Origin of the sequence: Streptococcus oralis, assembly GCF_002386345.1 — a bacterium.
Lineage (GTDB): Bacteria > Bacillota > Bacilli > Lactobacillales > Streptococcaceae > Streptococcus > Streptococcus oralis_S.
In genome coordinates this window covers 575,803-1,037,175 of record NZ_CP023507.1, presented here as the reverse complement: position 1 = coordinate 1,037,175, position 461,373 = coordinate 575,803, and the positions used below count along the sequence as shown (strand labels likewise).

Annotated in this window: 452 protein-coding genes, 4 tRNA genes, 9 pseudogenes, 1 riboswitch and 1 other annotated feature (2 of these 467 cut by a window edge); of the genes and pseudogenes, 171 read left to right on the top strand and 294 right to left on the bottom strand. The window is 39.5% G+C overall.

All coding sequences use genetic code 11. The annotated features are described in order from the left end of the window. Nucleotides 1-401: the 3' portion of a thiol-disulfide oxidoreductase-associated membrane protein CcdA2 gene (ccdA2, locus tag CO686_RS05220; RefSeq protein WP_000443809.1), read on the top strand. Its footprint begins 307 nt before the window's first position; the window shows 401 of its 708 coding nt (coding positions 308-708); its start codon lies off the left edge, out of view; the stop codon is at nucleotides 399-401. Between the two features lie 11 nt (nucleotides 402-412). Next, entirely contained in the window at nucleotides 413-958 is a 546-nt protein-coding gene (gene sdbB, locus CO686_RS05215; RefSeq protein ID WP_000755591.1) for a thiol-disulfide oxidoreductase-associated lipoprotein SdbB, read from the top strand. 29 nt (nucleotides 959-987) lie between these two features. Here the strand turns inward: sdbB and pbp3 are convergent, their stop codons facing one another. Then, nucleotides 988-2,229: a D-alanyl-D-alanine carboxypeptidase PBP3 gene (gene pbp3 / locus CO686_RS05210; RefSeq protein ID WP_049501610.1), complete on the bottom strand. Its 1,242-nt coding sequence runs from the start codon at nucleotides 2,227-2,229 to the stop codon at nucleotides 988-990. A 104-nt stretch (nucleotides 2,230-2,333) separates the two neighbouring features. Between pbp3 and CO686_RS05205 the strand changes: the two genes are divergently transcribed. The 4 genes from CO686_RS05205 to ffh all read left to right on the top strand — a co-directional run bounded on the left by CO686_RS05205 (nucleotide 2,334) and on the right by ffh (nucleotide 6,955). Next, nucleotides 2,334-3,467 carry an AI-2E family transporter gene (locus tag CO686_RS05205; RefSeq protein ID WP_049500278.1) on the top strand — a complete coding sequence of 378 codons (1,134 nt, stop codon included), beginning with the start codon at nucleotides 2,334-2,336 and terminating at the stop codon, nucleotides 3,465-3,467. 235 nt (nucleotides 3,468-3,702) lie between these two features. Beyond that, entirely contained in the window at nucleotides 3,703-4,899 is a 1,197-nt protein-coding gene (tuf, locus tag CO686_RS05200) for an elongation factor Tu (RefSeq protein WP_001040720.1), read from the top strand. A gap of 140 nt (nucleotides 4,900-5,039) precedes the next feature. Beyond that, nucleotides 5,040-5,372, top strand: coding sequence for a putative DNA-binding protein (locus tag CO686_RS05195; protein ID WP_000402066.1), 333 nt, complete (start codon nucleotides 5,040-5,042; stop codon nucleotides 5,370-5,372). A gap of 11 nt (nucleotides 5,373-5,383) precedes the next feature. After that, nucleotides 5,384-6,955 (top strand): signal recognition particle protein, encoded by a 1,572-nt coding sequence (gene ffh / locus CO686_RS05190; RefSeq protein WP_049500276.1) that lies wholly within the window; start codon nucleotides 5,384-5,386, stop codon nucleotides 6,953-6,955. Between the two features lie 139 nt (nucleotides 6,956-7,094). Here the strand turns inward: ffh and CO686_RS05185 are convergent, their stop codons facing one another. From CO686_RS05185 to CO686_RS05155, 7 genes are all read right to left on the bottom strand, one after another. After that, on the bottom strand, nucleotides 7,095-8,330 hold the full coding sequence (locus CO686_RS05185; protein WP_049500274.1) for a tyrosine-type recombinase/integrase: 1,236 nt from the start codon (nucleotides 8,328-8,330) through the stop codon (nucleotides 7,095-7,097). 14 nt (nucleotides 8,331-8,344) lie between these two features. After that, nucleotides 8,345-8,548 carry a DUF3173 domain-containing protein gene (locus CO686_RS05180; RefSeq protein ID WP_001086263.1) on the bottom strand — a complete coding sequence of 68 codons (204 nt, stop codon included), beginning with the start codon at nucleotides 8,546-8,548 and terminating at the stop codon, nucleotides 8,345-8,347. After that, nucleotides 8,541-9,137 (bottom strand): replication protein, encoded by a 597-nt coding sequence (locus CO686_RS05175; protein ID WP_049500273.1) that lies wholly within the window; start codon nucleotides 9,135-9,137, stop codon nucleotides 8,541-8,543. The genes CO686_RS05180 and CO686_RS05175 overlap by 8 nt, the downstream gene beginning before the upstream one ends. Nucleotides 9,138-9,267: 130 nt before the next feature. Then, nucleotides 9,268-9,879, bottom strand: coding sequence for a hypothetical protein (locus tag CO686_RS05170; RefSeq protein ID WP_000592630.1), 612 nt, complete (start codon nucleotides 9,877-9,879; stop codon nucleotides 9,268-9,270). Beyond that, entirely contained in the window at nucleotides 9,879-10,964 is a 1,086-nt protein-coding gene (locus tag CO686_RS05165) for an AAA family ATPase (RefSeq protein ID WP_049500271.1), read from the bottom strand. Before CO686_RS05165 ends, CO686_RS05170 begins: the two co-directional genes overlap by 1 nt. Then, nucleotides 10,964-11,284 (bottom strand): hypothetical protein, encoded by a 321-nt coding sequence (locus tag CO686_RS05160; RefSeq protein ID WP_000985761.1) that lies wholly within the window; start codon nucleotides 11,282-11,284, stop codon nucleotides 10,964-10,966. Before CO686_RS05160 ends, CO686_RS05165 begins: the two co-directional genes overlap by 1 nt. 146 nt (nucleotides 11,285-11,430) lie before the next feature. Next, nucleotides 11,431-11,916 carry a helix-turn-helix domain-containing protein gene (locus tag CO686_RS05155; RefSeq protein WP_049500268.1) on the bottom strand — a complete coding sequence of 162 codons (486 nt, stop codon included), beginning with the start codon at nucleotides 11,914-11,916 and terminating at the stop codon, nucleotides 11,431-11,433. A gap of 283 nt (nucleotides 11,917-12,199) precedes the next feature. Between CO686_RS05155 and CO686_RS05150 the strand changes: the two genes are divergently transcribed. The 4 genes and pseudogenes from CO686_RS05150 (at nucleotide 12,200) to CO686_RS10465 (ending at nucleotide 15,114) form a co-directional block, all read left to right on the top strand. Then, entirely contained in the window at nucleotides 12,200-13,540 is a 1,341-nt protein-coding gene (locus CO686_RS05150) for a hypothetical protein (RefSeq protein ID WP_049500267.1), read from the top strand. Between the two features lie 226 nt (nucleotides 13,541-13,766). Further along, nucleotides 13,767-13,991 (top strand): annotated as a pseudogene (locus CO686_RS05145) (type IIL restriction-modification enzyme MmeI); the annotation flags it as partial. A gap of 2 nt (nucleotides 13,992-13,993) precedes the next feature. After that, a complete protein-coding gene (locus CO686_RS10470; RefSeq protein ID WP_049500264.1) occupies nucleotides 13,994-14,638 on the top strand; it encodes a hypothetical protein in 645 nt (214 codons plus the stop codon). Nucleotides 14,639-14,745: 107 nt separating this feature from the next. Beyond that, a complete protein-coding gene (locus CO686_RS10465) occupies nucleotides 14,746-15,114 on the top strand; it encodes a hypothetical protein (RefSeq protein ID WP_049500262.1) in 369 nt (122 codons plus the stop codon). A 200-nt stretch (nucleotides 15,115-15,314) separates the two neighbouring features. Here the strand turns inward: CO686_RS10465 and guaA are convergent, their stop codons facing one another. Next, on the bottom strand, nucleotides 15,315-16,877 hold the full coding sequence (guaA, locus tag CO686_RS05135; RefSeq protein WP_049500259.1) for a glutamine-hydrolyzing GMP synthase: 1,563 nt from the start codon (nucleotides 16,875-16,877) through the stop codon (nucleotides 15,315-15,317). Nucleotides 16,878-17,017: 140 nt separating this feature from the next. Between guaA and CO686_RS05130 the strand changes: the two genes are divergently transcribed. The 11 genes from CO686_RS05130 (at nucleotide 17,018) to CO686_RS05080 (ending at nucleotide 26,137) form a co-directional block, all read left to right on the top strand. Next, nucleotides 17,018-17,716, top strand: a complete 699-nt coding sequence (locus CO686_RS05130) for a GntR family transcriptional regulator (RefSeq protein ID WP_000936178.1) — start codon at nucleotides 17,018-17,020, stop codon at nucleotides 17,714-17,716. A 136-nt stretch (nucleotides 17,717-17,852) separates the two neighbouring features. Further along, a complete protein-coding gene (locus tag CO686_RS05125; RefSeq protein WP_000169095.1) occupies nucleotides 17,853-19,139 on the top strand; it encodes a peptidase U32 family protein in 1,287 nt (428 codons plus the stop codon). Between the two features lie 14 nt (nucleotides 19,140-19,153). Next, nucleotides 19,154-19,465 carry a CHY zinc finger protein gene (locus tag CO686_RS05120; protein WP_080979095.1) on the top strand — a complete coding sequence of 104 codons (312 nt, stop codon included), beginning with the start codon at nucleotides 19,154-19,156 and terminating at the stop codon, nucleotides 19,463-19,465. 231 nt (nucleotides 19,466-19,696) lie between these two features. Continuing rightward, nucleotides 19,697-19,897 (top strand): F0F1 ATP synthase subunit C, encoded by a 201-nt coding sequence (locus CO686_RS05115; RefSeq protein WP_001054551.1) that lies wholly within the window; start codon nucleotides 19,697-19,699, stop codon nucleotides 19,895-19,897. A 32-nt stretch (nucleotides 19,898-19,929) separates the two neighbouring features. Beyond that, on the top strand, nucleotides 19,930-20,646 hold the full coding sequence (gene atpB, locus CO686_RS05110; RefSeq protein ID WP_000392937.1) for a F0F1 ATP synthase subunit A: 717 nt from the start codon (nucleotides 19,930-19,932) through the stop codon (nucleotides 20,644-20,646). A gap of 18 nt (nucleotides 20,647-20,664) precedes the next feature. Further along, nucleotides 20,665-21,159, top strand: coding sequence for a F0F1 ATP synthase subunit B (atpF, locus tag CO686_RS05105; protein WP_000366311.1), 495 nt, complete (start codon nucleotides 20,665-20,667; stop codon nucleotides 21,157-21,159). Further along, complete coding sequence (locus CO686_RS05100; protein WP_000359021.1) at nucleotides 21,159-21,695, top strand: F0F1 ATP synthase subunit delta; 537 nt, start codon at nucleotides 21,159-21,161, stop codon at nucleotides 21,693-21,695. The genes atpF and CO686_RS05100 overlap by 1 nt, the downstream gene beginning before the upstream one ends. A gap of 14 nt (nucleotides 21,696-21,709) precedes the next feature. After that, entirely contained in the window at nucleotides 21,710-23,215 is a 1,506-nt protein-coding gene (atpA, locus tag CO686_RS05095) for a F0F1 ATP synthase subunit alpha (protein ID WP_049500256.1), read from the top strand. Nucleotides 23,216-23,230: 15 nt separating this feature from the next. Next, nucleotides 23,231-24,109 carry a F0F1 ATP synthase subunit gamma gene (locus CO686_RS05090; RefSeq protein ID WP_000301228.1) on the top strand — a complete coding sequence of 293 codons (879 nt, stop codon included), beginning with the start codon at nucleotides 23,231-23,233 and terminating at the stop codon, nucleotides 24,107-24,109. A 191-nt stretch (nucleotides 24,110-24,300) separates the two neighbouring features. After that, nucleotides 24,301-25,707: a F0F1 ATP synthase subunit beta gene (gene atpD, locus CO686_RS05085; protein WP_000094372.1), complete on the top strand. Its 1,407-nt coding sequence runs from the start codon at nucleotides 24,301-24,303 to the stop codon at nucleotides 25,705-25,707. Between the two features lie 10 nt (nucleotides 25,708-25,717). Continuing rightward, nucleotides 25,718-26,137, top strand: a complete 420-nt coding sequence (locus tag CO686_RS05080; protein WP_000940836.1) for a F0F1 ATP synthase subunit epsilon — start codon at nucleotides 25,718-25,720, stop codon at nucleotides 26,135-26,137. Between the two features lie 32 nt (nucleotides 26,138-26,169). On the opposite strand, the gene CO686_RS05075 is transcribed toward CO686_RS05080, so the two are convergent. Further along, nucleotides 26,170-27,183, bottom strand: a complete 1,014-nt coding sequence (locus tag CO686_RS05075; RefSeq protein WP_049501501.1) for a lactonase family protein — start codon at nucleotides 27,181-27,183, stop codon at nucleotides 26,170-26,172. 144 nt (nucleotides 27,184-27,327) lie between these two features. Between CO686_RS05075 and CO686_RS05070 the strand changes: the two genes are divergently transcribed. The 5 genes from CO686_RS05070 to CO686_RS05050 all read left to right on the top strand — a co-directional run bounded on the left by CO686_RS05070 (nucleotide 27,328) and on the right by CO686_RS05050 (nucleotide 31,986). Next, a complete protein-coding gene (locus CO686_RS05070; RefSeq protein ID WP_049550408.1) occupies nucleotides 27,328-28,494 on the top strand; it encodes an AI-2E family transporter in 1,167 nt (388 codons plus the stop codon). Then, a complete protein-coding gene (locus tag CO686_RS05065) occupies nucleotides 28,484-29,713 on the top strand; it encodes a tetratricopeptide repeat protein (RefSeq protein ID WP_049550407.1) in 1,230 nt (409 codons plus the stop codon). Before CO686_RS05070 ends, CO686_RS05065 begins: the two co-directional genes overlap by 11 nt. Nucleotides 29,714-29,849: 136 nt before the next feature. Beyond that, nucleotides 29,850-30,491, top strand: coding sequence for an amino acid ABC transporter permease (locus CO686_RS05060; RefSeq protein ID WP_049550406.1), 642 nt, complete (start codon nucleotides 29,850-29,852; stop codon nucleotides 30,489-30,491). A gap of 10 nt (nucleotides 30,492-30,501) precedes the next feature. Continuing rightward, nucleotides 30,502-31,131, top strand: coding sequence for an amino acid ABC transporter ATP-binding protein (locus tag CO686_RS05055; protein WP_000891744.1), 630 nt, complete (start codon nucleotides 30,502-30,504; stop codon nucleotides 31,129-31,131). A gap of 15 nt (nucleotides 31,132-31,146) precedes the next feature. Continuing rightward, nucleotides 31,147-31,986, top strand: a complete 840-nt coding sequence (locus CO686_RS05050; RefSeq protein ID WP_049550404.1) for an amino acid ABC transporter substrate-binding protein — start codon at nucleotides 31,147-31,149, stop codon at nucleotides 31,984-31,986. Nucleotides 31,987-32,061: 75 nt separating this feature from the next. On the opposite strand, the gene lysS is transcribed toward CO686_RS05050, so the two are convergent. The 5 genes from lysS to CO686_RS05025 form a co-directional block, all read right to left on the bottom strand. Beyond that, nucleotides 32,062-33,552 carry a lysine--tRNA ligase gene (lysS, locus tag CO686_RS05045; protein ID WP_049501497.1) on the bottom strand — a complete coding sequence of 497 codons (1,491 nt, stop codon included), beginning with the start codon at nucleotides 33,550-33,552 and terminating at the stop codon, nucleotides 32,062-32,064. Between the two features lie 138 nt (nucleotides 33,553-33,690). Further along, nucleotides 33,691-34,314: a histidine phosphatase family protein gene (locus CO686_RS05040; RefSeq protein WP_049501496.1), complete on the bottom strand. Its 624-nt coding sequence runs from the start codon at nucleotides 34,312-34,314 to the stop codon at nucleotides 33,691-33,693. Then, a complete protein-coding gene (locus CO686_RS05035) occupies nucleotides 34,314-34,796 on the bottom strand; it encodes an aminoacyl-tRNA deacylase (RefSeq protein WP_049501495.1) in 483 nt (160 codons plus the stop codon). The genes CO686_RS05040 and CO686_RS05035 overlap by 1 nt, the downstream gene beginning before the upstream one ends. Then, complete coding sequence (locus CO686_RS05030) at nucleotides 34,796-35,638, bottom strand: DUF368 domain-containing protein (protein WP_049501503.1); 843 nt, start codon at nucleotides 35,636-35,638, stop codon at nucleotides 34,796-34,798. The genes CO686_RS05035 and CO686_RS05030 overlap by 1 nt, the downstream gene beginning before the upstream one ends. 106 nt (nucleotides 35,639-35,744) lie before the next feature. Next, nucleotides 35,745-36,545, bottom strand: coding sequence for a glycoside hydrolase family 25 protein (locus tag CO686_RS05025; RefSeq protein ID WP_001227574.1), 801 nt, complete (start codon nucleotides 36,543-36,545; stop codon nucleotides 35,745-35,747). A 155-nt stretch (nucleotides 36,546-36,700) separates the two neighbouring features. Here CO686_RS05025 and glmU point away from each other — a divergent pair, with 155 nt between their 5' ends. The 7 genes from glmU (at nucleotide 36,701) to CO686_RS04990 (ending at nucleotide 42,684) form a co-directional block, all read left to right on the top strand. Next, nucleotides 36,701-38,080 carry a bifunctional UDP-N-acetylglucosamine diphosphorylase/glucosamine-1-phosphate N-acetyltransferase GlmU gene (gene glmU / locus CO686_RS05020; protein ID WP_049501494.1) on the top strand — a complete coding sequence of 460 codons (1,380 nt, stop codon included), beginning with the start codon at nucleotides 36,701-36,703 and terminating at the stop codon, nucleotides 38,078-38,080. A gap of 9 nt (nucleotides 38,081-38,089) precedes the next feature. Then, a complete protein-coding gene (locus CO686_RS05015) occupies nucleotides 38,090-38,635 on the top strand; it encodes an NUDIX hydrolase (protein WP_000393795.1) in 546 nt (181 codons plus the stop codon). Nucleotides 38,636-38,646: 11 nt separating this feature from the next. Further along, on the top strand, nucleotides 38,647-38,958 hold the full coding sequence (gene macP / locus CO686_RS05010; RefSeq protein ID WP_049501493.1) for a cell wall synthase accessory phosphoprotein MacP: 312 nt from the start codon (nucleotides 38,647-38,649) through the stop codon (nucleotides 38,956-38,958). Between the two features lie 15 nt (nucleotides 38,959-38,973). Next, complete coding sequence (locus tag CO686_RS05005) at nucleotides 38,974-39,666, top strand: 5'-methylthioadenosine/adenosylhomocysteine nucleosidase (protein WP_049501502.1); 693 nt, start codon at nucleotides 38,974-38,976, stop codon at nucleotides 39,664-39,666. Nucleotides 39,667-39,742: 76 nt separating this feature from the next. Continuing rightward, a complete protein-coding gene (gene rocS, locus CO686_RS05000; RefSeq protein ID WP_000021253.1) occupies nucleotides 39,743-40,237 on the top strand; it encodes a chromosome segregation protein RocS in 495 nt (164 codons plus the stop codon). An 81-nt stretch (nucleotides 40,238-40,318) separates the two neighbouring features. Next, on the top strand, nucleotides 40,319-40,912 hold the full coding sequence (locus CO686_RS04995) for a 3'-5' exonuclease (RefSeq protein ID WP_049550403.1): 594 nt from the start codon (nucleotides 40,319-40,321) through the stop codon (nucleotides 40,910-40,912). An 8-nt stretch (nucleotides 40,913-40,920) separates the two neighbouring features. Then, nucleotides 40,921-42,684: a glycerophosphoryl diester phosphodiesterase membrane domain-containing protein gene (locus tag CO686_RS04990; RefSeq protein ID WP_049550402.1), complete on the top strand. Its 1,764-nt coding sequence runs from the start codon at nucleotides 40,921-40,923 to the stop codon at nucleotides 42,682-42,684. Nucleotides 42,685-42,722: 38 nt separating this feature from the next. Here the strand turns inward: CO686_RS04990 and CO686_RS04985 are convergent, their stop codons facing one another. After that, a complete protein-coding gene (locus tag CO686_RS04985) occupies nucleotides 42,723-43,022 on the bottom strand; it encodes a YbaB/EbfC family nucleoid-associated protein (RefSeq protein WP_049550401.1) in 300 nt (99 codons plus the stop codon). A gap of 494 nt (nucleotides 43,023-43,516) precedes the next feature. On the opposite strand from CO686_RS04985, the gene CO686_RS04980 reads away from it, so the two are divergent. From CO686_RS04980 to lacG, 15 genes and pseudogenes are all read left to right on the top strand, one after another. Beyond that, complete coding sequence (locus CO686_RS04980) at nucleotides 43,517-44,224, top strand: IspD/TarI family cytidylyltransferase (RefSeq protein ID WP_000638514.1); 708 nt, start codon at nucleotides 43,517-43,519, stop codon at nucleotides 44,222-44,224. A gap of 4 nt (nucleotides 44,225-44,228) precedes the next feature. Then, nucleotides 44,229-45,251, top strand: coding sequence for a ribitol-5-phosphate dehydrogenase (locus CO686_RS04975; RefSeq protein WP_049550400.1), 1,023 nt, complete (start codon nucleotides 44,229-44,231; stop codon nucleotides 45,249-45,251). 16 nt (nucleotides 45,252-45,267) lie between these two features. After that, nucleotides 45,268-46,125: a phosphotransferase family protein gene (locus tag CO686_RS04970; RefSeq protein WP_049550399.1), complete on the top strand. Its 858-nt coding sequence runs from the start codon at nucleotides 45,268-45,270 to the stop codon at nucleotides 46,123-46,125. Between the two features lies 1 nt (nucleotide 46,126). After that, on the top strand, nucleotides 46,127-47,005 hold the full coding sequence (locus CO686_RS04965; RefSeq protein WP_049550398.1) for a DMT family transporter: 879 nt from the start codon (nucleotides 46,127-46,129) through the stop codon (nucleotides 47,003-47,005). Nucleotides 47,006-47,016: 11 nt separating this feature from the next. Continuing rightward, nucleotides 47,017-47,706, top strand: coding sequence for a sugar phosphate nucleotidyltransferase (locus CO686_RS04960; protein ID WP_000643950.1), 690 nt, complete (start codon nucleotides 47,017-47,019; stop codon nucleotides 47,704-47,706). 190 nt (nucleotides 47,707-47,896) lie between these two features. Beyond that, the gene (locus tag CO686_RS04955) at nucleotides 47,897-48,373 is read left to right on the top strand and encodes a PTS sugar transporter subunit IIA (RefSeq protein WP_049550397.1); all 477 of its coding nucleotides are present in this window, start codon (nucleotides 47,897-47,899) and stop codon (nucleotides 48,371-48,373) included. A gap of 37 nt (nucleotides 48,374-48,410) precedes the next feature. Continuing rightward, entirely contained in the window at nucleotides 48,411-48,716 is a 306-nt protein-coding gene (locus CO686_RS04950) for a PTS sugar transporter subunit IIB (protein WP_000590551.1), read from the top strand. Nucleotides 48,717-48,770: 54 nt separating this feature from the next. Then, a complete protein-coding gene (locus CO686_RS04945; RefSeq protein WP_049550396.1) occupies nucleotides 48,771-50,246 on the top strand; it encodes a PTS galactitol transporter subunit IIC in 1,476 nt (491 codons plus the stop codon). A 107-nt stretch (nucleotides 50,247-50,353) separates the two neighbouring features. Then, on the top strand, nucleotides 50,354-51,250 hold the full coding sequence (locus CO686_RS04940) for an aldose 1-epimerase family protein (RefSeq protein ID WP_070800296.1): 897 nt from the start codon (nucleotides 50,354-50,356) through the stop codon (nucleotides 51,248-51,250). Nucleotides 51,251-51,536: 286 nt separating this feature from the next. Beyond that, complete coding sequence (gene lacA, locus CO686_RS04935; protein WP_049550395.1) at nucleotides 51,537-51,962, top strand: galactose-6-phosphate isomerase subunit LacA; 426 nt, start codon at nucleotides 51,537-51,539, stop codon at nucleotides 51,960-51,962. Between the two features lie 30 nt (nucleotides 51,963-51,992). Next, nucleotides 51,993-52,508, top strand: a complete 516-nt coding sequence (gene lacB / locus CO686_RS04930; protein WP_001216921.1) for a galactose-6-phosphate isomerase subunit LacB — start codon at nucleotides 51,993-51,995, stop codon at nucleotides 52,506-52,508. A gap of 10 nt (nucleotides 52,509-52,518) precedes the next feature. Further along, on the top strand, nucleotides 52,519-53,448 hold the full coding sequence (locus tag CO686_RS04925; protein ID WP_049550394.1) for a tagatose-6-phosphate kinase: 930 nt from the start codon (nucleotides 52,519-52,521) through the stop codon (nucleotides 53,446-53,448). A gap of 1 nt (nucleotide 53,449) precedes the next feature. Beyond that, entirely contained in the window at nucleotides 53,450-54,430 is a 981-nt protein-coding gene (gene lacD, locus CO686_RS04920; RefSeq protein ID WP_049550393.1) for a tagatose-bisphosphate aldolase, read from the top strand. A 231-nt stretch (nucleotides 54,431-54,661) separates the two neighbouring features. Further along, entirely contained in the window at nucleotides 54,662-55,060 is a 399-nt protein-coding gene (locus CO686_RS10560) for a CAT RNA binding domain-containing protein (protein WP_070800298.1), read from the top strand. Beyond that, a pseudogene (gene lacG, locus CO686_RS04910) lies at nucleotides 55,027-56,280 on the top strand (6-phospho-beta-galactosidase); the annotation flags it as partial. The gene CO686_RS10560 and the pseudogene lacG, both read left to right, overlap by 34 nt. Nucleotides 56,281-56,319: 39 nt before the next feature. Here the strand turns inward: lacG and CO686_RS04905 are convergent. From CO686_RS04905 to nrdH, 4 genes are all read right to left on the bottom strand, one after another. Continuing rightward, entirely contained in the window at nucleotides 56,320-57,087 is a 768-nt protein-coding gene (locus CO686_RS04905; protein WP_000917584.1) for a DeoR/GlpR family DNA-binding transcription regulator, read from the bottom strand. A gap of 139 nt (nucleotides 57,088-57,226) precedes the next feature. Beyond that, on the bottom strand, nucleotides 57,227-58,189 hold the full coding sequence (nrdF, locus tag CO686_RS04900) for a class 1b ribonucleoside-diphosphate reductase subunit beta (RefSeq protein WP_000451378.1): 963 nt from the start codon (nucleotides 58,187-58,189) through the stop codon (nucleotides 57,227-57,229). Nucleotides 58,190-58,383: 194 nt separating this feature from the next. Continuing rightward, a complete protein-coding gene (gene nrdE, locus CO686_RS04895) occupies nucleotides 58,384-60,543 on the bottom strand; it encodes a class 1b ribonucleoside-diphosphate reductase subunit alpha (protein WP_049550392.1) in 2,160 nt (719 codons plus the stop codon). An 80-nt stretch (nucleotides 60,544-60,623) separates the two neighbouring features. Further along, complete coding sequence (nrdH, locus tag CO686_RS04890; RefSeq protein WP_000259240.1) at nucleotides 60,624-60,842, bottom strand: glutaredoxin-like protein NrdH; 219 nt, start codon at nucleotides 60,840-60,842, stop codon at nucleotides 60,624-60,626. Nucleotides 60,843-61,204: 362 nt separating this feature from the next. Here nrdH and CO686_RS04885 point away from each other — a divergent pair, with 362 nt between their 5' ends. The 5 genes from CO686_RS04885 to CO686_RS04865 all read left to right on the top strand — a co-directional run bounded on the left by CO686_RS04885 (nucleotide 61,205) and on the right by CO686_RS04865 (nucleotide 70,183). Beyond that, nucleotides 61,205-61,468: a phosphocarrier protein HPr gene (locus tag CO686_RS04885; RefSeq protein ID WP_000146948.1), complete on the top strand. Its 264-nt coding sequence runs from the start codon at nucleotides 61,205-61,207 to the stop codon at nucleotides 61,466-61,468. A 5-nt stretch (nucleotides 61,469-61,473) separates the two neighbouring features. Then, nucleotides 61,474-63,207, top strand: coding sequence for a phosphoenolpyruvate--protein phosphotransferase (gene ptsP, locus CO686_RS04880; RefSeq protein WP_096753594.1), 1,734 nt, complete (start codon nucleotides 61,474-61,476; stop codon nucleotides 63,205-63,207). A gap of 246 nt (nucleotides 63,208-63,453) precedes the next feature. Continuing rightward, nucleotides 63,454-66,012, top strand: a complete 2,559-nt coding sequence (locus tag CO686_RS04875; protein WP_096753593.1) for a pneumococcal-type histidine triad protein — start codon at nucleotides 63,454-63,456, stop codon at nucleotides 66,010-66,012. A gap of 195 nt (nucleotides 66,013-66,207) precedes the next feature. Then, nucleotides 66,208-67,125 carry a metal ABC transporter solute-binding protein, Zn/Mn family gene (locus tag CO686_RS04870; protein WP_049550390.1) on the top strand — a complete coding sequence of 306 codons (918 nt, stop codon included), beginning with the start codon at nucleotides 66,208-66,210 and terminating at the stop codon, nucleotides 67,123-67,125. A 13-nt stretch (nucleotides 67,126-67,138) separates the two neighbouring features. Continuing rightward, nucleotides 67,139-70,183, top strand: a complete 3,045-nt coding sequence (locus tag CO686_RS04865) for a pneumococcal-type histidine triad protein (protein ID WP_096753592.1) — start codon at nucleotides 67,139-67,141, stop codon at nucleotides 70,181-70,183. A 36-nt stretch (nucleotides 70,184-70,219) separates the two neighbouring features. Here the strand turns inward: CO686_RS04865 and pepT are convergent, their stop codons facing one another. Then, the gene (gene pepT / locus CO686_RS04860; protein ID WP_070535252.1) at nucleotides 70,220-71,443 is read right to left on the bottom strand and encodes a peptidase T; all 1,224 of its coding nucleotides are present in this window, start codon (nucleotides 71,441-71,443) and stop codon (nucleotides 70,220-70,222) included. A 309-nt stretch (nucleotides 71,444-71,752) separates the two neighbouring features. On the opposite strand from pepT, the gene pitA reads away from it, so the two are divergent. The 6 genes from pitA to hemH all read left to right on the top strand — a co-directional run bounded on the left by pitA (nucleotide 71,753) and on the right by hemH (nucleotide 79,301). Continuing rightward, nucleotides 71,753-74,347 carry a PI-2 pilus tip adhesin PitA gene (gene pitA / locus CO686_RS04855; RefSeq protein ID WP_096753591.1) on the top strand — a complete coding sequence of 865 codons (2,595 nt, stop codon included), beginning with the start codon at nucleotides 71,753-71,755 and terminating at the stop codon, nucleotides 74,345-74,347. Further along, nucleotides 74,347-74,898, top strand: coding sequence for a PI-2 pilus system signal peptidase SipA (gene sipA, locus CO686_RS04850; protein WP_096753590.1), 552 nt, complete (start codon nucleotides 74,347-74,349; stop codon nucleotides 74,896-74,898). The genes pitA and sipA overlap by 1 nt, the downstream gene beginning before the upstream one ends. Then, on the top strand, nucleotides 74,898-76,163 hold the full coding sequence (locus tag CO686_RS04845) for a DUF7601 domain-containing protein (protein ID WP_301336038.1): 1,266 nt from the start codon (nucleotides 74,898-74,900) through the stop codon (nucleotides 76,161-76,163). The genes sipA and CO686_RS04845 overlap by 1 nt, the downstream gene beginning before the upstream one ends. A 16-nt stretch (nucleotides 76,164-76,179) precedes the next feature. After that, entirely contained in the window at nucleotides 76,180-77,181 is a 1,002-nt protein-coding gene (srtG1, locus tag CO686_RS04840) for a PI-2 pilus system class B sortase SrtG1 (protein ID WP_096753588.1), read from the top strand. 75 nt (nucleotides 77,182-77,256) lie between these two features. Then, the gene (gene srtG2 / locus CO686_RS04835; protein WP_096753587.1) at nucleotides 77,257-78,129 is read left to right on the top strand and encodes a PI-2 pilus system class B sortase SrtG2; all 873 of its coding nucleotides are present in this window, start codon (nucleotides 77,257-77,259) and stop codon (nucleotides 78,127-78,129) included. Between the two features lie 77 nt (nucleotides 78,130-78,206). Next, complete coding sequence (gene hemH / locus CO686_RS04830; protein WP_096753586.1) at nucleotides 78,207-79,301, top strand: ferrochelatase; 1,095 nt, start codon at nucleotides 78,207-78,209, stop codon at nucleotides 79,299-79,301. Nucleotides 79,302-79,342: 41 nt separating this feature from the next. Here hemH and mscL read toward each other — a convergent pair whose 3' ends face one another. Then, nucleotides 79,343-79,723, bottom strand: a complete 381-nt coding sequence (gene mscL, locus CO686_RS04825; protein ID WP_000910206.1) for a large conductance mechanosensitive channel protein MscL — start codon at nucleotides 79,721-79,723, stop codon at nucleotides 79,343-79,345. Nucleotides 79,724-79,802: 79 nt separating this feature from the next. Further along, nucleotides 79,803-80,240, bottom strand: a complete 438-nt coding sequence (locus tag CO686_RS04820) for a GtrA family protein (protein WP_096753585.1) — start codon at nucleotides 80,238-80,240, stop codon at nucleotides 79,803-79,805. 28 nt (nucleotides 80,241-80,268) lie between these two features. Further along, nucleotides 80,269-80,365: riboswitch (PreQ1 riboswitch) on the top strand. On the opposite strand from CO686_RS04820, the gene CO686_RS04815 reads away from it, so the two are divergent. From CO686_RS04815 to dapA, 4 genes are all read left to right on the top strand, one after another. Beyond that, the gene (locus CO686_RS04815) at nucleotides 80,363-80,875 is read left to right on the top strand and encodes a QueT transporter family protein (RefSeq protein ID WP_096753584.1); all 513 of its coding nucleotides are present in this window, start codon (nucleotides 80,363-80,365) and stop codon (nucleotides 80,873-80,875) included. Its footprint overlaps the riboswitch before it by 3 nt. Before the next feature lie 105 nt (nucleotides 80,876-80,980). After that, nucleotides 80,981-81,053, top strand: a tRNA-Thr gene (locus CO686_RS04810). A gap of 357 nt (nucleotides 81,054-81,410) precedes the next feature. Beyond that, nucleotides 81,411-82,487: an aspartate-semialdehyde dehydrogenase gene (locus CO686_RS04805; RefSeq protein WP_096753583.1), complete on the top strand. Its 1,077-nt coding sequence runs from the start codon at nucleotides 81,411-81,413 to the stop codon at nucleotides 82,485-82,487. A 56-nt stretch (nucleotides 82,488-82,543) separates the two neighbouring features. Then, nucleotides 82,544-83,479 (top strand): 4-hydroxy-tetrahydrodipicolinate synthase, encoded by a 936-nt coding sequence (gene dapA / locus CO686_RS04800; protein ID WP_000121598.1) that lies wholly within the window; start codon nucleotides 82,544-82,546, stop codon nucleotides 83,477-83,479. A 46-nt stretch (nucleotides 83,480-83,525) separates the two neighbouring features. On the opposite strand, the gene mnmE is transcribed toward dapA, so the two are convergent. Next, on the bottom strand, nucleotides 83,526-84,899 hold the full coding sequence (gene mnmE / locus CO686_RS04795) for a tRNA uridine-5-carboxymethylaminomethyl(34) synthesis GTPase MnmE (protein WP_096753582.1): 1,374 nt from the start codon (nucleotides 84,897-84,899) through the stop codon (nucleotides 83,526-83,528). A 134-nt stretch (nucleotides 84,900-85,033) separates the two neighbouring features. Further along, nucleotides 85,034-85,216: a 4-oxalocrotonate tautomerase gene (locus CO686_RS04790; RefSeq protein ID WP_001117401.1), complete on the bottom strand. Its 183-nt coding sequence runs from the start codon at nucleotides 85,214-85,216 to the stop codon at nucleotides 85,034-85,036. Nucleotides 85,217-85,338: 122 nt separating this feature from the next. Here CO686_RS04790 and CO686_RS04785 point away from each other — a divergent pair, with 122 nt between their 5' ends. The 14 genes from CO686_RS04785 (at nucleotide 85,339) to msr(D) (ending at nucleotide 98,612) form a co-directional block, all read left to right on the top strand. Further along, on the top strand, nucleotides 85,339-85,938 hold the full coding sequence (locus CO686_RS04785; protein WP_096753581.1) for a thymidine kinase: 600 nt from the start codon (nucleotides 85,339-85,341) through the stop codon (nucleotides 85,936-85,938). Continuing rightward, the gene (locus CO686_RS04780) at nucleotides 85,928-86,419 is read left to right on the top strand and encodes a GNAT family N-acetyltransferase (RefSeq protein ID WP_070800319.1); all 492 of its coding nucleotides are present in this window, start codon (nucleotides 85,928-85,930) and stop codon (nucleotides 86,417-86,419) included. The genes CO686_RS04785 and CO686_RS04780 overlap by 11 nt, the downstream gene beginning before the upstream one ends. Then, nucleotides 86,416-87,495 (top strand): peptide chain release factor 1, encoded by a 1,080-nt coding sequence (prfA, locus tag CO686_RS04775; protein ID WP_001028815.1) that lies wholly within the window; start codon nucleotides 86,416-86,418, stop codon nucleotides 87,493-87,495. The genes CO686_RS04780 and prfA overlap by 4 nt, the downstream gene beginning before the upstream one ends. Further along, nucleotides 87,495-88,331, top strand: a complete 837-nt coding sequence (gene prmC / locus CO686_RS04770) for a peptide chain release factor N(5)-glutamine methyltransferase (RefSeq protein ID WP_033629807.1) — start codon at nucleotides 87,495-87,497, stop codon at nucleotides 88,329-88,331. Before prfA ends, prmC begins: the two co-directional genes overlap by 1 nt. Beyond that, nucleotides 88,315-88,917, top strand: coding sequence for an L-threonylcarbamoyladenylate synthase (locus CO686_RS04765; RefSeq protein WP_096753580.1), 603 nt, complete (start codon nucleotides 88,315-88,317; stop codon nucleotides 88,915-88,917). The genes prmC and CO686_RS04765 overlap by 17 nt, the downstream gene beginning before the upstream one ends. Before the next feature lies 1 nt (nucleotide 88,918). Continuing rightward, a complete protein-coding gene (locus CO686_RS04760; RefSeq protein WP_070800325.1) occupies nucleotides 88,919-89,350 on the top strand; it encodes a GNAT family N-acetyltransferase in 432 nt (143 codons plus the stop codon). Between the two features lie 60 nt (nucleotides 89,351-89,410). Further along, nucleotides 89,411-90,667: a serine hydroxymethyltransferase gene (gene glyA, locus CO686_RS04755; RefSeq protein ID WP_096753579.1), complete on the top strand. Its 1,257-nt coding sequence runs from the start codon at nucleotides 89,411-89,413 to the stop codon at nucleotides 90,665-90,667. A gap of 7 nt (nucleotides 90,668-90,674) precedes the next feature. Next, complete coding sequence (locus tag CO686_RS04750; protein ID WP_070800329.1) at nucleotides 90,675-91,649, top strand: nucleoid-associated protein; 975 nt, start codon at nucleotides 90,675-90,677, stop codon at nucleotides 91,647-91,649. Then, on the top strand, nucleotides 91,649-92,251 hold the full coding sequence (locus CO686_RS04745) for a lysozyme family protein (protein WP_070800330.1): 603 nt from the start codon (nucleotides 91,649-91,651) through the stop codon (nucleotides 92,249-92,251). The genes CO686_RS04750 and CO686_RS04745 overlap by 1 nt, the downstream gene beginning before the upstream one ends. Nucleotides 92,252-92,337: 86 nt before the next feature. After that, complete coding sequence (locus CO686_RS04740; protein WP_070800331.1) at nucleotides 92,338-93,312, top strand: DUF1002 domain-containing protein; 975 nt, start codon at nucleotides 92,338-92,340, stop codon at nucleotides 93,310-93,312. A 74-nt stretch (nucleotides 93,313-93,386) separates the two neighbouring features. Beyond that, nucleotides 93,387-94,742 (top strand): 23S rRNA (uracil(1939)-C(5))-methyltransferase RlmD, encoded by a 1,356-nt coding sequence (gene rlmD, locus CO686_RS04735; RefSeq protein ID WP_096753577.1) that lies wholly within the window; start codon nucleotides 93,387-93,389, stop codon nucleotides 94,740-94,742. Between the two features lie 513 nt (nucleotides 94,743-95,255). Then, nucleotides 95,256-95,426, top strand: coding sequence for a hypothetical protein (locus CO686_RS04730; RefSeq protein ID WP_000873143.1), 171 nt, complete (start codon nucleotides 95,256-95,258; stop codon nucleotides 95,424-95,426). A 385-nt stretch (nucleotides 95,427-95,811) separates the two neighbouring features. Continuing rightward, on the top strand, nucleotides 95,812-97,029 hold the full coding sequence (gene mef(A), locus CO686_RS04725; protein ID WP_000417519.1) for a macrolide efflux MFS transporter Mef(A): 1,218 nt from the start codon (nucleotides 95,812-95,814) through the stop codon (nucleotides 97,027-97,029). Between the two features lie 119 nt (nucleotides 97,030-97,148). Beyond that, nucleotides 97,149-98,612 carry an ABC-F type ribosomal protection protein Msr(D) gene (gene msr(D) / locus CO686_RS04720; protein ID WP_000420313.1) on the top strand — a complete coding sequence of 488 codons (1,464 nt, stop codon included), beginning with the start codon at nucleotides 97,149-97,151 and terminating at the stop codon, nucleotides 98,610-98,612. Between the two features lie 117 nt (nucleotides 98,613-98,729). Here the strand turns inward: msr(D) and CO686_RS04715 are convergent, their stop codons facing one another. Genes CO686_RS04715 through CO686_RS04700 form a run of 4 tightly spaced genes read right to left on the bottom strand, consistent with a single transcriptional unit; the run spans nucleotide 98,730 to nucleotide 99,974 of the window. Further along, a complete protein-coding gene (locus CO686_RS04715; protein ID WP_001072467.1) occupies nucleotides 98,730-99,029 on the bottom strand; it encodes a DUF5960 family protein in 300 nt (99 codons plus the stop codon). After that, complete coding sequence (locus CO686_RS04710) at nucleotides 99,016-99,384, bottom strand: hypothetical protein (RefSeq protein ID WP_000567222.1); 369 nt, start codon at nucleotides 99,382-99,384, stop codon at nucleotides 99,016-99,018. Before CO686_RS04710 ends, CO686_RS04715 begins: the two co-directional genes overlap by 14 nt. A 12-nt stretch (nucleotides 99,385-99,396) precedes the next feature. After that, the gene (locus tag CO686_RS04705; protein WP_000806926.1) at nucleotides 99,397-99,732 is read right to left on the bottom strand and encodes a DinB/UmuC family translesion DNA polymerase; all 336 of its coding nucleotides are present in this window, start codon (nucleotides 99,730-99,732) and stop codon (nucleotides 99,397-99,399) included. After that, on the bottom strand, nucleotides 99,729-99,974 hold the full coding sequence (locus tag CO686_RS04700) for a hypothetical protein (RefSeq protein ID WP_001813542.1): 246 nt from the start codon (nucleotides 99,972-99,974) through the stop codon (nucleotides 99,729-99,731). The genes CO686_RS04705 and CO686_RS04700 overlap by 4 nt, the downstream gene beginning before the upstream one ends. 433 nt (nucleotides 99,975-100,407) lie before the next feature. Between CO686_RS04700 and CO686_RS04690 the strand changes: the two genes are divergently transcribed. The 28 genes and pseudogenes from CO686_RS04690 to CO686_RS04555 all read left to right on the top strand — a co-directional run bounded on the left by CO686_RS04690 (nucleotide 100,408) and on the right by CO686_RS04555 (nucleotide 124,401). Beyond that, nucleotides 100,408-100,971, top strand: a complete 564-nt coding sequence (locus tag CO686_RS04690) for a TMEM175 family protein (protein ID WP_033630185.1) — start codon at nucleotides 100,408-100,410, stop codon at nucleotides 100,969-100,971. A 263-nt stretch (nucleotides 100,972-101,234) separates the two neighbouring features. After that, entirely contained in the window at nucleotides 101,235-101,843 is a 609-nt protein-coding gene (locus tag CO686_RS04685; RefSeq protein WP_070838604.1) for a Type 1 glutamine amidotransferase-like domain-containing protein, read from the top strand. 178 nt (nucleotides 101,844-102,021) lie between these two features. Next, on the top strand, nucleotides 102,022-102,765 hold the full coding sequence (locus CO686_RS04680; protein ID WP_033629799.1) for a CPBP family intramembrane glutamic endopeptidase: 744 nt from the start codon (nucleotides 102,022-102,024) through the stop codon (nucleotides 102,763-102,765). A gap of 154 nt (nucleotides 102,766-102,919) precedes the next feature. Further along, nucleotides 102,920-103,726: an alpha/beta hydrolase gene (locus tag CO686_RS04675; RefSeq protein WP_084849647.1), complete on the top strand. Its 807-nt coding sequence runs from the start codon at nucleotides 102,920-102,922 to the stop codon at nucleotides 103,724-103,726. Between the two features lie 11 nt (nucleotides 103,727-103,737). Further along, complete coding sequence (locus CO686_RS10555) at nucleotides 103,738-103,866, top strand: ADP-ribosylglycohydrolase (protein WP_084849648.1); 129 nt, start codon at nucleotides 103,738-103,740, stop codon at nucleotides 103,864-103,866. Between the two features lie 74 nt (nucleotides 103,867-103,940). After that, nucleotides 103,941-104,351, top strand: a complete 411-nt coding sequence (locus tag CO686_RS04665) for a DUF7668 domain-containing protein (protein ID WP_000510789.1) — start codon at nucleotides 103,941-103,943, stop codon at nucleotides 104,349-104,351. 334 nt (nucleotides 104,352-104,685) lie between these two features. Further along, a complete protein-coding gene (locus CO686_RS04660) occupies nucleotides 104,686-105,303 on the top strand; it encodes an SAP domain-containing protein (RefSeq protein WP_000573130.1) in 618 nt (205 codons plus the stop codon). A 40-nt stretch (nucleotides 105,304-105,343) separates the two neighbouring features. After that, complete coding sequence (locus CO686_RS04655; protein ID WP_000901527.1) at nucleotides 105,344-105,472, top strand: hypothetical protein; 129 nt, start codon at nucleotides 105,344-105,346, stop codon at nucleotides 105,470-105,472. Nucleotides 105,473-105,661: 189 nt separating this feature from the next. Beyond that, the gene (locus CO686_RS04650; protein WP_000481649.1) at nucleotides 105,662-106,633 is read left to right on the top strand and encodes a DUF6892 domain-containing protein; all 972 of its coding nucleotides are present in this window, start codon (nucleotides 105,662-105,664) and stop codon (nucleotides 106,631-106,633) included. A gap of 71 nt (nucleotides 106,634-106,704) precedes the next feature. Further along, entirely contained in the window at nucleotides 106,705-107,376 is a 672-nt protein-coding gene (locus tag CO686_RS04645) for a hypothetical protein (RefSeq protein WP_000713811.1), read from the top strand. A 59-nt stretch (nucleotides 107,377-107,435) separates the two neighbouring features. Further along, nucleotides 107,436-108,098, top strand: a complete 663-nt coding sequence (locus tag CO686_RS04640) for a DUF443 domain-containing protein (protein WP_096753576.1) — start codon at nucleotides 107,436-107,438, stop codon at nucleotides 108,096-108,098. A gap of 128 nt (nucleotides 108,099-108,226) precedes the next feature. Then, nucleotides 108,227-108,856 (top strand): DUF443 domain-containing protein, encoded by a 630-nt coding sequence (locus CO686_RS04635; protein ID WP_000968448.1) that lies wholly within the window; start codon nucleotides 108,227-108,229, stop codon nucleotides 108,854-108,856. A 120-nt stretch (nucleotides 108,857-108,976) separates the two neighbouring features. Continuing rightward, entirely contained in the window at nucleotides 108,977-109,738 is a 762-nt protein-coding gene (locus CO686_RS04630) for a hypothetical protein (protein ID WP_001108321.1), read from the top strand. Between the two features lie 38 nt (nucleotides 109,739-109,776). After that, entirely contained in the window at nucleotides 109,777-110,139 is a 363-nt protein-coding gene (locus tag CO686_RS04625) for a hypothetical protein (protein WP_000841303.1), read from the top strand. Nucleotides 110,140-110,319: 180 nt separating this feature from the next. Then, a complete protein-coding gene (locus CO686_RS04620; protein ID WP_000757440.1) occupies nucleotides 110,320-111,201 on the top strand; it encodes a diacylglycerol/lipid kinase family protein in 882 nt (293 codons plus the stop codon). A gap of 63 nt (nucleotides 111,202-111,264) precedes the next feature. After that, complete coding sequence (locus tag CO686_RS04615; protein ID WP_049549879.1) at nucleotides 111,265-111,756, top strand: phosphoribosylanthranilate isomerase; 492 nt, start codon at nucleotides 111,265-111,267, stop codon at nucleotides 111,754-111,756. A gap of 175 nt (nucleotides 111,757-111,931) precedes the next feature. Further along, nucleotides 111,932-113,671, top strand: a complete 1,740-nt coding sequence (locus CO686_RS04610; RefSeq protein ID WP_049501040.1) for a glycoside hydrolase family 13 protein — start codon at nucleotides 111,932-111,934, stop codon at nucleotides 113,669-113,671. Nucleotides 113,672-113,827: 156 nt separating this feature from the next. Further along, nucleotides 113,828-114,703 carry a DUF4300 family protein gene (locus tag CO686_RS04605; protein WP_000830951.1) on the top strand — a complete coding sequence of 292 codons (876 nt, stop codon included), beginning with the start codon at nucleotides 113,828-113,830 and terminating at the stop codon, nucleotides 114,701-114,703. A 21-nt stretch (nucleotides 114,704-114,724) separates the two neighbouring features. Continuing rightward, nucleotides 114,725-114,907 carry a hypothetical protein gene (locus CO686_RS04600; protein ID WP_000450744.1) on the top strand — a complete coding sequence of 61 codons (183 nt, stop codon included), beginning with the start codon at nucleotides 114,725-114,727 and terminating at the stop codon, nucleotides 114,905-114,907. A 68-nt stretch (nucleotides 114,908-114,975) separates the two neighbouring features. Then, nucleotides 114,976-115,483: pseudogene (locus CO686_RS10550) on the top strand (YfbM family protein). Nucleotides 115,484-115,661: 178 nt separating this feature from the next. After that, complete coding sequence (locus CO686_RS04590) at nucleotides 115,662-116,216, top strand: hypothetical protein (RefSeq protein ID WP_000411074.1); 555 nt, start codon at nucleotides 115,662-115,664, stop codon at nucleotides 116,214-116,216. 631 nt (nucleotides 116,217-116,847) lie between these two features. Then, nucleotides 116,848-118,308 (top strand): aminotransferase class I/II-fold pyridoxal phosphate-dependent enzyme, encoded by a 1,461-nt coding sequence (locus tag CO686_RS04585; protein WP_049549884.1) that lies wholly within the window; start codon nucleotides 116,848-116,850, stop codon nucleotides 118,306-118,308. Then, nucleotides 118,309-119,169, top strand: coding sequence for a polyamine aminopropyltransferase (gene speE, locus CO686_RS04580; RefSeq protein ID WP_000366713.1), 861 nt, complete (start codon nucleotides 118,309-118,311; stop codon nucleotides 119,167-119,169). After that, a complete protein-coding gene (locus CO686_RS04575) occupies nucleotides 119,166-120,425 on the top strand; it encodes a saccharopine dehydrogenase family protein (protein WP_096753575.1) in 1,260 nt (419 codons plus the stop codon). Before speE ends, CO686_RS04575 begins: the two co-directional genes overlap by 4 nt. Continuing rightward, on the top strand, nucleotides 120,425-121,552 hold the full coding sequence (gene nspC, locus CO686_RS04570) for a carboxynorspermidine decarboxylase (protein WP_033606436.1): 1,128 nt from the start codon (nucleotides 120,425-120,427) through the stop codon (nucleotides 121,550-121,552). Before CO686_RS04575 ends, nspC begins: the two co-directional genes overlap by 1 nt. After that, on the top strand, nucleotides 121,549-122,634 hold the full coding sequence (aguA, locus tag CO686_RS04565; protein WP_000573466.1) for an agmatine deiminase: 1,086 nt from the start codon (nucleotides 121,549-121,551) through the stop codon (nucleotides 122,632-122,634). The genes nspC and aguA overlap by 4 nt, the downstream gene beginning before the upstream one ends. A 9-nt stretch (nucleotides 122,635-122,643) precedes the next feature. Beyond that, on the top strand, nucleotides 122,644-123,519 hold the full coding sequence (gene aguB, locus CO686_RS04560; protein WP_001246741.1) for an N-carbamoylputrescine amidase: 876 nt from the start codon (nucleotides 122,644-122,646) through the stop codon (nucleotides 123,517-123,519). A 144-nt stretch (nucleotides 123,520-123,663) separates the two neighbouring features. Further along, nucleotides 123,664-124,401: a TraX family protein gene (locus tag CO686_RS04555; protein ID WP_000759213.1), complete on the top strand. Its 738-nt coding sequence runs from the start codon at nucleotides 123,664-123,666 to the stop codon at nucleotides 124,399-124,401. Between the two features lie 45 nt (nucleotides 124,402-124,446). Here the strand turns inward: CO686_RS04555 and CO686_RS04550 are convergent, their stop codons facing one another. Next, nucleotides 124,447-125,256, bottom strand: coding sequence for a Cof-type HAD-IIB family hydrolase (locus CO686_RS04550; RefSeq protein ID WP_000593599.1), 810 nt, complete (start codon nucleotides 125,254-125,256; stop codon nucleotides 124,447-124,449). Between the two features lie 146 nt (nucleotides 125,257-125,402). Here CO686_RS04550 and CO686_RS04545 point away from each other — a divergent pair, with 146 nt between their 5' ends. From CO686_RS04545 to CO686_RS04525, 5 genes are all read left to right on the top strand, one after another. Further along, nucleotides 125,403-125,864, top strand: a complete 462-nt coding sequence (locus CO686_RS04545; protein WP_000049664.1) for a MarR family winged helix-turn-helix transcriptional regulator — start codon at nucleotides 125,403-125,405, stop codon at nucleotides 125,862-125,864. Then, nucleotides 125,857-126,276, top strand: a complete 420-nt coding sequence (locus CO686_RS04540) for an EVE domain-containing protein (RefSeq protein ID WP_001138495.1) — start codon at nucleotides 125,857-125,859, stop codon at nucleotides 126,274-126,276. The genes CO686_RS04545 and CO686_RS04540 overlap by 8 nt, the downstream gene beginning before the upstream one ends. Before the next feature lie 106 nt (nucleotides 126,277-126,382). Next, nucleotides 126,383-129,658 (top strand): ATP-dependent nuclease subunit B, encoded by a 3,276-nt coding sequence (gene rexB / locus CO686_RS04535; protein WP_096753574.1) that lies wholly within the window; start codon nucleotides 126,383-126,385, stop codon nucleotides 129,656-129,658. Continuing rightward, entirely contained in the window at nucleotides 129,655-133,308 is a 3,654-nt protein-coding gene (addA, locus tag CO686_RS04530; protein ID WP_096753573.1) for a helicase-exonuclease AddAB subunit AddA, read from the top strand. The genes rexB and addA overlap by 4 nt, the downstream gene beginning before the upstream one ends. 17 nt (nucleotides 133,309-133,325) lie before the next feature. Then, on the top strand, nucleotides 133,326-134,504 hold the full coding sequence (locus tag CO686_RS04525; RefSeq protein WP_096753572.1) for a hypothetical protein: 1,179 nt from the start codon (nucleotides 133,326-133,328) through the stop codon (nucleotides 134,502-134,504). Between the two features lie 33 nt (nucleotides 134,505-134,537). Here CO686_RS04525 and CO686_RS04520 read toward each other — a convergent pair whose 3' ends face one another. Both CO686_RS04520 and mazE read right to left on the bottom strand, forming a co-directional pair. Further along, the gene (locus CO686_RS04520) at nucleotides 134,538-134,894 is read right to left on the bottom strand and encodes a type II toxin-antitoxin system PemK/MazF family toxin (RefSeq protein ID WP_000560803.1); all 357 of its coding nucleotides are present in this window, start codon (nucleotides 134,892-134,894) and stop codon (nucleotides 134,538-134,540) included. After that, nucleotides 134,878-135,093 carry a type II toxin-antitoxin system PemI/MazE family antitoxin gene (mazE, locus tag CO686_RS04515; RefSeq protein WP_001098939.1) on the bottom strand — a complete coding sequence of 72 codons (216 nt, stop codon included), beginning with the start codon at nucleotides 135,091-135,093 and terminating at the stop codon, nucleotides 134,878-134,880. The genes CO686_RS04520 and mazE overlap by 17 nt, the downstream gene beginning before the upstream one ends. Before the next feature lie 215 nt (nucleotides 135,094-135,308). Between mazE and ylqF the strand changes: the two genes are divergently transcribed. From ylqF to xerS, 15 genes and pseudogenes are all read left to right on the top strand, one after another. Further along, nucleotides 135,309-136,160: a ribosome biogenesis GTPase YlqF gene (gene ylqF, locus CO686_RS04510; RefSeq protein WP_000201310.1), complete on the top strand. Its 852-nt coding sequence runs from the start codon at nucleotides 135,309-135,311 to the stop codon at nucleotides 136,158-136,160. Continuing rightward, nucleotides 136,147-136,926: a ribonuclease HII gene (gene rnhB / locus CO686_RS04505; protein WP_000207523.1), complete on the top strand. Its 780-nt coding sequence runs from the start codon at nucleotides 136,147-136,149 to the stop codon at nucleotides 136,924-136,926. Before ylqF ends, rnhB begins: the two co-directional genes overlap by 14 nt. Nucleotides 136,927-136,938: 12 nt before the next feature. Beyond that, entirely contained in the window at nucleotides 136,939-138,489 is a 1,551-nt protein-coding gene (locus CO686_RS04500; protein ID WP_096753571.1) for a ClC family H(+)/Cl(-) exchange transporter, read from the top strand. Nucleotides 138,490-138,655: 166 nt separating this feature from the next. Next, nucleotides 138,656-139,091 (top strand): annotated as a pseudogene (locus tag CO686_RS04495) (hypothetical protein). 99 nt (nucleotides 139,092-139,190) lie between these two features. Continuing rightward, nucleotides 139,191-139,616, top strand: a complete 426-nt coding sequence (locus CO686_RS04490) for a hypothetical protein (protein ID WP_172844172.1) — start codon at nucleotides 139,191-139,193, stop codon at nucleotides 139,614-139,616. Between the two features lie 96 nt (nucleotides 139,617-139,712). Further along, on the top strand, nucleotides 139,713-140,156 hold the full coding sequence (locus tag CO686_RS04485) for a hypothetical protein (protein WP_096753569.1): 444 nt from the start codon (nucleotides 139,713-139,715) through the stop codon (nucleotides 140,154-140,156). Between the two features lie 104 nt (nucleotides 140,157-140,260). After that, on the top strand, nucleotides 140,261-140,698 hold the full coding sequence (locus CO686_RS04480) for a hypothetical protein (protein WP_096753568.1): 438 nt from the start codon (nucleotides 140,261-140,263) through the stop codon (nucleotides 140,696-140,698). A gap of 100 nt (nucleotides 140,699-140,798) precedes the next feature. Then, entirely contained in the window at nucleotides 140,799-141,221 is a 423-nt protein-coding gene (locus CO686_RS04475; RefSeq protein ID WP_096753567.1) for a hypothetical protein, read from the top strand. Nucleotides 141,222-141,316: 95 nt separating this feature from the next. Then, complete coding sequence (locus CO686_RS04470) at nucleotides 141,317-141,754, top strand: hypothetical protein (RefSeq protein WP_406701375.1); 438 nt, start codon at nucleotides 141,317-141,319, stop codon at nucleotides 141,752-141,754. A 141-nt stretch (nucleotides 141,755-141,895) separates the two neighbouring features. Then, a complete protein-coding gene (locus tag CO686_RS04465) occupies nucleotides 141,896-142,276 on the top strand; it encodes a hypothetical protein (RefSeq protein WP_096753566.1) in 381 nt (126 codons plus the stop codon). Between the two features lie 232 nt (nucleotides 142,277-142,508). After that, complete coding sequence (locus CO686_RS04460) at nucleotides 142,509-142,943, top strand: hypothetical protein (protein ID WP_096753565.1); 435 nt, start codon at nucleotides 142,509-142,511, stop codon at nucleotides 142,941-142,943. Continuing rightward, complete coding sequence (locus CO686_RS04455) at nucleotides 142,943-144,223, top strand: hypothetical protein (protein ID WP_096753806.1); 1,281 nt, start codon at nucleotides 142,943-142,945, stop codon at nucleotides 144,221-144,223. Before CO686_RS04460 ends, CO686_RS04455 begins: the two co-directional genes overlap by 1 nt. Further along, nucleotides 144,205-144,597: a hypothetical protein gene (locus CO686_RS04450; protein ID WP_096753564.1), complete on the top strand. Its 393-nt coding sequence runs from the start codon at nucleotides 144,205-144,207 to the stop codon at nucleotides 144,595-144,597. Before CO686_RS04455 ends, CO686_RS04450 begins: the two co-directional genes overlap by 19 nt. After that, entirely contained in the window at nucleotides 144,578-144,868 is a 291-nt protein-coding gene (locus CO686_RS04445; RefSeq protein ID WP_001148766.1) for a hypothetical protein, read from the top strand. Before CO686_RS04450 ends, CO686_RS04445 begins: the two co-directional genes overlap by 20 nt. A gap of 140 nt (nucleotides 144,869-145,008) precedes the next feature. Beyond that, nucleotides 145,009-146,079 carry a tyrosine recombinase XerS gene (gene xerS / locus CO686_RS04440; RefSeq protein WP_096753563.1) on the top strand — a complete coding sequence of 357 codons (1,071 nt, stop codon included), beginning with the start codon at nucleotides 145,009-145,011 and terminating at the stop codon, nucleotides 146,077-146,079. Between the two features lie 80 nt (nucleotides 146,080-146,159). On the opposite strand, the gene lplA is transcribed toward xerS, so the two are convergent. The 18 genes and pseudogenes from lplA to eno all read right to left on the bottom strand — a co-directional run bounded on the left by lplA (nucleotide 146,160) and on the right by eno (nucleotide 163,629). After that, a complete protein-coding gene (lplA, locus tag CO686_RS04435; RefSeq protein ID WP_096753562.1) occupies nucleotides 146,160-147,149 on the bottom strand; it encodes a lipoate--protein ligase in 990 nt (329 codons plus the stop codon). A 195-nt stretch (nucleotides 147,150-147,344) separates the two neighbouring features. Next, nucleotides 147,345-149,048: a dihydrolipoyl dehydrogenase gene (gene lpdA / locus CO686_RS04430; RefSeq protein ID WP_096753561.1), complete on the bottom strand. Its 1,704-nt coding sequence runs from the start codon at nucleotides 149,046-149,048 to the stop codon at nucleotides 147,345-147,347. 41 nt (nucleotides 149,049-149,089) lie between these two features. After that, nucleotides 149,090-150,133 carry a dihydrolipoamide acetyltransferase gene (locus tag CO686_RS04425; protein WP_096753560.1) on the bottom strand — a complete coding sequence of 348 codons (1,044 nt, stop codon included), beginning with the start codon at nucleotides 150,131-150,133 and terminating at the stop codon, nucleotides 149,090-149,092. 327 nt (nucleotides 150,134-150,460) lie between these two features. Continuing rightward, on the bottom strand, nucleotides 150,461-151,453 hold the full coding sequence (locus CO686_RS04420; protein WP_000448708.1) for an alpha-ketoacid dehydrogenase subunit beta: 993 nt from the start codon (nucleotides 151,451-151,453) through the stop codon (nucleotides 150,461-150,463). A 16-nt stretch (nucleotides 151,454-151,469) separates the two neighbouring features. Next, the gene (locus tag CO686_RS04415; protein WP_096753559.1) at nucleotides 151,470-152,438 is read right to left on the bottom strand and encodes a thiamine pyrophosphate-dependent dehydrogenase E1 component subunit alpha; all 969 of its coding nucleotides are present in this window, start codon (nucleotides 152,436-152,438) and stop codon (nucleotides 151,470-151,472) included. 178 nt (nucleotides 152,439-152,616) lie between these two features. Beyond that, on the bottom strand, nucleotides 152,617-153,957 hold the full coding sequence (locus CO686_RS04410) for an MATE family efflux transporter (RefSeq protein WP_070800463.1): 1,341 nt from the start codon (nucleotides 153,955-153,957) through the stop codon (nucleotides 152,617-152,619). A gap of 41 nt (nucleotides 153,958-153,998) precedes the next feature. Then, a complete protein-coding gene (locus CO686_RS04405; RefSeq protein WP_000924511.1) occupies nucleotides 153,999-155,267 on the bottom strand; it encodes a dihydroorotase in 1,269 nt (422 codons plus the stop codon). Between the two features lie 12 nt (nucleotides 155,268-155,279). Further along, nucleotides 155,280-155,744 carry an NUDIX hydrolase gene (locus CO686_RS04400; RefSeq protein WP_001135768.1) on the bottom strand — a complete coding sequence of 155 codons (465 nt, stop codon included), beginning with the start codon at nucleotides 155,742-155,744 and terminating at the stop codon, nucleotides 155,280-155,282. Between the two features lie 9 nt (nucleotides 155,745-155,753). Then, complete coding sequence (locus CO686_RS04395) at nucleotides 155,754-156,407, bottom strand: uracil-DNA glycosylase (protein ID WP_001164853.1); 654 nt, start codon at nucleotides 156,405-156,407, stop codon at nucleotides 155,754-155,756. A gap of 119 nt (nucleotides 156,408-156,526) precedes the next feature. After that, nucleotides 156,527-156,820 carry a hypothetical protein gene (locus CO686_RS04390; RefSeq protein ID WP_000448758.1) on the bottom strand — a complete coding sequence of 98 codons (294 nt, stop codon included), beginning with the start codon at nucleotides 156,818-156,820 and terminating at the stop codon, nucleotides 156,527-156,529. 23 nt (nucleotides 156,821-156,843) lie between these two features. Then, nucleotides 156,844-157,536, bottom strand: coding sequence for a pyrimidine 5'-nucleotidase PynA (pynA, locus tag CO686_RS04385; RefSeq protein ID WP_001146405.1), 693 nt, complete (start codon nucleotides 157,534-157,536; stop codon nucleotides 156,844-156,846). 66 nt (nucleotides 157,537-157,602) lie between these two features. Continuing rightward, nucleotides 157,603-158,019, bottom strand: a complete 417-nt coding sequence (locus tag CO686_RS04380) for an Imm70 family immunity protein (RefSeq protein WP_000110629.1) — start codon at nucleotides 158,017-158,019, stop codon at nucleotides 157,603-157,605. 86 nt (nucleotides 158,020-158,105) lie between these two features. After that, complete coding sequence (locus CO686_RS04375) at nucleotides 158,106-158,609, bottom strand: hypothetical protein (RefSeq protein ID WP_000504321.1); 504 nt, start codon at nucleotides 158,607-158,609, stop codon at nucleotides 158,106-158,108. A gap of 286 nt (nucleotides 158,610-158,895) precedes the next feature. Beyond that, nucleotides 158,896-159,438: a ClbS/DfsB family four-helix bundle protein gene (locus CO686_RS04370; protein WP_002880645.1), complete on the bottom strand. Its 543-nt coding sequence runs from the start codon at nucleotides 159,436-159,438 to the stop codon at nucleotides 158,896-158,898. Between the two features lie 126 nt (nucleotides 159,439-159,564). After that, on the bottom strand, nucleotides 159,565-160,479 hold the full coding sequence (locus CO686_RS04365; protein WP_001178523.1) for a YobF C-terminal domain-containing protein: 915 nt from the start codon (nucleotides 160,477-160,479) through the stop codon (nucleotides 159,565-159,567). A 183-nt stretch (nucleotides 160,480-160,662) separates the two neighbouring features. Continuing rightward, nucleotides 160,663-161,499, bottom strand: a pseudogene (locus tag CO686_RS04360) (AraC family transcriptional regulator). Nucleotides 161,500-161,701: 202 nt separating this feature from the next. Further along, entirely contained in the window at nucleotides 161,702-162,196 is a 495-nt protein-coding gene (locus tag CO686_RS04355) for a YkgJ family cysteine cluster protein (RefSeq protein ID WP_000031464.1), read from the bottom strand. Between the two features lie 128 nt (nucleotides 162,197-162,324). Beyond that, the gene (gene eno / locus CO686_RS04350; protein WP_000022821.1) at nucleotides 162,325-163,629 is read right to left on the bottom strand and encodes a surface-displayed alpha-enolase; all 1,305 of its coding nucleotides are present in this window, start codon (nucleotides 163,627-163,629) and stop codon (nucleotides 162,325-162,327) included. A gap of 162 nt (nucleotides 163,630-163,791) precedes the next feature. Between eno and CO686_RS04345 the strand changes: the two genes are divergently transcribed. After that, nucleotides 163,792-164,238 carry a DUF1694 domain-containing protein gene (locus CO686_RS04345; protein ID WP_000131096.1) on the top strand — a complete coding sequence of 149 codons (447 nt, stop codon included), beginning with the start codon at nucleotides 163,792-163,794 and terminating at the stop codon, nucleotides 164,236-164,238. On the opposite strand, the gene CO686_RS04340 is transcribed toward CO686_RS04345, so the two are convergent. From CO686_RS04340 to CO686_RS04280, 13 genes are all read right to left on the bottom strand, one after another. Next, nucleotides 164,235-165,350 (bottom strand): glycerate kinase, encoded by a 1,116-nt coding sequence (locus CO686_RS04340; protein ID WP_096753558.1) that lies wholly within the window; start codon nucleotides 165,348-165,350, stop codon nucleotides 164,235-164,237. The two genes, CO686_RS04345 and CO686_RS04340, sit on opposite strands and share 4 nt — an antisense overlap. 9 nt (nucleotides 165,351-165,359) lie before the next feature. Beyond that, nucleotides 165,360-166,004, bottom strand: a complete 645-nt coding sequence (gene serB, locus CO686_RS04335; protein ID WP_000084531.1) for a phosphoserine phosphatase SerB — start codon at nucleotides 166,002-166,004, stop codon at nucleotides 165,360-165,362. 58 nt (nucleotides 166,005-166,062) lie between these two features. After that, the gene (glgA, locus tag CO686_RS04330; protein ID WP_000697280.1) at nucleotides 166,063-167,496 is read right to left on the bottom strand and encodes a glycogen synthase GlgA; all 1,434 of its coding nucleotides are present in this window, start codon (nucleotides 167,494-167,496) and stop codon (nucleotides 166,063-166,065) included. Further along, nucleotides 167,493-168,632 (bottom strand): glucose-1-phosphate adenylyltransferase subunit GlgD, encoded by a 1,140-nt coding sequence (gene glgD / locus CO686_RS04325; RefSeq protein WP_096753557.1) that lies wholly within the window; start codon nucleotides 168,630-168,632, stop codon nucleotides 167,493-167,495. Before glgD ends, glgA begins: the two co-directional genes overlap by 4 nt. Next, nucleotides 168,622-169,764 (bottom strand): glucose-1-phosphate adenylyltransferase, encoded by a 1,143-nt coding sequence (locus CO686_RS04320; protein WP_000787250.1) that lies wholly within the window; start codon nucleotides 169,762-169,764, stop codon nucleotides 168,622-168,624. The genes glgD and CO686_RS04320 overlap by 11 nt, the downstream gene beginning before the upstream one ends. A 157-nt stretch (nucleotides 169,765-169,921) precedes the next feature. Continuing rightward, entirely contained in the window at nucleotides 169,922-171,817 is a 1,896-nt protein-coding gene (glgB, locus tag CO686_RS04315; protein WP_096753556.1) for a 1,4-alpha-glucan branching protein GlgB, read from the bottom strand. 272 nt (nucleotides 171,818-172,089) lie between these two features. After that, complete coding sequence (locus tag CO686_RS04310) at nucleotides 172,090-173,514, bottom strand: NADP-dependent glyceraldehyde-3-phosphate dehydrogenase (RefSeq protein WP_002880653.1); 1,425 nt, start codon at nucleotides 173,512-173,514, stop codon at nucleotides 172,090-172,092. Nucleotides 173,515-173,711: 197 nt separating this feature from the next. Further along, nucleotides 173,712-175,997 (bottom strand): type I pullulanase, encoded by a 2,286-nt coding sequence (gene pulA, locus CO686_RS04305; RefSeq protein ID WP_096753555.1) that lies wholly within the window; start codon nucleotides 175,995-175,997, stop codon nucleotides 173,712-173,714. Nucleotides 175,998-176,159: 162 nt separating this feature from the next. Continuing rightward, nucleotides 176,160-178,118 (bottom strand): NAD-dependent DNA ligase LigA, encoded by a 1,959-nt coding sequence (ligA, locus tag CO686_RS04300; protein WP_096753554.1) that lies wholly within the window; start codon nucleotides 178,116-178,118, stop codon nucleotides 176,160-176,162. A gap of 89 nt (nucleotides 178,119-178,207) precedes the next feature. Beyond that, on the bottom strand, nucleotides 178,208-179,386 hold the full coding sequence (locus CO686_RS04295; RefSeq protein WP_070657635.1) for an MFS transporter: 1,179 nt from the start codon (nucleotides 179,384-179,386) through the stop codon (nucleotides 178,208-178,210). Between the two features lie 80 nt (nucleotides 179,387-179,466). Next, the gene (locus tag CO686_RS04290) at nucleotides 179,467-180,330 is read right to left on the bottom strand and encodes an Rgg family transcriptional regulator (RefSeq protein ID WP_084918348.1); all 864 of its coding nucleotides are present in this window, start codon (nucleotides 180,328-180,330) and stop codon (nucleotides 179,467-179,469) included. Between the two features lie 3 nt (nucleotides 180,331-180,333). Continuing rightward, nucleotides 180,334-182,235 (bottom strand): ABC-F family ATP-binding cassette domain-containing protein, encoded by a 1,902-nt coding sequence (locus CO686_RS04285; protein ID WP_096753553.1) that lies wholly within the window; start codon nucleotides 182,233-182,235, stop codon nucleotides 180,334-180,336. A 78-nt stretch (nucleotides 182,236-182,313) separates the two neighbouring features. Then, nucleotides 182,314-183,468 (bottom strand): DUF4352 domain-containing protein, encoded by a 1,155-nt coding sequence (locus CO686_RS04280; protein WP_000722099.1) that lies wholly within the window; start codon nucleotides 183,466-183,468, stop codon nucleotides 182,314-182,316. Between the two features lie 410 nt (nucleotides 183,469-183,878). On the opposite strand from CO686_RS04280, the gene CO686_RS04275 reads away from it, so the two are divergent. Both CO686_RS04275 and CO686_RS04270 read left to right on the top strand, forming a co-directional pair. Next, on the top strand, nucleotides 183,879-185,597 hold the full coding sequence (locus tag CO686_RS04275) for a phospho-sugar mutase (protein ID WP_000222125.1): 1,719 nt from the start codon (nucleotides 183,879-183,881) through the stop codon (nucleotides 185,595-185,597). 111 nt (nucleotides 185,598-185,708) lie between these two features. Next, nucleotides 185,709-186,056: a DUF6568 family protein gene (locus CO686_RS04270; RefSeq protein WP_049518755.1), complete on the top strand. Its 348-nt coding sequence runs from the start codon at nucleotides 185,709-185,711 to the stop codon at nucleotides 186,054-186,056. Nucleotides 186,057-186,090: 34 nt separating this feature from the next. On the opposite strand, the gene CO686_RS04265 is transcribed toward CO686_RS04270, so the two are convergent. From CO686_RS04265 to yjbM, 8 genes are all read right to left on the bottom strand, one after another. Continuing rightward, complete coding sequence (locus CO686_RS04265) at nucleotides 186,091-186,900, bottom strand: MBL fold metallo-hydrolase (protein WP_049518757.1); 810 nt, start codon at nucleotides 186,898-186,900, stop codon at nucleotides 186,091-186,093. 1 nt (nucleotide 186,901) lies between these two features. Further along, the gene (gene vicK / locus CO686_RS04260; RefSeq protein WP_096753552.1) at nucleotides 186,902-188,251 is read right to left on the bottom strand and encodes a cell wall metabolism sensor histidine kinase VicK; all 1,350 of its coding nucleotides are present in this window, start codon (nucleotides 188,249-188,251) and stop codon (nucleotides 186,902-186,904) included. Further along, a complete protein-coding gene (yycF, locus tag CO686_RS04255) occupies nucleotides 188,244-188,951 on the bottom strand; it encodes a response regulator YycF (RefSeq protein ID WP_000722058.1) in 708 nt (235 codons plus the stop codon). Before yycF ends, vicK begins: the two co-directional genes overlap by 8 nt. Nucleotides 188,952-189,008: 57 nt before the next feature. Next, nucleotides 189,009-190,187 (bottom strand): A/G-specific adenine glycosylase, encoded by a 1,179-nt coding sequence (mutY, locus tag CO686_RS04250; protein ID WP_096753551.1) that lies wholly within the window; start codon nucleotides 190,185-190,187, stop codon nucleotides 189,009-189,011. 82 nt (nucleotides 190,188-190,269) lie between these two features. Further along, nucleotides 190,270-191,244, bottom strand: coding sequence for a phosphate acetyltransferase (gene pta, locus CO686_RS04245; protein ID WP_049549926.1), 975 nt, complete (start codon nucleotides 191,242-191,244; stop codon nucleotides 190,270-190,272). A 43-nt stretch (nucleotides 191,245-191,287) separates the two neighbouring features. Then, on the bottom strand, nucleotides 191,288-192,184 hold the full coding sequence (locus CO686_RS04240; RefSeq protein WP_096753550.1) for an RluA family pseudouridine synthase: 897 nt from the start codon (nucleotides 192,182-192,184) through the stop codon (nucleotides 191,288-191,290). Further along, nucleotides 192,181-192,999: an NAD kinase gene (locus tag CO686_RS04235; RefSeq protein ID WP_070535352.1), complete on the bottom strand. Its 819-nt coding sequence runs from the start codon at nucleotides 192,997-192,999 to the stop codon at nucleotides 192,181-192,183. The genes CO686_RS04240 and CO686_RS04235 overlap by 4 nt, the downstream gene beginning before the upstream one ends. Further along, nucleotides 192,983-193,654 (bottom strand): GTP diphosphokinase, encoded by a 672-nt coding sequence (yjbM, locus tag CO686_RS04230; protein WP_070535354.1) that lies wholly within the window; start codon nucleotides 193,652-193,654, stop codon nucleotides 192,983-192,985. The genes CO686_RS04235 and yjbM overlap by 17 nt, the downstream gene beginning before the upstream one ends. A gap of 128 nt (nucleotides 193,655-193,782) precedes the next feature. Here yjbM and CO686_RS04225 point away from each other — a divergent pair, with 128 nt between their 5' ends. From CO686_RS04225 to CO686_RS04190, 8 genes are all read left to right on the top strand, one after another. Then, nucleotides 193,783-194,352 carry a CYTH domain-containing protein gene (locus CO686_RS04225; RefSeq protein ID WP_049549928.1) on the top strand — a complete coding sequence of 190 codons (570 nt, stop codon included), beginning with the start codon at nucleotides 193,783-193,785 and terminating at the stop codon, nucleotides 194,350-194,352. A gap of 111 nt (nucleotides 194,353-194,463) precedes the next feature. Beyond that, complete coding sequence (locus CO686_RS04220) at nucleotides 194,464-195,423, top strand: ribose-phosphate diphosphokinase (protein ID WP_096753549.1); 960 nt, start codon at nucleotides 194,464-194,466, stop codon at nucleotides 195,421-195,423. Between the two features lie 9 nt (nucleotides 195,424-195,432). Next, nucleotides 195,433-196,548: a cysteine desulfurase family protein gene (locus CO686_RS04215; RefSeq protein WP_070800491.1), complete on the top strand. Its 1,116-nt coding sequence runs from the start codon at nucleotides 195,433-195,435 to the stop codon at nucleotides 196,546-196,548. Between the two features lie 4 nt (nucleotides 196,549-196,552). Then, nucleotides 196,553-196,900, top strand: a complete 348-nt coding sequence (locus CO686_RS04210) for a DUF1831 domain-containing protein (RefSeq protein WP_045591263.1) — start codon at nucleotides 196,553-196,555, stop codon at nucleotides 196,898-196,900. A 6-nt stretch (nucleotides 196,901-196,906) separates the two neighbouring features. Beyond that, nucleotides 196,907-197,122: a DUF4649 family protein gene (locus tag CO686_RS04205; protein ID WP_000286091.1), complete on the top strand. Its 216-nt coding sequence runs from the start codon at nucleotides 196,907-196,909 to the stop codon at nucleotides 197,120-197,122. Nucleotides 197,123-197,204: 82 nt separating this feature from the next. Next, the gene (locus tag CO686_RS04200; RefSeq protein ID WP_000653409.1) at nucleotides 197,205-197,846 is read left to right on the top strand and encodes a redox-sensing transcriptional repressor Rex; all 642 of its coding nucleotides are present in this window, start codon (nucleotides 197,205-197,207) and stop codon (nucleotides 197,844-197,846) included. 15 nt (nucleotides 197,847-197,861) lie between these two features. After that, nucleotides 197,862-198,551, top strand: a complete 690-nt coding sequence (locus tag CO686_RS04195; protein WP_000743311.1) for a gamma-glutamyl-gamma-aminobutyrate hydrolase family protein — start codon at nucleotides 197,862-197,864, stop codon at nucleotides 198,549-198,551. Nucleotides 198,552-198,575: 24 nt separating this feature from the next. Next, on the top strand, nucleotides 198,576-199,064 hold the full coding sequence (locus CO686_RS04190) for a hypothetical protein (RefSeq protein ID WP_001002326.1): 489 nt from the start codon (nucleotides 198,576-198,578) through the stop codon (nucleotides 199,062-199,064). 14 nt (nucleotides 199,065-199,078) lie between these two features. Here the strand turns inward: CO686_RS04190 and radC are convergent, their stop codons facing one another. The 5 genes from radC to CO686_RS04165 form a co-directional block, all read right to left on the bottom strand. Beyond that, nucleotides 199,079-199,759 carry a RadC family protein gene (gene radC, locus CO686_RS04185; protein ID WP_065371810.1) on the bottom strand — a complete coding sequence of 227 codons (681 nt, stop codon included), beginning with the start codon at nucleotides 199,757-199,759 and terminating at the stop codon, nucleotides 199,079-199,081. A gap of 42 nt (nucleotides 199,760-199,801) precedes the next feature. After that, the gene (pcrA, locus tag CO686_RS04180; RefSeq protein WP_065371811.1) at nucleotides 199,802-202,093 is read right to left on the bottom strand and encodes a DNA helicase PcrA; all 2,292 of its coding nucleotides are present in this window, start codon (nucleotides 202,091-202,093) and stop codon (nucleotides 199,802-199,804) included. Between the two features lie 185 nt (nucleotides 202,094-202,278). Then, nucleotides 202,279-203,949 carry a formate--tetrahydrofolate ligase gene (locus CO686_RS04175; RefSeq protein WP_049549934.1) on the bottom strand — a complete coding sequence of 557 codons (1,671 nt, stop codon included), beginning with the start codon at nucleotides 203,947-203,949 and terminating at the stop codon, nucleotides 202,279-202,281. Nucleotides 203,950-204,122: 173 nt separating this feature from the next. Beyond that, complete coding sequence (locus tag CO686_RS04170; protein ID WP_049549935.1) at nucleotides 204,123-205,598, bottom strand: hypothetical protein; 1,476 nt, start codon at nucleotides 205,596-205,598, stop codon at nucleotides 204,123-204,125. Then, nucleotides 205,591-206,757, bottom strand: coding sequence for a hypothetical protein (locus CO686_RS04165; RefSeq protein WP_080979112.1), 1,167 nt, complete (start codon nucleotides 206,755-206,757; stop codon nucleotides 205,591-205,593). Before CO686_RS04165 ends, CO686_RS04170 begins: the two co-directional genes overlap by 8 nt. A gap of 126 nt (nucleotides 206,758-206,883) precedes the next feature. Here CO686_RS04165 and coaB point away from each other — a divergent pair, with 126 nt between their 5' ends. From coaB to CO686_RS04150, 3 genes are read left to right on the top strand one after another with little or no spacing between them, the layout of a single operon-like run. Continuing rightward, nucleotides 206,884-207,573 carry a phosphopantothenate--cysteine ligase gene (gene coaB, locus CO686_RS04160; RefSeq protein WP_049549946.1) on the top strand — a complete coding sequence of 230 codons (690 nt, stop codon included), beginning with the start codon at nucleotides 206,884-206,886 and terminating at the stop codon, nucleotides 207,571-207,573. A gap of 11 nt (nucleotides 207,574-207,584) precedes the next feature. Continuing rightward, the gene (gene coaC / locus CO686_RS04155) at nucleotides 207,585-208,136 is read left to right on the top strand and encodes a phosphopantothenoylcysteine decarboxylase (RefSeq protein WP_009730209.1); all 552 of its coding nucleotides are present in this window, start codon (nucleotides 207,585-207,587) and stop codon (nucleotides 208,134-208,136) included. After that, the gene (locus CO686_RS04150; RefSeq protein WP_001042720.1) at nucleotides 208,120-208,683 is read left to right on the top strand and encodes an ECF transporter S component; all 564 of its coding nucleotides are present in this window, start codon (nucleotides 208,120-208,122) and stop codon (nucleotides 208,681-208,683) included. The genes coaC and CO686_RS04150 overlap by 17 nt, the downstream gene beginning before the upstream one ends. 41 nt (nucleotides 208,684-208,724) lie before the next feature. Here the strand turns inward: CO686_RS04150 and CO686_RS04145 are convergent, their stop codons facing one another. Next, complete coding sequence (locus CO686_RS04145; protein ID WP_096753548.1) at nucleotides 208,725-209,084, bottom strand: hypothetical protein; 360 nt, start codon at nucleotides 209,082-209,084, stop codon at nucleotides 208,725-208,727. A gap of 135 nt (nucleotides 209,085-209,219) precedes the next feature. Between CO686_RS04145 and CO686_RS04140 the strand changes: the two genes are divergently transcribed. Then, nucleotides 209,220-209,747: an ECF transporter S component gene (locus tag CO686_RS04140; RefSeq protein ID WP_000354640.1), complete on the top strand. Its 528-nt coding sequence runs from the start codon at nucleotides 209,220-209,222 to the stop codon at nucleotides 209,745-209,747. A gap of 11 nt (nucleotides 209,748-209,758) precedes the next feature. Further along, the gene (locus CO686_RS04135) at nucleotides 209,759-210,274 is read left to right on the top strand and encodes a transcription repressor NadR (protein ID WP_000159158.1); all 516 of its coding nucleotides are present in this window, start codon (nucleotides 209,759-209,761) and stop codon (nucleotides 210,272-210,274) included. Here the strand turns inward: CO686_RS04135 and CO686_RS04130 are convergent. From CO686_RS04130 to uvrB, 9 genes and pseudogenes are all read right to left on the bottom strand, one after another. Further along, nucleotides 210,271-210,738 carry an 8-oxo-dGTP diphosphatase gene (locus CO686_RS04130; protein WP_049549938.1) on the bottom strand — a complete coding sequence of 156 codons (468 nt, stop codon included), beginning with the start codon at nucleotides 210,736-210,738 and terminating at the stop codon, nucleotides 210,271-210,273. The genes CO686_RS04135 and CO686_RS04130 overlap by 4 nt on opposite strands. A 25-nt stretch (nucleotides 210,739-210,763) precedes the next feature. Further along, nucleotides 210,764-211,201 carry a hypothetical protein gene (locus tag CO686_RS04125; RefSeq protein WP_049549939.1) on the bottom strand — a complete coding sequence of 146 codons (438 nt, stop codon included), beginning with the start codon at nucleotides 211,199-211,201 and terminating at the stop codon, nucleotides 210,764-210,766. After that, the gene (locus CO686_RS04120; RefSeq protein ID WP_049549940.1) at nucleotides 211,179-211,736 is read right to left on the bottom strand and encodes a hypothetical protein; all 558 of its coding nucleotides are present in this window, start codon (nucleotides 211,734-211,736) and stop codon (nucleotides 211,179-211,181) included. Before CO686_RS04120 ends, CO686_RS04125 begins: the two co-directional genes overlap by 23 nt. Nucleotides 211,737-212,805: 1,069 nt before the next feature. Further along, a complete protein-coding gene (locus tag CO686_RS04105; protein WP_049549942.1) occupies nucleotides 212,806-213,327 on the bottom strand; it encodes a GNAT family N-acetyltransferase in 522 nt (173 codons plus the stop codon). Beyond that, nucleotides 213,293-213,856, bottom strand: a complete 564-nt coding sequence (locus CO686_RS04100) for a GNAT family N-acetyltransferase (RefSeq protein WP_049549943.1) — start codon at nucleotides 213,854-213,856, stop codon at nucleotides 213,293-213,295. Before CO686_RS04100 ends, CO686_RS04105 begins: the two co-directional genes overlap by 35 nt. An 8-nt stretch (nucleotides 213,857-213,864) precedes the next feature. Next, nucleotides 213,865-214,491 carry an NAD(P)H-dependent oxidoreductase gene (locus tag CO686_RS04095; protein WP_049549944.1) on the bottom strand — a complete coding sequence of 209 codons (627 nt, stop codon included), beginning with the start codon at nucleotides 214,489-214,491 and terminating at the stop codon, nucleotides 213,865-213,867. Between the two features lie 14 nt (nucleotides 214,492-214,505). Beyond that, nucleotides 214,506-214,706, bottom strand: a pseudogene (locus tag CO686_RS04090) (UvrB/UvrC motif-containing protein); the annotation flags it as partial. Nucleotides 214,707-214,785: 79 nt separating this feature from the next. After that, complete coding sequence (locus CO686_RS04085) at nucleotides 214,786-215,823, bottom strand: acyltransferase (RefSeq protein ID WP_000125532.1); 1,038 nt, start codon at nucleotides 215,821-215,823, stop codon at nucleotides 214,786-214,788. A gap of 40 nt (nucleotides 215,824-215,863) precedes the next feature. Continuing rightward, a complete protein-coding gene (gene uvrB, locus CO686_RS04080; RefSeq protein WP_000610417.1) occupies nucleotides 215,864-217,852 on the bottom strand; it encodes an excinuclease ABC subunit UvrB in 1,989 nt (662 codons plus the stop codon). 180 nt (nucleotides 217,853-218,032) lie between these two features. Between uvrB and CO686_RS04075 the strand changes: the two genes are divergently transcribed. From CO686_RS04075 to zwf, 3 genes are all read left to right on the top strand, one after another. Beyond that, nucleotides 218,033-220,198 carry an ABC transporter substrate-binding protein/permease gene (locus CO686_RS04075; RefSeq protein WP_096753547.1) on the top strand — a complete coding sequence of 722 codons (2,166 nt, stop codon included), beginning with the start codon at nucleotides 218,033-218,035 and terminating at the stop codon, nucleotides 220,196-220,198. Further along, nucleotides 220,198-220,938: an amino acid ABC transporter ATP-binding protein gene (locus CO686_RS04070; protein ID WP_001096337.1), complete on the top strand. Its 741-nt coding sequence runs from the start codon at nucleotides 220,198-220,200 to the stop codon at nucleotides 220,936-220,938. The genes CO686_RS04075 and CO686_RS04070 overlap by 1 nt, the downstream gene beginning before the upstream one ends. Before the next feature lie 149 nt (nucleotides 220,939-221,087). Further along, entirely contained in the window at nucleotides 221,088-222,575 is a 1,488-nt protein-coding gene (zwf, locus tag CO686_RS04065) for a glucose-6-phosphate dehydrogenase (RefSeq protein WP_096753546.1), read from the top strand. Nucleotides 222,576-222,619: 44 nt separating this feature from the next. On the opposite strand, the gene ftsY is transcribed toward zwf, so the two are convergent. From ftsY to CO686_RS04050, 3 genes are read right to left on the bottom strand one after another with little or no spacing between them, the layout of a single operon-like run. Further along, entirely contained in the window at nucleotides 222,620-223,930 is a 1,311-nt protein-coding gene (ftsY, locus tag CO686_RS04060; RefSeq protein ID WP_000522275.1) for a signal recognition particle-docking protein FtsY, read from the bottom strand. Between the two features lie 3 nt (nucleotides 223,931-223,933). Beyond that, nucleotides 223,934-224,752 carry a Cof-type HAD-IIB family hydrolase gene (locus CO686_RS04055; RefSeq protein ID WP_000763430.1) on the bottom strand — a complete coding sequence of 273 codons (819 nt, stop codon included), beginning with the start codon at nucleotides 224,750-224,752 and terminating at the stop codon, nucleotides 223,934-223,936. After that, a complete protein-coding gene (locus tag CO686_RS04050) occupies nucleotides 224,752-225,543 on the bottom strand; it encodes a Cof-type HAD-IIB family hydrolase (protein WP_002880674.1) in 792 nt (263 codons plus the stop codon). Before CO686_RS04050 ends, CO686_RS04055 begins: the two co-directional genes overlap by 1 nt. Before the next feature lie 205 nt (nucleotides 225,544-225,748). On the opposite strand from CO686_RS04050, the gene CO686_RS04045 reads away from it, so the two are divergent. Further along, on the top strand, nucleotides 225,749-226,444 hold the full coding sequence (locus CO686_RS04045; protein WP_000136035.1) for a VIT1/CCC1 transporter family protein: 696 nt from the start codon (nucleotides 225,749-225,751) through the stop codon (nucleotides 226,442-226,444). Between the two features lie 39 nt (nucleotides 226,445-226,483). On the opposite strand, the gene CO686_RS04040 is transcribed toward CO686_RS04045, so the two are convergent. The 8 genes from CO686_RS04040 to CO686_RS04005 form a co-directional block, all read right to left on the bottom strand. Beyond that, the gene (locus CO686_RS04040) at nucleotides 226,484-228,472 is read right to left on the bottom strand and encodes an FtsX-like permease family protein (protein WP_096753545.1); all 1,989 of its coding nucleotides are present in this window, start codon (nucleotides 228,470-228,472) and stop codon (nucleotides 226,484-226,486) included. Between the two features lies 1 nt (nucleotide 228,473). Then, nucleotides 228,474-229,232 carry an ABC transporter ATP-binding protein gene (locus CO686_RS04035; RefSeq protein WP_000173369.1) on the bottom strand — a complete coding sequence of 253 codons (759 nt, stop codon included), beginning with the start codon at nucleotides 229,230-229,232 and terminating at the stop codon, nucleotides 228,474-228,476. A 382-nt stretch (nucleotides 229,233-229,614) separates the two neighbouring features. After that, nucleotides 229,615-230,736 (bottom strand): AAA family ATPase, encoded by a 1,122-nt coding sequence (locus CO686_RS04030; RefSeq protein ID WP_096753544.1) that lies wholly within the window; start codon nucleotides 230,734-230,736, stop codon nucleotides 229,615-229,617. A 3-nt stretch (nucleotides 230,737-230,739) separates the two neighbouring features. Continuing rightward, on the bottom strand, nucleotides 230,740-231,462 hold the full coding sequence (locus tag CO686_RS04025; RefSeq protein ID WP_000434516.1) for a hypothetical protein: 723 nt from the start codon (nucleotides 231,460-231,462) through the stop codon (nucleotides 230,740-230,742). A gap of 10 nt (nucleotides 231,463-231,472) precedes the next feature. Then, a complete protein-coding gene (locus CO686_RS04020) occupies nucleotides 231,473-233,161 on the bottom strand; it encodes an AI-2E family transporter (protein WP_049500006.1) in 1,689 nt (562 codons plus the stop codon). Nucleotides 233,162-233,274: 113 nt separating this feature from the next. After that, the gene (locus CO686_RS04015) at nucleotides 233,275-233,547 is read right to left on the bottom strand and encodes a PspC domain-containing protein (RefSeq protein ID WP_049500008.1); all 273 of its coding nucleotides are present in this window, start codon (nucleotides 233,545-233,547) and stop codon (nucleotides 233,275-233,277) included. A 59-nt stretch (nucleotides 233,548-233,606) separates the two neighbouring features. Beyond that, complete coding sequence (locus CO686_RS04010) at nucleotides 233,607-234,056, bottom strand: SprT family protein (RefSeq protein WP_049500010.1); 450 nt, start codon at nucleotides 234,054-234,056, stop codon at nucleotides 233,607-233,609. Then, the gene (locus tag CO686_RS04005; protein ID WP_049500012.1) at nucleotides 234,043-236,172 is read right to left on the bottom strand and encodes a Tex family protein; all 2,130 of its coding nucleotides are present in this window, start codon (nucleotides 236,170-236,172) and stop codon (nucleotides 234,043-234,045) included. Before CO686_RS04005 ends, CO686_RS04010 begins: the two co-directional genes overlap by 14 nt. 130 nt (nucleotides 236,173-236,302) lie before the next feature. Between CO686_RS04005 and CO686_RS10450 the strand changes: the two genes are divergently transcribed. Genes CO686_RS10450 through CO686_RS03990 form a run of 3 tightly spaced genes read left to right on the top strand, consistent with a single transcriptional unit; the run spans nucleotide 236,303 to nucleotide 238,152 of the window. Next, a complete protein-coding gene (locus CO686_RS10450; RefSeq protein WP_049500013.1) occupies nucleotides 236,303-236,434 on the top strand; it encodes an SPJ_0845 family protein in 132 nt (43 codons plus the stop codon). Further along, the gene (locus tag CO686_RS03995) at nucleotides 236,435-237,340 is read left to right on the top strand and encodes a permease (RefSeq protein WP_049500015.1); all 906 of its coding nucleotides are present in this window, start codon (nucleotides 236,435-236,437) and stop codon (nucleotides 237,338-237,340) included. It begins immediately after the preceding gene. Next, nucleotides 237,337-238,152: a TIGR03943 family putative permease subunit gene (locus CO686_RS03990; RefSeq protein WP_049500016.1), complete on the top strand. Its 816-nt coding sequence runs from the start codon at nucleotides 237,337-237,339 to the stop codon at nucleotides 238,150-238,152. The genes CO686_RS03995 and CO686_RS03990 overlap by 4 nt, the downstream gene beginning before the upstream one ends. Before the next feature lie 83 nt (nucleotides 238,153-238,235). Here CO686_RS03990 and CO686_RS03985 read toward each other — a convergent pair whose 3' ends face one another. The 35 genes from CO686_RS03985 to gyrA form a co-directional block, all read right to left on the bottom strand. Next, complete coding sequence (locus CO686_RS03985) at nucleotides 238,236-239,162, bottom strand: bifunctional riboflavin kinase/FAD synthetase (RefSeq protein ID WP_000633645.1); 927 nt, start codon at nucleotides 239,160-239,162, stop codon at nucleotides 238,236-238,238. Nucleotides 239,163-239,305: 143 nt separating this feature from the next. Continuing rightward, nucleotides 239,306-242,845 (bottom strand): chromosome segregation protein SMC, encoded by a 3,540-nt coding sequence (smc, locus tag CO686_RS03980; RefSeq protein WP_096753543.1) that lies wholly within the window; start codon nucleotides 242,843-242,845, stop codon nucleotides 239,306-239,308. Then, nucleotides 242,836-243,534 carry a ribonuclease III gene (gene rnc / locus CO686_RS03975; RefSeq protein WP_000661472.1) on the bottom strand — a complete coding sequence of 233 codons (699 nt, stop codon included), beginning with the start codon at nucleotides 243,532-243,534 and terminating at the stop codon, nucleotides 242,836-242,838. The genes smc and rnc overlap by 10 nt, the downstream gene beginning before the upstream one ends. 182 nt (nucleotides 243,535-243,716) lie before the next feature. Beyond that, nucleotides 243,717-243,788 (bottom strand) — tRNA-Arg (locus tag CO686_RS03970). A gap of 67 nt (nucleotides 243,789-243,855) precedes the next feature. After that, nucleotides 243,856-244,842 (bottom strand): GMP reductase, encoded by a 987-nt coding sequence (locus CO686_RS03965; protein WP_045617255.1) that lies wholly within the window; start codon nucleotides 244,840-244,842, stop codon nucleotides 243,856-243,858. Between the two features lie 169 nt (nucleotides 244,843-245,011). After that, complete coding sequence (locus CO686_RS03960) at nucleotides 245,012-246,316, bottom strand: McrC family protein (RefSeq protein ID WP_045617973.1); 1,305 nt, start codon at nucleotides 246,314-246,316, stop codon at nucleotides 245,012-245,014. Beyond that, on the bottom strand, nucleotides 246,303-247,994 hold the full coding sequence (locus tag CO686_RS03955; RefSeq protein ID WP_045617257.1) for an McrB family protein: 1,692 nt from the start codon (nucleotides 247,992-247,994) through the stop codon (nucleotides 246,303-246,305). Before CO686_RS03955 ends, CO686_RS03960 begins: the two co-directional genes overlap by 14 nt. 153 nt (nucleotides 247,995-248,147) lie before the next feature. Further along, nucleotides 248,148-248,927, bottom strand: coding sequence for an L-threonylcarbamoyladenylate synthase (locus tag CO686_RS03950; RefSeq protein WP_045617259.1), 780 nt, complete (start codon nucleotides 248,925-248,927; stop codon nucleotides 248,148-248,150). Between the two features lie 26 nt (nucleotides 248,928-248,953). Further along, nucleotides 248,954-249,547: a 3-isopropylmalate dehydratase small subunit gene (leuD, locus tag CO686_RS03945; RefSeq protein WP_045617261.1), complete on the bottom strand. Its 594-nt coding sequence runs from the start codon at nucleotides 249,545-249,547 to the stop codon at nucleotides 248,954-248,956. Between the two features lie 9 nt (nucleotides 249,548-249,556). After that, complete coding sequence (gene leuC, locus CO686_RS03940; protein WP_065371822.1) at nucleotides 249,557-250,939, bottom strand: 3-isopropylmalate dehydratase large subunit; 1,383 nt, start codon at nucleotides 250,937-250,939, stop codon at nucleotides 249,557-249,559. A 3-nt stretch (nucleotides 250,940-250,942) separates the two neighbouring features. Next, nucleotides 250,943-251,212, bottom strand: coding sequence for a DUF1294 domain-containing protein (locus tag CO686_RS03935; protein WP_000700084.1), 270 nt, complete (start codon nucleotides 251,210-251,212; stop codon nucleotides 250,943-250,945). Then, complete coding sequence (gene leuB, locus CO686_RS03930) at nucleotides 251,209-252,246, bottom strand: 3-isopropylmalate dehydrogenase (protein WP_045617266.1); 1,038 nt, start codon at nucleotides 252,244-252,246, stop codon at nucleotides 251,209-251,211. Before leuB ends, CO686_RS03935 begins: the two co-directional genes overlap by 4 nt. An 11-nt stretch (nucleotides 252,247-252,257) precedes the next feature. Continuing rightward, nucleotides 252,258-253,820 (bottom strand): 2-isopropylmalate synthase, encoded by a 1,563-nt coding sequence (locus CO686_RS03925; protein ID WP_045617267.1) that lies wholly within the window; start codon nucleotides 253,818-253,820, stop codon nucleotides 252,258-252,260. A 314-nt stretch (nucleotides 253,821-254,134) separates the two neighbouring features. Further along, nucleotides 254,135-254,791, bottom strand: coding sequence for an MmcQ/YjbR family DNA-binding protein (locus CO686_RS03920; protein WP_045617269.1), 657 nt, complete (start codon nucleotides 254,789-254,791; stop codon nucleotides 254,135-254,137). Between the two features lie 43 nt (nucleotides 254,792-254,834). Further along, nucleotides 254,835-255,467, bottom strand: a complete 633-nt coding sequence (locus CO686_RS03915; RefSeq protein ID WP_096753542.1) for a copper homeostasis protein CutC — start codon at nucleotides 255,465-255,467, stop codon at nucleotides 254,835-254,837. A gap of 93 nt (nucleotides 255,468-255,560) precedes the next feature. Beyond that, complete coding sequence (locus tag CO686_RS03910) at nucleotides 255,561-255,920, bottom strand: YbaN family protein (RefSeq protein WP_045617271.1); 360 nt, start codon at nucleotides 255,918-255,920, stop codon at nucleotides 255,561-255,563. Nucleotides 255,921-256,026: 106 nt separating this feature from the next. Then, a complete protein-coding gene (gene topA, locus CO686_RS03905; protein WP_096753541.1) occupies nucleotides 256,027-258,114 on the bottom strand; it encodes a type I DNA topoisomerase in 2,088 nt (695 codons plus the stop codon). A 117-nt stretch (nucleotides 258,115-258,231) separates the two neighbouring features. Further along, nucleotides 258,232-259,080 (bottom strand): DNA-processing protein DprA, encoded by an 849-nt coding sequence (gene dprA, locus CO686_RS03900; RefSeq protein WP_096753540.1) that lies wholly within the window; start codon nucleotides 259,078-259,080, stop codon nucleotides 258,232-258,234. A gap of 81 nt (nucleotides 259,081-259,161) precedes the next feature. Then, the gene (locus tag CO686_RS03895) at nucleotides 259,162-259,785 is read right to left on the bottom strand and encodes a hypothetical protein (RefSeq protein ID WP_096753539.1); all 624 of its coding nucleotides are present in this window, start codon (nucleotides 259,783-259,785) and stop codon (nucleotides 259,162-259,164) included. A gap of 144 nt (nucleotides 259,786-259,929) precedes the next feature. After that, nucleotides 259,930-261,753 (bottom strand): translation elongation factor 4, encoded by a 1,824-nt coding sequence (lepA, locus tag CO686_RS03890; RefSeq protein WP_061427527.1) that lies wholly within the window; start codon nucleotides 261,751-261,753, stop codon nucleotides 259,930-259,932. 78 nt (nucleotides 261,754-261,831) lie between these two features. Continuing rightward, nucleotides 261,832-262,560 carry a metallophosphoesterase family protein gene (locus CO686_RS03885; RefSeq protein WP_061427529.1) on the bottom strand — a complete coding sequence of 243 codons (729 nt, stop codon included), beginning with the start codon at nucleotides 262,558-262,560 and terminating at the stop codon, nucleotides 261,832-261,834. Then, nucleotides 262,561-264,228, bottom strand: a complete 1,668-nt coding sequence (gene recN, locus CO686_RS03880; protein ID WP_096753538.1) for a DNA repair protein RecN — start codon at nucleotides 264,226-264,228, stop codon at nucleotides 262,561-262,563. It abuts the gene before it with no gap. A gap of 6 nt (nucleotides 264,229-264,234) precedes the next feature. Next, a complete protein-coding gene (locus CO686_RS03875) occupies nucleotides 264,235-264,666 on the bottom strand; it encodes an arginine repressor (protein WP_001034390.1) in 432 nt (143 codons plus the stop codon). Then, nucleotides 264,659-265,474 carry a TlyA family RNA methyltransferase gene (locus CO686_RS03870; RefSeq protein WP_084918282.1) on the bottom strand — a complete coding sequence of 272 codons (816 nt, stop codon included), beginning with the start codon at nucleotides 265,472-265,474 and terminating at the stop codon, nucleotides 264,659-264,661. Before CO686_RS03870 ends, CO686_RS03875 begins: the two co-directional genes overlap by 8 nt. Then, entirely contained in the window at nucleotides 265,467-266,342 is an 876-nt protein-coding gene (locus tag CO686_RS03865) for a polyprenyl synthetase family protein (protein WP_084918281.1), read from the bottom strand. The genes CO686_RS03870 and CO686_RS03865 overlap by 8 nt, the downstream gene beginning before the upstream one ends. Beyond that, nucleotides 266,339-266,551, bottom strand: a complete 213-nt coding sequence (locus tag CO686_RS03860) for an exodeoxyribonuclease VII small subunit (RefSeq protein ID WP_084918279.1) — start codon at nucleotides 266,549-266,551, stop codon at nucleotides 266,339-266,341. Before CO686_RS03860 ends, CO686_RS03865 begins: the two co-directional genes overlap by 4 nt. Then, on the bottom strand, nucleotides 266,529-267,869 hold the full coding sequence (gene xseA / locus CO686_RS03855; RefSeq protein ID WP_096753537.1) for an exodeoxyribonuclease VII large subunit: 1,341 nt from the start codon (nucleotides 267,867-267,869) through the stop codon (nucleotides 266,529-266,531). Before xseA ends, CO686_RS03860 begins: the two co-directional genes overlap by 23 nt. 128 nt (nucleotides 267,870-267,997) lie before the next feature. Next, nucleotides 267,998-268,636, bottom strand: coding sequence for a uridine kinase (gene udk / locus CO686_RS03850; RefSeq protein ID WP_001181376.1), 639 nt, complete (start codon nucleotides 268,634-268,636; stop codon nucleotides 267,998-268,000). 111 nt (nucleotides 268,637-268,747) lie between these two features. Continuing rightward, nucleotides 268,748-269,626, bottom strand: a complete 879-nt coding sequence (gene truB / locus CO686_RS03845; RefSeq protein WP_096753536.1) for a tRNA pseudouridine(55) synthase TruB — start codon at nucleotides 269,624-269,626, stop codon at nucleotides 268,748-268,750. A 27-nt stretch (nucleotides 269,627-269,653) separates the two neighbouring features. Continuing rightward, complete coding sequence (locus CO686_RS03840; RefSeq protein ID WP_096753535.1) at nucleotides 269,654-270,901, bottom strand: glutamyl-tRNA amidotransferase; 1,248 nt, start codon at nucleotides 270,899-270,901, stop codon at nucleotides 269,654-269,656. Nucleotides 270,902-270,926: 25 nt separating this feature from the next. Further along, nucleotides 270,927-272,201, bottom strand: coding sequence for a DUF2130 domain-containing protein (locus CO686_RS03835; RefSeq protein WP_001002618.1), 1,275 nt, complete (start codon nucleotides 272,199-272,201; stop codon nucleotides 270,927-270,929). 94 nt (nucleotides 272,202-272,295) lie between these two features. Next, nucleotides 272,296-273,576, bottom strand: coding sequence for an O-acetylhomoserine aminocarboxypropyltransferase/cysteine synthase family protein (locus tag CO686_RS03830; protein WP_000196316.1), 1,281 nt, complete (start codon nucleotides 273,574-273,576; stop codon nucleotides 272,296-272,298). A 150-nt stretch (nucleotides 273,577-273,726) separates the two neighbouring features. Continuing rightward, a complete protein-coding gene (locus CO686_RS03825; RefSeq protein WP_096753534.1) occupies nucleotides 273,727-274,524 on the bottom strand; it encodes a formate/nitrite transporter family protein in 798 nt (265 codons plus the stop codon). Nucleotides 274,525-274,719: 195 nt separating this feature from the next. Continuing rightward, on the bottom strand, nucleotides 274,720-275,466 hold the full coding sequence (locus tag CO686_RS03820) for a class A sortase (protein ID WP_000018505.1): 747 nt from the start codon (nucleotides 275,464-275,466) through the stop codon (nucleotides 274,720-274,722). Then, complete coding sequence (gyrA, locus tag CO686_RS03815; RefSeq protein ID WP_096753533.1) at nucleotides 275,466-277,934, bottom strand: DNA gyrase subunit A; 2,469 nt, start codon at nucleotides 277,932-277,934, stop codon at nucleotides 275,466-275,468. Before gyrA ends, CO686_RS03820 begins: the two co-directional genes overlap by 1 nt. A 194-nt stretch (nucleotides 277,935-278,128) precedes the next feature. Here gyrA and CO686_RS03810 point away from each other — a divergent pair, with 194 nt between their 5' ends. Next, on the top strand, nucleotides 278,129-279,115 hold the full coding sequence (locus CO686_RS03810; RefSeq protein ID WP_000204722.1) for an L-lactate dehydrogenase: 987 nt from the start codon (nucleotides 278,129-278,131) through the stop codon (nucleotides 279,113-279,115). 131 nt (nucleotides 279,116-279,246) lie between these two features. On the opposite strand, the gene CO686_RS03805 is transcribed toward CO686_RS03810, so the two are convergent. Beyond that, on the bottom strand, nucleotides 279,247-279,522 hold the full coding sequence (locus tag CO686_RS03805; protein ID WP_001284636.1) for an HU family DNA-binding protein: 276 nt from the start codon (nucleotides 279,520-279,522) through the stop codon (nucleotides 279,247-279,249). Between the two features lie 107 nt (nucleotides 279,523-279,629). After that, nucleotides 279,630-280,466, bottom strand: a complete 837-nt coding sequence (locus CO686_RS03800; RefSeq protein WP_096753532.1) for a DegV family protein — start codon at nucleotides 280,464-280,466, stop codon at nucleotides 279,630-279,632. A 141-nt stretch (nucleotides 280,467-280,607) separates the two neighbouring features. On the opposite strand from CO686_RS03800, the gene CO686_RS03795 reads away from it, so the two are divergent. Continuing rightward, nucleotides 280,608-281,456 (top strand): YitT family protein, encoded by an 849-nt coding sequence (locus tag CO686_RS03795; RefSeq protein ID WP_000619787.1) that lies wholly within the window; start codon nucleotides 280,608-280,610, stop codon nucleotides 281,454-281,456. Between the two features lie 22 nt (nucleotides 281,457-281,478). Here CO686_RS03795 and CO686_RS03790 read toward each other — a convergent pair whose 3' ends face one another. The 21 genes and pseudogenes from CO686_RS03790 to parE form a co-directional block, all read right to left on the bottom strand. Next, nucleotides 281,479-282,876 (bottom strand): APC family permease, encoded by a 1,398-nt coding sequence (locus CO686_RS03790; RefSeq protein WP_096753531.1) that lies wholly within the window; start codon nucleotides 282,874-282,876, stop codon nucleotides 281,479-281,481. Nucleotides 282,877-283,085: 209 nt separating this feature from the next. Continuing rightward, nucleotides 283,086-283,655, bottom strand: a complete 570-nt coding sequence (locus tag CO686_RS03785) for a hypothetical protein (protein ID WP_049479370.1) — start codon at nucleotides 283,653-283,655, stop codon at nucleotides 283,086-283,088. A gap of 19 nt (nucleotides 283,656-283,674) precedes the next feature. Further along, complete coding sequence (gene sufB, locus CO686_RS03780; protein ID WP_084849775.1) at nucleotides 283,675-285,087, bottom strand: Fe-S cluster assembly protein SufB; 1,413 nt, start codon at nucleotides 285,085-285,087, stop codon at nucleotides 283,675-283,677. Nucleotides 285,088-285,144: 57 nt separating this feature from the next. Next, the gene (gene sufU, locus CO686_RS03775) at nucleotides 285,145-285,585 is read right to left on the bottom strand and encodes a Fe-S cluster assembly sulfur transfer protein SufU (RefSeq protein WP_096753530.1); all 441 of its coding nucleotides are present in this window, start codon (nucleotides 285,583-285,585) and stop codon (nucleotides 285,145-285,147) included. Then, the gene (locus CO686_RS03770) at nucleotides 285,572-286,798 is read right to left on the bottom strand and encodes a cysteine desulfurase (protein WP_096753529.1); all 1,227 of its coding nucleotides are present in this window, start codon (nucleotides 286,796-286,798) and stop codon (nucleotides 285,572-285,574) included. Before CO686_RS03770 ends, sufU begins: the two co-directional genes overlap by 14 nt. A gap of 10 nt (nucleotides 286,799-286,808) precedes the next feature. Next, nucleotides 286,809-288,071 carry a Fe-S cluster assembly protein SufD gene (gene sufD, locus CO686_RS03765; RefSeq protein WP_000159660.1) on the bottom strand — a complete coding sequence of 421 codons (1,263 nt, stop codon included), beginning with the start codon at nucleotides 288,069-288,071 and terminating at the stop codon, nucleotides 286,809-286,811. 27 nt (nucleotides 288,072-288,098) lie between these two features. Further along, nucleotides 288,099-288,869, bottom strand: coding sequence for a Fe-S cluster assembly ATPase SufC (sufC, locus tag CO686_RS03760; protein ID WP_000114489.1), 771 nt, complete (start codon nucleotides 288,867-288,869; stop codon nucleotides 288,099-288,101). 151 nt (nucleotides 288,870-289,020) lie between these two features. Next, complete coding sequence (locus CO686_RS03755) at nucleotides 289,021-289,215, bottom strand: DUF3272 family protein (protein WP_000198268.1); 195 nt, start codon at nucleotides 289,213-289,215, stop codon at nucleotides 289,021-289,023. Between the two features lie 27 nt (nucleotides 289,216-289,242). Further along, complete coding sequence (dnaX, locus tag CO686_RS03750) at nucleotides 289,243-290,901, bottom strand: DNA polymerase III subunit gamma/tau (RefSeq protein ID WP_007522150.1); 1,659 nt, start codon at nucleotides 290,899-290,901, stop codon at nucleotides 289,243-289,245. Beyond that, nucleotides 290,901-291,398, bottom strand: a complete 498-nt coding sequence (locus tag CO686_RS03745) for a GAF domain-containing protein (protein ID WP_007522152.1) — start codon at nucleotides 291,396-291,398, stop codon at nucleotides 290,901-290,903. Before CO686_RS03745 ends, dnaX begins: the two co-directional genes overlap by 1 nt. Before the next feature lie 82 nt (nucleotides 291,399-291,480). Further along, a complete protein-coding gene (gene rpsA, locus CO686_RS03740; protein WP_001001617.1) occupies nucleotides 291,481-292,683 on the bottom strand; it encodes a 30S ribosomal protein S1 in 1,203 nt (400 codons plus the stop codon). Between the two features lie 162 nt (nucleotides 292,684-292,845). Continuing rightward, a tRNA-Gln gene (locus tag CO686_RS03735) sits at nucleotides 292,846-292,917 on the bottom strand. Between the two features lie 8 nt (nucleotides 292,918-292,925). Beyond that, nucleotides 292,926-293,006, bottom strand: a tRNA-Tyr gene (locus tag CO686_RS03730). Between the two features lie 49 nt (nucleotides 293,007-293,055). After that, nucleotides 293,056-293,286 carry a DUF2969 domain-containing protein gene (locus CO686_RS03725; protein ID WP_049490136.1) on the bottom strand — a complete coding sequence of 77 codons (231 nt, stop codon included), beginning with the start codon at nucleotides 293,284-293,286 and terminating at the stop codon, nucleotides 293,056-293,058. A gap of 112 nt (nucleotides 293,287-293,398) precedes the next feature. Further along, a complete protein-coding gene (locus CO686_RS03720) occupies nucleotides 293,399-294,421 on the bottom strand; it encodes a branched-chain amino acid aminotransferase (RefSeq protein ID WP_049499997.1) in 1,023 nt (340 codons plus the stop codon). 130 nt (nucleotides 294,422-294,551) lie between these two features. Then, the gene (parC, locus tag CO686_RS03715; RefSeq protein WP_070800165.1) at nucleotides 294,552-297,032 is read right to left on the bottom strand and encodes a DNA topoisomerase IV subunit A; all 2,481 of its coding nucleotides are present in this window, start codon (nucleotides 297,030-297,032) and stop codon (nucleotides 294,552-294,554) included. A gap of 242 nt (nucleotides 297,033-297,274) precedes the next feature. After that, a complete protein-coding gene (locus tag CO686_RS03710) occupies nucleotides 297,275-298,093 on the bottom strand; it encodes an aminoglycoside 6-adenylyltransferase (protein WP_049500001.1) in 819 nt (272 codons plus the stop codon). A 124-nt stretch (nucleotides 298,094-298,217) separates the two neighbouring features. Next, a complete protein-coding gene (locus CO686_RS03705; RefSeq protein WP_083307428.1) occupies nucleotides 298,218-298,694 on the bottom strand; it encodes a hypothetical protein in 477 nt (158 codons plus the stop codon). 12 nt (nucleotides 298,695-298,706) lie between these two features. Then, nucleotides 298,707-298,919, bottom strand: a pseudogene (locus tag CO686_RS03700) (toprim domain-containing protein); the annotation flags it as partial. Between the two features lie 259 nt (nucleotides 298,920-299,178). Further along, nucleotides 299,179-299,529, bottom strand: coding sequence for a lipoprotein (locus CO686_RS03695; RefSeq protein WP_070657548.1), 351 nt, complete (start codon nucleotides 299,527-299,529; stop codon nucleotides 299,179-299,181). A 28-nt stretch (nucleotides 299,530-299,557) separates the two neighbouring features. After that, nucleotides 299,558-301,501, bottom strand: coding sequence for a DNA topoisomerase IV subunit B (parE, locus tag CO686_RS03690; RefSeq protein ID WP_070657546.1), 1,944 nt, complete (start codon nucleotides 301,499-301,501; stop codon nucleotides 299,558-299,560). 135 nt (nucleotides 301,502-301,636) lie between these two features. Between parE and plsY the strand changes: the two genes are divergently transcribed. Further along, nucleotides 301,637-302,278, top strand: a complete 642-nt coding sequence (gene plsY, locus CO686_RS03685; protein ID WP_007522164.1) for a glycerol-3-phosphate 1-O-acyltransferase PlsY — start codon at nucleotides 301,637-301,639, stop codon at nucleotides 302,276-302,278. Between the two features lie 34 nt (nucleotides 302,279-302,312). Here the strand turns inward: plsY and CO686_RS03680 are convergent, their stop codons facing one another. The 9 genes from CO686_RS03680 to CO686_RS03640 all read right to left on the bottom strand — a co-directional run bounded on the left by CO686_RS03680 (nucleotide 302,313) and on the right by CO686_RS03640 (nucleotide 310,670). Next, nucleotides 302,313-303,269: an ABC transporter permease gene (locus tag CO686_RS03680; protein WP_000029140.1), complete on the bottom strand. Its 957-nt coding sequence runs from the start codon at nucleotides 303,267-303,269 to the stop codon at nucleotides 302,313-302,315. 2 nt (nucleotides 303,270-303,271) lie between these two features. Beyond that, nucleotides 303,272-304,330: an ABC transporter permease gene (locus tag CO686_RS03675; RefSeq protein ID WP_000038681.1), complete on the bottom strand. Its 1,059-nt coding sequence runs from the start codon at nucleotides 304,328-304,330 to the stop codon at nucleotides 303,272-303,274. Then, the gene (locus CO686_RS03670; protein WP_000929834.1) at nucleotides 304,323-305,858 is read right to left on the bottom strand and encodes an ABC transporter ATP-binding protein; all 1,536 of its coding nucleotides are present in this window, start codon (nucleotides 305,856-305,858) and stop codon (nucleotides 304,323-304,325) included. Before CO686_RS03670 ends, CO686_RS03675 begins: the two co-directional genes overlap by 8 nt. A 136-nt stretch (nucleotides 305,859-305,994) precedes the next feature. After that, nucleotides 305,995-307,050: a BMP family lipoprotein gene (locus tag CO686_RS03665; RefSeq protein WP_001036157.1), complete on the bottom strand. Its 1,056-nt coding sequence runs from the start codon at nucleotides 307,048-307,050 to the stop codon at nucleotides 305,995-305,997. Between the two features lie 89 nt (nucleotides 307,051-307,139). Beyond that, complete coding sequence (locus CO686_RS03660; protein WP_000246111.1) at nucleotides 307,140-307,529, bottom strand: cytidine deaminase; 390 nt, start codon at nucleotides 307,527-307,529, stop codon at nucleotides 307,140-307,142. Further along, a complete protein-coding gene (deoC, locus tag CO686_RS03655) occupies nucleotides 307,516-308,178 on the bottom strand; it encodes a deoxyribose-phosphate aldolase (protein ID WP_096753528.1) in 663 nt (220 codons plus the stop codon). Before deoC ends, CO686_RS03660 begins: the two co-directional genes overlap by 14 nt. Nucleotides 308,179-308,197: 19 nt before the next feature. Then, nucleotides 308,198-309,475 carry a pyrimidine-nucleoside phosphorylase gene (locus tag CO686_RS03650; protein ID WP_007522167.1) on the bottom strand — a complete coding sequence of 426 codons (1,278 nt, stop codon included), beginning with the start codon at nucleotides 309,473-309,475 and terminating at the stop codon, nucleotides 308,198-308,200. Beyond that, complete coding sequence (locus tag CO686_RS03645; protein WP_007522168.1) at nucleotides 309,472-310,062, bottom strand: class I SAM-dependent methyltransferase; 591 nt, start codon at nucleotides 310,060-310,062, stop codon at nucleotides 309,472-309,474. Before CO686_RS03645 ends, CO686_RS03650 begins: the two co-directional genes overlap by 4 nt. 203 nt (nucleotides 310,063-310,265) lie before the next feature. Then, a complete protein-coding gene (locus CO686_RS03640; RefSeq protein ID WP_096753527.1) occupies nucleotides 310,266-310,670 on the bottom strand; it encodes a hypothetical protein in 405 nt (134 codons plus the stop codon). Nucleotides 310,671-310,866: 196 nt separating this feature from the next. Between CO686_RS03640 and coaA the strand changes: the two genes are divergently transcribed. The 3 genes from coaA to CO686_RS03625 all read left to right on the top strand — a co-directional run bounded on the left by coaA (nucleotide 310,867) and on the right by CO686_RS03625 (nucleotide 312,677). Further along, a complete protein-coding gene (gene coaA / locus CO686_RS03635) occupies nucleotides 310,867-311,787 on the top strand; it encodes a type I pantothenate kinase (protein ID WP_070535429.1) in 921 nt (306 codons plus the stop codon). A 67-nt stretch (nucleotides 311,788-311,854) separates the two neighbouring features. Then, nucleotides 311,855-312,091, top strand: a complete 237-nt coding sequence (rpsT, locus tag CO686_RS03630) for a 30S ribosomal protein S20 (protein ID WP_002895661.1) — start codon at nucleotides 311,855-311,857, stop codon at nucleotides 312,089-312,091. A 52-nt stretch (nucleotides 312,092-312,143) separates the two neighbouring features. Continuing rightward, the gene (locus CO686_RS03625) at nucleotides 312,144-312,677 is read left to right on the top strand and encodes a DNA topology modulation protein (protein WP_000684209.1); all 534 of its coding nucleotides are present in this window, start codon (nucleotides 312,144-312,146) and stop codon (nucleotides 312,675-312,677) included. A 16-nt stretch (nucleotides 312,678-312,693) separates the two neighbouring features. Here CO686_RS03625 and metG read toward each other — a convergent pair whose 3' ends face one another. The 4 genes from metG to CO686_RS03605 all read right to left on the bottom strand — a co-directional run bounded on the left by metG (nucleotide 312,694) and on the right by CO686_RS03605 (nucleotide 317,953). Then, complete coding sequence (gene metG, locus CO686_RS03620) at nucleotides 312,694-314,691, bottom strand: methionine--tRNA ligase (RefSeq protein ID WP_096753526.1); 1,998 nt, start codon at nucleotides 314,689-314,691, stop codon at nucleotides 312,694-312,696. 131 nt (nucleotides 314,692-314,822) lie between these two features. Further along, nucleotides 314,823-316,082 (bottom strand): ABC transporter permease, encoded by a 1,260-nt coding sequence (locus CO686_RS03615; RefSeq protein ID WP_049550360.1) that lies wholly within the window; start codon nucleotides 316,080-316,082, stop codon nucleotides 314,823-314,825. A gap of 1 nt (nucleotide 316,083) precedes the next feature. Further along, a complete protein-coding gene (locus CO686_RS03610) occupies nucleotides 316,084-316,785 on the bottom strand; it encodes an ABC transporter ATP-binding protein (protein WP_049550361.1) in 702 nt (233 codons plus the stop codon). After that, nucleotides 316,769-317,953 carry an efflux RND transporter periplasmic adaptor subunit gene (locus tag CO686_RS03605; protein ID WP_096753525.1) on the bottom strand — a complete coding sequence of 395 codons (1,185 nt, stop codon included), beginning with the start codon at nucleotides 317,951-317,953 and terminating at the stop codon, nucleotides 316,769-316,771. The genes CO686_RS03610 and CO686_RS03605 overlap by 17 nt, the downstream gene beginning before the upstream one ends. A 266-nt stretch (nucleotides 317,954-318,219) precedes the next feature. On the opposite strand from CO686_RS03605, the gene gor reads away from it, so the two are divergent. The 3 genes from gor to CO686_RS03590 all read left to right on the top strand — a co-directional run bounded on the left by gor (nucleotide 318,220) and on the right by CO686_RS03590 (nucleotide 321,196). Further along, nucleotides 318,220-319,566, top strand: a complete 1,347-nt coding sequence (gor, locus tag CO686_RS03600) for a glutathione-disulfide reductase (protein ID WP_001209551.1) — start codon at nucleotides 318,220-318,222, stop codon at nucleotides 319,564-319,566. A gap of 143 nt (nucleotides 319,567-319,709) precedes the next feature. Next, nucleotides 319,710-320,246 (top strand): biotin transporter BioY, encoded by a 537-nt coding sequence (locus CO686_RS03595; RefSeq protein WP_000709009.1) that lies wholly within the window; start codon nucleotides 319,710-319,712, stop codon nucleotides 320,244-320,246. 392 nt (nucleotides 320,247-320,638) lie between these two features. After that, nucleotides 320,639-321,196 (top strand): TetR/AcrR family transcriptional regulator, encoded by a 558-nt coding sequence (locus CO686_RS03590; RefSeq protein WP_007522198.1) that lies wholly within the window; start codon nucleotides 320,639-320,641, stop codon nucleotides 321,194-321,196. A 32-nt stretch (nucleotides 321,197-321,228) separates the two neighbouring features. On the opposite strand, the gene CO686_RS03585 is transcribed toward CO686_RS03590, so the two are convergent. Continuing rightward, complete coding sequence (locus tag CO686_RS03585; RefSeq protein ID WP_000807421.1) at nucleotides 321,229-321,447, bottom strand: YdbC family protein; 219 nt, start codon at nucleotides 321,445-321,447, stop codon at nucleotides 321,229-321,231. Between the two features lie 103 nt (nucleotides 321,448-321,550). Here CO686_RS03585 and CO686_RS03580 point away from each other — a divergent pair, with 103 nt between their 5' ends. Next, on the top strand, nucleotides 321,551-321,871 hold the full coding sequence (locus CO686_RS03580; protein ID WP_096753524.1) for a eukaryotic translation initiation factor 4 gamma: 321 nt from the start codon (nucleotides 321,551-321,553) through the stop codon (nucleotides 321,869-321,871). Nucleotides 321,872-321,898: 27 nt separating this feature from the next. On the opposite strand, the gene CO686_RS03575 is transcribed toward CO686_RS03580, so the two are convergent. The 7 genes from CO686_RS03575 to rpsP form a co-directional block, all read right to left on the bottom strand. After that, a complete protein-coding gene (locus CO686_RS03575; RefSeq protein WP_001196045.1) occupies nucleotides 321,899-322,237 on the bottom strand; it encodes an ATP cone domain-containing protein in 339 nt (112 codons plus the stop codon). A gap of 11 nt (nucleotides 322,238-322,248) precedes the next feature. Next, complete coding sequence (gene trmD / locus CO686_RS03570; protein ID WP_096753805.1) at nucleotides 322,249-322,968, bottom strand: tRNA (guanosine(37)-N1)-methyltransferase TrmD; 720 nt, start codon at nucleotides 322,966-322,968, stop codon at nucleotides 322,249-322,251. Continuing rightward, nucleotides 322,958-323,476 (bottom strand): ribosome maturation factor RimM, encoded by a 519-nt coding sequence (rimM, locus tag CO686_RS03565; RefSeq protein ID WP_065371847.1) that lies wholly within the window; start codon nucleotides 323,474-323,476, stop codon nucleotides 322,958-322,960. The genes trmD and rimM overlap by 11 nt, the downstream gene beginning before the upstream one ends. A 30-nt stretch (nucleotides 323,477-323,506) precedes the next feature. Next, on the bottom strand, nucleotides 323,507-324,295 hold the full coding sequence (locus CO686_RS03560; protein ID WP_061588262.1) for an alpha/beta hydrolase family protein: 789 nt from the start codon (nucleotides 324,293-324,295) through the stop codon (nucleotides 323,507-323,509). A 97-nt stretch (nucleotides 324,296-324,392) separates the two neighbouring features. Continuing rightward, nucleotides 324,393-324,725 (bottom strand): MazG nucleotide pyrophosphohydrolase domain-containing protein, encoded by a 333-nt coding sequence (locus CO686_RS03555; RefSeq protein WP_061588263.1) that lies wholly within the window; start codon nucleotides 324,723-324,725, stop codon nucleotides 324,393-324,395. A gap of 41 nt (nucleotides 324,726-324,766) precedes the next feature. Next, nucleotides 324,767-325,006: an RNA-binding protein KphA gene (gene kphA, locus CO686_RS03550; RefSeq protein WP_000379617.1), complete on the bottom strand. Its 240-nt coding sequence runs from the start codon at nucleotides 325,004-325,006 to the stop codon at nucleotides 324,767-324,769. A 19-nt stretch (nucleotides 325,007-325,025) separates the two neighbouring features. Continuing rightward, a complete protein-coding gene (gene rpsP / locus CO686_RS03545) occupies nucleotides 325,026-325,298 on the bottom strand; it encodes a 30S ribosomal protein S16 (RefSeq protein WP_049520696.1) in 273 nt (90 codons plus the stop codon). 177 nt (nucleotides 325,299-325,475) lie between these two features. Here rpsP and CO686_RS10545 point away from each other — a divergent pair. From CO686_RS10545 to CO686_RS03515, 6 genes and pseudogenes are all read left to right on the top strand, one after another. Next, a pseudogene (locus CO686_RS10545) lies at nucleotides 325,476-325,707 on the top strand (hypothetical protein). Between the two features lie 576 nt (nucleotides 325,708-326,283). Next, nucleotides 326,284-326,880: a hypothetical protein gene (locus CO686_RS03535; protein WP_065371848.1), complete on the top strand. Its 597-nt coding sequence runs from the start codon at nucleotides 326,284-326,286 to the stop codon at nucleotides 326,878-326,880. 2 nt (nucleotides 326,881-326,882) lie between these two features. Further along, on the top strand, nucleotides 326,883-327,107 hold the full coding sequence (locus tag CO686_RS03530; protein WP_065371849.1) for a helix-turn-helix transcriptional regulator: 225 nt from the start codon (nucleotides 326,883-326,885) through the stop codon (nucleotides 327,105-327,107). Nucleotides 327,108-327,247: 140 nt separating this feature from the next. Beyond that, a complete protein-coding gene (locus tag CO686_RS10445; RefSeq protein ID WP_084437481.1) occupies nucleotides 327,248-327,457 on the top strand; it encodes a hypothetical protein in 210 nt (69 codons plus the stop codon). Nucleotides 327,458-327,565: 108 nt separating this feature from the next. Beyond that, on the top strand, nucleotides 327,566-328,372 hold the full coding sequence (locus tag CO686_RS03520; RefSeq protein WP_096753523.1) for a peptidylprolyl isomerase: 807 nt from the start codon (nucleotides 327,566-327,568) through the stop codon (nucleotides 328,370-328,372). 27 nt (nucleotides 328,373-328,399) lie between these two features. Continuing rightward, nucleotides 328,400-328,639, top strand: a complete 240-nt coding sequence (locus CO686_RS03515; RefSeq protein ID WP_000600214.1) for a zinc-ribbon domain-containing protein — start codon at nucleotides 328,400-328,402, stop codon at nucleotides 328,637-328,639. Nucleotides 328,640-328,681: 42 nt separating this feature from the next. On the opposite strand, the gene CO686_RS03510 is transcribed toward CO686_RS03515, so the two are convergent. The 7 genes from CO686_RS03510 to CO686_RS03480 all read right to left on the bottom strand — a co-directional run bounded on the left by CO686_RS03510 (nucleotide 328,682) and on the right by CO686_RS03480 (nucleotide 335,176). After that, entirely contained in the window at nucleotides 328,682-330,223 is a 1,542-nt protein-coding gene (locus CO686_RS03510) for an ABC-F family ATP-binding cassette domain-containing protein (protein WP_096753522.1), read from the bottom strand. 1 nt (nucleotide 330,224) lies between these two features. Further along, nucleotides 330,225-330,704, bottom strand: a complete 480-nt coding sequence (locus CO686_RS03505; protein ID WP_065371853.1) for a VanZ family protein — start codon at nucleotides 330,702-330,704, stop codon at nucleotides 330,225-330,227. 1 nt (nucleotide 330,705) lies between these two features. Beyond that, nucleotides 330,706-331,791 (bottom strand): dual-specificity RNA methyltransferase RlmN, encoded by a 1,086-nt coding sequence (rlmN, locus tag CO686_RS03500; RefSeq protein WP_096753521.1) that lies wholly within the window; start codon nucleotides 331,789-331,791, stop codon nucleotides 330,706-330,708. Nucleotides 331,792-331,811: 20 nt separating this feature from the next. Further along, a complete protein-coding gene (locus CO686_RS03495; RefSeq protein WP_096753520.1) occupies nucleotides 331,812-332,342 on the bottom strand; it encodes a YutD family protein in 531 nt (176 codons plus the stop codon). Between the two features lie 153 nt (nucleotides 332,343-332,495). After that, on the bottom strand, nucleotides 332,496-333,101 hold the full coding sequence (sodA, locus tag CO686_RS03490) for a superoxide dismutase SodA (RefSeq protein WP_000974728.1): 606 nt from the start codon (nucleotides 333,099-333,101) through the stop codon (nucleotides 332,496-332,498). A 69-nt stretch (nucleotides 333,102-333,170) separates the two neighbouring features. Beyond that, the gene (gene holA / locus CO686_RS03485; protein ID WP_096753519.1) at nucleotides 333,171-334,208 is read right to left on the bottom strand and encodes a DNA polymerase III subunit delta; all 1,038 of its coding nucleotides are present in this window, start codon (nucleotides 334,206-334,208) and stop codon (nucleotides 333,171-333,173) included. Nucleotides 334,209-334,240: 32 nt separating this feature from the next. Continuing rightward, the gene (locus CO686_RS03480) at nucleotides 334,241-335,176 is read right to left on the bottom strand and encodes a dihydroorotate oxidase (RefSeq protein WP_000255166.1); all 936 of its coding nucleotides are present in this window, start codon (nucleotides 335,174-335,176) and stop codon (nucleotides 334,241-334,243) included. Nucleotides 335,177-335,380: 204 nt separating this feature from the next. On the opposite strand from CO686_RS03480, the gene gdhA reads away from it, so the two are divergent. Together gdhA and CO686_RS03470 are read left to right on the top strand one after the other, a co-directional pair. Next, nucleotides 335,381-336,727 carry an NADP-specific glutamate dehydrogenase gene (gdhA, locus tag CO686_RS03475; RefSeq protein WP_049479498.1) on the top strand — a complete coding sequence of 449 codons (1,347 nt, stop codon included), beginning with the start codon at nucleotides 335,381-335,383 and terminating at the stop codon, nucleotides 336,725-336,727. Nucleotides 336,728-336,758: 31 nt separating this feature from the next. Continuing rightward, nucleotides 336,759-337,244: a GNAT family N-acetyltransferase gene (locus CO686_RS03470; protein WP_049479497.1), complete on the top strand. Its 486-nt coding sequence runs from the start codon at nucleotides 336,759-336,761 to the stop codon at nucleotides 337,242-337,244. A gap of 204 nt (nucleotides 337,245-337,448) precedes the next feature. Here the strand turns inward: CO686_RS03470 and CO686_RS03460 are convergent, their stop codons facing one another. From CO686_RS03460 to CO686_RS03295, 33 genes are all read right to left on the bottom strand, one after another. Further along, nucleotides 337,449-338,093: a TetR/AcrR family transcriptional regulator gene (locus CO686_RS03460; RefSeq protein ID WP_000444595.1), complete on the bottom strand. Its 645-nt coding sequence runs from the start codon at nucleotides 338,091-338,093 to the stop codon at nucleotides 337,449-337,451. Between the two features lie 16 nt (nucleotides 338,094-338,109). Then, nucleotides 338,110-339,114: an NADP-dependent oxidoreductase gene (locus tag CO686_RS03455; protein ID WP_000261426.1), complete on the bottom strand. Its 1,005-nt coding sequence runs from the start codon at nucleotides 339,112-339,114 to the stop codon at nucleotides 338,110-338,112. Between the two features lie 212 nt (nucleotides 339,115-339,326). Beyond that, a complete protein-coding gene (locus CO686_RS03450; protein WP_096753804.1) occupies nucleotides 339,327-339,695 on the bottom strand; it encodes an EXLDI protein in 369 nt (122 codons plus the stop codon). Nucleotides 339,696-339,757: 62 nt separating this feature from the next. Next, on the bottom strand, nucleotides 339,758-340,660 hold the full coding sequence (locus tag CO686_RS03445; RefSeq protein WP_096753518.1) for a DUF2268 domain-containing putative Zn-dependent protease: 903 nt from the start codon (nucleotides 340,658-340,660) through the stop codon (nucleotides 339,758-339,760). A 467-nt stretch (nucleotides 340,661-341,127) separates the two neighbouring features. Further along, nucleotides 341,128-342,315: a tyrosine-type recombinase/integrase gene (locus tag CO686_RS03440; RefSeq protein ID WP_023916207.1), complete on the bottom strand. Its 1,188-nt coding sequence runs from the start codon at nucleotides 342,313-342,315 to the stop codon at nucleotides 341,128-341,130. Continuing rightward, complete coding sequence (locus tag CO686_RS03435) at nucleotides 342,287-342,556, bottom strand: DUF3173 family protein (protein ID WP_000450956.1); 270 nt, start codon at nucleotides 342,554-342,556, stop codon at nucleotides 342,287-342,289. Before CO686_RS03435 ends, CO686_RS03440 begins: the two co-directional genes overlap by 29 nt. Before the next feature lie 307 nt (nucleotides 342,557-342,863). After that, nucleotides 342,864-343,085, bottom strand: coding sequence for a helix-turn-helix domain-containing protein (locus CO686_RS03425; protein WP_096753516.1), 222 nt, complete (start codon nucleotides 343,083-343,085; stop codon nucleotides 342,864-342,866). Nucleotides 343,086-343,763: 678 nt separating this feature from the next. Then, a complete protein-coding gene (locus tag CO686_RS03420; RefSeq protein ID WP_096753515.1) occupies nucleotides 343,764-344,972 on the bottom strand; it encodes an MFS transporter in 1,209 nt (402 codons plus the stop codon). A gap of 88 nt (nucleotides 344,973-345,060) precedes the next feature. Next, complete coding sequence (locus CO686_RS03415; RefSeq protein ID WP_096753514.1) at nucleotides 345,061-346,218, bottom strand: nucleotide sugar dehydrogenase; 1,158 nt, start codon at nucleotides 346,216-346,218, stop codon at nucleotides 345,061-345,063. Nucleotides 346,219-346,241: 23 nt separating this feature from the next. Then, nucleotides 346,242-349,226: a non-ribosomal peptide synthetase gene (locus CO686_RS03410; protein WP_096753803.1), complete on the bottom strand. Its 2,985-nt coding sequence runs from the start codon at nucleotides 349,224-349,226 to the stop codon at nucleotides 346,242-346,244. Nucleotides 349,227-349,533: 307 nt separating this feature from the next. Further along, nucleotides 349,534-350,541, bottom strand: a complete 1,008-nt coding sequence (locus CO686_RS03405) for a glycosyltransferase family 2 protein (RefSeq protein WP_096753513.1) — start codon at nucleotides 350,539-350,541, stop codon at nucleotides 349,534-349,536. A 42-nt stretch (nucleotides 350,542-350,583) separates the two neighbouring features. Next, complete coding sequence (locus CO686_RS03400; protein ID WP_037612947.1) at nucleotides 350,584-351,561, bottom strand: phosphoenolpyruvate carboxykinase (ATP); 978 nt, start codon at nucleotides 351,559-351,561, stop codon at nucleotides 350,584-350,586. Further along, nucleotides 351,545-352,744 (bottom strand): methionine adenosyltransferase, encoded by a 1,200-nt coding sequence (locus tag CO686_RS03395; RefSeq protein WP_096753512.1) that lies wholly within the window; start codon nucleotides 352,742-352,744, stop codon nucleotides 351,545-351,547. The genes CO686_RS03400 and CO686_RS03395 overlap by 17 nt, the downstream gene beginning before the upstream one ends. A gap of 11 nt (nucleotides 352,745-352,755) precedes the next feature. Then, nucleotides 352,756-353,742 (bottom strand): dehydrogenase, encoded by a 987-nt coding sequence (locus tag CO686_RS03390; RefSeq protein WP_096753511.1) that lies wholly within the window; start codon nucleotides 353,740-353,742, stop codon nucleotides 352,756-352,758. Further along, nucleotides 353,726-354,469, bottom strand: coding sequence for a coenzyme F420-0:L-glutamate ligase (locus CO686_RS03385; protein ID WP_096753510.1), 744 nt, complete (start codon nucleotides 354,467-354,469; stop codon nucleotides 353,726-353,728). Before CO686_RS03385 ends, CO686_RS03390 begins: the two co-directional genes overlap by 17 nt. A 1-nt stretch (nucleotide 354,470) precedes the next feature. Next, on the bottom strand, nucleotides 354,471-355,307 hold the full coding sequence (locus CO686_RS03380; protein WP_096753509.1) for a sugar phosphate isomerase/epimerase family protein: 837 nt from the start codon (nucleotides 355,305-355,307) through the stop codon (nucleotides 354,471-354,473). After that, nucleotides 355,276-356,178, bottom strand: coding sequence for a shikimate dehydrogenase (locus CO686_RS03375; RefSeq protein WP_096753508.1), 903 nt, complete (start codon nucleotides 356,176-356,178; stop codon nucleotides 355,276-355,278). Before CO686_RS03375 ends, CO686_RS03380 begins: the two co-directional genes overlap by 32 nt. A 685-nt stretch (nucleotides 356,179-356,863) precedes the next feature. Beyond that, the gene (locus CO686_RS10440) at nucleotides 356,864-357,187 is read right to left on the bottom strand and encodes a hypothetical protein (RefSeq protein ID WP_253665848.1); all 324 of its coding nucleotides are present in this window, start codon (nucleotides 357,185-357,187) and stop codon (nucleotides 356,864-356,866) included. Nucleotides 357,188-357,626: 439 nt separating this feature from the next. Next, complete coding sequence (locus CO686_RS10525; protein WP_257960397.1) at nucleotides 357,627-357,761, bottom strand: hypothetical protein; 135 nt, start codon at nucleotides 357,759-357,761, stop codon at nucleotides 357,627-357,629. 282 nt (nucleotides 357,762-358,043) lie between these two features. Beyond that, nucleotides 358,044-358,910: a helix-turn-helix domain-containing protein gene (locus tag CO686_RS03365; protein WP_096753507.1), complete on the bottom strand. Its 867-nt coding sequence runs from the start codon at nucleotides 358,908-358,910 to the stop codon at nucleotides 358,044-358,046. Between the two features lie 114 nt (nucleotides 358,911-359,024). Continuing rightward, the gene (locus tag CO686_RS03360; RefSeq protein ID WP_096753506.1) at nucleotides 359,025-360,848 is read right to left on the bottom strand and encodes an SAG1250 family conjugative relaxase; all 1,824 of its coding nucleotides are present in this window, start codon (nucleotides 360,846-360,848) and stop codon (nucleotides 359,025-359,027) included. Next, nucleotides 360,835-361,200 carry a MobC family plasmid mobilization relaxosome protein gene (locus CO686_RS03355; RefSeq protein WP_000431634.1) on the bottom strand — a complete coding sequence of 122 codons (366 nt, stop codon included), beginning with the start codon at nucleotides 361,198-361,200 and terminating at the stop codon, nucleotides 360,835-360,837. The genes CO686_RS03360 and CO686_RS03355 overlap by 14 nt, the downstream gene beginning before the upstream one ends. Nucleotides 361,201-361,204: 4 nt before the next feature. Then, nucleotides 361,205-361,561 carry an SAG1252 family conjugative relaxosome accessory protein gene (locus CO686_RS03350; RefSeq protein WP_096753505.1) on the bottom strand — a complete coding sequence of 119 codons (357 nt, stop codon included), beginning with the start codon at nucleotides 361,559-361,561 and terminating at the stop codon, nucleotides 361,205-361,207. A gap of 368 nt (nucleotides 361,562-361,929) precedes the next feature. After that, complete coding sequence (locus CO686_RS03340; RefSeq protein ID WP_253665847.1) at nucleotides 361,930-364,566, bottom strand: AAA family ATPase; 2,637 nt, start codon at nucleotides 364,564-364,566, stop codon at nucleotides 361,930-361,932. Next, entirely contained in the window at nucleotides 364,559-365,098 is a 540-nt protein-coding gene (locus CO686_RS03335; RefSeq protein WP_008809290.1) for an ABC-three component system middle component 1, read from the bottom strand. Before CO686_RS03335 ends, CO686_RS03340 begins: the two co-directional genes overlap by 8 nt. Further along, a complete protein-coding gene (locus tag CO686_RS03330) occupies nucleotides 365,085-366,698 on the bottom strand; it encodes a dsDNA nuclease domain-containing protein (RefSeq protein WP_253665846.1) in 1,614 nt (537 codons plus the stop codon). Before CO686_RS03330 ends, CO686_RS03335 begins: the two co-directional genes overlap by 14 nt. Nucleotides 366,699-366,738: 40 nt before the next feature. Next, complete coding sequence (pezT, locus tag CO686_RS03325) at nucleotides 366,739-367,506, bottom strand: type II toxin-antitoxin system toxin PezT (RefSeq protein ID WP_096753501.1); 768 nt, start codon at nucleotides 367,504-367,506, stop codon at nucleotides 366,739-366,741. Next, nucleotides 367,506-367,982, bottom strand: coding sequence for a type II toxin-antitoxin system antitoxin PezA (gene pezA / locus CO686_RS03320; RefSeq protein ID WP_096753500.1), 477 nt, complete (start codon nucleotides 367,980-367,982; stop codon nucleotides 367,506-367,508). Before pezA ends, pezT begins: the two co-directional genes overlap by 1 nt. Nucleotides 367,983-368,049: 67 nt before the next feature. Continuing rightward, a complete protein-coding gene (locus CO686_RS03315) occupies nucleotides 368,050-368,322 on the bottom strand; it encodes a hypothetical protein (RefSeq protein WP_096753499.1) in 273 nt (90 codons plus the stop codon). Between the two features lie 37 nt (nucleotides 368,323-368,359). Then, nucleotides 368,360-368,743 carry a DUF5945 family protein gene (locus tag CO686_RS03310; protein WP_096753498.1) on the bottom strand — a complete coding sequence of 128 codons (384 nt, stop codon included), beginning with the start codon at nucleotides 368,741-368,743 and terminating at the stop codon, nucleotides 368,360-368,362. Next, on the bottom strand, nucleotides 368,740-368,973 hold the full coding sequence (locus CO686_RS03305; protein WP_096753497.1) for a DUF5965 family protein: 234 nt from the start codon (nucleotides 368,971-368,973) through the stop codon (nucleotides 368,740-368,742). Before CO686_RS03305 ends, CO686_RS03310 begins: the two co-directional genes overlap by 4 nt. Nucleotides 368,974-369,023: 50 nt before the next feature. Further along, nucleotides 369,024-370,109 (bottom strand): thioredoxin domain-containing protein, encoded by a 1,086-nt coding sequence (locus tag CO686_RS03300; protein ID WP_096753496.1) that lies wholly within the window; start codon nucleotides 370,107-370,109, stop codon nucleotides 369,024-369,026. A 9-nt stretch (nucleotides 370,110-370,118) separates the two neighbouring features. After that, nucleotides 370,119-370,760 (bottom strand): hypothetical protein, encoded by a 642-nt coding sequence (locus tag CO686_RS03295; RefSeq protein WP_000933084.1) that lies wholly within the window; start codon nucleotides 370,758-370,760, stop codon nucleotides 370,119-370,121. Nucleotides 370,761-370,919: 159 nt separating this feature from the next. Here CO686_RS03295 and CO686_RS03290 point away from each other — a divergent pair, with 159 nt between their 5' ends. Beyond that, nucleotides 370,920-371,117, top strand: a complete 198-nt coding sequence (locus tag CO686_RS03290; protein ID WP_001842085.1) for a hypothetical protein — start codon at nucleotides 370,920-370,922, stop codon at nucleotides 371,115-371,117. A 13-nt stretch (nucleotides 371,118-371,130) separates the two neighbouring features. Here CO686_RS03290 and CO686_RS03285 read toward each other — a convergent pair whose 3' ends face one another. The 5 genes from CO686_RS03285 to CO686_RS03265 form a co-directional block, all read right to left on the bottom strand. Further along, nucleotides 371,131-371,427 (bottom strand): DUF5966 family protein, encoded by a 297-nt coding sequence (locus CO686_RS03285; protein WP_096753495.1) that lies wholly within the window; start codon nucleotides 371,425-371,427, stop codon nucleotides 371,131-371,133. 13 nt (nucleotides 371,428-371,440) lie between these two features. Then, on the bottom strand, nucleotides 371,441-371,725 hold the full coding sequence (locus CO686_RS03280; RefSeq protein ID WP_000969635.1) for a DUF5962 family protein: 285 nt from the start codon (nucleotides 371,723-371,725) through the stop codon (nucleotides 371,441-371,443). Nucleotides 371,726-371,799: 74 nt separating this feature from the next. After that, complete coding sequence (locus tag CO686_RS03275) at nucleotides 371,800-378,033, bottom strand: helicase-like domain-containing protein (protein WP_172844170.1); 6,234 nt, start codon at nucleotides 378,031-378,033, stop codon at nucleotides 371,800-371,802. Nucleotides 378,034-378,080: 47 nt separating this feature from the next. After that, nucleotides 378,081-378,491, bottom strand: coding sequence for a thrombospondin type 3 repeat-containing protein (locus CO686_RS03270; RefSeq protein ID WP_096753493.1), 411 nt, complete (start codon nucleotides 378,489-378,491; stop codon nucleotides 378,081-378,083). 150 nt (nucleotides 378,492-378,641) lie between these two features. Continuing rightward, the gene (locus CO686_RS03265) at nucleotides 378,642-379,208 is read right to left on the bottom strand and encodes a PBECR4 domain-containing protein (protein WP_096753802.1); all 567 of its coding nucleotides are present in this window, start codon (nucleotides 379,206-379,208) and stop codon (nucleotides 378,642-378,644) included. A gap of 18 nt (nucleotides 379,209-379,226) precedes the next feature. On the opposite strand from CO686_RS03265, the gene CO686_RS10335 reads away from it, so the two are divergent. Then, complete coding sequence (locus CO686_RS10335) at nucleotides 379,227-379,415, top strand: hypothetical protein (protein WP_172844169.1); 189 nt, start codon at nucleotides 379,227-379,229, stop codon at nucleotides 379,413-379,415. Nucleotides 379,416-379,445: 30 nt separating this feature from the next. Here CO686_RS10335 and CO686_RS03255 read toward each other — a convergent pair whose 3' ends face one another. The 24 genes from CO686_RS03255 to mecA all read right to left on the bottom strand — a co-directional run bounded on the left by CO686_RS03255 (nucleotide 379,446) and on the right by mecA (nucleotide 403,683). Then, on the bottom strand, nucleotides 379,446-382,259 hold the full coding sequence (locus CO686_RS03255; protein ID WP_096753492.1) for a phage tail tip lysozyme: 2,814 nt from the start codon (nucleotides 382,257-382,259) through the stop codon (nucleotides 379,446-379,448). A gap of 11 nt (nucleotides 382,260-382,270) precedes the next feature. Continuing rightward, nucleotides 382,271-384,628: a VirB4-like conjugal transfer ATPase, CD1110 family gene (locus CO686_RS03250; RefSeq protein WP_172844168.1), complete on the bottom strand. Its 2,358-nt coding sequence runs from the start codon at nucleotides 384,626-384,628 to the stop codon at nucleotides 382,271-382,273. Next, on the bottom strand, nucleotides 384,579-384,938 hold the full coding sequence (locus CO686_RS03245) for a PrgI family protein (RefSeq protein ID WP_001097589.1): 360 nt from the start codon (nucleotides 384,936-384,938) through the stop codon (nucleotides 384,579-384,581). Before CO686_RS03245 ends, CO686_RS03250 begins: the two co-directional genes overlap by 50 nt. Before the next feature lie 53 nt (nucleotides 384,939-384,991). After that, nucleotides 384,992-385,846: a VirB6/TrbL-like conjugal transfer protein, CD1112 family gene (locus CO686_RS03240; RefSeq protein ID WP_001054257.1), complete on the bottom strand. Its 855-nt coding sequence runs from the start codon at nucleotides 385,844-385,846 to the stop codon at nucleotides 384,992-384,994. Between the two features lie 16 nt (nucleotides 385,847-385,862). After that, on the bottom strand, nucleotides 385,863-386,105 hold the full coding sequence (locus tag CO686_RS03235; protein ID WP_000627865.1) for a hypothetical protein: 243 nt from the start codon (nucleotides 386,103-386,105) through the stop codon (nucleotides 385,863-385,865). 20 nt (nucleotides 386,106-386,125) lie between these two features. After that, nucleotides 386,126-388,003 (bottom strand): VirD4-like conjugal transfer protein, CD1115 family, encoded by a 1,878-nt coding sequence (locus CO686_RS03230; RefSeq protein ID WP_096753801.1) that lies wholly within the window; start codon nucleotides 388,001-388,003, stop codon nucleotides 386,126-386,128. Next, the gene (locus CO686_RS03225) at nucleotides 388,003-388,491 is read right to left on the bottom strand and encodes a hypothetical protein (protein ID WP_096753490.1); all 489 of its coding nucleotides are present in this window, start codon (nucleotides 388,489-388,491) and stop codon (nucleotides 388,003-388,005) included. Before CO686_RS03225 ends, CO686_RS03230 begins: the two co-directional genes overlap by 1 nt. Beyond that, nucleotides 388,481-388,780, bottom strand: a complete 300-nt coding sequence (locus CO686_RS03220) for a hypothetical protein (RefSeq protein WP_000869753.1) — start codon at nucleotides 388,778-388,780, stop codon at nucleotides 388,481-388,483. The genes CO686_RS03225 and CO686_RS03220 overlap by 11 nt, the downstream gene beginning before the upstream one ends. A 333-nt stretch (nucleotides 388,781-389,113) precedes the next feature. Beyond that, nucleotides 389,114-389,701: a CPBP family intramembrane glutamic endopeptidase gene (locus tag CO686_RS03215; protein ID WP_096753489.1), complete on the bottom strand. Its 588-nt coding sequence runs from the start codon at nucleotides 389,699-389,701 to the stop codon at nucleotides 389,114-389,116. Nucleotides 389,702-389,703: 2 nt separating this feature from the next. Then, a complete protein-coding gene (locus tag CO686_RS03210; protein ID WP_000840776.1) occupies nucleotides 389,704-389,937 on the bottom strand; it encodes a hypothetical protein in 234 nt (77 codons plus the stop codon). Nucleotides 389,938-389,949: 12 nt separating this feature from the next. Beyond that, nucleotides 389,950-390,330, bottom strand: a complete 381-nt coding sequence (locus CO686_RS03205) for a thioredoxin domain-containing protein (RefSeq protein ID WP_001845485.1) — start codon at nucleotides 390,328-390,330, stop codon at nucleotides 389,950-389,952. Further along, the gene (locus CO686_RS03200) at nucleotides 390,323-390,772 is read right to left on the bottom strand and encodes a hypothetical protein (protein WP_096753488.1); all 450 of its coding nucleotides are present in this window, start codon (nucleotides 390,770-390,772) and stop codon (nucleotides 390,323-390,325) included. Before CO686_RS03200 ends, CO686_RS03205 begins: the two co-directional genes overlap by 8 nt. After that, a complete protein-coding gene (gene dcm / locus CO686_RS03195) occupies nucleotides 390,756-392,114 on the bottom strand; it encodes a DNA (cytosine-5-)-methyltransferase (RefSeq protein ID WP_096753487.1) in 1,359 nt (452 codons plus the stop codon). Before dcm ends, CO686_RS03200 begins: the two co-directional genes overlap by 17 nt. Before the next feature lie 99 nt (nucleotides 392,115-392,213). After that, nucleotides 392,214-392,993 carry a replication initiator protein A gene (locus CO686_RS03190; RefSeq protein ID WP_096753486.1) on the bottom strand — a complete coding sequence of 260 codons (780 nt, stop codon included), beginning with the start codon at nucleotides 392,991-392,993 and terminating at the stop codon, nucleotides 392,214-392,216. Then, on the bottom strand, nucleotides 392,990-393,163 hold the full coding sequence (locus CO686_RS03185; protein ID WP_024057854.1) for a hypothetical protein: 174 nt from the start codon (nucleotides 393,161-393,163) through the stop codon (nucleotides 392,990-392,992). Before CO686_RS03185 ends, CO686_RS03190 begins: the two co-directional genes overlap by 4 nt. A 201-nt stretch (nucleotides 393,164-393,364) precedes the next feature. Next, a complete protein-coding gene (rplL, locus tag CO686_RS03180) occupies nucleotides 393,365-393,733 on the bottom strand; it encodes a 50S ribosomal protein L7/L12 (RefSeq protein WP_001196964.1) in 369 nt (122 codons plus the stop codon). Between the two features lie 74 nt (nucleotides 393,734-393,807). Then, nucleotides 393,808-394,308 (bottom strand): 50S ribosomal protein L10, encoded by a 501-nt coding sequence (rplJ, locus tag CO686_RS03175; protein ID WP_001287274.1) that lies wholly within the window; start codon nucleotides 394,306-394,308, stop codon nucleotides 393,808-393,810. A 38-nt stretch (nucleotides 394,309-394,346) separates the two neighbouring features. Then, nucleotides 394,347-394,482, bottom strand: a sequence feature (ribosomal protein L10 leader region). Between the two features lie 61 nt (nucleotides 394,483-394,543). Continuing rightward, nucleotides 394,544-395,803, bottom strand: a complete 1,260-nt coding sequence (locus tag CO686_RS03165) for a TRZ/ATZ family protein (protein ID WP_000870435.1) — start codon at nucleotides 395,801-395,803, stop codon at nucleotides 394,544-394,546. A 104-nt stretch (nucleotides 395,804-395,907) separates the two neighbouring features. After that, complete coding sequence (locus CO686_RS03160) at nucleotides 395,908-397,656, bottom strand: ABC transporter ATP-binding protein (protein WP_049550371.1); 1,749 nt, start codon at nucleotides 397,654-397,656, stop codon at nucleotides 395,908-395,910. A gap of 1 nt (nucleotide 397,657) precedes the next feature. Next, nucleotides 397,658-399,382, bottom strand: a complete 1,725-nt coding sequence (locus CO686_RS03155) for an ABC transporter ATP-binding protein (RefSeq protein ID WP_096753485.1) — start codon at nucleotides 399,380-399,382, stop codon at nucleotides 397,658-397,660. A gap of 59 nt (nucleotides 399,383-399,441) precedes the next feature. Beyond that, entirely contained in the window at nucleotides 399,442-400,380 is a 939-nt protein-coding gene (gene msrB, locus CO686_RS03150; protein WP_096753484.1) for a peptide-methionine (R)-S-oxide reductase MsrB, read from the bottom strand. A 257-nt stretch (nucleotides 400,381-400,637) separates the two neighbouring features. Next, complete coding sequence (gene thrB, locus CO686_RS03140; protein WP_045617364.1) at nucleotides 400,638-401,507, bottom strand: homoserine kinase; 870 nt, start codon at nucleotides 401,505-401,507, stop codon at nucleotides 400,638-400,640. A gap of 1 nt (nucleotide 401,508) precedes the next feature. Further along, nucleotides 401,509-402,795 carry a homoserine dehydrogenase gene (locus CO686_RS03135; RefSeq protein ID WP_000216365.1) on the bottom strand — a complete coding sequence of 429 codons (1,287 nt, stop codon included), beginning with the start codon at nucleotides 402,793-402,795 and terminating at the stop codon, nucleotides 401,509-401,511. A 147-nt stretch (nucleotides 402,796-402,942) separates the two neighbouring features. Further along, a complete protein-coding gene (mecA, locus tag CO686_RS03130) occupies nucleotides 402,943-403,683 on the bottom strand; it encodes an adaptor protein MecA (RefSeq protein WP_000782705.1) in 741 nt (246 codons plus the stop codon). A 122-nt stretch (nucleotides 403,684-403,805) separates the two neighbouring features. On the opposite strand from mecA, the gene CO686_RS03125 reads away from it, so the two are divergent. Then, nucleotides 403,806-405,284, top strand: coding sequence for an oligosaccharide flippase family protein (locus tag CO686_RS03125; protein WP_049490167.1), 1,479 nt, complete (start codon nucleotides 403,806-403,808; stop codon nucleotides 405,282-405,284). 46 nt (nucleotides 405,285-405,330) lie between these two features. Here the strand turns inward: CO686_RS03125 and CO686_RS03120 are convergent, their stop codons facing one another. From CO686_RS03120 to CO686_RS03045, 16 genes are all read right to left on the bottom strand, one after another. Beyond that, nucleotides 405,331-407,859 carry an MBL fold metallo-hydrolase gene (locus CO686_RS03120; RefSeq protein WP_000792509.1) on the bottom strand — a complete coding sequence of 843 codons (2,529 nt, stop codon included), beginning with the start codon at nucleotides 407,857-407,859 and terminating at the stop codon, nucleotides 405,331-405,333. A 42-nt stretch (nucleotides 407,860-407,901) separates the two neighbouring features. Then, the gene (locus CO686_RS03115) at nucleotides 407,902-408,714 is read right to left on the bottom strand and encodes a LicD family protein (protein WP_000004176.1); all 813 of its coding nucleotides are present in this window, start codon (nucleotides 408,712-408,714) and stop codon (nucleotides 407,902-407,904) included. Nucleotides 408,715-408,771: 57 nt separating this feature from the next. Further along, nucleotides 408,772-410,931 carry an O-antigen ligase family protein gene (locus CO686_RS03110; protein ID WP_049500341.1) on the bottom strand — a complete coding sequence of 720 codons (2,160 nt, stop codon included), beginning with the start codon at nucleotides 410,929-410,931 and terminating at the stop codon, nucleotides 408,772-408,774. 21 nt (nucleotides 410,932-410,952) lie between these two features. After that, nucleotides 410,953-411,921, bottom strand: coding sequence for a glycosyltransferase family 2 protein (locus tag CO686_RS03105; protein ID WP_096753483.1), 969 nt, complete (start codon nucleotides 411,919-411,921; stop codon nucleotides 410,953-410,955). Beyond that, nucleotides 411,918-412,754: a LicD family protein gene (locus tag CO686_RS03100; protein ID WP_049501397.1), complete on the bottom strand. Its 837-nt coding sequence runs from the start codon at nucleotides 412,752-412,754 to the stop codon at nucleotides 411,918-411,920. Before CO686_RS03100 ends, CO686_RS03105 begins: the two co-directional genes overlap by 4 nt. A gap of 143 nt (nucleotides 412,755-412,897) precedes the next feature. Then, nucleotides 412,898-414,193, bottom strand: coding sequence for an LCP family protein (locus tag CO686_RS03095; protein WP_049501396.1), 1,296 nt, complete (start codon nucleotides 414,191-414,193; stop codon nucleotides 412,898-412,900). Next, entirely contained in the window at nucleotides 414,190-415,038 is an 849-nt protein-coding gene (gene pheA, locus CO686_RS03090) for a prephenate dehydratase (protein ID WP_000686426.1), read from the bottom strand. The genes CO686_RS03095 and pheA overlap by 4 nt, the downstream gene beginning before the upstream one ends. Continuing rightward, entirely contained in the window at nucleotides 415,035-415,511 is a 477-nt protein-coding gene (locus CO686_RS03085; RefSeq protein ID WP_049501395.1) for a shikimate kinase, read from the bottom strand. Before CO686_RS03085 ends, pheA begins: the two co-directional genes overlap by 4 nt. Continuing rightward, nucleotides 415,504-416,787, bottom strand: a complete 1,284-nt coding sequence (gene aroA / locus CO686_RS03080; protein WP_049501394.1) for a 3-phosphoshikimate 1-carboxyvinyltransferase — start codon at nucleotides 416,785-416,787, stop codon at nucleotides 415,504-415,506. The genes CO686_RS03085 and aroA overlap by 8 nt, the downstream gene beginning before the upstream one ends. Nucleotides 416,788-416,877: 90 nt before the next feature. Next, nucleotides 416,878-417,216: a YlbF/YmcA family competence regulator gene (locus CO686_RS03075; RefSeq protein ID WP_049501393.1), complete on the bottom strand. Its 339-nt coding sequence runs from the start codon at nucleotides 417,214-417,216 to the stop codon at nucleotides 416,878-416,880. A 10-nt stretch (nucleotides 417,217-417,226) separates the two neighbouring features. Beyond that, the gene (locus CO686_RS03070; protein ID WP_049501392.1) at nucleotides 417,227-418,330 is read right to left on the bottom strand and encodes a prephenate dehydrogenase; all 1,104 of its coding nucleotides are present in this window, start codon (nucleotides 418,328-418,330) and stop codon (nucleotides 417,227-417,229) included. A 9-nt stretch (nucleotides 418,331-418,339) separates the two neighbouring features. Continuing rightward, nucleotides 418,340-419,506 (bottom strand): chorismate synthase, encoded by a 1,167-nt coding sequence (gene aroC, locus CO686_RS03065; RefSeq protein WP_001269852.1) that lies wholly within the window; start codon nucleotides 419,504-419,506, stop codon nucleotides 418,340-418,342. A gap of 9 nt (nucleotides 419,507-419,515) precedes the next feature. Then, nucleotides 419,516-420,583 carry a 3-dehydroquinate synthase gene (gene aroB, locus CO686_RS03060; RefSeq protein ID WP_000702145.1) on the bottom strand — a complete coding sequence of 356 codons (1,068 nt, stop codon included), beginning with the start codon at nucleotides 420,581-420,583 and terminating at the stop codon, nucleotides 419,516-419,518. 18 nt (nucleotides 420,584-420,601) lie between these two features. After that, nucleotides 420,602-421,456, bottom strand: coding sequence for a shikimate dehydrogenase (locus CO686_RS03055; RefSeq protein WP_000762462.1), 855 nt, complete (start codon nucleotides 421,454-421,456; stop codon nucleotides 420,602-420,604). Next, nucleotides 421,446-422,123: a type I 3-dehydroquinate dehydratase gene (aroD, locus tag CO686_RS03050; protein ID WP_096753482.1), complete on the bottom strand. Its 678-nt coding sequence runs from the start codon at nucleotides 422,121-422,123 to the stop codon at nucleotides 421,446-421,448. Before aroD ends, CO686_RS03055 begins: the two co-directional genes overlap by 11 nt. Next, nucleotides 422,120-423,283: a class I SAM-dependent rRNA methyltransferase gene (locus tag CO686_RS03045; RefSeq protein WP_001079976.1), complete on the bottom strand. Its 1,164-nt coding sequence runs from the start codon at nucleotides 423,281-423,283 to the stop codon at nucleotides 422,120-422,122. Before CO686_RS03045 ends, aroD begins: the two co-directional genes overlap by 4 nt. Before the next feature lie 272 nt (nucleotides 423,284-423,555). Here CO686_RS03045 and CO686_RS03040 point away from each other — a divergent pair, with 272 nt between their 5' ends. Continuing rightward, the gene (locus CO686_RS03040) at nucleotides 423,556-425,004 is read left to right on the top strand and encodes an alpha-amylase (RefSeq protein WP_001181085.1); all 1,449 of its coding nucleotides are present in this window, start codon (nucleotides 423,556-423,558) and stop codon (nucleotides 425,002-425,004) included. 86 nt (nucleotides 425,005-425,090) lie between these two features. Here CO686_RS03040 and alaS read toward each other — a convergent pair whose 3' ends face one another. The 9 genes from alaS to budA form a co-directional block, all read right to left on the bottom strand. After that, entirely contained in the window at nucleotides 425,091-427,709 is a 2,619-nt protein-coding gene (gene alaS, locus CO686_RS03035) for an alanine--tRNA ligase (RefSeq protein WP_065371894.1), read from the bottom strand. 21 nt (nucleotides 427,710-427,730) lie between these two features. Continuing rightward, complete coding sequence (locus CO686_RS03030; RefSeq protein WP_096753481.1) at nucleotides 427,731-428,216, bottom strand: LURP-one-related/scramblase family protein; 486 nt, start codon at nucleotides 428,214-428,216, stop codon at nucleotides 427,731-427,733. A gap of 257 nt (nucleotides 428,217-428,473) precedes the next feature. Beyond that, on the bottom strand, nucleotides 428,474-429,544 hold the full coding sequence (locus tag CO686_RS03025; protein ID WP_000737968.1) for an ABC transporter substrate-binding protein: 1,071 nt from the start codon (nucleotides 429,542-429,544) through the stop codon (nucleotides 428,474-428,476). After that, on the bottom strand, nucleotides 429,541-430,314 hold the full coding sequence (locus tag CO686_RS03020; protein ID WP_000712718.1) for an ABC transporter permease: 774 nt from the start codon (nucleotides 430,312-430,314) through the stop codon (nucleotides 429,541-429,543). The genes CO686_RS03025 and CO686_RS03020 overlap by 4 nt, the downstream gene beginning before the upstream one ends. Continuing rightward, on the bottom strand, nucleotides 430,311-431,117 hold the full coding sequence (locus tag CO686_RS03015) for an ABC transporter permease (RefSeq protein ID WP_000754122.1): 807 nt from the start codon (nucleotides 431,115-431,117) through the stop codon (nucleotides 430,311-430,313). The genes CO686_RS03020 and CO686_RS03015 overlap by 4 nt, the downstream gene beginning before the upstream one ends. Next, nucleotides 431,098-432,255, bottom strand: a complete 1,158-nt coding sequence (locus tag CO686_RS03010; RefSeq protein ID WP_000742901.1) for an ABC transporter ATP-binding protein — start codon at nucleotides 432,253-432,255, stop codon at nucleotides 431,098-431,100. The genes CO686_RS03015 and CO686_RS03010 overlap by 20 nt, the downstream gene beginning before the upstream one ends. Nucleotides 432,256-432,416: 161 nt before the next feature. After that, nucleotides 432,417-433,322 (bottom strand): UDP-N-acetylmuramate dehydrogenase, encoded by a 906-nt coding sequence (murB, locus tag CO686_RS03005; RefSeq protein ID WP_000111591.1) that lies wholly within the window; start codon nucleotides 433,320-433,322, stop codon nucleotides 432,417-432,419. Between the two features lie 111 nt (nucleotides 433,323-433,433). Then, nucleotides 433,434-434,186, bottom strand: coding sequence for a YhfC family intramembrane metalloprotease (locus CO686_RS03000; RefSeq protein WP_000215874.1), 753 nt, complete (start codon nucleotides 434,184-434,186; stop codon nucleotides 433,434-433,436). A 9-nt stretch (nucleotides 434,187-434,195) separates the two neighbouring features. Next, a complete protein-coding gene (gene budA, locus CO686_RS02995) occupies nucleotides 434,196-434,927 on the bottom strand; it encodes an acetolactate decarboxylase (protein WP_000375405.1) in 732 nt (243 codons plus the stop codon). Between the two features lie 145 nt (nucleotides 434,928-435,072). Here budA and CO686_RS02990 point away from each other — a divergent pair, with 145 nt between their 5' ends. Continuing rightward, on the top strand, nucleotides 435,073-436,344 hold the full coding sequence (locus CO686_RS02990; protein ID WP_096753480.1) for an aminotransferase-like domain-containing protein: 1,272 nt from the start codon (nucleotides 435,073-435,075) through the stop codon (nucleotides 436,342-436,344). A 19-nt stretch (nucleotides 436,345-436,363) separates the two neighbouring features. Here the strand turns inward: CO686_RS02990 and CO686_RS02985 are convergent, their stop codons facing one another. The 24 genes and pseudogenes from CO686_RS02985 to CO686_RS02870 all read right to left on the bottom strand — a co-directional run. After that, nucleotides 436,364-437,179 (bottom strand): ABC transporter substrate-binding protein, encoded by an 816-nt coding sequence (locus tag CO686_RS02985; RefSeq protein ID WP_049550085.1) that lies wholly within the window; start codon nucleotides 437,177-437,179, stop codon nucleotides 436,364-436,366. Nucleotides 437,180-437,337: 158 nt separating this feature from the next. Next, nucleotides 437,338-437,991 carry a phosphate signaling complex protein PhoU gene (gene phoU, locus CO686_RS02980; protein WP_000946468.1) on the bottom strand — a complete coding sequence of 218 codons (654 nt, stop codon included), beginning with the start codon at nucleotides 437,989-437,991 and terminating at the stop codon, nucleotides 437,338-437,340. Between the two features lie 11 nt (nucleotides 437,992-438,002). After that, complete coding sequence (gene pstB, locus CO686_RS02975; RefSeq protein ID WP_001287328.1) at nucleotides 438,003-438,761, bottom strand: phosphate ABC transporter ATP-binding protein PstB; 759 nt, start codon at nucleotides 438,759-438,761, stop codon at nucleotides 438,003-438,005. A 12-nt stretch (nucleotides 438,762-438,773) separates the two neighbouring features. After that, complete coding sequence (gene pstB, locus CO686_RS02970) at nucleotides 438,774-439,577, bottom strand: phosphate ABC transporter ATP-binding protein PstB (protein ID WP_000049851.1); 804 nt, start codon at nucleotides 439,575-439,577, stop codon at nucleotides 438,774-438,776. 10 nt (nucleotides 439,578-439,587) lie between these two features. After that, a complete protein-coding gene (gene pstA, locus CO686_RS02965; RefSeq protein ID WP_000543050.1) occupies nucleotides 439,588-440,472 on the bottom strand; it encodes a phosphate ABC transporter permease PstA in 885 nt (294 codons plus the stop codon). Beyond that, on the bottom strand, nucleotides 440,462-441,379 hold the full coding sequence (gene pstC / locus CO686_RS02960) for a phosphate ABC transporter permease subunit PstC (protein ID WP_001070951.1): 918 nt from the start codon (nucleotides 441,377-441,379) through the stop codon (nucleotides 440,462-440,464). The genes pstA and pstC overlap by 11 nt, the downstream gene beginning before the upstream one ends. Next, nucleotides 441,379-442,257, bottom strand: a complete 879-nt coding sequence (locus tag CO686_RS02955) for a phosphate ABC transporter substrate-binding protein PstS (protein ID WP_049477692.1) — start codon at nucleotides 442,255-442,257, stop codon at nucleotides 441,379-441,381. Before CO686_RS02955 ends, pstC begins: the two co-directional genes overlap by 1 nt. Nucleotides 442,258-442,467: 210 nt before the next feature. After that, nucleotides 442,468-443,772 carry an RsmF rRNA methyltransferase first C-terminal domain-containing protein gene (locus tag CO686_RS02950; protein WP_049500830.1) on the bottom strand — a complete coding sequence of 435 codons (1,305 nt, stop codon included), beginning with the start codon at nucleotides 443,770-443,772 and terminating at the stop codon, nucleotides 442,468-442,470. Next, nucleotides 443,773-444,546, bottom strand: coding sequence for an inositol monophosphatase family protein (locus CO686_RS02945; RefSeq protein ID WP_049500829.1), 774 nt, complete (start codon nucleotides 444,544-444,546; stop codon nucleotides 443,773-443,775). Beyond that, nucleotides 444,536-444,814, bottom strand: a complete 279-nt coding sequence (locus CO686_RS02940; RefSeq protein ID WP_049500828.1) for a UPF0223 family protein — start codon at nucleotides 444,812-444,814, stop codon at nucleotides 444,536-444,538. Before CO686_RS02940 ends, CO686_RS02945 begins: the two co-directional genes overlap by 11 nt. Then, nucleotides 444,815-445,216, bottom strand: a complete 402-nt coding sequence (locus CO686_RS02935; protein WP_000631261.1) for a Spx/MgsR family RNA polymerase-binding regulatory protein — start codon at nucleotides 445,214-445,216, stop codon at nucleotides 444,815-444,817. It lies immediately after the preceding gene. Nucleotides 445,217-445,436: 220 nt separating this feature from the next. Next, nucleotides 445,437-446,054 carry a TIGR01906 family membrane protein gene (locus tag CO686_RS02925; protein ID WP_049500826.1) on the bottom strand — a complete coding sequence of 206 codons (618 nt, stop codon included), beginning with the start codon at nucleotides 446,052-446,054 and terminating at the stop codon, nucleotides 445,437-445,439. Beyond that, nucleotides 446,044-446,817 (bottom strand): TIGR01457 family HAD-type hydrolase, encoded by a 774-nt coding sequence (locus CO686_RS02920; RefSeq protein WP_049500824.1) that lies wholly within the window; start codon nucleotides 446,815-446,817, stop codon nucleotides 446,044-446,046. The genes CO686_RS02925 and CO686_RS02920 overlap by 11 nt, the downstream gene beginning before the upstream one ends. Nucleotides 446,818-446,827: 10 nt before the next feature. Next, nucleotides 446,828-447,565: an acyl-[acyl-carrier-protein] thioesterase gene (locus CO686_RS02915; protein ID WP_049550086.1), complete on the bottom strand. Its 738-nt coding sequence runs from the start codon at nucleotides 447,563-447,565 to the stop codon at nucleotides 446,828-446,830. A gap of 4 nt (nucleotides 447,566-447,569) precedes the next feature. Then, nucleotides 447,570-448,700 (bottom strand): radical SAM family heme chaperone HemW, encoded by a 1,131-nt coding sequence (gene hemW / locus CO686_RS02910; RefSeq protein WP_049550087.1) that lies wholly within the window; start codon nucleotides 448,698-448,700, stop codon nucleotides 447,570-447,572. A 73-nt stretch (nucleotides 448,701-448,773) separates the two neighbouring features. Then, nucleotides 448,774-449,172: a YtxH domain-containing protein gene (locus CO686_RS02905; protein ID WP_096753478.1), complete on the bottom strand. Its 399-nt coding sequence runs from the start codon at nucleotides 449,170-449,172 to the stop codon at nucleotides 448,774-448,776. 15 nt (nucleotides 449,173-449,187) lie between these two features. Next, nucleotides 449,188-449,571 carry a DUF948 domain-containing protein gene (locus CO686_RS02900; protein ID WP_000895033.1) on the bottom strand — a complete coding sequence of 128 codons (384 nt, stop codon included), beginning with the start codon at nucleotides 449,569-449,571 and terminating at the stop codon, nucleotides 449,188-449,190. Continuing rightward, the gene (gene lgt, locus CO686_RS02895) at nucleotides 449,572-450,360 is read right to left on the bottom strand and encodes a prolipoprotein diacylglyceryl transferase (RefSeq protein ID WP_000609709.1); all 789 of its coding nucleotides are present in this window, start codon (nucleotides 450,358-450,360) and stop codon (nucleotides 449,572-449,574) included. Beyond that, nucleotides 450,353-451,288, bottom strand: coding sequence for an HPr(Ser) kinase/phosphatase (gene hprK / locus CO686_RS02890; RefSeq protein ID WP_000115190.1), 936 nt, complete (start codon nucleotides 451,286-451,288; stop codon nucleotides 450,353-450,355). The genes lgt and hprK overlap by 8 nt, the downstream gene beginning before the upstream one ends. Nucleotides 451,289-451,424: 136 nt before the next feature. Beyond that, the gene (locus tag CO686_RS02885) at nucleotides 451,425-452,387 is read right to left on the bottom strand and encodes a hypothetical protein (RefSeq protein ID WP_000666153.1); all 963 of its coding nucleotides are present in this window, start codon (nucleotides 452,385-452,387) and stop codon (nucleotides 451,425-451,427) included. A gap of 64 nt (nucleotides 452,388-452,451) precedes the next feature. Next, nucleotides 452,452-452,628, bottom strand: a complete 177-nt coding sequence (gene rpsU / locus CO686_RS02880; RefSeq protein ID WP_000048054.1) for a 30S ribosomal protein S21 — start codon at nucleotides 452,626-452,628, stop codon at nucleotides 452,452-452,454. Nucleotides 452,629-452,784: 156 nt separating this feature from the next. Continuing rightward, on the bottom strand, nucleotides 452,785-453,408 hold the full coding sequence (locus CO686_RS02875; RefSeq protein WP_000811174.1) for a Type 1 glutamine amidotransferase-like domain-containing protein: 624 nt from the start codon (nucleotides 453,406-453,408) through the stop codon (nucleotides 452,785-452,787). A 13-nt stretch (nucleotides 453,409-453,421) separates the two neighbouring features. Then, a pseudogene (locus tag CO686_RS10435) lies at nucleotides 453,422-453,676 on the bottom strand (methyltransferase domain-containing protein); the annotation flags it as partial. A 212-nt stretch (nucleotides 453,677-453,888) separates the two neighbouring features. Next, on the bottom strand, nucleotides 453,889-461,373 hold the 3' portion of the coding sequence (locus tag CO686_RS02870; protein WP_096753477.1) for a CshA/CshB family fibrillar adhesin-related protein. 1,203 nt of this gene lie beyond the right edge of the window; 7,485 of the gene's 8,688 nt are visible here — the last part of the coding sequence; its start codon lies off the right edge, out of view; the stop codon is at nucleotides 453,889-453,891.

Below are 461,373 nucleotides of genomic sequence, written 5' to 3'. Positions count from 1 at the left end.
ACCAGATGGAAATCTTGCATTTCAATAAACTGGAGATTCAAAAGACAGTCACCTTCAAACAATCAAAGTCGAATCACTATCTGTCAGCCTTTTTACTTGGGATAACCTTTAGTTTTGGTTGGACCCCTTGTATCGGACCCGTTTTAAGTTCGGTCTTGGCTCTGGCGGCTTCAGGTGGTAATGGTGCTTGGCAAGGAGCCGTGTTAACATTAGTATACACATTGGGAATGGCCCTTCCTTTCATTGTTTTGGCCTTGGCTTCGGGCTGGATTATGCCCTATTTTAGTAAATTAAAACCCCATATGATTCTACTAAAGAAAATCGGCGGAGCTTTGATTATTTTGATGGGATTGTTATTAATGCTAGGGCAGTTAAATGCCTTGTCAGGAATTCTTGGATAAAAGGAGAAAAAATGAAAAAAGTTATTTTTGCTGGATTGAGCCTCATGTCTCTATTTTTGTTGATTGCCTGTGGTGAAAAAGAAACCAAACAGACAAGCAGTCCCAAACAGCCTGCTGTACAACAAATCGCAGTCGGTAAGGATGCGCCAGACTTCACCTTGCAGTCTATGGATGGCAAAGAAGTCAAGTTATCAGACTATAAAGGGAAAAAGGTCTATTTAAAATTCTGGGCTTCTTGGTGTGGACCATGTAAAAAAAGCATGCCTGAGTTGATGGAACTAGCTGCCAAACAAGATCGAGACTTTGAAATCTTGAGTGTCATTGCACCTGGTTTACAAGGTGAAAAAACAGTTCAAGACTTTCCAAAATGGTACCAAGAACAAGGCTACAAGGATATTCCAGTTCTATATGATACGCAAGCAACTACCTTCCAAGCCTACCAAATTCGTAGTATTCCAACAGAATACTTGATTGACAGTCAAGGTAAAATCGGAAAAATCCAATTTGGTGCTATTAGCAACGCTGATGCAGAAGCGGCTTTTAAAGAAATGAAATAAAGAAAAAATCGCGATTGTTCGCGATTTTTTTATAGTTTTTCATTGATAAAGCGGATAAATTGATTCCACCAAACCTTCAAAAAGAAGGCTTTTTCTACTTTCTTTTCAGAAACCATTTCAAAAGATGGTTTGTCGGAAGTAAGATAACCTTGGCCAATCAAATCCTGATCATCATAGGTTAGAGTACCAACAACCTTGCCTTCTTTCAATGGAGCCATTTCTGATGTTGATTTCGGTGTGAATTGGAGGGCTGGTGTAGTACCGCTTCCGATGCGTTGGACGATGGAAATATCTGACTTAGCGACAGCTGTCACATTGTCTTCTTTACCATCAAGAACTGTTACTTTACTATCGTTGTATGCTTCACCTTTCTGAACGACAGTTTTTAAGGCAAAGTTTGCAGAAATATAATCTAAAAGTGCAGAAGTTGCGGTAAAACGTGCATAAGGGTTGGTATCTTGTTGATCTGCATTCAGAACAACCGTAATAATACGCATCCCTTTCTCGACAGTTGTCCCAACGAATGAAGCACCAGCTTTATCAGTAGTACCTGTCTTTAGTCCATCAATACCACCACGATAGGCTGGCATTCCCTCCAACATATAGTTGGTTGAGTGGATTTCAAGTCCTGCAAAGGTAGAAGTTGGTTTTTTGGTGATCTCCAAAACTTGAGGATAATCTCGGATGAGGTTACGAGCGACGATTGAAACATCGTAGGCACTCAACTTGTTTTCATCGTCTTTCTTTGAACCAGGATAGATATTATCGCCAAGGGTCTCATTATTTAAACCAGTAGTGTTTACAATAGTTGCATCTTGAATTCCCCATTCAAGAAGTTTAGCCCTCATCTTGTCTACAAAGTCTTTCTCAGAACCAGCAATCTTTTCTGCTAGTGCAATCGCAGCGCTGTTCGCGCTGGATACCATTGTAGCCTCTAATAGCTGTTCAACAGTATAATTTCGAGCTTCCATAGGGACGTTACTCGCCTCAGAATTAGTTGTAAGTTTGTAAGGATAGTCCGAAATATCAACAGGTGTAGATAGGCTGATAGTTCCTTGTTCCAGAGCTTCATAGACCAGATAAACTGTAACCAGTTTTGTAATAGAAGCAATTTCTACAGGCTGATTTGCATCTTTTTCATAGAGGATTTTTCCAGTTGTAGCCTCTACAGCAATAGCATGTTTAGCAGCAACATCAAACTCCTGAGCAGAAACAGTAGAAGCTGTTCCAAAAACTAAAAGTGTCATAAAAGATAAAATTATTTTTTTCATATTAGCTTTATTTTATCATAAAGAAAAAAAATATTCTCGCTTTTTTACTAAAGCCATCTTATCTTTTTCAGAAATGTGGTAAAATAGAGAGAAGGAGGATACCTATGTTCCGTAGAAACAAATTATTTTTTTGGACAGCTGAAATTTTATTATTAACACTGATTTTCTATCTTTGGAGAGAAATGGGAGCCATCATTACTCCCTTTGTTACGGTTGTGAATACCATCATGATTCCATTTTTGCTTGGTGGATTTTTTTACTACATTACAAATCCAGTCGTTACTTTCTTAGAAAAGAGATGTAAGATCAATCGTCTAATTGGTGTCTTGGTCACTCTTTGTGCCTTGATTGGTGCTATCGTTGTAGGGGTCGTTTATCTCTTGCCGATTTTGATTAATCAGTTGACCAGCTTGATTATTTCTAGTCAAAATATCTATAGTAGACTACAAGATTTGATCATCGATTTGTCCATGAATCCAGTCTTCCAAAATATTGATATTCAACAAACAATTCAACAACTGAATCTCTCCTATGTGGATATCCTCCAGAATATCCTGAATAGCGTCAGCAACAGTTTAGGAAGCGTTCTTTCAGCCTTGTTTAGTACAGTTCTGATTCTCATTATGACCCCTGTATTCTTGATTTATTTCTTGTTGGATGGTCATAAGTTGCTACCAATGTTGGAACGTACCGTCTTAAAACATGACAAATTGAATCTTTCTAGCCTTTTAACCAATCTCAATACAACTATAGCGCGCTATATCAGTGGAATTGCGATTGATGCGGTTATTATTGGATGTTTAGCCTATATTGGCTATAGCGTTATCGGATTAAAGTACGCCCTAGTTTTTGCTATTTTCTCTGGAATCGCAAATTTGATTCCTTATGTTGGTCCAAGTATTGGCTTGATTCCAATGGTGATTGCCAATGTGTTCACGGATCCTCATCGTATGTTGATTGCAGTTGCTTATATGCTTATTATTCAACAGATTGATGGAAATGTTCTCTATCCACGCATCGTTGGAGGGGTTATGAAAGTACACCCGATTACGATTTTGGTGCTCCTTTTACTGTCAAGTAATATCTATGGTGTCATAGGGATGGTCGTAGCAGTACCTACTTACTCCATTTTTAAAGAAATTACTAAGTTCCTAGCGAAATTATATGAAAACCATAAAGAAGCTCATAAAGAAGCTCATAAAGAAGCTAAGGAACTGGAAAAAACAGAATCAAATTAAAATCAGGGAAACCTGATTTTTTTGATGAAAATACTATCTCCCAACAAAAAGAAGTTTGAATTCATATTGCCATAAAGAAGCAGAAGAACAGGATTTGATAAGATTTAGATTAATTCACAAAATATGTGTAAAACACTTGCAATTTAGCAGAAATTTGATAAAATAGTAAGGAAAGTTAGACTGTATTGCCTACTGTCTATCTATAAAATATATTTTATTGGAGGCTTTTACTCAAATGGCAAAAGAAAAATATGATCGTAGTAAACCACACGTTAACATTGGTACTATCGGACACGTTGACCACGGTAAAACTACTTTGACTGCAGCTATCACAACTGTATTGGCACGTCGCTTGCCTTCAGCAGTTAACCAACCAAAAGACTATGCGTCTATCGATGCTGCTCCAGAAGAACGCGAACGCGGTATCACTATCAACACTGCGCACGTTGAGTACGAAACTGAAAAACGTCACTACGCTCACATCGACGCTCCAGGACACGCGGACTACGTTAAAAACATGATCACTGGTGCCGCTCAAATGGACGGAGCTATCCTTGTAGTAGCTTCAACTGACGGACCAATGCCACAAACTCGTGAGCACATCCTTCTTTCACGTCAGGTTGGTGTTAAACACCTTATCGTCTTCATGAACAAAATTGACTTGGTAGACGACGAAGAATTGCTTGAATTGGTTGAAATGGAAATCCGTGACCTCTTGTCAGAATACGACTTCCCAGGTGACGATCTTCCAGTTATCCAAGGTTCAGCTCTTAAAGCTCTTGAAGGTGACTCTAAATACGAAGACATCATCATGGAATTGATGAACACTGTTGATGAGTACATCCCAGAACCAGAACGTGACACTGAAAAACCATTGCTTCTTCCAGTCGAAGACGTATTCTCAATCACTGGACGTGGTACAGTTGCTTCAGGACGTATCGACCGTGGTACTGTTCGTGTCAACGACGAAATCGAAATCGTTGGTATCAAAGAAGAAACTCAAAAAGCAGTTGTTACTGGTGTTGAAATGTTCCGTAAACAACTTGACGAAGGTCTTGCTGGAGATAACGTAGGTGTCCTTCTTCGTGGTGTTCAACGTGATGAAATCGAACGTGGACAAGTTATCGCTAAACCAGGTTCAATCAACCCACACACTAAATTTAAAGGTGAAGTCTACATCCTTACTAAAGAAGAAGGTGGACGTCACACTCCATTCTTCAACAACTACCGTCCACAATTCTACTTCCGTACTACTGACGTTACAGGTTCAATCGAACTTCCTGCAGGTACTGAAATGGTAATGCCTGGTGATAACGTGACTATCGACGTTGAGTTGATCCACCCAATCGCCGTAGAACAAGGTACTACATTCTCTATCCGTGAGGGTGGACGTACTGTTGGTTCAGGTATGGTTACAGAAATCGAAGCTTAATTCGATTAAGTTCCCAGAAGAACAATTATTTAAGTCAGACACTAAAAGAATCTTGCCTTGCAAGGTTCTTTTTTCTTCTTACTCTATTTGAAGTGCTTCTACTCTAGCAGTATAATCGTTTTTTTGGTATAATAAAAGTTATGGAAATCGAAAAAACCAATCGTATGAACGCCCTTTTTGAATTTTATGCGGCGCTTTTGACAGACAAGCAGATGAACTATATAGAACTCTATTATGCTGATGATTATAGTCTTGCTGAGATTGCTGAAGAGTTCGGTGTCAGTCGTCAGGCTGTCTATGATAATATCAAGCGGACGGAAAAGATTCTAGAAGATTATGAGATGAAATTGCACATGTATTCGGACTACATTGTCCGCAGTCAGATTTTTGACCAGATCTTGGAGCGTTATCCCAAGGATGACTTTCTGCAGGAGCAGATAGAAATTTTAACAAGTATTGATAATAGAGAATAAGAGGAAGAAAAATGGCATTTGAAAGTTTAACAGAACGTTTACAGAACGTCTTTAAAAATCTACGTAAAAAAGGAAAAATATCTGAGGCTGATGTCCAGGAAGCGACCAAAGAGATTCGTTTGGCCTTGCTGGAAGCCGACGTTGCTTTGCCTGTTGTAAAGGACTTTATCAAGAAGGTTCGTGAACGTGCAATCGGACATGAGGTCATTGATACCCTCAATCCTGCCCAACAGATTATCAAAATCGTTGATGAGGAACTCACAGCCGTTTTAGGTTCTGATACAGCTGAGATTATCAAGTCACCAAAAATTCCAACCATTATCATGATGGTCGGTTTACAGGGGGCTGGTAAAACAACCTTTGCTGGTAAGCTGGCTAATAAACTCAAGAAGGAAGAAAATGCACGTCCTTTGATGATTGCGGCAGATATTTATCGTCCAGCAGCCATCGATCAGTTGAAAACACTTGGACAACAAATTGATGTTCCTGTCTTTGCACTTGGAACAGAAGTGCCTGCTGTTGAAATTGTTCGCCAAGGTTTGGAGCAAGCGCAAGCCAACCATAACGACTATGTCTTGATTGATACGGCAGGTCGATTGCAGATTGATGAGCTCTTGATGAACGAGCTTCGTGACGTTAAGGCCTTAGCCCAACCAAACGAAATCCTCCTTGTCATTGATGCCATGATCGGTCAGGAAGCGGCTAATGTTGCCCGTGAGTTTAATGCTCAGTTGGAAGTAACTGGTGTCATCCTTACCAAGATTGATGGAGACACACGTGGTGGTGCGGCTCTGTCTGTTCGTCATATCACTGGTAAACCAATCAAGTTCACTGGTACGGGTGAAAAGATTACAGATATCGAAACCTTCCACCCAGACCGTATGTCAAGCCGTATCCTTGGTATGGGGGATATGTTGACCTTGATTGAGAAAGCTTCTCAGGAATACGATGAGCAAAAAGCCCTTGAAATGGCTGAGAAGATGCGTGAAAACACCTTTGATTTCAATGATTTCATCGATCAATTGGATCAGGTGCAAAACATGGGGCCAATGGAAGACTTACTCAAGATGATTCCAGGTATGGCTAACAATCCTGCCCTTCAAAATATGAAGGTGGATGAGCGTCAGATTGCGCGCAAACGTGCCATCGTATCTTCCATGACACCTGAAGAACGTGAAAATCCTGATCTGTTAAATCCAAGTCGTCGCCGTCGTATCGCTGCTGGTTCTGGTAATACCTTTGTCGAAGTCAATAAATTTATCAAGGACTTTAACCAGGCTAAACAGCTCATGCAAGGTGTCATGTCTGGAGATATGAATAAAATGATGAAGCAAATGGGAATCAATCCCAATAACCTTCCTAAAAATATGCCAAATATGGGAGGAATGGATATGTCTGCCCTTGAAGGCATGATGGGACAGGGTGGCATGCCGGATATGTCAGCTCTCGGAGGAGCAGGAATGCCAGATATGAGCCAGATGTTTGGTGGTGGACTAAAAGGTAAAATCGGTGAATTTGCCATGAAACAGTCTATGAAACGCATGGCCAACAAAATGAAAAAAGCGAAGAAAAAACGCAAATAAAAAAGGGAAGCAGAAGTGCTTACCTAAAAAAGAACTCTGAATCCGATTCAGAGTTCTTTTGTGTTTGATTGGTTTATTCCCACTCAACGACTAAATAAGGTCGTCAAATCGTTTATATAACAGTGTTTTTAGCGTGTGTTTATGATTTTGGAGACAGTTTTGGAGACTCTCTCAGTATTGCTTGATTTCCATTGAAATTAACTTTTGTATTTTTAGCGTGTTGTATATTGATTAATCCAGTCATTTCATTAGCCAGTTCCTTATCAACTCCTGACCACATATGAGCATAGTGCTTCAAAATGATCTCTGGACTTGAGTGTCCTAGTCGTTTTGAAACGATCAGCACCGATGCGTTAAGCTCGTTAATAAGGTAGGATGCGTGAGAATGTCGTAAACCTTTTGCTTGAATCAATGGGACATTTGCTAATTTGGCATAACGCTTAATGATTCTTGAAATGGTTGATTTAAGCATAGGGTTACCATCGTAACTTAAAACAAAATTTACTTTTCCAAGTTCAGATTGACGTTCTTTCCATGCTTTCAAGATTTGGATGGTATCATCATCTAAAGTAACGATACGGAGACCAGCATCTGTTTTAGTGTGGTTCTGTCTTTGCCAATTATTCTTATTAGTCATAATCAGCATATGAGCCACTCTGAGCTCTTTTTTCTCAAAATCAATATCGTTCCACCAGATTGCTGTTCCTTCGTTCACACGCACCCCGGTACAGAAGTAGAGCCACAGCATAACAAAGCATAAATGCTCATAGAAATCAGAAATGCAGATATTGCTAATAACTTCTTCAAAGTCGTTTTTTGTCCAATACTCAGCGATACTTTTCCCTTTTGGAATAGATTTTACTTTCATTGAAACATTCTTCTGTAGATATTGCATATCAACAGCAAAATCCAATGACTTTCTAAAAGTTCCAAAAGTAAGACCTGCATAGGCTTGCGAATAATTACCACCATTTTTAGCTAATAGCCATGTTCTAAAGTTCTGAACTTCACGAACAGTTATGTCTTTGAGTTTTTTCTTCCCAAATCGATTGAAAACAATTTTTAAGGACGGCTGACGTGTTGCATAAGTATGTTCGCTTACTTCTGACTGATAGTAAGGTAAATAAACTGTATTCATGAACTGCTCATAAGTCATATCGTAATTAGAGTATCCATCTGACTGAAGATAGTCATTTTTGACCCTAATCGCTTCTGTATAGGCTTCTTTTGCAGTAGTGAATTTTTTACCATTTGAGTCTTTACGAGACTTTTTCTTGATACGTTTACCAGTGATTTTATCGTTACCTAGGCTAACTTCATAGTAGAATTGACCTTTATCATCAATATACACATCTTGGAAGTTTGTTTTAGCCATAAATTACCTACTTTCTATTCGTTCAGTAACTTAAAGCCAAGAATCTCCTCAACAGCTTCGATTGGAACAGTTCCTAATCGTCTATTGTTGTAAATGGTATACCCTTGTTGTACCATATTCAACTTAGTTTGTCTAATAATTTGTTGAGCTGTAGCTTTTGCGTAGCCTAGTTTAACCAAATCATCAGAAGTAATAGTCAACAGATTTTTACTATTCATTTTCTTCCTCCTTCTTGATATTGTTACGCTGAGGATTGCAACGCCGAGAATCAAGATACTTAGCAAAGAAGTAGGTACGTTCAATGATGAGCCCAAGAAGGGGAGTATGATTCGCACGTGCATACCATACTAGCTCTTCAAACTCAGTGAAGTCATTCTGTTCAATGATATCCACCACCTCTTGCATGAAGTCATCTGAGTTCATCTCTACAAGGAACTTATCAAGGTTAAATCCACAGCCTACCTCAATATCATTCAGATCATATTGCGTTTTATCCTTATTCTCAGCGTGGGTAAAGTAGTCAAAGAGTCCTTTTGGAGATTGGACAACTTCCACGTGAGAAGGGCCGTTCAGCTTATCTTTGATTAGTTCAGATACTTGTTTGTAGCTCTTGAGTGAATCGAAGAAGAATGCTCTGTGTTTGTGAGCCTTTTTCAATTCTCCTGTTTGGCGATTGATGTCTTTATCGTGCCACGGGCTCAAGATAAAGGGAATATGCAATTCTTCAAGAATTACAAGATAGTCTGCAGGGGCGCTCTCTTTGTAGAATAAGAATGTCCACTTGCTAGAACGTTGTTCTTTTGCCATTTTTCACCTCATTTCTGTGATTACTGATTATTGGATAAATGGGGGGGCGTAGTAACCCCCATTTATCTTGGTCAATAGAAAAGAAGGGAGCTATTTGGCTACTGCTAAACGCAAGCCATAGCCCCCTCTTTTACCGTTTTTTACCAACTAACCAAAGGTTATTGCGACCCCGATTAGGTGCAGAGAAGTAGTAGTCAGGATGCTGACTAGATACTTCCTCTTTTAGTTGGGAAGTCATATCACTCAAGACTTTTTGCCCCTGCTGGTCTCTTGGGACTTTAATGAATACTCTGACTTCATCTTTTTGGATGTCTACAACACTCTTACGAGCACAACGATTGAAGCTGCCGTTGATTGGGTTGTGGGTTGTAATGGTTTGGTTATCTATTTTTGTGACTTTCTCTGATTTTTCACGTTGTGTCAGGAAATTACGGAGCTTGAAAGTGTGGTAGATGGATTTGAAATAGTTGAAAAGATTATCAAATCGAACACGATTCATGATTTCAAGCGTAACGGATGCAAACAATGCACCTAGTAAGTAGCTCATAACCGTATAAGAGTATTGGCTTCCCATTGTTAGATAGCTACTGACTTGCGAAAGGTCAAGGGCGATAGGAAGCGTTAGGGCAATAGTGCTCGCTAGAAAGTCTAATGACCATCCAAGAAATCCTGTTATAAGTGAAAAGAGAATCAAGTAGATGTTGAGGTTGTAAGTCCTCATGAAGAATGATTTTTTTATCATTAGAGAATACCTTCCGTTGTGTAGTATGTAGGACAAAGTAGTGGGAGTACCTGATAGGGATGCTCATTGTCAATGACCTGTATCAAGCCAGTGCCGTGTCCAGTCGGAATAACAATACCTTCAGGATTTAGGTCAGGGAACAAAAATTGAACAGATTTGCTATTTATATTTCCAATCTGAATTAGAACATTAAGCTGTTCCCGTACTGATACTGGAATCGTGGTGTGGTCAAATCGCTGGCTTACTAAGAGCAAGTGAATTTTTGTAGCCCGTCCAAGTAGAGCAATTTGTGACAAAAGAGAGAAAAAAGATTCCTTGATTGCCTTATTGACTCCCTCTGAAAGAGCCAGTACCTCGTCTATGACAATTGTGAGATGTGCGAATTCATGACGGGGATTGTCATATAGAATTGCTTGACGTTGTTGAATCAGATTTAGGCATTGACTTAAACTCTCATTGACCTCTGAAACGAAATCAGACTTAGAACGGTTCTCCACGGGATGAATGACTGCTATTTTGTGTTCGCGAGCCCAACGACTTGGGGAATCAAACTTAGGGTCTACGATGATGAGGTCGCTCTGATTTTTGAGAACGGAGAGCAGGTAGGTAAGGGCATAACTTTTCCCTGAGCCCGAGTTTCCACAGATAGCCATGTGGTTCACCTTATCAAGATTGAGAGTAAAATTTTCCATAATTGGAATCTGATTCTTTGGTAGGTTGGATGTGTATTTGTCAAGGTCAGGGATGACCAAACGTTTTGAGATACCCACCTTCCAAGGGAAGAAGAGTCCACGCTGAACATGAATGTCATCTGTCTTGAGAGGGATAAAGTAAGTGGCATTCTGTTTCAGAAGTGTATAGTGAAGGTACAAGGAAGCGTTAGCAATCAAGAATATTTTGTTATAGAGTTCATCATCTAGGATGTAGGTACAAGGAAGCCTAGGGATGAAGATGAAGCCACCCTCTTGAATGACAATATTGAAGCTATTGGTGTAGCTTGTTTCCCCCTGCATCAGAGCCCCAAGAGCCATGTTGAGGCTCTGGAGCAAGTAAGATTGCAGGACAGTATCTGCTTTAGTTGCCATTATTTGACCTCCTTGATACCGTCAGCTTTGAAGTAGACATTGTAGCGAACCTCAACGGCTTGGAGATTTTCAAATTCAATCAAGCTTAGAAATTCAGGAAGTTTGACCTTGTCTTCAAATTTTACTTGGAAAGGTTCAAGCCCTTCTTGAACAAAGGTTGCCTTGTAGGCGATAATCTCACCGGTTGGCTTTCCATCTTCAAAGAGTTGTTGGGGTTCAAGCTCAGTGCTTAAACTGTGAATCGGTTTAGTAGGAATGACATATTCCGTTGCAGTTGTGGCTGAGTAGCCATCTTTCTTGTGTTTGGTTTTAATTGCCATGGGTTTTATCCTCCTTTATGGCTTAATTGTTTTGTTAGGGGGACGTGCTCAGTTTGAATCGTGAGCTGGACTGTCTTAGCTAAGTACATATCTATGATAGACGTTTTAGACTTTTCTTGATTTCAAGATTTTTGAAAGTGTAGCACTCAAAGTTGTGCTACGAGTGAGACGAATTCGATTAACCATTCAACTAGGCTATCAGCAATTTGGTAAGATGTTTCTTCCTTTGGAAAATCAGGGAAGAAATCATATAATTCAGTTGCCAAGGTTGAGAGATTTTGTTGAATACCTTTCTTTTTGGATTTGAAAAGATGCTTTGTGGAATCGTGTCCTTCAGAAAGAATAAGTTCTGTCAATTGAGTAATGAGAAACTTGCAAAAGTCAATACTAGGGAAGAAAACACTCTTTACATTAGGAAGATTTAGTGTTTCTTGCAAGGCATCTACAGTGTCTAAGGTAATATTTCGTTTACCTCTTAGGATTTGACTAACGGCAGGAGCAGAGATTTCTATAGGTTCATCAAAATTATAATAAAAGATACTGTTCTGAGCTTTACCTTGCTCAATCAATTCTTGTTTGATAGCTTGACCAAGTAATTCACAATAGAGAGTTTTAACTTTAGCTTTTAGCATAAGTTGTCCTTTCCTGTCCTCAGACGGAAAGAAACAAATGAGCAATTACAGTTACCGAGTAGATGCAAGAATGGCACAAAAAAGAAACGGTGAAACAGTAATATGCAAAACTAAACCTTTACCGCATAGTAATCATATTGTTTCGATCCGTCCTTTGCTGGCCAGCTTTTGGACTTTTTATTTTTTGAGATATAAATATCCCTGATATTATTATAAAGTCAAAAAACGTGGTATAATTTAGACATAAATAATTTATTTTAATGAAAGAAATACCAGGTTTTGTATGAAGTTCAAGAATACTAAGAAATACTTGCTCGATATTGCTTCCCTTCGGTTAGATTGTAAAGTGAGAGAGATAAATAGAGAACGTAAAGAAGTATCTTCTCGGGAATACTATTGGGAACATGGTAAAAAGAAAAAACAGAATCCAAAATATAGCAAGTTGTCAAATGAAGAAATATATTCAAAAAATGCCCCTTTAATTGGACAAATTCGAGGAGGAAAAATAAATAAAAAAAATCCTCATTTATTTACCAATTCAGCAGTTAGGGCAATTTACAATAATTGTAAAATTAGTCCAACCGATACCGGCTTTGGATTAAATGAAGAAGAACAAATCAATTTTAGAAAACGAAATATGATGTTCAAATCATATGACGAAATTTTTTTCGGAAGTGAGTCGGAACAGCGTACAATGGAGACGTTTTTTCCAACAGCATTGATGCTAGATATTTTGTATGAAAAATATGATGAAAACTTATGGAGAATTGTTTTAGGTTATGTCCCATTAAATATTGTGTTTGAGAAAATAAAGCAAAATGTCAAAGATACTAAAAAGGTGTATAGCCTTCTTGTTAAGGATAACTGGGAATTACTTATGACAGGTATTTTTAGAGCCAGTGAAAGATTTGGTACACATGAGAATTCTTTTGAAGATATCTTTACATTGGATATAGAATACTTTGTAAGTTTTTATAATTCATCCTTCCCGAGTAGGCAGGAGGGGGAGAATAGATTGGCAAAGATTGAAAGAGTTTTATCTTTGTTTTATGAGGAGGTGTTGAAAGACAAGTTTGAGCAATTTATAAATGAGAGAGAAGGATTTGAATATCATAGTATTGAATCTATGGTTGCTATTCAAAAAGAAGCTCAGGGATATAAGAAGAGAATTATTGAATTTGAATCTTCGAAATTATTAGGAATTTATAGCTCTTCTTGGGATGATAATTTTTTAGACGAGCTTGAGGCTCTCAATGCAAAAGAAGAACTAATAGATGAATATTCGGATTTGCTCCATGTTACTAGGATATCCAAATTGATTGACAGAGTTTTTGAGGAAATGACTGTTTTACAGAGTAAACATGAAGACAGTAATCACTGGGGTGGTAACTATCTTGGGTATATCAAAAAATATCAAAAAGGGAATGAAATATTAGCTTATTTTTCCTCTGGTGATTCCGCTGAATTAAAGCCATTGATACTAGACAGTGAAAAACAAGCAGACCGATGGAACGAACATCTTAGAAGGAGATTATACATCAAAAAGCATCCTAATAGCTATTTAGCAAAAGAAGAACGAGAGCAAATGGAATGGTTTAGAGATAGGAGAAATAAAAAACTTTGAGTTTTATGTCTCAAAGTTTTTTGGATATGTCTATAAAATTATTGAAGACTGAATTTTTATCCTTAAATGGTATAATAGAGTGAATATGAAAAATTGGTAAAGGAGTACCCTTTAGTGCATTGCTCACACAATATACTAAATAACTATTAAATCCTTTTTGCTGATGAAATATGTGAGGTATGTGATGTTAGATAAGGGGAACAGTGATCAGTCTAACAAGACTGTGATGACACTAAAGGAACAGAAGAATCAAGCAAATGAGTTTGTTGCACGTTGGAAAGATAGAGGGAATGAACGACAAGATTCACAGCCTTTTTGGCTTGACCTTTTGCAGTCAGTTTATGGCATTGAAAAGCCAACTGAGTATATCACTTTTGAAGATAAGGTTATGCTTGACCATACCAGTTTCATTGATGGCTATATTGAAAAGACTAAAGTCTTGATTGAGCAAATATGAAGAACTTATTAAAGAAAAATAATTTCCCTAAGACTGGACATACTGGTTACTGGTTAGGGGTAAGGAGTGTAGCGAGGTGGACAATGTACATAATCAACTGGATTAAAGATAGACTGAATCAGAAAAAAGAAAAACTAGAATCCGTTTCATATACAAATGTAAAGGAACTTGCATTAACTAAAATGTCAGATTCTCCAATATTGTTTGTTGACAATGGAAAAGAAAACATAGGTTACGATTATCAAACGTATGAGAGTATTACTTATTTATTAAAAAATGGCGGTAGTCTCAACTATCTTATAGCTGATAGAGACATAAAAATTTCTTCTCATAAATTTGTACCCATTGAATATAAAGGAAAAAATCTTTACGAATTAGATCTTGGTAAAATAGATGTATTCCTTAAGGATTTGAATTTAGGATATTTTTATGAACAAGACCACTATGGAGGAGCAACTTATACACTTTCATCATACATTTTAATGGCATTATGCTGTGACAATTACAAACATTACGATATTAAACTCAGTATATATCGAGAACGTGATGCAAGAGAAGCGTATAATGCAGGAATTGACATCTATTACTCAGTAATGAAGCAAAAAAAAATGTTAGCCAAATTCTTCCTCGAAACAGCATAATACTAAAAGCTGAGGAGCGTGAAAGTGATATAGTTTATTATAAACAGCTTATTGAAAAATCAGAAAAAAAGTTACTTTCTCTGCCTAGTAATAGAGCTTGGGAATCTATGCCTACACAACCAATATACATTTTTCACTATAAAAAAGATGCCCCAGCATTTGGTAGTTCTATAAGAAAAATTGAAATGAAGGAAATTGATAACTTTTACATTTCTAAGTCTGGAGAATACATTAAACATAGTGTAGTGGAAAGAATTGGACTAGAAGGTGATTGTTTGATTCACATCACATTTTCTAGAGAGTTAAGCAATAAACAAAAAGAAAAATTAGACAACTATTTTTATAACGATTTTTCATTTGAAAAAATTCCTTTAGATGACTATAAGCAAATTGCGACACAAAAAGTAAAAAAATTAAACGAGCAAATCGAACAAGGATTAGATATTTTTGAAATTATCTCGGGGAATAAATACTAATGTTAAAGCTATATAAAAAAACGAGGCAGGTGTAAATACCTGCCTTTTGTATACCTCTATCAAAATGAAATAAAAAAGAAGTTCATAAATCGAACTTCTTTTGGAGACAATTCAAATGAATTCACCCCATTTTTAAGACCAATTAAAACAATTCAAATGCTGTTAAATTAAGGTTTCTTAGCCAAAGTTACTCTTATATTTTACTCCCACTCAACAGTTGCAGGTGGTTTACTTGTAATATCGTAGACGATGCGGTTAACGTGGTCAACTTCATTTACGATACGAACTGAGATTTTTTGGAGAACTTCCCAAGGAATCTTCGCAAAGTCAGCTGTCATTCCGTCGATAGAAGTGATGGCACGGATAGCGATGGTATAGTCGTAAGTACGACCGTCACCCATAACCCCTACTGAACGAACTCCAGTATTAACAGTGAAGTATTGCCAGATATCGCGGTCGAGACCTGCTTTAGCGATTTCTTCACGAAGGATAGCGTCTGATTCGCGGACTGTTTCAAGTTTTTCTTCAGTGATTTCACCCATAACACGGATGGCAAGACCTGGACCTGGGAATGGTTGGCGCCATACGATGTGGTCTGGCATACCAAGCTCTGTACCGAGGGCACGGACTTCGTCTTTATAAAGAGTGTTCAATGGCTCAATCAATTCAAACTGCATGTCTTCTGGAAGACCACCCACGTTGTGGTGTGATTTGATGGTTTGAGCAGTATCTGTACCAGACTCAATCACGTCAGTGTATAGTGTTCCTTGAGCAAGGAATTTCACATCTTTTAGCTTACTTGCTTCGTCATCAAAGACATAAACAAACTCGTTACCGATGATTTTACGCTTTTGCTCAGGATCAGAAACACCAGCAAGTTTGTCAAGGAAGCGTTTTGCAGCGTCTGCTTTGACGATATTCAAACCAAACTTACCACCAAGCATGTCCATAACTTGGTCAGCCTCTCCCTTACGGAGAAGACCGTGGTCTACAAAGATACAGATTAATTGATCACCGATTGCTTTCTGGAGAAGAACGCCAACGACAGAAGAGTCAACACCACCTGATAGGCCGAGAAGAACACGCTTGTCACCTACAGTCTCACGGATTTTCTTGATCTGCATATCGATAAAGTTGTCCATTGACCAGTCGCCTTTAGCCTGACAGATGTTAAGGGCAAAGTTGCGAAGGATATCATTCCCGTATACAGAATGGCGAACTTCTGGGTGAAATTGGATACCATAGATGTGCTTTTCAGGGTTTTCAATAGCTGCATAAGGACAGTCAGCAGAAGTACCAGTACGAACAAAATCAGCTGGAATTTCTGTTACAGCATCGCCATGGCTCATCAAAACAATCTGTTCTTCAGGAGTTCCTTCAAAGAGGGCAGAAGGGGTATGGGTAAGTGGTGATTGGCCATACTCGCGGTTACCAGCATCACCTGCAGGGACAACTTTTCCTCCAAGTTTATGAGTTAAAAGTTGCATACCATAGCAGATTCCCAAAATTGGAATGCCAAGTTCAAAAATTTCTGGGTCAATATCAAATGAACCATCTTCGTATACAGAGTTTGGTCCACCAGAGAGGATGATCCCTACAGGGTTAATCGCACGAACCTCTGCGGCTGAGATTTTATGACTTTTTAGCTCTGAAAAAACACCAATTTCACGAATACGGCGTGAAATCAGCTGGTTGTATTGGCTACCATAGTCCAGCACGATGATTTTTTCGACATCTTGCAAATCAGTTGAAATGTTGCTCATCTTTTTCCTTTCTCAAAAGAAATATCTTTTTCAATATTCTATCACAAATAGGGGCGAATTACCAACTAAACAAGGCAAAGTTTGACTTTTTATTAGCAAATACGGTACAATGGAGAAAATAAAGAAAAGAAGTGAGAATCATGTTACCAGCTTATATGAAAATCCACGATCAGATCAAAAAGGATATAGATGAGCATCATTGGAAAATTGGTGAGAGACTTCCAAGTGAGCGAGATTTAGCTGAACAGTTTCAGGTTAGCCGGATGACATTACGCCAAGCTATCTCTCTCTTGGTTGAGGAAGGAGTTTTGGAGCGTCGTGTAGGAAGTGGGACTTTTGTCTCTAGCACTCGTGTCCAAGAAAAAATGCGGGGTACAACCAGTTTTACGGAGATTGTCAAATCTCAAGGTAAAGTCCCTTCTAGCCAACTCATTTCTTACAGAAGAACCATTCCAAATGAGCAAGAGGTCGCTAAGCTAGGGATTACTCCGACAGAGAATATTATTCGCATGGAACGGGTACGTTACGCTGACCAAGTTCCGCTAGTCTATGAAGTCGCATCCATTCCTGAGAAATTTATTAAGGATTTCAAAAAAGAAGAAATCACCAGTCATTTCTTCCAAACGTTGCAGCAACATGGCTACCGGATTGGCAAATCCCAACAGACCATTTATGCGAGATTGGCTAAGGAAAAAATTGCTCACTATCTAGAAGTTGAAAAGGGGCATGCCATTTTAGCCTTGACTCAGGTCTCTTATCTTGAAGATGGGACGGCTTTCGAGTATGTAAAGAGCCAATACGTTGGTGAACGCTTTGAATTTTATCTTGAAAATAACTAGTCTAGAAAGGCTAGTTTTTTGTTTTAGAAAAGATTAGAATTGTCAAAACAATCTGTCTAGGCTTGATTTTATCTATTATTTACTATAAAATGAGAAGGAAAAACGTCAAACTTTTATATTGCAAATAGGAGAAAAAATGACAAAAACATTAAAACGTCCTGAGGTTTTATCACCTGCAGGGACTTTAGAGAAGCTGAAAGTAGCTGTTCAATATGGTGCGGACGCAGTCTTCATCGGTGGACAGGCCTATGGTCTTCGTAGCCGTGCAGGAAACTTCACCTTTGAACAGATGGAAGAAGGAGTCCAGTTTGCTGCTAAGTACGGTGCAAAGGTCTATGTGGCTGCTAACATGGTTATGCACGAAGGAAATGAAGCTGGTGCTGGAGAATGGTTCCGTAAGTTGCGCGACATCGGGATTGCCGCAGTTATCGTGTCAGATCCGGCCTTGATTATGATTGCAGCAACAGAAGCACCAGGTCTTGAAATCCACCTTTCAACCCAAGCCAGTGCGACCAACTATGAAACTCTTGAGTTCTGGAAAGAACTTGGTCTAACTCGTGTGGTTTTGGCTCGTGAAGTTTCAATGGAAGAATTGGCAGAGATTCGCAAACGTACAGATGTCGAGATTGAAGCATTTGTCCATGGGGCCATGTGTATTTCTTACTCAGGTCGTTGTACGCTTTCAAACCACATGAGTATGCGTGATGCTAACCGTGGTGGTTGTTCTCAATCTTGCCGTTGGAAATACGACCTCTACGACATGCCATTCGGCCAAGAACGTAAGAGCCTTAAAGGTGAAATCCCAGAAGAATTTTCGATGTCTGCCGTAGATATGTCTATGATTGACCATATCCCAGATATGATTGAAAATGGTGTAGACAGTCTTAAGATCGAAGGTCGTATGAAGTCTATTCACTATGTTTCAACAGTAACAAACTGCTACAAGGCGGCTGTGGATGCTTATCTCGAAAGTCCTGAAAAGTTTGAGGCCATCAAACAGGACTTGGTGGACGAGATGTGGAAGGTTGCCCAGCGTGAATTGGCAACTGGATTCTACTATGGTACACCGTCTGAGAATGAGCAGTTATTTGGTGCTCGCCGTAAGATTCCTGAGTACAAGTTTGTCGCTGAAGTGGTTGCGTATGATGATGCGACTCAAACGGCAACCATTCGTCAACGGAATGTCATCAACGAAGGCGATCAAGTCGAGTTTTATGGACCAGGTTTCCGTCATTTTGAGACTTATATCGAAGACCTTCATGATGCCAAGGGCAATAAAATCGACCGTGCTCCAAATCCAATGGAACTTTTGACCATTAAGGTTCCACAACCTGTTCAAGCAGGGGACATGGTCCGCGCGCTCAAGGAAGGTCTTATCAATCTCTATAAGGAAGACGGGACAAGCGTTACAGTTCGTGCCTAGAGAAGGAAAAGTGAATGAATCAAGCACAAGGTTTGTTAGTTGATGATGAAGGCAGATGTGTTCATTATCATGGCGAAAAGGACATCGTTTCTCTTCAGTGCTATGAGTGTAAAAAATATTATGCTTGTTATCGGTGCCACAATGCTATAGAAACGCATGTGTTTTCGCCCTATCCCTTGGCGCTTTCTGAGGATCGACCGATTTTATGTGGGGCTTGTAAGAGGACAATGACTTTCCAAGAATACCAAAAACAGATGGCTTGTCCGTACTGCAGTGCTCCATTTAATCCAGGTTGCAAACTACATCATTCATTTTATTTTAAATAGACAAAAATAGATCCATGCTTTAAGCTTGGGTCTTTCATTATGTTTCAGAAAAATTAGAAAAAATACGGAATTTCTCACCTTAAAAAGAGAACTTTTCCATATAATAGTACTAAAAATAGTAAAATTAGAAATTAATTATCTTAAACGCTTTCAATGTTAGTAAAAAGTTGACAAAAACAAATTTTAGGACTAAACTAAGGAAGTAAATTTAAATAAAAAGGAGAATTCATCATGAATTTAACATTTTTCGGTCTATGTCTTGCCTGTATGGGTGTATCCCTTGCAGAAGGATTTTTGATGAACGGTTTGTTCAAGTCTGCAGCACGCCAACCAGACATCATCCCACAATTGCGTAGTTTGATGATCATGGGGATTGCCTTTATCGAAGGAACATTCTTTGTAACCTTGGCGATGTCATTTGTCATTAAATAGACAACTCTATTTAGAAATGGAGGTGTCAAACCATGGAAGAAAGTTTGAATCCAACCGTTAATATTGGACCAATATCCTTTGATTTGACCCTGCTTGCCATGTCTCTTGTAACTGTTTTGATGGTTTTTGCCTTTGTCTACTGGGCAAGTCGTAAAATGACCATCCGTCCAAAGGGCAAACAAAATGCTCTTGAGATGATTTACGACTTTGTGATTGGTTTTACCAAACCAAACATTGGAGAATCATACATCAAGGATTATTCCTTATTTCTGTTTTCTCTATTTCTGTTTATCTTGGTTGCCAATAATATCGGCTTAATGGCAAAAGTACAAACAACAAACGGTTATAACTTGTGGACTTCCCCAACAGCCAACCTTGGATACGATTTATCCCTATCATTCTTGATCACTTTGATCGCCCATGTAGAAGGAGTTCGTCGTAGAGGCGTTAAAGAATATTTGAGAGCATTTGTTACACCTGGCTTTATGACTCCGATGAACATTTTAGAAGAGTTCACCAATTTTGCTTCCTTGGCGATTCGGATCTACGGAAATATTTTTGCCGGTGAGGTCTTAGCTGGATTGCTATTAGCCTTGTCACAAAATGCTTTGTATTGGTATCCTTTTGCCTTTATCGCAAACATGTTATGGACAGCCTTTTCGATTTTCATTTCATGTATTCAAGCCTATGTCTTTACCATGTTGTCATCGATGTACATTGGTAAGAAGATAAATGCTGGGGAAGAGTAAGTAGAGGAGGATTAGAAGATGGATTTAACTATTAGTACCATTATTGGTGACTTTATTCTTATCGCTGGTTCCTTCCTTTTATTAATTTTTTTAGTGAAAAAATATGCCTGGGGAAATCTTACCAATATTTTAGATGAACGTGCTGAAAAAATTTCTTCAGATATTGACGGAGCAGAAGCTGCCCGTAAGAAGGCCGAAGAACTCGCTAGCAAACGTGAAGCTGAGTTGGCAGGTAGCCGTTCGGAAGCTAAGACAATTATCGAGAATGCAAAGGAAACAGCTGAGAAAAGTAGAGCTGACATCTTGGCTGAGGCGAAACTGGAAGCAGGACGCTTGAAAGAAAAAGCTAACCAAGAAATTGCTCAAAATAAAGCGGAAGCTTTACAAAGCGTTAAGGGTGAGGTAGCAGATTTGACGATTAGTCTCGCTGGTAAAATCATCTCACAAAACCTTGACGGACAAGCCCATAAAGAACTCATTGATCAGTACATCGATCAGCTAGGAGAAGCTTAATGGACAAAAAGACAGTAAAGGTAATTGAAAAATACAGCATGCCTTTTGTCCAATTGGTGATTGAAAAGGGAGAAGAAGACCGTATCTTTTCTGACTTAGCTCAAATCAAGCAAGTCGCAGAAGAAACAGACTTGCCTTCTTTTTTAGGTCAAGTGGCAGTAGGTGAGTCGGATAAGGAAAAAACCGTTCGTTTCTTCCAAGACTCAGTGTCACCATTAATGCAAAACTTTTTTCAGGTGCTGCTATACAATCACAGAGCAAATTTATTTTATGAAGTAATTGTAGATTGTTTGAGTCGACTTGAAAAAGAAACGAATCGATTTGAAGTAACGATTGCCTCCGCTCATCCATTAACAGATGACCAGAAGGCGCGATTGCTTCCTTTGATTGAGAAAAAAATGTCTCTGAAAGTTCGGACTATCAAAGAACAAATCGATGAAAGTCTCATTGGTGGTTTTGTCATTTTTGCCAATCACAAGACAATTGATGTGAGTATTAAACAGCAACTTCGTGTTGTTAAAGAAAATTTGAAATAGAAAGTGGTGTTCTTTTGGCAATTAACGCACAAGAAATCAGCGCTTTAATTAAGCAACAAATTGAAAATTTCAAACCCATTTTTGATGTGACTGAAACTGGTGTTGTAACCTATATCGGGGACGGTATTGCGCGTGCCCACGGCCTTGAAAATGCCATGAGTGGAGAGCTCTTGATTTTTGAAAACGGCTCTTATGGTATGGCGCAAAACTTGGAATCAACAGACGTTGGGATCATCATTCTCGGTGACTTCACGGATATCCGTGAAGGAGACACTATCCGTCGCACGGGTAAAATCATGGAAGTTCCTGTCGGTGATAACTTGATTGGACGTGTTGTGGATCCACTTGGTCGTCCCGTTGATGGTCTCGGAGAAATCCATACTGACAAGACTCGTCCAGTAGAAGCACCAGCTCCTGGTGTTATGGAGCGTAAGTCTGTATCAGAACCATTGCAAACAGGTTTGAAAGCTATTGACGCCCTTGTACCGATTGGTCGTGGTCAGCGTGAGCTGATCATTGGTGACCGTCAGACAGGGAAAACAACCATTGCAATCGATACCATCTTGAACCAAAAAGGGCAAGATATGATATGTATCTATGTAGCGATTGGACAAAAAGAATCAACAGTTCGTACGCAAGTAGAAACACTTCGTCAGTACGGTGCCTTGGACTACACAATCGTTGTGACAGCCTCTGCTTCACAACCATCTCCATTGCTCTTCCTAGCTCCTTATGCCGGAGTTGCTATGGCGGAAGAATTTATGTACCAAGGCAAGCATGTTTTGATCGTTTACGATGATCTTTCAAAACAAGCGGTCGCTTATCGTGAGCTTTCCCTCTTGCTTCGTCGTCCACCAGGTCGTGAAGCCTTCCCAGGGGATGTTTTCTACCTTCACAGCCGTTTGCTTGAGCGCTCAGCTAAAGTTTCTGATGAGCTTGGTGGTGGATCTATTACAGCTCTACCATTTATCGAGACACAAGCGGGAGATATCTCTGCCTATATCGCAACCAACGTGATTTCTATCACTGATGGACAAATCTTCCTTGGTGATGGTCTCTTCAATGCGGGTATTCGTCCAGCCATTGATGCGGGTTCATCTGTATCCCGTGTAGGTGGTTCGGCACAGATTAAAGCCATGAAGAAAGTTGCTGGTACACTTCGTATCGACCTTGCTTCATACCGTGAGTTGGAAGCCTTCACTAAGTTTGGTTCTGACTTGGATGCAGCAACACAGGCTAAGTTAAACCGTGGACGTCGTACTGTGGAAGTATTGAAACAACCTGTCCATAAACCACTACCTGTTGAGAAACAAGTAACCATTCTCTATGCTTTGACACATGGTTTTTTGGATACGATTCCTGTAGATGACATTGTTCGTTTTGAGGAAGAGTTCCATACTTTCTTTGATGCTCATTATCCAGAGATTTTGGAAACCATTCGTGAAACAAAAGACTTGCCAGAAGAAGCGGTCTTGGATGCTGCGATTACAGAGTTTCTCAATCAATCCAGCTTCCAATAAGAATAGAGGTGTCAGATGGCAGTATCTCTAAATGATATTAAAACAAAAATCGCCTCAACCAAAAATACGAGTCAAATCACTAATGCCATGCAAATGGTATCGGCTGCCAAGTTAGGTCGCTCTGAAGAAGCAGCGCGCAACTTTCAAGTTTACGCTCAGAAGGTCCGTAAGCTTTTGACGGATATTCTGCATGGTAACGGATCTGGTGGTTCAACCAATCCGATGCTCATCAGTCGCCCAGTTAAGAAAACAGGCTATATCGTTATCACTTCAGACCGTGGCTTGGTTGGAGGTTATAATGCTTCCATCCTTAAAGCCGTTATGGAGTTGAAAGAAGAATACCATCCAGATGGTAAAGATTTTGAGATAATCTGTATTGGTGGTATGGGAGCTGATTTCTTTAAGGCTCGTGGTATTCAGCCAATCTATGAACTACGTGGCTTGGCGGATCAACCTAGTTTTGATGAAGTTCGTAAAATTATTTCAAAAACGATTGAGATGTACCAAAACGAACTTTTTGATGAATTGTACGTCTGCTATAACCATCATGTCAATACTCTCACAAGTCAAATGCGTGTGGAACAAATGCTTCCGATTGTTGACTTGGATCCAAATGAAGCGGATGAAGAGTATAGCTTAACCTTTGAGTTGGAAACGAGCCGTGATGAGATTCTAGAGCAGTTGTTGCCACAGTATGCTGAAAGTATGATTTACGGGGCTATTATCGATGCCAAGACAGCTGAAAATGCTGCAGGTATGACAGCCATGCAAACGGCGACCGATAATGCCAAAAAGGTCATCAATGATTTGACAATCCAGTATAACCGTGCTAGACAGGCGGCGATTACACAAGAAATTACAGAAATCGTAGCGGGGGCTAGTGCCTTAGAATAAGGCTTTGCCTCCCTCGTATTAAAATGAACTTATACTCAATGAAAATCAAAGAGCAAACTAGGAAGCTAGCCGCAGGCTGTACTTGAGTACGGCAAGGCGACGCTGACGTGGTTTGAATTTGATTTTCGAAGAGTATTAGGACCTAGTTGAACTAGGAACCGACAGTATCTTATATAGAATAGGAGAAGGAGATGAGTTCAGGTAAAATTGCTCAGGTTATCGGCCCCGTTGTAGACGTCTTGTTTGCAGCAGGGGAAACACTTCCTGAGATTAATAATGCACTTGTCGTCTACAAAAATGACGAAAGAAAAACAAAAATCGTCCTTGAAGTAGCCTTGGAGTTGGGTGATGGTATGGTCCGTACGATCGCCATGGAATCAACAGATGGTTTGACTCGTGGAATGGAAGTTTTGGACACAGGCCGTCCAATCTCCGTGCCAGTAGGTAAAGAAACTTTGGGACGTGTCTTCAACGTTTTGGGAGATACCATTGACTTGGATGCTCCTTTCGCTGAAGACGCTGAGCGTCAGCCAATTCATAAGAAAGCTCCAACTTTTGATGAATTGTCTACCTCATCTGAAATCTTGGAAACAGGGATCAAGGTTATCGACCTCCTTGCCCCTTACCTTAAAGGTGGGAAAGTTGGACTCTTCGGTGGTGCCGGAGTTGGTAAAACAGTTTTGATCCAAGAATTGATTCACAACATTGCCCAAGAACACGGTGGTATTTCAGTATTTACCGGTGTTGGGGAACGTACTCGTGAGGGGAACGACCTTTACTGGGAAATGAAAGAATCAGGCGTTATCGAGAAAACAGCCATGGTATTTGGTCAGATGAATGAACCACCTGGAGCACGTATGCGTGTTGCCCTTACTGGTTTGACAATTGCCGAATACTTCCGTGATGTAGAAGGCCAAGATGTGCTTCTCTTTATCGACAATATCTTCCGTTTCACTCAAGCTGGTTCAGAAGTATCTGCCCTTTTGGGTCGTATGCCTTCAGCCGTTGGTTACCAGCCAACACTTGCTACTGAAATGGGTCAATTGCAAGAGCGTATCACGTCAACTAAGAAGGGTTCTGTAACCTCTATCCAAGCCATCTATGTGCCTGCGGATGACTATACTGACCCGGCGCCAGCAACAGCCTTCGCTCACTTGGATTCAACAACAAACTTGGAACGTAAGTTGGTACAGTTGGGTATCTACCCAGCCGTTGATCCGTTGGCTTCAAGCTCTCGTGCCTTGGCACCTGAGATTGTTGGTGAGGAGCACTATGCAGTTGCTGCGGAAGTCAAACGTGTCCTTCAACGTTACCATGAATTGCAAGATATCATTGCTATCCTTGGTATGGATGAACTTTCTGATGAAGAAAAAACCTTGGTTGCACGTGCCCGTCGTATCCAGTTCTTCTTGTCTCAAAACTTTAACGTTGCAGAACAATTTACTGGTCAACCTGGTTCTTATGTACCAGTAGCAGAAACAGTTCGTGGCTTTAAGGAAATTCTTGAAGGAAAACATGACCAGCTACCAGAAGATGCCTTCCGTGGTGTCGGTTCAATCGAAGACGTCATTGCTAAGGCAGAAAAAATGGGATTTTAAGAGGTGATCTATGGCTCATTTAACTGTCCAGATCGTGACACCAGATGGCCTCGTCTATGATCACCATGCCAGCTTTGTATCGGTACGAACTCTGGATGGTGAGATGGGGATCTTGCCACGACATGAAAATATGATTGCGGTTTTAGCGGTTGATGAAGTGAAGGTGAAACGTATCGATGATGATACTCATGTGAACTGGATTGCAGTGAACGGAGGAATTATCGAGATTGCTAATGATATCATTACTATTGTAGCAGACTCAGCAGAGCGTGCTCGTGATATTGATATCAGTCGGGCAGAACGTGCGAAACTTCGAGCTGAACGAGAAATCGAAGAAGCTCATGACAAGCATTTGATTGACCAAGAACGTCGTGCAAAAATCGCATTGCAACGTGCTATCAACCGTATCAATGTCGGAAATAGACTATAAAAAAATGAACTTGAAACTCAAGTTCATTTTTTTTAATGTGGGAAGTTGATGCAGACTCCTTCAGGGACATGGAAGTCGTTAGAAAGCTCTGCAAGACGACCACTTTTAGGATTGCGCTTAAAGACGGTTGCGTTATCAGAATCTTGATGAACAGCAATGAGAAACTCTTGATCAGGACTCAGGTCGAAATCACGTGGATTTTTACCATGGCTTGGTACAATCTCTAATAATTCCAAGCTACCATCAGCGAGGATTGTATAGACTGCAATGGAATCATGACCTCGGTTGGATGCATAGAGGTATTTGCCATCTTTTGAAAGACGAATGGCAGCAGTAGCATTAAAGCCTTCGTATCCATCTGGTAAGGTTGAAATAACTTGCATGCGTTCAAATTCACCAACCCCATCATAAATCAAGACCTCTATCGTACTATTAAGTTCGCAGATGAGATAGGCAATCTTATAGTGATGGTGGAAAACGATGTGGCGAGCACCTGCTCCAGCTTGGCTATGATAAGTATAGAGTTTACTTAGTTTTCCTTCTGGACTGACATCGTAGGTCGTTACTTCATCCGTACCTAGATCACATGTGACGAGATACTGGTCAGGTGTTAGATCTGTAAAGTGGACATGAGGAGAAGTTTGATTTTCATGAGGACCTTGTCCACTATGCTGAACTAGATCCGTTTGGATAAGGCTACCATCCGTTTGACGTTTATAAACCAGAACTTGACCCCTATGATAGTTGGCCCCATAAACGAGACCACGCTTTTCATCCACTGCCACATAACAATGGGGAGCGCCTTCTTCAACCACATGATTTAGCAAAGCGCCATCTGTCTTGTAAGCAGCGATTCCGCCTAAGCCATCCTGACTCCCTACGGTGTATAAGTGTTGCTGTTGGTCAAAGGCAAGGTAGGTTGGACTTGGTTCAGCAGCAAAGAGTTCAAGATTTTCAAGCTGGCCTGTTTCTGTATCAAAATCTGCCTTGTAAATCCCTTTAGATAAGCGACGAGTGTAAGTTCCAAAATAAACAGTTTCTTTCATGTCCATACCTCTTAATAATGATAAGTTCATTATACCACAAAATGGCAGTCATGAAGCACTAGATTCATTCATGTAAGCACTTTAAAAAAGAGTTATTTTAGTCTAAAAATGGTATAATGAGAGAATGACAGAAAGGATGTATTTATGGAACATAAAGAGAAACATTTTAGCCTATCCTGGTTCTTCAAGTGGTTTTTAGATAACAAAGCTATCACCGTATTTTTAGTAACCTTGTTACTGGGGCTGAACATTTTCATTCTAAGTAAGATTAGTTTTATTTTTTTACCCGTTTTAGACTTTTTAGGGGTTGTCATGTTGCCAGTTATTTTATCTGGTTTACTTTATTACCTCCTTAATCCGATTGTGGACTGGATGGAGAAGCACAAGATCAATCGTGTTCTTGCCATTAGTATTGTTTTTGTCATTATCGGACTCTTTATCATTTGGGGATTGGCAGTCGCAATTCCTAATCTGCAACGTCAAGTCTTAAATTTTGCGAAGAATGTGCCGACATACCTGGAAGATGCTGATAAGGTGATCAATGACCTTGTAACCAAACGCTTGCCAGATGATTTTAGACCACAGTTGGAGCAGGTTCTTTCCAATGTTTCTAGTGAGGCGACCATGTGGGCCAGCAAAATCTCTTCTCAAGCTGTTAACTGGGTTAGCGCCTTTATCAGTAGCGTTTCCCAGGTCATTGTTGCGGTTATTATCGTACCCTTCATGCTCTTTTATCTTTTGAGAGATGGGAAAGGCTTGCGAGATTACCTGACTAAATTCATCCCAAACAAGTTAAAAGAACCTGTCGGACAAGTTTTGTCAGATGTTAATAAACAGTTGTCAAACTATGTTAGAGGGCAGGTTACAGTTGCTATTATCGTGGCAATTATGTTTATTATCTTCTTTAAGATTATTGGTCTCAGATATGCTGTGACTCTTGGTATTACGGCTGGTATCCTCAATCTAGCACCTTACTTGGGTAGTTTTCTAGCGATGTTGCCTGCTCTGGTTTTGGGCTTAATAGCGGGGCCTGTCATGCTTTTGAAAGTGATTATTGTCTTTATTGTTGAACAAACGATTGAAGGTCGCTTCGTTTCTCCACTTATTTTAGGTAGTCAGCTAAACATCCATCCCATCAATGTCCTCTTTGTTCTCCTAACTTCAGGATCCATGTTTGGTATTTGGGGAGTCTTGCTGGGAATTCCTGTCTATGCTTCTGCCAAGGTCGTTATCTCAGCTATCTTTAACTGGTATAAAAAAGTCAGCGGTCTGTATGAAGAAGAAGGGGAGGAAATCAAGAGTGAACAATAGTCAACGCATGCTCCAGGCTTTGGATGAACAGGATTTAACCAAAGCGAATCAGTTTTTTCACAAAGCCCTCGAAACAGATTCAAGTGAGGTTCTCTATGAACTAGCAAGCTATCTAGAGGGAATTGGCTTTTATCCTCAAGCGAAAGAAATTTACCAACATATCGTTTCAGAATTTCCAGAAGTGAATCTGAACTTAGCCAGCATTGCTAGCGAGGATGGCAATGTTGAGGAAGCCTTTGCTTACCTTGAGGAAATCACACCCGAAAGTGACTGGTACGTGTCGGCTTTGGCCTTGAAGGCTGACCTCTATCAGTTGGAAGGATTGACAGATGTAGCGCGTGAAAAGTTACTGGAAGCCTTAAATTACTCAGATGATGCCTTATTAGTTTTCGGTTTGGCTGAGTTGGATAGCGAGCTAGGGAATTATCAGGAAGCGATTCAGGGCTATGCTCAATTAGACAATCGCTCTATCTATGAGCAAACGGGTGTCTCAACCTATCAGCGAATTGGCTACGCTTATGCCCAGTTAGGTAAGTTTGAAGCTGCAACTGAATTCTTAGAAAAAGCTTTAGAATTAGAATACGATGACCAAACTGCCTTTGAACTGGCTAGTCTTTACTTTGACCAAGAAGAGTATCAAAAATCTGTTCTTTACTTTAAGCAGATTGATACCATTTCACCTGATTTTGAAGGATATGAATATGGTTATAGTCAAGCTTTGCATAAGGAACATCAGGTGGAAGATGCACTTCGTATCGCTAAACAAGGTTTGGAGAAAAATCCATTTGAAACTCGGCTCTTGCTTGCTGCTTCACAGTTTTCGTATGAATTGCATGATCCTAGTAGTGCAGAGCAGTTTCTCCTTACTGCCAAAGGAGATGCAGAGGATACAGAAGAAATTTTCCTTCGCCTTGCAACCATTTATATGGAACAAGAACGGTTTGAGGACATCATCGCTCTCCAAAGTCAAGAACCTGAAAATCTCTTGACCAAGTGGATGATTGCCCGTTCTTACCAGGAAATCGAGGATTTAGATAAGGCCTATGAACTCTATCAACAACTATCGTCTGATCTCAAGGAGAATCCTGAATTTCTGGAGCAGTATACTTATCTTTTACGTGAATTGGGGTATTTTGAAGAAGCCAAAGTGCAAGCTGAAGCTTATTTAAAACTCGTTCCAGATGATGTTCAAATGCAAGAACTCTTAGAAACACTTTAAAAGTTATCTCTCTAAAAGAACGTATCCGTCAATTTGGCAGATACGTTTTTTTGAAAAATAGAATTTTTTTACAAAAACCCTTGCTAAATTGTTTATTTATGCTATAATAGGAACAATAATTTTTAGGAGGTGCAGTATGTCTTATATGTTTGAGATATTACCAAGTTTATTGAACGGTGCAAGTATGACTCTTCAAGTCTTTGCTCTGGTCTTGATATTTTCAATTCCTTTAGGTATTGTCGTTGCCTTTGCTTTGCAAGTTCGCTGGAAACCCCTCCATTATCTGATTGACCTTTATATTTGGGTGATGCGAGGGACTCCCTTGCTCTTGCAATTAATCTTTATTTACTATGTTCTCCCTAGAATTGGGATACGTTTAGATCGTTTGCCTGCTGCTGTAATCGCTTTTGTATTGAACTATGCAGCCTACTTTGCTGAAATTTTTCGTGGAGGGATTGAAACCATTCCAAAGGGGCAGTATGAGGCTGCTAAGGTCTTGAAGTTTAGTCCATTTGACACAGTGCGCTATATTATTTTGCCTCAGGTTACAAAGATTGTCTTACCGAGCGTCTTTAATGAAATTATGAGTTTGGTCAAGGATACTTCATTGGTTTATGCCCTTGGGATTTCAGATTTGATTTTGGCTAGTCGGACAGCAGCCAATCGGGATGCCAGTCTTGTTCCTATGTTTTTAGCCGGAGCGATTTATTTGATTATGATTGGTCTTGTAACTATTGTTGCGAAAAAACTTGAGAAGAAGTACAGTTATTACAGATAGGAGGATTGCTATGTTAGAATTACGAAACATCAACAAGGCCTTTGGTGGCAAACAAATCTTAACCAACTTCAGCCTATCAATTCCTGAAAAGCAAATCCTTGCAATCGTAGGTCCATCTGGAGGAGGAAAGACTACCTTGTTACGTATGCTAGCTGGACTGGAAACCATCGATTCTGGAGAAATCTACTATAACGGCGAATCGCTAGCTATAGACGAACTAGAAAAGCGCAATCTTCTGGGATTTGTTTTCCAAGATTTTCAACTCTTTCCGCATTTGTCAGTTCTAGATAACTTAACTCTGTCGCCTATAAAAACCATGAGCATGGAGAAGGAAGTTGCTGAGAAGAAGGCGCGTGGTTTGTTAGAACAACTTGGGTTAGCAGGGCATGCAGATGCCTTTCCATTCTCACTTTCAGGTGGGCAAAAACAACGGGTGGCCTTAGCGCGTGCTATGATGATAAACCCAGAAATTATTGGATATGATGAGCCTACATCAGCCTTAGACCCAGAATTGCGATTAGAAGTGGAAAAACTTATCCTTCAAAATAAAGAGCGTGGGATGACTCAGATTGTTGTGACCCACGATCTTCAGTTTGCGGAAAACATTGCTGATCAGATCCTTAAGGTCGATCCAAAGTAGGACTAGGAGGTGCCTATGAAGAGAAAGAAAATTGCCCTTGTACTTGCTCTGTTCTTTAGCTTCTTCCTGACAGCTTGTACTCAGAAGGCAAGTGATCCAAGTCAGGATAATTGGGCCAAATATCAAAAACAGGGTAGCATTACCATTGGCTTTGACAATACCTTTGTTCCCATGGGATTTGAGGAAAAGAATGGCCAGTATGCAGGTTTTGATATTGACCTAGCCCAAGCTGTCTCTGAAAAACTAGGAATTCAGATTAAATTTCAACCCATCGACTGGGATATGAAAGAAACCGAACTACAAAATGGTACCATTGATGCCATCTGGAATGGCTATACAGCAACAAATGAACGGAAAGAGAAGGTTGCTTTTACCATTCCTTACATGGAAAATCAACAAGTTTTGGTCTCTAAAAAGTCTCAAAAAATCCACTCAGTTCAGGATATGACTGACAAAGTTTTAGGGGCCCAGGCTGGATCTTCTGGTTATTTGAATTTTGAAGGACAACCAGAACTACTCAAGAATCGAGTGAAAGACCAGAAGGCTAATCAATACCAAAGTTTCAATGAAGCCTTAATTGATTTGAAAAATGATCGGATTGATGCCTTGTTGATTGACCGGGTATATGCCAATTATTATCTCCAGTCTGAAGGAATATTAAATGACTACAATGTCTTTTCAGCTGGATTTGAAAGTGAAGCTTTTGCAGTGGGTGTTAGACCTGCTGATAAAACTTTGCTAGATGCATTGAACCAAGCCTTTATCTCGCTATACCAAGAAGGAAAATTCCAGGAAATCAGCCAGAAATGGTTTGGGGAAGATGTAGCCACCAGTCAAGTTAAAAATCAAGAATAAGAAAAAGAGATTGAGTTTTTCCTCAGTCTCTTTTTGCATCGAAAAATCCTCTGGCAAGTACCAGAGGATAAGGGGTTATTTCATTGTTGGGAAGAGCAATACATCACGGATAGTAGTTGTATCAGTGAGGAGCATGCAGAGACGGTCGATACCGATTCCCAAACCACCTGTTGGAGGCATACCGTATTCAAGAGCCTCAATGTAGTCGTAGTCGATGCCTGTTGCTTCATCATCACCAAGCTCTTTAGCTTTAGCTTGAGCTTCAAAACGGCTAAGCTGATCAATTGGGTCGTTCAACTCAGTAAAGGCGTTACCGTATTCCTTGGTCATAATGAAGAGCTCAAAGCGGTCAGTAAAGCGGTCGTCTTCAGGGTTCTTCTTAGCAAGTGGAGACACAGCTACTGGATGACCATAGACAAAGGTTGGTTGAATCAAGGTTTCTTCAACGAACTCTTCAAAGAAGGCGTTGATAATGTGACCAACTTCAGTGTAGTGTTTCTCAACTGGAACTTTCTTCTCAGCAGCGATAGCTTTAGCTTCCTCGAAAGTCATGTCTTGCCAGAAGTCTACACCAGTAATTTCCTTGATAGCATCTACCATGTGAACGCGTTTGAATGGTTCGTTGATTTTGATTTCAGTTCCTTGGTAGTTAACTGGACCATCACCCTTAACTGCCTTAGCAGCGTGTTGGATAATACCTTCCGTCAAGTCCATGATATCTTGGAAGTCTGCATAAGCTTGGTAAACCTCGATAGAAGTAAACTCAGGGTTATGAGTAGCGTCCATTCCTTCGTTACGGAAGATACGGCCAATTTCATAGACTCGTTCCATACCACCAACGATAAGACGTTTTAAGTGAAGCTCAGTCGCGATACGAAGGACCATATCAATGTTTTGGGCATTGTGGTGAGTGATAAATGGACGGGCAGCAGCACCACCGGCTTCATTATGAAGAACAGGTGTTTCCACTTCAAGGAAACCTTTTTGGTCTAGATAACGACGGATTTCAGAGATGATTTTTGAACGAGTGACAAAGCGTTCAAAGCTTTCACGATTAGAAATCAAGTCAAGGTAACGTTTACGATAAATTGTTTCAACGTCTGTCAAACCGTGGAATTTCTCAGGAAGCGGGCGAAGTGCTTTAGACAAGTGTGTGATGTGTGTGGCCTTGATAGAGAGCTCTCCCATATCAGTACGCATGACTTCACCTTCGACACCAAGGAAGTCACCAAGGTCTGCTTTTTTGAAGATTTCGTAGTTTTCTTCGCCAACTTCGTCTTTACGAACGTAGATCTGGATTTGACCTTCTCGGTCTTGAAGATGGGCAAAGCCAACTTTTCCTTTTCCACGTTTAGTTACTAAGCGTCCAGCGATAGTAGCAGTTTCATTTAATTCATGTAGTTGTTCTTTATCGAGTTCTGCAAATTTATCTTTTAGTTCTTGTGAGTTAGCAGTACGTTCAAAACGTTTTCCGAAGGGATCGATTCCTTGTTCACGGAGCGCAGCCATTTTTTCACGGCGAACGATCTGCTGGTCATTTAGTTCTTCCATATGTTCTGTAGACATGGGTTCCTCCTAATTTTACTCAAAATTTGATACGATGAGTCATTTTTTGCGATACTCCCATTTTATCATAAATAGCAGAGAAATTCACGGATATTCTTTGAAAACTAAAAAGAACTTGACTATTAAGATCAAGTTCCATTATTTTCTTTGATAGGAAGTGTCATTCCATCTTTCCAGAGTGAAGGTTTCAAAATTCTCGGTCTCTAAAACTGTCAGACTAGCATTGGCCAAGCCTCCATCTTTGCGAAGGTGAGCCTCTTTATAGCCTAAGAGAGTGCGTAGGCTAGCAGTGAGATTTGCCCCATGCCCGACAATCAAAATTCTTTCAGCCGGACTTTCTTTCAGAGATTTGATAAACTGAATGGTTCGCTGAGTCGTAGAGTAGAGAGATTCGGCTTCAAACATCCTCGTATCAAACTGGGCCAGATTAGAGCGAAAGGCCTTGATTTGTTGTGGGTAGATGGCATTGAGCGTAGCGATTTTTAATCCCTCTAGTTTTCCAAGTTGCCATTCACGTAGGTTAGGAATGCTCTTTAAAGGACAAGGGGCTAGGAGTTGACTTTGGATAATCTCAGCAGATTTGACTGCTCTGGGTAAATCACTAGAATAAATCGTATCAAAAGGAATTTCCTTGAGATGTTGACCCAGTTGTTTTAAAACGTCAATGGAATCTGGAAGAAGGGGAGAGTCGCCGCTAGCACCTTGAAAACGTCCTTCAAGATTCCAGACAGTCCGACCATGACGGACAAAATAGAGTTTCATCAGTTGTTTTCCTCCAAGAGATCAGCAAAATTTGCTTTTACAAAGCTGGCTAAGTCTTGAGGTCGAATGATGATACTATGCCCGACTTCTCCAGCAGAGACAATCATTTGGTCTAAATCCAAAGCAGTCTGATCAATAAAAATAGGATAATTGTGTTTTTGGCGAATGCCGACGGGGTTATTAGCCCCATGAATATAGCCTGTCGTTTTTTCCAGATCTTTTTGAGGAATCATGCTCACTTTTTTATTACCAGAAACCTTTGCTAGTTTTTTCTCAGCGAGGTGTTCTGTTATGGGAACGATTCCGATGATTGGCCCCGTCTTATCACCCAGCAGAGCCAAGGTTTTAAAGATATGTGTTCGATCATATTCCGAAGGAAGTTCACCCTCAAGCGCGTTGATATGAATACCAGTATGGTTAATACCCGCCTTGGTCAAGATTTGTTCGACCAAGGTTTTCTTAATCTTAACTTTCTTTGCCATTATTTATACTTATCCTCCAATTGACTCATCCAGATACCAAGCCAAATACCAAGTGCAAAGAAGAAGGCGATGAGAACATAACTCACGATAGAAAGTCCAGTGTATTGGATACTTTCAGCACTTCCAGCATTTGGAATCAAAATCAAGAGGGTGCTTGATAGCACAATCCCAATGATAAAGTGATACACACGCGAGTGGTAGTTGTTCAAGGCATGGTCCATTAATTTTGAAAAAATGATGAGGGTTGCACCTGCACCTATTCCGATAGGAAGGAAAGTACCGAATAAATCAAAGGTCTTAAAACCAGAGAGCATTGGAGCGTACAATCCTAAAATCAAGAGTAGATTTGACGGACTTAAACCAGGCACCAAGACACCAAGCGCTAAAAGAGCACCCGCTAAGATGAAATTAGCGAAACTAGCACTGAGAGAACCAACAACAAAGTTTAGCGCGTAGAGCCCTAGGCCTGAAAGGATAAAGGTAGTCCAGAACCAGACTAGGTCGATCTTGTCACGATCAGATTCTCGAGTAGATTCTTTAAGGAGGCTAGGAACTGTACCGATGATGGCTCCCGCAAAACTCCATAAAACATAGACCTGGTAATTTTCTAGCAGATACTCGATTGGATAAGAAAACAAACCAATGCCTAGCAACATCCCGATTGCTACTGGGATAAAGTATAGGACATTCGCTTTAAAATCCTTAAAAGGATGAGCCAGAAAGCTAATCATTCGCTCGTAGATCCCCAAAATAGCTGCCAAAACACCGCCTGAAATTCCTGGTAAGATAAATCCTAAGGCGATGACGATTCCTTTAATAACTCTTGCAATCCATGAAAACATCATAAAATCCTCAATTTCATAAAATTCTTTCTCTATTCTATCAATTATAACACAGACGAGGAGAAAATGAAAAAACAAGTGAAAAAGAGAGCGATTTTCACTTGTCTTATGGTCTTAAAAATAGTTTTCTGAAGGTTTCTTCTTTTTCCTTCAAGGTAGAAATAAGATTAATATCTAAATGATGTTCAAATCCAGCAATTCTTCCTTTTGAAGTGTATTGATGGAGGTCGTAGTCTAAACTGGTATTGGGTGTTGTTTCAAAGTAACCAGAGTCTGTCCCGTAGGAAGGAATCCAAATAGCAGTAAACTTATCTGTATTGATACTGTGTTCTTGCATGAAGTAAACTCCAATATAGATGCCGATGTTTTTAGCACCTAAAGATTCCAGTTTAGCACGAAAGGCTTCAACCCCTTCATTCATATCAGACATTGTTTTTTCTTCCACGTCCAACCAATAGTAACTAGGGTTGTAAGGAGAAGCAGCATTATAGAAAACTTCAGCGGCTTTTTCCATTTCTTCCTTGCTGGGGCTAGCTAGATAGGCATAGACTCCAACTGGGACATTCCGCTTTTGAAATTCTGTAATATGACTTTTATAGGCTTTATCAATACCATTGGCATAAGCGGCATCATTTTTTTCAGTATGTTGAGCCCCATTGTGGACGCGAACAATAACACCTGAAATATTTTGAGACAAGGTATCGTAGTTGATTTCCTCAGGTCTTTGCCAACCAGAGACATCAATAATAGGTTTGTCAAGATTATGCAAGGCCTGATTTTCAACCTGGACAGCATTTGGTTTTGACTTGACGGGATGGTCTTCATAAGTTGGTCTATTGAGGATCAAAATAGCTATAAATATAGTAAATAAAGTAAAAATAATAGCTGGATGAATCTTTTTTCTCATATTTAAATAGTTTAACGTAAATAGATAAAAAAATCAAAGAAAACATCGGAAAAAGTGAATATATGGGCGTCTTTTCCCTATTTCTCTGTTTGTTTACTCCTAAGAAACTAAATTATGGTATAATATAAGGGAATTTCTAGAGAAAAGAGAAGATTATGTCAAATTATGCCATTATTCTAGCAGCGGGTAAAGGTACTCGCATGAAATCAGATCTTCCAAAGGTACTTCATAAAGTAGCTGGAATTTCGATGTTGGAACATGTTTTTCGTAGTGTTGGTGCGATTCAACCTGAAAAAACAGTTACTGTAGTTGGTCACAAGGCAGAGCTAGTTGAGCAAGTATTAGCCGGTCAGACAGACTTTGTTACCCAATCAGAACAACTAGGAACTGGGCATGCTGTCATGATGGCAGAGCCTATTCTCCAAAATCGTACAGGCCACACATTGGTTATCGCTGGAGATACTCCTCTGATTACAGGTGAAAGCTTGAAAAACCTCTTGGATTTCCATATTAATCACAAAAATGTTGCGACGATTTTAACAGCTGAAGCAGCTGATCCTTTTGGATATGGTCGTATCGTCCGTAACGATAATGCTGAAGTTCTTCGTATTGTTGAGCAGAAAGATGCCACAGACTTTGAAAAGCAAATTAAGGAAATCAATACAGGAACTTATGTATTTGACAATGAGCGTCTTTTTGAAGCCCTTAAAAACATCAACACCAACAATGCCCAAGGTGAGTACTATATTACTGACGTGATTGGTATTTTCCGTAATGCGGGTGAAAAGGTTGGGGCCTATACTCTCAAGGATTTTGATGAAAGTCTTGGCGTAAATGACCGTGTAGCTCTTGCGACTGCGGAAGCAGTGATGCGTCGCCGTATCAATCAAAAGCACATGGTTAATGGTGTTAGTTTTGTTAATCCGGAAGCAACTTACATCGATATTGATGTTGAGATTGCTCCCGAAGTCAAAATCGAAGCCAACGTTACCTTGAAAGGTCAAACGAAGATTGGTGCGGAGACTATTTTAACAAATGGAACTTATATCGTAGATAGTACCGTTGGAGCTGGAGCCGTGATTACCAACTCTATGATTGAGGAAAGTAGTGTTGAGGACGGTGTAACAGTTGGTCCCTATGCTCATATCCGTCCAGGTTCAAGTCTGGCTGCTCAAGTTCACATTGGAAATTTTGTTGAAGTAAAAGGATCTTCAATCGGTGAAAATACCAAGGCTGGTCATTTGACTTATATTGGAAACTGTGAAGTGGGTAGCAACGTTAATTTTGGTGCAGGAACTATTACAGTTAACTACGATGGCAAAAATAAATATAAAACTGTCATTGGCAATAATGTCTTTGTTGGCTCAAACTCAACTATTATTGCTCCTGTAGAACTTGGGGATAATTCTCTGGTTGGAGCGGGTTCAACCATTACCAAGAATGTTCCTGCTGATGCCATTGCTATCGGCCGTGGACGTCAGGTCAACAAAGATGAATATGCGACTCGCCTACCTCATCATCCCAAGAACCAGTAGGAGTTTGTCATGGAATTTGAAGAAAAAACGATTAGTCGGAAGGAAATCTATCAAGGTCCTATCTTTAAATTGGTGCAAGATCAGGTAGAACTGCCAGAAGGCAAAGGTACTGCCCAACGTGATTTGATTTTTCACAATGGAGCTGTTTGTGTACTAGCTGTGACAGCTGAAGACAAAATCGTTCTCGTTAAGCAATACCGAAAAGCTATCGAGGCGGTTTCTTATGAGATTCCTGCTGGTAAACTAGAACTTGGTGAAAATGCTGATCCAATGGCAGCGGCCCTTCGTGAATTGGAAGAAGAGGTTGCCTACACAGCTAAGTTAGAACTGTTGTACGATTTCTATTCTGCGATTGGATTTTGTAATGAAAAACTAAAACTCTACCTTGCTAGTGATTTGGTCAAGGTGGAAAATCCTCGTCCACAAGATGATGATGAAACTTTGGAAGTTCTAGAAGTGAGTCTAGAGGAGGCTAAGAACCTAATCCAGTCAGGTCATATCTGTGATGCCAAGACCATTATGGCGATCCAGTACTGGGAACTACAAAAGAAATAGAGGAGCAACCCATGGGAAAACCTTTATTAACAGACGAAATGATTGAACGTGCCAACCGAGGTGAGAAAATCTCAGGACCACCTCTTCAAGATGATGAGGAAACAAAGATCCTACCAACGTCTTCACAACATTTTAGTTATTCACGCTCTAGAGACCACGGTTTTAGTCAAGATACACTTACAATCGAAGTAGAACCAACAATTCATAAGAGTCGCCGCATTGAGAACACTAAGAGAAATGTTTTTAATTCGAAACTCAATCGCATCTTGTTTGCAGTCATCCTACTTTTGATTTTGTTAATTTTAGCGATGAAACTCTTGTAATTGAAAGGACTTGAAATGAAAATTGGAATCATTGCTGCCATGCCAGAAGAACTCGTATATTTGACTCAGAATTTGGACAAACCTAAAGAAGTCCAAGTCCTTGGAAATACTTACTACACTGGCTCTGTTGGCAATACAGAAGTCGTTCTAGTTCAGAGTGGGATTGGAAAAGTCATGTCGGCTATGAGTGTAGCAGTGTTAGCTAACCACTTCCAAGTAGAAGCTATCATCAATACAGGATCAGCAGGTGCTCTTGCAGATGGGATTGCTGTTGGTGATGTCGTGATTGCAGATAGACTAGCTTACCATGATGTGGATGTGACTGCTTTTGGCTATGCTTATGGCCAAATGGCGCAACAACCGCTTTATTTTGAATCAGACAAAACCTTTGTAGCCAAAATCCAAGAGAGTCTATCTCAGTTAGAACAGACCTGGCACCTAGGCTTGATTGCTACAGGAGATAGCTTTATAGCTGGAGATGATAAGATTGCTAGTATCAAATCCCACTTCCCTGATGTTTTAGCAGTTGAAATGGAAGGGGCTGCCATTGCACAAGCAGCTCAGGCTCTTGGCCTACCTTTCCTAGTCATTCGTGCAATGAGTGACAATGCCAATCACGAAGCCTCTATCTCTTTTGATGAGTTTATTATCGAAGCTGGACGTCGTTCTGCCCAAGTCTTACTAGCCTTTCTAAAAGCTTTAGATTAAGCGGAAATTTGACAGTTTATCTAGCTTATGATAAGATTTAAATAAAGAAAAGCTAGAAAACGTTTCAGAGGATATTATGAGTATTGAAATGACCGTCAGTGAGATTGCAGAGGTCTTAGGACTATCTCGTCAAGCAATCAACAATCGTGTCAAAGAACTTCCAGAAGAGGACACGAAAAAAAATGACAAAGGTGTAACTGTAGTTACTCGAAGTGGCTTGATTAAGCTAGAAGAAATCTATAAAAAAACGATTTTTGAAGATGAACCAGTCAGTGATGATGTCAAACAACGTGAACTGATGGAAATCTTGGTCGATGAGAAAAATGCTGAAATTCTTCGTTTGTACGAGCAGCTCAAGGCAAAAGACCGCCAGTTATCAGAAAAAGATGAACAGATGCGTATCAAAGACCGACAGATTGCTGAAAAGGACAAACAGTTGGACCAACAGCAACAGTTAACTCTTCAAGCGATGAAGGATCAAGAAACCTTGAAACTCGAGTTGGACCAAGCAAAAGAAGAAGTCCAAGCAACCAAAAAAGGCTTTTTTACTCGCCTTTTTGGAGGAAAATAAAGAAGCTGTTTGGGTTACTCACTAACCTAATGGCTTCTTTTATTATTTATAGTTTATTTTGGGTAGTAATTGAGGTAAATAATGGAAAAATTAAGAGATTATATCGCCTTTGATTTGGAATTCAATCAACACGAGGGGGTTACCCATTTAATTCAAGTATCGGCAGTCCGCTTTCAAGATGGACAAGAAAGTGCTGCTTTTGATTCTTATGTTCATACTACAGCACCATTGAAGAGTTTTATCAATGGTTTGACTGGAATCACAGCTGAAACCTTGAAAGATGCGCCAAAAGTAGAACAAGTTTTAAAGGACTTTCAAGAATTCGTTGGCGACATACCTATCGTTGGTTACAATGCAGCTAAGAGTGATTTGCCTATTCTCTTGGAGCATGGTATTGATTATCGTGACCAGTATAAGGTTGATCTATATGAGGAGGCTTTTGAACGCCGTAGTTCTGACCTACACGGCATAGCCAATCTTAAATTACAAACTGTAGCGAATTTTTTAGGCTTTCACGGGAAGTCTCATAACAGTTTAGAAGACGCCCGCATGACGGCGCGTGTTTACGAGGCTTTTTTGGAATCAGATGAAGGAAAGCTATTAATAGAAGACCAGAGTAGTTTTTCTATGAATAATCCTTTCGGTGGCTTAGATTTATCCCAATTTTTAGACTAGGAGTGCTTATGAAACCTGAAAAACCTAAAAAGCTAGGTTTTAGGAAGATATACTATAACCTAGATAAGATTTTATTTCTATTTTTCTTGATATTTATGATGGTTGAGTTTGTCTGGCTACCATTAAATTCATGGATTGCTGGCATCCTTCTGAGACAAACTGGTTATTTGTTTATCTCCTACAATAACTTTTGGGCGATTATACAAGGCTCGCCTTTTATCAGTTTAGCCTTTCTCATCTTAATTGCAATCAATCTCCTGGTCGCCTATTTCCAGATTTGTCTTTTGTTTATCGGGGCGCGGCACCTTCTCTACCATGAAAAGAGAACCTTGATTGAGTATAGTAGAAAAGTCTTTCACCAGAGCTTTCTATTTGTCAAACGATTGAGCTTTTGTAAGATGGCTTTTGTCTTTTTTTACATTGCTATGCTTTTCCCGTTCATCCGTAAGATTTTAAAAATCTATTACCTCAACAAAATTATTATCCCTGATTTTATCGTTACATACCTAGAAGATAAGAACTGGCTGGTAGGGCTGTTGATCATAGCATCCGCTTGGATCTTTCTCTACATTTCTGTTCGCTTCATGTTTGCCCTTCCTAAGATTCTCTTTGAAAGAAAGACAGTAAGAGAAAGTGTGAAATATAGTCTCCAAAAGACGAAGAAAAACGTCCTTTTCTTCTCTTGGCATCTCCTACTCATTATCATTAAAACCTATCTCTTCTTCTTTGTCTTGTTAATCCCCTTGCTCTTTGCTCAGGCAGTAATGGATAATTTTACTCAAAAAGAATCCTTGATTCTTGGTGTGATTAATTTTGTCTTGATTAAAAACCTCCATTACATGACTCTGACTTATTTCCTAGTGAAGTTTGTTTCCTTCCTGACAGGAGAAGAGTTGGAGATCATGCCAAGGCGAAAGAAAGACCATTTGATGAGGTGGGGAGTCATGGGGTGTGCAAGTATCTTCTTTGCTTTAGAAGGTTACATCTATTTGGAGTCTCCGGATACCAATACACCTTTAGTGATTTCGCACAGAGGAGTAAGTAATAAAAATGGTGTTCAAAATACTGTGCAGTCTTTGGAAAAGACAGCTCAACTAAAACCAGATCTCATTGAAATGGATGTTCAGGAAACGAAAGACGGTCAGTTCGTGATGATGCACGATGCTAACCTTAAATCGCTTGCAAGAATTAATGCTACACCGCAAGACTTAACTCTGGATGAATTAACAAATACAGATATTTACGAGAATGGTTATCAAACAAAGATTTCAAGTTTTGATGATTATTTAGAACGTGCAAATACATTAAACCAAAAATTGCTGATTGAGATTAAAACCAGTAAAAAAGATAGCCCACAAATGATGGACCATTTTCTCGAAAAGTATGGAGCTACTATCAAGAAATATGGTCACCAGATGCAGTCACTAGACTATCATGTGATTGATAAGGTCTTGGCTTATGATTCTGAAATTCCAGTGTACTTCATTCTGCCATATAATAGTGTGTTTCCGAGAACCAAGGCGACTGGTTATACCATGGAATATTCAACTTTGGATGAATACTTTGTCAATAAACTCTGGACAACTGATCAGAGACTCTATGTTTGGACAGTAAATGGTTCGGAGGCATTTGATAAAGCCGTTCGCCTCGGCGCAGATGGCATGATTACTGATGATCTTGAAATGGTCCAGTCACAAGTCACAATGGCTCAAGACGATCCGGAATATACGGAATTACTCTTAAAGAAAGCAATGGAATTCTTTGATTTCTAAGAAAAAAAGAGAAACATCTGTTTCTCTTTTTTTGTGGATTAGAAAGGCAATTTTCCAGCGAAAGCTCCTAGTTTCTTCTTAGTCGTTTCATCAATTTGTTCAAGAGCAGCGTTAACTGCTTGAACAGTCATATCTGAAAGTGTTTCGAGATCTTCTGGATCTACAACTGCTGGGTTGAAGTCAATGCTGACAACTTTTTTGTCTCCAGTCAAAGTTGCTTGGACAAGGTCCTGAGCTGATTTTCCAACAAATTCCATGGCAACGAGTTCTGCTTGGCTTTGTTCCATTTGTTTTTGAAGTTTTTGTGCTTGGCGCATCATGTTTTGCATGTTCATCATGGCGGTTTACAGTTTCCTTTTTCTATTATTTTCTTTTTTATTTTATCAATTTTAGGGGCAAAAGTCTATTATTTGTTTAATTCATGAGATATATAACCTTTTATAATGAGTCTCTCAAACAACTTTTTTGTTTAATTCATGAGATATATAACCTTTTATAATGAGTCTCTCAAACAACTTTTAAGAAATTTACTATGCACACCTAGTATTCTTTGATAAACAAATAATTTCATTTAAGCTTTCTTTAAGGTTTCTATTATATCCTAAAGAACTCTATATTAACCGAACGTTGAGAGGAGAATATAGAGGATAACCTATTTTTATTTCTTAATTTGTTATGGTCTTTCCAAATTTAGTAAGGCATTGTTCACTTTTTGCCTTAAATGGTGTGTTGATTAGACTAAATGACACTCTGTCTTTTCTTCATGATGGAGACAGATTGTGATATAATAGATGGTAATGAGTTTTTTAGAATAAACTAAAGGAGAATATAAATGATCTATGCAGGAATCCTAGCCGGAGGAACTGGCACACGCATGGGAATCAGTAATTTACCAAAACAATTTTTGGAGTTGGGTGATCGACCTATTTTGATCCACACAATTGAAAAATTCGTCTTAGAACCAAGTATTGAAAAAATTGTAGTTGGAGTTCATGGAGATTGGGTGTCACACGCTGAGGACCTAGTTGACAAGTATCTTTCTCTCCACAAGGATCGCATCATCATTACCAAAGGTGGGGCTGATCGCAATACCAGTATCGAGAAGATTATTGAAGCTATTGATGCCTATCGTCCAATCACTCCAGAAGATATTGTGATTACCCACGACTCTGTTCGTCCATTTATCACACTTCGCATGATTCAGGACAATATAAAACTGGCTCAAAATCATGATGCGGTTGATACAGTAGTAGAAGCAGTTGATACCATTGTTGAAAGTACTAATGGTCAGTTTATCACTGATATTCCAAATCGTGCTCACCTCTATCAAGGTCAAACGCCTCAGACTTTCCGTTGCAAGGATTTCATGGATTTGTATGGTTCCCTATCTGATCAAGAAAAGGAAATCCTGACGGATGCATGTAAGATTTTTGTTATCAAAGGAAAAGACGTTGCACTAGCTAAAGGGGAATATTCAAATCTTAAAATCACAACTGTGACAGACCTGAAAATCGCGAAAAGTATGATTGAGAAAGACTAAGGCTATGATTAATCAAATTTATCAACTGACCAAACCAAAGTTTATCAATGTAAAATATCAAGAAGAGGACATTGATCAGGAGAATCATATCCTGATTCGTCCAAATTATATGGCGGTTTGTCATGCAGATCAACGTTACTATCAAGGGAAACGCGATCCAAAGATATTGGCTAAAAAGCTTCCTATGGCCATGATTCACGAGTCTTGTGGAACTGTTATCTCAGATCCAACTGGTACTTATGAAGTCGGTCAAAAGGTAGTTATGATTCCCAATCAACCGCCTATGCAGAGTGACAAGGAGTTCTACGAGAACTACATGACAGGGACCTACTTCCTATCTAGTGGCTATGACGGCTTTATGCGAGAATTTGTCTCTCTTCCAAAAGATCGTGTTGTGTCTTATAATGATATTGAGGACACAGTTGCAGCCATAACTGAGTTTGTAAGTGTTGGCATGCATGCTATGGATCGCTTCCTGCATCTTGCTCATAGCAAGAGAGAGCGCATCGCTGTTATCGGAGATGGTAGTTTGGCCTTTGTGGTTGCCAATATTATCAATTACACTCTACCAGAAGCAGAGATTATCGTTATTGGTCGCCATTGGGAAAAATTGGAGCTCTTCTCTTTTGCAAAAGAGTGCTACATCACGGATAATATCCCAGAGGATTTGACCTTTGATCATGGATTTGAGTGTTGCGGTGGTGATGGTACAGGACCAGCTATCAATGACCTGATTCGCTATATTCGTCCACAGGGAACGATTCTCATGATGGGAGTGAGTGAATACAAGATCAATATCAATACGCGAGATGCTTTGGAAAAAGGATTGTTATTAGTAGGCTCATCTCGTTCAGGACGCGTCGATTTTGAGAAGGCTATTCAAATGATGGAAGTCAAAAAGTTTGCGAATCGTCTGAAGAATATCCTTTATGTTGAAGAACCTGTGAGAGAAATCAAGGACATTCACCGTGTCTTTGCTACAGACCTAAATACTGCTTTCAAAACAGTATTTAAGTGGGAAGTGTAGAAGATGGAGGTTAATTGTGGAGAAACTCATCAAAGAAAAAATTTCTTCTTTACTATCTGATGAAGAGGAAGTACTCAGTGTTGAACAGCTGGGAGGCATGACCAATCAAAACTATTTGGTTAAAACAACCAACAAACAGTATATTGTGAAATTTTTTGGTAAAGGGACTGAAAAACTCATCAATCGTCAAAATGAAAAGTACAATCTTGAACTTTTAGAGGATTTAGATTTAGATGTCAAAAAATATCTCTTTGATATTGAGTCAGGGATTAAAGTAAATGAATACATCGAATCAGCAGTAACTCTTGATTCAACATCAATTAAGTCCAAGTTTGAAAAGATTGCACCAATTTTACAAACCATCCACGCTTCAGGGAAAGAATTAAGAGGAGAATTTGCTCCTTTTGAGGAAATCAGCAAATATGAATCCTTGATTGAGGGAGCTATCCCTTATGAAAACTATGAAGCTGTAAGAAAAGATGTATTTTCACTAGAAAAGAGATTGGCTGATTTGGGTGTTGATAGAAAGTCCTGTCACATCGATTTGGTACCAGAAAACTTTATCGAGTCACCACAAGGTCGTTTGTATTTGATTGACTGGGAATACTCTTCTATGAATGACCCAATGTGGGATTTGGCAGCTCTTTTCTTAGAGTCTGAATTTACAAAGCAAGAGGAAGATGCTTTCCTTTCCTACTATGAAAGTGACAAAACGCCTGTATCACGTGAGAAGATTCGTATCTATAAAATCTTGCAAGATACTATCTGGAGTTTGTGGACAGTGTACAAAGAAGCTCAAGGGGCTGATTTTGGAGATTACGGTGTCAATCGTTACCAAAGAGCTGTCGAAGGTTTGACTTATTATGGAGGTTAGGATGAAGAATAAAAATGGTGTTTCCTTTGGTCTGCTCTCTGGTATCTTCTGGGGATTAGGTCTAACGATTAGTGCTTATATCTTTTCAATTTTTACAAATCTTTCGCCTTTTGTTGTGGCTGCCGCTCATGATTTCTTGAGTATCTTTATCTTGTTAGCTTTTCTTTTGGTAAAAGAAAGAAAAGTTCGTCTCTCGATTTTCTTAAATATTCGAAATGTAAGTGTAATTATCGGAGCTTTACTAGCAGGACCAATAGGTATGCAGGCCAATCTTTATGCGGTTAAATATATCGGTAGTTCACTAGCTTCATCTGTATCAGCTATTTACCCAGCAGTTTCAGTTTTGCTCGCCTTCTTCATTTTGAAACACAAGGTTTCAAAGAATACAGTATTCGGTGTTTTCTTGATTATTGCAGCGATCATTGCTCAAACCTACAAGGTTGAACAAGTTAACTCGTTTTACATTGGGATTCTTTGTGCCCTTATCTGTGCCATTGCCTGGGGGAGTGAAAGTGTTCTCAGCTCCTATGCTATGGAAAGTGATTTAAGTGAAATTGAAGCCTTGTTAATTCGACAAGTAACCTCATTCTTGTCCTATCTAGTGATTGTGCTCTTTTCTCACCATTCATTTGCAGAAGTAGCAGATGGGCAATTGCTCGGTTTGATGTTAGTCTTTGCAGCATGTAATATGATTTCATACTTAGCCTACTACATTGCTATCAACCGTTTACAACCTGCAAAAGCAACTGGGTTGAACGTAAGCTATGTCGTATGGACAGTATTGTTCTCAGCAATGCTTTTAGGTACACCACTCGATATGCTGACAATCATCACTTCACTTATTGTTATGGCTGGTGTTTATATTATTATTAAAGAATAAAGGAGATTCGTGTGAAAGCGATTATTTTAGCAGCGGGCCTAGGAACTCGTCTGCGCCCTATGACTGAAAATACCCCAAAAGCTTTGGTTAAGGTTAATCAAAAACCTTTGGTAGAATACCAAATTGAGTTTTTGAAAGAGAGAGGAATTGATGAGATTATCATCGTTGTCGGTTACCTCAAAGAACAATTTGACTACCTAAAAGAAAAATATGGTGTTCGTTTAGTCTTTAACGACAAGTATGCTGATTACAATAACTTTTACTCACTTTATTTAGTAAAAGAAGATTTGGCTAACAGCTACGTCATCGATGCAGATAACTATCTTTTCAAAAATATGTTTCGAAACGATCTTAAACGTTCTACCTATTTTAGCGTTTATCGTGAAGACTGTACGAATGAGTGGTTCTTGGTTTACGGTGATGACTACAAGGTTCAAGACATTATTGTTGACAGCAAGGCTGGTCGTATTCTGAGCGGAGTTTCATTCTGGGATGCACCAACTGCTGAGAAGATTGTTGGCTTTATTGACAAAGCTTACGAGAGTGGTGAATTTGTTGATCTTTACTGGGACAACATGGTTAAGGATAATATCAAAGAATTAGATGTCTATGTCGAAGAATTAGAAGGAAATAGCATCTATGAAATTGATAGTGTAAAAGATTACCATAAGTTAGAAGAGATTTTATCTACTATTGAGTAAGGAAAGAGAAGAAGGCTTGAGCCTTCTTTTTTTGTGTATTTTATAACAAGAATGTTTGATATTGATTGTATTCTTTAAATGAAACAAAAATTACAAAAAAATGAACAAAATAAAACAAAAATTATTGACAACGATTTCATATAGTGTTATACTTATTACATAAAAGATAATTGAAAGAAGGGAAAATGTTATGGGATTAGATCATTTCTTTGACAAAAACCTGGTGTTTTGCTTAGAAGCGGATAATCAAGAACAACTCTTTGATCAGGTAGCAAGCTTGTTGGAAGAACGAGAAATTGTCACTCCAACTTATCGTGAAGCCTTGATCACGCGTGAAAAGTCATTTCCAACTGGTTTAGATATGGATTTTCTAGGAAAGGACTTGCCAAATGTAGCGATTCCTCATACAGATATTGTTCATAATCTAGCTGAGAAAGTGGTGGTTGTTCGATTAGAAAAACCAGTAACTTTTCACAATATGATAGCTCCTGATAAGGAAGTAGAAGTATCCCTACTCTTCTTTATCATTAACAACTCAAGTTCAAGTCAAACAAATATTCTGGCTCAGTTGATGGACTTTTTCACAGGAAATGGACATCTGGAAGATCTATCAAAAATTTCCGAACCAGAAAAACTTTATGCTTACATTTCCGAAGCAACCGCTTAATCTTGTCTATTAAAAAATAAAATCGGAGGAAATCCAAATGATTAAAATTCTTGCTGCCTGCGGTGCAGGTGTTAACTCAAGTCACCAAATTAAAAGTGCTCTAGAAGAAGAACTTTCAAACCGTGGTTATGACGTTCACTGTGATGCAGTCATGGTGAAAGATGTAAACGAAGACCTTATCAAGGGCTACGATATCTTTACACCAATCGCTGCAACTGACCTTGGTTTTGAACCAGGTATTCCAGTAATTGAAGCTGGACCAATCTTGTTCCGTATTCCAGCGATGAGCGCACCAGTATTTGACAATATTGAAGCAGCTATCAAAGAACATGGACTAAGCTAATTTATTCTTTATCTTGTTAACATTCATATAACTAAAAAAACGGGAGGAACTATTATGGATGTCATTATCGAACTAGCCAATAAGATTTTCAAGCCAGTCTTGGAAATGGGTGGTCCTATCATCATGCTGATCATCTTGACAGTATTGGCCTTACTATTTGGAGTGAAATTCTCAAAAGCGCTTGAAGGTGGTATTAAACTTGCCATCGCCCTTACTGGTATCGGTGCCATCATCGGTATGCTCAACGGAGCTTTCTCAGCATCACTTGCGAAATTCGTTGAAAACACAGGTATTCAGTTAAACATCACTGACGTTGGTTGGGCACCACTTGCTACGATTACTTGGGGATCTGCCTGGACACTTTACTTCTTGCTTGTGATGTTGATTGTCAACGTTGTGATGCTTGCAATGAAGAAAACGGACACACTTGACGTTGATATCTTTGATATCTGGCACTTGTCAATCACTGGTCTTTTGATCAAATGGTATGCAGACAACAATGGTGTTAGCCAAGGAGTTTCACTTTTCATCGCAACTGCAGCAGTTGTTCTTGTAGGTGTTTTGAAAATCATTAACTCTGACTTGATGAAACCAACATTCGACGACCTTCTTAATGCACCAAGTTCATCACCAATGACTTCAACTCACATGAACTACATGATGAACCCAGTCATCATGGTTTTGGATAAGATTTTTGAAAAATTCTTCCCAGGTCTTGATAAATATGACTTTGACGCTGCAAAATTGAACAAGAAAATCGGTTTCTGGGGATCTAAATTCTTCATCGGTTTCATTCTTGGTATCGTTATTGGTTTGATGGGTACTCCACACCCAGTTGCAGGTGTAGAAGGAGCTGATAAATGGGAACTTGTTATTAAAGGTTGGTTGAGCCTTGGTTTGACTGCCGGTGTAGCTTTGGAACTCTTCTCACTTATCGGATCTTGGTTCATCGCAGCCGTAGAACCACTTTCACAAGGTATTACAAACGTTGCTACTAAACGTCTTCAAGGACGTAAATTCAACATCGGTCTTGACTGGCCTTTCATCGCTGGTCGTGCTGAAATCTGGGCTTGTGCCAACGTACTTGCTCCAATCATGCTAGTAGAAGCTGTGCTTCTTTCAAACGTCGGTAATGGTATCTTGCCTCTTGCAGGTATCATCGCTATGGGTGTGACTCCAGCTCTCTTGGTTGTTACACGTGGTAAACTGCTCCGTATGATTATCTTCGGAACACTCTTGTTGCCTCTCTTCCTTCTTTCTGGTACTCTTATCGCACCATTTGCAACAGAACTTGCTAAAGGTGTAGGTGCCTTTCCTAAAGGTGTAGATAGTGCTCAATTGATCACTCACTCAACTCTTGAAGGACCAATTGAAAAACTATTTGGTTGGGCAATCGGTAATGCTACAACAGGTGATATCAAAGCAATCCTTGGTGCAGCAGCCTTCCTTGTATTCTATGTAGGTATCTTTGCTTGGTATAGAAAACAAATGATCAAACGTAACGAAGAATACGCAGCAAATGCTAAATAATTCGCTCCTATAAAATGTAAATTGTGAAAACTAGGTTGTTAATTTCCTACATTGGGAGTGACAACCTAGTTTTTCGTATAAAAATCTAAAAATAGTTGGAGAACATTATGGTGATTGAAATCAAATCAGACCAGTTAACAGTCCAGTTTAAAACCTTAGGTGGCGCCTTGTCGTCCATCAAGGATCGAGAGGGCATTGAGTATCTGTGGCAAGGAGATGCCACTTACTGGAGTGGACAAGCGCCTGTACTTTTTCCAATCTGCGGCTCTTTAAGAGAAGATACAGCCTTCTACAGTCATGCAGATGGAACGGAGACGAAAGGAAACATTCCTCGTCATGGTTTGGTCCGTAAAAATGAATTTGACTTAGTTGATCAAACAGAAAACAGTGTTACTTTTGCTATCGAAGATGATGAGAATACTTATCAAAACTATCCTTATCACTTCCGCCTTGAAATCACTTATCTAGTGACTGGCAAGACTGTTCGTACTCAATACAAGATTCTCAATAAAGAAACTAATAAAGTAATGCCATTCTTTATAGGAGGACATCCAGGCTTTAATTGTCCTCTGCTAGATGGCGAAACTTATGAAGATTACTATTTAGTGTTTGAGAAAGAAGAGACTTGCTCTGTTCCACGTCCTTTCCCAGAAACAGGAATGTTAGACTTCCAAGATAGAAGTCCATGGTTGGATGGGCAAAAAGAATTAGACCTTAGCTATGATCTGTTTAGTGTTGATGCAGTGACTTTGGATGAGTTGCAATCCAGAACAATTGTCCTTCGTTCTCGTAAGCATGAGAAGGGATTAAAAGTACACTTCCAGGAGTTCTCAAATCTCATCATTTGGTCAACTTTGAATAAGGGACCATTCATTGCATTTGAACCTTGGTCTGGATTATCTACATCTCTTGAAGAAGGAGATCATTTAGAAGATAAGAAAAACGTTCGTCTCTTGGAACCCGGTCAAGTAGATCAGATTGGCTTTGATATTGAAATATTTTAGATAAAAAACCACAAAAACAAACATTTACTGTTGACTTTTTCTATAAATAGGAGTATATTATGTTTGTAAGCAACAAATGATGTTTGTAACAAACAAATAATCACTTGTTATATTCTCTTTCGAGGAGAAAGTTTGTTTCTAGGAACTTGATTTCCTAGACTTGGATAAGCTATCGAACAGCTTATTCAATCAAATTTGTCAATAAACTGCTAGAAAGTCTTTTGTAGGTAAACTGCTAACTATAAAAGTCTTTACTAGCCTAGAATAATAAAAAGGAGTATACAATATGTCTATTGTTATCGGTGCAGATGCTGCAGGTTTGAGATTGAAAGAAGTTGTGAAAGACTTCTTGGAAAAAGAAAACTTCCACGTCGTGGATGTCACAGCTGAAGGTCAAGATTTTGTTGATGTGACTCTTGCTGTTGCTGCAGAAGTAAACAAAGAAGAACAAAACCTTGGTATCGTGATTGATGCTTATGGTGCTGGTCCATTTATGGTCGCAACAAAGATCAAAGGAATGGTTGCTGCTGAAGTTTCTGATGAACGTTCAGCTTATATGACTCGCGGCCACAACAACTCTCGTATGATTACTATGGGAGCAGAAACAGTTGGTGACGAATTGGCTAAAAACATTGCTAAAGGTTTTGTTAACGGCAAATACGACGGTGGTCGTCACCAAATTCGTGTTGATATGTTGAACAAAATGTGCTAATTAGATTACAGTAAGAAAGGTAAGTTAAAAATGAGAATTGCAATTGGATGTGACCACATCGTAACAGATGAAAAAATGGCGGTTTCAGAATTTTTGAAATCAAAAGGATATGAAGTCATCGACTTTGGTACCTATGACCACACACGTACTCACTACCCAATCTTTGGTAAAAAAGTTGGTGAAGCCGTTACAAGCGGTCAAGCTGATCTTGGGGTATGTATCTGTGGTACTGGTGTTGGTATCAACAACGCTGTAAATAAAGTTCCAGGAGTTCGTTCTGCCTTGGTTCGTGATATGACAACAGCACTTTATGCAAAAGAACAATTGAATGCCAACGTTATTGGTTTTGGTGGTAAAATTACTGGTGAATTGCTCATGTGCGATATCATTGAAGCTTTCATCAATGCTGAATACAAACCATCAGAAGAAAATAAAAAATTGATTGCGAAAATTGAGCACGTTGAAACTCACAATGCTCATCAAGCAGATGCAAACTTCTTTACAGAATTCCTTGAAAAATGGGATCGCGGTGAATACCACGACTAAGAGGTGACGCATGATTTTAACAGTCACAATGAATCCATCCATTGATATTTCTTATCCTTTGGATGAATTAAAAATTGACACTGTCAACCGTGTGGTGGACGTGACCAAGACAGCTGGTGGTAAAGGGCTCAATGTTACACGAGTGCTTTCAGAATTTGGTGATTCTGTTGTTGCTACCGGTTTGGTTGGTGGTAAACTTGGTGAGTTTTTAGTAGAGCATATCGACGATAAAGTAACGAAACGTTTCTTCTCCATTCAAGGAGAGACTCGTAACTGTATTGCTATTCTACACGGAGACAATCAAACAGAAATCCTTGAAAAAGGTCCCGAAGTTCTTGAACAAGAAGGGCAAGATTTCTTGGCTCATTTCGAAAATCTCCTTGACACTGTAGAAGTAGTTGCTATCTCTGGTAGTCTGCCAGCAGGTCTTCCAGTTGACTACTATGCAAGCTTAGTAGAACTTGCTAATCGCAAAGGAAAACCAGTTGTTCTAGATTGCTCAGGTGCAGCACTTCAGGCGGTTCTTGAATCACCACATAAACCAACAGTAATCAAACCAAACAACGAAGAATTGTCTCAGCTTCTTGGGAAAGAAGTTTCTGAGGATTTGGATGAATTAAAAGAAGTTCTTCAAGAGCCTCTATTTGCAGGGATTGAGTGGATAATCGTTTCACTTGGTGCAAATGGTGCTTTTGCAAAACATGGTGATACTTTCTACAAGGTATATATTCCTAGAATTCAAGTTGTCAATCCTGTCGGATCTGGAGATTCTACTGTTGCAGGTATTTCATCAGGACTTCTTCATAAGGAATCGGATGTAGAACTCCTCATCAAGGCCAATGTCCTTGGTATGCTCAATGCTCAAGAAAAAATGACAGGTCATGTCAATATGGCCAACTATCAAGCTTTATATGATCAATTAATAGTAAAAGAGGTATAAAATGGCTTTAACAGAAAACAAACGTGCATGCTTAGAAAAACTTTCAGATGAAAACGGCATTATCTCAGCTCTTGCCTTTGACCAACGTGGTGCTTTGAAACGCCTCATGGCTCAATACCAAACAGAAGAGCCAACAGTCGCTCAAATGGAAGAACTCAAAGTATTGGTAGCAGATGAATTGACTAAATACGCATCCTCTATGCTTCTTGACCCAGAGTATGGACTTCCAGCTACAAAAGCGCTTGATGCCAATGCTGGTCTTCTCCTTGCTTATGAAAAAACAGGATACGACACAACAAGCACCAAACGCTTGCCAGACTGCTTGGATGTTTGGTCTGCCAAACGCATCAAGGAACAAGGTGCAGATGCTGTCAAGTTCTTGCTTTACTACGATGTAGACAGCTCTGACGAACTCAACCAAGAAAAACAAGCCTACATCGAACGCATCGGTTCTGAGTGTGTGGCGGAAGACATTCCATTCTTCCTTGAAATCTTGGCTTACGATGAAAAAATCGCTGACGCAGGTTCTGCAGAATACGCTAAAGTGAAACCACACAAGGTTATCGGTGCCATGAAGGTCTTCTCAGACCCACGCTTCAACATCGATGTCTTGAAAGTGGAAGTTCCAGTCAATGTGAAATACGTTGAAGGCTTTGGTGAAGGTGAAATCGTGCATACTCGTGAAGAAGCAGCAGCCTTCTTCAAAGCTCAAGACGAAGCAACAAATCTTCCATACATCTACTTGAGTGCGGGTGTATCAGCTAAACTCTTCCAAGAAACGCTTGTCTTTGCTCACGAATCAGGCGCAAACTTCAACGGCGTTCTTTGTGGCCGTGCAACTTGGGCTGGATCAGTTGAAGCCTACATCAAAGACGGTGAAGCAGCAGCTCGTGAATGGTTACGCACAACTGGATTTGAGAACATTGATGAACTCAACAAAGTTCTCCAAACCACAGCGACTTCATGGACTGAACGTGTGTAAAATAATAATTGGACCGTTTGATCATTTTCGTCTAAAAATAGAATTTTTGTGATTGAGAGTGTTTACAATCTTTTATCTTGGTGGTATAATTAAACCATAATTTAATAGTAGTGAGTGTTACTAAGTAATATTAGGCATGATCACAGATGAATTAGAAAATAGTGAATTTTCTAAGCTCATTTGTGGTCTTTTTTGTACTCATATACCTTTAAGATATAAAAGGAGGTTGCCATGTATCGAATTCTAAATCCAATGAATCACAATGTCTCGCTTGTCAGAAACGACAAAGGAGAAGAAGTGATTGTGATTGGTAAAGGGATTGCATTTGGAAAGAAGAAAGGGGACTTAATTGCTGAAAATCAGGTTGAGAAAATCTTTCGGATGAACACAGAAGAGTCCAGAGAAAACTTTATGGCTCTTCTCAAAGATGTTCCGCTTGATTTTATCACAGTGACTTATGAAATCATTGATAAGCTATCAAAGAAATATCATTATCCGATTCAAGAGTATCTCTACGTAATCTTGACAGATCATATTTACTGCTCTTACCAAGCTCTAACACAAGAAAGGTACAAGGATAGTAATCTGCCAGATATTTCTACCAAAAATACCCAGTTGAACTCAAACTAGCAGAAGAGTATGGTGTCAATGGTATCCGTATTTCAATCGCTTGGTCACGTATCTTTCCAACTGGTTATGGGAAGGTTAATGACAAGGGGGTTGAGTTCTATCATAATCTATTTGCAGAATGTCACAAACGGCATGTTGAGCCCTTTGTGACCCTCCATCACTTTGATACGCCAGAAGCTCTACATTCAAATGGAGACTTCTTAAACCGTGAAAACATTAAACACTTTGTAGACTACGCAGCCTTCTGTTTTGAAGAATTTCCTGAAGTTAACTTTTGGACAACCTTTAATGAAATTGGGCCGATAGGAGATGGTCAGTATTTGGTTGGAAAATTCCCTCCAGGTATTCAGTACGACCTTGCCAAAGTCTTCCAATCTCATCACAATATGATGGTGTCGCATGCGTGTGCAGTCAAGCTATATAAAGATAAAGGCTATAAAGGTGAAATTGGTGTGGTTCACGCCCGGCCTATTAAGTATCCTCTGGATCCTGAAAATCCTGCAGATGTCCGTGCAGCTGAGTTAGAAGATATTATCCATAACAAGTTTATCCTAGACGCGACTTATCTAGGACGCTATTCTGAAGAAACCATGGAAGGTGTCAACCATATCTTAGCAGTCAATGGTGGAAGCTTAGATTTGCGTGAAGAAGACTTCGTAGTCCTAGAAGCTGCAAAAGACTTGAACGACTTCCTTGGAATTAACTACTACATGAGTGATTGGATGCAAGCCTTTGATGGCGAAACAGAAATCATTCATAACGGTAAGGGTGAAAAAGGAAGCTCTAAGTATCAGATTAAGGGAGTTGGACGTCGAGTAGCGCCTGACTATGTCCCACGTACGGACTGGGATTGGATTATCTATCCTCAAGGTTTGTATGATCAAATCATGCGCGTGAAACAAGATTACCCAAATTACAAAAAAATCTACATCACAGAGAATGGTCTCGGATACAAAGACGAGTTTGTGGATGGGACAGTCTACGATGATGGGCGGATTGATTATGTTAAGAAACATATGGAAGTGATTGCAGATGCAATCTCTGATGGAGCCAACGTCAAAGGCTACTTTATCTGGTCATTGATGGACGTCTTCTCATGGTCAAACGGTTATGAAAAACGTTACGGTCTCTTCTATGTTGATTTTGAAACCCAGGATCGCTATCCAAAGAAATCAGCTCACTGGTACAAGAAACTAGCTGAGACACAACTTATTGAATAAAATTCAACAAAAATTCCCCACCAAAAGGCAGGGGAATTTTTATGGTTTTGATAAAAGAATGGTTGTTTGTTTCGACAGATCTTCAAATGTCTCCTGACTCAGTTTGGCATCTGAAACGATGGTATCAATTTCTGAGATATTGTAGAAAGTATAAAAATCAAACTTATTAAACTTACTGTGGTCTGCCAGTAAGTATTTTTTATTGGCATTGTTCAAGGCGATTCGTTGTACCTCGCCCTCTTCTTCACTGAAAGTAGCAATTGCCTTATCCTTAATACCATTACAGCTTACAAAAGCTTTAGAAAACTGAAGATTGGTCAAATCCTGTAAGGTAAGTGTCCCTACAAAAGCACCCGTGATAGAGCGATAATTTCCACCAATTAAGATTAAATCTGTTAGTTTTCGTTCGTTTAGGATGAGAAAAACAGGAAGACTGTTTGTTACGACACGAATGTTATCAATAGGGAGCTCACGAGCAAAACACTCCAAGGTTGTTCCTGGGCCGATAAAAATGGTTTCACCTTCGTCAATCAAATGACCTGCAAAACGGCTAATTTCTTGTTTTTCAGCAATCTGCAAGCCTTGTTTTTCGACGTTTGAGCGTTCGTTGTTTAAGAGAGAACCTGTACGAAGTTTTTCAGCACCACCATGCACACGAACCAGCAAATCCTTATCTGCCAATTCTTGTAAATAGCGGCGAGCTGTCATATCTGACACATCAAGACTCTCCATAATCTCTTTTACAGTAATAGTGCCTTTTGTGTTTACTGCTTCTAGAATACTATCTAGTTTTTCTTGCTTTAGCATCCTTATCACCTCGATTTCTACTATTATTATCTTACCATAAAACGCTCAATCAATCAAATAGAAAAAAACAAAACAAAACAAAAACAAAAATATCATGGTTGTTTTAAACAAACCATGATATTTTGAATGTTTGGTCAAATTAGTCTAAACCGTAGTTGTAATCCTCGTCTTGCATGGCTTCAACTTCACCAAGGAGGTAACCATTTCCGACTTGAGAGAAGAAGTCGTGGTTAGAAGTTCCTGTTGAAATACCGTTCATGACGATAGGATTGACATCATCAGCTGAATCTGGGAAGAGTGGATCTTGTCCTAGGTTCATAAGGGCCTTATTTGCATTGTAGCGAAGGAAGGTTTTTACTTCCTCAGTCCAGCCAACACCGTCATAGAGGCTTTCTGTATAGCCCTCTTCGTTCTCGTAGAGAGTGTAGAGCAGGTCGTACATCCATTCTTTAAGTTTTTCTTGCTCTTCTTCAGGCAATTCGTTGAAACCAAGTTGGAATTTGTAACCAATATAAGTTCCGTGAACAGACTCATCACGAATGATCAGTTTGATGATTTCCGCAACGTTGGCCAGTTTGTTGTTACCGAGATAGTAGAGGGGCGTAAAGAAACCAGAGTAGAAGAGGAAGGTTTCAAGGAAAACACTGGCAACTTTCTTTTCTAGTGGGCTACCATTGAGATAGATTTCATTGATAATTTCCGCTTTTCTTTGTAGGTAGGGGTTAGTGTTGGTCCATTCAAAGATTTCTTCGATTTCAGCCTTGGTATTCAAGGTTGAAAAGATAGAAGAGTAAGATTTTGCGTGGACAGATTCCATAAATTGGATGTTGTTAAAAACAGCTTCTTCATGCGGTGTACGGATGTCTGAGCGAAGCGCCTGAACCCCTGTTTCAGATTGCATGGTATCCAAAAGGGTCAAACCACCAAAGACTTTTCCAACCAAGTCTTTTTCTTTGTTTGATAGTTTTCTCCAGTCGTCTAGGTCATTTGACAAGGGGATACGCGTATCGAGCCAGAATTGCTCCGTCAGTTTTTCCCAAGTTGATTTGTCGATGACATCTTCGATGGCATTCCAGTTAATGGCTTTGTAGTAAGTTTCCATTTGAAATCTCTTTCTGTATGTAATAATGCGATTGTCAAATCCTCTCTATTTTATCATAGTCTGAGAAGAGTATCGCACAAAAAGTCGGAAGCCCGACTTTTTAGTTTTTCATAGTATTTAAGATACTTATCAAGTTTTTTCTGGTGGGTAACTTAATCAGTAGTCTGAGAAAATGTGGTTGCCTCAGATAAAAATTAAATCACACAACTTTCACATTGGTTAGCACCGACTTCTCCACCGTCGTCTGTAAAGGTACGGACGTAGTAGATAGACTTGATACCCTTGTTAAAGGCATAGTTACGAAGGATTGACAAGTCACGTGTCGTTTGTTTGTTTTCTTTCTTCCATTCGTAAAGACCTTTTGGAATGTCGCTACGCATGAAGAGAGTGAGTGAAAGCCCTTGGTCCACGTGCTCAGTCGCAGCAGCGTAAACATCAATCACTTTACGCATATCCATGTCATAAGCAGAAGTGTAGTAAGGAATGGTATCTGTAGACAAGCCTGCAGCTGGATAGTAGATTTTACCGATTTTCTTCTCTTGACGTTCTTCGATACGTTGTGTAATCGGGTGGATAGAAGCAGAAACGTCGTTGATGTAGCTGATAGAACCATTTGGAGCAACAGCTAGACGGTTTTGATGGTAAAGTCCATCTGCTTGAACCTTTTCGCGAAGTTCAGTCCAATCAGCAGCACTTGGGATAAAGACGTCTTTGAAGAGTTCTTTGACACGGTCTGATTTTGGAACAAACTCGCCTGTCACATACTTGTCAAAGTAGCTTCCGTTAGCATAGTCTGATTTTTCAAAGTTGTGGAAGGTGATACCGCGTTCACGCGCGATGTTATTAGATTCTACCAAGGTCCAGTAGTTCATAAGCATAAAGTAGATGCTTGTAAATTCAATTGACTCAGGTGATCCATATTCGATGAGTTGTTGAGCAAGGTAGCTATGAAGTCCCATAGCACCAAGACCAAAGGTGTGAGCTAAACTGTTTCCGTGGTCAATAGTAGGGACAGCTACGATGTGTGAACTATCTGTAACGAAAGTAAGGGCACGAACCATCGCACGGATAGAACGACCAAAGTCAGGTGACGTCATCATGTTGACCACGTTGGTTGATCCAAGGTTACATGAAACGTCCGTTCCCATTTGAAGGAATTCTTGAGCATCGTTGATCAAGCTTGGTTCTTGAACTTGAAGAATCTCAGAACACAAGTTACTCATGATAATCTTACCATCTACTGGATTAGCACGGTTGGCTGTATCAATGTTGACTACATAAGGGTAACCAGATTCTTGTTGCAATTTAGAGATTTCAGTTTCCAAATCACGCGCCTTGATTTTTGTCTTGCGGATGTTTGGATTTGCGACCAATTCATCATATTTTTCAGTGATGTCGATGTAGTTGAATGGCACACCGTATTCAAGCTCTACAGAGTAAGGGCTAAAGAGATACATTTCTTCATTTTTACGAGCTAATTCGTAGAATTTATCGGGCACCACAACTCCAAGTGAGAGGGTCTTAACACGAACCTTTTCATCGGCATTTTCTTTCTTAGTTGAAAGGAAGGCGATGATATCTGGGTGAAAGACATTGAGGTAGACAACCCCAGCACCTTGACGCTGACCAAGTTGGTTTGAGTAGGAGAAACTGTCTTCGAAGAGTTTCATAACTGGAACGACACCAGAAGCTGCTCCTTCATAACCTTTGATAGGTGCACCCGCTTCACGAAGGTTGCTGAGGGAAATTCCCACACCACCACCGATACGTGAAAGTTGAAGAGCAGAGTTGATGGAACGTCCGATAGAGTTCATGTCATCAGTTACTTGAATCAAGAAACAAGATACCAACTCCCCACGACGAGCCCGACCAGCATTCAAAAAGGAAGGGGTAGCTGGTTGGTAACGTTGGTGGATGATTTCATTGGCAATATCAGTCGCAATTGCTTCATCCCCGTCAGCAAAGTAAAGTGCATTAAAGAAGACACGGTCTTCCATACTTTCAAGGTAATATTCACCGTCATTAGTCTTCAAGGCATACTGGTTGTAAAATTTGTAGGCAGCCATGAATGACTTGAATTGGAAGTTTTGATCCTTGATAAATTGATGCAATTCTTCCAAAAACTCTGGACGGTATTTCTTAAGAAATGCAGTTTCAATGTAGTTGTGTTCAACGAGGTAGTTGATTTTATCAGTAATTGAATCAAAAACCATGGTATTTGGAACCACATTTTCTTTAAAGAAGGCATCCAAGGCTTCCTTATCTTTATGAAGCATGATTTGTCCATTGACAGGACGGTTAATTTCGTTATTGAGACGGAAGTAAGTTACGTCCTCAAGATGTTTTAATCCCATAAAATTTCCTTTATCTAATTACAAAAGAAAGGCCTCTAAGTTAGCCCTAGAAGCAATCTCTTCTGGATGATGTACTAAGATTATGCTAATTGTTTCAGTTTTCCTGGTTGGAAGCCTGAAAAGACTTCAGTTGGTGTTTGGATAACAGGAGCAGCGCTGAAACCGAGCTCTTTAACTTGATCGATGTACTCTGGTTGCTCGTCGAGATTGATCTCACGATAAGCGACATTGTTGCTGTCCAAGAAACGCTTGGTCATCTTACATTGGACACAGTTGTTTTTAGAATAAACGGTTACCATTTTCGTAACTCCTCTTTCAAAATTGATTACTTTCTTAGTATATCAGAAAAAAAAACTTTGTCAAACTTTTTAAACTAAATCTTGTGCTAAAAAGTTACAGTTTCAAAAACAAAGCACAAGATATAGTGTTTTGTCAGAGTGTAAAATTGGGTTTTCATTGAACTATCAAAGTTTATCAAAACAAAAAAACTATATACTGTATATTGGTAAGATAAATAGAAGATTTTCAGCAAGTTATCTGAAAGGAAATAGAAGAAAGTCCATAAAACACTTGAAAAATAATCTAGAAGGTGATATAATACAGTCTTGTAAGGGTTATCACATATAATCCAAAAAAGAAATAACTAAAGGAGAGTCAAACTATGGCTTCTAAAGATTTCCACGTAGTGGCAGAAACAGGTATTCACGCACGTCCAGCAACATTGTTGGTTCAAACAGCTAGCAAATTTGCTTCAGATATCACTCTTGAATACAAAGGTAAATCAGTAAACCTTAAATCTATCATGGGTGTTATGAGTCTTGGTGTTGGCCAAGGTGCTGACGTTACAATTTCAGCTGAAGGTGCAGATGCTGACGATGCAATCGCTGCTATCACTGAAACTATGGAAAAAGAAGGATTGGCATAAGGAAAATGACAGAAATGCTTAAAGGAATCGCAGCATCTGATGGTGTTGCAGTTGCAAAAGCATATCTACTCGTTCAACCGGATTTGTCATTTGAGACTATTACAGTCGAAGATACAAACGCAGAAGAAGCTCGCCTTGATGCCGCTCTACAAGCATCACAAGACGAGCTTTCTGTTATTCGTGAGAAAGCAGTAGGTACGCTCGGTGAAGAAGCAGCTCAAGTTTTTGACGCTCACTTAATGGTTCTTGCTGACCCAGAAATGATCAGCCAAATCAAGGAAACAATCCGTGCGAAGAAAGTGAATGCAGAAGCAGGTCTGAAAGAAGTAACAGACATGTTTATCACTATCTTTGAAGGCATGGAAGACAACCCATACATGCAAGAACGCGCTGCGGATATCCGCGACGTGACAAAACGTGTATTGGCAAACCTACTTGGTAAAAAATTACCAAACCCAGCTTCTATCAATGAAGAAGTGATTGTGATTGCGCATGACTTGACTCCTTCAGATACAGCTCAATTGGACAAAAACTTTGTAAAAGCTTTTGTAACCAACATTGGTGGACGTACAAGCCACTCAGCTATCATGGCGCGTACACTTGAAATTGCAGCAGTATTGGGTACAAACAACATCACTGAAATCGTTAAAGATGGTGATATTCTTGCCGTTAACGGTATCACAGGTGAGGTTATTATCAACCCAACTGATGAGCAAGCAGCAGAATTCAAGGCTGCTGGTGAAGCTTATGCGAAACAAAAAGCTGAATGGGCTCTCTTGAAAGATGCACAAACAGTAACTGCTGATGGTAAACACTTTGAATTGGCTGCCAACATCGGTACTCCAAAAGACGTTGAAGGTGTCAATGACAACGGTGCAGAAGCTGTTGGTCTATACCGTACAGAGTTCTTGTATATGGATTCTCAAGACTTCCCAACAGAAGATGAGCAGTACGAAGCTTACAAGGCTGTACTTGAAGGAATGAACGGTAAACCTGTTGTCGTTCGTACAATGGATATCGGTGGAGATAAGGAACTTCCTTACTTCGATATGCCTCATGAAATGAACCCATTCCTTGGATTCCGTGCCCTTCGTATCTCTATCTCTGAGACTGGAGATGCTATGTTCCGCACACAAATCCGTGCCCTTCTTCGTGCTTCTGTTCACGGTCAATTGCGTATCATGTTCCCAATGGTTGCGCTCTTGAAAGAATTCCGTGCAGCGAAAGCAGTCTTTGACGAAGAAAAAGCAAACCTTCTTGCTGAAGGTGTTGCAGTTGCGGATAATATCCAAGTTGGTATCATGATCGAAATCCCAGCAGCAGCAATGCTTGCAGACAAATTTGCTAAAGAAGTTGACTTCTTCTCAATTGGTACAAACGACTTGATCCAATACACAATGGCAGCAGACCGTATGAACGAACAAGTTTCATACCTTTATCAACCATACAACCCATCAATCCTTCGTTTGATTAACAACGTTATCAAAGCAGCTCACGCTGAAGGTAAATGGGCTGGTATGTGTGGTGAGATGGCTGGTGACCAACAGGCTGTTCCACTTCTTGTCGGAATGGGCTTGGATGAGTTCTCTATGTCAGCAACATCTGTACTTCGTACGCGTAGCTTGATGAAGAAATTGGATACAGCTAAGATGGAAGAGTACGCAAACCGTGCCCTTACAGAATGCTCAACAATGGAAGAAGTTCTTGAACTTCAAAAAGAATACGTTAATTTTGATTAATCGAAAAGTCCTTGCAACTCAGTTGCAGGGACTTTTTTAAAGAATTTTCAAGAAAATCTTTTTTATATAAAGTCCATTTTAGAGAAAGTAGCGGTGAAGAATTAAAAAATACTTAACTGGTTCATAAAATTCTTGACAAGTTGCAAATTTAGGAGTAAACTATTAACCAGTTAATTAATAGAGAGGAGTTTCTGCAATTTAGAAATGAATTGCAAATAGAAATATCAAAAAAGAAAGTGAGTTTCAATGAAAATTAATAAAAAATACCTTGCTGGTTCTGCGACAGCTTTAATTTTAAGTGTCTGTTCTTACGAGTTGGGACTGTATCAAGCTAGAACAGTCAAAGAAAATAATCGTGTTTCCTATATAGATGGAAAACAGGCGGCACAAAAAACGGAGAATCTGACTCCTGATGAGGTTAGCAAGAAAGAAGGCATCAATGCGGAGCAAATCGTCATCAAGATAACAGACCAGGGCTATGTCACTTCGCATGGCGACCACTATCATTACTATAATGGCAAAGTCCCTTATGACGCTATCATCAGTGAAGAGTTGCTGATGAAGGATCCAAACTACCAGCTCAAGGATGAGGATATTGTCAGTGAAATCAAGGGTGGTTATGTGATCAAGGTAGATGGAAAATACTATGTTTACCTTAAGGACGCATCTCATGCGGATAATGTCCGTACAAAAGAAGAAATCAATCGACAAAAACAAGAACATAGTCAGCATCGTGAAGGAGGGACTTCAGCAAATGATGGCGCGGTAGCCTTGGCACGTTCACAGGGACGCTACACCACAGATGATGGTTATATCTTTAATGCCTCTGATATCATAGAAGATACAGGTGATGCCTATATCGTTCCTCATGGCAATCACTTCCATTATATTCCTAAGAGTGATTTGTCTGCCAGCGAATTGGCTGCTGCAGAAGCCTTTCTATCTGGTAGAAGTGGCCAATCAAATACGCCTACTTATCGCCGTAGCAATAACAACAGTGCTAGCAGCGATGTAGATAGATGGACTCCATCCTATAATAATCAAGGCAACAGCTATAACAATCAAAGCAACAGCTATACGAACACGAACACAGCTAACAACAGTAGCGACGATAATCAAGCAAGTCAGAGTGATGGGGATATTGATAGCCTTCTGAAACAACTTTATGGCTTGCCACTCAGCCAACGACACGTAGAATCTGATGGCCTTGTCTTTGATCCGGCACAGATTACGAGTCGAACAGCTAGAGGAGTTGCTGTGCCTCATGGGAATCATTACCATTTCATCCCTTATACACAGATGTCTGAATTGGAAGAACGAATCGCTCGTATTATTCCTCTACAGTACAGTTCGAACCATAGGGTGCCGGATTCAAGACCAGAACAACCAAGTCCACAACCGACTCCGGAACCTAGTCCGAGTCCACAACCTGCACCAAATCCTCAACCAGCTCCAAGCAATCCAATTGATGAAAAATTGGTTAAACAGGTGATTCGAAAAGTAGCTGATGGCTATGTATTTGAGGAGAATGGAACCTCACGTTATATTCCTGCTAAGAAGCTTTCAGCAGAAACAGCAGCAGCCATTGATGGTAAACTAGACAAGCAAGAAAGTTTGTCTCATAAACTCGGAGCTAAGAAAACCAATCTCCCATCTGGTGATCGAGGATTTTACAATAAGGCTTATGATTTACTAGCAGCAGTTCATCAAGACTTACTTGCTAATAAAGGGCGTCAAGCTGATTTTGACACTTTGGATAAACTGTTGGAACGTTTAAATGATGAAAGCAGTGATAAAGTCAAGTTGGTGGATGATATCTTGGCCTTTCTAGCACCGATTCGTCATCCAGAACGTTTAGGAAAACCAAATGCGCAAATTGCCTACACTGATGATGAGATTCAGGTAGCCAAGTTGGCAGGCAAGTATACAACAGAAGATGGCTATATCTTTGATCCTCGTGATATCACCAGTGATGAGGGGGATGCCTATGTAACTCCACATATGACCCATAGCCATTGGATTAAAAAAGATAGTTTGTCTGAAGCCGAAAGAGCGGCAGCCCAGGCTTATGCTAAAGAGAAAGGTTTGACTCCTCCTTCAACAGACCATCAGAATCCAGGAAATACGGAGGCTAAAGGAGCAGAAGCTATCTACAACCGCGTGAAAGCAGCTAAAAAGGTGCCGCTTGATCGTATGCCTTACAATCTCCAACATACCGTGGAAGTTAAAAACGGTAGTTTAATCATTCCTCATTATGATCATTACCATAACATCAAATTTGAGTGGTTTGACGAAGGACTTTATGAGGCACCTAAGGGGTATACTCTTGAGGATCTCTTTGCGACTGTCAAGTACTATGTCGAACATCCAAACGAACGTCCACATTCAGATAGTGGTTGGGGAAATGCAAGTGACCATGTTCAAAGAAACCAAAATGGTCAACCTGATACCGACCAAACGGAAAAACCAAACGAAGAGAAACCTCGGACAGACAAACCTGAGGAAGAAAAGCCACGCGAAGAGAAGCCTCAAAGTGAGAAACCAGAATCTCCAAAACCAACTGAGGAGCCGGAAGAAGAATCACCAGAGGAACCAGAAGAACCTCAGGTCGAGACTGAAAAGGTTGAAGCGAAGTTGAGAGAGGCTGAAGAGCTACTTGCAAAGATCCAAGACCCCATTATCAAGTCCAATGCCAAAGAAACTCTCACTGGCTTAAAAAATAACCTGCTATTTGGTGCTCAGGATAACAATACCATTATGGCTGAAGCTGAAAAGTTGTTGGCTTTATTAAAGGAGAGCAAGTAAAGGTAGCAGTATTTTCTAGCTCCTAAAAACAGGATAGGAGAACTAGAAAAGTTAAAATCGAAAATGAGAATAGAATGTAAGTTCTAGTTCTCATTTTTTTCATGAAAATGTGCAAAATATCTTGACATATAGTGTAAATAAAGATAAACTATTTACTAGTTAATTAAATGGTTAAATACCAGTTAAGGAGTAATGATGAAAAAAAGAACATTTCTATTATTAATGGCAAGTTTGCTGGTTCTTGTCTTAGGAGCATGTAGCCAAAAAGAAAAACAAGAAGCAAAAGGGATGAAGATTGTAACAAGTTTTTACCCAATCTATGCCATGGTCAAAGAGGTATCAGGGGACTTGAATGATGTACGGATGATTCAGTCAAGTAGTGGGATTCACTCCTTTGAACCGTCAGCTAATGACATTGCTGCTATTTATGACGCGGATGTCTTTGTCTACCATTCTCATACGCTCGAATCTTGGGCTGGAAGTCTAGATCCTAACTTGAAAAACTCAAAAGTTAAAGTTTTAGAAGCTTCTGAAGGAATGACCTTGGAACGTGTACCGGGCTTAGAAGATGTAGAAGCTGGTGACGGCATCGATGAAAAAACACTCTATGACCCTCACACTTGGTTAGATCCAGAAAAAGCAGGTGAAGAAGCTCAGATTATCGCTGACAAACTTTCGGAGATTGATAGTGCTAATAAGGAAACGTATCAAAAGAATGCTAAAAACTTTATCGCTAAAGCCCAAGAATTGACTAAGAAGTACCAGCCTATTTTTGAAAAAGCGAGTCAAAAGACCTTTGTTACACAACACACAGCCTTTTCTTATCTCGCTAAACGCTTTGGTTTGAAACAACTTGGTATAGCAGGGATTTCCCCTGAACAAGAGCCAAGTCCGAGACAACTAACAGAAATTCAAGAATTCGTTAAGACCTATAAGGTTAAAACCATCTTTACTGAGAGCAATGCTTCTTCTAAAGTCGCTGAGACTTTGGTCAAATCAACAGGAGTTAGCCTAAAGACCCTCAATCCTTTAGAAGCAGATCCTGAAAATGACAAAACTTACTTAGAAAATCTAGAAGAAAATATGAGTATTTTAGCAGAAGAATTAAAATGAGGAGATGATGAAAATGAAGAAGAAATACCTTGCAGCAGGATCGGCTCTTGTCCTTTCCCTAAGCCTTTGCATCTATGCATTGAACCAACACCAGGTGGAAGAAAACAAAGATAATAACCGTGTGTCTTATGTCGATGGGAAGCAAGACACTAAAAAAACAGAGAATCAGACACCAGATCAAGTTAGCAAAAAAGAAGACATTCAGGCTGAGCAAATTGTTGTGAAAATTACCGATCAAGGTTATGTGACTTCACATGGTGATCATTTCCATTATTACAATGGTAAAGTTCCTTTTGACGCGATTTTCAGCGAAGAACTGTTGATGAAAGATGCCAATTATCAACTGAAAGATGCTGATATTGTCAATGAAATCAAAGGTGGTTACATTATCAAGGTGGATGACAAGTATTATGTCTACCTTAAAGATGTGGCTCATGCTGATAATGTTCGTACGAAGGACGAAATTGAGCGCCAAAAACAAGGTCATACTCATGATGCACCAACTTCTAACAGTGCAGTGGCGCTTGCGCGATCACAAGGTCGTTATACTACAGATGATGGCTACATCTTTAATCCGTCTGATATTATTGAGGATACTGGTGATGCTTATATCGTCCCTCATGGTGGACATTATCACTATATCCCAAAGAGTTCCTTGTCTGCTAGTGAATTGGCTGCTGCCCAAGCCTACCTTTCTGGAACTAGAAAACAACCGAGTGTGACTGACTATCGTCCAAGTCAAAATGGAACCAGTCAAACCACTAATCCTAGTCAACAAACTGAAAGACCAAGCAATCCAGAAGAGAGCTTACAAACTCTATTGCAGCAACTCTATGCTCTTCCAAGTAGTCAACGTTATGCTGAATCAGATGGCTTGATTTTTGACCCTGCTAAGATTTCAAGCAGAACACCGAGTGGTGTGGCGATTCCTCACGGAAATCACTATCATTTCATCCCATATACAAAGCTTTCTGCCTTGGAAGAAAAGATTGCGCGTATGATTCCTTTAAATAGCGACAGTAGGAAGCCAACACCTTTGGAAAATCCAAGTAAACCAGTAGAGCATCCAGCTCAACAAGATCATCATCATGACCAAGACGGTGACCAAGGAAGTCAAGATACCAAACATGAAGATCATGACCATGATGGAGTGGAGCATGACCACCACGGTGAAGAACATGATCATGGTTTTGCAGCTGACCGTGTTATTAGTGAAGATGAGCAAGGGTTTGTAGTTTCTCATGGAGATCACGCTCATTATTTCTTTAAGAAGGACTTGACTGCAGCTCAAATCAAAGCTGCCCAGGATCACTTGAAAGAAAATCATCAGTCGCAGCACGTTCAACCACTTGCAAAGACTGTGGAAAGTTTCTCAAGAGATACTAGCGATGAAGAAAAAATCAAGTATATCTCACAGACATACGGAGTTCCGCTCGAAGCGATTCGTATTTCAAATGGATTCTTTGTCTTTGGAAATCCGGATCAAGCCTATGATCCAACCCATATCCATCCCTATGCTGTTCGAAAAGAACATGTTCGTATTCCTCTCCAAACTGGGAACCCAGAACTGGATTTCCTAAATGAACTGTATACGACTGCCCTACGTGATGGGGTATCTCCTTATAGTTTACAGGTAGAAAGTGGTAGTTTTGTGATTCCTCACGGAGACCACAATCACTACATCAAGGTTCAAACTAAGGGCTATGAAGTAGCTTTGAAAAATAAGATTCCAGCCCTACAATCGACTTATCAACCTGGAGCATTTGATGAACAAACAGTTCTATCTAAGGTGGATCAACTGTTAGCAGATAGCAGAAATCTCTACAAAGACCAGCCAATCATGCAGAGACGGGTTGAACTTGCTTTGGGGCAGTTCACCGAAAATATGAAAAAACTGGCAACAAACTCAACTGCTGGATACCTAGCAGCCTTGGATCTCTTTGATAAACAATACATCCATGTGGATCAAAGTGTGGCACCGGTTGAAACTTCACCTTTAGATAAGAAGTACCAAGCCTTAGTAGATAAGATCAATACACTGGATACGGACACTTATGGCTTGCCTAAGAAAGATCTTTTAGTACATTTGCAGGAAGCAAAACTAGCACAGGATGAGACAGATTTGGCTGCCATTGAAGCGAAACTTCAGGCCTTGCAAGATTTCCGAGATCGGACAGGAGTCACAACAGTAGAGTACATCAAGTACTTCTACGAACATGTGTCTGATGGTCGTTTGAGAGAAGAACTTCGGAACCGTGTTGCTAAATTGACATGGGAACTTTACCAGTCACAATCTTTCCTAAAAGCAACCGACTTGAACAAGCTATTCCCAACTATTTACCAAACTAAGCTAGAAGTAGAAGAGGCTCTCAAAGAAGAACCCGTATCTACAAAAGCTGGTAAGACTATTCTAGATACGGAAAAAGTAGATAGTCAAACTGCTAAGACCGCCATCTATGAATTCCTAAAAGAACTCTACGGTGATTTTATGCCAGAAGAGCGGGTTAGCCATGTTAAGAAGGAAGAAGTAGATGCTCTCCTAACTAAAGCTGCTCAACTCCTAGCACGTGTCAAAGAAGATGGTGTCAAACAATCCCTAGCTGAAGAAGCAGCTAATATCAAGGTGGCTATTGAAAAGGAAAATGCAGACCTTGACGAAGCTAAAACACAACTTGAGGATCTTTTAAATCGTATTGCAGCGACTATCCAACGAGAGAAAAAAGAAGCAGAACAAGATCCGCAAACCGTGATCATCTACCAAAAACTCTATAATGTCATGCTCTCTCTTCACAAGTACTTAGAGGATAACAAAGGAACCGATGCAGACTTTGAACGTGTTGATGCTCTATTTGATCAACTTGCAGCCAAAAGCAGTGATAAAGAAGGTCTCCTCACTCTAGCTAAAGAAATCATTAGCTTGAACCAGGAACTCCGTTCAAAAGCAAGTGAAACTGATAGCCAATCTAAGTCTGAGAAAGACAGTGAAACAGCTGCTTCTCAAGCGACAGAAAAGCAAGCACAAAGTGAGTCTGATACAAGTGCTCAACCAAATGAATAAAAAGAAAGGCGAAGTAGCTGAGCTACCTCGTCTTTTTTAGTCTTTATAAGATACAATGCCAATGATGGTATCCACCGCACGCTCCATAGTCTGAAGGCTGACGTATTCAAAACGTCCATGCATGTTTTCACCACCAGCAAAAATATTTGGAGTTGGGATACCCATAAAGGAAATTTTAGACCCATCTGTTCCACCACGAATTGGTTCAATAATTGGCGCGATTCCTAAATCTTCCATAACAGCTTTAGCAATAGTAATAGGCGTCATGTCTTTCTCAATGACTTCCTTCATATTGTAGTACTGGTCTGTCAGAGTCAAGCTAACGCGATCATTCCCAAGTTCTTGATTCATCTTGTCAGCAATAGACTGCATAGCTACTTTACGAGCTTCAAAGGAATCCTTTTCAAAGTCACGAATGATGTAGCTTGCACGCGCTTCCTCGACACTACCTGTCACATCCATAAGATGATAGAAACCTTGATAACCGTCTGTCAATTCAGGTCGGTCATTCTCTGGAAGTTGATTATGAAAATCAATCGCTAACTGTAAAGCGTTGACCATCTGACCTTTAGCAGTACCAGGATGGACATTGCGCCCTTGGAAATGAAGCTCAGCAGCAGCTGCTGAGAAAGTCTCGTACTGAAGTTCTCCTAGCGGACCACCATCAACAGTATAGGCAAAATCAACATCAAAGTCTTCTGCATCAAATTTATTAGCTCCAACCCCGATTTCTTCATCTGGACCAAAACCAACACGGATTTCACAGTGTTTGATTTCGGGATGAGCAGTCAGATATTCAATAGCAGTCATAATCTCAGCAATTCCTGACTTGTCATCAGCACCCAGCAAGGTCGTGCCATCAGTTGTGATAAGCGTTTGGCCTGGATATTTCTCAAGGCTCTTGAAATCAGCAGGATCGAGTTTAAAACCAGAATCACCCAAGTCGATAGCTCTACCATCGTAATTTTCGATGACTTGCGGATTAACTCCCTCAGCATTAAAATCAGCAGTATCCATGTGGGAGATGAAGCCAATCTTGCGTGACAAGCTTGGATCGTTTGCTGGTAAGGTCCCAATAGCAAAACCATTTGGAAGGTAGTAAACGTTTTGCAGACCGACACGTTTCATTTCAGGAATAAGAACGTTGGTTGCAAAATCTACCTGGCTTTGCGTACTTGGAGTAGTAGTCGAGTGTTCATCAGAACGCGTATTGACCTTAACGTAGGTCAAAAAACGATCTAAAAGGTTCGGATAAGTCATAAAAACTCCTTTAACAATTAAAAATAAAATGCTATCTTCAGAAAAAACTAATTCTGAAGGTTTCATGATTTAATAATAAAATAACTCAAATCCATAATAATCTCAAATAGAAAAACGGTTATTCTATTCTTTTTCATTTTACCATAGAATAGTTTGAAAGACAAAGAAGAATCATGCTATTTTACAATCAATATAATATAAAATAATTATATTGATTGACACTGTTTGGAGTTTAGTGTACAATTGTTTTATAAATTCTATAGATTGATATAGTAATAATATAAAAACATTCTAGTTAAGGAGAATAAAATGAACATTCGCTTTGATTTTAAGAAAGTTCAAATTATTGCGCGCCGTTTAGTTACACTGTTAGCTATTCTCTTTTTGTGTGCTCCGATAGGTATGTTAAATGCTGATTCTAATACAGAACCTCAGACAACTCTTCACAAGACAATTACTCCGATATCCGGACAAGATGACAAGTATGAGTTGTCATTGGATATCACTTCCAAACTGGGAACGGAGACCCAAACGGATCCCTTGGATGTTGTTTTAGTAGCAGACCTCTCAGGAAGTATGAGTAAGAGAGATGTTCCTTCTTCTACCGGCCGAACAATTACAAGATTGGATGCTTTAAAAAATACCCTTAAAGGAACTCGAGATCGTCAGGGCTTAATTGATACCATTTTATCCAATTCAAATAATCGGTTATCCATGGTAGGTTTTGGCGGAAAGATTGATAATAAGTTTGCGGAACAAGCATGGAATTCCTACTACCGAAAATGGGAGTGGGGGTATCGGTATTGGCCGTATGAAGAGAGAACAGCATTTTATGATGGTGTGTCCCCATGGGATGATGCGGAAACAATTTTAAATTGGAATAACGATGCTAGTGGTTCAAAGACTGCAGTCAGTAATATGAGAATTGCTGGTGGCAAATCAATAGGGACTGAATCAGGAATCGGTACAGGAACCAATATTAGCGCAGGTATTCGTATTGCCAATCAATTGATAGATAGTGCAAGGTCTAATGCTAAGAAGGTTGTTATTGTTCTATCAGATGGTTTTGCCAATATGTATTACAATGACAATGGTTATACAGTTTACAACTATAACAATCAGAATGGATCAGAAACGGCGCCTGAATGGTTCTGGAATAATTTAGATGGATCTATCAATAATCTAGCCTATAGTCTCGCTCCAAAACTAGATGGTTTTTATTCCATTAAGTTTCGTTATTCAAATAACGTCGATAGTATTACCAGTTTGCAGTATTATATCAGGTACCACAATTCTTCCATTCCTAATGAAATCCTATCCGCAAACAATGAAGACCAGTTACGAGACAGTTTTAAAGATATCACTGATAAGATTCTGCCACTGGGAATCCACCACGTGACCATCAAGGATGTTCTTTCTAAGTATGTCCAGCTATTACCGAACGGATCGTCAGAGTTTCGTGTAGTGAAAGAAACGGCTGGTAGCAGTGAAACATTAACCGAAGAGCAAGTAACTTTTGATACCAAGACAACCTCTGGTGGATTAGTGGAAGTTACGGCTAAATTTTCTCCGAATTATTCCTTAGAAGATGGAGCTAGATATGTCCTTAAATTTACTGTTACATCTAGTCAAGATGCTCTGGATGCCATTGCTGGTGATAAGAAGATAGAGGCTGGTGATGCTGATGGTTCTGATGTCAATAAACTCTATTCCAATAAGGGTGCCAGTGTCACCTATTCCTATGGAATAGGCACCTCACAAACCAAGACCAAAGAATACTCTGACAACCCAACATTTAAGCCTTCAGATCCATTAACGGTAGCAGTGGAAGTTGAATGGCAAGGTGTGACGGGTGCGAGAACTGTTATTACAGCTGATCAACCGAGTAATATTGAACTGAAACTGGTTCAAAAGAACAATAACGGAGGTTCTGATAATCAAGACTATCGAAAAACCAATGTGAATGTTGGTAAAAACGTATCTAATGAAAAGAGGAACTTTGAAAAAGTTGCCAAAGGATATCAATACGATTTAATTGCACCGGACGTCCCAGCCTTTACCAAAGAAATAAAAAATGTTGGTACAGAATCTAAACCATCCTTTAAGGTAATCTATAAACAATTGCCAAGTCTGACAATCAAAAAAGTGTTGAAATTCGAAAACAACTTGAACAAGGAATTTTGGATTAAGGTAAAACTAACCTCTCCTGATTCTACGCCATTGAATGGAACTTTTGGTGAGATAACTGTTGTGAATGGTGAAGCGAGGATTCGTGTTGACAAACGAAAACGTTGGAAAGGTATTCTAAGCTATCTTCCTCGAGGAAGCCACTACAAGGTTGAAGAAGAAGCCACATCAACAATTGGTTACCACGTTACATATGAGAATCAAGAGGGCGATCTGAATAAAGACGAGACCAGTACTGTCACGAACCACAAGCTTCCAAGTTTATCAGTCACAAAAAAAGTTACAGGTGTATATGCCAACCTATTAAAATCCTTCAAGATTACCATTAACATCAGGGATGCTCAGGATAGACCATTGAATGGTTCCTATAATGTATTGGTGAATAACAAAAGAACGATCTTGCAGTTTACTGACGGTCGAGCGTCTGTTGATCTTAACAAAGACCACACGATAAAAATTTATGGGCTACCACTCGATAGCTCCTATACCGTAGAAGAAGAATCAAACTCTTCGCGTGGATATCAGGTATCTTATGAAAATCAAGAAGGCAAGCTAGATGGGGATAAGTCCGCGACAGTCACGAATAATAAGAATAGCGTGCCTGAAACCGGAGTTGACTTCCTCAGCAGTACACTTGTGTTAGGAATAATCCTTCCTCTAGGGGGAATCTTCTTTACAATCCTACTCGGATTTCTAGTGGTACATAGGAGAAAATAATGCTACTTAAAAAGAAACATAAGAAAACAGTAACACAAGTCAATCGGGATAAGTCTCCGCCTAGTGTATGGGGAGATATCCTCTACTTAGTCAGTAAGCTTTTGATGGTTGGGTTTATACTGGCCACCCTTTACTTTTTTGTCTTTGGACTATTGAGATACAATGACGATGGCATGAAGCCAGCCTTAAAAGATGGCGACTTGGTTGTCTACTATAGGTTGGATAAACGTTATTCGATTGGTGATCTGCTTGTCTATAGTTATAAGGGTAAGGAAAGAGTGGCGCGTGTCATTGCAACCGAAGGAAGTACGATCGATATAAACGAAAATGGTCTCATCATCAACGGTTCTCCTCAACAAGAGCAGGATATCTATAAAGAAACGCTGCTCTATAAGGAAGGGGCTACCTTCCCGATGAAAGTCCCAGCAGGACAACTATTTGTCCTCGGAGACAATCGAACAACGGCTGTAGATAGCCGTGCTTTTGGAACCATTCCTATACAGGATACCCATGGCAAGGTGGTAACAGTCCTAAGGCGACGGGGCTTTTGATGACAATTTATGAAAAAAGAAATTTAAAAATAAAAGGAATAATCATGAAAAAAACATTTTTGAAAAAATTAGTTACTGCAAGTATTGCAGCTGTAACCGCCTTGTCGGTCTTTAGAGGAGTGCCAACATTTGCAGATGATAATGATGTGGCAACTGCCAAAGCAACTGGTGAAACAAGTGCAAAAGTTTCAATTAATAAGGTGTTGAATATTGCGGAAGGAATTACAACACCTGAAGCAACTTTTACATTTACTTTCACCCCAAAAACTGGTACATCATCAAATGGTGCACCTTATGAAACGATTGATTCTTCTAATGGTCAAATTACAGACAAAAATGTATCTTATTCTGGAACAGACGTTTTAGCAACTGGCCAAACTAACATTAAGAAAGAAACCGGCGATATTTTTAGAGAAGTGAACTATACACATGCTGGTGAATATGTCTATACTGTTGCTGAAAAACAAAATGTTGGTTGGAATGTTATTCAAAAAAATGGTTCACCTATTGATTTTATGACATATGATAATCGTAGCTATGAAATGCACGTTATTGTTAAGAACAAAACTACAGGAGGAACATATATTTCTTCTGTGTATTTTAAACAAGTATCCCCAAGTGTGAATGGTAAAGTAAAACCATCTGAAAGTGGAACTACTTACAAATATGATCTTTTCACTAACATTTATCGTAAAAATGCTGGTAAAATTACAGATCCAAATGAACCAAACCCTAATAAACCAAATGTTTCAAAAGTTGACCCAAATGCTAAATCTTTAGTAATTAAAAAAGTTGTATCAGGTGCTACTGCAGATAAATCAAAAGATTTCACTTTCAAGCTTACTTTCACAAAAGCATCTACAGAAACTTCACAATCAATCACTGGTAAAATCGGTGAAACCTCAAAAACATTTGTCTATGGTCAAGAAACGACTATAACACTACGTCACGATCAATCTTTGGTGTTTGACACAATTCCTGCTGGTACCCGTTATAAATTGGTTGAAACTGGATCTCAAGGTTACACAGCTTCAGCTGCATATAAGGAGAACGGAGCATCAAAAAATCAAGCTGGTACAGTTTCTACAAATTTCACTCAAGATAGTATTCTTGTTGGTGAAAAACCAAACGATAACACTATCACAAATAGCTTACCAGATGTTACCCCTACTGGTCTCTTGATTGACAATCTTCCTTTCATCTTGATGATTGGTCTTGGTTTGGCTGGATTTGTTGTTTTGTCTAAAAAACGCAGACAAGCTTAGGCAAGTGGTTTGAATTATGAAAATCAAGCGTGAGAAACCAAAAAGGAGTTTGTCTAGGCGTCTCGTTCTTGCTGTAGATGCATTGATGAATCATATCTTGCTCCTCTTGGCAGCCTTAGTCTTTCTCTTTGGTTTCTACGCCCTTTGGGATGCCAATCAGGTTTATTCTCAGGCTTCATCAAGTGAGTATGAGGCTTATAGACCTGTTAGTGCCAGTGAGAAAGATGAGCTTGCTAGTTTTTCTGGCTTTCACAAGCTACAGCAAGTAAATCCAGAGGTTCTCGGTTGGATCAATGTCTATGGCACCAATATCGACTACCCCTTAGTCCAAGCCAAAGACAATGAAAAATACCTGAACAAAGATTCCAAGGGAGAATTTGCAGCTACAGGAGCTATTTTTCTTGAGGCTCGAAATGAATCTAAGTTCGAAGACTTTAATACCATCATCTACGGACACCATGTAGAAAATGGGGTTATGTTTGGAGATGTAGCAAAGTTTTCTGATAAGGAATTTTTTGACCAGCATCGCTACGGTAGTATTTACTATAATGGCGTTGAAAAAGGTCTTGAGATCTTTGAAATGCTCGAGGTAGACGCCTATGACTTTAACATCTACGATCCAGGTATTAATGGAGATGATCGGCGCCAAGAATATATCGATCACTTACTCTCGGTTGCCATTCACAAACGAGACATTACACTGGGGCCAAATGACCATATCATCCTTCTCAGTACCTGTTTCCTAGACGTAACAAATGGAAGACATATTGTAGTTGCCAAGATTACGGATACAGTTCCAAAGAACACCTTCCATACGAAAAAATCAAAACCATTCCCTTACAGCGTCTTTGATGATTCGTCGCTCGGACGATTTCTCTCATCGATTCCTTTGTGGATATGGTATATCATCTTATTTATCTTGCTCTTGCTATTGATCTTCTTGCTCATCATTCTCTACTTGATCTTGCGTCGTAGAAGAGAAGCAAAGGAAGAAGGAGCAGATACCATTACTGACTAAACTACCAATAAAAGAGAAAGGGACAGCCTCTCTTGCTCTTTTATTTTCAAGGCTAGAAAGGAGAAAGAAGGAAAAATGAAAACAAGTACAAGTCACAAAACCATAAAGGTCATTTTATCCCTCTTTCTAGCTTTTTTCTGTCTTTTTACAGCTGATAGAGTCCTTGCGAGCGACTACGATCATTATAATCCCATTGAAAAGGATGCCAGCAGTACTGGTTTTGAAACCCTGCAGCACCTCAACAAGGAAGTCTGTGGTTGGATTAGCCTTGATGGGACCAAGGTAGACTATCCCCTCTTGCAGAGTCAGGACAATGTCAAATACCTTGACCGCAATGCCTTTGGTGATTATACTGTGTCAGGTTCTATATTCCTAGACTATCGTTTTAACCCCAACTTTACCGACTTTAACACCATCATTTATGGTCACTCCATGGCTTCTGGTGCTATGTTTGGGGAGATTCAAAAATTTGCGGATCAAGATTTTTTTGAAAAGCATCGCTATGGCTCTATCTACTACAATGGTCGAGAACGTGGTCTTGAGATATTTGGGATTTTAGAAGTAGATGCCTATGACACGGAGATTTATCGGACTTTGAGTTCCAACGATGAGGAACACCAGGCCTACTATCAATATCTGCTAAGTAAAGCTAAGTACAAGCGAGATGTTTCGCTGACCTCAACGGACAAGATTGTTTTGTTAAGCACCTGTTTCCTTCATATTACCAACGGAAGACATATCCTCTTAGCTAAAATAACGGATGCACCAGTAAAAGCAGCCCAGGATAAAAGTGGAGAAGCAGTAGGGACGCGGTATTTCGATCAAGGCCTACCAACGCATTGGATTTATATCCTTGCCTTTCTTCTCCTGATTATCATTATTTTACTCCTTGTCGTTATCATCCTAATCATAAGACGAGATAGAAAGACAAAAGAACAAAAGAAATAGTAGACGTCGGAAGCGTTTACTATTTTTTTCTTTCATGATAGAATAGATAGTGAAAATAATAACATAAGGATGATAACATGAAAAAAGCAATATTAATGATGACCTTTGGATCTCCAGAGGAGATTAGTTTTGAAGGAGTAGCAGAATTTTTTACAAACATTCGTCGTGGAGTCAGACCCCAAGATCACGAAATTCAGACCCTCTATGACAACTACGTCCTTATCGGTGGGACGCCCTTGCAGCGGATTACAAGGGAAGAAGTTGCTTTAGTAAGAGAACATTTAGGCGAAGAGTACGGTATCTACTTTGCCAATAAGTTTTCTCGTCCCTTTATCCCAGACGTGATCAATCAGATGGAGTCTGATGGTATTGAAGAATGTATTTGTTTGATTTTGGAACCTCATTATTCTTTTTACTCAGTCATGGGGTATGAAAAGTTTTTGGAAAGCCAGCAGATCCGATTTTTAGTTATTAAGGACTGGTATCAACAAGAGCCTTTGCTGGACTTCTGGACAGATGAGATTAGAAAAATTTTACGAAATCAGGTGGGAGAAGAATCTTTCAAGGTAATCTTTTCAGCTCACAGTGTTCCCATTTTTGCCTTGGACTATGGAGATCCATATATCGATCAGATTTTTGATAATAGCAAGCTAATCGCTGAACAACTCGGCCTAGCAGCCGACCAGTATACCAATACTTGGCAGAGCGAAAGCGATATTGGAATCCCTTGGATTAAGCCAGATGTTTTAGAATATTTACGAGATCAAAAGCAACATCCTGAGCATTATATTTTTGTCCCGATTAGCTTTATCAGTGAACACATTGAAGTCTTGTTTGACAACGATGTAGAATGTTATGAGTTGTGTCAAGAATTAGGTATTACTTATCATCGTCCACCTATGCCCAATACGGATAGCCGTTTAATTGACGCTTTAGTTGCTACTGTACGAGCCAACGAAAACAAGGAATTTAAAGCTTTTCTTCCAGAAGAAGAAACCTTCGATGAGTTAGCACCGTCAGCAACTACAAAGGATATTATGGAGGAGACAGACGACCTTCAGATGCCAGAATTTGTCAAAAAACTCATTGAGAAAAAAGGCCGTGAGAATGTGAAGATGCCTTACTTGATTAAGAAAATGCTCGAAAAGGCTGGGAAGTTACCAAAAGAGTAAGGAAAAAAGGATTTAGCTTTAAGCTAGATCCTTTATCTGTTTTATTTTTTCTCAAGAAGAGCTTTGATTTCTTGAAGAACTTCGAGTTCAGTTGGAGCAGCAGGTGCTTCCTCAACCACTTCCTCTTTCTTACGAAGGTTTTGCGCTTTTTCCATAGCTTTAATAACGAAGAAAAGCACAGTACCTACAACGAGAAAGTTGATAATAGCACTCAAGAATTTACCATATGTAACACCATTCCATGCAAGCTCAGCGATGTTTTGTACTTTCGCAGCTTCCAAAGCTGGGTTCAATAGAAGTGGAGTGATGATATCATTAACAAATGAAGTAACGATAGCACCAAAAGCAGAGGCAATGATTACACCGACAGCAAGGTCAACAACATTACCACGAAGCAAGAATTCTTTTAAATCCTTTAACAATTTCATAATGTCCTTTCCTAAATTTCTAATTTATTATATCCTAAAATGTGACAAAAAGCAACTTGAATGCTCAAAGTGGTCAGTTGCTCCTTTTAAAAATATAGATTTTACTGAAAATGTAGTTTAAAATGATAATCAGAATTTGTGCTAGGATAGTTTCAATCGTATTAACTCTATCTATATTATATTCAACAAACTGGCCAATAATGCCAGGAAAGGTTGTAACAAAGAAATAAGTTAAAAGAATGTCAAGACCAAGAGTAGAGAGACGAGCTAAGAAAAACTTAGCCAGACGGGTTGGCCAATTCCTTCTCTCTTGTTTAAAGACGATTGTATCATTTGTGAGAAAGGCAAAGAGAATCCCAATAATATTAGCTAGGGCAGTTGCGAGGATTTCCTGGTGACTGATATGGTAAATAACCAAACGTGATACAATAGAAACCAGAGTAGTAGCACCACCAAAAAATAGGTAGGAGAGGATTTCGTTATCAAAGAAAGCTTTTATTAGTTTTTTCATGATTTTAGTATAGCATAAAACTGGCTAATGTGCTATACTAGTAAGGTTGATAACCTCAACCCTTGGTGCTTAGCTTCTTTCACCAAGCATATTTTACGCGGGAAACCGCTAAAGGAGAAAACATGAAAAAATTAACTGTTCGTGACATGGCAGATATTGCTATTGTTGCTGCTATCTATGTGGTTTTGACCATTACCCCACCACTGAATGCCATTAGCTACGGTGCTTACCAGTTCCGTATTTCTGAGATGATGAATTTTTTGGCTTTTTACAATCCTAAATACATCATCGGTGTGACGATTGGTTGTATGATTGCTAATTTCTTTAGTAGTTTTGGCATAATTGATGTCTTTGTCGGCGGGGGATCTACTCTAGTTTTCCTTAGTCTAGGTGTTTGGCTCTTTAGCAAGTATAAGGAAGACTATTTGTTCAATGGTTTGATTCGAAAAGATCATTTCTTATTTTCAATCCTATTCTCAATTTCAATGATTACCATTGCAGCAGAACTTCATATCGTTGCTGAAGCTCCATTCTTTTTCACTTGGTTTTCTACAGGAATTGGAGAGTTTGCATCTCTTATCGTTGGTGCAATCCTAATCGGAAAACTAGGACAGCGAATCGATCTAACAAAATAAGAAGTTTATAAGCTAGATTCTTGATAGATCTAGCTTTTTTCATTTCAGAAATTTAAAAGAGAGCGCTTGACAAGAGCATAGAACTATAGTATACTTTTTAGGTAAGCTGATTTAGCTCAGTTGGCAGAGCGCATCCATGGTAAGGATGAGGTCGCCGGTTCAATCCCGGCAATTAGCATGATAGAAACAAAATGACCTTGGGAGACCAAGGTTTTTCTTATACCTCTATGAAAATGAAGCCCAAGAGTTTCGACTGTTGACAAAAGTGACTCTATCTAGTAGAATAGTAGATGCGATGAGTCGATAGGTAGTCTTCGGACTGCTATTGAGCATAAGGAGGTCATAACGCAGGAGCGGACCTTGATGAGTTGTGTGAACCTGCTCATCACATGAAGATGCCTCTTAGTCCCTGGTCAATGACTAGGGATTTTTAGTTTTCAGAAAATATAACCCAAAAATGCTTTTCAATTTCTGGAAAAAGTAGTATAATACATCTATTATAGAAATTTTTAGAAAATTCCGAAAGAGGTTATTTATGGGATATACAGTTGCTGTAGTCGGCGCGACAGGTGCTGTCGGAGCTCAGATGATAAAAATGTTGGAAGAATCAACACTTCCAATCGATAAAATTCGTTACCTTGCTTCTGCACGTTCAGCAGGCAAGACTTTGAAATTTAAAGACCAAGATATTACGATTGAAGAAACGACTGAGACCGCTTTTGAGGGTGTTGATATTGCTCTCTTTTCAGCAGGAGGTTCGACATCTGCTAAGTATGCACCGTACGCCGTTAAAGCTGGTGCGGTAGTAGTGGATAATACATCTTATTTCCGCCAAAATCCAGATGTGCCTTTGGTTGTTCCAGAGGTCAATGCTCATGCACTTGATGCCCACAACGGCATCATTGCCTGCCCTAACTGTTCAACTATCCAAATGATGGTAGCTCTTGAGCCTGTTCGTCAAAAATGGGGCTTGGACCGTATCATTGTTTCAACTTACCAAGCAGTCTCAGGTGCTGGTATGGGAGCGATTCTTGAAACACAACGGGAACTTCGTGAAGTCTTGAATGATGGTGTAAACCCACGTGATTTGCATGCGGAAATCTTACCTTCAGGCGGTGACAAGAAACACTATCCTATCGCCTTTAACGCTCTTCCACAAATCGATGTCTTTACTGACAATGATTACACTTATGAAGAGATGAAGATGACTAAGGAAACTAAGAAAATCATGGAAGATGATAGCATCGCAGTGTCTGCAACATGTGTTCGTATTCCAGTCTTGTCAGCTCACTCTGAGTCAGTTTATATCGAAACAAAAGAAGTGGCTCCAATTGAAGAAGTGAAAGCAGCTATTTCAGCTTTCCCAGGTGCTGTTCTTGAAGATGATGTAGCTCATCAAATCTATCCTCAAGCTATCAACGCTGTTGGCTCACGTGATACCTTTGTCGGTCGTATCCGTAAAGACTTGGATGCTGAAAAAGGAATCCACATGTGGGTTGTTTCAGATAACCTCCTCAAAGGTGCTGCTTGGAACTCAGTTCAAATCGCAGAAACGCTTCACGAACGTGGATTGGTTCGTCCAACAGCTGAATTGAAATTTGAATTAAAATAGTCATATCGTTTAGGAGTTCAGATGAACTCCTTCTTTGAAATAGAGAGGTGTTTCTCATGTCTTATCAAGATTTAAAAGAGTGTAAAATCATCACGGCCTTTATTACCCCTTTCCATGAGGATGGTTCCATCAACTTTGATGCTATTCCAGCCTTGATTGAGCATTTATTGGCCCATCACACAGATGCAATTCTTCTAGCTGGAACGACTGCTGAGAGTCCAACTTTGACCCACGATGAGGAGTTGGAACTCTTTGCGGCTGTACAAAAGATTGTTAATGGACGTGTTCCTTTGATTGCGGGTGTAGGTACCAATGATACGCGTGACTCGATTGAGTTTGTCAAAGAAGTCGCAGAATTTGGCGGTTTCGCTGCTGGACTTGCAATCGTACCATACTACAACAAACCTTCACAAGAAGGCATGTATCAGCACTTTAAAGCTATTGCAGATGCTTCTGACTTGCCTATTATCATCTATAACATTCCAGGGCGTGTGGTAGTGGAATTAACTCCAGAAACCATGCTTCGTTTGGCTGACCATCCAAATATCATTGGTGTCAAAGAATGTACTAGCTTGGCAAATATGGCTTACTTGATTGAGCACAAGCCAGAAGAATTCTTGATTTATACAGGTGAAGATGGAGATGCCTTCCATGCCATGAACCTTGGTGCGGATGGGGTTATTTCTGTTGCCTCCCATACAAATGGAGATGAGATGCACGAGATGTTCACTGCCATTGCAGAAAGCGATATGAAGAAAGCTGCAGCTATTCAGCGTAAATTCATTCCTAAGGTCAATGCCCTCTTCTCTTATCCAAGTCCTGCTCCAGTTAAGGCAGTTTTGAACTACATGGGATTTGAAGCGGGGCCAACTCGTCTACCTCTTGTTCCAGCACCAGAAGAAGATGCCAAACGCATCATCAAAGTTGTCGTAGATGGTGACTACGAAGCAACTAAGGCAACTGTAACAGGTGTCTTAAGACCAGATTACTAATAAAGACAATAAAATCCATGACCGCAAGAACGATCATGGATTTTTCTTATTTTCCTAAACAGAATTGGCTAAAGAGTTGGGTAATGAGTTCATCAGGAGCTGCATCACCTGTGATTTCTCCAAGAATTTCCCAAGTACGAGTCAAGTCAACTTGAAGCAAATCAACTGGCATCCCCAGTTCCAGCCCTTCATTAACAGCTTGTAAGCTTTCAACGGCCTTTTCAATCAAGGAAATATGACGGGCATTTGACAAGTAAGTAGCATCTTGCTCGACCAAGCCAGCATTTTCAAAGAAGAGGTCGTTAATACGCTCTTCGATCTTATCGATATTTTGGTTTTTAAGAACTGAAATACGAATGATATCTTCTGGTAGTTCCGAAGTTTCAATCGCTTCAGGAAGATCAGTTTTATTGAGTAGAATAATGCGGTTGGTATCCTGACTGATTTCTAGGAGTTGACGATCTTGGGCTGTCAGCGGTTCACTGGCATTTAGCACTAGTAGCACTAAGTCAGCTTCTTTAAGGGCTTTTTTCGAACGCTCGACACCGATTTGCTCTACGATGTCATCTGTTTCACGAATTCCAGCTGTATCAATCAATTTGAGAGGGACACCGTTGATATTGACGTATTCTTCGATGACATCTCGTGTCGTACCAGCGATGTCTGTTACGATGGCCTTATCTTCACGCAGGAGATTGTTGAGAAGACTGGATTTCCCAACGTTGGGACGGCCGATGATAGCCGTTGAAATTCCTTCACGGAGGATTTTACCGCGACGGGCTGTCCGAAGGAGATTGGTTAACAATTGCTCAAACTCCATAGTCTTCTCGCGGACGACTGCAGTAGTAGCTTCCTCAACATCATCATACTCAGGATAGTCGATATTGACCTCTACTTGGGCAAGCGTATTGAGGATTTCTTGGCGAGTATTATTAATGAGGTCAGAAAGGGAACCATCTAGTTGTTTGACAGCAATGTTCATAGCCTTGTCTGTCTTGGCACGGATGATGTCCATCACCGCCTCAGCCTGTGTTAAGTCCACGCGACCGTTTAGAAAGGCGCGTTTGGTAAATTCACCAGGTTCTGCCAACCGAGCTCCTTCACGGATAGCTAGTTGGAGAATCTCATTGGTCACCGCAATCCCACCGTGAGTGTTAATCTCGACAATATCCTCACGAGTGAAGGTCTTTGGAGACTTCATAGCTCCAACCATAACCTCGTCCATGACCTTACCAGTTTGAGGGTCAGCGATATGTCCGTAGTTGAGAGTATGGCTTGCAACCTTGCTCAAGTCTTTTCCTTTAAAAATCTTTTGGGCAATAGCAAAACTATCTGTTCCGCTCAGGCGGACAATACCAATGGCTCCTTCACCTAGTGGAGTAGAGATAGCAGCGATGGTATCAAATTCACGTGTAATCATACTAATTCCTTTTGTATTTCTTTTCTTTGGATATGTATCCAAGCATCTCTTCAAATTGTAACAAAATTAGACTATTTCTTCAATGGATGCTACTTGGAGATTGAAAAAGCCTAAGCAATTCTGCTTAAGCTGGTTTATTTGGTGCGCATTTCTCCTTGAGGAAAGTAAGTTCCTTCTGGCATGTCGTTGATGATGACATGAACGGCTGATTGAGGGGCTCCAGTGTTACGGACAACAGCTTCCGTTACTTCCTTAGCAAGAGCTTTCTTTTGCTCGAGCGTGCGACCTTCAAATAAATCGATGCGTACAAATGGCATAATAGCTTCCTCCACTAGTTTTTGATTTCTTCTATTTTACCACATTTTGCCGTTTAAAGCTTCAGAAAATTATGATATACTAGAATGTAGCAAAAATTTAGAAATGGACGTGAAATAGAAGCATGGCACAGTTGTATTATCGTTATGGGACCATGAACTCTGGTAAGACGATTGAGATTCTCAAGGTGGCCTATAACTACGAGGAGCAAGGAAAGGGAGTTGTGATTATGACTTCGGCTCTGGATACACGTGACGGTGTTGGCTATGTATCTAGTCGGATTGGCATGAAACGCCCAGCCATTGCGATTGAGGAAACGACGGATATCTTCGGCTATATCCGAAACTTACCTGAAAAACCTTACTGTGTGTTGGTTGATGAGGCCCAGTTTCTCAAGCGTCACCATGTTTACGACCTAGCTCGTGTTGTTGATGAGTTAGACATACCTGTCATGGCTTTTGGTTTGAAGAATGACTTTCGCAATGAATTGTTCGAAGGCTCCAAATATCTCTTGCTTTTAGCAGATAAAATCGATGAGATAAAGACCATCTGTCAGTATTGTAAGAAAAAGGCGACCATGGTGTTGCGAACTCAAGATGGCGTGCCAGTCTATGATGGCGAACAAATTCAAATCGGTGGCAATGAAACTTATATCTCAGTCTGCCGAAAACATTATTTTGCACCAATGATAGCATCTAACAAGGAGCGCAACTATGACAATTGAACTAAGAGATGTTACAATGGAAAATTATTTTGATGTTTTGAATTTGGATGTCAAGGAACATCAAAAACAATTCATTGCAACCAACGCAATTAGTTTAGCTGAAGCATATGTCTACACTAAAAACGGAGATTTTGTAGCTCCATTGACAGTTTATGATAATGATGCAATTATAGGTTTTGTGATGATAGCTTATGATAAAAAGATCGGAATTAGTAGTGGAAATTATTTACTATTTCGTTTTATGATTGATAAGAATTTTCAAAATCAAGGATATTTTAAACCAATTATGGATAAAGTGCTGGACTATGTTCGGACAGCGCCAGCAGGTTTAGGCAATAAACTTTGGTTGTCTTATGAACCAGAAAATGAACATGCAAGATCTTGTTACCTCAGTTATGGATTTAAAGAAACTGGGGAAATATTTGAGAACGAAGTAGTAGCAATCTATGATTTAACAATTGAGAATAAGGAGAAAAAATGAACATCTATGATCAACTACAAGCTGTAGAAGACCGTTATGAAGAATTAGGAGAGTTGCTCAGTGACCCTGATGTCGTTTCTGACACCAAGCGTTTCATGGAGCTTTCAAAAGAAGAGGCTTCCACTCGTGACACCGTAACAGCCTACCGTGAGTACAAACAAGTCCTTCAAAACATCGTTGACGCCGAAGAGATGATTAAGGAATCAGGTGGAGATGCGGACTTGGAGGAAATGGCCAAGCAAGAACTCAAAGATGCCAAGGCTGAAAAAGAAGAGTATGAAGAAAAATTGAAAATTTTGCTCCTTCCAAAAGATCCTAATGACGACAAGAACATCATCCTTGAAATCCGTGGAGCGGCTGGTGGTGACGAAGCGGCACTTTTCGCCGGAGACCTTCTAACTATGTACCAAAAGTATGCGGAAGCACAAGGCTGGCGTTTTGAAGTCATGGAAGCTTCTATGAATGGTGTCGGTGGTTTCAAAGAAGTGGTTGCCATGGTTTCGGGTCAATCTGTATATTCTAAGCTTAAGTACGAATCAGGTGCCCACCGTGTTCAACGTGTCCCTGTAACAGAGAGCCAAGGGCGTGTACACACTTCGACAGCGACAGTGCTTGTCATGCCTGAAGTGGAAGAAGTAGAATACGATATTGATCCAAAAGATCTTCGTGTGGACATTTACCACGCATCTGGTGCTGGTGGTCAGAACGTCAACAAGGTTGCGACTGCCGTTCGTATCGTTCACTTACCAACTAATATCAAGGTTGAGATGCAGGAAGAACGTACCCAGCAGAAAAACCGTGAGAAGGCCATGAAAATCATCCGTGCGCGTGTTGCTGACCATTTTGCTCAGATTGCACAAGACGAACAAGACGCTGAACGTAAGTCTACTATTGGTACTGGTGACCGTTCAGAACGTATTCGTACTTACAACTTCCCACAAAATCGTGTCACAGACCATCGTATTGGTTTGACACTCCAGAAACTAGATACCATTTTGTCTGGTAAATTGGATGAAGTCGTGGATGCCTTGGTTCTTTATGATCAAACACAGAAATTAGAAGAATTAAACAAATAATGAAACTAGCTCAATTATTTTCAGATTTTGAAGAAGAGTTGATAAGACAAGGAGAGGAAGCTGAAAGCCTCTCTTTTGTCTATCGTAGCTTAAAAAATCTCTCTTTTACGGACTTTGTCTTTGCCCTCCAGCAAGAGGTAACAGAGGCCGAAAAACAATTTGTAGAAGAAATTTTCCAGCAGTTAGCGTCCCATAAACCAGCTCAGTATATCATCGGACAGGCAGATTTCTTTGGAATGCAGTTAAAAGTGGATGAGCGGGTTTTGATTCCTCGTCCAGAAACAGAAGAGTTGGTGGAACTCATCCTAGCTGAAAATCCTAAAGAAAATCTCAAGAACTTGGATATTGGTACTGGAAGTGGTGCCATAGCCCTCGCACTAGCAAAAAACAGACCAGATTGGTCAGTGACAGCAGCAGATATTTCACAAGACGCCTTAGAGCTTGCATCAGAGAATGCTAAAAATCAAAATCTTAATATATTTTTTAAAAAATCTGATTGTTTTGCAGAAATTTCTGAAAAATATGATATAATTGTATCCAATCCACCCTATATCTCTCGTGAAGATGAGTCAGAGGTCGGTTTGAATGTTTTGCATTCGGAGCCTCATTCAGCTCTCTTTGCAGATGAGGATGGCCTAGCTATTTACCGCAGAATTGCGGAAGATGCAAAAGACTATCTCACAGATGGTGGCAAGATTTACCTTGAAATTGGATACAAGCAAGGTCAAAGTGTTCCTGAACTTTTTAGGAAACATTTTCCTGAAAAACGGGTACGAACACTCAAAGACCAATTTGGTCAAGATAGGATGGTTGTAGTTGATGATGGACAGGATTAGACAAGAGTTGGAAAAGGGCGGAGCTGTTGTTCTACCAACCGAGACAGTTTATGGTCTCTTTGCTAAGGCCTTAGATGAAAAAGCTGTCGACCATGTTTACCAACTCAAACGTCGTCCTAGAGATAAGGCGCTCAATCTTAATGTTGCTTCTCTAGAGGACATCTTGCACTTTTCAAAGAAACAGCCAACTTATCTCCAAAAGCTTGTAGAGACCTTTTTACCAGGTCCCTTGACCATTATCCTCGAAGCCAATGACCGAGTTCCCTTTTGGGTCAATTCTGGTCTTGCAACGGTGGGATTTCGGATGCCGAGACACCCCATTACCCTAGATTTGATTCGAGAGACAGGTCCTTTGATTGGGCCGTCTGCCAATATTTCGGGTCAGGCAAGTGGAGTGACCTTTGCTCAAATTCTAGAGGATTTTGACCAAGAGGTTCTGGGTCTGGAAGACGACGCTTTTCTAACTGGACAGGATTCAACTATTTTGGATTTGTCTGGAGACAAGGTGAAAATCTTACGCCAGGGGGCGATTAAGCGAGAAGATATTCTTGCTCGGTTGCCAGAGATTTCTTTTGAGGAGGAATGAGATGTTAAGAGATTTGCAAGAAACAGATGTGAATGCTATATGTGAGATTAACAAAGAGGCTTTGGGTTATTCTTTTAGTCCAGAGGACACAGCTAGTCAACTAGCTAGACTGTCTCAGGATTCTCAGCATTTCCTACTTGGCTATGAGGATGCAGCCAATCATGTCTTACTTGGATATGTCCATGCTGAAGTTTATGAATCTCTCTATTCCAAAGCAGGATTTAATATCTTAGGCTTAGCGGTTTCGCCTCAAGCGCAAGGGCAAGGTATCGGTAAAAGTTTACTGCAAGGGTTGGATCAAGAAGCAAAAAGACGGGGTTATGGGTTTATCCGCTTAAACTCTGCTGATCATCGTCTGGGAGCTCATGCATTTTATGAAAAAGTTGGTTATACTTGTGATAAAGTGCAGAAACGGTTTATTCGCATCTTTTAGTTTATTTTCTTATTGGAAAAACAAACTAAAGGACCAGTCACACTATAAAGGAGAAGACCTATGATTTTTGACAAAGACGATTTTAAAGCATACGATGCTGATCTCTGGAATGCTATTGCCAAAGAAGAAGAACGCCAGCAAAACAATATTGAGTTGATTGCTTCGGAAAACGTGGTTTCCAAGGCTGTTATGGCAGCTCAAGGGTCTATCTTGACGAATAAATATGCTGAAGGTTACCCAGGACGCCGTTATTATGGTGGAACTGATGTAGTAGATGTGGTAGAAACTCTAGCTATTGAACGTGCAAAAGAAATTTTCGGTGCTAAATTCGCCAATGTCCAACCTCACTCAGGAAGCCAAGCTAACTGTGCGGCTTACATGGCCTTGATTGAGCCTGGTGATACCGTTATGGGGATGGATTTGGCAGCAGGTGGACACTTGACCCACGGAGCTCCAGTTAGCTTCTCTGGTCAAACCTACAACTTTGTTTCTTACAGTGTTGATCCTGAAACGGAACTCTTGGACTTTGATGCTATCTTGAAACAAGCCCAAGAAGTAAAACCAAAACTAATCGTAGCGGGTGCTTCAGCCTATTCTCAAATTATCGACTTCTCAAAATTCCGTGAAATCGCAGATGCTGTTGGGGCTAAGCTTATGGTCGATATGGCCCATATCGCTGGTTTGGTGGCAGCCGGACTTCACCCAAGCCCAGTACCATACGCTCATATCACTACAACAACGACCCACAAAACTCTTCGTGGACCGCGTGGTGGTTTGATTTTGACAAATGATGAGGACCTAGCTAAGAAAATCAACTCAGCTATTTTCCCTGGTATTCAGGGTGGTCCTTTGGAGCACGTTGTCGCTGCTAAGGCGGTTTCCTTCAAAGAAGTTTTGGATCCGGCTTTCAAGGAATATGCTGCTAATGTCATCAAAAACAGCAAGGCTATGGTTGAAGTCTTCTTGCAAGACCCTGATTTCCGTATCATTTCTGGAGGAACTGAAAATCACCTCTTCCTAGTGGATGTAACTAAGGTTGTAGAAAACGGAAAAGTTGCTCAAAACTTGCTGGATGAAGTCAATATTACCCTAAATAAAAACTCAATTCCATACGAAACCTTGTCACCATTCAAGACAAGTGGAATTCGTATCGGAGCAGCAGCCATCACTGCACGTGGATTTGGTGAAGAAGAAAGCCGTAAAGTGGCTGAACTCATCATTAAAACCCTTAAGAATGCAGAAAATGAGGATGTCTTAGAAGAAGTGAGAAGTGAAGTCAAAGCGTTGACAGATGCCTTCCCATTATACGAGGACTAAAACTTTTATGGACATTTATATTAAGAAAGCCATTATCCATCAGTTCAGCCCAGACGATACTGAGTTGTTTCTAGCGGATAAGTTTCTCAATATCACTCCAAAAATCGAAGAATACTTGCGCAAAAAAATCGAACGCGTGTATTCAGATGAAGCAAAGACTGGGATTTTCGAAGAAGAAAATCCCTTCTTCAATCACATCACAGACGATTTGTTGGAGACATCAGTAACACTGGCTAATCTCTGGAAAGAGGAGTTCAGCATTTCTGAAAATCTCAAGACCAATGACTTGGTTTTTGTTCAGTTTTCTAAAGAAGGCGTTGAACATTTCGCTTTTTTGCGAATTGCCTTGCGGGAAACCTTGACCCACCTCGGTGGAGAAGTTGATAATCCAATCAAGCTGACTCAGAATAACTTGCCTGGATTTGGAACGGGGGCTGATGAGGCCTTGGTGGTCAATCTTCAAAGTCGCAAGTACCATCTGATTGAAAAACGAATCAAGTACAATGGGACTTTTTTGAACTACTTTTCAGAAAATCTCCTAGCTGTTGCCCCTAAGATTTCGCCAAAAAAATCCATCAAGAAACTGGAAAAAACGGCTCAGAGAATTGCAGAGTCCTTTAACACAGATGATTTTCAATTTCAATCCAAGGTTAAATCAGCGATTTTCAACAATCTTGAAGAAAGCAATGAACTGTCTCCTGAGAAATTGGCTAACGACCTTTTTGACAACAATCTGACAGCTCGTTTGAGCTTTATTGATCAAGTCAAGGAAGCCGTACCAGAACCAGTCCAGTTTGATGAAATTGATGCCAGTCGTCAGCTCAAGAAATTTGAAAACCAAAAACTTTCCTTGTCAAATGGAATTGAGCTCATTGTTCCTAATAACGTCTATCAAGATGCGGAGTCTGTTGAGTTTATCCAAAATGACAATGGAACCTATTCTATCTTAATCAAAAATATCGAGGATATTCAAAGTAAATAATGTTTAAATTTATAAGAAGAGTGCTTGTGCTAGCAGTCTTCCTTTTCGCAGGATATAAAGCTTATCATATCCATCAGGATGTTAAACAAGTCATGACCTACCAACCCATGGTTCGAGAAATCTTGAGTGAAAGAGATACCCCAGCCAATGAAGAGTTGGTGCTCGCCATGATTTATACCGAAACGAAGGGAAAAGAGCGGGATGTCATGCAGTCTAGTGAGTCTGCTAGTGGCGCTACCAATACCATCAAAGACGATGCCTCTAGTATTCGCCAAGGGATACAGACACTAACAGATAACCTCTATTTGGCACAGAGCAAAGGAATAGATGTCTGGACCGCCGTTCAAGCCTATAATTTTGGACCTGCCTATATCGACTTTATCGCTCAAAATGGCAAGGAAAATACTCTGGCATTAGCCAAGCGTTACTCCCGAGAAACGGTCGCTCCAATCCTTGGTAATACTACTGGGAAGACCTACACCTATATCAACCCTATTTCTATCTTTCACGGAGCCGAACTCTATGAAAATGGTGGAAATTATTACTATTCGAGACAGGTTCGCTTTAATCTCTATATCATGAAATTCTTTAATTTCTTTTAAACATCTGGTTTGACCAGGTGTTTTTCACTATAAGTTTTCTTTAAGATTGTTTTATTAACCTAGAAAGGTAAAGGAGGGAATATCCCATGAGAAAGAAATTCTTTCTAACAAGTGCTGCAATATTGTGGGCCGCAACAGCTATGACGAGTGTCCACGCAGCAACTGATGTTCAAAAAGTAATCGATGAAACCTATGTACAACCCGAATATGTTCTAGGTTCTTCTCTATCTGAAGACCAGAAAAATCAAACTCTTAGCAAACTTGGCTATGATGCATCAAAAGACACCAAAGATATCAAAACTATGACACCTGATATCTATTCGAAAATTATGAATGTGGCTAATGATGCTAGTCTACAGCTCTATTCATCAGCTAAGATTCAAAAGCTAGGTGACAAGTCGCCTCTAGAAGTCAAGATTGAAACGCCTGAAAATATCACCAAGGTGACGCAGGATATGTACCGTAACGCAGCGGTGACGCTGGGAGTGGAGCATGCAAAAATCACAGTTGCAGCACCCATTCCAGTTACAGGAGAGAGCGCCCTAGCAGGGATTTACTACTCGTTAGAGGCCAATGGTGCCAAAGTACCGCAAGCCAATAAAGACTTGGCTCAAGAAGAGTTGAAGGCTTTGTCTGATATCAATGCTGAAAACAAGGACAAGTCAGGTTACGATGCCAATAAGCTCAATGCGGCTATGACAGATATCAAGGCAGGAATCGCAAAAGCAAAAGAAGCCAAAGGCAATCTGACAGAAGAAGATGTACGCAAAATCGTTGAAGACACTCTAAAAAACTACAAACTCGATCAGGTTATAACAGGAAACCAGGTCAATATCATCATCAATTTTGCACTCAACCTTTCAAAGAGTGACATTTTGAACAATGCTGATTTCACCAAAACCCTAAATGACCTCAAGGAAAGCATTGTTTCCCAAGCTGGAGATAGCTTTAAAAATATCAACCTCAACTTTGATGCCAATAAAGCGCTAGAAGACGGGGGCAACTTCTTTAGCTCCCTTTGGCAAGCCATTGTCAACTTCTTCAAGAGTTTTGGTGCTTAGGTCATTTCATGATATAATAGATGGTAACAGAAATGTTGCCGTCTTTTTTTGTCGGCCGATAGAAAGTGAAAAATATGTTAAAGAAAAATGATATTGTAGAAGTTGAAATTGTCGATTTGACCCATGAATGTGCTGGAGTTGCTAAGGTAGAAGGTTTGGTTTTCTTTGTAGAAAATGCTCTACCAACTGAGAAAATCCTCATGCGAGTTCTTAAAGTCAATAAAAAGATTGGCTATGGAAAAGTTGAAGAATATCTTACTTACTCTCCACATCGTAACCAAGACCTTGACCTAGCTTATCTACGCTCAGGTATCGCTGATTTGGGGCATCTTGCCTATCCAGAGCAGCTCAAGTTTAAAACCAAGCAAGTCAAAGACAGTCTCTACAAGATTGCTGGTATTACAGATGTAGAGGTCGCTGAAACACTTGGTATGGAGAATCCTGTTAAGTATCGAAATAAGGCGCAGGTTCCCGTTCGTCGAGTGAATGGTATCTTGGAAACTGGTTTTTTCCGTAAGAATTCGCACGACCTCATGCCACTTGAAGATTTCTTTATCCAGGATCCTGTCATTGACCAAGTTGTGGTAGTTCTACGCGATTTGCTTCGTCGTTTTGATTTAAAACCTTATGACGAAAAGGAGCAGTCTGGCTTGATTCGGAACCTTGTGGTGCGTCGTGGTCACTATTCAGGACAAATCATGGTTATATTAGTGACTAAACGTCCTAAAGTTTTTCGAGTGGAGCAATTGATTGAACAAATTATCAAGCAGTTCCCAGAGATTGTGTCTGTCATGCAAAATATCAACGACCGAAATACCAATGCGATTTTTGGTAAGGAGTGGAAGACTCTTTATGGTCAAGACTATATTACGGACCAGATGTTGGGAAATGACTTCCAAATCGCTGGCCCAGCCTTTTATCAGGTCAATACTGAAATGGCAGAGAAACTTTATCAAACAGCTATTGACTTTGCAGAGTTAAAAGAAGACGATGTGGTTATTGATGCCTATTCAGGAATTGGAACGATTGGATTATCCGTCGCCAAGCATGTTAAAGAAGTCTACGGTGTTGAAGTGATTCCAGAAGCAGTAGAGAATAGCCAGAAGAATGCTTCTTTGAACAAGATTACAAATGCCCACTATGTCTGTGACACGGCTGAAAATGCCATGAAGAACTGGCTCAAGGAAGGTATCCAACCAACCGTTATCTTGGTCGACCCACCACGCAAGGGTTTGACCGAAAGTTTTATCAAAGCAAGTGCTCAAACAGGAGCAGACCGCATTGCCTATATCTCTTGCAATGTCGCAACCATGGCACGTGATATCAAACTATATCAAGAATTGGGATATGAATTGAAGAAAGTACAGCCGGTGGATTTGTTTCCGCAGACGCACCATGTTGAGGCGGTAAGTTTGCTAGTCAAGGAGTAAAACGACGAAGATTAGCATTTACTTCCGCCCATGCGATAGCTGTCCGTGATTGACAAGTGCTAGCACGCAGACAGAACGGAGATAGCGAACCGCTGAGTGTGTCGCTCTGCTCGTAAAAGCTTAGAAACCTTTGAACGAAAGGGATAATGAAAGCCTTGATTGCAAGGCTTTTTGCTTTATGGTGGGTAAGTATCAGAGTGAGAAAATTTTTGGAATGAGTAGAAGTGATAGCTAGAAATTATCAGTTTCTATTTCCATTTACCCTGTGGGTACGTGTTTGTTTCCATTGACAAGGAGTTTGTGGGAATAGAAATGTACCCACCTTGTTTGAATCAAGTGAAGTGTAGTTGAAGGAAATCTGTTGAAAGCAATACTTCATTTTACCGAATAAGTAATAATTTAGGCAACTTCAAATCGATTAAAAAAACTATTTTAAAGGTTAAGAGTAGACAAAAATTGTCCACTCTTTTTTGCAAACTCAATTTATCAATAAATGAAATGAGGGAATGTAAAATGAAATATTTTGAGGTTGAGTTAGAAAATCCTGATGAATTTTTAAAACTACAAACAGAAGATTTTGTGAAAGCTAATCGCTTGCTACTAAGGAAGATAATCCAGAGCGTTACAGTCTATGAAGAAAACTTCGTCATATCCTTTAAATCTGGCATCGAATTGGAAGTATGAGTCTCATTCCATAACTTTTATATTGAACATATCATCTTGTTGTGTTATACTATAAATTGATATAAACAAAGATGTAGGAGGAACCGAAACTATGACAGCCTCAATGCGTTTAAGATAAGCTGGCAATAAAAAAAGCAGAATCTATACCCGATGATAGGCTTTTTTGTTGTGCTTATTTATACGATATTGAGCATTCATTAGTTACGGTGAGGATATTGGTTATTTAACTATACCTTTATTTAACTATGTCTTTAATATGAATGTTTCCAAATTGTATGTATGCAGACCAAAAGCCACATTGTGGGGTTTGGCCTGCATTTTTTATTGCCTAGAATGCTATTCAAAATAGAAATTCAAGCAAAATAATATGCAGGAGATAATATAAATGGAAAAATACAACAATTGGAAACGAAAATTTTATGCAATATGGGCAGGGCAAGCAGTATCATTAATCACTAGTGCCATCCTGCAAATGGCGATTATTTTTTACCTTACAGAAAAAACAGGATCTGCGATGGTCTTGTCTATGGCTTCATTAGTAGGTTTTTTACCCTATGCGATTTTGGGACCTGCCATTGGTGTGCTAGTGGATCGTCATGATAGGAAGAAGATAATGATTGGTGCCGATTTAATTATCGCAGCAGCTGGTGCAGTGCTTGCTATTGTTGCATTCTGTATGGAGCTACCTGTCTGGATGATTATGATAGTATTGTTTATCCGTAGCATTGGAACAGCTTTTCATACCCCAGCACTCAATGCGGTTACACCACTTTTAGTACCAGAAGAACAGCTAACGAAATGCGCAGGCTATAGTCAGTCTTTGCAGTCTATAAGCTATATTGTTAGTCCGGCAGTTGCAGCACTCTTATACTCCGTTTGGGATTTAAATGCTATTATTGCCATCGACGTATTGGGTGCTGTGATTGCATCTATTACGGTAGCAATTGTACGTATACCTAAGCTGGGTAATCAAGTGCAAAGTTTAGAACCAAATTTCATAAGGGAGATGAAAGAAGGAGTTGTGGTTCTGAGACAAAACAAAGGATTGTTTGCCTTATTACTCTTAGGAACACTATATACTTTTGTTTATATGCCAATCAATGCACTATTTCCTTTAATAAGCATGGAACACTTTAATGGAACGCCTGTGCATATTTCTATTACGGAAATTTCCTTTGCATTTGGGATGCTAGCAGGAGGCTTATTATTAGGAAGATTAGGGGGCTTCGAAAAGCATGTATTACTAATAACAAGTTCATTTTTTATAATGGGGACCAGTTTAGCCGTTTCGGGAATACTTCCTCCAAATGGATTTGTAATATTCGTAGTTTGCTGTGCAATAATGGGGCTTTCGGTGCCATTTTATAGCGGTGTGCAAACAGCTCTTTTTCAGGAGAAAATTAAGCCTGAATATTTAGGACGTGTATTTTCTTTGATCGGAAGTATCATGTCACTTGCTATGCCAATTGGGTTAATTCTTTCTGGATTCTTTGCTGATAAAATCGGTGTAAATCATTGGTTTTTACTATCAGGTATTTTAATTATTGGCATTGCTATAGTTTGCCAAATGATAACTGAGGTTAGAAAATTAGATTTAAAATAAACAATATTGGAGGAATATTTATGTATCTTATTTTCATGTAACTCTTCCTGCTAAAATCGCAGGGTTTTCCCTGCATACAAGCAAATGAAAGCATGCGATTATAGACAGGAGGAAATGTTATGGAATTAATATTAAAAGCAAAAGACATTCGTGTGGAATTCAAAGGACGCGATGTTTTAGATATAAATGAATTAGAAGTATATGATTATGACCGTATTGGTTTAGTAGGAGCAAATGGTGCTGGAAAAAGCACTTTACTCAGGGTACTTTTAGGAGAATTAACTCCCCCAGGATGTAAAATGAATCGTCTGGGTGAACTTGCCTATATTCCCCAGTTGGACGAAGTAACTCTGCAGGAGGAAAAAGATTTTGCACTTGTAGGCAAGCTAGGTGTTGAGCAATTAAATATACAGACTATGAGCGGTGGTGAAGAAACAAGGCTTAAAATAGCACAGGCCTTATCGGCACAGGTTCATGGTATTTTAGCGGATGAACCTACGAGCCATTTAGACCGTGAAGGAATTGATTTTCTAATAGGACAGCTAAAATATTTTACAGGTGCACTGTTAGTTATTAGCCATGACCGCTATTTTCTTGATGAAATAGTAGATAAAATATGGGAACTGAAAGATGGCAAAATCACTGAGTATTGGGGAAACTATTCTGATTATCTTCGTCAGAAAGAGGAAGAACGTAAGAGCCAAGCTGCAGAATACGAACAATTTATTGCGGAACGTGCCCGATTGGAAAGGGCTGCGGAGGAAAAGCGAAAACAGGCTCGTAAAATAGAACAGAAGGCAAAAGGTTCTTCAAAGAAAAAAAGTACTGAAGACGGAGGGCGTTTAGCTCATCAAAAATCAATAGGAAGTAAGGAAAAAAAGATGTATAATGCTGCTAAAACCCTAGAGCACAGGATTGCGGCCTTAGGAAAAGTAGAAGCTCCGGAAGGCATTCGCAGAATTCGTTTCAGGCAAAGTAAAGCATTGGAGCTCCATAATCCATACCCTATAGTCGGTGCAGAAATTAATAAAGTATTTGGGGATAAGGCTCTGTTTGAAAATGCATCTTTTCAAATTCCGTTAGGAGCAAAAGTGGCGTTAACTGGTGGTAATGGAATCGGAAAAACAACTTTAATCCAAATGATCTTAAACCATGAAGAAGGAATTTCTATTTCGCCTAAGGCAAAAATAGGTTACTTTGCACAGAATGGTTACAAGTACAACAGTAATCAGAATGTTATGGAGTTTATGCAGAAGGATTGTGACTACAATATATCAGAAATTCGTTCAGTGCTAGCATCTATGGGGTTCAAACAGAACGATATTGGAAAAAGTTTATCTGTTTTAAGCGGTGGAGAAATTATAAAATTGTTGCTTGCTAAAATGCTCATGGGTAGATATAACATCCTAATAATGGATGAACCCAGTAACTTCCTTGACATACCAAGTTTAGAGGCTTTGGAAATACTAATGAAGGAGTACACCGGAACTATCGTGTTTATCACCCACGATAAACGATTACTCGAAAATGTAGCAGATGTAGTTTATGAAATTAGAGATAAGAAAATAAATCTGAAACATTAAATTTAAGGTAGTCGCTGGTCAGTATAGTCTGTTCTGGTTGGCGACTCCATTGTTAAAGAGTATAAAGACTTTAGATTTTATGAATATTAAAAATAGGAACAGTCAATTGAACTGCTCCTATTTTTCTGCTAAATATATTGTAGTTTTCTTATATGTATAATGATAGATTAGCGGATTCTCATCTACGGTACTTACTTCAAATATGAAGAAGTGATCGCGGTTATCTCTGGACTTTTCCTTATTGAGGACAAAGTAATTCTTACGTGAAGTCGCCATTGTTTTTAGGATATCATCAGTTAGGAAGGTCAATGGAATATTCATGTTAGAGTAGCGGTAGAAGTCACGTTCAAAATCTTGGTAGCTCTCGCTATAATAGTCCATTTGTAGGTGATTACGCTGAAACTCAAGCTGATTCATAGAGCACCTCCTCGACAAGTTCAATACTAATAATGTCTTTTAATTTCAAATTGATGTGACCTGTTGTAGTTTTTATCAAAATGAAATCTTTGGTCAGACTTGGTATTGTTCCAGTGTAGGAAACACGCTTGTTTTTTTCAATCACTTGAATGCGTGTGCGTAGCTGCCCGGCGTATACTTGACTGAGGAGTAATAATTTCTTCTCTAGTGATAAGTCAGACATGTACGTTACTTTGTTTGTATCATCAGAGAGTGCTGATGCATGTTCAGATAGGAAAAAGCCCATCCATTTTTGCATCTTTGTATCCTGGTACTCTCTTGCTGATTGAAATGGTAAATATGAACGGTCAATCATATCAAATCCTTTCTATGCAGAGGCAAGGGTATTTTTATCAAATTGAATCGTAAAACCTTGAATTCCCCCACCTGTGTAACATTCTTTAAAGCGATTGATTACCTCAGTATAGATTATCACAGATGAGCTTGTTGGCTTAATGCTAAATGTAAATTCCAATGGTAATCGGTTTTCAGATTTAGCATGTACTAGTCGTATCGATATTTCAGTTGTTTTGAGTTTTCTCTGACGAAGTTTTGAAGTTGCTGTTTCAACGATTCCATGTAAAAATCTTTCAAGCATTTCAATATCATTACATCCTTTGCTACGGATTTCTGAAAATTGTACTGTATTTTTTTCTTGTTTCATTTTAATCCCTCCAATCCACCCGCGGAATGACCACCGATAAGTTTACTGCGTTCAATATTTCTGGAACCTTCAGTTAGGACGGTTCCTTTTTGTATGGCTAAAAAACCAAACTGTTCTCTGACAACATCAATAGCTGTCTGAAGTCTATTATCTTTTTCAATTTGTTCTACATCATCAAAGAGTGATAGTAGAGTATAGCTTTCATCTACGAAGCCACTATAAGATACACCAATTTGTCTCACTGCACCAGAGGTGTATTTTTTCGGAATAATACAAGTACATGACTCACCATTGTTTTGGGGAGATTTGCGGGTTCAATTTTATTCTGAGCATTTATAGATTTTTTCATCTCAGTCCTAGAATAGCCAATATGAATAGAAACGACAGTAGTCAATACTAGGGCTACTGTTCCGTTCCACAGTATCATTTAAAAATCATTTTCACACCCTTTCGTCTATTAGTATAGAAGAAAGCTCTCAGCACACGTGGAGTGCGTAAGTTATTTAGAGAAATGTAGTTAATCAACTCGCTTTTTTATTTCAAAGCGAGATGCTTCAAAACTCCACTGGAGCCTTGAACATATATAAAAATAAAGTTATTGTGTGACTGAAATAATCAGGCACTTGGATAGAATAGAATCGAAAGGACTATTTGATGAAAAAACAACCGCAAATAATGGAAAAGGAACGTTTGGGAGCCTTTATTGACGCTGTGTTAGCCATCGTTATGACTATCTTGGTTTTGGAGCTGGAAAAGCCAAAAACCTTTGATTTGCAAGGACTATGGGAGCTTAGAACAAATTTTCTTGCCTACGGTATTTCTTTCTTTTGGCTGGGAGCTATGTGGGTCAATATCCATTCTTCTTCGCATCTCATTAAAAAAGTTAGCCAAAAAACAGTCTGGGCAACCATTATTATGCTCTTTTTCTCCTCCCTTTTTCCCTATACCACTCAGCTCATAGCAACCCATTTCGACAATGGTAGTATGCAAGCATTCTATGGGGTAATCGTTCTACTCATTAGCTTTTCAGTATTATGGTATTACCGTACCTTGGATGAAGTGAATGATATAGCTGAGATGCATGCGTTAAGACGAGGACGAAAGCGTTGGATACGATGGGATATTGGTATTAAAATGTTAGGGCTTATCTTATCTCTGACAATCTTCCCAGCAGGAGTAGGACTGTCAGTCCTAGTAACACTTTTATTTATTGTTATCCCGAGACAATTTAAAGTCTAATCATTTAATCGACTCATCTGTTTTATTCGGGACTTAGTTGACTGCTTCCGATTCTGAGATTTTTGAATTTGTATTGATAAGCATTGCATTCAATACTTTTCTATAGGAATTCACTGAAATAACAGTCAAGACATATGATGTGTGTGACTCAGCTTGTACAAGTTGAGATAGTCAGGAATTTGAATAATTTTTTTGTAACAGTTATAATGACAATTATGAATAAACTTGTTTAAACTTTATGTCTCTTTAGAAAGTGTGTTAACTTGAAAGAACAAATATTTTTGATGGGTGGGAATCCCCCAATAACGAAATATAGCATTGTTGATAAAATTGTGTCATCAAGAAAGATTGAAAGAATTGTCATTTTTACAGTTTTTCGAGATAATTGGCAACCCTATATGAAAAAGTACACGGAAGTTTTCCAAAGTCAATTTCCTAATCTAAACACTGATTACTTACTTTTGGACACTGAGCAGATTGATTTTGATAGCTATTTAGATGCTGATCTAATCATCATTGGTGGAGGAAATACGGAAAAATATATAGCTACTTATGTCAATCAGGAGTTCAAAAATTATATCGATCATATGCTTAATAAAGGGGCAAAAGTTATAGGGTTTTCTGCAGGAGTCCTATTATTAGGAGAAAAAGTCTATGTCTCACCTAATGATAATTCAGATCATCAGATAAAGATAAAAAATGGATTAGGACTCTTTAGTCAGTTTTTAATTAGTGTCCATTATGATTCCTGGAATGATAAAGCTAATAAGGATAGAGCAGAAGAACTCGTCAGTGTTCCCATAATTCCACTAAATGATCATTCCTGTCTTGAATTGGATAGACTTGGAAACATTATTGAGAAAATTGACTAGTTTTAATCATGCGAATCTGAATCTACGAAACTAAAGTATTGACGAAATGAATAGTGAAAAGCCTTGATTGTAAGGCTTTTTTGTGTTTTTATGATAGAATATAGGTAGTTATAATCGATAGCAACTAAGAAGCAGTAAAAATATTATTCATAAAATAATCAAGATTAGGAAGAAAAAAATGACAGAAATTGATAAAAGGAACTTAAAAAATTATCTTTGTTTTACATTTGGAATTACTTATATATCTTGGGGGCTTCTTGCCATATTTACACAATCTTATATTTTGGGATTAGAGACATTTATAGGAAGAATATTACATATAGTTGGTGCACTTGGACCAGCTATTGCAAGTGGCTTTTATTTAAAAAGTAATAATATAAAATTTAAACATTTTTTATTTAATAGGATAGAAAATAGTAGTATTTATTTCATTTATCATATGTTAGCAATTTTGATACTATTTTCTGTATCTTCCTTAGAATTAAACGGAGTATCCATTTATCTGATGCCGTTATTCTTTATACAACTAATTTTTTTGGGTGGTGGACATGAAGAATTAGGATGGAGAGGAATATTACAACCATTACTTGATAAAAAATATACTTATTGGCAATCTAATTTGATTGTAGGATCAATTTGGGGAATATGGCATCTGCCTTTATGGTTTATAGTTGGAGAAAGTCATCAAGGATTTCCTTTTATTTTATTTTTTATATATACATTATTTTTAAGTTTTGTTTTAGGGCTTCTTTACCGTCAAACGAAATCTGTGGGATACTGTGTATTATTTCATGCATTCGCAAATTTGTTAAATCTCTATTTTGTGCTAAAAATTAATCTTATTTTTATTATCATTTTTATTGGTTATTTGATTTATACTATATTGGCGAGTAATAGAATTAGTAAGGAAACAACATTTTAAAATTTAGATCAGGATATCCATTATTGAGAGTAACGTGTGGTCATTCTAGATAATCAATGTTAGAGACTTTTCTATTTGATGAGACATCACTGCTTGTACGAGCTGATTAAACAAGGGTGTAGCTAGTGAAAGTCCTACAGTAAGGAGTTTAAACATGAAATTCCATGAATTTGGTGATAAGAATTTGCCTCCTATTTTACTGATACATGGTGGTGGCAGTTCTTGGTGGAATTATCTTCGTCAAGCACGAATCCTGTCAGAAGAATACCGTATTATTCTACCCACTTTGAATGGCCACGGCGAGGAATATCAACTTGATTATGTTTCTACTGAAGATTCTGCTTTGGAGATTCTAGACTATATCAAAGCAAACTGTGGTGGGAAATTGTTTGCAATCGGTGGTGTTTCACTTGGTGGTCAAATTGCCATGGAGCTTTTATCTTTAGACAGTGAAATTGCTGAGAAGGCCATCATAGATGGAAGCCTTTGTATTCCTCAACCAAGGTTAGCTAAAATCAGCATCTTTCTAGTGTCTCTATTTGGTAAACTGATGTTCAATAAATTCTCTTGCAAACTTCAGTTAAGCATGATGAACAAACTCTATCCTAAACTGGCTTATCCAGAGGAAATAAAAGATTATTATTTGGAGGATTTGCCAAGGACGCCTATCAAAACATTGGTGACCATTTACAAAAACTATATGGGATGTTACAAGCTGAAAGATATGATTTCTGCTAGCAAGGCTCAGGTTCTGTATATCTATGGTGAAAAAGAATTGAACTGTGTGAAAGAATCAGCGAAATTATTTCATCAGCTACATTCAAACACAATTTTGTATGAAGCAAAGGGCTATAACCACGGTTATTTATCAGCTTACCTGCCTTATGAGTGGATTGATTTGGTGGTGCCATTTTTAAAGAGTGACTCATTAGAAATGTGTAACGAATCTGATATGCCATAAGGAGGAATCTTATGCTAGGAGCAATTATTGGAGATATTGTAGGTTCAGTTTACGAATGGAATAATATCAAAACGAAAGACTTTCCATTATTTCGGAAGGATTGTTTTTTCACGGATGATACGGTAAGTCCGAACCACTGAGTGTGTGAGTTTGTTAGTGAAACATTTTTAATATTTATAAGATTTAAAGTTGATTACAAAAAGGAAGTATTATCATGGGAATATTCGATGATTTTGAGTACAAAGAAAACTACCTAGATGAAGAAAAAGTAATTGAAATACTTAAAAAGATTTTAAGAGCAATTCATCTAAATAATTATAGAGATATTTTGGATTGTGTTGATGGTTCAGAAGTTGATGATGTAAGAGAGTTACTTGAATATATTGACGATTCATTACAATTAAATGATTTTGATAAAATTGATGAATATGGTGTAGATTGTAATTTCCATCCGAATTATGAGTACTCCCAACTACAAGTTTATGAATTTAATGATCAAACTGGCTTTGTTGTTGAATATGAGATGACCTCCGATTCTGAATTAGTAGATTTAACCCTACAATTAGAATTTTTATACAATAATGATGGTTACAAAATAACTTCTATAGATGTCGATCCTGGATAAACCAAACTTAATTATCTTCGTTATATGATAAATGCGTATATTAAGGCTAGATAATTTGATTGTAAGTTGCTTAAAATATCGGTTAGTTTTTCAAATATTGGGAAAATGAAATATGTATCTATTGGAATTGTACCAAAATGATTATTCTAAAGATTTAGTCGTGTTTGATTTTTTAGAAGATGGAAAAGACTTTGTATCTCACTGATGATACGGTAAGTCCGAACCGCTGAGTGTGTGAGTTTGTTAGTGAAACATTGCTAATCCTCAAAATAAAGAAACTAAAACTCCATTATTTTGAGATGACAACCTAAACTGTTTTTAAGGAGGTAAAATATTGATAGAGAGTAGACCTGGGTTTGATAAAATCACATCCTTTGATGAATTTAATAAATACTATTGGTATCGTGATGAACTTTCACAGATATGCAAGTCATTAGGGCTTGAATATAGAGGTACAAAACAGGAACTCAATGATATTATTGAGCAGTACTTCAAGGGGAATTTGATTAAAAAATCATCAATAAAAAGCAAGAAGAAACAAGTAGAAGTCGTTACTTTAGATACGCCCTTACTTGAATGTGGATTCGCCTTTAATGCACACTTTAGAGAATATTTCTCAACTCTAACAGGTGTTTCGCCCTTTAAATTTACTGCTGATATGGCCACTGCCTGGAGAAAAGTCAAAAGAGAACATGATTTGAGTTTTACAATCCAAGATATGCTAAAAGTTTATTATGGAGATTCAGATTATGCCAAGTATGACCATTCGGTTTGTCAATGGAATCAATTTTTAAAGGATTTCTGTGCAGACGAAAATAGTGGCAACTACTCGAACAAACTAAAAGTAGCTTCTATTCTTTGGAAAGAAGTTCGAGACTCAAAGAAAGAAAAAGTTTATTCAAAAAAACTTTTGACTAAATATGCAGATAAAATAAAAGAGTATGACAAATAGAAATGTCTGTCTAAACCAATAGTTTATAAGGAGAAATGCCATGCTAGGATCTATTATTGGAGATATTGTAGGTTCAGTTTACGAATGGAACAATATTAAAACAAAAGACTTTCCATTATTTCGTGAGGATTGTTTTTTCACGGATGATACGGTAAATCCGAACCGCTGAATGTGTAAGTTTGTTAGTGAAACGTAGCTAATCCTCTCACCTTTTCATTTTAAGGTAAGAAGGCTTCCTGCTTTTTTAATCCTATGGACGAAAAATACGGCAAAACCTTATTTTATACAGTAAATTTTCTAACGTTAGAAAAATAGATTTGATGCATTTAGATAAACAAATTATAAATAGGAGAATCGAATGTTTAATTTTTTTAAAAAGAAAGATCCTAAAAACCTCGAAATCAATTTTCATGACAATTCAATGGTAATGAACGGAACCAGCTTGTCTTTTCCTTTATCTTTGAAAGATATTGAGGCCGTGTTAGGAAAGCCTGATCAGGTTGTCAAAAAAGAAAGTAAATACATAAAGTACGTTTACGACAATGCTGGTATTGTATTTGAACATTCGTCTTCTATCCGGAATCATTTAAAGAAATGCAGGGTCTATATTGATGATGAGCATCTACTTTCTACAATCAGTTTCTACTATGGTGATGTTGTAAAACCTATGTTTGGAGAAGAAGAATTACCCAAGATGCCTTGTCAAGCCGTAGTATCCACTGATGGGAAGCCTCCCTATTTTCTTTATGATAGACACAGAACTGGGGATTTCAATTTTATTTTATGGACCCCTCATGGAACCAATTTTAATGGAAGACCAGATGTAATGAGATATCCACTCACCATTTCTTACTATCCAGAAATCAAGCATGAACGTCAAAAATCAAATCCAAAAGTTGTTCAAGAAAAATATCTTCATTTTGATAATCTGAATTTTAAACTAGCTATTATCCAAGTATTGATGTATGATTTAGATATTTTAAAGCCAGCTTTTGATATTTTTGATTTTTCAGAGGAATTTAGCGAGTTGGATATTGATACAGAAAGTACAGAACTTGTAGAGCCTGCCTTAGAATACTTTAAAAATCTTCAGATTTCACAGAAGTATGCAAGTCTTGTAAAAGAGATTGATATGGATGGCGGTAATGAAATTTTTATGAATCTGATTCCTCAGTGGGATGGTGAGGATAGTACTTTTGATTTGAATGAGGTTAGTTTGGTTGAATTAAAGCAGTTCCCAAATTTAAAACAAGCGACAATCATGTCAAGTAATTTTGAACAAGTTAAGGAAACTTTTGCTAAAGCTGGAGTCGACGTAGAACTAGTGTAAGTTTAACTAAACATTTATAAATTTTTGAAAAAATCTTACTGTTATGACTCGAAAAAAGGATTAAGTAAAATATGAAAAAGTTTAAATGGTGTTTATGGGTAACTGGGGTTCTTGTTATTCTTATGACAGCATCTTCATTGAATGCTTGTAGTTTGGGTGGTGAAACCATTCCCAAAAACAGAACAAGGGAACAGTACGAGTTTGAAAAAACGTTTGATCCTATGTTTAAATTTTTGGAACAAGAGCAGAAGGATTTTAATGGGCTGGAAGCTTATAAAAGCAGCGTCTATATAAAAAATGGTGACGAAGTCAAAAGATGTGAAATCGACCTAGACATTACCAAGGCAGATGGTAAGGGCGACTATAGAATACAAATCGGAGAAAATAAAAAAACGGTTCCCGTTAGTTATTCTAATGGCAAGTTGCATTACGATTCAGCGATAGATCCTTTATTTGATGAAGAAATTCTTAACTTAGTTGTCAAAAGAGATGTTTTTGACTCCTTGAATGTAAAAAGAACGTTAAGAACTGGAACAACAGAGCTTAGTGAAATTATCTACCAGCCAGAAACTCAGTCTGAACTCTTTCAGAAACTGAAAATCAAATATGATCTACCAGAGGAAACTACATGCCAAATCAGGGTAAATTACTCAGATAAAACAAATTATGGGATCACAATACAGTTAACATCGAAAGAGATGTCTGTCAAAATTGGTTTAACTATTATTAAAAAACGGGGCTAACGATTTAGGAATGTTATTGAAAAGAGTTTTTTAACTCTGAGAAGGATTTAAAGGTGACTATGAAGGTAAAATTTAAAGAAACGAATAAAGTATTTTTCAAAATAGTAGAAGTAGAGGGAGAAAAGTATATTCTAGATTTGACGACTGTTAGACCAAAATCCTATTTCTGGGGTTCTCTTCCCGATGAAATTACTGCAAAAATGCAAAAGTTAGATAAAAGAGATATGCGTTTTGAGAGTGTAGCTCCAACTATGAGTAAATCAATTGGGATTACAATTGGTACAGCAATAGGGGGATCTGGCTATCGGCTTGTGACAAATTTTTTTAGAAACAATGGGATTAGTCATAACCTTCCTTTAAAGATAGGCTTATATGGCCTATTCATTTCCCTAGCTTATCTTGCTTTCTGGTTCATTGCCATAAGAGCTCGTCATAGCGTCCAAAAAAGACTTGAGAATAACGTTACAAATTATAAAATAACCTTTAAACCAGTTGGAAATAAACGTCAATTAAAACATTACAAACTTCTTCCTTTTATCCTTGTTCCGACTCTTGGATGTTTTGCATTTTATCTATATACTGTTAATGGAACAGAGGGAGCCTTACTTGTTATTAATAGTATTCTATTATTGGGATTTTTTACAGTGATTTTAGGCATGTCACCACTCCGAGAAAGTGTCGAAAAGCAAGAGATTATTTTTGATAGAATAGAGAAGTTATAAGTTAAGATGAAAGCTGTTTATGATCCTATTTTGCAGGTCACATTGGGTTATTTTATAAGAAAAAATTAGGGAATTAATTAGAAAGTATTTGAGGAATAGACGTGTAATTAAAATTTAAAAATTCAAGCATGATGTGCTTTCAAATTGTTCAGATAAATCACGAATCGAAGAAGTATGTCATGGATACAAGTACTATAAGCCCAAAGAGCTATTATTGGGGAATAAAAACAGATACGATTACAGTGAACATGGTAGAGATTGAAAAGAATAATAACCAGTTTGCAATTAAACCTAGAAGACCTGTAAATGCGACAATGGTAGCCATTATCGTTCAACCAATTGTCAAGGTTAGCTATGATATCTTAAAGAAACTTTTTATTCAAAACAACCTTAGTGACCAATTGTTAATAAAGTTATTTCTCTTTGCAATTTCTATGCTGATTTCTTATTTTGCCATTCTGATTTCATTAAAGTTATCCCATAATAAAGCAGATAAATGGATTCCTCAAAACAGCAATAAATACACAGTGACCTTTACAACTATTAAAAAAAGTAACGGAGGAGTATATCCTTTGGTTGGAGCAATTGCCCTTTGTTTACTTTTCTTTCTTGGTTTGAATAATGGAACAGAAGGGGCTTTTTTGGTAATCAATGGAATCATATCGTTATTCTTTTTCATGTTTACTCTAGGAAGTTTTCCAATCGCTCATCCATACAAGCATGGTCAAATTGAGGTTGAAAAGATTGAGAAAATATAGAATAAATGATATTGATTCAAGTATTAAACTTATTCGTGAAGCATTTTGTTAGTCAATGACTCATTTAAGGTTCAGAACTTCTCTCGTAATGCCACATTGTAATTTAGAAAAGGAGTAAAAATGAATTATTTAGAAATACGTAAGAAATATGCATTTTATAGAAAAGTCGTGATTGTTTTGGCTGTTCTTCTCAGTCTTTTTGTAGCTTGGATGGTGAAAGATAGGACTACTCAAACCCTTTGTATTTTATTCATAAGTGCACTTTTATTTCTTTTCATTGCACTAATCAGAAGAGGGTATGTAAGGAGTGGTACTAAGTTACTGCATATGGACTTAGATTTACCATCTTGGAAGCAATACATTGAATTGAAGAAAGATGCAAAAAGAGCTATTATAAAAATGGATGTGACACTAACATCTGTTGGGTATTCCTATATGATTGGTGATTTCGATGCTGCCATTAAGGAGGCTTCTGAAGCAATGACTGATCAAAAACTGAAGCCGAAATACAGGGATTTCTTTGAGAGTTACCTCGTTCGTTCGACAGTTCTTGCAAACCCTAATCTGACCAGGGACCAGCTTGATCTTATATTAAATAAAATGTCCATATCAGATCCAACTCTAGCTGAGAAAACAAAAAGCGTAAGTATTGCGCTTTACGATTTAACAATTGCTCATCAATCCAATGATTACTTTGAAGAATTGGAAAACGAATTTAAATATCAACAATTGGAAATCACTTATTATCAAGCTTTGAACTCTAAATTAAAAGGAGATATGACCAGGGCGAATGAGTTGTTTAGAAAACTCGCTCAAGAAGATGAACAGCTCTATATCGTACGGAAGTCTAAAGAATTTTTAAATAGTGAATCTATTAATTAGCGATGAATAAGTACAGAAAAGGATAAAAAGGATTAAGTGTGAAATCAAATAAATTATTGCTAATAAACGGAGTTATTTCTTTAATTGGAGCTTTAACGATTACTTACCTTTCTTCTAAAATGTGGAAATTTGAAATCATTTACTGGGTGATACCTAAGCTTGTTAGACTTTCTAGTTGGGATGGAATCTACTTTTCAACTTGTTTAATATTGCTGTTTTTTGGTTTTGTAGCATTCCTTCTTCATGATGAAGAATCAAAAGTCAATAAGAAGACTTATCAGTTTCTTTTGATTGCATCTATTATTGGTTTTATTCCGATATTAGCTGGATTTTCCAGTGTGTTCGCATTTGTTTCAGCCATTTTATACTTAATGGATTATATAAAATTGTCGAAAAAGTAAAGTAGTGGATTGTTAACAATAAGTATTTATTCTTGTTTAAGTTGAGGTTAGTGCTTGATACATTAACGTATCTATTCTAGTTAGTGGATTCGATTTTTCAAGCATTTGGATGGCGTTTCCATAACTCAAGTGATATAATTAGTTACTAGAATTTTTGTAACTATTAAAGGAGTATTATCAATAAAAAAAGTAATGTTAATTATCAACCCTACCTCTGGTGGGGAAAAGGCTTTGGATTACAAAGAAAAGCTGGAGAATAAAGCAAAAGAATATTTTGAGCATGTGGAAACCAAAATTACCGAAAAAGCGTTAGACGCAACACACTTTGCTGAGGAAGCGTCTCGTGAGCAGTATGATGCAGTGGTTGTGTTTGGAGGGGACGGGACTGTCAATGAAGTTATTTCAGGTATTGCTGAGAGAGACTACATTCCGAAGTTAGGGATTATCCCTGGCGGTACTGGTAACCTCATTACGAAACTGTTGGAAATCAATCAAGACATTGATGACGCGATAGATGAACTCGATTTTAATTTAACCAACAAGATTGATATAGGTAAAGCAAATGATAACTATTTTGGTTATATCTTTAGTATCGGTTCTCTGCCTGAGGCGATTCACAATGTGGAGATTGAGGACAAGACAAAATTCGGTATTTTTGCCTATGCTGTAAATACCATGAAGTCTGTCATGACGGATCAGGTCTTTAATATTAATGTCGAGACAGAAAATGGAAATTATGTTGGTGAAGCTAGTCATGTTTTGGTTCTCTTGACAAATTACTTCGCTGATAAGAAAATCTTTGAAGAAGACAAGGATGGCTATGCCAATATTTTGATTCTAAAAGATGCTTCTATATTCTCTAAATTATCCGTCATTCCTGATTTACTAAAAGGAGATGTTGTCGGCAATGATAATATTGAGTATATCAGAGCGCGTAATATTAAGATCTCTTCAGATAGTGAATTGGAGTCAGATGTTGACGGCGATAAATCGGATAACCTACCTGTTGAAATCAAAGTCCTAGCTCAGCGAGTAGAAGTATTTTCAAAACCGAAAGAGTAGAAGGTAAAAATTAGTTTATCTCTCACAGAGAAATAAAGTTTCATATCAACGATTGGAGGAGGAATGAATTCTCTACTTGATGAATTTCGAACAATTTGTTCTCATTTAAACCAAGTCGGAATCACTCCGACGCTCATGGGGTCTTTGGGTTTTGAATACCGTTCAAATGAAGAATGGCAGCCATCTGACATTGACATTCATGTTCCTGGAGATCCTAGAGGATGGGAAGCACCTGATCATCTCCGGATTTATGACTGGGACAAGATAATGAAAGTGATGAAAGGCTTAGGCTACGTTTTAATAGATATTCATGAGCATGAATTCCAAAAGGATGGTCTGAGTGCTGAGTTTGGAAGTATCAATTCTTTACCTGATTTTGCAGGAGTTTCGGAATCGGATATAGAGTTGATTCATCTCGATGACATCACATTTCGTGTACCAAACCTAGAACAGTTTTTAAGTATTTACAAGGCTTCTTCCCAAGATTCTTATAGAAATGACCACAATAACAATAAGGATTTTAAAAAGATAGAGTGGCTGGAAAAACATTTGTAAATCATCAATCAGAAAGTAGTAGGTATTAAGACTTACTGCTTTTTTATTCTCAAAAACAATCCACTCGAAACTACGAACAAACCTTGCAAATAAAATACGAAAGTAGTATACTAGAATCACAATCATGAAAACGTTTGCGTCGTTAATGCAACCAAGTAAATCAGGAGACAGAACAATGGAATTACCAGCCATTTACCACAAACCAGAGTCGGAGTATGCTTATCTTTATAAAGACAAGACAATGCACATTCGTATCCGGACCAAGAAAGATGATATTGAAAGCATTAGCTTACATTATGGAGATCCTTTTATCTTTATAGAGGACCATTATGAAGCAATCAAGAAGATGCACAAAGTAACTTCCGATGCCTTGTTTGATTACTGGCAAGTGGAGATTACGGTCGGCCATGCTCGACTCCAGTATCTTTTTGAACTCATAGATAACCAAAATCAGAGTATTTTATATGGCGATAAGGGATGTGTTGAAAACACACTAGAAAATCTTCATTATGAAGGAAATGGCTTTAAAATTCCTTATATTCATGAGATTGATGCTTGCCATGTTCCTGACTGGGTGGCCGATACAGTTTGGTATCAGATTTTTCCAGAACGTTTTGCTAATGGGAACCCTGAGATTTCACTTGAAGGTACGCTAGTTTGGGATTCCTCTATCAAACCAAAGACGAGCGATTTCTTTGGTGGTGATTTACAAGGCATTATTGACCATCTGGATTACTTGCAAGACTTAGGGATTACAGGTCTTTATCTCTGTCCGATTTTTGAATCCCCGAGCAATCACAAGTATAATACGACGGATTATTTCGAAATTAACCGTCATTTTGGAGACAAGAAAATCTTCCGTAAACTGGTGGAGGGAGCCCATCAGAGGGGCATGAAAATCATGCTGGATGCTGTTTTCAATCATATCGGGGACCAGTCTCCACAATGGCAGGATGTTCTCAAGCATGGTGAAAAGTCGGAATATAAAGACTGGTTCCATGTTCAAGAATTCCCCGTGACCAAGGATAAGCTGGGAAACCCAAGAAAACTCCCTTACCATACCTTTGCCTTTGCCAGCTATATGCCCAAGCTCAATACGGCCAATCCTCAAGTGAGAGACTATCTGTTAAGCGTTGCGACTTACTGGATTGAAGAGTTTGATATCGATGCATGGCGCCTGGATGTAGCAAATGAAGTAGACCATCAATTTTGGAGAGATTTCCATAAGGCTGTCTTGGCTAAAAAGCCTGACCTTTATATTCTTGGAGAGGTTTGGCACACTTCACAGCCCTGGCTAAATGGAGATGAATTCCACGCAGTCATGAACTATCCTCTCTCTGACAGTATCAAGGATTATTTCTTGCGAGGGACTAAGAAGACACCTCAATTTATCGATGAAATCAATAGCCAGTCTATGTACTATAGACAACAGATTTCGGAAGTGATGTTCAATCTTTTGGATTCGCATGATACGGAGCGCATTTTGACTACTGCCAAGGAAGATGTTCAACTCGTTAAGTCGGCTCTTGCTTTCCTCTTTTTACAAAGAGGGACACCGTGTTTCTACTATGGAACAGAGTTGGAGTTAGGTGGAGGACCAGATCCAGATTGTCGTCGTGTCATGCCTTGGGAACGTGTTTCAGACAGTAATGACATGCTTAATTTTATGAAGAAGTTGATTCAGCTTCGCAAGAGTGTCTCAGATATAATTCAGAACGGGACCTATAGACTGAAAGAAATCAAGCCAGATGTGGTATCTCTGGCATGGGATTATGATGGACAAAAAATCCAAGCTGTTTTTAACCAATCAACTGAAAATTATCTTGTAGATAGTGATGTTGTAGCTCTAGCAAGTCATTGCCAAGTATTGGAGCAGCAACTGGTGATATTGCCTAAAGGTTTTGTGATTCAATAAAAAATAGGATTAAAAAGGCTGTAATGAATGGGTGATTCGTGCAGTCTTTTTTTGACTTATGTAGTATAATAAAGCTAAGTCACGGATTACCGGATGAGGGATTAGTGAAGAGTGTTTAAAGAAAAATAGGGACTTGTGCTTTAGAAAGGAAATTTCATGAAACGATCGAGAAAAGTAGTAGCCTTGGGACTGTGTTTGCCCTTATTTCTTGGTTTGGCTGCTTGTCAGCAAAATAATACGAGCACTGAAGCTACAAATCAGACACAGACCAGTTCAGATAAAGTTCCTTGGACGGCTTCATATACCAATTTAAACAGTCAGGTAAGTTCCGAAGAGGTCAAATCTCTCTTATCAGCTCACTTGGATCCAAATAGTGTTGAGGCATTTTTCAATCTTGTTACAGACTATAATGTGACTGTCGGCTCCACTGGTTTAAGTGGGGATTTTACCTCTTTTACGAAGACAGAATACGACGTAGAGAAAATCAGCAATCTCTGGAATCAAAAAAAGGGTGACTTTGTTGGGACCAACTGTCGCATCAATAGCTATGCGCTCTTAAAAAATTCGGTCACCATTCCAAAACTTGAAAAGAATGATCAGCTGCTTTTTGTGGATAACGATGCTATCGATAAGGGAAAAGTATTTGATGCGAAAGATAAGGAAGAGTTTGATATTCTATTTTCTAGAGTGGAGACGGAAGCAACGACGGATGTAAAAGTTCACGCGCAGAAGATGGAGAAATTCTTCTCTCAGTTTCAATTCAATGATAAAGCTCGAATGTTGTCTGTTGTATTGCATGACAATTTGGATGGAGAGTATCTTTTTGTCGGGCATGTTGGTGTTTTAGTGCCAGCTGAGGAGGGTTTCTTATTTGTAGAGAAACTGACTTTTGAAGAGCCCTATCAAGCTATTAAGTTTGCGAGTAAAGAGGATTGTTACAAGTATTTAGCTACAAAGTATGCGGATTATACAGGTGACGGACTTGCTAAGCCTTTCATCATGGACAATGAAAAATGGGTTGAAGGATATTAAGATAGGCAAAGGAGAAGCAATATGGAGACTGTAATAGCGCTTTTAGTTATTATTCTTATCGGATTCTGGGCTGTAAACATTCTCAAGCCTCGTAAGTCAAATAAAAAAGAAAGATTTTTAGGCTATATGCAGCGCTATGATATAGATGGTGAGGGTTATCAGTCAGAAGTCTGGGAAGTGACAGAAGATGAGAATGAGAAATAAGGAGAAGTATCCAAAAACAGTAGATTTCTTGCCTTTTTCAAGAAAGGGGACTAATAGGAGGAAACATTATGGGAATGATTGCTAATTATCAATATCTATCTGACAATGAATTAAGCCAAATAAAGCGGTATTCTTGTCAAGAAGAGGATTTGCTTGACTTAGTAGAAGATTATCCTGAGGGAAATGATACGTTGATAGATATTGACAAAATGTGGGATGTCTTACTCTTTGTTATGACAGGTTTTAGTAGTTCAGAATTTATGGATGACGACCCCTTGAGAGAAGCTGTCTTGGGAGTAAACTCCTTTAGAAAATGTATCAGAGTATGCAGCCTATACTGAACACTCAAAGATAGCTGAGATTGTTCAAGCTTTAGAGAATTTTGACATGGATAGGGCTCTGGCAGACTTTAGCATGGAAGCATGCAAGAAGGCAGATTTGTATCCCGATATTTGGGATTATCTTGATGAAGAGGAAGAAATCAAGGATGATATTCGAACCTGTTTTGTAAAAATGAAAAACTTTTATAAGAAAATCTTAACACTCAAAGGAAATGTCTTAGTGACTATTTGTTAACTACTTTTACCAACTGTTAGTCAGGTGCGTGATGAATGCACATCTAGAAAATTGTACACCTGATGACTTGTCTGGTGAAGGAAATATTCCACAGTATAGTTGGGCGGAATAGATAGAAATTGGTTATAGAATTTGTAAGCATAATAGATTTTAAGCTTTAAGATGGAGGATTAAAGAGATGGAAAAAATTGAATGGGAAAATGCAAAGACGCGTTTAGATGCCTTGCTTGTCATTGTTGAGTATCGAACAGATCCAAACAAGCCCTGGCTTCGATTGATCAGTAAGACTGAGGAGTGCTATGGGGTCCGTTACCTTATCGACAACGGTTCTGGCGATTCTCTAGATGTGATCTTTACTGATAAAATGATTTTTATAAAGGGCTTTGATCATGAAAGCAGTTTGAGTCAATTTGCTGCGGATGAGTGGAATCAAGATATCATAGACGGATTTTATAAAGGACTGGATGAAAAGTATCAAAACCTTTACTCAGAAGAGCAAAAAGATGAAACAACCTTCTTTATCTGGTATGACGGACAAGAGCATCAAAATACCTACCAAGATCAGGACGGTGGCGAATGGTTATTATCCTATTTCTTTGACAGTTTTGAGAAATTTCATGAGTTTGTAGAGTACTATTATTCAATTACCGTAGATGAGGACTTACTTAGAAAACTTTACAAACAAGGACAGCTTTCAAAAGTAGAATTGGAGCAGTTGATTCACACTTCCTAGCTGGAAATATGTATAAAATCTGATGAAAAGAATTGATTTTCAATATCAAGTCATACTTTAAGATTATTAAAATATCTAATGATTGTAGTTTCTTTTTTCTTACTTCTTTGACGTTTTAAAGCGATTTCTTTTTGTCATTGAATAATATTTCACGAACAAAAAAAGAAATTCTTTAAAAAAGTTTCACAAAATCCTTTACAAGCTCTTATAAACATGATATAGTTATAAGGCTTAGAAAATGAGAAGATGTTTTCTAGCAAATATAAACCCGAGTAAAAAATGCCTACGGACAGGCAGGGTTGAATGCCGAAGCGTGGTTGAAAAGCCACATTATTGATAGGGTTAAAAGCCTACTTTTATAAGTTGATGTTAGGACGCTTGTCCTAATTCATAAATTTTAGTGTGGTGAAAGCACACGTCATCTTGTGAAACGATCAATAAAGTACGTAATATTTGCTACTAGAGAGTTAGGAAACATCGGGAACAGACATACTCAACAGAAACCAAAATAAACACGTCAGAAGATTGCAGAGCAGGTGAAAACCTGCTCTTTTTTCATAAGTCAACCTTAGTCAACCTTTAGTCACCTTTATCTTCTTGAGGTGCTAAAAATATGGTAAAGGAGTATGTCTTGAAGAAGTTAGATCAAAACCAAGCCCCAATTTACGAGGCCTTGGTCAAGCTACGCAAGAAAAGGATTGTTCCCTTTGATGTGCCAGGTCACAAGCGTGGACGAGGAAATCCAGAACTTGTCGAACTGTTAGGGGAAAAATGTGTTGGTATTGATGTCAATTCGATGAAACCCTTGGATAATCTAGGCCATCCCATTTCGATTATTCGGGATGCAGAGGAGTTGGCAGCAGATGCTTTTGGAGCAGCCCACGCCTTTCTCATGATTGGGGGAACAACCTCATCAGTTCAGACCATGATTCTTTCGACCTGTAAGGCAGGAGATAAGATTATTCTGCCACGAAATGTCCACAAATCTGCTATCAATGCGCTGGTTCTATGTGGTGCCATTCCCATCTATATCGAGATGAGTGTAGATCCTAAAATTGGCATTGCTTTAGGTCTTGAAAATGAACGGGTGGCCCAGGCCATTAAGGAACATCCAGATGCTAAAGCTATCCTAATCAACAATCCTACTTACTATGGAATTTGTTCGGACCTCAAGGGTTTAACGGAAATGGCCCATGAAGCGGGCATGCTGGTTTTAGTGGATGAAGCCCATGGAGCGCATTTGCATTTTACAGACAAATTGCCATTGTCAGCTATGGATGCTGGAGCTGATATTGCGGCGGTCTCTATGCATAAGTCTGGTGGGAGTTTGACTCAGAGCTCCATTTTACTTCTTGGGGAGCAGATGAATCCTGAGTACGTTCGTCAGATCATCAACCTGACCCAATCAACATCTGCCTCTTACCTACTTATGTCTAGTTTGGATATTTCTCGACGAAACTTAGCTCTTCGTGGTAAAGAGTCTTTTGAAAAAGTCATTGAGCTCTCCGAGTACGCTCGTCGTGAAATCAATGCTATCGGTGGTTACTATGCCTACTCAAAAGAATTGATAGACGGTGTGTCAGTCTGTGATTTTGACGTGACCAAGCTGTCAGTGTACACTCAGGGGATTGGGTTAACAGGTATCGAGGTTTATGACCTCCTACGAGACGAATACGATATTCAGATCGAGTTTGGGGATATTGGCAATATATTGGCCTATATTTCAATTGGTGACCGCATCCAAGACATTGAGCGTCTGGTTGGTGCTTTAGCTGATATTAAGAGACTTTACTCACGAGATGGAAAGGACTTGATAGCTGGAGAATATATTCAACCCGAGTTGGTCCTGTCTCCTCAGGAAGCCTTTTATTCAGAGAGAAGAAGTTTAACATTGGATGAATCCGTTGGACAGGTCTGTGGGGAATTTGTCATGTGTTATCCTCCAGGAATTCCAATCCTAGCTCCAGGTGAACGCATTACACTAGAAATTGTAGACTATATCCAATTTGCCAAGGAACGTGGTTGCTCCCTCCAAGGGACGGAAGATCCAGAGGTCAATCATATCAACGTCATTAAGAGAAAGGAGAACTAGATGGATTTATGGTTTTCTGAAGTTCATACTCCAGATGTGAAATTGTCCCTGAGAACAGCCAAGCAACTCTACGCTGGTAAGAGTGAATGGCAGGATATCGAAGTATTAGATACGCCAGCTTTTGGGAAAATACTGATTTTAAATGGGCACGTCTTGTTTTCAGATGCGGATGATTTTGTCTACAATGAAATGACCGTCCACGTACCCATGGCTGTCCATCCTAATCCTAAGAAAGTATTGGTTATTGGGGGTGGCGACGGCGGTGTTGCCCAAGTTTTGACACTGTATCCAGAATTGGAACAAATCGATATCGTTGAACCAGATGAAATGCTGGTTGAGGTTTGTCGTGAATATTTCCCAGATTTTGCTGCTGGATTAGATGACCCTCGTGTTACCATTTACTATCAAAATGGACTGAGATTTTTACGAAACTGTGAGGATGATTACGATATCATTATCAACGATGCGACAGATCCATTTGGACATACGGAAGGGCTCTTTACTAAGGAATTTTACGGAAACAGTTACAGAGCCTTGAAAGAGGACGGAATCATGATCTATCAGCATGGGAGTCCCTTCTTTGACGAGGATGAGTCAGCTTGCCGAAGCATGCACCGCAAGGTCAATCAAGCCTTTCCAATCAGTCGGGTCTATCAGGCGCATATCCCAACCAGTCCAGCTGGCTATTGGTTGTTTGGATTTGCATCGAAAAAATACCATCCTGTTAAAGATTTTGACAAGGAAGGCTGGAAAAAACGCCAGCTTTTCACAGAATACTACACTGCAAACTTACACGTGGGAGCCTTTATGTTGCCCAAGTATGTTGAGGACATTTTAGAAGAAGAGGAAGGGAAAAAATGAGTCGTTTATTAGTTATTGGATGTGGGGGCGTTGCCCAAGTTGCTATTTCAAAGATTTGCCAAGATAGCGAAACCTTTACAGAGATTATGATTGCTAGCCGTACCAAGTCAAAATGTGATGACTTGAAGGCTAAACTGGAAGGTAAAACAAGTACAAAGATTGAGACAGCTGCCCTTGACGCTGACAAGGTTGAAGAAGTGATTGCCTTAATTGATAGCTACAAACCAGAAGCTGTTTTGAACGTAGCTTTACCATATCAAGATTTAACAATTATGGATGCTTGCTTGGCAACAGGTATCCACTATATCGATACCGCCAACTATGAGGCTGAGGACACAGAAGACCCAGAATGGCGTGCCATTTATGAGAAACGTTGTGAGGAACTAGGTTTTACAGCCTATTTTGACTACTCATGGCAGTGGGCTTATCAGGAGAAATTCAAAGAAGCAGGCTTGACAGCTATTCTTGGATCTGGATTTGACCCAGGTGTGACCAGCGTCTTTTCTGCCTACGCCCTTAAACACTATTTTGATGAAATCCACTATATCGACATTTTAGACTGTAATGGTGGTGACCACGGTTATCCATTTGCAACAAACTTTAACCCAGAAATCAACCTCCGCGAGGTTTCTGCGCCAGGTTCTTACTGGGAAGATGGAAAATGGGTCGAAGTCGAAGCCATGTCAATCAAGCGTGAGTACGATTTCCCTCAGGTTGGACAAAAAGACATGTATCTCCTTCACCATGAAGAAATCGAATCATTGGCCAAAAACATTCCAGGTGTTAAACGGATTCGTTTCTTTATGACTTTTGGCCAATCTTATCTAACGCACATGAAATGCTTGGAAAACGTTGGTCTCCTTCGTACGGATGCTATTAACTTTAATGGACAGGACATTGTACCGATTCAATTCTTAAAAGCCTTGCTTCCTGATCCAGCCAGCCTTGGCCCACGTACAGTTGGAAAAACCAATATCGGCTGTATCTTTACAGGTGTCAAAGACGGTGTTGAAAAGACTATCTATATCTACAATGTTTGCGACCATCAGGAATGTTACGCAGAAGTTGGTTCACAAGCAATTTCTTACACAACAGGCGTTCCAGCCATGATTGGGACCAAATTAGTGATGAACGGAACTTGGAAACAACCTGGAGTTTACAACCTTGAAGAGTTGGATCCAGATCCATTCATGGAAGCTTTGAATGAGTACGGATTGCCTTGGGTTGTGGTAGAAAATCCGCAAATGGTGGACTAATGAAGTTAGAACAAGTACCCACACCAGCTTACGTCATTGATTTGGCCAAGTTAGAAGCAAACTGTCGCATTCTACAATATGTTCAGGAAGAAGCGGGCTGCAAGGTTTTACTGGCCCAGAAGGCTTATTCTCTCTACAAAACCTATCCCTTGATTAGCCAGTACCTATCTGGTACGACGGCTAGTGGTCTCTATGAGGCTAAGCTAGCTAGAGAAGAGTTTCCGGGGGAAGTCCATGTATTTGCACCTGCTTTCAAGGATGCAGACTTGGAGGAATTGCTGGAGATAACGGACCATATCGTCTTTAACTCAGAGAGACAGTTGCGTAAACATGGTCCTCGTTGCCGAGAGGCTGGTATCAGTGTCGGTTTGCGCCTCAACCCTCAATGTTCTACCCAAGGTGATCACGCGCTCTATGATCCTTGTGTACCTGGATCCCGTTTTGGAGTCACTATAGACAAGATTCCTAGTGATTTGCTGGACTTGGTGGATGGTCTTCATTTTCATACCCTTTGCGAGCAGGGGGCAGATGATTTAGAGACAACCTTGAAAGCAGTCGAAGCGCAGTTTGGTCCTTATTTACATGAGGTCAAATGGCTCAATATGGGTGGTGGACACCACATCACTAGAGAAGACTATGATGTGGATTTGCTAATTTCTGAAATCAAGCGTATCCAAGAAACTTACAATCTTGAAGTCTATATCGAGCCGGGAGAAGCTATTGCTCTCAATGCGGGTTATCTAGCAACTGAAGTATTGGACATTGTCGAAAACGGTATGGATATTTTGGTTTTAGATGCCTCCGCGACCTGCCATATGCCTGATGTACTTGAAATGCCCTATCGTCCACCTTTGAGAAATGGATTTGAACCGCAGGAAAAAGCCCATACCTATAGACTTTCTTCCAATACCTGTCTGACGGGTGATGTGATTGGCGATTATAGCTTTGAAAATCCAATCCAAATCGGTGATAGACTTTATTTTGAAGATATGGCTATTTACTCCTTTGTCAAAAATAATACCTTTAACGGTATTGGCTTGCCAAGTCTCTATCTTATGAACGAGCAGGAGGACTGCAGCTTAGTCAAAGCCTTCGACTATCAAGACTTTAAAGGGAGATTATCATGATAGAAACTCCAAAAAAATTAGGCTTTCGTATGCCAGCAGAATATGAACCCCATCATGGTACCCTCATGATCTGGCCGACTCGACCAGGTTCGTGGCCCTTTCAAGGAAAGGCTGCCAAAAGAGCATTTAGCCAAATTATAAAAAACATAGCCCAAGGGGAAAGAGTCTATCTCTTGGTGGATCAGGCTCATCTATCTGAAGCCCAATCCTATCTAGGAGACAAGGTCGTTTATTTAGATATTCCGACAAATGATGCCTGGGCGCGTGATACTGGTCCGACCATTCTTGTTAATGACAAAAGAGAAAAGTTGGCAGTTGATTGGTCATTCAATGCTTGGGGTGGGGCCGTGGATGGTCTTTATCAAGATTATGAAGAGGATGACCAAGTAGCTAGTCGTTTTGCTGAGATCTTGAAAATACCTGTTTACGATGCTAAACCTTTTGTACTGGAAGGTGGAGCGATCCATAGCGATGGTCAAGGAACCATTCTTGTGACTGAAAGTTGTCTTCTAAGTCCTGGACGCAATCCCCACCTGTCTAAAGAGGAAATCGAAAACACCTTATTGGAGAGCCTTGGCGCTGAAAAAGTTATCTGGCTTCCCTATGGTATTTATCAAGATGAGACAAACGAGCACGTTGATAATGTAGCAGCCTTCGTTGGTCCTGCAGAGCTTGTTCTAGCTTGGACAGACGATAAAAGCGATCCTCAGTATGCTATGTCTGCAGCCGACCTTGAGATTTTAGAAAAGGAAACGGATGCAAAAGGTCGCACTTTCACTATTCATAAGCTTCCTATTCCAGCTATTCGTCAGGTTGTCACTAAGGAGGATTTACCAGGTTATACCTATGAATATGGGGAAGAGGAGCGTTATGAGGGCGAGCGTCTTGCAGCTTCCTATGTCAATTTCTATATTGCCAACAAGGCTGTCTTAGTTCCACAGTTTGAGGATGTTAACGACCAAGTAGCCCTAGATATTCTCAGCAAGTGTTTCCCAGACCGAAAAGTTGTAGGAATACCAGCCAGAGATATTCTTTTAGGTGGTGGCAATATCCACTGTATCACCCAACAAATCCCAGAATAGGAGAAAAAGATGAGAAATGTAAGAGTTGCAGCCATTCAGATGCAATGCGCTAAGGATGTGGCAACGAATATCCAAACAGCGGAACGTTTAGTTCGCCAAGCTGCAAAACAAGGCGCACAAATCATTCTCTTGCCGGAGTTGTTTGAACGTCCTTATTTTTGTCAGGAACGTCAGTATGACTATTATCAGTATGCCCAGTCGGTGACAGAAAATATAGCCATTCAGCATTTTAAATCGATTGCTAAGGAACTAGAAGTTGTTTTACCAATCAGTTTCTATGAAAAAGATGGCAATGTCTTGTATAACTCTATCGCCGTTATTGATGCTGATGGAGAAGTGCTGGGCGTTTATCGGAAGACCCACATACCAGATGATCATTATTATCAAGAAAAGTTTTATTTCACTCCTGGCAACACTGGTTTCAAGATCTGGGATACTCGCTATGCCAAGATTGGTATTGGTATCTGTTGGGATCAATGGTTCCCTGAAACAGCGAGATGTCTTGCATTAAATGGAGCAGAGTTACTCTTTTATCCAACAGCAATCGGTTCAGAACCAATTTTGGATACAGACAGTTGTGGTCACTGGCAACGTACTATGCAAGGGCACGCAGCAGCTAATATTGTCCCAGTCATTGCAGTCAATCGTTACGGTTTGGAAGAAGTCACTCCTAGTGAGGAAAATGGTGGACAAAGTTCCAGTCTTGACTTCTACGGTTCCTCCTTTATGACAGATGAAACAGGAGCTATTCTAGAGCAAGCTGAAAGACAAGGTGAAGCTGTTCTGTTAGCCACTTATGACCTTGATAAGGGAGCAAGCGAACGCCTCAACTGGGGACTGTTTCGTGATAGAAGACCAGAAATGTACAAACGAATTACGGACTAGAAGGTATCTTTCATAATAAATTTTTGATATTCACGCCTGTCTTACAAAAATGTAAGATAGGCTTTTTAAATGTAAGATAGGTGTACGATTATACGTGGAAATGTATGCTATACTCTATGTAGATCAAAAAGAAAGAGGTTTATTATGAAAAAATGGAATGCGACGCAGTTGAAGTACCTGATGGCGGCAGTAATGGTTCTAGACCATATCCCGCATATTACCGGGATCGTTTCTCCTCTGTGGGAAGGTATTTTTCACGCTATGACCCGTTGTGTGGGAGTTTGGTTTGCCTATATGGCTATGGAAGGCTTCATCCATACTCGAAATTTGAAAAACTACCTCATCCGCCTCTGGTCTTGGGCGCTGATCATGTTTGCTGGAAATAGCCTCCTCAATGCCCTATTTGCATCCAAAGGAGTAATGGTCACTAATAATATTTTCTTTACTTTGGCCATCGGTGTTACCATGCTTTGGATTGGTTTTCCCAGAAAAGAGCTGGATAAAAAAGAGAAGTTGTGGCGTCGGATTGGGCTTGCTGGTCTCTTGATTTTCGGTTGTCTTTTTACTGAGGGTGGTATCACCATGCTACCATTTCTCTTGATTAGTTACTCTTGTCGAAATCGCAAGGGCTTGCGAAATCTCCTCTATGCCTTTCTGTGGGCCTTCTTGTTAGTGACTTCCATCCAAATTTACGACACTTGGCACCAAACACTGGAAATGATGCTTTTCAATTCTGACTGGCTCTTTATCACCGTATTTCCTTTTACGGCCTTGTATAATGGACAGCGAGGAAAAGAAACCAGTTGGAGTAAATATTTCTTTTATATTTTCTACCCAGCTCATCTATGGATTATAACCTTGATTGCTTATTTGGTTAAGTAACAAAAAAGCAAATAACAGTAATTTCTGTCTATTTGCTTTTCTTTTTTATAAAATATACTTCTCAATCGCACGCGCAACGCCGTCTTCTTCATTGCTGGTTGTAACGTCATTGGCTAAGGATTTGACATGGTCGCTGGCATTTCCCATAGCAATGCCAAGCCCTGCAAACTGAAGCATTTCGATATCGTTATTGGCATCGCCCATGGCCATAATCTCTGAGGGCTCGATCTTCAAAATCGCTGCTAGTCGAGAAAGAGCAGTAGCCTTTGTTGTTCCAAGTGGCATGGCTTCATAAATGACTGGCTGCGAACGAACACCGCTAAATCGTTGACAGAGTTCCTCAGCAAACCGTTGCTCAAAATCGTCTGTTTGCTCTTTTGTTCCTAAAAACATTCCTTGGAACATCCGATATTTACCACTGGTGGCTTCCTCAAGGGAAATTTCAGTCAGGTCTGAAAAGACTAGCTTGGCATCATTTTGAACGATTTGATTAGGCTTGCCACCGAGGACAAAATAATGCTCCTCATCAAAAAGAGTCAACTGGACGTCGCTTTTTTCTGCTAAGTCATAGAGGTATTCGATGTCAGCTGGACTGAGTTCTTGCCAGTCAACTAGACTCCAGTCACTGGTCTGGTGGGTTGAACAACCATTATTGACAATGACATACTCGTTCTGGAGGTCCAGTCCCAATTTTTTATAGTAAGGAAGGACACCGAAAAGCGGGCGACCTGTACAGAGAACCAGTTTGACACCTTTTTCAATGGCTTGGTGAATGGCAGTAATGTGGGCTTGTGGGATTTCCTTGGCTTCGTTAAGGAGGGTTCCGTCCATATCCAAGGCTAGTAGTTTAATCATAAGACTTCCTTTTCTAGGTGTTTTGCTATTATTATAGCATATAGACTATAAAATGTCCGACAGAATTGTAACATTCGACTTTCCTTTTCTTGAAAAACAAAATAAATTCTTATATAATATGTATACTTAATATTTTAGGAGAAAAAATGTCAAAGTATCACTTTAATTCAATTTACAAAAATGATGAAACAGAGTCTACAGGTCTTCTGTTCATTAAAGTCTACAACAAGTGGGAAAGCAACTTAAAAAGAGTTTTGAAATCAGTTGGTCTTACTCTGCCTCAATTTATCGTTTTGACTTCGCTTTTGTTTCTGTCTAATAGAGAGGAATATATAACGCAAGTTGATATTGCTCGGTTCACTGGTATGGATGTCATGACGGTTTCCCAGATTGTTAGACTACTGGAGAAGAAAGACTACATTAAGCGTGATCAACACCCAAAGGATAGTCGGGCAAAACTTGTCTCAGTGACGAAGTCTGGCGCAGAGAAGGTCAATCAAGCTTTACCTTTAGTAGAAGGGGTTGATGAAGAATTTTTTGATAAACTTTCTGAAGATAGAGAAAGTTTTAATCGCATGTTAGTAGAGTTGGAGGATAAAAATGCCTAGATATTGGGTCGGAGTTGTTTCGAAGAACCATGTTTTAAGAGGAGTTGAAGGAAATTTTTGCCAGGTCTGTCATGGAAAGGGTGGCCCCTTAAATCGTATGAAAAAAGGTGACTATCTTTTATACTATAGTCCAAAATACGATATGAACGGTCAAGATAAGTTACAGGCTTTTGTGGCCGTAGGTAAAATTATAGACGACAAGGCCTATCAAGTAGAGCAGTTCGAAGGATTCTTTCCCTTTAGACGTAATGTCGAGTATTATCAACCAGTCAAAGATTGCTCCATAGAAATAGCTAGACAACATCCTGAATGGAGAGACTATACTTCTCGACTTCGTTATGGACATTTTGAAGTTTCCAAAGACTTTTTCCTCTATATCTTTCAGCATATGAAAATGGATGATGAAGTATGATTGATTTGCTAGTTAAATGATTGTCAACTAGAATTTTGGATTTGGACTGTGAAGCGAACTTTGCTATAATAGAGTAAGAAACTTTGATAAACCAAACGAGGCTGAGATGAAATTACTTTATACTGATATTCGGACTTCTTTGACTGAAATTTTAACGAGAGAGGCAGAAGAGCTAGTTGCTGCAGGCAAGCGGGTTTTCTACATCGCCCCCAACTCTCTTTCATTTGAAAAGGAACGCGCCGTGCTGGAATGCTTGTCCCAGCAGGCTTCTTTTGCGATTACCGTCACGCGCTTTGCTCAAATGGCTCGTTACCTAGTTTTAAATGATTTGCCTGCCAAGACCAGTCTAGATGATATCGGCCTTGGGATGGCCTTTTATAAATGCCTTGCAGAACTGGATCCCAAAGTCTTACGTGTGTATGGTGCAATTAAGCAGGATCCTCAATTTATCCAGCAGTTGATTGAACTTTATCATGAGATGACGACTGCTCAGATGAGCTTTTTGGACTTGGAAAGTTTGACGGATGAGGATAAACGAGCAGATTTACTCTTGATTTTTGAGCAAGTGACTGCCTATCTCAATCAAGGTCAGTTGGCTCAGGGAAGTCAGTTGTCCCATTTGATTGAGGCTATTGAGAATGACAAGGTAAGCAGTGATTTCAGTCAGATTGCCTTGGTTATTGATGGATTTACCCGTTTTTCTGCCGAGGAAGAGCGTGTAGTGGATCTGCTCCATCGAAAAGGTGCCGAGATTGTTATTGGGGCTTATGCAAGCAAGAAGGCTTATAGCAGTCCGTTCACTGAAGGGAATCTCTACCAAGCCAGTGTGGAATTTCTTCAACATTTGGGGGCAAAATACCAAACACCTGCTCAGGATCGTTCTCAGACACATGAGAAAATGGATAGTTTTGACAAGGCCTCTCGTTTGCTGGAGTCTTCTTATGATTTTTCAGAACTTGCTTTAGATGTAGATGAGAAGGACAGTGAAAACCTGCAAATCTGGTCTTGTTTGACGCAAAAAGAGGAGTTGGAGCTGGTGGCTCGCGCTATTCGTCAGAAATTACATGACCATCCAGAACTGAGTTACAAGAATTTTCGCATTCTCTTAGGGGATGTGGCTTCTTACCAGTTATCACTGAAAACCATTTTTGACCAGTATCAGATTCCTTTCTATCTTGGTAGAAGTGAATCCATGGCTCATCATCCTTTGACTCAGTATGTGGAGTCTATTTTACGTTTGAAACGCTACCGTTTTCGTCAGGAGGATTTGATTAATCTCCTCAGAACTGGTCTGTATACCGACCTTAGCCAAGCGGATATTGATGCTTTTGAGCAATATATCCGCTATCTTGGCATCAATGGCTTGCCAGCTTTTCAGCAGAACTTCACAAATTCCCATCATGGAAAATTTGATTTAGAACGCTTGAATGCCCTTCGTCTGCGCGTTTTGGCGCCACTTGAAACCTTATTTGCCAGTCGAAAACAAAAGGCTGAAAATCTCTTGCAAAAGTGGAATACTTTTCTAAAAAATGCTGCTTTAAGCAAGCAGATGCAAGAATTGACAGCTACTATGGAAACACTAGAACAGGAAAGACAAGCCGAAGTTTGGAAAGCCTTCTGCCATGTTTTAGAACAATTTGCGACCGTTTTTTCCGGTTCACAAGTTAGTCTAGAGGACTTCCTGTCCTTGCTTCATTCTGGGATGAGTTTGTCCCAGTATCGCACCATTCCAGCAACTGTTGATACTGTTCTGGTGCAGAGTTACGATCTGATTGCCCCTCTGACCGCTGACTTTGTCTACGCCATTGGGCTGACTCAGGATTATTTACCCAAAATTGCGCAAAACACCAGTCTGTTAACAGACGAAGAAAGACAAAGCCTAAACCAAGCGACTGAAGAGGGAGCGCAATTACTGATTGCAAGTAGTGAAAATCTCAAGAAAAATCGCTATACTATGCTTTCCTTAGTTAATGCTGCCCGCAAGCAGTTGGTGTTATCAGCTCCAAGTCTTCTCAATGAAAATGAGAGTAAGGAATCGGCCTATCTTCAAGAGCTAGTCCATTTTGGATTTAGCCGGATAGAGAAGAAGATTCATCACAAAGGTCTGTCTAAGGATGATATGGGTTCTTATCACAGTCTCTTGTCTAGTCTAGTTGCCTATCATCAACAAGCTACTTCTAGTGAAAATGAGCAAGATGTCACCTTTGTCAAGGTTCTGGCGCGTGTGATGGGTAAAAAACTTGATCAAAAAGGTCTTGCAAATCCTGCTCTCCCAACCAGTCCAAGCAGCAAACCATTAGAGAAAGAGACCTTGCAGGCTCTCTATCCAGCTGACAAGGAGTTTTACCTGTCTACGTCTGGTTTGACAGAGTTTTACCGCAATGAATACAGTTATTTCCTCCGTTATGTCTTAGGTTTGCAGGAAGAATTGCGCCTGCGTCCAGATGCTCGCAGTCACGGGAATTTCTTGCACCGTATTTTTGAACGTGCCTTGAAACTACCTGCTGAAAATTCCTTTGATCAGCGTTTGGAGCAAGCTATCAAGGAAACCAGCCAAGAACGCGAATTTGAAGCTATTTATCAGGAAAGTTTGGAAGCCCAGTTTACCAAGGAAGTTCTACTTGATGTCGCGCGAACTACGGGCCACATCCTTCGTCATAATCCAGCTATCGAAACCATTCAAGAGGAGGCAACATTTGGTGGTAAAGATCAAGCCTTTATTCAATTGGATAATGGTCGCAGTGTCCATGTGCGAGGCAAGGTTGACCGTATTGACCGCCTGAAAGCTGATGGAGCGCTAGGAGTGGTGGACTATAAGTCTAGTTTGACCCAATTCCAGTTTCCTCATTTCTTTAATGGGCTTAATTCCCAACTGCCTACCTATCTTGCTGCCCTAAAAAGAGAAGGGGAGCAGAACTTTTTCGGTGCCATGTACTTGGAAATGACTGAGCCTGTCCAATCTTTATTAGCTGTTAAAAGTCTGGCAGGAGCAGTAGCAGAAGTCAGCAAGTCTATGAAATACCAGGGACTCTTTTTAGAGAAAGAAAGCAGTCACTTGGGAGAGTTTTATAACAAAAACAAGGCCAATCAGCTGACAGACGAGGAATTCCAGCTCCTACTAGACTATAATGCCCATCTGTACAAGAAGGCAGCTGAGAAGATTTTAGAAGGCCAGTTTGCCATCAATCCATATACAGAAAACGGCAGAAGTATTGCTCCATACGTCCAGCAACACCAAGCCATCACAGGTTTTGAAGCAAATTACCACTTGGGACAAGCCCGTTTCCTTGAGAAATTAGAGTTGTCTGACGGCAAACGTCTGGTCGGAGAAAAACTCAAGCAAGCTTGGTTTGAAAAAATAAGAGAGGAGTTGAATCGATGAAGCCCATTTCCTTTTTAACTGAGGAAGAAATTCAAAAACTGCAAAAAGCAGAAGCAAGTTCGAGCAAGGAACAGAAGAAAACAGCCGAGCAAATCGAAGCCATTTATACCGCAGGGCAAAATATCCTTGTTTCAGCGTCTGCTGGTTCAGGGAAGACCTTTGTCATGGCAGAGCGTATTCTGGATCAGTTAGCACGTGGTGTGGAAATCAGCCAACTCTTTATCTCGACCTTTACCGTCAAGGCTGCTACAGAACTCAAGGAACGTTTGGAGAAAAAAATCAGCCAACAAATACAAGAAACCGATGATGTCGATCTCAAACAACACTTGGGACGCCAGTTGGCAGATCTACCAAACGCTGCCATCGGAACCATGGACTCCTTCACGCAAAAATTCCTTGGCAAACATGGCTATCTGATTGATATCGCACCGAACTTCCGTATTTTGCAAAATGAAAGTGAACAGTTACTCTTAAAGAACGAAGTTTTTCATCAGGTTTTTGAAGAGCATTACCAAGGTGAAAATAAAGAGAAATTTAGTCGATTAGTGAAAAACTTTGCTGGACGTGGCAAGGATGAACGAGGTCTGCGCCAGCAAGTCTACAAAATCTATGATTTCCTTCAATCCACCAGCAGTCCCCAAAAATGGCTGAACGAGTCTTTCCTCAAAGGGTTTGAAGAAGCTGACTTTGCAAATGAAAAAGACAAACTAACTGAGCAAATCAAGCAGGCGCTTTGGGACTTGGAAAGTTTCTTCCGTTATCATCTGGATAACGATGCCAAGGAGTTTCCAAAAGCTGCCTATTTAGAAAATGTGCAGCTGGTTCTGGATGAAATTAGCTCCTTAAATCAGGAGTCCGATAGCCAGGCTTATCAAGCAGTGCTTACGCGTGTTGTCGTCATCTCTAAGGAGAAAAATGGTCGAGCTCTGGCTAACTCCAGTCGTAAGGCCGATTTAAAGCCACTTGTTGATGCCTACAACGAAGAGAGAAAGGCCCAGTTTGCTAAACTAGGACAACTGGCGGACCAGATAACGATTCTCGACTACCAAGAACATTATCATGAAGATACTTGGGATCTAGCTAAAACCTTCCAAAACTTTATGAGTGATTTTGTGAATGCTTATCGTGAACGTAAACGCCAGGAAAATGCCTTTGAATTTGCTGATATCAGTCATTACACCATTGAGGTTTTAGAGAATTTCCCACAAGTCCGCGAGGCTTATCAGGAACGATTCCATGAAGTCATGGTCGATGAGTATCAGGATACCAACCACATTCAAGAACGAATGCTGGAATTGCTGTCGAATGGTCACAATCGCTTTATGGTGGGAGATATCAAGCAGTCCATCTACCGGTTCCGTCAGGCAGATCCTCAGATCTTCAATGAAAAATTCCAACGCTATGCGCAAAATCCCCAAGAAGGCAAGTTGATTCTCCTCAAGGAAAATTTCCGTAGTAGTTCAGAAGTTCTGTCAGCAACCAATGATGTTTTTGCACGCCTTATGGACCAAGAAGTCGGAGAAATCAACTACGATAGCATGCACCAGCTTGTTTTTGCCAATACCAAACTGACTCCTAATCCTGAGAACAAGGCAGAGTTTCTCTTATACGACAAGGACGATAGTGGGCAAGAGGAGGAAGAGAGCCAAGCAGAAACGAAACTCACTGGAGAAATGCGTCTGGTCATCAAGGAAATCTTGAAGCTCCATCAAGAGAAAGGTGTAGCCTTTAAAGAAATAGCCCTTTTGACTTCCAGTCGCAGTCGAAATGACCAGATCCTCCTAGCTCTGTCTGAGTACGGAATTCCAGTTAAAACCGACGGTGAGCAAAACAACTACCTCCAATCCCTAGAAGTACAAGTCATGCTGGACACCCTGCGCGTCATTCACAATCCCCTGCAAGACTATGCCTTGGTAGCCCTTATGAAGTCTCCTATGTTTGGTTTTGATGAGGACGAGTTGGCACGTTTATCCCTCCAGAAAGCAGAAGATAAAGTCCAAGAGAATCTTTTTGAGAAACTGATCAATGCTCAAAAACAAGCAGCTAGGCAGAAAGAGTTAATTCATACAGCTCTAGCGGAAAAATTAAATCAATTCATGGATATCTTGGATTCTTGGCGCCTGTATGCCAAAACTCACTCTCTCTATGACTTGATTTGGAAGATTTACAACGACCGTTTTTATTATGACTATGTTGGGGCTTTGCCGAACGGACCTGCTAGACAGGCTAATCTCTATGCCCTAGCTCTACGAGCTGACCAGTTTGAAAAGAGCAATTTCAAGGGCTTGTCGCGTTTTATCCGTATGATTGACCAAGTCCTAGAAGCCCAGCACGATCTCGCAAGCGTAGCCGTCGCACCGCCAAAAGATGCTGTAGAACTTATGACCATTCACAAGAGTAAAGGACTAGAGTTTCCTTATGTCTTTATCCTCAACATGGATCAGGACTTCAACAAACAAGACTCGACGTCAGACGTCATTCTCAGTCGTCAAAATGGGCTTGGTGTCAAATACATTGCCAAGGTGGAAACAGGAGCAGTGGAAGCACACTATCCTAAAACCATTAAACTCTCTATTCCTAGCTTAACTTATACGCAGAATGAGAAAGAACTGCAACTGGCTAGCTATTCAGAGCAGATGCGTCTGCTGTATGTTGCCATGACGAGAGCTGAGAAAAAGCTCTATCTTGTCGGCAAGGGTTCTCGTGAAAAGCTAGAAGCAAAGGAATATCCATCAGCTGAGAGCGGAAAATTAGATAGCAATACCAGACTGCAAGCAAGAAATTTCCAAGATTGGGTCTGGGCTATCAGTAAAGTATTTACCAAGGACAATCTCAACTTTAGCTATCGTTTTGTTGGTGAAGACCTGTTGACTAGAGAAGCTATTGGTCAATTGGAAAACAAGAGCCCTCTCCAAGATAGCTCTCAAGCAGACAATCGCCAGTCAGAAACTATCAAAGAAGCTTTGGAAATGCTGAAAGAGGTGGAAGTTTATAATACTCTTCACCGCGCAGCCATTGAACTACCAAGTGTTCAAACCCCAAGCCAAATCAAGAAATTCTACGAACCGGTTATGGATATGGAAGGGGTAGAAATTACTAACCAAACTCAATCATCGGAAAAGAAAATCAGCTTTGATTTACCAGATTTTTCAACTAAAGAAAAGGTAACTGGAGCTGAGATTGGTAGTGCAACCCACGAACTCATGCAAAGAATTGACCTCATTCAGCAACCAACACTTGCTAGCCTGACAGAAACTCTCAAACAAGTTCAGACTAGTCCAGCTGTTAGAGACAAGATCAATCTTTCTAAAATTCTTGCCTTCTTTGATACAGCACTTGGTCAGGAAATTCTCGCTAATACCAGCCATCTTTACCGCGAGCAACCTTTCTCCATGCTCAAAAAAGATCAAAAGAGTAAGGAAGATTTCGTTGTCCGTGGAATCTTGGATGGCTATCTGCTTTATGAGGATCGCATCGTTCTTTTCGACTACAAAACAGACCGTTACGATGAACCAAGTCAACTCATAGACCGCTATCGTGGTCAGTTAGCCTTATACGGAGAGGCTTTATCTAGAGCCTATTCGATTGAAAACATAGAAAAATACTTGATTTTGCTCGGCAAAGACGAGGTTCAAGTTGTAAAAGTATAACCTAGAAAGGAGACCTCATGACACTTCCAGTTAGAAAATCCCTGCACGATGCGGTTTTACAGGCTTCAAAAGCCGATACTTGGGATCAAGCTACCAAGGAATGGAATGAAGTTTCCTTGATTTTTAATGGCATTGGCCGTAGTAATTGTGTTTGCGGGAATGCCATAAAATACGCCTACGAACTCTTTAATGGTGTCACAGGCCAACGCCTCTTTCCAATCGGTAGTGACTGCGTCCGTCATTTTCATCGTATTATCCTCGATCAGCAACTGGAAGAGGAAGACAAGCTTCTCAGAAAACTTGAAAACCTAACCAGAAAGGCTCAGAAAAAGGAAAAAATCAAGGTCAATAAAAGCGACTTTGACGAACGACTTTTAAAATGGTTTTGGGAAAAAGGTGTTTTCAAAGCCAATCGTGGCAATCATTTTGCGCCTGAGAGAGACTATCAGCTCTTCCTAGAGGTCTTTCAAGGGGGAAATTGGACCAAGGCAGATCCAAAGAAGAAGGCTCGTATGGAAGAAGTGCTGGAAAAGTGTATCAAACCTTTTTTACTTGGTAAGACCGATGACCAACTCTACCTTGTCAAACTAGGCAAGGAGAAAATCGACTACGAGCAGCATCTACGGATTCAAGCAGAGAAAGAACGCAAGAAAAGAGATAAAATCGCCAAGCAATACGCTGACAACCTCATTCTTGCCATGGGACCTGCAGAACGAGTCTATCAAGATTACTTTGGCTTTACAGAAACCTTGACCCAAGAAGAACGAAAATGGGAAAAAATCCTCTTTGGAAAAAATAGAGACGAACGGGCTATCAAGGTTAAACAAAACCAAAAGGAGTTGGAAAAGGATCAGCGAATTGCAAATCAAGATCCTATTGAACGAAAGCAGAAGCAGACTTGGCTTCTTAATTCCTATTTTCGGGATTTGCCTGATGAAAAAGCTAGATTTTCTCGGCTTCTATTAGAATATCGAAAAAGTGGAGAAGTAGCCTTTTCAGATGAATACTTATCTGAGCATCTCATCGATTTTTTCTACAAGATGAAAGCCTTTGAGTTTGAAATTGCACCAGAACAAGTCCGCGATTTTCTAAAAGAATGCCTTCAGGCAAAACATCTATCATCTGCACAAGAAAGTTGGACTAGAGGGATTCTCCTCAATTGTCTTCATCCGTTTTTAGATAGGTTACTCATATAGAAAAAATCCTACCTTGTCTATGCATGGTAGGATTTAAGTATCTCCAAAGATGTACTGGTAAAGTTGGACAACTTTCTGAAAACATTGTGTGTCCATTCTTGTTATTTTTTGAGCATTTCGCATCCGAAAATCAAAGGTATACAGTTGAAATGGATTGACAGCACCATCTACCTTGTCCGACGAGACAGGAACGAGCAAGCCTTTTTCTGCCAAACCTTGTTGGCCATGAGTGATGGGACAGACAGCCACAAAACCAGTTTGCAAGGCATATTCTCTCCTAGAAACTACCAAGGCAGGTCGCCGTTTCTGGATTTCCCGACCGACTGATGGATCAAAGTTCAGCCAAATGATATCCTGCTTTTCAGGAATATAGTCAGATTTCGCTATCAAGTGACCTTACCCCTTCAAAATCGTTTGTCATTCTCAAATCAGCAATCCCATCAAAGGGATCTTTTAATTTTGGAGCTAAGACAATGACTCCGTCAATCCCTTTGTAGACAACCATTTCTTGACCTTCTGTCATACCTAAATTTTTAGGAATGGTTACAGTGAGAGAATTCCCAACCTTCCGAGTCTTTACTGTATTCATTGCTCTACCTCCACGAATTAGTATATACTAAGTATATACCTATTGGCAAAAAAAGTCAAGTAAATTCAGACTGGCATCAAGGATGTGTCGGACCTATACTATTTGTCATTTATTATGGTCAAAGCCTGTGCAAAAGTTCCTCATTTATGATAGAATAGGTAGTAAGAAAGAAAACGTTTTTACTACGTTTTTTTTAGTCGGAAGGGGAAAATATTATGGCTACTATTCAATGGTTTCCGGGCCACATGTCTAAGGCTCGGCGGCAAGTTCAGGAGAATTTAAAGTTTGTTGATTTTGTGACGATTTTGGTGGATGCTCGGCTACCTTTATCTAGTCAAAATCCTATGTTAACCAAGATTGTGGGGGATAAACCAAAGCTTTTGATTTTGAATAAGGCAGATCTTGCTGACCCCGCAATGACCAAAGAATGGCGTCAGTATTTTGAATCACAGGGAATCCAAACTCTGGCTATCAACTCCAAAGAGCAAGTAACTGTAAAAGTTGTGACGGATGCAGCTAAAAAACTCATGGCTGATAAAATTGCACGCCAGAAAGAACGCGGTATCAAGATCGAAACCTTGCGGACCATGATTATCGGAATTCCAAATGCCGGTAAGTCAACTCTCATGAACCGTTTGGCTGGGAAAAAGATTGCAGTTGTCGGCAATAAACCAGGTGTTACTAAGGGGCAACAGTGGCTCAAAACCAATAAAGACCTTGAAATATTAGACACGCCAGGGATTCTCTGGCCTAAGTTCGAAGACGAAACCGTTGCTTTGAAACTAGCCTTGACTGGAGCAATTAAAGATCAACTACTCCCTATGGATGAAGTGACCATTTTTGGTCTCAATTATTTCAAAAAACATTATCCAGAAAAGCTAGCTGAACGCTTCAAACAAATGAAGATAGAAGAAGAAGCACCTGTTATCATCATGGATATGACCCGTGCTCTCGGTTTCCGAGATGATTACGACCGCTTTTACAGCCTCTTCGTCAAGGAAGTCCGTGATGGAAAACTCGGTAACTATACCTTAGATACATTGGACGACATTGATGACGACGATTAAAGAAATCAAAGAACTTCTTGCTACTGTCAAAGAATTAGACAATCCCCTTTTTCTTGAACTGGAAAAGGATAGTCGCTCTGGAGTTCAAAAGGAAATCAGCAAGCGTAAAAAAGCCATTCAGGCTGAACTGGATGAAGACCTTCGCCTAAAAACTATGCTTTCCTATGAAAAAGAACTGTATAAGCAAGGATTGACCTTAGTAGCAGGTGTTGACGAGGTCGGCCGTGGTCCTCTTGCTGGACCTGTAGTCGCTGCAGCCGTTATCTTGCCAAAAAATTGTAAGATTAGAGGCCTCAACGATAGCAAAAAAATCCCTAAAAAGAAACATCTGGAAATTTATCAAGCTGTTCAAGACCAAGCCTTGGCAATCGGGATTGGTATCATGGATAATCAGGTCATCGACCAAGTCAATATCTATGAAGCAACCAAACTTGCCATGAAGGAAGCAATCTCCCAGCTCAGTCTCCAACCCGAGCACCTCTTGATAGATGCCATGAAACTGGAGTTACCAATTTCACAAACCTCCATTATCAAAGGAGATGCTAACTCCCTCTCTATCGCAGCTGCATCTATAGTGGCCAAGGTGACACGGGATGAATTGATGAAGGAATACGATCAGCAATATCCTGGCTATGATTTCACGACTAATGCAGGCTATGGAACAGCTAAACATCTAGAAGGGCTTGAAAAACTAGGTGTCACCCCAATTCACCGAACCAGTTTTGAACCAGTCAAAACACTGGTTTCAACTAAGAAAGACAAGTAAGAGGAAATGATTATGGAGGAACAGTCAGAAACACTTAGTTCCAAGAAAGAATTTGCCTTTGCCTCAAGCACCATATTATCCCAAGTTGGACGAGGAATCATTGTTGGTCTCGTCGTCGGGCTAATCGTCGGATCCTTTCGTTTCTTAATCGAAAAGGGTTTCCATCTGATACAAGGACTCTATCAAGATCAATCGCACTTAGTGCGCAATCTTTTTATCATTGGCCTATTTTATGTAATAGTTTGCTGGCTTAGCGCGAAACTAACTCGGTCAGAAAAAGATATCAAGGGTTCAGGAATTCCTCAAGTCGAAGCCGAACTAAAAGGACTCATGTCTCTTAACTGGTGGAGTGTCCTCTGGAAGAAATATGTATTAGGGATTCTTGCTATTGCCAGTGGCCTTATGCTAGGTCGAGAAGGACCAAGTATTCAACTTGGAGCAGTTGGTGGTAAAGGTATAGCCAAGTGGCTCAAATCTAGCCCAGTAGAGGAACGTTCCCTGATCGCCAGTGGAGCTGCTGCAGGTTTAGCCGCTGCCTTTAATGCACCGATTGCAGGCCTCCTCTTTGTTGTAGAAGAAGTCTATCATCATTTTTCACGCTTTTTCTGGGTCTCAACACTAGCAGCTAGTCTCGTAGCAAACTTTGTTTCTCTGCTCATATTTGGGCTAACACCTGTACTGGATATGCCAGATAACATTCCTCTCATGACCCTAGACCAGTATTGGATATACCTCCTTATGGGAGTTTTTCTCGGGTTTTCTGGTTTTCTCTATGAGAAAGCTGTACTCAATGTTGGTCGAGTTTATGATTGGGTTGGTCAAAAAATCCATTTAGATAGAGCTTATTATCCAATCCTAGCCTTTATCCTTATCATACCAGTCGGGATTTTCTTGCCACAAATTCTTGGTGGTGGAAATCAGCTGGTTCTTTCCTTAACTGAGCAAAATTTTAGTTTCCAAGTTCTATTAGCTTACTTTTTGATCCGCTTTGTTTGGAGTATGATTAGTTATGGAAGTGGCCTCCCAGGAGGAATTTTCCTACCCATTTTGGCGCTCGGTTCCTTACTTGGTGCCCTAGTTGGTGTCATTTGTGTCAATCTTGGGCTTGTCAGTCAGGAACAATTCCCTATATTTGTCATTCTGGGAATGAGTGGCTACTTTGGGGCAATTTCCAAGGCTCCCTTAACTGCCATGATCCTCGTAACTGAGATGGTTGGAGATATTCGCAACCTCATGCCACTTGGATTGGTAACCTTGGTTGCTTACATCGTCATGGATCTACTCAAAGGGGCGCCAGTCTATGAGGCCATGCTAGAAAAAATGCTACCAGAAGAAGCGACAGACGAAGGAGAAGTCACTCTTATTGAAATCCCTGTATCAGATAAGATCGCTGGAAAACAAGTTCACGAACTAAACTTGCCACATAACGTACTCATCACAACCCAAGTCCATAATGGCAAAAGTCAAACCGTTAACGGCTCAACTAGAATGTATCTGGGTGATATGATTCACCTAGTGATTCCAAAAAGTGAAATTGGAAAAGTCAAAGATTTGTTGTTGTAGATCATATTTACATAATTTATATTATGTCTTTTAAATTTTCGATTTCTTAATAAATTACATAAAAAAACCGATTCTCGCGCAGAGATCGGTTTTTGCTTCTTATATCGTTAAAACTAATTAAAATATTGTATAATAAGAAAAAGTAAGAAAAAGGAGGAAAGCTTAAATGAGTAATTCTAGCATCAAAACAAGTCATAAAAGGTTACTAATCGTTTTGTTAGTTGCATTCATCACAGCAGGAGCTATTTTTATGTTTAGTTTGTTAGGAAAATCGCAAGAAGAACATCGGAATAGAGAGTATGAAGTAAGTTTGGTTAATGCCTTAAAGAATTCCTACCAAGGGATTGAAGAGATTAAAATTTCCAATCCAGAATACACAAGCCCTCCTGGTTCGTGGTCTTGTGATGTAGAAATCAAATTTAAACATGAAGTAAAAATTAAGTATGGTGTTGGATATTCTCTAGACACTGAAGAAATAACAGATACTTCATTGGAATGGGAAAATAGAGTAAAAGATCGACAATTTTTAAATGAAAACAAGGGTAAAACTGCTTCGAAAATTAAGGTAACTTAATTCTAATAATGACGAAGGAGAGCAATAATGGCATTTAGTTATACTGATAAACAACTTAATGAATTAAATCACGGGAAGAATGTATATAGTGTCAATGCTGATTATGCTGAGAGGAATGGAAATAACAATGAGTGAAAACAGATTAAGAAAAAGCTATAAACCATTATTCATAGTTTTACTATTAGTATTCATCACATTAGGAGGTGTTTTTATGTTTTCTATGTTTGGAAAATCGCAAGAAGAACATCGGAATAGAGAGTATGAGGTTAGTTTGGTTAATGCCTTAAAGAATTCCTATCAAGGGATTGAGGAGATTAAAATTTCCAATCCAGAGTACACAAGCCCTCCTGGTTCGTGGTCTTGTGTTGTAGAAATTAAATTTAAAGATGAAAGAACTCTTTCATATGGAATTAATCATCATTTAAACTATAAAATCAATTATGGTGGCCGTCAAGAAACAAACGAAGATTGGCAGTATTTAGAAACTCATAGAGGGAAAACTTTAAAGTCAGTGAGAATTACTTATTCTGATAGCGAGCAAGGAGAACTATGATGAATTTCCATTATACTGATGAATAATTTAAACCAAGATTATGCTGTTTATAGTGTGAACGAAAAGTCTTCAAGGAGAAAAAGGAGAAAAGCTTAAATGAATATTTCCAGCAATAAAAAAAGATATATAAGACTACTAATCGTTTTGTTACTCGTAGCCATCACAGCAGGAGCTATTTTTATGTTTAGGTTGTTAGGGAAGTCTCAAGAAGAGCGTCGAAATAGAGAATATGAAGTAAGTCTGGTTAATGCGTTAAAGAATTCCTACCAAGGGATTAAGGAGATTAAGATTATGGATCCTTACTATAATGACAAACCGGGTTCGTGGTCTTGTGATATTTCAGTAGAGTTCAATGATAGTCAAACTATTACTTATGGAATTAATCACAGATTAACCTATAAAGAAAACCATGATGGTCTTATGAAAGGAAAAACTAATGAAGAAATTGATCAACAATGGTCGATACTTCAAAAACACATTGGTAAAACAGAATCTACAATATTAGTACGATATTCAAATGGTGAAACAGGAAAGCAATAATGGTATTTAATTATACTGATAATCAGTTGAATAATTTAACCCAAGATTTTCCTAATTATACTGTAAATGAAGAGTTTTCAAGTAGAAAAAGGAGAAAAGCTTAAATGAACAATTCCAACAAAAAAAAAACTCATAAAAGGCTGCTAATCGTTTTGTTACTCGTAGCCATTACAGCAGGAGGTGTTTCTATATTTAGTATGTTAGGGAAATCTCAAGAAGAACGTCGAAATAGAGAATATGAAGTCAGTTTGGTAAACGCCTTAAAGAATTCCTATGAAGGGATTGAGGAGGTACATATAACCGACCCTTCATATGCATCAATTCCGTCTGATTCTTGGGGCGCAAAAGTTAAAATATTTTTTTCTGATAGCAAACAACTAAGTTATATAATTGCATTTAATAAACAAAATAACGAAATAAGAAGTAGAGATTTTCAAAATAATTCTCGAAAAGATGATAATCAATATTTGATAAACCATCGTGGAATTACAGAAAAAAATGTAAAAGTGATTTATTCAAATGGTGAAACAGGGGAACAGTAATGGTATTTAATTATACTGATAAACAACTCGATGAATTAAAGCATGGGAAGAATGTATACAGTGTCAATGATGAATATGCTGAGATAAAGAGGAAATGATAATGAGTAAAGACAGATTAAGAAAAAGCTATAAACCATTATTTATAGTTTTTCTACTCGCAACTATCACAGCAGGAGGTGTTTTTATGTTTAGGTTGTTAGGAAAATCCCAAGAAGAACGTCGAAATAGAGAGTATGAAGTTAGTTTGGTAAATGCCTTAAAGAATTCATATGAAGGGATAGAAGAGATCAAAATTTCCAATCCAACATATACGAACCCTCCTGGTGACTGGTCTTGTAAGGTTGATATTTTGTTTGAAGATGGGGAAAAAATATTCTATGGAATTCCACATAACCTAGATGTGATAGAAAATTACAATGGTCGTATGACTTATGGACAGCGAGATTTTCTTAACCGAAGAAAAGGAATAACAACTAATACAGTTACGGTTACATACTCTAACAAAGAAAGAGGGAAACAGTAAATGAATTTTAATTATACTGATAAACAACTCAATGAATTAAATCACGGGAAGAATGTATACAGTGTCAATGCTGAATATGCTGAGATAAAGAGGAAATGATAATGAGTAAAGATAGATTAAGAAAAAGCTATAAACCATTATTCATAGTTTTTCTACTCGCAACTATCACAGCAGGAGGTATTTTTATGTTTAGTATGTTAGGGAAATCTCAAGAAGAGCGTCGGAATAGGGAGTATGAAGTTAGTTTGGTTGAAACTTTAAAAGATAGTTATGAGGGTGTTGAAGAAATTAGATTTTCTAATGCAAACTACACAAATCCGCCAGGAAGCTGGACTTGCGTAGTTGAACTATTTTTTAATGAGAGAAGCATAAAATATAAAATTAATTATTCAAAAAATGATAAACGTATTTCTGATGTATCCGTAGAAAGAGAGAATAGAAAAGAGGACCGAGAATTTTTAAATAGTCACTTGGGTAAGACTAGTAAACTCACAAAAATTATTTATTCAGATGGTTCAGAAGGAGAATATTAATGGTATACACTTATACTGATAAACAACTCAATGAATTAAATCACGGAAAAAATGTTTATAGTGTGAATTCTGAATATGCTGAGAGGAGTGGAGATAACAATGAGTAAAGACAGATAAAGAAAAAGCTATAAACCATTATTCATAGTTTTTCTACTCGCAACTATCACAGCAGGAGGTGTTTTTATGTTTAGGTTGTTAGGAAAATCCCAAGAAGAACGTCGAAATAGAGAGTATGAAGTTAGTTTGGTAAACGCTTTAAAAAATTCCTATGAAGGGATTGAGGAGATTAAGATTTCCAATCCAAACTACACAAACCCTCCAGGTTCATGGTCTTGTGATGTAGAAATCAAATTTAATGATGAAAGAAAAACTAAGTATAGGATAGGCCATGGACTCCATGATAAAAAGAATTATCAAGGATCATTGACCAATGAGAAAAGGCAATTCCTTAACAATTACAAAGGAGTGACCGACTTAAAAGTAATTGTTACATATTCAGATAATAGCACGGGAGAACAATGATGACATTTTCCTATACAGATCAAATCTCATTGAAAGTATATCTCCTGATGATTTAGAAAAAAAACCAACACCATAACTACCTCAGATGGTCAAGAATTCCGTGTCGTGGCGACTAAGTCTCACTGAATATCGGGATTTGATGCAGTATCTGTGACAATTGACTTGATTTTCTCTATTCTACTGTTATTTATCTTTAAATTATAGTAGAATAGAGAAAAGGAGAAAAGCTTAAATGAATAATTCTAGTAATAAAAAAAGCCATAAAAGGCTACTAATCGTTTTGTCATTCGTAATTATCACAGCAGGAGGTGTTTTTATGTTTAATATGTTAGGGAAGTCTCAAGAAGAGCGTCGAAATAGAGAGTATGAAGTCAGTTTAGTAAACGCCTTAAAGAATTCCTACCAAGGGATTGAGGAGGTAACGATTACGAATCCATCGTACAGCTCAATTCCTTCAGACGCTTGGGGGGCGGATGTGAAACTAAAATTTTTTGATGGAACATCTAAAGAACATGTTTTAGCATTTGATATAAACTCGAATAAAATTAGGATTGGAGTATATAATAAGGATGATGAAGAATTTCAACATTTTTTAAATTCTAGGCGAGGTTCTACTAAGTCAAAAGTTAAAGTTAAATATTCGAATGGTTCAGAAGGGGAGCTATGATGAATAAATACGTGTATACAGACAAACAACTTAATGAATTGAATCAAGGTCCGAATGTTTACAGTGTTAATACTGAGTTCGCACAGCGTAAAGAAAACCGAACAAACATTGTTACTGCTAAATCAGATAACGAGTTAAAAAAGGGTGAAACCAACACCATAACCACTTCTGACGGACAAGAATTCCGTGTTGTTGCCACTAAGTCTGACATTGAAACAGGATTTGATGGACTGGCAGTTGCACCTATTGTCAACGGCAAACCAGATTATAAAAATGTAGCCGTGATTGCTGCTGGAACGGATCCTGATAGTCCGGTGAATAAAACTATGTTCAGCTCACGCGACGTCAATAGTGCCATAATTGCAAGGCAAACTTATTTATCTCCACAATATAAGGTTGCTGACCAATTCGTAAAAGAGATTATGGACGACCCCCGATACGAAGTCAGCCAACTATCCGGTTATTCACAGGGTTCCTACATGCTGAAGGTAGGAGCTAAATACCACATCCCTACAACCACCTTTAATGCTTGGTTTAAATACGGTGCACTCACACTGGAAGAAAAAGCATTTATTGAAAGTAACCCTTCTATGTTTATAGATTACCGTAGAAAACATGATGATGTAGTACGTTGGAATGACTCTAATCACCCAGAATGGTACACCAGTCCGATTGATATTACAAATTCTATGCCTAGCACGATTCACTGGCTTGATGGGACTAGTCATAAAATTGGTGACTGGGAGTTTGATCCTGTAACTGGTCAAGTTGTAGATGGCAAAGGAGGAAAACCCTTAATCAGTGGCGTTTATCGAGCGTATGCCAACAGTCTCCGAGGAATGGCTCATTACAAGGACTTGAAGTCAAAATGGTCATCAGGTGGCATTAGTAGCTCTGAAGAAATATACTTAGATGCAGCTCAAGGTTCTATCCTATCATCATCAATGGCTACAGCAGCAAGAACAGGAGCTGATGAAGTGAGCGCCTTAGCCAAAAAAGCCAATCAAGAATTACAAGAAATTTGGTTAAAAATCGACTTTACGAGCTACACAGCATTAGCTCCCTATGAGGTTGATGCCCTTTTTGCTAGCCAAGGTATCACTCAAGCACAGTTTATCGATACGTTTCAGACAGAGACAAATCAAACAGCCACTAAGATGAATGCTTCCGCCCAAGCATTTGAAAATATGGATAAACAATTACAGGAAGTCATCGAAAAAACAGTAGCAACAGATAAGCAATTAGCCAAGGAGTTTCGACAATGGAAAGAAAAGATGTAAAATGGGAGGAAATTAGAGAAAAAGAGAGAGAACTGTATACTCTAGAAGAACGATATTATCAAGAAAAGAAGAAACTCGATAACAAAGCCCTTGATCTAGACGAACGAAATGCAAACTTAGAAAAACTAATTTCCGAAGAAGTTGATAAAATGTATCATACTTTGAGAAAATTTTCGTCAACGGCTGATGATGTTAGAGACTATTTTATAGAAATAGAAAATTTGAGACACTTTTCGAATCAAGTATACAGAGATCATAGGATTAAACTCGAAGATGAGAGAGAAAAATACAATAACGAGTTTCGCAAAAAAAGAAATGATTTAGACGAAGAATTTCACAAACTAAGGAGAGATTATGCAAGCACCAATGAATGAATACTACACAGATGAAGAATACCAATATGCACTGAAACAAATGTATCGAATGATGGAAAGAAACCGAATCATTACGGAAGCAAAGTTAGCAATAACAGCAAAGAATAAATTAAAAGATAACTTTAATAAGGCAGCTAAGAAAATTGCTACAGAAACCAAATCAACTATTACAAGCATAAACAGCCAAATGGACACTGCAATTCAAGGTAAAGTTCGCAAGAGTCTTGAAGAAAAGATACCAAATATGTTGCTCAAGTATGATGAAATTTAATAAAGGGTTCAGGATAACTGGGGGAAAGTTAGACTTCAGTTTTAAGTTTCTTATAACATCTTTCCGAAAAACTATAATTTTCTTGAAAAATATAGGAGTCTATGCTATACTACTAGTAGACTTAATTATGGAGAAAATACATGAAACGTGAGATTTTACTGGAACGAATCGACAAACTAAAACAAATCATGCCCTGGTATGTTCTGGAATACTACCAATCCAAGCTTGCTGTTCCCTACAGTTTTACAACCTTGTACGAATACCTCAAGGAATACGATCGATTTTTCAGCTGGGTTTTGGAGTCTGGTATTTCAAATGTTGATAAAATGTCTGACATTCCTTTATCGGTCTTGGAAAACATGTCAAAGAAAGATATGGAATCCTTTATCCTATATCTAAGAGAACGACCTTTGTTGAATGCCAATACAACCAAGCAAGGTGTTTCTCAGACGACTATCAATCGGACCTTGTCAGCACTTTCCAGTCTTTACAAGTATCTGACCGAGGAAGTTGAAAACGACCAAGGAGAGCCCTATTTTTATCGTAATGTAATGAAGAAAGTTTCAACCAAGAAAAAGAAAGAAACTCTTGCTGCCAGAGCTGAAAACATCAAGCAAAAACTCTTTCTAGGTGATGAAACAGAAGGTTTTCTAACCTATATCGACCAGGAGTACCCACAACAGCTCTCAAATCGCGCTCTCTCATCATTTAATAAGAATAAAGAACGTGATTTGGCTATTATTGCCCTTCTCCTAGCATCTGGTGTCCGCTTATCTGAAGCCGTTAATCTGGATCTAAGAGACCTTAATCTCAAAATGATGGTCATTGATGTCACTCGAAAAGGTGGCAAACGTGACTCGGTCAATGTCGCTGCCTTTGCTAAGCCTTACCTAGAGAATTATCTAGCAATTCGAAATCAACGTTATAGGACGGAAAAGACGGATACAGCACTCTTTTTGACACTCTATCGAGGTGTTCCCAATCGTATCGATGCTTCCAGCGTGGAAAAGATGGTTGCTAAGTACTCTGAGGACTTCAAAGTGCGTGTAACTCCCCACAAACTGCGCCATACCCTAGCAACTAGGCTCTATGATGCAACTAAATCGCAAGTTTTGGTTAGCCATCAGCTAGGACACGCCAGCACACAAGTCACTGACCTCTATACCCATATTGTCAATGATGAACAAAAGAATGCCTTAGATAGTTTGTAAATATTACACATTACATATTATAAATTATGTAAATTGTAGTTCAAAAAAGAAGCTGGCCATACAACCAACTTCTTTTCTTTTTACCCCACTACTGCTTCAGCGATTTCTTCACGGCTAATTCCAGAGAAGTAGCGTGTAATGTCAATAGTTTCTATGGCCTTAAGGACATCTTCGCGTTCATATTTCACGCCACGAAGGACATCTTCTACAGCTGCAACGTCCTCGATACCAAAGAAATCACCGTAAATCTTGATATCTTGGATTTTTGATTCAATGACGTTGGCAAAAACTTCAACCTTACCACTGGTGAATTTTGTACCACGACGGACGTTAAATTCAGGTGATTTACCGTAGTTCCAGTCCCAAGTACCGAACTTGGTATCCTTGATACGATTGATTTCGGCCAATTCTTGCTCAGAAAAAACGTATTCAGTCATCTCTGGATACTCTTTTTTCATGTATTCCAATAGCAAATCTCGGAATTCTTCAACTGTGATTTTTTCTGGCAATTCATTGACAATATTGGTTACACGAGCACGGACAGATTTCACACCTTTTGATTCAAATTTGTCTTTTGAAACCTTGAGGGCGTTAGCAAGGACTGACAAATCAACGTCAAAGAGCAAGCAACCGTGGTGCATGATACGCCCATTGATATAAGCTTGGGCATTGCCACAGAATTTCTTGCCATCAATCTCAAGGTCATTACGGCCTGTGAACTCAGCTTTAACGCCTAGTTGAGCCAAGGTATTGATAACTGGAGTTGAGAAGCTCTTGAAGTCAAATGCCTTGTTTTCATCTTCTTTTGAAATGATGGTGTAGTTGAGGTTGTTTAAATCGTGATAAACAGCTCCACCACCACTGATACGGCGGACTACCTCAATGCCATTTTCTCGGACATAATCACGGTTAATTTCTTCGATAGTATTCTGGTGACGCCCAACAATGATAGAAGGTTTATTAATCCAAAGTAGGAAGATTTGATCCTCATCCAAAAGGTGTTTAAAGGCATATTCTTCCAAGGAGATATTAAAAGCAGTGTCGTTTGAATGATTGATAATGTATTTCATAGTATTTCCAAAAATTTAGTTTTTAAATTCTGTTCATAGCAATCAAATTTTCTAAAGTGGTAAAAAGAAATGTAACGTGTTATCGTTACATTTCTCGGAAAAATTGAGACAAGAGGCTCAATTTTTAGGCATGGAACTCTAATAGAGGTCGCTGCCGTCCGTACTACTTTAAGAAAATTTAGTTGAAAATCTTGTTTATTTTTTCTTAGGTGAATGGATGGCCATTCCTAGAACATCCGCAAATGCTTCGTACATCACTTCAGAGTAGGTTGGGTGTCCGTGGATAGTCTTCAGCATTTCTTCAACAGTGATTTCCATTTCGATAATGCTTGATGCCTCGTTAATCAATTCTGCGGCTGCAGGACCAATGATGTGCACACCAAGGATTTCCCCGTATTTCTTATCAGCGATAACTTTTACGAAACCTTGAGCAGCATCAGATGCAATGGCACGACCGTTGGCTGCAAAGTTGAATTTACCGATTGCGACATCGTATTTCTCACGTGCTTGTTCTTCAGTCAGACCTACTGCTGCTACTTCAGGGAGAGTGTAGATAGCTGCTGGAGTCAAGTTCAATTTAGCAACAGCATGGTTTCCTTTGAGGGCATTTTCAGCAGCAACTTCCCCCATACGGAAGGCTGCGTGCGCCAACATTTTAGTACCGTTGATGTCACCTGGTGCGTAGATTCCAGGAACAGAAGTTTCCATGTACTCATTGACCTTAATACCACCACGATCCAATTCAAACTCAACATCGCCAATTCCTTCAAGGTCTGGTACACGACCGATTGAAAGAAGAGCTTTATTTGCAATGATATCGTCTTTTCCTTCAACCTTGATACGAAGTTGGCCATTTTCCTCGATGATTTCTTGCAATTTTGTACCTGTCAAGATGGTCATACCTTTGCGTTCCAAAATCAAGCGAAGATTCTTAGACACTTCCGCATCCATAGCTGGCACGATACGGTCCATCATTTCGATAACAGTTACTTTTGAACCAAATGTCATGAATGCTTGGCCGAGTTCGATACCGACAACCCCACCACCGATGATTACGAGGCTTTCTGGAACTTCGTTCATTTCAAGAATATCATCGCTGGTCATCACAAGTGGAGATTCCATACCAGGGACGTTAATCTTGCTGACTTTTGAACCACCAGCAAGGATAATTTTCTTGGTTTCAAGCAATTCAGAACCATCTACCAAGACATTCTTGTCTTTAGTGATTGTACCAACACCCTTATGAACAGTAACTCCGTAGCTACGAAGAAGACCCGCAACACCACCTACCAAGGTATTGACAACTTTAGATTTAGTTTCTAAAAGTTTATCCATATCTACAGTGAAGTTTGGATTTTCAATGACAATACCACGGTTTGCTGCATGACCGATGTTTTCGATGATTTCAGCGTTGTGAAGGTAGGTCTTAGTTGGGATACAGCCGCGGTTCAAGCAAGTTCCACCGAGTTCAGATTTCTCAACAAGGGCAACCTTACCACCGAGTTGGGCTGCTTTAATGGCTGCTACATATCCAGCAGGACCTCCACCAATCACAACGATATCAAAGGCATCATCGCTCTTGCCGTCGTCGTTTGAAGCACTAGCTGCGGGAGCAGGGCTAGCTTCTGGCGCAGCCACACCAGCTGTTGGGATATTTTCCCCTTCTTCACCAAGGTAACCGATAACTTCAGTTACTGGGACAGTTTCACCATCTCCTTTGAGGATGGCAATCAAGTACCCATCTTCTTCGGCTTCCAATTCCATGCTGACTTTGTCAGTCATGATTTCCAAAAGGATTTCTCCTTCTTTTACAAATTCTCCGACTTTTTTATTCCATTGGACAATTTGTCCTTCTGTCATATCTACGCCGGCTTTTGGCATAATTACTTCTAAGGCCATGTCTTACTTCCTTCTAAATCTCTAAAATAACAATAGCTGACTTAAACCAACATTGAGATCGGATTCTCAATCAAGGCTTTCAAGTCTTTCATAAACTTAGCACCAGCCATACCATCTACGACACGGTGGTCAATGGTTAATCCTAGGCTCATGATAGGACGAATAACAATCTCACCATTGACAACTACAGGTTTTTCTACTGTTGAGCTCACCCCGAGGATTGCTGAGTTGGGTTGGTTAATAATCGGACCAAAGGACTGAACACCAAACATTCCCAAGTTACTAATTGTAAAGGTTGAGTTTTGTAACTCACTTGGAGCCAATTTGCCATCCAAGGTACGACCAATCACGTCTTTAAATGCAACGACCAACTCTGACAAGTTCATCTTCTCAGCATTGTAAACAACTGGTGTCATTAGACCGTTATCCATACCAACCGCCATCGCAAGGTTGACATAGTTATGAGTGATAATGGTCTTGCCGTCTTCTGTCAATGAAGCGTTGATGTATGGGTGTTTCATCAATGTTTTCACAACAGCGAGTGAAAGAAGGTCTGTTACAGTAGTCTTCTTACCAGTCGCTTCCATAATCGGATCAAGAACCTTCTTACGAAGGGCCAGCATTTCAGTCATATCAACTTCATAGTTGAGTGTGAAAGTTGGCGCAGTTAGGTAAGATTCAACCATACGTTGCGCGATAACCTTACGCATTGGTGTCATTGGAATACGCTCAATCTCACCATAAGGAGTGATATTGTCTGGAACTTCTTCCACTTTTTCGATTTGAGCAGGAGACTTGATGGTGTCGTTTTCGATATTTTCAGGAAGCAAGGCCAAAACGTCCTTCTTCATGATCTTACCACGATGACCCGTTCCTTGGATTTCCTGCCAAGCAATGTTATGTTCGAGGGCAATTCGTTTTGCAAGTGGCGAAATGCGAACCACATTTGTGTCTTTATAAGTTTCCACGTCTTCTTTGTGGACACGACCGTTTGCACCTGAGCCAGAAACGTCGTAGAGGTTGATCCCTAGATCATCCGCTAACTTTCTAGCCGCAGGAGTCGCTCTTAGCTTGTCATCAGCCATGACCTCTCCAATTCTATACTAAGATATTTAGGACGAAGAGGGCAATGAAAAAATAGGAGATTGACGATGTGTTCGATGAACACAAGGAAATCTATCTTTTTTTCACAGACCTCCGTCCGAATTCAATTACATGATATAAAGGGCGTCAAAAGCGACTGAAAAATAGGAAATCAATGCTGGCTTCGATGAAGCCAAGGAGATTTATCTTTTTTCCGAGCTTTTAGCCCGTGTTCAACTCTATGATATCAAGGGCGAAAAGAGTTTCGCACCTAAAAGATACAAAGTTTCTCGTCTTTTTTATTTTATTTACATAACTTATATTATGTATCATTCTTTGTTATAAGTCTTACGGATTGCATCTTTGATGCTTTCAACTGTTGGAATCATTGCATTTTCAAGGTTTTGCGCGTAAGGCATTGGCACATCTTCTCCGGCGCAACGGCGGATTGGTGCGTCTAGATAATCAAATGCTTCTGATTCTGAAATAATAGCTGAAATCTCTCCGATATAGCCACTTGTTTTGTGAGCATCGTTGACAAGCACCACCTTACCAGTCTTCTTCACTGAGTTAATGATGATATCCTTATCAAGCGGAACAAGGGTACGTGGGTCCACAATTTCAACTGAAATTCCCTCTTCTGCTAATTCTTCAGCAGCTTGAACTACACGGCGAAGCATTTTGCCATAAGTAACGACTGTTACATCTGTACCTTCGCGTTTGATTTCCCCAACCCCAAGTGGGAGTGTATAGTCTGGATCAACTGGCACTTCCCCTTTTTGGTTAAATTCTGACTTGTACTCAAGAATGATAACAGGGTTATTATCACGGATAGCTGACTTGAGAAGTCCTTTCATATCCGCAGGTGTTCCAGGAGCTACAACCTTAAGTCCAGGAATGTGAGTAAACCAAGACTCTAGAGATTGCGAGTGCTGAGCCGCAGAACCAACTCCGTTACCAGCTGCACAGCGGACAGTCATTGGAACCTGACCTTTACCACCAAACATATAACGTGTTTTAGCAGCTTGGTTAACGATATTGTCCATGGCAATAACCGAGAAGTCCATGAATGTCATATCGACGATTGGACGAAGTCCCGTCATGGCTGCTCCTGCTGCTGCTCCAGAAATGGCAGCTTCAGAAATAGGACAGTCACGGACACGCTCTGGACCAAATTCTTCAAGCATTCCAACAGAAGTTCCGAAGTCTCCTCCGAAGACACCGACGTCTTCTCCCATCAAGAACACATTTTCATCGCGACGCATTTCCTCAGACATAGCAAGGATAATGGTGTCACGGAAGGACATTGTTTTTGTTTCCATTTTTATCTCTTTCTCCTTAGTCCGCGTAAATATCTTCAAATGCTGATTCTAGTGGTGGGAATGGGCTTTCTTCTGCAAATTTAACAGAAGCTTCTACTGCTTCCTTGACTTGTGCTTGAATTTCTTCCAATTCTTCTGCACTTGCAATATTGTTTTCAATGAGGTATTTGCGTAGATTTTCGATTGGGTCTTTTTGTTTCCACAATTCCACTTCTTCACGCGTACGATATTTACCAGGGTCAGATGATGAGTGACCAAGCCAGCGATAAGTGATACTTTCGATCAAAACTGGTCCATTGCCACCACGAACATGGTCTACAGCTTTCTTAAATCCTTCATAAACATCGATGACATTGTTTCCATCTTCGATAAACATTCCAGGAATTCCATATGCCGCACTACGTTGATGGATATGCTCCACATTGGTCATTTTCTTGATATCCGCAGAGATCCCATAACCGTTGTTAATGCAGTAGAAAATCACAGGAAGGTTCCAGATAGAAGCCATGTTTACTGCTTCGTGGAAGACACCTTCGTTGGTCGCACCATCTCCAAAGAAGCAAACGACGATTTTTCCAGTGTTTTGCATTTGCTGACTGAGGGCTGCACCGACAGCGATTCCCATACCACCACCTACGATACCATTGGCACCAAGGTTACCAGCATCCAGGTCAGCGATATGCATAGAACCACCTTTTCCTTTACAGGTTCCAGTGTACTTCCCAAGGATTTCAGCCATCATGCCGTTGAGGTCAATCCCCTTAGCGATAGCTTGACCATGGCCACGGTGATTTGAGGTAATCAGATCATCTGGATTAAGAGCCAGCATCGCTCCGACGTTAGCAGCTTCCTCTCCGACAGAAAAGTGAGTCATACCGGGAACTTTCCCCTTTTTCACTAACTGAGCAATTTTTAAGTCCATGCGACGGATTTCTTCCATCTTACGGAACATCTCTAGCAAAAGATTCTTATCTAAAGTTGACATAATCTTGCCTTTCTAACTTTGTACTTACCTTACTATTTTACCTTTTTTAGTATACACTGTCAAAGTATATGGCTATTAAAATTTCACAATATAAAAAAATAAATCCCTGTTAAAACAGGGATTCTCTCTAGTTAGAGCATTATTTCACAAAGTCGTTTATCAGGATATTTTCTTAAAATTAGCTCAATCTTTTCATTACGGTTTTCAAACGCCATTGATACAAACAACCAGAAACAATCAAGCTGGCAATTAACCCAATCCAGTAGGCAAATGCCCCTAAGTCAGTTACTTGATCTAGTAGATATCCTAGAGGTATCGCTACTCCCCAGTATCCGATTAGACCAAGATAGAAAGGAACGATAGTGTCCTTATACCCTCTTAAAATTCCTTGGAGCGGAGCCGCAAAGGTATCAGCTAGCTGGAAAAAGAGACTGTAGGTTAGAAATACAGCAGTTGTTTCAATGAAGTGAGAGTCATTCCCATATAGACTTGCTACACGATCTCTAAAAATGTAGAGAAAAGATAGGGTAAGACCTGCAAAAATAAGGGCGGTTACTCTCCCCAGACGAGCATAGATTTTTGCATCCTCAAAACGTTTGGCCCCCACCTCGTAAGACACAACAATCGCCATAGCAGAGGAAATACTCATAGGAAAAGCATACATGAGACTCGAAAAATTCATAGCTGACTGGTGACTGGCAATGATGAGCGATGAAAACTTAGCCATGATTAGTCCAACCACGGAGAAAATGGCTACTTCAGCAAATACGGTTCCCCCGATTGGTAGACCTAATCGAACACCTTCCTTGATTTTATCTATATTTAGTGGAATGCGTTTTTCAAGATGTAACGCTTTTAACCTTTCTTGTTTGAATAAAACAAGAATAGAAATCCCCAATAAAACCCAATAGGCTAGTGAAGTTCCTAGTCCTGCTCCTGCGCCACCAAGCTCAGGGAAACCGAAAGCTCCATATATCAAGAGATAGTTAAAACCACTATTGAGCGGAAGTAATAGGAGCATGAGGTACATAGATAGCTTGGTCAATCCAAGAGAATCCAACAAAGAGCGAATGACACTGAACAGCAACAAGGGAATAATTCCAATAGACAGGTACCAAAGATAGGAAACTGCAACTGCCGCCACTTGAGCTTCTAGTCCGATGTTGGTTAAGACAGGTGGCGCTAAGAATACTACCATTCCAAGCAAGACCAAAGACAGTCCGAAAGCCAAGTAGATAAATTGGTAAAAATCAGATGCTACTTCTTCCTTTTTGCCCCGTCCCAGATGATGGCCTATGATGGGAACCATGGCCGAAACAATCCCTGTTAAAAAAGTAAAGAAAGGATTCCATAGACTCGTTGCGGTTGACACCCCCGCCAAGTCCATGGTATTGTACTGCCCAGTCATGGTTGTATCAACAAAAGAGGCAGAATAATTGGCAAATTGATAGATCAGAATAGGGAAAAATATCTTAAGAAATAAGACAAACTTGTCTTTAAATTGATGGGTTGGATACATATACGCTCTCTATTCTTATAGTTTCTAGAGCAGAATCCCATCTAGTTTTGGTAGACAATTTGTCCCTTGCAGATGGTATATTTAACCTGCCCTTTTAAAGTTTCACCGATAAATGGGGAATTAGCTGCTTTTGACGCAAAATGGGAGTCCACAAGGCGGTCAGCCTTAGCGTCAAAGATAGTGATATCCGCTGGACCATTCTCAGCCAAGTAACCTGCTTCAAAGTTGTAAAGCTTGGCTGGATTGACAGTCATTTTTTCTAGCAATTCCATCAAGCTCAACTCACCAGCTTCCACCAAATAAGTCAAACCAAGAGAAAGAGAGGTTTCCAAACCTGTCATACCAGATGGTGCTTTGGTGATATCTTCAACATTTTTCTCATCTGCATGGTGAGGCGCGTGGTCCGTTGCGATAACTGTGATAACACCTGACTTGAGACCTTCGATAACGGCACGACGGTCTGACTCCAAACGAAGTGGAGGATTCATTTTGGCATTGCTTCCTTGAGTTAAAAGAAGAGCTTCTGTCTTAGAGAAATGCTGTGGCGCTACTTCTGCTGTGACCTGCGCACCTAGTCCTTGAGCAAACTCCACCACCTTGACACTTTCTTCCTTAGACAAATGCTGAATGTGAACATGGGCCTTGGTTGCATAGGCAATCATAACATCGCGCGCAATCATAGCGTACTCAGCCACTCCTGTCGCTCCACAGATATGGAAATGTTCTTTAGCGATGTTTTCGTTAAAGCCAAGAATTCCATTCAAACCTGGATCTTCCTCATGAAGGCAGATAAAGGTATTGAGTTTTTTGGCTTCTACCATTGCTTCCTTAACCACTTTACTACTTTCAAGCGGAATTCCATCATCTGAAAAACCAACGGCTCCAGCTTCTAAAAGAGCCTTAAAGTCTGTCAAGTCTTGGCCATTAAAGTTCTTGGTAATAGTCGCAACTGTCTTGACGTTAATCTTTTCCTTGGCAGCAGACTGGAGAACTTCTTTCAAAGTCTCTACGTCCGAAATGGTTGGACTAGTATTAGCCATCATGACAACGGTTGTAAAGCCACCTGCAGCGGCTGCTAGGGCCCCAGTATGAATGTCTTCTTTATGAGTTTGACCAGGTTCACGGAAATGAACATGGATATCGACTAGTCCAGGCGCAACAACAAGGCCCGTAGCATCAATTAGCTCTGCTCCTTCTTCCTTGATTTCGGCAGCTATTTTGACAATTTTCCCATCTTGCACTAAAACATCACACACTTGATCCAAACCAGACTTGGGATCCATTACACGACCATTTTTGATTAGTAGCATCTGCTTTCTCCTTTATTCATAGAAATCAACTTGGGTATCCAACAATTTATCCCCATCATAAACAAACTTTGCTGAAAAGAAAGGTTTATCTTCTAAAAGCCACTCAACAAAGGTGTGATCACCCTCCCAAGTTGGCTTGCTTAAGACTTCATCATAGGGAACCCATTCTAAGGTCCCCTCATTGCAGTCAATCAAGTCACCCTCGAACTCTGTCACCTTAAAAACATAGGTGTACCAGTCTAAATCTGGCGTAAATTCAGGAAAAGTGATAACACCTTTAAGTACTGGCTTGGCTTTGAGCCCTGTTTCTTCGAGGATTTCACGCGCTGCACATTCCTGTGGAGTCTCACCTCGCTCTAGCTTTCCACCCACACCAATCCATTTGCCTTCATGGACATCGTTGGGCTTCTTATTGCGATGGAGCATGAGCAGTTCTTTTCCGTTATCAATGTAGCAAATCGTCGCTAACTGAGGCATATTCTCTCCTTATCTAAACCAATCGATTGGCACTTGTCCTGTCTCTTTTAAGAATGCATTGGCCTTGGAAAAAGGCTTGGAACCCCAAAATCCTCTATAAACCGATAAAGGACTAGGATGGGCTGATTCGATAACCAAGTGGTGAGGATTGGTAACCAAGGCCTTCTTCTTGCGTGCATAAGCACCCCAGAGTACAAAGACTACAGGTCTGTCTAGATTATTGACAACCCGAATCACAGCATCTGTAAATGGCTCCCATATCTGCCCAGCATGACCATTGGCCTGCCCAGCAGGAACCGTCAAGCAAGCATTGAGAAGCAAGACTCCCTGCTCAGCCCAAGACGTCAAATCATGAGATTTCTTAACGCCGATATCATCTGACAATTCTTTTAAAATGTTTTGCAAGGACGGCGGAGCTGGGATTGAGTCAGGTACAGAAAAACTCAAACCCTGCGCTTGACCTGGCCCGTGATAGGGGTCTTGCCCTAGAATCACCACCTTCACTTCTTCAAGCGGTGTAGTCAAGAGAGCCTGAAAAACTTTTTCCTTAGGTGGATAAACAGTTCCCTGAGCATAGACCTGTTCCATAAATTGATTGATTTTCCCAAAATAACCTTCAGGTAATTGCTCCTTAATCAAAGCATGCCATGATGAGTGTTGCATCGCCAACTCCTTCATTTTTACTGCCTCTATTATAGCAAAAAGTGGCTATCTAAACCACTTTTTACAGTTCTTATATATACTGTTATTGACCCTATTATTTGACATTAGTATTTACAGTATCAATCAGCCATTAAAAACTTTTCAATCATATCAATAGCATAGGAAAGTTGATTATTTACAGACTTCATCCGTTCAAAATTAGCGTCCATATAGTAGAGTTCAGATAAACCACCCCTAGGGAGAAAGAGTGAATAGTGGATATTCATCTTCTCTCGAGTACTTAACTCTATATGATTGCTTATGATATACTTTAACTCTTTTAACGAATTTACTTGAGCAACCACACCTTTTAACTGATACTGCTCGATGAGGTTTAGTAAATTGTCAATCTCTTCAATGACTTTAGTTTCCATATCATCCCCTCTTAGGAAAAGCACTACATAGCATCCAAATAATCCAGCAATTCTTGGTAAGAATGAACTTCATAAGTCGGCTGGGCTTGCGTCTTATTTTCCAGATGATGGGGATTGTACCAGATAGTACCAATACCAGCATTATTACCACCTTGAATGTCGGCGGTTAGAGAATCTCCAATCATTAGTGTCATTTCTTTATCAAATCCAGCAATCTCTTGACCGATTTTTTCATAGAATAGTGCATCAGGTTTTTGAGTTTGTAATTGCTCGGAGATGAAAACTTGATTGAAATAGGGAGCCAGACCTGATTGAGCCAAGCGCCCTGTCTGAATGGCAGTAATGCCATTTGTCGCAGCGTATAGCTCATAATCTCTTTCGATAAGGCTGTCCAAGAGTTCATGAGCACCCGAAAGAGTTTGTCCCTGCTGAGCGAGATAAAATTGGTAACGCTGGGCAAGTAACCTACCGTCTTTTTCCTGTCCAAAATGGGCAAATAAACGAGAAAAGCGCGTGTTAACCAGCTCTTGTTTACTGATTTTCTTTTGTTCCAAGTCCTTCCAGAAAGCCTTGTTCATAGGAACGTAGTAGTCTTTATAAGCCTGAATATCCACAACTCCTTCTTCCTTTAGAAGTTGCGTCAAAGCCACATCCTCAGCAGCATCAAAATCAAGCAAGGTGTGATCAAGGTCGAAGAGTAGAAATTTGTAGGGCATTGAGTTTCCTTTCTGAAAATTCATTAAGAATATTATAGCATAAATGAACCTTTGATTTATTGAGTTTCAAATACTTTTTACACTCACATTTTGACCGTGCTCAAGTGCAAATCTAAAACTAGTCAGCAAAACTTCGAATGAATCTTTTCCGGAACTAGTTATGAAATAATGCGATAAATTTGTTATATGCTCTGCGATATTATTTCCCCAAGGAGGAGTGAGTGACAAATCTTCAAAATCCCATATAACATCCTGAGGGAGAAATTTTTTCAACTCCTCTTGGATAGATACCAACTCAGCTATTCCACTCTCAACAGATTCAAAAGGAACATCTCCCCAGTAAAGCTTATTCATTATTACTGGGTATCTACTTCCCCACTGATTATTCTCTAAGCGAACATAAATAGTCGAAAAGAATGAATTAAAAAGACTCCCTTCTCCTATAGTCCACCAATTATAACCAACCATTAACCCTACAGACATAGATATTCTCCTATTCATTTTTAATATTATTTAACGTCAACTAAAGTTTTATACTGATAGTCTCTAAAACATACATTCATTCTCCCCTACCCCAACTCCTTGGCTATTCTGCTTTTTTCAAGTTTTCCCTTAACAATTCGTTTCCATAAAACAAGTAGATTCAAACTATAAGATAAGCGTAGGAGGAAATAATTAATCCATTCGATAAGGGCAAAAAGCTGTATTAGTGTGGCTATAATAGCCACTCGAACACTCTGGGTGTTCCAGACTATAAAAGGAAAGCCTGAAATAAGTAAAACAAGGTCTAGTATTCTGAAACAACCATATAGTTTGGGAACAGTTCCACTTCCGAACTGAGGTTTCGACAGTCTTCTAATCAAAATCGCCCAATAGGTCGAGCCTTGAAGCAATATAAATGTCAGTAAAGATAAAGGATAGAGAATGGTAATTAGACTCATCCAATCACCAAGACGATTTTTCAAAAGGAAAAAACACAACCAAAAGGATAGGATGGCTGTAAGCTCTCCCAAACAGAGGGACACCAACTCTTTTCTAACTTTCTCTTTTTTTATGCTCATCATCTCACCCATCTATCTATCATCCTATATCAGAAAAAAAGCTATTCGAATCATTTTCTAGTCAACATTTCTCAGAATCAAGGCATTCTAAGCGTCGAACTGCTCAATCCCTTTAATATCCGTGTGATTCGAAACTTAGAATTGCATTGATATAAATGTTTTGGTGCTATTCTAAGTTTATGACAAACCTAAATTTTAATTTTAGAAGGATTCTAAAGCTAGAATGGCTCTAAAATCACGAGAAATATGCTATTCGAAACTTAGAAGAACCTTTTTCTAAACTTCATACTCACTTTAACTAGTAGGACTTACAATTCTTCTGATGAGCTTTGAGTTTTTTCAGAGCCCAGTCATAGTGACTGGAGATGGCACTGACAAAGTAGGAACCTAGACTTGTTCCTCCCGTCCACTTATAGACACCTTTTGTGAACAATTCGTCATTGATGAAGCCTTCCATCAACTCTAAAACCTCTTTATGCGATTGATTGAGGAGTTTGGTCGCTTCTTCTAAGGACGTTCTCTGGTGCTTCTTCCAAAAAGCGACATTCATTTCCCCATAAGTTTTCCAATTATAAGGTTCAGGGAGAAAAGGTCTTTCATGACCCTTTTGATTGGAATGTACCCAGGTTAAAAGTAACTGATGCCATTCATAGAGATGGATCAGGACATCCCGTAGATTTTTATCTCTATTCCAGTGAGCTTCTTTTTTCTTTTGGTCTTTTGAAAAATCAAAAGGAGTCTGTAGCTCCTCTTCACTTAGCAGAGAAATTAAGAGATTAAGTTTTTCATAGTTTTCCTTAGAGGCTAACACTAGCTCCTCTTTCGTTCTCGGTCTAGGCATAGGAGTTCTCCCTTCATTTTCAACTAGAATAAGCTATTTTGTTACTTCATTATACCATAATCAAAAAGCAGTTCTTCATTTTACGAACAACTGCTTTTACTAACTATTTTTTTATGCTTATAGTCACTAGTTTACATATAAATCTCTAAAGCGACCATCCACTTCTGCTATCTGATAGAGCAAGTGGGCTAGTTCTTGGTAATCTTCTTTTAAACATGAAAGATGGGCTTGACCAAATAGAGTAGCCAATTCTTCTTTTAATCTTGCCCCTTCTGGATCATGGTCTTTTAAGAATTTACTGAGATAGAGATTTCGAACAGCAGCAAGTTTAAAGCTGAAATACTGATGCAATTGTTTTTGCTCCGTATTTAAGCCGTTTTCAGCAACTGCTTTTGCATAACATTCCAAAACACCGTTTTGGCCATTCAGATATCTGTTCTTCATAATCCTTGCTGTTTCCTGATAGATTTCAGTCTGACTAGGACTCCTGACCTTCTTAAAATTTCCCCACATGGAGTAGGCTCCGCGCTTATAGTCAATAGCCTCTGCCTTCCATGCTTCTAGTATGTCATTAAAAGCAACCTTCATACAGGCAAAACCAGCTGGATCATGCAAATAGAGGTGCTGATGATCAATGCCATACACGGTTACGAAGTGATCCACACCATAAAGGATTGTGTGATTGGGATTGTAAGTCAGATGGCCCATATCAAGAGGTCCCAGAACGACAGGTCCATTTGACAGAAATGTTTCCAACTTTCTTTTAACCTCTTCCAAATCTACTTCCGCGCCATCTTTTAGATAGAAGTCCTCATAGTCAAACCCAAGTATTTTTAAGGAATGAGAGATGGAAAGATCTGGCATTCCATTATCAAAAAATACTAGAGGGTGCTCCTCATCTTCCTTTACGATACTAGCTCCATTTCCCATCACCATAATTGCCTCTAAAAACTCTGCTTTAAAGTCATAGCCATAGCCATCCAGTGCCATTGCCAATGAATAACTATAGCAAAGTGACACATCTCCAAAATACATCTGCATATTCCTACCTCCTTATCTTCTATGGGACTATTATACCGAGAAAACTATTCGCATGCCCCATAAAATCCAAACAAAAAATATGGTTTGTTTGTTTACAGACATGAATGTCAACAATTAAAAACTCTGTAAAAGCTATCTTCTACAGAGTTTGATTTGCATCTTTATAAAAAATCAGAAAATGATCTAGTCCCTGATGACTGGTATCCAGAGTTCCATTTGGTAGTCTGAGGACGACATATCTCCTTTGAAATAAACTTCAAAGTCTGGGGCTCCTGAGTGGCGATAGCCAGTTTCTGGAAAAAAGACCTCTAAGACATATTTCCAAGCATTGTGAATGCTAGCAGGTATAGGGCCTTTGACTGGTACGATAGCATATTCAGCGGCTGGGATATCTTTGATGGACAGACCTAGTTCTTCTGCTTTAGTTTTATCCGTCACATCATAAGCAGCCATATAGTTGATGATTTCGCCTTCTTTGACATCCGAGCAGACGCCAAAAGATTGGCCACTGCCTAGACTCTCTAGGCTTTCAAAGCTGTGATGGGCATAGAGATGCTCCCAAGCAGACGGGCATTTGCTATTGTCAATAGCTTCCAATAGGACGCCTGCCACGGTAAAAGCAGGTTTCTTTTGAATCTTGATATCCATGTTCTTTCCTCCTGTGATTTTTAAGGATAATTGAAGTCTAGGAAAGATCCGATAAGGTTTTCCTTTTCGAACTTCTGAGGGAGTTGCACCATGGAATTTCTTGAAGGCTGTGCTGAAGGCGTCAGCAGACTCATAGCCGTATTTCATTGCTATGTTAATGACTTTCTCAGTGCTTTCCCGCAAGTCCATCACAGCCTCTGACAACCTGCGATTGCGCAAGTATTCTGCTAATGTCATATCTGCCAGGATAGAAAATAGCCTGCTAAAGAGAGAGTAAGAATAGCCCGATAGCTACTGAAATCTTTTCATATCCACTTCTCCAGTCAGTTGCTGCTCCAAATAATCCATGGTTTGATTGAATTGATGCATCATATTCTTCTTTTCTTACCTCCATAAGATACAAAGGTCATTAAAAGCAAAGTGAAAATGGGAAAATTATCGCTGGTTCTTCTGATTCTAGGTAATTTTTTCTTTTTCGCATAGCTTTTAGTCCGTGTTCAATTCTATCTATATTCTAACAAATACAGGATACTTCCACCCTAGAATCTTTGTACAAGATTTAAAGGTGTAAATTCTATAACTTATCTTTTAATTTCTCAACAAAGAGATAGGCTGCAGGGCAGGTCAAGGTATTCTTAATCGTCAAATGATTAATTTGATGGATCTTTTTCCGATCTGTATGGGGGAATTCACGACAGGCCTTGGGACGAACATCATAGATGCAGCAGAGATTGTCTCCTCCTAGAAAGGGGCAAGGCATGGATTTGAAAACTTTATCCCCATCTTCATCCACCTGAAGGAATTCCGCTTCAAAAGCCGGTAATTTCATCTTAAAGTACTTAGCGATACGGGTGATATCTGCTTCTTTAAAGTCGGGCCCCAAAGTCTTGCAACAGTTGGCACAGGCAGTGCAATCAATCTCAGCAAAGACTTCTTGGTGAATCTGCTGCGCAATCTTATCTAAGTTTTTAGGAGGTTTTTTCTTTAGATTAGCTAACACTTTGCGGTGGTCCTTCTGCTTTTGCAAGGCTAGCTGATGGTAATACTCAATATCAATCTCTTTAGACATAATTTCTTCCTAATACAAGTGTTTTTGTCTATTATACCATAAACTCTGCCCCTTTCTTATCCCCTTGAACAGAAAAAAGCCCTTCGGAAAAAATCCGAGGGGCTTCAAACCTTGTTCACTGAACTAGATTATTTTTTAAGGTTGTAGAATGATTTCAATCCACGGTATTCAGCTACTTCACCAAGTTGGTCTTCGATGCGAAGCAATTGGTTGTATTTAGCGATACGGTCTGTACGTGAAAGTGAACCAGTCTTGATTTGTCCTGCGTTTGTTGCAACTGCGATGTCAGCAATTGTTGAATCTTCAGTTTCACCTGAACGGTGTGATACAACTGCAGTGTAACCAGCTTCTTTCGCCATTTCGATAGCATCGAATGTTTCAGTAAGTGTACCGATTTGGTTAACTTTAATAAGGATTGAGTTAGCAGCACCTTCTGCAATACCTTTTTCAAGGTAAGAAGTGTTTGTTACGAAGAAGTCGTCACCAACCAATTGAACTTTACCACCAAGACGTTCAGTAAGAGCTTTCCAACCGTCCCAGTCGTTTTCGTCCATACCATCTTCGATAGTGATGATTGGGTATTTGTTTACCAATTCTTCAAGGTAGTCGATTTGTTCTGCAGCAGTACGTACAGCAGCGCCTTCACCTTCGAATTTAGTGTAGTCGTAAACTTTACGTTCTTTATCGTAGAATTCTGATGAAGCACAGTCAAATCCGATAAATACGTCTTTACCAGGAACATATCCAGCAGCTTCGATCGCAGCAAGGATAGTTTCAACACCGTCTTCAGTTCCTTCGAAACGAGGAGCGAATCCACCTTCGTCACCTACGGCTGTTTCAAGACCACGAGATTTAAGGATTTTCTTAAGAGCGTGGAAGATTTCAGCACCCCAACGAAGAGCTTCTTTGAATGATGGTGCACCAGCAGGTACGATCATGAATTCTTGGAAAGCGATTGGAGCGTCAGAGTGAGAACCACCGTTGATGATGTTCATCATTGGAGTTGGAAGAACTTTAGTGTTGAATCCACCAAGGTAGCTGTAAAGTGGGATTTCAAGGTAGTCAGCAGCAGCACGAGCTACAGCGATAGACACACCAAGAATTGCGTTTGCACCCAATTTACCTTTGTTAGGAGTACCGTCAAGTGCGATCATAGCACGGTCGATAGCTTGTTGGTCACGTACATCGTAGCCGATGATTGCTTCAGCAATGATGTTGTTTACGTTGTCAACAGCTTTTTGTGTACCAAGACCACCGTAACGAGATTTGTCACCGTCGCGAAGTTCAACTGCTTCGTGTTCACCAGTAGAAGCTCCTGATGGAACCATACCACGTCCGAAAGCACCTGATTCAGTATAAACTTCTACTTCAAGTGTTGGGTTACCGCGTGAGTCTAGGACTTCGCGAGCGTAAACATCAGTAATAATTGACATTTTTTACTCTCCTTTGAGTTAAATTTTTTACACCTCTATGATACCTTAAAAATAAGCGTTTTTCAAGAAAAAACGTTATCTTTGTGCAAATTTTCCTTAACTTTATAAAGTAATCGCTTTCTTTTATCTGTTTTCTTGCGATTTTTGTGATATACTGTTTTTATGACAGATTTATCAAAACAACTACTAGAAAAAGCTCATGGTGGGCCGAAATTAAACCCTGACGAACAACGCCGCTATCTCGGCACTTTCGAGGAAAGAGTTCTTGGCTACGCGGATATCAGTACTGCCAATAGTCCTGAATTAGAACATGGATTTTTCTCTATTTTAGAGGGTTTTCAAGAAAAGGTAGAGGCACTTTTTGTGAAGATTTCACCAAATATCGAGTTTGACAAACAGGTCTTTTACTTAAAGCAAGCAAAGGAAAGCAACTGTCAGGCGACTATTGTTTCAGATGATCATATCACCTCTCCTTTCGGTCTTGTCATTCATACAAATGAACCTGTTCAAGTAGAAGAAAAGGACCTTAGACTTGCATTTTCAAGTCTTTGGGAGGAGAAAAAGGCTGAGCCACCTAAAAAATCCATCTGGAAAAAATGGTTTGGTTAATGATTTCTCATGTTTAATAAACGGCCAATATTAGTAGCTGTGTGCTCCAAATAGAGACTTGTATTTTTCAAACTATCTTCCAAAGGTTCACTTTTCTCTAAAATAGAAAAGACAGCTTGTATATTTTCGAATGGTAGGGAAGGTAAATCCTCAGAAAGACTACCACAAATAGCAATAACAGGAACTCCGTTAGGGGTTCTTTTTGCTACTCCCATAGGAGCTTTTCCAACAAAGCTTTGACTGTCCAGTCTGCCTTCTCCAACGATAACCAAGTCTGCCCCTGCAACTTTCTTATCAAAATCAATCAAATCTAAACAAGTGTCAATTCCAGATACGATAGTGGCCTCAGCAAAGGAACAGAGCCCAGCCGCAATCCCACCGCCGGCTCCTGCTCCATTGAGAGACAGGGTTGATGGTGAAAATTTTTCATAGAACTCCTGTATAGCCAGATCTACTGTCTCAAACAAAGCAGGATCCAAGCCCTTTTGTTTTCCAAATGTATAGGTCGCTCCTTGATGACCACATAAAGGGCTCACGACATCTGCTAAAATGCGGATTTTCACATCTTCAGGAATCCTATACAACTCGCTGTCTGAAACTGACTCAAACTCAAGCAAAGTCTGACCGCAAGCTGGCAATTCTTTTCCATTCTTATCATAAAAGTGATAACCCAAAGCAGCTGCAATGCCAATTCCACCATCATTACTAGCCGTACCACCTACACCGATGTAGATTTCTTTCATACCTTGATCAATAAGATGGCGGATCAATTCTCCGATACCGCGAGTTTGGATGTGGAGAGGGTTTCGTTTCTCCTGCGGAATCTTTCCAAGACCAACCAAGTTAGCAACTTCAAAGAGCGCTATTTGATCTTTATAAAAGTAGCGCATGGCTTCTTTTAGCCCAAAAGGTCCTGTCACTTGGAACCATTTTTCTTCGAGGTCAAGCGAATGTCGAAGCGCATCTACAGTTCCTTCCCCACCATCGCCAACAGGGCAAAGCAGACATTCTACATCTGCTATCGATTTTTGGAATCCTCTTTTTATAGCTTGAGCGACCTCTTCTGCCGTCAAACTTTCTTTAAAAGAATCGGGTGCAATTACAATTTTCATAGTTCCCTCTCATTCTAAGAAATCAATCAAAGGTAGAACTTCCAAAAAATCCCTCGTATCTACATGACAAGCTATCTCTGTTTTTACGACCTCTTTGGCACAAAATGCAATACCACGTCCTGCTGACTTTAACATCAAGAGGTCATTGGCACCATCACCGATGGCAATCGTTCTTTCTTTGGGAAGTTCTAATTCCTTTCTCCATCTCTCAAGAGTAGCTTTTTTTACTTGACCTGTCACAATTTCACCAACTGATTTTCCTGTTAAAAAACCGTCTTTGACTTCCAACTGGTTGGCGGAGAAATAGGAAATACCAAGGGATTTTGCTAATCTTTCAACTATTGGTGTAAAGCCACCAGACACTAGACCGACTAGAATGCCCTTCTTTTGAAGTATGGAGATAAATTCTTGAGCATTCTTGGACAGATGAATGGATTTGAAGACAGTATCAAAGACCGAAACCGGAAGGCCTTTTAACAAAGCTACCCTCGCTCGTAAACTTGTTTCAAAGTCCAGTTTGCCTCGCATTGCCTGGCTTGTAATCTGCGATATTTCTTCTTCACAACCTGCTTCTTTTCCTAAAAGGTCAATCACCTCTTCTGCTATCAGGGTGCCGTCAACGTCCATGACACAGAGCCCCATTACTTGAGACATAAACTTTCCTTTCTAAACAGCCCAAAAATCGTATGAAAGAATCATACGATTTTATCTATTAGTTGACTAAACTATGGTACAAGTCAAGGTAAGATTTGCAGGCTGTATCCCATGAGAAATCACATTCCATAGCTTGTTTTTGTAGATTTCTCCAAACTTCCGGCTGGTACTTATAAACATCCAAGGCTGTTTGGAAACTCCAGTTAAGCCAGTATGGTGTTAAATTGTCAAAGCTAAATCCAGTTCCAGTTCCTTCGATTGGATTGAAGGATTGAACAGTGTCACGCAAGCCACCCACTTCATGAACCAATGGTAGAGTTCCATAGCGCATCGCCATCATTTGAGACAAGCCACATGGTTCAAAACGACTTGGCATGAGGAAGAGATCACAAGCTGCGTAGATTTCTTGAGCAAGTTTGACGTCAAAAGTGATATTGGCTGATAGCTTGTCAGGATAGACTTGCGCAAACCATGAGAAGGAATGTTCAAAAGCAGGATCACCTGTTCCTAAAAGAACGATTTGAACGTCCTCTTGCAAGAAACGATGCAAGCTTTCAACAACAACATCAAAGCCTTTTTGGCGTGTCAAACGAGAGACAATCCCAACTAGAGGAACATCTGGTCTCACAGGCAACCCAACTCTCTCTTGCAGTTTTGCTTTGTTTTGAGCTTTTCCAGACAAATCTTCTTTATCAAAATGATAGTCTAAAAGTGGGTCTGTTTGAGGATTATAAAGATCTGCGTCAATACCATTAACTATACCTGAAACCTTACCTGACTCCATGCGAAGAATCTGGTCCAAACCGCAACCAAACTGACTGGTCATAATCTCATGCGCATAGCTAGGAGAAACGGTTGAGACACGATCCGCGTAGAGAATACCTGCTTTCATCCAGTTAAGACAATCATTCCAGCGAAGGGTTCCATCAGCATAGCGTTCAAAGCCAACACCGAATAAATCCCACAACATTCCTTCAGAAAATTGACCTTGAAATTCCAAATTATGAATGGTTAAAACGGTTCTGATTCCTTGATATGCTTGAATCCAATGGTACTTTTCTTTTAACAAGAAGGGAATCATGGCTGTGTGATAGTCATGAACATGGAGAAGGTCAGGGATAAAGCTGATGCGTTCCATGGCTTCAAGAGCGGCCAGTTGGAAAAAGGCAAAGCGTTCACCGTCGTCAAAATCACCGTACACATGACCACGGAAGAAATAATACTGATTATCAATGAAGTAGAAAGTAACCCCATTCAAGACCGTTTTCTTAATACCACAGTACTGTCTACGCCATCCTACACTAACTTCAAAGTGGAGAACATCCTCGATCTGGTCACCGAACTTAGCTTCTACCATATCATAATAAGGCAAGAAAACTGCAACTTCGTGCCCCGCTTTTACAAGTGATTTGGGAAGTGCGCCAATGACATCGCCCAAACCACCTGTTTTTGAAAAGGGTGCTCCTTCTGCCGCTACAAATAAAATTTTCATGAATAAATATCCTCTGTTACTGTTTCACCCTTCTTCACTACAACTGGATGTTCTGCTGTGCCTCGAATGACAACACCGTCCGCAACCTCAACTCCCTTGTCTAGAATGGCAAATTCAACTTGGGCACCTTGCCCAATCACAACACGAGGGAATAAAATGCTGTCCTTCACCACACTATCTTTGTGAACATAAATGTTACGAGATAGGACTGACTGAACTACTTGACCCTCAATGATACTACCAGAAGCAAACTGAGAAGTACTTACTTTTGAAGTATTCGCATAGTAGGTTGGTTCTTCATTCTTAACTTTGGTATAAATCTTTTGATTTGGTGAGAAAAGTGAGTAGAACTTTTTAGATTCAAGCATATCAATATTTGCTTGATAATAAGACTGAACAGAATGAATGTTTGCTAAGTAGCCTGTGTATTCGTATGCAAAAGCACCTTCTTTTACAGCCAAATCGCGAAGAACATAGCGCAACTTTTCAGGATATTCTTTCTGAGCCTCTTCTTCAAGTCGTTCAATCAACCAAGGAGTGTCCACAACAAAGATATCTGTAGACATGTTGAAGAGTTCATCCGTAGATTTATTATCAAAGAGTTTGTGCGAACGAACATGGTCAGTTTCATCGATTTCCAAAATAGCATTCACATCTGAAATGTCTTTCTTTGGAAGTTTCTTATATACAACTGTGATCGGACCTTTTGTTGTATTGTGTAGGTGGAAAACTTGATTCAAGTCAATATTCACCAGCACATCGCAGTTAATCGAAACGGTTTGGTTTGAACCTGAACGTCTCAAGTAGGTGAGAAGCTGTTGGTAATACTCTTTTCCAACTGTACTACTTTCAACACGAGTATTGTAAATTCCTAGATAGTAGTGACTTAGAAGGGTTGACAAGCCCCATTCACGACCTGAACGGATATGGTCGAAAACTGAGCTGATATTATCTTGTTGGAAAATACCAAAGATACTACGAACACCTGCATTTGCAAGACTGGAAAGGGAGAAGTCAATCAAACGGTATTTCCCACCGAAAGGCAAGCTAGCTACCGGACGGTGTTCTGTTAACGTTGACATATCATGAAAACCAACTGTGTTTCCTAAAATGGCTGAATATTTATCAATCTTCATCTGTTGCTACCCCCACTACTTCATTGTATCCTACTACTTGTACTTCGTCAGTTCCGTCAATTTCTACGCCGTCTGCAATAATGGCACCCTCACCAATGATGGCACGAGTAATCTTTGCTCCATGCCCAATAATAGCTCCACTCATGATGACAGAATCAACGACCTCGGCACCTTCACGTACTTGTGCTTCTGTTGAAAGAATCGAACGTTTAACAGTTCCATCTACAAAACAGCCATCCACAACCAATGAATCTTCAACATGTGCATGCGCACCAAAGTAGTTTGGTGGTGAAATCAAGTTTCTTGAGTAAATTTTCCACTGACGATTGCGACTATCCAAGGCGTTTTCTGGCGAAATGTACTCCATATTGGCTTCCCAAAGTGACTCAATCGTACCAACATCTTTCCAATAGCCATTAAATTCATAAGCATAGACACTTTCACCAGACTCGAGATAGTTAGGAATAACGTTCTTACCGAAGTCAGACATATCGACGTTGCTCTTTTCAGCAGCTACAAGCATATTGCGAAGCCGTTTCCAGTCAAAGATATAAATCCCCATAGAAGCCTTTGTAGACTTAGGTTGCGCAGGTTTTTCTTCGAATTCAACGATACGGTTATTGGCATCTGTATTCATGATACCAAAACGGCTAGCTTCTTTGAGAGGTACGTCTAGGACAGCTACTGTCAAACTGGCATTGTTATCCTTGTGGGACTGAAGCATATCATCGTAGTCCATCTTGTAGATGTGGTCACCAGAAAGAATCAAAACATACTCTGGATTAACACTGTCGATGTAGTCAATGTTTTGGTAGATAGCGTGACTAGTCCCTTCAAACCAACGGTTTCCTTCGCTGGCTGAATAAGGTTGTAAAATAGAGACACCTGAATTGATACCATCCAATCCCCAGCTAGAACCATTTCCGATATGGTTATTCAAAGCAAGAGGTTGGTATTGCGTAATCACACCAACATTATGGATTCCAGAGTTTGCACAGTTGGAAAGAGCAAAGTCAATGATACGGTAGCGCCCACCGAATTGCACTGCCGGTTTGGCAATGCTTTGAGTGAGTTTTCCGAGACGTGTTCCTTGCCCACCCGCAAGGATCAAAGCTAGCATTTCATTCTTCATTTTCTACTCCTTTATAAAGACATGTGAACGTTAAAATCGAAAGAAGGTCGGAAGTCAAACTTTTTATAAAAATAATAGGAAATCCATTTCTCTTGTGTTTCAAGTCCAATACAAGTACATCCGTTTTTAAAATCTAAAAAATATCATCAACAGCTCATTATTCTTTTTTCCTAGCTGGTTTCAAACGACGCTTGATCTTCCAGATGCTTGCTCCCATGGCAGGCAAGGTAAAGGTCAAAGTCTGCTCATAATCCTTCCATAAGCCTTCTTGAGTCTGAACTGTTTGATTGTGCTCTTTCCACACACCTCCCCATTCTTCTAATTCTGTATTCCAAACTTCTTCGTAAATACCTGCAACAGGTAAACCAATCGTAAAGTCCTTACGTTCAACTGGTGCCATGTTAAAGACACAGACTAACATTTCGTCTTTCTTGCCCTTACGAATAAAGGAAAGGACACTCTGATCTCTATTATCAGCATCGATAATCTCGATACCATCATAACTAGTATCAATTTCCCACAGACAGCGATTGTCTTTATAGAATTGATTCAGTTGTGAAGTGAAATGCTTCATCTTGGCATTCATCGGATCTTCTAGATTAGACCACTCCAACTGCTCCTCGGACTTCCACTCGAGGAATTGTCCGTACTCACTACCCATGAACAAGAGTTTCTTACCTGGATAACAAATTTGATAGGTGTAGAGGTTGCGCAGACCTGCGAACTGATTGTAGCGATCCCCCCACATCTTGTGCATCATACTCTTTTTGCCATGAACCACTTCATCGTGTGAGAAAGGTAGGAGATAGTTTTCATTGAAAACATACATAAAGCTGAAAGTCACAAGATTAAAGTCATACTTGCGATAAATCGGATCTTCCTCGTAGAAACGGAGAATATCGTTCATCCAGCCCATATTCCATTTATAGTCAAACCCAAGGCCGCCCATTTCTTTCATACCAGTAATCTTTGTTGCTGATGAACTTTCTTCTGCAATCATCATGATATCTGGATGAGCAAGCTTGATAACGGTGTTCAAACGTTGAAGGAAATAATAACCCTCGTAGTTAAGGTTTCCACCGTCTTTGTTTGGAGTCCAAGGAGCATTATCATAATCTAGATACAGCATATTGCTCACTGCATCGACCCGAATACCATCTAAGTGGTAAAAATCAATCCAAAATTTAATACTTGAAATCAGGAAAGACTGGACCTCATTTTTCCCGAGGTCAAAATTCAGCGCACCCCAACCATAGTTATGAGCCTTGTTGTGGTCTTGGTATTCAAAAGTTGGTGTACCGTCATAATATGCCAAGGCATCATCATTAATAGTGAAATGACCTGGAACCCAGTCTACGATAACACCAATGTTATTTATATGACACTCTTCAACGAAATCTTGGAATTCCTCAGGTGTACCATAGGAATGTTCAAAAGCAAAGTAACCCATAAGTTGATAGCCCCAGCTCAATCCAAGTGGGTGAGCCATTAAAGGCATGAACTCAATATGTGTATAGTTCATCTCAACTAAGTATGGAATCAACTCGTCTTTCAGTTGAGAAAACGTATAGGGACTACCATCTGGATTTCTCTTCCAAGACCCTGCATGAGCCTCGTATATATTAACTGGTCTCTCGAAAAATCCCAGACGTTTGCGACGTGCTAACCAAAGGCCATCTTTCCATTTCTTTTCACGGATATTGGTCAGAACTGCTCCTGTACCCGGTCTAGCTTCAAAATAAACTGCCAATGGATCGATCTTCATAATCTGGTGACCATTTGCACGCGTGATATGATATTTATAAATCTGACCCTCATGGGCTTGACTTGTAAAGACTTCCCAAACACCTGCTTCATTACGAACCATGGGAATCTGATTCTCAACCCAATCGGTAAAATCACCAACTAGATGAACTGCTTGTGCATTTGGGGCCCAAACCCTAAAAGTATAGCCTATTTCTCCGTTTTTCTCCTCTCTATGCGCTCCTAAATAATGCTGGAGGTGAAAGTTCTCACCTGTAGTAAAGGTTCTTAATGCTTCTTGATTATTCATTCAATCCCCTTTCTTTTGTAAGCGTTTTCTATAATTCTATTATACACTCTTTTAAGATAACTTTCAAGTAATTTACGAAGGAAATCATATTTTTTTATGAAAGCCTTCAAAAAATTACCTAGCATTTTAAAAAAGATATCCAGAAAATAGAACACGAAACAATTTCCATATATTTTTTTATTATAATACCAGAATATTCGTTTTTTATCAATTTTCTACTGTATTTTTTTAAAAAAAATAAAATCAGGAAGTTATTTTCCTGATTTTATAAATTATTTCACATCAAAAACAATGGATTTAACATTTGTCATCGCTTCGATACTATATTTAATTCCTTGAACTCCTGCACCAGAACCTTTTACACCAAGGAATGGGAAATTATCTGGTCCACGTTGTGTTTTATTATTAATATGAACGGTACCCACTTCAAGTTTTTCAGCAATTTCAAACGCCTTCTTAAAGTCATTTGTAAAGACTGAGGATTGAAGGCCGAACTCCGATTCATTAGCAATTTCAAGTGCTTCATTGGCATCTGCAACTCGAATAATTGGGAGAACAGGTCCAAATGGTTCTTCCCAGGCTAATTTCATATCTCTTGTGACATAATCAAAAAGTCCTGGCCAAATGAGATTGTTCTCACGTTTGATCGGGCTGAGCGCTTTGGCACCCTTTTCTTGAGCGTCCTGAATCAATCCCCAGATGAAATCAGCTGAAGCATTATCAATAACAGGTGTGATATCTGCATTGTCAAATGGATCACCGACTGTTAGCTTAGCAACTTCAGCTTGGAGTAATTCAGCCAATCTGTCTGCGACGCTTTCCACAACCAAAACACGCTTAATAGCAGTACAACGCTGACCAGAGTAGCTAAAGGCTCCACCTACGATTTGCTTGGCTGCATTTTCTAAATCTGCATCTTCTAAGACAATTGCTGCATCTTTCCCACCAAGCTCCAGCATAATTGGGCGCATACCAGCTAAACGACCAATACGCTCCCCAATCGGTGTTGAACCTGTAAAGTTAATGAAGTTCACTTCCTTGTGTTCGATGATGTAGTCTCCGATTTCAGAACCACGTCCAGTGATGGTGTTAAAGACACCTGCTGGGATTCCGGCTTCGTCAAATGCTTTAGCCAACAAGAGACCAGAAATAGATCCTTGTGTTGGTGGTTTAAACATAACGACATTTCCGGCAATCAATGCCGGAGCAATCTTAGATCCAGAAAGGTTTACTGGGTAGTTAAATGGCGCGATAGCTAACACCACTCCAACTGGCTCACGACGAACAACGGCTAGTTTATTTTTACTTGCAGCTTCAAAACCGCCACCTTCCATTGCTTGTCCAGTGATACGGAGTCCTTCCTCAGCAGCAAAACGAATTAAGTCTGCTGTACGTACTACTTCTCCTATGGCTGCTTTAATTCCTTTTGCAACCTCCTTAGCAAGAATTGTACCAATTTTCTCTTTATCACGTTCCAAAATGTCTGCTGTCTTATGCAAATAGGCTGCACGCTCAACTGGTGCTAAATCACGCCATGCTGGGAGAGCTGCACGCGCTGCTTTCATAGCCTCATCTACTTCAGCCTGACTCATAGCTGGTACTGTACCTAGCTTGTCCTGATTGATGGGAGAATAGATGGCAATTACATTCTCTGATGATTTCCATTTTCCATTCACTAAATTCTGATAATGTGTCAAATTCTCTTCCTCCTGAAAATGATTAAAACTTATTTTATCAAATTTTCAGAAAATTACAACCCCTTTTTGGAAAATATTGATATTTTTTTCACAAACTTGATTCTTCAAATTATTTGAAATTTATTCCTATTAGATATTGATTTTTCAATAAAAATCAAAAAAGGTCTAGAATTAACTAAACCTTTTTGTAGTATTTACTATGAAAGTACCTTCAAGACTGCAACGCTGATATCATCAATCACATTAGACTCTTGAGAACGACTGTTGGACACAAGCATTTCAAGATTTCCCGCATTTTCAAAGTAGAAGGAAGTTCCCTTGGCATTGAATACCACCAATAAGTGCTCTGCTCCACCGTGAATTTCGTAAACAATCCACCCACTATTTTCAGCAGCTGTATGGACGAAGACATGACGATAAACTTCTTCGTATGTAGGATAAGAGAAAGCACGTGTTTGTTTTTTTAGGCGAATAATCTGGCGAATAAAGTCAATGCTTTCTTGTCTCTCATTGATTAAATCCCAGTTGACCTGGTTGACACTATCTGGAGCATTGTAACTATTCATGGCCCGTTCTCTATCTGCCGCAGTTAGCTCGCCATTTTCTCCTGTAGCAAGGAGTTTGGTACGACCAAATTCTTGCCCCAGCTCTATAAAGGACATGCCTTGCATAAGAATGCTCATCGCTGTTGCTGTCTCAACCTGTCGCATAATCTTATCTGAACTGTGATCTGGATGAAGGGTTACTAACAAATCATGCAAGTTGTAATTATCATGGGCTTCCACGTAGTTAAGAACTTGGTTGGGACTAAGATATGAACCCAACTCTCGGCTACCAAGAATAGCTTTGGCTACAATCGGTTCTGTAGCTGCACCACTAACAAATCCTGCCTTGATTGAGCCATAAACTTCTCCTCCTTTGATGGCATCACGCTGATCATCATTGAAGAATCCAATATTTGGCATCTGGTAGGCATTGTCCTTCTTGGCCTTGTCGTAAGGTGCAAGACCGGTCCCCATATCCCAACCTTCTCCATAGGTGATAATACGTGGATCAACTTCATCAAGTGCCCAACGAATTGCCTGCATGGTTTTGACATCATGAATTCCCATCAAGTCGAAACGGAAACCGTCAATATTGTATTCTTTCACCCAATAAAGGAGTGAGTCAATCATATACTTGCGGTACATTTCGTGTTCGCTTGCGGTTTCATTTCCAACACCTGTTCCGTTTTGGAAGGTTCCATCTGGATTCATACGATAGTAATAATCAGGAACAGTTGTTTGGAAAGGTGCATCGACCGTTGAGAAGGTATGGTTATAAACAACATCCATAATGACACCGATTCCTGCATCATGATAAGCCTGAATCATGGTTTTGAGGTCTCGAATAACCTGTCCAGGATCATCTGAGTTACTAGAGAAACTTGGTTCTGGCGCATTGTAGTTTTGAGGGTCATAACCCCAGTTATAGGTTACATTTCCGTCTTCATCGTATTCCTTATGACGATCAAAGATTGGTTGGAGCTGAACATAATTACAGCCGAGTTCTTTGATATAGTCAAAGGTTGTTGCTTGCCCATACTGGTTAGCCGTTCCACTCTGGGCAGCCCCAAGGAAGGTCCCTCGAAGATTTTCTGGAACTCCAGATGTCGGTGATTTTGTAAAATCACGAATGTGCATCTCACAGATAACGGCTTTACATGGGTTTTCCAAACGCCAAGGAGCATCTGTCCCATGTTTGACTTTAAATCCTTCTACCTGTCTATCTTGCTGAGATAGGATGACAGAACGTTTCCCGTCAGGACTTGTAGCGATAGTGTAAGGATCTCGTGTCAAAGTCTGGTGGTGCGGAAACTCAATCTGATACTGATAAGCTTTACCTGCAAGATTTTCATCCAGGTCTACACTCCAAACACCAATGGTATTGTACTTATGACTGTATGAATAGCTATTCCCTCGCTTTAGATTAAAGGTTTTCCAAATCGGCGCGTCGTTACTTGTATTTTCATAAACGACCACTTGGACTGCTGTAGCTGTTGGAGCCCAGAGTTTAAAGCTTGTCTGGTAGTCTGAGATACTATAACCCAACTCTCCTTGGTATCCCCAATGATGATCAAAACTTTCACTGTGAAAGGCTTTATCAAAAGAAAACGGGTTTCGATCTTTATAGTAAGGACTTGCAATGGCAGGATTTTCTGAATAATAAACCGTCTCATCACCATCTAAGATCCAAACCTCAGTCAACAGTGGATAATAGTTAAACCGTAGAAGATAGTCTTTTGTCTTTCCATCTATTTCGACAGAAAAGGTCAAAGTATCGAGCCTTTCTGCACTTGTGACTGTAAAGGAGAATTTTGCTCCAAAATAATCATTTTCATAATACAAATTTTCTTTAACATCTGCCTGTTTTCTACTGAATGAACAAGCGGCATAATCCCCATTTTTTCGGTGAAAATGGATGACTACAGGGTAACTATACATTTCTTTTCCTAATTTCTAATTTCAATTTTAATTTTAATTCTTAAAGTCATGCTGAAGAATTTAGCGGGAATTTCAGCACAATAGAGAATAGCTTTAATAGGTATAAAAACACATCAGGAGAGATAGTTCCAGACTATCTGACATCTATTTTTCAACTATTCTTTACAAACTTTCTAGCCAGGCCTCATCTCGAACTTCGATACCAAGTTCTTGCGCTTTTTGGAGCTTGCTTCCTGCATCTGCTCCTGCTACGACAAGATTCGTTTTCTTAGATACACTGCCTGTGACTTTGGCACCTAGACTTTCGAGTTTATTTTTGGCTTCAGAACGTGTGAGACGTTCCAATTTACCAGTTAATACAATTGTCAAACCTGACAAGGCCGCATCTGCCACTAGTGTCTGTCCTTTGTAGTCCAGATTGACTCCAGTTTCTTTCAACTCGTCTAAGAGAATATTCGACCCTTCTGTAGAAAAATAAGTCTGAAGGCTTTGTGCAATCACACTACCCAAGCTCTCGATACTTGCTACTTCCTCAGGATCAGCTTGGGCTAGATTTTCAATAGAGTGGAAATGTTGGAGCAAGAGTTGGCTAGCCTTGCTTCCGACATGACGAATTCCCAGACCAAACAAGAGCTTTTCAGCAGAGTTTTCCTTGGATGCTTGAATGGCCTGATATAGTTTAGAAGCAGACTTTTCCTTGACACCCTCTAAAAGAAGGAAATCATCTTCTTTCAAACGGTAAATATCTGCCACATCCTTAACCAGATTAGCAGCAAAAAGCTTTTCAACAATAGATGGACCAAGCCCTGTAATATTCATGGCGTCTCGAGAAGCAAAGTGAATCAAACCTTCCATGATTTGGGCAGGACATCGTGGATTGATACAACGAAGAGCCACTTCATCTTCAAAGTGCAACAAATCGGAGTCACAACTTGGACAGTTAGTCGGAATATCTAGTTTTTCTTCAGAAACACGCTTGGACTCTACCACACGCAAAACAGCAGGGATGATATCTCCAGCCTTATAAACGATAACCGTATCGTCTTTTCGAATATCCTTTTCAGCAATATAATCTACATTGTGCAGTGTTGCACGGCTAACAGTTGTCCCAGCAAGCTGAACAGGTGTTAGATTGGCAGTTGGGGTCACAACACCCGTACGACCTACTGTCCAGTCAACTGAAAGGAGCTGGGCTTCTTTTTCCTCAGCAGGAAATTTGTAGGCAACTGCCCACTTAGGTGCTTTAACCGTAAAACCAAGTTCTTCTTGACCTGCTAGGTCGTTAACCTTGATGACCACCCCATCGATATCGTAAGGCAGTTTCTCCCGTTCTTGTCCTACTTCTTGGATAAAATCCCATACCTCATCTATACTTTGAGCCAATATTCGTTTAGGATTAACTACAAAACCAAGCTGTTCAAGATGCTCCAAGACCTTTTCTTGACTATCACGAGTTGAAGGGCTGGCTTCTTGATAGAGGAAAGTAGCAAGATTACGCTTGGCCACTACTGCTGTATCCAACTGACGCAAGGTGCCTGCAGCTGCGTTACGAGGATTAGCAAATTCAGGCTCCCCATTTTCTTGGCGGGCTTGGTTGACCTGATCAAAGGAAGCGCGTGGCATGTAACACTCTCCACGAACGGTGATATCTAGTTCTTCGGGCAAGGTCAAAGGAATGTCCTTGACACGCTTGAGGTTTTCGGTGATATTTTCACCAACAGAACCATCCCCACGTGTGGCACCAACAACCAAAATCCCCTTTTCATACGTAAGCGAGATAGACAAACCATCGATTTTCAGCTCACAAATATAGGTCGGTTGGGGTAATTCCTTTCGCACACGCGCATCAAAAGCTTCTAACTCTTCACGTGAAAAAGCATCCTGCAAACTGTATAGAGGATACTGATGACTGTATTTTTCAAAACCATCTAAAACCTTACCACCAACACGATGAGTTGGACTATCCGCTAAAACTTGATCTGGATAGGCGGCTTCCAACTCAACCAACTCTCGGTAGAGACGATCATACTCGCTATCTGAAACCGAGGGATTGTCACTCGTATAGTACTCGGTCGCATAGCGGTTGAGTAAGGCAACTAACTCATTCATTCTTTCATTCATAATCCCATTTTACCACAAAGCAAGCCCTCCTCACAATAGAGAAGGACTGAAAAATGGTTTGTAGTGTAATATTTTCTTAAAAAGAGAAATTATAACTCTTTATCAAAATGACCTCGCACATAAACGAGGGAGAAACAAGACAGGATGATAACACCGCTTCCAATTATCAGAAAAGAAGAGAGATGGACACTTGGTAGCACCGTCATAAAGCCTTTTGCAATCGGCATAAATAGGATGGCTAAGGTAAAAATGGTGCTTAGGACTCTTCCCAAGTATTCCCCCTCAACCTTGGTTTGAACCTGAGTAAAAAAGTGAATATTAAAAATCGTCATAAACAGTTCACAAACTAAATTTCCGGAAAAAGAAAGAAAAGTTGGCAGTGGTAACCCCATCATAAAAACTCCTACTCCAGTCAAAGCCAATAGAATCAAAAGATTATAAACATTTGCCTTTATTTTACTAGCTAGAAGAGCTCCCACAATGGAACCAACTGCGCCCATAGTCAAAATACTTGCATAAGCTCCTTCTACTCCATAAAGCTGATTTGAAAAGGGGAGGAGAAATTCAAAAGCTGCAAAAAAGAGATTGACACTGGAAGCTACTAACAAAAGGAAGAAAATCTCTTGCTGTCGCCAAATATAGCGAATCCCTTCCTTCATATCAGCAAAAATATTTTTCCAGCTGAAAGTCTTTTTCTCTTGTTCCTGAGTCTCTTTTTTGGGGAGAAAAGCTACTAAGGTAAATGCGATGAAAAAGCTAATGGCATCTAAAACAAGCGTTATATGGAGACTGGCAAATTGTAAAACGAGGAAAGAAAGTACAGGGGAGCTAACACCTACAACCTGCAAAACGAGCTCTAAACGAGCATTATAGGTCACAATCTCGTCTTTCTCTACAACCTCAGTTATAATGGCTTTATTGGCTGTACGAGAAAATGCAAAAGCAACCGCCTGAACAATATTGGCAAAAATCAAGGCAGCAATCATCAAGCTATCATCTCTGATGAAAGAAATAGCTAAGCAAAGAACGCCACAAATCAAGTCTGTCGTCATCAAAATTTTGCGACGCGAAAAGCGGTCTGAAATCACTCCACCAAAAGGATTGATCAGAATCGATGTGACGAGTTCAGAAATCTGATAAATCCCAAGAACAGTCTGTCCTATCGTCCCCATTGATGCTAACCAAACACTGTTTCCATAATCATAGAGCATATTTCCTATTTTAATAATAGCACCACGACTAATCAACTGGATTGCATGTCGATTCATATAAAAAGCTCCTCTCAAATTTTGAAACTATTGTATCAAAACCGAAAGGAGTCTCTTTATTTTTCCCTTATTTGGGAAATTTAAGCATTTACAAATTTTTCATAATGTTCCTGATAGTAAGCCACTTGCTCTGGAAGTCCAAGCACATCAAAAATATGCATGGCTTCCTGCATCTGACTACAACCTTCTTCTTTCAAGTCTCTTTGGTAAAAAGCGAAACCTTTGAGATAATGGAAGATATTGCGCTCATAAAGCTTGATACCATTTCCAATCAACTTCTCTACATAGCCCTCAAAATAGTCCGCATCCGTAAAGGAACGGCTTTCCAAACAATGCTGGTAACAGTTAAGAGCTAAAATCAAAACGAGTTTACGATGCCGTCCAATTTCTTTGTAGTACTCTTCCCGCTCCATGACTTCTCTGCCAATCCGAGCTACATAGTCCACATTGTAGAAAGTATAGAGGTTACCGAAAAGAATCAACTCATACATGGTCCATTCTTCTGTTTGAAAAAGATAATCTGCTACTTTTTCCAAATCACTCTGACTCATCGTGTAATGAGCATCTCTTTGACAAATCAGTCCCTGTAACAAAATCCAATTCAGCTCAAAATAGAGGGGATTGGTCGAACTCTTAGCCTTTTCAAGTTGTTCTCTTTGAAGCTTTTGAAAACCTGCAATATCATTTGAGTAGTAAAGCGGAATAATCTGTGCCATCAAGGCAACATGTTCATGATTTTGAAAATCCCTAGCCTTGTCCATGAAATTTTCAATAGTCACATGAATATTGTCCAAAATCTCAAAGAAACGAGAAACTGCCAGATCAGACTCCCCAAGCTCGAAGCGAGATAATTGAGAAGTTGAACATGATTTACCTGCCGCCTCTTTTAAGGAGTATTTCCCACTTGTTCGAAATTCACGAAATACCTTTCCAAGATGTTCCATTTCTTACACCTGCTCTGATAATTCTTCCCACTCAAGCATTGCTTCTTCCTGACGATGGTTAATTTTGTCCAGTTCAGTCTGCAATTCCATGAGCTTTTCAGCATCGTTGGTTTCCAGCATTTGTTCAGAAATGGCTTGACTTTGAGTTTCTAACTCTTCAATTTCAGCTTCCAAACTCTCGATTTGTCGCATGAGTTTGCGAACTTCTTTTTGACTTTCTTTCTGGGCCTGGTAGTCATTAACTGAACTTGCTTCTTTTGCCTGATTGCTAGTTAAAAGTTCCTCAGCTTGACTCACTTCTACTTCTGCTTTCTTATCAACATAGTAGTCATAATCTCCAAGGTAGAGGGTTGAACCACTCTCAGACAATTCCAGTACATGAGTGGCTACACGATTAATAAAGTAACGGTCGTGGCTCACAAAAAGAAGGGTTCCATCAAAGTCAATCAAGGCATTTTCCAAGACTTCCTTGCTATCAATATCCAAGTGGTTGGTCGGCTCGTCCAAAATCAAGAAATTGTTGTTTTCCATTGAAAGTTTGGCAAGCAACAGACGAGCTCGTTCACCACCAGACAGCATTCCGACTGACTTTTTAACATCATCACCAGAGAAGAGGAAGGCACCAAGGCGGTTGCGGATCTCAACTTCTGGTATCAGTTTAAAATCATTCCAAAGTTCATCCAGAACAGTATTACTTGGTGTTAGCTTACTTTGAGTCTGATCATAGTATCCAACCTCAACATTGGCACCAAAACGCTTCTCTCCCTTGATAAAAGGAATCTGGTCCACAATAGACTTGATAAAGGTTGATTTGCCAATACCATTTGGTCCTACGATGGCAACAGCATTCATTTTACGGAGGTCAAGGTTGATAGGTTCTGACAATATTTCCCCATCATAGCCAATAGCCGCATTTTCAACAGTCAGGACAACATTTCCCGATGTTTTTTCCGACTGGAAGGTCATGTTGGCTGATTTCTTGCCAGCTTCAGGCTTGTCCAAACGCTCTATTTTTTCTAGTTGTTTACGGCGAGATTGAGCACGTTTGGTTGTTGAAGCTCGGACTAGATTGCGATTGACAAAGTCTTCTAGAGCAGCGATTTCCTTTTGTTGCTTTTCATAGTTTTTTGCCTCAGTAGCTAGCTTTTGCTCCTTTAACTCAACAAAGCGAGAGTAATTACCTACATAACGATCTAAGGAATGCTTGGTCAAATCCAGTGTAACCGTCGCAACCTTATCCAAAAAGTAACGGTCGTGACTGACAATAATGAGGGCGCCGCTATAGTTCACCAAGTAATTCTCTAGCCAGGCTATGGTTTCAATATCCAAGTGGTTGGTTGGCTCGTCCAAGACTAAGAGATTGGGCTTTTCAAGAAGCATTTTAGCCAGTGCCAGACGGGTATTTTGACCACCCGAAAGCTCGGCAATTTTCATCTGCCACATAGACTCGTCAAACTTGAATCCATTCAAAATCGCTCGAATATCAGCTTCGTAGGTAAAGCCACCAGCCTGGCGGAAATTCTCTGATAAACGATCATAATCCGCCATCAGTTTATCCAGATCTTCACCAGACTTTTCACCCATCTCCAGTTCCATCTGACGAAGTTGCTTCTCAGTCCGACGCAAGTCATCAAAGACGTGAAGCATTTCATCATAAATGGTATTTTCAGACTCAAAACGGCTATCTTGGGCTAGGTAAGACAGAGAAACATCTTTTTTCTTATTGATTTCTCCACTGGTCGGCTCCTCTTCCCCAACCAAAATCTTCAAAAGAGTGGACTTACCTGCCCCATTTTTCCCAACGAGGGCAATCCGGTCTCGTTCATCAACTTGCAGGTTGATATTATCAAAAAGAACCTCTCCTGCAAAAGAACGTTCAATTTTATTAGCTTGTAAAATAATCATACATCTATTTTACTATCTTTTTCTCTTTTGCACAATTGCAATGAAAAAAGTTCGAGTCATAAACTCGAACCTTTCATCTTAGTATCCAATGCCTCCACGGAATGTGCGAGCCATATCTTTCAATTCATAGTTTTTAGAAGAGGTATCGATGGTCCATTTTCCATCTTTCTTGGTCATTTTAATTTCATAACCCTCTTTCTTCATGTTATCACTAGTGTCTAGAGGAGTTGAATCAAATTGACTCGGTGCATTTTCTAAAATGTATTTTTCACCAGCTTTCATAGCTTCAGAGTAGTTGCTATATTTACCTTTGTTTTCTTCGTAGAATTTACGGCTCAATTCATAAACATTCAAGTTATCCAAGTCGATTGTTTCTGGTCTAACATAAACAACAGCATAATCAGGCAAGTATGTCTTCACCTTGTAATCAACTTTTGCTCTCTTAGCATTTGCTTTGATGTAGGCATCTGCGAATGTTCTAAGTTCTGAATCAGATGGTTTGTAGTTATAGAAACCTTTTCCGAATGACTCTGTAAATTTCTTGATAAACTCTTCTTTATCAGCTTTCGCATCGTTTGTGAATTCAGCACTATTATCAGAAGATTTTTTATCATCAGCAAGTGCTACAACTTGCGACTTTTTGTCAGTAGCACTTAGGTTCGTTCCACCACCAGAGCTTTCCCCATTAAGGTAAACAGCATCGACATATTTTTTCATTACATCTTTCGCTTCATCAATATTGTCTTCATACTGACTTGGATCCACCTTGATTGCTACATCGTTATTCTTTTTAGAATTTTCTTTGATGTCATCGTAAAAGCTAGGTGCAAAGTGAAGTTCATACTTAGCATTCTTATCGACTTCATACACTACATAACCAGCAACGCTCTTTCCTTTAGAAAGACTGTCACCATATGACATAAATTTAGTTTTACTGTCGCTTTCATAAACTTGAATTGGTTGTAATTTTTCATCCTTTTCATTGTATAGCGTGATATCTTGGCTAGTAAAACTAAACTGTTTATCACGATTGTTCTTGATTTCGACTTGAAGTGCAAGGTATGTTGATGATGAATCCTCATCTTTAGGCAATACATACATACCGTCTTTTACAGAAACCTCAAAATTAGAGTTTGAAGCTGTACCATTGTCGCTTGCTTTTTTTTGAGCTCCACAGGCAACCAGTGCTAAAGCTGATAAAAGCAAGGCAGAATGCTTAAGAATTTTTTTCATAATGGCTTCTCCTTTAATGATTTACTATATTTTACCATACGCAGAATAAAAATCAAAACAGAAACCAGATATTTTCAAAATATCTTAAATTTATAGAGTTTTAACTTAAATTTTTCTATCTGTTCATTTGATACATTAAAGGATTCTTTATAAAAAGAATAGAATATAACAATATTTTTGATTTTTTTCTTCAACAAACCTACAAAATGAATCATAAACTTTCATGTTATAAAGAATCTAATAATTAATTTTCATCGCTAACTTAGTATAAGTAAGCAAAGTCCCCACCATTTTCCCGCTAAAGTGCATAAGTAAATTTCCTACATTTTAAGTTATGCTAACGTTTTACTAAAATGTCAAATCGTGATATAATGAAAGCGATTAAAGCAAATAAACAAAGGAGACACTCTATGACTTACCAAGAAAATTATCAAAAATGGCTCGATTTTGCTGATCTTCCAGACTACCTTCGTCAAGATTTGGAAAATATGGACGAAAAAACTAAGGAAGACGCCTTTTATACCAATCTTGAATTTGGTACTGCTGGTATGCGTGGTTTGATCGGTGCTGGTACAAATCGTATCAATATCTATGTTGTTCGTCAAGCAACTGAAGGTTTGGCTCGTTTGATTGAGTCAAAAGGTGGAAATGAAAAAGAACGTGGTGTAGCAATTGCCTACGATAGCCGTCACTTCTCACCTGAGTTTGCCTTTGAATCTGCGGCAGTTCTTGCCAAACACGGTATCAAATCTTACGTATTTGAAAGCCTCCGTCCCACTCCAGAACTCTCATTTGCAGTTCGTCACCTCAACTGTTTTGCAGGTATCATGATTACTGCCAGCCATAACCCTGCTCCATTTAACGGTTACAAGGTTTATGGAGAAGACGGTGGACAAATGCCTCCACACGATGCGGACGCTTTAACTACTTATATTCGTGGAATCGAAAATCCATTTGCTGTGGAAGTTGCTGATGTGGAAGCTGAAAAAGCTTCTGGCTTGATTGAAGTCATTGGCGAAGCTGTTGATGCAGAATACCTTAAAGAAGTTAAGGACGTAAACATCAACCCAGCCTTGATTGAAGAATTCGGTAAAGACATGAAGATTGTCTACACACCACTTCATGGTACGGGTGAAATGTTGGCTCGTCGTGCTCTTGCTCAAGCTGGATTTGACTCAGTTCAAGTCGTTGAAGCACAAGCAACTGCAGATCCTGACTTCTCAACTGTGAAATCTCCAAACCCAGAAAGCCAAGCTGCCTTTGCCCTTGCTGAAGAACTTGGTCGTCAAGTTGGCGCTGATGTTCTTGTGGCAACTGACCCTGATGCTGACCGTGTTGGTGTTGAAGTCCTTCAAAAAGATGGAAGCTATCTCAACCTTTCAGGTAACCAAATCGGCGCTATCATGGCTAAATACATCTTGGAAGCACACAAAAATGCTGGAACTCTTCCTGAAAATGCTGCTCTCTGCAAATCAATTGTATCAACTGACTTGGTAACGAAGATTGCTGAAAGCTACGGCGCAACCATGTTCAACGTTTTGACAGGTTTCAAATTTATCGCTGAAAAAATTCAAGAATTTGAAGAAAAACACAATCACACTTACATGATGGGATTTGAAGAAAGCTTCGGTTACTTAATCAAACCATTCGTACGTGATAAAGACGCCATCCAAGCCGTTCTTGTCGTTGCTGAACTTGCTGCCTACTATCGTTCACGTGGTTTGACACTTGCTGACGGTATCGAAGAAATCTACAAAGAGTACGGCTACTACGCTGAAAAGACTATCTCTGTTACCCTTTCTGGTGTTGATGGTGCAGAACAAATCAAAGCCATTATGGCTAAGTTCCGTAACAATGCTCCAAAAGAATGGAACGCAACAGCTATCACTGTCGTAGAAGACTTCAAGGCTCAAACTGCTACTGCTGCTGACGGTACTGTTACAAACTTGACAACTCCTCCAAGTGATGTTTTGAAATATACACTTGCTGACGGTTCATGGATTGCTGTTCGCCCTTCTGGTACTGAACCAAAAATCAAATTCTACATTGCCGTTGTGGGTGAAAGCAATGAAGATTCACAAGCTAAGATTGCCAACATTGAAGCAGAAATCAATGCGTTTGTAAAATAAAAAATTATAAAAGATGAGACCAACCAATCTCATCTTTTTTTCGTATCAAATCTAAGCATTTTTAGAAACTTTATGGCATACTAGACTTATCAATGAAAGCGAGGTAATCTCATGGAACAATTTTTAGAAAACATTAAAGACCTTGAAGTCACTACAGTTGCGCGTGCACAAGAAGCTCTTGATAAAAAAGAAACTGCAACCTTCTTTATCGGTCGCAAAACTTGCCCTTACTGCCGTAAATTCGCAGGTACCTTGTCAGCTGTCGTAGCTGAAACTAAAGCTCACATCTACTTCATCAACAGTGAAGAACCAAGCCAACTCAATGAGTTACAAGAATTCCGTTCACGCTATGGAATCCCAACTGTACCAGGCTTCGTTCACATTGCAGATGGACAAATCAATGTCCGTTGCGACTCTTCCATGTCCGCACAAGAAATCAAGGAATTTGCTGGATTGTAAAAGACATATAAAAAGAAGGCACTCGCCTTCTTTTTTATATATCTGTCAATGGTGTTGCAGTATCTGGTGAGGTATCATAAACTTTAAAGTCTACTCCGACTCCCAGATCCGCTTGGGCTAGCTGGTTGACCATAGTCATATGAGCCAGCTCCTTGATATTGTTCTCTTTGGATAAATGCCCAAGATAGATTTTCTTAGTCCGATTTCCCATTGTACGAATCATGGCCTCAGCACCGTCTTCGTTAGAAAGATGACCGAGATCCGATAGAATTCGCTGTTTGAGACGCCAAGCGTAAGATCCTGCTCGCAAAATCTCTACATCGTGGTTGGACTCGATGAGGTAACCGTCAGCATTTTCGACTATTCCAGCCATACGGTCACTTACATAACCTGTATCGGTCAACATGACAAAACTCTTGTCATCCTTCATAAAGCGGTAAAACTGTGGTGCTGCCGCATCATGGCTAACCCCAAAACTCTCAATGTCGATATCGCCAAAGGTTTTGGTTTTGCCCATTTCAAAGATATGCTTTTGCGAGGAATCAACCTTGCCAAGATACTTACTATTTTCCATAGCCTGCCAGGTCTTTTCATTGGCGTAAAGATCCATGCCATATTTACGAGCCAAGACACCGACCCCATGGATATGGTCTGAATGCTCATGCGTAATCAAAATCGCATCCAGATCTTCAGGTTTGCGATTGATTTCAGCTAGCAGACTTGTAATTTTCTTACCAGACAAGCCTGCATCCACTAGGATTTTCTTTTTTGGCGTTTCCAGATAAAAAGAATTTCCACTGGAACCTGATGCTAAAATACTGTATTTAAAGCCTATTTCACTCATTCTAATCTTCTATTTCGTCCTCCCATATTTCTTCTTTTACGGCATCCTTATCATAAGGGAGCACGATGGTAAAGGTTGATCCCTTACCGTATTCACTTTTGGCCCAAATAAAGCCATTGTGTTGTTTGATGATTTCTTTTGCTATAGCCAGACCTAGACCAGTTCCACCTTGAGCTCGGCTTCTTGCACGATCCACACGGTAGAAGCGGTCAAAAATCTTTGGCAAATCTTGCTTTGGAATACCTAGACCTTGGTCTTTAATAGATAAAATCATCTGGTCATCAGTAGTTTTCATGCTGACAGTGATTTTGCCACCATCTGGTGAGTACTTGATGGCATTGTTAAGAATATTATCAATCACCTGAGTCATCTTATCGGTATCAATCTCGATCCAAACTGAATTAATAGGGTAATCTCTGACAAGCTCATATTTTTTCTCGTCATCCTGACTTCTCATCTTATCAAAGCGGTTGAGAATAAAAGTGATGAATGCAGTAAAATTAATCAATTCCACATCCAACCGAGTGGTCGCATTATCAATACGAGAGAGATGCAAAAGATCTGTCACCATCCGCATCATACGGTTGGTTTCATCGAGTGAAACCTTGATAAAATCAGGGGAAACAGGATCATATAGGGCCCCCTCGTCCAAGGCTTCAAGATAAGATTTAACACTGGTCAAAGGAGTTCGCAACTCGTGACTCACGTTCGAAACAAAGAGTCTTCGCTCACGCTCTTCCTTCTCCTGTTCGGTCGTATCATGTAAAACGGCAACCAAACCAGAGATGAAACCTGACTCACGGCGAACCAGAGCAAAACGTACACGAAGGCTTAGATATTCACCATTCACATCCTGGGAGTCAATCGTCAACTCAGGAATCTGTGTAATCAGGTCACGCAGCTCATACTCATCTTCTATCTTAAGCAATTCGAGGATGCTTTTATTCAGAACATCTTCTTTCTGCACACCGAGCTGTTTCTTGGCCATGTCATTAATCATGGTAATCTGGCCACGACGATTGGTCGCAAGAACGCCATCTGTCATGTAAGAAAGAATACTGTTCAATCGTTTACTCTCTTGTTCCAGATTTTCTTGGGTCAAACGAATAACTTCTGACAAATCGTTCAGATTATTGGTGATATTGGTGATTTCTGTACTTCCTTGCAAGTCCAAAACTTGAGAATAATCACCTGCAATCAAGTCCTTAACCTTTTGATTTATCTCCTTCAGACGGATATTATCCCGACGATTTTCCAGTAACAGCAAGGTCACCACCAGGATAAAGCCAAGTAAAATCAGGATAAAGATAAAATCACTGGTCAGAATAGTTTGTCTAATATCTTCAATCATTATTTCTCATATAGTATCCAACACCACGACGTGTGAGAATGTACTCTGGACGACTTGGAGTATCTTCGATTTTCTCACGTAAGCGTCTAATGGTCACGTCCACTGTACGAACATCACCAAAATAGTCATAACCCCATACAGTCTCAAGCAAGTGTTCACGCGTAATCACTTGACCAATATGAGACGCCAAGTGATACAAGAGTTCAAACTCACGGTGGGTCAAATCTAATTCCTCACCATATTTCTTCGCCACGTAAGCATCTGGAACGATTTCCAAATCACCAATTTGTAAAGGTTGCGTCTTCTTCTCATCAGACTCTTGGCTATCCACAGAAACTAGGTCTGTACGACGAAGCAGGGCCTTGACACGAGCCTGCAATTCACGGTTTGAGAAAGGTTTTGTAACATAATCGTCTGCACCTAACTCTAAACCAATAACCTTGTCAAACTCGCTATCCTTAGCTGATAGCATGATAATCGGCACGCTACTAGTCTTACGAATAGCTTTAGCAACTTCTAAACCATCAATTTCAGGTAGCATTAAGTCGAGGATAATAATATCTGGTTGCTCAGCTTCAAATAGCTCGATTGCCTCACGACCATTGAAGGCTGTTACAACTTCATAACCTTCCTTGGCCATATTAAACTTAATAATATCTGAGATTGGTTTCTCATCATCTACAATTAATATTTTTTTCATAAGATCACCTTTTTCTTTTTCTATTATAACAAAAAAATGGAAAGAAGACACAAATGGCTAATCCCAGTCCCCATCTCCAAGAACTGTTTTATAAGCCTGCCAAATCTTTTGTTGAGGTTTAGCGAGGGGGTAGTCAGCAAACTCTTTAGGGGATAGCCAGCGAATTTCTCTGTCGGAGAACTGTTTTAATCCTGTCACCTGACCTGATAGGATTTGAATATGCCATTTCCGATGACTAAATACATGCTTTACCTGGTCAAATACTTGCTGGGACCAATTCACTTCTAAATCATAATCCTGCTCAAAACTTTCTTGGGGGCTTGGTCCAAATGCACTGCTTACCTCTTTGACTTGAGAAAAAAGATCTAACTGATCATCTTCTCTAGAAAATTCTTCGACTTCAATCAAGGGGAAATGCCAAAATCCAGCTAGCAGTTTTTCGCTTTCATTTTTCTCTAGTAAATATTGACCTCTATCATTGCGCACAACCAAAGCCTTGAGATAAATTGGAAGAGGTTTTTTCTTAGGTTCTTTAATCGGATATCGATCCATGGTTCCCTTCTGATAGGCTGCGCTAAAGTCTCTAATAGGGCTTTCTTCAGGTCGAGGATTAACTGGAGCCTCTATGTCAGAACCTAAATCCATCAGAGCTTGGTTAAAATCACCTGGTCGTTTCGGGTCAATCAAGATTTCCATCATAGCTTGGAAAATCTTTCGATTGCTGGGAACTCCGATATCATGATTAACCTCAAACAAGCGTGCCAAAACTCGCATGACATTGCCATCGACCGCTGGCTCAGGCAAATTAAAAGCGATACTGGAAATAGCTCCCGCAGTGTAAGGGCCAATCCCTTTCAGGCAAGATATTCCTTCATAGGTATTTGGAAATTGCCCCCCAAAGTCAGTCATAATCTGCTGAGCTGCAGCCTGCATATTGCGCACTCGAGAATAATAACCCAAACCTTCCCAAGCCTTCAGCAGACGCTCTTCAGGGGCATTCGCCAGACTTTCAACAGTTGGAAACCAGTCCAAGAATCGTTCATAGTAGGGAATAACCGTATCTACCCTAGTCTGCTGCAGCATGATTTCAGAAACCCAGATGTGATAAGGATTTTTACTTCTTCGCCAGGGTAAATCCCGTTTGTTTTCATCGTACCAGTTGAGGAGTTTCTCACGGAAAGAGGAAATCTTCTCCTCTGGCCACATGTCAACACCGTATTCTTTCAAATCTAACATATATCTAGTATAACATAGAAGCTTCTAACTGTCCTTTTCTTAGCGCTAAAAAGCCTCTTCCTAAAGGAAAGAGGCCTATTTCTTATTGATGAACCGCTTGAGCTGCAGTAATTAGTGTAAGATTATATACATCATCTGAGCTACATCCACGTGAAAGGTCATTAACTGGCTTATTCAAACCTTGTAAAACAGGACCTACAGCCGAGAAACCACCGAGACGTTCTGCAATCTTGTAACCGATATTTCCAGCTTCTATACTTGGGAAGATGAATACAGTTGCTTGTCCAGCTACTTTACTTCCTGGAGCTTTCAAAGCTGCCGTTTCAGGGTGGAAGGCCGCATCAAATTGCAATTCCCCATCTATTTCAAGATCTGGACGTAGTTCGTGCGCAAGTTGTGTAGCTGCTACTACCTTATCAACGTTCTCACCAAAACCAGAACCTTTACTTGAATAGCTCAACATAGCAATTTTGGGTTCGATACCAAACATTTTAGCTGTAATAGCCGAGTTGATAGCAATTTCAGCTAAGTCATCAGCATCAGGATTAATGTTGATCGCACAGTCTCCGAAAAGATAACGTTCTGAACCACGAGTCATCAAGAAGGCACCTGAAGTACGAGTAACATTAGGACGAGTTTTAATGATTTGAAGGGCTGGACGAACTGTTGAAGCAGTTGAGTGAATCGCACCAGATACCATACCGTCAACCAAGCCCAAGTAGACTAGCATCACACCAAAGTAGTTGACGTCTTCAACCAAAACTTTACGCGCTTCTTCTTCAGTCATTTTGCCCTTACGACGCTCTACTAAGGCAGCAACCATTTCATCAAATTGAGGATAGTGTTGGGGATCAATTACTTCATAACCATCCATGATCCCTTCGATTTCAAGATAAATTTTAATTTTTTCAGGTTTACCAAGCAATACTGGGATGACATCTGTTTCTTTAACCAAACGTTTTGTCGCTTGAAGGATACGAGGTTCTTTCCCTTCAGGGAGAACGATGCGTACATTTTTACCAACCAGGTTGGCTTTGAGACTTTCAAAAACTTCCATGAGTTTTCTCCTTTAATAAAATTAATTATACTCAAAATAGATTTTAAAGAGTATTAGTTGATAACTGAGTAATAAGATTGTTAAAATCATCTGGCAAGGGGCTTTCGAGCTCTAGCTGACGCTCCAAGAAGGGATGATAAAATGATAAGAAATGGCAATGCAAGGCCTGTCGTTGAATGCCGTCGTCTAGGCTGCCACCATAGAGATCATCTCCCAACAAGGGGAAACCAATATGAGAGAAATGTACTCGGATCTGATGAGTTCGTCCAGTATGCAGTTGAATATCGACCAAGTGAACATCTCCATAAGACGCTACAACTTTGTAAGACGTATGAGCGTATTTCCCACCTTTGGCAACCCGTCTCGTGATAATAGAATCTTCATCACGCGCAATCGGGGCAATAATCTCCCCCTCTGGCTCCAAGACACCATCTCCTTTAACAAGTGCAAAATATCTTTTTTCGATAAACTTTCGTTGTAGTTGCTTGTCTAAACGTGCATGAGCGTAGCCGTGTTTGGCAAAGAGCATCAAACCAGAAGTATCTCTATCAAGCCTAGTAACGATATGAACCTGCTGGTTTTCATAGTTTTGCTTTACATAATATCCCTTGATAAAATTAGCAATGGTATTGGAATGATTGACACTGGGGATGGAAGCTACTCCATAAGGCTTATTCAAAACCAGAAAATGATCATCTTCATACAAGATATCGAGTGATCGATCAATTGCTTCAAGGCTCTCAAACCCTTCCTCTGCAGGAATGTCAATAGTTACTCTATCTCCAATATCTAAGAGATAAGTCGCATTTTGAGCTTGGCCATTAACCAGAATAGCCCCGCCTCGAAACTTAATCTTAGCCAAAAGTCCCTTGGAAACCTCGTGTTTCTTTAGGAAGGTTTTGACTTTGACGTGCTCATCTGCGATAAATTCGAACCTCATTCATCCACCTCGCCGATGAAGGCATCTTTAACACGATTCCAGAAACTAGTGTGGCTTGGAGTCGCTACGAAGTGAATCTTGTGATGGTCGATTTGATACTCAATCCGTTCGATATTACGGAAGGAATAGACACTGTTATCGACTGATATCGTATGGTAATCATTGCGTGTCGGTAAGAGTTCAATCTTATCTTTTTTTGGAATGATGATTGATGATCCCAAAGTGCGATAGACTCGATTGTTAAGACTCGCTATCTCCGTCAACTGCAAGGCTTCAATGGTCGGATGCAAGACAGCTCCACCCAAGGACTTGTTGTAGGCAGTACTTCCCGTCGGCGTTGAAACAGTCACTCCATCTCCACGAAATCTCTCGAACGGAACATGGTTAATGATGATATCCGCAACCATGGTGCGGTCTGATCGACGGATGCTCGCTTCATTTAAAGCACGGAAGATTTTCACCTCTCCATTTTCAAGCGTTACCTTAACATTCAAGACCGGATAAGAAACTTTGGCACCAGTATCTAGTAAAAGATTGGTCACCAATTGATCCAGCTCAAAATCACGATAATCTGTGTAAAATCCTAAATGCCCTGTATGAACACCTACAAATCGAACCTTGTCTAACTGATTCTCATACTTGTGAAAGGCAGACAAAAGCATTCCATCGCCACCAATGGAAATGACGATATCGGGATTGGTATCGTTCAGTATAAAATGTTGTTTCTTGAGTTTATCCCTCAGCTCATGCAAAACCTTCTGACTTTGTGGCTTTCTATTTGCTATGAGGTCAACTCGTTTACCTGTATTCTTCATCTGTATCGTCACTATTTCCTACACCATCGTTTAGTTTTCTGCTCAATGGATCAAAGAGAGCCTGCGCTTCCTGGATATCATCACGAATCTTACCCATTTCTTCATCCAGTTGATAGGCTATTTTCGCTGTGATTTCCAGTCTTTTCCTGATTTCTTCTGGAAAATCTCCCTGATATTTATAATTGAGCGAGTGTTCAATCGTAGCCCAGAAATTCATGGCTAAAGTCCGTATTTGAATTTCCGCCAAAATCGTCTTAGCCCCGTTGATCGTATCAACTGTGTACTCAACAACCACGTGATAAGAACGATAGCCCGAAGCCTTACGATGAGTGATATAGTCTCGTTCCTGAACGACTCTCATATCTTGGCGTTTACGTAGAATCTCAACTACCTCTTTAACGTCATCAACAAACTGAACCATGACACGTAAACCAGCAATGTCTTGCAGATCATGTTCTAGACTTGCATAGTTAATTCCTCGACGAGCCATCTTTTCTTTGATACTTTCAATCGGTTTTACCCGACCCGTTACAAACTCAATCGGAGAATGCTTGTTTTGCTTACGATACTGTTTGCGAATTCCCCGAAGTTTAATCTTCAATTCACCAACAGCCTGAATGTAAGGATCTAAAAATTCTTCCCATTCTATGGTCATACTTTCTCCCTTGTAATGTTTGATTGCTCTGTCGAAAATCTTTGATTTTTTCAGTACATTCGTATACAATAAATACATTGTCCATTATACCATAAATCGCTTTCAAAGATATAGAAAAGGTTGAAAAAATGAAACATTTAGAAATAGAATTGAAAACACTTCTGAAAAAAGAGGAATATGATCATCTAAAAAAACAGTTTTCCCATATCCAACCCGTCTTTCAGAAAAACTACTACATTGACACACCAGATTTCCAATTGCGTGAAAAGAAGGTTGCCATGCGCATTCGCACCTTTTCAGATTGGGCGGAATTGACCTTAAAAGTACCTCAAACTGTAGGAAATATGGAATACAACCAGAAACTAACTCTTCCAGAAGCTGAATCGTACCTAGAAAAACAAAAACTACCTCAAGGGCTCGTTCTAGAAAAGCTCGCTAAGATTGGTATTGAAAGTCATGACTGGCTTGTTTTAGGCTGCCTTTCGACTCTTCGTTATGAAACGAAAACAGAAATCGGCTTAATGGCGTTAGATGAAAGTCACTACTTTGACCAAACGGACTATGAACTCGAGCTTGAAGTCACAGACCATGAAAAAGGGAAAGCCGATTTTCGGAAATTTTTAGATGAAAATCACATAACTTATCAGAAAGCTCCTTCAAAATTAATTCGTTTTATTAAAAGCATGAAAAAAAGCTGAAATAATCTCCTTTTTTTGGTAGAATAGAAAAGATAAAAATAAAAGAATCTTGCTTTGAAAAACAGAACTTTCTCAAAGGAGATTCGCAAAGTTTACAGAGGACGGTCTATAATGTCAGATAGAAACAACATGAAACTTTTCACCCTAAACTCTAACCATGAAATCGCTCAAAAGATTGCGGATACAGTTGGTGTACCTCTCGGGAAGTTATCCTCTCGACAATTTTCTGACGGCGAAATCCAGGTCAACATTGAAGAAAGTGTCCGTGGTTACGATGTCTACATCATCCAGTCAACCAGCTACCCTGTTAGCAACCACTTGATGGAGTTGTTGATCATGGTTGATGCTTGTGTACGTGCAAGTGCTCATAGTATCAACGTTGTCCTTCCTTACTTTGGTTATGCGCGTCAGGATCGTATCGCTTCTTCTCGTGAACCCCTCACTTCGAAACTGGTTGCCAATATGCTTGTCAAAGCTGGTGTAAGCCGTGTTCTAACGCTGGACCTCCACGCTGTTCAAGTCCAAGGTTTCTTTGATATTCCTGTAGATAATCTTTATACTGTTCCTCTATTTGCTAAGCACTACTGTGATAAAGGACTTCTTGGCTCTGATGTTGTTGTTGTTAGTCCAAAGAACTCTGGTGTTAAACGTGCTCGTAGTTTGGCTGAATACCTTGATGCTCCTATCGCTATCATTGACTACGCCCAAGACGATTCTGATCGTAACGAAGGCTATATCATTGGGGATGTTGAAGGCAAGAAAGCTATCTTGATTGACGACATCCTAAATACTGGTCGTACTTTCTCTGAAGCAGCAAAAATCGTTGAACGCGAAGGGGCAACTGAAATCTATGCGGTATCTAGTCACGGTTTATTTGTTGAAGGTGCAGCAGACCTTCTAGACGCAACTAACATTAAAGAAATCCTTGTAACGGACTCTGTAGCAACCAAAGAAAGAACTCCAGAAAATGTATGTTACATTACTGCTAGCGAATTAATTGGTGATGCTATCGTCCGCATTCACGAAAGAAAACCAGTCAGCCCACTCTTTGCTTACAACAAAAAGAAATAAGGTGATTATTTGATTTATTTGGACAATGCTGCTACGACTCCTATGTCAGCAGTAGCTATTTCTGAAATGACCAAGGTCATGCAAGAAACTCATGGTAATCCTTCTAGTATTCATGGCCATGGTCGGCAGGCTGGCAAACTCTTGCGAGAGGCTCGTCAAGACTTAGCTCACTTACTAGGAACCAAACCTCAACATATCTTTTTTACGTCTGGTGGTACAGAAAGTAACAATACAGCCATTATTGGCTATTGTCTCCGTCATCAAAATCGTGGAAAACATATCATCACGACAGCTATTGAACACCATTCTGTGCTTGAAACTATCGATTATCTGGTTCAACATTTTGGTTTTGAAGCGACCATCATCCAACCAGTAAATCAAGAAATAACTGCTCAGCAAATTCAAGAAGCCTTACGTGACGATACCATTCTCGTTTCCACCATGTATGCTAATAATGAAACAGGAAGTCTCTTACCTATCGCTGAGATTGGACGTATTTTAAAAGATCATCCTTCTGCATATCATGTAGATGCTGTTCAAGCTATTGGGAAAATTCCTATCCATCCAGAGGAGTTAGGAATTGATTTCCTCAGTGCTTCTGCCCACAAATTCCATGGGCCAAAAGGAGTTGGCTTTCTTTATGCCTCTTCCGCGGACTTTGATTCCTACCTTCACGGTGGAGACCAAGAACTAAAGAAACGGGCTGGAACAGAAAATCTCGCTGCTATTGTAGGTATGGTCGTTGCTCTCAAAGAGGATTTAAATGACCAAGTTGAGCATTACCAAAAACTAAGCGCACTCAAAGCTACTTTTTTAGAAGAAATTGCTGATTTAGACTACTATCTCAATGAAAGCAACCACCAACTACCTTATGTTGTCAACATTGGCTTTCCTGGTCAAAAAAATGATTTGCTCTTACTACGGTTAGATCTTGAAGGAATTTCAATTTCTACCGGTTCGGCTTGTACTGCTGGTATTGTGCAAACCAGTCATGTGCTTGAAGCTTTTTATGGGCCCGATTCGCCTCGTTTGAAAGAATCTGTCCGTATCAGTCTCTCTCCTCTTAATACCGAAGAAGAACTGAAACAACTCGCACAAACCTTAAAAAATATTATTGGAGATTAATCTAATGGCATTCGAAAAAACCATTAAACTACAAAACTGCCGCTACGACTATACACTTAGCCCAACTGTCAAAAAGTTCACACTGAAAGATAATACTTTCTTTGAAACAAAAGTTGGAAACTTCGAACTGACTCGTTTGCTTGAGAAAGTGCCTAACAGCGGTGAAGGCTTCAACCTAAAAATCATCATCAATAAAGACCTTACAGGTGCTAAACTCAATATCACTGACAAGTCTGGTCTTCGTTTGGTCAATATCTTTAAATCAGAAGACCACCACATTCATCAAGAAAAATTCTACTTCCTCATGGACAGCCTTGTAGAACGCGGTATCTTCACTAAAGAAAAAAGATAATTGACTATGTATCGACTTACCTATCAAGATAACTATCACGTAGAACGTATACTTGAATATAAGGATTACGAAGAGCTCATGTTATCTCTATCTGGCTGTGTGACCCTACCTGATACTCTCCTAATCAGCTCCTTAACGCTGAATGATAAGGTGATTTATCAAGGATTGGTTGGCGATCTCTACCGTTTTCTATCACAAGCTCATTTTTCAGATAAAAACTAAGAAATTTCTTAGTTTTTTCTTGTTTTTGTTGATTTTTTCACAATGTTTCTATAAAATAGAAGAATAGAAAGGTTGTGATTTTGTGAAAGATAAACAGTCTGCTATTCCAAAAGCAACAGCAAAAAGACTCTCTCTTTACTACCGAATTTTCAAGCGATTTCATGCAGAAAAAATCGAACGTGCCAACTCCAAGCAAATTGCAGAGGCTATCGGTATCGATTCTGCGACCGTTCGTCGGGATTTTTCCTATTTTGGTGAACTAGGTCGTCGAGGTTTTGGTTACGATGTCAAAAAATTGATGAATTTTTTTGCTGACCTCCTAAATGATAACTCCATTACAAATGTTATGTTGGTTGGGATTGGAAATATGGGCCATGCCCTTCTCCACTACCGCTTCCATGAGCGTAACAAGATGAAAATTATCATGGCCTTTGACCTAGATGACCATCCAGAAGTTGGAAGCCAGACGCCTGATGGGATTCCAATCTATGGTATCTCTCAGATTAAAGAAAAAATCAAAGAAGCAGATGTCAAAACTGCTATCCTAACAGTTCCAAGTGTTAAATCACAAGAAGTTGCCAATCTTTTGGTTGATGCTGGTATAAAAGGTATTCTCAGCTTTTCCCCTGTTCACCTTCACCTCCCAAAAGATGTTGTCGTTCAGTATGTTGATTTGACAAGCGAACTCCAAACCCTCCTCTATTTTATGCGTAAAGAGGATTAGAAAGCGAAAGCATTTATGAAAAAACCAGTTATTGGGATTACAGGAAATGAAAAAGCTCATCCAGATGATGACATCATGATGAGCTATGCAGCAAAAGGCTTTGTTGAAGGAGTCAAGGACGCTGGCGGAATTCCAATCATCCTACCGATTGGTGATCAAGAAATGGCTGCCTATTACATCAGTATCATTGATAAGCTCATCCTAACGGGTGGGCAAAATGTTGATCCAAAATACTATGGTGAACCAAAGGCTATTGATAGTGATGACTACCATCTTCAAAGAGATATTTTTGAACTAGCACTTATCAAAGAAGCGATTAAGCAAAAGAAACCAATTTTCTCTGTTTGTCGGGGTACTCAACTTTTCAATGTCGCCATGGGAGGCACGCTACACCAAGATATCGAGGATCATTGGCAGGACTGTTCAGCCGAATACACTACCCAACGCCTCGTAACGGAACCTGATACGATTCTCCGAGAAATCTATGGAGAAATCTCTCATATCAACTCCTTCCACCACCAGAGCATTAAAGATCTAGCCTCAAATCTTAAGGTTGTAGCACATGATCCTAAAGATGGAATCATTGAGGCTGTGACAACTACGGACGGCTTTCCTTATCTTGGTGTCCAATGGCATCCAGAATTTCTATTTGAAAATCGCCCCAAAGATAAAACGCTATTTGACTATGTTGTTAATGAACTCTAGGACTTATAAATAGGTTATTAAATCATGAATGAAATTGAAATACCTTCTACTCATGAGATTTTGAGAGATATAGAAGCTAATGTTTTCATATCTTATAAGAAAAAGGAAGCTAATCTTTTCTTATCAAACAATGAAAAAGAAACAAGGGTTTGCTTTCATCTTTCTAATCTCTATAGACTTTTAACAGCGGAAAGTTACCAATCTTTTTCTAAGAATAAAGAGAATTTCGATAAACTATCTCAAAAAGAAAAAGAAAAACAGCTGAAAGAAATGTCTAAAAAGGCAAAACGATTTTGTAAAAAGGCAGATGCCAAACTAAAAAGTAAATTTCGTTCAAGTCTTTACTTTTACAGAGATATTCTCATTCATAAAAAAAGATATTATAAAATCGAAGATTTCAATTCGATTGTCAACTTTATCGTTCAAGAAAATTTACTTGTACCCACGATAAAACCTCTTCCTGTTATCAATATGGCAGAAGTAGATTCCTATGTTTTAAAAGTGATTGAGTAAGATCATGTGCAATCTTAAATCAAATCAGTCTTTTCACGGTAACTAAAGTAATCAGAGTGCGAGACAATCAAATGGTCCAAGAACACAATTCCCATCAGTTCGCAGGCTTCCTTGACTAGTTTAGTGACATGGTCATCGTTTCGACTAGGAGATACAGCGCCGGATGGATGATTGTGAACGAGAATCACGGAAGTTGCCATATGCTTCAAAGCATAGTGAAGAATTTCCCGTGGTTCAGCAATGCTGCGTGTCGCAGATCCGATAAAAATAGTTTGCTGATGAATGATTTGATTTTGAGTATTGAGATAGAGCGCCACTAGGTGCTCTTGTTTTTTGTCGCCAAGCTCCTGTTGCATTTTCTTGGCTAGCTTTTGACTACTGAGAATACTTTCCATCTCAAGGGTTTCATGTTTGTGAATACGATGCCCCAGTTCAATTACTGCTTGTAGTTCAATGGCCTTAATCCGTCCAATACCAGACAGACTCTGCAATTCCTGCAGGGTCATTTTTTTCAAATCAGTTAGACTGGTCAAACTGTTCAAGACTTTCTGGGAAATTTCAAAAACATTGGCCTGACGCGTTCCCGTTCTGAGCAAAATAGCTAACAACTCTTGATTGCTCAGCGCCTCTACTCCTTCTTTAACTAGTCTTTCTCTAGGCAAGAGTGAATCTTCTTGGAATGAAATACTGTACATAAAAATCCTCCTCACTTTATTATTCGTGAGAAGGATGAAAAATTAGATTTTTTTCTCAATTGGGGCTACACTGGCTAGGAGTTTTTTCAGCCCTACATCTGGGAAATTGATTTTTAGTTCCTGAGTATCACCGCTACCAGAGACTTCCAGAACAGTACCCTTGCCCCATTTCTTGTGAAGTGCAATATCTCCAATAGACCAGTTAGTATCGCTTGAATCTTTTTTATTTCCGGCTGTAAACTGTCCAAATGGAAGGCCACTTGACTGGATAGAGCTTGGTGCAGCCTTGCGTTTTCGTTCTTGAAGGGCCTGAGCTAAGCTCATACCTTGACCGAAAGCAATCCCACCACTGCTATAAGAAGCCTTAAAGCTAGTATTCGCTGGTCGAGCCAAGCCTTGATAGTCAAGTAAGTCTGAACTAATTTCGTTAATGAAACGAGTCGGACGATTGTAGTTGGTACGCCCAAAAAGCAAGCGTGAGTTGGCATTGGTCAGATAGAGGATTTTCTCCGCGCGCGTGATACCTACATAGGCCAAACGGCGTTCCTCTTCCAGTTCATCCGGATCTTCTGCTGCACGACTAAGTGGAAAGACATTTTCCTCCATCCCAATGATAAAGACAACTGGGAATTCAAGTCCCTTAGCTGCATGGAGTGTCATCAAAGTTACCTCAGATGTCTCCTGGCTTCCCGAATCCGTGTCTGCAATCAAAGCCAAGTCATTCAAGAAACGACTGAGTTTATCTAAACCTGTTTCCTCTTCCTGACTATCAGGATTGTCATCAAAGTTCTTGGTAACAGATAGGAACTCTTCAATATTTTCAACCCGCGCCTTGCTTTCCAAGGTCGCTTGGGCATTAAGAATTTCCACATAACCTGTTTTTTCAAGAACCGCTTCAACTAACTCTGTGATGGTTAATTGATCCAGTTGTTCCCGCAAATCCAAAATCATATTGGCAAAATCCCAGATAGACTGGGCTGCCTTACCTTTGATGCCTGACAACATAATATTGGCTGAAGCGTCTAGCATAGACATATCTTGCATATTCGCAAAGTCGCGAATTTTCTCAACGGTTCCTGGGCCGATTCCGCGTTTAGGTTCGTTAATAATGCGCTCAAAACTGATATTGTCACTCAGATTGGCAATGAGATTAAGGTAGGCTATAATATCACGGATTTCCTTACGGCTGTAGAACTTGGTCCCGCCGACCATAGTATAAGGAATATTGGACTTTAGGAGGGCCTCCTCAATAGTACGGGATTGTGCATTAGTCCGATAAAGAACCGCAAAATCCTTGTGGAGGAAGTTTTGAGTTCGACCAAGTTCATCAATGGTTTTGGCTACAAAAACAGCCTCATCCTGTTCGTCATTTGCACGATAGTAAATAATCTGCTCACCATCAGCATTCTGGGTCCAGAGATTTTTGGGGCGGCGATTTTGATTGTTTTTGATGACGTCATTGGCTGCTTGGAGAATGGTTTTTGTTGAACGATAATTTTCTTCTAGCAAAACGACCTTGGCGTTAGGGTAATCTTTCTCAAAATCCAAGATATTCTGCATATCAGCCCCACGCCAACCGTAGATAGACTGGTCCGCATCACCGACAACGCAGATATTTTTAAAGCGTGAAGCCAAGAGTTTGACCAATTGATACTGGGCATGGTTGGTATCTTGGTACTCATCAACATGAATGTACTGGAACTTCTGCTGATAGTAGGTCAAGACGTCAGGATTTTGATCAAAGAGACGGAGGGTCAGCATAATCAAATCATCAAAGTCAACGGACTCAGACTGACGAAGCTCCTTTTGATAAGCTGTATAACACTGAGCTACGATTTGCGTGTACATATCACCAGCCTGGGCAGCATAAGCCACATCATCAATCAAGTCATTCTTAGCATTGGAAATAGTCCCCAAAATTGTTCGTTCATTCCATTTTTTAGGGTCCAAGTTTAATTGCTTGAGGATTCGTTTCATGAGGGTACGCTGTTCACCAGGATCTACAATAGTGAAATTACGATTGTAGCCGATATGATCCGCATCCCGACGCAGAATACGAACACACATGGAGTGAAAAGTCGCAATCAGGCAATCCTGGGTTGCTGGATTAAGACCATAAGCACGCTCCTTCATCTCACGTGCTGCCTTATTGGTAAAGGTAATGGCCAAGATATTCCAAGGATTGACCATCTTTTCATCAATCAAGTAGGCGATTCTGTGAGTTAAAACACGAGTCTTCCCAGAACCAGCCCCCGCCATGATTAACAAGGGGCCTTCTGTCGTTTGCACCGCCTCAGCTTGACGGTCATTCATTCCATTCAATAATGCGTTCATTTTCTCTTCCTTATTCTTGAAGTCAATGTTTCTATTATATCAGAAATCAGAGAAAATATCTTTAGCTAGACTGATTGCGTCTAGAAAGTAACTCTATTATATCAGCTGACGACAAGGCCTCATATCTAGACAAGAAAATGAGCTTGGAAATCTTTTCCAAACTCATTTAAATCAATTGCAATTTACTAGAACAAACCTAGAACGGTCCCGTCACTTTCAACATCCATATTAAGAGCGGCTGGACGTTTTGGAAGTCCTGGCATGGTCATGACATCACCAGTTAGGGCAACGATGAAGCCTGCACCTAATTTTGGTACCAATTCACGAATGGTAATTTCAAAGTTTTCTGGTGCTCCAAGTGCATTTGGATTATCAGAGAAACTGTACTGAGTTTTCGCCATACAGATTGGCAATTTGTCCCAACCGTTTTGAACGATTTGGGCAATTTGCGTTTGAGCTTTCTTCTCAAAGTTCACTTTGCTACCACGGTAGATTTCAGTAACAATCTTTTCAATCTTTTCTTGGACAGAAAGGTCATTGTCATAAAGACGTGTGTAGTTAGCTGGATTTTCTGAGATTGTATTGACAAGTGTTTCGGCAAGTGCTACGCCTCCTTCTGCGCCATCAGCCCAGACACTAGCCAACTCAACTGGCACATTGATAGAAGCACAAAGTTCCTTCAAGGCTGCGATTTCAGCCTCTGTATCAGAAACAAATTCATTAATCGCAACAACTGCTGGAATACCAAACTTACGGATGTTCTCAACGTGGCGTTTCAAGTTATCAAAACCTGAACGAACTGCTTCTACATTTTCCTCTGTCAAAGCGTCCTTAGCTACACCACCATTCATCTTAAGGGCACGAAGGGTTGCGACGATGACTACTGCATCTGGAGAAGTTGGCAAGTTTGGTGTCTTAATGTCAAGGAATTTCTCAGCACCAAGGTCTGCACCAAAACCAGCTTCAGTAACAGTATAATCAGCCAAGCGAAGGGCTGTGCTTGTTGCCAAAACTGAGTTGCATCCATGAGCGATATTGGCAAATGGACCACCATGTACAAAGGCAGGTGTACCGTAAATTGTCTGAACCAAGTTTGGCTTAATAGCATCTTTCAAAATCAATGCTAAAGCACCCTCAACCTGTAAATCACCTACAGAAACAGGTGTACGATCATAGCGATAACCGATAACGATATTCGCCAAACGGCGTTTCAAGTCCTCAATGTCCGTTGCCAAGCAAAGAATGGCCATAATTTCAGAAGCGACGGTAATATCGAAACCATCCTCACGTGGAATACCATTTAGAGGACCACCAAGGCCAACAGTCACATGACGAAGAGCACGGTCATTCAAGTCCACAACACGTTTCCAGAGGATACGACGTTGGTCAATACCCAACTCATTCCCTTGGTGCAAGTGGTTGTCAATCATAGCAGAAAGAGCATTGTTAGCAGTTGTAATGGCATGCATATCCCCGGTAAAGTGAAGGTTGATGTCCTCCATTGGCAACACTTGGGCATAACCACCACCGGCTGCACCACCCTTAATCCCCATGACTGGGCCAAGAGACGGTTCGCGAATAGCAATCATGGTTTTCTTACCAATCTTGTTCAAGGCGTCTGCCAGACCAATGGTAATAGTTGATTTCCCTTCACCTGCTGGTGTTGGATTGATGGCAGTAACCAAGATCAATTTCCCAACTGGATTGCTCTCAACTGCACGAATTTTATCAAAGCTGAGCTTAGCCTTGTACTTCCCGTACAATTCCAAATCGTCGTAAGAAATACCAAGTTTCTCAACAACATCAACGATTGGCTTTAACTCAATGCTCTGTGCGATTTCAATATCTGTTTTCATTCAAAACTCCTCTAACCTCTAATATGATAACTCATTATAACACAAAAAAAGATTTTTAACACCCATCTTGCTTGCTAATGTTCGTAAATATCAATATTTCAAGGGATATAATAGCGATTTTTAAAATTTTATATGCTTTTATAGTTTTAGACTATAAAGAATCTGAAAATAATCTAGTCTAGAAAATAATTATCAATTTCAGACAAATCGTGGAGAATTTTATTATCTTCAATTTCTAAACTTTCTGCCATCTCAATAGAGTACTCAAACCTAAGTTTAGTATTTATTGACAAATCAAACGAATATGCTTGTATTTCACCCAATTTTTTATACTTTTCTATGATTTCGTTGTAAATGACAAGATAATTTTCGTCTAAAGTTTTTATGTAACTATTCAGATTTTCCCTGTAATCTTGAATTATTTTTTGTTCTCTTTCATTTAATATTCCCTTACCTATCTCCCAAATTATTGAAGAGGATATTGAACCTACTACAGAACCTAGAACAGGTATTGGAATCATGATCTGACCAACACAAGCACCAATTGTAGCAAAGGAAGAATCTATTACATTTAATGTCAAGAGATTCATAAATTCATCTTGAGTTATTTCAGAAGATCTGAATCTCAAAACAACATCTATCATCCCATAAGTAGCCATAACTAAAGCACTGGCATTTGGAGCGCTAATACCCAAAATATTTGTTAATCCGTAAATGGAATAACCAGATATTGCCCCCTTTACAACTCCTTCAGCTGTGTCCAATCCACAATCTAACCAATCTGATTGTTCGAATTCAAAGATACTTTTTCCTTCTTTGTATTTTCCATACACAGTCGACATTAATGCTAAACCACCTTGTAAAAAAGCTGCGTTTCTTGCAACCTTGTTAGCTTCTTTTAAATTTGGTAATGCATGTTTTTGGGCCACTAATCTTTTTTTATTTAATTCTTGTTGTTTCAGTTTGACTGTTTTATAAATATTTTTCTGTTCAGAATCCAATAGAGAGTTAATTGAATTCTTTTGAGCGTCTTTATAATCTAGAGCAGAGGATTTCATCCAAGATTTGTATGAAGTAAGTCCCTTGCTTTCAGTGATATCATTAATCATTTGGCGTATATCCGTAATTTGTTTAATGGATAATCTCTTACCATTAAATTCAACTTCTTTTGCTCCAGCCATTATTTTTTCAAATACTTGAACGTGATCTTTTGGAAACATCATTTTCATTTTTGAACTGTAATGAAACGATTGAGCTAGTTCATCACGTAAATTATTATAAAACTTCATTTGAATAGTATTTCTAGCAATTAATAAATCTGCAGGTCCATTATCATTCAATACTTTTACAATAGGATTTAATCCTTCAATAGCTCTCCTCGCATTTACAATCCCTGCTTCTGCAAATTCAGCGATAAAGCCGTGACCACCATAATCTCCTCCACGCTTCTTTAGAATAACGTCTTCAATATTGTCTCTCGTATAGTTTAAAATCCTTGAGGCATTCTCCTTGTTTAATATGACTCTGCGTGCTTCATCCTCTATGATTTTCATAGCATTATGTAAATCTTGAATTCTCAAGTTATTTAAACAATTGACATATGCACCAATACCTTGGTTAAAAGCTTGATTAAAAATCTGGTTACTCATTTATTCTAATTTCCTTATTTACCATAGCAGTCAATGATAGAGTTGAATTCACTAAAGCACCTGCTTGATATTTTTCGTCATCAGTAAATAAGCTATAGTCCATTCCAGTTAAAGATAAATTGGCTAAATAAATTCCTTCTGTTTGTTTTTCAGTTAGTTCTATTAATTCCGTAACTTCTACTACTTTTTCTTTAAGTTGTCTAGCCAACAATTCTACCTTTTTCTGTTCCTCTATAGCCTCTTTTGCAACTTCTTCATTTTTCCTATTAGCTACTACACCAGCGCCAACAGAAGCGGTCAACATAGCGCCTGCAATTCCCCAACCGACAGGACCAGCCAATGCTAAAAATGCATTACCGGCTGCCACTCCACCGCCACCAGCTGCTACACTTCCACCACCTAACCAAGCCAGAGCGGCGCTATTTGCTGCAGCACCTGTCAAACTTGAAATTGCAGTACCTGTTGATGCAACACCAAATGTAGTTGCAACACCCATAGCGGCAGTAGGCCCTAAAGTTGCAACTGTTACTCCTAATGCGCTAAGTGAAGCCGTAGCCGCTGTGCTACCACTTGCTAATTCAGCTTCCTTAATTGACTGTGAAATAGCAATTTGCTTATCTTCAAAATTCTGAATTTCAACATCAATTGCTTCTAATTTTGTTTCAAACTCTTTTGGTTTATTTGCTAGTTTGTTAATTCTTTCTTCAACAATTTTTACAACTTTGATAGCTTTATCCCTAACCTGATAAAGCTCTATTGATTTATTAGCCAAGCTATCAGCTTCCTCATTATAACAACTAATAGCTTCATTATATCCATCAACAGCTTCTTGTCTTAGTTTAGAATTAAAAAGGTCTACCGATTCAATTTGTTCTTTTGTATTATTCGCTATTTTCCCAGCTTCGTTAAATGTTTCAGAAGTCACATTTGTTATCTGATGTGCTACATCTTCGGCAACTCCAACAGCTTTCACTGAGACATCTGAGACAACATTACCAACTTGGCTTGATACTTCACCTATAGTTTTTACAGATTCAGTAATAACTTCTCCAGTAAATTTACTCGCTTCATTTAAGGCTTCGCTAGTAGCAGAACCGACATCGTTCAATACTTTACCAGCTTCTTTTGCAATATTGTCTGCAAATTTAAAAAAATCCATAATAATATCCCTTTTAATTTACTTAGATTCATTATCTTATTTATTACTATGAATGTCAATGATAATATATTTTTCTTTTAAATGCTTTCATTTTACTTACTGTTTATTTTTGTGTACAATAGTGCTATGAAAATTTTAGTCACATCGGGCGGTACCAGTGAAGCTATTGATAGTGTCCGCTCTATTACTAACCATTCTACAGGTCGCTTGGGGAAAATCATCACAGAAACCTTGCTTGCTGCGGGGCATGAAGTTTGTTTGATAACGACAAAACGAGCTTTAAAGCCAGAAGCTCATCCCAACCTAAGCATTCGAGAAATTGATAATACCAACGACCTTCTAATTGTGATGCAAAAACTTGTTAAGGAATATCAGGTCTTAATCCACTCAATGGCTGTGTCTGACTACACTCCTGTTTATATGACGGGACTTGAGGAAGTTCAGGCTAGCTCTAATTTAGAAGAATTTTTAAGCAAGCAGAATCATCAGACTAAGATTTCTTCAACTGATGAAGTTCAGGTTTTGTTCCTTAAAAAGACTCCAAAAATCATCTCTCTAGTCAAAGACTGGAATCCTTCTATCCATCTGATTGGTTTCAAACTGTTGGTTGATGTTACTGAGGATCATCTTATTGAAGTTGCTAGACAGAGTCTTATCAAGAACCAAGCAGACTTGATCATTGCAAATGACCTGACTCAAATTTCAGCAGATCAGCATCGCGCAATCTTTGTTGAGAATGATCATCTTCAAACTGTTCAAACCAAAGAGGAAATTGCAGAACTCCTCCTTGAAAAAATTCAAACCTATCATTCATAGAAAGGAAAGCCATGGCAAATATTCTCATTGCAGTGACAGGTTCCATTGCCTCCTATAAATCAGCTGACCTGGTCAGTTCTTTGAAAAAACAAGGCCATCATGTCACTGTCTTAATGACCGAGGCAGCGAGAGAGTTTATCCAGCCTTTGACACTACAGGTACTCTCACAGAATCCAGTTCACCTTGATGTCATGAAGGAACCCTATCCTGATCAAGTCAATCATATCGAACTAGGTAAAAGAACTGATCTTTTTATCGTTGTCCCTGCTACTGCTAATACCATTGCCAAACTTGCGCACGGTTTTGCGGATAACATGGTGACAAGCACAGCGCTTGCCCTACCAAGTCACATCCCTAAACTCTTAGCGCCAGCCATGAATACAAAAATGTATGACCATCCGGCAACCCAGGCTAATCTAAAAACATTAGAGACCTATGGTTATCAGATTATCTCTCCAAAGGAATCTCTACTAGCCTGTGGCGATCACGGCAAAGGCGCCCTAGCTGACCTGAATACTATATTAGAAAGAATAAAGGAAACCCTCGATGAACAAACGCTCTAACATTGCCCCAATTGCTATCTTTTTTGCAGTTATGCTCGTTATCCACTTTTTGAGCTCTCTCCTATTTAATCTTTTCCCATTTCCAATTAAACCAACTATCGTTCATATTCCAGTAATCATTGCTAGTATCATTTACGGCCCACGAGTTGGTGTTACACTTGGTTTCTTGATGGGACTGCTAAGCTTAACGGTAAACACGATTACCATCCTTCCAACCAGCTACCTCTTCTCACCATTCGTACCGAACGGAAACATCTATTCTGCGATTATTGCTATTGTCCCTCGCATTTTGATCGGTCTGACACCTTACTTGGTATATAAACTGATGAAAAATAAAACTGGGCTAATCCTAGCTGGTGCCCTTGGTTCCCTTACCAACACCGTCTTTGTCCTTGGGGGAATCTTCTTCCTTTTTGGAAATGTCTTCGACGGCAATATCCAAAAACTCCTAGCAACCGTTATTTCTACAAACTCAATTGCCGAGCTTGTCATTTCTGCTGTTCTAACAGTAGCAATTGTCCCACGTTTACAAACCTTGAAGAAATAAAAAATCAACTCCACTTTCATCCTGAAGGTGGAGTTTAGCATTTAAAACATAAGAAACATCAATAGAATATGAAAGCCAAAGCGCAGGAGCTGATACGAAAGAGGGGTAGGTTGCTGGCTTTTCTGGCTATCCAAGTATAGGGTTAGTGATAGAAAAACCAAACCAAATGCAATCACCAATCTGACGAAATAAGCAATTTCGAGTATTGCTGCCATCAAAAGAAAACCTAATAAAGGAAGGCTAAAAAGTGAAACAGCCAGGCCACTTGCTAATAGAGAGAGTAGCGAAAGGACCAATAAACTATAAACTAGGAAACGAGTCCAACCTGAGACTACTTTCCCTTCACTTTTCTGTTTTGACATCATCACGATTACCACGACTAGGTAAACAAAAAGTATCATCACAATTTCTCCTCAGTTCCTATTATTCTTTACCACATTTTAACCAAATTTTCCTGAAAAATCAATAATACTTCTTGACTTGATTGGTGATTTATTGTACTATACTTGTGTATATACAGATAAATGGAGGTTCTTATGGATATACGGAAAAAAACGCAGTTTATGACTATGACTGCCCTACTCACTGCAATAGCGATTTTGATTCCAATCATTATGCCTTTTAAAATCGTTATCCCACCGGCTTCTTACACCTTGGGAAGTCATATCCCCATCTTTATCGCCATGTTTCTTTCGCCTTTGATGGCTGCTTTTGTGATTATTGCTTCTAGTCTCGGTTTCCTGATGGCAGGCTACCCTATGGTTATTGTCCTACGCGCCTTTTCTCACATCGTTTTTGGTACTTTGGGGGCTTTGTACTTAAAGAAATTCCCTGAAACCTTGGATAAACCAAAGGCATCTTGGATTTTTAACTTTGTTTTGGGTGTTGTTCATGCTATCGCTGAAGTAATAGCTTGTATCATCTTTTATGCTACTTCAGGGACAAATGTTGAAAATATGTTTTATGTTCTCTTTGTCCTAGTTGGTTTTGGCACAATCATCCATAGTATGGTAGACTATACATTAGCACTAGCTGTCTATAAAGTGCTTCGAAAACGTCGCTAAAAGGAAAAACTATGACAAAGGATCGCAAACAAGCTCTTCTCAAACTGTTAAAAGAGGCGCCAAAAGCTCTCAATGGTCAAACCTTGGCTGAACACTTTCATGTTACGCGCCAAGTCATTGTACAGGACATCGCTATTCTCCGAGCAGATGGAGCTCCTATCCTATCCACCAATCGTGGCTATATCTACAAAGAAAATGATGCCAGCCCCTACGTGCACAAACTCTTTAAAGTGAAACATGAACTGGAAGAAATCGGTCAGGAACTTCTAGCTATTGTAGATAATGGCGGACGCGTTCAAAATATCTTAATCGATCATCCCGTTTATGGCGAAATTGAAACCCTACTCAAACTCACCTGCCGCCGAGATGTCCAGCACTTTCTGGAACAAGTCGAGAATTCAGACTTTAGACCCCTTTCTGAATTGACAGATGGCATTCATTACCACCTTGTTGAAGCCGAAACGCAACAAGACCTCCACTATATCGAGGAGGCCTTGGATCAGTTAGGTTATTTAGTAAAAGACTAGAAAATTTCTTTCTCCCAGCCGTCCTCTGTGCGGTGGCGATAGAAGAACTCAGACTTGTCAGGTGCTTCCATCATTTCCATCAAAGGCAACATATCATAGGCCAGATCCAAGTTTGGAATCTGGTCTTTTTGCACCCAAGATACTTCTCCTTCTTCTGAAGATTGGAGATTTCCAGTAAACTCTGTCGCTTTATAGCAAACAACGATGTAGCGCCCACCTGTATCTAAGGGCCAGTTTTTAATGCCGACTAGTTGTGGATTCTGAATGGTTAGACCTGTTTCTTCATAAATCTCACGAATGACAGACTCGGCAAAGGCCTCGCCGTTCTCAACATGACCTCCTGGAAAGGCATAGCCAGACCAGCGATTGTTTTCAGGAGAGCGATATTGCATTAGGACTTTACCTCGCGCCTTATCTTCGACAAGGCAGATGTTTGTTAGGATTGTTTTTTGGGAACGTGACATGGATTCACTCACTTTCTATTTGTTATTATTCATCTCGATATTTTACTTCTGACTTCATGATAAAGGGATTGATCAATTCATGATGGTCATAAGTAGTACGGGCCAAAAAACCTCTAGCAATGATGATTTCCTTATCTTCTATGCGATAGTCTATATTGATAGGGACGGCTGGATCCGAGATAACTGATAAAACAAAGAATGCTGCAAACCAAAGGTAAAATGTCACCAATCCACTAAATATTTGAAAAATAAGGTGATACCATTTAGCATCTCTTGTTCTATAAAAGATTCTCCAAGGATGGATTAGGAAGGTCAAACAAAGAATGAAAAACCAACTATTCCACAAAATCGGCGTAAAAGATAGTCCAAAAACCAGCAACACCAAATGAAGAACCACAAAGGTCAGCAAAGCCAAATAAAGTGTCTTAAACGAAATTAACTTAGTTAGATTTTCTTTTGTCATAATTTTTCCTCTTTTTATCATTATATTTCAAAATCACCATCAATATCGCTGGAATGATGAAAAAGATTAGATAGGTAGCAATTGGAAGCCAGATGTACCGATAATCGACAGATAATAGGGAAGGAATTTTTTTAACATTTCTCCCTTTCACCCCAACAAGTAAGTGGAGAAGAAAAATAGGTCCGTTTATGAATAGAAAAGTTTTTAAAAATCCGTTTACTGAAGCCTTATTGCTAAAACCATCTCTAAAAATACCTTGATAGAGTGTGTGCACCAAAAAGACAAAATTCATAATAATTGGCAAGACATAGGATAGTTCTTGATATGGTTTCGGGATAAGTGACGTCCCGAACAACACATACATGATACCAAAAATAGAAAATAATATTATACCACCATCCATAAAAGAAGCAAGCTTTGAATGTCTTTCCAGCCACAATTGGACCTGAGCTATCAAAGAATACTTTTTATGGATTTTTCTCATTTTTCTGTTCTGTTGTTTGACCTTCTTTTGTCTCTTAATCTTTCGTTCCATTTACGTCTCCTTCTTCGTTTTTCTATCCGTATAATCAAAAGCAGAATGCCCAGCCCCAAGAAAAAGAAAAAGAGATAACTTACAATAGGAAACCAGACATAGGCTGGATCCATAGAAATTAGGGGAGGGGAATTCGTTGACTTGCGACGTCCTAGCCAGTTCAGACCTACCAAGAGATGAAAAGGAAAAAGAGAACCATTGAAACCGATAAATATCCATGAAAAGTAACGCCATTTCTGAAGTTTATCACTACTAAAACGAAGGACAAGGATATAAGTTGATACGATCAGAAGGATAAGATTGAAGCTTAAGGGGGAAAGATAATTTAAGTTTGGGAATGGAGAACTAATGAAAGAGACGGCGAGAAATGATACAAACATAGATCCAAATAACACACTCGTATCCAAGAGTTGACCAATCTTTCGATGCCTTTCTAACCAAAGAGAAAACCTCTTAGTCCAAGAAGACTTTTCTTTTGTCTTGTACTTCATTTGTCTACTCATCTTCATTTTCATCTACTCCTTTTTTGAACCTTTAGAGAGAAAGAAGATTGCCAAAGTTAACATCAAGACTAGAAGGTAGACGACAATAGGGAACCAGATATAGGATGACTCCAGTGAAAACAAAGGTGAGAGAACGACTCTTCCTCTTTTTCTCACGCCAATCAGTTGAAAAATGAAGCTAAGGATATTGATATAAATAAAGGGTTCACAAAATCTTTTAAGGGTCCTTTCTTTTTTAGTTTTCACTGACAAAAAGAGAGCATAGAACCTATTCCCCAAGATAAAAAGATTCAATTGCAAGGGAAATAAGAGCTCTCTATACCGAAAATCAGCTGGAATGCTTTTGTTTTGTGATGTTGTAAATTCTATAACTAGGAACAAGATGATGTAAAAGACAATATCAAGCATAAATTTGATAAATCGATGCCCTTGTAACCAAAAACGAACAGAATCTAAGCCTGATGATTTTTTATAATTCTTCTCTTTCAATTTCATAATAACTTCTTTCCATAAAAAATATATTCTAAAACATGATTGTTTGTTCATTGAGTCATCTGAAAACAAAATCACAATTCTACCAGTATTTGACTCTCAGATTTTGATGATTTCTTACGTACCATTCTAATTTCAGTGATAGGTTTTCCAAGGTCAAGTATTTTTTCTTGCCCATCAAAAGTAAAACCCATTTTTTGATAGAAAGCAATCGCTCGCTTATTCTCATTTAATACCCATAAAAATATTTCAGAGAACTGTTCAAGAGTCGTCAGAGCTTCCTTCATTAACTTCTGAGCAATACCTTTTCCATAATAGTCTTTTAAAACATATAAGGCAATGATTTCGCCAGCTTGAATAGTCTCATCACGAAAGTTTCCATAACTGATAAAACCAACTACTTTCATATCATCTATGGCAATCAATGTATTTTCTGGATATTTTTGACTAAAGAATCGACATCTTTCTAATGTCATTGTCTCCTGAAATTCTGCAGGCAAAAGATCGTCATAAGCCTCACGCCATGTCTGCCAATGAACTCGGGATTTCCCTTCTATCTCCTCAGGAGTTTCCATTTGTTTGATAGTTAGGTTCATTTATTTTACCCCATTCTTCTCTCAAAACACCATATTTAATACTATCAAAATATTTGCCTTGGTAATAACGAACTTTTGGAATATGAGCTTCTTTTTTCATTCTTAATTTTTCAGCCAATTTCATCATACCAAAATTTCCTGACCAAGTTGTCAAACCAAGATGCTCCAACTCCAAGTAATCCTGAAATGTCTGATCTATCCACTGTAGCATAGCAGCTTTTCCAATTCCAGAGTTCCAAAATTTCTTGTCATAAATACAAATTCCCAATTCCATCCATCTTGTTTGTTTACATACCCAGTAGCGCGAAACAGTCCCAACTAGTTTATCATCAACAAAAATACCAAGGCGATTTGAGTTGTTTAGAGCGGATTCTGATTTTTGTAGTTTAAATTCTTGAAAATTAGGAAAATGCTGATAATCGTCATAATAGGGAGCATCATACTGCTTCCAAATTGGATCAGATTGTGAATAAGCAATTTCCCACAAAGACAACAGATCTTCTTCTATTAGTTTTCTTAAATAAACCATACTATTTCCTAATCCAACGCCTTGACTTCCTCAGCTACTTTTTGTAGATACTTTTCTCTTGTTGAACTTGTATTCACCTCACGCCCTAACTCACCCAAAATTGAAACTTTCTTTGTTTTAATACCGCAGTGATTTAGGACAGCATTCTTTAATACTGATATTCCATAACTGTCTGGGATACTGATAGGACCTGAGAATGCTTTGTACCACCATGTTGGTGCCATGGATGTTGCGTAAATACTGGCTGATTTTCCTTTTAGTAACTTTTTAAACTGCTGACCTCTTAAGTAATTCCAAATAAAACTTCCTTGATTATTGGCAGAGTACGCAATTCCTGGCGTGAAAACACGATCAATCCAACCCTTCAATAAGCTAGGCATACTACTCCACCAAATTGGATAAACAAAAATGAAATGATCTGCCCACTGGATTAATTCCTGAGAGCGAAGTATGAAAGAGTCCTCTTCCATACGTTTTCGATAACCATAACGTAATACAGGATCAAAATCTATCTCATTTAGGTTAATAGATTCAAGCTCATGATGATTTGAGTCAATATTTTCTACAATCGTTCGAAAAATTTCTTGACAGAAACTTTCCTTGTCAGGATGTCCATTGATGACTAAAATTTTCATTCATTCTCTCCTATCTAATCCAACGCCTTGACTTCCAACATCATATCGCGTATCTGAGCAGCCAACTCGAAATCAAGCACTTCGACGGCTTCTTGTATTTGTTTTTCGAGTTTTTTGACGAGTTCTTTGCGTTCTTGTTTGTTGAGGCTATTGATATCGACTTCCTTGTCCTCTTCCTTAGCTACTGATTTAGTCACGGCAATTAAGTCACGGATAAGTTCAGTAAACCTTAAGTTCTCAGTGAAGTGTATATTTTAATGCCTCTTGCTCCTATTTTAATAAGACAATAAAGTTTTAAGTCTGTTTAAGATTTTTAACACTCTTTATTAAAGTAAGAATATACGCCATTAATTTATTTCTAAAATACTCAATCATAGCGCCAGAAAAGAACAGGGCCAGTGTCATAACTAGAATCATAATGACAAAAATGGGAAATTCTTGTTCTTCAACTAAAGTATGGATGGTTGGTATAATTCTTCTAAAAATAAGAGGATGTACATGAAACAGATAAACCCCCAAAGTTAGTGGAGATATTAAAAGAACTATTCTCTTAAAAGTTAAGGGAATATCTTTAATATTCAAGAAGAGTAAAAATATTGCTATTCCTTGCAGTGTAACCGTAGGAGAAATATAACTTCTCCACTGTTCAAAACCAAGCCAGCACAATATAAAAGTTAAACTAGTTAGAAATAAAATGAATCCACTAACATTACGTATTTGAAAACGACTTTCGTAATTTGATTTTCTAATTATTGCTCCTATAGTGTACAAAAGAATCATCCATAATACACTATATCCACCCCACAAGCCCAGAATATCTTGTTTAAATACTGTAGGTATGACAGAAAAGTATATAAATGCTCCACTAACAATTGGAAGCAATTGTTCTTTTTTCAATGTCAACACTGCTTGATTCAAAAATGGTGCTATTAAGACTAAACCAAAATAGCAACTCATATACCAATACTGTCCATGACTTATTGGAGTTAAAGCTGAAAACCAATCACTTAAGTTAACAGATGTTTTTGAAAAAATAGCAAATACAAAAGTAATTGAAATAGTATAGAAAATAATCTGTACCCAAAAACTAAATATTTTTTTATAACTAAATTGTGAATAAAGACCGACATACCCACTGATTAAAATATAAATATTTACAGCTGAATATGAGAAAGCTTCTAAAAAATTGGCAAAAATATAGTAAAGATCTTTTTGACTATCAACTTTCTCCAAAATTCCTCCCATACCCAAAACATGTAAGTTGCAAATCATCAACATAGCGAAAATTCTACAACATTCAATGCCTATGTGTTTAGTTTTTTTTGCTGTCATATTATGTCTTTCTATATATTTCTATTTCTTTATAATTTTTTCAGTTTAACGCCTTCACTTCCAGCATCATATCGCGGATCTGAGCAGCCAGTTCAAAGTCAAGCACTTCGACGGCTTCTTGCATTTGTTTTTCGAGTTTCTTGACGAGTTCCTTACGTTCTTGTTTGTTGAGGCTATTGATATCGACTTCCTTGTCCTCTTCCTTAGCAACTGCCTTAGTTACAGCAATCAGGTCACGGATTTCTTTCTTGATTGTCTGAGGTACGATACCATGCTCTTCATTATAAGACATCTGGATTTTCCGACGACGAGCCGTTTCATCAATAGCACGTTGCATAGACTGGGTCACCGTGTCTGCATACATGATGACATGCCCTTCGCTATTGCGAGCAGCACGTCCAATGGTCTGAATCAATCCACGTTCGTTACGAAGGAAACCTTCCTTGTCAGCATCTAGAATAGCAACCAAGCTTACCTCAGGAACGTCAATCCCTTCGCGGAGCAGATTGATTCCGACCAAAACATCAAAAACACCCAAACGTAGGTCACGGATAATCTCCGTCCGCTCCAAGGTTTTGATATCCGAGTGCATATACTTGACCTTGATGCCCATTTCTTTGAAGTAGTCGGTCAAGTCTTCTGCCATCTTCTTGGTCAAGGTTGTGATAAAGGTTCGTTCATTCTTTTCAACACGGGCATTGATTTCACCTAGGAGGTCATCAATCTGTCCCATAGTTGGACGGACTTCCACTTCAGGATCCAAGAGCCCTGTTGGACGAATGATTTGCTCGATCACTGTCTCGGTCTGTTCATTTTCATAGTCACCTGGTGTCGCTGAAACGTATACAATCTGATGCACATGACTCTCAAACTCCTCCCGACGGAGAGGACGATTATCTAAGGCAGACGGCAAACGGAAACCATAATTGACCAACATTTCCTTACGAGAACGGTCTCCATTGTACATGCCCTTTATTTGCCCCATAGTCATGTGACTTTCATCAATCATAATCAAGAAATCATCTGGGAAGAAGTCAAGAAGCGTATAAGGAGGCTCTCCTTCGCTACGACCATCCATGTGGCGGGAGTAGTTTTCGACACCGTTGGTATAACCCATCTCACGCAGCATTTCGATATCGTACTCTGTCCGCTGTTTCAAACGCTGAGCTTCTAGCAGTTTGCCTTCCTTTTCAAAGACAGCCAACTGCTCCTCCAACTCTGCCTGAATTTTCACAATCGCAACTTCCATGTGGTCGTCATTGGTCACAAAGTGAGTGGCAGGGAAAATCGCCAAATGATCCACTTCACCCAATACCTGACCTGTCAAAGCCTCAACCTCACGGATACGGTCAATCTCATCACCGAAAAACTCTACTCGAAAAGCGTGTTCATCACGAGAAGCTGGGAAAATCTCCACCACATCCCCGCGAACGCGAAATCTTCCCCGTTGGAAATCAATATCATTGCGTTCAAACTGAATATCAACCAAGTCATTCAAGAGTTTATCACGAGAAATCTCCAGACCTGGACGAAGACTAACAACACTATCAGAATATTCCTTGGGCGAACCCAAACCATAGATACAAGAGACAGAAGCTACGACGATGACATCGTTACGCTCCAGAAGAGCTGAAGTCGCTGAGTGTCGAAGCTTGTCAATCTCATCATTGACCGAGCTATCCTTCTCAATATAGGTATCGCTCGAAGGGACATAGGCCTCTGGTTGATAATAATCATAGTAGGATACGAAGTACTCGACTGCATTTTCAGGGAAAAATTCCTTGAACTCTCCATAGAGCTGCCCAGCTAGCGTTTTGTTATGGGCAATGACCAAAGTTGGTTTATTAACTTTGGAAATGACCTGACTCATGGTATAGGTCTTCCCTGTACCCGTCGCCCCCATCAAAATTTGGGCCTTCTCTCCACCTTCGATATTGTCAACCAACTGCTCAATCGCTTGGGGTTGATCTCCTGAAGGTTGGTATTTTGATACTAGTTTAAATTTATTATCTGTAATTCTATTAATCATGATTGCCTCATCTGCATTTTTCTATCCTTCTATTTTACCATAAATTTACTTTTCAGACTCTACTCTAGGTTGATAAGAGTGAGTATTTCATGTTACATTTCCTTACATAAAATCCATAAAATTTGCCTTTTCATTCATTTTCTGATATAATGGGAAAATATTCGGAAAAGGAGACTAAAAATGAAGAAAAAAATACTAGCATGTTTGCTCATTTTATTTCCCATTTTCTCACTAGGTATGGCAAAAGCTGATACTGTTAAGATTGTGTCTGATACAGCTTACGCACCTTTTGAGTTTAAAGATTCAGATCAAACCTATAAAGGGATTGATGTTGATATTATCAATAAAGTCGCAGAAATCAAAGGATGGAACATCCAAATGTCTTATCCCGGCTTTGACGCAGCTGTAAATGCAGTGCAGTCAGGTCAAGCAGATGCTATTATGGCAGGTATGACAAAAACAAAAGAACGCGAAAATGTCTTTACCATGTCTGATACCTATTATGATACAAAAGTTGTCATTGCTACCACAAAGGCAAATAAAATCACCAAATATGAGGAACTTAGCGGGAAAACAGTTGGAGTTAAGAACGGAACTGCCACTCAACGTTTCCTCGAAAGTATCAAAGATAAATACGGTTTCTCTATCAAAACCTTTGATACAGGTGATTTGATGAATAACAGTCTAAGTGCTGGTGCTGTGAACGCCATCATGGATGATAAACCTGTTATTGAGTATGCGATTAACCAAGGACAAGATCTCAGCATCAATATGGATGGCGAGGCTGTTGGAAGCTTTGCTTTTGGTGTCAAGAAAGGGAGCAAGTATGAACACTTGGTTACCGAGTTTAACGAAGCCCTAGCACAAATGAAGAAGGATGGTAGCTTGGAGCAAATCATCCAAAAGTGGACGGCTTCTAAAACTACGGCAAGCCCAACAATAACTACTGCTGCTGGACAAAAAGCTACTCCTGTGAAAAGCAAGTATATTATTGCCAGCGACTCATCTTTCGCCCCATTCGTCTTTCAAAATTCAAGCAATCAATACACCGGTATTGATATGGATCTTATCAAGGCCATTGCCAAAGATCAAGGTTTTGAAATTGAGATTACCAATCCAGGATTTGATGCAGCCATTAGTGCTGTTCAAGCTGGACAAGCAGATGGTATCATTGCTGGTATGTCTGTAACAGATGCTCGTAAGGAAACCTTCGACTTCTCAGAATCATACTACACAGCAAATACGATTCTCGGTGTGAAAGAATCAAGCACAATTGCTTCTTATGAAGACCTCAAGGATAAAACTGTCGGTGTTAAAAACGGAACTGCTTCTCAAACGTTCCTTACTGAAAATCAAAGCAAATACGGCTATAAGATTAAAACTTTCGCAGATGGCGCTTCTATGTATGACAGTCTGAATACTGGATCTATTGATGCCGTGATGGATGATGAGCCAGTTCTCAAATATTCTATCAGCCAAGGGCAAAAATTGAAAACGCCAATCGCTGGAACTCCAATCGGTGAAACAGCCTTTGCGGTTAAAAAAGGAACAAATCCAGAATTGATCCAGATGTTCAATAATGGACTTGCGAACCTCAAAGCTAACGGTGAATTCCAAAAGATTCTTGACAAGTATCTAGCTAGCGAAACTTCAACTGACTCTACAAGTACAGTTGACGAAACTACTATCTGGGGCTTGCTTCAAAACAACTACAAACAACTCCTTAGTGGACTTGGAATCACTCTTGCTCTAGCTCTTATCTCATTTGCAATTGCCATTGTCATCGGGATTATCTTTGGTATGTTTAGCGTTAGCCCATACAAATCACTTCGTCTGATCTCTGAGATTTTCGTTGACGTTATCCGTGGTATCCCATTGATGATTCTTGCAGCCTTCATCTTCTGGGGTATTCCAAACTTCATCGAGTCCATTACAGGCCAACAAAGTCCAATCAATGACTTTGTAGCTGGTACTATCGCCCTCTCACTCAATGCAGCTGCTTATATCGCTGAAATTGTTCGTGGTGGGATCCAAGCTGTTCCAGTTGGCCAAATGGAGGCCAGCCGCAGTCTTGGTATCTCTTACGGAAAAACCATGCGTAAGATTATCTTGCCACAAGCAACTAAATTGATGTTGCCAAACTTTGTCAACCAATTCGTTATCGCTCTCAAAGATACAACCATCGTGTCTGCTATCGGTTTGGTGGAACTTTTCCAAACTGGTAAGATCATCATCGCCCGTAACTACCAAAGTTTCAAGATGTATGCAATCCTTGCTATCTTCTATCTTGTAATTATCACGCTTTTGACTAGACTAGCGAAACGCTTAGAAAAGAGGATTCGTTAATGGCAAAACTAAAAATTGATGTAAATGATTTGCATAAGTATTATGGAAAAAACGAAGTTTTAAAAGGCATTACTACTAAGTTCTATGAAGGAGATGTTGTCTGTATCATCGGTCCTTCCGGTTCTGGTAAATCCACATTCCTCCGTAGCCTTAACCTTCTTGAGGAGGTAACGAGTGGCCACATCACAGTAAATGGTTATGATCTGACTGAAAAATCAACCAATGTCGACCATGTTCGTGAAAACGTGGGAATGGTCTTCCAACATTTCAACCTCTTCCCTCACATGTCAGTCCTAGAAAATATCACTTTTGCACCTATTGAACACAAACGAATGACCAAAGAAGAAGCTGAGAAATTGGGGATGGAGTTGCTGGAGAAAGTCGGTCTTGCAGACAAAGCTAATGCTAACCCAGATAGCCTATCAGGTGGTCAAAAACAGCGTGTAGCTATCGCTCGTGGACTTGCCATGAATCCTGATATCATGCTCTTTGATGAGCCAACTTCCGCTCTGGACCCTGAAATGGTTGGAGATGTACTGAATGTTATGAAGGAATTGGCGGAACAAGGCATGACCATGATCATCGTAACCCATGAGATGGGATTTGCTCGTCAGGTGGCTAACCGTGTTATCTTTACGGCTGATGGTGAATTTTTAGAAGATGGAACTCCAGATCAAATCTTCGATAACCCGCAACACCCTCGTCTAAAAGAGTTCTTGGACAAGGTCTTAAATGTATAAAACAAAACTGTAAGGTTCTCCTTACAGTTTTTTAATTGCGTATTGGATTTTTTGTTTTTTTTGAAAATTATGATAAAATAAAAACTATGATAATGAGGAAATCTCATCCCTAGTCCAACTAGGAAAAAATATAGAAATTAGGTAGCTAGATGTCATCAAAGGTTATTGTTACAATTTTCGGTGCGAGTGGAGATTTAGCCAAACGCAAACTCTACCCTTCCCTTTTCAGACTCTATAAATCAGGCAATCTCTCTGAGCATTTTGCTGTTATCGGAACAGCTCGTAGACCTTGGAGTAAGGAATATTTTGAATCTGTAGTTGTAGAGTCCATCCTTGATTTGGCAGATAGTACCGAGCAAGCCCAAGAATTTGCCAGCCACTTCTACTATCAAAGCCATGATGTGAATGATACTGAACATTACATTGCTTTGCGCCAATTACAAGCTGAGCTGAATGAAAAATACCAAGCTGAACACAATAAGCTCTTCTTCTTGTCTATGGCGCCTCAGTTCTTTGGAACCATTGCCAAGCACCTCAAATCTGAAAACATTGTTGATGGCAAAGGTTTTGAGCGCTTGATCGTTGAGAAACCATTTGGTACAGACTACGAAACAGCTAGCATACTCAATGAAGATCTCCTTGCGGCCTTTGATGAGGAGCAAATCTACCGTATCGACCATTACCTAGGTAAAGAGATGATTCAGAGTATCTTTGCTGTTCGTTTTGCCAACATGATCTTTGAGAATGTTTGGAATCGCGAACACATCGATAATGTTCAGATTACCTTTGCAGAGCGCTTGGGTGTTGAAGAACGCGGTGGCTACTATGATCAATCTGGTGCCCTTCGTGATATGGTGCAAAACCATACTCTTCAACTCCTCTCTCTTCTAGCCATGGATAAACCAGCTAGCTTTACAAAGGATGAGATTCGTGCTGAAAAGATAAAGGTCTTTAAAAACCTCTATCATCCAACTGAGGAAGAATTGAAAGAACAGTTTATTCGTGGTCAGTATCGCTCTGGTAAAATCGATGGCATGAAATACATTTCCTATCGTAGCGAGCCAAATGTCGATCCTGAATCTACAACAGAAACCTTTGCATCTGGTGCCTTCTTTGTAGACAGCGATCGTTTCCGTGGTGTTCCTTTCTTCTTCCGAACAGGGAAACGTCTGACTGAAAAAGGGACTCATGTCAATATCGTCTTTAAACAAATGGACTCTATCTTTGGAGAACCATTAGCGCCAAATATCTTGACCATCTATATCCAACCAACTGAAGGATTCTCTCTCAGCCTAAATGGGAAGCAAGTCGGTGAAGAATTTAACCTAGTTCCAAGCTCTCTGGATTACCGTACAGATGCTACTGCTACTGGAGCCTCACCAGACCCATACGAGAAATTAATCTACGATGTTTTGAACAACAACTCAACCAATTTTAGCCACTGGGATGAGGTAAGTGCTTCTTGGAAATTGATTGACCGTATCGAAGAGCTCTGGGCAGAAAACGGAGCTCCACTCTACGATTATAAAGCTGGAAGCATGGGGCCACAAGCTAGCTTTGAATTACTTGAGAAGTATGGAGCTAAATGGACCTGGCAACCAGATATCGCCTATCGTGAAGATGGCCGTTTAGAATAGCAAAAATATCCTGCAAGATTGACTTGCAGGATATTTATTTTGTATTAAATCAAGCCTTCTAAGAGACCCTTCATAAAGTTTTCTGAGTTAAATTCCCCTATATCATCGATTTTTTCACCAAAACCAATCAATTTCACTGGGATATTGAGTTCTTCACGGATAGCTAGTACAACACCACCTCGGGCAGTTCCGTCAATTTTTGTCAAAACAATTCCAGTCAATGGTGTTATCTTAGAAAATTCCTTAGCTTGTACTAAGGCATTCTGTCCAGTTGAAGCATCGAGTGCCAGGAAGGTTTCATGAGGTGCTTCAGGAACGACACGTTTGATAATGCGACCAATCTTTTCCAACTCGGCCATGAGGTTATCCTTGTTTTGCAGACGCCCTGCTGTATCAATCATAAGGATATCAATCCCTTCAGCTACAGCACGTTGCATCCCATCAAAGACCACGCTTGCTGGATCAGCCTTTTCAGCTCCCGTCACAACCGGAACATCCACACGTCGACCCCATTCAGCTAGCTGGGCCACAGCACCCGCACGGAAGGTATCTGCCGCAACCAACATGACTTTCTTGCCAGCTTGTTTGTAGCGATGAGCTAATTTCCCGATAGAAGTTGTTTTCCCAACACCATTGACTCCGACAAAGAGCATGACTGTCAAACCATCTTGGAAATGGATTTGTTCATCGTAGTTGCCATCCTTTTCGTAGAGCTCGACCAATTTCTCGATAATGACACGACGGAGCGCATCAGGCTTCTTAGCATTTTCGAGTTTGGCTTCATAACGTAGTTCTTCTGTTAGGTTCGAAGCGACTTGCACACCGACGTCGCTCAAGATGAGCAGTTCTTCCAATTCTTCGAAGAATTCTTCATCGACAGAACGGAAGTTGGCAAAGAAGGCATTCAAACGAGCTCCGAATCCCGTACGGGTTTTCTTTAGACTGCGGTCATATTTTTCCTGCACGGTTTCTTCAACCTGAGGAAGTTCTTCTTCTACGTCTTCATCCCCTAGCTCTTCTCCAGTTTCTAGAGATTCTTGGCTCTCTTCTTCGAAAAATTCTTCAAGCTCTTGGCCTTGCTCTGTCTCATTAGATTCTAACTCAACTTTTTCTTGAGCCATTTCCTCGACTGCTTCTGGTTCAATCACTTCTTCTGTCAAGACCTGAGGAAGTTCTTCTTGAGCAAGAGTTGCTTCCACTTTGTCACTTCCTGTCCCTTCCTGACTTGTTTCTTCGAGAGCCGTTTGATTTTCTTCAACCTCTTCTGACAAATCAATATTTTCCAGAGCTTCTTTTACAATATCTTCGATTTTCGGCTCTTCTTTTTTCCCGAATAAACGATCAAATAATCCCATATTCTAATTCTCCTTTAACACGTATTCTTCGATAGCCCAAGCAACGGCTTCCTCGTCGTTGGTCATTGGGGTAATCACATTGGCAACTGCCTTAACCGCAGGAACTGCATTTTGCATGGCAACTCCCAGACCTGCCCATTCAATCATGGAAAGGTCATTGGCCTCGTCCCCACAAGCCATGACTTGACTTTGATTGATTCCTAAGTGTTTAATTAATTTCGCTAAACCTGTTGCTTTATGAACATTCTTTGGTGACCACTCTAGCAACATTTCACGTGATTTAAAGATTTCATATTGGTCAAATAATTCTGGTGAAATCTTCTGAATGGCTGCATCCAAAGGTTCTTGGGCAAAGGCAGTCACACATTTATTATATGTCATCTGACTAGATAGATCTTCAAAAGCGACAGGTACGAAAGTCAGGGCTGGGTTGAACTTAGCATAGAGACTTTCTTGGTCCGACTGGATTTGATAGACTGTTCCTTCTGAAATGGCATCTAACGGTAATCCTAGTTTTTCAGTTTCCTCGTACAATCGTGCCACATCGTCGATTGAAAAGACGGTTTTATCGAGAATCTCTCCTGTATTTTTCTGTACCAGACCACCATTAAAGGTGATGGTGTACTCGTCCTCCAGACCATCAGTCCCTAGCTCATGGAGAAAGAAATCCATAGCCTTCAAAGGACGACCTGTTGTCAGAACGACCTTGATGCCACGATCACGCGCAGCTTTGAGGACCTCCTTGGTACGTTCTGTTAGCTTTTTATCCGTTGTCAGCAAGGTACCATCCAAGTCCAATGCAATCAATTTAATATCTGCCATTACAAGCCCTCCATATAAGTCATCACTGACTGGTCCTTATGGTGGCCAATCACTGTTTCTGCTAATTCTAAAATCTCTGGTCGCGCATTTTCAGGAGCGACTGGGTGTCCCACAACCTGCATCATGTGAAGGTCATTGAGATTGTCGCCAAAAGCCATGACCTGATCCATGGTTAGAACAAGTTTTTTTGCCAGCTCAACAATAGCCACACCCTTATCAACGTAGTCCAAGACAATATCGATGGATTCAAAACCTGTTGTCATGGCTTTTACACCAGGAACGTTTTTGTTGACCCAGGCCTCTCCAGCTTCTATCGTATCTTCTGTGAAGTTCGTAGTGAATTTAAAAATCTCATCCTTAATAGCTTCCAGACGCGTTACTTTTTGAATGTTTTCATTGTAGTGACGGCTAAACTTGAGATAGGTCTCATCGACTGTATCCAATACATAACAAGCTTTTTTCCCCGTCAGCAACATTTTTCTTTCATCAAAATAGGGTGATTTCTTTAAAGCTTCAAAAGTGCTCAAGTAAAAATCCCGAGACATAGTAGCCTCATACATATCCTCACCATGAAACTCAACATAGCTCCCATTTTCAGCTATAAAAATCACTTCATCACACACATCCGCAAACAACTTTTTCAGGGACAAGATACCGCGACCTGAAGCCACTGCAAAATAAATCCCCTTTTCCTTGTAGGAAACAAGTACGTTTTTAAGGCGTTCCATATCAAACCGACCCTCTCCATCTAGAAAGGTTCCATCCATATCGGTTGCTACAAGTTTAATCATAAAATCCTTCATACTCCAATTGATAAATCTATCTTCTATTATACCATAGATAAGTTTAAAAAGTTCCAGTACAGCAGGAAAGCACTACTTTTTCGGAGAAACTTCAAAGGGCCTAAAAATTAGAATTGTAAAACTTTTTTCAGATAGTTTAAAAAGTTTGTATTCCCCTACCCTTTTCTCTATAATGGAGAGAAAGGAGATGACTATGACAGAAATAAAACATGAAATTGATGCTAACTTTGCAGGACGACTCAATATCCTACGCGCAGGTGTTCTGGGCGCCAATGATGGAATTATTTCCATCGCTGGAGTCGTTATCGGCGTTGCCAGTGCGACAAGCAATATCTGGATTATCTTTTTATCAGGTTTAGCGGCTATCCTCGCTGGTGCTTTCTCTATGGCCGGTGGCGAATATGTCTCTGTATCCACTCAGAAAGACACGGAAGAAGCCGCTGTTGCTAGAGAACAGTTGCTCTTGGATAAGGATATCGAATCTGCAAAACAATCCCTCTATGCTGCCTACCTTCAAAACGGTGAGTGTGAAACGTCAGCCCAACTCTTGACCAACAAGGCCTTTTTAAAAAATCCACTCAAAGCCTTGGTCGAAGAAAAGTATGGAATCGAGTATGAAGAGTTTACCAACCCTTGGCATGCTGCTATCTCTAGCTTTATCGCCTTTGTACTGGGAAGTCTTCCTCCCATGCTGTCGATCATCGTCTTTCCAAGTGACTTTCGGATTCCAGCTACTGTTATTATCGTGGCCCTTTCCCTTCTTATTACGGGCTATACTAGTGCTAAATTAGGCAAGGCTCCTACGAAAACAGCTATGATCCGCAACCTCTGTATCGGACTTCTGACCATGGGCGTAACCTTCCTCTTGGGACAACTCTTTAGCATTTAAGATAAAAGAAATACCTCGATAAACATCGAGGTATCTTTTTTACATTTGCACAATCTTACGATAGCTTCTTGAGGTAATCATAAAGATTAAGACATAGACAATGAGGAATATAGCACAGATGGACAGAGTGACTGTCAACATCATGGTCGCATCTAGCACACCAATGACTTTTAGGATGAGGCTAAGCATATGATAGGCAAATGCAAGGTGTAGGAAGGCAAATAGCAAAGGAAGGAAGAATACAGTTAGCACCTGTTTGTTGATAGTTTGCTTGATTTGCTTTTGATCGAGACCGACTTTTTGCAAAATGATAAAGCGTTCACGATCTTCATAGCCTTCAGAGATTTGTTTGTAGTAGATAACAAGAACTGTTCCCACCATAAAGATGATAGAGAGAAAGATACCGATGAAGAAAACTCCACCAAAGAGAGCACTCATCTGCGCACTACTATCAGCCAGATTGCTTCCGTAAACATAGCTTCCTTCTTTGTTTATTTCTCTATTAAAGTTGTTAACGAATTTTGAATAGTTATCTGCAATTTTAAGTTGCTCGTCCTCATTAGCTGTTACATTCATTCCCCCATAGTATTGATTAAAGATGGAAGAGTTAGGATGCTGTTCAAGAAAGGCTTGTAAGTCAGGAACAACCAAATAGTTATAGTCCGAAGTTAGAATATTGTACTGATTTGGGACATGTTCAAGAATAAAATCTTTTTTGATTTCTTCTTTGATCGTGTAGGTCTGGTTATTCAGAGTCAGTTCTTTCTGCCCTTGAAGTTCCTTGTTTTGAGCAAACAATCCAACTTCCTTACCTGAAAGTCCAAGTTTCTGTCCTGTCATATTCTCATAGTCTTTTTGGTCAAAGACCATAAAAATAGTTTTCGGTTGAACACGATTTTGACCTTTCTCAAAGATTGTCAATTTCGTACCTTCTTGATTTGCCACACCAAAGTTACTGTATGTAAGAACTTCTTTCTTTGTGACAGTCAATCCTTTATCGCTAGCATACTGGTCTAGGAGTTTATTTATGTCTTCTTTTTCAACATTCTGCCCTGTAATTCCAAAATCATGTGGATTCATGACTTTCTTGAAAGTTTCAGAGCCTTTAAAGATACTCGTTGCAGCAGACATAGTCACCAAGACCATGGTTGAGAGAATAGCAATCGTCGCTAGACCAACAGCATTTTTCTTCATACGAAAAATGAGATTGGATACGGAAATCATGTTGTTAGGTTGGTAATAGTAACGCTTGTTTTTCTTCAAGATTTGTAGGAAAACTGTGATTCCTGCATTGAAGAGAAGATAAGTTCCCAAAATTACCAACAAGACTGCTACAAAGAAAATCAGAACAGCAGAAAGTGGATTTTCAACTGTTACTGCTAGGTAGTAGCCAGCTCCCATACTAATCAAACCTAGTATAGTTTGAAGACCTAAGAAACGTCCTTTTTTCTCACCACTGGCTTTTTCACGAGAGAGTTGAAGGGCATTCATGCGTGCGATGCGAAAGGCATTGATAAAAATTAGACCTAGGAAGATAGCTCCAAAGACGATGAGAACTAGGATGAAGACAATTGGTTGGAAAGTCGAAACGAGCTCCACTTTCATTTTCATCAGCTTCAGAAGAAGGGCAAAGATTAGCTTATCAAAGAGAGCTCCTAGACCGAGACCAGCTGTCAAGGTTAAGGAACCAAAAATAAGAAGCTCCTTAAAAACCATACTGATCAAATGGCGCTTTTCAAGCCCCAGCATACCATATACACCCAGCTCCTTGGAGCGGTTCTTCATGACAAAACTATTGGCATAAAGTACAATAATTCCAGAAGCGATGGTAACAACTACCATACCGAGAGCAAGGGTCATAGAGATAGTTTCTCCCCCTCGAATCTTACCAATGTTAGGATTAAGTGACAGTGAGTAAAAGAGATAGGTGATGGTCACAGCTAAGAGAACTGCTAAAGCAAAGGGATAGTAGAGTTTGCGGTTTTTGATTAAGTTCGAAACCGCTAACTTATTGGTCAATCGAAACATACTAATTCACCTCACTTGCCATGACAGTCAAGGTATCAGAGATTTCCTGGAACATCTGACGTTCTGTCTTGTCTCCACGGTAGATTTGATTGTAAAGAATTCCGTCCTTGATAAAGAGAACGCGCTTGGCCCTGCTGGCTGCTGCCGTTGAGTGAGTTACCATGAGAATGGTTTGGCCACGTTCATTGATTTCATCAAAAACATCCAGAAGAGCTGCAGATGACTTGGAGTCAAGAGCTCCTGTTGGCTCATCCGCAAGAAGAATTTCAGGTTCAGTGATGATGGCGCGTGCTACTGCTACCCGCTGTTTTTGACCACCAGAGATCTCGTAAGGGTACTTCTCTTGCAATTGGTTGATGCCCAAATTTTCAGCAGTCACTACCAATTTCTTCATCATCTCTGTGATAGGTTTTCGTGATAACACTAACGGAAGCAATATATTGTCCTTAACAGACAAGGTATCTAGCAAGTTAAAATCTTGGAAGACAAATCCCAACTTCTCACGACGGAAACTCGAAGCTTGTGAATTTTTAATAGTGGCTGTGTCGGTTCCGTTGAGGTAAACCTGCCCGCGAGTTGGTTTATCCAGCATAGCTAGGATGTTGAGCAGGGTTGATTTTCCAGAACCAGACTCACCCATGATGGCAACGTAGTCACCCTTCTCTACGGTAAAGTGAATATCCTTAAGGGCTTCTACTTGGTTGCCTTGGAAACGTGTTTTATAGATTTTTTGAACGTGTTTTACATCTAAAAGTGTCATGATTTTCTCCTTCTTAATATCCCATCAATTGAAACTGTGCTTGCATCATAGCGCATCCCAGTTGAACACGCTCGATATCTTTTTGACTTGGTTTTCTTGTTTTCTTATGTAAGATTCTTTTCATGGTTTTGCTCCTTTGTTCTTTATGAGTCTAGTTTATCTCAAAAAAAGAGGTCTTGCCATAACCTAACCTTACAAAAGAGACTTTAATCTTACATTTTTGTAAGATTAAAAAAAACAAGCAATTTCGCTATCAATATTTTACCATAAAAGAAAGGCAAGAAGAAAACCCTTGCGGATGCAAGGGTTAAAATTCACTATTCAGTCTGAATCAATCAGTAAGAAATGTAGCTACAATTTGATGATGTATTCTTTCAATTAATTATATTTCTATATAAGCAGAACAGTTTTCTTCTAAAGAAAAGTCTTCTTTTATCAACAAGGTTAAATCTTTTGAAGTCAAATTTTCACTTTGATCAATTCGAACTGCTTGATTCATTATTAAATCTTCATAAAGATTTCGAACAAAACGACCGTTAGAAAAATTGGTAAGATTACTTTCTAACTTATCATTAAAATAATTTAATAATATTTCTTTCAACTTATCGTCTATCTGGTAGTCATCTTTTCTTGCTATAGTTTCAAGAATATCTAACAATTCTGTAGAAGAATAATTTTCAAAATTAATAAAATAATTAAAGCGAGACTTCAGACCAGGATTCGATTCAAAAAAATGATTCATTGGATCAGTATATCCTGCAACAATAACAATTAGATCATCTCTTGAATACTCTAGAGCCTTTGTCAATTCTGTTAAACATTCTCGTCCATATGAATCCGTATTGTCATTTTCTGTAATACTATAAGCTTCATCTATGAATAAAACGCCACCTTTTGCTTTTTCAATGACACTTTTTACTTTTAAAGCAGTTTGACCTTGATAACCAGCGATTAAATCTGTTCTGGAGACTTCGGTAAAATGCCCCTTTGAAAGAAGGCCTAATTGATAATACATCCGACCTACAATTCTGGCCACTGTCGTCTTTCCAGTACCAGGATTCCCCATAAACGCCATATGTAAAGTTCTCTTTGGTACTTTTAGCCCAGACTCTTTTCTTTTGGACTGAACCTTTTGATATATAACTAACCTCGAAACTTCCTCTTTAACTTTTTGTAAACCAACTAATTGATTTAATTCCTTCATCAATTCATCCAAAGAAGAGTTGTTACGTTTTCCTAACTCCTTCCCTAGTATTTCAAAAAGATAAGAGTAACCTAAATAACAAGCTAAATTATCAGATAATTCTTTTAGCGTTTGACTTATCTTGCTTATTTTATTCTCTTTTTGAAATAAATATATAGATTTATATAAATCTGCTACTTTATTTGTGTCTGAATGATCAATTATAATCTCATTCACTTTTGTGAGAAAAGTCGACTCATTACCCAGTTGTCGATCCAATTTTTTGGCGCTCTCAATTAGTTTATCACGGGATATAGTCATAATCTACCTCAAAAACATAAAAAGTAAAGCAATAATTAACATTCCAATAGATACTCCAGATATGATAAAAACTGTAAGTAGTCGATTGGAAATAAGTTGAATTTGTTCTTTACTTTCTTTCAACTCTCTTCTGAGTTCTTCAATCTCAGCAGTGTGAGAGACTGGTTCCAAAGGAAGCTGACTAACAGCGCCCTCTAAGTTGACAATTCTATCATCTAGTGTAGAAAGTCGTTCCTCATGTTCGACGATAGAATTTTTACTTTTTTCTTCGTTAAATTTCTCTTTAAACTGCTTAAGAGCTTCTAATGTTAATTTTTGTTTCTCTATGGTTTTATCAATACGAGCCTGCTCTTTCAGAATTTTTTTGTTGTTATGTTCAATGGCAGCTACAGAAGAAAGAATAGCTTGAATATAATCTTTATCCAGCGCTTCTAAAGCTTTATAAACTTGACCAAATTCTTCAATAAGTGTTTGTTGATTATCATAAAATTTTGAAATGTAATTTTGAGTTTGTTCAACTAACGTATTAAACTCGTTTCCTGTCACTCCATGTTCAGCAAACTCAAAACCGAAGAAATCATCGTGAGTTCTAACTTTATCAAAATACAGTTCATCTTGACTTTGTTCAGCAAACTCTTTCAGATGCTCTTTCGCTTCATCGAAATCATGTTTGCTAATGTTTATTTCAAATTTTTCCTGTTCTTGCTCAACTACTTCTTGTTCCATATTTATCTCCTTAATCTAGTAAATCTTGTAATAATGCATCAATCTCATCAAAGTCACTTTTTTCGTCTCTTGTAGATTCTTCAAAAATATCTGATAGCTTTTCTTTCATTATTGAAGCAGCCATATCGTGTCTTTCCTTAATAGTATTGATAACAGAATCTTGTTCTACTTGAAGCTTTATGCTCTTTACATCTAGTAATTGATCTTTGATTACTAACATTTCATTATTTTGATCAATTTTCTTAGAACTTAATTCAGTAATCTGTTTATTGACAATTTGCTGATCAATCATTTTTAATACAAAAGCGCCAATAATTCCAGATAAGGTCGCTCCCATAAAAGTTCCAATAACACTGCCGATTGTTCCTAAAAGTGGTATAGAAACAGCTAGGACTGGAAAACTAGCTGTGAGAGAAGCTCCTAAAGTTTCTCCTAGTACAATTGCCCCAGTAGCCGATAAACCAGCAACAACAATTTTACCGATTTCTAGCATCATTATCTGAACACTTTTTTCTTTGTTATCTGGATTGTTTAGATAATCAATTGCTTCTTTTAATGACTTCCAACCTTGGTGAATAAATGTCCAAGCTTTAAGAAAAGTGTTAATTACAGGTCCAACTATCGCAGAAGCTATCATCGTAACCACTGATTTCCCAACGTTTAATAAGTGGTTTGATAAGTTGTTTACAAATGAAATGATGGCCTCTTTTATCTTTTCAATAAAAGTTGATAAGTTTCTCTCTGTCTCTTTAAGCCAAGAGATAAATTTTGAAATTAACTCTCGCAAAAATTCTGATAGTAACTGTAAAAGAGCTGCTTTAAAAGCTTTTCCTGAAACTTTTAAAGCCTCGTCACGTCGTGATTTTTTACCAGATTTTATAGCTCGCTTCTCAGCTTCATCTCTTACTCTATCGTATTCCTCGCGTGCCTCTTTATCTTTCTCAATTAACTGTTTCTCTTCTTTTGAACTAATATTATGGACTTCTCTAGCGTATTGCCCTTTAGAATTTGGATTATCAAATAATTCAGTTGTAGATTGATCACCCTTCGCTTGATTAACTTCACTCCTAATTTCGTTAAGGTTAACTTTACTATTTGCAAAAGCAATCTGCTCTTCCTTTGTCAAAAAAGCATTTGCCTTTGGATCACGTATAATCTCTCCTGCAGAAACTGTATGATCCATCTGAGTTCCTTTTTCTTTTGAACCTGTTGGTCGTCCTGCGTCAAATGGTTTTCTCGCATCTTTGGTTAAAGTATTTACAATTTTTCCTGAACGAGTTGAGTGTGTTTTAATATTTCCTAAGTCATCTTTAACAAAATTATTTTGCCAAGTATCGTATCTTTCTTGATAATCGACATCTCTATTATGAGTTGCTAGTTTTCCTTTTTCAAAATTTTCAGCAGTTTGTATATGTGCGTCTTTTCGTAAATCTAGAGTTTGACCGTTGTTATCTTTAATAAACTCTTCACCTATTTGGGCAGCAAGTTGAAGTTGTACTTGTTCCCAAACTATATTTTCAATAGATTCTTGAAGGTATTCATTATTTTGTAATTTTTCTCTATCTATATCAACTTGCTCTATGTGTTCAACAACATCCTTAAGGTTATTTTCTAAAGAATTTTCTATTTCAAGTAACTGTTCATAGTCAAAGTCAATTTCAGAACTTTGTAATTCAAACGTTTTATTTTCGTTAGCCATATTAATCTCTCTAAATTATTGTATTCACTGATTTATTATACCATTTCAGGATTTGATTTGACAAGTTTAAAAAAACTTCGTCCTCTTGGACGAAGTTCATGCTTCAACTATTATCACCAAAACCATCCATCATTGTCTTCAATGGCTTGGGCTTCCTTGCGTTTGCGTGGTCCTGTTCCATACATTTCTGCTTCGATTTCTTCCTTAGTTGGCAGGATAGAGGCTAGGATGATGTAGATAATCACGCCAATCCCAAAATTTGATATGGTAAAAATAGCAAAGAGAAAGCGAACTAGAGTCACATCAAAATTCCACTTGTCTGATAGACCAGCTAAAACTCCCGATACCATACTATTTCGTTTCATTTTATAAAATTTATTATTCATGATTTGTTCCTCTTTCGGTATTCTTACAAGTAGTATAGCATGAAACAGGTTCACAAACATCAGTCCTTAGGCCGATTTAAGATGACGAGTTTACCACGGCAGACGCCACAACGATAGCGTTTGGTATCAATCCTTCTCTTACGCTGATAACTTTGCTGGCAAGATTGGCACTGATAGACTAGGTAAGCACTTTGAGATTGTGTTTTCATGGGTGGTACATAGCGCAGTCCATCCACTTCTTTCAAAAGTTCTTTAAAATCTCGGTCCTTATGTCGATATCCTTTTTTCTGAAAATAAAGGTGATAGTGACAGAGTTCATGGCGCACGATTTTGCGAAAGACTTCCAAACCTAGTTCATTATAGACCTTGGGATTAAAGTCCAAATGCCCATCCTTGGGGAAAAATCGCCCACCTGTCGAACGTAGACGAGAATTCCACTGGGCTTGGTGTATAAAAGGTCTACCAAAGTCTTCGAGTGAAACAGACTGAACGTACTCAGTTAGATTCATCTGGAGCGAGGAGCGACAGATTGACTTTTTCACGCTCGGTATCGATTTTCTTAACCCAAACCGTTACCAAATCTCCAACAGACAACACTTGGCTGGGATGTTTGATAAATTTGCGACTCATATGAGAAATATGAATGAGGCCGTCTTCGTGAATCCCGATATCAACGAAGGCACCGAAGTCAACGACATTACGCACCACACCTTCCAGCTTCTGGCCGACTTTTAAGTCTTTGATATCCAAGACATCTTGGCGGAGTACAGGTGCGTCAAAGGAATCACGGAAATCTCGACCTGGTTTGAGAAGGTCGGAAATGATATCTTTAAGCGTTTCTGGTCCAAGATCCAGTTCTTGCGCCATCTCCTTGACTGATAGGGATTTAAGCTTATTTTGTGCTTCTTCATTCAAGTCCTTGATATCCAAGCGTTTGAAGAGCTCCTTAACCGCAGCATAGTTTTCTGGGTGAACTCCTGTATTATCAAGAATATTGCTACTTTCAGGGATACGGAGGAAACCAGCTGCCTGTTCAAAAGCCTTGGCACCCAGACGAGGAACCTTCTTAATCTGATCGCGTGAAGTGATTTTTCCCTCTTCCTCACGGTATTTGACGATATTTTCAGAAATGGTTTTATTGAGTCCAGCTACGTGGGAAAGAAGTGCTGGGCTGGCTGTATTGACATTGACACCGACTTGGTTCACCACGGTATCCACGACAAAGTCCAGACTCTCAGACAGTTTCTTCTGACTAACATCATGCTGGTACTGACCGACACCGATTGACTTGGGATCAATTTTGACCAATTCAGCGAGGGGATCTTGCAAACGACGGGCGATAGAGATAGCAGAGCGTTTTTCAACAGTTAATTCTGGAAACTCCTGACGAGCAAGTTCACTGGCAGAGTAAACGGAAGCGCCACTTTCATTGACGATAACATAGCTGACTTCAGGAAAATCTTTCAGAACTTCCGCCACAAAGGCTTCACTTTCCCGACTGGCCGTCCCATTTCCGATAGCAATAATTTCCACACCGTATTGACCAATCAAGTCCGATAAATCTTTCTTGGCTTCTTCGATTTGACGAGTTGATGCTGGTTTTACTGGATAAATGACTTGGGTCGTCAGCATTTTCCCTGTTGCATCAACAACAGCCAGCTTGGCACCTGTACGAAAGGCGGGGTCAAATCCTAGAACCACGCGCCCTTTCAGCGGAGCAACCAATAGGAGATTGCGCAGATTGTCTGAAAAGAGTTGGATAGCCCCTTCTTCTGCTTTCTCAGTCAATTCTGTCCGTATACGTCGTTCGATAGCAGGCAAGACCTTTTTCTTAACTGACTGTTGAACCACTTCATCTATATAGGTATTTTTCACCTTGAAACGGGCAGCAAAGAAAGCAAGAATACGATCTGTCGCGTGCTCAAAACCGACTTTTAAGACGCCTAGCTTCTCCCCACGGTTGAGAGCCAAGGTGCGATAGCCCTGCATGTTGCCAACTGTCTCTGAGAAATCATAATAAATCTGGAAAACTTGCTTCTCATCAAGACTCTCATCTTTGACTTTCGAAGTGATTTTAGAGTGTCTCAACACTTCCTGATAGGTCAGTGAACGCAAGGTCACATCTTCTGATAAGGCTTCAACTAAGATATCAACTGCTCCAGCCAAGGCTTCTTGAACTGTCGCAAATCCTTCACAGACAAACTTCTCAGCTTCTTTCTCTAAGCTAGTAACATTCTGCAAAATCAAGCGAGCAAGAGGAAAGAGTCCAGCTTCTCGGGCAATAGTTGCCTTGGTCCGACGCTTTTCCTTATAAGGAAGGTAGAGTTCTTCTACATCTGCTAATTTCTCAGCTGTCAGGATAGCATCTTCCAATTCCTTGGTTAGTTTGCCTTGTTCTTGTATCTTAGCTAAGACACCTTCCTTGCGGTCATTAAGATTAGTCAGACTTTTATCCAGGTCGATAATGGCCTTAATCGCCACCTCATCCAAACTACCAGTCATGTCCTTTCGATAACGCGCGATAAAGGGAATTGTCGCCCCCTCAGCCGTCAAACTTAGAACGGTATCGATTTGCTTTAAGGTTACTCCCAAATCTTGGGAGATTTTTTCATATTTTTTATCCATAAATCTATTATACCATAAGGAACTGCTCTTGTTTTGCCTTACCTGTTTTTGCATCTTTGATTATCAAAATAATCCCTTTTCCAAAAAATAATAGTATAATAGAGGTAGAATGTAGAAAAGAGGTAGGCCCATGGCTGTTAAATTTACAAAAACCGATGACTTGGACAAGATGTTTGAAGAATTTGCTAAACTTCCTGACTTAACACAAGTCAGTTTCCCAGATGACAAAGAAAAAAAAGAAAAAGTTGAGAAGAAAAAATAGATGATGATTTTCCAATCTCTTCCTCCTAGTGTATTACAAGCGGGAGCTATTTTTCTCTCCATCATGATTGAAGCCCTTCCCTTTGTCTTGATTGGAAGTCTCATTTCGGGATTGATTGAGGTCTATATCACACCTGATAAAGTTTATGAGTTTCTCCCTCGCAATCGTTGGGGGAGGATCTTTTTTGGTACCTTCATTGGCTTTCTCTTTCCTTCTTGCGAATGTGGAATCATTCCCATCATCAATCGTTTTCTGGAAAAGAAAGTGCCCAGCTACACGGCCGTTCCTTTTCTGGTGACTGCTCCCATTATCAATCCTATCGTTCTTTTCGCTACTTATTCTGCCTTTGGCAATTCCTTAAAAATTACCTTCTTGCGAGCTCTGGGAGCCATTGTAGTTGCTTTGGTATTGGGTATTTTTCTAGGATTTTTCTTGAAGGAATCTATTCAAAAAGAGAATCCTATCACTTGCCATGAACATGACTTTTCACACTTGAGTCCCGCTAGAAAAGTCTTTCAGGTCTTTATACAGGCTATTGATGAGTTTTTCGATATGGGGCGCTATTTGGTCTTTGGTTGTCTCTTTGCAGCTATCGTGCAGGTCTATGTCCCGACTCGGATTCTGACCTCTATCAGTGCTAGCCCACTCCTTGCGATTCTCTTGCTCATGTTTCTTGCCTTTCTCCTCTCGCTTTGTAGCGAGGCGGACGCCTTTATCGGAGCTTCTCTTCTCTCGAGCTTTGGCCTAGCACCAGTCCTTGCTTTTCTAGTCATTGGCCCCATGCTTGATATCAAAAATCTCCTCATGATGAAGCACTATCTCAAAGCGCGCTTCATCTGGCAATTCATGGGCGTCGTGACTCTGCTTGTCTTGCTTTATTCTTACATGATGGGGGTGATGTTATGATCCGTTTTATCATTCTACTGGGTTATTTTTCCCTAACTCTGTATCTGCAACTATCTGGCAAGCTCAGTCACTACATTAACCTCCACTATTCCTATCTAGTCTATATTTCTATGGTTCTTTCTCTTCTGTTGGCTCTGGTCCAATTCTACATCTGGATTAAGAAAATCAACTCTCACAGCCATATGGAAAGTCGTCGAGCTAGACAAATCAGCGTCCTTTTACTGTCTCTACCTCTCTTGATTGGAGTTGCCTTTCCGACAGTAAGTTTGGACTCGAGAACCGTATCTGCCAAAGGCTATCATTTCCCACTCGCTGAGGGAATCGATACAGCCATTCAAGCAAGTGAAGGCACATCCAGTCAATATCTCAAACCCGATACCAGTACCTATTTTTCCAAATCTGCTTATGAAAAGGAAATGAGGAAAACAGCTGATAAATACCTCTCCCAGGAAACCATTCAAGTCACAGACGAAAACTATTTGGAGGTCATGGAAGTTCTCTATGACTATCCTCAAGAGTTTGAAGGAAAGAAAATCGAGTTTACAGGCTTTGTTTATAACGATCCTAGCCATCCAGATAGCCAGTTCCTCTTTCGCTTTGGAATCATCCACTGTATCGCAGACTCTGGTGTATATGGACTCCTAACTAAGGGAAACTCACGCCAGTATCCTGACAATACTTGGATCACCGCTAGAGGAACCCTGACTCTTCACTACCATAAAGAACTCAAACAAAAACTCCCAACACTGGAAGTTGAGAGTTTCACAAAAGTAGACAAACCAGAAAATCCTTATGTCTATCGCGTGTTTTAATAAAAAGTAGCCTTTGTAGGCTACTTTTTTTGTCCATTATATGAATTTCATTCTATCTACTCTTTCGAATTGATAGCAAACTCTTACTCTCCACCCTTCCAGTTCCGAGCAATCTCTTCATCTTTCTGGAGTTGGTCTACGAGCTCGTCGATGGAGTCAAACTTGACCATATCTCGGACACGGTCCAGCCAGTAGACCATAACTGTCTCACCGTAAATATCGTCTGAAAAGTCGAAAATATTGACTTCAAAACGTGGTTCTTCACCATCAAAGGTAACATTTTTTCCAACACTTGCCATGCCACGATATCTCTGACGTTGCACTTCGATATCGACTACGTAAACACCATCTGCTGGCATGTAAGTTCGGTCTCTTAGAACTAGATTGGCTGTTGGATAACCAATAGTCCGCCCACGAGCATTTCCATGAACGACCATTCCACGAGATGGGAGCGGAGTGCCGAGCAGATGATTGACTTCCTTGACATCTCCATCAAGAATAGCTTGGCGAATCCGTGTAGAACTAATCTTGCCCTTTTCATCCTCAACTGGAGGAACAATGATAATCTCTCCATCAAAATAGTCCTTCAGTTCATCCGCAGTTTTCTTATCTGAGCCAAAGGTATAGTCAAATCCTGCTACAATAATCGCTGGTTTTAAAGCTCTAACATATGTATCAAAGAATTCTTGACCCGTTAAACTAGCAAATTTGCTACTAAAGTCTAGCAAGAAAAGAGCCTCTACTCCGTGCCACTTCATCTTGTGCTCCCGCTCCTCATGATTAACGATGTGAAGCATGAGCTCAGGTTGGTAAGGTTGTAAGGCAAGTTTTGGCGATTCTGTAAAGGTCATCACGACAACTGGCAGATAGTCCTTCATCGAAGCCTTACTGGCCACTTCAAAAAGTTTCTGATGACCCTTGTGGATGCCATCAAAATAACCTAGTACAAGGACTGTTTTTCCCGGTACTGCAATATCTTTTTCGTTCTTAATAGGTACTGTTGTAATCATGAAACTATTATATCATAGAGCCAGTCTTTTCGCTAAGAGGAAATCCCAAATGTCGTTTTTTGCGCCTGAACTGACCTTGATAGACAATTCAAGCTATGAGTTTTTAAAAATAGCACCTCCTAAGAGATGCTATCGTTTGGTAACTAGTCTACTGTTTCTTCTAAGTCTTTTAACTTAACCGAGACAATTTTAGACACACCTGATTCTTGCATGGTCACTCCATAGATAGAATCAGCTGCCGCCATGGTCCCCTTACGGTGAGTCACGACGATAAACTGACTATCCTTGTCAAAGCGGTTGAGGTAATCCCCAAAACGTTTGACATTGGCTTCGTCCAGCGCAGCCTCTACCTCATCCAAGATGACGAAAGGAATGGTCTTAACTCGGATGATTGAGAAGAGCAGAGCCAGAGCAGATAGGGCTTTTTCACCACCACTCATGAGGTTGAGAGATTGGATTTTCTTACCTGGTGGTTGAACAGAAATCTCCACACCAGCTGTTAAAAGATCGCCCTCAGTCAATATCAAGTCTGCCTGACCACCGCCAAACATCTGTCTAAAGGTCACTTTAAAGGACTCACGAATAGCCTCAAAGGTTGATTTGAAGCGTTCCTTAACCTCATCATTCATCTCTGTGATGGTCACAAGAAGTAGGTTTTTAGCAGACAAAATATCATCTCGTTGGCTATTTAGAAAGTCTAGACGGTTGTGAACTTCTTCGTACTGTTCAATAGCATCCAAATTGACTGGACCGAGTGAGCGAATAGCTTTCTCTAAATCCTTAACCTCTTGCTCTGCCAGAGTGAGATTTTCCAGTTCATGCGCTTTTTCTAGCGCCTCATTATAGCTGATCTGGTACTGGTCTGTTAGTTGAGCTTGTAGATAGCGCAAGCGTTCGCTGACCTTTTCTTTCTTGGCTTCAGCACGTGTTTGTTTACGAATCCACTCCTCATTCTGCTGACGAGCCTGATCCAAATGGCTGGCAATATCATCCAGTTGACCCTCGATATCATCCAACTCAAACTGCTTGCGAATCAAACCTTGTTGGAGGTTTGTTTTCTGAGTTTTGGCCTCTTCCACCTGCTGACTTAGCAAATCCGTATCCACTTTCTCAAGATTATCAACCTTTTCTTGGAGGAGACGCTGAATCTCCTCTTGCTCGATATCCAGATTATCCAGTTCCTTACCTAGGCGTTCAATATCAGTCACTTCGTACCGCTTTTGTCCTTGCAGTTCGGACTTAAGCAAGCGCGCTTGAGAAATCTGTTCCTGCAAGTTTTGATAACGTTCTTGAATAGCGTTTTTGTTAGACTTAATCTCTTCAATCTCAGCTTCCAGATTTTGCTTTTCACTGGCGATAGTAGCGAGGCGCTCTTGGCATTTTTCCTTGTCCGCTTGCCAATCTCCTTCAGATAGGCGATTTAATTCCTCTTCTTGAAGTTTCCAAAGCGTTTCCAGTTCTTCGACCTGCTGATTGGTTTGTTGATAAGCAAGATACAAGCCTTGCTCCTGAATACGAGCTTGCTCACCCTGAGATTTGATAGCTTCTAATCTTTCAGTCAATACCGCCATCTCATCTTGCAAGGTCTTCAAACTCGCTTCTTCTGACCGCAAGTTAGCTTCTTCCTCAGCAATTTCTTTTTGTAATTGCTCCAGCTCTGGCTTGATGAAAATACTGTTGTTTTGACGATTGGCACCCCCCGCGTAGGAACCACCTGTACGCAACTCTGTCCCATCAAGCGTCACCACACGAACCTGATAGCGAACTTGACGAGCTGCCGTACGCGCGTGTTCTACTGTGTCAAAGATAGCCGTCTTAGCAAGCAAGTTCTTAAAAATGGCTTCTAGTCTCTTATCAAACGACACCAACTCATCTGCCATTCCCAGAAATCCTGGACTTGCAGCGATAGCATCTTGGTTCTGACTAGAAATCGTACGCGCCTTGATAGTCGTCAATGGAAGAAAGGTTGCACGACCAGCTCTGTTACGTTTTAGGAAATCAATCGCCTTTGTTGCCGCGTTTTCATCTTCTACAATGATATGCTGACTGCTAGCTCCAAGCGCAATCTCCAAAGCAGTTTGATAATGCACTTCAAAGGTCAAATGTTCACTGACTGCACCAATGATCCCACCAAGACGGTCTTTTTCTTGGAGAACACTCTTAACACCCGCATAAAAATTACTATGATTTCTAAGGATATTCTCTAAGCTCTGGGCTCGAGCCTGCTTATTTTTGAGACTGTCCAGACGGTCAAAGAGTTGGCTCTGCTGGGCTTGGAAAGAAACTTTCTGCTCCTCTTGCTCCTTGGCACTAGCTTGGTAGTCAGCCAATAATTTCTGAACCTGCTCCTTGGCAGTTTCAAGCTCAGCCTGCTGTTGACTGGCCTTTTCTTTAGCTGTAGCCAGTTGTTCTTTCAGTTTCTCAAGTTGATCAGCTTGTTTTTGAGACAGCTGACGGCTGTTTTCCAACTCATTCTCGATGCGGGTCAGTTGGTTGGAGACATCCGCTTCTTCTTGTAAAAGCGCCACAAAACGTTCACGCAAGAGTTCAATCATTTGGTCAGGATCATCTGAAAATGCCAACAACTCTGCTTCTAGGCGATTGAGTTCCTTGTTGTTTTCAGCTAGACTTTTCTCTAACTGTTCCAAGTTCGCTTCTTTTTCAGCCTTTTCCTTACTTAAAACCTTTCTCTTATCTTCCAAAGTCGCCAAACGGGTTTGTGCCTCTTGTTGATTGAGGGCTACTTGCTCAGATTCCAGTTTGGATAGGGCTAGTTTTCGCTCTAAGTCACTGATCAAACTAGTCAAATCCATCAAACTTCCTTGGTCTTTAGCCATTTCAGCTTGGAGATCTTGGCGTTTCTTTTTAAGAGTTTGATTTTCCTCTTCTAACTCTTCACGCTTTTGGTAATAGCTAGTCAAAAGTTCCTGAACCTGCGTTAGCTCTTCTTCTGTTAGCTCTAGTTCAGCCTTGTTTTCCTTGATTTGAGCAACCAGTACATCCAAGTAAATCGCCTTGCGTTGACCATCCAAGTTAAGAAACTTACGAGCATTTTCAGCTTGTTTTGCAAGGGGCTTGATTTGATTATCCAACTCGAAGATAATGTCTTCTAAGCGGTCGAGATTGTCTTGAGTTTGTTGCAGTTTGCTTTCTGTTTCTTTTCGACGAGTCTTGTATTTTAAAACCCCAGCAGCTTCTTCAAAAATAGCTCGGCGTTCTTCGGGCTTGGAGTTAAAAATTTCCTCAACCTTCCCTTGAGAAATGATAGAGAATGAATCCCGTCCCAAACCTGTATCCAAGAAAAGGTCGTGCACATCACGCAAGCGAACTTTTTTGCCATCAATCCGATACTCGCTATCACCACTACGATAGATATGGCGTTCTACCTTAATAACTTGCCCCGCATCCTTGATAAAGCCATCTTCATTGTCCAAGGTCACGATAACAGAGGCATAATTGAGCGGTTTACGACTTTCAGTCCCAGCAAAGATAACGTCTGGCATCTTGCCACCACGAAGACTCTTGACACTGGACTCTCCCAAGGCCCATCGCAGACTTTCTGTGATGTTTGATTTCCCAGAACCATTGGGCCCAACGACAGCTGTCACACCTTGGTCAAAGACGACCTTGGTCTTGTCAGCAAAGGACTTGAATCCCTGAATCTCAATCTCCTTTAAATACATGAATCCAGCCCTTTCTCAACTGCATTTTTGGCGGCCTCTTGCTCTGCCAATTTTTTAGAACGGCCTTGACCTTTTCCGATACTCTTGCCCTCAACAAGAACTTCTACATCAAAAACTTTATCATGGGCAGGCCCCGTCTCAGAGGTCACCTGGTAGCGAATATCCACATCGCCATTAACCTGGAGCAGCTCTTGCAGGTGTGTCTTGTAATCCTTAATCATTTCAAAGTCACCTGCTTCAACCTTGGGAATCATGACCTGATAGATGAACTCTTTTACCCTAGCAACATCCTTGTCCAAAAGCAAAGCACCCAAAAAGGCTTCAAAGGCATCTCCAAGAATGGTGTCACGATTGCGCCCACCAGACTTTTCTTCCCCTTTCCCCAGCTTGATAAACTGATCAAACTGGCAATCACGCGCAAAACCAGCCAAACTCTCCTCACGAACAATCATGGCACGGAGTTTAGACAAATCTCCCTCTGGTTTCTTAGGATATTTTTTATAAAGATATTCTGAAATCAATAATTGCAGAACAGCGTCTCCTAAAAATTCCAAGCGCTCATTGTGTGAAATTTTTAAGAGGCGGTGCTCATTGGCATAACTCGTATGAGTAAAGGCCGTTTCTAGTAAGTTTTTATCTGCAAATTCGATTGCAAAACGCTTCTTTAGTACAGTTTGTAATTCTTTCATACCAACCTCTTTCTAACTGATAACAGTCTCTTTTATTATATCAAAAAAAGCCCTCCGAGTCACTTTAAAACGGGACTAGAGGGGATTTGAGCATTATTTAGAATAAAATTTTCAATTTTAGGGACAAATTTGAGGCGAGATAAAGAAAAAGCCTTATTTAAGGCTTTCTTAGGCTGTTTACATCCACCCTGAGGGAATCGAACCCCCATCTTAAGAACCGGAATCTTACGTGATATCCATTACACTAAGGGTGGAAACTTGTTTTATTATAACAGAAATTTGCTCTAATAACAAGTTTTTTATGGGTAGACTAAGCGTCCATTAATGGGAAGCATCTCCATTCCAGATAGAGTTTTTCACGATCACATAATCAACGTGTTTAAGGTCAGCAAGCCTGCGTCCACCTGCATAAGAGATAGCACTTTGTAAATCTTGCTCCATCTCAGTAAGGGTGTCTTGCAAATGCCCTTTGGCAGGAAGTAAGATGCGTTTACCTTCCACATTTTTATATGCTCCTTTTTGGTATTGAGAAGCTGAACCATAGTATTCTTTGAACTGTTCGCCATCGACTTCAATCGTCTTTCCTGGGCTTTCGATATGTCCTGCAAATAGGGAACCAATCATGACCATGCTGGCACCGAAACGGATAGACTTAGCAATATCGCCATGAGTACGAATCCCACCATCAGCGATGATCGGTTTACGCGCAGCCTTTGCACACCAGCGTAGGGCAGCCAACTGCCAACCACCTGTACCAAAACCTGTCTTTACCTTTGTGATACAAACCTTACCAGGACCTATTCCAACCTTAGTAGCATCCGCACCGGCATTTTCCAATTCACGAACAGCTTCTGGTGTTCCTACGTTACCAGCAATGACAAAAGTATCTGGCAATTCTTTCTTGATATGTTGAATCATAGAAATCACGCTATCCGCATGACCATGGGCAATGTCAATCGTGATATACTCAGGAACATCAGCCTTGAGTCGGCTAACAAAGTCATACTCGTAATCCTTGACACCGACAGAAATGGAAGCAATGAGCCCTTGATCGTGCATGCGTTTGATAAAAGGAATGCGCCCAGCCTCGTCAAAACGGTGCATAATGTAAAAGTAACCGCCTTTAGCCAGTTGCTCTGCTACATTCTCATCCAAAATCGTCTGCATGTTGGCTGGTACAACAGGTAGTTTGAAAGTGTGATTTCCAAGTGTGACACTGGTATCTGCTTCTGCACGGCTTTTAATGACACATTTATTTGGGATCAACTGAATATCTTCGTAATCAAAAATTGGAAATTCATTTAACATATCGATGTCTCGTTTCTTTTGTAATGACCTACCTATGCTTGCGCATCCCTACGCCTTTTGCGACGTTTCCTTGATTTATTATAAACCAAAGTACAGTTTTTGTCAAATAATTTCAATTATAAAACAATAATGTTCGGTTTTTATAATTTAAATATAAAAAGTGAGGAGATTAGTTTCTCCCCACTTCCTTATCAATATTTCTTTTAAAAATTGCTTCGGAGCTTTCCATCATTTCACAAAATTCATTATAAGATGAAGCATTCTGAGGAATTTGGATAGACCACTTTTTAAGCAAGACTCCGTACCCCACTACTTCTCCTATCTCACTATTTACTGATCGCTCTATACTAGGAAAAATCAATCCAGCTTTCTCAGCTTTTAAAATATAAGAATAGGAAATCAGCTGGAATAAGTCCTCACGGTTGATTCCTTTTTCAGTATCTTCAAGTTTTTTATATTTAGCATCTAGAACTATTTTTAACTCTTTATGATAAAAATCTGGAAATACTTTTCTTTCACGATTAGAAAATACTGAAATTCCGTCCGTCTTATCCTTATTTCGTGGATGTATGAAATCTTTTGGCAACAGGGTGTAAATATACTCTTCCCAGAGCCAGGAAACATCAAAAAGAATACCATGGATTTTTTGTTCATGATACCCTAAACCGTGCTTTTCTTGGCTTAGAATCATCAGACAAAGTTCTTGTAACTTTCTGTACTCGTGAAAGTATGCATGACGTATAGGTTTAGATTGATTCCCCCGAATAATCTTAGCACGATCAGCTAGTTTATAAGATGGGGTTACTCGCACGATTTCTGCCATATTTTCACGATTACTATCGAGTAGTGTTCCAAAACTTTTTTGAGTCTTTATGTACTCAATCGTATGCCGAATCAACTGCATGAGGGGATTATCATAGGTGAACTCTCTTGTTGTATAGGCAATATTTCCCATAAAAGGAACATTTCTTTTAAGATGATTTCCAACATCTATCACTCCCTTCACATGACTATCGTTATGGAAAAATTGCTGATATTCCTTATAAAGACCTTTTCGGAGAGCAGCTTGCAGATATTTGGGAAAGAGGTAAATCAAAAGCTGATAGAGCTTATCTTCGGGAGATATTCCAACATCCAAACTAGTCAGATTGATATGAAGTACCTTTTGTAAAAGATAATGCAAAAAATGGTCGTTACTTTTATCAGAAAAACGAGAGGAAATCGTTAATCTTTCCTGACCATATCCAAGAAAACCAATCACGTTCCCTGTCTTGATTTCCTGATTAACTGTTTCCAAAATCTTTTGGTCCTTGTCTAAATCAGGAGAATTCATCAAATCATTTGGGAAAATAAAAATATTGTCCTCTCGAGATAGGTTATCTAGTGTTCTATCAAGAAGGGCTTGACTTAGGTTGGGAAATTCTGCGACAAAATCTTCTCTAGCAATTCTATGCTGATTATCAGTTATCCGCATTATCATCACCAGTATCTTGCTGAACTGTTTGCTCTTTATTTGTCAGATTAAATGCTTTTTTCAATGTTGCAAGAGTTTCAGATTCTTCATAAGAACCTCGTAAGTAATCTTCCAAAAGAGGTTTGAGGTAATCTGACCAGAGTATTTCATAGTCAAAGTCTACATCCTTCAACTTAAGGAAATAACTTGGACCGATATGATAATGACTGTTTAGCTCCTGAACGTTCTCGATAGCAGCGTTCAAATTTCTTAAACGAAGTTTTGCTTCTTCTGCATGGATATCTAGTTCTTTATCCAACATAGCAACTTGGCTTTCAGCAGTAACTTCAACAAAACGGAAACGACGACGCATAGCAAAATCAAAGGTATCTACTGAACGGTCAATATCATTCATTGTTCCGATGATGTAGACATTCTCAGGAATATAAAACTTGTCATCCGTCTCATGTAAATTAGCATACTGGGTGGAAACACTCCCCCTTTCGCCACGATAACCAGGGTCGATAGAGAAAAAGAGTTCACCAAAAATCTTAGAAATCTCTCCACGATTGATTTCATCAATGATGAAGACGAATTTCTTGTCAGTGTCAATCGTTGGAGATACATAATCGCATAATCCATAACTTTCTTTCATGTGATCCAAAACAATTTTTTGATAAGTTTCGTACTTTAAATTAGTATCTTCACCCTTATACAAAAGATACACTTTTTCTTTGGTAGCAACAGGAGAATCAAACTTCACATTCCCTTGACTATTTAAACTGGCTGGAACAGAACTACGAGGGAAGAGGTATTGTCCTTGCTTTTCATTGATAGCATCCGTTAGCTTACCCCACGCTTCCTCAAAATTATCTTGGCCTCCAGTTTTTTGAGCTTCTTTAGCCTTCTGACAAAATTTCTTAAAAATGCCGTCCTGCAAGCCAAAGTTAATCTGTCCATCATTTACCAGGATTGGTCTCAACCCCTCTACAAAATCCGTATAATCATAGGAAGGGTGAAACTGTACAAATTCGATTTGGTCTTCGTTGCCACCCGTTAATTCTTTGGCAATTTCTTTAGCAAGATAAGTTTTTCCTGTGCCAGGAGCACCGCGGAGGATGAGGTTTTTGGATTTTTTTAATATACCACTATAATTAAATAAAAAATCATTCCTTAACATAGTTTCACTTTCTAATTTTTTATACTTTTTCCAATTAGGATGATTCAAAAAATAGTCATAGTCTTGAATTATGATTTCATCACTTGCAGCAAATTTTATTAACTGGTTAGTCTCTTTAGTTCGATACTTAATATCTGATGGAAACCATATTGTTTCTTGCCCCGTAAAGAAAAACCACTCCCTCTCTATATACTCTTTTTTCCAATCAACAATAATGGTATGCCCATCATCTAAAACCTCTTTAACAGTCGCCATTCCACGAATTTTCATCACAGAAACCTTTAAATCATCTTTCTTTACAAAAGGTACATTCTTCTTTTTGACATATGTGGATTTAGCAAATAAAACGTCACCTGGTTTAATTTTATTAAACAACTTTAACATTCTTTGATACTGTTTATTTTCCTCGTTATTATGCCATCCTAATTCCCACTTTCCTTCTTTCATAAAATATTCAAGATAATCATCATCACCAAATTTTGTACCAACAAAAAAATAGTTATTTTGTTCACTGTTCATTTGAATACTCCTTTTTACTTTCACAAGTAAGTCCTATTAATATATAGTTCATCTCTAGCATATCATATCCTATAAAAAAAGAAAAGAAATTCTAAACAAAAAGCCCAGCGTTAGGAGCTTCAATGTCTCTTAACACTAGACTTCTTTTCAATATTAATAATACTCACCCTGACGGTAGTCCCATGAGTTAAAGGTATCTGACAGGTGCATCATGATTTTATCAATGTCAAGCCCTTTGCGGATAACAACTGGAGCTGGTGAGATTGAACGGTCTCCTCCTTGTTCTGGGATGAGCTTACCATCTTTATCAACCATAGACACCATCACACCTTGCTCGTAGCGCGTTTCAATCGTTTTATCAGGTTGGATAGATGCCACATAGTCGTCTGCCTCGATGACAAGGTCCACTGCTCCTTCTATACGTTCTCCGATACCTTCCACCTTACCGCGGTTTCCTTTTCCAGATGGGTTAGCTGATGAGGCGTAGACCATTTTACCTTCTTCCCAAAGTTTAGCAGCCAGTTGTTCACCAGCTTTACCAAATTTAATGACAAAACAGCTAGTACCACGAACGTCAGTCATAAGTTCTTCACGGCCATCACCATATGCTTTGAGTTTTTCAAAAGCTTCTGGTTTCCATGGAAGGATACAACCAAGTAGAATGTCTTCGTCCCAATGTTTTTGATAGAAGGCTTCAATTTCTGAGTTGAGTTGTGCTAAAGCTCGAAGCTCATCCATGCTACCACAGAGAACGACACCTGGTTTGTTACGGTTACGTTCTTTGGCTGCGAACTTACGCTCAAGTCCTGCCTTGTCGCTCGTCATGATAATGTAACCAACTTTTGTAGGACAAACAATACATCCGCCCTCACCTTTTAAAATGTCATAGCCTTCTTGAGAAAGTGTTCCGTTCCATTGAATGTGTTTTGTCATAGTTCTATATGTCCTTTTCTATTTTTCTAATCCTGCCAGTAGGCTGGACGTTGTTTTTCATAGGCAGCAATCAAATCTTCATACTGCAAAGTAATACTGATATCATCCAAACCATTTAAGAGCTTGTGTTTCCACTCGCTATCTATTTCGAAAGCGAATTCTCCAACTGGTGAAATGATTTTTTGTTGTTCCAAGTCCACAGTTACCCGGTCGCTTGCTTGTAGCTTGGCTAATTTTTCTCTAACCTCTCTAGGCTGAACAATAGGCAACATACCATTATTGAGTTCATTATTATAATGAATGTCCCCGAAAGATCCTGCAATCACGACTTTAAAACCATAGTCAGCTAGAGCCCAAGCTGCGTGTTCTCTGGACGATCCTGCGCCAAAGTTGTCCCCTGAGATGAGAATACTAGCTTTTCGGTATTCTGGTCGGTTAAAGACAAAGTCTGGGTCCTCAGTATACTTGTCGTCCAGATAACGCCAAGCGTACATAAGGTACTTACCAAAGCCTTTCTTATCAATTAACTTGAGAAACTGCTTGGGAAGGATTTGGTCGGTGTCGATATTATCATTCATGAGAGGAACGGTCGTTCCCGTATAAACTGTAAATTTCTCCATATCCTCTCCTTACTGGGCCTCTGGCATTTTCCGAACATCTACGAAGCGCCCTGCGATAGCCGCTGCAGCTGCCATGGCTGGACTGCAGAGATGGGTCTTAGCACCAAATCCCTGTCTATCTTCAAAGTTGCGGTTACTGGTTGAAGCACAATGGACGCCATCAGGTACCTTGTCGGGATTCATCCCTAGACACATGGAGCAACCTGGGTCTCTCCACTCAAAACCAGCATCTAGAAAGACTTTGTCCAAGCCCAACTTCTCAGCAGCTCGTTTCACAGGACGAGAGCCCGGAACTACAATTGCTGTTAGATTGGGAGCAATTTTCTTCCCTTTGACAAATCGCGCAGCCAGTTGCAAGTCACTGAGTCGAGCATTGGTACAAGACCCGATAAAGATATAGCCTAGCTCAATATCCTCTGGCTTTTGACCAGGTTCCAAGTTCATGTAATGATAAGCTCGTTCATCATTCATATCCTTAATTTCTGGGAAGCTACTGTCAAAGTCAACGCCCATAGCAGGATTGGTTCCCCAGGTCACCATAGGAGCCAAGTCTGAGACATCCATCTGGATAACCTTATCATAAACAGCATCCTCATCGCTGACAAGCGTCTTCCAGTCAGCAACAGCCTCCTCGAAAGCTTCGGGAACGCATTCCCGTCCCTTGAGATAGTCATAGGTAGTCTGATCTGGATTCATGATTCCCATCTTCGAACCAAACTCGATGGACATATTGCAGATGGTCATTCGCTCTTCCATGGTCAGAGCATCAATCGCTTGCCCACGATATTCCACCACATAGCCAACACCACAAGCAACGCCATACTTGGCAATTAAGGCGAGAATGTAATCCTTAGAATAAACTCCTTTTTGAGGAACACCAGTGAATTCTACCAGCATTTTCTTGGGTTTAACTTGCCAGAGTGTCTGGGTAGCAAAGACATGCTCAACCTCACTGGTCCCAATCCCAAAGGCGATAGCTCCGAAAGCTCCGTGGGTAGCTGTGTGGCTATCTCCACAGACGATGAATTTTCCTGGTTGCGTCCGTCCTGTTTCTGGACCAACCATGTGAACGATGCCCTGCTTTTCAGAACCGTGGGCAGCATGTTCAATCCCAAACTCCTCAACATTTTCAGCAAGCTTATCAATTTGAGCCTTAGAAATCACATCTCGAATATCGTAGATATTGACCGTTGGTACATTGTGATCAAAGGTTCCAAATGTCAAGTCTGGCCGTCTCAATCTGCGACCTGCATCTCGTAATCCTTGAAAAGCTTGGGGACTGGTCACTTCATGAATATAGTGCTGATCCACATACATGAGTTGGGGCTGCCCTTCTTCTCCTGTGATAACATGACGGTCCCATAATTTATCAAAAATTGATTTTCCTGCCATTCATTACCTCCAAATAAAATATAAGGCTACTAGTGTGGTCACCATCCCGAGAAACCAAACTGTTTTAAAATACCATTTTCTAGTCTTGTGGTGAAAGGTGATTCCTGCCAACCAGGCACCAAAACCACCACAAGTAAAGGCTAAAATGAGTAAGATTTTCTCTGGGACGCGCCAAGCACCTCTTCTTGCCTTGGATTTGTCAATGCCATAAATCAAGAAAATCAGCAAATTCCAAATCAAGAAGGCAAGCGTGATTCCTTCATTTATCTTCATAATCTTTCAATGATGGCTTCTGTCATTTCCTTGGTCGAAGCCGGTCCTCCAATATCTCTTGTTAAAATGCCAGCCGCTAAACTAGCTTCAACAGCATGTTCGATACGCTCTGCATCCTCATAACGTCCGAAACTATCTCTCAACATCATGGCAACTGACAAAATCATAGAAATAGGATTGGCAATTCCTTGACCTGCAATATCAGGAGCTGAACCGTGAATGGGCTCATAGAGACTTGGTCCATTTTCAGAATGACTGGCTGATGGCATGACTCCAAGCGTGCCAGATAGAACGCTTGATTCATCAGATAAGATATCTCCGAAAAGATTCTCTGTCACGATGACATCGAACTTAGCAGGATTGGTAATCATGAGCATGGCAGCTGAGTCCACCAACTGGTGCTCCAAGGTTACATCTGGAAAATCTTGCGCGACTTCCTCAGCTACTCTGCGCCAGAGTTTTGATGTCGCTAGAACATTTTGCTTATCGATACTAGTAACGATTTTTCTCCGACTTCTTGCGATTTCAAATGCCTTGCGAATAATCCGCTCTACTTCCTCATAGCTATAGTCGTTGATATCACGCGCTTTTCGCTCTTCAAGGATATGATCTCCAAAGTAAATTCCACCTGTCAACTCACGCACCACGACAAAGTCTACACCAGCAATTCGTTCAGGTTTGAGAGGTGACAAATGCTTAAGACTGTCAAAGATTTTTACAGGTCGAATATTGGCATAGAGATTGAGTTCCTTACGAAGAGCTAGCAAGCCTTGTTCAGGCCGAATCGCTGCCCTATCATACTGGGGACTACCGATAGCTGCAAGGAGAATAGCATCTGCTTCTCTACTTGCCTTGAGGGTCGCATCAGGTAAGGGATGCCCTGCAGCATCAATACCTGCACCTCCAAAGGGGCGTCTGTCTATCTCATAGTCAAAACCTGTTTTTGAAGCTAGAGCTTCCAGAACCGCTAAACCAGCTTCCATAATTTCTGGACCGATTCCATCCCCTGCTAGAGCTACTATTTTCTTTGTCATAGCCTTCTCCTTTACACACTAGGCATGTCTCGGTAGGAAACGCTGCGCCCCATCTCACCTGCATTCTCTTTTTGAACAAAGGTATTGGCATTGATGTAGGCAATAGCCGAAGCTTTCAGTACATCGAAATCAAGACCTGCTGCGTTAAAGATAGTCTCTGTATCTCTGTTTTCAACAGTGACCAAGACCCGAGCCTGGGCATCAATTCCATCTGTCACCGCGTCAATAGTATAGGACACCAAACGAACAGATTGGTTAAAGAACTTATCGATAGCGTTAAAGATCGCTTCAACAGAGCCTTGCCCTGTTGCATTAAATTCGACTTTCTCACCATCCATATTGGCCAGGCTAACGAGAGCTTCAATGTCATTATCTGCATGAGTTTGAAGTTGTAAATCATCAAAGTGGAAGCCTTCTGGGTTTTCAACCATGGTTCCAGCTACCAGAGCTCGAATATCTGCATCTGTGATTTCTTGTTTCTTGTCCGCTAGTGCCTTGAACTTAGCGAAGAGTGGTTTGATATCCTCTTCTGTAAAATCTAGGGCCAGTTCTCTTAGTTTTTCAACAAAGGCATGGCGACCTGACAATTTTCCAAGCGGAAGACTATTACTCTTGACACCGACCAATTCAGGTGTGATGATCTCATAAGTGAGAGGATTTTTAAGGACTCCATCTTGGTGAATACCAGATTCATGAGAGAAGGCATTGCCACCAACGACAGCCTTGTTTTTAGGAACTGGAATACCAGAAAAGCGAGAAACCATTTCAGACGTATTCATTGTTTCATCCAAAACAATATCACTAGTTGCTTGGAAGAAATCCTCACGAATCTTCAAAGCAACAGCTACTTCTTCAAGAGCAACATTACCTGCGCGTTCACCGATACCATTAATAGTTCCCTGGACACGTCCAGCACCGTGTTTAATTGCTGTCAAAGTATTTGCAGTTGCCATACCGAGATCATCGTGACAGTGAACACCAAAGACAACTTTATGATCTGATTTAATATTTTCAGTCAAGTAATCAAAGATACGTGCAAACTCTTCTGGAGTCGTAAAGCCAACTGTGTCAGGGATATTGATATAAGATGCACCTGCATCGACCGCTGTTTGAACGACTTGCAAGAGGAAATCCAACTCTGTTCTAGTCGCATCTTCAGGAGAGAATTCGACGATTTCAAACTTAGAACGTGCATAAGAAACATGTTTCTTGATAGCTTCTAAAATCTCTTCCTTGCTTTTATTGAGCTTATACTTGCGGTGAATCGGACTGGTAGCGATAAAGACATGAATTTGAGGATATTTGGCATCCTTAAGCGCCTCATAACAAGCATCAATATCAGATTTTACAGAACGAGCTAATCCTGTCACTGCTGTTTTTTTCATGGCTTTAGCAATTTCTTGAACAGCTATAAATGAATCTGGACTAGCAGCCGGAAAACCAGCTTCAATTACAGAAATTCCCCATTTCTCCAGCTGTCTTGCAATGGAAACTTTTTCCTTTATTGAGAAGTTAACACCAGGTGTTTGTTCCCCATCACGAAGGCTTGTATCAAAAAATTCAACTTTACGCATAAGATTTCCCCTTTTCCAAATGTGGTTTTAAAAAAACATCTCGCTCAGAAGCCCAAGCGAGATGTTGATTTACTCCCGCTTGGTAAGCCAAACAGGACTAATGCTTTTGCACTAGCCCGAGTACCTCAACAACAAAGCAAATTGATTAAACTTAGCTGTTTTCATGTTTGACTTTCTCCTTCGTTTGATATCTTGTTTAGTATTTTAGCATAGGCAAAAACACTTGTCAAGAAAAAATCCATTATTTTCTGAAAATTTCTTCAGTAAAGAATATTTTGCTAATTGAAAGTATTTGAAAATAAAAGGGAATTTCTTTATTTTTTCAATGTCAAATTCCAACTGATTTCTAGCAAATCTAGAACGTCATCATCCGATAAAGTATCATCAAGAGCAAGACTAATCCAGTAGCGTTTGTTCATATGAAAGGCAGGATAAATGCCTTTTTGTGAAAGTAAATCAGCTACTTGATCGTGTTTGAGGTTGACTGCTTCGACTAGCCCTTCTCTCCCCTTTTCCAGCTTATCCCATGGGATTCTCATCATAACAGCATACCACTTTTTACTGTCTTCATGACGTAATACTGCTGTATCAGGTGATTTTTCCCATAGATATTCCAACTGATTGCCATATTTTTTCTGAACCTGAGCCATGATACGCTTGGTCTGGGGACAGATAAAATCTTGCACGTCAAAACAGGACTGACGAACCTGATAGAGAATCTCCAAACAAGCTTGACGAACACATCCGACAAAAGTCCCTCTCATGCTTTCCATATGTACTTGAGGATAGAGGTCACCAGTCTCCTGATCAAAAACTTGAAAGCTCACATTATCCGTTGTGATGGACACAGTCATGACAAAGTCTCCATCTAAAATCTGGAAACTGTAGGTCCAGACTCCCTCATTTTCTATAAAACCGTAGACACTGGCTTTTTCTTGATTAAACTGGTAAGATTTAAAAATTTCAAACATAAGTGAAAACTGCTACCAAAAGCTAGCAGTTCCTTTCTATTTTTTAAAAGACAACCTTAGTCCCATGTAATTGTGTCACGCGTAGCTGGTCGATAAAGATTTGGCGGTTGTCCAAGTCAATTCCCCCACCTGGTAGAATTTCAATTTTACCAGCAGCATGTTCTAGAATTCTGTGATAGTGATCAAAACGTTTTTCTAGCGAGTCGCCAGATAGACCAGCACGAGTCAAGATACGAGTGACACCGGCTTGGCTGAGCCAGTCAATGGCTTCCAACTGGTCTTCATCACTCAATTCATCAAAGGCCATGTGAAAGACAATTTCCATTCCTTTAGATGCGGCAATCAACTTCTCAAGATTAGTCTTATCCAACTTCTTATCAGCAGTTAAAGCACCAAATACAACACCTTGGCTTCCAGCTTGCGCAGTCAAACGAATATCTTCTAGCATGATCTCTATTTCAGGATCAGTATAGACAAAGTCGCCACCACGGGGACGAATCATAGTCATGATAGTGGTGTCGTAGTTAGCTGCCAGTTCAACCGCTGCCTTGGTTACTCCATAGCTAGGTGTTGTTCCTCCCACTGCTAGATTGTCACAAAGTTCGATTCGACGAGCTCCAGCCTGCATCGCTTTTTCAAGCAAGGTCACATTTTCAGCACAAAATTCGTAAATCATTTGATTCTCCTTGATGTTTTCTTTAAATTTATTATATCATATTATTTTAAATATACTTTCATTTTTATCAAGGCAAATAACTACTATTTTTATCTATTCTTTGTCAGGAATGACTTTAAAGAGATAGTAGGTGATAAAGACAGTCAAGGCTCCCAGACCAATTTTGACTGGTAAAAGAGGGGCAACATAAATAGAAATCCCCATCAAGATATAGATAGATACGATGATTTTTTTCTTACGTTCTCGCGCGATTGACTTGGTTTCCCGAAAATCAGCTACATAAGTCTGATAAAGCTTTGTATGATAAAGCCAATCTTCAAAACGCTTAGAAGATTTTGAAAAGCAAGCGATAGCTAACAAAAGAAAGGGAGTTGTTGGTAAAAGTGGTAGGACAACTCCAATAACAGCTAAAGCCAGTGAAATAAAGCCAATACTGAGGTAAATGAGACGCATGATTTCTCCTAGATAAATTACTCTTCCTCTAGTTTCGCATACAAGGGGGAAATTTGTCAAGCCTCAACAAAAAAGAGCCTGAAATTCATTTTCAGGGCTCTGCATTTTATTTAATTTTTTCCTCTTCGTAGTCGCCATTACTACATACAACCTGCTTACCACCACCACGGACTTTTTTCTCCACAAGGAAGTGTCCGCATTTTGGACAGTCACGGCCAATTGGTTTGTCCCAGGAAGTAAACTCACATTCTGGGTAACGATTGCAACCATAGAAGATACGATTGCGCTTGGTTTTGCGTTCGATGATTTGTCCTTGATGACAGCTTGGACACTCGACTCCAATCTCTTTGACAATTGCCTGAGTATGACGGCAGTCTGGGAAATTACTACAAGCATAGAATTTACCAAAACGACCGAGCTTAATCACCATTGGACTGCCACAAACTTCACAGTCAAACCCAGCTGGCTCATCCTTGATCTGGATTTTTTCCATTTCGGATTCAGCCTTGGCTACTTCTTTGGAGAATGGTTTATAAAATTCGTCAATAACCCGTTGCCACTGCTCTTTACCAACTTCGACATCATCCAGTTTTCCTTCCATTTCAGCTGTGAAGGTCACGTTTACGATATCTGGGAAATATTCAACGATGAGTTTATTGACAATTTCTCCCAACTCTGTTGGTTCAAAACGTTTGGCTGCCAGACGAACGTAGTAACGTTTTTGGATAGTTTCAATGGTCGGAGCGTAAGTTGAAGGACGTCCAACACCATTTTCTTCCAAGGTCTTGATAAGAGTCGCTTCTGAATAGCGAGCTGGCGGTTGAGTGAAATGTTGTTCTGGCTTGCTATTGACCTGCTTGACCACATCTCCAACAGCCATATCTGGCAACATTTTGTTCTTGTCAGAGTCATTATAAATAGCAAGATACCCATCAAACTTAACTTGACTACCATTTGCCGCAAACTGAACCCCATTTTGAGAAAGCTTAACAGCCATGGTATCAAAGATAGCGCCTGTCATCTGGCTAGCCACAAAACGGTTCCAGATAAGAGTATAGAGCTTGAGCTGGTCTTTGTCCAAGTACTTAGCGATGCTTTCTGGTGTGTTAAAGACACTAGATGGGCGAATGGCTTCGTGGGCATCTTGAGCACCTGAGGCATTCTTGACCTTGCTACCATGCTTGGAATACTTGCTACCAAAACGGTCGTTAATGTAGCTTGCAGCTTCGTTCTGAGCCACAGGACTGATACGAGTCGAGTCAGTACGCATATAGGTAATCAAACCTTGCACGCCCGATCCGATATTGATCCCTTCATAGAGCTGTTGAGCCACCATCATAGTCTTTCGAGTACGGAAATTAATTTTGTTAGCCGCATCCATCTGCATGGTTGAGGTCGTATAAGGTAGGGGCGCATTGCGTTTGCGTTCTTTCTTATCTACCTGGTCTACTGTAAAATCTTTACTAGTCAAATGGGACAAGACTTCTTTGACTTCTTCGTTGGTAGTCAATTTCATCTTTTTGCCATTCATACCATAAAAAGAAGCCTGAAATTGTTTGGTTCCCTTCTTAAAGACACCATCAATTGTCCAGTATTCTTCTGGTTGGAAGGCATTGATTTCATTTTCACGGTCAATGATGAGTTTAAGAGCAACCGACTGCACACGCCCTGCTGATAAGCCCTTCTTGACCTTTTTCCACAAAATAGGCGAAATCGAATACCCTACCAAGCGGTCTAAGACTCGACGAGCTTGTTGGGCGTCGACCAAGTCCATATCAATCTTACGAGGTTCTTTAAAGGCATTTTTTACTGCGTCTTTGGTGATTTCATTAAAGACTACACGGTTGGCATCATTTTCATCCAAGTTGAGAATGTGAGCCAAATGCCAGGAAATTGCTTCTCCTTCACGGTCCGGGTCACTCGCCAGAAAGACTTTATTGGCCTTTTTAGCTTCTTTTTTTAAGTCATTGATGAGAGGACCTTTTCCTCGGATATTGATATACTGTGGTTCATAGTTATTTTTAATGTCGACTGACATACTGGATTTTTTCAAATCACGGATATGCCCGACACTGGCTAAAACTTTGTAATTTCTGCCTAGATATTTCTCAATCGTTTTCGCCTTGGCAGGCGACTCCACGATGACTAGATTTTTTTTAACTGTTGATTTTTTCTTCTTTGTTGCCGTAGCCACACTATCACACCTTTTCAAAGTAATAAACTTTATAAAGTGTAAACCATTTTTCTATAGCTGTCAAGACCTAAGTCCTATATATAGAAGAAAAGTTTATCTGAGTGAACAAATTTCTCCTTAAAATTCAAACTCAGCCAACACATCTTGACCGCTACTAATCAGCTTTGCTCCCTCTTGAATCAGGTGGTGACAGCCATCTGAATGGCCATCTAAAATGTTTCCTGGAATAGCAAAAACATCGCGTCCTTCTTCCATAGCACGTTCACAGGTAATGAGACTTCCTGAACGCATCCTTGCCTCTGCTACAATAACTCCACGACACAATCCTGCAATGATGCGATTACGAGCTGGAAAGTGAAATTTCAAGGGTTCCTCACCAGGTCCGTACTCGCTAAGTACCAAATGGTGATTACCAATGTGTTCCTGCAAACGTTTATTGGCTCGGGGATAAAAAACATCCAAGCCTGTTCCAATGACGGCAATCGTTCTTCCTCCATTCTGGAGTGCAGCCATATGGGCAGCCGTATCAATCCCTTTGGCCAAACCACTGACCACAATTAACTCGTTTTCCAAACCTTGAATGACTTTCTGGACCGACTTTGCTCCCTGACTTGAACATGAACGACTCCCCACAACAGCAACCTTCGGAAACTTCAACAAGTCCAGATTTCCTTTATAAAACAAGAGTGCTGGAGCATCATAAATCTCACTCAGATCCCAAGGATAACAGTCATCAAGAATCGAGAAGGATGGAAATTTCTGAAACTCCTTCTCCAACTGTGCATCATCTATCTGGAAATAGCGTTCCATAAAGACTGCAGGATTACGGCACCCCGATAGTTCCGCAATATCACCTAGCAAGAGCTCCTGATCTACAGTCTCGTCATATTCAAGTACAGTTAAAATTTGTTGATTGCTCAGCCCAGCTTTTCTCAATTTGTAAATCTCATAGTTTGTGATCTTCATATACAACTCCATTTCTTTTTCTACTCATCTATCTATTCGTTAAAAAAAATAAAAAGAAGACCAAGGATCTTCTTTTTTCATTTATTCAGATTTAGTAGTTGACCAGCTACTTTCAACCATCGGTAAGATTGTTTTTAAAGTTTCCCCATCCCCTTCAAGTGAAACATAGCGGATTTTACCATCATTTGATCGGAAAACCCAGGTAACGAGGTATTTCCCTGATTTAGCAATTGCATTGACAACATAGGCTTCATAACCTCCAATGGTCGATTTGGAGCCCCAAACCTTACTGAAATCAGAGCTTTGTTCTTTGGAAGTTAAAATACTAGATGAGACAGTCACAACATCCAGTTTAGCATACTCTTCTTCACTGATATTAAACTGCTCAGCCTTGAAGGTATTTAGCGTAACAATGTTGATATCTGTTCCATCACTATACTGTATATCATTTCCACCTTCTACTTCATGGAATCGAACCCATGATTTGGGTACCTTGACAAATCCATATTCATTCGAGCCGATGATTTGCGTCTCTTCCTTTTTCGCTTCAGAAACAGCAGAGCTAGAGCTACTCGTTTCCTGACTGCTAGAAGAACTAACAACTGCAGACGAACTTTCTTCGGTTGCTGTTTGCGATTTATTAGAGCATGAAGCTAAAAAAGCACTAACAGTAACTATAGTACCTAAAATTAATAATTTTTTCATCCTACCACCTCTCCATCTGCATTATAAGAAAAATATGGACTTCTGTCAAATTCTAACCTGATCTATTCTGTTAGCTTCCGATTTTATAGCTCACATTTAAAGCAAAAACTCTTGAAAAATCTTCAAGAGTTTTATTTTCTATTTCTATTCTTCATCCATGCTCAAGACGCTAAGGAAGGCTTCTTGTGGGACTTCTACTGATCCGATAGCTTTCATACGTTTCTTACCAGCTTTTTGTTTTTCAAGGAGTTTGCGTTTACGAGAAACGTCACCACCATAACATTTGGCAAGTACGTTCTTACGAAGGGCCTTGATATCAGTACGAGCCACGATTTTGTGCCCAATAGCTGCTTGGATTGGTACCTCAAATTGTTGACGAGGGATGATTTTCTTGAGCTTATCCACGATGAGTTTCCCACGTTCGTAGGCAAAATCCTTGTGAACGATAAAGCTTAGGGCGTCCACCTTGTCTCCATTGAGAAGGATATCCATTTTGACCAGTTTAGATGGGCGGTACTCTGACAATTCGTAGTCAAAGCTTGCATAACCACGCGTCGAAGACTTAAGCTTATCAAAGAAGTCAAAGACAATTTCAGCAAGCGGAATTTGATAGATAACATTGACACGATTATCATCAATATAGTCCATGGTCACAAAATCCCCACGCTTGCGCTGAGCTAGTTCCATAACTGCTCCGACAAACTCCTGCGGTACCATGATTTGCGCCTTGACATACGGTTCTTCAATGGTCACAATCTTAGTTGGATCTGGAAATTCAGAGGGGTTAGACACATCCATAGATTCACCATCAGTTTGGTTAACCTTATAGATAACAGACGGAGCTGTCATGATGAGGTCAATATTGAACTCGCGCTCTAAACGCTCTTGGATAACATCCATATGGAGAAGTCCAAGGAATCCACAACGGAAACCAAATCCAAGAGCCTGAGATGTTTCTGGCTCAAACTGCAAGCTGGCATCGTTGAGCTGCAATTTTTCTAGGGCTTCACGTAGGTCATTGTACTTGTTTGACTCGATTGGATAAAGACCTGCAAAGACCATGGGGTTCATTTGCTTGTAGCCGTCTAGTGGTTCTGCTGCAGGATTACTTGCTAGAGTAACTGTATCACCCACACGAGTGTCTTGAACCGTCTTGATAGAAGCCGCAATATAACCAACGTCACCTGTCGCTAGGAAATCACGACCAACTGCTTTCGGTGTAAAAATTCCGACCTCAGTCACATCAAAGGTCTTTCCATTGCTCATGAGTTGAATTTTATCGCCAGGTTTAACCACTCCGTCCATAACACGCACTTGGAGGATGACCCCGCGATAAGCATCATAAACTGAGTCAAAAATTAAGGCTTTTAATGGAGCTGAAACATCACCAGTTGGAGCTGGCACTTTTTCAACAATCTGCTCAAGAATTTCTTCAATACCAATACCAGCTTTGGCTGAAGCCAAGACCGCTTCGCTGGCATCCAGTCCGATGACATCCTCAATCTCTGTACGCACACGCTCTGGATCGGCTGCTGGAAGGTCAATCTTGTTAATGACAGGCAGAATTTCCAAATCATTATCCAAGGCTAAATAAACGTTAGCAAGAGTTTGCGCCTCAATCCCTTGGGCCGCATCAACCACCAAAATTGCTCCTTCACAGGCAGCTAGCGAACGCGACACTTCATAGGTAAAGTCCACGTGCCCTGGCGTGTCAATCAAGTGGAAAATATAGGTCTCACCATCTTTCGCAGTGTAATTAAGCTCAATGGCATTGAGTTTAATGGTAATCCCACGTTCACGCTCAAGATCCATACTATCCAGAAGTTGGGCTTGCATTTCACGACTAGAAACCGTCTCCGTCTTTTCCAAAATGCGGTCTGCTAGGGTTGATTTCCCATGGTCAATATGGGCGATAATAGAGAAGTTCCGAATCTTCTCCTGTCGTTTCTTCAATTCTTCTAAGTTCATGATGCTCTTCCTTTCAGGGTATCTATTAATTATAAATTGTTTTTAACATTTTGACAAGACCATACCCTGCTAGGAGTACTAATCTTCGGCAACAAAACCATCATTTTCGATAAAGTGGTGTTCTGTCATTCCTTGGTCTGTAAAGACGATTCCATGAAGGACACCACCATAGACAGCTCCTCCATCCATGCCAATCTTGCCATCCTCTGTTATCCAAAGCTCAGCTGTACCTCGGTCTTGCTTCAGTAAGCCATAAACTGGTGTATGCCCAAAGACAATGGTTTTCCCAGTATGATTTTCGGCTTCGTGGAATGGTTTTCTGAGCCAGACTTTCTTGTAATCTGTAGTTTCATGCCAATCATCCAAAGTTAAATCAATACCCGCATGAACAAAGATATACTTGTCTGTCTCTACTACAAATGGCATTTGACGAATAAATTCGACCAAGTCTGCTGCTTCTGTCGCAACCCGTTTGGCATCTTCTACGCCATCAACTGGTGCATCCAAGGGACGACCTAAAATTGAGTTAATGGTTGTATCACCACCATTGCGACGATAATGGTCATAGCTTTCTTCTGGGTCATCGAGCCAAGTCAGAAACATATACTCATGATTACCTGATAAACAAATAGCTCCTTGATTGTCGACCAAGTCTTTGACCATCTCTAGAACACGGCGACTGTCTTCACCACGGTCAATCAAATCCCCTAGAAAGAGCAACTGAGTTTGACCATCCCATGTTTTGAGAAGATCTTCCAGCATACCTGCTTTTCCATGGACATCTCCAATTACATAATAGTCTGTCATTTATTTCATCCTCGTTTGCAATAATTCTCTGGCTTGGGTAAGGGCAGCTTCAGTTACATTTTCCCCAGCCAACATCTTAGCTACTTCCTCTACTCGCTCTTCTATAGTCAAGAGACGAACCGTCGACACCGTAGAATGCTCATCACTAATCTTCTCAATAAAGAATTGATAATCCGCGATGGCAATCACTTGTGGAAGGTGAGAGATAGCAAGAACCTGACCATGCTGGCCAATCTTATGAATCTTTTGAGCAATAGCCTGGGCTACACGACCTGAAACTCCCGTATCCACCTCATCAAAGACAATACTGGTCTTACCTTCCTTACGAGAAAAGGCGGATTTAATAGCTAGCATGAGGCGGGATAATTCCCCACCAGATGCAACTTTGACCAAAGGCTTAAAGTCCTCACCTGGGTTGGTGGAAATGTAAAACTCGACCGTTTCATTCCCCTCACGACTAAATTTGCCCTTGCTAAAGCGAACCTGAAATTGTGCCTTCTCCATATAGAGGTCTTGCAGTTCTTGTTTAATCTCTGCCTCAAGCTGCTGAGCCAAATCATGACGAGCAGATGCAAGCTGACCTGCCAAGTCGACAAGATTAACTTCCAATTTCTTGAGCTCTGCTTCCATGTCTTCAGAAGAAAGATTATTTCCAGTCAAGAGATTGTACTCATCCGTAATCTTGGCAAAATAAAGCAGGACATCGTCCACAGTCCCACCGTACTTGCGGGTAATAGTATTTATAAGGTCTAAGCGATTCTCAACCTGCATGAGGCGATTGCCATCAAAATCTAAGTCCTCAATAATATCTTCCAAACGCTTTGTAATATCTTCTAAAACATAGTAGGTCTCAGACAGAGAACTTGAAATTTCACGGTATTCAGGGTCAAATTCTTCGACACTTTCCATGTCATTCATAGCTGAACGGACATTAGCAAGACTGGAGAATTCCTCATTGTCCAACATACTGTAGGCATTGGTTAGCGTATCCGCAATATTCTTATGATTGAGGAGTTTATCTCGTTCTTGGTTGAGAGCCAAGTCTTCACCAGCCTGTAAGTTCGCTGCCTCAATCTCTGCCATTTGAAATTCCAACATCTCAATACGAGCCTTATGTTCCTGCTGGTTTTTCTTGACTTCCAAAACCTGCTTGCGCATTTTGCGATAGGCATCAAAGCTCGTCTGATAGGTCTCCTTCAAGTCCAAGAACACAGTATCACCAAACTCATCCAACATCTGGATGTGCAGTTGAGGACGCATTAACTCCTCTTGGTCATGCTGACCATGGATATCCACAAGGTGTTGCCCAATAGCACGCAAGACAGAAAGATTGACCATCTGGCCATTCACGCGACTAACACTACGACCGTTTTGCAAAATTTCACGCCGGATGATAATTTCATCACCCATTTCCAAACCTTGCTCATCAAAAAGTTCCTGTAAAAGGCGACTATTTTCAACTGAGAAAAGCCCCTCAATCTCTGCTTTTGGCGCACCGTGACGAATAACGTCTGTCGTTGCACGAGCCCCCAACATGAGATTCATAGCGTCGATAATGATAGACTTTCCAGCACCCGTTTCCCCGGTCAAAACAGTCATACCCTTTTCAAAATTGAGTGAAATCGCCTCAATAATGGCAAAGTTTTTTATCGAAATTTCAAGTAACATACTGACCTACCATTTTTTGACTTGTTCAACAATTTCTTCAGCTGCCTCTGCTGTTCTAGCTACAATTAAGATAGAATCATCATCAGCTAGACAGCTAAAAATCTGTTCAGAAAATGCTTCAACCAACTGACTCTTCACAAAAATAGTATTTCCAGGAATGACAGCAAGGTTGATCATATTTCCCATTAACTCAGAACTCACAATATTGTCCTCAGCCAACTGCAAACTTTTGACGATTGATTTTGGCAACTCATAGATATAGGTGTTATTCTTCAAAGGAATTTTAACAATACCAAGCTCTTTGATGTCCCTTGAGACAGTGGCTTGCGTAGCAGAAATACCTGCTTCCTTCAAATGCTCAACGATTTCTTCCTGAGTACCGATTTGATAATCCGTAACAAATCTTCTAATTTTTTCAAGTCTCTCTTTTTTATTCATCTTTAAATTCTCTATGTGCTCTCTCTACAACTTTTTCTATTTCAGGAGCAACTTGGTTACTTGCTCCCTCTTCCTTTTTCAAATATGCCAGAAATTCGATGTTTCCATGTCCACCTTGGATTGGTGAATAGTCTAATCCAAGCACTGAAAAACCTTGCTCAACTGCCATAGCTGTGACAGATTCAAGGACATTCTGATGAACCTTGGCATCACGAATAATCCCATTTTTCCCAATCTGCTCACGACCTGCTTCAAACTGGGGCTTAACCAGAGCTACAATTTGACCTTGATCAGCCAAGACGCGGTGCAAAGCAGGCAAAATCAGACTGAGGGAAATAAAACTCACATCAATACTGGCAAAGCTCGGTTCCTGCTCAAAATCAGTCTTTTCAGCATAACGAAAATTAAACTGCTCCATGCTGACAACCCGAGGGTCTTGGCGCAATTTCCAAGCCAACTGATTGGTGCCAACATCGACTGCAAAGACTAACTCAGCACCATTTTGCAACATGACGTCAGTAAATCCCCCAGTGGAAGCCCCAATATCAATCGTGGTTGCTCCCTCGACTGACAAATCAAAGACCTGCAAGGCCTTCTCTAGTTTTAGACCACCTCGACTGACATACTTGAGTTTTTCACCCTTGAGTTTTAGCTCAGTATCATCTGGAATTTTCTCTCCTGGCTTGTCAAAGCGTTCTCCATTAAGGACTGCTACGACTAGTCCAGCCATGACACCGCGCTTGGCCTGTTCTCGCGTTTCAAACAAGCCCTGTTTATAAGCTAGTACATCCACTCTTTCCTTAGCCATTGATTCTCAAACTTTCTACTACTTTCACAATCGATTCTGTTTCAAAGGGAACTTGCTGGGCAATTTCTTCTAATTTAGCCTCGGCTTGATCCAAAGTTTGGTTACAAAAGGCAGTCGCCTCCTCCAAGCCTAACAAGGCAGGATAGGTTGACTTTTCTGCCTGCAAATCCTTTTGTGGAGTCTTGCCGATTTCCTCAAAACTAGCGGTCACATCCAGCACATCATCACGAACTTGAAAGGCCAGTCCAATCAATTCACCAACCGCTTTCAATTTTGCTTGGATTTCTGGCGCTAATTCTGCTATGATAGCGGCGGCTTGGAAAGGATAGGCTAGTAATTTTCCAGTTTTATTGGCATGAATGGTCTGGAGTTCTTCCAAGGACAAGTGCTGGTGTTCGCCTTCCATATCTAAAACCTGACCTGCTACCATGCCTAGACTTCCTGAAGCAAGGGATAAGTTGGCAATCAGGTCCACCTTGATCTGACTTGGCAAATCCGCCTGCGCTATTAAGGCATAGGGATCTAGGAACAAGGCATCACCTGCCAATATTGCCATCGCTTCGCCAAATTTCTTGTGATTTGTCAAGCGCCCCCGACGGTAATCGTCATCATCCATGGCAGGAAGATCATCGTGAATCAAGCTCCCTGTATGAATCATTTCCAAGGCCGCGGCTACCTGCGCATGAGCTGGTCTAATAGCGACTTGCAAGGCTTCCAGAACTTCTAGCAAGAGAAAAGGTCGAATACGCTTGCCACCAGCATGAATGGAATAGAGAACGGACTCTCGCAAACTAGAGGCAAACTGCTGGTCTCCATAAAAATTTTCCAAAGCAGACTCGACAAGAGCTAATTTTTCTTGCTTCTTCATTCAAAATCACTTTCTGTTCCGTCTTCTTGCATGACCTTGACCAAGGTTTTTTCAGCCTTGTCCAGCGTCGCTTGGAGCTCTTTTGACAAGACCATGCCCTTTTGAAAGGCAGCAATCGCATCTTCTAAAGCAATTTCACCATTTTCTAAACTTTGGACAATGGTCTCCAGTTCTGTTAGATTTTCCTCAAATTTCTTTTGTTTTGACATCTTTCACCTCTAATTCTACTTGACCATCTCGCATCAAAAGCGTCACTTGGTCTTTTTTATTCAACATCTCAACCGAATCGATAACTGACTCTTCTTTTTTGACAATTGCATAACCACGCGCCACGATTCGACTGGTATCCAACATCAGTAAGGCTTCTGAAAGTCTTTTCACCTCAGCAACCTTGGCATCATAAACCAGCGCCATTTGGCTGCGTAGAAGCTTGTCTAACTGACCAAGCCGGTCCTGATAGCGTTGGATTTTGGTCACAGGTGATAATTGTACCAGTTGATGCGTCCTTGCTTGGACTAGCTGTTTATTATCAGAAATCCGTGTTCTCAAACTTTGTTTTAAGCGCAGTTGCAGTTGGTCCAAGCGTTGTAAATAACCATCATACAAGCGCTCTGGCTGTCTAAAGATGACTGACTGACTGCATTTTTTCAGAGCTTCTTTTTTCTTTGACAGTACATTCTGAACTGCTGTCGCCATCCGCTTTTCTTGATTTTGCAAATGAGTCAGAAGATCCAACTTGGTTACAGGTGTTGCCAGTTCAGCTGCAGCTGTTGGTGTCGCCGCCCGACGATCCGCTACAAAATCCGCCAAGGTCACATCTGTCTCATGCCCAACACTAGAAATAACTGGCAAACGAGATTCAAAAATGGCTCGTACCACAATTTCTTCGTTAAAGGCCCAGAGATCCTCGATGGAACCCCCACCACGACCAATAATCAGCAAATCCAAATCGTCCCGTTGATTAGCACGCGCAATATTTCGAGCAATTTCTTCTGCCGCTCCATCACCTTGAACCTTGGTCGGATAGAGAAGAATATCGACACCTGGAAATCGCCTGCTGACGGTCGTGATAATATCTCGAATAACAGCTCCACTGCGACTGGTTACCACACCAATTCGCTTAGAAAATTGGGGAAGAGGTTGCTTGAAACGTTCTTGAAACAGGCCTTCTTCTGTCAGTTTCTTCTTGAGTTGTTCAAACTGAATCGCAAGCGCACCAACTCCATCAGGCTCAGCCTTTTCAATGATGATAGAGTAGCTCCCACTGGGTTCATAAACCTGCACACGCCCAATTACATTGATCTTCATTCCCTCTTCGAGGTCGAAACCTAATTTCTGATAGATCCCTGACCATATGGTCGCTTGAATAACTGCATGGTCATCTTTTAAGGAGAAATATTGGTGAGTAGGTCGTTTACGAAAGTTGGAAACTTGACCAGTTAAATAGACCCGTTCCAAGTAAGGGTCTTTATCGAATTTCATTTTCAGATACTTGGTCAAAGTTGTTACCGATAAATACTTTTCCATCTCCACCTACTATTCATTTTCTTGCTTTTCCATGGGTATTATTATACCAAAAAGATGATTAAAAATCTCCTTTTGCATACTGAAACCAAAGGAAAAATAGAAAAAGGAGGCATTGCCTCCTCATCTGATTATTTGCTGTTTCGTGCTTCTTCCAAAATCTTTGCAATTTTGGTGGTCAAAAGGTCGATAGCAACAGTATTGCTGACCCCTTCAGGAATGACGATATCGGCATAACGCTTGGTCGGCTCAATGAACTGGTGGTACATAGGTTTGACCACACCTAGATATTGGTCAATCACGCTATCCAGACTACGGCCACGCTCTTCCATATCACGCTTGATCCGACGAATAATACGCACATCATCATCTGTATCCACAAAAATCTTGATATCCATCAAATCGCGCAGACGCTTGTCCTCCAAGACCAAAATCCCCTCAACGATAAAGACATCCTGAGGCTCCTGACGATAGGTCTTGCTACTCCGTGTATGTTCTGTATAGTCATAAGTCGGGATGTCCACTGGGCGCCCTGCCAACAATTCCTTAATCTGCTCGATCATCAGGTCTGTATCAAAGGCAAATGGATGGTCGTAATTGGTTTTGACACGCTCTTCAAAGGTCAAGTGAGACTGATCCTTGTAGTATGAATCATGCTCAATCATGGAAATCTTTTCATCAGGAAAGTGCGATAAAATGGCTCTTGAAACACTTGTTTTTCCTCCACCAGAACCACCTGTCACTCCGATAATGATTGGTCTATTTTGCATGCTATCCTCCGTTTTTTTATCCGTCGTCTATTCTATCACATTTTTTGCAAAATTTATAGTCTGATTTGGATAGTCTAGGGGAAACAAATCCATCCCCACACTCCAGTTAGACTAGCCAAAAACCTTTCTTGGCTTGTAGAGATTGCCCCTTTTTTCTAGAATGGCTAGCAATGTATCTCCCTCAAAGGCAGCTAATTCTTGGTCCGTTTGGTCTAGCTTGATAAAACGACCAAAGCGCACTTCTGTAGCCTCTTCAGGACTTAGGAAAACTTTGACAAGATCCCCCGTTCCAATTTCAAGAGGATGGAGAAAGTCCAGTTGACCAGCCTCCACTTTTTCAGCAATTTCGTCCAAGGTAAGAGCATCCTCCAGTTGTAACCCTGCAGCACTAGTCCGTGTCAGATGGGACATATGGGCCACATAACCAAGCTTCTCTCCCAAGTCAACCGATAAGGTACGGATATAAGTTCCCTTACTGCATTTTACACGAAAAGTAAATCGTGCAAGCTGATCTTCATAAGAAATCGAACTAGTCCGCTCAAATTGATAAATAGTCACCTGACGTTCTGGACGCTCCACTTCCTGACCAGCACGCGCATACTCATAGAGCTTGCGACCATTAACCTTGACAGCCGAATACATAGGCGGAATCTGGGTAATAGGTCCGGTCAGACTCGCAATCGCTTCATCGACAATGGTTTCATCCAAGGGAGACAAAACGGGTGTCTCTGCGACCACTTCTCCGCTGGCATCCTCAGTCGTCGTTGAATAACCAAGAGTGATTTCCCCCTCATAGACCTTACCCTCATCCTGCATAAACTCGACCATGCGTGTCGCCTTACCCACCGCAATAGGCAAAACACCCACCACATCTGGATCCAAGGTCCCACCATGACCAATCTTCTTGGTTCCCAAAATCTTGCGCAGCTTAAAAACCGCATCGTGCGAGGTCATCCCCGCTTCTTTTTTTAAGTTGATAATACCGTTCATGTGTTGTTTCTAATTTCCCTTTCACTTCTATTCCTCATTGTTTAAATCAATTTTTTTAATATCATATAAATCCTCAGAGTAAAATGGTTTACCCGACTCAATTGGTAAAATATATTCAAAATTATCATCCTTTTCAAGTTGCTTATATTTTCCATTAACAACCAAAAAGTAGTCAGCATTTATGTTGTAATATCCATCTGGAAAGCTTGAAAAATCAATATCTCCTAGTTCCAATAGGTTGATTTTGCTAAGTGTTAAATGCAAGCAAAGTGCTCCCTCCTTCATAAAGTCTTTAACAGAAAGAGTCGCATATCCTCTAAAAGCTTGTTTTTCTTTACTGAATGAATTTTGATTTTGAAGAGCCTTTTCTTTTATTAAAGGAGTTATCCTATATGAATTTGATATTTTAAAACCAGGGCTAGCTAATGGCTGTTCTTTATCATCAATAACTACTAAATCATATCCTTTCTTTTGTATTGCACTTTCTACAGCTGATTTAAAATCATTCAGAACTGTCTGAGCTTCTTGGCTTGATGCAGAAAGCCTCAAGAATTCTTTAAAACCATAATTCTCATTAATGAAACTGACCTGTGTTAATTTTTGACGAATGTACTTAGCACCTACTTGGATAGTCATTCCATTATCCGATACTTCAAAAATACTAATATCTGAAACATTACTATCTATTTCTACTCTTTTAAGAGCAACATCATAATTCATTCCCCTAGAAGAATAAAACTCTTTTAATTGTTGAACTTTAGCATTATTTCTAAAGTGGGTTTGAATTGTATTTCCTATAAGTGGAGAAAAAATCCCAATCAAAAATAGAATAAGTAACTTACGACTTAATTTTGGATTATAGTCTTCCTTTTGATAAATCCAATCTAAATACGGAAATAAAAATAATGAAAAAATGAAACTCCAAAGGTCAATATCTTTTATAAAGTCAAAGGAAACAATCATTTTAAATCTTAGCAAAAACATCAGAAAAATTGCTAAAAAAATATTTCCAATCAATAGGAAAGCAATGGAGCGTTTCGATTCATTTTTTGCTTTTCGCACATAAGATATCCCCACCAAAAGATTAGCCAAAAAACTAATTCCATAACCGAATATAGTTGGAATAAATCCAAAAATAGCAAAGAATAAATTATATCTTGAGTCAGTATCGCCTACGCCTTCAATATTTAAAAGACCATATAGGAGATTAAGAAAAAATACAACTAATGGTAAATAAGCAATATAAATTTCCAAGAATTTCAAAGATTTTTTCATAGTAACTCCTGTTTTTAAGGTAATCTCACTCGCCCTTCAGCGCTTCAAACTTCGCTTTCATAGTTGGATTTTTTCGGGTCAATTTTTTAACTGAAACATCTTCCAACTTGTTATTAGCGAGGCGGAGTTGGTTTTCGGATGTGGTTAGGAATTTCTTGACCTCTTCCATTCGTTTGATGGCCTTGTCGATTTCATCGATTGCTTTACCAAAGTTGGTCGAAGCAGAGTTGTAGTTTTTGGCAAAAGCTACTTTGAAGGCATCCAAGTCTTCTTCAAAATGTGTAATATCGATATTTTGCTCTCGAACCAAGGCCAATTCTTGTTTGTATTCTAGGGAATTAAGCGCTGCATTACGCAAGAGACCAATCAACTGGATAAAGAACTGGGGACGAACCACATACATCTTTTCATACTCATGACTGACATCCACAATCCCTGTGTTAAAGTAGTCGTTATCAGCTTCAAGCATACTTACTAAAACTGCATACTCACAGTTTTTTTCTCGTCTGTCCTTATCCAACTCTTTGTAGAAATCGGCATTCTTATGTTTACTTTTTGTGCCATCAGCTTCATTTTTCATTTCAAACATGATGGAAATGAATTCTAGACCATTTTCATCAAAATCACGGAAGATAAAGTCCCCCTTAGAACCACGTGCAGAGAGCTTGTTATCCTTCTCAAAATAGGCATTTGGAAAGGCGAAACTACGTACCTTGTTAAACTCACTCTCTGCATACTGTTCCAAACTTTCACCGATAGCTTTTGTGGATTGTTGGGCTTTGAAATTCTTGTAAAATTCGACTTGTTCACTAGCTGCCTTAAGCTGGGCTTCGTAATTTTGCTTAACAGAAGCCAAAGACAACTCATTTTCCTTTTCTTGCAAGAGGAGCTGGTTTTTGACCTGATCGCGTTCTTTTTCTAAGTCTGAAAGGGTCTTTTGCAGTTGATTTTCATGCTCCAAACGCAAGGTGGCCAATTGGCTTTCCAAGGCCTGTACTTCCTTGTCCTTTGCCAATAAAGCCTGATGACTTGTCTGTTCAACTTCTTTCTTGGCCAACTCTTTCTCTGTATCAAAGTTTTGGATTTGACTCTGCAGTTGCGCAATTTCTTGGTCTTTTTGAGCCAGTTTAGTCTGTTGCTCATTCATAGCCTTTTGCTCAGCCAAGGCCAGCTCCTGCTTCATTCGATCATGTAATTCCTTATCAAACTCAGCTGTTCTCACTTGGGATAAAAGTTCTGCATACTGGCTCTCATTTACTGTAAAGACTTCCCCACAATTTGGACATTTGATTTCGTTCATATCTTTCCTCTTTCTAGACTTCTCTAACCATTATATCATGCCTGAGGGAAAATCAAAAACAGTGAGTCGAAACCCACTGTTTATATCTTTTACTTTAAATTTTTTCCAAGGCCAAGCGCAAATCTTCAATCAAATCCTCTACATTTTCAAGACCGATTGACAAGCGGATTTGGTTTGGTGTGACACCTGCTGCTTCTAGATCTTTTTCTGACAACTGACCGTGAGTGGTTGTCGCTGGATGAACAACAAGCGATTTGGCATCTGCAACGTTCGCAAGGTCAGAGAAGATTTCCAAATTATCAATTACTTTACGAGCTTCTGCCTCTCCACCTTTGACATGGAAGGTAAAGATTGAACCAACACCTTTTGGCAAATATTTCTCAGCCAAGGCATGATATGGGCTGTCCGCTAGTTTTGGATAGTTGACTTTTTCTACCTTAGGATGGTTGACAAGGAAATCAACAATTTTCTCTGCATTTTGCACGTGACGTTCAACACGAAGAGAGAGAGTTTCAAGCCCTTGGAGCAAGAGAAAGGCATTAAATGGTGACAAGGCAGCACCTGTATCACGGAGCAATTGAACACGAACAGCGATAATAAAGGCTGCTGCACCCACATCACGAGTATAGCTCAAGTTGTGGTAACTTGGGTCTTCCTCAACAAATTGAGGGAATTTCCCTGAAGCTGCCCAGTCAAAACGACCGCTATCGACAATCACTCCTCCAATAGTCGTACCGTGCCCACCGATAAACTTAGTTGCTGAGTGAATGGAAATATCTACACCGTGAGAGAAGACGTTAATCAAATATGGTGTGGCAAAAGTGTTGTCTGAAATGAGAGGAATATTGTGCTTATGCGCAATCTCAGCCAATTTTTCTAAGTCAGGAATGTTAATCAAGGGATTCCCCAAGGTTTCAATCAAGACAAGTTTGGTATTGTCATTGATAGCTGCTTCTACTTCCTCCAAATTATCCACATCCACAAAGGTTGTTGTAATCCCATAACGAGGAAGGGTTTCCTTCAAGAGGTTGAAGGTCCCACCGTAAATAGTTGATGCAGCCACCACATGATCACCTGCGTGAGCAAGCGCCAAAATAGTGTAGGTTACAGCAGCCATACCTGATGCTGTCGCTAGTGCTCCAACACCACCTTCAAGAGCAGCGATTCTTTCTTCAAATGCCGCTGTTGTAGGATTGGTAATACGAGTATAAATGTTTCCTGGTTTTCTCAAGGCAAACAGATCTGCACCTTCCTGCGTGTCATCAAAAACGAAGGATGTTGTTTGATAAATCGGTACTGCACGAGACTTAGTTGCTGGATCAACTACTTGCCCAGCATGTAATTGTAGAGTTTCAAATTTAAAATCACGAGTCATAAGACGACCTCCAAATAGCTTCATTAGGGATATTGTATCATCTTGGGCTAGTCTTTTCCAATACCGTTTTTCTATATTTTGATATAAGGAACAACTATGACTAGTCTTACACATCAAACAAAAAAGCACGATTCACTCGTGCTCATTTCTTTAATCGACATAAGTATCTTCATTTTTATTGAGGAAGGCGTAAGGTAAGCCCATCAAGAGACCTCCTCCGATAAAGTTCCCGATAAAGGTTACACCCCAGTGACGAAGAATATTAGGAATGTCAAAATTAGCAATTGAATCTGCTGCAACACTAAACTTAACAATCGCAAAAGAAGCAAAGTTGGCTGCGATGTGTTCGTTTGTTAAGAATACAAACATGTAAGTTGCTGATAAGACAAGCCAAAGTTTAGCTCCACCGTCTTTCACCAAAACAAATGAAAGAATGGCAATGTTTACAAAGATATTGGCTAAAATACCTTCAAGTAAGACTAACTCATTGGAACGGCCTAACTTCATCTCTACAACCCCTGAAATGAAGCTATCATGTGTCAGATTTGCATAGGCTGCTGAGTGGGCAAAGCCCCAACCTGCAATCAAAGCTCCGATAAGGTTGAACAAGGTACAGTAAAGTAAAATCTCAGCTGTTTTTCTCCAAGAGATTTTTTTCAAGAAACTACCAGCTGTTAAAAACATCATATTTGAAGTTACCAGCTCAGCATTCAAGAAAACAATGTAGGCCAATCCCCAAGCAAAAACAAATGGGAAGAGGAAACGTCCACTACCTGGAGCAATTTTATTTATCAAGTCAGCCCCAACCGCACCCGCAGCCGTACTAAATGTTAAAAAGGCACCTGCAAACATGGAACGAATCGCATACTTAAACTTACTTTGGCTATAAAGACTTTCTTTCTTCTTGCAAGCAAATTCAATCTTTGAAATAAATTCTGAAGAGACCATAAAAAACTCCTAAAACTTTTATTTGTGATAATTATAACATAATTCTTATTTTCTCGAAAGCGTTTTCTGTAAATTTCTAAAATATTTATCTTAAAAATCTATATCGTAAGGCTTACAAACCTTTTTCATAAGAACTATTTTGATTCTATTTATTCATATAAAAAACCAGTGAAATAGCACTTCACTGGTTCATTCTTAATATCGTTGTCTATACGGTTGATTAAAGGCCTTCAAAATATCCTCAGAAGTCTCAGAATAAGCTTTTGATTCTTTAAAGATACCTTTGACGATTATACGCTCGGTTTCATCATAATCAACACAAGTAACCAAAGTAATTTCCTGCACACCAATACGATCATCGATTTCGTCTACACGGTCTGGTGTAACACGTTTTACTTCTGTAATCTCATAAGTATAAACTTTATCCTTATCCGTCAGATAAATTTTCATACCCGCTTTGGCATTGACCAAAGGTGAGAAAAGCATTTGACTGGCATTTTCAGCAGTAAAGATATGGTGACTTGCTAGAGAATAGTTGCCTTCTCCCATTTTTTGATCTGGTTTCATGGTCCCTGCTCCGTAGAACAGGTTTACATTGTCCAAACCTTTAAAAATCGGTAAGTTTATCTCCACTTCGGGAATAGCAATACCTCCAATAACGGGAAGTTTCTGAGCATCCCATTGTGAAGCCAATACAGCTTCGGATGAAATAGACTTAACAGAGTCAAAATCAAAATTCCCTTCGGTTTTTAGATTTTCATCTATATTTTCCTTAGTGACTTGATTGACTTGGTATTTATTGGTATTCCAGACCAAAAAGATATCGCGAATTTTTGAATTAAAAATTAAAGCTAGCGATAAAAGAATTAAGAAACCTGCTAAAATATTAATAAATAGATTTCTGCGCTTATTCTTCTTATTTTTCGTTTTTTTATGAGACATTATACTTCACCTTCTGTTTCAATTTCAGTCCCAACTTCTTCTTTTTCTGCCGCAGCAACCGTTGTAAAGGTCACAATCTTAGCATCCTGATCTAGACGCATCACCTTAACTCCCATAGTTGAGCGTCCAGTTTGTGAAATATTGGCAACGTTAGTACGGATCATGACACCTGTATCTGTGATAATCATCAGGTCTTCATCTCCTTTAACAGTAAGAAGACCTGCCAGAGGACCATTCTTCTCAGCAACATTGGCTGTCTTCATCCCTTTACCACCACGGCCTTTAGTAGGATATTCAGTAGCAAGTGTACGTTTACCATATCCTTTTTCAGTGATGATAAGAACTTCGTCTTGGTTTGTAATCACGCTAGCACCAACTACTGTGTCACCGTCACGAAGATTGACTCCTCGGACACCTGTCGCGATACGGCTCATGCCACGAACAGCTGATTGATTAAAGCGAACGGCATAACCAAACTTGGTACCAATGATAATATCCGTATCTTCTTCTGTCAGCAAGACATTAATCAGTTCATCTTCATCCTTGAGATTCAAAGCTTTCAGTCCATTTTGACGAATATTAGCGAACTCTTTAACACTGGTTCGTTTCACGATACCGTGACGGGTTGTGAAGAAGAGATAGGCGTCATCACTACGTTCAGACTCAACGTTGATGATGGTCTGAATACTCTCACCTTCGTCCAACTTCAATAGATTGACAACTGGCAAGCCCTTAGCAGTACGACCGTATTCAGGGATTTCATAACCTTTTAGTCGGTATACGCGTCCTTTATTAGTAAAGAAGAGCAAATGATCATGGGTGCTGGTTGAAACCAACTCACGCACAAAGTCATCATCCTTAACTCCCGTACCTTGAACTCCACGGCCACCACGTTTTTGAGCAGTGAACTCACCTTGGTCCAAACGTTTGATATAGCCCTTGTTAGATAGGGTAATCAAGACATCCGTTTCTTCAATCAAATCTTCATCTTCAAGAGTTAAGACTTCTCCGAACATCAACTCCGTACGACGCTTGTCACCAAACTTGCGTTTGACTTCGTCCAATTCCTCTTTGATGATTTGCGCCACGCGCTCAGGTTTGGCAAGAATATCAGCCAAATCTGCAATCAAGGCAATTAATTCATCATATTCAGACTGAATCTTATCACGTTCCAATCCTGTCAAACGACGAAGACGCATATCAAGGATAGCTTGACTTTGACGCTCTGAAAGCTTAAACTTGCTCATCAACTCAGCTTGTGCTTCGGCATCTGTTTCACTTGCACGGATAATACGAATCACTTCGTCGATATGGTCAAGTGCAATTAGAAGACCTTCTAAGATGTGCGCACGCGCTTCTGCTTTTTCCTTGTCAAAACGAGTACGGCGAACAACCACTTCTTTTTGGTGCTCGATATAAGCATCCAAAATTTGACGAAGGGACAAGATTTTTGGCACGCCATTTTGAATCGCCAACATGTTGAAACCAAAGTTGGTTTGCATCTGGGTCATCTTGAAGAGGTTGTTAAGGATAACGTTGGCAGACGCGTCGCGTTTAACCTCGATTACAAAGCGAACTCCTTCATGGTTGGACTCATCACGTACAGCTGTAATTCCCTCAATTCGTTTTTCCTGAACCAAGCGAACAATATGCTCATGTACCTTGGTTTTATTAACCATATAAGGGAATTCCGTTACAACAATCCGCTCACGACCCGTCTTAGTGGTTTCAATCTCTGTACGAGAACGAAGGACAATGGAACCTTTACCAGTCTCATAAGCCTTATGAATCCCTGATTTCCCCATGACAAGAGCACCAGTCGGAAAATCTGGACCAGGCAAGACTTCCATCAAGTCCTTAGTCGTCACTTCAGGATTATCCATAACCAACTTCACTGCATCAATGGTTTCACCCAAGTTGTGAGGTGGAATATTGGTTGCCATCCCAACAGCGATACCCGTTGCTCCATTGACCAAAAGGTTTGGAAAACGAGCTGGCAAAACCAAGGGTTCACGTTCGTTAGCATCGTAGTTGTCTACGAAATCAACGGTGTTTTTATTGATATCACGAAGCATTTCAAGAGCAATCTTGCTCATACGTGCCTCAGTGTACCGCTGCGCGGCAGCACCGTCCCCGTCCATAGAACCAAAGTTTCCATGCCCATCAACAAGCATGTAACGGTAGCTCCACCACTGGGCCATACGAACCATAGCTTCATAGATAGAGGAATCTCCGTGTGGGTGGTATTTACCCATAACATCCCCTGTAATACGGGCTGACTTTTTATGAGGTTTGTCTGGTGTAACACCTAGTTCATTCATTCCGTATAGAATACGACGGTGAACAGGTTTTAAGCCATCTCGAACATCAGGAAGGGCCCGCGCAACGATAACGCTCATGGCGTAGTCGATAAAGCTGGTCTTCATCTCCTTTGTCAGATTGACATTCACTAAATTTCTATCCTGCATTCATAAATGCCTCATTTCACTATTAGTAATTAGATATATTATACCATAATTTGTCCTTCATTTCAGTCTTTGAAAACCACTAAAACGTTTACATCAATAACCGAATAGAATATTCGTGACAAAGCTTTTTAAAAGTGATAGAATGAAAGTGTCTGGGGATTCCCCTAAAAAAAAATGAAGGAGATGTTTAGATAATGACTTCAACTAAACAACACAAAAAAGTGATCCTTGTTGGTGACGGTGCCGTAGGTTCATCTTACGCTTTCGCACTTGTTAACCAAGGAATTGCACAAGAGCTTGGAATTATCGAAATTCCACAATTGCACGAAAAAGCTGTTGGTGATGCGCTTGACCTTAGCCACGCCCTTGCCTTCACTTCACCTAAAAAAATCTATGCTGCTCAATACTCTGACTGTGCAGACGCTGACCTTGTTGTTATCACTGCAGGTGCTCCTCAAAAACCAGGTGAAACTCGTCTTGACCTTGTAGGTAAAAACTTGGCTATCAACAAATCAATCGTAACACAAGTTGTTGAATCAGGTTTCGATGGTATCTTCCTTGTTGCAGCTAACCCAGTTGACGTTTTGACTTACTCAACTTGGAAATTCTCTGGATTCCCTAAAGAACGTGTTATCGGTTCAGGTACTTCACTTGACTCAGCACGTTTCCGTCAAGCACTTGCTGAAAAATTGGATGTTGATGCTCGTTCCGTTCACGCCTACATCATGGGTGAACACGGAGATTCTGAATTTGCGGTTTGGTCACACGCTAACATCGCTGGTGTAAACCTTGAAGAATTCCTTAAAGATACTCAAAACGTTCAAGAAGCTGAATTGATTGAATTGTTCGAAGGTGTTCGTGACGCTGCTTACACAATCATTAACAAAAAAGGAGCTACCTACTACGGTATCGCAGTAGCACTTGCTCGTATCACAAAAGCAATCCTTGATGACGAAAATGCAGTACTTCCACTTTCAGTCTTCCAAGAAGGTCAATACGGTGTTAAAAACGTCTTTATCGGTCAACCAGCTGTTGTTGGTGCACATGGTATCGTTCGTCCAGTAAACATTCCATTGAACGACGCTGAAACTCAAAAAATGCAAGCATCTGCTAAAGAATTGCAAGCTATCATTGATGAAGCATGGAAAAACCCTGAATTCCAAGCAGCTTCTAAAAACTAATGAAAAGAAGGTTCTCAAACATGGGAACCTTTTTCTTTTGCAAAGAATCATAACATCAACTTTTCAAATAAACAAAAAAAGCCTATCGACCAAACAATGAAGCTTGATACAATAGGCTTTTTGAAAATTCATTATTTAACAGCGTCTTTAAGAGCTTTACCAGCTTTGAATGCTGGAACTTTAGAAGCTGCGATTTTGATTTCTTTACCAGTTTGTGGGTTGCGACCTTTACGTGCAGCACGCTCACGAACTTCAAAGTTACCGAAACCGATCAATTGAACTTTTTCACCAGCTGCAAGGTATTCAGTTACTGCTGCAAATACAGCGTCAACTGCTGCTGCTGAATCTTTCTTAGTCAATTCTGTAGCTTCTGCTACTTTAGCGATCAAATCTTGTTTGTTTGCCATGTTAACAAATCCTCCAAATAATTTCTAATTAACAAATATAATCATATCCTAAAATCGGTTATAGGTCAAGTCAAAAACACTATTTTGACCATTTTTTCTCTATTTTTTTAGGAATTGTAGTGAATTAGAATCGCCCAAGCATTCTCTCCAGTATGAGTTTGAATAATAGAGCCAGTTTCCAATACAGAGATTGGCTTCTCAACATAAGGTTGCAATAATGCCTTCATCTCATTCGCCCATTCGTTCGTTCCAGCATAGGAAATTCCAATTTCTGCAACTGATTTTTTGGAAAGAGTCTCGGTTAATTCCTCAAGCCACTTTTTGAAAGTTTTCGCTCCACGTCCTTTGGCGATTGGTTGGAGTTCGTGGTTTTTCATCTGCATTACTACACGAATATTCAAGAGTGAGCTTAGTAATCCTGTCACACGTCCAATACGACCACCCTTAACTAAGTTTTCTAGCGTCGAAACACCAATATAGAGTTCTGTATGATTTTTAACGTCCTCTACATGAGCTAAGATCGTTTCTAAGTCTTTACCTTCTTTAGCAAGTTTTGCGGCTTCAACAACTTGGAACTTCATCGCTTGATCTGTAAAGGAACTATCAATAACCGTTACATCAGCAGTTGAGAGACTTGCCCCTTGGCGAGCAGCTTCAACAGTTCCAGACAAGGCATGGGACATGTGAATAGCGATAATTTGACTGCCATCTTTACCTAGTTCTTCAAAGACCTCAGCAAACACTCCTACAGGTGGCTGGCTTGTTTTAGGCAGATTCTTGCTTTGTTGCATAAGATGAAGGAATTCTCCCTCTTTCAAATCTGCATCCGAATAAAGCACACTATCAATCATAACTGATAGAGGGACAACTGTGATATTTAATTCTTTAACTACTTCTGGTTCGATAGTAACAGAAGAGTCCGTTACAATTTTTACTTGTGTCATAATTCAATCTTTCTATTCTTCTCGATAGGATTGGGATTTTCTCCTTTATTATATCAAAAAAATGATAAAAAATCATAAGTGATCCGATGAAAAGAACTGAATTTTTGGTATAATCTATCTATAGAAAAGTGAGGAACAGCCATGATTCGAAAACTTCAACCGATTATCACCATTATTCTTGGAGCTGCTATCTATGCCTTCGGTCTTACCTACTTTGTTGTTCCTTATCATTTATTTGAGGGAGGGGCGACAGGTATTACCTTGATTACCTACTACCTTTTTAAGATTCCTGTCTCATTGATGAACCTCTTGATTAATATCCCTTTATTTATCCTGGCTTGGAAAATATTTGGACCTAAGACCCTCTACTCCAGCCTTCTTGGATCTATTTCACTTTCCGTTTGGCTAGCAATTTTTGAGCGTATTCCTTTGCACATCGACTTGCAAGGTGATCTCATCATTGTTGCTTTAGTCTCAGGAGTCTTACTGGGGGTTGGTTTAGGGATTATCTTTAATGCTGGTGGAACCACTGGTGGCTCTGATATCGTTGCCCGTATCCTCAACAAATACACCAATATTTCGATTGGTAAATTGCTCTTTGGGATTGACTTTTTTATCCTAATGTTGATTTTGATTATCTTCCAGGATCTTCGTCTAGTTACCTATACCCTCTTGTTTGACTTTATCATCGCTCGTGTTATCGACTTGATAGGCGAAGGAGGTTATGCTGGTAAAGGATTTATGATTATTACCCAATATCCTGATCAATTGGCCAAAGAGATTAACGATGAACTCGGACGTGGCGTTACCTTTATATCTGGTCAAGGATACTACAGCAAAAAGGATCTAAAAATTATCTACTGTATCGTCGGTCGAAACGAAATCGTTAAAATGAAAGATATGATTCACAAAATTGATCCTCAAGCCTTTATCACCATCACTGAGGCTCATGAAATTCTGGGTGAAGGATTTACTTATGTGAAAGATTAAAAAAGCTGGGAATTCCCAGCTTTTATTCTGCTTCTGCGAGGGTTGAATGGCGGAACCCATAAGCAAAGTAAATGACTAGACCAACTAGAAGAGCAATGCCAAAGGCAATCCAGGTATCTAGACTATATTGAAGCATAAAGGAAACACAGATAAGAATGGAAAGAATTGGCAAGAGTGGCACCAAGGGAGTTTTAAACTCTCCCTCTTTTGGCATGCCCTTATCCTTTCTGAGTTTTATTATTCCATAGGCTAGCAAAATGAGATAAGCTAAGGTACAGATATTTAAGAAGGCTGCAATACTGGCTAGAGGAAAGACTCCTGCAGCAATAGCTGAAGCAACTCCTGTTAAGAGAGTCGCATTTTTAGGAACGCGACTAGTCTTGCTTAATTGTTTGAAACTTTGAGGTAAAAGTCCATCACGTGCTAAGCTATAAATCATCCGAGACAAAGCATAAGTCATAGAGATACATACGGTTATCAGGGTTAGAATGGCTACGAGCGAAATATAATTGGCCGCCCAGCCGATACCAATACTCCGTAATGAAAATGCTACTGCATCGTCCACATTGAGCTTACTGTAGTGAACAATCCCTGTCAATACTAAGGTTACCAAAGCATAGAGAATGGTGACGATTGTCAGAGAAAGCACGATTCCGCGGGGAATATTTTTTTGAGGACTTTGAATTTCATCAACTGCCATGGAAATAGACTCAAATCCGAGAAACCCAAAAAACATCAAAGATGCACCTGCCATAATCCCAGTGCTTCCTCCATAAATCTGGCCAAAGCCAAAAGGAGCAAAATTCGACCAATTTTCAGGTTTGATGTACCAAATACCAACTAGGATAAATAAGGCGAGAGCTGAGAATTTCAAGACCACTAAAAGCGAATTAAATCTCAAAGCTGCCTTAGAATTTAATAAAACCAATCCCGTTACCAATGTCAGTACTAAAATAGGCAGAAGATCGATATAGGTTCCCTGTTCAGGATTAAAGGTTCCATTCAAGGCTTGGGGCATGGAAATACCATAATCACTGAGTAAGCCCTTAAAGTAAGCTGCCCAGCCAGACGCCACACCTGAAACAGCCGTCATGAATTCCATGATGGTCAACCAGCCAGCAATCCAGGCTGGCAATTCTCCCAAAATCGCATAGAGATAACTATAAGCACCTCCAGTTGCAGGTACACGAGAGGCAAATTCTGCAAAAAAGAGAGCTGATAGAGAAACACACAGGGCAGAAATCACGATGGAAACCACTAGTGATGGACCGGCAAGTGTTGCTGCTGCAGTTCCTGTAATGGTAAAAATCCCAGTTCCTACCATGGCACCGATTCCCAATAGAATCAAATCCCACAATTTCAAATGACGGTGCATCTCTGTCTGTCTCAGACTAACATCCTTGGTTCTAAAAATATTCATACTTTATCTCCACTAAATGTAATTGTTTTATTTTACCATATAAAAGTATTTTTGTGAATATTTATTAGGTCCTTTTTGAAAAAAATCTGAACAGGAACTCTTCCTGTTCAGATTTTGCATTTTTACCCACTGATTCTTTCAATTTGTTACTAATCAAGCGAGTAGGCTCAGTATACTCCATTGAAAGTTTTTTAGGGATTTGGGATTTTTTAAACTTCAAAGTAAGGGAAGGGACGGTCACTATCTAAAGAACGATTTGGAACTTCTTGTTCCAAAATAGCGCGCCAACCAGATACCAATTCTTCAAAAGTCAATTGGGCTTCTGGAGAAGCTGTTGTCAGCTTCCGACCAAACCAAGCCATGGTTGCAGTTTCAAACTGAAGCATAGCGTACTGGATTACTGGTACATTTGCCTCTTCATAATTTTCATTTACTGCACGCGCTACTTCTGTCGCTTGCGGAAGGAGTTGATTGCTGATTTTATCAACAACAGTCGCATCCATCTCTCTCCATGAAAGAAGTTGACCATTTACCTGATAAAAGAGCTCAAAGGTTTCTTGATTTTCCTTGAAATTAGCAAGAACAAAAGCACGTTCTACTGTCTCAGGACCACCAGCAGCTTTTACAGCGTTTATCAAGAGGTTTTGTTCCATTTGTCTCCAATAATCATCTGCTTCTTCTGCTAAATCAATTGTAAAAGGTGGAACAATTTCCTCGACAGGAATTTCACCTTTATTCGCTTTTTCAACATTACCAAATAATTTTTTTAAGAATCCCATTTGCTTCTCCTTTTTGGATTTATCCGACAGATCCTTCCATTTCATAACTAATCAAGCGGTTAAGCTCAACTGCGTATTCCATTGGAAGTTCTTTTGTGAAGGGTTCGACAAACCCCATAACGATCATCTCTGTTGCCTCAGATTCTGACAAACCACGGCTCATGAGGTAGTATAGTTGTTCTTCTGAAATCTTAGATACTTTGGCTTCGTGTTCCAATGCAACTTGCGAGTTATGAATTTCATTAAATGGAATGGTATCTGAAGCTGATAAGTCATCCATGATAATGGTATCACACTCGATGTGGGAAACAGATTTCTTAGAGTTCTTGTTAAAGGTTACTTGTCCACGGTAGTCCACCTTTCCTCCGCCTTTAGCGATGGATTTAGACACGATAGACGAGCTTGTATGTGGGGCGTTGTGGATCATCTTGGCACCAGTATCCTGATGTTGCCCTGCGTTAGCAAAGGCGATTGAAAGCATGGTACCACGTGCTCCTTCTCCATCTAGGTAAACAGATGGGTATTTCATAGTTGTTTTGGCACCTAAGTTTCCATCGATCCACTCAACAGTTGCATCTTTCAAAGCTTTGGCACGTTTTGTTACCAAGTTATAGACATTATCAGACCAGTTTTGGATGGTTGTATAACGCATATAAGCTCCGTCCAAAGCGAAAATTTCTACAATGGCAGCGTGCAAGCTGTTACTTGAATAAGTTGGCGCTGTACAGCCTTCTACGTAGTGGACGCTTGCTCCCTCATCAACGATAATCAAGGTACGTTCGAACTGACCTGTATTTTCGTTGTTGATACGGAAGTAGGTTTGAAGTGGAATATCTACCTTGACACCTTTTGGCACGTAGATAAAGGTTCCACCCGACCATACTGCTGAGTTGAGGGCCGCCAACTTGTTATCAGTCGGTGGTACCAACTTCGCAAAGTATTGTTTAAACAAGTCTGGGTATTCCTTGAGGGCAGAATCCGTATCTGTAAAGATAATTCCTAACTTCTCAAACTCTTCCTTCATGTTGTGGTATACCACTTCTGACTCGTACTGGGCAGAGGCACCTGCTAGATAAGCACGTTCAGCTTCTGGAATACCGATACGTTCAAAGGTTTCTTTGATTTTTTCAGGAACTTCATCCCAAGAACGGGCTGGTTTATCAGAAGGTTTTTGGTAGTAGATCAAGTCATCAAAGTCAATCTCTGACAAGTCTGCTCCCCAGGTTTGCATAGGCATTTTTTTGAAGGTTTCATAAGACTTCAAACGGAATTCTAACATCCACTCAGGTTCTCCCTTAGCAGCTGATAATTCGCGAATGACTTCTTCGTTCAATCCTTTTCCTGTCGATAAGACAGGCTCTACATCGTCATGGAAACCAAATTTATATTCACCAAGGTCAATTGGTTTTGGTTCTACTCTTTCTTCAGCCATAATATCCTTTCTTTCATTCTATATTACTAATGATTCATAAGACAAAAGAAACTTGTCTTACTGTTTTTCTTGATTTTCAATTGTTTTCTTAAGGGCATTCCAAGCTAGAGTTGCACACTTAATCCGTTGTGGGAATTTGGCAACACCTGATAAGAAAGCCGCGTCTCCAAGTTGGTCTTGGCGGTCATCCTTTTGACCTTGAACCATTTCAGAAAAGATGGTTGCAAGTTCTAGAATTTCTTGTTTGCTCTTGCCCAAAACAGCATCTGTCATCATACTAGCAGAGGCAGTTGAAATCGTGCATCCTGAATTTAGAAAAGCAATATCTTCCAAACGGTCCTCTGCATCAAACTTGACAGAGAGGTTGATAACATCCCCACAGGTTGGATTATTGAGGCTGATTTGCTCAGCATCTTCCAGCTTCCCTTGGCGATGTGGATTTTTCGAATGGTCTGCCACCACTGCCATATAAAGGCTATCTAGTTTAGAAAGTGCCATTAAAAAACTCCTTTGTCTTTTGTAGGGCATCGACTAGTTTGTCACAATCTGCCTTGGTATTGTAGATATAAAAACTTGCACGAGCTGTTGCTGGGACTTCCAAATATTGGAGCAAAGGTTGGGCGCAATGGTGACCGGCTCGAACTGCTACTCCTTCATAATCAAGTGCTGTAGCTAGGTCATGGGGATGAAGATCCCCTAAGTTAAAAGCAATGACACCTGAACGTTGAGCCAGGTCCTGCGAACCATAAATGGTCAAGCCTTCAATGGCCTGCAATTTTGGATAGACGTATGCAATCAATTCTTGTTCATGCGCTTCAATGGCATCCATGCCAATCTTTTCCAGATAATCCACTGCTGCAGCAAGTCCGATAGCACCTGCCATATTTGGCGTTCCAGCCTCAAATTTCCAAGGCAATTCCTTCCAACTAGCAGATTGCTCATAGACGAAATCAATCATCTCACCGCCAAATTCAACTGGAGACATTTGTTCCAGATACTTTTCTTTACCGTAAAGCACACCGATGCCAGTCGGACCAGCCATCTTGTGACCTGAAAAGGCGAAGAAGTCCACATCCAAGTCCTGGACATCAATCTTCATATGAGGCGTAGATTGAGCACCATCCACTACCATGATAGCTCCAACTTGGTGGGCCATTTGTGTGATTTCTTTAATCGGATTGACCACACCCAGAACATTTGAGGCGTGAGCTATGGAGACAAACTTAACTTTATCAGTCAATTTAGCCCTCAAGTCATCCATATCCAGAGCTCCATCCTTGAGATAGACATAGACAAGCTCTGCCCCAGTCTTGCGACAAGCTTCCTGCCATGGAATGATATTAGAATGGTGTTCCATGACAGAAATCAAGACCTGGTCTCCCTCAGTCAAAATCTCCTCAGCAAAGCGTGCCACCCAGTTAAGACTGGTTGTCGTTCCTCTGGTAAAGAGAACTTCCTTTGTAGAGCCTGCATTGATAAACTTACGAATGGTTTCACGAGCAGCTTCATAAGAAGCTGTTGCTCGCTCCGCCAAGGTATGAACACCACGGTGAACATTGGCATTGTCCTGCTCATAGTAGCGGTTAATCGTTTCAAGAACTGCTAGTGGTTTTTGTGTCGTCGCAGCATTGTCCAGATAGACCAGAGGTTCATCGTTGACAATCTGGTCCAAAATTGGAAAATCCTTGCGAATCGCTTCTACATCTAACATAGGCTTCCCCTTAGCGTTTTGACAATTTTTCTTCGATCGTTGCAATCATTTCATCACGAACTTCTTTGACTGGAATCTCAACAATTACGGAGCCAAGGAAACCACGAACAACCAAACGCTCAGCAGTCGCCTTATCCAAGCCACGGCTCATGAGGTAGTACATATCTTCTGGATCTACTTGTCCGATAGAAGCCGCGTGACCTGCAGTTACGTCATTTTCATCAATCAAAAGAATTGGGTTGGCATCTGAACGAGCCTGATCTGAAAGCATGAGAACACGACTTTCTTGCTGCGCATCAGCTCCCTTAGCACCCTTGATAATGTGTCCAATACCATTGAAGGTCAAAGTTGCTTTTTCAAGGATAACCCCATGTTGGAGGATATTTCCGATAGAGTTGCAACCATAGTTAGTCACTCGAGTATCAATCCCTTGAACCTGACGGCCACTTGAAAGAGCTACGACTTTAAGGTCAGCATGGCTACCATTTCCAATCAAATCGCTATCAAAGTCCGCAACAACATTTCCTTCGTTCATGACACCGATTGCCCAGTCAATGCTTGCATCGTTGCCTAGTTTACCACGACGGCTAATATAGGCAGTGACATTTTCACCTAAACGGTCAATGGCTGCAAATTTCACTTGCGCACCTGAACGAGCAATCACTTCGACCGTGATATTAGCAGTTGCCTTGGCACTACCTTGGCCACGAGACTCAAGACGTTCAAGGTAGCTGATTTTAGAGTTTTTACCTGCAATGATCAGAATATGCTTGTTAAATGGCACATCGCTATCGCTGTCTTGGTAGAAAATTCCTTCGATTGGCTCTGTAATCTCAACGTTATCAGGAATGTAGAGAACAGCACCACTGTTAAAGTAAGCCGTGTGGTAGGCTGCCAACTTGTCGTCATCATACTTAACTGATGACATGAAGAATTCCTCGATAAGTTCTGGAATTTCTTCTAAAGCTGAGTGAAAGTCTGTAAAGACTACTCCTTGTTCAGCCAATTCAACTGGAGTTTGTTCAAAAACAGTCTGCGTTCCTACTTGCACCAACTTCAAGTGATTATCTAGAGCCGTGAAGTCAGGAACATTTGCTGAAGGTTCACTTTCTGTGATGGTTCCATCTCCCAGATTCCAACGGTGAAATTTGACACGCTCAATAACTGGTAATTCCAAACTCTCAATCTTATCAAAAGCTTTTTGACGGAGGTCAGCCAACCAGCTTGGTTCAGCGTGCATTTCTGAAAAAAGTTTAATATTCTCTTTAGTCATTTACTTCTCCTAAAAGATACGAGGGAATTACAATTCTTCCTTGTAGTCGTAGCCAAGTTCTTCAGCAAGTTTTGCGTATCCTTCACGTTCCAAACGGGCAGCCAATTCTGGACCACCAGAAAGGACAACACGACCTTCCATCATCACGTGGACCACGTCTGGTGTGATGTAGTTCAAGAGACGTTGGTAGTGAGTGATAATCATAGCACCAAAGCCTTCACCACGCATGGCATTGACACCTTTAGACACAACTTTAAGGGCGTCAATATCAAGACCTGAGTCAATCTCATCCAAAAGGGCAAATGTTGGTTCCAACATCAAGAGTTGAAGAATTTCATTACGTTTTTTCTCACCACCTGAGAAACCTTCGTTGAGGTAACGCTCTGCCATTTCTTCTTTCATGTTGAGCAATTCCATTTTCTCGTCTAGTTTAGTGATGAACTCACGAACCGAAATCTTTTCATCATCTTCTTTACCAGCATTCATGGCTGCACGAAGAAATTCAGCGTTGGTGATTCCAGGGATTTCTGATGGGTACTGCATAGCCAGGAAAAGTCCCATACGCGCTCGCTCGTCTACTTCCAACTCAAGGATGTTTACACCATCAAATAAAACCTCACCTTTGGTAACTTCATAGTTAGGGTTCCCCATGATAGCTGCAGAAAGAGTCGATTTACCAGTACCATTTGGTCCCATGATAGCTGCGATTTCTCCTGTTTTCAGAGTCAGATTGACCCCTTTCAAAATTTCTTTTCCTTCAATCTCAACGTGAAGATCTTTGATCTCTAATACTGACATGATAGTTCCTTTCTTTTTCTGGCCTACTTCCTTTACCCTTAAAGAAATCACTTACATTTCTAAAAAAATACAAGAAAAGGTCCATAAATATACTCTACTAGTATAACAAAAAAAAGCCTAAAAGGCTTTGATTTTGTTTAGAAGCTAGTGACTAATCCTTGTGGTTTAGGTGCTGATCAATGGCATCTACTATTTTCCCCATTACATAACTTAACCTAAAATTTCGAAAAAGTAGAATGGCCCAAAAGGCTGCCATAAAATAGCGACCCGTCATCCAAGCTTCATTGAAAAAATAAGTCTCAGCAGCAGTAAATAGTGCTATCACGATAAATTGTTGTCTAGTCATAGGATTATTGTACCATGAAATCCACTTTTAGTCTTCTTCGACCATGACTTTATCAGCCAAAAATTCGAATCCTTCTGGAATTAGACTTTCTTCTTCTACCTCTTGATCTGCTTGAGAAGACTTGTTTTTAGCTGAAAATGCTGCACGAACCTCTTTCCATTCCTCAAGGGAAATTGCCAGGATTTCAGGTGAAAATCCAGCCGCTTGGCTAAGAATATTGCCAAACATGGTATTGAGGTTATCCCGTTTCATAGTTTGTCCAGCATTGAAATTAGATTCAAAAGCTAAAATAGCATGGTGTTCGTTGGCCGCAACTGGTTGAGAACCAACAAGCAGAGCCTTATCAGGACCTGCTAAGCTTTCAATCACTTCTCCCCATGCATTCTGGAGGCGAATCAAGTTTTGCCGTGCCAAATCAGGATTTTCAACAGCTTCTTGTAGGATAGCCTGAACTTTATTACGGTCTACTCGATAGACTGTCTTGGAAGTGGCTGGACGGCTAGGGACTGGCACTACTTGTTTAGGAGCTGCTCCAACATTGGCAAGTTCTTGTTTGAGACGAGCGACTTCCTGTCTCAGTGTAGAAATTTCACTTTCTACAGCTCCTGAAAGAGCAGATTCAGGCTTAATCTCAGCTAAACGAATGGTCATCATTTCAGCATAAATCTTAGGTTGCAGGCTAGCTTTCATATCCGCCAAACTCACAGTCGCTATTCGAATCATTTCAAAGAGACTTTCCTGAGAAAGAGCTAGATTGTCCATAAAAACTGGACTATGATGAGTATTTTCGCCACCTGTCTGAACAACTAGTAAATCACGCAAGTACTGTAAAAGATCCGTCACAAAACGAGTCATGCTCTTGCCATTTTCAAACAAAAGATTCAAAGAATCAAGCGCTTTTGAAACATCCTGCTGAGATAAGGCAGCTACATAGTCATCAAGCGCTGATAGACTAATGGTGCCTGTAATCTCCTCAGAGATAGCTGTGGTTAAAGCATTCCCTTGCGTCAAACTCAAAGCTTGGTCCAGAATAGACAAGGCATCCCGCATTCCACCTTCAGCTCGTCTAGCAATGATTTCCACAGCCTCTGGTTCAGAACTGATATTTTCTTTTTCTAAAATATGATGAATATGTGCTGTGATATCTTGCGTTCGAATCGACTTAAACTCAAAACGTTGGACACGCGATAAAATAGTTGCTGGAATCTTGTGCAATTCGGTGGTCGCCAAGATAAAGATAACGTTTTGAGTTGGTTCTTCTAGTGTCTTCAAAAGCGCATTAAAAGCTCCAGTAGACAACATATGAACCTCGTCTATGATATAGACCTTATAACGTGCCAAACTAGGAGCGTAAGTAGATTTATCACGAATTTCACGGATTTCATCAACTCCGTTATTCGAAGCTGCATCCATTTCGATAACATCTTCTAAGCTACCTTCTGTCACAGCCTGACAGATATAGCAGTTATTACATGGTTCTCCGTCCACTTGGTTCGGACAGTTCATAGCCTTGGCAAAAATCTTGGCCACACTGGTCTTCCCAGTCCCACGAGGACCTGAGAAAAGATAGGCATGACTAATCTTTTCCTGCTCGACCGCTTGTTTTAGGGTTTTAGCCACAACCTCTTGTCCGACCAATTGTGAAAAAGTTTGACTTCTATATTTTCGATAAAGTGCTTGATACATTAGGCTTTCTCCTCAAACATCGTAAAGTCCCATTCTGTCTTCTCAAGCAAAATAGCGACAAATTGTTCCAAGTAATCACGGTCAACGGCATTGTAATCATCAATAACTGAAGAATCCAGGTCTAAGACACCCAGCAATTGACCATTCTTGAGCATGGGAACCACGATTTCACTCTTGGCCATACTATCACAAGAAATGTAGTTTGGATAGGTGCTCACATCGCCAACCAAAACAGTCTCTTGAAACTCAGCAGCTTCTCCACACACGCCTTTCCCAAGCGGAATGCGAATACAAGAAACACCACCCTGAAAAGGCCCTAAAATCAACTCGTTACCATCAAACAGATAAAAACCTGCAAATACAGTATTCGGAAAGCGAGATTTTAGGAGGGCACTAGCATTTGAAAGATTGGCAAGAACATTGCTCTCACCTTCAAGTAAATAAGAGAGTTCCTCATTTAACAATTGATATTGTGATTGTTTTTCTGAATCTAACATAGAACTATTATATCAAAAATGAGAAAGAGACAAAAGAAAAATCCCTTGTTTTAAACAAAGGATTTTGTGATTATCAATTTGATTAAAGTTCGATATCACCGAACAAGTCAGCCATTGAGAATCCTGTTTGTGTTTCTGGAAGTTCGAAATCACGTTTTTCTTGACGTTTTGGACGACGTGGACGAGCAGCACGTTTTTCTTCTTTTTGTCCTTCTTCTTGAGCTGGACGTTCTTCAAGAGCTTTGATAGAAAGTGATACACGTTCTGCGTCAGCGTTAACATCAAGTACTTTAACAGTAACTTCTTGACCAACAGTAAGAGCTTCTTTTGGATTTTCGATACGTTTGTGTGAAATTTGTGATACGTGAACAAGTCCATCGATACCTGGCAATACTTCAACAAATGCACCGAAGTCAGTCAAACGTTTAACTGTTCCTTCTACTACATCACCTTTAGCCAATTTTTGCTCAACGCCATCCCATGGTCCAGGTGTTGTTGCTTTAAGTGAAAGTGATACGCGACCTTCTTCTTCGTTAAGATCAAGGATCTTCACTTCAATTTCTTCACCAACAGTTACAACTGATTTAGGTGATACGTTACGTTCGTGTGACAATTCAGTCAAGTGAACCAATCCGTCAACACCACCAAGGTCGATGAAAGCACCAAAGCTAGTGATACGAGCAACTTTACCAGTTACGACATCACCAACAGCCAATTTACCGAATACTTCAGCACGAGCTGCTGCAGTAGCTGCTTCAACAACTTCACGACGTGAAAGGATGAAGCGGTTTTCTTTAGGATCAACTTCTTTGATTTTAGCATCAAATTCTTGACCTACGAAACGCTCAGTGTTACGTACGAAACGAGTATCCAACATTGAAGCTGGGATAAATCCACGAACACCTTCAAATTCTACTGAAAGTCCACCTTTAACGGCACGAGTTCCTTTAACAGTAACAACTTCTTCTTCGCGTCCTACAAGTTTGTCCCATGCTTTGCGAGCTTCAAGGCGTTTTTTAGATACAAGGTATGTAACTGTATCAGTATCTTTACCAACTACTTGACGAAGTACAAGAACATCCAATACTTCTCCTACTTTCACAAAGTCATTGATATCTGCATCGCGATCGTTTGTCAATTCGCGAAGAGTCAAGACACCTTCAACACCAGTCCCAGAGATTGCAACGTTAGCTTGAGTCGCATCAACTGTCAATACTTCAGCACTAACAACATCACCAGGCTCAACTTGGCTAACGCTATTTAGCAAATCTTCAAATTCGTTCATCTAAAAAATCCTCCAACAATCAAGTTTTTCCAAACTTGACATACTTATAATTTTTTTCCTAAGCACCCGCAAAGACATGTTCATATCGTTCACGTCTTTCAATTATAAAAATAAAATACCCTAAGATATTTTTCTTTTTATCTTGAATTTATTACCTAAGAACTGGGGTAGCTGGATTCGAACCAACGCATGAGGGAGTCAAAGTCCCTTGCCTTACCGCTTGGCTATACCCCATTGATGAATGGAGAGAGAGGGATTCGAACCCCCGAACCCGAAGGAGCGGATTTACAGTCCGCCGCGTTTAGCCTCTTCGCTATCTCTCCAATGTTTAACGAGAACTATTATATCATGAAATTTTCAATAAAACAAGTGTTATTTTGTCAAATTATAGTTTTCAATCAAAATTTCCACAGCTTTTTCAAGTTTTTTATAAAAACTATCGACATTTCCATTCTTTATGATGGCAAATTGGCTATCTAATTCGGCAATTTCCCCAATAACCTTTTTCCCGATCGTCAAAACGTATCCTTCATAGCTGTCTTTTCCAACAGCCACTTTTGCATCGGTTAATTGGATTTCAATTTTCTTATCTTTTTTACTCATACTGTACCTCTTTTCACTTTTTCTATTGTACAAGAAAATGCTCAAACTAGCAAGAAAAAACTCCATTTCAGTCCTTACAACTGCTATGGAGTTCTTCTTTACTTCATGTCTTTTAGTCCACTTTGACAATCCATCCTTCAGGCGCTTCTACATCACCAAATTGGATACCAGTCAATTCATCATAGAGTTTACGTGTAACAGGACCTACTTCTGTTTCACTGTAGAAAACATGGAAATCATCGCCATGTTGGATACCTCCAATTGGAGAAATAACTGCTGCTGTACCGCAGGCACCTGCCTCTACAAAACGATCCAAATTATCGATTGGGACATCACCTTCAATCGGAGTTAAGCCCAAGCGGTGTTCTGCCAAGTAAAGCAAAGAGTACTTGGTAATGGATGGCAAGATGGATGGACTCAGTGGTGTAACAAATTCATTGTCTGCCGTGATTCCAAAGAAGTTGGCTGATCCGACTTCTTCAATCTTTGTATGTGTAGATGGGTCTAAGTAGATAACATCTGAAAATTGGCGTGACTTGGCCATTTTACCTGGGAGGAGACTAGCAGCATAGTTTCCACCTACCTTGGCCGCACCTGTACCATTCGGAGCTGCACGGTCAAATTCATCTTGAATCAAGAAATTAGTTGGAACCAAGCCACCTTTAAAGTAGTTGCCAACTGGCATGGCAAAGATAGTGAAAATGTAATCCTCTGCAGGTTTTACCCCGATAATATCTCCAACACCAATCAAAAGTGGACGGAGATAAAGGGTTCCACCTGTTCCATATGGTGGGACGTATTCTTCATTTGCCCGCACAACTGCTTTACAAGCTTCTACAAACATTTCTGTCGGAACTTGTGGCATCAAAAGACGGTCACAAGTACGTTGCAAACGCTTGGCATTTTCGTCAGGACGGAACAGTTGAACACTGCCGTCCTTGGTACGATAGGCTTTCAATCCCTCAAATGCTTGCTGTCCATAGTGGAGACTTGGAGAAGACTCTGAAATATGCAAGGTTGCATCCTCTGTCAATTCTCCTTGATCCCATTGACCATTTTTGTAGTGAGCGATATAACGGTAAGGTAATTTCATATAAGCAAAACCAAGATTTTCCCAATCAATTGCAACTGTCATGTGTTTCTCCTTTATACTATTCAAACTATGTGTTCTATTCTACACTTTTCTAGTAAAATTTCAAGTATTATTTGTAATTTTCTGAAAATTTTTTCAACATAAAGAAATCAGCCCTCTGGACTGATTCTTTTTAAGAATTTGCTTTATCTTCTTTAAAGACTTCTTTGAGGTAAGCATCGAAAACTTCTTCATCTGAAATCGTGTCTGAAATAAAGCTTCCATTGCTAGTACGTTCTGACAAGTTGAGGTCTTGCAACCGACTCTCATAGATTGTTCCCTTGTTAGATTGGACAAGTAACGTTTGGTCGTTTTCTTCTACTTCTGTACTAAAAAGATCACCAACGAAACCTTGCTCTGCAACTGCTCCAGCCAAGAAGACTCGGTGCGGTTTGTTTTTCAACTCACGCAAGACTTGTAGGCCTCGTTTGGCACGGCTAGTCGCTGGAATTTCCTCAATGGAAACGCGTTTCAAGCTTCCACGTTGGGTCAATAGGTAGAAGGATGAGGTGTTACAGATAAAGGCTGCCTGAAGCGCATCATCTGCTTTCAGGTTCATAGCCTTGACACCTGCAGCCTTGGCACCAACAACCGGAACCTCTTCGATATTGAAACGAAGGGCATAACCGTTTTGACTAATCAAAAGAACATCATCTAGTTTAATCGGAGCCACTGCTACAATCTGGTCTGTCTCGTCTTTGAGCTTAGCGTACTTGACAGATTTAGACTTGTAGGTCCGCCATGGAGAGAACTCTTTGCGTTCTACACGCTTGATTTGACCAAGGCGAGTCGCTGCAAAATAAGTTGTCGCATCATCAAACTGATCCACTACTTCTGCATAAAGGATTTCTTCGTTAGTTTCAAAGTTTGTAATCGTTTGGCTCAAGTGCTCTCCGATGTCCTTCCAGCGAATGTCTGCCAATTCATGGATTGGTCGATAAATGACATTCCCAAGAGTTGTGAACATCAAGAGGTGCTGGGTTGTCTTGGCAGTTTGCACAAAGATCAGACGGTCATCATCACGTTTGCCAATTTCTTCCAGAGTGGATGCTGCAAAAGAACGTGGGCTAGTACGTTTGATATAACCTGCCTTGGTTACGCTGATGTAAGTATCTTCCTCGGCAATCAAACTAGCTGTATCAATCTCGATTGTTTTCGCAGTATCTTCCAAAGTACTCAAACGTGGTGTCGCAAATTTCTTTTTGACCTCACGGAGTTCTTTCTTCATGAGATTGTACATAGTCCGTTCATCACCGATGATAGCCGCAAGCATGGCAATCTTTTCACGCAATTCTGCTTCTTCTTCCTGCAAGACAACCACGTCTGTATTGGTCAAACGGTAAAGTTGTAAGGTCACGATGGCTTCAGCCTGCTCCTCAGTAAACTCATAGCTGACCTTGAGGTTTTCCTTAGCGTCAGCCTTGTTCTCAGAGGCACGGATAAGAGCAATAACTTCATCCAAAATCGAAATCACGCGAATCAAACCTTCGACGATATGGAGACGCTTCTCAGCCTTTTCCTTGTCAAAGCGGGAACGAGCCAAAATCACTTCACGACGGTGGGCAATATAGCTAGACAAAATTGGCACAATCCCAACCTGACGAGGTGTGAAATTGTCAATCGCCACCATGTTGAAGTTGTAATTGATTTGCAAGTCGGTGTATTTGAAGAGATAGTTGAGTACGAGCTCGGTATTCGCGTCTTTTTTAAGTTCAATAGCGATACGAAGACCATCACGGTCAGACTCATCACGAACCTCAGCAATCCCCGCTACCTTGTTATTGACACGAACATCATCGATTTTCTTGACCAGATTGGCTTTATTGATTTCATAAGGAATCTCAGTGATAACGATTTGCTCCTTACCGCCTTTTAGCTTTTCAATCTCCGTCTTAGAACGAACGACCACGCGCCCTTTCCCAGTTTCATAGGCCTTTTTGATCTCGTCACGCCCTTGGATGATAGCTCCTGTAGGGAAGTCTGGCCCAGGCAAGAATTCCATGAGTTTGTCCACCTTGGCTGTTGGGTGGTCAATCATGTAAACCGTCGCATCAATAACCTCAGCTAAATTATGGGGAGGAATGTCTGTAGCATAACCAGCCGAAATCCCAGTCGAACCATTGACCAAAAGGTTGGGAAAGGCTGCTGGCAAAACCGTCGGTTCTTTCTCGGTATCGTCAAAGTTCCAAGCAAAGGGAACTGTCTTCTTTTCGATATCTTGAAGAAGATAACCAGCAATCTCAGACAAACGCGCCTCGGTATAACGCATTGCCGCAGGCGGATCTCCGTCCATAGAACCTTTATTACCGTGCATTTCGACCAAAATCTCACGGTTTTTCCAATCCTGAGACATACGAACCATGGCATCATAGATAGAAGAATCCCCGTGTGGGTGGAAATTCCCCATGATGTTCCCGACAGACTTAGCAGACTTGCGGTAGCTCTTGTCAAAAGTATTGCCATCCTTATTCATAGAATAAAGAATACGACGCTGAACCGGCTTCAATCCATCCCGAATGTCTGGCAAAGCCCGGTCTTGAATGATGTACTTGGAGTAGCGACCAAAGCGCTCTCCCATGATGTCCTCAAGGGACATGTTTTGAATGTTGGACATAGGATACTAAGCCCGTAAAATGCAAAGTAAAAATAGGAAATTCTTAAAGCGAGTGATGCTTGTAAGAGAATTTATCTTTTTTACACAGCATTTAGGGCGTGTTCAACTCCTTTCAAAGAATATAGAGTAGATTTTTATACAATTTTTTTATACAATAAAGGATATTTTACGGAAATTAGTCCCGTGTTCAGTTACATTAAGTAACCAAACTATCCTTTCTGTAGGCTAATCTTTTAAATAATTCAGCGATTAAGAAGTCTCTTTTCAGCATACTCAATCATCTTCTCAGCTACTACCTTATCGTAGGCAAAGCTCATCTTTTGAGCAAGTATTTGAGCTTCTCTGTGGAAAAGTTGCATCGTAGCAAACAATGACTGAGTAAGTTTCTCTACACTTGAAAAAGCAAGCAGGTTCGAGAATTCCTTCTCTTTCTCTGTAGGTAAATACTGGAAAAGATACTTGTAGTTCTTGCCGATATCGACCGTTCCCTTATCTGCTGCCACTTGCCAAGCTAAAAGCTTGAGCAATTCTTGCTGACAAATTCCATAGAGATGATCCGTGGCATAGATGGCTTGCTTGCGACAAATCCCTTTAACCACGTAGGCTGACACCCACCAAAATTCATTGCAGGCTTTGTCAAACTCTATTGCACTAGCTGGGCTTGTCCAAAAACGTTGAGGATTCGGGGAATAAGGTTCAAACACCCCCTTAGGATCTTCTAAAACGGTGAATCCTGCCTCACTATCCACCCACTCTTGAATGTGCTCTTTGGGGCAGAGGGTTAAATCAATCCGATTGCCATCTTCAAAGAGCATGAGATACAGATGGCGATGTTCAAGTACGTTATGCTGCTCAATAATGCGCTTGCCAAACTGATTCAACCAAGAAAGGTCACTCGTCAGATTATCTAAGTCGTCCACGACATAGATCACGTCGTAATCCTGAAACTCATCTTTTGGTGCTTTTGGGTTTGTCCGTGAACCAGACATGGCGACAGCCTCAACTTGTAAAGATTTAGCAATCTGTGAAATCGCATCAAGCATTTCTGTTTCAGTTCTCATCTTTCACTCCTTCAACACTTAGAGCTATTTGAAATTGTTTTTTATTATAAATTATAAACAATCGGTCATCTCCGACATTAGCTAAGCAATTAATCTCTATCCCCTACCAAAAAGTATTCTTGTCTTACTGATTTCGTTTGGTGTAATGGAGATAGAGAGGAGGAAGATAAGAAACCAGAATCATCAAAATCATTACCAAAAATGTCAACAGATGTATCTGAACTACATTTACAACATACGATCCCAGAACACCTACAGATAGGGGACATAAAATATAGGATAGGAAAATCAAAAGAGCCTTCCACCGTTTCTCCGGATAGACATAACACAATCGAATAAGTGTGTAGATTAAGGCTCCTGCTATCAAAGGAAAACCAAATAAAATCATGACAAAGGATGCCACTAAAGAACCGGATTCTGAGGAATCCATATTGAATAAAAGCATCAAGATCATAAAAAAGGTAAATACAATCGGTGCATATAAACCTTGGAAACTTTTTTTTCGACTATTGATGTAGAATGCAAGAATAGCTGACGGTAAAGAAACTAAGAAAATTAAACCCAAGTAACTTCCAAAAATCGAATGTCCTGAACTATTCATTATTCACACTCCTTAAAACACAGTCGCTTCTTCCAGCGTAAACTTGACATTATCTTCAATCCACTTGCGGCGTGGTTCGACCTTATCTCCCATGAGGACATTGACACGGCGTTCAGCGCGGGCTAGGTCTTCGATTGTGACACGGATAAGAGTGCGGGTTTCTGGATTCATCGTTGTTTCCCAGAGTTGGTCCGCATTCATCTCACCAAAACCCTTGTAGCGTTGGAAGACAACTTCCACTTGAAAACCATTGTCTTCTCCTTCAAGGTATAGGGCTGGCGTCAAGGTTTCCTCAGCTTCATTATTGAAAGTAGTTAACTTGGAAATAGATTAGCAAACTTTACCTGTATAATTTTTGATAGCTGTGATATAATTCAAAATCCAACAATCCTGTCACAGTTTCTATAAAACGAAATCTTACTTTGCTTATTAGCTGAAATAACCTAAAGTTTAGTTAAAATTAAAGATTAACCTTTTTGTCATTTTACTGATCCTTTTTAAATTCGAAGCTTTGACCATTAGTAGCAGAAAGTCCGTCTGAATTAAATATTTCAAGATGAATTGTATCTTTATCTTTCTTTTCAACCTGATATCGAATTCCATTATCATCAACTAAGTTTACAACCGAATCTTTACGATCCTTTACTTCTAGATCCTCAGCTATTTTGCTTTCACCACTTAAAATAGTCCACTTCCCACTTTCTTCTTTAAATTCATACTTAGAATTTGTTTGATTACTAGTCCATGTACCTTTTAGCCAGGCCTCCTTCGAGGCACAAGCAGATAAAATAACAGCCATAAAAGCAACTAATAGAACAGCATATATTTTTTTCATCATAACTCCTTTGTAATTCTAAAATTTATTAAAATACTGTCGCTTCTTCCAGCGTAAACTTAACATTATCCTCAATCCACTTACGACGTGGTTCAACCTTATCTCCCATGAGGACATTGACACGGCGTTCAGCGCGTGCTAGGTCTTCGATGGTGACACGGATGAGGGTACGGGTTTCAGGATTCATAGTCGTCTCCCAGAGTTGGTCCGCATTCATCTCACCAAGACCTTTGTAGCGTTGGAGCGTAGCGCCTTTACCGAACTGCTTGCGGAGTTCTTCTAGCTCTCCGTCCGTCCAAGCATAGGCCACTTCTTCTTTCTTGCCTTTGCCTTTGGACATCTTGTACAGAGGCGGAAGGGCGATATAGACATGGCCTGCCTCAACTAGCGGACGCATGTAACGGTAGAAGAATGTTAAAAGAAGAGTCTGGATGTGGGCACCGTCGGTATCCGCATCGGTCATGATAATAATCTTGTCATAGTTGGCATCTTCAATAGAGAAGTCTGCTCCCACGCCCGCACCAATGGTATAAATCATAGTATTGATTTCTTCATTTTTGAGAATATCTGCCATCTTGGCCTTGGCTGTATTAATCACCTTACCACGAAGGGGCAAGATAGCCTGGAACTTACGGTCACGACCTTGCTTGGCAGAACCACCGGCAGAGTCCCCCTCGACTAGGTAGAGTTCATTCTTGGCAGGGTTTTTAGACTGGGCTGGAGTCAATTTTCCAGATAACAAGCCCTTATCTTTCTTGTTTTTCTTACCATTTCGGCTCTCATCACGCGCTTTGCGAGCTGCCTCACGAGCATCACGCGCCTTGATAGCCTTGCGAATGAGATTGGAAGCCAGTTCTCCATTTTCCATAAGGAAGAAAGTCAACTTATCAGATACTATGCCATCCACAACCGGACGAGCCAAAGGACTTCCAAGTTTGTCCTTTGTCTGACCCTCAAACTGGAGGTGTTCTTCAGGAACCAAGATAGAAAGAACGGCCGCTAATCCTTCACGGTAATCTGACCCTTCAAGATTTTTATCTTTTTCCTTGAGGAGCCCTGTCTTACGAGCGTAGTCATTCATGACCTTGGTAATGGCTGACTTGAGTCCTGTCTCATGAGTTCCACCATCCTTGGTACGAACGTTATTGACAAATGATAGAATGTTATCTGAAAATCCATCATTGTACTGGAGGGCAACTTCCACTTGGAAACCATTGTCTTCGCCTTCAAAATATAGGACTGGCGTCAAGGTTTCCTTGTCTTCATTGAGGTAAGAAACAAAGTCTTGTACCCCGTTCTCATAATGGAATTCGATTGCTTCATCTGTTCGCTTATCTGTCAAAGACAAGGTAACATTTTTTAAGAGAAAGGCTGACTCATTGAGACGTTCTGAAATGGTATTGTACTTGAAGTCAGTCGTAGAAAAAATCGTCGCGTCAGGCATGAAAGTGACTTTGGTACCTGTCTTAGACTTGGGTGCTGTACCAATTTTCTTCAAGGTTGTGACGGGTTTCCCGCCATTTTCAAAACGTTGCTTGTAGACTGTACCGTCACGGGTAATTTCAACTTCCAACCAACTTGAGAGTGCATTAACAACCGAAGAACCGACTCCGTGAAGACCACCAGATGTTTTGTAGCCACCCTGACCGAATTTTCCTCCAGCGTGGAGAATGGTAAAGATAACCTCAACAGTTGGAATTCCCATGGCGTGCATCCCAGTCGGCATCCCTCGACCATGGTCTTGTACGGTTAAACTTCCGTCTTTATTGATGGTCACATCAATGCGGTCACCAAATCCAGACAAGGCTTCATCGACTGCATTATCCACAATTTCCCAGACTAGGTGATGGAGGCCAGCACCGTCAGTCGATCCAATATACATCCCCGGACGTTTACGGACCGCATCCAACCCTTCTAGCACCTGAATGGCGTCATCATTGTAGTTATTAATATTGATTTCCTTTTTTGACACAAGGAACCTCCTATTTGTTCATCTTTTCTATTTTACAGGTTTTCTAGCGATTTTGCAAAGCTTTTCCCTTTCAGCTGTCACAATTTCACAGGATATTCTCTGACTTTCTATACCATTTCATGGTATAATAGGTCTATGATGACATTTGTATTATTAATTTTAGCTTATCTGCTAGGTTCGATTCCATCTGGTCTTTGGATTGGACAAATCTTCTTTCAAACAAATCTGCGTGAACATGGTTCTGGAAACACCGGAACAACCAATACTTTTCGAATTTTAGGTAAGAAAGCGGGTATGGCAACCTTTGTGATTGACTTCTTTAAAGGAACCTTGGCCACTCTCCTTCCAATCCTTTTCCACCTTCAAGGTGTATCACCTCTCGTCTTTGGTCTTTTGGCCGTAATTGGACATACCTTTCCTATCTTTGCAGGATTTAAAGGTGGTAAGGCTGTCGCAACCAGTGCTGGAGTGATTTTCGGATTTGCGCCTGCCTTCTGTCTCTATCTAGCAATCGTATTCTTTGGAAGCCTCTATCTAGGTAGTATGATTTCACTGTCTAGCGTTACCGCTTCTATCGCAGCCGTTATCGGAGTTCTCCTATTTCCACTATTTGGATTTATCCTGAGCAGCTATGACCCCCTCTTCATTCTGATTATCCTAGCACTTGCTAGCTTGATTATCATTCGTCACAAGGATAATATCACACGTATCAAAAATAAAACTGAAAATCTTGTCCCTTGGGGGTTGAACCTAACCCATCAAAATCCAAAAAAATAAAACGCCAGTTTGAAACTGACGTTTTTTTGTATGCTTATTTTGACTTGATGTAGTTGATACCGTCTGCCTTAGGTGCAACTGCTTTTCCAAAGAAGGCTGCCAAGACAAGGATAGTCAAGACATAAGGCGCGATTTGAAGGTAAACCGCTGGCACTCCTTGTAGGAAAGGTAATTGAGAACCGATAACTGCCAAACTTTGTGAAAGTCCAAAGAAAAGACTAGAAAGCATAGCACCAATTGGGTTCCATTTACCAAAGATCATCGCAGCAAGGGCGATAAATCCAGGTCCGACAATAGTTGTCACTGAGAAGTTAACTGAAATGGATTGAGCATAAATCGCTCCCCCAATTCCACCAAGGAAACCTGAAATAACAACCCCAAGATATCGCATCTTGTAGACATTGATCCCCAAGGTATCCGCTGCTTGAGGGTGTTCACCAACAGAGCGAAGACGAAGACCAAAACGTGTCTTAAAGAGAATAAACCAAGCAAGGAAAGAGAAGGCAATCGCGATATAACCTAGTAGACTGGTTGACTTGAAGAAGATATCTCCAATCACAGGGATATCAGCCAAAACTGGGAAATCAAAACGTCCAAAAGTCTGGCTTAAGTTATCCGTTTGTCCTTTGTTATAAAGAACTTTAACCAAGAAAACTGCTAGGGCAGGAGCCATCAAGTTCAATACTGTACCACTGACAACATGGTCCGCACGGAAATGAACTGTAGCGACTGCATGGATGAGAGAGAAAATAGCTCCCACAATACCAGCAACTAACAAGGAAATCCAAGGAGTCGCTGTTCCAAGTTGTTCTGCAAACTCAAGGTTAAAGACAACCCCAGAAAAGGCTCCCATAACCATAATTCCTTCAAGACCGACGTTAACGACACCACCACGTTCAGAGAAGACTCCTCCGATACTCGTAAAAATAAGTGGTGCTGAGTAAATCAGCATAGAAGAGACCAAGAGGGTGAGTAATGTTGTAATAGACATCCTTACTTACCTCCTTTAACTTGTTTTTTAGGTTTGACAAAGCGTTCGATAATATAGTGAACGCTGACAAAGAAGATAATAGACGCTGTTACAATGCTGACAAGCTCAGATGGAACTTGCGCAGCGTTCATACCCGGTGCTCCTACTTGCAAAACTCCAAATAAGAAGGCCGCAAAGAGAATTCCAATTGGTGAATTTCCAGCAAGCAAACTAACTGCCATCCCGTTAAATCCGATAGCTAATGATGATCCCTGAACGTAAACGTTTTGGAAAGTTCCAAGACCTTCGACCGCTCCACCAAGACCAGCCAAAGCACCAGAGATAATCATTGATAGAATGATTGTACGTTTTGCTGAAATACCAGCGTACTCTGAGGCATGGGGATTGAGACCAACTGCACGAATTTCAAAACCGAGAGTCGTTTTCTTTAGCAAGAACCAAATCACAGCTACAGCAATGATTGCAAAGAAGATTCCGATATTCATACGGGAATTTCCAGTCAACTCTGATAACCATGGTGTCTGGTATGTAGCGTTGGCACTAACACGAATCGTTGAATCTGTACTTTGCATAATATCTTTAGGAAAGGCATGAATAAAGGCATTTCCCACATACAATACAATGTAGTTCATCATGATGGTCACGATAACCTCTGATGTACCGAGATAGGCTCTGAGGATACCTGGAATCGCACCAACAATTCCACCTGCGATCAAAGCAATGATCACTGTTAATGGAATCAAAACGAGACGTGGCATATCTGGATTTGATAAGGCAAACCAACCACTGAGAATCCAGCCTGCAAGTGCTTGACCAGGAAGCCCAACGTTAAAGAAACCTGCTCGACTGGCAACTGCGAAACCAAGACCTATCAAGACAAGAGGACCCATGGCACGGAAAATTTCTCCAATTCCACGGAGGCTACCAAAAGCTGTATAGAACAACTCCTCATAACCCCAGATAGCATCATATCCGAAGATCCACATGACAATGGCTCCGAGCAAGATTCCTAAGAATACGGAAATCAAGGGAACCGAAATTTGTTGTAATTTTTTAGACATCACTCTTCTCCTTTCCCAAGTTTCCACCTGCCATCAAGACACCAAGTTCTTGTTTGTTAGTTGTTTCTGGCGATACAATACCTTGAATCTTACCATCGTGAATAACAGCAATTCGGTCTGAGACATTTAAAATCTCATCCAATTCAAAGCTGACAACAAGGACAGCCTTCCCGTTATCACGTTCTTCAATCAAACGTTTGTGGATATATTCAATGGCACCGACATCCAAACCACGAGTTGGCTGGCTGACGATAAGGAGATCAGGATCACGATCAATCTCACGAGCGATAATCGCTTTTTGTTGATTTCCTCCTGAAAGAGCTGCTGCTGGAACAAATTCACTGGCAGCACGGACGTCAAACTCTTCCATCAATTTCTTAGCATGTGAAGTGATATTGGCATAGTTTAAAATACCGTTCTTGCTGAGTGGTTCTTTGTAGTAGGTTTGAAGAGCGATATTTTCAGAAATCATCATCTCCAAAATCAAGCCATCACGGTGACGGTCCTCTGGAACGTGGCCCACGCTTAGTTCAGTAATTTGTCGAGGATGCATCCCCACGATTGATTTGCCTTTTAATTCAACGCTACCTGACTCAACCTTACGAAGACCAGTAATGGCTTGAATGAGTTCAGATTGACCATTGCCATCAATACCTGCAATACCAACAATTTCACCAGCACGAACATCCAAGGATAGATTTTTCACTGCTGGTACACCGCGGTTTTCATTGACAACCAAGTCTTTGATAGACAAGACCACTTCTTTGGGTTGTGGTGCTTGTTTTTCCGTTTTAAAGGAGACTGAGCGTCCAACCATCATTTCTGCCAAGTCCGCATTGGTTGCTCCTGCAATCTCAACCGTCTGGATAGATTTTCCACGACGGATAACTGTCACTCGATTCGATACTGCACGAATCTCATCTAACTTGTGGGTAATCAAAATGATGGACTTCCCTTCTTTGACAAGGTTTTTCATGATTGCCATCAACTCATCGATCTCTGAAGGAGTTAATACGGCTGTAGGTTCGTCAAAGATAAGGATATCAGCACCACGATAGAGTGTTTTCAAGATTTCTACACGTTGTTGGGCACCAACGGAAATATCCGCCACCTTAGCAGCAGGATCTACTGCCAAACCATAACGTTCAGAAAGAGCCTTGATTTCTTTAGTAGCACCAGCTATATCTAGAACACCATTTTTAGTGATTTCACTCCCTAAAATGATATTCTCAGCTACTGTAAAAGCTTCAACCAACATGAAATGTTGGTGAACCATCCCAATTCCAAGACCAGCGGCTTTAGATGGTGAGTCTAGTTTTACAACCTGACCATTCACCACAATTTCACCACTTGTTGGTTCAAGAAGTCCTGCCAGCATATTCATCAGAGTGGATTTACCCGCTCCATTTTCTCCTAAAAGTGCATGGATTTCACCTTTTCGCAGTTGCAAGTTGATTTTGTCGTTTGCTACAAATTCACCAAACACCTTGGTAATATCCCGCATCTCAATGACATTTTCGTGTGCCATATGCTCTTCCTTTCAGAGGTTTATTTTATTTCAATAAAACCTGCTAATCACATTAACAAGCTCTATTGAGACAAAAATTGCCTCAATTCTTAAAGAAGCGACCGATGGCCGCTTCCTAAGAAATGACTTTTATCCATTATTTTTCAGGAACTTTTACGCTTCCGTCAAGGATTTTAGCTTTTGCATCTTCAACAGCTTTTTTACCTTCTTCTGAAAGGTTTGTTACTGCTAGCTCAACCCCTTTATCTTTCAATGAGTAAACAATCACTTGTCCACCAGGGAATTCACCTTTTTCTGTTTTGTTGGCAATATCTTTTACAGTTGTACCAACTTGTTTCAATGTAGATACAAGAACGAAGTTAGATTCTTTACTATCTTTAGAAGTGTATTTACCTTCTGCTGCTTGGTCACGGTCTACACCGATAACCCAAACTTTTTCGTTTTCATTTTTGTTTTCGTTCAATGATTTTGCTTCAGCAAAGACACCAGCACCTGTACCACCAGCTGCTTGGTAGACAACGTCTGCACCGGCAGCATATTGAGCTGCTGCAATTGTTTTACCTTTGGCAGCATCACCAAATGAACCAGCGTAGTCAACTTGGACTTTGATAGATGGGTCTACTGACTCAACACCAGCTTTGAATCCAGCTGCAAAACGTGAAATAACTTCAGATTCGATACCACCTACAAAACCAACTTGTTTTGTTTTTGTAGTTTTTGCTGCTGCAACACCAGCAAGGTAAGCTGCTTCGTTATCCGCAAATCTTACGCTCGCAACATTCTTTTGACCTTCAATCACATCATCAATCAAGACATAGTTTAGGTCAGAGTGGTCTTTTGCTGCTTCCTCAACTGCATTGTGAAGGGCAAAACCAACACCGAAGATCAGGTTGTAACTTCCAGCCGCTTGTTGCAAGTTGTTAGCATAGTCTGCTTCGCTTGTTGATTGGAAGTAAGTGTAACCTTTATCTTTAGAAAGATTGTGTTCTTTACCCCAGTCTTGCAAACCTTCCCAAGCTGATTGGTTAAATGATTTATCATCAACACCACCAGTATCTGTTACGATTGCTGCTTTGGTCTTCATTTCTGATGAAGATGAAGTTGCGTTACGAGAAGAGCGGTTACCACATGCAGCAAGTCCAACTGCTGCTACTGCAACTAGACCAAGGCCTAGCCATTGTTTCTTGTTCATTACTGAACCTCCTAAATAAGATGTGCAACGATGTTGCAAGTATGGATTGGTTGGCCACAAGGACCGCATCACTCAGAGAGTGACTCAGACTAGTTTAAGTCTGTAAATGAGTATGGAAGTAACTCCCCGACCGTCATCTCGACCGTCGATTTATCTTTAGCGACTAAAGTCACTTTTAGATCTTGTTCAAAAAATTCAACCATGACCTGGCGGCAAGCACCACATGGTGAGATGGGTTTTTCAGTTTGTCCGTAGACAATCAATTCTGAAAACTCCCGTTGCCCCTCCGAAACTGCTTTAAAAATAGCAGTACGTTCTCCACAATTAGTCAAGGGATAACTAGCATTCTCGATGTTTACACCCGTATAAATACTACCATCCTTGGCTACTAAAACAGCTCCAATAGGAAAATGAGAATAGGGTACATAGGCTTGTTTACTGGTTTCAATGGCTAGTTCAATCAACTCAGTAGTCGCCATCAGCCAATTCTCCTTTTAAAATCGCAACGCCAGCTGATGTTCCGATACGGGTAGCACCTGCTTCCACAAAAGCGACAGCATCAGCATACGAACGGGCTCCACCAGCTGCCTTAACTCCCATATCTGGCCCGACTGTTTTACGCATCAACTGAACATCCTCTATAGTGGCACCACCAGTTGAAAATCCAGTTGATGTTTTGACATAGTCTGCGCCTGCTTTCTGGGATAATTGGCAGGCCACAACCTTTTCATCGTCTGTCAACAAGCAAGCTTCAATAATGACTTTCACCAACTTGTCACCACTTGCTTCTACGACAGCACGGATGTCCGATTCAACCAAATCCAGATTGCCTGATTTGAGGGCACCAACATTGATAACCATATCAATCTCATCTGCACCATTTTGGACAGCTTCTTTTGTTTCAAAAGCTTTCACAGCTGAAGTTGTTGCTCCCAAAGGAAAACCTACTACTGTACAAACTTTTACATCTGAGCCTTCAAGCCCTGTTTTCGCATGTTTAACCCATGTGGGATTGACACAAACGCTGGCAAAGTCATACTCACGCGCTTCAGATAGCAAACGATCAATTTGTTCTTGACTTGCATCTTGCTTTAAAAGCGTATGATCAATATATTTATTTAACTTCATATTCGGATTCTCCCTGGTTTTATGAGATAATTTCTATAATTTCTCGTAAACTTTGCACTCCATCATTTATTTTAACATATTTTTGAAATTCTGTAACTAGTTCAGAAGAAATTTTTCCATTTGTATAAACTTTTGCAACAATTTCTCCTTTTTGAACGGAGTCTCCAACTTTCTTTTCAAAAACAATCCCTGTTTCATAGTCCAAGTCATCAGACTTGACTGCACGACCAGCTCCTAGTCTCATGGCATAGAGCCCAAATTCCATAGCTGGAAGGGCTGAAATAACACCCGTTTCTTGAGCTGGAATTTCCAGCACATGGGCAACTTTGACTGGGCGATAGAGATCTTCTAAATCGCCGCCTTGTGCTGCTACCATTTCTTCAAACTTAGCCAGTGCTTGGCCATTTTCCAGGTGTTGACGGATTTCCTTGATCGTTTTCTCAACATCAGCCAAGCCAAGCATAATCTGAGCTAGCTCGCAGATAAAGTGACTAATATCTTCTCGGCCTTTTCCTTGGAGAATCTCGATTGCCTCAAGGATTTCAAGACGATTGCCAATGGCTCTTCCCAAGGGCTGACTCATATCGGTAATGACTGCTACTGTTTTTCGACCAACAGCCTTACCAAGATCCACCATGGTTTGAGCCAATTCGCGCGCCTCACCAACCGTCTTCATGAAGGCACCCTCACCGACCGTTACGTCTAGCAAAATGGCATCCGCACCTGCAGCAATTTTCTTGCTCATAACAGAACTAGCAATCAAAGGAATCGTGTCGACAGTTGCTGTCACATCACGGAGGGCATAGAGAAGTTTGTCTGCTTTAACCAGCTGATCGGACTGCCCAATGACAGATACACCAATATCCTGTACCTGACGAATGAAATTTTCTTGACTTCGCTCAACTTGATAGCCCTTAATGGACTCCAATTTATCAATTGTCCCACCAGTATGACCGAGGCCACGACCACTCATTTTAGCAACGGGCACACCGAAACTCGCAACAAGGGGAGCCAGAATCAAGGTCACCTTATCACCTACTCCACCAGTCGAATGCTTGTCAACTTTAACCCCCTCAATAGCTGACAAATCAAACTCCTGACCTGTTTTAACCATATTCATCGTCAGGTCAGAAATTTCACGTGTGGTCATTCCTTTAAAATAAACAGCCATAGCAAAAGCAGACATTTGATAGTCTGGAACAGTTCCTGCCACATAGCCTTCTACTAGCCACTTGATTTCAGCTGCAGTCAGTTCTTGACCATCTCGTTTCTTTTGAATTAAATCAACTGCTCTCATTCTTTCACACTTCTAAGGATATAATATCCCTTATCTTTCTTTACGATTTCACAATTTCCAAAAACGTCTTCCATCTTATTTCTAGCACTTGGAGCTCCTTGTTTTTTCTGAATGACGATGGTTAAATCTCCTCCGTCTTTCAAGAAATCTCTGCTCTTTTCGATAATCTCATGAACAACCTGTTTGCCCGCTCGAATCGGCGGATTGGAAATAACATGGTCAAATTTCCCTTCAACTTGTTCATAGATATTGGATTGGAAAATTGCTACTTCTACTTTATTTCGTTCAGCATTTTGTCGCGCTAGGTTCAAGGCACGATTATTGATATCAACCATGGTTGCTTGAACTCCATAAGCCTTGGCCAATGACAAACCCAATGGCCCATAACCACAACCCACATCAAGGACCGTCTCTCCTTCATTGACCTCTAGGCACTTGAGCAAAAGCTGACTCCCAAAGTCAACCATTTTCTTGCTAAAAACACCCGCATCCGTCAAAAAGGTCATGTTTTCTCCCAACAACTCCACTCTCAACTCATGAATGTCGTGAGCAGCGTCAGGATTTTCTGCATAATACATTTTACTCATAAAACTATTTTACCATAATTTGGCTTGAATTGTAAATCGTTTACAAAGTGATGATCAAATGAAAAAGACTGAAGAAAGCTAGTAAGTAAAACCTTTTCTTCAATCTCTTTCAATGATTAGAAATACATTACAATCTATCGGGAACTACAAATTATCATAGTCAGTAAAAAACAGATCGTCTGCAATCAGGCGCATTTTTATCACTATTTCTTAACCTTAAGATACTTTATTATCAACAAGTTTCCCAATATGATGTTTAGATAAAAACCCAACTGATAAGTTTGTGTCAAGATTTCCAAACTTGTCCAAAGTCGTATCAAATCTTCTAGTGACATACGGAATAGATATCCTTCTGTAGCAATCCACAAAATCAAAAATAGATAACTACCAGCAGCAAGCCATTTCGTCCACTGCTTTTTTACTAGCCAAGCAATCAAGAGCGAACAGATAAAGACAACTGTTACAATGGCATGTTCCATCAAAAAAGTAAAACCGTAATAGGTTTCTACAAAGCGTCTACCATTATCCGCATTCGCTCCCCTTATAAAAGGTAAGGCAAAACTTAAAATAAAACAGAGTTCCAATATATAACTTTTTAAGATTTTCATGACACACCTCCTATAAGTTGTGAACTAAAAAACCCACTTTTAATAACTGATAACTCTTCAGAAACAATTCCCTATCTAATCATTAAACTATTCAACCTCCATCTCTATTATACGATATTGACTTACTACCATCAAGAAACCGCTTTATTTTTTTAGCTTTTTATGGTATGATAGACAAAAGATCTAGGGGAAAACAATGACCAACGAATTTTTACATTTTGAAAAAATCAGTCGCCAGACTTGGCAATCTTTACATCGAAAGACAACACCTCCTTTGACAGAAGAGGAACTAGAATCCATAAAGAGTTTCAATGACCAGATTAGTCTGCAAGATGTGACAGATATTTATTTACCTTTAGCTCATCTCATCCAAATTTACAAACGCACCAAAGAGGATTTAGCCTTTTCTAAGGGGATTTTTCTCCAAAGAGAGAGTAAATCTCAACCCTTCATTATTGGAGTTTCAGGAAGTGTAGCTGTAGGAAAATCAACAACTAGCCGACTTATGCAAATCCTTCTCTCTCGTACAGTTACTGATGCTACTGTAGAATTGGTGACAACTGACGGCTTTCTCTATCCCAATCAAACCTTGATGGACCAAGATATCTTAAATCGCAAAGGTTTTCCTGAAAGTTATGATATGGAAGCTTTACTGGATTTTCTTGATCGCCTAAAGAATGGACAAGATGTCGATATTCCTGTCTATTCTCATGAAGTGTATGACATCGTTCCTGGAGAGAAACAACGTGTCAAAGCTGCTGACTTTGTTATTGTCGAAGGCATCAATGTCTTTCAAAACCCTCAAAATGAGCGCCTTTACATCACTGATTTCTTTGATTTCTCCATCTATGTGGATGCTGCTGTCGAGGACATTGAAAGTTGGTATCTGGATCGTTTCTTGAAACTACTCAGCTTTGCCCAAAATGACCCCAACAGCTACTACCACCGTTTTACACAAATGCCAATTGGAGAAGTTGAAGCCTTTGCACACCAGGTTTGGACCAGCATTAATCTCACAAATCTACAAAACTATATCGAACCAACAAGGAATCGCGCCGAGGTCATTCTCCACAAGACTAAAAACCATGAAATCGATGAAATTTACCTAAAAAAATAATTTCCCCTTGTCAAAACCTAAGTTTTCATATATAATGGTATAGTTAGTAAATATGGAGGTAAGAACATTGGCAAACATTAAATCAGCTATCAAACGCGCTGAATTGAACGTTAAACACAACGAAAAAAACTCAGCTCAAAAATCAGCTATGCGTACTGCTATCAAAGCTTTCGAAGCAAACCCTTCTGAAGAACTTTTCCGTGCTGCTAGCTCAGCTATCGACAAAGCAGAAACTAAAGGTTTGATTCATAAAAACAAAGCAAGCCGCGATAAAGCTCGTCTTTCAGCTAAACTTGCTAAATAAGAAACAGTCCATAGAGGCTGTTTTTTTGTCCTCTAGTCAGAAAAGGTAGAAAATGAAAATCGCAATTATAGGATATTCCGGAGCAGGCAAGTCAACCCTAGCTGAAAAATTATCAAACTACTACTCCATCCCCAAACTGCATATGGATACACTCCAATTTCAACCTGGTTGGCAAGACAGTGACCGCGAATGGATGCTGGGCGAGTTGAAAAACTTTCTCACAAAGCATGAAGCTTGGGTTATCGATGGCAACTACTCTTGGTGTTGCTATGAAGAAAGAATGCTGGAAGCTGACCAAATTATCTTTCTCAACTTTCCACCATGGACTTGTCTCTTTCGAGCCTTTAAACGGTATCTCACATATCGACGCAAGGTCAGAGAAAGTATGGCTGCAGGTTGCCCTGAACGCTTTGACTGGGAGTTTATCCGATGGATTCTCTGGGATGGACGGACAAAGAATGCCAAAGAACGTTATCAACGGGTTCAAGAAACCTATCTAGAGAAAGTAATTGTCCTCCAGTCTCAAAAGGAGATAGACCACTTCTTAGATAATCTCGTACATAACAAGAAAAACCAACGTGCCTAACGTTGGTTTTTTGCTTTTACCCAATCACACTTCCATTTGGTACAGCTGGATCCACTGTGAGAAGGGTTAATTTGCCATCATGTTCAGCTGAGAGAATCATCCCTTGACTGACATATTTCTTCATCATCTTACGTGGTTTGAGGTTGGCAACGATTTGGACTTTCTTGCCGACCAAGTCTTGTTCGTTTGGATAGTATTTAGCTATTCCTGAGAGGATTTGACGGTCTTGACCATCACCAGCATCTAGGCGGAATTGGAGCAACTTATCAGAACCTTCCACTTTAGACACTTCTTTGACTTCTGCGACACGGATCTCAACCTTGTCAAAGTCTTCAAACTTGATTTCATCCTTGTTGAGTTTGAGTTCAACTTCATCTGGATTCCATTCTTTTTCGACTGCTGGTTTGTTACCTTCCATTTGTTCTTTGATATAGGCAATCTCTTCTTCCATGTCGAGACGTGGGAAGATTGGTGTTCCTTTGGCAACAACAGTCACACCTGAAGGGAAATCAGCCAAGCTCAAGTTTTCTAGGCTAGAAACTTCTGCTAGACCAAGTTGTGCCAATACGGCGCGACTAGTTTCCATCACAAATGGCTCAATCATGTGAGCTACGACACGAAGGCTAGCTGCTAAGTGACTCATCACACTTGCCAATTGGTCACGGTGCTCTTCATCCTTAGCCAAGACCCATGGGGCTGTCTCATCGATGTATTTGTTGGTACGTGAGATAAGTGTCCAGACTGCTTCTAAAGCACGTGGGTAATCAACGGCTTCCATGTGTGTATGGTAGTCAGAGATAGATTGTTCTGCAACCTCAGCAAGAGCATTATCAAACTCTGTTACACCCTCTACATAGGCAGGGATTTGCCCATCAAAATACTTGTTAATCATGGAAACCGTACGGTTAAGGAGGTTTCCAAGATCATTTGCTAATTCATAGTTGATACGGCCTACATAGTCTTCTGGAGTGAAGGTTCCGTCTGAACCGACTGGAAGGCTACGCATGAGGTAGTAACGAAGTGGATCCAGTCCATAACGTTCTACTAGCATTTCAGGGTAAACGACATTCCCCTTAGACTTAGACATCTTGCCGTCTTTCATAACGAACCAACCATGGGCAATCAAGCGGTCTGGCAATTTCATATCCAACATCATGAGAAGAATTGGCCAGTAGATTGAGTGGAATCGAAGAATGTCTTTTCCGACCATGTGGAAGACCGTTCCATTCCAGAATTTATCATAGTTAGCATGATCGTCTTGACCGTAACCAAGAGCAGTCGCATAGTTGAGAAGGGCATCAATCCAAACGTAGACAACGTGTTTTGGATTGGATGGGACTGGCACACCCCATGTAAAGGTTGTACGAGAAACCGCTAAGTCTTCCAAACCTGGCTCGATGAAGTTACGCAACATTTCATTAAGACGACCATCTGGAGTGATGAAGTCAGGGTGCGATTTGAAAAATTCAACCAAACGGTCTTGGTATTTGCTGAGGCGAAGGAAGTAAGACTCTTCAGAAACCCACTCCACTTCATGTCCTGATGGAGCAATACCGCCAGTTACATTACCAGCTTCATCACGGAAAACTTCCGCAAGCTGGCTTTCTGTAAAGAATTCCTCATCTGAGACTGAATACCAGCCAGAGTATTCACCCAAGTAGATATCATCTTGGGCTAAGAGTCTTTCAAAGACATCGGCTACAACTTTTTCATGGTAGTCATCAGTTGTACGGATAAATTTATCGTATGAGATATCGAGTAATTTCCAGAGTTCTTTGACACCAACTGCCATGCCGTCAACATAGGCTTGAGGTGTGATGCCAGCTTCTTCCGCTTTCTGTTGAATCTTTTGACCATGCTCATCCAGACCTGTCAAATAAAAGACATCGTAGCCCATGAGGCGTTTGTAACGAGCTAGGACATCACAAGCGATGGTTGTGTAGGCAGAACCGATATGAAGTTTACCAGATGGATAGTAAATCGGTGTTGTAATATAAAAATTCTTTTCAGACATAATTTTTCCTTTCCAGGCAAATGAAACCTGATTTTCTAACACTTCATTATATCATATTTTTAGTGATTTTCGATAGGAAAATCCATACAAAAAAAAGATAGACAAATGTCTATCTTTTTTTCTTGTTTATCTTATTCATAGCGAAGGGCTTCTATTGGATCAAGCTTAGAGGCTTTATTGGCCGGCAAGACTCCGAAAATCATACCAACGCTAGCTGACACAGCTAAGCTAAAGAGAGCAATTGGGAGGGAAACCCCAACTTCGATACCTGCAATCATATTTTGCAATAGGATACCCGCTAACATTGTTAAGCCTGCTGCACTTACTAGACCAATGACACCACCTAGCAAGGTCAAAATCATAGATTCAATCAAAAACTGTACTAAGATATTAGCCCGTGTAGCTCCAAGAGCCTTACGCAGGCCAATCTCACGCGTACGTTCTGTCACAGAAACCAACATGATATTCATAACACCTGTACCACCAACAAAGAGTGAAATCCCTGCAATGGCACTGATAACAGTGGTCATAAATCCAAATAGTTGTTGTACCTCTTGGAAGGCGGCAGTTGCATCCGCAACTTGGTACTCCCCTTGTTGAAGACCTGCAATCTCAGTCAGTTTTCGAGCCAACTCTGGACCCAAGGTCTGCGTTAGACTAGTATCATTGACACGAAAGACGATGTTCGAGATTTCATCAGTATTAAAATTAGCTGCGAGAGAGATATTGGTCGTAATTGGAAGACCACCAATCCCAAAAGCTTTAGCAGTTTTAGCTTCATTACTTGTATAAACGCCAATCACACGGTAACTAAATTCATTGACAGAGATGACTTGATTAACCGCAGCTTCTGGACTATCAAACAAACTCTTGGCTAGTTCTTCATCCAATAAAATCACACTGGCAAATTCCTTGTAGTCTTGTGGTCTTAGACTTCTACCAGCAACGATCTCATTTTCAACTGCGTTCATGTAGGTGCTATTTCCACCAGTCAAAGTCGCTCGTTCAACCTTCTTATCCTTATAAGACAGGGTAACGTTAGTCGAGTTGGTGACATAGTAACTGTCTACTCCTTTGAGTTTAGCAGCCTCCTTGACCCAAGACTCCAGTGGTTTTGGTGGTTCAACATAAACATCCTCTTCTTTCCCACTGACCGTCAAAGCGGATTGTTTCTGCGTAAAGGAGCCGTCCTTGCTCTTGATAGGAGAGAAAAAGACATGAATATCCTTCTGCGATTTGGTCATGTTTTTATTGACCTGACGAGACATGGAGTCTCCCAGAGCCATGATGACGACGACAGACGAAACTCCGATGATAATCCCAATCATGGTCAGAAAGGAACGCATCTTATGAGCCATGATGGATGAAAAGGCAAATTTCAGATTCTGCATCTTAGTTTTCCTCCTTTTCTACTGGGGCGCTGTCTGATGAGATAACACCATCGCGAATGACAATCTGGCGTTTGGCATAGGCAGCAATCTCAGGTTCATGCGTGACCATGATAATGGTTTTCCCTTCCTTGTTCAACTCCACCAACAGTTGCATGATTTGATTTCCTGTCTTGGTATCCAAGGCTCCTGTCGGTTCGTCAGCTAGGATGATAGATGGATTGTTTACCAAGGCACGCGCAATCGCTACACGTTGCTTTTGACCACCTGATAACTCGGAAGGCAAATGATGACTGCGCTCCGTTAGCTCAACCTTTTCCAGAAATTCCTCAGCCAATTTCCGTCGTTTTGAAGTCGAAACACCAGCGTAAATCAAGGGCAATTCGACATTTTGAAGCGCATTGAGTTTGGACAAGAGAAAGAACTGCTGAAAGACAAAGCCGATTTGCTGGTTGCGGACCTTGGCCAGTTGTTTCTCTCCAAGACCTGCAACTTCTTGACCTTCAAGATAGTACTCTCCACTGGTTGGTGTATCCAACATTCCGATGGTATTCATCAAGGTAGACTTACCAGAACCAGATGGTCCCATAATGGCAACAAACTCACCTTCATGAACTTCTAGACTGATATTTTTAAGGACCTGCAGTTCTTGGTCACCATTTCGATAACTTCTACAGATATTTTTGAGACTAATTAGTTTCTTCATCAGCCTTCACCTCTTTTCCTTCTTCCAAGGAAGATGTTGGATTACTGATGACCTTGGCTCCGTCTGTCAAACCTGAAGTAATTTCTTGGTTGTCTGCGTCCGCATTCCCCAAAGTAACTTCTACCTTCTTCGCTTTTTTCTGCTCGTCAACGATCCAGACATAGTTTTTGTCATTTTCGGTAACGACACTTGTTAAAGGAACAAGGATGGCCTTACTCTTATTTTTGACTTCCACACTGACAGAGAAGCCTTGTTTCAACTCACCGATATCGCTAGTCACATCAACAGTATAAGGGTACTTAGATCCAGTATTTCCTCCAAGGGCTGCATTTGCTGCTTCCCCGTTGTTTTTAGGATAATCAGAAATATAGCTGATTTTACCTGTCCAGCTCTTATCTTGATAAACCTTCGAAGTAAAGGTAACTTCTTGCCCAACAGAAAGATTAGCAAGGTTGTATTCAGACAACTCCCCTTTGACCTGCAAGTTTTCATTACTTACGACATGTACTACCACTTGACTATTACCTGTTGGCGATTTGGAAACATTACGATTAACTTCAACTACAGTCCCTTCTAGTGTACTGAGGACAGTTGCAGCATCTAGCTGAGCCTGAGCCTTGTTGAGTTGGGCAACAGCATCTGCACGATTATCCTTGGCATCACTGATTTGAGAATCAATAGAAGATACGGAAGAAGTCGCTGCTTGCGCTTGTTCTGGGAGTCCAGCTTCTGTTGGAACCTGTGAAGAAGCTGGTGTAGCTGATGCATTTTCACGAGCTTTGTTTAACTCCTCAATATGACGGTCTGCCTTTGCAACTGCACGATCGGCTGCATCATAGGCAGCTTGAGCATCTGCACTGCTGTATTTGACCAAAGCTTGCCCTTCTTCGACCTTGTCCCCGACTGAAACGAGAATTTCATCTAGATCTCCCTTACTAGCATCAAAATAAACGTATTGTTCATTTTTTGCTGTAACTGTACCTGACAAGAGAACCGATGAAGCAACAGAACCTTCCTTAGCAGTAACGATATGAGGGGTTTCCTCCTTGACTGCTGACTGGGAAGGTTGTCTAAAAATCAAAATCCCCGCAGCACCGATAACAATAGCACTGGAAACACCAATCGCTGTGTATAATTGCCATTTTTTTGCCTTCTTATTTCTTTTCATTTTTAAGCTCCTTTATTCTTTTTCCTTACAAAAACCATTATATCAAAAATACCAAGCCCAAACAATGACAGTTCAGATAGAAACAATGACAGTTCAGGATTATTATTTCGTTCGGTATTCGTTTATTGGATTATTGTGCTAGATATATAATACAATATCTTTTTGAATTTGGCAAGCGTTTTTATAATTTTTTTATCGTAGCAGATTTTTGCATTCAAAAAATAAAAACGATAGAATATAACTATCAAAGCTATAAGGAGTTTTCTATGAGAGAATATGATATCATCGCCATTGGTGGAGGGAGCGGCGGCATCGCCACTATGAACCGAGCTGGTGAACACGGCGCTAAAGCAGCCGTTATCGAAGAGAAAAAATTAGGTGGAACTTGTGTCAATGTCGGCTGTGTTCCTAAAAAAATCATGTGGTATGGAGCGCAAATCGCTGAAAGCTTCCACCACTACGGCCCTGACTATGGTTTTACAAGTTCAGATGTTCAATTTGATTTCGCAAAACTTCGTCAAAATCGTGAAGCCTACATCGACCGTGCTCGCTCATCTTATGATGGAAGTTTCAAGCGCAACGGTGTTGATTTGATTGAAGGTCGTGCTCATTTCATTGATGCTCATACGGTCAGCGTTAATGGTGAATTGATTCGTGCCAAACATATCGTGATTGCGACTGGCGCTCGTCCAAGCATTCCAACTATCCCTGGAGCTGAACTTGGTGGTAGCTCAGACGATGTCTTTGCTTGGGAGCAACTTCCTGAATCTGTTGCGATTCTTGGAGCTGGCTATATCGCCGTTGAATTAGCAGGTGTTCTCCACGCACTAGGAGTAAAAACGGATTTGTTTGTCCGTCGTGATCGTCCCTTGCGCACTTTTGACAGCTACATCGTTGAAGGACTGGTCAATGAAATGGAAAAAACAGGTCTACCTTTACACACACACAAGGTACCAGCTAAACTAGAAAAATCAGAGCAAGGCATTACGATTCATTTCGAAGATGGTTCTAGTCACACTGCCAGCCAAGTTATCTGGGCTACCGGCCGCCGACCAATTGTAGACGGACTGGAGTTAGAAAAGGCCGGCGTTACACTCAACGAACGTGGATTTATCCAAGTGGATGAGTATCAAAATACAGTTGTAGATGGTATCTATGCCCTCGGAGACGTTACTGGTGAGAAGGAACTGACCCCAGTAGCCATCAAGGCAGGACGTACCCTATCTGAACGCCTCTTCAACGGGAAAACAAATGCTAAGATGGACTACACGACTATCCCTACTGTTGTCTTCTCCCACCCAGCAATCGGAACCGTTGGTTTAACTGAGGATCAAGCTATCAAAGAATACGGCCAAGATAACATCAAAATCTACAAGTCAAGCTTTGCATCTATGTACTCAGCCGTTACAAACCATCGTCAAGAATCTCGCTTCAAACTCATCACCGCCGGTGCTGACGAAAAAGTTGTTGGACTTCACGGACTTGGTTACGGAGTGGATGAGATGATTCAAGGATTCGCTGTGGCCATCAAGATGGGAGCAACCAAGGCGGACTTTGATGCTACAGTAGCTATCCACCCAACTACCTCGGAAGAATTTGTAATCATGCGCTAATTATCACAAGAGACCTCTTGAGGTCTCTTTTTACTTGTAAAATCGGCTGTTACAAAATTGTTACCTTGATTTCAAAAATAGGTTGACTTTTCTTTCTAGATTAGTATAATAGTTACTATAATTTTGAAAAGAGGTTAACAGTTTTGAAAAAAGCTCATATCTATGCTATCCCTGCTATCGGTGCTGCTCTCATCGCCGTATTGGCACAAATCAGTCTCCCTATCGGTCCTGTACCTTTCACTTTGCAAAACTTTGCAATCGGTCTGATTGCTACTGTTTTTAGACCCAGAGAAGCTGTTCTATCTGTAGCTCTCTATCTCTTGCTGGGTGCTATTGGTCTACCTGTCTTTGCAGGGGGTGGTGCAGGATTTCACGTTTTAATCGGCCCAAGTGCAGGTTATCTTTGGTTCGACCTTGTCTATGCTGGACTTACATCTTATCTCATCCATCAAAATAGTGGCTACATTCGCATTTTCCTAGCCAACCTCTTGGGTGACTCCCTCGTCTTTGTCGGAGGCATTCTCAGCCTCCACTTCCTAGCTGGTATGCCATTTGATCAGGCACTAGCTGTCGGTGTCCTTCCCTTTATCCTCCCTGATCTTGGTAAGATTATTGCCATTAGTTTCATTAGTCGTCCCCTACTCAAACGATTGAAAAGCCTTCCATATTTTTCAAGATAAAAGAATAGTCCAGAACCATTGTTCTGGACTATTTCCATTCTAAGAATCAACTGTACACTATTTAGATACTTGACTATTCTTATACCAGTATGAATATTAATCGTTTTATTCTTCAAATTATAGCTATTCAAAATATGCAAAGTAGAAAAGTATTCTAATTGATTCAAACCAAATATGCTTCCATTGATTTCGGAAGGTTGGCAATTGTATACTTTTCAGAAAACGCATTTTCACTGAGAGAGCTATATTTTATAAATTATTTGTGATACAATAGAGCTACCTAAAAGATTCAGAAAATTTAATGTTCATTGATTATTTATATTAACTTGAACATTCTGATTTTTCTTCATTCAAAAATAACTGTAAATAATTATAAGAAGAAAGGTAATTCTATGGCAAAGAATACTCGTGAGCTAATCATTAGAGCTCTCATCACACTAGCTAAGAAAAATCCTCAGCGTAGTTCCTTTACAATGACTGAAATTGCTGCTGAAGCTGGTATTTCACGACAAGCGATTTATCAAAAGCATTTTAACAACTTTGAAGATATTATCGAATACATTCACGAAGAGACCAATCAGCACATTTTTAACGTCTTTAATAAGTTCTGCCCTAGCAATGATGGAGATCCTATCAGCTTTTTAGCAGACCATATACTTCCTCTCATATACGAAAAAAGGGAAGTTATTAACACCTTGTATACCACACAAGTCGACCCATGTTGGAAGGAATTTCTTCGTGGAACATACTCTGAATGGGTCCTCAAGAATGTCAATTACCAACTGAAATATAATTTTAATAAAGAAGACATCGCTTATATCATTACGACTATGGCAATCTCTTTCATTGAGGTCTGGATTCGTAAAGATAATCCAATTCCACCTGAAGAGTATAGAGAGACTTTCATTCAATTGGCTAAGACTTCTCTTTGTGACTATATCGTGTCCTAAAAAAAGAATCTTGAGTTCTACTCAAGATTTTTTTATTGTCCACCTTTAAAAGCATCAACCATTACCTGAAATTCTTCATTTGTAAGAGTAATTCCCTTGCCCATTTTAGTATGGTCTGGACTCCAAGAACGAATATCAAACTTTGCTGGTGATCCATTAAAGCTAACGCGATTTAGTTCTTTTGTCCATCCTTTGTCATTTTCAGACAAGGTGAGCAAGTGTTCTTCAATTTCAAATGTAAATTCTGCCATTTTAACTCCTTTATGTGATATGCTTTCTATAGTCTATTCGTAAAAATCTTGTGGTTTTTAAGAAAATTTTATATAATGTGGATATATAAGAAGGGAGGATTCTATGAGACAGACATTCAAACTAGTTCTAGATAAACTACAGGGTTTTCTCAATGGGAATGATGATCATCCTCAAATCGAGGACAACTCCCTCACTGCTATGATTGAACAAGCCATCCAGAAAAAGTCGGCTATTCATGTCATACTTGCTGAGACAAGTTTTACAGGTGATATTGTCAAACACGATGCTAATCGCCAACAAATTATCGTCAAAAATTTTTCAAAAAACGTAACTCGAATCATTCGTATCAGTGATATTAAGCGACTTCGTTTCGTTCCCTCAACTGTACAAAAAGCTCAGAAAAGTCTATTTAAGAAAGAGTGAGATGTTCTTTGCATCCCACTCTTTTTCTTAACGGATTTGTTCAAAATGAAGGTGAACGGCGATATGGTCGCCATAACCACTTCTCTCCAAATCGCGTTGCAAACGATAAGAGATATAGTGTTCTGCAATTGTGATGTAACCAGCTCCAAGTAAGCGGTGCTCAACCATTGATTGGATCATGCTGATAGTAGCACGTTCTACTTTTGCTTCTTCCAAGTCCAAAACGACTTTTTTTGTAACTTGCGCTAAGTTTTGACGCAAGTCATCGGTCAAAACATAAACTGTTTGAGCTGCTTTTAGGACAGCTTGGTAAATTTTATCTGGATCAAATTCAGCAATTTCTCCATTACGTTTGATTACTTGCATAAGGTTCTCCTTTATTCTTTGTTTTCTTTGATTGCAGCCAGCATCTTTTCTTCTTCGGCTGTTAGTTGATAGTTATCTAGTAGGTCAGGTCTGCGCTCGTAGGTTTTCTTTAGACTCTCATACAGTCGCCACTGGCGAATCTTTTCATGGTGCCCACTCATGAGCACATCTGGCACGACCATGCCTCGATAGTCATAAGGGCGTGTATACTGAGGATATTCGAGAAGACCTGAAGAAAAGCTATCATCCTGGTGGCTAGACTCCTTACCAATCACTTCTGGTATCAGGCGAACGGTCGCATCAATCATGGTCATGGCCGCCAATTCTCCTCCAGTCAAAACATAGTCTCCTAGAGAAATTTCATCGGTTACCAAGGTCTTGATGCGCTCGTCATACCCTTCATAGTGACCACAGATAAAGATCAGTTCCTCTTCTTGAGCCAAAGCCTCAGCGTAAGCTTGATCGAATTGTTTCCCAGCAGGATCGAGAAGAATGACGCGGGGATTATTCTTTTCAATGGCATCAAAGGCATCGAAAATAGGTTGGGCACGGAGCAACATTCCTTGACCGCCTCCGTAGGGCTCATCGTCAACATGACGGGCTTTTTCAGCGTATTCTCTGAAATTATGGTACTGGATATCCAAGAGCCCTTTTTCTCGAGCCTTCCCAACAATCGAGTGCTCCAGCGGAGAAAACATCTCCGGAAAGAGGGTTAAAATATCAATCTTCATCATCTAACCCTTCTAAGATTTCCACTTCGACCCGCTTGTTTAGAATATCAACATTGAGAACTACTGGCGGAATGTAAGGTAAAAGCAAATCTCGCTTACCTTTTCGCTTTACCACCCAGACATCATTGGCTCCTGGTTGCAGAATTTCCTTGATGGTTCCAATCAAGTTATCACCCTCGTAAACTTCCAAACCGATAATCTCGTGATAATAGAATTCACCATCATCTAAATCGTTCAAATCTTCCTCAGCGACCTTGAGACTATAACCCTTGTACTTTTCAATCGCATTGATATGGTACATATCTTTGAACTTGATAATGTCAAAGTTCTTCTGCTTACGGTGACTTGCGATGGTCACTGTTTGGACAAACTGATCTTTTTCATCAAATAAAGCCAGCTCTGCCCCCTTTTTAAACCGTTCCTCAGCAAAATCCGTCACAGACAAGACACGCATCTCACCCTGTAAACCCTGCGTATTAACGATTTTTCCAACATTAAAGTAGTTCATCTTGTCTCCTGTACTCTCCTTCTTTCCATCTTATTCTGACAATTCTCGAATAATAGCCGCAATCTTTTTTGATTCTGACCATTGTAAATAATGGTGATTTCCTCCTAAAATGAGTTTAGTATTGGAAGTCCAATATTCTGATTCTCTGTACTCTTTTTCTCTATAAGCCTGACAGAAAATAAATACAGGGATACAATCTGCTATTGATACATCCTCAAAATCTTCCTCAGTAATCTCTCCAGATATCTGAAATCCTGGATTTTGCTTTTCCAACTCTAAGCTTTTTTCTTGTATTATTTCCCAGATTTCTTTATTCGTTTCAGGGCTAAATATTGCTTGAGTTAAATTCTTCAAATAAAGTTCAGGACCATACTCGTCAATCAACCTCATCTGCTCTTCCATTCCTGGATAAGGAGTTTCTGAAAAATCAGCAAATATGACTTTTTTAGTTGTCGGTTCAATCGCTACTAAAGCTTGACACTTAATTGGCTTGTTGAGCAATTTGCAAGCTAAAATTCCACTCAAACTATGTACACAAAGTATATATTCAGAAATCGCCAATTCTTCAAGTACTTCATAAACTGCGTCTACAAGATTATCCAGCTTTTTTCCAGCTTGGTCATGAATCGGACTTCTACCTGTGTTTGGAAAATCAATTGTCAAATAACCAATTGTGGGAGGAAGTTTTTCAAGTATAAGTGAAAAATTTTCATAACTTGGTAGCAAACCTGCTCCATTTAGACAAACTAGCACTTTCTTTTGCTTTTGATAAGTAACAGAGAGACTGCCAATTTTCGTAGACACATCAATCCTCTTCATAAAGAAATCCACTCATTCTATATAATGAATTATTAAAAATCCTTATCCTTTATTTTATCACGTTCCAAGGATTTTCACAAGTTGGAGAAAGAGGACATCAACTCTCCTTCCCCTTCAAAAAACTCTCCAAATCTCTTTCATGTTGGTACTTAATGGCCGCTTTTTTATCTTTGTCAAAGATGGTTTTGGTTAGGTCAATATCGTTGATAGCCGCAATAGCGACCGTGTAGTGAATAATATCAGCTAGTTCTTTGGCAAGTTCCTCATTTGAGTCCTGGACGCCCTCTTTTCGACCAGAGCGCCCATTCAAGACCTCGGCTACTTCTCCGACTTCCTCCACTAGCTTGATAAAGAGGCCTTCCTCAGTTCGAGATTGCTGGTAATGTTCGAGTAAGTAAGCTTGTAATTGTCTAAAGGTTAAATCCTTCATCTTCTCCTCAACAAAAAAAGCGAGACATCTGTCCCGCTTTTTTATTTTTCATCGATAACGATTCTTACTTTCTTGTCTTCAGTTGGGACAGAGTAGACAATCGTTCTTATCGCTGAGATAGTGCGACCCTTACGACCGATAACACGACCGACATCGCTTTGGTCAAGATCCAAGTGATACTCCAAAAACTCTGGTGTGTCTTCAATCTTGATAGTTAAGGCATCAGGTTGTGAAATCAAAGGTTTCACAATCGCAATAATGAGATTTTCAATCGTATCCATCTGTCAACCTACTTTAAACTTATTTTGAGAATTTAGAATCGTGGAATTTTTTCAATACACCTTCTTTTGAAAGGATGTTGCGAACTGTATCTGAAGGTTGAGCTCCATCAGCCAACCATGCAAGAATGCGGTCTTCTTTCAAAGTTACTTGGTTTTCAGCAACAAGTGGGTTGTAAGTCCCAACTGTTTCGATGAAACGTCCGTCACGTGGTGAACGTGAGTCTGCTACGTTGATACGGTAGAAAGGTTTTTTCTTAGAACCCATACGAGTCAAACGGATTTTAACTGCCATTTTTTAATGTCTCTTTTCTTATTTTTTTATTTCGGTGAAATAGCTGAGCTATTTAGCACATGTTCTATTATAGCAGATTTCTGACAGGTGTCAAGAAAAAAACTTGACAGAGTTTAAAATTTTTATTTTTTTAGAAATTTATTAGATTAATAGGGATAAATTAGAAAGAGAAACTTTATGAATACTAGTCTAGAGAACATTTACAAAGACCATCAGGTTAAGCCTTACATCTCTCCTGATCATGATATCGAGACTTCGCTACTAAATCCCAAGTTTGTCCCAAAATGAAATAGAAGACAATCTTCTGGCAGGTGATATTATCCTCCTTTGGAGAATCAACTTTGGTATTTTTACCACCGAAAGCTGGTTTTTAAAACTCCAATTTGAATATATTTCAAAATCCACTTAAAATCAACGTTTTCCCGATTTTTCAGAAAATAAATTTTCATCTAATTTGAATAACTTTTAATTGAATGGTGTGATATATGAAGTGTTGTAAATGCTGTATTGTAGCTAGTTCTTAACGTTTAGAGAACTGGCTAGCTTTGCGAGCTTTCTTAAGACTTGGTTTGGAAAGTATAGATTTCAATTGGACTAAAACAGCGAAATATCAAGGATTTTAAGAACAATATCTACTAATTAATTTATAAAATATGAATTAATAGATTCTAAATAGGGGAATAATTTAGTTCTGTAAAAATTAATTTCTGCACCTACAATGCTTATTCTGACAGACTTAATAACAGTCTAAAAAAAGTAGAGATTCATACAGTATCTAGATTTTCCAAAAATTCTTTATCATCAAATATTATTAACGAAACTATCCAAACCAAATCCGATGCATTGCTTCAAAGAATTCTTTAGTTGTTTAACTAGCAAGGTCTTTAATTAAAAAATTTTTTCAAATAATTGCCTCATTGACACATAAATTCTTGCTTTCTAAATTTAAGTGTGATATATTTATAACACAAAAAAGGAGTCTATCATGAAAAAAAGTAAAAAAATGCGTGGCCTCATTGCAATGATTGCCGTAGCTCTCTTTATTGATTTTACTGTTTTATTTGGTTCTAATCTTAGTTGGGGAACCAAGTTAGTTATTGCTGGTATTTCAGTGTTAGGTCAGATTGTAGCTATTTGGGGCTGGCTACATATGAAACCACTGCCCCATAAGAGTCAGAAAGGTAAGGGAAAGATTATTTTTGACTTGTCTGCTAAGCTTTACACGATACTTTTGTTTGCAGCAAGCATTTTTTATACAGTAGGAATTTGGGTTGCGACCCCAAGCGAAAGTTCTGGTATTAAAGAATGGATTTTAGGAATTGGCCTCGTTATTGAAGTGATTGTATTTGGTTCTTTCTCTTTGAGAAATGTCAAGGAAACTCCAGACGAACGCTTTTATGCTAATTTAGCAAAAACAGCTAGCTTGATGTTTGTTTTTATACTAGGTGCACTGATGATCCTAGCAGTTATCATTGGGTATATGGGGTCTCTCACTCTTTACATGGGCCAGATCTTTATTAGCATAGCTGCCTTGATTTGCATCTTTGCGGTTGCCTATCTTATTTTGGAACGTAGAGGATAAGCATGGCCAAAGAAAGCAAGATTATTACTAATCTCAAATCTGTTCGTGAGTCCACAGGCATGACCCAGCAGGAGTTAGCCGACCTCATCGGAATGCGACGCGAGACAATTCTGCACTTGGAAAATAACCGTTACAATCCTTCGCTGGAAATGGCTCTTAAAATTGCTCAAGTTTTTAATCTTAAAGTAGAAGACCTCTTTGAACTCAGAAAAAAAGAGGAAGCATAATTCTTTTCGAGACCTGGTTTCCTAAATATTTCGAGTACACTTATGGCATTAATGCACCAAAACATCTAAGCAGTCTGGTAGAAAAAGGCTATACTATTATCGAAACCGCCTTCGATTCACTCGACCATCTGAATGCTACAATGAAAAAGAATATCCTCAAAAGTAAGGGAGTTACAGGACTTTCTAAGATGAAAGCGGCTGATCTTGTTCAAACTCTTCATGAAAACTTATCAGAAGAGGAATTAGCTAGTCACTTTTCGATTCGATGCTACAAATTGACTCCAAAGGGAGAGCAGATACTGGAACAATATCAGGAAATTATCGACCGTCATCCAAAGAAAAATCTCTAAACAAGCAGTCTGAAGATTTATTTTCTGAAAACTTGCCTTATCTTTTACATTTGAAATCAAACTCCTTTTAAGGTACAATGGTAGAAATGAATTTTTGAGAGGTTAACAATGAAAAAACTAGCAACCCTTCTTTTACTATCAACGGTATCCCTTGCTGGATGTACTAGTATCCAACGTGGTCTCCGTGGTGATGAGTATGTCGACTCTAGCATCTCAGCTGAAGAAAGCTCAAAAGCAGCTGCTCAGGCTGCCAAAGATTTGAATGACGCTTTGACCAATGACAATGCCAACTTCCCTCAACTTTCTAAGGAAGTTGCCGAAGATGAAGCCGAGGTCATTTTACACACAAATCAAGGCGATATCCGCATCAAACTCTTTCCAAAACTAGCACCACTAGCAGTTGAAAACTTCCTTACTCACGCTAAGGAAGGCTATTATAACGGCATCACCTTCCACCGTATCATCGATGGCTTTATGGTCCAAACTGGAGATCCTAAGGGAGATGGTACAGGGGGCCAATCTATCTGGCATGATAAGGATAAAACAAAGGACAAGGGAACTGGTTTCAAAAATGAAATCTCTCCTTACCTATACAATATCCGAGGAGCCCTTGCTATGGCTAATACTGGTCAACCAAACACCAACGGTAGCCAGTTCTTCATCAACCAAAACTCAACAGATATTTCAGCTAAACTCCCTACCAGCAAGTATCCAAAGAAAATCATCGAAGCCTATAAAGAAGGTGGAAATCCAAGTCTAGACGGCAAACACCCTGTCTTTGGTCAAGTCATCGATGGCATGGATGTTGTTGACAAGATTGCCAAAGCTGAAAAAGATGAGAAAGACAAACCAACGTCTGCTATCACCATTGATAGTATCGAAGTGATGAAAGACTACGACTTCAGCAAAAAATAAGCCATCAACAGATAAGGAGATGATGACATGATTTTATTTTGGGGTTCTAAAGGTTATCAGAAAGATTTGGGACATACGCAAACTGCGATCGAATGTGGTCACTGTAACAATGTCGACACTTGGGAGATCGTAGAAACTGGGCGCAAGTTCACCCTCTACTGGATTCCACTTTTTCCTTATGGTAAAAGTTACTTCGTTTCTTGTCCGATTTGCCACTACGGTAAAGAAATTGAGAAATCTGAAGTTGAAAACTATTTAAATTACTAGTCAAAAAAGCCAAGTCATTTCAACTTGGCTTTTTTACTGCTTTTAAGTTAGCTTGTTAAAGTCCCAGATTTGGTCCATCCAGCCTTCATAAAAGTCTGGTTCGTGGCAAACCATAAGAATGCTTCCTTTGTATTCTTTAAGCGCCCGTTTGAGTTCTTCCTTGGCATCCACATCCAAGTGGTTGGTCGGCTCGTCCAGTACTAAGACGTTGTTTTCACGATTCATCAAGAGACAGAAACGCACCTTGGCCTGTTCCCCACCTGACAAGACCTGAATTTGGCTTTCGATGTGCTTGGTTGTCAAACCACAACGAGCAAGGGCTGCACGGACCTCTGCTTGGTTAAGGGCAGGAAAGGCATTCCAGACGGCCTCTAGTGGTGTTTGACGATTTCCACCTTCTACTTCCTGTTCAAAGTAACCAAGTTCTAGGTAGTCACCTCGTTCGACTTCTCCAGCGATTGGTGGGATAATACCCAAGAGAGACTTCAAGAGAGTTGTTTTCCCGATACCATTGGCTCCAATAATGGCAACCTTTTGATTGCGTTCAAAGGTGAGATTTAAGGGTTTGGTAAGTGGACGGTCATAACCAATCTGCAAGTCCTTGGCTTGGAATATAAAGCGCCCTGGCGTACGAGCTGGTTTGAAATCAAAGGATGGTTTTGGCTTCTCACTTTGCAGTTCAATGATATCCATCTTGTCGAGTTTCTTTTGACGGGACATGGCCATGTTTCGAGTTGCGACACGGGCTTTATTGCGGGCTACGAAATCCTTGAGGTCCGCTATCTCTTTCTGCTGACGTTCGTAGGCCGCTTCCAACTGAGATTTCTTCATGGCATAGACTTCTTGGAACTGGTAGTAGTCACCAGAGTAACGCGTCAACTGTTGATTTTCCACATGGTAGACGATATTGATTACATCGTTTAGGAAAGGAATATCATGCGAAATAAGGACAAAGGCATTCTCATAGTTTTGGAGATAACGCTTGAGCCAGTCAATGTGTTCAGCATCCAAGTAGTTGGTTGGCTCGTCAAGCAGCAAAATATCTGGCTTTTCAAGGAGGAGTTTAGCCAAAAGCACCTTGGTTCTTTGTCCACCTGATAAGGCTGTTACATCCGTATCCATGCCAAAGTCCATGACACCGAGAGCACGCGCTACTTCATCAATCTTAGCATCCAAAGTATAGAAATCTCGACTTTCCAAACGATCTTGGAGTTCACCAACTTCTTCCATGAGTGCATCAATATCCGCTCCGTCTTCGGCCATTTCCATATAGAGCTCATTGATACGAGTTTCTGCTTTAAATAGTTCAACAAAGGCTGTCCGCAAGACATCACGCACAGTTTGACCTTCCTTTAGCACAGCATGCTGATCCAGATAGCCAGCAGTCACATACTTAGACCACTCCACTTTCCCTTCGTCAGGTAACATCTTACCAGTCACAATACTCATAAAGGTTGATTTCCCTTCACCGTTAGCACCAACTAGACCGATATGTTCTCCCTTTAGGAGACGGAAAGACACATCTTCAAAAATTGCACGGTCACCAAAACCGTGACTCAAATTTTTAACTTCTAAAATACTCATTCTAATTCCTCATCTTGTTTTTATGCAGTCCTTTATAGAGGAGCCAAGCCAGATAGCCTCCCAAGGTATTAGTCCACAAATCATCAATCTCAAAGACGCGATTAAAATCAAAGAAAAAATCTAAAACCAATTGCGTGCACTCAATTCCTAGACTCAGAAGAAAGCTGAGAAGGAGGATTTTTTTCGTTTGCCGCAGGTTTGGACAGAGATAGATGAGTTGAAAGACCATAGGGAAGAGCAAGAAGACATTTAAAATATTCTGCAAAAAGATCCAAATGACTTGTCCCAAACTGGTCACTTCACCTAGATTCCAAAGGGAGTTTAAGGGAGTTAAAAGAAAAACCAGGCGTCCAAAAGTTTGAATACCTGGAGTTTCCACTCCTGTAGGAAGTTGAGGCTGCGGAGTGAAGCAAAAACAGACAATGCAAAGGCTGTAGACAGCCACTCCCAATCTTAAGATTAATTCTCTTTTTCTAGTCATTTTATGGATTTACCGCTGCGACTGCCTTCTGGCGATCACGTTTCATTGTATTGGAGCGTAATTGTCCACAAGCTGCATCAATATCTGTACCATGCTCTTGACGGACAACACAGTTGACCCCTTTTTTCTTGAGGGTATCGTAGAAGGCCATCACGCGCTCTTTAGGACTACGGCTATATTGGTCATGCTCACTAACAGGGTTATAGGGAATCAAATTGACATATGACAATTTCTTGATATTTTTGAGCAATTCAGCCAATTCCAAGGCTTGTTCTACACCATCGTTGACTTCATTGAGCATGATATATTCAAAGGTCACACGGCGATTGGTTGTTTCGATATAGTACTCAATAGCTGCAAAGAGCTTTTCAATCGGAAAGGCACGGTTAATCTTCATGATGCTTGAACGCAATTCATTGTTTGGTGCGTGAAGAGACACAGCCAGATTGACCTGTACGCCTTCATTAGCAAAGTCACGAATTTTATGGGCCAAACCTGAAGTTGAAACAGTGATGTGACGAGCACCGATAGCCATCCCCTTGTCATCATTGATAGTACGGACAAAATTCAAAACATTGTTGTAATTATCAAATGGTTCACCAATTCCCATAACAACGATATGGCTGACACGTTCATCCTGGCCACGTTCATCAAAGTATTTCTGAACTAGCATGATCTGCGCTACGATTTCCCCGTTATTAAGATCACGTTGCTTCTTGATCAAGCCTGACGCACAGAAGGTACAACCAATATTACAACCGACCTGAGTGGTCACACAGACTGACAAACCGTAGTGTTGACGCATGAGTACTGTCTCAATCAACATGCCATCTGGCAACTCGAAAAGATACTTAACAGTACCGTCAGCTGACTCTTGTACAATCCTTTGTTTCAAAGGATTGACCACAAACTGGTCATTGAGCTTAGCAATCAAATCCTTGGAAAGGTTGGTCATTTCTTCAAATGACTGGACACGTTTACGGTAAAGCCATTCCCAGATTTGATCTGCTCGGAATTTCTTTTCCCCTTGTTCTAATACCCATTCTTGCATGTTTTGACGTGTTAAACTATAAATAGACGGTTTCATCTCTTCTCCTTATTCTCTATCTATTTCTGACGAATGACAAAATGGCGCTGTCCCTTGTCCTCTTTCTGAGACTTTTGGTCCTTATGACGACGTCTATTTCGCTTATCGGCATTTGGTTTTCTCTTATTTTGCGAAGGTTTCTTGCCTCTTCTAGGAAGGTTTTCCTCATCCTTTTTACGCAATTTTTTGTCAAATGAAGCCCGTTTCGGTGCTTGGTTTTCTAGGACAAAATAGGCACAACCATAACTACAATACTCTAAAAGATATTCCTGTAAGCGACTGATTTTTTCAATTTTTTCCTCTGTTCGGTCGTCTTTGTAAAAGCCACGTAGACGGAGCTGCTCATTGCTCCAGTCCCCCACGACATAATCAAATTTGGTCAACACTTCTGAGAAGCGTTGATTAAAGACTGTCACATCGAAAGCATCCTTGATATTTTCAACCAAGGTAAAAGCGATTCCTTCAGTCTCAACCTTATCCCCATTCATATGAAATTCTGGGCCAGGAAACTTGTTATAGTTGTATAATTCAGGTGCAATTTCTTTACGCATAGTCTTCCTTTTCCACGATTACTTAACACTCTATTTTACCATAATTTCTAGCAGTTAGCACGTTTCTCATAAAAATGAAAAAAGTCTGACGATTTTGTCAGACTCCTGCCTTATAAAGCAAAAAGAGAAGAATAACTCTTCCCTTCCTATTCATTATTTTGCTGCTGCGTAGAGCTCGTCTACTTTGTTCCAGTTGATAACTGAGAAGAAAGCTTTGATGTAGTCAGGACGTACATTGCGGTATTTCACGTAGTAAGCATGTTCCCAAACGTCCAAGCCCAAGATTGGTTTTTTACCTTCTGAGATTGGTGTGTCTTGGTTTGCTGTTGAAGTTACTTCAAGTTTTCCTTCTTTGTTGACAACCAACCAAGCCCATCCAGAACCGAAGCGAGTTGTAGCTGCTGCTGTAAAGGCTGCTTGGAACTCTTCAAATGAACCAAATGTTGCATCGATTGCTGCTGCAAGTTCTGCTGAAGGAGCAGTTTTTTCAGGAGTCATCAATTCCCAGAAAAGAGCGTGGTTCAAGTGCCCACCACCGTTGTTGATAAGTGCTTGACGGATATCAGCTGGGATAGAATCTACATCAGCAAGCAAAGCTTCAAGGTCTTCACCAATTTCAGGGTGTTTTTCAAGAGCTGCATTTGCATTGTTGACATAAGTTTGGTGGTGTTTGTCATGGTGCAAGTGCATTGTTTCTGCATCGATGTATGGTTCCAAAGCGTCGTATGCGTATGGAAGGTCTGGTAAGATAATAGCCATCTGTAATACCTCTTTTTCTTTCTATATGAAAATGATAACGCAATCATCCTCTTTTTTCAAGTTTTTTGCTCAATTTGCTTCTGCCGCGATCTGCAAAAGTGCCTTTTCAAACAGGTACCCTTTTTCATAGACACCTGTCTTAATCTGATAGTCTGTTTCAATCAAATAAGAAATCGCTCGCTTGAGAAAATCTAAGGAAATCCCTCTCGAATCTCTCAATGCAAACTTAATTTGATAAGGATTAGGATTTCGCCCCAAATAAGTTCCCAGACTGCTTACAATCTGCGATTCCGTCTGACCAGTCTCTGATAAAATCTTCACTTGGGTAAAGGTACGAAACTGTCCTAACATGACAGCTATGAGCTTGATCTCATCCTCCCCTTGCAAGGTCAAATCTCTGACCAAGTCACGGGCCTGATCGATCTTTTTGCCCAAGATAAGCTGAGTCAAATCAAAAATATTGTCCTGCAGGGTCTTTGGAATAGCCTCGACAATATCCTTCTCCTCTATCATGCCATCTGACTTATAAGACTGTAAAAAAAGGAGATTTTTCTGGATTTCACTAAATTGAAAACCAGATTTGATAAGTAGATTTTCAAAGGATTGCCCCACAAACTGCAGACCTTGTGTCTGACTCCATTTTTGGAAATACTGGCGGAGTTCTTGTTCCTTGGGTTCAATAGCATCAAAGACAGTCGCATCTCGTTTGAGCAATTTGACCAGCCGTCTCTTACTATCTAGCTTTCCTTCTGCAAATATCAATAACTTGGTTGTTGGCGAAGGGTTATCAAGGTATGCCTCAAACGACTTGAGCTCATCATCCGCTAAAAATCGTTTCTTGGCTGTTGTGATATCGACAAAATGGTCTAATATCACGATTTTCTCATCCGCAAAGAAGGGGAGACTGACCAGCTCCAACTCTAAGTCTTTATAAGCTACTTCTTTCATATCAAAGTAAGCAAAGTTGAGATCAGCTGGATCATAACCAATCTGTTTCAACACTTGACTCTTCATAACTTCAAACTGACCCTGGTCTGTCCCAGTAAATAGATTCAAGCTAGATAGATTTGATAACGTCAACTTCTGACTCTCTTCTATGGCTAGCATCTTCTCTCCTTTCTTCTGATTTTTTATTAAACTTAATCAATATAGCGTAATTTCCCACGGAAATCTTCTAGTCTCTCGTACCCTTTTTCCTCCATAATAGCTTTCAGTTCATTGGTAATGCGTTCAAAAGCACCTACGCCTTCTTTGTGAAGAGTAGTTCCTACTTGCACCATACTCGCACCGCAGAGGATATGTTCAAAGGCATCACGACCCGTAAGAACGCCACCCGTTCCGATGATTTGGATTTGGGGATTTAAACGTTGGTAAAAGGCGTGCACATTCGCTAGAGCAGTCGGTTTGATATACTCTCCACCAATGCCTCCAAAACCGTTTTTAGGGCGAATAACGACAGACTCATCTTCGATATAGAGACCATTCCCGATAGAGTTAACACAGTTAACAAATTTGAGTGGATACTTGTTAAAAATAGCTGCCGCTTGGTCAAAGTGGACAATATCAAAATATGGTGGCAACTTGATTCCAAGAGGTTTGGTAAAGTAGGCAAATACCTCTGACAAGATACGGTCTGTTGTCTCAAAATCATAGGCAATCTGAGGTTTTCCTGGAACGTTTGGACAAGAGAGATTAAGCTCTGTCAGTCCTTTGAATTCACTCTCTTGAACTTTTTTCAAGATGGCATGTGTTTCTTCTGGAGACATGCCAACTAAAGATAGGAAGAAAGTTCGGTTTGGCTCTTTTTCCTGCAAGTCCAAAAGATAGTCCAGATAGTAGTCTAAGCCATTATTTGGTAAGCCCATGGAGTTGATAGAACCAAGTGGAACATCCTGATAACGTGGTTCAGGATTCCCCTGACGAAAGTCCAAGGTCGCTGTCTTTGTGACAAAGGTTCCCGCCGCTGAGTTTTTGACTCCTTCAAGCTCTTCTATCGTCATACAAGCCACACCTGCTGCATTCATCAAGCAATTATCAAACTCAAAGCCAGCTATTTGTGTTTTCGTTGATACCATGATTCTGATCCTCCAGATTCCTTTTATTTCTAATATTATACCATACTTTAAGATTTTCTCTTTGAGAAACTAATTTCTATATAAAACGTTCGGTTTTCTAAATTGAAAGAATTTTTTGAAAATTTCTGTTTTTTCTTTACACTCAAAAAAAATTCTGCTATAATGGCTCATGTAATAAAATATAACAACAAAAAGGAGAACGATATGACATCTGCTAAAGACTATATCCAAAGCGTGTTTGCAACTGTGAAAGCTCGTAACGGGCATGAGGCTGAATTTCTCCAGGCGGTTGAAGAATTCTTCAGCACTTTGGAACCTGTATTTGAAAAACACCCTGAGTATATTGAAGAAAACATCTTGGCACGCATCACTGAGCCTGAGCGCGTGATTTCTTTCCGTGTTCCTTGGGTTGACCGTGATGGAAAAGTACAAGTCAACCGTGGTTACCGTGTTCAATTCAACTCAGCTGTTGGACCATATAAAGGCGGACTTCGTTTCCACCCAACTGTAAACCAAGGGATCTTGAAATTCCTCGGCTTCGAACAAATCTTTAAAAACGTCTTGACTGGACTTCCAATCGGTGGAGGTAAAGGGGGATCAGACTTCGATCCTAAAGGTAAGACTGATGCTGAAGTGATGCGCTTCTGCCAAAGCTTCATGACTGAATTGCAAAAATACATCGGACCATCACTTGACGTACCTGCTGGTGATATCGGTGTTGGAGGACGCGAAATTGGTTACCTTTACGGACAATACAAACGTCTTAACCAATTTGATGCGGGTGTCTTGACTGGTAAACCTCTTGGATTTGGTGGTAGCTTGATTCGTCCAGAAGCAACTGGTTATGGTTTGGTTTACTACACTGAAGAAATGCTCAAAGCTAATGGTAACAGTTTTGCTGGTAAGAAAGTGGTTATTTCAGGTTCTGGTAACGTAGCTCAATACGCTCTTCAAAAAGCGACTGAACTTGGTGCGACTGTTATCTCTGTATCTGACTCAAATGGTTATGTCATCGACGAAAATGGTATTGACTTTGATCTTTTGGTTGATGTTAAAGAAAAACGCCGTGCTCGTTTGACTGAGTATGCAGCTGAGAAATCAACTGCTACTTACCATGAAGGTTCTGTATGGACTTACGCTGGAAACTACGACATCGCTCTTCCATGTGCGACTCAAAACGAAATCAACGGTGAAGCAGCTAAACGTTTGGTTGCTCAAGGAGTTATCTGCGTATCAGAAGGTGCTAACATGCCTAGTGACCTTGATGCGATTAAAGTCTACAAAGAAAACGGAATCCTTTACGGACCTGCCAAAGCTGCTAACGCTGGTGGTGTAGCTGTATCAGCGCTTGAAATGAGCCAAAACAGCCTTCGCCTTTCATGGACTCGTGAAGAAGTTGATGGACGCCTCAAAGACATCATGACCAACATCTTCAACACAGCTAAAACAACTGCTGAAACATACGGTCTTGGTACTGACTACCTTGCAGGAGCAAATATCGCTGCCTTCGAAAACGTAGCAAACGCTATGATTGCACAAGGTATTGTTTAATTAGTCGATACATCCTATCGGAGGACAAATGATGAACTTACGGCCAATGGAAGTAAGAGATAATCTAGCTGTAGCGCAGCTCATTCGAGCCAGCCTAGAAGAATTCGGGCTTGACAAACCAGGAACTGTCTACTTTGATTCTCATCTAGATCATTTGGCCGACTATTATCAACATCAAGAGAGAGCAGCTTACTTTGTTCTGGAAGATAAAGGACAGCTGGTTGGCTGTGGTGGCTTTGCACCAGTGTCCGATAAGATTGCTGAATTACAAAAACTGTATGTCACTAAAAATAGCCGTGGCAAAGGTTATTCCAGCCGGTTGATAAAGCGGATATTCCAGGAAGCCCGCCTAGCAGGTTATGAACAGCTTTATCTAGAAACCTCTACTGAACTGACTACGGCTGTGGTAATCTATCAGCACTATGGTTTTACAGCATTGCAAGAACCACTTTCTAACGCTGCCGGCCACCCAGCTATGAATATCTGGATGATAAAATCCCTCTTATCAGATGAATAGATGTTAGTATACTATGGTCGACTCGAGGACATCAGTATCAAGCTCCTCAAGACAGCTAAAACAACTTTTAAAAATGTAGCCAATGCTATGATAGTAAAGGTATTGTTTCAATTTATTTTTCAATCCCCAATCACTCTGATTGGGGATTTTTGTATTAGTTTTAAAAAAGCCCACTATTTCTAATAGTAAGCTTAAAATCAAGATCTATTTTACCTCTACTAAGGCAAAAGACAGGCATTCAACTATTTCATTTACTGTTTCATCTATGTTTACATCTTCATTATCATTCAACATCATTGGAAGAGCATAAGAAAGACTCAAAGCCAAAATATAGCGAACGATTCTTTCATTAGACCAAACTCGGATAACACCTTTTTCTTTAAACTGATTCAGAACTGGACTAATTGGCTTAATGATAGAGTGAACAATGACATTCCCTAACTGGTCAGAAATAGTTTTATCAATAAAAGAACGACTCAAGAGAATTTTAACTTGCATTTGATTCTTCTGAATGAAAACTAGTCTATCTCGAACAATACTTCTCAAAAATAATGGAAAAGACTCTTGGTTTGCTGTAAATTTCTTCCCAGAAAAATCAGCAATCACATCTGGAATAACCTGTTCGAGAAAAGTTGACAGAATAGCTTCTAAGATGCCTTCCTTGGTTTTAAAGTAACTAAAAACTGTCCCTTCTGAAACTCCAGCCTCCTTAGAAATAAGGCTAGCTGTTGTATTTTCAAAGCCAATTTCTGAAAATAACTTTAGACTTGATAATAACACTTGACGTTGTTTTAAGCTCAGGTTGCTATTTTCTAATGTCTGAGCATACTTTTGTTCTAAACTTTCCATTGCTGGCACCTCTCTCCTACCCTCTTACTTTTACAACTTTCTTACCTCGAGTATGTCCCGACTTCAGGCTACGATATGCCTCTCTAACTGACTTTAGAGAAAAATCATAAACCTGGTCAATATTCAGCCGAACCTTCCCATCTGAGACCATTTCCGCTAGAGTGTTAAAATCATCATATGTAGAATGTCTCGGACCCGTGAACTGAGCTCCTCTTATCATAACATATGGTGAAGGTACTAGCGTTCCAATAGCCGTGCCCTTCAATCCTAAACTGAAAGCCAATTTAACATAATCCCTTCCATAGCAATCCAAGAATTTTGTAATTGGCTTTGCACTTGCTGATAGAAGAGCATTCTGGATGTTCTCTTCGTAAGCTACTGGTATAGCACCTAAAGACTTCAGATATTCTGAATTTTTCTTACTTGCAATTCCAATAACTGTCGCACCCTTAGCAACTGCATACTGTACTGCGATACTTCCAATACCACCTGCTGCTGCTGAAATAACTACAACATCTTTAGAGTTTAGCTCAATCTTTCTAAAAGCACCTCCCACTGTTAGAGAGGCTACACCCATAGTAGCTGCATGGTTCATATCAATCATCTCTGGTTTCAACACAATTTCTGATTCATTGACACAAACTTCTGTTGCCAAAGCTCCCCTCTTGGTACCCAATCCAGGGTCACTGATCATTGTTCCAAAAACCTTATCCCCTACTGCAAACCGATTTACTCCTTCGCCAACTTCTGTGATAACTCCAGCAAAATCCCGACCAACACCTCTTGGAAAAAGAGATGATTTTGACTCAAACCAACGACTTGGCTTCCTGAGTTTTGTCATAAAAGATAGAAATCGGAGTGGCTTTGCACCTTCAAAAGTCTTATAATCAATAGGATTTAAACCAACAGCATGAACTTCTACCCTAACTTGATTCACTTCCAAAACATCAGATTTAATGTTCACCAAATCTAGCACTTCTTCATCACCGAAACGACTATATTGTATTGCTTGAACAACCATTGTATGAACTCCTTTACACATCTACAAAATTGAGTGAGCACTCAATCATTATTCTTGATTATATGCTTATTCTCCATAGATGTCAACTATACTGTTTCCAAAACTTCTAACTAAGTGAGCTGTTCATGATAAAAATAGATCTATTTTTATCATGAAAGATTATCAAACTATAACTCAAAGAAATCCGACTGCTTATAAAAGCAGCCGGATTTTTATATATCTAATTTTTCAAAAAATTTGCCTGTTAACTGCTTTTCTTTTAGCTTCTCAAGCAGCTCATTTTCCAGAAAAGGACTTAGTTCGTCAAAATCTTGACAAACCTTAAAAACAGTCTCTCTGTCCAACCGACCATAAACTAGTTCGTAATAGTCCTTATTATGCTGCCAGTTCTGGTCATAGTTGACATCTGTCCGTTGATAGTAAACGATGTTTTGCTTCGGAGTCAGGTAAATCTTCTGTGTTAGAATGCTTTTCTGATCTTTGGATAACTTGCTACGACTGAAAATCTTAACACCTTGAAAGATCTTGCGTTCATGGATACCTTGATTTGTGGCCTTTAATTCAACTCTTTTATAGTGCATATAGTCACCTCCAAAAATTACTTTCATTATATCAAACTCTGGCAGATTTGCAAGCAAAAATATCATTTCCAAAAGTCTTTCGTCGCCTCTAAAATCTCTTCTGTAGGCGTCACTGTGGCCTCAATAATGCTCTTGCCAGTCTTTTTCAGATAAGCTTGTATCAAATGATAACCATAAGCATAGCCCGCAGCATAGGGCATACCAACCGGAATTTGACCCTGTATCTTCGCGATTTCATCACCGTATAGATAAGGAGCCATTTCCGCCATCCCCGTTAGCTGAAGCTGACTGGAGATGATGGGCTTATTCTCTTCTAACTGCTCTGGACTGGTTGAAGTAACCCAAGGCCCAATGAGATCCTTACCATAGAGCTCAGCCGCAAAAGACTCTGCCAAGCCTTCACTGACTACCCAGTCTGCTAGTGTCGTCTGCTGATTCCATTTGACAAATTGAAAGCGGACATTGTGATTGCACTCATGAGCCAACGCAGCCTGCACACGTGGTAAAGTATAGTCATTTGGTAGCAGACTAAGCATGAGGTAGCCTGGAATTCCGCCATCTCCGCTATAACCCTTATTGAGCTGTAGCATAGGTTTTTCTGGATTGCCCAATAAAATAGTAAAATGGTAATCCTCAACCTCTAAGTCATAGCCAGCCTGCTCAAAAAGCCCAATACTCCTCTTGATGGTATCTTGACAATTTTGCCAGAGTTGATCAGAGCTCAGAGCGTCTATAGCTGGTCTATCCTTTTCTGAGAGAGTTGAGGGTAACTGATTCATAAAACCAAGTAGGAATAGAGCGTCAAATCCTCCAGGATACTTTGCTTTCAGAGGGATGTGTTGCGTTTGGTATTTGGTTGCAAAAGGTGCTAATATTTTCGCTCGAAAACAGCCTTCTCTCTTTTCTAAAGGAAGCTCGAGCATCTCTTGGTAAACTTTATCTGAACGAATCATATTGATTTGCATAATAATCTCCTTTCTTATCTATTATTAGTATAATCCCTTCCCTAAGGTCAGAGTCAAGAAGAAAATTAAAATATCTATTAAAATTTCATTGAAATTACCTCAAACCGTTCGAAAATTACCTTCAATAAAGTTCTTTAATACTGAGATTATAATATCCAGAGTATCAATAAATTAAAAACTTACTTTTCTACTGTTCATAGGAATGATGATACTAGAAAAAAATAAATCCTGAAGGGTAAAAACTTGTATCATTTTTTATGGAAAGCCTATTATTCAAAACTTGTTTGTCTCCTAGATAAACTATATAATTAGTTTGCCCCTTCTTGAACCAAAAGAAAAAACCGCTACTCCTAAGAATAGCGGTTTTATATGTTTTTTAAGCTACTAATGTAGTCGCTCTATTATTTAAGAGTAACAATTTGCAAATCCTATTTTCTCCCAGTATTAGTGGGTTAATTCCTCAATTTTCAACTCTGGCAGGAATTTGGTAGGTAAATTGATAATCCAAGATTATCTAAACTGTTTGTAATCTCTTCTGAAATTGTTGAATCACCTGAATAATACCAATGACTATATGTATTCAACGTGGTTGACTTATCAGCGTGTCCTAATCGATATGAAACATATAAAGTATCCTTATGTAACACATTTATAAGATAAGATGCATGACTATGTCTTAATCCTTTCCCCGTAATTTCTGGTACACCAGTAATCTTAGAATGCCTTTTTATTATCCTAGAAATTGTAGACTTACACAAGGGGGCACCAAAACGTGATATTACATAATCTTTATCATCATTCTTGATTTGAACTTCTCGCCATTTTTTAAGTATTGTAATCGTAAAATCATCTAAATCAATTTTACGATTCCCTGCTACTGTCTTTGTTTGTTGTTTAGCATACCATACACCGTTTTTATCTTTCTCAATCGTCGAATGAACATGAATCCATTTACGTTCAAAATCAATATCTTCCCATTTAAGAGCAATACCCTCACTAACTCTTAAACCAGTCATAAAATATAACCAGATCGTCATGTAATTATGGAGTCCCTCATACTCACTAATATCAAAAGAGTTTATTACCTTCTTAAATTCATCAAATGTCCAAAATTTTGTATCAGGGTGCTTTCCTCTAGGATTATCTAATCCTTTAAAAGGAACTCTATCAATATAACCCAATCTTTCTGCATAGCCCAGACATGCTTTAAATCTAGACCACATATTTTTAGCATAGTTACTAGAATACTTGTCTATAATAGCTAAGCGAAATCTTTCACAGTCAATAGTACTAATATCTGATAATTTTTTACTACCAAATTGCTTAATAAATAACTGATGATGTGGTAAAGCGGTCTGATAAGTTACAAATTGAACTTTTTGTTGATAATATTTTAAATAAATCTCTTCCATAAACTCTCTAAAAGTTAGAAAACTATTATTAATAGTAGAGTTCACAAATTCATGTTTTAAACGAAGTATCTCTTCATATGCTTCCTTAAAAGAATTAAACGGTAGTCCCTGTTGATTTTTCCTTCCTTTCTTTTGAATTCTTTTCCCAGTTATTGGATCAACTCCTAATTCAATTTGAAAATAAATTTTTCCTTTTGAATCTTTGTATACACCTTTATATTTCTTTGTCTTTGATATAACCATTTTTCTCACCTTCTATATCTGAAAAAGAAATACCAATTAAATTTTCTACAATATTTTTAGGAGCAATGCCTAACCTTTTATTATCGAAAGGTGAACATCCTAATTGTACCGCATTCTTATCATTTTTTCTAGCTTCTTCAAACTTTTTTACAGCAATCTTTTTTGCTTGTCTAATAATATTCCTCGATGTGTGCTCTGGAAAACCAATCGCAACTAAATCTTTATAGTTTACTGTTTCCATGATTTTACTACTTCCTTTCTTAGATTTTTTCACCTCCATGGCATGACTGATGAAGTCATCATAAGAATTACACTTGCTGCTCTTTTACGGTGGCAGCCTGAACGGTCAGAAGTATCATTGTATATCATTTGTATCATGGCATATAAAGTATCGCTCTATTTTATTGATGGTTTTTATGTCGCTCTTATCATGGCGAGCCATTCAAAACTGCTCCACAAATGAGGAAAGTACCATTTTGGACTATTTAATTGTCAAAGAACCAAATAAAATAATCTCCTCATTTTCACACTCTATGAAATTGAGGAGATTATTTTCTAAAGCGAATTTTATCAGGAAAATCTGTCAATCCCAATAGGTAGTCTGTACTGACATCGTAAAAGTTTGAGAGAGTTACCAATACATCTGCTGTTAACGTATGCTCACCCCGTTCAATTTTAGCATAAGCTGAGTTTGTAAACGAAAGTGTTTTGGCTATTTGTTTTTGGGTCAAATCGTGATCTTCCCTCAAATCTCTCAAACGTCTGTACATCTAGCTTTCTCCTGAGAAAAGTATAATATATAAAACTAAGAAATCATTCAAAGTGTCCTAACTGGACATTTTGAACTAAAATTAATTTATTAAACATATCTCATAAGCATATCTATTATAGGTAAGACAATATTAAGAAAGACGGTCAAAATCTATTAACCGTCTAAAAATGTTATAAGCTATTAAAAAATCAGCAGTAATCCGGTAACAAAAGTCACATAATTTTGTTAAGGAAGGGATTAATGATGTCCAGATTACTACTAACCAGCAAATTGAAAAATGGTCAACATGATATTTCTAATATGAATCTCTTACTTTCAGAACCTAAAAGTTGAATAATAGCCACTCCCTACTTATCAATAAAATTATCCGTTGCATTAACAGATGTATATAAACCAATCCATGGATTTTAAAGCAATTAACTAGACTTTATTTGTCAATAACCACAAAATTAGATTAGAAAAATCATTAAAAATTAATTGGAGTCCTTTATGATGCTTTTTAAATAAAAGTAATACTTCTCAATATTTTAACTGAACTAAAGTAATAGCATAATGATATCTTGATTGTATTCTTATAAAACAGATTGCCCTTCACATTCAACTGTGATTGATTAAATTCCAAAAATATATTCCAAAGGCGCTCTAAATTCTCTATATCAGATATTTTTATCATCTATCAACTTCTATCATACCTCTTCAATAGCGTGCTGAATATTAGCGATAATATCGTAATAGATACACCAATAATAAAAAGATTAAAAGTATTGTTAGGATTTAAAACTACTGAGAAAAAAACAGTACCTAGTGGCATAAAAAGAATAGCTACCGTAAAGATGATTCCAAATACTCTGCCAAGAAACTCATTATCTACGTCTCTTTGAACAATAGAGAAAAATTGGATATTAAAAATGGAAAGAAATAGACTAAATAATGCTGGAGAAAAGGCTAAAATAATGACGTTGCGGAACATATAATAGAGTGGCGCTACTAGCATTAACATCAAACCTGAATATGCTAAAAAGAGCATTAAACGTTTGCTTGACAAGGATTTATTGATAAATCCACTTAATATCGCACCCATAAAGCCACCAATCGCTTCGGCTGTTAAAAAGGTTCCATATAGCCCACTTGAAATACTTCCAAACATTTGATTACTGTATGGCAGCAACAAATTATAGGCTGCTAGAAAAAAGTTAACAAGTGCTGAAAGGGCAATTATAATAAGAATTTGTTTATGACTATATACATACGTAAATCCTATTTTTAAATCATCAAAGATTCCTCTTATCGTCATATTCTCTTTTGTCTCCACCTCCTCATTTACAGGAGTAATGAAGAAAATTAGTGAGGCAGCAATTAAAAACGATAATCCATCTAATAATAACACACCATGTATTCCAAGTAACTTATATAAGAAAATTGCAATCATAGGAATTGTTACTTTAATCACAGTACTTGTTGTTTCTAACAATGAATTAAGTTGTGATATACTGTCCTTTTTTACAATTTCTTTCGTAAAAGCTTTGTATGATGGCCCTGAAAAAGCACTCATAAAAGCCAAAATGACATTTGTTATGACTATCGCATAAACCAACCATTGTTCTTGGGATATAAATGAAAGAGTTATGCAAGAAAGACCACATAAGATGTTTGTAGCAATAATAATTTTTTTCCGATTGAAGCTATCTGCAATGACTCCACCGAATAAATTAAATAGAACTCCTATCACACTTTCTAATGATTGATAGATAGCAACCAACGATAGTGACGTTGGATTGATCCCTGCAAGAAATCTGTTATTAGCGTAGTCAAACATAACATCTCCTATTCGAGATATACCTTTACTATACACCAAGTATAGAATATTTTTTTTCATATTATTCATTTTATAGATCTTTAAAATTCTCGGGTACGACAACTATTAACTGAAATTATTAAATAAAAAATACTTTGTTCAAATATCAATCTTTTTGTTAATCATATTGAAAAATATCTCGTGTAAAAACTTTTGAGTTATATTTCATCAGAATGTCATCTATTCTATTAGCAACTATAATATCAGAATGAGCACTAAACTCATTAAAATCATTAATTATAGGGCAATCCAAAAACATTTTGTCTTTAATTAAAGGCTCAAATATTACAACATCTCTGCCACTTCTTTTTATATGTCTAACAACATCAATTGTAGAAGATTCTCTGCAATTATCTGACTCTTTTTTTGAATTAATTCTATAAATTCCTATGGTTTTAGCTGAGCTATTTAAAATCATTTTTGCTATATGAACTTTTCTAAATAAATTAGACTTGTTTATACTTGTAATAATTGGCGCAGAAATATCTTTAAAATGATACTCTAATTGCTTAACATCTTTAGGAAGACAGTAACCACCAAAACCGAATGAAGGATTATTATACGAATTTCCTATTCTCCAATCGTACCCCATCCCCTCAATAATTTTTTTAGAGTCTAAATTCTGCATCTCAGCAAATGTATCCAACTCATTAAAAAAAGCAATTTTTTGTGCTAAGTATGCATTCGAAAATAGCTTTATCGCTTCTGCTTCAGAAGACCCAATTAATAAAGTTGGCAAGTTTTCTTCAACTGCTATTTTCATCATTATGTCTAAAAATAATTGAGAATTTTTAGATTCATTACCAACAATAATCCTCGAAGGATACAATTGATCATGAATAGTATAACCTTCCCGAAGGAACTCAGGAGAAAAAATTATATCATTATAGTTAAAACGATTTCTTAAATATTTGGTAAAACCTATTGGAACTGTTGACTTTACAACAATTGTAGCCTTTTTATTTATCTTTAAAATATTATCTATTGTAATTTCGACATAGGAAGTATCAAGCTTATTCATTTTCAGATTGGTTGGCAATGTCAATATTATAAAAGTTGCATCCTTATAAGCTAATTCTTCAGATGTAGTTGCATTAATATTTTTTGCCTCAAGCAAAAATTTCTTTATAGCGTTCTCTTTTAGAGGAGATTGCCTTTTATTTATTAAATCAACTTTTTTATTGTCAATATCAAAAAAAGTAACTACATGTTCTCTTGCAAGTAGTACCCCTATTGATAACCCAACATATCCAACACCTACGACTGTGATTTTCATATTACCCTCTATTATAAAGCTTTTTATAAATCAATTTTTTTGTTAGATAAAATATAAAATTGATTTTTATACCTGAATGAAGTTATATAAATTCTAGGGTGTTTACCTAAGAATTCAGATATATCAGAAAAAGAATCTAAATATTGCTTCTTTTTCTGCTCACTAATAATACCTATAAAGTTTAAAGAAACCAAAGAAATACTAGCAAGTTTTTTCTTGATCTCTTGTCGCCAGTTTGACACATTTGGATAAAATTCATTAAAAATGAACCCAGGTCTATAGTAGATTACATTATCATCTTCACTGATGAAAAGGGGGAAATTCCTTTTTTTATATTCCTCAAAGGTATCTTCTTCTCTATAAATCAAATATTTAGAACTATGACAATCCCCAATTGTATTTTGTAGATTAAGAGCCTTTAAATCTCTGTTATTAAAGATTGTAGATATTATTAAAGTACTATTCCCGGATGCTTTACAAAGTTTTTTTGAAATTTTAAATGAAATATATAAAATACTATCAATATTCGAATAATCTGGTGCGTGGATGATCGATAAAGAATTCAAAGTGTCTGAAAGAAATTTCGTATGGTGTTTAATTTTTTTAGATTCTTTCAATAATAAATGATGATATTGATTTTTTTCCAATGAATCTTTTTTGTTTATTTCTCTTATTTTCTCACAATAATATTTATAATTTTCATCATTTGTTAATGTATCTTCGATACCACTAACTAGTCTACCAATTTGCTTTTTTATAATACTGATACTGGATAAATCGGATATAGAATGGTCCATTTGAATAATAATTTTCCCATTCAATCCGTTGCTAATAATAATTGGCATCGCTAATTGTCCGCCTTGATTACGTGATGTAGGAATCATATCTTCCCCAACATCTTCAAGTAGATCTTCCAAATAAGTTAGTTCAGATTGGTTTGATACTTTTAATACTGGTATATCCAAATTAGGTTTTACAATTTCAAAGTTCATTCGTTTTTCATCTACAGAGATTTTTGAGTGCAATAAACTATTTGAAGCAACCACTTGTTGGACAACTGATTTAATTTTTTCAATACTACAATTTTTATATTCAAAGGTTGAAGTTAAAATATTTCTATAGTTATCATAATAGTAAATTCTTTGGCAATGTATAGCCTGAAATTTGGAAATCACTTTATTGGTATTTCTTAAATAACTGTCATATAAAAATTTTATTTCAGTCTTTGAATAAAAATCTTCATTTCTCATGTCCAGCAAGTTATCAGTTTTTTCTACATGTAATTTTCTTTTTATATTGCCCTTAAGTTCTCGAATCAAATCATAGAGTTTTTTCCCATAAATATCATCCATGGGTATTGAAACTCCATAGTAATCTTCAAGATCTAATATAAATGTAAATAAAGAAAGTGAATCTCCTCCATTTTCAAAAAAATCTTTTGAAATATCCAACTTAGTAATAGAAATATTTAATTTCTTAGATACTAGTTTTAAAATCTGTACTTCATCATCACTTAGATTATTATAATCAGCTGCACTTACCAAATTATTTTGATTTCTCTCTTTAAATATTTCTTTTAAAAAAGTTTTATCTATTTTTCTATTAACAGTCATAGGAAACTGTTCAACCTTAATAAAGGAATTGGGTATCATATATTTTGAAATATTTTTTAAACAGAACCTTTTAAGATTTTGAGGACTGATATATCCTGTATAAAAAGCGACTATTTGCTTTTCAATCTGTAATACTAAAACTTGAATTACTTTACCATTGCTCTCAATACCTTTTTCAATTTCCCCTAACTCTATACGAATTCCATTTTTCTGAATTTGATTATCTTTTCTTCCAACATAGTAAAGACTTCCATTTTTATAGTAAACAATATCACCAGTAGAATAATATCTATCCCCATCAATTACTGGAAATTTTTCATTATTTAGACTTGTGTTAGTATACCCTTTTGATACTCCCTTCCCGCCAATATAAAGTTCACCATAATTGTGGGTTCCGTTGCTTTTAATGATATATTTTACACCCTCTAATGGAACACCTATGGGTATGTCTTCCGTCTCGTCTTTCGTAATAATATGCGCTGTCGCATATATTGTAGTCTCTGTAGGCCCATACGCATTAATCAATTTAAAATTTAGCTTATTTCTTTTCCAAAGTCTATAAATTGATAAATTAAATTTTTCACCAGCAATAACAACATACTTAATGGTAGAATCTAATTTTTGCAATATCGGTTGTTCTAATCTCTCTATAAATGCTAAAAATGCCGCAGGAGAAAAGGCTAGATGCGTTATTTTATTTTTAAAAATAATTTCTGCTAAACATTTATAATTCGAGGGAACACTCAAATCTAGACAGTATACGCTACTGCCGCTCACTATCCAACCTAACATTTCTGTGATCGATACATCAAAACTATATGGTGTTGAAAATAAATATCTAGATTCTTCGACGGCAGGTGTTATAGTATTCAAGTTTCTTATGATATAATCTAAATTGGCTATCGACACTATTACACCTTTTGGTTCACCCGTTGATCCAGATGTGTGCAAAATATAAGCTTCTCGTTCTCTAAGGTATATAAAAGGATTTTCTATCGGCAATTTCTCATCTGATTTCTTTGTAATAAATTCTGAAACATCCAAAAAATTCGTTTTTGAAACATACGGAATATTTTTATCAGATATGTACATCACAGCTTGGGTGGATGAATAAATTTTTTTAATTTTATCTCCATTTAAAGAGTAATCTATCGGAACATAACAGTTATTCGATTTTAATATTGCAATCATAGCTAATATTTGATTAATCCCATGTGGTAAGATAACAGCAACACGTTGGTTCACCCCAATTTTGCGAACTATTTGATTAGCTACTATATTAGTTATTGTATCCACTTCACAATATGAAAGTACTCTTGTATTATCTTTTATAGCAGTTCTACTCGGATCTGTTTCTCTAATTGTCCCCAACATATCCATTAACATCTCAATCATACTATTCTTCTTTCTAAAAAATAGATTCATATTTTCTATTCCTACCTTTTAATATCAATATCAAAATTCATACTGACGTTAACCTTACTGAGGATTATTAAAAGAATTGTTCAAAAATTGAATATTTTTGTACCTCAGTAAGAAAACTAACTCAGATAATGATTTACAATCTATAATAGATGTATCGTTATAGTTCAAAGTAACAACAATAAACTATTAATGCAAACAAGCAAACCAACCTATTGAATCCGCTATTTATATTAACTAAATATGTTAAAATATTCCATAAATTATCCTCCCTCTATATTTAATTAGAGTCTTTAAGTTTACTATACTTTAGATAATTGTATATCCTCAACAAATAAAAAGGTAATAAATGTACTGAATGTTCTTCACTACTATAGTTGTAAATATTTTTAATCGCATTAGACAATATTCTGTCCCACTCTACATCTAACAGTCCATATGAATACTTGTTCTCTTCTTGTAATAAAAATAACGCCTTTATCTTTAAGTTCTCAATATCATCGTTGGAAGGGATATCATTTGAATGAATAAACCGTCTTAAATGATTTTCAAAATCTATATTTAAAATCCATCTGTCTTTATTTGAAAAATCATCTTTGATAGTCTCGAAAAAACTTTGAGAAACTTCTAAAAAAATTTTTTCAATTTTCCCAAAGCTTTTTTTATGAATCTTTGATTGTAAATCAATTTCCTTAATTTTGTATGACTTTAACATCGCAGTTAAGGTTAAAAAGATATCTATTCCGTAACCTTTTGAATACTTGTGCCAATTACACTTCAAAGTTAACTCTTTTACCAGTTCCTTCGAAAAACCAAAATCGCCAGAAATACATTGATAAGGTACGTCACTTTTAAAAATTTTCACTAACATAGGATAAATAAAATGATTCGTCGCATTTCCTTCAAAAAATTTTCTAGCATAATTTGGGATTATAAGATCATAACCAGATTCAATTGACATAAACATTTTTTCTAGCCATATTTTTTCCAATGAGACAACGTCCCCGTCAATCAAAATCAAACCTGAAAAACTTGAAAAATTATTTATCGTATATTCAAAAATATTTCTCACGTTATAACCTTTTCCCTTAAGCTTTGATACTATAGAAATTTTAGTATTATAAGTTTTTGTTTCTAAAAAAATCTGCGGTGTTCCATCTGTACTATTACTATCTGAATTAATAATAATAATTTCCTTCCCTAAATTTACAGCATACTCATCGATTTGTTTAACCAATCTACTGATATTATCTGCCTCATTTAAGGTTGGAATGCCTATCACAAACATATTTACCACTCCTTTTTCAATATATTCACATCAATTCCCAATTCATTCGTAATATGAGTTTTCACTAGCATTTTCTAAAATTTTTTTTGCTAATTTATCAGGAGAATCTGCAATAATTTTATATAATTTATTATTAGTGAAAATTTTCTTTACTATTTGTTCACGTACTCTATTATTTTTTTCATAATTTATTAAAGGCATAGCAGAAAAATACTTTCCTTTATCTGATTGAAAACATGCAACTTGTCCAGATATATGTCTTCCCAATATTTCATTTAGAAATAAGCTGGCTAAACTATCATTCCAAATTGATTGACATATTTGTTTTTCTTGTTTGTCTGCTTTTATGTAATAAATTTCTGAAATTTCAACAGAAAAATTACAAGTACGTATCCCTAACTCTCCTGGGTCAATTGAAATTTTATCATCCCAGCTTGCCTGATTGAAGTGTGATGGATGATTAAAATATTTACTAAACAGTCTAAATAGTAATTTATCTGACAAAACAGCTGTTCTTCTAATTTTAAAGAATGAGGTTCCTGCACAAGTTACTAATATTCCAGAATCTAAGCCAAATATTACTTGATCATTACCTATAAGGTGGTATCCATGTTCTATACAAAGTCTGAGTGCGACAGTAGTTTTTCCAGCACCTTTATCCCCTAAGAGTAAAATTGAATGATCCGTTATAGGATTATAAACTGACGCTGCATGAATTAATAATGTATTATCCTGTTCAATCAAAAGACACTCAGCTAAATACTCTCCAATGTAATATAGTGAAATACCTTCTTTAAAATAATCTAATCTACCATAAACTAAAATACTTCCATTGCCATTATATTTTATATATTGTTGATTACTCTCAATAAATTTTACACTACCTAAAATCTTTATTGTTTCGCTAGAACATCTTATTTTATTATCCTGCTCTTTTATATTTTGAAATATAAAGTGAGGTACATCAAAAGAAATTCCGACAAACCCAAAATATAAAATTGTCTTATCCATTATAAACATTGGTTTTAGGAATAAAATGTTGAGTTGATAAAATTAGATTCGTATTTTTTGAACCTTTACATAAATGCCTATTAATAATTTCCAATACCCTTGTTTGATCAATACTTTCTTCTGTTTGAATAAATAAATGGGTTGGTTTATACAGTTCTGAACCAATATTTGACTGCATAATTACTTGGCATGGAGTCTTAAACGTTTCATAAATATCTTTAGCAATAATATCAGATAAAAATCCCCAAACTTTCCCTACAAAATAAGTACAATTTTTACCTGCTGGTGCTTCCATAGTATTTGGTCTAAAGCTTGATATGATACCATGAGTTTTATTCCCTCGACCAACGGCACCTTCTTCTCCAAAATCAATACAAGAACCTGTAGAAGTTAAATAGTAATTATAATCAATAGAATAGTTTAGCTTTTTATACTTTTGTTCAACATACTCCTTAATTTTTTCTACATGTTTATCAACATATAGCCTACTTTCAATCTCGTTGTTAAAAAATTTACTTATTAAGGGAAAATTTATTCTAATAGAATAATGTAAATCGTTCCTTACAACCATCACTTTAATATCTCCGCCCATTTGAATAAATCGTGGCGTTGGCAATTTATTGATATCTAATTTATAAAAATACCCTTCAATCATTAAGGCTAATTCTTCAGAAATTGTTAAGGGCCAATAACTTATCATTGTAGCTGTGTCATTTGCCTTTGGTACATCTTTATACTCTGGTAAGTCTTCTATTGTAGTAGGGGAGAACCAATTAGATTTTGTAGTAAAATCTGAAGTCAATGTTTCGAATTCTACGTAATTTTCAACATCTAAGTTGGGGAGAATTCTATTTAAATATTTAGTTGCAGCTTTTTTTTGAATTTTAAAAAGTGGAATTGGAATATCAAAACATTTTTTGCTCGCCCTACCTAAAAAAATAATTTTAATTGGTTCAATAAAGTCACTACCACCAAAATTCTGAATGGAATGTCCACCTCTTATAATGATTTTATCAAAATTATGATGTGGAATAATGCCAAATCTATTCAAACAGTACTGAGAATAATCAATTTCAATTTGCTCTGCTATCCCATCAGCTAAGGTATCAGGATGACCTAATCCTTTACGTTCTACAACCTCATATGCTAATTGACTTGGACTATAAAAATCATTAGTAATTTTTAATTCCATAATTTATACCTCTATAAATAAATTTTATTGCATTCTAAATATAATTTAAGTAACACTTTTGTTATTTCAATAGCACTAATAATATCACACCCTCTTGGTATCCTATTCTCTTCTAATAATGTTAATTGTTTATCTATCATATCATCAGAAATTTGAATTTTATTATCACCATTAATTAACTCACTTCTATATCTTTCAATCTTAGGATGTGGATCAAAAATCAGAATTGAGTCATCAATTCTAGCAGTTCTTACTGTTCCATTTTTCCGATTCATCTGCTTTCCATCTTTTATCGAAAAACTCCCTAAATTACTGTTAATTTGTATCGATATATTTCTAATTCTAGATAAAATTTCTATCGAATAATCATGGTTTCTTAAATCTTTTATATAAAGATTATTTACAAAAACACCATTAACAAATTCATCTGATGATATTCCTAAATATCTTAAAATCGCTAATATATGCGGAAGTTCGATTCCGTAACCTAATATCTCCGCATCTAAAAACCTTCCATTTTCATTATCCGAGATTCTATTTTTAGAAAATTCAATCTGTATTTTTTCTGTTCCACTCAAAGAAAAACATCCATGATTTGAGAAAATATCTAAAATTGTAGAATAAAAATATTGTTCACTCACAAAAATATTTTTTTCTAAATCTGGTTGCTTTTTTATGATTGAAGTAATTTCCTCTAGATCTTTAAATGTATTACAAAGTGGTTTCTCTATACTAACATATGAAAATAAATATTTTTTTAGAATATTCTTCAATACTACTACATGTTGGTTAGTCGGAGTACAAATTTCAATGGTAAAATATTGTCTCGATAAATCATCATCTACACTGATTCCTTTGTTAAGTAATATTAAATTACAAAATTTTATATCTTTTACATATACATTGTAGCCTCTGCCCATCCATTTATAAGCTTTTATTTTCCCAATTTTACCAAATCCAACCATTAAAATATTTTTACTCTCAATTGGAACTCTCATTAATTGCATCCTTAATATTTGTCGTTTCAGACCACTCATATTCTATGCCTTTGATAATAACAGCAGGAATTCCTGTTCCACGTTGCCCCATTACTAAACCAGCACTAGCTGCAATCATGTCACATAAAGTTTCTTCTTGGAATTTTATTGTCTTTCCATTAGAATCTATTACTGCTGTTTTTCTCAATGGAGGAATACCATAAATGCCAATTGCTACTTGAGTAGCTCCTCTTTTATCCTCCCTACCATCACTATCAGTTATAACAACTGCCACGTTCTTACCAAGTGACAGTTTAAGATATTCTGAGATTCTTTTTGCAGAAGCATCTGGATTTTTAGGCAAGAGAAATACTTCATCAACTGATTTTTTATCGATTCCACCACTTGTCAACTTTAAACCATTTTCCAATCTACATCCAATGTAATTTTTTTTTATATCTAAACGTGACAGGTCTCTATTAACTAAGTTGAGCATAATTTCAATTATTCTAGGATCTTTACGAGGGATGCTCTTCTGAATTTCTTTAGCTTCATCACTCACTTGAACCTGTTTCAAAGACAAAACTTGATTTTCTGAAATAGACACAATTTTAGAAGCTATGCAAAGTACGTCATTATCCTCAATAGAAAAATCTGAATCTTTAATACTCTCTGCAATAAACTTTTCTAAATTTTCACCTTCTTTCAAATAAGGAATATTCTTTAAACCAACTATACTTAAATTCATTTTAATCTCCATCAATATACTCACTTAGGGTTAAATAGGATTTTCTCACTACTTCTGCCTTTTTATCCAGTTCTTTTTCATGTACTTCTAAACTAAAAATTAAATTTATAAAATGTTCACGGATTTCATGAATGAGAGTTTTGAAGTTGATAATTCCTTTTCCTAATTCTACATAATATATTCCTGAATCATCAATAATATAATTCTTACAATGAATATAATAGATATAATTTTTCAATTTTTGAATAAGCTGGCCTACTTTGGGATCAATTCTGTAATAATTAGCTATATCAAACCAAATTTTTAAATTTTTTATCGATTTTTCATCTATAAAATGCCCTATTTTTATCAAGTCGTCTGCAGTGCTCACAGCAGTCCCTAACTCATTCTCAATTAAAAAAATAATATCAGTCTCATTTAACATACTCAAAAATAGTTCATTGCACAAGAAATCATCTACTGAACACCCAATTCCACCAAATATTCTTATATATTTAATATTTAGGAATCTAGCTATAAAAATAATTTTTCTTATATAGAGCCATTGTTCATTTAATGTAACACTAGTCGAAATACCATATAAATCAAGATTACTTTCTAAATTCTCTCCTTTTACATTCCATTTAAAAAGTGGACTCGCAATGGAAACCGGGGTTATATTATACTTTTGCAATTTTTCTTTTAAATTGATTAACTCTGCGTCACTAAGTTTTATAATATTTTTATTATTTATCATTCTTAATTCACAACTTTTAATTGATAGATTATTTAAAAATTTCAACGAAGTATCTAAGCTATCTGATATTTCATCGAGATTTACTGTTATATGAAAAACCATCTGTTTCTTGTATCTTCCTTTCCAAAAATTTATGTATCCGTACTACATCATCTTTTAGTAAAAAATACTTACTATCATTGATTTTATCGCACCACAATGAAAATGCCTCGATTCCTTGAAAAAGTAAAACCCATAAACCGTCTATTATTTTTACTCCTTTACTACTAAAATATTTATGAAGCTTAGTGTGTAAAGGATTGAAAACAACATCCATAAAGTATTTATCTTCATAATTAATACTATCTAACTGCTCAAGATTTATAGGTAAATCATCTTCATAATTTACCATTCCAACTGGTGTAGTATTTATTATAATCTCTATATCATTTAAAAGTTGTTGATTGACTAATTCCTGATATGTAATAAACTTTAGATCAGAAAAACTTTCCATTAAACTCCATGTATTTTCACTAATTGGCTCTCTATATACAATGACTGGTGAGATTTGTAGTTTTCGTAAAGCAAAAATAGCCGCCCTAGAAGTACCTCCAGTACCCCAAATACAACATTTTTTTAAATGGTTAACATTGAAAAAATCTAATGCATCATAAATACCTTTCCAATCAGTATTAGTTCCCATAATAATATCTCCAGTTTTGTAAATATTGTTAACAGATCCGGTTACCTCAGCTACTTTATCTAAAGTATCAATATATTTCATTGTTTCTCTTTTATAGGGTAAAGTTATGTTTAATCCAATGCATTGTGGATCATTTATTAGATTTTTAATTTTTTCTTCTAAACACACTGAGTTCACTAAAATTTTCTTATGTTTATAGTCGTCTAAACCTCCTATAATATTATTTAGATATTCAAATAATTCATCCGATATAGAATGTTCCACTGGATTACCAAGTAATGCAGAATACATAATATTCCTCCCCACTTTTTTAAATAAGATACTACTAATTAAAAATATTTGTTACACACAGTTATATATTATTCCTAAGTATCTTAGCCACCAACAATAATGATAATATCCATCAACAAAATCAAAATCGTGAAAAGTTTCGAAATTTCTTCATTCTTAGACTTCCTTTCCGTTTTTATTTAAAGGCAGTTTACATTTACCAAAGTAAAATTGATTTTCATTTTCTGTATGACACAATATATGATTATCTTCAAAACTATACTCACAATATGGAGAAATCGTTAACGCATTCTCGCTAGAGCCAATCAAACTATACCTAGGAGCATCTACTGTTCTTTTTTCTAAATTTTTATTGATTATTCTAACTATTTAATCATATTGAAAACCAAAATAGTTCCATAAAATAAACCACGAACACTCTGCGAATCCATTTTCTTTTAGTCCTCTATATGTAATAATAGTATCAACATTTGATTTGATTAAATCATCTACATATGATTTTCCTGATAGCACAGTTCCAAAACAAGAAGCTAAGAAAATCACTTTATTTTTTTAGAGTCTAAAAAATCAACTAATATCGTATCATTACTATTAATTGCTACTGCTTCTGATACTAATTTTTCTTGACCTAAATATAATAAATTACCATTACCATTAACGATTGCGGATAAATAGTTAATTTCTTTTAAATTACATAATTTTCAAATACATTCCCTTTACGATTTACAATATGAAAATTTTCTCTAGAGATTTCTTTAATTGAAGAATCAAGCATATTTAATATTATATTCGCATTACACTCAATTTTATACGGATACAAAAATTTCGCAATTAAAACAGATAGTGCCTCTAAATCATGAGAAACTAAGTATGTAATATTATATATTGATAATCTCATAATCAGACTATCTAATTCTTTTGGAATTGCATACTCACTGATAAATATGTACTCTTTATTCTTATTTAACAAGGCTTCTGTTTTAATTTTTAAAAATTTTGCACTATACATTGTGATAATGCATATGCAATATCATAATCTCTAGTATCTGCATATAAAATTTCTAAATCTAAATTAGATAAATCTCGCCTGATTCTATCATCTAACTTAAAGTAATCTATATTTCCAGTTTTAGAGTATAAAATTAGATTCTTACATTCAGCTAATTTTAATAAATAATCTAATTTTTTATTTGTAATAATGACCTCTTGCATAGTAAAAATCCTTTAATAATTAAACAATTGCATATATGATTAGTAAGTATTTAGTTATAACTAAATACTTACCTGTACAGGTAAGACTCTCCTTACAAATATAATGATGATTTAAACAACTTTTTAAACTATATTTTACTCCCTTCAATACATCTGCCAGGATATAGAATTCAAACATCAACAATTTTAATACTCTTTTTTAATATATTAAATTTTGTTTTCTAATATCTAAATTTTTATCTAGAAACACCGTTTGCAGGACCAGGATCAATTTCTGTTGCCTTTATATGAGATTGGGGTTTCGATACAATCCCTAACAGAATTAAAACTATAACTACTAAAGTAACAATTTTTTTAAACAAATTTTTCATATGTCTTTCCTCTTTTTTGCCTTTAGTTTATCATTTCGATATTATTACGTCAACTATTTTATAAGGTTTTTTTATTTTTTTTTATTAGATACATATTTGTATTTTTTGAATTCAAAAAAGAGTCTGGGAAAAAAAGATTTTGATTTTGGGAATTCTTTATTATAAAATTTTAAAATCAATAGATTAGACAAAAAAGCGAACAAAACAGAATTCTGAGTATCAGATAACTCGTTTTGTTCGCTTTTTATATTTAAGGTTAGACTTTTGTCCCAGACTCCTTTATTATTCTGTTATATCTGCAATGTAATGCTCGATTTTAAGAGCCGTTGACATATTTCCTTCAAGCTTATAAAGGAAATAAGCCGTTTCAAAGTACTCTTTTACTGCAACTTTAGAAGAAAAATTTCTACTAACATTTCCCATCAATACATACAAATCAGCCAAAAGATACGTTGTTCTATACGTCTTACATTGCTTTATCGTATCTGTGATTTTAGTAATAGCCTCTTCAGTATTATTCTGCAACCATAGATAGCGACAAACATTATAATTAAATTTAATAGAAAGGTTTAATTCTTCGATTGTGTTTAACTTGAGTTGATTTACTTGACACTCTAACTTTTCTCGAATTTCATTAAAGCTCTCTAAATCTTCAATATCATAATAAAAATTAAATAGAGTATTTGAAATTTGAAGGTAGAACAGATCAGTTACATTTAACTGAGACAGTACCTTCTCCAATCTTGCCACAGCCTCCTCTTTTTGCCCATAGAAATAAAAATCTATAAGAGATTTTATCCACTCCATATAAAATTTATTTACTAGAGACAAGCGATGTGCCTTTACACTCTCTAATTCATATATATATTTCAAAGACTCATAATTTCGATTTGTGATAAATGTCTGGGCTAACTTTTTAAACTCTGATAACTCATCAATCTCTTCTACAATCTGCTCATTAAAAAAATAATCTATACTAACTTTTAACTTCTTAGACAGAGCATATAAAAAGTCTGCTCCTGGAGTAAATTCTCCATTCTCTAATCGACTAATCTGTCCCTGTTTACATATCCCCTCGGCCAATTCTCGCTGAGACATTTTTAATTCTTTTCGTCTATTTTTTAATCTGGTTGCTAAAAGTGTGCCCACGTTTGCATTTTCCTTTTCTATTCGATTTCAATTTCAATTGTAACATGATTAAATTTTAAATACAAATTAATAAAGCAAAAGATACAAATTATATATAAACTATGACTAGATAGGTTATTTTTGAAAACCTATCCCTTCTTCTTTTGAAATTTTCTTACTCAAACGATTGATAAACTTATTCACTTTAAATACGATATTCTCATATCTATCGTTCTCTAATGCTATCTGTATACTTAACTCATTCAACTCCTTCTCAACAACATCAATGCCAATTTTTTCAGTTATATTCAATTTTGAAAGATTCAACTTCATTTCTTGCTTGTTTTCAACTGAAGCTAGTAAATATTCTGCTACTTGATTTAAGGTTATCACTCGTTCTTGCAAAGCATTTATTCTCAACTCAGACGCTGCTAGTTCACGCACTAGCTCGTCTTTAATCGTGATATAAGATTGATTTTCCACATCCAGCTTAATCAAAGCATCCACTTCTTCAATCTTTTCTTCAATCATCTCCACAGTCTTTTTTCTGCGGAATGGAATTGTTTGATTTTCAGAGCTAAATTGGCGAATCAACGTTCTACCTTTCATATAGCGATTTTTCTCGGCGTCATCTTTGTGATAGACATAGTAGGAGCTAGTTTCTCTGATAAAAACCTTCACCTTATCCTCTTCCATATCTAGTTCCATGTTAGGTACAAAGACAAGCCCCTCCTGACGAATACCAAACTTGATCTTGATGTAAATTCCATCATCCACTACTTTTTCGATTTGATCAAATGACAACTCTACCTCAAATTCATGAACAGCGTCCCTGTTTCTCCTGAACTCTTGATAGGACTCCCAAAACTTCTCCTCGCTTGGGAGTTCTTTTTCTTTGGAGATTTTCTCTTCTCGATAAACTTGAACTAAATCCTTAAGTTCTGGAGCTTTCAATTTTTTTCTCTTTTCAAAATAATCTTTGAAAAATTCTACATCGTAAAGATTTTTCATATTTAGTTCGGTCTCTTTCACCTCTACTCCTGCAAATTGAAAAGAAACATGCTTTTGCTTAGGACTGATATTTAATCCAAATAGTTTTGCTTTTTTTATCAGAGTTTCTAAGTTATCAACATTGGGTAAAAGAAATTCCATAAGCTCTTCTATTTTTCTTTTGGCAAAGTAATTCTTGAAAAACTCTTCTGTGTAAGATTGCTTGCGATTGAGTTTATTACCACGCACCACTTGTCTCATAGTTGAGTCCGTCATAAAAAAGGTGGTATGCTTGTGACTGAAATCCATCTCCATATGTAGTAATGGAGCGTTCTTTTTTAAATCCTCAAAATCGGTAGAATTTTCCATCAAAAAATAGAGTCGCTGCTTGAGTTCGTACTTGTGATTGGTCTTACGATAAACTTCAAACTGCTGGTGGGAATAGCGATTCTCTATAATTTTCGCCCCTGCAATTTTAGAAAATCTATCTGAAATCATTCGAAGATTTCGTTCCACATTATAATCCCACTTGAGTTTTTTGTCCGAATTACTATCAACCGAGTTGATAATGATGTGATTATGGAGGTGATTTTTATCAACGTGAGTCGCAACGATAAAACGAAATTTTCCACCGGTTAACTCCTTCATTGTCTCATAGCCAATCTGATTGATTTGTTCAGGAGTGAGATGATCCTCTGGAGAAAAAGACTGAATGATATGATGGGCATGAATTTTTCGTTGCTTTTCCTCTAACCTAGCATGCCGAAAATTATAAAGCGTATCATTGCTGATAAAATTTTCATGATACATCTGCACCATCTCATCATAGCTAGGAAAATCCAGAAAATTTTTCATGCCATAGTCCGATACCAATGCAAGATTCTTGGTCTTATCAGGATTAAGAATATACTTGATAATTTTTCTGCGATAACTCTTTCCGTGAATGGCAAAATGCTTAGTGATGACCATAAAACTCCCTCAACTTTTTTGCTTGAACACTAAACTCTTTCTCTACCTCACTTATCAAGTCAGCGATTCCCTTTTTCAAGTCTTGCAATTCTTCACTTGAAATCAACTGAGATTGATTAACACTTCGGGCAATCTGGTTGATGTTATTACCAATCCTCTTCAACTCAAATATCAAATCTTGATAACCAGTTGTATCAATGGTGATGAAATTCATACCAGGGTCAAGTAGGGTTCGTCGAGCATATTCTGAAAAAGATTGACAACCGCTTTGATCGATGCAATGTTTCAACTGACTCAATTCGCTATCAGATAGGAAAACTTTCTTTAGCTTAGTTCGGTAACGATTTTCCATGTGCCTACCTCATGTATTTTTTACGGAAGTCTTGACTAAGAGGAATGGAGTTCCCTATTTCTTGAATCAATTCCTGAACACAGGTTAAGAGAATGGATACATGTTCTTGGGTGACTTGATGTTCTGCCCTTGATAAGATTAAAATCTCATAAACATCACGACTGATTTGTTCCAGCTTTTGAGAACGCCAGAAGGTGAACCACTTTTCAGCAGTCATTTCTAACTCGTTCTCCAGTAACTTGTTTCTGGCAAATGAAGAAAAGTGTTCAAATCCTTTATTTTTCATCATTATGTCAATCATTTCTAATTCATTTGCGGTCAAATTAATCTCTTTGCGAATGTCTCTGTGTTGTTCTGACATACTACTCCCTCACTTTTATCTATTGTCGGATAATTCCCGACCCCGTGTCAACCACGGGAAACTTATAAAAACAAAATCTATCGTCTTGTAAGGCTTTGCGAGCTCAGATATTGTGTCCACAATATCCCAAAAATCATATCGCCAACCGACCAAAACCTTCCAGTTTTGACAGCTAACGATAAGATAACTTGGTGGCTCCGCCCCCAAACCCCCAGAGAAAAATCTTAGTTAGATTTTTACAAGTTGAGAAAAGTATAGCAAAGGAAAGTTGGAAATTTTATCACAAGGAAATGAGATGATAAAAAAGAGGGTCAATAATCTTGACTCTCAATTCTAAACATACATATAATCCATCATTGAGTCTAATCTCAAATTAAAATATTCTCATATCTATCGTTTTCAGCATCCAAATAATATACAGAAATATCGTCTAAGCGAAGTTCATTTTTTTTCAGAAATAGATTTACATATTTTACATCATGTGTAGTGAAAATGAGTTGCTTCTTTAATTGACTGAGAACATCAATCATAGAGAACTGATTAATGTCATCCATATTTTGAATAGGATCATCTATACCAATAAAATCAATCACTGTGCTATTCTGACTAATATTCTTCGCAATAAAAATAGCGATTGCTAATACGTTCAGTTGTCCAGAACTTAAAACATTAGCAACGTTAGTAGTTCCATCACTATTTTTTATTTCAATATCTAACGTATTATCATCATCATTTATATTGAAATATAAATTTCTATAACTTGATACATTCGGATTAAGGTAATTAAAATATTGTTGGATAATTGATTCATTGCTGTTAATTAACTGAACAAAGTTATATGATTCATTAATCTTCTTTATTTCTTCATCTACAATTTCCAATTTTTCTTTCAATGCTGTGATAGTTTTTTTAGGTTGTTGCAAAGATTTCTTTTTTTGACGTATATTTTCATTTAAAGCATTATATATAATAATATCTTGATGCTTTTTTAACTCTTGAGCTAGTGAAATAATTTTATTATTTTTGTCATCAATTAAATTTGACAGAACATTCGGAATATCATTATAATTGCTAATAGAATATTCCTTGGCATATTCATCAATCATTTCACTCACATTGTTCAGCAAATTCAAGAGTCTATTCTTTTCCTCTAAATAATTCTTTTGGTCATTTTGAAGTATTAATAATTTGTCTTGTTGTTTTAATAATTCCTCATTTTTTGACAATAATTCTTTTAAATTTAAACCTGAGAATTCAATATCAGATGTTTCCGCCAACTGATCTTCGATTATACTCTTTTTATTTTTTAACTCTAGATACTTTTTACATTTTTCAATAGTATTTTGAGATTCATTTATAAAATACTCCAACTGTTCTTTATCTAATGTAAAGTTGTCTTTAACATATAGATAATCACCCAATATAATGTCTAGTTTTGTCTGGATTTCGTTCTCTTGATATTTTAATTTGGATATATCTAATTGAATTGTACGAACTTCTTCTTGTTTATTCAAAATGCTTGATTCAATCTCGTTTATTCGTTTCCTAAACCCACTAATTTTTTCAGCTGTAATGTTACTTTGTTCCAATAGATTAGTAATACGCTCATCAAAATGTTTGGGGGTATTTTTAACGGACTGACTGCAAACCGGGCAAGTATTCTCAAATTCCTTATGGTCACTCACAAATTTATATGCCTCTTGAACTAATTGAATCAGTGAGTCAATATCATTCTTTGATTCAACTGTGCTAAAATCTGACTTTAATTCAACTACCCTATCTTGTAATACTTGGATTTCTCCTTCTAATTTTTCATTTTTTTTATTAAACTCGTCAATAGATTTTGGAATTTGTTCCTTATCGTTTATTAAATTGTAATAGTTAACAATATGAGACAAAGCATATTGATACTTTTCAACCTGTCCCTTTAAATCCTCAATCTTCTTTTGTATATCTTTATCCGTTTCAAAAGTTAATCCGTCAAAGTTAGAATTAGACAACTTATTTTTTATATCTATAAATTCAGATTGATAAAGCTTATTTTTAGATAAAAATTCCTCTTCTTTATTTGCTTGTTCAATATTCTTCTTATTTTGTTCTAATAAATTATCATTCAAGGCAGAATCTTTTAAGTTTTTTTCTTGATCGATTTGAAGTTCTTTTATCTCATATTCTAGTGATTTAATTGTGTTAGCAATCTGATTTAGATCACCAATATCCTGTTTAATATTATTATACTGCAAATTAAATCGTGTAAGTCTCTCTTCAATCTGAGCTTTACTTTTCTGTAGCTCATTATTTTCTTTTTGTTTATCCTCGAAACTAGAATTACTTATTTCATCAGTAATCAGATATTTATATCCATAGTCAATTTTTGATTCTTGAAGATCAATTTCCTTTTGAAGAGATTTCACAAAATCTGCTTTTTTCTCCATTTCATTATCCAGCAAACTCCTAACCTTTTCGTAATTCTCTTTTAAGTTAGTTATTTCATTCATTCCTAGTATCGAAGATAGTACCCTATAACGATCGTTCGCGGTGTCACTTGAAATGAAATCTAACACCTGATCTTGAGCAAGTAAAGAGGACTTCAGAAATTCTTGAATATCAAATTTTTCACCTTTTGAATTCTTGAATAATCCCTCGATATATTCTTTGACATTTTTATCTCCTCGTACAATTTCATTGCCATAATTACAAGAAACTCTAATATTACCATATCTTGGTGCTACCCTTTTCAAAGATAAATTAGTTGTAAAGATAATTTCAACTGCACATTCATCAGAGTTCTTATTTATTAGTACACTTTTCATGATGTCTGCACTACTGACATTCTTGAATCTTTCAACATTTCCTGTTAAACACCATTGAATTGCATCAAAAACTGAACTTTTCCCATTTCCGTTATCTCCTAAAAAGATAGTAACGTCTTTTGAAAAATCAAACTGATGTGTACCTTGAAAATTTCTAAAATTTTTAATTATTACTTGCTTCAATCTAATCATCATTTTCTCCTAAAAATTTTAACTCTTTTAAAGTTTCGGATATCTTAGATTTCGATAATTTTTTTCTATCCCCATCTTTAGCCATTAAATTTTTATACAAATCTTGAATCTGTACTGAAGGCGAATAGCTATGCCCCTTTACTCCATCGTTATCTATTTTATGTTCTGCCATATTTATAAACGGGATTCGTGAAATGTCCTTTTCATTTTGGATAACATATTTCCTAAGATTTCTTACATCTCTTTCGACATAATAATATTTTTCGTTAAACAAATTTATATCAACTAATACTAGCAAATAAGTATTCCATAAATTATATTCAACATGATTCTTGATAATCTCTCTAATACTTTTCGATATATTATTAATCTTCTCTCTAAGCGAATCATCTTGGGTAATTTGTTCATTGTATACAATTATTAATTTCCCATTTGCTTCATCATAAAAGGTAGGATAATCAATCTCCTGAACATTTACCTCTTTATATCGTGCTTTATTAATATAACTTCTCAACTCTTCAAATAATACCATCTAACTGTAACTCCTCAACAATTTTATTTTTCATCTCCACTAAATTATTATATTTTATTCTATCATCGTTTATTTCAGCCAATCTCTTTCGATGAGCATATAAAATATTTATTGGTGCCTGAACATCTTTAATATTATTAGTACTCATATCATCCAATTTAGGATTATTTATGCTAGGAGTTGTATAAAAATCTAACTCTTCTTTTTTTAATGTAGTATACTCACTACTATTTTCATTATAAAATTTACCTGAAATAATCACAGAAATATTCCCAGAATAAAAAATTCTAAATTTTTCTGAATCATCTAACCTCTGAAATAAATCTTTAAACTCTTTAATAATTTCTGAAGGCTCCCTAAAATTATCGTCATTTCCTAAAACCAAAAAGAGCAGTTTATCTAAATTAACTGATAAAATGTTTCTGTTTTTCTCGTCAATCTTTATATCACTTTCAATCGAAATCTTGAGGAATAACAATAATGAAAACAAGTCATTAAAATGTTCCTTACGGTCACTCTCCTCTAGCATTACATTAATACTCTCATTGTGTTTTAAATACCTATTGATAATACCCATCATTGTTAAATCGCTAGATGACAAAGTCTTTTTTATCTCAACATCAAACCTATCCAAAAATATTCTAAACTCCTTAATAAAATCTGACTTCATTCTAGGATGAGAATATTCTTTGTCCAATTTTGTTAAGTAATCTGTGAAAATTTTCTCAGAACTTTTATGATATGCATTTACTACTGAGTTTTCTAGTTGCTTTTTTATAATTCCTTTAAGTTTGTTTAACCTTTCACCACTAATTAATTGTACCGACGCATCTTCAGGGTTGTAACATGATTTAAAAAACTCGGAAATAATGTGATCAAGCGTATCTTGCGATAGTTGATTGTTCACAAAACCTAAACTTATTGGTATATTCCTCACTACCTTTTCTTCTAATGATTCATGAGGTATATGTCTCATATTAAAGTTTTCAAAAGCTTGGTCCAGAAAATCCTCATTATTATCATTGTAATTAATAACTTTCGAACCAAAAGAAGCACTGATCATTTGTTTTGTCTCTTCAATACTTCTACTTTCCGAATCTGGATAAAATGGTGAAATATTAAAATTTTTTTGATCTTGAAAAAAACAGTTAGAAACTAATTCAAATTTTAAATTGAAGTCTTGTTTTTGTTTTATATTGAACGCAGTTATAAATAATTTGGGAATCCAGCTTTCTACTATTTTTTTATTTGCAGGTGCATAGGTGCTATTTTTAGTTTTCACTTGGATAAATTTTATTATTTTCTTTGAATTATTAAACAAAACAATATCTTGGTGATGATCTAAAAACATCCCATCCCAATCACCTTGGAATACTTCTCCCAAATAAAGTACAGCCACCATCATCTGATAATAAAATCCTGTCATAGCAATAATCCCACCATCATCTGAGGTCTCCTCTGCTAAAAGAATATCTTCAATATCCTCATTATTTATTGGAGCATGTAGTTTATCAATAGATTGACTAAAATCTATGTTTAGTATATTGTTTTTATCATCAGTAAATAGATTATCAAAATGATTTTTTAAATTGTCTATCATAATCAGCTATATTTCACTTCCTAATATTTTTTCTTCATCATTATTCTGTACGATTACACAAGGTTTCTAAAATCTCTTCCTCCACCTGCAACATCTCTTTCTCTACCTGACTCCACTCCCCAAACAGTAACTCTTGAAGAACATCTGCTGCTGAAGTTAGATTTTCTTTTGAATCATATACACAACTTCTATCTCGTTGGTAAATTTGAATTCTTTCAAAGATAGCTAGTTCTTCCAATTGTCGTGAATTATCAACTAGATGATTTACAATGAAATCATGATGTTCTTTTGGAGTTGCGCGTGCTTGATTTGGATTGATAGCGTACAGTTCTTCATATCGGATAAGAGTGCTCAGATAGGACAGCTTAGGTTTTGTCGCAATTAAGGCTAATTGTACTTCATGTCCCTTATTTTTCAAGAGTTGTGCTGTTTTCTTTGGAACATCAACTGTTCGTAGAGTTCCCTCGATCAAAAGATTGTATCCCAAATGACTCAATTCTGTTACTAAAGACTCTACCATTTTACCTGCAAAATCTTTGGTGTATTCTACACTATCTTTGCCATATTCTTGCTGCAGTTCTAAATAGTGTGGATGCTGAGAACGAAAACTATCGCCATCTATGATAACAATATTTCCTTGAAATTCTTTCTGTTTAATACGATGAATTGTAGTTTTACCAGCACCACTTTGCCCTCCAAGCAAAATCGCTATAGGCTGCTTACTGGACTTTTTTCCTCTTGTCAGTGAGCGAACGTTCCGCGCTAAAGCATGTTTGAATGCACTATCGGTATAATCTTGGATTTCCATTAAGCTACCATCCGTTTTTCAGATATCTCTAACATACGTTCAATTCCATCCAAATAGCCGCTATATCTCTCTATTTCATCAAAAGTTTCTACTAAATAGATATTCGTATGAATCAAGTTAGATAGATCATCACTCATTAAAATCCAAGGATTAGATTCATCATCAATGTTAATTCCCTGACTATCTTGATAGCGATAGAGTCGAGATAATAGATTAGCACCTCTTTCTTTCAGAATTTCAATTTTTAAAGTCAGTTCATAATCTTCAACAGGATTGAGCATTTTGTCTTCTCCTACGATATCGACATAAGATACATTAAACTTCTGACAAATGATATCTATTAGATCCGTAGAGACTGAACTAGTTCCATTTTCATAACGACTCAAGCTATTTCGAGAAATTCCTATAATTCGTGCAAATTCGGGTTGTGTTAAGTCATGTGTTTTACGTAAGGATTTTATGTTCTTTCCAATCATAGCAAACTCCTTTATTTTTATAATTCAATTATAGCATAAAAAAGCATAACGCACCAATTTTGGTGCGTTATTGACTATTTTTCCTAAACCTCTCTAAATTCTTCTCCAATTGTTCCTTATAAAGTTGATTCTTAGCTTCCTTTAATGTGTCGTCCAAAGTTTCTTCTCTATAAGTTGCTTCTGTTTTTAGTTGTTCTGATCCTTGATCTGTAGTGAAAATGATATCTAGCAGTCGGTCTATTTTTTCAAGATCTTGGACAGACATATCAGATAGTCTATGAATCAGCTTTTTAAATACATCACTATTGTCGTGATTTTTCTTAAAAAATGTTGTAAACATCTATAACCTCTCAAAAAAAGCAGCCTATCAGGACTGCTTAGTGTAATTCCGAAATCGCATCATAAATGGACTGAAATTTCTTATTGTCTTTATTCTTTGTGTCAATCAACGTATGTAGCTCTTCAATTTTCTTTTGACTGCTTTGAATATCGCTATTGTTATCCGCAATAAGTCTTTTAAGATGTTGCTGATAACTTGTAGTGATATCTGTGTCTTTTCCTGTTCTAACCTCTGTAACTTTGGGTTTAGAACTAGAATTTGATTCCGTCACAGGTGCTTGTTTTCGCTTTTGAAAAGCTGCTTCATAATTTACATCATTACCTCCTTGATGATTTCCAAATAAGGCTGCAATTTTATCTGAATCCCCTTGATTTTCTGATTTACTTTCTAATGGTTGATTAAAATTCCAATCTTTTGTCATTCACTCATTTCATCCTTTCTAAATTCAGAATCATCAAATTGTCTTTCTTTACCAAAGGCATGGTCAAGAGCTTCTTCAAAACTCATGTGACTAATGCTTTGACGCCTTTTGAACGTCGCAAACATCGCTGTCTCCAGTTGCTCTCTGTAAGTAGCTAGTTTTTCTGTCTCTCTTGCTACCTTGCTTTCTTGCCTAGTGACCTTTTCTTCTAAGCGTTCGATTATGGTCATATACGATCCTCCTTCATTCTAATATTAACTAAAACATCTTGATTTTGTTATCACAATTCTAAACATTGAAAGGTTTGTCCTACTGGTTGATTCCCCAATGTCTCTTTTTCAGTCTCAAGCATAAATTGTAAATCTGATTTCTTTTCTCTAAGGACATCATTCCAGTCTACTTTTTCTTTCCCAGATTCATTATCAGGCAAATCCAGTAAAATAGGAAATCCTGATTGAGATAACTTATCAGAAAAATCTTTACCTGCATCATCACAATCTACCGCAAGTGTCAATAAATCAGGATGATTATCAAAATAGCTGGTGGTATCACGAATTGTATTGATCAAAGGCAATAACTTTGAAGGTATTACTGTATCTAAAAATTCCAACTTCTGATTTTCTTCAGCTATCAGTCGTAAAGTTTGATAAGCAACAACAGATCTTTTTAATCCCTCCATAGATACCAAACGAACGTCAGATAGACTTTGTTGATGAAGTTCGTAATAGCTCATCAAGTCGATGAATGATTCACAAAAGACCAGTCTATTTGGTTTACCAATGTCAAAGGATATTCCAACATGTCCATGGCTTCCTTTTAGAATCGTTTTTAACCTCTCTCTTGGAAGAGAATTATTCTTATAAATCCCTTGTAAGCTTGCTGCCTGCAGCTTGTGACGATGATCAAAGCTTTTAAAAACAATAACAGGTTCAACTGATTCATTTGTTTTCCAACTGGCTTGTGCCATCAAACCTTGTTGAATCATCTTTTGTACGATTTCTTCTGAGATTCCTCTATATTCTGTTAAATAATATCTGGCCAGACTACAGTTAGAATCTTCTACTCTCTTTAAAGGATAATAAAATGGTCTCTCTCTTTTTTCTTGAGCAGCTTCTTTTTGAAAAGGTTCTTCAGAAAGAAAAGCTAGAGCTTCTTTAAAAGATATTTCCTTAACAAGTCGAACAAAATCAATGACATCACCTTGAATATCTCTTGAAAACCATTTAAAAGTATTGGTAGTTGAAAAAATCCGAAATGAATCGTGTTCAGTATGCTCATAGACACTGCTCGAAACTTGTTTAAAGGAGATACCTAAACGACTTGCTACATCAAGAATTGAAATTTGCTTACATTCTTCTATTTCCATGCAATATCATCATTTTGTTGTAGTATTTGGCAGTGATGGAACAGATGAGGATTCTTCTAAAGTTTTAGGAGTTGCCTTATCTAAATCATCTAACCCAGATTTCCAAACCTGTACTTGATTGACCAATAACTTACCAGGTAGTTTAGAATAGGATAACTTAACTGTTCTTGTTTCTGTCTGATTAGTCTTTGATTGGTTGGCATTCTTTAAATCAGATACATAGGTTACATTATAAGAGACCATGGCAATAGCTTGATTCGTAGTCTGATTGACAAAGATATCAGCTTTTTCAAAATGATAATCCAAAATATAGTCCTTATACACTTGGTTCATGGCATCGTTTTGACTTGTCAATTCTTGAGAATAAGCCGATTCAGTCATATAAGGTTGAATGCGTGTATTATTTTCCCCTAGTTTTTCTTTCGTATAGTACTGTGTCAAAAATTCTTTTACAGTATCTGATGACAAAATACTTGCTTTATCTTCTGCTTGTTTATCCTCTACAAGTTTAGCTGCAGCCAATTCAATCTCTTTACGACTTTGTTTAGCAGTAGAATGTTGACCAGCAGTATATCCCATCATGAGAATAAAGCTAGTTGCAGCCACTGCTCCGACACTAATTAAGGCTTTAGTTTTGACTTTATTTAACATCTTAGACCTTCTTTCTATAAAAACTAGGTCAAGAATAACAAAAAGGACTTGTAAGTTTTATCACACCATAATAAAAGGTGATTCCTACATTTCAGAAGCAAAATCGTACAGTTCAGAGAAAAATATCAAAACTATCTGTCTTCAGCTTATAATGTAACTATGAAAAATTTAAAAGAAGAAAATTTGAGAAGGGCTCTTTCTCATATTGAACGACATAAACAAGCCATAAATACAAGTAATAACAGTGAGGATAATGATTTTCATAAATTACTGCTCCAATTTAGCTATGAAGTATATGAAAGAATCAAGGCTAATAAAAAACCTTATCCGAATTTAGATTCAGATAAAGTTTTTTAACCATCTAACAAGTTTACATACTTTCCTTAGTTTTGGAGTTTATGAAACGCCAACTGAATCCTAGAACCAACATCAGATTGATGAAAAGGTACACAGCCGTACAACTAGTTAAACCATGTTGTCTGATATCATCAAAGTATAAAGTCGGTTCAGTAAAGAACAAATAAATTCCATAGACCTCCACGAAAATAAGAAAACTGATAAAACCAATAAGGAAAAGTCCACTGGCAATAAGAAAGAGTCTCCATAAAAGAATGAGAATTCCTCCTACTGCTAAAAAAATTACTGGGATAAGGAGTAAATCATTCATGACTTTCTCCTTTCTAGTCAATCAATTGACGATAATGGGTGGCAAGAGAGGAATCAAACTCTTCTAATTTTTGAACTAAGTCCAAATACTCCTCTTTCTCATGTTCTTCAAAGTCCACACCTCGATGATTCTGAAGAGCGATTTCCAATTGACTAGTAAGTTCTCGTATAGAAAAGCTATAATCGCCTGTCACTTCCTCATAATGTTCCTTTAACTCCTTGTAGGCTTGGTATTCTTCAGGTGTTTGAAATCCCTGTACCAAAGCCTCTTCTAATTGATAATAGGTATCTTCCATCATAATCGTTACCTCGTTTCTTTCTATCTTTATTTTACCGCGCTTTTCTTTTCTTGTCCGCTATTTGTATCTATTTTTTAATCCAATTCAAAAGAAAGTTGTTCCTGCTTTTCGTTTCCTTTTTCGTGGAATTGTCTTAAGGCCTGATCAATAATATCTAAATCCGTTTCTGTTTCAATCAATGGCGCGAGTACATCGTATTCGGCCTTTTTAGTTTGATAATCCTCTTCCTTTGGAAAATTTTTCTCAATTTCAACTTTAGCAGTAGCCCATTTATCCTTTAATTCATCCAATAAGTTGTGAGTTTTCACTTGGTCCTCTTTAATGTGATCAATCGTATGTTGGATCCTTTGAATTGTCCCCAAAGGAGAATACAAATCTAAACTGACAGAATACTGATTTTCTCCTACAATCTTAACAGAGAAGGTTTCAGGAAGAGGTTGATTTGTTGGAAGACTAAGCATTTTAATGTCAAATCCTCGATAGCTTGCTAGGGTAGGGAATTCTTTGCTGTCAGCTTGATTATGACGGATAAGACGGTGTAGGGATTCACCTGCTTCAGCTCGTTGCTCAAAAGCTTGCTTACCTACTGTCATAGAAAATGCCTGGTCTTTCGACATTTCAGACTGTTGAATGTCGCCTTCATACTTGCTTAATCGTTTCTCAAGAATAGGTATATTTTCTTCACAGTAAGAGATTGTATGACGATAGTGATCCTTGCTGCGTTGAAAGGCGCGTCTTTGATTTTCTAATAGAGTTAGATCATTCTCTAGTTCCATCTTATATTTGAGATAAGGATTACCTGTTGCTAGTGCCTTAAAATCAGAAGCTGTCATGGTCTGCTCATCAATGTCTTCTGCAGCACGAATCGGCTCCTTAGAAGTCATAATCTGTTTAATATAACGGAGTTTGTTCTCCTGAGTTGCCCATAGATAATTATCAAATGAACCTTTGGTAATGTAGTGGTAAATATCCACTTCCTTGTTTTCATTTCCCTGTCGGATAATACGTCCATTGCGTTGCTGAATGTCACTTGGTCTCCACGGTACATCCAGGTGATGAACTGCTTTCATCTTGCTCTGAACATTTAAACCTGTTCCTCCTTTTTCAGTTGATGCAAGTAAGATACGCACTTCTCCTGCATTAACCTTTCGAGACAAACTATTCTTCTTTTCATCACTATTGGCATCATGTACAAAGGCAATTTCCTTACTAGGGATTCCTCTATCAACTAATAAAGCCTTCATTTCAGAATAAACATCAAAGCCATTGTCCTTTTTCTTAGGTGTTCCAATATCTGAAAAAATCATCTGAGTAGCCTTATTTCCCATTCCCTCACGATAAATTCTTTCAACATTATCCACTACCTGAAGCAGTTTATGATTGTCTGCTAGACTATAGCTAGAGTCCAATAAACGCATATCAATAGCTAATTTTCGTGCCTCACCCGTAATTTTTAACATGTTATCCTGTCTTGGATCAACTGTTCCACATTTAACTGCATCTGACCTCATAACTAATTCTTCTAAATAGAGTTTCTGGTTTTCAGTTAACTCACTCTCAATAGGGATAATATGAGCTTCTGGAACAGGTAAATCCAACATATCTTGTGTTTGAATGTCGGCTGTTTCTTTATAAATTTTCATCAACTCAGGTAGATTGACAAACTTTTTAAATCGTTTCTTAGGTTGGTACTTATCCCCTGTAGGAGCTAATTCCATAGAGTTTTGAATTTCTCCAAAAGCACCTACCCAAGAGTCAAAATAATCAACTTGATAGCGTTTTAAGATATCCGGTTGAATGTAGTTCATCATAGTGTACAACTCACTAATAGAATTGGAAACAGGTGTTCCTGTCGCAAAGACAATATTTTTAAAATCATGTTCTTCAAAATCATGTTCTTCCTGAATCTGTCGAACCTTCATTTCCATATCCACGTTCTTCTTAGACGTTGTATTGGCAATCCCTGCTACATTTCCAAGGCCAGTAATCGGACGAATATTTTTAAAGTGATGTGCTTCATCCACAAAAAGAAAATCAATCCCTAGGTTCTCAAAATCAATAAAACTATCACGATTAAAGCGTTGCAGTTCTTCCAATTGTTTCTCTAGACCACTTATTGATTGTTCTGCTTCTTTAACGGTATACTTATTTTCAGAATGCGTTTTAATCTCTCGTAGTTCATTGAGTTTATCCTCAATATAGTTCATCTGTCTTTCCTTACTGACAGGGATTTTTTCAAATTGAGAATCCCCAATGACAATGGCATCGTAATCTCCTGTAATAATACGTGACACAAATTGTTTTCTTCTCGCCTTCACAAAATCTTTCTTAGTGGTCACAAAGACCTTTTTAGTAGGGAAAAATTTCATGATTTCTTGGCCAAATTGAGCAGACAAACTAGAGGGCACCACATACAAGGGCTTATGAACCATCCCCAACTCCTTTAATTTAAACCCAGCACCAAGCATGGTCAAGGTCTTTCCTGAACCTACCTCATGAGCTAACAAGGCTCTTTTTTCTTCTACGATTCTTTGAATGGCATTCTCTTGGTGAGGACGAAGACTGATGTTTTGTGCCAAGCCATCAATGACTAGATGGCTACCGTCATACTCTCGACTAACCGTTCGATTATAAAGACGATTATAACTTTCCTCAATGACTTGTTGGACTTCTGGATACCGTGAGACAAATTCTTGAAAGAGCTCTTGTAAATGCTGCTCTTTTGCTCTTAAAACAGAGGTTTTTTCCAAATCTGTGATGGTCTTTTTCTTTTCTCCTTCCGTAACAGTCATGGTAATCGTCGGTTGGTTCGAATTAAGTAAATTCTCAAAAATCTTTCTTCCTGTATCATAACGTGACCCACTGACTCCTAGACTACTATCTTTGGCACTTGGATAGCGATAAGCAAATGATGTCCTTAAATGAACCTGGCCATCGACAGGATTCACTTCAATGACTTGTTCAACATCAGGCGAAGACAATTCAAATTCACGATTGATAAAACATTCAAAGGAAAATTTACCATAAACGGATTGAGGAATCCAACGTGACCCTATTTTAAACTCAATATCTGCCAGATGAATCCTTGGAGGGCGAACAGATTCTAACAAATCTAAAGCATGGTTCCAATCATATTCTTGGTTGTTTTCCTCCACTAATAGTTGAACTACTTCTATCTTGTTGAGAATGTCTCCTGATAAAAACTGGTTCTTAGAAAGATATTTTCTTTCTCCTCTTAAATAACTTTCTGGATCCATTAAAATCTGGTCTCCTAACTCATCTAAAATAGTAGCTTGGCTATGTTCGGGATAAATTGATACCATATAGTCTAAATCAACCCCTCTACCATCCGATAAACTAGAGTTTAAAGCATCAAGAGCCGTTGAAACTCTTGCAATCACTCTCTCCGGCCTAACCAATGCTTTCTCAAAAGCTAAAGATTTTTTATATTTTACTTTCTGGTCTTTAGAATCAATATACTCATCTTCTAAACTTGCTAGTAAAGAATACTTATCGTCACTATCAAATAAGTTCCGATTGACTGAGGCATTCAAGTATCCAAATTGACCTACAAAGCGGTCATAGTCATGATTGAGTTTACTAAGTAATACCTGAAAATCTGTCCGACTATAATCTGGATGACGTTGAATTTCAATTAAGGATTGATAGGTCTCTCTCAAATCAACCATTCCCTTAATGCGACTAATGTCCTTATCCGATAAGGGACTTTCATAAAAAACAGTTTTTTTGAACAATCCCTTATATTTTCCTCTTTTACTTGCTTCTTCTGACTTGTATACATCTAGTGCATCCTCATCTGTCAAATGAAGTTGCACAAATCGATCTATTTTATGTTCAGACAAAGAACCGTCCCAGGCTCTAAAATCACCCTTCTCGTCTACATAATAACTAATTTCGTCTACTTTTGAACTTTTCCGAATGCCATGCGTATCTCGATAATAAATTTGATTTCCCTCATATCCGAAAGAATAGAGCACTAAGTCCTCACGTATACGACTTGGGATAGAATTATCCACTTCTTCTTGGATAAAAACAGGTGCTTTCAAAGAATTGTCAATTGGTTTAGGTTCTTCCACATTTTCTAACGCTTCCATAATGTCAGTAGCTAATGTTTCTGATCCCCCCTTAACATTGAGGGTTCCTCCATTAAAATTACGTACCTCATATTCACCCAAAACTTGCGTATTGTATTTCCCATCAAAATAAGGATTGATCCAGACACGCTTATCCTCCTCAAAGGGAATAGAGCCACTAAAGACAAGTTCCTCCTCATTAAGATTCTTTGCTTGATCCTTTTGAAAGAAGAGGAGATCTGTGGTCACTCGGGTACCTGCAATCTTTTTAAAAGCCGCATCTGGCAACCGAACTCCCCCTAAAAAATGAGTGTTGGATTTAATCTCTTGTAAGACATTATCTGTCCGCTTATCCATTGTGCCAATAGAAGAGATAATCGAAACTTGTCCTCCGTCTCTTACTAAATCAAGTGAGTGTTTGACAAAGTAATCATGAATCATGTAAGGTTTATCATAGTTTTTATCGGCAATGCGAAAATTTCCAAAAGGAACATTCGTTAAGACTAAATCAAAACTATTATTTTGATATGGAACTTCCTCAAATCCTCGCACTTCAATATGGGTATTGGGGTGGAGTTGTTTTGCGATTGCGCCTGTCACACTGTCTAATTCAACCCCATAGAGTTCTGATTTCTCTCGTATACTTCTAGGCATCGCCGCAAAGAAGTTCCCAGTCCCCATAGAAGGATCTAATATCCTCCCTCCCTCAAAACCATCATCCAGTAATTTTTGCCAAATCTGGCGAATAATCATTGGGTCTGTATAATAGGCCGTGAGAGAACTTTGTTTCATAGTGGAGTATTCTGATTTACTTACTAAGCTCTTAAGAGTTAAACGTTCTGTTTCATACTTTGCATTTAGTTCATCGAAAAATTCATTGGCAAGACCGCCCCAGCCTACATACTTGGCGAGTAGCTCTTGTTCTTCTGGATTCGCTTGTCGTCCCTCTTTTTCTAATCTTTTAACAAGTTCAATTGTGGCGATATTCGTTTCAATTTTTTCTCGATTTGTCTTAGGGTAAAAGTCCTCTAAATCATCTGGAAAAACAAAATCTTGAACAGGGACATCCGTCTCTTCTATGCCTACAATAAGCCTTTCTATTTCCTTATCCTTTTCATTATCTTTTTCCAGATAGGAAAACAAATCTATTTCCTGGCTTTCACTTGGTGATTCAATCTCAATATCTGAATCTTCTTTTTCAAGTTCTACATGAGACAATACTTGTTCAATCTCTTCCAAACTGTTCAAGTATAAGATAGGATTCTCTTCAAATAACTGGTTGTAATCATTGAATAGCTCTAGGCGAACTAAGTCATTTAACTGTGCATTTTCAATCGAAACCAACTGAAATACTTGTCCTTTATAACTTACTTGTGAACCGATTGGATATTTCCTCAAAGCTTCTTCTACAATTTTATCTACTTTAGATAGGGAATGAACTTCCACATTTTCTTCTACCTGCTCAATATTATCTAAAGGTAAGACCACTTCCGCTACTTGCTTAGACTTTTCGATTTTAGCTTTTACATCATCAAAGTGAGTAATAATCTTCAGCTTTTGTGTCAGTGGGAGTTGTTGGTAGTTTTCTTCATGATGGACAAGATCCGTAACGGTATCTAAAGTAGCCATTAATTCAGAACCCAAATAGGCTAGAACATCTCCCTCTTTTTCTTCAAAATGAATCTCAAGAACTTCTTTTTTAAGCTCTTTTGAGTCAAACATTAGAAGAAATTCCTCTATATCTCTACTAATACGGTCAGATAGATTATTCGCAACCCGATAGACATTGACTAAATTGACATCCTGATTCTGATGAAATACAAGCTCACTTAATGGTGTTAGCTTCTCTTTTTCAGATTGGATGTAAAATCGAGTGGAAAGGTTATAGGTTGCGACTTCTAGCACCAAGTATTTCTCCCAACTACTTAATTGAGATAATTTATCTAGACCCGCTTGTCCAAAACTTCTTGTGTAACTTTCTAAATCTTGGTCATTATTTTCAGAACTGGCCTCTAGGAAAGAAACAATATCTTGATGAAAAGAATAGACATGAGGTATCTCTTCTATTTTGCCCTCTTCAGTCAAAAAACTCTCTACCAAATCCTGCCATTTCTCATCAAAATGTTGAGCTTGATAACGAAGAAATAGGTCCATTTTCTCACTATCTTTTGGAATTGTTCCACGAAACATAGCCAATAATTGCATTACTTCCATACTCGCTCCTTTCATCTATACGAAAATAGGAGAATCACATGATTCCCCTACAACTCTATCTCCATTTCAACCTCTTGATGACTGGTTTCTAAATCACTAGACAAAAGAGAAACGGCATCTGTTCTCATGTAGTAAGTATATAAGTCTTCTAAGTCTTGTTGGTTTTCAATCCCTGTTTCAATACTAATCAGAGCCTGTATAAATTCCTTGTAGTGACTCTCCATCATATTTGAAATCTTTTGTTTCATTTCCATAAATACTGATGACGGTTCAGTTAGACTTGTTTTGTTTATGTCTTGTAAATCCTTTTCTAAGGGATTGGTTCCTTCTTCTACTTCTAATAAATCTGAACGTCCATCACCATCAGAATCTGCGCTAAGAGGATTGGTTCCTAGCGCCAATTCTTGAGCATCAGTTAATCCATCTTGATCCGAATCACGTTGATAAATGGCTTCCATATACTTCCTTCTTTCCTAGATAATCTTTTTTCACTCCAATCCTACCAAATATTCCTTGAAAGAAGTATCACAACAAAAAAGAGAACGAGCCAAAACTGCGTTCTCCTTAAAATGATAAAAATATATATTATGCCACAAAAGATATGTAAACTAATCTTTTAAATAATAAAAAAGTTCCGACGTTTGTAAATGTTTTGAGTAAATTGAAATTACTTTTTGACCTTTTGGAAATACTGTCTTTCTCTTCAAATCTAATAAAGATTGAGGAACAATTTTCTTTGATGTATCTTTCAATGTTAATGCTAGTATCTGTTTTCTTGTACGTAGAGCATAGTCAAACTCCAAATACAAATAACGTCCTGAACCAGTTAGATGAACATGTTTTCCCAATAATTCCTCAATGGATCCTAAAACTTGTAACTTTTGCATCGTGGTTCCATCTTTTTTTATTTTCAACTCATCAATTATGACATGTCTATTTAAACAATCGTCAAAGAAACTGCCTGCACCTTTTCGGTAATCAACACCACATAGGTGCATGAAATTAGTAGGTGAAAAATGAAGTTCAACACTTTCTATTTCCGTTTCATAATACATGATTTTGCCAACGAAGTGCTCTTTAAAAAAAGAAGCCGCAATTTGTAACTGATTAAAAAAACGCTGAAGTTTTATTTTTTCGGTGTAATTTGGATTACAATAATCTCTAGAATTTACCATATCTTCCTCACAAAAAAGGTGGTTTACAGAATCTGTAAGCCACCTAGTCAGTCGGTTTATTCTGGTGTCTGCCACCGCTTGGCCCTTACGTCCAAGATTGCTATCGGATTTCGTTCTGGTGTCCGCCACCGCTTGGCCCTTATGTCCAAGATTACTATCAGATTGACCATGAGCCGACCACTCATCTACACTATCTATTTTACCTGAAAATAGCTAAAATTTCAAGTGTAAACTCTTCTATTTCGTAGTATAGGCAAAACTAATGGCACTATCTGCTTGAGAGATTTTTCTAAAGGTATAGTTAGGGTTTCCACCATAGTTGGTTTCAGAAACTAGAAAAGAACCATCATCATAGACCTTCTCTACAAAAGCCACATGACCATAGTCTGCTGGTGTCCCATGTGTACCTCCTACAAAAGAAACAATGGCACCTGCTCTTGGTGTAGAGCCAGTTTCCCCTCCAAGACTTGAAGCTGTCGCAACCCAGTCCTGACCATTTCCCATGGTATTAATGATTGAAATCTTCTCTCCATTACTTCCTTTTAATTTTAAGCCTAACTGGTTCATACGAGCCGCAACACCCCATGTACATTGTCCATAGGCATAGGCCATACCATCTCCACCACCAGGAACAGAATGATCATACAAGTCCCCACGAACCCCTTCAAGGGATTGTGGATCACTCTTTGCTTGTCCTCCATTTGTTTGGCTGAAGCCTTTTTCAATTTGGTAATACCATTCCGTTGCCCTAGTTTGTCTTTCCAGTAGTTTGTCACCAGAATTTCCCTCCCAATAGGTAAGGAAGAGTTGGGCGAGATTGGCTGCACTGCCCGTATTTCCAAAGAAATCCTTTAACCAACTTTGATAGTAAGGACTGTCCCCGTGAAGCATAAAATCAAGTTGGAGGTCTAAATCATACCACTTCTTATTTTGGATGCGTGCATAATTCAATAAAGCTGTATGACGTGTTGAACCATCTGCAGTATCTGTCCATTGCCCTAAACCTAAACCTCTGTGAAGAATATTAGGATAAGCACCACTATAAATGGCTGGACCTCCAATTGCTAACCAGCTTTCATCATCCCATGAGGAATCGGTAGCGCCAACTGGAGGAGATAAATAATCTCCCTCAGCTCGTTTTGGATTGATAGAAGATTCTACCGACCAATTTCCTAAAATAGCCGCAATGGCTTGAGGACTTGCCCCTTGAGATTTCAAAAACTCATAAATATGTTTTGCACGTTCAAACTCATCCCCACCAAACTGACCAATGGCAGGTAAGATAGTGGTCTGAAGTTGAATGACTTTTGGAAAATAAAATTGCGGATTGACATACACCAATTTTTCTTTCTTGTTTTTATACTTTTGATAGGAAACTTTCAAACCTGTATCGTCTGGTGTTTCACCAATAATATCACCCGTTAGGACTCTTGTCCCCTCAATCGCACGGCCATTATGAATAGAATACAAGGTCAATCGACTCTCATTCTCTCCTTTTCCGTTAGTGAGAATAACATCATCTCCGTCTAGAGATACAACACCATCCATTGGTGCGACAATTGTTTGGTGAGCCTTCGCTTCTAGTAGAATATACTCCTGAAGAGTAGGTTTTCCGTCTAAATCATAGTATCCATAACGATAAGTCATGGTTAGACTATCTTCGTTGCTTTTCCCTTCAAATGGATTGTCCAATTCCTGCATGGAAGTATAGACACCCTCTTCTTTTAGTTCCTTCATTTCCTCTTGATCGTTTTTCGAGAGTTTATACTTAGGAGTTTCATAAAGGTCTTGCATGGATTTCAAATCTTCCCCATCGTTTAAATCATGCCACAAAGTAGATAGATAATCCTTGTAAGTTTCTGAACTAAATAAATGAACTGGTTTGTGTAACTCATAGTCATGGAATTTAAAGTTCATATACCCCATCACATCATCAACTTTTGTGTAATAGGTAATTCCTTTTTCATTTGTACGAGTTTGTTCTGCGTCTTCCCAAGTTAGGTGGGTATAAGCTTTTGTTAATTCAAATTCATCTTGTTGAATCAAACTAGCAGATGAAAATCCTAAAAAGAAGCTCATTATAAGTAAAAGAAGAAAGACTATTCCTCCAACTATCCAGGTTACAGGATTTCCAGCCACAAATGTAAAGAAGGAAAAGGCTGCTTTTAGTTTTTGATAGATGTTTCGAACACTTGTAGGACCTTGTTTCTTTAATTTTCGAAACCGATTTTTAAAGGAGCTTGGTTTATCTTTCGCTAGTTTCCATCCTTTTCCATCCTTAAAATGATGGTATCGCTCTTTTGTGTTGGTCAGTCTTTTCTTGGTAAAACGACCTGTTGCTTGTCCTGTTTTGACACTAGCTTTTCCAAGATTATAAGAAAGCCGACTGTAGCGTTTTCCTTTTCTAATTGTCTCTTGAAGTATGCGATAGCCTTCTAAATCTTCATTTTCTGAAGCTAACTCTCCACCTTCACGTCCAAGGACATAAAGAAAAGTTTTGGCTTTCCTACTGACTTTTTTGGACTTATAGGCTTGTTTAGTAGATTTTAGATTCTCTTTTGCGGCCTTGACTTCTTTCTTAGCTTTTAATTCTTCTAAACTCTTCCCTTGAAAGAAAAAATTAGATTTTTGTTTCGATTCCTGACCGTAGAGAAATTTTTGATTGGTTTTTCTTTCTTTACGACTCTCTTTTCTTTCTTCTTTTGCTTCTACCTTGGCTTCTCTAAATTGCTTCTTAGCTATTTTCAATCGTTTCCTAGCATGAGGCAACCGTCTGTCTCTTAATTCTTTCCGATTCAAAAGAGATGGAGGACTATTTTGAAGAATATGATTGTAGTCTTCATTTGCTTGTTTTACTCTCTCCTTTGAAGCTTCTCTCATCTCCTCTAGCTTTTCTTTTATCTCTTTTTTCCATGGTTTTTCATCCAGTACAGCGGAATCTTTTTTCTGTTTCTTCACCTCCTTCTTTCCTTGTTTCAAGAATTTCTTCTCATCTTTTAGACTTCTTCTAAATGCCTTTCGTGCACGTATGATTTCTCTTTTATCCTTCATTTACCTTCCCCTTAATTAGAAGCCATTTTATCAGGATCCGTACTCATGATATCAAACAATTGAGTACCTTGAGGAATCTTATTTTTAAAGGGAACGACAACGGAACCAGCTTTTATTAGTCCTGCCCCTTTTTCTGGATTGACTAGGTGTTTTTCAAGTTCTTTTGACAATCCTAAGAGTTGAACCAGTTCTTCTCGGTCATTTTTTGCTTGCTTGAGGAGAATCATAAATTCACTATTTGCAATAATCCGTCTACCATTTGGATCTAACAATAAAGTTTCGACATTTTGGGTTATCCCAGTCGGACTGGCTCCATATTTTCTGACACGACTCCACAATTTAAAGAAGAAATCACTGGCATATTTATCTAATAAGAGAAGTTGCATTTCATCAAAATAAATCCAGGTCTTCTTCCCTAATTTTTGGTTCCGAACGACACGGTTCCATATCTGATCAAAAACAACCATAAGAGCAATTTGTTTCAGCTCATCTCCTAACTTTTTAACATTATAGATTAAGAAATTAGATCCTGTCTGAATATTGGTCTTATGAGAAAAAATATCAAGAGAACCTTCGACATACAGTTCCATATCAAGTGCCAAATTCTGCGCTTCTTCTTCTGGTTGTTGGCTCAAGACAAAGACCCATTCTTCCAAAGAAGGCTCTTTAAATGACTGATAGGTGAGTCTGGTGACTCTGTCGATAATCGATTTTTCTCTTCCGTCCATTTTTCTATCCAATAACTTACCGATAAAGGATAAAAGAAATTCTGATTTTACCTTAACAGGATCCTCATCCATATTTTCCTCAGACAAGTCAAGTACATTGAGATAAGTCTGGGAGTCGGGCGCAATATCAATCATTTCTCCACCAAAAGCTCGTCCAATGACACTGTATTCTGCTTCTGGATCCACGATGATAATTTCAGTATTTTCACCAGATTCCTTGATTTTGGTCGTGATAATTTCATGCTTGGTTGCCATCCCTTTCCCAGCTCCTGATGTTCCTAAAATCAGACCAGACGGTGTATTTAATAGGCTTCGATCAATGGTAATAATATTGCTTGAGATTTGATTGATACCATAATATTTCCCACTACGGTCTTGTAAGTCTACTGAAGTCCAAGGAGAGTTCACTGCTACATTAGATGTTAATAAACTCCGTGATACTCCCTCTAAAAAATCACAACCAAATGGCAGCAAACTATTAAAGGCTGCTTCTTGCATATATGGTAGTTTATCAATCATTAGGTCATTTGAGCCGGCCACTTGTTGAATCGTATCTAGTGCTTGTTTGAGTTCTTCTTCATCCTGACCAAAGACCCCAATCAAGAAGACAGTTTGAAATAGTTTATCTCCTGTCTCGGTCATGGTTTTTAAGAGTTCTTCAGCTTCATCGATATTGCTTTCTAAAACATGGCCTACTTTTTCCAAATAGATACCTGTACGAGCTAGTTTTTGTTGTTCCCCAATCTTTTGGGATTCCATCAAGGTCTTCTTTGTTCGTAGTTTCTTCATAGCATCCGCCTTGGTCGAACTTTGAGCATGGAGGCTCACAATCAATTCCAAATCTCCTTGCATGAGGTCTCTGATAAACTGATCTCCTAACTCCATACCATAGTCTCTGACATAGACAATCTGCAACAAGCGGTCATTGATTTGTAGGTAATTCTTGTTTTTAAAATCCAAGAGATTAGGTGCTATAAAGTGACGAGTTGTCTGACCAGATCTCGTTAAATCACGGTAAGAAAAAGGAAGATGGTGTTCTCCTCTAAGCATATCGGCCAACAAGTTGACACGCTCTTCTCCAGCCAAGGATTCAAATCGTGCATCAATTTCTGAGAAACCACTCTTGAAATATTCTCCTATTTGGGACAAGGAACGATAGGCTTGTTTGGGATTAGAATCCTTTCTACCAAAGCTAATCAGTTTCACAGCTGAAAAATTATTTTCACCACTGTCTAAATTCTGATTCATCATCCGATTCAATTCTTTACGATAGCTATCATACCCATCTTCTTTTTCCTCATACAAAACACTTTGTCTGAATTTTTCTAGATTCAATCTTTTATTAAAGATAGTCAATTGGAAGTTGGTTTGATCGTCTAGGGAGTTAATCAAATCAGAATACTTCTCAATGATTGCGCCCTTATCTTCTAAACCAACGGTCTGGTAATTGACATCACCAAGTAAGTAGCTTTGTGAGAAATAATCTTCTTTCACCTGCATCAGACCATTTTGATACAGGGCTTGATAGGAAAGAGTATTAGACGTAGAGGGTAACACTTCCTCTTTTTTTCCTTTAACTACTTCTTTCTGATTAGTCATTGAAGTTTTTTGTTTCTTTAATGTATTTGATTTTCTTTTCATGTTCAGGTCCTTTCTTTCCTGTAATTGTGCGTAGGGGAACCGTTAGTTCAAAATGAAGACGGTATTTCAAATAATGTTCAAAATATAAATCATTGGGTTTATAGACTCCAAAAAGCATGAGGGGGATGGTAAAAGCAAACACAAAACCGTAAACAAACCAATCTCCAAATTGCCAGAAAAAGAGATTCAAACCCAAAACAATAATTGTGACAATAAAAGCTGGTAAAACAAAGATGATTTGTCTTGTGGTGAAACCTAACCAAGCCCTGTGTTGGTATTTTGAGATGTCTTTAAAGACACGTGTATTCATGACTTTCCTTTCTAAAAAGGCTAAGAAGCAATCACTTCCTAGCCTTTATCTAATTACATACCTAAGATTGAGCGAGCCGTACGTTGAGAACCAACGAGGGCAATAATCAGTAAGATAGCTTGTACCAAACTACCAAACATAATCGCAAGTGATTGCAAGACTCCTGCACCATTTGAAACAGCTATTTTCCCAGCAGATTCAAATAAAGGAACAAGAGAAACAATCAGAAAAATAAGAACCCCTTGTACCGCATAAACCATAATATTTTTTAAATAGCCAATACCAATAGACTTCCATTCATCGCTTAAAAATGTTGGAATCGTAAGAGGGGCAAATGGAATCATAAGGTAGAGTTGAATAAATCGAATAGATACCAAAAGATTGACCATAGCTGCACTTACTATCCGAACAAGCCAAATGAGGAGGGCGAAAAAGCCTACAATCATACGGCCAATAAATCCTGAACCTTTTAATCCAGAGATTGTATCATACTTTGCGCCACCGTGAGCCACAATCGAAGCCACTTGTTCAATGGCGTGACTTGCAATCCCGATGATGGCTTCTACAATAACGGTAGTATTGGTAATTACAACTGCGACCATGATATAACTAATCAACATCGGTGCTAATGCTTCAAAGGTCATCGCTCCTCCTGAGTTAGCAATTTTCTTTGCCATCTTCGAAAATTCTAAGATGAGAACAACTGATAAAATCGCAACTCCAAGGGGCTGCATGACACTTTTAGTAATACTAGACATATAAGTCCAAACGGTTGGATTGTAGCTAGATAGGGATTTAATCAGATCTACCGTAGATTGTAAATCCACATTAAATCCTTCAAATAAATTTTCAGCTGATATTTTTTCAGATGCAAGGTAAACAAAGGGTGAGACTAAACTAAGATTCATGTCATTGTTTATCCTCCTAAATTGAAATCTGAGTTACAAAGGCTCCAGCAGCCCCGACCATAACTCCACCGACAATTTCAAGAATGGCATTCCGAACACCTGGTCCACCATCTTTAATATTGGTTGCTAGGTTGACAATCCCTACAACAACGAGAAAGGCACCAACCGCAATCAATCCCTTCTGTAACAAAGACATAGCTTGTGCAAACATAGCACTTGCGTCTACTCCATAAACAAAACCTTTAAAATGCGTAATCATCTATTTCCTCTTTTCTATTTTTATTTTAAACTAGATTCAAAAGTTAAATCACGAATTCTAAGGCCTTCAAGATGATTTTCTTGTCTTTGATTCAAAGGATTGATTTGATAGTTCCACCACCGTTCATCGGTTTCTTGATTGGCTAGGTACTTCCAGTTTGGATGCTTGGTTGAATTGTATTTTTTGCTTTTAAAGACAGGCATATTGGCAATTCGGACCAAGCATTCATGCCGTTTCATATTTCCGACTTCATCAGGTGTCATTAAATCACGAGCAATCTTTTGATGAGAAAGGGATCCTGAACCTGTCTGGCCAAAGGAACGACTAGTATTTCGAACATCAATGGTTTGTTTACCGAGTAAACCACTCATAAATTTAAAGGTATCTTCATCATTACCACCTAAGTAGACTAAGCTATCACAGTTCCCAAGAATGGTTTTCCAAGCTTCTTTTTCTTTATAGAGCCCTTGAAGTTGGGCAATATTTTGTAGAATAGGAACGAGACTCATATTTCGAGAACGGACTGTTGAGGTTTGTTCAGCAAAATCTGGAATTTCTCCGATATTTGGGAACTCATCTAAGTAAAATCTCACATGAAGAGGCAACTGACCCTTAAAATCAATATCTGCTTGTCTTGTCAGGGTTTGAAATACGGTTGTAAAAAAGAGGGCTGAAAGAAAGCGAAAGGTACTATCGTTATCTGGGATAACTAAGTAAACCATTGATTTTTCCTTGCCCCATGTCTTCATATCAAGGGTATCTCTTTTGGTCAAATCCATGACACTTTGAATATTGAAGAGGGCAAATTTAGCAGTGGTTACAGCTATAACAGAATCCAGGGTCTTATCCTTATAATTTTGAAAATCTGCCCAATTTCGCATGGTAAAATTTTCAGTCCCATACTTTTTAGCATAATTTTCAAATAAAATTTCTAAGACACTTTTTTCTTGGTTTTCACCATTGGATAAGTGTTTAATGAGTTTTGAGATTTCAGCAAAACTTGGATAACGCCCTCGTTTTTTTCGCTCTTCCACTTCTTTTTTTTGACGTTTCAACAAGTTTTGGTATTCTTTTTGACTTAAACGACTTTCTTCTATGAGCTGTTCTCTTGTTTTGGGTGGATTATAGAAATCGACCAAGTAGGAGGCTAAAGCTCGTACCAAAGTCATAGAAGCTTCATCCCAAAATGGATCACTACGGGATCCAGAGCCTTTGGTATTATTAAAATAAACCGTCAGCATGCGATTCAAATCATTTTCTGCCTCTATATAGCGAAAAGGATTGAAACCATCTGAGTTCTTCATATTGACTAAATCTAACACCTTTACTTGGTAACCATTTTCTAAAAAGAGTTTACCTGTTTTCTCGGCCAAATGATCTTTAGGATCCACTACAATATTAGAACTATTCATCTGAATCAGATTGGGTTTCACAAAGCGAAATGTCTTCCCACTTCCTGAACCTCCGATCACCGCAATATTCTTATTTCTATCATATTGGGGTGGTTTTTTATCTAACAATGTCAAACGAACATCTTGTGCTAAGATCGTATCATGAGAAAATTCCTTACCGTAAAAGAGCTTCTTTTCTTTTAGAGTGCCAAAACGGGCACTTCCGTATTCTACTCCTTCTCGGTATTGTTTTTTACCAGTCTCTATATAGAGATAAATCAGCAACATAATAACAAAACCTAGTAGAAAAAAAGCACTTGATTTTCCAGTAAAAGAAAGATTCCATGGCGACTGAAGAACTTCATCTTGACCTTCCATCAGGAGACGACTCCATTTATCTAGGGCATCTCCAGTATAAGAATCATACAAAAGCGTCAAACGATGAAAAAGATAACCTAGTAAGATACCTAACAGTGAGAATAGTAGGAATTTCTTTCCACTGTACATCATCTCACCATCTCTTTCTGTTTGACGGCCCCTTCTTGTCTAAAGGTTATTTGGGATTTAGCTTCATCAATTGCATCGTCTAAAGACTTATCAATGGTAAAATCAGCTAATTTCTCCGGATCATTAACCATTTTTTCTAACAGATGGTCTAAATGATTGTCTAGAATCGAACGGTCTTTCGTGTAGAAATGCAGAGAATCCCCTTGCCAAGCGATGGCTAAAGGAATCTCTTCTTTTTCTAAAAAAGCTTTAAATTTCTCTATATCAATTGGTTTGTCCAAAAAATCTTTTTTCAGATTAATCGTATCAATCGCATAGGGAGATTGTAGCAATTCTTCTAATTTCTGCACCCCTATCTTATAGGCGGAATCCTGTGCTAAAGCCTGACGTCTAGACCATTCTAGAATCTTTAAAAGACTTTTTACAGTAAATAAAAGACTACGCTCAGCATATTGAACTGCCATTCGTTCCTGTTGTTCAGAGGACATCTGAGGCCTCCTTCTTAACAAATAGCAGCTTTCCTTCTTTATAACGATAAGCTATCAATTTCTGACGTTGCTTAATCGACTTGACAACCTGCAGTAGATCTCTCGAATAAGGTTCTCTAAGAGTGACTTCTACTGCTTTCCCATCAAAGATACCAACACGTTTAAATTCAATGTAGTCTTTTTTGAGATGTCCTAAGCCCATACCAAAAGGAAAGTGATGAATCAATTGGATGGTACAACCACCTTTATTTCCCATTTGTTTCAAATCATACAAGTTTACTACCTTCATGATTAACTCCTTTATCTAGTTTGTCGCATCGTTTAAGTCTGGAAACGATAAACTCCGTGTCTGTTAGAAAATTCTCACACACGTCTTGTGCCAGTTGCCCTTCACAGGGAAATACTCTCAGTCCCTACTTACACAGGCACGCTAATCAAGACGGAGTGGATTCAATTTTCAAAGAACAGGTAGCTTTATTATAGATAAGAGTAGTTGAAATTTTTATCACATTTCTTATTTTTCTGTCGAGCTAAATTCATATTAATCAAAGACTTTGAAATAAAAGACTAACATTGTTACATAACGTTAGCATTTTATTTCCCTAAAACAAACTAATTTGGTCTAAAAAAGCAGCAAACTATAAACTAGTAGGTTCCACACTAAATGTAGCCCCATACTGCCCCATAAGTCCGATTTATAGCGTACCATCCCTAAAAACATTCCCAATGAAACATATAAACACCAAGCTAAAATAGTTTCTGGATGATGAGCTAAGGCAAATAAAACACTTGTCAAAGCAACTCGAATATCTAATTTTCTAACCAAGTTCCATAAAATTTCTCTATACAAAAATTCTTCAACCATACTCGCATTGATTAAGAACAATAAAAATGAAAACCAAGGAACTTGATGTTGAAGGCCAATTAAGTTTGCTTGATTCGTGCTTCCTTGAGCATAAATCAGACTAAAACATATACTTATAATCAGTAGGCTAACGAATCCAATACCAATCCACTTTATCCTAATTTTCATATTGACCTTGGCCACTTGTTTTCGTTGACCATACATCCCTAAAAAAGAAATGAGAGACGCTCCATAGAGAATCTGTAGTATAGTTAACTCACCGATACAAAACAATTTCAGTAAGTATAGGGATACCAATAGGACATTTACTTGTTGGAATAAATAAACTGGAATTATTCTTTTCATAGTTACCTCCGAAATAAATCTTCATAATCTAAATCTAATACCTGCACAATCCTTTCTACCCATGGACTTTGAGGCATTCGTTGTTCCATCTTATAGTGGCGAATCTTTTGATACAAACGATTCAATTCACTTGGATAGTGAAACTCTCCCGCAAACATTTTTCTGGTTAACTCAATCCAGCTAATATTTCTTTCAGCCAAAATAATGGACAAGTTCTCCCAAAATCGTTCAGCCATATTGCTTCTCCTTTAGTTAGATAAATAATGTGTTTGTGCCATGTAAATCAATTGTTTCGTATCTCTTGGCAATAGAGCTCTAGCCTCTTCCAAATTCAGATTTGGATAAACCCGCTTATTTGAAACCGCAAGAGGAAGTCTGATGGTTAGTTCAGGATTTTTTAAGATCATCTCAACGAAATCCGTTAATCTCAGATTGTCACGGTTCTTAAATCGTAATAAATTGGGAGATAAAAATTCAAAACAATCTGAAGAATAGCTCATCATCTCAATTAATTTGTCCTTTGTCATTTCAGAAACTGAATGACAAGATACCTCGATGCCATAGTTTTGGAAGAAGTCTAAAAGAAGTTGATTTCTTTGGCTATTTTTACTTAGATAGAGATCAATCATGGGAGACCTCCCAAAGATTCGGTTCCATTTGATATTCTGAGACTATTAAGGAATCTAATAAGTTTGCGAAGTTAATCGGTTTCTTGTCTTCATCATAAGCTTTTACAGTTACTTGGGTTGTAAGTATTCCCTCTTTTCCCTCGGCTCGATAGCCTTGCCCATATAAAACAAAAACAAGATTCTGATTATCATCTACAAAAGCATCAGCTCCGTTCTTTATATCCTGACTTTCAAGGAATTCCATAATGTTTTGAAGATAGGATTCATAAAATAGTGGGTAGTTGTGTTTTTTATGGTAATTATCTAATAATGTCACTTCAAACTCACATGGATAATTGGGCAACAAAAATATTTGTTCATCCAGCTGTTTGATTTCTGCGTCATGTAATTCTGTTTCTAATTCATCACAATCTAGTATTGACTCTTTATTTAAAGCTTTCATCTTTTTCCTCTATTTCTTTTAATTTCTGTGCGATTGCGGCAATCACAGGAACTGTTACACTATTACCAGCTTGTTTATAGAGCTGACTATTACTAGAGACTTTTCTAGCAGCTTCAAAAGCCCAATCAGGAAAGCCCTGTAGGCGAAAACACTCTTTAGGGGTGATTCGTCGTATTCTCAAACGGTAAAATTTTCCATCTATCAAGACACCAGCTACATGATAAACTTGTTTATCTTCTCCTTCATAGCCACCCACTACTACTCCCATTTGACCACTAGTTGTTAACGTATTCGCTATACCTTTTCCAACTCTACCTCGACGATACTGAGAACTTGGTCTTTCTAAATTGATTGAATCTCCTATTTCTGCTTGAGCATATCCTTTTTTCGTTGCTTCCCGTACTTTTAGAAATTGGATTGGTTCTGGAATTAGTATTTTGGGGATTTTATCTCCTCCTTGCATCGTAGTCAGTGTTGGAGATAAGCCCTCACTTCCATAGACGCGACCAGTTTCCTTAAAGCTAGTTGGTAAATCTCCAACAACGACAATACCATGACGATCCTGAGTATTTAAAGTAAACATCGGCTCTTGGTTTTCCTTAAAGCGTCTACCATTTTGTCTCTTGTCTAATCTGTCTGGTGTCATACAAGGAATCGCAACTTTAAATCCTTCTCCTTTACCACGAACTAAGGTTGGCGCAAGACCTTCTAAATAATAGACTTTACCGCTCATTCCACTTTTTGATGGATTCAAATTCCCTAATGTTTTTAAAATCTCAGAGTTAGTTGCTTGACCTTCTCGTCTGAAAGGAAATAAGAGTCTGGTACCTTTCTTTCTAGAATGTCCGATAATAAACACCCTCTCTCTGTTTTGGGGAACGCCAAAATCCTTACTGTTAAGCACCTGCCACTCAACATCAAACCCCAACTCATCAAGTGTGGTAAGGATTGTGGTGAACGTCCGTCCCTTATCGTGATTGAGTAGGCCTTTAACATTTTCAAGAAAAAGAAAACGTGGTTGGATTTGTTTGGCCGCCCGAGCAATTTCAAAGAACAAAGTTCCTCTAGTATCTTCAAATCCCAATCGTCTTCCTGCGATTGAAAATGCTTGACAAGGGAATCCCCCACAGATGACATCGACTTTCCCTCTAAGTTTTTTAAATTCGTCATCTGAAACATCTCGTATGTCATGAAATTCTATTTCTCCTTTCGTTTGAAAAATGGACTTATAAGATTCTCTAGCAAATTTATCAATCTCACAAAATCCAATACACTCGTGTCCAACACTTCCCATTCCAAGTCTAAAACCACCGATACCTGAAAATAAATCAATAAATCTCATTTCTTTATACCCCCTTCCTGATCGACTATCAATGTCCAAAGTGTCACACCACTTGAAATGAAAATGAGCATAACTAATATCCACTCGATTGGCGACATTTTAACCACCTCCTTTTCTAACACGGTTATTCCAAACAGAATATAAGCCATTAAACACAAATTCAGCCAAAACTTCCGCTCGTCTAATAAAGCGAACATTGTCAAGAGCATACTGATAGATTCTTTCAAAATCAGTCATAGCAATCTCACTAGCTGTTTCAGAAAAACCTTCTCGTCTAAATTGATCCTGTACCAATCCCCAAATATAATCTCGATCATATTTTGTGACCTTTTCTACTTTTCTTTTCAAGATAGGTTGAGTATTCCTATCCTCCTCATCCTCAATAAATAAAGATTCAGTCTCACTAATTTCAGTCTCACTAACTTCAGTCTCACTAGGGGCTGAATGTGAGACAGGGGCCGTTTCATTTTCAACCTGCCCTAGTCTTTTTTTAACACTAGGCCTGTTTGAATTACCTACTGGGGTAGAAGATAATTCCCCTAAATAAATCTTATTAGCTAGTCTTCCTTTCTCACTTGAGGACTGTTGGACTTCATCAATTAAGTCATATTCTTTAAGAGTTTTTTTGATGGACAGTAATTTTGACTTCGAACAACCTAACAGTCTCATCAGTTTAGAATTAGAAAATACTAAATAGACTGCTCCTTCTTCATCTATCCAACCACGACTGAGAGATAATTCTAAACGATCTTTTAAAATAGAATAAGCCACCTTTACTTCTAGTTTCATATCCATATATTTCTCATCCTCAAAAAGAATTTTAGGTAATTTATAATACCGTTCTGAAGTTTGGTATTGATTTGCGGTAATTCTTTTCATAGCTCTCCTCCAAGTTCTTTGAGTATTAAATCTCCACTTGATTCCAATCGAACCAAGCCACTTTTTTCTAATTCAGCCATAAGAGAGATGGCTTCAACAATGTCAATTCCCATTTCACGTACTAAAAATGAAATGACAATATAGCGTGATGATTGTAATTCTTTTGTCATTCTCCCTCCAGAAAATAAAAAAAGGAGAACAATATTCAACTGTTCTCCAAAATAATTTTATTAAAAAGAAAAACCCTGCCAAATTAATTTTTGGTAGGGTTTTTGGCAGGAAACTAAATTAATTTATCAGTTTCTAAAATGTGTTCACGATTCTAAAAGGCTGATACTATAGTATTCCGAATTCTAATTGGTATATGCCTCTTATTTAAGAGTAACTGAAGCTCCAGCTTCTTCCAATTTAGCTTTGATTTCTTCAGCTTCTGCAGTTGGAACGCCTTCTTTGATGACACCTGGTGCACCATCAACAAGTTCTTTAGCTTCTTTAAGTCCAAGACCAGTGATTTCACGTACAACTTTGATAACGCCAACTTTTTTGTCACCAGCAGCTGTCAACTCAACGTCAAATGAGTCTTTAGCAGCACCAGCGTCAGCAGCACCAGCTGCAGCAACAGCTACAGGAGCAGCTGCAGTTACACCAAATTCTTCTTCGATAGCTTTTACAAGGTCGTTCAATTCAAGGATTGAAGCTTCTTTAATTTCAGCAATAATGTTTTCAATGTTCAATGCCATTGTTATTTCCTCCAAATAAGTTTTTAATTTTATAATCGTTTTTCCGTAGCTAGGCTACGCTGCGTAGCTTAAGATTAAGCTGCGTCTTCTTTGTTGTCTGCAACCGCTTTGACTGCAAGAGCAACGTTGCGCACTGGCGCTTGAAGTACAGAAAGGAGCATAGAAAGAAGTCCTTCGCGGTTTGGAAGAGTTGCAAGAGCAACGATTTCTTCTTTAGATGCGACAGCGCCTTCGATTGCACCACCTTTGATTTCAAGTGCTTCAGCGTTTTTAGCAAAATCGTTCAAGATTTTCGCTGGTGCGATAACATCTTCGTTAGAAAATGCTACTGCAGATGGTCCAACAAATACTGATGCAAGATCTTCAAGACCAGCTTTTTCAGCTGCACGACGCAAGATTGAGTTTTTAATGACTTTATACTCAACTTCGCTTCCACGAAGCTCACGACGAAGAACTGTATCTTGCTCAACTGTTAAACCACGAGCGTCTACAACGACGATAGATGCAGCAGCTTTCATTTTTTCAGCTACTACGTCAACTAGTTCCGCTTTTTTAGCAATAATTGCTTCACTCATTAGTGTGTTCACCTCCGTAATTATTTTGCTTGGGGAATTTTTCCAAAAGAAAAACGCGCCCAAACCTAGACACGAAAGTACAATACGCTTCTTTTTACATGATACGTTTTGTCCTCGGTAGGATATTTACGAGTCGAGCTCCCCTACTGTCTTAGGCAGTTTTTTCAAACCGTATATAAGTATAGCATAGACAAAAAAAGAATGCAAGATTTTTGCAAACTTTTTTTAAATTTTTTTAAATCTCTACTGTTAAAACTTTGCCTTGCTTAACTACCTGTTCTCCAGCGATATAAACATCATCAACATCACTGGATTTGACTGCATAAACGAGGTGAGAGAGCATATTTTCCTGAGGTTGGAGATGGATTTTTCCTTGTGGTTGAATCACGAGAAAATCTGCCTGCTTGCCAACTTCTAGGCTTCCTATCTGCTTTTCCATTGCTAGAACCTTAGCCCCTTCGATTGTCAGTGCCTTAAGGGCTGTCTCGATAGGGAACTGGCTGGCATCTCCACTCTTCATTTTCTGAAGAAGGGCTGCTGTCCGTCCTTCCTCAAACATATCTAGATTGTTATTGGAAGCAACCGAGTCAGTCGCAATTCCAACTGCTACTCCTGCTTTTTGGAGTTGGATGATTGGAGCGATTCCTGAGGCCAGTTTGAGGTTACTAATAGGATTATGGGCGATAGCCACATGAGAAGTTGCCAAGCGTTCAATTTCTCTCTCGTTTAGTTCAACCCCGTGAGCAAAGACAGACGGATGATCTAAGTAACCTAGTTCTTCTAGAAAGGCGAGGGGGCGTTTACCGTATCGTTTGAGGATAATTCCTGATTCCTCCTTGGTCTCCGCCACATGGATATGAATAGGAATGTCCAGCTCTTTTGCCATAGCTAAGCTCTCTTCCAGCAAATCTTGATTACAACTGTATGGAGAATGGGGTGCTACCATAACCTTGAAATTTGGATTTTTATATTCTAAGATTTCCTCGATGATGGCACGTGTTCTACTTATGGTCTCATCAGTTGTTTCACCTTCTGAAGAAAAGAGAGTCGGTGAGAAATAACAACGCATCTTAGATGCCTTGACTGCCTGATAAATTCTTTCAATATCCACACCATTGGGATTATACATATCATTGAAGGTTGTTGTCCCTGACTGGAGCATCTCTGTCAGAGCCTCTTTGACCGCCTTGGTAGTCATGTCGGGAGTAAATCCTGCTTCTGCTGGCCAAATATAATCATTGAGCCATTCATGGAGATTACTATCATCCCGGATCCCTCGCAAGCCTGTCATAGCAGAATGGGTATGGCAATTAACCAAACCAGGCATAATCCAGGCTCCCTGATAGTCTATAATCTGCTCAGCTTGCTCTAAAATCTCAGGCTCCTCTTGGCCGACATAGACGATTTGAGAATCCTTAACGGCTAAGACACCATCCAAATAAACATGGAAATCTTGGTCACAAGTCACGATATTTACATGCTGATAGACTTTCATTGTTTTCTCCTTCTAAGACCTTGATTTTTTCTAGCTATTGTAACAAAAAAGTCACCCGAAGGCAACTTTTAGTGTCATTAAGAATTTAAATGGGTAGGAATGACTTATTCAGAGCTAAAGGCCGCAGCTTTTTGCATTTGGTAATACTTGCCCTTTCTATCCATGAGATCATGATGGTTACCATGCTCCACAATGTCGCCATCTACCAAGACAAGAATCAAATCCGCATCCTGAATGGTTGACAAACGGTGAGCAATGATAAAGCTTGTGCGCCCTTTCATTAGTTTGGCAAAGGCATCCTGAACTAGCACTTCTGTCCGTGTATCGATGGAAGAAGTCGCCTCGTCTAAGATGAGAATCTTGGGAATAGCTAGAAAGACTCGGGCAATGGTCAAGAGCTGGGCTTGCCCAACAGAGAGGGATTCTCCTGCATTTTCCAACTTGGTATCGTATCCCTGTGGCAACTGTTGGATGAAAAAGTCTGCGTTGGCTGCTTTTGCGGCAGCAATCACCTGCTCCCTACTGGCATCAGGATTTCCAAAGGCAATATTGTCATGAATGGTCCCTTGCTTGAGCCAGGTTTCTTGGAGTACCATCCCAAACTGCTGTCTCAATGACGCTCGGGTATAATCATAAATGGATTGCCCATCTAACAAGATATCTCCCGAGTTAATAGGATAAAAACGCATGAGGAGATTGATAAGAGTTGACTTACCAGCACCTGTCGGACCAACGATGGCTACCTTGCTACCAGCTGGGATATCGATAGACAAATCCTTAATCAAGATCCTTTCAGGATTGTATCCAAAAGAAACATGCTTAAAGGAAATGGCTCCCTTAACTTGGTCACTGGTCAAGATTTCCTTACCTGTTTCAACAACCTCAGGACTTTCTAAGACAGCATAGACACGCTCTGCACAAGCTAAAGCACTTTGCAACTCAGCTAAAACAGAAGAAATATCATTAAAGGGCTTGGTGTACTGTTGGACGTAATTCAAAAAAGTCACTAAACGTCCGATGGTCAAGGTGGACCCCATCATGATTCGATAAGCTCCTACTCCAGCTAGAAGAGCATAAATGAGTGCGTTGACAAAGCGAGTTGAAGGATTAACCGTTGATGAATAAAAGATGGCTGACTGAGAATAGCCTGCATAGTTGGCATTAGCCACATGCAGTCTTTGGATAAACTCTGTTTGAGCATTGAAGGACTGGATAATAGTTTGCTGGCTAAGAGACTCTTCAATCAACTGAGTCTGAATTCCTCTCGTCTCCGTTTGCTTCTGGAAGAGGTGATAAGATCTCTTGGCAATAAAGCGTGAAATCACCATGGACAGGGGCGTCAACAGCAAGACCAAGAGGGTCATGAGGAGATGAATTTGGAGCATGGCTAGAATACTAACCAAAATCATCAAAACACCAATGAAAAATTGATTGAAAATCATGGTTAAGCCGGCTGCCAGCTGTTCTATGTCTGTGGTCACACGACTAACCATCTCTCCACTGCCCTGCCGATCCACAAAAGCAATCGGTAACCGATGGAGCTTATGAATGATTCGCTCCCGCAAGTCTCTGGTATAAGAGAAGATTAGACGATTATAAAGAAGAGGATTGGCCCATTGTACCAGTGTATTTCCTATGATCACCAAGATCATCTGGATGAAAATCTGCCAAAAAACTGGTGAAGAACCAGTTACGAGGACCTGGTCAATGACCTGCCCAATCAAGATAGGTAGGTAGATCGATAAAGCAACTTGGGCAATAGTTCCTAGAAAGGCAAGGAAAAGGAGGAAAGGATGGTTTGCTAAATCTATGGCCAAACGTTTGAGCGTCTGGTTTGCGGTTTGTCGTTTCATGCTAGTCCTCCTTTCCATGTTGGGATGCATTGATTTCGCGATAGACTTGGCTAGTCTTCATTAATTCCTCGTGCTTGCCAACAGCTAGTAACTCACCTTTTTCCAAGAGGAGAATCTGGTCAGCCATCTGAAGTGTAGACGTTCGTTGAGAAATCAAGATTAAGCTCGTGTTAGGTAAATTCTCTCGGATAGCTTTCAAGAGCTTGGACTCAGTGATGGTGTCCAGGGCCGAGGTCGCATCATCTAGGATGAGAAATGGAGCTTGTCGCAAGACTGCTCGGGCAATAGATAGCCTTTGTTTTTGTCCACCTGAGAAATTTCGTCCTCCTGCCTCAACTAGGGCATCCAAAAGTCCTTCCTTTTCACTGACAAAATCCTTAGCTTGCGCAATTTCCAAGGCCTGCCAAAGTTCTTGGTCAGACACTTCTCGATTGAAACCTAGAGTCAAGTTGGAACGAATAGTTCCTTTAAAAAGTTCGACTTTTTGAGGTACATAGGCAATCCAAGACCGCCACTGCTCAAGATTACGAGGACTACATCCATCTCGATAAAGGTCAATGCTCCCCTTTTCTGCTGGATAAAGACCAAGTAAGACTTGCACCAAGCTTGATTTACCTGAACCAGTTCCCCCGATGATACCAAGGATCTGCCCTTGATTCATATCAAAGGAAATGTTTCTCAGAGAAGGCTGGGCCGCATCAGGATAGGTAAAGGTTAATTCTTTGACTTGCAAAACACGATCACCGGTAGCTTGCTTTTCTTCTAATTCTGAAAAAATATCTTCTGGAGCTTCGGTAAAAACTTCCTCAATTCGCTTGGCTGAGATATAGGACTGGTTGAGGGAATTGATCAGCATGGCAAGCTTAACCAATTCCACCAAGATTTGCAAGAGATAGTTGATGAGGGCAATGAGGGCACCTTGACTGAGTAAACCTCCTTGAATTGAAATATAGCCCTGCCAGATGATGACGAGAAGAGTTCCATTAACAATCAGATAGGTCAGAGGTGTTAACAAACTAGACCAGAAACCCGTCTTTTCTTGCAATCTAGCATAAACTTGGTTAAGGGTTTGAAAAATCTGTAACTCTCGTTTTTCCTGACCAAAAGCACGAATAACTCGCATGCCTTGTAATTGCTGGCGCGTTTCCTGAACCAGCTGATCCGTTTTCTTTCTGAGACTGCTGTAGAGAGGATTGACCAGTCGAGAGAGACCGACAATGACAATCGTCAAAATGACAACCATAACTAAGAACCAGAAAGTTAGCTCAGCCGATATGCGATAGGCCATAAAGATAGCCCCAAAAACGATAATGGGAGCTCGCAAAAAGAGGCGCAGGAATTGATTGATCCCAGTCTGAATCTGGTAAGTATCCGAAGTCAAGCGAGTCACCAAGCTAGAAGTTGTCAGACGATCTCTGCTATCCTTGGGTAGGGAAAGAATATGACGATAAAGGTCGTCTGTCAGTTCTTTGGCAAACCCAACCGCTGCCTTGGCTGAGTAAAACTGAGCTACCAAGGCCACTAAAACGCCAATCACTGCAAAGATAAGGAGCAGGCCAATCTGCATCCAGAGATGGCCTTGATCTCTCTGAGGCAAGGACTGGTCAACAATCCCAGCAATCACCATGGGAACCAAGAGCTCAAAAACAGCTTCTAGTAGCTTGAACAAGGGTGCTATAATCGACTCATTGATGTAGGGTTTGAAGTAAGATAGTAAGTGTTTCATAAATCCCTTCTATTCTTATTCTGGAAATGAAGAAAGTGGGAAGCCCCACCCTCTCAGTTTTATTTGTTTAAGTAAGGTAATAGATAGCCATATCCTGCTTTTTCCATCTCATCCTTGGCTACAAAGCGCAAGGAGGCAGAATTAATACAGTAACGCAGGCCACCTAACTCCTGAGGTCCATCTGTAAAGACATGACCCAAGTGAGCATTTCCTGACCGAGAACGAACCTCGATTCGCTCCATCCCATGGCTCAAGTCCTTGTAATAATGAATCAATTCCTTGGAAATTGGACGGCTAAAACTTGGCCAACCACAACCTGAAGCAAACTTATCCTTGGCAAAAAAGAGTGGCTCGCCAGTCGTGATATCTACATAAATCCCTTCTTCGAAGGTCTGGTCATAAGCATTACTAAATGGAGCCTCTGTAGCAGCTTCTTGGGTGACACGATAGGACTCTTCAGTTAAGTTTTCCTTTAACACCTCTTGACTAGGCTTTTCATAGTTGGCTGCGTCAATCAATGGCTTCTCAGCATCGGTCACATCGATATGACAATAACCGGAAGGATTTTTCTTGAGATAGTCTTGATGGTAGTCTTCTGCTAAAATGTAGTGGCGAAGTTTCTCCACCTCTACTGCAATCTTTCGCCCCAGCATACGCTCCTGCTCCTGCACCACTGTGTAGATAGCTGGCAAGTCTGTTTCATCTTGGTAATAGATTCCTGTCCGATATTGGCGACCACGGTCATTCCCTTGTTGGTTAATAGACAAGGGATCAATGACACGGAAATAATAAAGCAAAATCTCTCTAAGTGACACTGCTTTCTCATCATAAATCACTTGAACCGTCTCTGCATGGTCTGTTTCCTTGAGCAGCTGGTAATTAGTTGTTTCGACTTGGCCATTAGCGTAGCCAACACTGGTTGCTAATACGCCTGAAATTCGTGAAAAATACTCCTCTAGGCCCCAAAAACAACCACCTGCTAGATAAATTTCTGCCATCTTTATTTCTCCTTTATCAAGTTTTTAACTAATACTCTTCAAAATCTCTTCAAACCACGTCAGCTTACATCTGCAACCTCAAAACAGTATTTTGAGCTAACTTCGTCAGTTTCATCTACAACCTCAAAACCATGTTTTGAGCAACCTGCGGCTAGCTTCCTAGTTTGCTCTTTGATTTTCATTGAGTATAAACTTCTTTTCAAAAAAAGGATAGGAAGTCCTCTGGTCGAGAATTTCCCCATCCTATCTTCTATTCTTTATTTTGCTTCGACACGGACACCTTGGGTATCAACTTTCAAATCATGCAGTTTGCCTTTGAAAGACTGCTTTTGCAATTCAGCTTTAATCTTGGGCATCTTGTCATGAGAAGCCAGAACCATAACTGTCGGACCAGCTCCAGAAAGATAGGTTGCATAGGCACCATTCTCTTTGGCTACTTGCTTAATCGTCGTAAATTCACGAACCAGACTTTGACGATAGCGCTCGTGGAAGAGGTCTCCCTCAATCGCCTGACCAGCAGTCACCATGTCTCCTGCCAACAAGGCTGCAACTGCAACATTGGCAATCGAACTTGCCGCAACAGCTTCCTTGTAGGACAACTTTTTAGGCAAGACACCGCGGCTGTCTCTGGTACGCAATTCATAGTTTGGGATGTAGGCTAGAAAATCACACTTTGGGAAGTCTGCCACAATGGCTGAAACTTCTCCGTCAACAGAGCTCGCAACAACAAGATTTCCATAGATAGCTGGAGCCACATTGTCAGGATGCCCTTCAATCTTGGTCGCCAGCTGCAATTTTTCATTGTCTGATAAGTTGAGCTTGCCCAGCTGGTTAGCTAGTTCAATCCCAGCAACGATAACCGAGCTAGAAGAACCCAAACCACGCGCCAAGGGAACATCACTGGTCATTTTCAAGCGTCTCGGTTGCAAGTCAGGTGCAATTTGCAAGGCAATCTTAAGCAAGAGATTACGCTCGTCATGGGGAATCCATTTACCAATCTGGTGTTCAATCAACCACTCATCTCGTTCTTCACAGACCTCAATTTGAAGATACTTGGTTACAGCTACACCGACCGAATCAAAACCTGGCCCGATATTGGCACTGGTTGCAGGTACAATAATCTTCATCCTATTCTCCTAACACCTTGAAGGTATTCAAGAGGTCAAATTCTGAAGCTTTGGCCAACTCAGCTGAAACATTCTCAAGCTGTGCTTTATTAATCTTATGAGTGATAATCACTACACGCGCTTTGTCACCCTCTTTGCCATCTTGGAGGATTTGCTTGAAGGAAATATCTTGAGCGTTGAAAATCTCAGCCAATTTCAAGACCTGACCTTTTGAGTCTGGTGCCAAGATTGAGAAATAGTAGTTTGCTTTAACATCTTCAGGATTTGCCAAGACCAAATCACGGCTGTATTCGTTGAAGTCTTTACCAATGGTACCATCATTCAAGCGACGAACGATACGGACAATATCTGCTACAACACTTGTCGCAGTTGGTTTTTGACCCGCACCTGGTCCGTAGTACATCGATTCACCAATGCCTATAGACTCCACAAAGACTGCGTTCATTACCCCATTCACACTGGCAAGTGGATGTGCTTTAGGAAGGAAGGTTGGGGTAACTTCTGCAGCAATACCTGAAGGAGTTTCCTCGATAGAACCAACCAATTTCACTACATAGCCAAGGTCTTGGGCTACAGCTACGTCTTCTGGTGTGATGTTACGGATTCCCTTGTGGGCTACATCGTCAAAGGCAACCTTCATACCAAAAGCAAACTGGCTCAAAATCACCATCTTGTAGGCTGCATCAATCCCATCAACGTCATTTGTAGGGTCGCTTTCTGCAAATCCAAGTCTTTGCGCTTCAGCCAGAGCATCGTCATAAGACCAGCCTTCTTCCACCATCTTGGTCATCATGAAGTTGGAAGTTCCATTAACAACGCCAAGAACGCGCGTAATTTTGTCAGAAGCCAACGAATTTGCCAAAGTACGAAGAATTGGAATACCACCAGCAACTGCTGCTTCGTAGTAAAGTGCTACATTATGCTCTTTAGCAATTTCTAACAATTCTGCACCATGGACAGCCAAAAGGTCCTTGTTGGCAGTAACAACATGTTTCCCAGCTTCTAAGGCACGAGTGATAAAGGTCTTAGCTGGTTCGATACGCCCCATCAATTCCACTACGATAGTAATGTCCTTGTCTGACAAAATATCATCTACATTGGTCACAAAATTAAAGTCATTTCCTGCTGCAAGCAAGCGGTTCTTTTCATCTTCATCCTTGACCAATACCTTGGCCACTTCAATCTCTGAATGAGCTGACTGAACGATTTTTTCTCCATTTTCCTTTAGGAGGAATGGCACGCCACTTGCAACGGTACCAAATCCAAGTAAAGCAATTTTAACTGTCATGTTTGTCTCCTAGAAATTTTCTGATATAGCCATTATAACAGAATTTTGTGAAAATTCCTATTATAGTAAATCACTATTTCAGTCTAGTAAAGAAAAAACGAATCCCATGATTCGTCTTTCTTGATAAATGAAAATTGATTTTAAAAATTATGAACGAATCTTTTGCAGACCGAGAACTGCATCGTGATTGATCAAGATTTGCCCATACTCTTGCAAGACTGAACGACTGATATCACTGTCGTCTGCAAACTCACGCATACGAGCCAAGAGCCAGGCTGGATATGGACTTGGATGATTTTCTACATCGACTAAGATTGTCAAATAATAGTGTCCATTCATCTTATAGAGTTCAGAGGTTTCCATCTGGTAGTTAACCGTCTTTGCAAAAGAAACTAAGTCAGCAAGGCTTGCAAAGCGCAGGATATAGTATATATAAGGTTCTTTCTTACTCTCAGTCTCCTTGTCTGCCTGCTCTTGCTCTTCTTCCTTTGCTTCGACCTGCTCTAGAGATTGGATGGCCTCAATATCGTCCTTGGTTTTATCTGCAATACTCTTTTCCAAGGTTTTGAGAAATTCATCCGGCGACATTTGGGCTAATTCTTCCATGTCTGGTAGATCCGCCAAATCTTCAAAATCCAAATTTTGGTCAATCTTGGACTTGGTCACAAAGACGTCGACCTTATCAGGTTTTGGCGTCACGCGGAAACTCAGCATGCCACTATCCAAGAAATTGTCTGGCATCTCTAACTCATCTAAAATCGCATAGAAAAACTCTTCGGTTTTTTCCTGAGGAACGAGAAAGTCTGCAATCTCCATTCCCCGATCCATCAAATCATCTAAAGTCATCGTGATTTTCAGTGTTGTATCACTGATTTGTTTCATCTTCATATCTAGTAACCTCATACTTTCAGTCTATCTATTATACTAGATTTTTACGATTTTATCAAAAGAATGAAGCGAGAATGTGATATAATACTAGATATGATTTTAGATTTAAGAAAGAAAGTTCAATGAAAAATATAAAAGTAAATGCCTTGGCCAGCTTGCTGGTCAATATTCTCAATATCGTTTTTCCACTGATAACCAATCCTTATCTGACGCGGATTCTCAGCAAATCCAACTACGGTTATTTCAATACAGCCAATACCTGGGCAAGTTTCGTTATTCCACTAGCTGCCTTTGGAATATACAACTACGGGATTCGAGCTATCAGTAAGGTCAAGGATGACAAGAATAAAATCAACTACGTCTTTTCTAAGTTGTTTTATATATCGGTTTTCACCTCTCTCCTGACCACTGGTATCTACTTCCTCATTATCTTCTTTGACACCAGCATTGAGAATCTGAAAGTTCTCTACTACATCTTAGGGGCTCAAGCACTCTTCCAATTTCTCAATATCGAATGGATGAACGAGGCTTATGAAAACTATGCCTTCATCCTCTACAAAACATTAATTATTCGAATTACCATGCTGGTCGCTATCTTCGCCTTTGTTAAAACGGCAGATGATATCGTTCCTTATGCTATCGTTATGACAGCGACCACTATCCTCAACTATCTGCTCAGTTTTCTTTGGATTAAGAGAGAAGTTTCTTTTGTTAAGATTGGATTCGTCGAATTAGTCAAAGCTTCTAAACCACTCTTTACTATGCTTCTCTTAGCGAACGCTAATATGCTTTATACCTTGTTAGATAGAATGTTTATCACTAAGGGGCCGGATGAAAACTATATTTCCTACTATACAATTGCCTATAGTATAGTCATGCTGATTGCCAGTGTCTTGAGTGGAGCTATCAACGTCAGTATTCCACGCCTCGGCTACTATCTCGGGAAAAAGGATTACAAGTCCTATAATTATCTCGTGAATCAAGCGGCATCCTTATTCTATTTCCTTATGGTTCCAACTAGTATCGGGATTATGATATTGGGACGGTACGCAACTGTTATTTATTCTTCTGAAAAATATCTTGAAGCGGGTATCGTAACTAGCGTCTTCGCTTTTCGTACCATCATTTGGGCTATTGAGTTGATTCTTGGTAAACAGATTATCTTTATCAACGACCATGAAAATCGCTTAACCGCCTTCTACTTCCTTGGTGGTGGTGCCAATATACTATTAAATAGCATCTTGTATTTCAATAATATTTTTGCACCTGAGTATTACATCGCTACGACCATTATCGCAGAAACTATCGTTGTTTTACTTGAAATTCATTTTATCAAGAAACACCAACTGATTAGTTTAAAAGAAATTTTTATAACCTTAACACGTTATAGCCTCATATCCCTTGGTTTTATCCCAATCTTCTATATTTTCAAGATGATTTTCCAAATCAATTCCTACACAGTAAACTTCAATATGATTCTCATGGTTCTGTCTACCGTAGCAACTTGTGGTATCTATTACCTCTTGACCCTCTTTATTACCAAAGACAAAACACTCCACTATGCACTGAACCTTGTACTTGCTAAATTAAAACGAAATTAAAAAAATCCCCTACTGATAAATTAGTTGCCAGTAGGGGATTTCTTCTTTATTCGTTTTCTTTCTTATCAGAAGCGTTGGCTTCTAGATTTGAATCTTGTTTAGGTTGTTCAACAATAGAGGAATTAGCTTCTTGTTTCTGTTCTGGCTTGACTGCCTCGCTATTTACAGCAGCAACAGCCTGTTTCCAGATACCTTCTTCGTTTACTTTGTAACCATCAGGTGTTGTTGCGTTCTTCAACAAAGAACCATCAGCTTGGAAATAGTACCAATTACCATCAAGCTGTTTCCAACCTGTCTGCATAGCTCCTGATTCATCAAAGTAATAATGATCACCATTTACTTTATGAAGGCCAACCAACATGATGCCATCTTCAGGATTTAGATAATACCAGACACCTTTGTCTTTTATCCAACCAGTTTTCATGGCTCCATTTGATTCAAAGTAACGGTAATGATTATCAAACCATTTCCAGCCAGTTTGCATGGCTCCAGATTTGCTAAAGTAATATTGCTTACCATCTACTTGATGGAGGCCGACTAACATATCGCCTTCCTTACCTTCAAGATAATACCAGACATCACCATCTTTCAACCAACCAGTTTGGAGTGCGCCAGACGTAGCGTAATAATGCCAAGAATCATTTGACCACTGCCATCCAACTTGCATAGTCCCTGCAGAGCTGAAGAAATAGTTCTTACCGTCAACCTCTTTAGATCCTACAGCCATGATACCAGTTTCTGGATCCAAATAATACCATGATTCTTTATCTTTCAACCAACCAGTTTTCATAGCACCTGAGTTCGTATAGAAGTACCAGCTATTGTCTTGCCACTTCCAGCCAGTCTGCATGGCACCACTAGCATTCAAATAGTAACGAACACCATTTACATCTTGTCTACCAGTTAGCATGATGCCATCTTTATCCAGATAATACCATGTTTCCTGATCCTTGACCCAGCCGGTTTTCATAGCTCCAGAACTTGCAAAATAGTTCCAGTGACCATCAACAAAGGTCCAGCCAGTTTGCATGATACCTTCTTGATTAAAGTAGTATGTGCTTCCATTGATATTCTTTTTACCAACGGTCTTTAGCCCATACTCATCATAGAAATACCAATCTGAATCAATCTTTTGCCATGTTGAAGGCTTACCTGCTGTTTGGAGTGCACCACTTTCGCTAAAGAACATCTTCTTGCCATTATAAACTTGGTGTCCTGTTAGCATCTTCCCATCTGCCGCAAAGAGATACTTTTTCCCTCCAATTTCAGAGAGCTCGCTAAATCGTCTAGCACCATTTGATTGGATATAATACCAAGAGTCATCTAGTTTGAACCAACCACCAGTTTGCATTTTACCATTTTGGTTCAGATAGTAATCATTCCCTTTGGCATTTTCTCCCCAGTCGTCGTTAAGGTGAAGCCAGCGACCTGCTTGCATTTGTCCTTTTCCATTAAAGAAATAAGTGGCTCCGCCAATCTCTCTCCAGCCGATAGCCATTTCTCCGTCAGTCAAACGATATTTCCAATAACCATCTTCTTGATACCATTTTTCGTCAACTACAGGGATATCAGGGAAGGTATTTGAAACATTAGCAAATCCTTTATCGCTAATATCAAAAACGGTAGCATCTTGAGTTTGGCTCGCAGCATGAAGAACCTGAATATTTTTCTTCTGAAGGTATTCTCTGGTTGAAGCAACATTAATATCTCCACCAGTTGTCTGAATAATCATTTTTGGTGATAAGTTTTCTAGGAAATTAATCGTATTTGAAATTGTCGCATCATAATGGTGGTTCCATTTCATCATATCAACCTTGCCGATAACTGGACCTAACTTATCTTCTGCTCCCTCGGCATTATCCAAATCTCCACCAAGATAGATTCTCTTTCCTGCCACAGTCACTACTGAAACGATGGAGTTGGAGTTATCATCTCGAACTTTTTTCAGATTCCCGTCAGCATCATATTCATTCTTATAGTTGTAGAGTTGGATATCCATATCACCTAATTTTAGATGGCTATCCTCATCTGAAATATTCTGGATAAGAGTAACTCCTCGTTTTTGAGCTGCTCTCAAAGCATTATCATAATTGAAAAGATTATCCCATAGTCCCCAGTTTGCTGTGATCCGATCATCTGAATATTTTTTCAAATAAAACTTACCGACCTGATATCGATTGAGTATTTCGTCCGCTCCACCAATATGGTCACTATGAACATGAGTTCCTATAATAAAATCTAATTTTTTTACACCTATTTGATCCAAGTGGCGAATCAATCGATCCTCCAATACTTGATAATTTCTCATGGAAATTCCCCAGCGGCTTGGATAGCGTGGGTCACTCCCATCAGGAAAATCATAGTCTTCTCCCATATCAATCAAAGCATAGTGACCATTGCTTTCCAGAAGGATGGCATCACTCCCAGATTTTGCTTTAGTATTTATGAAATGGATACGATTGCCCGAACCTGCAGAGATGGTATCTGCATCTACTCCTTGCGATAACTGAATCAGTAATAGAAAGAATGCGAGAACACTATAGCTGACTGATTTTAATAACCATTTATTTTTCACCTTGAAAACTCCTTTATCTTAACAATAAGCAACTTTTTTAATCTAATCAATCCAATAATTTTTATCCCCTCCTGGGACTTGTTGCTCAATAGGCGGTGGAGTCATATAGTTTTCTCCAAATTCGTAGACAAGTATTTCATGGTATTTTCTCGGAACCTTGACCACAATGTCTTCATAAGGCATATCAATCAAATCATAGAGCCATTCTTTTTTTATACCATTTGGATAATAAGGGTCATAGATAGTACAAGTAAGATCTGTTGCTTGATCTACACTATACTTCAAAGCAAGGCTCTCTAATTTTTGATTCCATAGTTGTGGGGAAGTTAAGCGGAAAATAGCTGATCCCATATAACGAGGGAGGTTTTTTAGTCCACCATTCTCAGACTTGATCCCTTTAAAATTCAAAGAAGAAAGGCGAATGAAATATTTGTAGAGCTTCATTTTCTTACGGTCACTTTCCTGTGTTACGACACCATCATAAGGAAAAATGTCAACGCAAGTTCCCAATACGACCGTTGGGTCTACGAGGTTAGCATCTCGACGAGTCCTTACATCATAGACTCTCATATAACTGTATGGATATCCCTTTGTTTCTCTGAATGAAATCAATTTGTAGTAGGGATGATTTTCATTTTGTAAAACCTTATACAGTTTTTCAAATTCATCACGCGCCAAGGAAATATCTGTATCATCATCCCAAGGGATAAATCCTTTATGGCGTACAGCCCCTAGTAAGGTTCCAAAATCAATAAAGTATTTGATTTGATGTTGTTCACAAAGATCATGTAGATACTTTAAAATATCCAATTCTACTTGCTTTATTTCTTCAAGAGTTAAAGTTCTTTCAGACATAGGTTCTATTCTCCTAAATTTGACTATATTTTTAAACGTTTCTTAATCCCAATCCCGTCATTTAGACCTTTTAACAATCTTCCATAATTTAAAATCATGATGAGATACTCTTTGTTCAACCGGTGGCAATTGCATATAGTCTCCGTAGTCTGAGGTCAAAATTTCATGATAATTTTTCGGAATGGTAAATTCCTTACCTTCAAATGTTCCAGTAGTAACTTGTTCCAGCCATTCACGTCTCCACACTGGTTTGTTCATATCCTTGTAGATAAGATAATCCACCTGCTCATAATCTGAGACTTTACGGGATTTTGCAAGCTCTTCAATCTGGGCAACGTATTTGTTCGTATTGGTAAAATAGAAAATAATAACTGACACATAACGTAGCAGTGAATTCAGTACACTTTTCGTATTGGTAATGCCTTTAAAGGTGTAGCAACTCAATTGACGTTTCTTTATCAGTTTCGTCATCTTGTTTTTAAATTCTACGTCATCCTCGTAGCCATCTACAGGGAAAATATCTACATAGATTCCCATATTCGAATCGATGCGAACATCTTCTTCCAGCAAGTAGGTATGGTTATCCTGCACTTTCATGAAGGGATAGACATAGTTGAGATTATTTTTATAAGACATGACCTCGTAACGTTTATCAGGGTTAGCGATAAGGTAGTCTTGCAACTTTTCATAATCTTCTCGTAACATGCAGATATCCATGTCATCATCCCAAGGGATAAATCCTTGATGGCGAACAGCACCAATTAGACTTCCATATGCTAAGAAATACTTGACACCAATTTTCTGACAAACTTCATGAATATACTCCATGATTCCAAGTTCCATCTGTTGAATTTCATTGATGTCTGTTACTTCTTGGTACCGAACTCCTTCATCTCGTTTGCAGACTACGAGTCCATAGCCAATCGCTAGCCAGAAGATGATATTAATAAAGTTGGTTGAATACATAATCTGACTTTCAAATAATTGACCAAACAAGATACCAAAGAATAGGATCATGATCAATTTATCAGTATTTTTCTTGGAAACAATCAAATACGTTAAAAAGCGCTTGATGACATAAGCCAGTACAAGAAGGAAGGATACCAAACCTAGAACTCCCGAACTGACAAATATGGTCACAAAAATGTTATGGAAATTCCCACCGATAAGGGAGTTTTGAATCTCAAATTTACTGAAATATTCTGTGTAATAATCTGGAACATTTCGTACACCATAACCAAAAATTGGTTTGGCACTTCCCATCTTGATGGCATTTTTCCAGATATAGGTTCTACCACTTGGTGTTGTTTCGATTAGATGGAGCTCACCGTTTTTCTTAGTGACAGACGAATCTGTCTCAGCATAGGATTGTCCATTGTTTAAATCTAAGACAGTCGCAGTTTCAGATGAGATATAGATTGAAGTTACATAGCTTAATCCAATATTAGTTGCAGTAATCAGCAAACCAGCAACTATAAAAGTGAGGAATCGTTTAACGATACTTCCTCTAGTAGCAAAGAAACTATAGAGTCCAATCATGAGAAGTAAAGAAAGTAAGGCTCCTCGACTTTGCATCGTAGCGAAGTAAACTAATTGAATGACGTTGTTCAGTTTAAGATAAACAGAATATTTACTTCCTTTATGGATCAAATACATAGCCAAAATAATGCTAATGTATGAAAATATCGCACTAGCATTTGGATTGACAATTCCCCACAGACGTCCATTCATGACACCATAGTAATAAGATTGTTCACCAATCTTAAATAGGATAAGGACTCTACTTAACAATAAACCAAACGCAAAAATTGCTGAAGAAAAAGATACAATTTGAACCGTATAGGCAATCCAGTCAAATAATTTTTTAAGTTGCCCTGATTGTAACATGGTAAATAATAAAACATAGGTTACCATGAAGAGAATTTCAATCACATTTCCAATCAGATGTCCAGAGCGATTGAAAACAGCTGATAGCAGATGACTTCCAGCTAAGAGTCCAAATAAGGATAGAAATTTGCGATCTGCTGTGATTTCTTTCCACTTAAACAATAAGGTATAGCAAATATAAAGCACTACAATCGCTGATAATCCCTTGTAGAGGGGATTTGCTATCTTATAAACCAGTGAACTCATACTTAAAATCGAAATGAAAACAAATAGATACGCAATCCATAGTTTTGATTTTTCAAAGTATTCATCCATTTTTGAAAAATTCATTTTCAACTCCTTCTCATGATATTAGTTTTTTAATCCAACAATTTTCTTATATAGCCATGGAGAAATGACAAGTGAAAGGATAGCTACCTTGCGAAAAGTGGTGAAATAAGCATCTTTCCATATTTCGCGTCGGTGCTGAACAATCCAAGTCCTCAGCTCGGCTTTCTCCTTTTGATACTCTTCACGTGAAGTAAAGATAATTTTATCGTAAACTGTGATGTACGACCAACATTCTCTATTTATTAATTCGTATTTTAAATTAGGGAAGGCTTGTGAAACTTGAGCAATTATTTGCTTATAAACTTCTATTGTGTCAAATACATGTCGATTAACAGATGTTGTTGCACTTCCCTCACGATGATCATAATAATAAACAGGTTTGTCAATAAATACGCAACTACATCTTGTCTTTAGTAGCAATTCAGTTAAAAAAAGGGCATCTTCAGCTAGGTGATAGTTTGTATTAAACTTTTCATCCGCAAGTAGGTCTCTCTTAAACAGTTTTGCAACTGGAAAAAATGATGTTCTGGTAGTCATCAGTAGTTCCTTCATGGTTTCTTCTGTTGACCAGAGTTCTGTTTTTCCAGAATGTGAAGGTAGGTCTGTTACAATGCCGTTTTTGATATGGTGCAGAGGAGCAATAACAAAGCCTACATTCACCCCTTCAACTGCACTTGCTAAAGTAGCTAGGTAATCCTGGGTAACGAAATCATCGCTATCAATAAAGGTAACCCAAGAACCCGTCGCTAGCTGAATTCCCATATTTCTAGCATTTGAAACACCAGCATTTTCGATATGATAAACCTTGATATTCTCATACTGAGATGCTAAGTGATCACAGATCTGTCCACTAGAATCAGTAGAACCATCGTTGATTAGGATTAACTCAAAATGGGTATAAGTCTGTTGAAGAATCGACTCCACACATCGCTCCAGATAGGCTTCTACATTGTAGACTGGAACGATAACGCTTATTTTTTCTCCCATCATGCTCCGTATTCTCCCTTGTACTCTGTGTAGCTCTTGTCCATGTCTGCTATAATGGCGTCATGATGCGGTACTTGCTTGTCCGCTGGTGGCGGTGTCATATAATCCCCAAAAGCAGTGCTGAGATAGGCATCGTAGCCAACTGGGATAGGCATCTCTGTTCCTTCAAATGGCAAAAAAAGATTGTCTTCAAAGGATGCGATTGGGTATTTGTTTCGCATGTAGCCGGGACCTGAGCATAATTCCGTAATTCCATCGCTCTCAGCCAGACCATACTTGGTCATTTCTTTTTCAGCTTTTTTCCAAATGCGATAACGTAGAGATTTTGGAGTCAGGCCGAGTAAGATACGACTTCCCCATTTCATGACTGCACCATGCTTTTCTGGGATAATTTGGGCGCAAAAGAGTGAATAAATCAGGGCCCAACGAACCTGTTTCTTACGCTCAGCTGGATTTTTAGGATAATAATCCAATGGTAAAACATCCAAGGCCAAACCGTGTGGCAAATCCAAATCCTTTTGATAAGGCTTGATACAAGTAGTTTCCTTGTCACGAATGGTAATAAAAAGGTTACGGTCTACAAAATCTTTGTTACTCTTTGACAAGAAATAACGCTCGTCTGCATAACGTGGCCACAGTTCTGCTAATTTTTCATAGTCCTTACGTGGCATAAAAAAGTCTAGATCATCATCCCAAGGAATGAAGCCCTTATTACGAAGGGCGCCAATGGCTCCTCCACCACAGAGATAGCACAACAAATCATGTTCTTTACAAAATGCGACGAAATATTCAGCCATTTCCAGACTACGAGCCTGAATCGCTTTCAAATCACTCATGTCTCTCCTCTTCTGTCCAATAACGAGTTATATCGTTTTATTATACCATAAAAAAGCCCTAAAAATCCATCAGATACTAAGAAAAATCAAAGCCTAAACCACTTTTTCACTTGTGATTCAAACTTTGATTTTTTTATAGTATTCTATCTCATTCCCATTTGGGCGAGTTTGGTCTGATATTTATTTTGATCAACTAGAAGTCCTTGTCCACCATAGATATCATAAGCGTCTACCCAGTCACCAAGTTCTGGGACGGTGAGTCTTTCAATGCCATTTTGAGCACCTTCTAGGACAGATAAGCCATTGGTCAACAAGAAGCTATATGGTAGATTTGTTGATGTCATGCCAAAGACTTTTCCAAGTGCCTCTGACCCCGTAAAGAGCTTGGTTGGATCTTTGATTTGCTCAAGAACAGCTGACATGACTTGTTGCTGACGTTTGGTACGGCCATAGTCTCCCTCATCATCATCACGGAAGCGAGCATAGTTCAGCAAGGTGGATCCATTCATCTGCTGTTTTCCAACTTTGATGGTTTGGGTTGGTGACTCAGTCTCTGTTGCATGAAGGTCGTCTCCAACTGTGGCTTCTGTCAAAGGTTGACCATTCAATGTTGAGAATTGAGCATCAATCGTTACTCCGTCAGGGAAGAGGGTATCAATAGCTGTTGCAAAAGCCTGGAAGTCGACCAGGGCATAGTACTTAATATCCAAATCAAAGTTGTCTTTTAGAACCTTGCGGACCATTTCAGCACCTTTTTGCCCTTCTTGTTCCCCAAGTTCGTAGGCAACATTTAGTTTGTTATCCGTCTGTTTCTGGCCATTTACAATCTTACTGTACCCGTCGATATACACTAAGTTGTCACGCATAAAGCTGACTAGTTTAATCTTCTTATCCGATCCACTAACATTCAGCACCATGATCGTGTCAGTACGGGTTTCTGCACTATTTTGACCGATACGGCCATCTGTCCCCATGACTAAAATATTCACACCATCTTTGGTATCCTGACCGTTAAAGACCTCTACTTGAGCTGCCTTGGCGTCAGCTGGCTTATTTGTTGGATTGGCTGCTGACTGGAACCCTCTAAGAAACATGAAAATCATCCCTGCAAGCACACAAGTAATCAACAGCAAGAACCAAGTCAGTATTCGTTTGAAGCGAATTCTTCTCTTTTTCTTTTTGACTTTAGGTTGAGGAGCTACCTTTTCACGTTTCTTAGACCGGCTTCTACTGCCGTAGGTCGGAAGATCAATATCTCTACCCCAAGTTTCTTCTTTTTCTTCTTGGTAGGAAGGGTGAACTTCAGACTTGGGACCTGCCATTTTCTGTTGCAGATAATCAAACTCCCTCCGTTCACGGTCGTTGAGGTAATGAATATTTTTGAAGAGATAGTCATAACGTAACTGCTCGTGATGACTTAAAGGATTTTCTTTGCTCATTGACTCTCCTTTTCTAAATCAGTTATGGTAAAAATCGGGTAGGTCCCCAGAATCTTATGCTGGATTCCAATAGCTTCTAGTTCTTGTCTTGCAAAATGAACCAGTTCTTTGTCACTATAGTCTACATCGATAATGAAAAAGTATTCTCCCAAGGCTGTTTTAAGGGGGCGACTTTCAATCTTTGTTAAGTCAATCCCTCTCCAAGCAAAGGTCGAAAGTGCCTTGTAAAGAGCACCAGGTAGGTTGTCTGGTAAGGTCAAGGCCAAACTCATTTTTTCAGCTTGTGAGTTCAAAGGAATCTTCGGTATCTCTGCCCCTAACACCCAAAAACGTGTGAAATTGGCTTCCATTTCCTGAATATCCTCTGCAATCAATTCCAAGCCATATTCTTCAGCTGAACTTTTAGGAGCAATAGCTGCATAAGGCTGATCTGGATGTTCTGAAATAAAGCGAGCTGCATAGGCGGTACTGGCGGTTACCTCGATTTGAGCCTCTGGATAGTGTTCATCGATGAATTTTTTTCCCTGAGCCAAAGCCTGAGGATGGGAAAAAATCTTCTCAATCTTAGTATGACCAGGAACTGCCATCAACTGCTGGTGAATGGGTTGAACGATTTCTGCCACTGCTTGGATGCGAGCCTGGTGAAAAAGGTAATCCAAACTTTCATGGACACTACCTTCAATGGAGTTTTCAACTGGTACCACCGAATAGTCCACCAAGCCCTGTTCATAGGCCTTGATAACATCTGTGATATTGGCAAAGGCATGCAATTCCTCTTTGGGAAAGGCTGTCTGCACAACATGATGCGAAAAAGATCCCTTGGGACCTAGATAGGCAATTTTCATCTCAGTTCCTCTATAATTTCCTCTGGGCTTAACTTGGTCACATCTAGAATCCGACTGGCTACTTCCTCATACCAAGCTTGTCTTTCATGGAAAATAGCTGCCAGTTCTTCCTTGCTTTTGTTAAGAAAAAGTGGACGCTGATTGTCCTTATCAGCTGCGATACGTTGGTAGAGGGTTTCAAAATCTGCTTTTAGGTAGATGTTATCAGGATTGGTTTTGAGCAAGTCACGATTTCTCTGAGAAATGACAACTCCTCCGCCAGTTGACACAACTCGGTCCGTTTTTAGTAAGTCAGCTAGGACTTCTGACTCTACTTGACGAAAGGCCACTTCTCCTTTTTCAGCGAAGAAATCCGCAATGGACATGCCCAAATGTTCCTCGATTAAGGCATCCATATCGATATAGTCTGGGTCCAATCTTCTAGCGATTGTCGACTTGCCTGCCCCCATAAATCCAAGTAATACCTTAGCCATGAGTCATGCTCTCCAAATCATCAAAGAAGCTAGGATAGCTAGTGTTGATGGCTTCAGCACGGTCAAGTTCCACTTCTCCATCCGCAACCAAGAGAGCTGCAATGGCTGTCATCATGCCAATACGATGGTCACCAAACGTATTGACTCTACCGCCATGAAGGCTTGATTTCCCTTTGATAATCATCCCGTCTGCTGTAGGAGTGATATCCGCCCCCATGCTATTTAAGGCATCTGCCACCACTTGAATGCGGTCGGTTTCCTTGACCTTGAGTTCCTCAGCATCCTTAATGACCGTTACACCTTGGGCTTGGGTCGCTAGAAGGGCAATAATAGGCAATTCATCAATCAAGCGTGGAATCAAGGATCCACCTATCTCCGTTCCTTTCAGGTCTGAAGATTCGACAGTCAGGGTTGCTGATTTAGCGACTGGATCGATTTCAGTTATTTCTAGTTTTCCACCCATGGCGCGAATGACATCAATAATACCAGTACGCGTTTCATTGATGCCCACATTCTGCAGCACCACACGAGAGTTTGGAACAATCAAACCTGCGACCAACCAAAAGGCTGCACTGGAAATATCTCCTGGAACAACTACCTTTTGTCCGATCAGTTTTTGTGGTCCTTGAACTGTGATTTTTTTGCCATCCACACTTAAATGACCACCAAATTGCTGAAGCATATCTTCGGTGTGGTTACGAGTACATTCTTTCTCGATAATAACGGACTCCCCCTGAGCCTGTAAGGCTGCAAATATCAAGGCAGACTTGACTTGAGCAGAGGCAATTGGCAACTCATAGTGAATCGGTGTTAGGTTTTTAGTACCTTTCAAGTGCAGAGGAGGCAAGTCTCGCTCTGTTTGACCAGAAATGCTGACTCCCATTTTTTTCAGTGGAATCGTCACACGATCCATAGGACGTTTGGAAAGACTATCATCTCCAAACATCTCTACTTCAAAGTCTGCACCAGCAAGTACACCTGAGATCAGGCGAATCGAGGTGCCAGAATTCCCCATATCCAAGGCGTTTTGCGGAGCTTTTAAGCCATCCATGCCTACACCTTGAATCGTAATCACACCGTCTTTATCTTCTATCTCAACACCAAGGTCACGAAAAACCTGCATGGTTGAAAGTACATCCTCTCCACGCAGAATATCATAAACTTTAGTTTCTCCCTCAGCCAAACTTCCAAAAATAATCGAACGATGGCTGATAGACTTGTCACCTGGAACCCGAATACTGCCATGTAAGTGGCGAATGTTTGTTTTTAGTTTCATAGTTGACCTCATACTTGCAATACTTTTTCTTATTTTATCACAAAAAAGCCAGAAATTCCTGAAATTTCTGGCTTTTATACAGATAAAATACTATTTCAATAATTCTGAAACAGGTTCAAAGACAATTTTTTCAATGTCTGAAAGGTAAATGGACAATTGTTGCTGTTTGGCAAAGAAATCTGACAAAAGAGCGTTCTCTTGGATTTGTTTGCTGAAAGACTGCATCTTTTCTTGGAAAGAGGCGTCTGGCATTTGTCCCGTTTGCGCCATGACTTGGATTTCTTGCTGGAAAGCGAGGTAGTCTGCAAAAATCTTGCTAGCTTGTTCATCAGCTTGGATGGCATCTTTTGCTGTCTTAACCGCCTTGTATTCTGGTAATTCACGTAACCCGCGGCTAAGTTCGTTTGCACTATCGTAAATATTTGACATGATTTTCTCCTTATTTGATGACGACTGTATAGTCCGTATTTTCTGTAATTAAGCGTTCAGCTCGTTCTAAATCTTGAGCATTTTTAAATGAAATTTGTAGAATCCCATGAACATCTTCACGGTTTTCTTCGTTGATGTGGATATTAACCAAAGAAGTCCCACGAAGTAATTCCAAAATCCGCAAGATAACATCTTCTTCATCGGGAACATCGACATAGAGGTCATAAGAACTGTCCACACCACCACGCTTATGGATTTCCATGGCCTGACGTTGCGCACGCGCTTGGTTGAAAAAGTTCCAGATTTGCTCTTCATCTCCCTTGCTGATGGCTTGTCCGACCTCATCTAGGCGCTCCTTGAAATCCTCAATCCGCTCTAGGATAGTCTCGCGATTGGACAAGAGAATGGAAGTCCACATACCTGGTTCACTCTCTGCAATCCGGGTCATATCTCGAAAACCACCCGCCGCAAAGCGCCTTGCCATTTCATGTTCTTGAGCATAGACAGCTGTTTGCTCCATGAGACCTGATGCCAAGATATGGGGAAAATGGCTAATCTGTGAAGTCACTCGATCGTGCTCCTTGGCATCAATTTCAATGAAACGAGCATGGAGACCAGAAAGTAGGTCCTTCATTTCCTCAAGCGTGTCTGAACTAGTCAAACTAGATGGAGTAAAGATATAGTAGGCATTCTCAAAGAGATTGACATCTGCCGAGGCAGCTCCTGTCTTGTGGCTACCAGCCATGGGATGAGCCCCGACAAAACGAATTGACTTGCTAGCCAAGTATTCCTCAGCAACTTCCACAATGGCAGCCTTGGTAGAGCCCGCATCTGAAATAATGACGCCTTCTTTCAAGTTCAAACCTGCCAACTCCTGAATAAAAGCAATGGTCTGCTTGATCGGCAAGGTCAGAATGATGACATCTGCCAGAGGAGCAAAACTAGCAAAATCATCCGTTCCACGGTCAATTATCCCCCGCTCCAAGGCAATGTCTCTCGAAGTCTGACTGCGATTGTAGCCTAAAATTTCATAATCAGGATGATCGCGTTTGATACCGAGGGCCATCGAAGCACCGATCAAACCAAGACCTGCGATATAGACTGTTTTTGCCATAGGAACTCCTTAATAGTTCTTTGTATACTCACGGTGTTTGGCTACCGCTTCTTTTAATTCTTCTAGATTATCGGAAGAGAATTTTTCAAGAATTTCCTGCGCCAGAACCGTTGCTACAACAGCTTCCATGACTACACCTGCTGCTGGCAGGGCGGTCGGATCACTTCTCTCCACAGTTGCCTTGTAGGGTTCATGCGTCTCGATATCCACACTCATGAGTGGTTTATAAAGAGTAGGAATGGGTTTCATAACTCCACGAACAACAATTGGTTGCCCATTGGTCACACCACCTTCAAAACCACCAAGATTATTGGTACGACGAGTATAACCGTCTTCTTTAGACCAGAGAATTTCATCCATAACTTGGCTGCCTTTGCGGTAACCAGCTTCAAATCCAAGACCAAATTCCACCCCTTTAAAGGCATTGATAGAAACAACTGCTTGTGCCAATCGCGCATCCAATTTTCTGTCCCATTGGACATAGGAACCAAGACCAACTGGAACACCTCCGACGACTGTCTCCACAACCCCACCGATGGTATCACCGTCACGTTTGATTTGGTCAATATAGTCCTTGATTTCTTGTTCTCGCTCTTGGTTGACAATAGAAACTTCAGACTGGGCAGCTCGTTCTTTAATCTCAGCGATTGTAAGATTTTCAGGTACATCGATTTCCTTGCCACCAAATACTACGACATGGTTGGCAATCTCCATATCCAGTTCAGCTAAGAGACGTTTGGCTACTGCCCCAACAGCTACTCGCATGGTGGTTTCACGGGCAGATGACCTCTCCAAGGAATTTCGTAAGTCATCAAAACGGTACTTGATGCCCCCAACCAAATCGGCATGTCCTGGGCGAGGATGAGTGATTTTCCGCTTGCTTTTCAGGCGGTCTTCAATGTCCTCCGCAGACATGATATCCAGCCATTTCTGGTGGTCCTTATTGATGACATCCATGGTAATGGGAGCCCCTGTCGTCTTCCCGTGACGAACGCCCGAAGTAAAGACAACCTGGTCACTCTCAATCTTCATACGACCACCACGACCGTAGCCACCCTGACGGCGTTTCAGATCCTCATTGATATCCTCAGCTGTCAAAGGAAGTCCAGCGGGAATTCCTTCAATAATAGCCGTCAAACGAGGACCGTGTGATTCTCCTGCAGTTAAATATCTCATACGTTCTCCTTATTTTACCAAGTAGTCTTTCATCTCTTCCAGAGAAACTGGGTGAATGGTCGCTGAACCAAGCTCTGGTACCAAGACCAATTTCAAGGTGTTGCCACGTGCCTTCTTGTCATGAGTCAAAGCCTGATAAAGCTTGTCAACATCCCAGTTTTCATAGTCAACAGGTAGTCCAAATTTCTGGCACATCTCTCTAATGGACTGGGTTAGGCCAGCTGGCATGAGGCCTTTTTCCTCAGCAACCTTGGAAATCTGCACCATCCCCATGGCCACGGCCTCACCATGCATGACTTTGCCATAACCGGCCGTTGCTTCAATAGCATGACCAATAGTGTGCCCAAAATTGAGGTAAAGGCGAACACCGTTATCCAACTCATCCTCAACCACCATCTTGCGCTTCACCTGACAAGAATGTTCAATCAAAGTCTCTGCATGTTCCAGAATGCTCTCTACAGAACCATCTAGCTCCATCAAGAGAGCCCACAGTTCTGGATCCTCAATCAAGCCGTACTTGATAACCTCACCCATTCCCTCAATCAACTCTCTTTTCCCGAGTGTTTCAAGGACAAGCGGGTCAATCAGAACCCCATCTGGTTGGGCAAAAGTTCCCACCATATTTTTAGCAAAAAGAGTATTGACACCCGTCTTTCCACCGATAGAAGAATCAACCTGTGCAGTCAAACTAGTCGGAATCTGAACAAAGTGAATGCCTCGCATATAGGTAGAGGCTACGAAACCAGCCAGATCCCCAACGACACCACCACCAAGAGCCACGATCCCATCGCTACGAGTCAGACCTTGCTTGACTAGAAATTCATAGACCTTCTGAACAGTTGTTAAATTCTTTCGTTCTTCGCCTTCTAAAAAGTCAAAAACAGTTACCTGAAAACCAGCATCTTCTAGGCTGAGTTTAACCTTCTCTGCATAGAGAGAAGCTACATGGTTGTCGGTTACGATAACCACTTTTTGTGGTTGCCAGAGTTCTCGCAACCATTGACCAGCCTGAGCCAGACAACCTTTTTCAATCTGAATATCATAAGGATGATGCGGAATATCGATTCTGATTTTCATAGTAGGATCTCCTTTTCACTATTTATATTTTTCTGTTAAGGACTGCCAAATTTCTTCTGTCGGCATTTCTTTACCTGTCCACAGTTGAAAAGCTTCAGCAGCTTGATAGAGCAACATTCCCAGACCATTGACAGCTGGATTGCCCTGGCTTCTAGCCCATTTCAAAAATGGTGTCTCAAAAGGTTGGTAAATGATATCTGCGACCAAGAGAGCCTCTGGCAAATTGATACTTTCTGGAACTGGCGACGACTGGCCATCCATCCCTACACTGGTCGCATTGACGAGCAGGTCCGACTCGGCAATCCTTGATTGCAGTTCAGAAAGATCTTCTAAAGCATACAAGTCCACTTTAAAACCTGTTTGCTCCTGCAACTTGTCTAGGTAAGGTCTTGTTTTTTCCATAGAAGCTGAACGTACAAAGACCGAAATCTGACTGACCCCATCCAAAATAGCTTGTGCCAAGATTGATTTGGCCGCACCACCTGCACCCAGAAGGGTCATTTTCTTATCTGAGATTGTAAAAGAAGGCAAGCTCTTAAAGAATCCCTTGCCATCTGTATTATATCCAATTAAAGTGCCATTATGATTAACAACCGTATTAACCGCCCCAATCAAACGAGCCTCATCACTCAACTCATCCAGATAAGGAATCACTTGCTCCTTGTAAGGCATAGACAGGTTGATGCCAAACATCTGGTAACGGCGAATATTGGCGACTGTTTCTGCCAAATCACCCGCTTCAATCTCCCAAGCTACATAGGCACCATTAATAGCTGTCGCCTCAAAGGCCCTATTGTGGATAAAGGGCGAAATAGAGTGTTTGATGGGATTGGCAACAACTGCAGCTAAACGTGTATAGCCATCAAGCTTCATCCAAAATCTCCCTGATTTTCTTCATGTTTGATAGCGAAATCTGACCTGGGGCACTCGCTTCATCCAGACTAGCAAATGACCAACTCGAACCCGTCACATCTGAAGTAATGCGTGATACCTTGCCCATTTTCCCCATGGAAATGGTCACGTACTCTTGCTCAGGATTGAGTGTTTTAAATCCTCGAGTGTAATTCATCAGGTCTAAAACATCCTGCTCCGTATGAGCCATAACTGATACCTTGACCACTTTCGGAGAGAGACTGGTCAACTCAGACAAAATTTCCATCATGTTTTCAGGTGTCTCCTGGAAATTATGGTAACTCAAAACAAGATTTGGAAAATCCAACATTTCCTCAAAAACGTCCTTGTAGCTGAAATACTCAAAATCTACATAATCCGGCTGATAATGCTGAGTAACTTCCTTAATGATTTGAACATACTCTTCTGAGGAAAGTTCGATTTCTCCTCCCTCAGCGCGGGTCCGAAGGGTAAAGACAAGTTCGCGTCCTGCAAATTTCTCAAAGATAGCGGGTGCTACCTGTAAAATAGCGTCCTTTGTAAGAAAGTCCGCACGCCACTCAATGATATCGGCATCTTCATACCTAGTGGCATCCAGTTCTTGCGCTTCTTCTAAACTTCTTGGCATTACTGAAACGATTAATTTCATCTACTAACCTTCATACTAATCACCTTGAGGTAATTACTGCTTTCATCTTTTTTATTATAGGCAAAGTCTGCTGGAAGTCCGTATTGGTTCAAGACCTGATACCTTCTTCCTGCAAAACCTTTATCAATTTGTTCTGTAAATTTCTGGCGGGAAACATTGGCAGCATTGGTACTGGCAATGATAATCCCTCCCGGATTTAAAATCTCTAGACTCTGGGAAATCAACTTGTGATAGTCCTTAGCTACAGAGAATGTTTGTTTTTTATTGCGGGCAAAGCTTGGCGGATCAAGAACAATCACATCATAGGTCAAGCCTTTTCGCTTGGCATACTTGAAGTACTCAAAGACATCCATAACGATAAAACGATGATTGTCCGTGCTGAGTCCATTTGCCTGAAAATGAGCTTCTGACAGCTCTCTAGACCGTTTGGCCAAGTCGACAGAAGTCGTCTCACTCGCGCCTCCCATAGCTGCAGCAACTGAAAAGGCAGCCGTATAGGAGAACATATTGAGCAAGGATTTGCCCATGGCTAGACCGTCAACCAGACTCCCACGAACCTCATGCTGGTCTAGGAAAATCCCTGTCATCAAGCCATCATTCATAAAGACTTGATAGAGCACGCCATTCTCAAGAACAGTAAAGTAATCTGGCGCTTCCTCACCATAAACATAGGCAGACTCGTAGTCTAGACCTTTAAAACGAATCTTTTCATAAGCCCCCAAGACCTCAGGGAAAACTTCCTTAAAAGCATTTATGATCAGCACACGAATCTGGTAAACAAAGGAATTGTACCAAGAAAAGACAGCATAATCTCCATAGAGATCAACAGTCAGACCACCAAAACCATCCCCCTCTTGGTTAAAAAGGCGAAAGGCAGTGGTCAAGTCATCTTGATAATAAGGCTTTCTAGCTTCCTTGGCCTTACGAAACAGGATTTCAAAAAAGGCTTGATTGAAACGAACCTTTTCCTTGCTGATGAACCAGCCGATTCCTTTATTCTGTTGAGAAAGATAGGCGCTCCCTAAAAACTTCCCGTCTTGACTAAGAACTTCTACTGCCTGATCCGTCAGTTCAATATCTGTTAAATCACTTGCTTCCAAAAGAACTAGACCCTTAGCTAGCTTTTTTTCAACACATCTGCTGACCCTAATTCTATTCATAGCTACTATTATAGCAAATTTTGTGACAATTCTCAAAAAAGAAACCGTTTAACCATATGTACTTTAGTTTACTGAGTGTCATTTTTGTTAAAATAAGTATATGCCATTTACTTTTCCACCAAAACATCCTTTCCCTTATAATGGAAAGAGAGATTCTATTCGCTAAAAATAGACAATTTCAGAAATGAGTATAGAATCTTGCGCAAACGTTTGCCTAGTTCTAAACTTTATGGTAAAATAAAACACAACATTGATAAGCAAGAGGAAAAACAATGCAAAATCAGACACTTATGCAATACTTTGAATGGTATTTGCCTCACGACGGCCAACACTGGACGCGACTGACAAATGACGCAGAGCACCTAGCAAACCTTGGCATCAGCCATGTCTGGATGCCACCTGCCTTCAAGGCAACCAACGAAAAAGATGTCGGCTATGGTGTTTACGATCTTTTTGACCTAGGTGAATTTCACCAAAAAGGGACTGTCCGTACCAAGTATGGGTTTAAAGAAGATTATCTTCAAGCCATTCAAGCCCTAAAGGCGCAGGGAATTCAACCTATGGCCGATGTGGTGCTCAATCACAAGGCTGCTGCCGATCATATGGAAGCCTTTCAGGTTATTGAAGTGGACCCTGAGGACCGTACCGTTCAATTAAGCGAGCCCTTTACTATCAATGGCTGGACTCACTTTACTTTCGATGGTCGCCAAGATACCTACAATGACTTCCACTGGCACTGGTACCACTTTACAGGTACAGACTACGATGCCAAACGCCGTAAGTCTGGTATTTACCTGATCCAGGGGGACAATAAAGGTTGGGCCAACGAGGAATTGGTCGATAACGAAAACGGTAACTACGACTACCTCATGTATGCCGACCTAGACTTTAAGCACCCTGAAGTCATCCAAAACATCTATGACTGGGCTGACTGGTTCATGGAAACGACTGGTGTAGCTGGTTTCCGTTTGGATGCCGTTAAGCACATCGACTCCTTCTTTATGGGCAATTTCATTCGTGATATGAAGGAAAAATACGGTCAAGATTTCTATGTTTTTGGGGAATTTTGGAACCCAGACAAGGAAGACAATCTAGACTATCTCGAGAAAATAGAAGAACGTTTTGACCTTGTCGATGTTCGCCTCCACCAGAACCTCTTTGAAGCTAGCCATGCTGGAGCAAGTTACGACCTTCGTAACATTTTCACAGATAGCTTGGTTGAACTAAAACCCGATAAGGCTGTGACCTTTGTAGACAACCACGATACCCAACGAGGACAGGCCCTCGAATCGACTGTTGAAGAATGGTTTAAACCAGCAGCCTATGCCCTTATTCTATTACGTCAAGATGGGCTTCCATGTATCTTTTACGGAGATTATTATGGCATTTCAGGGCAATTTGCTCAACAAGATTTCAGAGAAGTTCTTGACCGTCTCCTAGCCATCCGAAAAGACTTGGCTTATGGAGAGCAAACAGACTACTTTGACGATGCCAACTGTATCGGTTGGGTTCGTTCAGGCGCTGAAAACCAATCCCCGATCGCTGTCCTTATCTCAAATGACCAAGAAAACAGCAAATCCATGTTTGTCGGTCAAGAATGGGCTGAGCAGACTTTTGTTGATCTCCTTGAAAATCATCCAGCACAAGTTACAATCAATGCTGAAGGGTATGGAGAATTTCCAGTAGCAGCGGGTTCAGTCAGTGTCTGGGCAACAAAATAAACCTATCAGTTACAAGTCAAATCCAAGCGGATTTGGCTTTTTAAGTAGGCAAAAAGACCTACCCAAATGGATAGATCTTTATTGTCTTACAATTTACCTGCTACTGCATCCAAGAGTTCTTGAATTTTCGCTTGGTTGCTTCCTCCTGCCATGGCCATGTCTGGTTTACCACCACCACGTCCATCAACGATTGGAGCCAATTCTTTTACCAAATTACCTGCGTGGATGTCTTTGCTCTTGCTAGCTACAAGAACGTTGACTTTGTCACCGATGGCTGCAACTAGGACAAGCACATCAGAGTAGTCTTTTTGTTTCCAGTTATCCGCAAAGGTACGAAGGGCGCCTGCATCTGATACAGAAACTTGGCTTGCAATGTAACGGTGACCGTTGACTTCCATCACATCCTTGAAGACATCGCCTGCGGCTGCGGCTGCGGCTTTTTCTTTCAATTCTGCATTTTCTTTTTGAAGCTGACGGAGTTGTTCTTGAAGCCCTTCAACCTTATGAGGAACTTCCTTGAGTTGAGGGGCTTTCAAGGTTGATGCGACGGCTTTCAAAGCGTCTTCTTGTTCGCGATAAGCTTCAAAGGCTTCCTTACCAGTTACTGCCAAGATACGGCGAGTTCCTGATCCGATTCCTTCTTCTTTGACAATCTTGAAGAGACCAATCTCAGAAGTGTTGCCAACGTGGGTACCACCACAAAGTTCCACTGAGTAGTCACCAATCGTAACAACACGAACTTCCTTACCGTATTTCTCACCAAAGAGGGCCATAGCTCCCATTTCTTTAGCAGTGTCAATATCTGTCTCAACAGTTTCTACAGCAATTGCTTCCCAGATTTTCTCATTGACTTGCTGTTCAATGGCGCGCAACTCTTCAGGAGTTACAGCTTGGAAGTGAGTGAAGTCAAAGCGAAGGAATTCTACTTCGTTCAGAGATCCTGCTTGTGTCGCATGGTGTCCAAGGATATTGTGAAGGGCCGCATGGAGCAAGTGAGTCGCAGTGTGGTTTTTCATGACACGGTGACGACGATTGCTGTCAATAGCCAAGGTGTATTCTTGGTTCAAAGCAAGAGGAGCAAGAACTTCAACAGTATGAAGAGCTTGGCCATTTGGTGCTTTTTGAACATCTATCACAGTAGCCACGACATTTCCAGCAGCGTCCAAGATTTGACCGTGGTCAGCTACTTGTCCACCCATTTCAGCATAGAATGGAGTTTCCGCAAAGATAAGAGAGGCAGTTCCTTCAGAAACAGCTTCTACTTCTGCATTGTCAGCCACGATAGCCACCAACTTAGAAGGCAATTGGCTGGCATTATAGTTGAAGACACTTTCCACTGTAATGTTTTGGAGGGTTTCATTTTGCATTCCCATTGAGCCACCCTTAACAGCAGACGCACGCGCACGTTCTTGCTGTTCTTTCATGGCTGCTTCAAAACCTTCACGATCGACAGTCATCCCAGCTTCTTCAGCGATTTCTTCTGTCAACTCAACTGGAAATCCATATGTATCGTAGAGTTTGAAGACATCTTGCCCCGCGATAACGTTTTGACCTTTGGCTTTCAAGTCAGCTACGATGGTTTCTGCAAAGTGTTGACCTGAGTGAAGGGTACGGGCAAATGACTCTTCTTCGCTCTTAACGATTTTTTCGATAAAGTCACGTTTTTCAAGCACTTCTGGATAGTAGCTTTCCATGATTTTTCCAACAGTTGGAACGAGTTTGTAAAGGAAAGGCTCGTTGATACCCAATTTTTGACCGTGCATAGAAGCACGACGGAGCAAACGACGAAGAACATAACCACGACCTTCATTTCCAGGAAGGGCACCATCACCGATGGCAAATGAAAGGGAACGGATGTGGTCAGCGATGACCTTGAAGCTCATGTTGTCGCCATCTTGTTCATAAACCTTACCAGACAATTTCTCAACTTCACGAATGATCGGCATGAAGAGGTCAGTTTCAAAGTTGGTCTTAGCCCCTTGGATAACAGCCACCAAACGCTCCAAACCAGCGCCCGTATCAATGTTCTTATGTGGTAATTCCTTGTACTCGCTACGAGGAACAGCAGGATCGGCGTTAAATTGTGACAAAACGATGTTCCAGATTTCGATGTAACGATCGTTTTCGATATCTTCTGCAAGCAGGCGAATACCGATGTTTTCTGGATCAAATGCTTCTCCTCGGTCAAAGAAGATTTCTGTATCAGGTCCAGAAGGCCCCGCACCGATTTCCCAGAAGTTGTCTTCGATTGGAATCAAGTGGCTAGGATCCACTCCTACTTCAATCCAGCGGTTGTAAGAATCTTTATCGTCTGGATAGTAGGTCATGTACAGTTTTTCAGCAGGAAAATCAAACCATTCTGGGCTTGTCAAAAGCTCATAAGCCCAAGTGATGGCTTCGTCACGGAAGTAATCTCCGATAGAGAAGTTCCCCAACATTTCAAACATAGTATGGTGGCGCGCAGTCTTCCCTACGTTTTCAATATCGTTAGTACGGATAGCTTTTTGCGCATTGGTAATACGTGGATTTTCAGGGATAATGGTTCCGTCAAAGTATTTCTTAAGGGTTGCTACCCCAGAGTTAATCCACAAAAGAGTTGGGTCATTTACAGGAACCAAGCTGACTGATGGTTCGACAGAGTGGCCTTTACTTGCCCAGAAATCAAGCCACATTTGGCGAACTTGAGCACTAGATAGTTGTTTCATAATATCTCCTTATTTACTTGTTTAATTTGATTGGCTTTCCAGCATTTCCACATAGTCAATCGCGACACAGAGGGAAATGACCAGGTCTGCATAAGAATCCTCCAGAACCGTTACGGTATAGGTAGAGGTCAGATGGAAGAGTTCCTTCTTAATTTCTGCAATCAGCTGATCGCGATCATCTAGCAATTTGAAATTTAAATCCCAGATATTGCCCTCGATACGAAGCCCGAGATTATCAAACTCATACTTATCTCGAAAGAAAGTCAACTTCTTACGAATGACGAAATTTGAACCGTTTCGTAGCTGAATAGTAAAGCGAGGAAGCAAGGTGAAAAATTCTTTACTGATTTCACTGACCTGCTCACCATAGGCGTCATAGATGGTAAAGGTCTTAGGAATTTGGAAGAAAGATCCCTCCACTTGATAGTTCACTACTCCTCTGTCATCCTTGATATCAAAGCGTTCGCCCCCAAGACGAAACTTTTGTTTCACGAGAAATGTCTTCATAAACACCTCCAAAAATCAAAAGACAAGCTCACATCACGAAGGGCGAAAAACCGCGGTACCACCTTCATTCAATGAACTTGTCATTCTCTTATTCTTATGCAATTGTCTGATTGAGTAGCATGACTTCCTACCTTAGATGGCTCGCAGCACCGCCATTTCTCTGGACTAAGTTGATTGAAAATCAATTCTCAACTTTATTATTATATCGTTTTTTGAGTTCTGCGTCAACTGGAAAAGCTGACAAGAAAGCATATCTCCTACTTCCGATACATTTTAAACTGTAGGAAGAGGTCGCTATATTTTCCTGTCCATTTATGGTCAAATTTCTCATAAACTTCCAGGTGTTTCATGGTATCAGCGTCTGGATAGAAGGATTTGTCCTCACGAGTCTCCTCTGGGAGCATTTCCTTTGCTGGTAGGTTTGGTGTTGAGTAACCTACATACTCCGCATTTTTCAGAGCATTTTCGGGTTTCAACATAAAGTTGATAAAGGCATAGGCGGCATCTTGATTTTTCACGGTTTTTGGAATGACCATGTTATCAAACCAGAGATTGCTGGCCTCAGTCGGAACGACATACTTGAGGTTAGGATTTTTCTCCAACATCTGGCTGGCTTCCCCAGAGAAAGTCACACCGATAGCAGCGTTGTTCTGAATCATGTAACCCTTCATCTCGTCTGCCACAATGGCCTTGATATTTGGAGTCAGTTTGTAGAGCTTGTCTACCGTTTCTTCCAACTGCTGAGGATCCTTAGAGTTAAGACTGTAACCGAGCGAGTTAAGCCCGAGTCCCAGCACCTCACGCGCCCCATCAAAAAGCATGATGGAATCCTTGTATTCTGGTTTCCAGAGGTCATCCCAATGCTCAGGCGCCTCATCTACCTTGGTTTCATTGTAGACGATTCCCAAGGTCCCCCAGAAGTAAGGGATGGAGAATTTATTGCCCGGGTCAAAAGACTGGTTGAGGAACTCAGGTCCGATATTTTCGATTCCTTCAATTTTTGAATAATCAAGCGGAACCAAGAGGTCTTCGTCCTTCATCTTGTTGATCATGTATTCACTCGGGATGGCAATATCGTAGGTCGTTCCACCCTGCTTGATCTTGGTATACATGGCTTCGTTGGAATCAAAGGTCTCATACTGGACTTGGACTCCTGTTTCTTCTGTGAATTTCTCCAAGAGTTCGGGATCGATATAGTCCCCCCAGTTGTAGATAACCAATTTTTGACTATCTCGACTGTTGATTTTACTATCTAGATGATGGGAAATCCCCCACAAGACAAGGATAATTGCTACAATTCCTGCTAAAAATGAATAGAGTTTTTTCATGCTTGCTCCTCCTTCTCACGTGAGATAAAGTAATAACCTACAACTAGGATAATACTAAAGAGAAAGACAAGTGCAGACAGGGCATTGATCTCTAACGAAATCCCCTTACGAGCACGAGAGTAGATCTCAACTGACAGGGTTGAAAAGCCATTTCCCGTCACAAAGAAGGTCACGGCAAAGTCATCTAGCGAATAGGTGAAGGCCATAAAATAACCTGCAATGATAGACGGTGTCAGGTAAGGAAGCATGATTTCCTTAAACATCTGAAATTGACTGGCACCTAAGTCATAGGCCGCATGAATCATGTCATCATTCATCTCCTTGAGACGAGGCAAGACCATCAAGACCACGATAGGGATGGAAAAGGCCACGTGACTAGATAGAACTGTCAGAAATCCAAGTGAAAACTTAAGCTGGGTAAAGAGAATCAAGAAGCTAGCACCAATCATAACATCAGGCGCAACCATGAGGATATTATTGAGTGATAAAAAGGCTTCTTGGTATTTCTTACGAGACTGGTAAATGTAAATAGCACCGAAAGTCCCTATAACAGTCGCAATCAAGGCTGACAGAAAGGCCAAGAAAAAGGTTTGGGTGAGGATCAACATGAGACGACCATCACCAAACATGGTTTTAAAATGGCTCAAGCTAAAACCAGTAAAACTATTCATATCATCCCCTGCATTAAAGGCATAGCCAATCAAGTAAAAGATTGGCAAATATAGGATGATAAAGACAAAGGCTAGGTAGAGATTGGCAAATTTCTTCATCGTTCTCTCCTTTCCTTGGTCACCCACATGGTGATGAACATGGTTAGGATGAGGATCACACCGATGGTAGAACCCATACCGTAGTTGTCATTGGTCAGGAAGTTCTGCTCAATGGCCGTTCCCAGCGTGATAACACGGTTCCCACCAATCAAACGTGTCAGCATGAAGAGACTCAAGCTGGGGATAAAGACAGACTGAACCCCACTTCTCACTCCATTCATAGATAGAGGGAAGATGACATGGCGGAAAGTTTCCCACTTGGTCGCACCGAGGTCGTAGCTGGCATTGATGAGATTGTTATCCATATCATCCAAGACATTGAAAATCGGCAAAATCATAAAGGGAAGCTCGATGTAGCTTGCGACAAAGATGAAGGAGAAATCCGTAAAGAGCAACTGCTGCGAACCGATTCCGATAAATTCCAAAAATTGGTTAATAGAGCCATTTTGACCAAAAATCCCGATAAAGGCATAGGCCTTAAGAAGCAGATTGATCCAGGTTGGCAAGATAATCAGCATGAGCCAGAGTTGACGGTGCTTGAGACGGGTCAAAAAGAGGGCTGTTGGATAGCTGATGAGCAATGTTACTAAGGTCACAATTCCTGCATAGAGGACTGAGTTGAAGCTCATTTTAAGATAGGTCAAGTTTTGTGACGCAAAGTAGGATTTATAGTTTTCTAAGCTAAATTGGCCTTCAATGTTGAAAAAGGATTGACCGAAAATCAAGACCAAGGGTGCGAGAACAAAGAGGACAATCCAAAGCATGTAGGGCACTACAAAGAGTTTAGAGGTTGTTTTCTTCATCTCTTTCCTCCTCGATCGCGTTAATCAGACCTGCTTCTTGCTCTTCGATTTCTACGTACTCCTCGATACGAGCATCGAACTCTTCTTCGGTTTCGTTGAGACGCATGATGTGGATATCTTCTGGTTCAAAGTCCAGACCGATTTCCTCGCCAACAATGGCCTTACGAGTCGAGTGGATCATCCATTCATTTCCGAGCTCGTCATAGGCGATAATCTCGTAATGAACCCCACGGAAAAGCTGGGTATCAACCTTGACTTGGAGCTTGCCTTCTTCAGGAAGGGTAATGCGCAAGTCCTCTGGACGAATGACAACCTCAACTGGCTCATTTGGCTTCATCCCCCCATCGACCGCTTCGAAGCGTTTGCCGTTAAACTCAACCAAGTAGTCTTCAATCATGGTTCCTGGCAAGATATTGGACTCGCCGATAAAGGTGGCAACAAAGTGGTTGATTGGCTCATCATAGATATCTACAGGTGTTCCAGACTGAACAATCTCTCCATCGTTCATAACGAAAATCCAGTCACTCATAGCCAGGGCTTCCTCCTGATCGTGAGTGACAAAGACAAAGGTAATCCCCAATCGTTGCTGCAGTTCACGCAGTTCGTACTGCATGTCCGTTCGCAATTTCAAGTCCAGCGCTGACAAGGGCTCATCCAACAAGACCACACGGGGTTGGTTGATGATGGCACGGGCAATGGCTACACGCTGACGTTGTCCTCCAGAGAGTTTACGGATGGAACGTTTTTCATAACCTTCCAACTGAACCATCTTGAGCACTTCCGCTACACGTTGCTCGATTTCTTTCTTGTCGATTTTACGCAAGCGGAGCGGAAAGGCAACATTTTCAAACACATTCATATGTGGAAACAAGGCATAGGATTGGAAGACCGTATGGACGTCTCGCTTGTTGGTTGGGATGTCGTTAATCCGTACCCCATCCAGTAAAATATCCCCTGTCGTCGCATCTAGTAAACCTGCAATGATGTTCAGGATGGTTGATTTCCCAGAACCAGATGCGCCTAGTAAGGTATAGAACTTTCCCTCTTCCAACTCAAAGTTAATGTCTTTGAGAACCTTGGTGTTGCTGTCTTCAAAAACTTTAGAGACGTTTTTGAATTCAATAATTGGTTTTTTCAATTCCTCTAAATTCCTTCTTCTTCGTAAATTAACAGATCAGGGCTCTGTCAGACCGCTACTACCTCGTGTAGGAGATTGAACTGCCTACATACATCTTCACTAACGATAGGCTTTCACCCCTTTACAATGGTGGTTATAGCAGCAACTTTTCTACCCCAACCTTATTCTTTCTCACCCAAGATACGAACTTCTCGCTCTAAGGTAACACCTGAGTGTTCCTTGACTTTTTCAATAACAGATTGGATCAAGTCCTCGTAGTCTTTCGCTGTTCCGTCAGCAACATTGATCATGAAACCGGCATGCTTTTCAGATACTTCCACACCACCGATACGATAGCCTTTCAAGCCAGCCTCTGAAATCAACTGTCCTGCAAAATGCCCCACTGGTCGCTTAAAGACTGAACCACAAGATGGGTATTCTAATGGTTGTTTGAGTTCACGTAGGTGCGTCAAGCGGTCCATTTCTTGCTTGATAACCTGATGATTCCCTGGAGATAGGGCAAATTTAGCTGACAAGACAATAGCCCCAGAATCCTGAATAGCTGAATGACGGTAACCAAAAGCCAAGTCCTTGACTGACAAGGTCTCGATTTCCCCTTCCTTGGTCAAAATTTGACAAGACTGCAAGATATGAGCAATCTCTCCTCCATAGGCACCCGCATTCATAAAGACAGCTCCTCCGATGCTTCCAGGAATCCCACAAGCAAACTCAAAACCAGTCAAACTATGACGGAGGGCAATACGTGTTGTTTCGATCAAGTTCGCTCCTGCTTCCGCTTCAATGGTATAGCCATCAACTGAAACGTTATTAAGCTTATCGCACAAGATGACAAAACCACGGATTCCACCTTCACGAACGATGATATTACTAGCATTTCCTAGCACCATCCAAGGAATATTCTCTTGATTGGCAAATTGGACGACACGGGCCATCTCATAGCGATTGCGTGGCAAAACTAGATAATCCGCTCGACCTCCTACCTTGGTATAGGTATAGGTCTTCAAAGGTTCCTTAAAACGAATATCGATTCCTTCTAGGATTTCAAGCATTTTTTCTTTTACTGACATGTCACTCTTCCTTTTTCAAAATTCATTCCATTATACCATTTTTAGAGACATTTGACGACCATAAAAAGAGCTTGTTTTATCCTTACATAAAAAAAGAGGTCTCCCCTCTTTTTATGATTTTTTCCAAAATGTAAATTTTGTCAGCCAGATAAAGACTAAAAGTTCTACGAGAAGAACAAACTCAACTAGAAGCGGATTCGCAATCCAGCCCACTTGAGATAGAGCTGGAGCTAAGTCGAACAAGGCATGTAATCCATAGGCAGCAACGAGATAAATCCATTTCTTTTGACGGACACTTTGATAGACCCAGACAGTAAGGCTAATTTGGAGAACCAGAGCAAGGACACGCTCAACTCCTAGTAGATAGATCTGCCATGCTGATAGAGACTGAACTGTTTCTAATGTACTCTTTGTAAGAAGATTCGCCGCATCAGTATTTGATGACTGTACTAGTGAAAAGAGGATCAAAAGGCTAATCAAACTTCCCATTCCGAGGTAGAGCATCTCTAAGCCTCCATGTCCTAAGCCATAAGCCCAAGCATCTCGATCTTCCAACTTTCTCTTTTTCTCCAACCATTTAAAAAAGACAAAACGGGCCGTCTCTTCAAAGAGGGCAGCCATGGCAATCCCATAAAGGACGTATAAGAAAGGCTGCTCCTGCATGAGCGGAATGGTTCCATCTTTTTGCGGATGGAGTACCAGAAGGTGAACCATCTTCTCTAACACTTGAGAAGAAACAAAAAATGCGATTGCCCCCAAGCCCATCACTGCAAGAGAGATTTTAAACCGTTTTTTGGCATACCAAGTTCCACCTACTAGAATGAGAACTAAAGCGATCATGGTGAGGATAATATGTACTGTCATCTTTTTCTCCTATTCTGACTTATCAATATCTTTCTTCATCTCGTCAACATTAAATTTAGCAAATAAATACTGGCGATCTTGGACTGGAAAACGTTGATCCAACTGGTCGACTGCCCCAACCTCGATCATTCCTTCTTTGATAACAAAGTCCATCACATGACCACCAAAGGTCAAATCATCTGAGATAAAATGCAAATGGTAGCCTGCAACACTCACACCATGGAAAATCTCCGGTGTCCAAAATCCAACAATAGTTCCCGATACATTTTCACGGCTATATTCAGGTTGGTGAGTCGCTACATCAGCAAACTTGGTATCAGGTGTGGATTTAGGAATCATCCGCACGTGCATTTGTGAAAATTCGCCATGAATCTTGATGGAACGAAAAAGATTTTCCCCATCATAGTAGGACTCAATTCGCTTTTCCAATTCCTTGTCCGTCATCTCAAAGCGCTGTCGAAAAATCACTTCTGCCTGATGAGGAACCACTGCTGCATAGGGAATAAGGGCATCCGCTGCCACTTCAACGATTTCAGGCGTTTGACCAGATCCCTTGGCTTGATAAGCCTTGCCATCAAGGACAATCAACTCCCCATCAATCGAATCAAGGGTTCCCAAGCCGAGGTCACCATGTTCCAGCAACTCTCCTACTGTCATGGTTCCACCATAGAGACCTGCCATTAGGGCACCTAGAGTATTGTATTGAAATAATTTAACCGGTTCCTGCACTTTTCTATCCATTCTCTTTCTTATCTTCTATTCAATGAATCATCATACTTTCTAAGTATACCACATTTGCTCCTAGTTGTGAAAGGGAGAAATGCTTTTCCCATTGCAAAGGAGGCAAAAAAAAGGTACAATGTAACAAAATCAACGGAGGTCTGGAATGAAGAAAGAAAGTAAATACCAAGCAGTCGTTTCCTTTCTAAAAATGGGGATCGAATCAGGAAAATTTCCAACAGGTAGCCGGCTTCCCTCCATCCGTCAATTGAGCCAAGACTTCCACTGTAGCAAGGACACTATCCAACGAGCCCTGCTGGAATTACGCCATGAACAATACCTCTATGCCAAACCCCAAAGTGGCTACTATGTTCTAGAACAAGGACAGCATCAGGACTTGGAAATCGAAGTCACTGACGAACATGCCAGTGCCTATGACGACTTCCGACTCTGTGTCAACGAAACCCTGATAGGCCGAGAAAACTACCTCTTCAACTACTATGACAACCAAGAAGGCCTTGAGGAACTCAGACAATCTGTCCATCAACTTCTTTTCAACCAAGCCCTCTACTGCAAACCCGACCAACTGGTTCTAACATCTGGTACCCAGCAAGCTCTCTTTATCCTTTCTCAGATTGACTTCCCGAGCAAGGGAGCTGAGATTCTAGTTGAACAGCCGACCTACCATCGGATGAATCGTCTCTTAGTTGCTCAAGGATTAGCCTACCAGACCATTGAACGCCGTATTGATGGCATTGACCTTGAAGAACTGGAAAAACAATTCAAATCCGGGAAAATCAAGTTTTTCTACACCATTCCTCGCTTCCACTATCCTCTTGGCCATTCCTATTCTGATCAGGAAAAGAGGGCTATTCTGGATCTAGCAAACCAGTATGGTGTATATATCGTAGAGGATGATTATCTAGGTGACTTAGACTCTAAAAAGGGACAAACCTTCCACTATCTGGATACTGAGGATCGCGTCATTTATATCAAGTCCTTCTCAACTAGCCTCTTTCCAGCCCTTCGTATCACCGCTCTCATTCTCCCAAATGCCCTAAAAGAGGCCTTTGTTTCCTACAAAAATATCCTGGACTATGACAGCAATCTCATCATGCAAAAGGCTCTTTCTCTTTACATCGATAGCCATTTATTTGAAAAAAATCGACTGGCCAGACTGACCCTTCAAGAGAACTATCAGGCTCAGATAAAGAAAGTTCTTGAAGAAAACACCTGTCCCTTGCCCCACTATCCTCTACACGATGGTCTTTTACTTGATTTGAGACACTATCCTAAAATTGCCAGTTTGAAACACAGCTCGCTCAAATTAGACTTTTTTGAGAAGGCTTATTTGGACGCCTGTCCTTATCAGTTTGCCAAAGTCACTCTTGAAAATCTAGAAGAGCTATTAGAATACATAAAAGCAGAATTGGATTAAAGTCCAACTCTGCTTTTTCTTATTGTTCAACTTCTGTTAGTTTCGCTGCCTTTTCAAGATAGTTTTGATAGGTTCCGTCATCTTTCAGTTTTTGGATAACCTTATCTACTACTGCTTTCAAGTCTGATTGATCCTTCTTGATAGCAACGGCATTGGCTTCGCCATCTTTCATCGTCAAGTTAACAGATGCAACGACAAGGTCTGAGTTTTTACCTGCGTAGCTAAGAGCAACTGGTTCATCCATATGAACAGCATCCACTTTTCCAGCCTGCAACTCATTGACGGCTTCCCCCATATTGGTCAAGGATGTCAATTGGGCATTTGGCAATTGTTCCTTGACCATGGTTTCTGGCACAGTTCCCTTTTGAGCTGCGATATTTGCACTTGCGAGGCTTGAAAGATCCTTGTATTTGTCTAAATCGGCTTTTCTAACCAAGAAGCTCATTTTGTTTTCATAGTAAGGGATAGAAAAGTCAAAGACTTCCTTTCTCTCATCTGTAGCACTAATTCCTGCTATGGCTAAGTCAGCCTTTCCAGTTTGAAGGCTAGTCAAGACATTGTCAAAACTCATACTAGAGATTTCAAGTTTAACCCCAAGCTCGTCTGCAATTGCTTGAGCCATATCAATATCTGCACCAACCACTTGGTTTTTACCATCTACCAAGGCTTGGAATTCAAACGGTGCATAGTCTGGACTGGTCGCAACGACTAGCTTTCCTTTTTGTTTAATAGCTTCCACAGCAGACTGAGAACTACCCGTTCCTGACTGGCAAGCTACCAAAACCATGCTGGCAAGCATGCTACACACAACTAATATCCATTTCTTAAATTTCATAAATAAACGACCTTTCTGTTAATTCTGAATAATTATAACTCTTTTAAAAATAGTTGTCAACCCTTTTAGAGATTTTGATTGTAAAACAATTCTTTTCATAAAAAAAGAAGACTGATTTATTTTAATCAGCCTTTTCTTCTGTATATTTAAACCGTTTCTTATAGTTCGACAATCTTACCTGTTTCAAAGTAAACAACCCATTCACAGATATTTTTTGCGTAGTCTCCAATACGTTCCAAGAAAGAAATGACTTGGAAGTAATCACGGCCTGTAACGATAGCTTCAGGATTTTTCTTAATTTCTTCTGTAGCCAAATCACGGATGCTATCAAAGTAATGGTTGATTTTTTCATCCATAGCCGCTACTTCGTAGGCTTGATCCACAGAACCGTTGAGATAGAGATCTAGAGCCGCTTCAACGAAGTTTTTCACGTCGCGTCCCATCTTTTTGATTTCTTCTTCAACAGAAGGGATACGTTGCTCCCCCTTCATACGAATGGTCGCCTCAGCGATAGACACTGCATGATCTCCCATGCGTTCCACGTCTGACACTGCCTTGAGAACGGTCAAGACGGTACGAAGGTCTTGCGAAACAGGTTGTTGGAGGGCGATCATTTCAAATGATTTCTTTTCCAACTTCACTTCATATTCATTTACTTCTGCATCGTCTTCGATGACTTCTTTTGCCAAATCACGGTCATGCGTAACAAAGGCACGCACTGTACGATTGATCTGCGAGAGCACTTCTTGTCCCATTGCGTAGAACTGGTTGTGCAATTTCTCTAAATCTTCTTCAAATTGAGATCGTAACATCATTCAACTCCTTATCCAAATTTTCCTGTAATATAATCTTCTGTTTCCTTGTTTTGTGGCTCTAGGAACATCTTCTTCGTATCGTTAAACTCGATCAAATCCCCATCTAGGAAAAATCCTGTTTTATCAGAGATACGTGAGGCTTGTTGCATCGAACGCGTTACCAAGAGCATGGTGTATTTATCCTTCAGACCATACAAGGTTTCCTCAATCTTACCTGCAGAAATAGGATCCAAAGCTGATGTTGGTTCATCTAAGAGGATAATTTTCGGACTGGTTGCTAAGACACGAGCAACACAAACACGTTGTTGTTGTCCACCTGAGAGACCAATGGCCGAATCATGCAAACGATCCTTTACTTCATCCCAGATAGAAGCACGTTGCAAGGCCTTTTCTACTGCTTCATCCAAAACATGTTTATCCTTAACCCCATTGATACGCAGCCCATAGACAACATTTTCGTAGATAGACATAGGGAAGGGATTAGGCTGTTGAAAGACCATCCCAATTTCCTTACGCAATTCAACCGTATCGGTGCGGGGACTGTAGATATTGTGACCATTATAGACTACTGATCCTGTTGTTGTCACTTCAGGATTTAGATCGCCCATGCGGTTGATGGCTTTGAGTAGGGTGGACTTTCCTGATCCAGAAGGACCAATCAAGGCTGTTATTTCCTTAGGTTGGAAAGAAAGGGAAACACTATTCAAGGCCTTCTTTTTATTGTAATAAACGGACAGGTCTGACACCTGTAAAATCGCTTCTGACATACCGTTTCCTTTCTAACCAAAGTGTCCTGTTACATAGTCATTGGTTGACTGTAACTTAGCATTTTGGAAAATATTGGATGTTTTATCATACTCAATCAAGTCACCCAAGTAGAAAAATCCAGTGTAGTCACTTGCACGCGCAGCCTGTTGCATACTGTGGGTAACGATGATGATGGTAAAGTCCTTCTTCAATTCCAACATGGTTTCTTCCAGTTGGGCTGTCGCAATCGGATCCAAGGCTGAAGCAGGCTCATCCATCAAGAGGATATCTGGCTTGACAGAGATGGCGCGAGCGATACAGAGACGTTGTTGCTGACCTCCAGAAAGCATCAAGGCTGATTTGTGGAGGTCGTCTTTGACCTGATCCCATAGGGCAGCCTGTCTTAGAGAGGTTTCTACAATTTCATCAAGTACTTTCTTGTCCTTAACTCCTGCACGTTCATGAGCAAAAGTGATGTTGCGGTAAATAGACTTGGCAAATGGATTTGGACGTTGGAAGACCATCCCGATATGCTTGCGCATCTCATAGACATTGATTTCTGGACGGTTAACGTCAATCCCTCGGTAGAGGATTTGGCCTGTGACCTTGGCAATATCAATGGTATCATTCATCCGATTGAGACTGCGAAGATAAGTAGATTTCCCTGATCCAGAAGGGCCAATCAAGGCTGTAATTTTATTTTTTTCAAATTGCATATCGATGCCCTTGATGGATTCATTTTTACCATAGTAAACATGTAAATCCTTAGTAGAGAGGGCCACTTTTTCTTCAGGGAAAGTGATGATATGCTTTTCATCCCAGTTATATTTTGACATGGCTTCTCCTTTAGGCAGCGGTTAATTTCTTGTGTAGGTAGCTTCCGAGTTTGCGTGCTCCAAAGTTAAAAATCAAGATAAAGATGAGGAGCACGGCGGCAGAACCAGCAGATACAATGGTAGCATCAGGAATGGTTCCTTCACTGTTGACTTTCCAAATGTGGACCGCCAAGGTTTCTGCTTGTCGGAAGATTGAGATAGGGCTAGTAACACTGAGGATATTCCAGTTAGACCAGTCAAGGGCTGGAGCGGATTGTCCTGCTGTATAGATAAGAGCGGCGGCCTCACCAAAGATACGACCAGATGCCAAGACAACACCCGTTACGATACCTGGAAGGGCTTCTGGAATGACGACATGGACCACAGTCTCCCAACGAGAAATTCCAAGGGCAAGACCAGCCTCACGTTGTGTATGGTGAACGTGTTTTAAACTGTCCTCAACATTTCGTGTCATCTGAGGGAGGTTAAAGACTGTCAAAGCCAAGGCACCTGAAATGATTGAAAATCCATACTCAAACTGGACTACAAAGATCAAGTAACCAAAGAGACCCACAACGACTGATGGTAGAGAAGACAAAATCTCAATACAGGTGCGAATAAAATTGGTCACAGGTCCTTTTTTGGCATACTCAGCGAGGAATACGCCAGCCCCCATAGATAAAGGCACAGAGATAATCAAGGTAATGACCAGAAGGAAGAAGGAATTGTAGAGCTGAATTCCGATACCCCCACCTGCTTGATAAGAGGAAGATTTCCCTGTCAAGAAGGACCAAGAGATATGCGGTAACCCTCTCACCAAGATATAGAGAATCAAGGATGCCAAGATGGCAACGATGATACCCGCGATGGTATAGAGGACAGCTGTTGCAAGTTTATCTAATTTCTTAGCGTGCATAGTTTTTCTTTCCTCTTTCTTTCGTAATCAATTTAATCACACTGTTAAAGGCCAAACTCATCAAGAGCAATACCAACGCCAGTGACCAGAGAACGTTATTATCAACCGTTCCCATGACGGTATTTCCTATACCCATAGTCAATACAGATGTCAAGGTCGCAGCTGGTGTTGTTAACGAGGTTGGGATAACTGCTGAGTTTCCGACAACCATCTGAATAGCAAGGGCTTCACCGAAGGCACGCGCCATCCCAAAGACCACTGCAGTGAAAATACCTGAACGTGCTGCTTTCAAGGTCACACGCCAGATGGTTTGCCAACGAGTGGCTCCCATAGCTAAACTGGCTTCACGGTAATGACGAGGAACAGCACGCAAGCTGTCTGTTGTCATAAAGGTTACAGTTGGAAGGATCATGACAAAGAGAACGAAAATCCCTGACAAGATCCCAAAACCAGTTCCACCAAAGACGCTACGGACAAAAGGCACCACAACTTGCAAACCGATAAATCCATAGACGACTGAAGGAATCCCGACGAGGAGTTCAATGGCTGGTTGCAAGATTTTTGCACCCTTTGGTGAGACTTCTGTCATAAAGACTGCAGCACCAATAGCGAAGGGAGTTGCGATGAGGGCTGATAAAATCGTCACAATAAAGGAACCCAAAATCATTGGAAGGGCACCAAATTGTTTCCCTGAAGGATTCCAAGTTTGTCCAAAAAGGAAATCAAAGATGTTGACCCCATTGACAAAGAAGGTCGATAAGCCTTTTTGGGCCACAAAAATCAAAATCATGGCCACAATGATAACAATCAAAGAAAGGCAGGTGAAGGTCAAACCTTTACCGAACTTCTCAAGGCGAGAGTTCTTTGAAGGAGAGAGTAATTTTTTAGATAATTCTTCTTGATTCATTATTGACCTCCTTCTACTGCTGTAACGGTACCTGAAGCATCCTTTTGGACTTTCATTTCATTGATAGAGATATAGCCCATTCCCTTAACAATCCCATTTTGGGCTTCATCTGAGAGGACGAAATTCAGGAATTCAGCAGCTAACTCATTTGGCTGACCAAGTGTGTACATATGTTCATAAGACCACAAAGGCCAATTGTTGGTCGTTACATTCTCAGATGTAGGTTCATACCCATTCAGTTTCATGCTTTTCACGGAGTCATCTACATAGGCAAAAGCCAGGTAAGAAATGGCTCCAGGCGTTTGGGATACAATCGACTTGACCATCCCGTTAGAATCCTGTTCTTGGCTCTGCATTGCCGCTTGGCCATTCATAATCACCGTATCAAACGTCGCTCGTGAACCAGAACTTGCTGCTCGGTTGATGATTGAAATGGCCAGGTCTTTGCCCCCAACTTCTTTCCAGTTGGTCACTTCACCTGTAAAGATTTTGCGAAGTTGCTCGGTTGTAAGATTTTCAACATCCACTTCCTTGTTTACAATCACTGCAAGACCAGCCACTGCAACCTTGTGGTCTACCAGAGCTGAAGCATCGATTCCTTCTTTTTCCTCTGCAAAGACGTCAGAGTTCCCGATGTCAACTGCTCCAGACTGGACTTGGGATAGTCCTGTGCCCGATCCACCACCTTGAACATTGACTGTTTTTCCGATGTTTCTAGAACCAAATTCATCTGCTGCTGCTTCGACAAGAGGTTGAAGAGCTGTTGAACCAACGGCTGTCATGGATTCTCCACGATCAATCCAGCTAGCACATCCTGCTAGAGAACCTGCCATCAAAAGAGCTGCAAGAGACATGACGAGCTTTTTTCTTTTTTTCACTGTTATTCTCCTTGAACATAATGATAAATGTTCTGATTTCTTCCGTTTGTCCTGATCATCCAATTATCATCAATGATTGTCCCGCTTTATTTTATCTAGACATTCTTAGGAGCGGACAATTCCATCGTATAATATAAGTAATAATGAAAGACTATCAGAAAAAACTCATACTTCCACTATAACATAGAATAGGCTCTTTGACTAGCTTTTTCACCTGAATCTGAGTCCTTTTGGATAATAATTTTTTAAAACATTTCCCGTTACCTTGGCAAAGCCTAATCCGTTTCCTTGAACCACAACTTGGTACCATCCATTTGGTCGAGCTTCAGACAATTGAACAGTCTCGCCAGCCACATATTTTACAAAGTCCTCATCATTGATTTCAACACTTTGTTTTACTTGACTTGGTTTCAAGGCTAATCCCAGAGCAAAACTTGGTTCGAAGCGTTTCTTCTTAAAAGTACCCAGATGAAGTCCATTTCGGGCAATTTTGAGTTTCCCTAGATCAGGTAGCATCTCTGGCAAGAGATAAAGTTGGTCTCCAAAAGTTTGTAGAAGGCCAGTTAGTGTCACTTTGAGATGTTTTTGGGCAAATTCCCGCCACAAGGCCAGCTGTTCACGACTAAGATTGGTCTTGCTGGCTTTGAATTTGGCTGCTGGATTTTCTCCCTTGAATTGCAAATGGGCAACAAACTGACCTTCTCCCTTAAAATGATGAGGGTACATCCGAGCCGTTTCAGGAAGATTAATACCTGCTACCATACCGTTCACATGCTCGACTGGAAGCAGTTCAAAATCATAAGTATCCAGCAACCAGTGGACGATTTCTTCATTTTCCTCTGGTGCCCAAGTACAGGTCGAGTAGACCAGACGGCCACCCTCAGCAAGCATGGTGACTGCATCTTCTAAAATCTTTCTTTGGAGACTGGCACATTGATTCGGATAGTCGATGTTCCAATAATCCATGGCATCTGGTTGTTTACGGAACATCCCTTCACCCGAGCAAGGAGCATCAAGGACAATCACATCAAAGTATCCTTTAAAGACCTTGGCTAAGCGATCCGCAGACTCATTGGTCACGACTACGTTTGTAGCTCCAAACCGTTCCATATTTTCCACTAAAATCTTAGCTCGCTTGCTTGAAATTTCGTTGGAGACAAGGACTCCTTGATTAGCCAGATAAGCTGCTAGTTGAGTGGATTTTCCACCTGGTGCTGCCGCCAAGTCCAAAACCTTCATACCGGGAAGGGGTTGAGCTACCTGGGCCACCATTTGGGCTGCAGGCTCTTGCGAATAAACGAAACCTGTCACGTGCTCTGGTGACTTCCCAGAAACCTTACCATAATACCCCCAAGGTGTATTGGGAATAGCATCAGCAAACGATAACTGACTTTCTTTTAAGGGATTGACCCGAAAAGCCGAAACCGCTTCTTGTTTAAAAGAGGCAAGAAAGTCTCTTGCCTCATCTTCTAGTATCGCTTCATATTTTTCAACAAATCCTTCTGGAAATTGCATTTAGTTTTCTTTCCTTTCGTAGATATAAGACTGAATCTCTTCTTGCATCTCGATTGGCACCATCATGACAGGCTGACGCGTTTTAAAATCAGCGGGCTCACCCGATACCGTAAGAAGGCGATAACCCAGACTTTCCCCTAAGATACTGGCCGCAGCGTAATCCCATGGCTGCAGGTAGGTAATATAAGTCAAAAGACGACCCGATAAAACCTTGGCAAAACTAATGGCCGCACTGCCATATACACGGACACCCAACGCTGCTCGCCCCAAATCCGCCAAGCCCCACTCATTGCTCTCAAACATACCTGAGTTGCCGGCAACTAAAAATTCTTGAAGAGGTTTCTTTTTAAAAGGCGGTAAGGGATCATTATTGCGGCAAGGAGGAAAGGCACCACCACCATGGTAACAATCACCTTTCATGACATCATAAATAATACCAAATTTGCCCACACCATCCTCAAAATAAGCCAACATCACGGCAAAATCTTCCTGCTGGGCGACAAAGTTATTGGTACCGTCAATGGGATCAATCACCCAAACAGGACCTTGACCGACTGCAGCACGTAAACAGCCCTCTTCCGCGCAAATCAAATCCTCAGGATAGGAGGACTTGATCCGATCAACCAAGAGTTCCTGGACCTCCTTGTCCAAACGTGTCACTAAGTCTGTAGGCGAAGACTTGCGCTCGACCTGCAAATCTTCTTGCATGTGGGCCAAAATGTAATCTGCAGCTTCTTGCACAATCTGTTTGGCAAATTCAAATTTAGTTTCCAAGAGAAATCTTCCCTTCTCTTTTTTCTTTTGCTAATTGAACCGCATGATAGCAGGAATAACCGCTAACCGTCTCAAATTCGCGACCTAAACGTTTTTCTTCACTTTTTCTCGGGACAACAGACTTAAATTCCTTATAGGAATCTAACAGTTTTTTTGCTTCTACCTTATCTTCATAAGCAGCTTCAACATCATTAAAAAAAGAAAGCACTGAAGCAAGTTCTTCAGTGCTCCACGACAAATCTAGTGGGTAACTATACTGTTTGTTCATCTATCCTATACCAGCTCTCAATGTTGCTTCTTTCAATTCTTGTTTACGGTAACTACGAGGGAGAAAAGCACGAATCTCATCTTCATTAAAACCGATCTGCATGCGTTTTGTATCTATAATAATTGGGCGACGCAAAAGACTAGGATATTGCTCAATCAACTGAAGCAACTCCGATACTGAGATACTCTCTACATCAATATCCAATTTTTGAAAAATTTTTGAACGAGTTGAAATGATGTCATCAGTACCATTTTCGGTCAAGGAAAGAATATGTTGTAATTCTTTTCTTGTTAAAGGACTAGTCATAATATTATGCTCTTGAAAGGGCACTTTATGCGTCTCTAACCAAGCCTTTGCCTTACGACATGATGTACAACTCGGTGATAAAAATAGTGTAATCATGCTTTTCTCTTCTTTTATCTATACTTGCTATTTCTATTATACAAAAAAATAAAGCGCTTGACTAGGTATTTTTAGAAAAAAAGCCTATTTTTTCATAGAAAATAGACTGTTTTCTGCAAAAATCTCCTGCTTTGCAAGTTTATCTTTAGGATAACCTAATAATAAATAGGGAGTAGAGCAACTTCTCTCGTTTTTTATTAAAAATACAGAACTTTTTCCACTATTTCCTTGAAGCTTTAACAAAAAGGAAACCAAACATTCCTTCATACAAAGCAAAGAAAAGTAAAAAGGCATGGAGGAAGAAAGTCTCTGGCAAAATCCAAATAACGGGATCCTTTGCTGGATCAAAAAGCCAGGTATCGTCTCCCACAAAGAGAATCTGATGGAAAAGAGTAAAGAATTGCTCAAAACCAATCAACACTCCTACAAGGCCAATGATTAGAGGCAATAGTACTAGAGCTAGGATACTTTTACGATATAGGGGCAAAAAGCCTTTTTTTACAATCTTTCTAACAAAGAAATAGAAACTTGGAAGTGTCACTAGGGCAACTAGCTGAACCAAGTGGAAGAGATTCTTCACCACCGCAAAGTGATGTAGACCTGCCGCTGATGAACGAAAATCTGGCATCTCTAAGACCTGACTAAAGGGATTAGTCAGGTAATTCATCAAGATATGAAAATTGTACTGAATGGTTTCTGGCTTTAGATAGACTCGATCCTCTAAGTTCAGCCACTGAATCTCCATGGGATAGAAAACCCATGCCAGATAAATCGTCAGTAGGATAGACAGGGAGAGGAGAAAGAGCATACTTCCCCAAAAGGTTAGTTTAGTTTTCATCAAAATTCCACTCCGCAAGGCTAGACACCACATGAGTTGGTGCAATTGGTAGGTCAGCCACTTCTTCTGCCTTGGTAAAACCTGTCGTCACCAAGAGAGTTGGAATGCCATTGTCAATTCCTGCTCGGATATCTGTCAGGTAGTTATCCCCGACCATGAGCAATTCTTCTCTTTTCAAGCCCAAGTGCTCAACTGCCTTGTCCATGATAATCGCATTTGGTTTCCCGATATAAACTGGTTTGACCCGTGTTGCTACCTCAAGAAGTGTAATTAGTGAACCAGCACCAGGCAAAAGACCACGTTCCGTCGGGATATTGAGGTCTGGATTGGTTCCGATAAAGTGAGCACCCTTTTGGATAGCTAGGGTTGCTGTGGCAAATTTTTCATAGTCAACTTGCCAGTCCAGTCCAACGACCACATAGGCAGGATTTTCCTTGTCTTCCGCATAACCTGCAGCCTGGATAGCATCCTTGAGTCCTGCTTCTCCGATGACATAGACTGTCTTTTCCAATTCCAAGTCATTCATATAGTCGATGGTTGCCAAGGTTGCCGTGTAGACAGTTGATAAAGGCGTGTTGATATTAAAATTCTTAGCCAACATCTCTTGAACACTCTCAGGAGTTCGGGTTGTATTGTTGGTCACAAAGAGGTAGGGAATTTCTCTTTTTTGTAACTCATGGACAAAAGCCTCTCCTGTCGGAATTCGGTCTTTCCCCTTGTAAATAGTTCCATCTAAATCAATTAAATAACCTTTATAAGCCATATCGCCCTTTCTAATTCGCTTCAATTTCTTGCCAAGTAATCATAGCTTGGGCATTAATCTCGCCATCACTGATAATCTCATGCTTGCTTTCTAGTCCCTTGAGTTCATAAGCTGAAGCAATCATGCCACCTGGTCGCACTTCTTTGACATATTTGAGATTGATTTTCTTTGGAATATACTTGGTCAAAAAGTCTGCTCCCATGACTTCAAAAATCCAATCCAGATATTTGCTATTATTGACATGACCATTCATATCCAAGTCGTAAAAACGAACATGGTAGTCTTTACTGATCGGATCTTCTAGATTTGCATACTTTGGTCCGCGGATGAGTTTTTTATCAAACTCAGACTGGTAAGGCGCAACAATCTCCGGTTCGACAGCATGGACTTTACGACTGTCTCTGTCCATGAGAACAAAGGTTGCTACCATGCGAATGATTTCTTGACCTGCTTCATCATAGATAGTGAAACGGCGGTAGCAAAAAAGACGATTGTAAGTCAATGCTTCTGTTTCAATCGTAATCTCTTCAGCAAAGCGAGGCAAGCGAACCACGTCAATCGCATAATCTGTAATAATCCAGACCAGATTGTAACGTTCTAGCACATCTTTGTCACTAACTCCCAGTTCAATCGACTGCATACCTGATACTTGCAAGGACAGCAAAATCACATCTGGAAGTTTGATATGACCGTTCATGTCCGCCATATCAAAAGGAATTTTCATTTTCATTTGATAAGTTAAGCCCATTGTTCTACTCCAAAATAAATCGTTCTGCTACAGTGTCTCCCAAGAAGAGACCTCTCTTTGTCATTCGGACACGATCACTGTCGATTTTCATGAGTCCTTGCTGAACCAAGTCTCTGATGATTTCACCATAAAGTTCATCAAAGGACCGTTCAAATTTTTCCTCAAATCGTGTCATGGAAACCCCGGATTTTTTCCGGAGGCCTAGGAACATTTCTTCTTCCATCTGCTCCCTTTGACTCAGGTGTTCTTCTGTAATCCGAGCATTTCCTGCCTCTACCGCATTGAGATAGTGGCGGATAGGACCGTGGTTTTTATAACGCACCCCGTCCACATAACCCGAAGCACCCGCACCGATACCATAATACTCGGCATTGTCCCAGTACATGAGATTGTGGCGACTTTCAAATCCGGGTTTAGAGAAATTGGAAATCTCATAATGCTCAAAGCCAGCTCGCTCCAGTTCTGCGATGATGTACTCAAACATCTCCGCTTCTAACTCTTCCTTAGGTAGGGGCAACTTCCCTCGTCGCATGCGGTTCATAAAGACCGTATGATTCTCCAAAATCAAGCTATAAAGGCTCATATGAGGAATATCAAGCGAGATAGCCTTAGCTACATTTTCCTTGACCTGAGCCATAGTTTGACCTGGAAGAGCGTAGATTAGGTCGATGGAGATATTGTCAAAACCAGCCAATTTAAGACGGTCGATATTTTCATAAATATCCTTCTCCAAATGACTGCGCCCAATCTTTTTCAGCATTTTGTCATCAAAAGTCTGCACACCTAAGGAAACACGATTGACTGGCGACTGTTTCAAAACCGCAATCTTATCCGCGTCCAAGTCTCCTGGGTTGGCCTCAATAGTCAACTCTTCCAAGACAGACAAGTCTAGATTTTTAGTCAGGCCAGCCAGTAGCACTTCTAATTGAGGAGCGGACAAAGCCGTTGGCGTCCCACCTCCAATGTAGAGAGTTCGTAACTTTTGGATATCATAAGAACGAAACTCCTCTAGCAGATGCTCTAGGTAACTATCTACTGGTTGATTCTTGATAAATACTTTTGAAAAGTCGCAATAATAACAAATCTGTGTGCAAAATGGAATATGCACGTAGGCGGACGTTGGTTTTTTCTGCATAGTATTTATTATACCACAAAGACAGGCTTGCAGATAAAAATCACCATCTCCCAAAACCAGAGATGGTGATACCTTATACTTCAGTAATATCGATGATGATTTCTTCTTGGTCTTCAGCAACGTCTGGAGTTGTTGACTGTTCTTGCCACTGCTCCTTGAGATTGTTAAAGCTTTCCTTTGACGCTTCTGTCGCTTGTCGAGCACAGTTTTTAGCTTGGTCAAGGACACTATCAAAAGTGATTTCACCAGATTCTACTTGTTCCTTTGTTTTCAGCACAAAGTCAGTTGCCTGTTCCTTCACTTCTGTTAGTTTTTCACAAACCTGCTCTCTAGCATATTCTGGATCTTCTCTCAAATCATCTAGAAAATCCTGAGCTTGACTACAAACTTGCTTACCCTTGTCACTGGTTAAGAACAAAGCAAGAGCAGCACCTGAAACTGTTCCTAAAAGGATAGAGGATAGTTTTCCCATAAGATTTCTCCTTTTTTATTTTTTGAAAAATTTACTTGCGACACGAAGAGCGGACAAGCCTGCACCTGTTTTGATGGTCTTTGAACCAGCAGATGAAGCTTTTTTGCCTAAAACACGCGCATGTTGGTTGAGATCAGATACTGACTCTGACAAGTCTGCCACCGCCGTAAAGAGTGGATCAATCGTCGCAACTTTGATATTGATATCGTCTGCTAACACATTGACCTTAACCAACAATTCATTGGTCTGATGCAAGGTAACGTTCACATCTGAGCTTAGCGTTTTGATGGTTTTCTCTGTTTCATCAATCATACGACCTGCTTTTTGAATCGTGATTGTCAAATAGACTAAACAGACAATCAAAGCAATCGCAACAAGTATATATGCAACTTCTAACATTTATTTTTCCTCCTCTGTATGATAGAAAGGTGCTTTCTTTCGATTTTGATAAAGTATGATAAAAATACCGAGTCCGATAAGGATAACTGATAACCATTGGGAAACTCGCAGACCAAAGAACATGAGGCTGTCTGTCCGCATTCCTTCGATAATCATACGACCAAAACCATACCAAATCAAGTAGAAAGCAGTGATATGACCACGTCTGATTCCCTTCAATTTTCGTCTAAAAATCAGAATCAAAGCAAATCCAATCAGATTCCAAACCGACTCATATAAGAAGGTCGGCTGACGGTAGCTACCATCAATGTACATCTGGTCACGAATGAAGCCCGGCAAATAATCCAAACTATCTACTGCTGCACCGTAGGCTTCTTGGTTAAAGAAGTTCCCCCAGCGCCCTAAACTCTGGGCAACCATGACGCTCGGTGCTGCAATATCTAAGAAATCCCAAGTATTAATCAGCTTTCTATCTGCAAAGATATAAAGGACAATAGCCCCTGCTATCAAACCTCCATAAATGGCCAAACCACCATTCCAAATGGCGATGATTTCACCTGGATTTTGCAGATAATAATCTAAGCGAAAGAGCACGTAGTATAGTCTAGCACCTAAAATAGCTACCGGAAAAGCAATCAGGATAAAATCCAAAATATCATCTGATAGAATTTTCTTTTTAGGAGCTTCTTTCATAGCAAGATAGACTGCCAGAACCAGACCAGCTACAATACACAAAGCATACCAACGAATAGCAAAGGGGCCAATTTCAAATGCGACTGGATTAATCATGTTTCACCTCATTTTGAGCGATTAGATTTGTCAAGCGTTCTTCAAATAAACGTGTCGCATCAAAGCCCATTTCTTTAGCGCGGTAGTTCATGGCAGCCGCCTCAATAACAACGGAGATATTGCGTCCTGTTTTTACTGGGATGCGGATACGCGGAATCGTTACACCAGAAACTTCGAGTTCTTCGGCATTGTTTCCAAGACGATCAAAGGTCTTATGTGTATCATAATTTTCCAAATAAACTGCTAGCTGAACTTGTGAAGAATCTTTTACAGCACTCGCACCATAAAGACTCATGATATCGATAATCCCAACTCCACGAATCTCAAGCAAATGCTTCAAGATTTCAGCAGGTTCGCCCCAAAGAGTCATCTCATCCTTAGAATAAATATCTACACGATCGTCTGCTACTAGACGGTGTCCACGCTTCACAAGCTCAAGACCTGTCTCACTCTTACCGATACCGCTATCTCCTTGGATCAAGACACCCATGCCATAGATATCCATCAAGACACCATGCACGCTAGTACGTTTAGCCAAACGGGAATCAAGGTAGCTAGAAAGTTCTCCAGATAAACGACTGGTTGCTGTTCGACTGGTTAAAATCGCAATCTTGCATTCTCTAGCAGCCCTCAACATTTCCTCTGGCACTACCAGACCACGAGCCACGATAACAGCAGGTGTTTCAGGTAGAAACATTTTCTTCAAAACTTGATAACGGTTCTGGGCAGGCATGGCAACTAAATAGGACCACTCCTTCATCCCTAACAGCTGAATCCGTTCTGGTGTATAGTAATCAAAATAGCCCGTCATTTCAAGACCAGGTCTCATAATGTCCGCAGTATTGATTTCTTTTTCAAGTAATTCGCCTTCACCATAGACAATATCTAGTCTGAGTTTTTCAATGACATCTCTTACTAAAACCGACATAATTTCCTCCTTCAATCGAGTTCTCCCTACTATTATATCAGATTGTAGTTGGAAGTTTCCTTTTTTTGCAGGATTTACAGTATTTATTTGATGTTTCTTGGGGAAAGATTTGGCTAGGAAGTCTTTTCGTACTCCTTCAAATTAACCGAGACAAATCTACTGCAAATCGGTCAACATCTATCACCAAATCCCTTCCAGATTTTGCTAAGTAAATCCTTGGAAGACCTTTTGTTAATATTCTATTTGCATCAGCCATATCTTGAGGATAGGTATAGAACTGTTGACCTTTTGGGAACTGATTTTGGACTTGCCATTCTTCAAACTCCTTCAAAAAAGTCTTATGAGATGGCATACTGACTTCTTCGAACAAGGAATGGTCAAAAAATCGTACCAAACGATATAGACCATGAATCTCATCCGCAAAGCACTTATCAATCTTTTCATAGGGGTAACCTCGCCTCTGATAAGCTTGACATAAGTTTTGTAAGGACTCACTTAATGCAACTGCATCTTTTCTTGCTAAACTTATAAAATACCGAACAGAAAATTCTTCCATACCAGTTCGTTTTTTCTTCTCTAAAAACTGTTGTGCACGCAAGAGAGACTCGGATAATCTTTCTTCATCTTGATAATAAAGAGCGTATAAAAGATTCATCACATTTTCTGGATAATAGGTTCCTTTCAACAAGGGTAAATCTTTGGGGATGAATGATGGAATGACTGAAAAATCGTTACAAGCAAAAGAGGTAATCAAGCCTTTCAAAATTCCATCTGTATAAATGGTTCCACTTGCCAACAAACCGCCTCTCAGCAGCTCGGTTCTTCCTGTTTGCCATAGCGCATTGTTTAACTGTGTATAATCCCCACCTAAAAACGCAGCATAATAAGCAAAATATTTAATATCATCTAGCAATAAGCTACTGTACAATTTAACCCTTAAAACCTTGTCAGACAATACTTTTGAATCGGTTAAATACTTTTCAAAAATTCTTTGGTTTGACTCTTCAAATTCCTTCCAATCTATCGGATCAGCACAATAACCCCAATCTTCCAAGTGATTTTCACGCATCTTTTGATATTCTTTTATATACTCTTTCATAAGAATTTGTTCCTCTAAATACTATGCAAAAAAAGACTAGACAAGTCTAGCCTTTCATTTCAAATTAGAATTTTTTACGTTTACGAGCTGCTTCTGATTTACGTTTACGTTTTACAGAAGGTTTTTCATAGAATTCACGTTTGCGTGTTTCTTGAAGAGTACCAGCTTTAGTAACCGCACGTTTGAAACGACGAAGTGCATCGTCAAGAGATTCATTCTTACGTACTACTGTTTTAGACATTTTTTTCACTCCCTTCAAGTTCAAGATCTATTCCATTTTACACGCAAAATGAATATTTGTCAAGGGAAAACTGACATAAACTTATATTATCTTCCCTTTTCTTTTTAAAAGGGACAACGTATTAGAATAGATGTCATAATAGCGAAAAAAATTATTTTAATCCTGTTCAGAAACAACTTTTATTTCTTTATCATTTACAATAACAGCTTGTGAATTGTTCATTCGCATTAAGTCGAGCTGATTTTTATAGGTTTCAAAGGTCTTCTTGCTACTATCAGTAAAAGGCTCCTCACCATAATGTGGAAGGATGTAAAACTCCACTTCATTCAATCCCGTTGTATCCGATAACTCTTTCGCTACCGTCTTGTCATCCATGAGCTTATTGTAGTCAACATCCTTGGCGGTAATGATAGCCCCTGCTGATTCTCCCACATAGATCAGCCCATCTCTTATTTGTTCTTTGATAAGAGATAGGAGTTGCTTTTTCTTTAATTCTTGTAATAAATAAAAGGTATTCCCACCAGAGATATAAAGAATCTTGCTTTGGAAAATCTTTGCCTGTGCAGTTTCTCGATCACAAGAAGCAATATCTAGAACCTCTATCTCAAATCCTAAATCTTTGAATGTTTGCTGAGCCTCATCGATATAGGCAGTATAATCCTCTTTGTTCCCAGCGGTAGGAATAAATAAAACCTTGTTTTCTAGATTCTTTTCCTTTGCATAATCGCTAAAAAGCTTTTTGACTCCAGCAAAGTATGAACATAAAAATAATTGTTTCATGACTGTCCCTCCATTAATGTTTAACAATTTTATAAAGAAGCCACGATTCCTTTCTTTGACTAGTTACGAGCTCAAACCCTATTAACAATAAGAATCGTCTAAATACTTCTTCGCTTTGCACCTCTGGTAAAAAGTAAGATAACTTGTTATACTCACAAGCTAGTAAGAGTATCCCGTCTGATTTGAGTATCCTTCAAAGTTCCATAAAAGAAGCCTCTAGGTCCTGCCAATGAAAATGAGTTTGAAAGGCTGTGATTAAATCAAAACTTCGAGCCCCCTCTGAATAACTTTATTATACCACTTTAGCAGGATAGTGAACAATTGAGGCAAAATAATTAGACGATTTTCAAATCAATTACCAAAAAGAGAGAACCAATTGGTTCTCTCTTTCTGTTAGACTGACATCTTCTTAGATAGCAATGAATGTAATCATTTCAATCAAGTATCTAAAACAACTTACTAGATGACTTTCACCACTAATTATTCTTCCTCAGATTTTTTTCTTTGAGCTAGAGAAATTAATCCCATACCTGATAAAGCAGCCAATAGACCAGCTGTCAAGTGAGATGTCTCCTCAGAACCCGTATTTGGAAGAGTTTTAGTAGTTCTTTCTTCTGTAATACCTTGTTGTTCTGGATTTTCAATCACAGGAAGTTCTACTACTGTTGGAATATAGAATCCTGAAATGATATTTCCATTACGGTCTTTACGGATCACTTTCACACCTTTGGCTTGTCCTACAAAGTCTGCCTCAGGGGTAAAGGTGACGGTGCCATCTGGTGAGATTACATAAGTTCCTTCACCTGGAACGACTTTTTCAGTTGTTCCATCTTCAAAGGTTGGCGGAACTGTCAGATCGACATCACCTGTAAAGTTTGGTTTACCAGTCTGAGTTTGACCTTTAAGACCTTCTGATGTCGCATCACTCACTTGTGTTTGTCCAAGGACAGTTGGTGTGTAATGAGCAGTAACTACATTTCCATACATATCCAAACGTTTCACAACCAATCCTTTAGCTGTCCCAACAAAGTCTGGTTCTGGAGTAAAGGTAATCTTACCATCTTTATCAATTGTATAGCTTCCTTCACCCGGAACAACCATAGTCGTGCTACCATCCTCAAAGGTTGGTGGTACAGTCGGATCGATATGCCCTTCAAACACTGATGTTGCCACTTGTGGTTGGCCTTTTGCTCCTGTAGAAGCCGTATCATGACCAGTAGATGGATCCACAACTGTTGGGCGATAGCTTGCAGTAACTGGAGTACCATTCTTATCCTTGCGGACAATCGTTACGCCTGTTCCTTTTCCTACAAAATTAGCTTCTGGAGTGAAGGTGACGATGCCATCTGGTGAGATTGCATAAGTCCCTTCACCTGGAATCACTTTTTCAGTTGATCCATCTTCAAATGTCGCCGCCACAGTTTCATCGATTGGAACAAGCGGATTACCACCTTCAAATGTTGGCGTACCTGTTTGAACAAGACCCTTAATATTAACTGAAGAAGTATCTTTACCAGTTGGAGTCACCTTAGTAAACTCTGGACTGTAGGTCGCAGTAACTGGAGTGCCATTCTTATCCACACGTTTCACTGTAACTGGATCTGGGTTTCCAACAAACTGCTTGTCTGGAGTGAAGGTCACTGTACCGTCTGGTGCAATCGTGTAAGTTCCTTGACCTGGAATAGCTTTCCCTTTGCTTCCATCTTCGAAGGTTGGCTCTACTGTTTCATCGATTGGAACCAGTGGATCACCACCTTGGAAAGTTGGGGTGCCTGTTTGAGGGACACCTTGAGGACCTGTGCTCGTTGCGTTAGTGCTGGTTGGAACTACTTCTTTCACAACCGCTTGGTACTTGACAGTAACAGGAGTTCCGTTGGCATCCACACGAGTCAATTCAAGCTCTGGTGTTTCACCCTTGAACTGTTTATCAGGAGTGAAGGTCACCTTACCGTCTGCATCCACTTCGAATTTACCAACATTTGGTACTTCTTTCACAGTTGTACCATTGTCAAATAGTGGAGTTGAATCAGCTGGGAATGGAACTGAGTCATGACCTGGAGTGAAGGTCACTTTACCTTCTTGGACCTGACCTTGCAGACCCTCTGTCTTATCACCTGAACCAGTCGGAGTTACCTTAGTAAACTCTGGGCTGTATGTCGCAGTAACTGGGGTGCCATTCTTATCTACACGTTTGACTGTAACTGGATCTGGGTTTCCAACAAACTGCTTGTCTGGTGTGAAGGTTACAGTTCCGTCTGGTGCAATCGTGTAAGTTCCTTGGCCTGGAATAGATTTCTCTTTGCTTCCATCTTCGAAAGTTGGCTCTACTGTTTCATCAATTGGAACCAGTGGATCGCCACCTTGGAAAGTTGGAGTACCAGTTTGTGGGACACCTTGAGGACCTGTGCTGGTTGCACCGGTTCCTGTAGGAGTCACCTTAGTAAACTCTGGACTGTAGGTCGCAGTGACTGGGGTGCCGTTCTTATCTACACGTTTGACTGTAACTGGATCTGGGTTTCCAACAAACTGTTTATCTGGAGTGAAGGTCACTGTACCGTCTGGTGCAATCGTGTAAGTTCCTTGACCTGGAATAGATTTCTCTTTGCTTCCATCTTCGAAAGTTGGCTCTACTGTTTCATCGATTGGAACCAGTGGATCACCACCTTGGAAGGTTGGAGTACCAGTTTGTGGAAGTCCTTGAGGACCTGTGCTCGTTGCGCCAGTTCCTGTTGGGGTCACTTTCGTAAACTCTGGGCTGTAAGTCGCAGTAACTGGAGTGCCATTCTTATCCACACGTTTCACTGTAACTGGATCTGGGTTTCCAACAAACTGTTTGTCTGGAGTGAAAGTTACAGTTCCATCTGGTGCAATCGTGTAAGTTCCTTGACCTGGAATAGATTTCTCTTTGCTTCCATCTTCGAAGGTTGGCTCTACTGTTTCATCGATTGGAACCAGTGGATTACCGCCTTGGAAGGTTGGAGTGCCCGTTTGTGGAACACCTTGAGGGCCTGTGCTAGTTGCGCCGGTTCCTGTAGGTGTTACTTCTTTCACCACTGCTTGGTACTTGACTGTAACAGGAGTGCCATTGGCATCCACACGAGTCAATTCAAGCTCTGGTGTTTCACCCTTGAATTGTTTATCAGGAGTGAAGGTCACCTTACCGTCTGCATCCACTTCGAACTTACCAACATTTGGCACTTCTTTCACAGTTGTACCATTGTCAAATAGTGGAGTTGAATCAGCTGGGAATGGAACTGAGTCATGGCCTGGAGTGAAGGTCACTTTACCTTCTTGGACTTGACCTTGAAGTCCTTCTGTCTTATCACCTGTTCCTGTTGGGGTCACTTTCGTAAACTCTGGACTGTAGGTCGCAGTAACTGGAGTGCCATTCTTATCAACACGTTTGACTGTGACTGGATCTGGGTTTCCAACAAACTGTTTGTCTGGAGTGAAAGTTACAGTTCCATCTGGCGCAATTGTGTAAGTTCCTTGACCTGGAATAGATTTCTCTTTGCTTCCATCTTCGAAAGTTGGCTCAACTGTTTCATCAATTGGAACCAGTGGATCACCACCAGCAAACGTTGGAGTACCCGTTTGTGGAACACCCTGAGGACCTGTGCTGGTTGCGCCAGTTCCTGTAGGAGTGACCTTAGTCACGGTTGGTGTATATGTCGCAGTAACCTCTGTACCGTTCTTATCTACACGTTTCACTGTGACTGGAGTTGGTGTGCCAACATATTGTTTTTCTGGTGTAAAAGTAATAGAGCCATCTGGATTGATGCTGTATTCACCTACACCTGGAACTGTTTTCGTTGACTGTCCATCTTCGAAAGTCATTGGTTTCGTATCATCAATTGGAACCAATGGATTACCTTCTGTGAAGGTTGGGGTACCTTTTTGCGGTTGACCTTGGATACCATTTGAAGTGGCGTCTGTTGAAGTTGGTGTTACTTCTTTCACTACCGCTTGGTACTTGACAGTAACAGGAGTTCCGTTGGCATCCACACGAGTCAATTCAAGCTCTGGTGTTTCACCCTTGAACTGTTTATCAGGAGTGAAGGTCACCTTACCGTCTGCATCCACTTCGAATTTACCAACATTTGGTACTTCTTTCACAGTTGTACCATTGTCAAATAGTGGAGTTGAATCAGCTGGGAATGGAACTGAGTCATGACCTGGAGTGAAGGTCACTTTACCTTCTTGGACCTGACCTTGCAGACCCTCTGTCTTATCACCTGAACCAGTCGGAGTTACCTTAGTAAACTCTGGGCTGTATGTCGCAGTAACTGGGGTGCCATTCTTATCTACACGTTTGACTGTAACTGGATCTGGGTTTCCAACAAACTGCTTGTCTGGTGTGAAGGTTACAGTTCCGTCTGGTGCAATCGTGTAAGTTCCTTGGCCTGGAATAGATTTCTCTTTGCTTCCATCTTCGAAGGTTGGCTCTACTGTTTCATCAATTGGAACCAGTGGATCGCCACCTTGGAAAGTTGGAGTACCAGTTTGTGGGACACCTTGAGGACCTGTGCTGGTTGCACCGGTTCCTGTAGGAGTCACCTTAGTAAACTCTGGACTGTAGGTCGCAGTAACTGGAGTGCCATTCTTATCCACACGTTTCACTGTAACTGGATCTGGGTTCCCAACAAACTGCTTGTCTGGAGTGAAGGTTACAGTTCCGTCTGGTGCAATCGTGTAGGTTCCTTGGCCTGGAATAGATTTCTCTTTGCTTCCATCTTCGAAAGTTGGCTCTACTGTTTCATCAATTGGAACCAGTGGATCGCCACCTTGGAAGGTTGGGGTACCTGTTTGTGGAACACCTTGAGGACCTGTGCTGGTTGCGTTAGTGCTAGTTGGGGTTACCTTAGTCACTGTTGGAGTATAAGTCGCAGTAACCTCTGTACCGTTCTTATCTACACGTTTGACTGTGACTGGAGTTGGTGTACCAACATATTGTTTTTCTGGAGTAAAGGTGATAGAACCATCTGGATTGATGCTGTATTCACCCACACCTGGAACTGTTTTCGTTGACTGTCCATCTTCGAAAGTCATTGGTTTCGTATCATCAATTGGAACCAATGGATTACCTTCTGTGAAGGTTGGGGTACCTTTTTGCGGTTGACCTTGGATACCTGTGCTGGTTGCGCCAGTTCCTGTAGGAGTGACCTTAGTCACTGTTGGTGTATATGTCGCAGTAACCTCTGTACCGTTCTTATCTACACGTTTCACTGTGACTGGAGTTGGTGTGCCAACATATTGTTTTTCTGGTGTAAAGGTAATAGAGCCATCTGGATTGATGCTGTATTCACCTACACCTGGAACTGTTTTCGTTGACTGTCCATCTTCGAAAGTCATTGGTTTCGTATCATCAATTGGAACCAATGGATTACCTTCTGTGAAGGTTGGGGTACCTTTTTGCGGTTGACCTTGGATACCATTTGAAGTGGCGTCTGTTGAAGTTGGTGTTACCTTAGTCACTGTTGGAGTATAAGTCGCAGTGACTTCTGTACCGTTCTTATCCACGCGTTTAACCATTACTGGATCTGGTGTGCCAACGTACTTCTTATCTGGCGTAAAGGTGATAGAACCATCAGAATTGATGCTGTATTCACCTACACCCGGAACGGTCTTCGTTGACTGACCATCTTCGAAAGTCATTGGTTTTGTATCATCCAGTGGAACAGCTGGATCGCCTGCTGTAAAGGTTGGCTTACCACTTTGTGGCTGTCCTTGCAGACCAGTTGATGTATCATTTGTACTTGTTGGAGTGACTTTAGTCACTGTAGGTTGATATACTGCTTCGGCAGTAGAACCATTCTTATCTGTCACACGGAGGGTTGCAGGAGTTGGCGTTCCATAGAAATCAGGTGCTGGTTGGAAGCTAATATCCCCATTCGGTTGAACAGTATAAGTTCCTTGAAGTTTACCGCTAGCATCATGTACTGGTAAGCTGTTACCTTGTTGAACTTGTCCATCAACCACAAACTGTGGACCTTCTGGTGCAAATGGTACAGTCTCATTTTGTCCATTGATAGTTGCTTGACCAGGAGTAAAGGTAAGGTGGCTATCTTGTTTTTGACCCTGGAGTCCAGTAGTCTCTGCTCCTTGCCCTGTTGGAGTTGCAGCCTTAACATCCGCTTGATAGGTAGCTGTTACTTCTGTTCCGTTCTTATCTACACGCTTAACAGTTTCTGCAGTTGGACGTCCAGAGTAGCCAGGAACTGGTTGGAAAGTAACGCGACCTGTACTATCCACCTTATAAGTTCCAACGCCAGGAACCTCTTTCGTTGGCTGACCGTTGTCAAAAGTTGGTGCAATTGATTCATCAATTGGAATACGGTTATCACCTGGAGTGAAGACCAAGTTCCCAGATTGCTCTGCACCTTGAATACCTTCAGAACTTGCGTTTTGGGATGTTGGAACAACTCGGGTAACAGTTGGTTGATAAGTGGCAAAGTGATCATTACCACTTGCATCATTTACTTTTAATTTAATCGGATCAACAGTTCCTACAAATGATTTATTTGGGGTAAAGGTTACTCGACCCGTAGTTGGATCTAGGTTAAAGGTACCAACTTCTTTACCACCTGATGTTGCAGGAATACTAGTTCCTGAGATAGGTTCTCCGTTTCCATCCAAGAAAGTAGCAGGATTACTTGCAGATGGTTGAACCGGTGTGTTAGCTGGATTCCCATCAGTAAATAAAATATCTTTTACTTGCGGTAAACCTTGAGCATCAGTTGAACGATGTTCAGTAAAATCAACTACAGTAGGAACATAACGAGCATCCATAGAATTTAGAGGTTGGTTGACAACAGGCTCTGAATTATTTTTTGCAGTCCATTCTGTGCTTGCACCATTGCTATCAAAGCGACGGATGTTAATACCTGATGTAGTCCCAACGTATCCAGCTTTCGGAACGAAGACAACATCAACATTGTCACCATTTGGCGTCACCTTGTAACGTCCTTCTGCTGTTGTATACCAACCTTCTGCATCTGCTGTTAATTCACGTCCGTTATTATCTAAAACGACAGGCGCCTTATTAGTATCAATGGTTGTTCTAGCATTCTCGTCCTCTTTAGAATAACCACGAGGTGTGAAGGCTAAGCTTGTTTGTTGTTGTTGATCGCGTAAGCCCTTTGTTTCCTTCTTCTCACCTTTTGGTGGATAAGTAAGGTTAACTTGTAAGTCTTCAACTTCACCACTAAAGGCTGTGCCAGTCGGTTTCTCGATATCACCTTGGTTCAAAGCAATACGAACACGCATTCCTAGCTTCTTAACGTTATCATCGTTCATAGGTGGGTGATTTCTAAAAGTAACGGTATAGTCGCCTTCATTTGTTACTTCTGTAAAATCACTAGCTTCATTCTCATCAAATTTACCGTTATTATTGAAATCAATCCAAGCTCGAACATAAGCTTTTTCATTTCCATTAGCTGAAGCATGGAAACGAAGCGAATAATCACCATCACGAAGACGATCTGCTTGGAATAACTCATGAGTCTTACCAACTAAGTCTGCTGGTAAAAGCTGATCAATCCCTTCATCAGCATGATCTGTACTATCATCATGGGTCCAATCATTACCTGACGTAGTATCAATATCAGCAGGTTTTCGACCAAGGTAAGGTTGTGGATTTTGTGCTCCCGTAGCAGCATTGTAACCAGAAATAGTGTGAACTGCATTTCCATAACTTTCAGGAGCATCTCCAGTATCTACAACCATGAAACCAATCATAGCAGCTTGCTGACCAGAAGATGCAATATAAATTCCAACTTCTGATGCTTCACGAGTCATCACAATTGGCACAGTATGGTCTTTAGAAGTGTTTGGACCAAATACTTGTGAGCCTAAGCCACCTGTTCTTTGATCAGGATTTGTAAATTTTGTCCAGTCAATCGTTGGAATCGTTGCATTGTCACCAATATACTGACCAAGTCGATTAGGATTCATTGGTGCGTAGGT

Bases quoted from the DNA above. Each gene is read 5' to 3' on its own strand.
- sdbB (WP_000755591.1), top strand. From the start codon at position 413: ATGAAAAAAGTTATTTTTGCTGGATTGAGCCTCATGTCTCTATTTTTG.
- pbp3 (WP_049501610.1), bottom strand. From the start codon at position 2,229: ATGAAAAAAATAATTTTATCTTTTATGACACTTTTAGTTTTTGGAACA.
- CO686_RS05205 (WP_049500278.1), top strand. From the start codon at position 2,334: ATGTTCCGTAGAAACAAATTATTTTTTTGGACAGCTGAAATTTTATTA.
- tuf (WP_001040720.1), top strand. From the start codon at position 3,703: ATGGCAAAAGAAAAATATGATCGTAGTAAACCACACGTTAACATTGGT.
- CO686_RS05195 (WP_000402066.1), top strand. From the start codon at position 5,040: ATGGAAATCGAAAAAACCAATCGTATGAACGCCCTTTTTGAATTTTAT.
- ffh (WP_049500276.1), top strand. From the start codon at position 5,384: ATGGCATTTGAAAGTTTAACAGAACGTTTACAGAACGTCTTTAAAAAT.
- CO686_RS05185 (WP_049500274.1), bottom strand. From the start codon at position 8,330: ATGGCTAAAACAAACTTCCAAGATGTGTATATTGATGATAAAGGTCAA.
- CO686_RS05180 (WP_001086263.1), bottom strand. From the start codon at position 8,548: ATGAATAGTAAAAATCTGTTGACTATTACTTCTGATGATTTGGTTAAA.
- CO686_RS05175 (WP_049500273.1), bottom strand. From the start codon at position 9,137: ATGGCAAAAGAACAACGTTCTAGCAAGTGGACATTCTTATTCTACAAA.
- CO686_RS05170 (WP_000592630.1), bottom strand. From the start codon at position 9,879: ATGATAAAAAAATCATTCTTCATGAGGACTTACAACCTCAACATCTAC.
- CO686_RS05165 (WP_049500271.1), bottom strand. From the start codon at position 10,964: ATGGCAACTAAAGCAGATACTGTCCTGCAATCTTACTTGCTCCAGAGC.
- CO686_RS05160 (WP_000985761.1), bottom strand. From the start codon at position 11,284: ATGGCAATTAAAACCAAACACAAGAAAGATGGCTACTCAGCCACAACT.
- CO686_RS05155 (WP_049500268.1), bottom strand. From the start codon at position 11,916: ATGCTAAAAGCTAAAGTTAAAACTCTCTATTGTGAATTACTTGGTCAA.
- CO686_RS05150 (WP_049500267.1), top strand. From the start codon at position 12,200: ATGAAGTTCAAGAATACTAAGAAATACTTGCTCGATATTGCTTCCCTT.
- CO686_RS10470 (WP_049500264.1), top strand. From the start codon at position 13,994: ATGAAGAACTTATTAAAGAAAAATAATTTCCCTAAGACTGGACATACT.
- CO686_RS10465 (WP_049500262.1), top strand. From the start codon at position 14,746: ATGCCTACACAACCAATATACATTTTTCACTATAAAAAAGATGCCCCA.
- guaA (WP_049500259.1), bottom strand. From the start codon at position 16,877: ATGAGCAACATTTCAACTGATTTGCAAGATGTCGAAAAAATCATCGTG.
- CO686_RS05130 (WP_000936178.1), top strand. From the start codon at position 17,018: ATGTTACCAGCTTATATGAAAATCCACGATCAGATCAAAAAGGATATA.
- CO686_RS05125 (WP_000169095.1), top strand. From the start codon at position 17,853: ATGACAAAAACATTAAAACGTCCTGAGGTTTTATCACCTGCAGGGACT.
- CO686_RS05120 (WP_080979095.1), top strand. From the start codon at position 19,154: ATGAATCAAGCACAAGGTTTGTTAGTTGATGATGAAGGCAGATGTGTT.
- CO686_RS05115 (WP_001054551.1), top strand. From the start codon at position 19,697: ATGAATTTAACATTTTTCGGTCTATGTCTTGCCTGTATGGGTGTATCC.
- atpB (WP_000392937.1), top strand. From the start codon at position 19,930: ATGGAAGAAAGTTTGAATCCAACCGTTAATATTGGACCAATATCCTTT.
- atpF (WP_000366311.1), top strand. From the start codon at position 20,665: ATGGATTTAACTATTAGTACCATTATTGGTGACTTTATTCTTATCGCT.
- CO686_RS05100 (WP_000359021.1), top strand. From the start codon at position 21,159: ATGGACAAAAAGACAGTAAAGGTAATTGAAAAATACAGCATGCCTTTT.
- CO686_RS05090 (WP_000301228.1), top strand. From the start codon at position 23,231: ATGGCAGTATCTCTAAATGATATTAAAACAAAAATCGCCTCAACCAAA.
- atpD (WP_000094372.1), top strand. From the start codon at position 24,301: ATGAGTTCAGGTAAAATTGCTCAGGTTATCGGCCCCGTTGTAGACGTC.
- CO686_RS05080 (WP_000940836.1), top strand. From the start codon at position 25,718: ATGGCTCATTTAACTGTCCAGATCGTGACACCAGATGGCCTCGTCTAT.
- CO686_RS05075 (WP_049501501.1), bottom strand. From the start codon at position 27,183: ATGAAAGAAACTGTTTATTTTGGAACTTACACTCGTCGCTTATCTAAA.
- CO686_RS05070 (WP_049550408.1), top strand. From the start codon at position 27,328: ATGGAACATAAAGAGAAACATTTTAGCCTATCCTGGTTCTTCAAGTGG.
- CO686_RS05060 (WP_049550406.1), top strand. From the start codon at position 29,850: ATGTCTTATATGTTTGAGATATTACCAAGTTTATTGAACGGTGCAAGT.
- CO686_RS05055 (WP_000891744.1), top strand. From the start codon at position 30,502: ATGTTAGAATTACGAAACATCAACAAGGCCTTTGGTGGCAAACAAATC.
- CO686_RS05050 (WP_049550404.1), top strand. From the start codon at position 31,147: ATGAAGAGAAAGAAAATTGCCCTTGTACTTGCTCTGTTCTTTAGCTTC.
- lysS (WP_049501497.1), bottom strand. From the start codon at position 33,552: ATGTCTACAGAACATATGGAAGAACTAAATGACCAGCAGATCGTTCGC.
- CO686_RS05040 (WP_049501496.1), bottom strand. From the start codon at position 34,314: ATGAAACTCTATTTTGTCCGTCATGGTCGGACTGTCTGGAATCTTGAA.
- CO686_RS05035 (WP_049501495.1), bottom strand. From the start codon at position 34,796: ATGGCAAAGAAAGTTAAGATTAAGAAAACCTTGGTCGAACAAATCTTG.
- CO686_RS05030 (WP_049501503.1), bottom strand. From the start codon at position 35,638: ATGTTTTCATGGATTGCAAGAGTTATTAAAGGAATCGTCATCGCCTTA.
- CO686_RS05025 (WP_001227574.1), bottom strand. From the start codon at position 36,545: ATGAGAAAAAAGATTCATCCAGCTATTATTTTTACTTTATTTACTATA.
- glmU (WP_049501494.1), top strand. From the start codon at position 36,701: ATGTCAAATTATGCCATTATTCTAGCAGCGGGTAAAGGTACTCGCATG.
- CO686_RS05015 (WP_000393795.1), top strand. From the start codon at position 38,090: ATGGAATTTGAAGAAAAAACGATTAGTCGGAAGGAAATCTATCAAGGT.
- macP (WP_049501493.1), top strand. From the start codon at position 38,647: ATGGGAAAACCTTTATTAACAGACGAAATGATTGAACGTGCCAACCGA.
- CO686_RS05005 (WP_049501502.1), top strand. From the start codon at position 38,974: ATGAAAATTGGAATCATTGCTGCCATGCCAGAAGAACTCGTATATTTG.
- rocS (WP_000021253.1), top strand. From the start codon at position 39,743: ATGAGTATTGAAATGACCGTCAGTGAGATTGCAGAGGTCTTAGGACTA.
- CO686_RS04995 (WP_049550403.1), top strand. From the start codon at position 40,319: ATGGAAAAATTAAGAGATTATATCGCCTTTGATTTGGAATTCAATCAA.
- CO686_RS04990 (WP_049550402.1), top strand. From the start codon at position 40,921: ATGAAACCTGAAAAACCTAAAAAGCTAGGTTTTAGGAAGATATACTAT.
- CO686_RS04985 (WP_049550401.1), bottom strand. From the start codon at position 43,022: ATGATGAACATGCAAAACATGATGCGCCAAGCACAAAAACTTCAAAAA.
- CO686_RS04980 (WP_000638514.1), top strand. From the start codon at position 43,517: ATGATCTATGCAGGAATCCTAGCCGGAGGAACTGGCACACGCATGGGA.
- CO686_RS04975 (WP_049550400.1), top strand. From the start codon at position 44,229: ATGATTAATCAAATTTATCAACTGACCAAACCAAAGTTTATCAATGTA.
- CO686_RS04965 (WP_049550398.1), top strand. From the start codon at position 46,127: ATGAAGAATAAAAATGGTGTTTCCTTTGGTCTGCTCTCTGGTATCTTC.
- CO686_RS04955 (WP_049550397.1), top strand. From the start codon at position 47,897: ATGGGATTAGATCATTTCTTTGACAAAAACCTGGTGTTTTGCTTAGAA.
- CO686_RS04950 (WP_000590551.1), top strand. From the start codon at position 48,411: ATGATTAAAATTCTTGCTGCCTGCGGTGCAGGTGTTAACTCAAGTCAC.
- CO686_RS04945 (WP_049550396.1), top strand. From the start codon at position 48,771: ATGGATGTCATTATCGAACTAGCCAATAAGATTTTCAAGCCAGTCTTG.
- CO686_RS04940 (WP_070800296.1), top strand. From the start codon at position 50,354: ATGGTGATTGAAATCAAATCAGACCAGTTAACAGTCCAGTTTAAAACC.
- lacA (WP_049550395.1), top strand. From the start codon at position 51,537: ATGTCTATTGTTATCGGTGCAGATGCTGCAGGTTTGAGATTGAAAGAA.
- lacB (WP_001216921.1), top strand. From the start codon at position 51,993: ATGAGAATTGCAATTGGATGTGACCACATCGTAACAGATGAAAAAATG.
- CO686_RS04925 (WP_049550394.1), top strand. From the start codon at position 52,519: ATGATTTTAACAGTCACAATGAATCCATCCATTGATATTTCTTATCCT.
- lacD (WP_049550393.1), top strand. From the start codon at position 53,450: ATGGCTTTAACAGAAAACAAACGTGCATGCTTAGAAAAACTTTCAGAT.
- CO686_RS10560 (WP_070800298.1), top strand. From the start codon at position 54,662: ATGTATCGAATTCTAAATCCAATGAATCACAATGTCTCGCTTGTCAGA.
- CO686_RS04905 (WP_000917584.1), bottom strand. From the start codon at position 57,087: ATGCTAAAGCAAGAAAAACTAGATAGTATTCTAGAAGCAGTAAACACA.
- nrdF (WP_000451378.1), bottom strand. From the start codon at position 58,189: ATGGAAACTTACTACAAAGCCATTAACTGGAATGCCATCGAAGATGTC.
- nrdE (WP_049550392.1), bottom strand. From the start codon at position 60,543: ATGGGATTAAAACATCTTGAGGACGTAACTTACTTCCGTCTCAATAAC.
- nrdH (WP_000259240.1), bottom strand. From the start codon at position 60,842: ATGGTAACCGTTTATTCTAAAAACAACTGTGTCCAATGTAAGATGACC.
- CO686_RS04885 (WP_000146948.1), top strand. From the start codon at position 61,205: ATGGCTTCTAAAGATTTCCACGTAGTGGCAGAAACAGGTATTCACGCA.
- ptsP (WP_096753594.1), top strand. From the start codon at position 61,474: ATGACAGAAATGCTTAAAGGAATCGCAGCATCTGATGGTGTTGCAGTT.
- CO686_RS04875 (WP_096753593.1), top strand. From the start codon at position 63,454: ATGAAAATTAATAAAAAATACCTTGCTGGTTCTGCGACAGCTTTAATT.
- CO686_RS04870 (WP_049550390.1), top strand. From the start codon at position 66,208: ATGAAAAAAAGAACATTTCTATTATTAATGGCAAGTTTGCTGGTTCTT.
- CO686_RS04865 (WP_096753592.1), top strand. From the start codon at position 67,139: ATGAAGAAGAAATACCTTGCAGCAGGATCGGCTCTTGTCCTTTCCCTA.
- pepT (WP_070535252.1), bottom strand. From the start codon at position 71,443: ATGACTTATCCGAACCTTTTAGATCGTTTTTTGACCTACGTTAAGGTC.
- pitA (WP_096753591.1), top strand. From the start codon at position 71,753: ATGAACATTCGCTTTGATTTTAAGAAAGTTCAAATTATTGCGCGCCGT.
- sipA (WP_096753590.1), top strand. From the start codon at position 74,347: ATGCTACTTAAAAAGAAACATAAGAAAACAGTAACACAAGTCAATCGG.
- CO686_RS04845 (WP_301336038.1), top strand. From the start codon at position 74,898: ATGACAATTTATGAAAAAAGAAATTTAAAAATAAAAGGAATAATCATG.
- srtG1 (WP_096753588.1), top strand. From the start codon at position 76,180: ATGAAAATCAAGCGTGAGAAACCAAAAAGGAGTTTGTCTAGGCGTCTC.
- srtG2 (WP_096753587.1), top strand. From the start codon at position 77,257: ATGAAAACAAGTACAAGTCACAAAACCATAAAGGTCATTTTATCCCTC.
- hemH (WP_096753586.1), top strand. From the start codon at position 78,207: ATGAAAAAAGCAATATTAATGATGACCTTTGGATCTCCAGAGGAGATT.
- CO686_RS04820 (WP_096753585.1), bottom strand. From the start codon at position 80,240: ATGAAAAAACTAATAAAAGCTTTCTTTGATAACGAAATCCTCTCCTAC.
- CO686_RS04815 (WP_096753584.1), top strand. From the start codon at position 80,363: ATGAAAAAATTAACTGTTCGTGACATGGCAGATATTGCTATTGTTGCT.
- CO686_RS04805 (WP_096753583.1), top strand. From the start codon at position 81,411: ATGGGATATACAGTTGCTGTAGTCGGCGCGACAGGTGCTGTCGGAGCT.
- dapA (WP_000121598.1), top strand. From the start codon at position 82,544: ATGTCTTATCAAGATTTAAAAGAGTGTAAAATCATCACGGCCTTTATT.
- mnmE (WP_096753582.1), bottom strand. From the start codon at position 84,899: ATGATTACACGTGAATTTGATACCATCGCTGCTATCTCTACTCCACTA.
- CO686_RS04790 (WP_001117401.1), bottom strand. From the start codon at position 85,216: ATGCCATTTGTACGCATCGATTTATTTGAAGGTCGCACGCTCGAGCAA.
- CO686_RS04785 (WP_096753581.1), top strand. From the start codon at position 85,339: ATGGCACAGTTGTATTATCGTTATGGGACCATGAACTCTGGTAAGACG.
- CO686_RS04780 (WP_070800319.1), top strand. From the start codon at position 85,928: ATGACAATTGAACTAAGAGATGTTACAATGGAAAATTATTTTGATGTT.
- prfA (WP_001028815.1), top strand. From the start codon at position 86,416: ATGAACATCTATGATCAACTACAAGCTGTAGAAGACCGTTATGAAGAA.
- prmC (WP_033629807.1), top strand. From the start codon at position 87,495: ATGAAACTAGCTCAATTATTTTCAGATTTTGAAGAAGAGTTGATAAGA.
- CO686_RS04765 (WP_096753580.1), top strand. From the start codon at position 88,315: ATGATGGACAGGATTAGACAAGAGTTGGAAAAGGGCGGAGCTGTTGTT.
- CO686_RS04760 (WP_070800325.1), top strand. From the start codon at position 88,919: ATGTTAAGAGATTTGCAAGAAACAGATGTGAATGCTATATGTGAGATT.
- glyA (WP_096753579.1), top strand. From the start codon at position 89,411: ATGATTTTTGACAAAGACGATTTTAAAGCATACGATGCTGATCTCTGG.
- CO686_RS04750 (WP_070800329.1), top strand. From the start codon at position 90,675: ATGGACATTTATATTAAGAAAGCCATTATCCATCAGTTCAGCCCAGAC.
- CO686_RS04745 (WP_070800330.1), top strand. From the start codon at position 91,649: ATGTTTAAATTTATAAGAAGAGTGCTTGTGCTAGCAGTCTTCCTTTTC.
- CO686_RS04740 (WP_070800331.1), top strand. From the start codon at position 92,338: ATGAGAAAGAAATTCTTTCTAACAAGTGCTGCAATATTGTGGGCCGCA.
- rlmD (WP_096753577.1), top strand. From the start codon at position 93,387: ATGTTAAAGAAAAATGATATTGTAGAAGTTGAAATTGTCGATTTGACC.
- CO686_RS04730 (WP_000873143.1), top strand. From the start codon at position 95,256: ATGAAATATTTTGAGGTTGAGTTAGAAAATCCTGATGAATTTTTAAAA.
- CO686_RS04715 (WP_001072467.1), bottom strand. From the start codon at position 99,029: ATGAATCAGCTTGAGTTTCAGCGTAATCACCTACAAATGGACTATTAT.
- CO686_RS04710 (WP_000567222.1), bottom strand. From the start codon at position 99,384: ATGATTGACCGTTCATATTTACCATTTCAATCAGCAAGAGAGTACCAG.
- CO686_RS04705 (WP_000806926.1), bottom strand. From the start codon at position 99,732: ATGAAACAAGAAAAAAATACAGTACAATTTTCAGAAATCCGTAGCAAA.
- CO686_RS04690 (WP_033630185.1), top strand. From the start codon at position 100,408: ATGGAAAAGGAACGTTTGGGAGCCTTTATTGACGCTGTGTTAGCCATC.
- CO686_RS04680 (WP_033629799.1), top strand. From the start codon at position 102,022: ATGACAGAAATTGATAAAAGGAACTTAAAAAATTATCTTTGTTTTACA.
- CO686_RS04675 (WP_084849647.1), top strand. From the start codon at position 102,920: ATGAAATTCCATGAATTTGGTGATAAGAATTTGCCTCCTATTTTACTG.
- CO686_RS10555 (WP_084849648.1), top strand. From the start codon at position 103,738: ATGCTAGGAGCAATTATTGGAGATATTGTAGGTTCAGTTTACGAATGG.
- CO686_RS04665 (WP_000510789.1), top strand. From the start codon at position 103,941: ATGGGAATATTCGATGATTTTGAGTACAAAGAAAACTACCTAGATGAA.
- CO686_RS04655 (WP_000901527.1), top strand. From the start codon at position 105,344: ATGCTAGGATCTATTATTGGAGATATTGTAGGTTCAGTTTACGAATGG.
- CO686_RS04650 (WP_000481649.1), top strand. From the start codon at position 105,662: ATGTTTAATTTTTTTAAAAAGAAAGATCCTAAAAACCTCGAAATCAAT.
- CO686_RS04645 (WP_000713811.1), top strand. From the start codon at position 106,705: ATGAAAAAGTTTAAATGGTGTTTATGGGTAACTGGGGTTCTTGTTATT.
- CO686_RS04640 (WP_096753576.1), top strand. From the start codon at position 107,436: ATGAAGGTAAAATTTAAAGAAACGAATAAAGTATTTTTCAAAATAGTA.
- CO686_RS04635 (WP_000968448.1), top strand. From the start codon at position 108,227: ATGATGTGCTTTCAAATTGTTCAGATAAATCACGAATCGAAGAAGTAT.
- CO686_RS04630 (WP_001108321.1), top strand. From the start codon at position 108,977: ATGAATTATTTAGAAATACGTAAGAAATATGCATTTTATAGAAAAGTC.
- CO686_RS04615 (WP_049549879.1), top strand. From the start codon at position 111,265: ATGAATTCTCTACTTGATGAATTTCGAACAATTTGTTCTCATTTAAAC.
- CO686_RS04610 (WP_049501040.1), top strand. From the start codon at position 111,932: ATGGAATTACCAGCCATTTACCACAAACCAGAGTCGGAGTATGCTTAT.
- CO686_RS04605 (WP_000830951.1), top strand. From the start codon at position 113,828: ATGAAACGATCGAGAAAAGTAGTAGCCTTGGGACTGTGTTTGCCCTTA.
- CO686_RS04600 (WP_000450744.1), top strand. From the start codon at position 114,725: ATGGAGACTGTAATAGCGCTTTTAGTTATTATTCTTATCGGATTCTGG.
- CO686_RS04590 (WP_000411074.1), top strand. From the start codon at position 115,662: ATGGAAAAAATTGAATGGGAAAATGCAAAGACGCGTTTAGATGCCTTG.
- speE (WP_000366713.1), top strand. From the start codon at position 118,309: ATGGATTTATGGTTTTCTGAAGTTCATACTCCAGATGTGAAATTGTCC.
- CO686_RS04575 (WP_096753575.1), top strand. From the start codon at position 119,166: ATGAGTCGTTTATTAGTTATTGGATGTGGGGGCGTTGCCCAAGTTGCT.
- nspC (WP_033606436.1), top strand. From the start codon at position 120,425: ATGAAGTTAGAACAAGTACCCACACCAGCTTACGTCATTGATTTGGCC.
- aguA (WP_000573466.1), top strand. From the start codon at position 121,549: ATGATAGAAACTCCAAAAAAATTAGGCTTTCGTATGCCAGCAGAATAT.
- aguB (WP_001246741.1), top strand. From the start codon at position 122,644: ATGAGAAATGTAAGAGTTGCAGCCATTCAGATGCAATGCGCTAAGGAT.
- CO686_RS04555 (WP_000759213.1), top strand. From the start codon at position 123,664: ATGAAAAAATGGAATGCGACGCAGTTGAAGTACCTGATGGCGGCAGTA.
- CO686_RS04550 (WP_000593599.1), bottom strand. From the start codon at position 125,256: ATGATTAAACTACTAGCCTTGGATATGGACGGAACCCTCCTTAACGAA.
- CO686_RS04545 (WP_000049664.1), top strand. From the start codon at position 125,403: ATGTCAAAGTATCACTTTAATTCAATTTACAAAAATGATGAAACAGAG.
- CO686_RS04540 (WP_001138495.1), top strand. From the start codon at position 125,857: ATGCCTAGATATTGGGTCGGAGTTGTTTCGAAGAACCATGTTTTAAGA.
- rexB (WP_096753574.1), top strand. From the start codon at position 126,383: ATGAAATTACTTTATACTGATATTCGGACTTCTTTGACTGAAATTTTA.
- addA (WP_096753573.1), top strand. From the start codon at position 129,655: ATGAAGCCCATTTCCTTTTTAACTGAGGAAGAAATTCAAAAACTGCAA.
- CO686_RS04525 (WP_096753572.1), top strand. From the start codon at position 133,326: ATGACACTTCCAGTTAGAAAATCCCTGCACGATGCGGTTTTACAGGCT.
- mazE (WP_001098939.1), bottom strand. From the start codon at position 135,093: ATGAATACAGTAAAGACTCGGAAGGTTGGGAATTCTCTCACTGTAACC.
- ylqF (WP_000201310.1), top strand. From the start codon at position 135,309: ATGGCTACTATTCAATGGTTTCCGGGCCACATGTCTAAGGCTCGGCGG.
- rnhB (WP_000207523.1), top strand. From the start codon at position 136,147: ATGACGACGATTAAAGAAATCAAAGAACTTCTTGCTACTGTCAAAGAA.
- CO686_RS04500 (WP_096753571.1), top strand. From the start codon at position 136,939: ATGGAGGAACAGTCAGAAACACTTAGTTCCAAGAAAGAATTTGCCTTT.
- CO686_RS04490 (WP_172844172.1), top strand. From the start codon at position 139,191: ATGAGTGAAAACAGATTAAGAAAAAGCTATAAACCATTATTCATAGTT.
- CO686_RS04485 (WP_096753569.1), top strand. From the start codon at position 139,713: ATGAATATTTCCAGCAATAAAAAAAGATATATAAGACTACTAATCGTT.
- CO686_RS04480 (WP_096753568.1), top strand. From the start codon at position 140,261: ATGAACAATTCCAACAAAAAAAAAACTCATAAAAGGCTGCTAATCGTT.
- CO686_RS04475 (WP_096753567.1), top strand. From the start codon at position 140,799: ATGAGTAAAGACAGATTAAGAAAAAGCTATAAACCATTATTTATAGTT.
- CO686_RS04470 (WP_406701375.1), top strand. From the start codon at position 141,317: ATGATAATGAGTAAAGATAGATTAAGAAAAAGCTATAAACCATTATTC.
- CO686_RS04460 (WP_096753565.1), top strand. From the start codon at position 142,509: ATGAATAATTCTAGTAATAAAAAAAGCCATAAAAGGCTACTAATCGTT.
- CO686_RS04455 (WP_096753806.1), top strand. From the start codon at position 142,943: ATGAATAAATACGTGTATACAGACAAACAACTTAATGAATTGAATCAA.
- CO686_RS04450 (WP_096753564.1), top strand. From the start codon at position 144,205: ATGGAAAGAAAAGATGTAAAATGGGAGGAAATTAGAGAAAAAGAGAGA.
- CO686_RS04445 (WP_001148766.1), top strand. From the start codon at position 144,578: ATGCAAGCACCAATGAATGAATACTACACAGATGAAGAATACCAATAT.
- xerS (WP_096753563.1), top strand. From the start codon at position 145,009: ATGAAACGTGAGATTTTACTGGAACGAATCGACAAACTAAAACAAATC.
- lplA (WP_096753562.1), bottom strand. From the start codon at position 147,149: ATGAAATACATTATCAATCATTCAAACGACACTGCTTTTAATATCTCC.
- lpdA (WP_096753561.1), bottom strand. From the start codon at position 149,048: ATGGCCTTAGAAGTAATTATGCCAAAAGCCGGCGTAGATATGACAGAA.
- CO686_RS04425 (WP_096753560.1), bottom strand. From the start codon at position 150,133: ATGGCTGATGACAAGCTAAGAGCGACTCCTGCGGCTAGAAAGTTAGCG.
- CO686_RS04420 (WP_000448708.1), bottom strand. From the start codon at position 151,453: ATGGAAACAAAAACAATGTCCTTCCGTGACACCATTATCCTTGCTATG.
- CO686_RS04415 (WP_096753559.1), bottom strand. From the start codon at position 152,438: ATGTCAACTTTAGATAAGAATCTTTTGCTAGAGATGTTCCGTAAGATG.
- CO686_RS04410 (WP_070800463.1), bottom strand. From the start codon at position 153,957: ATGTATCCAACCCATCAATTTAAAGACAAGTTTGTCTTATTTCTTAAG.
- CO686_RS04405 (WP_000924511.1), bottom strand. From the start codon at position 155,267: ATGCTACTAATCAAAAATGGTCGTGTAATGGATCCCAAGTCTGGTTTG.
- CO686_RS04400 (WP_001135768.1), bottom strand. From the start codon at position 155,744: ATGCCTCAGTTAGCGACGATTTGCTACATTGATAACGGAAAAGAACTG.
- CO686_RS04395 (WP_001164853.1), bottom strand. From the start codon at position 156,407: ATGCAACACTCATCATGGCATGCTTTGATTAAGGAGCAATTACCTGAA.
- CO686_RS04390 (WP_000448758.1), bottom strand. From the start codon at position 156,820: ATGGAAACTAAAGTCATTGAAGAGATTGACAATTTACTAAACCTCATC.
- pynA (WP_001146405.1), bottom strand. From the start codon at position 157,536: ATGCCCTACAAATTTCTACTCTTCGACCTTGATCACACCTTGCTTGAT.
- CO686_RS04380 (WP_000110629.1), bottom strand. From the start codon at position 158,019: ATGTCTGTAGGGTTAATGGTTGGTTATAATTGGTGGACTATAGGAGAA.
- CO686_RS04375 (WP_000504321.1), bottom strand. From the start codon at position 158,609: ATGGGTGAGATGATGAGCATAAAAAAAGAGAAAGTTAGAAAAGAGTTG.
- CO686_RS04370 (WP_002880645.1), bottom strand. From the start codon at position 159,438: ATGCCTAGACCGAGAACGAAAGAGGAGCTAGTGTTAGCCTCTAAGGAA.
- CO686_RS04365 (WP_001178523.1), bottom strand. From the start codon at position 160,479: ATGCAGATGTATTTTGGAGATGTGTCACTTTGCTATAGTTATTCATTG.
- CO686_RS04355 (WP_000031464.1), bottom strand. From the start codon at position 162,196: ATGTCTAAAGAGATTGATATTGAGTATTACCATCAGCTAGCCTTGCAA.
- eno (WP_000022821.1), bottom strand. From the start codon at position 163,629: ATGTCAATTATTACTGATGTTTACGCTCGCGAAGTCCTAGACTCACGC.
- CO686_RS04345 (WP_000131096.1), top strand. From the start codon at position 163,792: ATGACAGATTTATCAAAACAACTACTAGAAAAAGCTCATGGTGGGCCG.
- CO686_RS04340 (WP_096753558.1), bottom strand. From the start codon at position 165,350: ATGAAAATTGTAATTGCACCCGATTCTTTTAAAGAAAGTTTGACGGCA.
- serB (WP_000084531.1), bottom strand. From the start codon at position 166,004: ATGTCTCAAGTAATGGGGCTCTGTGTCATGGACGTTGACGGCACCCTG.
- glgA (WP_000697280.1), bottom strand. From the start codon at position 167,496: ATGAAAATTTTATTTGTAGCGGCAGAAGGAGCACCCTTTTCAAAAACA.
- glgD (WP_096753557.1), bottom strand. From the start codon at position 168,632: ATGAAGATTGATAAATATTCAGCCATTTTAGGAAACACAGTTGGTTTT.
- CO686_RS04320 (WP_000787250.1), bottom strand. From the start codon at position 169,764: ATGAAGAATGAAATGCTAGCTTTGATCCTTGCGGGTGGGCAAGGAACA.
- glgB (WP_096753556.1), bottom strand. From the start codon at position 171,817: ATGAATAATCAAGAAGCATTAAGAACCTTTACTACAGGTGAGAACTTT.
- pulA (WP_096753555.1), bottom strand. From the start codon at position 175,997: ATGTATAGTTACCCTGTAGTCATCCATTTTCACCGAAAAAATGGGGAT.
- ligA (WP_096753554.1), bottom strand. From the start codon at position 178,118: ATGAATGAAAGAATGAATGAGTTAGTTGCCTTACTCAACCGCTATGCG.
- CO686_RS04295 (WP_070657635.1), bottom strand. From the start codon at position 179,386: ATGAATCGACATGCAATCCAGTTGATTAGTCGTGGTGCTATTATTAAA.
- CO686_RS04290 (WP_084918348.1), bottom strand. From the start codon at position 180,330: ATGGAACATCTTGGAAAGGTATTTCGTGAATTTCGAACAAGTGGGAAA.
- CO686_RS04285 (WP_096753553.1), bottom strand. From the start codon at position 182,235: ATGATTATTTTACAAGCTAATAAAATTGAACGTTCTTTTGCAGGAGAG.
- CO686_RS04280 (WP_000722099.1), bottom strand. From the start codon at position 183,468: ATGAAAAAAATTCTTAAGCATTCTGCCTTGCTTTTATCAGCTTTAGCA.
- CO686_RS04275 (WP_000222125.1), top strand. From the start codon at position 183,879: ATGACTTACCAAGAAAATTATCAAAAATGGCTCGATTTTGCTGATCTT.
- CO686_RS04270 (WP_049518755.1), top strand. From the start codon at position 185,709: ATGGAACAATTTTTAGAAAACATTAAAGACCTTGAAGTCACTACAGTT.
- CO686_RS04265 (WP_049518757.1), bottom strand. From the start codon at position 186,900: ATGAGTGAAATAGGCTTTAAATACAGTATTTTAGCATCAGGTTCCAGT.
- vicK (WP_096753552.1), bottom strand. From the start codon at position 188,251: ATGATTGAAGATATTAGACAAACTATTCTGACCAGTGATTTTATCTTT.
- yycF (WP_000722058.1), bottom strand. From the start codon at position 188,951: ATGAAAAAAATATTAATTGTAGATGATGAGAAACCAATCTCAGATATT.
- mutY (WP_096753551.1), bottom strand. From the start codon at position 190,187: ATGTTAGATTTGAAAGAATACGGTGTTGACATGTGGCCAGAGGAGAAG.
- pta (WP_049549926.1), bottom strand. From the start codon at position 191,244: ATGGAAGTTTTTGAAAGTCTCAAAGCCAACCTGGTTGGTAAAAATGTA.
- CO686_RS04240 (WP_096753550.1), bottom strand. From the start codon at position 192,184: ATGAGGTTCGAATTTATCGCAGATGAGCACGTCAAAGTCAAAACCTTC.
- CO686_RS04235 (WP_070535352.1), bottom strand. From the start codon at position 192,999: ATGAAGAATACAGGTAAACGAGTTGACCTCATAGCAAATAGAAAGCCA.
- yjbM (WP_070535354.1), bottom strand. From the start codon at position 193,654: ATGACCATAGAATGGGAAGAATTTTTAGATCCTTACATTCAGGCTGTT.
- CO686_RS04225 (WP_049549928.1), top strand. From the start codon at position 193,783: ATGAAACATTTAGAAATAGAATTGAAAACACTTCTGAAAAAAGAGGAA.
- CO686_RS04220 (WP_096753549.1), top strand. From the start codon at position 194,464: ATGTCAGATAGAAACAACATGAAACTTTTCACCCTAAACTCTAACCAT.
- CO686_RS04210 (WP_045591263.1), top strand. From the start codon at position 196,553: ATGGCATTCGAAAAAACCATTAAACTACAAAACTGCCGCTACGACTAT.
- CO686_RS04205 (WP_000286091.1), top strand. From the start codon at position 196,907: ATGTATCGACTTACCTATCAAGATAACTATCACGTAGAACGTATACTT.
- CO686_RS04195 (WP_000743311.1), top strand. From the start codon at position 197,862: ATGAAAAAACCAGTTATTGGGATTACAGGAAATGAAAAAGCTCATCCA.
- CO686_RS04190 (WP_001002326.1), top strand. From the start codon at position 198,576: ATGAATGAAATTGAAATACCTTCTACTCATGAGATTTTGAGAGATATA.
- radC (WP_065371810.1), bottom strand. From the start codon at position 199,759: ATGTACAGTATTTCATTCCAAGAAGATTCACTCTTGCCTAGAGAAAGA.
- pcrA (WP_065371811.1), bottom strand. From the start codon at position 202,093: ATGAACGCATTATTGAATGGAATGAATGACCGTCAAGCTGAGGCGGTG.
- CO686_RS04175 (WP_049549934.1), bottom strand. From the start codon at position 203,949: ATGAAAACAGATATTGAAATCGCACAGAGCATTGAGTTAAAGCCAATC.
- CO686_RS04170 (WP_049549935.1), bottom strand. From the start codon at position 205,598: ATGAGTAACCAGATTTTTAATCAAGCTTTTAACCAAGGTATTGGTGCA.
- CO686_RS04165 (WP_080979112.1), bottom strand. From the start codon at position 206,757: ATGGATTTTTTTAAATTTGCAGACAATATTGCAAAAGAAGCTGGTAAA.
- coaB (WP_049549946.1), top strand. From the start codon at position 206,884: ATGAAAATTTTAGTCACATCGGGCGGTACCAGTGAAGCTATTGATAGT.
- coaC (WP_009730209.1), top strand. From the start codon at position 207,585: ATGGCAAATATTCTCATTGCAGTGACAGGTTCCATTGCCTCCTATAAA.
- CO686_RS04150 (WP_001042720.1), top strand. From the start codon at position 208,120: ATGAACAAACGCTCTAACATTGCCCCAATTGCTATCTTTTTTGCAGTT.
- CO686_RS04145 (WP_096753548.1), bottom strand. From the start codon at position 209,084: ATGATACTTTTTGTTTACCTAGTCGTGGTAATCGTGATGATGTCAAAA.
- CO686_RS04140 (WP_000354640.1), top strand. From the start codon at position 209,220: ATGGATATACGGAAAAAAACGCAGTTTATGACTATGACTGCCCTACTC.
- CO686_RS04135 (WP_000159158.1), top strand. From the start codon at position 209,759: ATGACAAAGGATCGCAAACAAGCTCTTCTCAAACTGTTAAAAGAGGCG.
- CO686_RS04130 (WP_049549938.1), bottom strand. From the start codon at position 210,738: ATGTCACGTTCCCAAAAAACAATCCTAACAAACATCTGCCTTGTCGAA.
- CO686_RS04125 (WP_049549939.1), bottom strand. From the start codon at position 211,201: ATGACAAAAGAAAATCTAACTAAGTTAATTTCGTTTAAGACACTTTAT.
- CO686_RS04120 (WP_049549940.1), bottom strand. From the start codon at position 211,736: ATGGAACGAAAGATTAAGAGACAAAAGAAGGTCAAACAACAGAACAGA.
- CO686_RS04105 (WP_049549942.1), bottom strand. From the start codon at position 213,327: ATGAACCTAACTATCAAACAAATGGAAACTCCTGAGGAGATAGAAGGG.
- CO686_RS04100 (WP_049549943.1), bottom strand. From the start codon at position 213,856: ATGGTTTATTTAAGAAAACTAATAGAAGAAGATCTGTTGTCTTTGTGG.
- CO686_RS04095 (WP_049549944.1), bottom strand. From the start codon at position 214,491: ATGAAAATTTTAGTCATCAATGGACATCCTGACAAGGAAAGTTTCTGT.
- CO686_RS04085 (WP_000125532.1), bottom strand. From the start codon at position 215,823: ATGACAGCAAAAAAAACTAAACACATAGGCATTGAATGTTGTAGAATT.
- uvrB (WP_000610417.1), bottom strand. From the start codon at position 217,852: ATGATTAATAGAATTACAGATAATAAATTTAAACTAGTATCAAAATAC.
- CO686_RS04075 (WP_096753547.1), top strand. From the start codon at position 218,033: ATGAAGAAAAAAATACTAGCATGTTTGCTCATTTTATTTCCCATTTTC.
- CO686_RS04070 (WP_001096337.1), top strand. From the start codon at position 220,198: ATGGCAAAACTAAAAATTGATGTAAATGATTTGCATAAGTATTATGGA.
- zwf (WP_096753546.1), top strand. From the start codon at position 221,088: ATGTCATCAAAGGTTATTGTTACAATTTTCGGTGCGAGTGGAGATTTA.
- ftsY (WP_000522275.1), bottom strand. From the start codon at position 223,930: ATGGGATTATTTGATCGTTTATTCGGGAAAAAAGAAGAGCCGAAAATC.
- CO686_RS04055 (WP_000763430.1), bottom strand. From the start codon at position 224,752: ATGGCAGATATTAAATTGATTGCATTGGACTTGGATGGTACCTTGCTG.
- CO686_RS04050 (WP_002880674.1), bottom strand. From the start codon at position 225,543: ATGATTAAACTTGTAGCAACCGATATGGATGGAACCTTTCTAGATGGA.
- CO686_RS04045 (WP_000136035.1), top strand. From the start codon at position 225,749: ATGACAGAAATAAAACATGAAATTGATGCTAACTTTGCAGGACGACTC.
- CO686_RS04040 (WP_096753545.1), bottom strand. From the start codon at position 228,472: ATGTTTCGATTGACCAATAAGTTAGCGGTTTCGAACTTAATCAAAAAC.
- CO686_RS04035 (WP_000173369.1), bottom strand. From the start codon at position 229,232: ATGACACTTTTAGATGTAAAACACGTTCAAAAAATCTATAAAACACGT.
- CO686_RS04030 (WP_096753544.1), bottom strand. From the start codon at position 230,736: ATGACTATATCCCGTGATAAACTAATTGAGAGCGCCAAAAAATTGGAT.
- CO686_RS04025 (WP_000434516.1), bottom strand. From the start codon at position 231,462: ATGGAACAAGAAGTAGTTGAGCAAGAACAGGAAAAATTTGAAATAAAC.
- CO686_RS04020 (WP_049500006.1), bottom strand. From the start codon at position 233,161: ATGGCTAACGAAAATAAAACGTTTGAATTACAAAGTTCTGAAATTGAC.
- CO686_RS04015 (WP_049500008.1), bottom strand. From the start codon at position 233,547: ATGAATAATAAATTTTATAAAATGAAACGAAATAGTATGGTATCGGGA.
- CO686_RS04010 (WP_049500010.1), bottom strand. From the start codon at position 234,056: ATGAATCTAACTGAGTACGTTCAGTCTGTTTCACTCGAAGACTTTGGT.
- CO686_RS04005 (WP_049500012.1), bottom strand. From the start codon at position 236,172: ATGGATAAAAAATATGAAAAAATCTCCCAAGATTTGGGAGTAACCTTA.
- CO686_RS10450 (WP_049500013.1), top strand. From the start codon at position 236,303: ATGGCTGTTAAATTTACAAAAACCGATGACTTGGACAAGATGTTTGAA.
- CO686_RS03995 (WP_049500015.1), top strand. From the start codon at position 236,435: ATGATGATTTTCCAATCTCTTCCTCCTAGTGTATTACAAGCGGGAGCT.
- CO686_RS03990 (WP_049500016.1), top strand. From the start codon at position 237,337: ATGATCCGTTTTATCATTCTACTGGGTTATTTTTCCCTAACTCTGTAT.
- CO686_RS03985 (WP_000633645.1), bottom strand. From the start codon at position 239,162: ATGATTACAACAGTACCTATTAAGAACGAAAAAGATATTGCAGTACCG.
- smc (WP_096753543.1), bottom strand. From the start codon at position 242,845: ATGTATTTAAAGGAGATTGAGATTCAGGGATTCAAGTCCTTTGCTGAC.
- rnc (WP_000661472.1), bottom strand. From the start codon at position 243,534: ATGAAAGAATTACAAACTGTACTAAAGAAGCGTTTTGCAATCGAATTT.
- CO686_RS03965 (WP_045617255.1), bottom strand. From the start codon at position 244,842: ATGTTAAATGAATTTCCAATTTTTGATTACGAAGATATTCAGTTGATC.
- CO686_RS03960 (WP_045617973.1), bottom strand. From the start codon at position 246,316: ATGCGGATAACTGATAATCAGCATAGAATTGCTAGAGAAGATTTTGTC.
- CO686_RS03955 (WP_045617257.1), bottom strand. From the start codon at position 247,994: ATGAACAGTGAACAAAATAACTATTTTTTTGTTGGTACAAAATTTGGT.
- CO686_RS03950 (WP_045617259.1), bottom strand. From the start codon at position 248,927: ATGACAAAACACATTCAATGGAACGGAACACTTTCTCAAGAAGGCTAT.
- leuD (WP_045617261.1), bottom strand. From the start codon at position 249,547: ATGGAGAAATTTACAGTTTATACGGGAACGACCGTTCCTCTCATGAAT.
- leuC (WP_065371822.1), bottom strand. From the start codon at position 250,939: ATGGCAGGAAAATCAATTTTTGATAAATTATGGGACCGTCATGTTATC.
- CO686_RS03935 (WP_000700084.1), bottom strand. From the start codon at position 251,212: ATGAAGATAAATGAAGGAATCACGCTTGCCTTCTTGATTTGGAATTTG.
- leuB (WP_045617266.1), bottom strand. From the start codon at position 252,246: ATGACAAAGAAAATAGTAGCTCTAGCAGGGGATGGAATCGGTCCAGAA.
- CO686_RS03925 (WP_045617267.1), bottom strand. From the start codon at position 253,820: ATGCGTAAAGTTGAATTTTTTGATACAAGCCTTCGTGATGGGGAACAA.
- CO686_RS03920 (WP_045617269.1), bottom strand. From the start codon at position 254,791: ATGTTTGAAATTTTTAAATCTTACCAGTTTAATCAAGAAAAAGCCAGT.
- CO686_RS03915 (WP_096753542.1), bottom strand. From the start codon at position 255,467: ATGATTTACGAATTTTGTGCTGAAAATGTGACCTTGCTTGAAAAAGCG.
- CO686_RS03910 (WP_045617271.1), bottom strand. From the start codon at position 255,920: ATGCGTCTCATTTACCTCAGTATTGGCTTTATTTCACTGGCTTTAGCT.
- dprA (WP_096753540.1), bottom strand. From the start codon at position 259,080: ATGAAGATCACAAACTATGAGATTTACAAATTGAGAAAAGCTGGGCTG.
- CO686_RS03895 (WP_096753539.1), bottom strand. From the start codon at position 259,785: ATGAAAAAATTATTAATTTTAGGTACTATAGTTACTGTTAGTGCTTTT.
- lepA (WP_061427527.1), bottom strand. From the start codon at position 261,753: ATGAACTTAGAAGAATTGAAGAAACGACAGGAGAAGATTCGGAACTTC.
- CO686_RS03885 (WP_061427529.1), bottom strand. From the start codon at position 262,560: ATGACAGACTATTATGTAATTGGAGATGTCCATGGAAAAGCAGGTATG.
- recN (WP_096753538.1), bottom strand. From the start codon at position 264,228: ATGTTACTTGAAATTTCGATAAAAAACTTTGCCATTATTGAGGCGATT.
- CO686_RS03875 (WP_001034390.1), bottom strand. From the start codon at position 264,666: ATGAATAAAAAAGAGAGACTTGAAAAAATTAGAAGATTTGTTACGGAT.
- CO686_RS03870 (WP_084918282.1), bottom strand. From the start codon at position 265,474: ATGGCTAAGGAAAGAGTGGATGTACTAGCTTATAAACAGGGCTTGTTT.
- CO686_RS03865 (WP_084918281.1), bottom strand. From the start codon at position 266,342: ATGAAGAAGCAAGAAAAATTAGCTCTTGTCGAGTCTGCTTTGGAAAAT.
- CO686_RS03860 (WP_084918279.1), bottom strand. From the start codon at position 266,551: ATGTCAAAACAAAAGAAATTTGAGGAAAATCTAACAGAACTGGAGACC.
- xseA (WP_096753537.1), bottom strand. From the start codon at position 267,869: ATGGAAAAGTATTTATCGGTAACAACTTTGACCAAGTATCTGAAAATG.
- udk (WP_001181376.1), bottom strand. From the start codon at position 268,636: ATGCAAAATAGACCAATCATTATCGGAGTGACAGGTGGTTCTGGTGGA.
- truB (WP_096753536.1), bottom strand. From the start codon at position 269,626: ATGAACGGTATTATCAACTTAAAAAAAGAAGCGGGGATGACCTCGCAC.
- CO686_RS03840 (WP_096753535.1), bottom strand. From the start codon at position 270,901: ATGAAAAAATCTTTGAAATTCTTGGAAATTTATATTGCTTATTTACCA.
- CO686_RS03835 (WP_001002618.1), bottom strand. From the start codon at position 272,201: ATGAACGAAATCAAATGTCCAAATTGTGGGGAAGTCTTTACAGTAAAT.
- CO686_RS03830 (WP_000196316.1), bottom strand. From the start codon at position 273,576: ATGACTCGTGATTTTAAATTTGAAACTCTACAATTACATGCTGGGCAA.
- CO686_RS03825 (WP_096753534.1), bottom strand. From the start codon at position 274,524: ATGGTCTCTTCAGAATTTATTTCAAAGATTGAATTTGCTTGCAAGAAG.
- CO686_RS03820 (WP_000018505.1), bottom strand. From the start codon at position 275,466: ATGTCTCATAAAAAAACGAAAAATAAGAAGAATAAGCGCAGAAATCTA.
- gyrA (WP_096753533.1), bottom strand. From the start codon at position 277,934: ATGCAGGATAGAAATTTAGTGAATGTCAATCTGACAAAGGAGATGAAG.
- CO686_RS03810 (WP_000204722.1), top strand. From the start codon at position 278,129: ATGACTTCAACTAAACAACACAAAAAAGTGATCCTTGTTGGTGACGGT.
- CO686_RS03805 (WP_001284636.1), bottom strand. From the start codon at position 279,522: ATGGCAAACAAACAAGATTTGATCGCTAAAGTAGCAGAAGCTACAGAA.
- CO686_RS03800 (WP_096753532.1), bottom strand. From the start codon at position 280,466: ATGACACAAGTAAAAATTGTAACGGACTCTTCTGTTACTATCGAACCA.
- CO686_RS03795 (WP_000619787.1), top strand. From the start codon at position 280,608: ATGATTCGAAAACTTCAACCGATTATCACCATTATTCTTGGAGCTGCT.
- CO686_RS03790 (WP_096753531.1), bottom strand. From the start codon at position 282,876: ATGAATATTTTTAGAACCAAGGATGTTAGTCTGAGACAGACAGAGATG.
- CO686_RS03785 (WP_049479370.1), bottom strand. From the start codon at position 283,655: ATGGGATTCTTAAAAAAATTATTTGGTAATGTTGAAAAAGCGAATAAA.
- sufB (WP_084849775.1), bottom strand. From the start codon at position 285,087: ATGGCTGAAGAAAGAGTAGAACCAAAACCAATTGACCTTGGTGAATAT.
- sufU (WP_096753530.1), bottom strand. From the start codon at position 285,585: ATGGCACTTTCTAAACTAGATAGCCTTTATATGGCAGTGGTGGCAGAC.
- CO686_RS03770 (WP_096753529.1), bottom strand. From the start codon at position 286,798: ATGTTAGATGTAGAAGCGATTCGCAAGGATTTTCCAATTTTGGACCAG.
- sufD (WP_000159660.1), bottom strand. From the start codon at position 288,071: ATGACTAAAGAGAATATTAAACTTTTTTCAGAAATGCACGCTGAACCA.
- sufC (WP_000114489.1), bottom strand. From the start codon at position 288,869: ATGTCAGTATTAGAGATCAAAGATCTTCACGTTGAGATTGAAGGAAAA.
- CO686_RS03755 (WP_000198268.1), bottom strand. From the start codon at position 289,215: ATGACTAGACAACAATTTATCGTGATAGCACTATTTACTGCTGCTGAG.
- dnaX (WP_007522150.1), bottom strand. From the start codon at position 290,901: ATGTATCAAGCACTTTATCGAAAATATAGAAGTCAAACTTTTTCACAA.
- CO686_RS03745 (WP_007522152.1), bottom strand. From the start codon at position 291,398: ATGTTAGATTCAGAAAAACAATCACAATATCAATTGTTAAATGAGGAA.
- rpsA (WP_001001617.1), bottom strand. From the start codon at position 292,683: ATGAACGAATTTGAAGATTTGCTAAATAGCGTTAGCCAAGTTGAGCCT.
- CO686_RS03725 (WP_049490136.1), bottom strand. From the start codon at position 293,286: ATGAGTAAAAAAGATAAGAAAATTGAAATCCAATTAACCGATGCAAAA.
- CO686_RS03720 (WP_049499997.1), bottom strand. From the start codon at position 294,421: ATGACAGTTGCAATTGATTGGGAAAATCTTGGTTTTGCTTATATGAAA.
- parC (WP_070800165.1), bottom strand. From the start codon at position 297,032: ATGTCCAACATTCAAAACATGTCCCTTGAGGACATCATGGGAGAGCGC.
- CO686_RS03710 (WP_049500001.1), bottom strand. From the start codon at position 298,093: ATGAGAACTGAAACAGAAATGCTTGATGCGATTTCACAGATTGCTAAA.
- CO686_RS03705 (WP_083307428.1), bottom strand. From the start codon at position 298,694: ATGAATAGTTCAGGACATTCGATTTTTGGAAGTTACTTGGGTTTAATT.
- CO686_RS03695 (WP_070657548.1), bottom strand. From the start codon at position 299,529: ATGAAAAAAATATATGCTGTTCTATTAGTTGCTTTTATGGCTGTTATT.
- plsY (WP_007522164.1), top strand. From the start codon at position 301,637: ATGATGACATTTGTATTATTAATTTTAGCTTATCTGCTAGGTTCGATT.
- CO686_RS03680 (WP_000029140.1), bottom strand. From the start codon at position 303,269: ATGTCTATTACAACATTACTCACCCTCTTGGTCTCTTCTATGCTGATT.
- CO686_RS03675 (WP_000038681.1), bottom strand. From the start codon at position 304,330: ATGTCTAAAAAATTACAACAAATTTCGGTTCCCTTGATTTCCGTATTC.
- CO686_RS03670 (WP_000929834.1), bottom strand. From the start codon at position 305,858: ATGGCACACGAAAATGTCATTGAGATGCGGGATATTACCAAGGTGTTT.
- CO686_RS03665 (WP_001036157.1), bottom strand. From the start codon at position 307,050: ATGAACAAGAAACAATGGCTAGGCCTTGGTCTAGTTGCAGTAGCAGCA.
- CO686_RS03660 (WP_000246111.1), bottom strand. From the start codon at position 307,529: ATGGCGACTACTGAGTTGATTGAACTAGCCATTGAAACCAGTAAACAA.
- deoC (WP_096753528.1), bottom strand. From the start codon at position 308,178: ATGAAGTTAAATAAATATATTGATCATACGCTTTTAAAGCAAGATGCA.
- CO686_RS03650 (WP_007522167.1), bottom strand. From the start codon at position 309,475: ATGAGAGCAGTTGATTTAATTCAAAAGAAACGAGATGGTCAAGAACTG.
- CO686_RS03645 (WP_007522168.1), bottom strand. From the start codon at position 310,062: ATGAGTAAAATGTATTATGCAGAAAATCCTGACGCTGCTCACGACATT.
- CO686_RS03640 (WP_096753527.1), bottom strand. From the start codon at position 310,670: ATGAAAATCTTAAAAAGTTATATATTGGAACTCTGTTTTATTTTAAGT.
- coaA (WP_070535429.1), top strand. From the start codon at position 310,867: ATGACCAACGAATTTTTACATTTTGAAAAAATCAGTCGCCAGACTTGG.
- CO686_RS03625 (WP_000684209.1), top strand. From the start codon at position 312,144: ATGAAAATCGCAATTATAGGATATTCCGGAGCAGGCAAGTCAACCCTA.
- metG (WP_096753526.1), bottom strand. From the start codon at position 314,691: ATGTCTGAAAAGAATTTTTATATTACAACACCGATTTACTATCCATCT.
- CO686_RS03615 (WP_049550360.1), bottom strand. From the start codon at position 316,082: ATGCAGAATCTGAAATTTGCCTTTTCATCCATCATGGCTCATAAGATG.
- CO686_RS03610 (WP_049550361.1), bottom strand. From the start codon at position 316,785: ATGAAGAAACTAATTAGTCTCAAAAATATCTGTAGAAGTTATCGAAAT.
- CO686_RS03605 (WP_096753525.1), bottom strand. From the start codon at position 317,953: ATGAAAAGAAATAAGAAGGCAAAAAAATGGCAATTATACACAGCGATT.
- gor (WP_001209551.1), top strand. From the start codon at position 318,220: ATGAGAGAATATGATATCATCGCCATTGGTGGAGGGAGCGGCGGCATC.
- CO686_RS03590 (WP_007522198.1), top strand. From the start codon at position 320,639: ATGGCAAAGAATACTCGTGAGCTAATCATTAGAGCTCTCATCACACTA.
- CO686_RS03585 (WP_000807421.1), bottom strand. From the start codon at position 321,447: ATGGCAGAATTTACATTTGAAATTGAAGAACACTTGCTCACCTTGTCT.
- CO686_RS03580 (WP_096753524.1), top strand. From the start codon at position 321,551: ATGAGACAGACATTCAAACTAGTTCTAGATAAACTACAGGGTTTTCTC.
- CO686_RS03575 (WP_001196045.1), bottom strand. From the start codon at position 322,237: ATGCAAGTAATCAAACGTAATGGAGAAATTGCTGAATTTGATCCAGAT.
- trmD (WP_096753805.1), bottom strand. From the start codon at position 322,968: ATGAAGATTGATATTTTAACCCTCTTTCCGGAGATGTTTTCTCCGCTG.
- rimM (WP_065371847.1), bottom strand. From the start codon at position 323,476: ATGAACTACTTTAATGTTGGAAAAATCGTTAATACGCAGGGTTTACAG.
- CO686_RS03560 (WP_061588262.1), bottom strand. From the start codon at position 324,295: ATGAAGAGGATTGATGTGTCTACGAAAATTGGCAGTCTCTCTGTTACT.
- CO686_RS03555 (WP_061588263.1), bottom strand. From the start codon at position 324,725: ATGAAGGATTTAACCTTTAGACAATTACAAGCTTACTTACTCGAACAT.
- kphA (WP_000379617.1), bottom strand. From the start codon at position 325,006: ATGGATACGATTGAAAATCTCATTATTGCGATTGTGAAACCTTTGATT.
- rpsP (WP_049520696.1), bottom strand. From the start codon at position 325,298: ATGGCAGTTAAAATCCGTTTGACTCGTATGGGTTCTAAGAAAAAACCT.
- CO686_RS03535 (WP_065371848.1), top strand. From the start codon at position 326,284: ATGAAAAAAAGTAAAAAAATGCGTGGCCTCATTGCAATGATTGCCGTA.
- CO686_RS03530 (WP_065371849.1), top strand. From the start codon at position 326,883: ATGGCCAAAGAAAGCAAGATTATTACTAATCTCAAATCTGTTCGTGAG.
- CO686_RS10445 (WP_084437481.1), top strand. From the start codon at position 327,248: ATGAAAAAGAATATCCTCAAAAGTAAGGGAGTTACAGGACTTTCTAAG.
- CO686_RS03520 (WP_096753523.1), top strand. From the start codon at position 327,566: ATGAAAAAACTAGCAACCCTTCTTTTACTATCAACGGTATCCCTTGCT.
- CO686_RS03515 (WP_000600214.1), top strand. From the start codon at position 328,400: ATGATTTTATTTTGGGGTTCTAAAGGTTATCAGAAAGATTTGGGACAT.
- CO686_RS03510 (WP_096753522.1), bottom strand. From the start codon at position 330,223: ATGAGTATTTTAGAAGTTAAAAATTTGAGTCACGGTTTTGGTGACCGT.
- CO686_RS03505 (WP_065371853.1), bottom strand. From the start codon at position 330,704: ATGACTAGAAAAAGAGAATTAATCTTAAGATTGGGAGTGGCTGTCTAC.
- rlmN (WP_096753521.1), bottom strand. From the start codon at position 331,791: ATGAAACCGTCTATTTATAGTTTAACACGTCAAAACATGCAAGAATGG.
- CO686_RS03495 (WP_096753520.1), bottom strand. From the start codon at position 332,342: ATGCGTAAAGAAATTGCACCTGAATTATACAACTATAACAAGTTTCCT.
- sodA (WP_000974728.1), bottom strand. From the start codon at position 333,101: ATGGCTATTATCTTACCAGACCTTCCATACGCATACGACGCTTTGGAA.
- holA (WP_096753519.1), bottom strand. From the start codon at position 334,208: ATGCTAGCCATAGAAGAGAGTCAGAAGTTGACGTTATCAAATCTATCT.
- CO686_RS03480 (WP_000255166.1), bottom strand. From the start codon at position 335,176: ATGGTATCAACGAAAACACAAATAGCTGGCTTTGAGTTTGATAATTGC.
- gdhA (WP_049479498.1), top strand. From the start codon at position 335,381: ATGACATCTGCTAAAGACTATATCCAAAGCGTGTTTGCAACTGTGAAA.
- CO686_RS03470 (WP_049479497.1), top strand. From the start codon at position 336,759: ATGAACTTACGGCCAATGGAAGTAAGAGATAATCTAGCTGTAGCGCAG.
- CO686_RS03460 (WP_000444595.1), bottom strand. From the start codon at position 338,093: ATGGAAAGTTTAGAACAAAAGTATGCTCAGACATTAGAAAATAGCAAC.
- CO686_RS03455 (WP_000261426.1), bottom strand. From the start codon at position 339,114: ATGGTTGTTCAAGCAATACAATATAGTCGTTTCGGTGATGAAGAAGTG.
- CO686_RS03450 (WP_096753804.1), bottom strand. From the start codon at position 339,695: ATGCACTATAAAAGAGTTGAATTAAAGGCCACAAATCAAGGTATCCAT.
- CO686_RS03445 (WP_096753518.1), bottom strand. From the start codon at position 340,660: ATGCAAATCAATATGATTCGTTCAGATAAAGTTTACCAAGAGATGCTC.
- CO686_RS03440 (WP_023916207.1), bottom strand. From the start codon at position 342,315: ATGGTTATATCAAAGACAAAGAAATATAAAGGTGTATACAAAGATTCA.
- CO686_RS03435 (WP_000450956.1), bottom strand. From the start codon at position 342,556: ATGGAAACAGTAAACTATAAAGATTTAGTTGCGATTGGTTTTCCAGAG.
- CO686_RS03425 (WP_096753516.1), bottom strand. From the start codon at position 343,085: ATGTACAGACGTTTGAGAGATTTGAGGGAAGATCACGATTTGACCCAA.
- CO686_RS03420 (WP_096753515.1), bottom strand. From the start codon at position 344,972: ATGAATAATATGAAAAAAAATATTCTATACTTGGTGTATAGTAAAGGT.
- CO686_RS03415 (WP_096753514.1), bottom strand. From the start codon at position 346,218: ATGAAAATCACAGTCGTAGGTGTTGGATATGTTGGGTTATCAATAGGG.
- CO686_RS03410 (WP_096753803.1), bottom strand. From the start codon at position 349,226: ATGATTGAGATGTTAATGGATATGTTGGGGACAATTAGAGAAACAGAT.
- CO686_RS03405 (WP_096753513.1), bottom strand. From the start codon at position 350,541: ATGTTTGTGATAGGCATTCCAACCTTAAATGAGGCAGATAATATCAGT.
- CO686_RS03400 (WP_037612947.1), bottom strand. From the start codon at position 351,561: ATGTTTATAATGGATAAGACAATTTTATATTTTGGGTTTGTCGGAATT.
- CO686_RS03395 (WP_096753512.1), bottom strand. From the start codon at position 352,744: ATGGAATTAAAAATTACTAATGATTTTTATAGTCCAAGTCAATTAGCA.
- CO686_RS03390 (WP_096753511.1), bottom strand. From the start codon at position 353,742: ATGAGAGTTCCAATTGAGAGTAAAAATATTTTAATGGTTGGATTTGGT.
- CO686_RS03385 (WP_096753510.1), bottom strand. From the start codon at position 354,469: ATGAATTTAAGTATAGTTGGTTTAAAGAATATTCCTTATTTGAAAGAA.
- CO686_RS03380 (WP_096753509.1), bottom strand. From the start codon at position 355,307: ATGGTTTTTCATATAACAGTAAATCTCGATGAAATATCAGATAGCTTA.
- CO686_RS03375 (WP_096753508.1), bottom strand. From the start codon at position 356,178: ATGTATTCTGCATTACTTGGTAATCCAGTGGAACATTCTATATCGGAT.
- CO686_RS10440 (WP_253665848.1), bottom strand. From the start codon at position 357,187: ATGTATAGTGCAAAATTTTTAAAAATTAAAACAGAAGCCTTGTTAAAT.
- CO686_RS10525 (WP_257960397.1), bottom strand. From the start codon at position 357,761: ATGAAAAATTTGTTTAAAAAAATTGTTACTTTAGTAGTTATAGTTTTA.
- CO686_RS03360 (WP_096753506.1), bottom strand. From the start codon at position 360,848: ATGGTCATCACTAAGCATTTTGCCATTCACGGAAAGAGTTATCGCAGA.
- CO686_RS03355 (WP_000431634.1), bottom strand. From the start codon at position 361,200: ATGGAAAATCGTTACCGAACTAAGCTAAAGAAAGTTTTCCTATCTGAT.
- CO686_RS03350 (WP_096753505.1), bottom strand. From the start codon at position 361,561: ATGTCAGAACAACACAGAGACATTCGCAAAGAGATTAATTTGACCGCA.
- CO686_RS03340 (WP_253665847.1), bottom strand. From the start codon at position 364,566: ATGATTAGATTGAAGCAAGTAATAATTAAAAATTTTAGAAATTTTCAA.
- CO686_RS03335 (WP_008809290.1), bottom strand. From the start codon at position 365,098: ATGGTATTATTTGAAGAGTTGAGAAGTTATATTAATAAAGCACGATAT.
- CO686_RS03330 (WP_253665846.1), bottom strand. From the start codon at position 366,698: ATGATAGACAATTTAAAAAATCATTTTGATAATCTATTTACTGATGAT.
- pezT (WP_096753501.1), bottom strand. From the start codon at position 367,506: ATGGAAATCCAAGATTATACCGATAGTGCATTCAAACATGCTTTAGCG.
- pezA (WP_096753500.1), bottom strand. From the start codon at position 367,982: ATGATTGGAAAGAACATAAAATCCTTACGTAAAACACATGACTTAACA.
- CO686_RS03315 (WP_096753499.1), bottom strand. From the start codon at position 368,322: ATGTTTACAACATTTTTTAAGAAAAATCACGACAATAGTGATGTATTT.
- CO686_RS03310 (WP_096753498.1), bottom strand. From the start codon at position 368,743: ATGACAAAAGATTGGAATTTTAATCAACCATTAGAAAGTAAATCAGAA.
- CO686_RS03305 (WP_096753497.1), bottom strand. From the start codon at position 368,973: ATGACCATAATCGAACGCTTAGAAGAAAAGGTCACTAGGCAAGAAAGC.
- CO686_RS03300 (WP_096753496.1), bottom strand. From the start codon at position 370,109: ATGGAAATAGAAGAATGTAAGCAAATTTCAATTCTTGATGTAGCAAGT.
- CO686_RS03295 (WP_000933084.1), bottom strand. From the start codon at position 370,760: ATGTTAAATAAAGTCAAAACTAAAGCCTTAATTAGTGTCGGAGCAGTG.
- CO686_RS03290 (WP_001842085.1), top strand. From the start codon at position 370,920: ATGAAAAATTTAAAAGAAGAAAATTTGAGAAGGGCTCTTTCTCATATT.
- CO686_RS03285 (WP_096753495.1), bottom strand. From the start codon at position 371,427: ATGAATGATTTACTCCTTATCCCAGTAATTTTTTTAGCAGTAGGAGGA.
- CO686_RS03280 (WP_000969635.1), bottom strand. From the start codon at position 371,725: ATGATGGAAGATACCTATTATCAATTAGAAGAGGCTTTGGTACAGGGA.
- CO686_RS03275 (WP_172844170.1), bottom strand. From the start codon at position 378,033: ATGGAAGTAATGCAATTATTGGCTATGTTTCGTGGAACAATTCCAAAA.
- CO686_RS03270 (WP_096753493.1), bottom strand. From the start codon at position 378,491: ATGGAAGCCATTTATCAACGTGATTCGGATCAAGATGGATTAACTGAT.
- CO686_RS03265 (WP_096753802.1), bottom strand. From the start codon at position 379,208: ATGGTAAATTCTAGAGATTATTGTAATCCAAATTACACCGAAAAAATA.
- CO686_RS03255 (WP_096753492.1), bottom strand. From the start codon at position 382,259: ATGAAGGATAAAAGAGAAATCATACGTGCACGAAAGGCATTTAGAAGA.
- CO686_RS03250 (WP_172844168.1), bottom strand. From the start codon at position 384,628: ATGAAAAGAAAATCAAATACATTAAAGAAACAAAAAACTTCAATGACT.
- CO686_RS03245 (WP_001097589.1), bottom strand. From the start codon at position 384,938: ATGAATACACGTGTCTTTAAAGACATCTCAAAATACCAACACAGGGCT.
- CO686_RS03240 (WP_001054257.1), bottom strand. From the start codon at position 385,846: ATGAATCTTAGTTTAGTCTCACCCTTTGTTTACCTTGCATCTGAAAAA.
- CO686_RS03235 (WP_000627865.1), bottom strand. From the start codon at position 386,105: ATGATTACGCATTTTAAAGGTTTTGTTTATGGAGTAGACGCAAGTGCT.
- CO686_RS03230 (WP_096753801.1), bottom strand. From the start codon at position 388,003: ATGTACAGTGGAAAGAAATTCCTACTATTCTCACTGTTAGGTATCTTA.
- CO686_RS03225 (WP_096753490.1), bottom strand. From the start codon at position 388,491: ATGTCCTCTGAACAACAGGAACGAATGGCAGTTCAATATGCTGAGCGT.
- CO686_RS03220 (WP_000869753.1), bottom strand. From the start codon at position 388,780: ATGAAGGTAGTAAACTTGTATGATTTGAAACAAATGGGAAATAAAGGT.
- CO686_RS03215 (WP_096753489.1), bottom strand. From the start codon at position 389,701: ATGAAAAGAATAATTCCAGTTTATTTATTCCAACAAGTAAATGTCCTA.
- CO686_RS03210 (WP_000840776.1), bottom strand. From the start codon at position 389,937: ATGGCTGAACGATTTTGGGAGAACTTGTCCATTATTTTGGCTGAAAGA.
- CO686_RS03205 (WP_001845485.1), bottom strand. From the start codon at position 390,330: ATGATTGATCTCTATCTAAGTAAAAATAGCCAAAGAAATCAACTTCTT.
- CO686_RS03200 (WP_096753488.1), bottom strand. From the start codon at position 390,772: ATGAAAGCTTTAAATAAAGAGTCAATACTAGATTGTGATGAATTAGAA.
- dcm (WP_096753487.1), bottom strand. From the start codon at position 392,114: ATGAGATTTATTGATTTATTTTCAGGTATCGGTGGTTTTAGACTTGGA.
- CO686_RS03190 (WP_096753486.1), bottom strand. From the start codon at position 392,993: ATGAAAAGAATTACCGCAAATCAATACCAAACTTCAGAACGGTATTAT.
- CO686_RS03185 (WP_024057854.1), bottom strand. From the start codon at position 393,163: ATGACAAAAGAATTACAATCATCACGCTATATTGTCATTTCATTTTTA.
- rplL (WP_001196964.1), bottom strand. From the start codon at position 393,733: ATGGCATTGAACATTGAAAACATTATTGCTGAAATTAAAGAAGCTTCA.
- rplJ (WP_001287274.1), bottom strand. From the start codon at position 394,308: ATGAGTGAAGCAATTATTGCTAAAAAAGCGGAACTAGTTGACGTAGTA.
- CO686_RS03165 (WP_000870435.1), bottom strand. From the start codon at position 395,803: ATGAAAGTCTATCAGCATGTAAATATCGTGACTTGTGACCAAGATTTC.
- CO686_RS03160 (WP_049550371.1), bottom strand. From the start codon at position 397,656: ATGAAACGACAAACCGCAAACCAGACGCTCAAACGTTTGGCCATAGAT.
- CO686_RS03155 (WP_096753485.1), bottom strand. From the start codon at position 399,382: ATGAAACACTTACTATCTTACTTCAAACCCTACATCAATGAGTCGATT.
- msrB (WP_096753484.1), bottom strand. From the start codon at position 400,380: ATGGCAGAAATTTATCTAGCAGGTGGTTGTTTTTGGGGCCTAGAGGAG.
- thrB (WP_045617364.1), bottom strand. From the start codon at position 401,507: ATGAAGATTATTGTACCTGCAACCAGTGCCAATATCGGGCCAGGTTTT.
- CO686_RS03135 (WP_000216365.1), bottom strand. From the start codon at position 402,795: ATGACAGTTAAAATTGCTTTACTTGGATTTGGTACCGTTGCAAGTGGC.
- mecA (WP_000782705.1), bottom strand. From the start codon at position 403,683: ATGAAGATGAAACAAATCAGTGATACAACACTGAAAATCACGATGACT.
- CO686_RS03125 (WP_049490167.1), top strand. From the start codon at position 403,806: ATGAAAAATATAAAAGTAAATGCCTTGGCCAGCTTGCTGGTCAATATT.
- CO686_RS03115 (WP_000004176.1), bottom strand. From the start codon at position 408,714: ATGTCTGAAAGAACTTTAACTCTTGAAGAAATAAAGCAAGTAGAATTG.
- CO686_RS03110 (WP_049500341.1), bottom strand. From the start codon at position 410,931: ATGAATTTTTCAAAAATGGATGAATACTTTGAAAAATCAAAACTATGG.
- CO686_RS03105 (WP_096753483.1), bottom strand. From the start codon at position 411,921: ATGATGGGAGAAAAAATAAGCGTTATCGTTCCAGTCTACAATGTAGAA.
- CO686_RS03100 (WP_049501397.1), bottom strand. From the start codon at position 412,754: ATGAGTGATTTGAAAGCGATTCAGGCTCGTAGTCTGGAAATGGCTGAA.
- CO686_RS03095 (WP_049501396.1), bottom strand. From the start codon at position 414,193: ATGAGCAAAGAAAATCCTTTAAGTCATCACGAGCAGTTACGTTATGAC.
- pheA (WP_000686426.1), bottom strand. From the start codon at position 415,038: ATGAAAATTGCCTATCTAGGTCCCAAGGGATCTTTTTCGCATCATGTT.
- CO686_RS03085 (WP_049501395.1), bottom strand. From the start codon at position 415,511: ATGGCTAAGGTATTACTTGGATTTATGGGGGCAGGCAAGTCGACAATC.
- aroA (WP_049501394.1), bottom strand. From the start codon at position 416,787: ATGAAACTAAAAACAAACATTCGCCACTTACATGGCAGTATTCGGGTT.
- CO686_RS03075 (WP_049501393.1), bottom strand. From the start codon at position 417,216: ATGTCAAATATTTACGATAGTGCAAACGAACTTAGCCGCGGGTTACGT.
- CO686_RS03070 (WP_049501392.1), bottom strand. From the start codon at position 418,330: ATGGCAAAAACAGTCTATATCGCAGGTCTTGGTTTGATCGGTGCTTCG.
- aroC (WP_001269852.1), bottom strand. From the start codon at position 419,506: ATGAGATATTTAACTGCAGGAGAATCACACGGTCCTCGTTTGACGGCT.
- aroB (WP_000702145.1), bottom strand. From the start codon at position 420,583: ATGAAAATCAGAATCGATATTCCGCATCATCCTTATGATATTCAGATT.
- CO686_RS03055 (WP_000762462.1), bottom strand. From the start codon at position 421,456: ATGAAGCTTGATGGCTATACACGTTTAGCTGCAGTTGTTGCCAATCCC.
- aroD (WP_096753482.1), bottom strand. From the start codon at position 422,123: ATGAAATTAATCGTTTCAGTAATGCCAAGAAGTTTAGAAGAAGCGCAA.
- CO686_RS03045 (WP_001079976.1), bottom strand. From the start codon at position 423,283: ATGAATAGAATTAGGGTCAGCAGATGTGTTGAAAAAAAGCTAGCTAAG.
- CO686_RS03040 (WP_001181085.1), top strand. From the start codon at position 423,556: ATGCAAAATCAGACACTTATGCAATACTTTGAATGGTATTTGCCTCAC.
- alaS (WP_065371894.1), bottom strand. From the start codon at position 427,709: ATGAAACAACTATCTAGTGCTCAAGTTCGCCAAATGTGGCTTGATTTC.
- CO686_RS03030 (WP_096753481.1), bottom strand. From the start codon at position 428,216: ATGAAGACATTTCTCGTGAAACAAAAGTTTCGTCTTGGGGGCGAACGC.
- CO686_RS03025 (WP_000737968.1), bottom strand. From the start codon at position 429,544: ATGAAAAAACTCTATTCATTTTTAGCAGGAATTGTAGCAATTATCCTT.
- CO686_RS03020 (WP_000712718.1), bottom strand. From the start codon at position 430,314: ATGAAGAAATTTGCCAATCTCTACCTAGCCTTTGTCTTTATCATCCTA.
- CO686_RS03015 (WP_000754122.1), bottom strand. From the start codon at position 431,117: ATGAAGAAAACAACCTCTAAACTCTTTGTAGTGCCCTACATGCTTTGG.
- murB (WP_000111591.1), bottom strand. From the start codon at position 433,322: ATGTCAGTAAAAGAAAAAATGCTTGAAATCCTAGAAGGAATCGATATT.
- CO686_RS03000 (WP_000215874.1), bottom strand. From the start codon at position 434,186: ATGACAGTACATATTATCCTCACCATGATCGCTTTAGTTCTCATTCTA.
- budA (WP_000375405.1), bottom strand. From the start codon at position 434,927: ATGGATAGAAAAGTGCAGGAACCGGTTAAATTATTTCAATACAATACT.
- CO686_RS02990 (WP_096753480.1), top strand. From the start codon at position 435,073: ATGAAGAAAGAAAGTAAATACCAAGCAGTCGTTTCCTTTCTAAAAATG.
- CO686_RS02985 (WP_049550085.1), bottom strand. From the start codon at position 437,179: ATGAAATTTAAGAAATGGATATTAGTTGTGTGTAGCATGCTTGCCAGC.
- phoU (WP_000946468.1), bottom strand. From the start codon at position 437,991: ATGTTACGATCTCAATTTGAAGAAGATTTAGAGAAATTGCACAACCAG.
- pstB (WP_001287328.1), bottom strand. From the start codon at position 438,761: ATGTCAGAAGCGATTTTACAGGTGTCAGACCTGTCCGTTTATTACAAT.
- pstB (WP_000049851.1), bottom strand. From the start codon at position 439,577: ATGTCAAAATATAACTGGGATGAAAAGCATATCATCACTTTCCCTGAA.
- pstA (WP_000543050.1), bottom strand. From the start codon at position 440,472: ATGCACGCTAAGAAATTAGATAAACTTGCAACAGCTGTCCTCTATACC.
- pstC (WP_001070951.1), bottom strand. From the start codon at position 441,379: ATGAATCAAGAAGAATTATCTAAAAAATTACTCTCTCCTTCAAAGAAC.
- CO686_RS02950 (WP_049500830.1), bottom strand. From the start codon at position 443,772: ATGCAATTTCCAGAAGGATTTGTTGAAAAATATGAAGCGATACTAGAA.
- CO686_RS02940 (WP_049500828.1), bottom strand. From the start codon at position 444,814: ATGAACAAACAGTATAGTTACCCACTAGATTTGTCGTGGAGCACTGAA.
- CO686_RS02935 (WP_000631261.1), bottom strand. From the start codon at position 445,216: ATGATTACACTATTTTTATCACCGAGTTGTACATCATGTCGTAAGGCA.
- CO686_RS02925 (WP_049500826.1), bottom strand. From the start codon at position 446,054: ATGAAAACTAAACTAACCTTTTGGGGAAGTATGCTCTTTCTCCTCTCC.
- CO686_RS02920 (WP_049500824.1), bottom strand. From the start codon at position 446,817: ATGGCTTATAAAGGTTATTTAATTGATTTAGATGGAACTATTTACAAG.
- CO686_RS02915 (WP_049550086.1), bottom strand. From the start codon at position 447,565: ATGGGCTTAACTTATCAAATGAAAATGAAAATTCCTTTTGATATGGCG.
- hemW (WP_049550087.1), bottom strand. From the start codon at position 448,700: ATGCAGAAAAAACCAACGTCCGCCTACGTGCATATTCCATTTTGCACA.
- CO686_RS02905 (WP_096753478.1), bottom strand. From the start codon at position 449,172: ATGGGAAAACTATCCTCTATCCTTTTAGGAACAGTTTCAGGTGCTGCT.
- CO686_RS02900 (WP_000895033.1), bottom strand. From the start codon at position 449,571: ATGTTAGAAGTTGCATATATACTTGTTGCGATTGCTTTGATTGTCTGT.
- lgt (WP_000609709.1), bottom strand. From the start codon at position 450,360: ATGATTAATCCAGTCGCATTTGAAATTGGCCCCTTTGCTATTCGTTGG.
- hprK (WP_000115190.1), bottom strand. From the start codon at position 451,288: ATGTCGGTTTTAGTAAGAGATGTCATTGAAAAACTCAGACTAGATATT.
- CO686_RS02885 (WP_000666153.1), bottom strand. From the start codon at position 452,387: ATGAAAGAGTATATAAAAGAATATCAAAAGATGCGTGAAAATCACTTG.
- rpsU (WP_000048054.1), bottom strand. From the start codon at position 452,628: ATGTCTAAAACAGTAGTACGTAAGAATGAATCTCTTGACGATGCACTT.
- CO686_RS02875 (WP_000811174.1), bottom strand. From the start codon at position 453,408: ATGAAACAATTATTTTTATGTTCATACTTTGCTGGAGTCAAAAAGCTT.